General features: G+C 56.8%; 436 protein-coding genes, 9 tRNA genes, 1 other RNA gene and 3 pseudogenes (1 of these 449 cut by a window edge). 219 read left to right on the forward strand and 230 right to left on the reverse strand.

From position 1 onward, the window contains the following. Positions 1-119: pseudogene (locus ACR0J7_RS00005) on the forward strand (IS3 family transposase); the annotation flags it as partial. Here ACR0J7_RS00005 and ACR0J7_RS00010 read toward each other — a convergent pair. Then, positions 69-419 (reverse strand): Arm DNA-binding domain-containing protein, encoded by a 351-nt coding sequence (locus tag ACR0J7_RS00010; RefSeq protein WP_480912931.1) that lies wholly within the window; start codon positions 417-419, stop codon positions 69-71. The pseudogene ACR0J7_RS00005 and the gene ACR0J7_RS00010 overlap by 51 nt on opposite strands. 367 nt (positions 420-786) lie before the next feature. Between ACR0J7_RS00010 and ACR0J7_RS00015 the strand changes: the two genes are divergently transcribed. The 4 genes from ACR0J7_RS00015 (at position 787) to ACR0J7_RS00030 (ending at position 6,442) form a co-directional block, all read left to right on the forward strand. Continuing rightward, entirely contained in the window at positions 787-2,667 is a 1,881-nt protein-coding gene (locus ACR0J7_RS00015) for a glycosyltransferase family 2 protein (protein ID WP_480481388.1), read from the forward strand. 94 nt (positions 2,668-2,761) lie between these two features. Beyond that, a complete protein-coding gene (locus ACR0J7_RS00020; RefSeq protein ID WP_480583676.1) occupies positions 2,762-3,433 on the forward strand; it encodes a class I SAM-dependent methyltransferase in 672 nt (223 codons plus the stop codon). A gap of 55 nt (positions 3,434-3,488) precedes the next feature. After that, a complete protein-coding gene (locus tag ACR0J7_RS00025) occupies positions 3,489-4,508 on the forward strand; it encodes a glycosyltransferase family 2 protein (RefSeq protein ID WP_480505587.1) in 1,020 nt (339 codons plus the stop codon). 26 nt (positions 4,509-4,534) lie between these two features. Continuing rightward, a complete protein-coding gene (locus ACR0J7_RS00030) occupies positions 4,535-6,442 on the forward strand; it encodes an ATP-grasp fold amidoligase family protein (RefSeq protein WP_480831184.1) in 1,908 nt (635 codons plus the stop codon). A 5-nt stretch (positions 6,443-6,447) separates the two neighbouring features. On the opposite strand, the gene ACR0J7_RS00035 is transcribed toward ACR0J7_RS00030, so the two are convergent. Next, complete coding sequence (locus ACR0J7_RS00035) at positions 6,448-6,750, reverse strand: DUF6476 family protein (RefSeq protein ID WP_480565221.1); 303 nt, start codon at positions 6,748-6,750, stop codon at positions 6,448-6,450. On the opposite strand from ACR0J7_RS00035, the gene ACR0J7_RS00040 reads away from it, so the two are divergent. The 4 genes from ACR0J7_RS00040 (at position 6,749) to ACR0J7_RS00055 (ending at position 10,401) form a co-directional block, all read left to right on the forward strand. Further along, positions 6,749-7,783 carry an RluA family pseudouridine synthase gene (locus tag ACR0J7_RS00040; RefSeq protein WP_480565218.1) on the forward strand — a complete coding sequence of 345 codons (1,035 nt, stop codon included), beginning with the start codon at positions 6,749-6,751 and terminating at the stop codon, positions 7,781-7,783. The two genes, ACR0J7_RS00035 and ACR0J7_RS00040, sit on opposite strands and share 2 nt — an antisense overlap. Positions 7,784-7,928: 145 nt before the next feature. Beyond that, positions 7,929-8,825 carry an RNA polymerase sigma factor RpoH gene (gene rpoH, locus ACR0J7_RS00045; protein ID WP_267366971.1) on the forward strand — a complete coding sequence of 299 codons (897 nt, stop codon included), beginning with the start codon at positions 7,929-7,931 and terminating at the stop codon, positions 8,823-8,825. Positions 8,826-9,098: 273 nt separating this feature from the next. Further along, entirely contained in the window at positions 9,099-10,118 is a 1,020-nt protein-coding gene (locus ACR0J7_RS00050) for a Gfo/Idh/MocA family protein (protein ID WP_480912934.1), read from the forward strand. Positions 10,119-10,131: 13 nt separating this feature from the next. Beyond that, entirely contained in the window at positions 10,132-10,401 is a 270-nt protein-coding gene (locus tag ACR0J7_RS00055) for a DksA/TraR family C4-type zinc finger protein (protein WP_480485956.1), read from the forward strand. A 52-nt stretch (positions 10,402-10,453) separates the two neighbouring features. On the opposite strand, the gene ACR0J7_RS00060 is transcribed toward ACR0J7_RS00055, so the two are convergent. From ACR0J7_RS00060 to ACR0J7_RS00075, 4 genes are all read right to left on the reverse strand, one after another. Beyond that, complete coding sequence (locus ACR0J7_RS00060) at positions 10,454-10,975, reverse strand: hypothetical protein (RefSeq protein ID WP_480556324.1); 522 nt, start codon at positions 10,973-10,975, stop codon at positions 10,454-10,456. Positions 10,976-11,186: 211 nt separating this feature from the next. Beyond that, a complete protein-coding gene (locus tag ACR0J7_RS00065) occupies positions 11,187-13,007 on the reverse strand; it encodes a M3 family oligoendopeptidase (RefSeq protein ID WP_480565212.1) in 1,821 nt (606 codons plus the stop codon). Between the two features lie 85 nt (positions 13,008-13,092). Next, positions 13,093-14,067 (reverse strand): alpha/beta hydrolase, encoded by a 975-nt coding sequence (locus ACR0J7_RS00070; protein ID WP_480565210.1) that lies wholly within the window; start codon positions 14,065-14,067, stop codon positions 13,093-13,095. Then, positions 14,067-14,357, reverse strand: coding sequence for an SCP2 sterol-binding domain-containing protein (locus tag ACR0J7_RS00075; protein ID WP_209504212.1), 291 nt, complete (start codon positions 14,355-14,357; stop codon positions 14,067-14,069). The genes ACR0J7_RS00070 and ACR0J7_RS00075 overlap by 1 nt, the downstream gene beginning before the upstream one ends. Before the next feature lie 69 nt (positions 14,358-14,426). On the opposite strand from ACR0J7_RS00075, the gene ACR0J7_RS00080 reads away from it, so the two are divergent. The 6 genes from ACR0J7_RS00080 (at position 14,427) to ACR0J7_RS00105 (ending at position 20,275) form a co-directional block, all read left to right on the forward strand. Beyond that, positions 14,427-14,996: a tetratricopeptide repeat protein gene (locus tag ACR0J7_RS00080; RefSeq protein WP_480505551.1), complete on the forward strand. Its 570-nt coding sequence runs from the start codon at positions 14,427-14,429 to the stop codon at positions 14,994-14,996. Positions 14,997-15,016: 20 nt separating this feature from the next. Continuing rightward, on the forward strand, positions 15,017-17,830 hold the full coding sequence (locus ACR0J7_RS00085) for a helicase-related protein (protein WP_480912937.1): 2,814 nt from the start codon (positions 15,017-15,019) through the stop codon (positions 17,828-17,830). Between the two features lie 6 nt (positions 17,831-17,836). Further along, positions 17,837-18,202: an RNA-binding S4 domain-containing protein gene (locus ACR0J7_RS00090; protein WP_480485946.1), complete on the forward strand. Its 366-nt coding sequence runs from the start codon at positions 17,837-17,839 to the stop codon at positions 18,200-18,202. A gap of 66 nt (positions 18,203-18,268) precedes the next feature. Then, positions 18,269-18,607, forward strand: a complete 339-nt coding sequence (gene fdxA, locus ACR0J7_RS00095; protein WP_170616129.1) for a ferredoxin FdxA — start codon at positions 18,269-18,271, stop codon at positions 18,605-18,607. Between the two features lie 279 nt (positions 18,608-18,886). After that, the gene (locus ACR0J7_RS00100) at positions 18,887-19,396 is read left to right on the forward strand and encodes a CarD family transcriptional regulator (protein WP_209504207.1); all 510 of its coding nucleotides are present in this window, start codon (positions 18,887-18,889) and stop codon (positions 19,394-19,396) included. A gap of 117 nt (positions 19,397-19,513) precedes the next feature. Then, on the forward strand, positions 19,514-20,275 hold the full coding sequence (locus ACR0J7_RS00105; RefSeq protein ID WP_480481368.1) for a potassium channel family protein: 762 nt from the start codon (positions 19,514-19,516) through the stop codon (positions 20,273-20,275). Here ACR0J7_RS00105 and cobS read toward each other — a convergent pair. Next, positions 20,272-21,084: an adenosylcobinamide-GDP ribazoletransferase gene (cobS, locus tag ACR0J7_RS00110; RefSeq protein ID WP_480912939.1), complete on the reverse strand. Its 813-nt coding sequence runs from the start codon at positions 21,082-21,084 to the stop codon at positions 20,272-20,274. The two genes, ACR0J7_RS00105 and cobS, sit on opposite strands and share 4 nt — an antisense overlap. A 30-nt stretch (positions 21,085-21,114) precedes the next feature. On the opposite strand from cobS, the gene cobT reads away from it, so the two are divergent. Beyond that, positions 21,115-22,125: a nicotinate-nucleotide--dimethylbenzimidazole phosphoribosyltransferase gene (gene cobT / locus ACR0J7_RS00115; RefSeq protein ID WP_480505547.1), complete on the forward strand. Its 1,011-nt coding sequence runs from the start codon at positions 21,115-21,117 to the stop codon at positions 22,123-22,125. A 30-nt stretch (positions 22,126-22,155) separates the two neighbouring features. Here cobT and ACR0J7_RS00120 read toward each other — a convergent pair whose 3' ends face one another. Continuing rightward, on the reverse strand, positions 22,156-24,036 hold the full coding sequence (locus ACR0J7_RS00120; RefSeq protein WP_480565201.1) for a monovalent cation:proton antiporter-2 (CPA2) family protein: 1,881 nt from the start codon (positions 24,034-24,036) through the stop codon (positions 22,156-22,158). A 19-nt stretch (positions 24,037-24,055) separates the two neighbouring features. Next, positions 24,056-24,511 carry an Lrp/AsnC family transcriptional regulator gene (locus ACR0J7_RS00125; protein WP_480565199.1) on the reverse strand — a complete coding sequence of 152 codons (456 nt, stop codon included), beginning with the start codon at positions 24,509-24,511 and terminating at the stop codon, positions 24,056-24,058. A gap of 146 nt (positions 24,512-24,657) precedes the next feature. On the opposite strand from ACR0J7_RS00125, the gene hppD reads away from it, so the two are divergent. Further along, complete coding sequence (hppD, locus tag ACR0J7_RS00130) at positions 24,658-25,755, forward strand: 4-hydroxyphenylpyruvate dioxygenase (protein WP_480912941.1); 1,098 nt, start codon at positions 24,658-24,660, stop codon at positions 25,753-25,755. A gap of 87 nt (positions 25,756-25,842) precedes the next feature. Here hppD and ACR0J7_RS00135 read toward each other — a convergent pair whose 3' ends face one another. Next, complete coding sequence (locus tag ACR0J7_RS00135; RefSeq protein WP_480912943.1) at positions 25,843-27,795, reverse strand: hypothetical protein; 1,953 nt, start codon at positions 27,793-27,795, stop codon at positions 25,843-25,845. Positions 27,796-27,950: 155 nt separating this feature from the next. Between ACR0J7_RS00135 and ACR0J7_RS00140 the strand changes: the two genes are divergently transcribed. Continuing rightward, a complete protein-coding gene (locus tag ACR0J7_RS00140; protein WP_480772587.1) occupies positions 27,951-28,655 on the forward strand; it encodes an SIMPL domain-containing protein in 705 nt (234 codons plus the stop codon). A 2-nt stretch (positions 28,656-28,657) separates the two neighbouring features. Here ACR0J7_RS00140 and ACR0J7_RS00145 read toward each other — a convergent pair whose 3' ends face one another. The 3 genes from ACR0J7_RS00145 to ACR0J7_RS00155 form a co-directional block, all read right to left on the reverse strand. Then, a complete protein-coding gene (locus ACR0J7_RS00145) occupies positions 28,658-29,368 on the reverse strand; it encodes a GNAT family N-acetyltransferase (RefSeq protein WP_480505537.1) in 711 nt (236 codons plus the stop codon). Positions 29,369-29,370: 2 nt separating this feature from the next. Beyond that, positions 29,371-30,663, reverse strand: coding sequence for an O-acetylhomoserine aminocarboxypropyltransferase/cysteine synthase family protein (locus ACR0J7_RS00150; RefSeq protein ID WP_480912945.1), 1,293 nt, complete (start codon positions 30,661-30,663; stop codon positions 29,371-29,373). 71 nt (positions 30,664-30,734) lie between these two features. Next, the gene (locus ACR0J7_RS00155) at positions 30,735-31,730 is read right to left on the reverse strand and encodes a hypothetical protein (RefSeq protein ID WP_480912947.1); all 996 of its coding nucleotides are present in this window, start codon (positions 31,728-31,730) and stop codon (positions 30,735-30,737) included. 144 nt (positions 31,731-31,874) lie between these two features. On the opposite strand from ACR0J7_RS00155, the gene ACR0J7_RS00160 reads away from it, so the two are divergent. The 4 genes from ACR0J7_RS00160 (at position 31,875) to preA (ending at position 36,207) form a co-directional block, all read left to right on the forward strand. After that, positions 31,875-32,507, forward strand: a complete 633-nt coding sequence (locus tag ACR0J7_RS00160) for a cupin domain-containing protein (protein ID WP_480912948.1) — start codon at positions 31,875-31,877, stop codon at positions 32,505-32,507. A gap of 159 nt (positions 32,508-32,666) precedes the next feature. Further along, the gene (locus ACR0J7_RS00165; protein ID WP_480912949.1) at positions 32,667-34,001 is read left to right on the forward strand and encodes an NAD(P)-dependent oxidoreductase; all 1,335 of its coding nucleotides are present in this window, start codon (positions 32,667-32,669) and stop codon (positions 33,999-34,001) included. A gap of 46 nt (positions 34,002-34,047) precedes the next feature. Continuing rightward, complete coding sequence (locus ACR0J7_RS00170; RefSeq protein WP_480505530.1) at positions 34,048-34,884, forward strand: class I SAM-dependent methyltransferase; 837 nt, start codon at positions 34,048-34,050, stop codon at positions 34,882-34,884. Positions 34,885-34,902: 18 nt separating this feature from the next. Beyond that, positions 34,903-36,207, forward strand: a complete 1,305-nt coding sequence (gene preA, locus ACR0J7_RS00175; protein WP_480565171.1) for an NAD-dependent dihydropyrimidine dehydrogenase subunit PreA — start codon at positions 34,903-34,905, stop codon at positions 36,205-36,207. 47 nt (positions 36,208-36,254) lie between these two features. Here preA and ACR0J7_RS00180 read toward each other — a convergent pair whose 3' ends face one another. Beyond that, on the reverse strand, positions 36,255-36,863 hold the full coding sequence (locus ACR0J7_RS00180) for a TetR family transcriptional regulator C-terminal domain-containing protein (RefSeq protein ID WP_209504191.1): 609 nt from the start codon (positions 36,861-36,863) through the stop codon (positions 36,255-36,257). 172 nt (positions 36,864-37,035) lie between these two features. On the opposite strand from ACR0J7_RS00180, the gene ACR0J7_RS00185 reads away from it, so the two are divergent. The 10 genes from ACR0J7_RS00185 (at position 37,036) to ACR0J7_RS00230 (ending at position 46,360) form a co-directional block, all read left to right on the forward strand. Then, on the forward strand, positions 37,036-38,286 hold the full coding sequence (locus ACR0J7_RS00185) for a Zn-dependent hydrolase (protein ID WP_480545656.1): 1,251 nt from the start codon (positions 37,036-37,038) through the stop codon (positions 38,284-38,286). A gap of 91 nt (positions 38,287-38,377) precedes the next feature. Further along, the gene (hydA, locus tag ACR0J7_RS00190) at positions 38,378-39,832 is read left to right on the forward strand and encodes a dihydropyrimidinase (RefSeq protein ID WP_480912951.1); all 1,455 of its coding nucleotides are present in this window, start codon (positions 38,378-38,380) and stop codon (positions 39,830-39,832) included. Between the two features lie 54 nt (positions 39,833-39,886). Then, positions 39,887-40,684 (forward strand): ABC transporter ATP-binding protein, encoded by a 798-nt coding sequence (locus ACR0J7_RS00195; RefSeq protein WP_480565163.1) that lies wholly within the window; start codon positions 39,887-39,889, stop codon positions 40,682-40,684. Next, positions 40,674-41,117 (forward strand): N-acetyltransferase family protein, encoded by a 444-nt coding sequence (locus ACR0J7_RS00200; protein ID WP_480912952.1) that lies wholly within the window; start codon positions 40,674-40,676, stop codon positions 41,115-41,117. The genes ACR0J7_RS00195 and ACR0J7_RS00200 overlap by 11 nt, the downstream gene beginning before the upstream one ends. Continuing rightward, positions 41,114-42,031 carry an ABC transporter permease gene (locus tag ACR0J7_RS00205; RefSeq protein WP_480622443.1) on the forward strand — a complete coding sequence of 306 codons (918 nt, stop codon included), beginning with the start codon at positions 41,114-41,116 and terminating at the stop codon, positions 42,029-42,031. The genes ACR0J7_RS00200 and ACR0J7_RS00205 overlap by 4 nt, the downstream gene beginning before the upstream one ends. Continuing rightward, positions 42,028-42,873: an ABC transporter permease gene (locus tag ACR0J7_RS00210; RefSeq protein WP_267364134.1), complete on the forward strand. Its 846-nt coding sequence runs from the start codon at positions 42,028-42,030 to the stop codon at positions 42,871-42,873. The genes ACR0J7_RS00205 and ACR0J7_RS00210 overlap by 4 nt, the downstream gene beginning before the upstream one ends. A 61-nt stretch (positions 42,874-42,934) precedes the next feature. Continuing rightward, positions 42,935-43,924 carry an ABC transporter substrate-binding protein gene (locus ACR0J7_RS00215; protein ID WP_480912954.1) on the forward strand — a complete coding sequence of 330 codons (990 nt, stop codon included), beginning with the start codon at positions 42,935-42,937 and terminating at the stop codon, positions 43,922-43,924. A 159-nt stretch (positions 43,925-44,083) separates the two neighbouring features. After that, entirely contained in the window at positions 44,084-44,797 is a 714-nt protein-coding gene (locus ACR0J7_RS00220) for an ABC transporter permease (protein ID WP_480565154.1), read from the forward strand. Next, positions 44,790-45,524, forward strand: a complete 735-nt coding sequence (locus ACR0J7_RS00225) for an ATP-binding cassette domain-containing protein (protein WP_480583777.1) — start codon at positions 44,790-44,792, stop codon at positions 45,522-45,524. Before ACR0J7_RS00220 ends, ACR0J7_RS00225 begins: the two co-directional genes overlap by 8 nt. Positions 45,525-45,544: 20 nt before the next feature. Next, positions 45,545-46,360: an ABC transporter substrate-binding protein gene (locus tag ACR0J7_RS00230; RefSeq protein WP_480912956.1), complete on the forward strand. Its 816-nt coding sequence runs from the start codon at positions 45,545-45,547 to the stop codon at positions 46,358-46,360. Positions 46,361-46,424: 64 nt separating this feature from the next. On the opposite strand, the gene ACR0J7_RS00235 is transcribed toward ACR0J7_RS00230, so the two are convergent. From ACR0J7_RS00235 to ACR0J7_RS00280, 10 genes are all read right to left on the reverse strand, one after another. Continuing rightward, positions 46,425-47,297, reverse strand: a complete 873-nt coding sequence (locus ACR0J7_RS00235; protein ID WP_267365570.1) for a helix-turn-helix transcriptional regulator — start codon at positions 47,295-47,297, stop codon at positions 46,425-46,427. Further along, a complete protein-coding gene (locus ACR0J7_RS00240) occupies positions 47,298-47,423 on the reverse strand; it encodes a hypothetical protein (protein WP_267365569.1) in 126 nt (41 codons plus the stop codon). Positions 47,424-47,436: 13 nt separating this feature from the next. Beyond that, positions 47,437-48,699 carry a c-type cytochrome gene (locus ACR0J7_RS00245; protein WP_480869163.1) on the reverse strand — a complete coding sequence of 421 codons (1,263 nt, stop codon included), beginning with the start codon at positions 48,697-48,699 and terminating at the stop codon, positions 47,437-47,439. Continuing rightward, entirely contained in the window at positions 48,700-49,902 is a 1,203-nt protein-coding gene (locus ACR0J7_RS00250) for a formate dehydrogenase subunit gamma (protein WP_480912958.1), read from the reverse strand. It abuts the gene before it with no gap. Between the two features lie 75 nt (positions 49,903-49,977). Next, positions 49,978-50,571 (reverse strand): formate dehydrogenase FDH3 subunit beta, encoded by a 594-nt coding sequence (fdh3B, locus tag ACR0J7_RS00255; RefSeq protein ID WP_209504177.1) that lies wholly within the window; start codon positions 50,569-50,571, stop codon positions 49,978-49,980. Between the two features lie 12 nt (positions 50,572-50,583). Then, positions 50,584-53,478: a formate dehydrogenase subunit alpha gene (locus ACR0J7_RS00260; RefSeq protein ID WP_267365565.1), complete on the reverse strand. Its 2,895-nt coding sequence runs from the start codon at positions 53,476-53,478 to the stop codon at positions 50,584-50,586. Positions 53,479-53,583: 105 nt separating this feature from the next. Further along, the gene (locus tag ACR0J7_RS00265) at positions 53,584-53,769 is read right to left on the reverse strand and encodes a ubiquinol-cytochrome c reductase iron-sulfur subunit N-terminal domain-containing protein (RefSeq protein WP_480476672.1); all 186 of its coding nucleotides are present in this window, start codon (positions 53,767-53,769) and stop codon (positions 53,584-53,586) included. Positions 53,770-53,826: 57 nt separating this feature from the next. Next, positions 53,827-54,438, reverse strand: a complete 612-nt coding sequence (locus ACR0J7_RS00270; protein ID WP_480912959.1) for a TorD/DmsD family molecular chaperone — start codon at positions 54,436-54,438, stop codon at positions 53,827-53,829. A 4-nt stretch (positions 54,439-54,442) separates the two neighbouring features. Beyond that, complete coding sequence (locus ACR0J7_RS00275; RefSeq protein WP_480912961.1) at positions 54,443-55,018, reverse strand: DUF3306 domain-containing protein; 576 nt, start codon at positions 55,016-55,018, stop codon at positions 54,443-54,445. Beyond that, entirely contained in the window at positions 55,015-55,569 is a 555-nt protein-coding gene (locus ACR0J7_RS00280) for a DUF3305 domain-containing protein (protein ID WP_267365561.1), read from the reverse strand. The genes ACR0J7_RS00275 and ACR0J7_RS00280 overlap by 4 nt, the downstream gene beginning before the upstream one ends. Positions 55,570-55,858: 289 nt before the next feature. On the opposite strand from ACR0J7_RS00280, the gene ACR0J7_RS00285 reads away from it, so the two are divergent. After that, the gene (locus ACR0J7_RS00285; RefSeq protein ID WP_480912963.1) at positions 55,859-57,811 is read left to right on the forward strand and encodes a 4Fe-4S binding protein; all 1,953 of its coding nucleotides are present in this window, start codon (positions 55,859-55,861) and stop codon (positions 57,809-57,811) included. Here the strand turns inward: ACR0J7_RS00285 and ACR0J7_RS00290 are convergent. After that, the gene (locus tag ACR0J7_RS00290) at positions 57,805-58,533 is read right to left on the reverse strand and encodes a hypothetical protein (protein WP_480485895.1); all 729 of its coding nucleotides are present in this window, start codon (positions 58,531-58,533) and stop codon (positions 57,805-57,807) included. The two genes, ACR0J7_RS00285 and ACR0J7_RS00290, sit on opposite strands and share 7 nt — an antisense overlap. A gap of 132 nt (positions 58,534-58,665) precedes the next feature. Here ACR0J7_RS00290 and ACR0J7_RS00295 point away from each other — a divergent pair, with 132 nt between their 5' ends. Genes ACR0J7_RS00295 through ACR0J7_RS00305 form a run of 3 tightly spaced genes read left to right on the forward strand, consistent with a single transcriptional unit; the run spans position 58,666 to position 60,898 of the window. Continuing rightward, positions 58,666-59,727 (forward strand): Mrp/NBP35 family ATP-binding protein, encoded by a 1,062-nt coding sequence (locus ACR0J7_RS00295; RefSeq protein ID WP_480909152.1) that lies wholly within the window; start codon positions 58,666-58,668, stop codon positions 59,725-59,727. Next, positions 59,724-60,422, forward strand: coding sequence for a biotin/lipoate--protein ligase family protein (locus tag ACR0J7_RS00300; protein WP_480912964.1), 699 nt, complete (start codon positions 59,724-59,726; stop codon positions 60,420-60,422). Before ACR0J7_RS00295 ends, ACR0J7_RS00300 begins: the two co-directional genes overlap by 4 nt. Continuing rightward, a complete protein-coding gene (locus ACR0J7_RS00305; protein WP_480485889.1) occupies positions 60,419-60,898 on the forward strand; it encodes a DUF6505 family protein in 480 nt (159 codons plus the stop codon). The genes ACR0J7_RS00300 and ACR0J7_RS00305 overlap by 4 nt, the downstream gene beginning before the upstream one ends. Here the strand turns inward: ACR0J7_RS00305 and ACR0J7_RS00310 are convergent. From ACR0J7_RS00310 to acs, 8 genes are all read right to left on the reverse strand, one after another. Further along, on the reverse strand, positions 60,895-61,395 hold the full coding sequence (locus tag ACR0J7_RS00310) for a flavin reductase family protein (protein ID WP_480565128.1): 501 nt from the start codon (positions 61,393-61,395) through the stop codon (positions 60,895-60,897). The genes ACR0J7_RS00305 and ACR0J7_RS00310 overlap by 4 nt on opposite strands. 90 nt (positions 61,396-61,485) lie before the next feature. Beyond that, a complete protein-coding gene (locus ACR0J7_RS00315) occupies positions 61,486-62,898 on the reverse strand; it encodes a 3'-5' exonuclease (RefSeq protein WP_480913373.1) in 1,413 nt (470 codons plus the stop codon). Positions 62,899-62,900: 2 nt separating this feature from the next. Continuing rightward, a complete protein-coding gene (locus tag ACR0J7_RS00320; protein WP_480485883.1) occupies positions 62,901-63,419 on the reverse strand; it encodes a hypothetical protein in 519 nt (172 codons plus the stop codon). Positions 63,420-63,446: 27 nt separating this feature from the next. Continuing rightward, positions 63,447-65,270 (reverse strand): DUF294 nucleotidyltransferase-like domain-containing protein, encoded by a 1,824-nt coding sequence (locus ACR0J7_RS00325; protein WP_480909158.1) that lies wholly within the window; start codon positions 65,268-65,270, stop codon positions 63,447-63,449. Between the two features lie 108 nt (positions 65,271-65,378). Continuing rightward, entirely contained in the window at positions 65,379-67,163 is a 1,785-nt protein-coding gene (locus ACR0J7_RS00330) for a sodium:solute symporter family protein (RefSeq protein WP_480481301.1), read from the reverse strand. A 15-nt stretch (positions 67,164-67,178) separates the two neighbouring features. Next, complete coding sequence (locus tag ACR0J7_RS00335; RefSeq protein ID WP_209504901.1) at positions 67,179-67,463, reverse strand: DUF4212 domain-containing protein; 285 nt, start codon at positions 67,461-67,463, stop codon at positions 67,179-67,181. A 180-nt stretch (positions 67,464-67,643) separates the two neighbouring features. Continuing rightward, entirely contained in the window at positions 67,644-68,327 is a 684-nt protein-coding gene (locus ACR0J7_RS00340) for an adenylate kinase (RefSeq protein ID WP_480565122.1), read from the reverse strand. 7 nt (positions 68,328-68,334) lie between these two features. Continuing rightward, entirely contained in the window at positions 68,335-70,299 is a 1,965-nt protein-coding gene (acs, locus tag ACR0J7_RS00345; RefSeq protein ID WP_209504160.1) for an acetate--CoA ligase, read from the reverse strand. 430 nt (positions 70,300-70,729) lie between these two features. Here acs and ACR0J7_RS00350 point away from each other — a divergent pair, with 430 nt between their 5' ends. The 3 genes from ACR0J7_RS00350 to ACR0J7_RS00360 are packed head-to-tail and all read left to right on the forward strand — an operon-like array spanning position 70,730 to position 73,839. Continuing rightward, the gene (locus tag ACR0J7_RS00350) at positions 70,730-71,746 is read left to right on the forward strand and encodes a C4-dicarboxylate TRAP transporter substrate-binding protein (RefSeq protein ID WP_480565280.1); all 1,017 of its coding nucleotides are present in this window, start codon (positions 70,730-70,732) and stop codon (positions 71,744-71,746) included. A 56-nt stretch (positions 71,747-71,802) separates the two neighbouring features. Beyond that, positions 71,803-72,432, forward strand: a complete 630-nt coding sequence (locus ACR0J7_RS00355) for a TRAP transporter small permease (RefSeq protein WP_480565119.1) — start codon at positions 71,803-71,805, stop codon at positions 72,430-72,432. Positions 72,433-72,435: 3 nt separating this feature from the next. After that, positions 72,436-73,839, forward strand: a complete 1,404-nt coding sequence (locus ACR0J7_RS00360; RefSeq protein WP_209504158.1) for a TRAP transporter large permease — start codon at positions 72,436-72,438, stop codon at positions 73,837-73,839. Between the two features lie 141 nt (positions 73,840-73,980). Here ACR0J7_RS00360 and ACR0J7_RS00365 read toward each other — a convergent pair whose 3' ends face one another. Together ACR0J7_RS00365 and rocF are read right to left on the reverse strand one after the other, a co-directional pair. Then, positions 73,981-75,024 (reverse strand): ornithine cyclodeaminase, encoded by a 1,044-nt coding sequence (locus ACR0J7_RS00365; protein WP_480912967.1) that lies wholly within the window; start codon positions 75,022-75,024, stop codon positions 73,981-73,983. Beyond that, entirely contained in the window at positions 75,024-75,944 is a 921-nt protein-coding gene (gene rocF, locus ACR0J7_RS00370) for an arginase (protein ID WP_480565112.1), read from the reverse strand. Before rocF ends, ACR0J7_RS00365 begins: the two co-directional genes overlap by 1 nt. Before the next feature lie 87 nt (positions 75,945-76,031). Here rocF and ACR0J7_RS00375 point away from each other — a divergent pair, with 87 nt between their 5' ends. Both ACR0J7_RS00375 and mprF read left to right on the forward strand, forming a co-directional pair. Next, positions 76,032-76,460 (forward strand): Lrp/AsnC family transcriptional regulator, encoded by a 429-nt coding sequence (locus ACR0J7_RS00375; protein WP_480472343.1) that lies wholly within the window; start codon positions 76,032-76,034, stop codon positions 76,458-76,460. A 113-nt stretch (positions 76,461-76,573) separates the two neighbouring features. Then, the gene (gene mprF, locus ACR0J7_RS00380; protein WP_480912969.1) at positions 76,574-79,183 is read left to right on the forward strand and encodes a bifunctional lysylphosphatidylglycerol flippase/synthetase MprF; all 2,610 of its coding nucleotides are present in this window, start codon (positions 76,574-76,576) and stop codon (positions 79,181-79,183) included. Positions 79,184-79,186: 3 nt separating this feature from the next. On the opposite strand, the gene ACR0J7_RS00385 is transcribed toward mprF, so the two are convergent. From ACR0J7_RS00385 to ACR0J7_RS00410, 6 genes are all read right to left on the reverse strand, one after another. Next, positions 79,187-80,737, reverse strand: coding sequence for an efflux transporter outer membrane subunit (locus tag ACR0J7_RS00385; RefSeq protein WP_480898430.1), 1,551 nt, complete (start codon positions 80,735-80,737; stop codon positions 79,187-79,189). 11 nt (positions 80,738-80,748) lie between these two features. Beyond that, a complete protein-coding gene (locus ACR0J7_RS00390) occupies positions 80,749-81,894 on the reverse strand; it encodes an HlyD family secretion protein (RefSeq protein WP_267366155.1) in 1,146 nt (381 codons plus the stop codon). A gap of 21 nt (positions 81,895-81,915) precedes the next feature. Continuing rightward, positions 81,916-82,278, reverse strand: a complete 363-nt coding sequence (locus ACR0J7_RS00395; protein ID WP_480485873.1) for a DUF3302 domain-containing protein — start codon at positions 82,276-82,278, stop codon at positions 81,916-81,918. Between the two features lie 35 nt (positions 82,279-82,313). After that, positions 82,314-82,883: a disulfide bond formation protein B gene (locus tag ACR0J7_RS00400; RefSeq protein ID WP_480485871.1), complete on the reverse strand. Its 570-nt coding sequence runs from the start codon at positions 82,881-82,883 to the stop codon at positions 82,314-82,316. 10 nt (positions 82,884-82,893) lie between these two features. Further along, positions 82,894-83,049 (reverse strand): DUF5993 family protein, encoded by a 156-nt coding sequence (locus tag ACR0J7_RS00405; RefSeq protein WP_480912970.1) that lies wholly within the window; start codon positions 83,047-83,049, stop codon positions 82,894-82,896. A gap of 107 nt (positions 83,050-83,156) precedes the next feature. Then, positions 83,157-83,918, reverse strand: coding sequence for a DeoR/GlpR family DNA-binding transcription regulator (locus ACR0J7_RS00410; protein WP_480565103.1), 762 nt, complete (start codon positions 83,916-83,918; stop codon positions 83,157-83,159). A 179-nt stretch (positions 83,919-84,097) separates the two neighbouring features. Between ACR0J7_RS00410 and glpD the strand changes: the two genes are divergently transcribed. Further along, a complete protein-coding gene (gene glpD, locus ACR0J7_RS00415; protein WP_480912973.1) occupies positions 84,098-85,684 on the forward strand; it encodes a glycerol-3-phosphate dehydrogenase in 1,587 nt (528 codons plus the stop codon). Positions 85,685-85,879: 195 nt separating this feature from the next. Next, positions 85,880-86,425: a DUF2087 domain-containing protein gene (locus ACR0J7_RS00420; protein WP_480912975.1), complete on the forward strand. Its 546-nt coding sequence runs from the start codon at positions 85,880-85,882 to the stop codon at positions 86,423-86,425. Between the two features lie 42 nt (positions 86,426-86,467). On the opposite strand, the gene ACR0J7_RS00425 is transcribed toward ACR0J7_RS00420, so the two are convergent. The 11 genes from ACR0J7_RS00425 to ACR0J7_RS00475 form a co-directional block, all read right to left on the reverse strand. Further along, positions 86,468-89,605 (reverse strand): efflux RND transporter permease subunit, encoded by a 3,138-nt coding sequence (locus tag ACR0J7_RS00425; RefSeq protein ID WP_480869188.1) that lies wholly within the window; start codon positions 89,603-89,605, stop codon positions 86,468-86,470. Positions 89,606-89,608: 3 nt separating this feature from the next. Next, positions 89,609-90,766 carry an efflux RND transporter periplasmic adaptor subunit gene (locus ACR0J7_RS00430; RefSeq protein WP_480505461.1) on the reverse strand — a complete coding sequence of 386 codons (1,158 nt, stop codon included), beginning with the start codon at positions 90,764-90,766 and terminating at the stop codon, positions 89,609-89,611. A 249-nt stretch (positions 90,767-91,015) separates the two neighbouring features. Continuing rightward, on the reverse strand, positions 91,016-92,734 hold the full coding sequence (metG, locus tag ACR0J7_RS00435; protein WP_480565091.1) for a methionine--tRNA ligase: 1,719 nt from the start codon (positions 92,732-92,734) through the stop codon (positions 91,016-91,018). A gap of 206 nt (positions 92,735-92,940) precedes the next feature. Then, positions 92,941-94,161, reverse strand: coding sequence for an MFS transporter (locus ACR0J7_RS00440; RefSeq protein WP_480485858.1), 1,221 nt, complete (start codon positions 94,159-94,161; stop codon positions 92,941-92,943). Positions 94,162-94,241: 80 nt separating this feature from the next. Beyond that, complete coding sequence (locus ACR0J7_RS00445) at positions 94,242-94,838, reverse strand: YceI family protein (RefSeq protein ID WP_480558583.1); 597 nt, start codon at positions 94,836-94,838, stop codon at positions 94,242-94,244. Beyond that, positions 94,835-96,049 (reverse strand): MFS transporter, encoded by a 1,215-nt coding sequence (locus ACR0J7_RS00450; RefSeq protein ID WP_480565088.1) that lies wholly within the window; start codon positions 96,047-96,049, stop codon positions 94,835-94,837. Before ACR0J7_RS00450 ends, ACR0J7_RS00445 begins: the two co-directional genes overlap by 4 nt. A 62-nt stretch (positions 96,050-96,111) precedes the next feature. Next, complete coding sequence (locus ACR0J7_RS00455) at positions 96,112-96,732, reverse strand: ImuA family protein (RefSeq protein WP_480565084.1); 621 nt, start codon at positions 96,730-96,732, stop codon at positions 96,112-96,114. A gap of 48 nt (positions 96,733-96,780) precedes the next feature. Further along, on the reverse strand, positions 96,781-97,362 hold the full coding sequence (locus ACR0J7_RS00460; protein WP_480912977.1) for a retropepsin-like aspartic protease family protein: 582 nt from the start codon (positions 97,360-97,362) through the stop codon (positions 96,781-96,783). A 41-nt stretch (positions 97,363-97,403) separates the two neighbouring features. Continuing rightward, the gene (locus tag ACR0J7_RS00465; protein WP_209504138.1) at positions 97,404-98,024 is read right to left on the reverse strand and encodes a MarC family protein; all 621 of its coding nucleotides are present in this window, start codon (positions 98,022-98,024) and stop codon (positions 97,404-97,406) included. Then, positions 98,021-98,413 carry an ACT domain-containing protein gene (locus tag ACR0J7_RS00470; protein WP_480565080.1) on the reverse strand — a complete coding sequence of 131 codons (393 nt, stop codon included), beginning with the start codon at positions 98,411-98,413 and terminating at the stop codon, positions 98,021-98,023. The genes ACR0J7_RS00465 and ACR0J7_RS00470 overlap by 4 nt, the downstream gene beginning before the upstream one ends. Next, the gene (locus tag ACR0J7_RS00475) at positions 98,410-100,260 is read right to left on the reverse strand and encodes an ABC-F family ATP-binding cassette domain-containing protein (protein ID WP_480912979.1); all 1,851 of its coding nucleotides are present in this window, start codon (positions 100,258-100,260) and stop codon (positions 98,410-98,412) included. The genes ACR0J7_RS00470 and ACR0J7_RS00475 overlap by 4 nt, the downstream gene beginning before the upstream one ends. A 107-nt stretch (positions 100,261-100,367) precedes the next feature. Between ACR0J7_RS00475 and ACR0J7_RS00480 the strand changes: the two genes are divergently transcribed. After that, positions 100,368-101,570, forward strand: a complete 1,203-nt coding sequence (locus tag ACR0J7_RS00480; protein WP_480898420.1) for a multidrug effflux MFS transporter — start codon at positions 100,368-100,370, stop codon at positions 101,568-101,570. A 115-nt stretch (positions 101,571-101,685) separates the two neighbouring features. Further along, positions 101,686-102,108 carry a nucleoside-diphosphate kinase gene (gene ndk, locus ACR0J7_RS00485; RefSeq protein WP_008757405.1) on the forward strand — a complete coding sequence of 141 codons (423 nt, stop codon included), beginning with the start codon at positions 101,686-101,688 and terminating at the stop codon, positions 102,106-102,108. Positions 102,109-102,167: 59 nt separating this feature from the next. Here ndk and ACR0J7_RS00490 read toward each other — a convergent pair whose 3' ends face one another. Continuing rightward, positions 102,168-102,515 carry a TfoX/Sxy family protein gene (locus ACR0J7_RS00490; RefSeq protein WP_267364152.1) on the reverse strand — a complete coding sequence of 116 codons (348 nt, stop codon included), beginning with the start codon at positions 102,513-102,515 and terminating at the stop codon, positions 102,168-102,170. A 213-nt stretch (positions 102,516-102,728) separates the two neighbouring features. On the opposite strand from ACR0J7_RS00490, the gene ACR0J7_RS00495 reads away from it, so the two are divergent. The 3 genes and pseudogenes from ACR0J7_RS00495 (at position 102,729) to ACR0J7_RS00505 (ending at position 105,096) form a co-directional block, all read left to right on the forward strand. Continuing rightward, positions 102,729-104,249 carry a CHAD domain-containing protein gene (locus tag ACR0J7_RS00495; RefSeq protein ID WP_480912981.1) on the forward strand — a complete coding sequence of 507 codons (1,521 nt, stop codon included), beginning with the start codon at positions 102,729-102,731 and terminating at the stop codon, positions 104,247-104,249. Positions 104,250-104,252: 3 nt separating this feature from the next. After that, positions 104,253-104,387 (forward strand): annotated as a pseudogene (locus ACR0J7_RS00500) (AAA family ATPase); the annotation flags it as partial. A 241-nt stretch (positions 104,388-104,628) separates the two neighbouring features. After that, complete coding sequence (locus tag ACR0J7_RS00505; protein ID WP_480912983.1) at positions 104,629-105,096, forward strand: CYTH domain-containing protein; 468 nt, start codon at positions 104,629-104,631, stop codon at positions 105,094-105,096. On the opposite strand, the gene ACR0J7_RS00510 is transcribed toward ACR0J7_RS00505, so the two are convergent. From ACR0J7_RS00510 to ACR0J7_RS00550, 9 genes are all read right to left on the reverse strand, one after another. Further along, entirely contained in the window at positions 105,093-106,463 is a 1,371-nt protein-coding gene (locus tag ACR0J7_RS00510) for a sensor histidine kinase (RefSeq protein WP_480565059.1), read from the reverse strand. The two genes, ACR0J7_RS00505 and ACR0J7_RS00510, sit on opposite strands and share 4 nt — an antisense overlap. After that, on the reverse strand, positions 106,456-107,136 hold the full coding sequence (locus ACR0J7_RS00515; RefSeq protein ID WP_267366336.1) for a response regulator transcription factor: 681 nt from the start codon (positions 107,134-107,136) through the stop codon (positions 106,456-106,458). Before ACR0J7_RS00515 ends, ACR0J7_RS00510 begins: the two co-directional genes overlap by 8 nt. A gap of 181 nt (positions 107,137-107,317) precedes the next feature. Beyond that, entirely contained in the window at positions 107,318-108,754 is a 1,437-nt protein-coding gene (locus ACR0J7_RS00520; RefSeq protein ID WP_480772614.1) for a DegQ family serine endoprotease, read from the reverse strand. 748 nt (positions 108,755-109,502) lie between these two features. Then, positions 109,503-110,102 carry a nucleotidyltransferase family protein gene (locus ACR0J7_RS00525; protein ID WP_480912985.1) on the reverse strand — a complete coding sequence of 200 codons (600 nt, stop codon included), beginning with the start codon at positions 110,100-110,102 and terminating at the stop codon, positions 109,503-109,505. A gap of 31 nt (positions 110,103-110,133) precedes the next feature. Further along, positions 110,134-112,551, reverse strand: a complete 2,418-nt coding sequence (locus ACR0J7_RS00530) for a GcvT family protein (RefSeq protein WP_480912987.1) — start codon at positions 112,549-112,551, stop codon at positions 110,134-110,136. Between the two features lie 96 nt (positions 112,552-112,647). Further along, the gene (locus ACR0J7_RS00535) at positions 112,648-113,937 is read right to left on the reverse strand and encodes an HlyC/CorC family transporter (RefSeq protein WP_480583903.1); all 1,290 of its coding nucleotides are present in this window, start codon (positions 113,935-113,937) and stop codon (positions 112,648-112,650) included. 81 nt (positions 113,938-114,018) lie between these two features. Then, positions 114,019-114,975 carry a tyrosine recombinase gene (locus ACR0J7_RS00540; RefSeq protein WP_480912989.1) on the reverse strand — a complete coding sequence of 319 codons (957 nt, stop codon included), beginning with the start codon at positions 114,973-114,975 and terminating at the stop codon, positions 114,019-114,021. Positions 114,976-114,977: 2 nt separating this feature from the next. Then, on the reverse strand, positions 114,978-116,498 hold the full coding sequence (locus tag ACR0J7_RS00545; RefSeq protein WP_480912991.1) for a hypothetical protein: 1,521 nt from the start codon (positions 116,496-116,498) through the stop codon (positions 114,978-114,980). Then, on the reverse strand, positions 116,488-116,637 hold the full coding sequence (locus tag ACR0J7_RS00550; RefSeq protein WP_267363898.1) for a hypothetical protein: 150 nt from the start codon (positions 116,635-116,637) through the stop codon (positions 116,488-116,490). Before ACR0J7_RS00550 ends, ACR0J7_RS00545 begins: the two co-directional genes overlap by 11 nt. Positions 116,638-116,716: 79 nt before the next feature. Between ACR0J7_RS00550 and ACR0J7_RS00555 the strand changes: the two genes are divergently transcribed. Together ACR0J7_RS00555 and aroB are read left to right on the forward strand one after the other, a co-directional pair. Then, positions 116,717-117,304 carry a shikimate kinase gene (locus tag ACR0J7_RS00555; protein WP_480565040.1) on the forward strand — a complete coding sequence of 196 codons (588 nt, stop codon included), beginning with the start codon at positions 116,717-116,719 and terminating at the stop codon, positions 117,302-117,304. Then, a complete protein-coding gene (gene aroB / locus ACR0J7_RS00560) occupies positions 117,304-118,416 on the forward strand; it encodes a 3-dehydroquinate synthase (RefSeq protein WP_480912993.1) in 1,113 nt (370 codons plus the stop codon). The genes ACR0J7_RS00555 and aroB overlap by 1 nt, the downstream gene beginning before the upstream one ends. Before the next feature lie 9 nt (positions 118,417-118,425). Here aroB and ACR0J7_RS00565 read toward each other — a convergent pair whose 3' ends face one another. Together ACR0J7_RS00565 and ssb are read right to left on the reverse strand one after the other, a co-directional pair. Next, complete coding sequence (locus tag ACR0J7_RS00565; protein ID WP_480537706.1) at positions 118,426-119,496, reverse strand: site-2 protease family protein; 1,071 nt, start codon at positions 119,494-119,496, stop codon at positions 118,426-118,428. An 18-nt stretch (positions 119,497-119,514) separates the two neighbouring features. Further along, a complete protein-coding gene (gene ssb / locus ACR0J7_RS00570) occupies positions 119,515-120,003 on the reverse strand; it encodes a single-stranded DNA-binding protein (RefSeq protein ID WP_209504119.1) in 489 nt (162 codons plus the stop codon). A 201-nt stretch (positions 120,004-120,204) separates the two neighbouring features. Between ssb and ACR0J7_RS00575 the strand changes: the two genes are divergently transcribed. From ACR0J7_RS00575 to ACR0J7_RS00585, 3 genes are all read left to right on the forward strand, one after another. Beyond that, positions 120,205-120,783, forward strand: coding sequence for a lytic transglycosylase domain-containing protein (locus ACR0J7_RS00575; protein WP_267363904.1), 579 nt, complete (start codon positions 120,205-120,207; stop codon positions 120,781-120,783). A 96-nt stretch (positions 120,784-120,879) separates the two neighbouring features. After that, positions 120,880-121,842 carry a LuxR C-terminal-related transcriptional regulator gene (locus ACR0J7_RS00580; protein WP_267363905.1) on the forward strand — a complete coding sequence of 321 codons (963 nt, stop codon included), beginning with the start codon at positions 120,880-120,882 and terminating at the stop codon, positions 121,840-121,842. A 130-nt stretch (positions 121,843-121,972) separates the two neighbouring features. Next, positions 121,973-122,959 (forward strand): MBL fold metallo-hydrolase, encoded by a 987-nt coding sequence (locus tag ACR0J7_RS00585; protein ID WP_209504116.1) that lies wholly within the window; start codon positions 121,973-121,975, stop codon positions 122,957-122,959. A gap of 111 nt (positions 122,960-123,070) precedes the next feature. Here the strand turns inward: ACR0J7_RS00585 and ACR0J7_RS00590 are convergent, their stop codons facing one another. The 5 genes from ACR0J7_RS00590 to miaA all read right to left on the reverse strand — a co-directional run bounded on the left by ACR0J7_RS00590 (position 123,071) and on the right by miaA (position 130,815). Then, positions 123,071-125,158, reverse strand: a complete 2,088-nt coding sequence (locus ACR0J7_RS00590; protein ID WP_267363907.1) for an ABC transporter ATP-binding protein — start codon at positions 125,156-125,158, stop codon at positions 123,071-123,073. Positions 125,159-125,251: 93 nt separating this feature from the next. After that, complete coding sequence (locus tag ACR0J7_RS00595; protein WP_209504114.1) at positions 125,252-126,715, reverse strand: ABC transporter permease; 1,464 nt, start codon at positions 126,713-126,715, stop codon at positions 125,252-125,254. A gap of 13 nt (positions 126,716-126,728) precedes the next feature. Further along, positions 126,729-127,775 carry an ABC transporter permease gene (locus tag ACR0J7_RS00600; protein WP_209504113.1) on the reverse strand — a complete coding sequence of 349 codons (1,047 nt, stop codon included), beginning with the start codon at positions 127,773-127,775 and terminating at the stop codon, positions 126,729-126,731. 123 nt (positions 127,776-127,898) lie between these two features. Beyond that, the gene (locus ACR0J7_RS00605) at positions 127,899-129,569 is read right to left on the reverse strand and encodes an ABC transporter substrate-binding protein (protein ID WP_480565028.1); all 1,671 of its coding nucleotides are present in this window, start codon (positions 129,567-129,569) and stop codon (positions 127,899-127,901) included. 352 nt (positions 129,570-129,921) lie between these two features. Continuing rightward, a complete protein-coding gene (gene miaA, locus ACR0J7_RS00610; RefSeq protein ID WP_480565026.1) occupies positions 129,922-130,815 on the reverse strand; it encodes a tRNA (adenosine(37)-N6)-dimethylallyltransferase MiaA in 894 nt (297 codons plus the stop codon). Between the two features lie 97 nt (positions 130,816-130,912). Here miaA and pyrH point away from each other — a divergent pair, with 97 nt between their 5' ends. The 11 genes from pyrH to ACR0J7_RS00665 all read left to right on the forward strand — a co-directional run bounded on the left by pyrH (position 130,913) and on the right by ACR0J7_RS00665 (position 142,925). Continuing rightward, on the forward strand, positions 130,913-131,665 hold the full coding sequence (gene pyrH, locus ACR0J7_RS00615) for a UMP kinase (RefSeq protein WP_209504110.1): 753 nt from the start codon (positions 130,913-130,915) through the stop codon (positions 131,663-131,665). A 262-nt stretch (positions 131,666-131,927) separates the two neighbouring features. Continuing rightward, complete coding sequence (locus ACR0J7_RS00620; RefSeq protein WP_480481213.1) at positions 131,928-133,154, forward strand: aminotransferase class V-fold PLP-dependent enzyme; 1,227 nt, start codon at positions 131,928-131,930, stop codon at positions 133,152-133,154. Between the two features lie 48 nt (positions 133,155-133,202). Continuing rightward, positions 133,203-134,627 (forward strand): cryptochrome/photolyase family protein, encoded by a 1,425-nt coding sequence (locus tag ACR0J7_RS00625; RefSeq protein WP_480912996.1) that lies wholly within the window; start codon positions 133,203-133,205, stop codon positions 134,625-134,627. 69 nt (positions 134,628-134,696) lie between these two features. Beyond that, on the forward strand, positions 134,697-135,908 hold the full coding sequence (locus tag ACR0J7_RS00630) for a class I SAM-dependent methyltransferase (protein WP_480912998.1): 1,212 nt from the start codon (positions 134,697-134,699) through the stop codon (positions 135,906-135,908). A gap of 11 nt (positions 135,909-135,919) precedes the next feature. Then, positions 135,920-136,360, forward strand: coding sequence for a TrgA family protein (locus ACR0J7_RS00635; RefSeq protein WP_480485825.1), 441 nt, complete (start codon positions 135,920-135,922; stop codon positions 136,358-136,360). 36 nt (positions 136,361-136,396) lie between these two features. Beyond that, complete coding sequence (locus ACR0J7_RS00640) at positions 136,397-137,503, forward strand: NUDIX domain-containing protein (protein WP_480556355.1); 1,107 nt, start codon at positions 136,397-136,399, stop codon at positions 137,501-137,503. A 68-nt stretch (positions 137,504-137,571) separates the two neighbouring features. Beyond that, entirely contained in the window at positions 137,572-138,606 is a 1,035-nt protein-coding gene (locus tag ACR0J7_RS00645; RefSeq protein WP_267367392.1) for a cysteine synthase A, read from the forward strand. Continuing rightward, positions 138,606-141,032, forward strand: coding sequence for a DUF3772 domain-containing protein (locus ACR0J7_RS00650; RefSeq protein ID WP_480565020.1), 2,427 nt, complete (start codon positions 138,606-138,608; stop codon positions 141,030-141,032). Before ACR0J7_RS00645 ends, ACR0J7_RS00650 begins: the two co-directional genes overlap by 1 nt. A 143-nt stretch (positions 141,033-141,175) precedes the next feature. Next, positions 141,176-141,265 (forward strand) — tRNA-Ser (locus ACR0J7_RS00655). Positions 141,266-141,489: 224 nt separating this feature from the next. Next, positions 141,490-141,870 carry a group I truncated hemoglobin gene (locus ACR0J7_RS00660; protein ID WP_245222458.1) on the forward strand — a complete coding sequence of 127 codons (381 nt, stop codon included), beginning with the start codon at positions 141,490-141,492 and terminating at the stop codon, positions 141,868-141,870. Continuing rightward, positions 141,867-142,925: an adenylate/guanylate cyclase domain-containing protein gene (locus tag ACR0J7_RS00665; RefSeq protein WP_209504102.1), complete on the forward strand. Its 1,059-nt coding sequence runs from the start codon at positions 141,867-141,869 to the stop codon at positions 142,923-142,925. The genes ACR0J7_RS00660 and ACR0J7_RS00665 overlap by 4 nt, the downstream gene beginning before the upstream one ends. A 6-nt stretch (positions 142,926-142,931) precedes the next feature. Here ACR0J7_RS00665 and ACR0J7_RS00670 read toward each other — a convergent pair whose 3' ends face one another. The 9 genes from ACR0J7_RS00670 to guaA form a co-directional block, all read right to left on the reverse strand. Continuing rightward, entirely contained in the window at positions 142,932-143,546 is a 615-nt protein-coding gene (locus ACR0J7_RS00670) for a TetR/AcrR family transcriptional regulator (protein WP_209504101.1), read from the reverse strand. A 113-nt stretch (positions 143,547-143,659) separates the two neighbouring features. Next, positions 143,660-144,529 carry a polyphosphate kinase 2 gene (gene ppk2, locus ACR0J7_RS00675; protein WP_480565018.1) on the reverse strand — a complete coding sequence of 290 codons (870 nt, stop codon included), beginning with the start codon at positions 144,527-144,529 and terminating at the stop codon, positions 143,660-143,662. Between the two features lie 49 nt (positions 144,530-144,578). After that, the gene (locus ACR0J7_RS00680; RefSeq protein WP_480913001.1) at positions 144,579-145,532 is read right to left on the reverse strand and encodes an alpha/beta fold hydrolase; all 954 of its coding nucleotides are present in this window, start codon (positions 145,530-145,532) and stop codon (positions 144,579-144,581) included. Next, entirely contained in the window at positions 145,522-146,439 is a 918-nt protein-coding gene (metA, locus tag ACR0J7_RS00685; protein ID WP_480472447.1) for a homoserine O-acetyltransferase MetA, read from the reverse strand. Before metA ends, ACR0J7_RS00680 begins: the two co-directional genes overlap by 11 nt. Before the next feature lie 36 nt (positions 146,440-146,475). Further along, a complete protein-coding gene (locus ACR0J7_RS00690) occupies positions 146,476-147,348 on the reverse strand; it encodes an ATPase (protein ID WP_480472449.1) in 873 nt (290 codons plus the stop codon). Between the two features lie 46 nt (positions 147,349-147,394). After that, positions 147,395-148,291: a DMT family transporter gene (locus ACR0J7_RS00695; protein WP_480913003.1), complete on the reverse strand. Its 897-nt coding sequence runs from the start codon at positions 148,289-148,291 to the stop codon at positions 147,395-147,397. Between the two features lie 99 nt (positions 148,292-148,390). Continuing rightward, positions 148,391-149,554, reverse strand: coding sequence for an OmpP1/FadL family transporter (locus ACR0J7_RS00700; protein ID WP_480481189.1), 1,164 nt, complete (start codon positions 149,552-149,554; stop codon positions 148,391-148,393). A gap of 123 nt (positions 149,555-149,677) precedes the next feature. After that, a complete protein-coding gene (locus ACR0J7_RS00705) occupies positions 149,678-150,583 on the reverse strand; it encodes a DMT family transporter (RefSeq protein WP_480481187.1) in 906 nt (301 codons plus the stop codon). Positions 150,584-150,794: 211 nt separating this feature from the next. Beyond that, entirely contained in the window at positions 150,795-152,354 is a 1,560-nt protein-coding gene (gene guaA, locus ACR0J7_RS00710; protein ID WP_480831049.1) for a glutamine-hydrolyzing GMP synthase, read from the reverse strand. Between the two features lie 306 nt (positions 152,355-152,660). On the opposite strand from guaA, the gene ACR0J7_RS00715 reads away from it, so the two are divergent. After that, a complete protein-coding gene (locus ACR0J7_RS00715) occupies positions 152,661-154,205 on the forward strand; it encodes a trimethylamine methyltransferase family protein (RefSeq protein ID WP_480913006.1) in 1,545 nt (514 codons plus the stop codon). Here ACR0J7_RS00715 and ACR0J7_RS00720 read toward each other — a convergent pair whose 3' ends face one another. After that, positions 154,206-154,505, reverse strand: coding sequence for a DUF6477 family protein (locus tag ACR0J7_RS00720; protein WP_480481181.1), 300 nt, complete (start codon positions 154,503-154,505; stop codon positions 154,206-154,208). It abuts the gene before it with no gap. A gap of 241 nt (positions 154,506-154,746) precedes the next feature. Here ACR0J7_RS00720 and ACR0J7_RS00725 point away from each other — a divergent pair, with 241 nt between their 5' ends. Further along, a complete protein-coding gene (locus ACR0J7_RS00725) occupies positions 154,747-155,829 on the forward strand; it encodes a DUF6456 domain-containing protein (protein WP_480481179.1) in 1,083 nt (360 codons plus the stop codon). 50 nt (positions 155,830-155,879) lie between these two features. On the opposite strand, the gene ACR0J7_RS00730 is transcribed toward ACR0J7_RS00725, so the two are convergent. Next, the gene (locus tag ACR0J7_RS00730) at positions 155,880-156,428 is read right to left on the reverse strand and encodes a redoxin family protein (protein WP_480481177.1); all 549 of its coding nucleotides are present in this window, start codon (positions 156,426-156,428) and stop codon (positions 155,880-155,882) included. A gap of 261 nt (positions 156,429-156,689) precedes the next feature. Between ACR0J7_RS00730 and lipA the strand changes: the two genes are divergently transcribed. Next, positions 156,690-157,640, forward strand: coding sequence for a lipoyl synthase (gene lipA, locus ACR0J7_RS00735; protein ID WP_480481175.1), 951 nt, complete (start codon positions 156,690-156,692; stop codon positions 157,638-157,640). Then, positions 157,637-158,788 (forward strand): amidohydrolase, encoded by a 1,152-nt coding sequence (locus tag ACR0J7_RS00740; RefSeq protein ID WP_480913008.1) that lies wholly within the window; start codon positions 157,637-157,639, stop codon positions 158,786-158,788. Before lipA ends, ACR0J7_RS00740 begins: the two co-directional genes overlap by 4 nt. An 11-nt stretch (positions 158,789-158,799) precedes the next feature. On the opposite strand, the gene ACR0J7_RS00745 is transcribed toward ACR0J7_RS00740, so the two are convergent. After that, positions 158,800-159,156: a hypothetical protein gene (locus tag ACR0J7_RS00745; protein ID WP_480485807.1), complete on the reverse strand. Its 357-nt coding sequence runs from the start codon at positions 159,154-159,156 to the stop codon at positions 158,800-158,802. 120 nt (positions 159,157-159,276) lie between these two features. Further along, complete coding sequence (gene hpt / locus ACR0J7_RS00750; RefSeq protein ID WP_267365856.1) at positions 159,277-159,819, reverse strand: hypoxanthine phosphoribosyltransferase; 543 nt, start codon at positions 159,817-159,819, stop codon at positions 159,277-159,279. 72 nt (positions 159,820-159,891) lie between these two features. Here hpt and ACR0J7_RS00755 point away from each other — a divergent pair, with 72 nt between their 5' ends. Beyond that, the gene (locus ACR0J7_RS00755; protein WP_480913011.1) at positions 159,892-160,338 is read left to right on the forward strand and encodes a type II toxin-antitoxin system RatA family toxin; all 447 of its coding nucleotides are present in this window, start codon (positions 159,892-159,894) and stop codon (positions 160,336-160,338) included. A 37-nt stretch (positions 160,339-160,375) separates the two neighbouring features. Then, entirely contained in the window at positions 160,376-161,668 is a 1,293-nt protein-coding gene (locus ACR0J7_RS00760) for an MmgE/PrpD family protein (RefSeq protein ID WP_480537736.1), read from the forward strand. On the opposite strand, the gene pyrC is transcribed toward ACR0J7_RS00760, so the two are convergent. Continuing rightward, positions 161,665-162,702 carry a dihydroorotase gene (gene pyrC, locus ACR0J7_RS00765; RefSeq protein WP_480913012.1) on the reverse strand — a complete coding sequence of 346 codons (1,038 nt, stop codon included), beginning with the start codon at positions 162,700-162,702 and terminating at the stop codon, positions 161,665-161,667. The genes ACR0J7_RS00760 and pyrC overlap by 4 nt on opposite strands. A gap of 163 nt (positions 162,703-162,865) precedes the next feature. Between pyrC and ACR0J7_RS00770 the strand changes: the two genes are divergently transcribed. Next, a complete protein-coding gene (locus ACR0J7_RS00770; RefSeq protein ID WP_480564980.1) occupies positions 162,866-163,774 on the forward strand; it encodes an AAA family ATPase in 909 nt (302 codons plus the stop codon). 58 nt (positions 163,775-163,832) lie between these two features. Then, positions 163,833-165,092, forward strand: coding sequence for a vWA domain-containing protein (locus ACR0J7_RS00775; RefSeq protein ID WP_480564977.1), 1,260 nt, complete (start codon positions 163,833-163,835; stop codon positions 165,090-165,092). A 4-nt stretch (positions 165,093-165,096) separates the two neighbouring features. Here the strand turns inward: ACR0J7_RS00775 and ACR0J7_RS00780 are convergent, their stop codons facing one another. After that, complete coding sequence (locus tag ACR0J7_RS00780; protein ID WP_480485800.1) at positions 165,097-165,603, reverse strand: hypothetical protein; 507 nt, start codon at positions 165,601-165,603, stop codon at positions 165,097-165,099. A gap of 224 nt (positions 165,604-165,827) precedes the next feature. Here ACR0J7_RS00780 and ACR0J7_RS00785 point away from each other — a divergent pair, with 224 nt between their 5' ends. Further along, entirely contained in the window at positions 165,828-166,796 is a 969-nt protein-coding gene (locus ACR0J7_RS00785; protein WP_480913013.1) for an XdhC family protein, read from the forward strand. Beyond that, positions 166,793-167,794 carry a molybdopterin-binding protein gene (locus tag ACR0J7_RS00790; protein ID WP_480505369.1) on the forward strand — a complete coding sequence of 334 codons (1,002 nt, stop codon included), beginning with the start codon at positions 166,793-166,795 and terminating at the stop codon, positions 167,792-167,794. The genes ACR0J7_RS00785 and ACR0J7_RS00790 overlap by 4 nt, the downstream gene beginning before the upstream one ends. Before the next feature lie 43 nt (positions 167,795-167,837). Here the strand turns inward: ACR0J7_RS00790 and ACR0J7_RS00795 are convergent, their stop codons facing one another. Beyond that, complete coding sequence (locus ACR0J7_RS00795; RefSeq protein ID WP_480913014.1) at positions 167,838-168,737, reverse strand: MurR/RpiR family transcriptional regulator; 900 nt, start codon at positions 168,735-168,737, stop codon at positions 167,838-167,840. 86 nt (positions 168,738-168,823) lie between these two features. On the opposite strand from ACR0J7_RS00795, the gene ACR0J7_RS00800 reads away from it, so the two are divergent. From ACR0J7_RS00800 to ACR0J7_RS00810, 3 genes are all read left to right on the forward strand, one after another. After that, positions 168,824-169,597, forward strand: a complete 774-nt coding sequence (locus ACR0J7_RS00800; RefSeq protein WP_480537750.1) for a beta-keto acid cleavage family enzyme — start codon at positions 168,824-168,826, stop codon at positions 169,595-169,597. Next, positions 169,594-170,910, forward strand: a complete 1,317-nt coding sequence (locus ACR0J7_RS00805) for an aspartate aminotransferase family protein (RefSeq protein WP_480913015.1) — start codon at positions 169,594-169,596, stop codon at positions 170,908-170,910. The genes ACR0J7_RS00800 and ACR0J7_RS00805 overlap by 4 nt, the downstream gene beginning before the upstream one ends. 76 nt (positions 170,911-170,986) lie before the next feature. After that, positions 170,987-171,376 carry a hypothetical protein gene (locus ACR0J7_RS00810; protein WP_267365589.1) on the forward strand — a complete coding sequence of 130 codons (390 nt, stop codon included), beginning with the start codon at positions 170,987-170,989 and terminating at the stop codon, positions 171,374-171,376. Between the two features lie 57 nt (positions 171,377-171,433). On the opposite strand, the gene infC is transcribed toward ACR0J7_RS00810, so the two are convergent. The 7 genes and pseudogenes from infC to cobA all read right to left on the reverse strand — a co-directional run. Beyond that, positions 171,434-172,024 carry a translation initiation factor IF-3 gene (infC, locus tag ACR0J7_RS00815; RefSeq protein ID WP_480492811.1) on the reverse strand — a complete coding sequence of 197 codons (591 nt, stop codon included), beginning with the start codon at positions 172,022-172,024 and terminating at the stop codon, positions 171,434-171,436. Positions 172,025-172,140: 116 nt separating this feature from the next. Beyond that, positions 172,141-172,974 (reverse strand): ferredoxin--NADP reductase, encoded by an 834-nt coding sequence (locus ACR0J7_RS00820; RefSeq protein ID WP_480537754.1) that lies wholly within the window; start codon positions 172,972-172,974, stop codon positions 172,141-172,143. Positions 172,975-173,081: 107 nt separating this feature from the next. Beyond that, complete coding sequence (locus ACR0J7_RS00825) at positions 173,082-173,489, reverse strand: DUF934 domain-containing protein (RefSeq protein ID WP_480537756.1); 408 nt, start codon at positions 173,487-173,489, stop codon at positions 173,082-173,084. After that, the gene (locus tag ACR0J7_RS00830) at positions 173,486-174,247 is read right to left on the reverse strand and encodes a phosphoadenylyl-sulfate reductase (RefSeq protein ID WP_267365586.1); all 762 of its coding nucleotides are present in this window, start codon (positions 174,245-174,247) and stop codon (positions 173,486-173,488) included. The genes ACR0J7_RS00825 and ACR0J7_RS00830 overlap by 4 nt, the downstream gene beginning before the upstream one ends. Then, positions 174,237-175,901 carry a nitrite/sulfite reductase gene (locus tag ACR0J7_RS00835; protein WP_480481141.1) on the reverse strand — a complete coding sequence of 555 codons (1,665 nt, stop codon included), beginning with the start codon at positions 175,899-175,901 and terminating at the stop codon, positions 174,237-174,239. Before ACR0J7_RS00835 ends, ACR0J7_RS00830 begins: the two co-directional genes overlap by 11 nt. Before the next feature lie 65 nt (positions 175,902-175,966). Then, a complete protein-coding gene (locus ACR0J7_RS00840; protein WP_480481139.1) occupies positions 175,967-176,281 on the reverse strand; it encodes a DUF2849 domain-containing protein in 315 nt (104 codons plus the stop codon). After that, positions 176,281-177,027: pseudogene (gene cobA / locus ACR0J7_RS00845) on the reverse strand (uroporphyrinogen-III C-methyltransferase); the annotation flags it as partial. The pseudogene cobA and the gene ACR0J7_RS00840, both read right to left, overlap by 1 nt. Before the next feature lie 174 nt (positions 177,028-177,201). On the opposite strand from cobA, the gene ACR0J7_RS00850 reads away from it, so the two are divergent. Further along, a complete protein-coding gene (locus ACR0J7_RS00850) occupies positions 177,202-177,684 on the forward strand; it encodes an Lrp/AsnC family transcriptional regulator (RefSeq protein WP_267365581.1) in 483 nt (160 codons plus the stop codon). Positions 177,685-177,729: 45 nt separating this feature from the next. Here ACR0J7_RS00850 and ACR0J7_RS00855 read toward each other — a convergent pair whose 3' ends face one another. Next, positions 177,730-178,911, reverse strand: coding sequence for a cytochrome P450 (locus tag ACR0J7_RS00855; protein ID WP_480913018.1), 1,182 nt, complete (start codon positions 178,909-178,911; stop codon positions 177,730-177,732). 46 nt (positions 178,912-178,957) lie between these two features. On the opposite strand from ACR0J7_RS00855, the gene ACR0J7_RS00860 reads away from it, so the two are divergent. The 7 genes from ACR0J7_RS00860 (at position 178,958) to ACR0J7_RS00890 (ending at position 186,353) form a co-directional block, all read left to right on the forward strand. Further along, positions 178,958-180,691 (forward strand): sensor histidine kinase, encoded by a 1,734-nt coding sequence (locus ACR0J7_RS00860; RefSeq protein ID WP_480481135.1) that lies wholly within the window; start codon positions 178,958-178,960, stop codon positions 180,689-180,691. Then, entirely contained in the window at positions 180,688-181,917 is a 1,230-nt protein-coding gene (locus tag ACR0J7_RS00865) for a sigma-54-dependent transcriptional regulator (protein WP_480481133.1), read from the forward strand. Before ACR0J7_RS00860 ends, ACR0J7_RS00865 begins: the two co-directional genes overlap by 4 nt. A gap of 287 nt (positions 181,918-182,204) precedes the next feature. Further along, positions 182,205-183,206, forward strand: coding sequence for a DctP family TRAP transporter solute-binding subunit (locus ACR0J7_RS00870; protein WP_209504066.1), 1,002 nt, complete (start codon positions 182,205-182,207; stop codon positions 183,204-183,206). A gap of 116 nt (positions 183,207-183,322) precedes the next feature. After that, a complete protein-coding gene (locus tag ACR0J7_RS00875; RefSeq protein ID WP_209504065.1) occupies positions 183,323-184,000 on the forward strand; it encodes a TRAP transporter small permease in 678 nt (225 codons plus the stop codon). Further along, the gene (locus ACR0J7_RS00880; RefSeq protein WP_480485777.1) at positions 184,000-185,376 is read left to right on the forward strand and encodes a TRAP transporter large permease; all 1,377 of its coding nucleotides are present in this window, start codon (positions 184,000-184,002) and stop codon (positions 185,374-185,376) included. Before ACR0J7_RS00875 ends, ACR0J7_RS00880 begins: the two co-directional genes overlap by 1 nt. A 153-nt stretch (positions 185,377-185,529) precedes the next feature. After that, complete coding sequence (locus tag ACR0J7_RS00885) at positions 185,530-185,841, forward strand: DMT family transporter (RefSeq protein WP_480481130.1); 312 nt, start codon at positions 185,530-185,532, stop codon at positions 185,839-185,841. Continuing rightward, entirely contained in the window at positions 185,838-186,353 is a 516-nt protein-coding gene (locus tag ACR0J7_RS00890; protein ID WP_267364504.1) for a nucleoside deaminase, read from the forward strand. Before ACR0J7_RS00885 ends, ACR0J7_RS00890 begins: the two co-directional genes overlap by 4 nt. A 9-nt stretch (positions 186,354-186,362) precedes the next feature. On the opposite strand, the gene tpiA is transcribed toward ACR0J7_RS00890, so the two are convergent. Both tpiA and ACR0J7_RS00900 read right to left on the reverse strand, forming a co-directional pair. Further along, the gene (tpiA, locus tag ACR0J7_RS00895; protein WP_480537770.1) at positions 186,363-187,112 is read right to left on the reverse strand and encodes a triose-phosphate isomerase; all 750 of its coding nucleotides are present in this window, start codon (positions 187,110-187,112) and stop codon (positions 186,363-186,365) included. 149 nt (positions 187,113-187,261) lie between these two features. Continuing rightward, positions 187,262-187,627, reverse strand: a complete 366-nt coding sequence (locus ACR0J7_RS00900; protein ID WP_480481127.1) for a HesB/IscA family protein — start codon at positions 187,625-187,627, stop codon at positions 187,262-187,264. A 217-nt stretch (positions 187,628-187,844) separates the two neighbouring features. Here ACR0J7_RS00900 and ACR0J7_RS00905 point away from each other — a divergent pair, with 217 nt between their 5' ends. Continuing rightward, positions 187,845-188,186 (forward strand): hypothetical protein, encoded by a 342-nt coding sequence (locus ACR0J7_RS00905; protein WP_480485770.1) that lies wholly within the window; start codon positions 187,845-187,847, stop codon positions 188,184-188,186. Between the two features lie 229 nt (positions 188,187-188,415). Here the strand turns inward: ACR0J7_RS00905 and ACR0J7_RS00910 are convergent, their stop codons facing one another. The 3 genes from ACR0J7_RS00910 to ACR0J7_RS00920 all read right to left on the reverse strand — a co-directional run bounded on the left by ACR0J7_RS00910 (position 188,416) and on the right by ACR0J7_RS00920 (position 190,041). After that, a complete protein-coding gene (locus ACR0J7_RS00910) occupies positions 188,416-188,778 on the reverse strand; it encodes an SUF system Fe-S cluster assembly protein (RefSeq protein WP_480481125.1) in 363 nt (120 codons plus the stop codon). A 94-nt stretch (positions 188,779-188,872) separates the two neighbouring features. Continuing rightward, positions 188,873-189,151 (reverse strand): NfeD family protein, encoded by a 279-nt coding sequence (locus ACR0J7_RS00915; RefSeq protein WP_480505339.1) that lies wholly within the window; start codon positions 189,149-189,151, stop codon positions 188,873-188,875. Beyond that, the gene (locus tag ACR0J7_RS00920) at positions 189,151-190,041 is read right to left on the reverse strand and encodes an SPFH domain-containing protein (protein ID WP_480472533.1); all 891 of its coding nucleotides are present in this window, start codon (positions 190,039-190,041) and stop codon (positions 189,151-189,153) included. Before ACR0J7_RS00920 ends, ACR0J7_RS00915 begins: the two co-directional genes overlap by 1 nt. Positions 190,042-190,216: 175 nt before the next feature. Between ACR0J7_RS00920 and ACR0J7_RS00925 the strand changes: the two genes are divergently transcribed. From ACR0J7_RS00925 to lon, 3 genes are all read left to right on the forward strand, one after another. Continuing rightward, on the forward strand, positions 190,217-191,128 hold the full coding sequence (locus ACR0J7_RS00925) for a nucleoside hydrolase (RefSeq protein WP_480564947.1): 912 nt from the start codon (positions 190,217-190,219) through the stop codon (positions 191,126-191,128). 63 nt (positions 191,129-191,191) lie between these two features. Then, positions 191,192-192,322, forward strand: a complete 1,131-nt coding sequence (tgt, locus tag ACR0J7_RS00930; RefSeq protein WP_480913021.1) for a tRNA guanosine(34) transglycosylase Tgt — start codon at positions 191,192-191,194, stop codon at positions 192,320-192,322. 279 nt (positions 192,323-192,601) lie between these two features. Continuing rightward, a complete protein-coding gene (gene lon, locus ACR0J7_RS00935; protein WP_480485761.1) occupies positions 192,602-195,010 on the forward strand; it encodes an endopeptidase La in 2,409 nt (802 codons plus the stop codon). Between the two features lie 138 nt (positions 195,011-195,148). On the opposite strand, the gene ACR0J7_RS00940 is transcribed toward lon, so the two are convergent. Beyond that, positions 195,149-195,223: transfer RNA gene (locus tag ACR0J7_RS00940), tRNA-Val, on the reverse strand. Positions 195,224-195,404: 181 nt separating this feature from the next. Between ACR0J7_RS00940 and ACR0J7_RS00945 the strand changes: the two genes are divergently transcribed. The 3 genes from ACR0J7_RS00945 (at position 195,405) to uvrA (ending at position 198,638) form a co-directional block, all read left to right on the forward strand. Further along, positions 195,405-195,481: transfer RNA gene (locus ACR0J7_RS00945), tRNA-Asp, on the forward strand. Between the two features lie 45 nt (positions 195,482-195,526). Then, positions 195,527-195,603 (forward strand) — tRNA-Asp (locus ACR0J7_RS00950). Between the two features lie 176 nt (positions 195,604-195,779). Then, positions 195,780-198,638 (forward strand): excinuclease ABC subunit UvrA, encoded by a 2,859-nt coding sequence (gene uvrA / locus ACR0J7_RS00955; RefSeq protein ID WP_480564944.1) that lies wholly within the window; start codon positions 195,780-195,782, stop codon positions 198,636-198,638. A 16-nt stretch (positions 198,639-198,654) separates the two neighbouring features. Here the strand turns inward: uvrA and ACR0J7_RS00960 are convergent, their stop codons facing one another. The 5 genes from ACR0J7_RS00960 to ACR0J7_RS00980 form a co-directional block, all read right to left on the reverse strand. Continuing rightward, positions 198,655-198,978: a hypothetical protein gene (locus ACR0J7_RS00960; protein ID WP_209504052.1), complete on the reverse strand. Its 324-nt coding sequence runs from the start codon at positions 198,976-198,978 to the stop codon at positions 198,655-198,657. 107 nt (positions 198,979-199,085) lie between these two features. Beyond that, positions 199,086-199,958 carry a 3-hydroxyisobutyrate dehydrogenase gene (gene mmsB / locus ACR0J7_RS00965; RefSeq protein WP_480564941.1) on the reverse strand — a complete coding sequence of 291 codons (873 nt, stop codon included), beginning with the start codon at positions 199,956-199,958 and terminating at the stop codon, positions 199,086-199,088. 3 nt (positions 199,959-199,961) lie between these two features. Then, complete coding sequence (locus ACR0J7_RS00970; RefSeq protein WP_480913024.1) at positions 199,962-201,002, reverse strand: 3-hydroxyisobutyryl-CoA hydrolase; 1,041 nt, start codon at positions 201,000-201,002, stop codon at positions 199,962-199,964. A gap of 7 nt (positions 201,003-201,009) precedes the next feature. Then, a complete protein-coding gene (locus ACR0J7_RS00975) occupies positions 201,010-202,152 on the reverse strand; it encodes an acyl-CoA dehydrogenase family protein (RefSeq protein ID WP_209596109.1) in 1,143 nt (380 codons plus the stop codon). A 110-nt stretch (positions 202,153-202,262) separates the two neighbouring features. Next, a complete protein-coding gene (locus ACR0J7_RS00980; RefSeq protein WP_480485758.1) occupies positions 202,263-203,378 on the reverse strand; it encodes a carboxylate-amine ligase in 1,116 nt (371 codons plus the stop codon). Between the two features lie 137 nt (positions 203,379-203,515). Here ACR0J7_RS00980 and ACR0J7_RS00985 point away from each other — a divergent pair, with 137 nt between their 5' ends. Continuing rightward, on the forward strand, positions 203,516-204,367 hold the full coding sequence (locus ACR0J7_RS00985; RefSeq protein WP_480913026.1) for a class I SAM-dependent methyltransferase: 852 nt from the start codon (positions 203,516-203,518) through the stop codon (positions 204,365-204,367). A 71-nt stretch (positions 204,368-204,438) separates the two neighbouring features. Beyond that, the gene (locus tag ACR0J7_RS00990; protein ID WP_209504046.1) at positions 204,439-204,915 is read left to right on the forward strand and encodes a fasciclin domain-containing protein; all 477 of its coding nucleotides are present in this window, start codon (positions 204,439-204,441) and stop codon (positions 204,913-204,915) included. Between the two features lie 68 nt (positions 204,916-204,983). On the opposite strand, the gene ACR0J7_RS00995 is transcribed toward ACR0J7_RS00990, so the two are convergent. Continuing rightward, positions 204,984-205,529, reverse strand: a complete 546-nt coding sequence (locus tag ACR0J7_RS00995) for a L,D-transpeptidase (protein WP_480565273.1) — start codon at positions 205,527-205,529, stop codon at positions 204,984-204,986. A 239-nt stretch (positions 205,530-205,768) separates the two neighbouring features. Next, complete coding sequence (locus ACR0J7_RS01000) at positions 205,769-207,268, reverse strand: CoA-acylating methylmalonate-semialdehyde dehydrogenase (protein ID WP_209596112.1); 1,500 nt, start codon at positions 207,266-207,268, stop codon at positions 205,769-205,771. Positions 207,269-207,393: 125 nt separating this feature from the next. Between ACR0J7_RS01000 and ACR0J7_RS01005 the strand changes: the two genes are divergently transcribed. The 3 genes from ACR0J7_RS01005 (at position 207,394) to coaD (ending at position 209,350) form a co-directional block, all read left to right on the forward strand. Continuing rightward, on the forward strand, positions 207,394-208,275 hold the full coding sequence (locus ACR0J7_RS01005) for a LysR family transcriptional regulator (protein ID WP_480913375.1): 882 nt from the start codon (positions 207,394-207,396) through the stop codon (positions 208,273-208,275). Between the two features lie 60 nt (positions 208,276-208,335). Next, positions 208,336-208,773: a CBS domain-containing protein gene (locus ACR0J7_RS01010; protein WP_267363439.1), complete on the forward strand. Its 438-nt coding sequence runs from the start codon at positions 208,336-208,338 to the stop codon at positions 208,771-208,773. Between the two features lie 85 nt (positions 208,774-208,858). Beyond that, the gene (gene coaD, locus ACR0J7_RS01015; protein ID WP_209596116.1) at positions 208,859-209,350 is read left to right on the forward strand and encodes a pantetheine-phosphate adenylyltransferase; all 492 of its coding nucleotides are present in this window, start codon (positions 208,859-208,861) and stop codon (positions 209,348-209,350) included. On the opposite strand, the gene gap (ACR0J7_RS01020) is transcribed toward coaD, so the two are convergent. Together gap (ACR0J7_RS01020) and gap (ACR0J7_RS01025) are read right to left on the reverse strand one after the other, a co-directional pair. Then, positions 209,342-210,346, reverse strand: a complete 1,005-nt coding sequence (gene gap, locus ACR0J7_RS01020) for a type I glyceraldehyde-3-phosphate dehydrogenase (RefSeq protein WP_480913028.1) — start codon at positions 210,344-210,346, stop codon at positions 209,342-209,344. The genes coaD and gap (ACR0J7_RS01020) overlap by 9 nt on opposite strands. A 296-nt stretch (positions 210,347-210,642) precedes the next feature. Continuing rightward, complete coding sequence (gene gap / locus ACR0J7_RS01025; protein WP_480913030.1) at positions 210,643-211,644, reverse strand: type I glyceraldehyde-3-phosphate dehydrogenase; 1,002 nt, start codon at positions 211,642-211,644, stop codon at positions 210,643-210,645. A gap of 181 nt (positions 211,645-211,825) precedes the next feature. Here gap (ACR0J7_RS01025) and ACR0J7_RS01030 point away from each other — a divergent pair, with 181 nt between their 5' ends. Both ACR0J7_RS01030 and ACR0J7_RS01035 read left to right on the forward strand, forming a co-directional pair. Beyond that, complete coding sequence (locus ACR0J7_RS01030; RefSeq protein ID WP_480481112.1) at positions 211,826-212,785, forward strand: DUF808 domain-containing protein; 960 nt, start codon at positions 211,826-211,828, stop codon at positions 212,783-212,785. Beyond that, positions 212,772-213,194, forward strand: a complete 423-nt coding sequence (locus tag ACR0J7_RS01035) for a hypothetical protein (RefSeq protein ID WP_480481111.1) — start codon at positions 212,772-212,774, stop codon at positions 213,192-213,194. Before ACR0J7_RS01030 ends, ACR0J7_RS01035 begins: the two co-directional genes overlap by 14 nt. 45 nt (positions 213,195-213,239) lie before the next feature. On the opposite strand, the gene tkt is transcribed toward ACR0J7_RS01035, so the two are convergent. Continuing rightward, positions 213,240-215,264, reverse strand: a complete 2,025-nt coding sequence (gene tkt, locus ACR0J7_RS01040) for a transketolase (protein ID WP_480913032.1) — start codon at positions 215,262-215,264, stop codon at positions 213,240-213,242. Positions 215,265-215,500: 236 nt separating this feature from the next. On the opposite strand from tkt, the gene ACR0J7_RS01045 reads away from it, so the two are divergent. From ACR0J7_RS01045 to ACR0J7_RS01055, 3 genes are read left to right on the forward strand one after another with little or no spacing between them, the layout of a single operon-like run. After that, complete coding sequence (locus ACR0J7_RS01045) at positions 215,501-216,244, forward strand: hypothetical protein (protein WP_480481109.1); 744 nt, start codon at positions 215,501-215,503, stop codon at positions 216,242-216,244. Continuing rightward, positions 216,244-216,639 carry a cell division protein ZapA gene (locus tag ACR0J7_RS01050; RefSeq protein WP_480913034.1) on the forward strand — a complete coding sequence of 132 codons (396 nt, stop codon included), beginning with the start codon at positions 216,244-216,246 and terminating at the stop codon, positions 216,637-216,639. Before ACR0J7_RS01045 ends, ACR0J7_RS01050 begins: the two co-directional genes overlap by 1 nt. Beyond that, positions 216,636-216,983, forward strand: coding sequence for an MliC family protein (locus ACR0J7_RS01055; protein WP_480913035.1), 348 nt, complete (start codon positions 216,636-216,638; stop codon positions 216,981-216,983). Before ACR0J7_RS01050 ends, ACR0J7_RS01055 begins: the two co-directional genes overlap by 4 nt. A gap of 6 nt (positions 216,984-216,989) precedes the next feature. Here the strand turns inward: ACR0J7_RS01055 and grxD are convergent, their stop codons facing one another. The 6 genes from grxD to ACR0J7_RS01085 all read right to left on the reverse strand — a co-directional run bounded on the left by grxD (position 216,990) and on the right by ACR0J7_RS01085 (position 224,001). Further along, entirely contained in the window at positions 216,990-217,352 is a 363-nt protein-coding gene (gene grxD / locus ACR0J7_RS01060) for a Grx4 family monothiol glutaredoxin (protein ID WP_480913037.1), read from the reverse strand. Then, positions 217,339-217,629: a hypothetical protein gene (locus tag ACR0J7_RS01065; RefSeq protein ID WP_480913039.1), complete on the reverse strand. Its 291-nt coding sequence runs from the start codon at positions 217,627-217,629 to the stop codon at positions 217,339-217,341. Before ACR0J7_RS01065 ends, grxD begins: the two co-directional genes overlap by 14 nt. A 235-nt stretch (positions 217,630-217,864) precedes the next feature. After that, a complete protein-coding gene (locus tag ACR0J7_RS01070; protein ID WP_267363417.1) occupies positions 217,865-218,101 on the reverse strand; it encodes a BolA/IbaG family iron-sulfur metabolism protein in 237 nt (78 codons plus the stop codon). A 135-nt stretch (positions 218,102-218,236) separates the two neighbouring features. Further along, positions 218,237-220,396, reverse strand: a complete 2,160-nt coding sequence (gene purL, locus ACR0J7_RS01075) for a phosphoribosylformylglycinamidine synthase subunit PurL (RefSeq protein ID WP_480913041.1) — start codon at positions 220,394-220,396, stop codon at positions 218,237-218,239. A 180-nt stretch (positions 220,397-220,576) separates the two neighbouring features. Next, entirely contained in the window at positions 220,577-222,823 is a 2,247-nt protein-coding gene (locus tag ACR0J7_RS01080; protein ID WP_480545611.1) for a mechanosensitive ion channel family protein, read from the reverse strand. Between the two features lie 269 nt (positions 222,824-223,092). Continuing rightward, a complete protein-coding gene (locus tag ACR0J7_RS01085; protein ID WP_480481095.1) occupies positions 223,093-224,001 on the reverse strand; it encodes a LysR family transcriptional regulator in 909 nt (302 codons plus the stop codon). 169 nt (positions 224,002-224,170) lie between these two features. On the opposite strand from ACR0J7_RS01085, the gene ACR0J7_RS01090 reads away from it, so the two are divergent. The 10 genes from ACR0J7_RS01090 to ACR0J7_RS01135 all read left to right on the forward strand — a co-directional run bounded on the left by ACR0J7_RS01090 (position 224,171) and on the right by ACR0J7_RS01135 (position 235,584). Continuing rightward, complete coding sequence (locus ACR0J7_RS01090; RefSeq protein WP_480564912.1) at positions 224,171-227,590, forward strand: indolepyruvate ferredoxin oxidoreductase family protein; 3,420 nt, start codon at positions 224,171-224,173, stop codon at positions 227,588-227,590. Between the two features lie 78 nt (positions 227,591-227,668). Beyond that, on the forward strand, positions 227,669-228,547 hold the full coding sequence (locus ACR0J7_RS01095; protein WP_480564909.1) for a lysophospholipid acyltransferase family protein: 879 nt from the start codon (positions 227,669-227,671) through the stop codon (positions 228,545-228,547). Positions 228,548-228,555: 8 nt separating this feature from the next. Beyond that, entirely contained in the window at positions 228,556-229,365 is an 810-nt protein-coding gene (gene murI / locus ACR0J7_RS01100) for a glutamate racemase (RefSeq protein ID WP_480564906.1), read from the forward strand. 94 nt (positions 229,366-229,459) lie between these two features. Then, the gene (gene argC, locus ACR0J7_RS01105) at positions 229,460-230,488 is read left to right on the forward strand and encodes an N-acetyl-gamma-glutamyl-phosphate reductase (protein WP_480564903.1); all 1,029 of its coding nucleotides are present in this window, start codon (positions 229,460-229,462) and stop codon (positions 230,486-230,488) included. 7 nt (positions 230,489-230,495) lie between these two features. After that, on the forward strand, positions 230,496-230,942 hold the full coding sequence (gene ccmE / locus ACR0J7_RS01110; protein WP_209504023.1) for a cytochrome c maturation protein CcmE: 447 nt from the start codon (positions 230,496-230,498) through the stop codon (positions 230,940-230,942). 116 nt (positions 230,943-231,058) lie between these two features. Continuing rightward, positions 231,059-231,670, forward strand: coding sequence for a holin-associated N-acetylmuramidase (locus tag ACR0J7_RS01115; RefSeq protein ID WP_480472597.1), 612 nt, complete (start codon positions 231,059-231,061; stop codon positions 231,668-231,670). Beyond that, entirely contained in the window at positions 231,661-232,239 is a 579-nt protein-coding gene (locus ACR0J7_RS01120; RefSeq protein ID WP_480913044.1) for a holin family protein, read from the forward strand. The genes ACR0J7_RS01115 and ACR0J7_RS01120 overlap by 10 nt, the downstream gene beginning before the upstream one ends. 75 nt (positions 232,240-232,314) lie before the next feature. Next, the gene (locus ACR0J7_RS01125; RefSeq protein ID WP_480913047.1) at positions 232,315-234,279 is read left to right on the forward strand and encodes a heme lyase CcmF/NrfE family subunit; all 1,965 of its coding nucleotides are present in this window, start codon (positions 232,315-232,317) and stop codon (positions 234,277-234,279) included. Then, positions 234,276-234,731, forward strand: a complete 456-nt coding sequence (locus ACR0J7_RS01130) for a cytochrome c-type biogenesis protein (protein ID WP_480505293.1) — start codon at positions 234,276-234,278, stop codon at positions 234,729-234,731. Before ACR0J7_RS01125 ends, ACR0J7_RS01130 begins: the two co-directional genes overlap by 4 nt. A gap of 76 nt (positions 234,732-234,807) precedes the next feature. Beyond that, positions 234,808-235,584: an enoyl-CoA hydratase-related protein gene (locus tag ACR0J7_RS01135; protein ID WP_480485732.1), complete on the forward strand. Its 777-nt coding sequence runs from the start codon at positions 234,808-234,810 to the stop codon at positions 235,582-235,584. A 6-nt stretch (positions 235,585-235,590) separates the two neighbouring features. Here the strand turns inward: ACR0J7_RS01135 and bmt are convergent, their stop codons facing one another. Both bmt and ACR0J7_RS01145 read right to left on the reverse strand, forming a co-directional pair. After that, the gene (gene bmt, locus ACR0J7_RS01140) at positions 235,591-236,604 is read right to left on the reverse strand and encodes a betaine--homocysteine S-methyltransferase (RefSeq protein WP_267364607.1); all 1,014 of its coding nucleotides are present in this window, start codon (positions 236,602-236,604) and stop codon (positions 235,591-235,593) included. Positions 236,605-236,728: 124 nt separating this feature from the next. Next, complete coding sequence (locus ACR0J7_RS01145) at positions 236,729-237,049, reverse strand: DUF1476 domain-containing protein (protein WP_267364605.1); 321 nt, start codon at positions 237,047-237,049, stop codon at positions 236,729-236,731. Between the two features lie 186 nt (positions 237,050-237,235). On the opposite strand from ACR0J7_RS01145, the gene purC reads away from it, so the two are divergent. The 7 genes from purC to ACR0J7_RS01180 all read left to right on the forward strand — a co-directional run bounded on the left by purC (position 237,236) and on the right by ACR0J7_RS01180 (position 246,691). After that, complete coding sequence (gene purC / locus ACR0J7_RS01150) at positions 237,236-237,991, forward strand: phosphoribosylaminoimidazolesuccinocarboxamide synthase (RefSeq protein ID WP_209504015.1); 756 nt, start codon at positions 237,236-237,238, stop codon at positions 237,989-237,991. A gap of 285 nt (positions 237,992-238,276) precedes the next feature. Beyond that, positions 238,277-238,507, forward strand: coding sequence for a phosphoribosylformylglycinamidine synthase subunit PurS (gene purS / locus ACR0J7_RS01155; RefSeq protein WP_117872765.1), 231 nt, complete (start codon positions 238,277-238,279; stop codon positions 238,505-238,507). 3 nt (positions 238,508-238,510) lie between these two features. Continuing rightward, positions 238,511-239,554 carry a zinc-dependent alcohol dehydrogenase family protein gene (locus ACR0J7_RS01160; RefSeq protein WP_480913049.1) on the forward strand — a complete coding sequence of 348 codons (1,044 nt, stop codon included), beginning with the start codon at positions 238,511-238,513 and terminating at the stop codon, positions 239,552-239,554. 11 nt (positions 239,555-239,565) lie between these two features. After that, on the forward strand, positions 239,566-240,234 hold the full coding sequence (purQ, locus tag ACR0J7_RS01165) for a phosphoribosylformylglycinamidine synthase subunit PurQ (RefSeq protein WP_209504013.1): 669 nt from the start codon (positions 239,566-239,568) through the stop codon (positions 240,232-240,234). 69 nt (positions 240,235-240,303) lie between these two features. Further along, on the forward strand, positions 240,304-242,049 hold the full coding sequence (locus tag ACR0J7_RS01170; protein ID WP_480481076.1) for a sensor histidine kinase: 1,746 nt from the start codon (positions 240,304-240,306) through the stop codon (positions 242,047-242,049). Positions 242,050-242,061: 12 nt separating this feature from the next. Further along, positions 242,062-243,396, forward strand: coding sequence for a sigma-54-dependent transcriptional regulator (locus tag ACR0J7_RS01175; RefSeq protein ID WP_480553879.1), 1,335 nt, complete (start codon positions 242,062-242,064; stop codon positions 243,394-243,396). A 502-nt stretch (positions 243,397-243,898) separates the two neighbouring features. Next, complete coding sequence (locus ACR0J7_RS01180) at positions 243,899-246,691, forward strand: Rne/Rng family ribonuclease (protein ID WP_480869256.1); 2,793 nt, start codon at positions 243,899-243,901, stop codon at positions 246,689-246,691. Positions 246,692-246,734: 43 nt separating this feature from the next. Here ACR0J7_RS01180 and ACR0J7_RS01185 read toward each other — a convergent pair whose 3' ends face one another. Then, on the reverse strand, positions 246,735-246,968 hold the full coding sequence (locus ACR0J7_RS01185) for a sulfurtransferase TusA family protein (protein WP_480481072.1): 234 nt from the start codon (positions 246,966-246,968) through the stop codon (positions 246,735-246,737). Between the two features lie 106 nt (positions 246,969-247,074). Between ACR0J7_RS01185 and ACR0J7_RS01190 the strand changes: the two genes are divergently transcribed. From ACR0J7_RS01190 to ACR0J7_RS01205, 4 genes are all read left to right on the forward strand, one after another. Next, positions 247,075-247,827: a cytochrome c biogenesis CcdA family protein gene (locus ACR0J7_RS01190; protein ID WP_267364596.1), complete on the forward strand. Its 753-nt coding sequence runs from the start codon at positions 247,075-247,077 to the stop codon at positions 247,825-247,827. 62 nt (positions 247,828-247,889) lie between these two features. After that, positions 247,890-249,092: a hypothetical protein gene (locus tag ACR0J7_RS01195; protein WP_480913051.1), complete on the forward strand. Its 1,203-nt coding sequence runs from the start codon at positions 247,890-247,892 to the stop codon at positions 249,090-249,092. Continuing rightward, the gene (locus ACR0J7_RS01200) at positions 249,089-250,438 is read left to right on the forward strand and encodes a cytochrome P450 (RefSeq protein WP_480913053.1); all 1,350 of its coding nucleotides are present in this window, start codon (positions 249,089-249,091) and stop codon (positions 250,436-250,438) included. Before ACR0J7_RS01195 ends, ACR0J7_RS01200 begins: the two co-directional genes overlap by 4 nt. 73 nt (positions 250,439-250,511) lie before the next feature. Continuing rightward, positions 250,512-251,393, forward strand: coding sequence for a fructose bisphosphate aldolase (locus ACR0J7_RS01205; protein WP_480564878.1), 882 nt, complete (start codon positions 250,512-250,514; stop codon positions 251,391-251,393). Between the two features lie 3 nt (positions 251,394-251,396). Here ACR0J7_RS01205 and ACR0J7_RS01210 read toward each other — a convergent pair whose 3' ends face one another. From ACR0J7_RS01210 to fumC, 4 genes are read right to left on the reverse strand one after another with little or no spacing between them, the layout of a single operon-like run. Further along, entirely contained in the window at positions 251,397-251,999 is a 603-nt protein-coding gene (locus ACR0J7_RS01210; RefSeq protein WP_480913055.1) for a DNA-3-methyladenine glycosylase I, read from the reverse strand. 59 nt (positions 252,000-252,058) lie between these two features. After that, complete coding sequence (locus ACR0J7_RS01215) at positions 252,059-252,280, reverse strand: ribbon-helix-helix domain-containing protein (RefSeq protein WP_267364385.1); 222 nt, start codon at positions 252,278-252,280, stop codon at positions 252,059-252,061. Next, positions 252,277-252,453 carry a DUF4169 family protein gene (locus ACR0J7_RS01220; RefSeq protein ID WP_480481060.1) on the reverse strand — a complete coding sequence of 59 codons (177 nt, stop codon included), beginning with the start codon at positions 252,451-252,453 and terminating at the stop codon, positions 252,277-252,279. The genes ACR0J7_RS01215 and ACR0J7_RS01220 overlap by 4 nt, the downstream gene beginning before the upstream one ends. After that, a complete protein-coding gene (gene fumC / locus ACR0J7_RS01225) occupies positions 252,453-253,847 on the reverse strand; it encodes a class II fumarate hydratase (protein ID WP_480913058.1) in 1,395 nt (464 codons plus the stop codon). The genes ACR0J7_RS01220 and fumC overlap by 1 nt, the downstream gene beginning before the upstream one ends. Before the next feature lie 206 nt (positions 253,848-254,053). Between fumC and ACR0J7_RS01230 the strand changes: the two genes are divergently transcribed. Further along, positions 254,054-254,617 (forward strand): hypothetical protein, encoded by a 564-nt coding sequence (locus ACR0J7_RS01230; RefSeq protein WP_480481056.1) that lies wholly within the window; start codon positions 254,054-254,056, stop codon positions 254,615-254,617. Between the two features lie 27 nt (positions 254,618-254,644). Here ACR0J7_RS01230 and ACR0J7_RS01235 read toward each other — a convergent pair whose 3' ends face one another. The 9 genes from ACR0J7_RS01235 to ACR0J7_RS01275 all read right to left on the reverse strand — a co-directional run bounded on the left by ACR0J7_RS01235 (position 254,645) and on the right by ACR0J7_RS01275 (position 261,634). Continuing rightward, positions 254,645-255,106, reverse strand: coding sequence for an SspB family protein (locus ACR0J7_RS01235; RefSeq protein WP_480481054.1), 462 nt, complete (start codon positions 255,104-255,106; stop codon positions 254,645-254,647). A 76-nt stretch (positions 255,107-255,182) separates the two neighbouring features. Next, positions 255,183-256,436, reverse strand: a complete 1,254-nt coding sequence (gene chrA, locus ACR0J7_RS01240; protein WP_480913060.1) for a chromate efflux transporter — start codon at positions 256,434-256,436, stop codon at positions 255,183-255,185. Beyond that, on the reverse strand, positions 256,433-257,248 hold the full coding sequence (locus ACR0J7_RS01245; RefSeq protein WP_480564869.1) for a chromate resistance protein ChrB domain-containing protein: 816 nt from the start codon (positions 257,246-257,248) through the stop codon (positions 256,433-256,435). Before ACR0J7_RS01245 ends, chrA begins: the two co-directional genes overlap by 4 nt. Before the next feature lie 131 nt (positions 257,249-257,379). Continuing rightward, positions 257,380-257,811: an ester cyclase gene (locus ACR0J7_RS01250; RefSeq protein ID WP_209503996.1), complete on the reverse strand. Its 432-nt coding sequence runs from the start codon at positions 257,809-257,811 to the stop codon at positions 257,380-257,382. A gap of 100 nt (positions 257,812-257,911) precedes the next feature. Beyond that, positions 257,912-258,258, reverse strand: a transfer-messenger RNA (tmRNA) gene (gene ssrA, locus ACR0J7_RS01255). Positions 258,259-258,294: 36 nt separating this feature from the next. Then, on the reverse strand, positions 258,295-258,657 hold the full coding sequence (locus tag ACR0J7_RS01260; RefSeq protein ID WP_480564866.1) for a DUF4345 family protein: 363 nt from the start codon (positions 258,655-258,657) through the stop codon (positions 258,295-258,297). A gap of 65 nt (positions 258,658-258,722) precedes the next feature. Further along, a complete protein-coding gene (locus tag ACR0J7_RS01265; protein ID WP_267364371.1) occupies positions 258,723-259,373 on the reverse strand; it encodes a hypothetical protein in 651 nt (216 codons plus the stop codon). A gap of 13 nt (positions 259,374-259,386) precedes the next feature. Next, positions 259,387-260,787: a selenium-binding protein SBP56-related protein gene (locus ACR0J7_RS01270; protein ID WP_480897746.1), complete on the reverse strand. Its 1,401-nt coding sequence runs from the start codon at positions 260,785-260,787 to the stop codon at positions 259,387-259,389. A gap of 115 nt (positions 260,788-260,902) precedes the next feature. Continuing rightward, positions 260,903-261,634 (reverse strand): FadR/GntR family transcriptional regulator, encoded by a 732-nt coding sequence (locus tag ACR0J7_RS01275; protein ID WP_480564863.1) that lies wholly within the window; start codon positions 261,632-261,634, stop codon positions 260,903-260,905. Between the two features lie 115 nt (positions 261,635-261,749). Here ACR0J7_RS01275 and ACR0J7_RS01280 point away from each other — a divergent pair, with 115 nt between their 5' ends. From ACR0J7_RS01280 to ACR0J7_RS01370, 19 genes are all read left to right on the forward strand, one after another. Further along, entirely contained in the window at positions 261,750-262,514 is a 765-nt protein-coding gene (locus tag ACR0J7_RS01280; RefSeq protein WP_480565267.1) for a DUF2182 domain-containing protein, read from the forward strand. Between the two features lie 4 nt (positions 262,515-262,518). Further along, positions 262,519-263,223 carry a DUF1326 domain-containing protein gene (locus tag ACR0J7_RS01285; protein ID WP_480505258.1) on the forward strand — a complete coding sequence of 235 codons (705 nt, stop codon included), beginning with the start codon at positions 262,519-262,521 and terminating at the stop codon, positions 263,221-263,223. Positions 263,224-263,377: 154 nt separating this feature from the next. After that, on the forward strand, positions 263,378-263,512 hold the full coding sequence (locus tag ACR0J7_RS01290; RefSeq protein ID WP_480913062.1) for a DinB family protein: 135 nt from the start codon (positions 263,378-263,380) through the stop codon (positions 263,510-263,512). After that, positions 263,513-264,616: a dimethylsulfoniopropionate demethylase gene (locus ACR0J7_RS01295; RefSeq protein WP_480913064.1), complete on the forward strand. Its 1,104-nt coding sequence runs from the start codon at positions 263,513-263,515 to the stop codon at positions 264,614-264,616. A 106-nt stretch (positions 264,617-264,722) separates the two neighbouring features. After that, positions 264,723-265,718, forward strand: coding sequence for an acryloyl-CoA reductase (gene acuI, locus ACR0J7_RS01300; protein WP_480481036.1), 996 nt, complete (start codon positions 264,723-264,725; stop codon positions 265,716-265,718). 180 nt (positions 265,719-265,898) lie between these two features. Then, positions 265,899-266,462, forward strand: a complete 564-nt coding sequence (gene frr, locus ACR0J7_RS01305) for a ribosome recycling factor (RefSeq protein ID WP_480481034.1) — start codon at positions 265,899-265,901, stop codon at positions 266,460-266,462. 9 nt (positions 266,463-266,471) lie between these two features. Beyond that, positions 266,472-267,203: an isoprenyl transferase gene (locus tag ACR0J7_RS01310; protein WP_480564851.1), complete on the forward strand. Its 732-nt coding sequence runs from the start codon at positions 266,472-266,474 to the stop codon at positions 267,201-267,203. Next, positions 267,200-267,982 (forward strand): phosphatidate cytidylyltransferase, encoded by a 783-nt coding sequence (locus ACR0J7_RS01315; RefSeq protein WP_480564848.1) that lies wholly within the window; start codon positions 267,200-267,202, stop codon positions 267,980-267,982. The genes ACR0J7_RS01310 and ACR0J7_RS01315 overlap by 4 nt, the downstream gene beginning before the upstream one ends. Further along, positions 267,982-269,154 carry a 1-deoxy-D-xylulose-5-phosphate reductoisomerase gene (gene dxr, locus ACR0J7_RS01320; protein WP_480830962.1) on the forward strand — a complete coding sequence of 391 codons (1,173 nt, stop codon included), beginning with the start codon at positions 267,982-267,984 and terminating at the stop codon, positions 269,152-269,154. Before ACR0J7_RS01315 ends, dxr begins: the two co-directional genes overlap by 1 nt. Before the next feature lie 4 nt (positions 269,155-269,158). Then, entirely contained in the window at positions 269,159-270,511 is a 1,353-nt protein-coding gene (rseP, locus tag ACR0J7_RS01325) for an RIP metalloprotease RseP (protein ID WP_480558446.1), read from the forward strand. Positions 270,512-270,590: 79 nt separating this feature from the next. Next, positions 270,591-270,719: a hypothetical protein gene (locus ACR0J7_RS01330; RefSeq protein WP_267364732.1), complete on the forward strand. Its 129-nt coding sequence runs from the start codon at positions 270,591-270,593 to the stop codon at positions 270,717-270,719. A 128-nt stretch (positions 270,720-270,847) separates the two neighbouring features. Further along, on the forward strand, positions 270,848-273,208 hold the full coding sequence (bamA, locus tag ACR0J7_RS01335) for an outer membrane protein assembly factor BamA (protein WP_267364733.1): 2,361 nt from the start codon (positions 270,848-270,850) through the stop codon (positions 273,206-273,208). Positions 273,209-273,214: 6 nt separating this feature from the next. Continuing rightward, on the forward strand, positions 273,215-273,793 hold the full coding sequence (locus tag ACR0J7_RS01340) for an OmpH/Skp family outer membrane protein (RefSeq protein ID WP_480616718.1): 579 nt from the start codon (positions 273,215-273,217) through the stop codon (positions 273,791-273,793). Positions 273,794-273,866: 73 nt separating this feature from the next. Continuing rightward, a complete protein-coding gene (gene fabZ, locus ACR0J7_RS01345; protein WP_267364735.1) occupies positions 273,867-274,340 on the forward strand; it encodes a 3-hydroxyacyl-ACP dehydratase FabZ in 474 nt (157 codons plus the stop codon). Beyond that, positions 274,337-275,122 carry an acyl-ACP--UDP-N-acetylglucosamine O-acyltransferase gene (lpxA, locus tag ACR0J7_RS01350; protein ID WP_480564843.1) on the forward strand — a complete coding sequence of 262 codons (786 nt, stop codon included), beginning with the start codon at positions 274,337-274,339 and terminating at the stop codon, positions 275,120-275,122. The genes fabZ and lpxA overlap by 4 nt, the downstream gene beginning before the upstream one ends. Before the next feature lie 4 nt (positions 275,123-275,126). Next, a complete protein-coding gene (locus tag ACR0J7_RS01355) occupies positions 275,127-275,921 on the forward strand; it encodes an LpxI family protein (RefSeq protein ID WP_480558440.1) in 795 nt (264 codons plus the stop codon). After that, positions 275,921-277,087 (forward strand): lipid-A-disaccharide synthase, encoded by a 1,167-nt coding sequence (gene lpxB / locus ACR0J7_RS01360; protein ID WP_480558438.1) that lies wholly within the window; start codon positions 275,921-275,923, stop codon positions 277,085-277,087. Before ACR0J7_RS01355 ends, lpxB begins: the two co-directional genes overlap by 1 nt. Beyond that, complete coding sequence (locus ACR0J7_RS01365; RefSeq protein ID WP_480472675.1) at positions 277,080-277,655, forward strand: hypothetical protein; 576 nt, start codon at positions 277,080-277,082, stop codon at positions 277,653-277,655. The genes lpxB and ACR0J7_RS01365 overlap by 8 nt, the downstream gene beginning before the upstream one ends. Positions 277,656-277,753: 98 nt before the next feature. Further along, positions 277,754-278,299: a carboxymuconolactone decarboxylase family protein gene (locus tag ACR0J7_RS01370; protein WP_480913068.1), complete on the forward strand. Its 546-nt coding sequence runs from the start codon at positions 277,754-277,756 to the stop codon at positions 278,297-278,299. Here ACR0J7_RS01370 and mnmA read toward each other — a convergent pair. Next, a complete protein-coding gene (mnmA, locus tag ACR0J7_RS01375; protein WP_480913071.1) occupies positions 278,296-279,441 on the reverse strand; it encodes a tRNA 2-thiouridine(34) synthase MnmA in 1,146 nt (381 codons plus the stop codon). The genes ACR0J7_RS01370 and mnmA overlap by 4 nt on opposite strands. 128 nt (positions 279,442-279,569) lie before the next feature. Here mnmA and sciP point away from each other — a divergent pair, with 128 nt between their 5' ends. The 5 genes from sciP (at position 279,570) to ACR0J7_RS01400 (ending at position 285,363) form a co-directional block, all read left to right on the forward strand. Then, the gene (sciP, locus tag ACR0J7_RS01380) at positions 279,570-279,863 is read left to right on the forward strand and encodes a CtrA inhibitor SciP (protein WP_480624924.1); all 294 of its coding nucleotides are present in this window, start codon (positions 279,570-279,572) and stop codon (positions 279,861-279,863) included. An 85-nt stretch (positions 279,864-279,948) separates the two neighbouring features. After that, positions 279,949-280,665 (forward strand): response regulator transcription factor CtrA, encoded by a 717-nt coding sequence (ctrA, locus tag ACR0J7_RS01385; RefSeq protein ID WP_267364745.1) that lies wholly within the window; start codon positions 279,949-279,951, stop codon positions 280,663-280,665. Between the two features lie 123 nt (positions 280,666-280,788). Beyond that, on the forward strand, positions 280,789-283,041 hold the full coding sequence (gene ligA / locus ACR0J7_RS01390; protein ID WP_480913073.1) for an NAD-dependent DNA ligase LigA: 2,253 nt from the start codon (positions 280,789-280,791) through the stop codon (positions 283,039-283,041). Continuing rightward, positions 283,038-285,128 carry an ATP-dependent DNA helicase RecG gene (recG, locus tag ACR0J7_RS01395; protein WP_480913075.1) on the forward strand — a complete coding sequence of 697 codons (2,091 nt, stop codon included), beginning with the start codon at positions 283,038-283,040 and terminating at the stop codon, positions 285,126-285,128. The genes ligA and recG overlap by 4 nt, the downstream gene beginning before the upstream one ends. A 112-nt stretch (positions 285,129-285,240) precedes the next feature. Next, positions 285,241-285,363, forward strand: a complete 123-nt coding sequence (locus ACR0J7_RS01400; RefSeq protein ID WP_267366389.1) for a hypothetical protein — start codon at positions 285,241-285,243, stop codon at positions 285,361-285,363. 184 nt (positions 285,364-285,547) lie between these two features. Here ACR0J7_RS01400 and ACR0J7_RS01405 read toward each other — a convergent pair whose 3' ends face one another. Both ACR0J7_RS01405 and ACR0J7_RS01410 read right to left on the reverse strand, forming a co-directional pair. Further along, the gene (locus tag ACR0J7_RS01405) at positions 285,548-286,186 is read right to left on the reverse strand and encodes a MarC family protein (protein ID WP_209596212.1); all 639 of its coding nucleotides are present in this window, start codon (positions 286,184-286,186) and stop codon (positions 285,548-285,550) included. Positions 286,187-286,244: 58 nt separating this feature from the next. After that, on the reverse strand, positions 286,245-286,697 hold the full coding sequence (locus tag ACR0J7_RS01410; RefSeq protein ID WP_480505221.1) for an iron-sulfur cluster assembly scaffold protein: 453 nt from the start codon (positions 286,695-286,697) through the stop codon (positions 286,245-286,247). 48 nt (positions 286,698-286,745) lie between these two features. On the opposite strand from ACR0J7_RS01410, the gene hisI reads away from it, so the two are divergent. Then, a complete protein-coding gene (gene hisI / locus ACR0J7_RS01415) occupies positions 286,746-287,135 on the forward strand; it encodes a phosphoribosyl-AMP cyclohydrolase (protein WP_480505219.1) in 390 nt (129 codons plus the stop codon). Positions 287,136-287,138: 3 nt separating this feature from the next. Here hisI and gluQRS read toward each other — a convergent pair whose 3' ends face one another. The 4 genes from gluQRS to ACR0J7_RS01435 all read right to left on the reverse strand — a co-directional run bounded on the left by gluQRS (position 287,139) and on the right by ACR0J7_RS01435 (position 291,050). Further along, positions 287,139-288,020, reverse strand: a complete 882-nt coding sequence (gene gluQRS, locus ACR0J7_RS01420) for a tRNA glutamyl-Q(34) synthetase GluQRS (protein WP_480913077.1) — start codon at positions 288,018-288,020, stop codon at positions 287,139-287,141. Beyond that, on the reverse strand, positions 288,017-288,631 hold the full coding sequence (locus tag ACR0J7_RS01425) for a class I SAM-dependent DNA methyltransferase (protein WP_480505215.1): 615 nt from the start codon (positions 288,629-288,631) through the stop codon (positions 288,017-288,019). Before ACR0J7_RS01425 ends, gluQRS begins: the two co-directional genes overlap by 4 nt. A 37-nt stretch (positions 288,632-288,668) precedes the next feature. Next, on the reverse strand, positions 288,669-290,009 hold the full coding sequence (gene trmFO, locus ACR0J7_RS01430) for a methylenetetrahydrofolate--tRNA-(uracil(54)-C(5))-methyltransferase (FADH(2)-oxidizing) TrmFO (protein WP_480913079.1): 1,341 nt from the start codon (positions 290,007-290,009) through the stop codon (positions 288,669-288,671). A gap of 255 nt (positions 290,010-290,264) precedes the next feature. Continuing rightward, positions 290,265-291,050 carry an enoyl-CoA hydratase gene (locus ACR0J7_RS01435; protein ID WP_480564816.1) on the reverse strand — a complete coding sequence of 262 codons (786 nt, stop codon included), beginning with the start codon at positions 291,048-291,050 and terminating at the stop codon, positions 290,265-290,267. A 58-nt stretch (positions 291,051-291,108) separates the two neighbouring features. Between ACR0J7_RS01435 and ACR0J7_RS01440 the strand changes: the two genes are divergently transcribed. Continuing rightward, on the forward strand, positions 291,109-291,552 hold the full coding sequence (locus ACR0J7_RS01440; protein ID WP_480558422.1) for a PaaI family thioesterase: 444 nt from the start codon (positions 291,109-291,111) through the stop codon (positions 291,550-291,552). Between the two features lie 61 nt (positions 291,553-291,613). Here ACR0J7_RS01440 and ACR0J7_RS01445 read toward each other — a convergent pair whose 3' ends face one another. Next, entirely contained in the window at positions 291,614-291,841 is a 228-nt protein-coding gene (locus tag ACR0J7_RS01445; RefSeq protein ID WP_480472702.1) for a DUF1127 domain-containing protein, read from the reverse strand. A 99-nt stretch (positions 291,842-291,940) separates the two neighbouring features. On the opposite strand from ACR0J7_RS01445, the gene ACR0J7_RS01450 reads away from it, so the two are divergent. The 3 genes from ACR0J7_RS01450 to rpsI all read left to right on the forward strand — a co-directional run bounded on the left by ACR0J7_RS01450 (position 291,941) and on the right by rpsI (position 294,456). After that, positions 291,941-293,344: an aminotransferase-like domain-containing protein gene (locus tag ACR0J7_RS01450; protein WP_480772683.1), complete on the forward strand. Its 1,404-nt coding sequence runs from the start codon at positions 291,941-291,943 to the stop codon at positions 293,342-293,344. 161 nt (positions 293,345-293,505) lie between these two features. Next, positions 293,506-293,964: a 50S ribosomal protein L13 gene (rplM, locus tag ACR0J7_RS01455; RefSeq protein ID WP_209503960.1), complete on the forward strand. Its 459-nt coding sequence runs from the start codon at positions 293,506-293,508 to the stop codon at positions 293,962-293,964. 6 nt (positions 293,965-293,970) lie between these two features. Next, positions 293,971-294,456, forward strand: a complete 486-nt coding sequence (gene rpsI / locus ACR0J7_RS01460) for a 30S ribosomal protein S9 (RefSeq protein ID WP_209503959.1) — start codon at positions 293,971-293,973, stop codon at positions 294,454-294,456. A gap of 68 nt (positions 294,457-294,524) precedes the next feature. On the opposite strand, the gene ACR0J7_RS01465 is transcribed toward rpsI, so the two are convergent. From ACR0J7_RS01465 to ACR0J7_RS01505, 9 genes are all read right to left on the reverse strand, one after another. Beyond that, positions 294,525-295,685: an ABC transporter substrate-binding protein gene (locus ACR0J7_RS01465; RefSeq protein ID WP_480913082.1), complete on the reverse strand. Its 1,161-nt coding sequence runs from the start codon at positions 295,683-295,685 to the stop codon at positions 294,525-294,527. A gap of 25 nt (positions 295,686-295,710) precedes the next feature. Further along, positions 295,711-297,597, reverse strand: coding sequence for an AMP-dependent synthetase/ligase (locus tag ACR0J7_RS01470; protein WP_480558416.1), 1,887 nt, complete (start codon positions 297,595-297,597; stop codon positions 295,711-295,713). Positions 297,598-297,602: 5 nt separating this feature from the next. Then, complete coding sequence (locus ACR0J7_RS01475; RefSeq protein ID WP_480558414.1) at positions 297,603-298,376, reverse strand: ABC transporter ATP-binding protein; 774 nt, start codon at positions 298,374-298,376, stop codon at positions 297,603-297,605. After that, positions 298,373-299,137: an ABC transporter ATP-binding protein gene (locus ACR0J7_RS01480; protein ID WP_480558412.1), complete on the reverse strand. Its 765-nt coding sequence runs from the start codon at positions 299,135-299,137 to the stop codon at positions 298,373-298,375. Before ACR0J7_RS01480 ends, ACR0J7_RS01475 begins: the two co-directional genes overlap by 4 nt. Then, positions 299,134-300,231 (reverse strand): branched-chain amino acid ABC transporter permease, encoded by a 1,098-nt coding sequence (locus ACR0J7_RS01485; protein ID WP_267364860.1) that lies wholly within the window; start codon positions 300,229-300,231, stop codon positions 299,134-299,136. Before ACR0J7_RS01485 ends, ACR0J7_RS01480 begins: the two co-directional genes overlap by 4 nt. Before the next feature lie 3 nt (positions 300,232-300,234). Next, positions 300,235-301,110: a branched-chain amino acid ABC transporter permease gene (locus tag ACR0J7_RS01490; protein WP_480480979.1), complete on the reverse strand. Its 876-nt coding sequence runs from the start codon at positions 301,108-301,110 to the stop codon at positions 300,235-300,237. Positions 301,111-301,185: 75 nt separating this feature from the next. After that, positions 301,186-302,214 (reverse strand): alcohol dehydrogenase catalytic domain-containing protein, encoded by a 1,029-nt coding sequence (locus ACR0J7_RS01495; protein WP_480913084.1) that lies wholly within the window; start codon positions 302,212-302,214, stop codon positions 301,186-301,188. A gap of 209 nt (positions 302,215-302,423) precedes the next feature. Further along, positions 302,424-302,978, reverse strand: coding sequence for a hypothetical protein (locus ACR0J7_RS01500; protein WP_480545581.1), 555 nt, complete (start codon positions 302,976-302,978; stop codon positions 302,424-302,426). A 249-nt stretch (positions 302,979-303,227) separates the two neighbouring features. Continuing rightward, a tRNA-Ser gene (locus ACR0J7_RS01505) sits at positions 303,228-303,317 on the reverse strand. A gap of 123 nt (positions 303,318-303,440) precedes the next feature. Between ACR0J7_RS01505 and ACR0J7_RS01510 the strand changes: the two genes are divergently transcribed. The 9 genes from ACR0J7_RS01510 to ACR0J7_RS01550 all read left to right on the forward strand — a co-directional run bounded on the left by ACR0J7_RS01510 (position 303,441) and on the right by ACR0J7_RS01550 (position 310,897). Further along, a complete protein-coding gene (locus tag ACR0J7_RS01510) occupies positions 303,441-304,283 on the forward strand; it encodes a DUF2059 domain-containing protein (RefSeq protein ID WP_480897720.1) in 843 nt (280 codons plus the stop codon). After that, complete coding sequence (locus ACR0J7_RS01515) at positions 304,283-305,086, forward strand: DUF2059 domain-containing protein (protein WP_480913086.1); 804 nt, start codon at positions 304,283-304,285, stop codon at positions 305,084-305,086. Before ACR0J7_RS01510 ends, ACR0J7_RS01515 begins: the two co-directional genes overlap by 1 nt. A gap of 219 nt (positions 305,087-305,305) precedes the next feature. Then, positions 305,306-305,917, forward strand: coding sequence for a 50S ribosomal protein L21 (locus ACR0J7_RS01520; RefSeq protein WP_480480969.1), 612 nt, complete (start codon positions 305,306-305,308; stop codon positions 305,915-305,917). A gap of 11 nt (positions 305,918-305,928) precedes the next feature. Beyond that, positions 305,929-306,198 carry a 50S ribosomal protein L27 gene (gene rpmA, locus ACR0J7_RS01525; RefSeq protein ID WP_050602452.1) on the forward strand — a complete coding sequence of 90 codons (270 nt, stop codon included), beginning with the start codon at positions 305,929-305,931 and terminating at the stop codon, positions 306,196-306,198. Positions 306,199-306,294: 96 nt separating this feature from the next. Further along, positions 306,295-306,903, forward strand: coding sequence for a LysE family translocator (locus tag ACR0J7_RS01530; RefSeq protein WP_480485662.1), 609 nt, complete (start codon positions 306,295-306,297; stop codon positions 306,901-306,903). After that, entirely contained in the window at positions 306,900-307,436 is a 537-nt protein-coding gene (locus tag ACR0J7_RS01535) for a GNAT family N-acetyltransferase (protein ID WP_480472732.1), read from the forward strand. The genes ACR0J7_RS01530 and ACR0J7_RS01535 overlap by 4 nt, the downstream gene beginning before the upstream one ends. 37 nt (positions 307,437-307,473) lie before the next feature. Further along, positions 307,474-308,508: a GTPase ObgE gene (obgE, locus tag ACR0J7_RS01540; RefSeq protein WP_209596239.1), complete on the forward strand. Its 1,035-nt coding sequence runs from the start codon at positions 307,474-307,476 to the stop codon at positions 308,506-308,508. After that, positions 308,496-309,602 (forward strand): glutamate 5-kinase, encoded by a 1,107-nt coding sequence (gene proB, locus ACR0J7_RS01545; protein ID WP_480493171.1) that lies wholly within the window; start codon positions 308,496-308,498, stop codon positions 309,600-309,602. Before obgE ends, proB begins: the two co-directional genes overlap by 13 nt. Positions 309,603-309,634: 32 nt before the next feature. Continuing rightward, positions 309,635-310,897, forward strand: a complete 1,263-nt coding sequence (locus tag ACR0J7_RS01550; protein WP_480913088.1) for a glutamate-5-semialdehyde dehydrogenase — start codon at positions 309,635-309,637, stop codon at positions 310,895-310,897. Here ACR0J7_RS01550 and ACR0J7_RS01555 read toward each other — a convergent pair. Continuing rightward, a complete protein-coding gene (locus ACR0J7_RS01555; RefSeq protein WP_480480960.1) occupies positions 310,894-311,490 on the reverse strand; it encodes a histidine phosphotransferase family protein in 597 nt (198 codons plus the stop codon). The two genes, ACR0J7_RS01550 and ACR0J7_RS01555, sit on opposite strands and share 4 nt — an antisense overlap. 42 nt (positions 311,491-311,532) lie before the next feature. Between ACR0J7_RS01555 and ACR0J7_RS01560 the strand changes: the two genes are divergently transcribed. The 5 genes from ACR0J7_RS01560 to tsf all read left to right on the forward strand — a co-directional run bounded on the left by ACR0J7_RS01560 (position 311,533) and on the right by tsf (position 315,316). Continuing rightward, positions 311,533-311,715: a DUF3553 domain-containing protein gene (locus ACR0J7_RS01560; protein WP_267364751.1), complete on the forward strand. Its 183-nt coding sequence runs from the start codon at positions 311,533-311,535 to the stop codon at positions 311,713-311,715. Between the two features lie 102 nt (positions 311,716-311,817). Next, a complete protein-coding gene (olsB, locus tag ACR0J7_RS01565; RefSeq protein ID WP_480480957.1) occupies positions 311,818-312,573 on the forward strand; it encodes an L-ornithine N(alpha)-acyltransferase in 756 nt (251 codons plus the stop codon). Beyond that, positions 312,539-313,414, forward strand: a complete 876-nt coding sequence (gene olsA / locus ACR0J7_RS01570) for a lyso-ornithine lipid O-acyltransferase (RefSeq protein WP_480913091.1) — start codon at positions 312,539-312,541, stop codon at positions 313,412-313,414. The genes olsB and olsA overlap by 35 nt, the downstream gene beginning before the upstream one ends. A 166-nt stretch (positions 313,415-313,580) precedes the next feature. After that, positions 313,581-314,363: a 30S ribosomal protein S2 gene (gene rpsB, locus ACR0J7_RS01575; RefSeq protein WP_209503940.1), complete on the forward strand. Its 783-nt coding sequence runs from the start codon at positions 313,581-313,583 to the stop codon at positions 314,361-314,363. A 77-nt stretch (positions 314,364-314,440) separates the two neighbouring features. Further along, complete coding sequence (gene tsf / locus ACR0J7_RS01580; protein ID WP_480564795.1) at positions 314,441-315,316, forward strand: translation elongation factor Ts; 876 nt, start codon at positions 314,441-314,443, stop codon at positions 315,314-315,316. A 354-nt stretch (positions 315,317-315,670) separates the two neighbouring features. Here the strand turns inward: tsf and ACR0J7_RS01585 are convergent, their stop codons facing one another. The 3 genes from ACR0J7_RS01585 to ACR0J7_RS01595 all read right to left on the reverse strand — a co-directional run bounded on the left by ACR0J7_RS01585 (position 315,671) and on the right by ACR0J7_RS01595 (position 317,997). Continuing rightward, positions 315,671-316,426 (reverse strand): autoinducer binding domain-containing protein, encoded by a 756-nt coding sequence (locus ACR0J7_RS01585; protein WP_480564792.1) that lies wholly within the window; start codon positions 316,424-316,426, stop codon positions 315,671-315,673. Next, entirely contained in the window at positions 316,423-316,872 is a 450-nt protein-coding gene (aroQ, locus tag ACR0J7_RS01590) for a type II 3-dehydroquinate dehydratase (protein WP_480480949.1), read from the reverse strand. Before aroQ ends, ACR0J7_RS01585 begins: the two co-directional genes overlap by 4 nt. A 123-nt stretch (positions 316,873-316,995) precedes the next feature. After that, positions 316,996-317,997, reverse strand: coding sequence for an NADPH:quinone oxidoreductase family protein (locus ACR0J7_RS01595; RefSeq protein WP_480564789.1), 1,002 nt, complete (start codon positions 317,995-317,997; stop codon positions 316,996-316,998). A gap of 151 nt (positions 317,998-318,148) precedes the next feature. On the opposite strand from ACR0J7_RS01595, the gene ACR0J7_RS01600 reads away from it, so the two are divergent. Both ACR0J7_RS01600 and ACR0J7_RS01605 read left to right on the forward strand, forming a co-directional pair. Further along, positions 318,149-318,967 (forward strand): SDR family NAD(P)-dependent oxidoreductase, encoded by an 819-nt coding sequence (locus ACR0J7_RS01600; RefSeq protein ID WP_480913094.1) that lies wholly within the window; start codon positions 318,149-318,151, stop codon positions 318,965-318,967. A gap of 14 nt (positions 318,968-318,981) precedes the next feature. Next, positions 318,982-320,016 (forward strand): phosphotransferase family protein, encoded by a 1,035-nt coding sequence (locus tag ACR0J7_RS01605; RefSeq protein ID WP_480913095.1) that lies wholly within the window; start codon positions 318,982-318,984, stop codon positions 320,014-320,016. A 7-nt stretch (positions 320,017-320,023) separates the two neighbouring features. Here the strand turns inward: ACR0J7_RS01605 and ACR0J7_RS01610 are convergent, their stop codons facing one another. Continuing rightward, entirely contained in the window at positions 320,024-320,758 is a 735-nt protein-coding gene (locus ACR0J7_RS01610; RefSeq protein WP_480913097.1) for a DsbA family protein, read from the reverse strand. Between the two features lie 106 nt (positions 320,759-320,864). Between ACR0J7_RS01610 and ACR0J7_RS01615 the strand changes: the two genes are divergently transcribed. Both ACR0J7_RS01615 and ACR0J7_RS01620 read left to right on the forward strand, forming a co-directional pair. Continuing rightward, positions 320,865-322,079 (forward strand): serine hydrolase domain-containing protein, encoded by a 1,215-nt coding sequence (locus ACR0J7_RS01615; RefSeq protein WP_480913099.1) that lies wholly within the window; start codon positions 320,865-320,867, stop codon positions 322,077-322,079. Positions 322,080-322,130: 51 nt separating this feature from the next. Next, a complete protein-coding gene (locus tag ACR0J7_RS01620) occupies positions 322,131-323,000 on the forward strand; it encodes an acyl-CoA thioesterase (protein WP_480913377.1) in 870 nt (289 codons plus the stop codon). On the opposite strand, the gene ACR0J7_RS01625 is transcribed toward ACR0J7_RS01620, so the two are convergent. The 11 genes from ACR0J7_RS01625 to ACR0J7_RS01675 all read right to left on the reverse strand — a co-directional run bounded on the left by ACR0J7_RS01625 (position 322,997) and on the right by ACR0J7_RS01675 (position 333,432). Beyond that, on the reverse strand, positions 322,997-323,764 hold the full coding sequence (locus ACR0J7_RS01625) for an SDR family oxidoreductase (protein WP_480564771.1): 768 nt from the start codon (positions 323,762-323,764) through the stop codon (positions 322,997-322,999). The genes ACR0J7_RS01620 and ACR0J7_RS01625 overlap by 4 nt on opposite strands. Positions 323,765-323,942: 178 nt before the next feature. Then, the gene (gene phoB, locus ACR0J7_RS01630) at positions 323,943-324,632 is read right to left on the reverse strand and encodes a phosphate regulon transcriptional regulator PhoB (RefSeq protein WP_480480935.1); all 690 of its coding nucleotides are present in this window, start codon (positions 324,630-324,632) and stop codon (positions 323,943-323,945) included. Positions 324,633-324,644: 12 nt separating this feature from the next. Continuing rightward, positions 324,645-325,346, reverse strand: coding sequence for a phosphate signaling complex protein PhoU (gene phoU / locus ACR0J7_RS01635; protein ID WP_267366515.1), 702 nt, complete (start codon positions 325,344-325,346; stop codon positions 324,645-324,647). A gap of 16 nt (positions 325,347-325,362) precedes the next feature. Continuing rightward, entirely contained in the window at positions 325,363-326,160 is a 798-nt protein-coding gene (pstB, locus tag ACR0J7_RS01640) for a phosphate ABC transporter ATP-binding protein PstB (protein ID WP_267366513.1), read from the reverse strand. A 12-nt stretch (positions 326,161-326,172) separates the two neighbouring features. After that, entirely contained in the window at positions 326,173-327,504 is a 1,332-nt protein-coding gene (gene pstA / locus ACR0J7_RS01645; RefSeq protein WP_267366511.1) for a phosphate ABC transporter permease PstA, read from the reverse strand. Further along, on the reverse strand, positions 327,501-328,973 hold the full coding sequence (gene pstC, locus ACR0J7_RS01650; RefSeq protein WP_480913101.1) for a phosphate ABC transporter permease subunit PstC: 1,473 nt from the start codon (positions 328,971-328,973) through the stop codon (positions 327,501-327,503). The genes pstA and pstC overlap by 4 nt, the downstream gene beginning before the upstream one ends. 88 nt (positions 328,974-329,061) lie before the next feature. Then, on the reverse strand, positions 329,062-330,102 hold the full coding sequence (locus ACR0J7_RS01655) for a substrate-binding domain-containing protein (protein ID WP_267365708.1): 1,041 nt from the start codon (positions 330,100-330,102) through the stop codon (positions 329,062-329,064). Positions 330,103-330,286: 184 nt separating this feature from the next. Continuing rightward, entirely contained in the window at positions 330,287-331,333 is a 1,047-nt protein-coding gene (locus ACR0J7_RS01660; RefSeq protein ID WP_480537869.1) for an ATP-binding protein, read from the reverse strand. 28 nt (positions 331,334-331,361) lie between these two features. Further along, a complete protein-coding gene (locus tag ACR0J7_RS01665) occupies positions 331,362-331,886 on the reverse strand; it encodes a gamma carbonic anhydrase family protein (RefSeq protein ID WP_480564765.1) in 525 nt (174 codons plus the stop codon). Next, positions 331,883-332,524, reverse strand: coding sequence for a guanylate kinase (gmk, locus tag ACR0J7_RS01670; RefSeq protein ID WP_480485630.1), 642 nt, complete (start codon positions 332,522-332,524; stop codon positions 331,883-331,885). The genes ACR0J7_RS01665 and gmk overlap by 4 nt, the downstream gene beginning before the upstream one ends. A gap of 17 nt (positions 332,525-332,541) precedes the next feature. Further along, positions 332,542-333,432 (reverse strand): YicC/YloC family endoribonuclease, encoded by an 891-nt coding sequence (locus ACR0J7_RS01675; protein ID WP_480913103.1) that lies wholly within the window; start codon positions 333,430-333,432, stop codon positions 332,542-332,544. A gap of 245 nt (positions 333,433-333,677) precedes the next feature. On the opposite strand from ACR0J7_RS01675, the gene ACR0J7_RS01680 reads away from it, so the two are divergent. Continuing rightward, positions 333,678-334,352 carry a PAS domain-containing protein gene (locus ACR0J7_RS01680; protein WP_480480919.1) on the forward strand — a complete coding sequence of 225 codons (675 nt, stop codon included), beginning with the start codon at positions 333,678-333,680 and terminating at the stop codon, positions 334,350-334,352. Between the two features lie 70 nt (positions 334,353-334,422). Here ACR0J7_RS01680 and ACR0J7_RS01685 read toward each other — a convergent pair whose 3' ends face one another. Next, on the reverse strand, positions 334,423-335,793 hold the full coding sequence (locus tag ACR0J7_RS01685) for a class II 3-deoxy-7-phosphoheptulonate synthase (protein ID WP_480485626.1): 1,371 nt from the start codon (positions 335,791-335,793) through the stop codon (positions 334,423-334,425). 169 nt (positions 335,794-335,962) lie between these two features. Here ACR0J7_RS01685 and ACR0J7_RS01690 point away from each other — a divergent pair, with 169 nt between their 5' ends. Beyond that, positions 335,963-336,967: a GlxA family transcriptional regulator gene (locus ACR0J7_RS01690; RefSeq protein WP_267365697.1), complete on the forward strand. Its 1,005-nt coding sequence runs from the start codon at positions 335,963-335,965 to the stop codon at positions 336,965-336,967. Between the two features lie 2 nt (positions 336,968-336,969). Here the strand turns inward: ACR0J7_RS01690 and ACR0J7_RS01695 are convergent, their stop codons facing one another. Next, positions 336,970-338,052 (reverse strand): PQQ-dependent sugar dehydrogenase, encoded by a 1,083-nt coding sequence (locus tag ACR0J7_RS01695; protein ID WP_480913105.1) that lies wholly within the window; start codon positions 338,050-338,052, stop codon positions 336,970-336,972. A gap of 169 nt (positions 338,053-338,221) precedes the next feature. On the opposite strand from ACR0J7_RS01695, the gene ACR0J7_RS01700 reads away from it, so the two are divergent. The 3 genes from ACR0J7_RS01700 (at position 338,222) to ACR0J7_RS01710 (ending at position 341,137) form a co-directional block, all read left to right on the forward strand. Continuing rightward, a complete protein-coding gene (locus tag ACR0J7_RS01700) occupies positions 338,222-339,403 on the forward strand; it encodes an ABC transporter substrate-binding protein (protein ID WP_209503916.1) in 1,182 nt (393 codons plus the stop codon). A 106-nt stretch (positions 339,404-339,509) separates the two neighbouring features. Next, the gene (locus ACR0J7_RS01705) at positions 339,510-340,298 is read left to right on the forward strand and encodes an ABC transporter ATP-binding protein (RefSeq protein WP_209596275.1); all 789 of its coding nucleotides are present in this window, start codon (positions 339,510-339,512) and stop codon (positions 340,296-340,298) included. 8 nt (positions 340,299-340,306) lie between these two features. Then, a complete protein-coding gene (locus ACR0J7_RS01710; RefSeq protein WP_267366696.1) occupies positions 340,307-341,137 on the forward strand; it encodes an ABC transporter ATP-binding protein in 831 nt (276 codons plus the stop codon). 138 nt (positions 341,138-341,275) lie between these two features. Here the strand turns inward: ACR0J7_RS01710 and ACR0J7_RS01715 are convergent, their stop codons facing one another. Next, on the reverse strand, positions 341,276-341,629 hold the full coding sequence (locus ACR0J7_RS01715; RefSeq protein WP_480480909.1) for a hypothetical protein: 354 nt from the start codon (positions 341,627-341,629) through the stop codon (positions 341,276-341,278). A gap of 507 nt (positions 341,630-342,136) precedes the next feature. On the opposite strand from ACR0J7_RS01715, the gene ACR0J7_RS01720 reads away from it, so the two are divergent. From ACR0J7_RS01720 to ACR0J7_RS01735, 4 genes are all read left to right on the forward strand, one after another. Beyond that, on the forward strand, positions 342,137-342,520 hold the full coding sequence (locus ACR0J7_RS01720; RefSeq protein WP_480898305.1) for a hypothetical protein: 384 nt from the start codon (positions 342,137-342,139) through the stop codon (positions 342,518-342,520). A gap of 215 nt (positions 342,521-342,735) precedes the next feature. After that, a complete protein-coding gene (locus ACR0J7_RS01725) occupies positions 342,736-343,746 on the forward strand; it encodes a branched-chain amino acid ABC transporter permease (RefSeq protein ID WP_267366195.1) in 1,011 nt (336 codons plus the stop codon). Continuing rightward, positions 343,743-345,056, forward strand: coding sequence for a branched-chain amino acid ABC transporter permease (locus tag ACR0J7_RS01730; protein WP_480564747.1), 1,314 nt, complete (start codon positions 343,743-343,745; stop codon positions 345,054-345,056). The genes ACR0J7_RS01725 and ACR0J7_RS01730 overlap by 4 nt, the downstream gene beginning before the upstream one ends. Positions 345,057-345,237: 181 nt before the next feature. Beyond that, positions 345,238-345,492, forward strand: a complete 255-nt coding sequence (locus tag ACR0J7_RS01735; RefSeq protein ID WP_480564744.1) for a hypothetical protein — start codon at positions 345,238-345,240, stop codon at positions 345,490-345,492. A gap of 32 nt (positions 345,493-345,524) precedes the next feature. Here ACR0J7_RS01735 and ACR0J7_RS01740 read toward each other — a convergent pair whose 3' ends face one another. Then, positions 345,525-347,072 carry a helicase HerA-like domain-containing protein gene (locus tag ACR0J7_RS01740; RefSeq protein WP_480564741.1) on the reverse strand — a complete coding sequence of 516 codons (1,548 nt, stop codon included), beginning with the start codon at positions 347,070-347,072 and terminating at the stop codon, positions 345,525-345,527. Positions 347,073-347,504: 432 nt separating this feature from the next. On the opposite strand from ACR0J7_RS01740, the gene ACR0J7_RS01745 reads away from it, so the two are divergent. Then, positions 347,505-348,083 (forward strand): invasion associated locus B family protein, encoded by a 579-nt coding sequence (locus ACR0J7_RS01745; RefSeq protein ID WP_480913109.1) that lies wholly within the window; start codon positions 347,505-347,507, stop codon positions 348,081-348,083. Positions 348,084-348,131: 48 nt separating this feature from the next. Here the strand turns inward: ACR0J7_RS01745 and ACR0J7_RS01750 are convergent, their stop codons facing one another. Genes ACR0J7_RS01750 through ACR0J7_RS01765 form a run of 4 tightly spaced genes read right to left on the reverse strand, consistent with a single transcriptional unit; the run spans position 348,132 to position 352,373 of the window. Further along, positions 348,132-349,340 (reverse strand): beta-ketoacyl-[acyl-carrier-protein] synthase family protein, encoded by a 1,209-nt coding sequence (locus ACR0J7_RS01750; protein WP_267366704.1) that lies wholly within the window; start codon positions 349,338-349,340, stop codon positions 348,132-348,134. A gap of 9 nt (positions 349,341-349,349) precedes the next feature. Next, positions 349,350-349,607 (reverse strand): acyl carrier protein, encoded by a 258-nt coding sequence (locus ACR0J7_RS01755; RefSeq protein WP_171723262.1) that lies wholly within the window; start codon positions 349,605-349,607, stop codon positions 349,350-349,352. A gap of 32 nt (positions 349,608-349,639) precedes the next feature. Then, complete coding sequence (locus ACR0J7_RS01760; RefSeq protein ID WP_480913111.1) at positions 349,640-350,731, reverse strand: UDP-3-O-(3-hydroxymyristoyl)glucosamine N-acyltransferase; 1,092 nt, start codon at positions 350,729-350,731, stop codon at positions 349,640-349,642. 34 nt (positions 350,732-350,765) lie between these two features. After that, the gene (locus ACR0J7_RS01765) at positions 350,766-352,373 is read right to left on the reverse strand and encodes a L,D-transpeptidase family protein (RefSeq protein WP_480913113.1); all 1,608 of its coding nucleotides are present in this window, start codon (positions 352,371-352,373) and stop codon (positions 350,766-350,768) included. Between the two features lie 353 nt (positions 352,374-352,726). On the opposite strand from ACR0J7_RS01765, the gene mepK reads away from it, so the two are divergent. Further along, the gene (mepK, locus tag ACR0J7_RS01770) at positions 352,727-353,296 is read left to right on the forward strand and encodes a peptidoglycan L,D-endopeptidase MepK (protein WP_480480893.1); all 570 of its coding nucleotides are present in this window, start codon (positions 352,727-352,729) and stop codon (positions 353,294-353,296) included. A gap of 276 nt (positions 353,297-353,572) precedes the next feature. Here mepK and ACR0J7_RS01775 read toward each other — a convergent pair. The 10 genes from ACR0J7_RS01775 to iscR form a co-directional block, all read right to left on the reverse strand. After that, a tRNA-Arg gene (locus ACR0J7_RS01775) sits at positions 353,573-353,649 on the reverse strand. Between the two features lie 77 nt (positions 353,650-353,726). Continuing rightward, on the reverse strand, positions 353,727-354,947 hold the full coding sequence (locus ACR0J7_RS01780; protein ID WP_480564735.1) for a cysteine desulfurase: 1,221 nt from the start codon (positions 354,945-354,947) through the stop codon (positions 353,727-353,729). A gap of 13 nt (positions 354,948-354,960) precedes the next feature. Next, complete coding sequence (locus ACR0J7_RS01785) at positions 354,961-355,527, reverse strand: YIP1 family protein (RefSeq protein WP_480564732.1); 567 nt, start codon at positions 355,525-355,527, stop codon at positions 354,961-354,963. Then, a complete protein-coding gene (locus ACR0J7_RS01790) occupies positions 355,524-356,009 on the reverse strand; it encodes a YIP1 family protein (protein WP_209596716.1) in 486 nt (161 codons plus the stop codon). Before ACR0J7_RS01790 ends, ACR0J7_RS01785 begins: the two co-directional genes overlap by 4 nt. Further along, on the reverse strand, positions 356,009-357,289 hold the full coding sequence (sufD, locus tag ACR0J7_RS01795; protein ID WP_209503899.1) for a Fe-S cluster assembly protein SufD: 1,281 nt from the start codon (positions 357,287-357,289) through the stop codon (positions 356,009-356,011). Before sufD ends, ACR0J7_RS01790 begins: the two co-directional genes overlap by 1 nt. Further along, on the reverse strand, positions 357,289-358,044 hold the full coding sequence (gene sufC / locus ACR0J7_RS01800; RefSeq protein ID WP_480485611.1) for a Fe-S cluster assembly ATPase SufC: 756 nt from the start codon (positions 358,042-358,044) through the stop codon (positions 357,289-357,291). Before sufC ends, sufD begins: the two co-directional genes overlap by 1 nt. Before the next feature lie 48 nt (positions 358,045-358,092). Further along, positions 358,093-358,296 carry a hypothetical protein gene (locus ACR0J7_RS01805; protein WP_480480885.1) on the reverse strand — a complete coding sequence of 68 codons (204 nt, stop codon included), beginning with the start codon at positions 358,294-358,296 and terminating at the stop codon, positions 358,093-358,095. After that, a complete protein-coding gene (sufB, locus tag ACR0J7_RS01810) occupies positions 358,296-359,816 on the reverse strand; it encodes a Fe-S cluster assembly protein SufB (RefSeq protein ID WP_480480883.1) in 1,521 nt (506 codons plus the stop codon). Before sufB ends, ACR0J7_RS01805 begins: the two co-directional genes overlap by 1 nt. An 18-nt stretch (positions 359,817-359,834) precedes the next feature. Continuing rightward, positions 359,835-360,914, reverse strand: a complete 1,080-nt coding sequence (locus ACR0J7_RS01815) for a cysteine desulfurase family protein (RefSeq protein WP_480480881.1) — start codon at positions 360,912-360,914, stop codon at positions 359,835-359,837. A gap of 51 nt (positions 360,915-360,965) precedes the next feature. Beyond that, positions 360,966-361,424: a Fe-S cluster assembly transcriptional regulator IscR gene (iscR, locus tag ACR0J7_RS01820; protein ID WP_209596301.1), complete on the reverse strand. Its 459-nt coding sequence runs from the start codon at positions 361,422-361,424 to the stop codon at positions 360,966-360,968. A gap of 179 nt (positions 361,425-361,603) precedes the next feature. Between iscR and ACR0J7_RS01825 the strand changes: the two genes are divergently transcribed. The 6 genes from ACR0J7_RS01825 (at position 361,604) to ACR0J7_RS01850 (ending at position 367,257) form a co-directional block, all read left to right on the forward strand. Continuing rightward, entirely contained in the window at positions 361,604-362,257 is a 654-nt protein-coding gene (locus ACR0J7_RS01825; protein WP_209503893.1) for an alpha/beta hydrolase, read from the forward strand. Then, entirely contained in the window at positions 362,257-362,502 is a 246-nt protein-coding gene (locus ACR0J7_RS01830) for a hypothetical protein (RefSeq protein WP_209503892.1), read from the forward strand. The genes ACR0J7_RS01825 and ACR0J7_RS01830 overlap by 1 nt, the downstream gene beginning before the upstream one ends. Continuing rightward, on the forward strand, positions 362,499-363,668 hold the full coding sequence (locus tag ACR0J7_RS01835) for an HD domain-containing protein (RefSeq protein ID WP_480913116.1): 1,170 nt from the start codon (positions 362,499-362,501) through the stop codon (positions 363,666-363,668). The genes ACR0J7_RS01830 and ACR0J7_RS01835 overlap by 4 nt, the downstream gene beginning before the upstream one ends. Positions 363,669-364,030: 362 nt before the next feature. Continuing rightward, positions 364,031-364,366: an SMR family transporter gene (locus ACR0J7_RS01840; RefSeq protein ID WP_267366185.1), complete on the forward strand. Its 336-nt coding sequence runs from the start codon at positions 364,031-364,033 to the stop codon at positions 364,364-364,366. A gap of 76 nt (positions 364,367-364,442) precedes the next feature. After that, positions 364,443-366,260 carry a translational GTPase TypA gene (gene typA / locus ACR0J7_RS01845; RefSeq protein ID WP_480564718.1) on the forward strand — a complete coding sequence of 606 codons (1,818 nt, stop codon included), beginning with the start codon at positions 364,443-364,445 and terminating at the stop codon, positions 366,258-366,260. A gap of 634 nt (positions 366,261-366,894) precedes the next feature. Next, positions 366,895-367,257, forward strand: a complete 363-nt coding sequence (locus tag ACR0J7_RS01850; protein ID WP_480913379.1) for a histone H1-like repetitive region-containing protein — start codon at positions 366,895-366,897, stop codon at positions 367,255-367,257. A 159-nt stretch (positions 367,258-367,416) separates the two neighbouring features. Here the strand turns inward: ACR0J7_RS01850 and ACR0J7_RS01855 are convergent, their stop codons facing one another. The 4 genes from ACR0J7_RS01855 to recA all read right to left on the reverse strand — a co-directional run bounded on the left by ACR0J7_RS01855 (position 367,417) and on the right by recA (position 372,609). Further along, positions 367,417-368,040: a transglutaminase-like cysteine peptidase gene (locus tag ACR0J7_RS01855; RefSeq protein ID WP_480480872.1), complete on the reverse strand. Its 624-nt coding sequence runs from the start codon at positions 368,038-368,040 to the stop codon at positions 367,417-367,419. Positions 368,041-368,410: 370 nt separating this feature from the next. After that, on the reverse strand, positions 368,411-368,698 hold the full coding sequence (locus ACR0J7_RS01860) for a DUF1330 domain-containing protein (RefSeq protein WP_480485606.1): 288 nt from the start codon (positions 368,696-368,698) through the stop codon (positions 368,411-368,413). Between the two features lies 1 nt (position 368,699). Further along, a complete protein-coding gene (gene alaS / locus ACR0J7_RS01865) occupies positions 368,700-371,372 on the reverse strand; it encodes an alanine--tRNA ligase (RefSeq protein ID WP_480913119.1) in 2,673 nt (890 codons plus the stop codon). Between the two features lie 169 nt (positions 371,373-371,541). Continuing rightward, the gene (recA, locus tag ACR0J7_RS01870) at positions 371,542-372,609 is read right to left on the reverse strand and encodes a recombinase RecA (protein ID WP_267366220.1); all 1,068 of its coding nucleotides are present in this window, start codon (positions 372,607-372,609) and stop codon (positions 371,542-371,544) included. 192 nt (positions 372,610-372,801) lie between these two features. Between recA and ACR0J7_RS01875 the strand changes: the two genes are divergently transcribed. Further along, positions 372,802-373,395: a sulfotransferase family protein gene (locus tag ACR0J7_RS01875; protein WP_480480866.1), complete on the forward strand. Its 594-nt coding sequence runs from the start codon at positions 372,802-372,804 to the stop codon at positions 373,393-373,395. A 4-nt stretch (positions 373,396-373,399) separates the two neighbouring features. Here ACR0J7_RS01875 and ACR0J7_RS01880 read toward each other — a convergent pair whose 3' ends face one another. From ACR0J7_RS01880 to guaB, 3 genes are all read right to left on the reverse strand, one after another. Beyond that, positions 373,400-375,691, reverse strand: coding sequence for an ATP-binding response regulator (locus tag ACR0J7_RS01880; protein ID WP_480869304.1), 2,292 nt, complete (start codon positions 375,689-375,691; stop codon positions 373,400-373,402). A gap of 108 nt (positions 375,692-375,799) precedes the next feature. Beyond that, entirely contained in the window at positions 375,800-376,957 is a 1,158-nt protein-coding gene (locus ACR0J7_RS01885; protein WP_480913121.1) for an RsmB/NOP family class I SAM-dependent RNA methyltransferase, read from the reverse strand. A 93-nt stretch (positions 376,958-377,050) separates the two neighbouring features. Then, positions 377,051-378,499 (reverse strand): IMP dehydrogenase, encoded by a 1,449-nt coding sequence (gene guaB, locus ACR0J7_RS01890; RefSeq protein ID WP_480485596.1) that lies wholly within the window; start codon positions 378,497-378,499, stop codon positions 377,051-377,053. Positions 378,500-378,716: 217 nt separating this feature from the next. On the opposite strand from guaB, the gene ACR0J7_RS01895 reads away from it, so the two are divergent. Then, positions 378,717-380,762, forward strand: coding sequence for an ASKHA domain-containing protein (locus ACR0J7_RS01895; RefSeq protein WP_480913124.1), 2,046 nt, complete (start codon positions 378,717-378,719; stop codon positions 380,760-380,762). A gap of 53 nt (positions 380,763-380,815) precedes the next feature. Here the strand turns inward: ACR0J7_RS01895 and ACR0J7_RS01900 are convergent, their stop codons facing one another. The 11 genes from ACR0J7_RS01900 to ACR0J7_RS01950 all read right to left on the reverse strand — a co-directional run bounded on the left by ACR0J7_RS01900 (position 380,816) and on the right by ACR0J7_RS01950 (position 389,826). After that, positions 380,816-381,922, reverse strand: coding sequence for an alpha-hydroxy acid oxidase (locus ACR0J7_RS01900; RefSeq protein WP_480913126.1), 1,107 nt, complete (start codon positions 381,920-381,922; stop codon positions 380,816-380,818). Next, positions 381,922-382,476 (reverse strand): sulfopyruvate decarboxylase subunit beta, encoded by a 555-nt coding sequence (comE, locus tag ACR0J7_RS01905; RefSeq protein ID WP_209503877.1) that lies wholly within the window; start codon positions 382,474-382,476, stop codon positions 381,922-381,924. The genes ACR0J7_RS01900 and comE overlap by 1 nt, the downstream gene beginning before the upstream one ends. After that, positions 382,473-382,979 carry a sulfopyruvate decarboxylase subunit alpha gene (gene comD, locus ACR0J7_RS01910; RefSeq protein ID WP_480564695.1) on the reverse strand — a complete coding sequence of 169 codons (507 nt, stop codon included), beginning with the start codon at positions 382,977-382,979 and terminating at the stop codon, positions 382,473-382,475. Before comD ends, comE begins: the two co-directional genes overlap by 4 nt. A 46-nt stretch (positions 382,980-383,025) precedes the next feature. Beyond that, positions 383,026-383,436, reverse strand: a complete 411-nt coding sequence (locus ACR0J7_RS01915) for a universal stress protein (protein WP_480564692.1) — start codon at positions 383,434-383,436, stop codon at positions 383,026-383,028. 23 nt (positions 383,437-383,459) lie between these two features. After that, positions 383,460-384,440, reverse strand: coding sequence for an alcohol dehydrogenase catalytic domain-containing protein (locus tag ACR0J7_RS01920; protein WP_480564689.1), 981 nt, complete (start codon positions 384,438-384,440; stop codon positions 383,460-383,462). Further along, a complete protein-coding gene (locus ACR0J7_RS01925; RefSeq protein WP_480564686.1) occupies positions 384,437-385,198 on the reverse strand; it encodes an SDR family NAD(P)-dependent oxidoreductase in 762 nt (253 codons plus the stop codon). Before ACR0J7_RS01925 ends, ACR0J7_RS01920 begins: the two co-directional genes overlap by 4 nt. Continuing rightward, positions 385,191-386,498 (reverse strand): histidinol dehydrogenase, encoded by a 1,308-nt coding sequence (hisD, locus tag ACR0J7_RS01930; RefSeq protein WP_480564683.1) that lies wholly within the window; start codon positions 386,496-386,498, stop codon positions 385,191-385,193. The genes ACR0J7_RS01925 and hisD overlap by 8 nt, the downstream gene beginning before the upstream one ends. A gap of 12 nt (positions 386,499-386,510) precedes the next feature. After that, positions 386,511-387,839: a TRAP transporter large permease gene (locus ACR0J7_RS01935; protein WP_480564680.1), complete on the reverse strand. Its 1,329-nt coding sequence runs from the start codon at positions 387,837-387,839 to the stop codon at positions 386,511-386,513. A gap of 11 nt (positions 387,840-387,850) precedes the next feature. Further along, positions 387,851-388,363, reverse strand: coding sequence for a TRAP transporter small permease (locus ACR0J7_RS01940; protein WP_209503870.1), 513 nt, complete (start codon positions 388,361-388,363; stop codon positions 387,851-387,853). Between the two features lie 108 nt (positions 388,364-388,471). Next, complete coding sequence (locus ACR0J7_RS01945; protein WP_480564676.1) at positions 388,472-389,617, reverse strand: TRAP transporter substrate-binding protein; 1,146 nt, start codon at positions 389,615-389,617, stop codon at positions 388,472-388,474. A 23-nt stretch (positions 389,618-389,640) separates the two neighbouring features. Further along, positions 389,641-389,826 carry a hypothetical protein gene (locus ACR0J7_RS01950; protein WP_267366030.1) on the reverse strand — a complete coding sequence of 62 codons (186 nt, stop codon included), beginning with the start codon at positions 389,824-389,826 and terminating at the stop codon, positions 389,641-389,643. Positions 389,827-389,960: 134 nt separating this feature from the next. Between ACR0J7_RS01950 and ACR0J7_RS01955 the strand changes: the two genes are divergently transcribed. The 3 genes from ACR0J7_RS01955 to ACR0J7_RS01965 all read left to right on the forward strand — a co-directional run bounded on the left by ACR0J7_RS01955 (position 389,961) and on the right by ACR0J7_RS01965 (position 394,239). Next, entirely contained in the window at positions 389,961-390,983 is a 1,023-nt protein-coding gene (locus ACR0J7_RS01955) for a LacI family DNA-binding transcriptional regulator (protein WP_480485585.1), read from the forward strand. A 370-nt stretch (positions 390,984-391,353) separates the two neighbouring features. Continuing rightward, positions 391,354-392,574 carry an APC family permease gene (locus ACR0J7_RS01960; RefSeq protein ID WP_480564673.1) on the forward strand — a complete coding sequence of 407 codons (1,221 nt, stop codon included), beginning with the start codon at positions 391,354-391,356 and terminating at the stop codon, positions 392,572-392,574. A 48-nt stretch (positions 392,575-392,622) separates the two neighbouring features. Next, positions 392,623-394,239 carry an MFS transporter gene (locus tag ACR0J7_RS01965; RefSeq protein WP_480565264.1) on the forward strand — a complete coding sequence of 539 codons (1,617 nt, stop codon included), beginning with the start codon at positions 392,623-392,625 and terminating at the stop codon, positions 394,237-394,239. On the opposite strand, the gene ACR0J7_RS01970 is transcribed toward ACR0J7_RS01965, so the two are convergent. From ACR0J7_RS01970 to ACR0J7_RS02000, 7 genes are all read right to left on the reverse strand, one after another. Next, positions 394,240-395,832, reverse strand: a complete 1,593-nt coding sequence (locus ACR0J7_RS01970; protein WP_480537907.1) for a trypsin-like peptidase domain-containing protein — start codon at positions 395,830-395,832, stop codon at positions 394,240-394,242. A 190-nt stretch (positions 395,833-396,022) separates the two neighbouring features. Further along, positions 396,023-396,096 (reverse strand) — tRNA-Gly (locus ACR0J7_RS01975). 69 nt (positions 396,097-396,165) lie between these two features. Further along, on the reverse strand, positions 396,166-396,993 hold the full coding sequence (locus tag ACR0J7_RS01980; protein ID WP_267365940.1) for a polyphosphate kinase 2 family protein: 828 nt from the start codon (positions 396,991-396,993) through the stop codon (positions 396,166-396,168). Between the two features lie 126 nt (positions 396,994-397,119). Further along, positions 397,120-398,175, reverse strand: a complete 1,056-nt coding sequence (locus ACR0J7_RS01985) for a methyltetrahydrofolate cobalamin methyltransferase (RefSeq protein WP_480545562.1) — start codon at positions 398,173-398,175, stop codon at positions 397,120-397,122. Between the two features lie 9 nt (positions 398,176-398,184). Beyond that, the gene (locus ACR0J7_RS01990; RefSeq protein WP_267365938.1) at positions 398,185-399,111 is read right to left on the reverse strand and encodes a methylenetetrahydrofolate reductase; all 927 of its coding nucleotides are present in this window, start codon (positions 399,109-399,111) and stop codon (positions 398,185-398,187) included. Positions 399,112-399,136: 25 nt separating this feature from the next. After that, complete coding sequence (locus ACR0J7_RS01995; RefSeq protein ID WP_480869315.1) at positions 399,137-399,433, reverse strand: virulence factor; 297 nt, start codon at positions 399,431-399,433, stop codon at positions 399,137-399,139. A 249-nt stretch (positions 399,434-399,682) separates the two neighbouring features. Continuing rightward, positions 399,683-401,569, reverse strand: coding sequence for a PhoX family protein (locus ACR0J7_RS02000; protein WP_480913133.1), 1,887 nt, complete (start codon positions 401,567-401,569; stop codon positions 399,683-399,685). Between the two features lie 178 nt (positions 401,570-401,747). Here ACR0J7_RS02000 and ACR0J7_RS02005 point away from each other — a divergent pair, with 178 nt between their 5' ends. Both ACR0J7_RS02005 and ACR0J7_RS02010 read left to right on the forward strand, forming a co-directional pair. After that, entirely contained in the window at positions 401,748-402,860 is a 1,113-nt protein-coding gene (locus ACR0J7_RS02005; protein ID WP_267365936.1) for a Ppx/GppA phosphatase family protein, read from the forward strand. Then, positions 402,860-403,576: an RlmE family RNA methyltransferase gene (locus tag ACR0J7_RS02010; RefSeq protein WP_267365935.1), complete on the forward strand. Its 717-nt coding sequence runs from the start codon at positions 402,860-402,862 to the stop codon at positions 403,574-403,576. The genes ACR0J7_RS02005 and ACR0J7_RS02010 overlap by 1 nt, the downstream gene beginning before the upstream one ends. A gap of 2 nt (positions 403,577-403,578) precedes the next feature. Here ACR0J7_RS02010 and ACR0J7_RS02015 read toward each other — a convergent pair whose 3' ends face one another. The 3 genes from ACR0J7_RS02015 to ACR0J7_RS02025 form a co-directional block, all read right to left on the reverse strand. After that, on the reverse strand, positions 403,579-403,770 hold the full coding sequence (locus ACR0J7_RS02015; protein ID WP_480480831.1) for a hypothetical protein: 192 nt from the start codon (positions 403,768-403,770) through the stop codon (positions 403,579-403,581). A gap of 87 nt (positions 403,771-403,857) precedes the next feature. After that, the gene (locus ACR0J7_RS02020) at positions 403,858-405,759 is read right to left on the reverse strand and encodes a multiheme c-type cytochrome (protein ID WP_480480829.1); all 1,902 of its coding nucleotides are present in this window, start codon (positions 405,757-405,759) and stop codon (positions 403,858-403,860) included. Continuing rightward, complete coding sequence (locus ACR0J7_RS02025; RefSeq protein WP_480472895.1) at positions 405,756-406,622, reverse strand: YihY/virulence factor BrkB family protein; 867 nt, start codon at positions 406,620-406,622, stop codon at positions 405,756-405,758. The genes ACR0J7_RS02020 and ACR0J7_RS02025 overlap by 4 nt, the downstream gene beginning before the upstream one ends. A 171-nt stretch (positions 406,623-406,793) precedes the next feature. Here ACR0J7_RS02025 and ACR0J7_RS02030 point away from each other — a divergent pair, with 171 nt between their 5' ends. Then, the gene (locus ACR0J7_RS02030; protein ID WP_480869324.1) at positions 406,794-407,882 is read left to right on the forward strand and encodes an AI-2E family transporter; all 1,089 of its coding nucleotides are present in this window, start codon (positions 406,794-406,796) and stop codon (positions 407,880-407,882) included. A gap of 99 nt (positions 407,883-407,981) precedes the next feature. Here the strand turns inward: ACR0J7_RS02030 and ACR0J7_RS02035 are convergent, their stop codons facing one another. After that, positions 407,982-408,650, reverse strand: coding sequence for a Crp/Fnr family transcriptional regulator (locus ACR0J7_RS02035; protein ID WP_480913135.1), 669 nt, complete (start codon positions 408,648-408,650; stop codon positions 407,982-407,984). Between the two features lie 205 nt (positions 408,651-408,855). On the opposite strand from ACR0J7_RS02035, the gene ACR0J7_RS02040 reads away from it, so the two are divergent. From ACR0J7_RS02040 to cls, 3 genes are all read left to right on the forward strand, one after another. Continuing rightward, entirely contained in the window at positions 408,856-410,475 is a 1,620-nt protein-coding gene (locus ACR0J7_RS02040; RefSeq protein ID WP_480772733.1) for an arylsulfatase, read from the forward strand. Positions 410,476-410,569: 94 nt separating this feature from the next. Further along, positions 410,570-411,541: an HAD family hydrolase gene (locus ACR0J7_RS02045; protein WP_480485564.1), complete on the forward strand. Its 972-nt coding sequence runs from the start codon at positions 410,570-410,572 to the stop codon at positions 411,539-411,541. A 24-nt stretch (positions 411,542-411,565) separates the two neighbouring features. After that, positions 411,566-412,978 carry a cardiolipin synthase gene (gene cls, locus ACR0J7_RS02050; RefSeq protein ID WP_267366420.1) on the forward strand — a complete coding sequence of 471 codons (1,413 nt, stop codon included), beginning with the start codon at positions 411,566-411,568 and terminating at the stop codon, positions 412,976-412,978. Here cls and ACR0J7_RS02055 read toward each other — a convergent pair. After that, positions 412,975-413,409 (reverse strand): ion channel, encoded by a 435-nt coding sequence (locus ACR0J7_RS02055; RefSeq protein ID WP_209503849.1) that lies wholly within the window; start codon positions 413,407-413,409, stop codon positions 412,975-412,977. The two genes, cls and ACR0J7_RS02055, sit on opposite strands and share 4 nt — an antisense overlap. Before the next feature lie 171 nt (positions 413,410-413,580). Here ACR0J7_RS02055 and ACR0J7_RS02060 point away from each other — a divergent pair, with 171 nt between their 5' ends. Genes ACR0J7_RS02060 through ACR0J7_RS02070 form a run of 3 tightly spaced genes read left to right on the forward strand, consistent with a single transcriptional unit; the run spans position 413,581 to position 417,669 of the window. After that, a complete protein-coding gene (locus ACR0J7_RS02060; protein WP_480913137.1) occupies positions 413,581-414,228 on the forward strand; it encodes an ABC transporter ATP-binding protein in 648 nt (215 codons plus the stop codon). Then, entirely contained in the window at positions 414,225-416,639 is a 2,415-nt protein-coding gene (locus ACR0J7_RS02065; RefSeq protein WP_480913139.1) for an FtsX-like permease family protein, read from the forward strand. The genes ACR0J7_RS02060 and ACR0J7_RS02065 overlap by 4 nt, the downstream gene beginning before the upstream one ends. Beyond that, positions 416,629-417,669: a lipocalin-like domain-containing protein gene (locus ACR0J7_RS02070; protein WP_480909486.1), complete on the forward strand. Its 1,041-nt coding sequence runs from the start codon at positions 416,629-416,631 to the stop codon at positions 417,667-417,669. Before ACR0J7_RS02065 ends, ACR0J7_RS02070 begins: the two co-directional genes overlap by 11 nt. Before the next feature lie 58 nt (positions 417,670-417,727). Here the strand turns inward: ACR0J7_RS02070 and ACR0J7_RS02075 are convergent, their stop codons facing one another. The 4 genes from ACR0J7_RS02075 to ACR0J7_RS02090 form a co-directional block, all read right to left on the reverse strand. After that, a complete protein-coding gene (locus ACR0J7_RS02075) occupies positions 417,728-418,159 on the reverse strand; it encodes a universal stress protein (protein ID WP_480480811.1) in 432 nt (143 codons plus the stop codon). Continuing rightward, a complete protein-coding gene (locus tag ACR0J7_RS02080; protein ID WP_480913141.1) occupies positions 418,156-420,765 on the reverse strand; it encodes a TRAP transporter permease in 2,610 nt (869 codons plus the stop codon). The genes ACR0J7_RS02075 and ACR0J7_RS02080 overlap by 4 nt, the downstream gene beginning before the upstream one ends. 101 nt (positions 420,766-420,866) lie before the next feature. Further along, on the reverse strand, positions 420,867-421,835 hold the full coding sequence (locus ACR0J7_RS02085) for a TAXI family TRAP transporter solute-binding subunit (protein ID WP_480564643.1): 969 nt from the start codon (positions 421,833-421,835) through the stop codon (positions 420,867-420,869). A 462-nt stretch (positions 421,836-422,297) separates the two neighbouring features. Then, positions 422,298-422,383: transfer RNA gene (locus ACR0J7_RS02090), tRNA-Leu, on the reverse strand. Positions 422,384-422,528: 145 nt separating this feature from the next. On the opposite strand from ACR0J7_RS02090, the gene ACR0J7_RS02095 reads away from it, so the two are divergent. Then, a complete protein-coding gene (locus ACR0J7_RS02095; RefSeq protein WP_480485552.1) occupies positions 422,529-423,107 on the forward strand; it encodes a YqaA family protein in 579 nt (192 codons plus the stop codon). After that, positions 423,104-423,574: a disulfide bond formation protein B gene (locus ACR0J7_RS02100; protein WP_480505075.1), complete on the forward strand. Its 471-nt coding sequence runs from the start codon at positions 423,104-423,106 to the stop codon at positions 423,572-423,574. The genes ACR0J7_RS02095 and ACR0J7_RS02100 overlap by 4 nt, the downstream gene beginning before the upstream one ends. Here ACR0J7_RS02100 and ACR0J7_RS02105 read toward each other — a convergent pair. Continuing rightward, entirely contained in the window at positions 423,571-424,158 is a 588-nt protein-coding gene (locus tag ACR0J7_RS02105; protein ID WP_480485548.1) for an HNH endonuclease, read from the reverse strand. The two genes, ACR0J7_RS02100 and ACR0J7_RS02105, sit on opposite strands and share 4 nt — an antisense overlap. Before the next feature lie 213 nt (positions 424,159-424,371). On the opposite strand from ACR0J7_RS02105, the gene ACR0J7_RS02110 reads away from it, so the two are divergent. After that, on the forward strand, positions 424,372-424,977 hold the full coding sequence (locus ACR0J7_RS02110) for an rRNA large subunit pseudouridine synthase E (protein WP_480557910.1): 606 nt from the start codon (positions 424,372-424,374) through the stop codon (positions 424,975-424,977). Positions 424,978-425,009: 32 nt separating this feature from the next. Beyond that, the gene (locus ACR0J7_RS02115; RefSeq protein ID WP_480564639.1) at positions 425,010-425,435 is read left to right on the forward strand and encodes a VOC family protein; all 426 of its coding nucleotides are present in this window, start codon (positions 425,010-425,012) and stop codon (positions 425,433-425,435) included. Positions 425,436-425,478: 43 nt separating this feature from the next. Here the strand turns inward: ACR0J7_RS02115 and ACR0J7_RS02120 are convergent, their stop codons facing one another. Further along, the gene (locus ACR0J7_RS02120; RefSeq protein ID WP_267364470.1) at positions 425,479-426,144 is read right to left on the reverse strand and encodes an alpha/beta hydrolase; all 666 of its coding nucleotides are present in this window, start codon (positions 426,142-426,144) and stop codon (positions 425,479-425,481) included. After that, the gene (locus ACR0J7_RS02125; protein ID WP_480564636.1) at positions 426,141-426,773 is read right to left on the reverse strand and encodes a DNA-3-methyladenine glycosylase family protein; all 633 of its coding nucleotides are present in this window, start codon (positions 426,771-426,773) and stop codon (positions 426,141-426,143) included. Before ACR0J7_RS02125 ends, ACR0J7_RS02120 begins: the two co-directional genes overlap by 4 nt. Before the next feature lie 97 nt (positions 426,774-426,870). Here ACR0J7_RS02125 and ACR0J7_RS02130 point away from each other — a divergent pair, with 97 nt between their 5' ends. Further along, entirely contained in the window at positions 426,871-428,097 is a 1,227-nt protein-coding gene (locus ACR0J7_RS02130) for an MFS transporter (RefSeq protein ID WP_480913144.1), read from the forward strand. Here ACR0J7_RS02130 and ACR0J7_RS02135 read toward each other — a convergent pair whose 3' ends face one another. Genes ACR0J7_RS02135 through cysS form a run of 3 tightly spaced genes read right to left on the reverse strand, consistent with a single transcriptional unit; the run spans position 428,098 to position 431,908 of the window. Next, a complete protein-coding gene (locus ACR0J7_RS02135; protein WP_480913381.1) occupies positions 428,098-428,874 on the reverse strand; it encodes a squalene/phytoene synthase family protein in 777 nt (258 codons plus the stop codon). Between the two features lie 2 nt (positions 428,875-428,876). Continuing rightward, entirely contained in the window at positions 428,877-430,511 is a 1,635-nt protein-coding gene (gene cimA / locus ACR0J7_RS02140) for a citramalate synthase (protein ID WP_480485540.1), read from the reverse strand. Beyond that, a complete protein-coding gene (gene cysS / locus ACR0J7_RS02145) occupies positions 430,511-431,908 on the reverse strand; it encodes a cysteine--tRNA ligase (RefSeq protein WP_480913147.1) in 1,398 nt (465 codons plus the stop codon). The genes cimA and cysS overlap by 1 nt, the downstream gene beginning before the upstream one ends. Before the next feature lie 222 nt (positions 431,909-432,130). On the opposite strand from cysS, the gene ACR0J7_RS02150 reads away from it, so the two are divergent. Further along, a complete protein-coding gene (locus ACR0J7_RS02150; protein ID WP_480564624.1) occupies positions 432,131-432,475 on the forward strand; it encodes an MmcQ/YjbR family DNA-binding protein in 345 nt (114 codons plus the stop codon). Positions 432,476-432,531: 56 nt separating this feature from the next. Beyond that, a complete protein-coding gene (locus ACR0J7_RS02155) occupies positions 432,532-433,716 on the forward strand; it encodes a pyridoxal phosphate-dependent aminotransferase (RefSeq protein ID WP_480869335.1) in 1,185 nt (394 codons plus the stop codon). Between the two features lie 6 nt (positions 433,717-433,722). Here the strand turns inward: ACR0J7_RS02155 and ACR0J7_RS02160 are convergent, their stop codons facing one another. Continuing rightward, on the reverse strand, positions 433,723-434,241 hold the full coding sequence (locus ACR0J7_RS02160) for an outer membrane protein (protein WP_480480797.1): 519 nt from the start codon (positions 434,239-434,241) through the stop codon (positions 433,723-433,725). 414 nt (positions 434,242-434,655) lie between these two features. Here ACR0J7_RS02160 and ACR0J7_RS02165 point away from each other — a divergent pair, with 414 nt between their 5' ends. Continuing rightward, positions 434,656-436,200: a trimethylamine methyltransferase family protein gene (locus ACR0J7_RS02165; RefSeq protein WP_480913149.1), complete on the forward strand. Its 1,545-nt coding sequence runs from the start codon at positions 434,656-434,658 to the stop codon at positions 436,198-436,200. 52 nt (positions 436,201-436,252) lie between these two features. On the opposite strand, the gene ACR0J7_RS02170 is transcribed toward ACR0J7_RS02165, so the two are convergent. Then, on the reverse strand, positions 436,253-436,498 hold the full coding sequence (locus tag ACR0J7_RS02170; protein ID WP_480472945.1) for an EF-hand domain-containing protein: 246 nt from the start codon (positions 436,496-436,498) through the stop codon (positions 436,253-436,255). A 541-nt stretch (positions 436,499-437,039) separates the two neighbouring features. Then, entirely contained in the window at positions 437,040-440,660 is a 3,621-nt protein-coding gene (locus tag ACR0J7_RS02175; RefSeq protein ID WP_480564615.1) for a vitamin B12-dependent ribonucleotide reductase, read from the reverse strand. 541 nt (positions 440,661-441,201) lie between these two features. On the opposite strand from ACR0J7_RS02175, the gene ACR0J7_RS02180 reads away from it, so the two are divergent. Next, entirely contained in the window at positions 441,202-441,636 is a 435-nt protein-coding gene (locus tag ACR0J7_RS02180; RefSeq protein ID WP_267365347.1) for a hypothetical protein, read from the forward strand. Positions 441,637-441,650: 14 nt separating this feature from the next. Here ACR0J7_RS02180 and ACR0J7_RS02185 read toward each other — a convergent pair. The 4 genes from ACR0J7_RS02185 to pdxH form a co-directional block, all read right to left on the reverse strand. Then, positions 441,651-441,727 (reverse strand) — tRNA-Pro (locus ACR0J7_RS02185). Positions 441,728-441,770: 43 nt separating this feature from the next. After that, positions 441,771-442,238 (reverse strand): DUF192 domain-containing protein, encoded by a 468-nt coding sequence (locus ACR0J7_RS02190; RefSeq protein ID WP_480913152.1) that lies wholly within the window; start codon positions 442,236-442,238, stop codon positions 441,771-441,773. A gap of 7 nt (positions 442,239-442,245) precedes the next feature. Next, positions 442,246-442,752: a cold-shock protein gene (locus tag ACR0J7_RS02195; RefSeq protein WP_245220458.1), complete on the reverse strand. Its 507-nt coding sequence runs from the start codon at positions 442,750-442,752 to the stop codon at positions 442,246-442,248. Between the two features lie 142 nt (positions 442,753-442,894). After that, complete coding sequence (gene pdxH / locus ACR0J7_RS02200) at positions 442,895-443,500, reverse strand: pyridoxamine 5'-phosphate oxidase (RefSeq protein WP_480913154.1); 606 nt, start codon at positions 443,498-443,500, stop codon at positions 442,895-442,897. 135 nt (positions 443,501-443,635) lie between these two features. Between pdxH and fabI the strand changes: the two genes are divergently transcribed. From fabI to trpE, 5 genes are all read left to right on the forward strand, one after another. After that, complete coding sequence (gene fabI, locus ACR0J7_RS02205) at positions 443,636-444,442, forward strand: enoyl-ACP reductase FabI (protein WP_480913156.1); 807 nt, start codon at positions 443,636-443,638, stop codon at positions 444,440-444,442. Positions 444,443-444,446: 4 nt separating this feature from the next. Next, positions 444,447-444,956 carry a xanthine phosphoribosyltransferase gene (gpt, locus tag ACR0J7_RS02210; protein WP_209503823.1) on the forward strand — a complete coding sequence of 170 codons (510 nt, stop codon included), beginning with the start codon at positions 444,447-444,449 and terminating at the stop codon, positions 444,954-444,956. A gap of 21 nt (positions 444,957-444,977) precedes the next feature. Then, entirely contained in the window at positions 444,978-446,153 is a 1,176-nt protein-coding gene (locus ACR0J7_RS02215; RefSeq protein ID WP_480913159.1) for an aminotransferase, read from the forward strand. Between the two features lie 80 nt (positions 446,154-446,233). Then, entirely contained in the window at positions 446,234-448,075 is a 1,842-nt protein-coding gene (locus tag ACR0J7_RS02220) for a SurA N-terminal domain-containing protein (protein WP_480913161.1), read from the forward strand. Positions 448,076-448,086: 11 nt separating this feature from the next. After that, positions 448,087-449,598, forward strand: a complete 1,512-nt coding sequence (gene trpE, locus ACR0J7_RS02225; RefSeq protein WP_480913163.1) for an anthranilate synthase component I — start codon at positions 448,087-448,089, stop codon at positions 449,596-449,598. A gap of 45 nt (positions 449,599-449,643) precedes the next feature. Here trpE and ACR0J7_RS02230 read toward each other — a convergent pair whose 3' ends face one another. Continuing rightward, positions 449,644-451,071 (reverse strand): divergent polysaccharide deacetylase family protein, encoded by a 1,428-nt coding sequence (locus ACR0J7_RS02230; RefSeq protein WP_480564597.1) that lies wholly within the window; start codon positions 451,069-451,071, stop codon positions 449,644-449,646. Between the two features lie 199 nt (positions 451,072-451,270). Here ACR0J7_RS02230 and ACR0J7_RS02235 point away from each other — a divergent pair, with 199 nt between their 5' ends. The 3 genes in view from ACR0J7_RS02235 to trpC are tightly spaced (each overlapping or abutting the next) and all read left to right on the forward strand, a layout consistent with a single transcriptional unit that may run on beyond the window. Then, positions 451,271-451,852, forward strand: coding sequence for an anthranilate synthase component II (locus tag ACR0J7_RS02235; protein WP_209503818.1), 582 nt, complete (start codon positions 451,271-451,273; stop codon positions 451,850-451,852). Further along, on the forward strand, positions 451,849-452,868 hold the full coding sequence (trpD, locus tag ACR0J7_RS02240; RefSeq protein WP_480557934.1) for an anthranilate phosphoribosyltransferase: 1,020 nt from the start codon (positions 451,849-451,851) through the stop codon (positions 452,866-452,868). Before ACR0J7_RS02235 ends, trpD begins: the two co-directional genes overlap by 4 nt. Further along, positions 452,865-453,634, forward strand: partial view of an indole-3-glycerol phosphate synthase TrpC gene (gene trpC / locus ACR0J7_RS02245; protein WP_480564594.1) — the 5' portion only. It continues 43 nt past the right edge of the window; the window shows 770 of its 813 coding nt (coding positions 1-770); its start codon is at positions 452,865-452,867; the stop codon falls past the right edge of the window. The genes trpD and trpC overlap by 4 nt, the downstream gene beginning before the upstream one ends.

The raw sequence follows: 453,634 nt of genomic DNA on the forward strand, positions 1-453,634 counted from the left end.
CGCGACGAGACGCGGAACTGGCAATCTTCCAGTACATCAATGGCTTCTACAATCCGCGGCGAAGGCACTCAGCATTGGGCTGGAAAAGCCCCGTCGCATTCGAAAGGAAAGTGGCTTAAACGAGCACTTGGGGCGGCACAAAAACGGGACAGGTCCAAACGCTGTCGCTCCTTAATTGGGTCTTTGCCACTCCGGGCGACCTTACGCCATCGTTCGGCACTGTTACGGACTTCTTTCAGGCCCACTTCCGTAAATGAACCGAGACCCATTTCGCGTCGTCTGCCGTGGATTTGGACCCGCAGAAACCATTGCCCGCCGCCATCAGCGCGTTTGTGCAGCCAAAGCCCGCCACCGTCGTTGTATTTTCCGGGAGGCGCTGTCTTTACCTTGACTGCCGTGAGTTTGTTTAGTGCAGGCATCGATCCACCTTCATGTCCACCCTGTATTCAGGGACACAGTGAAACACTTGGAGCTAAAGGGAAACAGTAAAGTACCCGCAAAGCACTGTCCTTGCGCAATTTTTTCCACGCCGGTGGATATAGGGGGACAAGCAGAAATACAGGGCAACGGTACTTCAAGGCATCTCGACCGCACCAAATCTTTTCGCATCCTGTGAAGCACGGATCAGCTTATGCGAAGCAGGCTTTGCCGTTCTGGTCTGTTCTCTTGCATTGCAAATCCGAGGCCCGTAACTAAGCCAGGTGTCGGGAAGCGCGCCATACCTCTGCAATGATGCGATTTTTCCCTTCGTCCTGAGTTTGCGAGCCAAGGTTGCGGGTAGGTGCGATGAGACTTGTCATATCAACGATGAAAGACGAGGGGCCGTTCATCCTTGAATGGATCGCCTATTACCTTTCGATCGGGTTCACGCATTTCATAGTCAATTCGAATGACTGTTCTGATGGCACCGATGCGATCCTGAAAAGATGCGAGGAACTGGGTTTTCTGGTGCATATCGATAACCCCGGTCCCTGGAAGCATGGGCCGCAGGCGTCGGCCTATGCGAACGCTATGGAACATCCCTGGTACGCTGAGGCCGAGTGGATTCTGGTTTGTGATGTCGACGAATTTCTCGATATCCGTGTTGGGGACGGCACGCTGGACGATATGTTTCGCACCTTTCCACATGCAGACGGATTTGCCGCGATATGGCAGATGTTCGGACACAATGGGATTGTCGAGTTTGAAGACAAGTTTGTGATCGAACAATTCACATCTGCAGCAGAGTTGGGGGTGGTCACACCGCAGAATGTGCGTGCCTTCAAATCGCTTGTCAGAAACAACGGGTCTTATCGGGCAATCAACACACACCGTCCGCGTGGCCCAATCGCCGGCAAGGCCGAAAGCTTTGCATGGATTGATGGTGACGGAGATCCCTTGCCACCTGCAATGCGGCGAAACGGTTGGTCTCATTCCACGACTGGCGCGGCCTTTGGGCAGCAGTTTTTCAGGATGAACCACTATGCCGTCCGGTCCATTGAGAGTTATCTGATGAAGCGGCTGCGGGGGGATGTAAACACAACCGCGTTTCATCCCAAGATGGAGGCAACGGGACAAGCCTATTGGCACATGCATTGCTTCAACAAGGTTGAAGAATTATCGGTCCTTTCCAAATTGGACCGCCTTGGAAAATCGTATGATGAACTACGTGCGGATCGTGTTCTGGGAGACTTGCACGAAAAAGCTGTTGCTTATCACAAGCGCCGTATCTCGGAGATACGTGAAACAGAGGCCGCGCAGGGATTCATAACTCGGTACAAGAATTTTGCCGGGGGGCGATATATCAAGGCGCTGGATCTGGGCGTGATGGAAGAAGGCGATCTTTCCTTTGATGCCGAGACCTACAAAGACCCCGAAGTTTCTTTCGCGCAAGTTGCGAAATGGACGCGCTTGGGCAAGATGTCCAAACCTGAAAACTCAAAACCCAATAACTACCCTTGGTTTACCCGGCTGGATTCTCTGGGAACGGCCATGGAGTACGAAGAAGCGGCGGCGCAGCATGCATTAATCACTAATGCAAAACAGGTGGACTTGCCGTTCGATCCGAAGGACCCATCTTTCCTGCCGCCAGTGTCTCCGGAGGTTGAAAGAACGAAAGAGCAGCGACAGCGGTTCTTGCGGTCAATCAGCGGCAAGAAGAACTGGGTTTTGATCGGGCATGTCGAAACCGAAATCGTTGAAGAAATACTCGCATTGGATGCAGTCGCGCAATTGACGATCATCGGGCCATGGGGGCTGTCGTGGGATACGTTCGCCTGCAAGGATACAACGCAAGATAGTAATCTACAGGCCCTGGATCGCACGTTCTATGCATTGCTGGAGTATTTCCGCGAACCGATCATTGCGGGTCGTCTGAGGGTCTACCGGGCGCTGCCGCCTTTGATGCTGAAGCTGTTTCAGGATCAAAGCGTTGGCGTCGTGATCATACGCGGGGTTCGGGCCGAGCGTGTCATGTTGCAGCTGTTGAACCGGATCGACAGGGTTCTGGCTCCGGGCGGAAGTATCGCCTTTACATCCTACAGGCGGGGCAAAGGGTCTTATTCCGGCATGTCTTCGGCGATTAACCGTTTTCTTGCGAGCAAAGCGAGTGACTATCGGATTACAAGCCTCGAGCCTCCGTGGCTTGGTATCGACAAGTTGCCACCACTTTCCAAAAACGACACATAGCTTCTGGTTCTTGAAGCAACGACATGTTAGCCATTGCCCAATAAACAAAACGGGTTTCGCGAGAAATCAATACCCGTCTGCAAGTGAGGTCGAGATGTCAAACGAACCCAGAGTGATCGGTGCTGTTCCCGGCAGCCAGAATAAACCGAACGCAGACAAGGCAACCAAGCGCAAGAATACAAAAGACGCGATCCGTCGTACGTTCCTGACGCGCCTTCCCAAGGGCGGGGTGGCTGTTGAGATCGGTGTCTGGCAGGGCGAGTTTTCTCCGACAATCCTGAAATTGCTTGAACCCAGTCAGTTGTTTCTGATCGATCCCTGGAAACATATTGGCGAGGAATCGCACACAACGGCGTTTGTCGGCCGGACCGAAGACGAAAAGATGGAAGCCATCTTCCAGAAGGTCGTCGCGTCCTTCGAAAAAGAGATCGAGGAAGGCAAGGTTGGCATCATTCGCGATTTCTCGGTGCCGGCATTAAAGCTCTTTGACGATGAGAGCATCTCTTTTGCCTATGTCGACGGTGACCATTCTTACGAAGGAGTAACTGCGGACCTGGAGGCTTTGTTTCCCAAGATCAAATCGGGTGGGATCATGGCGTTCGATGATTACCACCGTCGCGGCTGGTGGGGTGATGGCGTGATCCGAGCCGTCAACGAGTTTCTGGGCAAACACCCCCGTGAATTGCGTATCCGGGCAATTGCTGGTGCGCAGATCGCTATAGAAAAAATCACCCCGCAAGACGACAGCAAGAAACAGGGCGACTAAGCGTCTGGGGTGGATGGCAGCGATGAACAAGCCTCAAAAAATCCTCATCTCTGCGATGAAAAATGAGGGCCCATATATTCTGGAATGGGTGGCTCATCATAAAGTTTTGGGTTTCGACAGGATCATTGTTTACACCAACGATTGCACGGACGGTACGAACAGAATTTTGCGCCGCCTTGAGGCCCTGGGGCATGTTGAATTTCACAGGAACCGCGTGGGAACGGGCGGGATTCACAGATCAGCACTGAGGCAGGCCCGCCGTTTGCCCGTCGTGAAAGAAGCCAAGTGGGTCTATGTCTGCGATGCGGATGAGTTTCTGAATATTCATGTCGGAAACCATAAGGTGGACGACCTGATTGAGGCCACACCGGGCGTGGATGTCATTTCGATTCCCTGGAAGATATTCTCGAACAGCGGTCGCCATGTGTTGCGCGACGCGCCAGTGACGCAGCAGTTTTTTGATGGTGAGTTAGAGTATGAGCAGGGCGGGGCGGGGCGCCGGTTCGTCAAATCGCTTTTCCGGCAGGGTGAAGTCTATCTCCGCTATGGTATGCACAACCCGCATCCCAAATCCGAGTTTGAGGCAGGTGTGTTCCGGTCTGTTCCCGGGGGGCACGCGAAAGAACCCGCACCTTTTGGGAATCATGTTGCACCGCCTTTTGGATTTGAGATTGCACAGATCAATCACTATGCGGTCCGCTCCACACAAGCCTATCTGGCCAAGCGCAGCCGTGGGCGAGCTAATCACTCGTCCCAGACGTTGGGAACGGAATACTGGGACCGTTGGAACAGGGGTGGGGCGGCGGATGAGACGATCCTCAGGTACAAGGACGAAGTTGACGCATTGATGGCGGAGTTTCAGTCCGACGAACGGCTTGCGCGGCTGCACCGAAAAGCATTCCTGTGGCATAAGGCGTTGATCGAAGATCTTCTCAAACAGCCAGAGTACAACGCGCTTTACCAGACGCTTGTTAATAAGCCGGCTGTTGAATTTGTTGCAAAAGACCGCGGATTGCACGCACGTCTTTCGGCTGACAAGCAACCGTCTTCCAGCGAAAAACAGCCTGAATCCTGACAAACTCGCCCTCGGAGAAACTGCATATGGCTGCGGAAAATACTCTTCCTACAATCGGAATGCTCTGGTTGGAAGGTCCTCTCAGTTTTCTGGAACAGATGTGCCTTTTGTCGTTTGTCGCGAACGGGCACAGGGTCGTGCTGTTCCACTATGACGAAGTCGAGAATGTACCAGAAGGTATCGAACTGGTTTCCGCGAACGAGATTCACGAACCGCAGCGGTTCATCATGAACAACCAGTTCAAAACACCGGTTCCGCAATCTGATATTTTCAGGCTGCAGTTAATGCAAAAAACCGATTTTCTCTGGTGCGATACGGATGTGATTTCTTTGAAACCGATCCCGAAAGCGGATCATATTTTCGGTTTCTTCAATCGCAATACGATCTGCAATGCGATCATGCGGTTGCCGTCAGACAGCCCCGCATTGAAAGCGTATACGGAATACAGTCTTGATCCATTCCCGATCCGTCCTTGGGTAGAAGGTGAGGAACGCGAGAAGCTGGAACGCCAGAAAAAGGCCGGTGAGTTGCCTCATGCCTCGGATCAGGCACACAGCGTTTACGGACCCGGTGTCATGACGTGGTTTCTGCGACATCATGGCGAGATTGAACACGCTAGCCCACCCCCGGTGTTTTACCCTTTGCCGTTTCGGCAAACGGGGCAGGCGAACGACATTCCAGCGCGGGAGTTTCGAAAAAAGTACCTTACGGACCAGACGCAGGCCGTCCATCTTTGGGGCCGTCGGATGCGTTGGTGGATTGCCAAGGGTGTAAAACGTCATTCATTTCTGGATCGAAGGCTGCGCGGTTTGGGGATCAGTCCTGCCAATGCACCTTTGCCACGCAGAGGGCGGGGCGCGCCGCAGAAAATCGAGTTTCCCGACTCGCTTCCGGACTTGCGGATCAGCAAAGAGGAAATCAGTGAGGCCACCAACGGCGTGATGTCCGTAGCTCAGGTCGCAAACTCTGAGCAGTTCTTCAAATTGGCCCAGGTTGAATTGGATAAAATAAAAGACAGAGGGCTTTATGGGGTGAATGATAAACCCCAATCGGGTCATCAGCGAGGTTGGGATCACTATGCCAATGACGCATTGCGGTTGAATGCCATGTCTATGTCATTGTCAAGATTTGCCAACAATCAGCGCTATTTGCCTGATTTGAGCAACCCAAAGACCGTGACTGAGAAGATGCTGGTCATGAAGCTGTTTGCCGAGATGCCCGAAGTGTCGGCGGCGGATAAGTTGACGGCGGAAAGTTATATCCCAGAACCAGCCAGGAACCTTGTTACACCGGTGAAGCGCTATTGGGTTTCATCGTCGCCTGAGTTGCCGGAAGACCTCGATCTCGAGCCCGGCAGCTATTGGCTCAAATGCAATAACGGGCAGGGGCAAAACCACAGGATCACTTGGCCCATGAACACAGAAGACCGCAACCTGGCCAAGGAAAAGCTTACCAACTGGAGCAATAAACCCATTCCCCACGGCTTCTGGGCGGCAGAATGGTGGTATTCCACGATCGAAACGCGCTATTTCCTCGAGGAAGATTTGGCGGTTGAAGGTCAGGACATCATCGATTGGAAATTCTGGGTTGTCGCCGGAAAGGTCCAGATTGTTCAGGTCGACCGGGACCGCTCTCGGGGGCATGTGCAGATGATCCACGACCGGGATTTCAACTTTATCCCGAAAGAGCTGTACTTCCAGACAAGCGATGACACCGAGCCCAAGCCAGAGGTCTTTGACGATATGGTCGCAATAGCCGAAGCGGTTGGGCAACGTGTCGAGTTTGCGCGGGTGGACCTTTATGTAATTGGCGACAAGATATATCTTGGCGAAATCACTCTCTGCCCGTTTGGCGGAAAACGCAAGATGCGTACTCCCGAACTGGATGTGCAGATGGGTGAGGCCTGGGTTGGCACCCGTCTGTTCCCGAACTGATCAGGTTACTCGACGGCGATTTCCTGACGCAGCTTTCCTGTTGTCTTGTCAAAGATCAGGACGCGGTTGTCGTCGGTCACGACCGCATACCAGTTGGACCCGATGGTCAGGGCCTGTGCCCGGGCACCGTCGGGCAGGTTGATTTGATCTGGCAAGGCGGGTGTGCGGTCCGATAGGCGGATGACAATCAGGGCGAATGTCACTAGAACCCCGCCAATCATCACCGCGGTCAGCAGCATGACCATCCGCCGCAGCAATCGCAGCTGTGGGGTTTCCTGCGGTTCTTGGGGTTCGGAAGGGACAGTCATGGGCACCCGCCAGATTGAGTTTCAGATCGCGGCCGATCCGCCGCCTCGCCTTGATAAGGCGCTTTCGCGGGATGTGCCAGACGGTGAAAACCTGTCGCGCACGCGGTTGGCGCGCCTGATCGAGGATGGCGCGGTTCGGATCGACGGGACCCGGATTCAGGACCCAAAGGCCAAAGTGTCCGAAGGGGCGCAGGTCGCCATAACTGTAGCCGAGGCGGAAGACAGCCATATCGGTGCTGAAGACATCCCGCTTGAGGTTGTTTTCGAAGACGCAGACGTGATCGTCGTCAACAAGCCAGCAGGCATGGTCGTGCACCCCGCGCCGGGCTCGCCCGGGGGTACGATGGTCAACGCCTTGCTACACCATTGCGGTGACGCTTTGTCAGGTGTTGGGGGGGTGAAACGCCCCGGTATCGTTCACCGGATCGATAAGGAAACCAGCGGTCTTCTGGTGGTCGCTAAAACGGACGCCGCGCATCACGGGCTGGCCGAGCAATTCGCAGCACATAGCGTCGAGCGCTATTACCGTGCTGTGTGTTACGGGGTTCCGGATGCAAGTGATCCTCGTTTGCGCGGCGTCAAAGGTGTCAGCTTTGAGCCGGGCAACATCATGCTTGTGACGACCCAGCTTGCGCGGCACAAGACCGACCGTCAAAGGCAGGCGGTGTTGTTTCATGGCGGGCGCCACGCTGTGACACGCGCGCGGGTTGTTGAAACATTTGGTGCGCCTGCTGGTCTGGCTTTGATCGAATGCTGGCTCGAGACCGGGCGAACGCACCAGATCCGCGTTCATATGGCCCATGCCGGGCATGGGCTTGTCGGGGATCCGGTCTATGGTGGAAAGCGGAAACTGGCGACCAAGGCGTTTGTGCCTGCCGCCGCCGAATGCGTGTCCGGCTTTCCCCGGCAGGCGCTTCACGCCGCCGTATTGGGGTTCGAGCACCCGGTGACCGGCGAAAACCTGCGGTTTGAAGCCGAACTGCCGCAAGACATGGAGAACCTGATTGCCGCGCTTCGTGCACCGCTGACATAATAAGCAAAGTCCTGTGAGTAAGAGTTTCTTATCTTTCCTTCATGAAAGATTAATTTCAGACTGTTAGCAGCACCTCTTGAACAGGATGGGTTCTTTACCCATATCCTATGTTAAAGACTTAAACATTTGTCGGAGGGACATCATAATGGCAAATTACGCAAATCTCCCCGCGCCGACGCCCGAGGGCGGCCTGAACCGCTATATGCAGGAGATTCGCAAGTTTCCCCTGCTTGAGCCAGAAGAAGAATACATGCTGGCCAAGCGCTGGGTTGAAGAGCAGGACACAGAAGCCGCGCATAAGATGGTGACATCGCACCTGCGGCTGGCGGCCAAGATTGCCATGGGATATCGCGGCTACGGTCTGCCGCAAGCCGAAGTGATTTCCGAAGCCAATGTGGGCCTGATGCAGGCGGTCAAACGTTTTGACCCTGAAAAGGGTTTCCGTCTGGCCACCTATGCCATGTGGTGGATTCGCGCCTCGATTCAGGAATATATTCTGCGGTCATGGTCGCTGGTGAAACTGGGCACAACTTCGGCGCAGAAAAAACTGTTCTTCAACCTGCGCAAAGCCAAGGCGCGCATCGGTGCACTGGAAGAGGGCGACTTGCGCCCCGAAAACGTCGCGCAAATTGCCAATGATCTAGGCGTGACCGAAGAGGAAGTCATCAGCATGAACCGCCGTATGTCCGGCGGGGACGCTTCTCTGAACGCCACGGTCGGGTCCGAAGGCGAAGGCACGATGCAATGGCAGGACTGGCTTGAGGATGAAGACGCCGACCAGGCCGGAGATTATGAGGCGCGCGATGAGTTGGAAGCGCGTCGCGAGTTGCTTGCTGCGGCGCTGGACGTGTTGAACGACCGTGAAAAGGACATCCTGACCCAGCGCCGGTTGCTGGATCAACCGGTTACGCTGGAGGACCTCAGCGCCCAATACAATGTCAGCCGCGAGCGGATCCGTCAGATCGAAGTTCGCGCGTTCGAGAAGCTGCAAAAGAAAATGCGGGATCTGGCACGTGAAAAAGGGATGCTGGGTGTCAGCTGACCACAATACCAGCCTGCAATAGCTGCGGGCTGGTTTTTACACTTGTGCGAAGAAACCGCCTCTTCGCGCACATGCCCGGCGCGTCCTGACAGATCATTTCCTGCTGAACGCGTATGACCGCTATCCAGACTGTGAAGCCAAAAGAATGGCCGCAGGGCCAAAGCTATGGTACGGCAAAGACGCGTTTCATTTCGATGACGGTGTGACAGGTCGATCCTGCGGACCTCGCAGGGGCACGAACCCTTTGGGGTTCAAACATCTATGGAGAGCGTTATGCAAAAACCGGTTCAGTTTGGCGTGTTAGGTGCCGCGAAATTCGCGCGTGAATACATGGCACCGGCGATACATGCCGCCAACGGGGCGCGACTGGCTGCGCTGGCGACGTCAGACGCGGCAAAGGCTGAACCTTTTTCGTCGTTCTGTCCCGATCTGAAAGTGTTCGAAAGCTATGATGCGCTGTTGGCGGACCCTGGTATTGATGCGGTCTACATACCACTGCCCAACCATCTTCATGTGGAATGGAGCCTGAAAGCGCTGGATGCCGGCAAGCATGTGCTGTGCGAAAAGCCGATGACTATGAAGGCGGATGAGTTTGAGGCATTGATCCAAAAGCGCGACGAAAGCGGCTTGCTTGCTGCCGAGGCGTACATGATCGTGCATCACCCCCAATGGCAACTGGCACGTAAACTGATTGCGGATGGTGCAATCGGAAATCTGGTGCATGTAACCGGGGCGTTCAGTTTCGACAATCGGGCAGATACCCAGAATATTCGAAACCGCGCTGAAACGGGCGGCGGCGGATTGCGTGATATCGGGGTTTACGTGATCGGCGGAGCGCGCTTTGCAACGGGGCAAGAACCGGTGGCGATACAGTCAGCCATCCGTTGGCAGGATGATATCGACATCTTCACCGAAATTCGCGCGCAGTTCCCCGGTTTTACCTACTCAAGCTACGTGTCCATTCGGATGCATCCTCATCAGGAAATGGTGTTTCACGGGGACAATGGCCTGATCCGCCTGACAACTCCGTTTAATGCGCGTGTGTTTGGTGAAGCCCGGGTCGAGTTGCATCGCCCGGGGCTTGAGGTGCTGGTCACCCGGTTCCCTGGAGCAGACCATTACAAGCTTCAGGTCGAGGCCTTCTGCCGCTCGGTCAGGGAAGGAGTAGAGTATCCCTGTCCGCTGGAGTTTTCTCGGGGGACGCAAGAGGTGATTGACCGCGTGTTCGACGCGCAGTTTCGCTGTAACTTGCCCTTTGCGCGCGGGCTCGGCTATCCTTTTGCTTACGTTTAGCAGGAGATGACCCATGGCCGGAGGCTGGGCGCGCGACGGCGCAGTGAGCGAACAGATCGAAGCGTCGATTTCGGATGAACTGGCGCGGATGCAGGCGCAAAAGCGGCCTGTTGGTGAAAGCCTGACCCATTGCGCCGAATGCGAAGAGCCGATCCCTGAGAAACGCCGCGTTGCTTTGCCGGGCGTGAAGCTGTGCCTTGATTGCCAGCAGGAACGGGATGGTGCGTACAAGGCACGTGGCGGCGTCAATCGGCGTGGGTCAAAAGACAGCCAGTTGAAGTGATCTCAGGTACGGCTGCTACAAGCCCAGACTTATTGCTACGCAAACTGTTCGATCACCAGAATATTGTAAGCTTTGCCATATGCTCTCGAAACATTCCCAGGGCATCAATTGGTAAGATTGCGCCATCTTCGAGCAATATCTTGGTTCGGATTAGTTCAGGGCCAAACTCTCGTTCATGGTAAAAGAACACGATTTCGATTTCTCGCTGACTTGCAATGTCTTGTTCAGAGATAAATCCTGACAAAGAACCTCCACGCATACGTGCTGGACGTGTTTTCAGGCATTGGCCGGCGCCGCTTACTACCAATTCCGTGCAATAAACCTTGCGTTCTGAAAGATACCTTTCGCTCAAACTTCCATAGTGTTCAGACGTGTAAGGCGTGATGGCTTCCAAGAGAGCTGTGACCGGAGAAGCGCACTCTAAGCAGGTGTATCTAATAAATGCCTCATTGAACTCGGCTGACCAGATTTCCTCTCTTTCCATGTTGGCGATAAGGTATGACCCATCAAGGCGACCAAACCGAGTGCCTTCTGCATAGCTTGTTTGTGCGAACAGAATTGTGGCGATTGCCATCAAATGAGTAAGAAGTTTCAATGGCCATCCAGCATTCAAGGTTACTTTTCTTCACTGAGAAATCACTTTTACCATAAAGTCCGGTCCAAAGCTGTTCAACGCCAGCTTCGTCCCGCGTAGCGGGCGTTCAGGGGCCCCTTGGGCGCGACAGTGCCGGGCATGGCAGGTTTTTTCAGCAAGGCAGATGTCGCGACCCTCTGTCGAGGGCGTCTCAACCCTCCATCGCCTCCAACTCGTCAATGAAGCCTGAGATCATCGACAGGCCCTTGTCCCAGAACTTGGGGTCGCTGGCGTCCAGGCCGAACGGGGCCAGCAGTTCCTTGTGGTGCATTGAACCACCAGCGCGCAGCATGTCGAAATACTTGTCCTCAAACCCTTCCGCGCCGCTTTCGAATACCGAATAAAGCGCGTTCACGAGGCCGTCGCCGAAGGCATAGGCATAGACATAAAAGGGCGAGTGGACGAAGTGGGGGATGTATGCCCAGAAGGTCTCGTACCCGTCCATGAATTCGAATGCGGGGCCAAGGCTTTCGGCCTGAACGCTCATCCACAGGGCGTTGATGTCATCCGGGGTCAGCTCGCCCTCACGTCGGGCGGCGTGCAACTTGCATTCAAAGTCGTAGAAGGCGATCTGGCGGACCACCGTGTTGATCATATCTTCGACCTTGCCAGCTAGCAGAACCTTGCGCTGTTCCGGGGTTTCGGCCTGTTCCAGCATCTTGCGGAACGTCAGCATCTCACCAAAGACCGAGGCGGTTTCCGCCAGCGTCAGCGGGGTGGATGACAGCATCTCGCCCTGACCGGCGGCCAGCACCTGATGGACGCCGTGTCCCAGTTCATGGGCAAGGGTCATCACATCGCGCGGTTTGCCCAGATAGTTGAGCATCACATAGGGGTGGACATCGGTGACCGTCGGATGGGCGAAGGCCCCCGGCGCTTTGCCAGGTTTCACCGCAGCGTCGATCCATCCTTTTGAGAAGAAAGGCGCCGCGATTTCGCCCATCCGGGGATCAAAGGCATCATACGCGTTCATCACCGTCTTTTGGGCCTCTTCCCAATTCACGATACGCGTGTCTTCCATGGGCAGGGGCGCGTTGCGGTCCCAGACCTGCATGACGTCCAGTCCAAGCCACTTGCGCTTCAGCTCATAATAGCGATGGCTCAGTTTGGGGTAGGCGGCCACGACTGCCTCACGCAGGGCCTCGACCACCTCGGGCTCGACATCGTTCGACAGGTGACGCCCGGTCTGAGCGGTCGGCATCTTGCGCCAGCGATCGACGATTTCTTTCTCTTTGGCCTGCGTGTTGTGGACACGGGCGAAGGTTTTTACGTTGTCCTGAAAGACCGATGCCAGTTCGCGCGCCGCAGCCTCACGTTTCGCGCGGTCCTGTTCCGTCAGCAGGTTCAGGGTGCCTTCGATGTTCAATTCTTCACCGTCGACATGAAAAGCCAGACCGGCAATCGTTTCGTCGAACAGGCGTTCCCATGCGTCGCCGACAACCCCCAGATCATGAAGGAACTTTTCCAGTTCATCAGACAGCTGATAGGGCTTCATTGCGCGGATGCGGCGGAACACAGGTTCGTATCGGGCAAGATCTTTGTTGGCCGCAAAATGCGCCTTCAGAACGTCGTCTTCGATCCGGTTGATCTCGAGCGTGAAGAACACAAGCGGAGTGGTGAAGATCGTGATCTTTTCCTGCATATCCGACAGGAATTTGGCGCGCTCTGCATCAGTGGTCAGTTGGTAATAGCGCAGACCAGCAAAGGACATGATACGCCCGGCGATGGTGTTGATCTTTTCGTTGCGATGCACACAGGCCAGCAGGTCTGCATCATCCAGATCGGCCAGTTTGCCTTCGTAATCAGCAGCAAATGCGGCACATTCGCCTTCCAGCCAATCCAGATCGCGCGCTAATTCGGGTGCGCCTTCCGAGGTATAGAGATCGCTCAGATCCCATTCCGGAAGATTGCCCAGATTGCCGGAGCCACCGGTTGCGTTCGCGTCACGGACAGGGAAGGGGAGGTCGCGCATGGATCACCTTTAGTAGACTGCTTTTGCAAACATCTAGGGCTGGCGCGCCCGGATCACAAGCGGCCAATTCCAAAGGTGAAAGGGTTTACGAGGAAACCAGCTCGGATGCGCCATTGGCCTGATTGGCCAGAAAATGCGCCGCAATCTTGTCCAGAACCGGCCCTCGAACCTCGGGTGCTTCCATCAGCACCTCGTGTTCACCATCCGGGATTTCGATCAGCGTTCCGTTGGGCCAATTGGCCATGCGCGCACGAATTGCCTTGCGGTCAACGATTTGCTCATGGCTGCCCAGAAATGTCAGGCAGGGTGTTTTTGGGGCGGGCTGTTCCATCAACCAAGCACATTCATCCAGCGACTCGCGCAGCCACAGATTTGATGGGGCACCCAGCGCAAGTTCAGGATGCTCATTCAACTGATCCTGCATCATCCGGTACATGTCTGGATCACGGGTCAGCATATTGCCTTCGAAAGGTTGCGACAGGACATAACTTTTGAGCGTCGTGGTGGGGGGCGTCCGCTCGCCCAGGCCAAGTGCTGTGCCCCAATAGGCTGTCACGCGGCTTAGGGGTTTCATGACCGGGGTGAAGAAAATTCCCCACATCGGGCCCGTGAAGGCACACGCGGCAAAGCAGCCATTCTCGATGACGGCACGCAACCCGATTGCACCGCCCATCGAATGCCCGACCACGTACCATGGTTTTGGCAGGTCCAGCGCGCTTGCAAGTTTCAGGGTGACCTGAACGTCCTGCTGGTAATCGGTGAACTGATCGACATGTCCGACCCGAGCATCGTCCAGCAACCGATCCGCAAGACCCTGACCGCGCCAGTCGACAGCCAGCATGGCGAACCCACGCTCTACGAATTCGCTGGCAGTATTGCCGTATTTTTCTATGTATTCCGTGCGTCCCGGAAACATCATGACAGTGCCATGTGCCTTTCCGCCCGGAAGCCAGTGAGCAACGCGGATGCGTTTTTGATCCGACGTCGTCAACCAGTGGGCCTTTCCACCGGCGGGGCCGCCGGCCACGTCTTCAAACAGGGGGGCCGGCGAGAACTCCATCAGGCCAGTACCGATGCAAGTTTCATGGCAACACCCATGTCGCCATCAATGCTCAGCTTGCCGGACATGAACGCACCTGTAGGGTTCAATTCACCGCTGAGGATTTGTTCGAACGTGTCGGCATCCGCGCTGAGGGTGACATCAGCATCGTCGTCGCTGACCCGCGCACCGTTAGAATCCAGGACAATGGCACCCAGATCGGCGATATCAAACTTGGCCGAGGCATCAAACGCGCCGCCTTCCAGTTTTTCATTCAAAGCGGCGGCTGCCTTTTCAAGAGTCTCGCTCATGTTTTTCCTCATATTGTTAGTGCGCCGTGAATGGACATCCCCGGTCGCAACGCTACACTGACTATTGTTATGAGCATTGCAATCTACAATCTCAAAGGTATCGTCGCGGCACTTTTTGTCCTAGTCACGATTTCCTCCACTTGCCTCGCGCAACAGGCGGATTTGCGCGATGAGGGCGAATTGCTGCAAAAACTTGCCCAATCGACGCCCGAGCAGGCCATTGCTCTGGATCGGCAGTTGCAAGCTCTGTGGGCCCAGTCCGGTTCAGCATCGGCCGATCTGCTGCTGGAACGTGGCCGTGAAGCGCTGGATGACGGTGACGTAGGTGCGGCGCTGGAACATCTGACCGCCCTGACGGACCATGCGCCCGATTTTGCTGAAGGCTGGCACCTGCGCGCTTCGGCCTTTTTCGGGATCGAACGGTTTGGCATGGCCGCTGCCGATCTGGAACATGCCCTGACCCTGAACCCCAACAATTACGAGGCAATCTACGGTTTGGGACTGATCTTTGAGGTTATCGGACAACCTGACAAAGCCTACGAGGCCTATTCACGGGCATTGGCTATACATCCCCACCACGAAGAAGTAACCAATGCGGTGAATCGACTGAAGCCGCAGATTGACGGCGCAGCGCTGTAAGGTCCGGGCAGGGGGCAAAGGTGAGCGGGTCATCCCGAATAGTGGCCGTTTTGGGCCCTACGAATACAGGTAAAACCCATTACGCAATCGAACGGATGCTGGGATACCGCACAGGTGTCATCGGTCTGCCGCTGCGTCTGCTTGCGCGTGAGGTCTATGACAAGATCGTCGCCATCCGCGGGCCATCGGTTGTTGCTTTGGTTACCGGCGAAGAGAGGATCGTGCCGCCTCGGACCCAGTATTGGGTCTGCACGGTCGAGGCGATGCCCGAAGGTATGGGCGCGGATTTCGTGGCAATTGATGAAATCCAGCTGTGTGCCGATCCCGAGCGCGGCCATGTCTTTACGGATCGCCTGCTTCGGTCGCGCGGAACAAACGAGACACTTTTCCTTGGCTCTGACACCATGCGCGGCCCGATTGCCGCGCTGGTGCCCGAGGCGCAGTTTGTCCGACGCGAGCGGATGTCGCAGCTGGTCTATTCCGGTTCGAAGAAACTCAGCCGGATGCCGGCCCGCAGCGCTATTGTCGGGTTTTCGGTCGAGAATGTGTATGCCATCGCGGAACTTTTGCGCCGCCTTAAAGGTGGCGCGGCGGTGGTCATGGGGGCCCTGAGCCCACGGACGCGGAATGCTCAGGTGGAACTTTATCAAAATGGCGAGGTCGATTACCTGGTCGCCACAGATGCCATCGGTATGGGCTTGAACCTGGATGTAAACCACGTTGCATTTTCATCCCTGACCAAATTCGACGGGCGGCGGATGCGCCCGCTGGCCCCGAATGAGCTGGCCCAGATCGCAGGCCGGGCCGGGCGCGGGATGTCGGACGGCACCTTTGGCGTGACCGGAGAGGCACCGCCGCTGGACGAAGGTGTCGCGCAAGCAATCATGGACAGCCGGTTTACGCCGATGAAAAAGCTGAACTGGCGGAATGCCGCTCTCCGGTTCGGTTCGATTGATGCGCTGATCAGCTCGCTTGAGGTCAGCCCGAGTGACGAACACCTGATCAAAGCCCGCCCTGCTGATGACCTGAATGTGTTGAAATCGCTGTCACAACAGGCCGAGATTGCCGCCCGCGCAAGTGACGGTCCATCCATCCGATTGCTGTGGGATGTGTGCAGAATCCCTGATTTTCGCGGCATCAGCCATGCAGAGCACGCCAGCCTGCTGGAAGTGATCTATGGCCACCTGCACGAACGCGGCAGTATTCCCGATGATTTCATGGCCCGGCAGATACGGCGGATTGACCAAACCCATGGGGATATCGATGCGTTATCCAAAAGGTTGGCATATATTCGCACCTGGACATATGTTGCGCAACGAAACGGTTGGGTGCGTGACGAATCACATTGGCGTGACGAAACGCGCACTGTAGAAGACAGGCTGTCTGACGCACTACATGAGCAACTGACTCAAAGATTTGTGGACCGGCGTACATCGGTTTTGTTGCGGCGGCTCAAGCAGAAGGAGGCCCTTTTGGCCGAAGTAAATGACAAGGGTGAAGTGACCGTCGAAGGCGAATTCGTCGGTCGTCTGGAAGGGTTCCGGTTCAGCCCGGACAAAAGCGCGCAAGGAACCGAGGCGAAAGCGCTCAAATCGGCATCCCTGCAAGCACTCGCGCCGCAATTCCATCTGCGTGCCGATCGCTTCTACAATGCGCCCGATACCGAAATTGATTTCACCGATCAGGGTGGCCTGATGTGGGGCGAATATGCCGTTGGCAAATTGGTTGCCGGGGCCGAACCTCTCAAGCCCGTGGTCGAGGTTTTTGTGGATGAGGCCGCCGGTCCGGATGTTGAACAGAAGGTGCGGCGCCGGTTGCAGCACTTCATCGACCGCAAGATCGCTGCGCTGTTCGAGCCATTGCTAAATCTGTCGCGCGATGAGGAACTCAACGGGCTGGCCAAAGGATTTGCCTTCCGCATGGTCGAGGCGCTGGGTGTTCTTCCGCGCGCCGGTGTCGCGCAAGAGGTCAAGGATCTGGATCAGGACGCCCGCGGCGCCTTGCGCAAGCACGGTATCCGGTTTGGCCAGTTCACCATCTTCATGCCGCTCTTGCTGAAGCCCGCACCGACGCGTCTGCGCCTGGTGTTGTGGGCGCTGTATGGCGGTTTGCAGGAATTCCCCGAAGCACCGCCTCCGGGGTTGGTAACAGTGCCGGTCGCCAAGGATGCACCGCAGGGTTACGATACCATGTGCGGCTACCGCGATGCGGGCGACCGATCGATCCGTATCGATATGCTGGAACGTCTGGCGGACATGCTTCGTTCGGAAGATAGCCGTGGCGGGTTCGAAGCCAAGCCGGATATGCTGTCGATCACTGGCATGACGCTTGAACAGTTTGCAGACCTGATGCAGGGGCTCGGCTACAAAGCCGAGCGCGGCGAGCGTGACAAGGTCAAACCGGCCCCGGTAGAGCAGCCTGAGACAGAGGCGGCTGAACAAGCCGTTATCGATGAGACGCCAGCACCTGACACGGCCTCAGAAGAGGTCGCCGCGCCAGCCGAGGCCACCGAAAGCACTGAGGCGGCAGCAGAGGTCGTCGCAGAAGGTCAGGTTGTGGAACCTGCGTCGGATGAACCCGAGGTTGAAGTGTTCTACACCTTCACCTGGGGTCGTCAGCGCCAGCCGAACCGTGGCCCGCGCCGCGAGCCGGGGCAGGGCAAGGGGAAACCACGGGGCAAACCGCAGGACGGCCGTGGCAAACCGCACGGCAAGAAGGGCGGCAAGCCGCAGGGTGCCAAGACCTTCTCGTCACGGCCACCGAAAAAGGAAAAGGCCATTGATCCCGACAACCCGTTCGCCGCAGCGCTTATGGGTCTGAAGGACGGCAATTGACGCAAGATGGCCGAGGCCAAACTGCGAATTGACAAATGGTTGTGGCAGGCGCGGTTCTTCAAGACCCGCAGCCTTGCCGCCAAACAGGTCAGTGGTGGCCATGTCCGGCTGAATGGAAACCGGGTGCTGAAACCGGCGCAGACCGTGGCCCCCGGTGACGTTCTGACCTTCTCGCAGGGCCGCATTGTCCGCGTTATACGTGTGGAAAAACTGGGGGAACGCCGCGGTCCGGCGCCCGAGGCGCAAACGCTGTACTTTGATATGACCGAAAAGCAGGAAGCGCCTCCTGTAAATCCGGGTTTCGAGGGAAAAGGTCGACCAACCAAGAAAGATCGACGCGCTATTGATCTTTCTCGCCCGGAAGATCACTGATCCTGTCTTGAAGAGCGGGCCAGACTGAATTAGCTAGTCGCTCAAACCGCAAACAGGAATCCGACCATGACCTATGTAGTCACCGAAAACTGTATCGCCTGCAAATACACCGACTGTGTCGAAGTGTGTCCGGTGGACTGTTTCTACGAAGGTGAAAATACGCTGGTCATCCATCCTGACGAATGCATTGACTGCGGCGTGTGCGAGCCCGAGTGCCCCGCCGACGCGATCCGCCCCGATACCGAGCCAGGTATGGAGGAGTGGGTTGAGTTCAATCGTAAGTATTCCGAACAATGGCCGGTGATTGTCACCAAGAAAGACCCGCTGCCAGATGCGGAGGAGCGTGACGGTGAAGAGGGCAAGATGGAGAAGTATTTCTCGGAAGCGCCCGGCGAAGGCGGCTGAGTGATTCGTTCCAAGCGGCCTGTTTTGGCATAAAGACCGCGGCACAACCTGTTGAATGCAGGTTGAATATAATAAATTCCCGTAAGGTAAACTTTCGGGCGTCGTAAATTTGTGATATACTATATCTACATGATGACCGAGATTGGGATGCGCTCCGTAAGTATGCTCACTTTGGAGTTCTGAATTTGTGACAATATCGCCGCCTGACGGGGCTGAGACAGTCCCCGCATGTGGTGCTTTTGTTGTCCGTGTCCCGTCCGCTAGCAAGGAAAAAACTGAATGACAAAGTCGAAAAAGCTCGAGTTCCGCCCGAACGACTATGTTGTCTACCCCGCCCATGGCGTGGGCCAGATTATCTCGATCGAGGAACAGGATGTCGCGGGATTCTCGCTTGAGCTGTTCGTCATCTCATTTGAGAAAGACAAGATGACGTTGCGCGTTCCGACCAACAAGGTAACCGAGTCCGGTCTGCGGTCGCTCAGCTCGCCCGATGTGATCAGCCAGGCGATGAAAACGCTGAAAGGCAAGGCCAAGGTGAAACGCGCCATGTGGTCCCGTCGCGCACAAGAATATGAACAGAAGATCAACTCGGGTGATCTGATCTCGATCGCCGAAGTGGTCCGTGACCTGCACCGCACCGATGATCAGCGCGAGCAGAGCTATTCCGAGCGCCAGCTGTATGAAGCTGCCTTGGAGCGTCTGACCCGTGAGGTCGCGGCTGTTTCAGGCGCTGGCGAGGTGTCAGCCGCCAAACAGGTTGACGAGGTTCTGACCTCACGCGCTGCCTGATCGAAGGTACATTGACAATACGGGCCGCTCCAAATTTGGGGCGGCCTTTTTCGTGGCTTGGTGAATTGTTCAAGTGGCGCTAATTTCACTGTGTATGCAGCAGATTACCGGACGCACATGAAGCAGACTGTGAAATACCTGTACATCGGACACGACCCTGTTTCGGTCTGGTTTAGGTATGCGCTGATCCTGTTCGATGTTGCGACAATCATTTTCTTTGTCGGGACGGCGCACATCCCGCATGGGCCGGGCTTAACCGTTGCAAGCCAACTGGTCGGTGTGCTGATTTTTCTGGATTTCTCTGCGCGGCTCTGGATCTCAAAAGACCGCTGGAGATTTTTGCGCCAGATTTACACAGTGGCGGATATCGTGGTCATCCTCTCGCTGGTGCTTGATCCGTTTTTGACAGGCAACCTCGCTTTCCTGCGGATTTTACGTGCCCTGCGTCTGATCCATTCATATCACCTGCTCTGGGATCTGCGGCGCGACAGCCGTTTTTTCCGCACGCACGAGGACGCAGTTATTGCGGCGATCAACCTGCTGGTCTTTGTTTTTGCCACCTCGACGGCCGTTTTGGTATTTTTTATCCCCGAAGACGCGCAAACGCCTTACATAGACGCGCTGTATTTTACCATGGCGACGCTCACCACGACCGGGTTTGGCGACATCACTTTGGTCACACCGGGCGGCAAAATGTTTTCCGTCTTCATTATGGTCGTTGGCGTAGCCTTGTTCGTCCGGCTGGCGCAGGCGATTTTCGCGCCACAGAAGGTCCGCCACAAATGCCCCAGCTGCGGGCTGTACCGGCACGACCCCGACGCCGTGCATTGCAAACATTGCGGCGATACGTTGCGAATTGAAACCGGGGGCGCGTCTTAGATCTGGGCGCTGATGGCAAGCAGAAATGTGATTTCCGCCAATTGTTGTGATGCGCCCAGAATGTCTCCGGTTTGACCGCCGATCTTGGTCTTCGCGACGAGCCCCAAAACAGCGACGATCAAAGCCGCGAAGAGTATCGCGGTAAGCGCCAGACTTCCGCACAAGCTGTAAGCGACCAGAATCGCGATGCCCACAGCGATACAGGCTGATCCTGCGCCGGGGGTGCCAACTGAATGGCTCAGGCCCGACTTTCTGGCGTTTGGAAGAAGAACCATTAGAGCTGGCATCAGGGCGCGGGAAAATACGCAAGCTGCAACAACCATCCAGATCGGACCAACAGCCAGCATGGTGGAAATCGCGGATATTCGTAAAATCTGCGAGATCATCAAGGCAAGCACGCCGTACGTTCCAATCTGGCTGTCCTTCATGATCTCCAGCCGACGTTCAGCGGTGAAACCGCCCCAAAGCCCGTCGAACGTGTCGGCCAGACCATCCTCGTGCATAGCGCCCGTCAACAGGATCAGTACCGCGACCAGCAACGAGGCTGCGACAAACGGGGGCAGTTGAAACCCCATCGCCAGCCAACCGGTCAGGCATGCCAGCCCGCCAACGACCAGCCCAACCAGTGGAAATGCCCATACCGATTGTGCCTGCCGGGCAAACACGGCTTTGGGCAAACGGGGCAGGGGCAGGCGGGTCAACAGCACCAGGGCCAGCGGAACATCCCACAGGGAAAACGGTTTGGTGTCGTTTTTTTGCACGCCCGTGCCTTTCGGGGTCTTGTTGGTTTCGATCCTTCGGTTAAACACGCAGGACCACTCTGATGCAATGAGGCTTTCATGCTGCCTGAACTGAATGATTTGAACACGTTCCGTGCTGTCCTGGCGGGGGCTCCGGGCCCGGATGCCGCTGCGGTGCAGGGCGCGGCCGAACGAAATGGACAATTGACCAAACCCCCTGGTGCGCTTGGTCGGCTTGAGGATCTTGCGGTCTGGTATGCAGGATGGCGAGGGGACGCCCGTCCACAAATCAGCGCGCCTCAGGTCATTGTGTTTGCCGGAAATCACGGTGTTAGCGCGCAGGGTGTTTCGGCCTTTCCGCCGGAAGTAACCGTGCAGATGGTGATGAATTTCGAACATGGCGGGGCGGCGATAAATCAGTTGGCAAGGGCGGCAGGCGCGAAGATGGATGTTCACGCGCTGGATCTGGACAAGCCGACCGCGGATTTCACCCAAACCCCCGCCATGACAGAGGATGAGTTGCTGGCCGCGTTGCGCACTGGCTGGCTGGCCGTTGATCCGCAATCCGATCTTTTGGTGGTCGGCGAAATGGGGATTGGCAACACCACCCCGGCTGCGGCTATTGCCTGCGCGCTGTTTGGTGGCGACGCGTCCGATTGGACAGGGCGCGGAACCGGTGTGGATGACGCCGGTCTGGTCAACAAAACCCGTGTCGTGGCCGAGGGCGTCGCGAAACACACGTCGAATGATGGTCTGGACATCCTGCGCTGTCTGGGTGGGCGCGAGATTGCTGCGATGGCGGGTGCAATTGCTGCCGCGCGGGTGTTGCGCATCCCGGTGATCCTGGACGGGTTCATCTGTTCGGCCGCCGCAGCCTGCTTATGGAAGCTGTCCGATGGCGCGCTGGATCATGCCGTGGCAGGCCACCAAAGCGCCGAAGCGGCCCATGGTGCCGTGCTGGCAAAATTGGGTAAAGAGCCGTTGCTGAGCCTTGGCCTGCGGTTGGGCGAAGGGTCCGGCGGGGCCTTGGCGATCAACATTCTGAAAAGTGCCGTCGCCTGTCATTCCGGCATGGCTACCTTTGCCGAAGCTGGGGTTTCGGACGGCTAAACCCGCACCTGACCCGGGCAAAGGCCTGGGTCAGGCCGATTTCTTGGCGTGCTCTTCAGCCAGTTCCAGCAGCGCGGTTTCCAGATCCTTTTCCAGCGCCTGCGAACGCTCGATGTATTTCTTGTTTTCGGCGATTGGCATTCCGGGGACCCAAAGCTCGGCCAGATCGCGCACTGCCTTCCTGTCATGGTGGTAAAACGTCTGTTCAGCCTGGGCTGCTTCGTATTCACTCAGTCCGATATTCTCCAGAACATAGCGACCTGCGCGCAGCGAACTGTCGAACATTTCCCGCACGATGTCATTGGCACCCGCCTGATACAACTCGTATACATGGGTCCGGTCGCGGGCGCGGGCGATGATGTGAAGGTCAGGACGCTGCCGTCTGGCATAGCTGACAAGCCGTGTGACTTGCTTGTGATCATCCATAACGGCGACAAGAACGGATGCTTTGTCCAATCCCGCCGCGCGCAACAGTTCCGGCCGAGTGGGATCGCCCAGAAAGCCTTTGACGCCAAATCGGCGCATCAGCTGAATCGTTTCAATATTGTGGTCCAGAACGACTGTCTTGAAACCGCTGGCCCGCACCAGCCGGTTGACGATCTGACCAAAGCGACCAATGCCGGCGATGATGACCGGGCCCTTTTCGTCAATCACGTCAGGTTCAGGGCTGGCCGCGGAATCGCCAATCTTCCGCGACAACGCATCGTAGACGATGAAAAGAAGAGGCGTGATTAACATCGTCAGAGCAACGATCATTAGCAGTTTCTGCGACAGGTCGGGCGGAATGACATTCTGTTTCGTCGAAAATGCCAGCAGGACAAAACCGAACTCACCAGCCTGCGCCAACCCAAGGGTGAACAACCAGTGATCACGTCCCCGCAGTTTGAAGGCCTTGCCCACCAGAAATAGGATGATCCCCTTGGCAAGTATCACAAGCAGCGCCAGTCCAATCAGGTCCAGCGGGTCGTTGAAAAAATAACCGAAGTCTATTCCGGCACCGACCGTGATGAAAAACAGCCCCAGAAACAATCCTTTGAACGGCTCAAGGTCGCTTTCCATTTCATGTCTGAATTCAGAACTGGCCAGAACAACGCCTGCCAGAAACGCGCCCAAGGCAGGTGACAGGCCGACCAGTGTCATCAGAAACGAAATGCCCACGACGATCATCAGCGCCAGTGCAGTGTACATCTCGCGCAGACGGGTTGCGTGGATGAAACGAAACAACGGTCTTGTCAGGTAGACACCGGCCAGAATGACAAACACCACCGCGCCGATTGTGACAAGGGTAACGGCCCAGCCCGGCAGCCCTTCAACCAGCGACAAACTGTGATCGCCTGCGCCATGTGATCCTCCAGCCCCCCGGTCAATCGATCCATCTGCTTGGAAACGCGGCATGGCGGGTAGCGCCAGCAGTGGCAACAAAGCCAGAATTGGGATCACCGCGATGTCCTGCGTCAACAGAACCGAAAATGTCGCGCGGCCGCCGTTTGTCTGCATCAGGCCTTTTTCTGACAGGGTTTGAAGAACGATCGCGGTCGATGAAAGCGAAAGGGTCAACCCCACCGCCAGAGCAACCGACCATGGATGGTTGGCGTACATGGCCACGGCAGCAATCGCGACTGTTGACAGCAACACCTGCAAACCGCCCAGACCCAATAGCTTGTCGCGCATATCCCATAAGGCGCGTGGCTCCAATTCCAGACCAATGAGAAACAGCATCATCACCACGCCAAATTCGGCCACATGCTGAAGATTTTCGGTTTCCGCTCCGACTAACCCCAGTACGGGTCCGATTATGATCCCGGCTGCAAGATAGCCCAGCACAGATCCCAACCCCAGTCTGGCAGACAGGGGAACGGCAATGACTGCCGCTGCCAGATAGATCGAAGCCTGGTATAGAAAGTCGTCCATGTGTGTCCTCGGAACCTTTTCAGGTGGGAAGGGGGGCGTCGCGTTTAAGTTGATCCATTACAATCTGGCTCTGTACTCGTGCAACGGCAGGATGCGGCAGGATCACCTGATGTAGCAAGCTGTTGAGGGCGGACAGGTCGTCACAGTAGATGTGCAGCAGATAGTCTGCCTCACCCGTCATCGTCCATGCGCTGGTAATCTCGGAGCGGGTGTCGACCATGCGGGCAAAGCTTGCGGATTGCTCGGGGCCATGGGTGCCCAGATGCACCTGAACGAACCCCTGCACCTGCAGGCCCAGTTTCAGCGGGTCCAGCCGGGCAGCGTACCCGGTGATGTACCCTTCGACTTCAAGCCGCTGTCGGCGGCGTCCCGCTTGGCTGGGCGACAGGTTCAGCATTTCACCCAGTTGATGGGCCGTCAGATGCGCGTCTTTTTGCAGCGCGGAAAGCAGTCGCTTGTCGGTTGCATCCAGCATGTGCGGAAAAATCCTGGTTTTATTAACTTTTATGCGCGTTTTGCGCGTCATCTTGCAGTTTATACGAAAACAATGCGCAGAAACAGCGTCAGAAAAGTCGTATTTTTGAATCAGCAAAGAAATTCCTGTTTTCGTAGGAGACGCCCATGGGTCCTTTCCCGCACAATGCCCCGAAATCCGTGATCAGCGAAGAAAACCCTGCCGGTACAGATGGGTTTGAATTCGTCGAATTCGCCCACCCAGAACCGCAGGAGCTGCGTGACCTGTTCGCAAAGATGGGGTTTGATCTGGTGGCCCGCCACAAGGAAAAACCCTCTGTCGAGCTATGGCAGCAAGGGGATGTGACGTATATCCTGAATGCTGACCCGGACAGTTTTGCGGCTAAGTTCGTGGCCGAACATGGGCCCTGTGCGCCGTCGATGGGCTGGCGGGTCGTGGACGCGCAAAAAGCGTACGAACATGCCGTGTCAAAAGGTGCGGAACCTTACGACCACGCTGACAAAACCATGAATGTGCCTGCGATCAAGGGTATTGGCGGGTCGCTGATCTATTTCATTGATCAGTACTACGACACATCGCCCTATAATCAGGAATTCGAATGGATCAAGGAATCCAAACCTCGGGGCGAAGGGTTCTTCTATCTCGATCACCTGACGCACAATGTCTACAAGGGCAACATGGACAAGTGGTTCAAGTTCTATGGCGACCTGTTCAACTTCTGTGAAATTCGTTTCTTTGACATTCAGGGAAAATTCACCGGCCTTTACAGCCGTGCGCTGACATCACCCTGCGGGCGCATCCGTATTCCGATCAACGAGGACCGCGGCGAGACCGGGCAGATCGTGTCTTACCTGAAGAAATACAAAGGTGAAGGCATTCAGCATATCGCGGTTGGTAGCGATGACATCTATGCCTCGACCGATGCCATTGCTGAAAACGGCCTGAAGTTCATGCCGGGTCCGAATGAAGCTTATTACGAGATGTCCAGGACCCGCGTGGTCGGTCATGAAGAGCCGCTGGACCGGATGATGAAACACGGCATCCTGATCGACGGTGAAGGTGTCGTTGACGGGGGCGAGACGCGCATTCTGTTGCAGATCTTCTCGAAAACGGTGATTGGCCCGATCTTCTTCGAGTTTATTCAGCGCAAGGGTGATGATGGTTTCGGCGAAGGGAACTTCCAGGCGCTGTTTGAATCCATCGAGCGCGAACAGATCGAAAGCGGCGAGATTTCCGCGGCTTGATCCAAATGAACCAATAAGTCGGGGGCGGTTCTGCTGCCTCTGACGTGCCTGTCTACAGGTGATCGGTCACAGCTTTGAGCGCCTATGTCAGCTGCGCGGCATCGCCAGGGTCACGTTGCGACCTTTCTTTTGATAACGCAGTTCACTGTCACTGATAGCAATGACCTTGCCGCCGTCAATACTGTCCCCAACTTTCAGTTTTTTGTAGCGCCCGCTGGGAAGCCGAACTAAAGCGCGCCGGTTTGCGGGCGTGCCGTAAACGCCGATCAGATTCAGGCGACGCAGATTGATCGCGTTATCGAGCGTAGCCTGGCGGGCTACAGATGCGGTTGTGGGAATCTTGGGTGCAACCGATTTCGCCTGAAACGATCCGGCGTCGTCTGAACTCTGGTCCAGCGCGGCCGTTGATCCAAGATTGGAGTTACCAGAAGCAGGTGCCTTTGCAGTAACAAGACCCGCCGGGCGCACTCTGGGGCGCGGGACGCGAACAACGGCCAATGCGGTTGGCGTCTCGTCGATTTCTGTGCGCGCTTGCAAACTGTCCGGGCGTGCTTTGGGTCGCTTCGTCGAAAGCTCTGCCAGCGACCGCCCCCCCAATTGCCCGCGCTCGAAGCTCTCGACAAGATCTGCGGGGCGAGGTTTGGGGCGAAGACCGGCCAGTCTTTCGTCGACCTCGTCAAGTACGGGTTCGTCTTCGAAACGCACTGGCGTCGCTGGAGGAACCTTCGGTGGCCGGCCCTGATAAATGACAATCCCATCCGGGTTCAGCGTCCCTTCCGGCGTGGGCGTTACCAGCCCGCGGTCATCCAGATTGAACCGGGCTCCTGCAATGCCATGTTGCACGTCCCGAACGAAGGGTTCGTCGGTATCGAAACTGGAAGCCGGGGGCAGGGCAACCGCATCGCTGGACAGGTCGGATTTGTCAATCGACGTCAGATACAACTCGTCCGGCTCCGGAGCTTCTGGCACGTCCAAAGCGGCCGGAGGCGTTACATTCACACCGGAGGCAGCGCTGATATCCTCATTTGCCTCGGGGTCCTGAGCCACAGATTCAACAGGGGTCGGGGCCACCTTGAGCGCCTCAAGGATTGCCGCGTCGGTAGGCGTGAGTTCCGGTTGTTCTTCGGCTTCGGCGTCAGTAGGTTCTGGTGTTGGGGGCACGTCCCTGTCCAGAGCAGGCTCAGGTGGCAAGTTTTCCGGGGGGGCAATTGCCGCAACTTCGGGCACTATCGGTGGCAGGGCGTCGATATCCGGCGCGGAAACACCTGTCTCGGTTGGAGTTGGGCTCAGTGCGACCTGATCTGTTTCTCTACCGCTGTCCAAGGCCAGCCAAACGCCGAAAGCGCCACCAAGAAGAAGCGCCGCGGCAAATGCCGGGATAGCAAAACGCGGTGCCTGCGCTTTCGTAGTCGCAAACTTATTGTCAGGTGTTTCGGGGGTCAGAAACACGTTTGGTGCCGCTGCGCCTGCAATGGGATGCGCTGGTTTCCCAGCGGATTTTGCCGGTTCGGGCTGCTCTGTGTTTTTTACCGACAGCGGGGGCTCTGTTGGGCGGGTTTTCGATGCGCCCGAACGTTCTGTGAACAATGCCTCTCGGGGGAATGCGTCTGCGTCTTCCTCGGCGCAAAACAAAACCGGTACGAAACCATGGTCCGAGGCAAAGGCCCGCGCCTCGCTCAGCGTTTCCTGCGCAACAGCTGCAACATAGGTGGTGCCGCCTTCGGTCTGATAGTCGTAACTGAGTTCGGACAAAGCGTAAGGCGTTGCGTCGGCAAGTGCGCTCTCGATACGTTCGACCGTGTCTTCGGGGGGTAAGTCATCGGTTGCAACCTGAAGGTATCGAACCTGTTCGGAAGGCAAAACAAGCTTGCAGCTCAGGTCGTTTTCCAGCGCAAAGGCGTTTTCCCGCAAAACCTGCATCTGACCGGACAGGTCCGGCGAATCCAAAGGAATCGAGCCGATAACGAACCATTCGTCATCCGAGTGATGATACAATGATATTCCGGTCGCAGAAAAAGACAGCGCAAAGGCAGGTTTCATAATCCGCAGGAACCATAATTATCAACGTCGATGCAAACACCTTGGCGTTCGCAGACCGACATTAAAGCAGGAACTTGCCGAGGGAAAGAAAAAGGCAAACTCTCCTCTTGTATGGCAATGCATCGCCGACCCATCTTTAATGCAAGCAAATCGGAGTGATAACATTGAAGACATTCGCTTTTCTGGCCGCGATGATGGCCGCAACGACCGCTGGACTTGCCCATGCGGAAGAACGTCGCATCACCGTTGACGCAACCGGAACCATCGAGGTTGCTCCCGATATGGCGACGATCACATTGGGTGTAACAAATGAAAATGCCGAGGCTTCGGCAGCGATGCAGGCCACCTCGGACGCAGTTGAGAAGGTTCTTGCGCGCCTGACCGGGATGGGGATTGAAGACCGCGATATTCAGACCCGCGATCTGTCGCTTTCCCCTGTTTGGTCCGGGCGGCACGGGCAGAATGGGGAAACACCGGAAATTTCGGGGTTCGCAGCCTCGAACCGCGTGTTTGTGCGTGTGCGTGATCTGTCCAAGCTTGGAAGCATCATGGATGCGGTCATTCAGGATGGCGCCAACGATTTTGGTGGATTGAGCTTTGGGGTGCAGGATACCAAACCAATCGAAGCCCAAGCGCGCGCGCAAGCTGTCGGCGAAGCTATGGCCAAGGCCGAGCAGCTGGCACAGGCGGCGGGTGTAACCCTTGGCGCGGTGCAAACGATTTCGGAACAAACGGGGGGCGTGCGCCCGATGCCCGAGATGCGCATGATGAGCATGGCTGACGCAGGGGGTGTTCCTGTCGCAGGTGGTGAGGTTTCGGTGTCTGTCAGCGTCTCGATGGTGTTCGAGATCTCGGAATGAGTTCAACCTGTCGCGCGGGCCGTCAGCGGTTTTCGTTGCTGGCCCGAAGCGTCGAAATTGTCGGGTGACAACCAGGCCTCGAAAGCATCACGGATGCGTGGCCATTCGGTATCTATGATTGAATACCAGGCAGTGTCGCGGTTGCGCCCTTTGTAGTGGGTTGCTTGGCGAAACACGCCTTCGAAGGTAAACCCAAGCCGCTCTGCCGCACTGCGCGACGGACCATTCAGCGCGTCGCATTTCCATTCGTAACGCCGGTAACCCAGTTCATCGAACACGCGCCGCATCATCAGATACATGACTTCGGTTGATTGTGGTTTGCGCTGAAGCAGGGGTGAAAAGTGGATATGCCCGACCTCAATCGCTCCGGCGGCGGGTGCTATCCTGAGGTATGAAGCCATGCCCAATGGTATGTCATCACCGTCCAGAACAGTATGGAACATCGGGTCCGCATCCATGCAGTTGGCGCGCGCCCAGTCTTCGAACTCAGACTCGCCAGCAAACGGGCCGTAAGGCAGGTAGGTCCAGTTGCGGCCATCCGTGTCCTTTGCAAACGCCCGGAACAGTCCGGGCGCATGCCTGTTCACATCAAGGGGCACGACAGAACAATACCGGCCCACCATCGGCGTATTGGGTGGCGTCGGGCGTGGAAAGTCACCCGAAACCGGTAAACCGATAGGCTGGCCAAGGTTGTTTGTGTCGTGCTGGGTCATGGTCAGGCGGTTGCTTTGGCCAGGGCTTGATCAAGGTCGGCAATCAGATCGTTCACGTCCTCGATCCCGATGGACACGCGCACCACGCCCGGACCTGCGCCTGCGGCTTCCTGCTGTTCCGGGGTCAACTGACGGTGCGTGGTCGATGCCGAATGAATGATCAGCGAGCGCGCGTCGCCCAGATTGGCTACGTGGCTGAAGATTTCCAGCGCATTGACCAGCTTGATACAGGCGTCATAGCCGCCCTTCACTGCAAAGGTGAACAATGCGCCTGCACCACGTGGATACTGAGTCTTCACCCGATCCTGATAGGGTGAAGAGGGCAGCCCGGCATAGGTGACGTAGTCCACGCGATCATCCGCTTCCAGCCAGGCCGCGATTTTTTGCGCGTTTTCAACATGACGCTCCATCCGCAGCGATAGGGTTTCGATCCCCATCAGCGTGTAGTGGGCTGCCTGCGGGTTCATGGTCATGCCCAGATCACGCAGACCGATGGCGATGCCATGGAAGGTGAAGGCCAACGGGCCAAAGGTCTCGTGGAACTTCAGTCCATGATAGGCCGGTTCGGGTTGGCTGAGCGAGGGGAACTTGTCATTTGCCGACCAGTCGAACTTGCCCGAATCCACGATGCAACCGCCGGTGACCGTACCGTTGCCGGTCAGGTACTTGGTGGTTGAATGCACGACCAGGGTCGCGCCGTGATCAATCGGGCGGCACAGATAGGGCGTGGCCGAGGTGTTATCGACGATCAGCGGAATGCCCGCCGCATCAGCCGCGTCCGCCAGCGCACGGATATCCGTCACATAGCCGCCGGGATTGGCGATGGACTCGCAGAAAATCGCACGGGTATTCTCATCGATTGCGCCCTTCACCGCGTCCAGATCATCGGTGTCGACAAACTTGGCAGACCAGCCAAAACGTTTGATCGTCTGGCTGAACTGCGTGACCGTGCCGCCATACAGACGGGTCGAGGCGACCACGTTGCAACCCGGACCCATCAGCGGGAACAGCGCCATGATTTGGGCCGCGTGCCCGGACGAACAGCAAACAGCACCAACGCCACCTTCAAGAGTTGCCACGCGTTCCTGAAGAACGGCCACAGTTGGATTGGTCAGGCGGGAATAGATAAAGCCTACCTCTTGCAGGTTGAACAGGGCCGCTGCGTGATCTGCATCGCGAAACACATAGGCTGTGGTTTGATAAATGGGTGTCTGGCGCGCTCCGGTCGCCGGGTCGGGGCGGGCGCCCGCGTGAATTTGCAACGTGTCGAAACCGTAGGTGGGGCCGTCAGACATCTTGAAATCTCCTGTTGGAATTTGTCTTGCGAAATCTGTAGGCCATTGCCCGCCTGCGCACAACGATCCTGTCAGCGCAGCCAGAGGCCCTTGCTTTTGATCGTGTTGCGGATGGCCTGTTCACGTCGTGGCAGATTATCCCGGTCAAACAGGGCGCGGACTTTTGCGCCTTTCCCCTGCAGCACCATCTTTTTCAGTGGCTCGTATTGCTTGAGAACCTTCTTGACCTTGTTTGGAGCGACGACGGTTTCCAAGACGTCTATCACATGGTCGCTTTCACGGGCGTAAAGCAAGGGAAACAGGCGATAGTGGCAACTGACGGACCCGTCCAGCAAACCGGGGGGCAAAACATCACGACCGCCACCGAACGAGTGAATGACAAGGGGCAGGGCGGCCTGGTCCAGCCAGGGGTCAAGGCTTTGGCCAGTCAGCTCCGGAATGTTTTCGTCGCGGATTGTCCTGGCGTAGTCCAGAAAACGCTCACCAAATCTCCGCGGGCATTTATAGAAGAAATAGCCTGCATTGAAATACAGGTACCGCCGCCAGTGGTCATGGGGTTGATCGGTGTCCAGCGAGCTTTCGAAATCCAACCCGAACCGGGCGTAAAGCGCGCGCCAGATACCGTCAAAGCCGGGGCCATACAGCGTTGGTTTGGGCCATGTCCCTTCAACCTTCAGTGATGCGCTGGGGCGGTCGAAGTCAAAAGGTACAGATGTGATCTCGCCAGTGATCAGCGTGTCGGTGTCAAAGAACACAAAGGGCTCATCTTCCGGCAGGGCCATCAGCGCTTCGATCTTGTTGCCGTAGGGATAGCTTTCACCGAATACATGCGAGTCGAAGGGCAGAATTTCGGCATCCAGTTGTTTCAGGGCATTCAGAACTTCTTCGTCCTGAATGCGTGGGTCCTGTTTCCAGCGTGGCCCCGGATTGGGCGTGGCGACAAACAGTTTGCCCTCGAATTGCGGCGAAGAATGGCGCAGTGAAGCCGCAAACAACAGGGATTCATATTGCAGGCGGTTGTTTTGACCGACGACCGCGATGTTGAATTTCTGTGACGTTGCCTGCATCTATGCCCGTTTCCCGACAGGTGTTTGACCGTGCACCTTGAAGTTCGGATTACAGCAAGCGGCCCAAGGCGTCAAAAGCGGAAAATTTGAAATTTCATCACGCGATCCCATTTCTTTCAGGGGTCGCAGCAGAAAGGGTTACACATGCGGATCAATGCGGATTTCACAAAACGGGTCGCAGTTCATTTTGACAATAGCGAATGGGTTGCTTCCCCTGCGGCTGGCGTCGAGCGTAAAATGCTGGACCGGATTGGTGATGAGGTGGCCCGTGCAACGACCATTGTCCGCTTTGCGCCCGGCAGCGCTTTTTCCGCCCATACCCATGACGGCGGCGAGGAATATCTGGTGCTGGACGGCGTATTTCAGGACGAGACCGGAGATTTCCCCGTCGGCAGCTATGTGCGCAATCCGCCGACGTCCTCGCACACTCCGTCTGCAGCGGAAGGCGCGACCATTCTGGTCAAGCTGCACCAGTTTGACCCGCAAGACCGTACCGAGGTGCGTCGCTCGATAAATGGCGATTCTGACGTGCAACTGTTCAAAGATGATCATGAGGACGTTTTTGTGCGGACATGGGCGGCGGGGGACGTGGTCGAGCTGGATGCGCGCGACGGAATGGAAGTGTTTGTCATAAGCGGCAGTTTCTGTGAATCGGGGGAGGAATTTTCGACATGGGACTGGTTGCGCTTGCCGCCCGGAACGCACTCGCGGGCCGTTGCAGGGCCTGACGGCGCCCGGGTTTGGACCAAGTCCCACCATCTTGGCGAAATGGTCTGAAAGCTTTTCGGCCCTGAAATTAACCAAAATGCCAGTGAATCCGGGTTTTAAGGCCCGGATTTTCAATTTTTTGATCATCTGACAAATTTTACCAATTGATAAAAAATTTATTTGTGGCAAGCTGAGATCATAACAAACATATCTACAGGGAGTAGAGTGATGGCACAGGGCCAGATGGCACCCGGCATCGTCGCCGGGCGGCTTTCAAGCGATGAGCTGACCTCGAATTTCACCGATCTGCATCCGCCATTGGCCCCGCATGAGGCCGCAGTTGCAGCAGACCGTTGTTATTTCTGCTATGACGCGCCTTGCGTCACAGCGTGTCCGACAGACATCGATATTCCGCTATTCATCCGTCAGATTCAGGCCGGACAGCCGCAGTCAGCCGGGCGAACGATCTTTCAGCAGAACATCTTGGGCGGGATGTGCGCCCGTGTCTGTCCGACGGAAACACTGTGCGAAGAGGCCTGTGTTCGTGAGGCGGCCGAAGGTAAGCCGGTCGAGATCGGGCGACTACAGCGCTTTGCGACGGATGATCTTATGTCCTTGGGCGCGCATCCGTTTGAGCGTGCGGCATCAACCGGGAAAACGGTTGCTGTCGTGGGGGCAGGGCCTGCTGGTCTGGCCTGCGCGCATCGCCTTGCCATGCTGGGCCATGACGTGGTGATCCACGAAGGCAAACCCAAACCGGGCGGTCTGAATGAATACGGGATTGCCGCCTATAAATCGACCAACAATTTTGCGCAGGCCGAGGTCGACTGGCTGCTGAAAATCGGTGGTATCTCGATTGAAACCGGGTCGGTTCTGGGTGAAAGCATCTCACTGGATGGTCTGGTCAAAAACTACGACGCGGTGTTCCTGTCCATCGGACTTGCCGGGGTGAATGCCCTGCGCGCGGATGGTGTTGACAAGGACGGCGTGCGGGATGCCGTCAATTTCATCTCGGACGTGCGGCAGGCTGGTGATCTTGCAAAGCTTCCTGTCGGGCGGAACGTCGTCGTGATTGGCGGAGGCATGACTGCCGTGGACGCAGCGGTAAAGTCCAAATTGTTAGGTGCCGAGAATGTCACCATTGCCTATCGCCGGGGCCGCGACGCCATGGGTGCCAGCCGGTACGAACAGGATCTGGCAGCCTCGCACGGGGTTCAGATTTTGACCAACGTGCAGCCGGTGGCAGTACACGGCAATGGAGCCGCCACCGAGATTGAGCTGGAATATACCTCGAGCCAGAACGGCCAACTCACCGGAACCGGTGAAACGGTCCGGCTGCGGGCAGACCAGATTCTCAAGGCCATCGGTCAGACTCTGGAAGGTGCGCCGGAAGGGCTGAAGCTGGACGGCAACAAGATCGCTGTCAGCGGTGCGGGACGCACTTCAGTGGCCGGTGTCTGGGCAGGTGGAGATTGCGCGGCGGGTGGCGAGGACCTGACAGTCACGGCTGTTGCCGAAGGCAGGGATGCTGCAATGGACATCCACGCGACGCTGGTTTCGTGATAGGATGGGGTATTCACCCCATTCCTTTCGCTGCTGAGGTATTCCTATGTCCCAGATCGAACAAGCCGTAGCGCAACATTACACCACCGGAGCTCTGACCGACCGCGTTCGCGCGGCGCTTGAGGCCAGCGGTATCGATCCGGATGCGGCCACGGTCGCAGACCTGAAAGCAGGGGACGAGTTCCACACGGGTGGCGTTCTGGCGACCAACAACCTGTTTGCGCAGTTGTCGCCGACCCATGCGACGCGCGTTCTGGATGTCGGATGCGGTATCGGCGGAACCTCTCGCTATGTTGTGGATCGCTATGACTCGACGGTAACGGGCGTCGATCTGACACCGGAATTCGTTGAAACCGCCAGGGTGCTCAGCGATATGGTCGGGCATTCCTCGAAAACCAGCTTTCATGTGGGCAGTGCCTTGGAGATGCCGGTGCCGGATGCTGGGTTCGATCTGGCTGTCATGATGCATGTGGGCATGAACATTATGGACAAGGCCGAGCTGTTCGCCGAAGTGTCGCGGGCGCTAGCCAAGGGCGGTACTTTTGCCCTGTTCGATGTGATGGGCGGAGACGTGGACGAGCCGCTGGCTTTCCCTCTGCCGTGGTCCACTGTGGCCGAAACCTCGTTCGTGGATGCGCCGGATGTTTATAAGTCTGCGGCAAGCGCCGCGGGTCTTGAACTGGTGACAGAAACGGATCGCACCGAATTCGCGATACAGTTCTTCGAGGACGTCTTTGCAAAGATTGCTGAATCCGGCCCGGCACCGCTGGGCATTCATCTGATGATGGGCGAGACGGCACCCGAAAAGTTCCAGAACTACGTCAAAAACCTCAAGGCCGGGCGCATACGCCCGACCGAAATGATATTCAAAAAATCCGGCTGAGCCGGGAAGGGAGAAGCCATGGCCGATCTGACGACTAACTTTCTGGGCATTTCCAGCCCCAACCCTTACTGGTTGGCCTCTGCGCCGCCGACGGACAAGGAATACAATGTTCGTCGCGCGTTTGAGGCCGGTTGGGGCGGTGTTGTGTGGAAGACGCTGGGGTCCGAGGGGCCGCCGGTCGTAAATGTGAACGGCCCGCGGTATGGCGCGATTTATGGTGCCGACCGCCGTTTGCTGGGACTGAACAATATCGAACTGATCACCGACCGCCCGCTTGAGGTGAACCTCGAGGAAATGGCGCGGGTCAAGTCCGACTATCCGGATCGCGCCCTGATCGCTTCGATTATGGTGCCCTGCGAGGAAGAAGCCTGGAAAGCCATTCTACCGCGCGTGGCCGAAACCGGCGCGGACGGAATCGAACTGAACTTCGGTTGCCCGCACGGGATGAGTGAGCGCGGTATGGGGTCCGCCGTAGGGCAGGTTCCGGAATATATCGAAATGGTCACGCGGTGGTGCAAGCAATACTATGACCGTCCGGTCATCGTGAAACTGACACCGAATATCACCGATATCCGGAAACCTGCGGCGGCGGCCAGAAATGGCGGCGCGGATGCGGTGTCGCTTATCAATACGATCAATTCGATCACCAGCGTCAATCTGGATACGTTCAGCCCGGAACCCTCGATCGATGGCAAGGGCAGCCACGGAGGATATTGCGGCCCTGCCGTGAAGCCGATCGCCCTGTCGATGGTGTCCGAAATCGCTCGGGCCGAGGCGACGCATGGCATGCCAATCTCGGGCATCGGGGGTGTCACCACATGGCGTGATGCGGCCGAGTTTATTTCACTGGGTTGTGGCACGGTGCAGGTCTGTACCGCTGCGATGACCTATGGGTTCAAGATCATTGATGAATTGACTGCAGGTCTGTCGGAATGGATGGATGAAAAGGGGTATACCAGCATTGATGAGGTGATCGGGCGCGCGGTGCCCAATGTCACCGATTGGCAATACCTGAACCTGAACTACATCGCCAAAGCCAAGATCGATCAGGACCAGTGCATCAAATGCGGCCGATGCTATGCCGCCTGTGAAGATACCAGCCATCAGGCGATTTCAATGTCGGATGACCGTGTGTTCGAGGTGATGGATGACGAATGCGTCGCCTGTAACCTCTGCGTTGATGTCTGCCCGGTGGAAGGCTGTATTTCGATGGTGCCGATGGCGGCGGGTGAAATCGATCCGCGCACCGGGAAAGAGGTTCAGCCGACCTATGCGAACTGGACCACGCACCCGAACAATCCGATGGCCAAAGCAGCGGAATGATTGAGACAGGGAATATCCCTGAGGGGCCGCTGACGCGGCCCCTGCATTCATGGCGTCAGAAGCTTTCGGTACAGCGTATCGACAAAGGGTTCTGCACCCTCAAACGGGTTTTCGTCACCCAGAATAGCCCGCACTTGAACGTCGAAATCGGCATAATGCTGCGTCAACGCCCAGATCGAAAACATCAGATGATAAGGGTGCAACCGCGCGATTTTGCCCTGATCCATCCAATTGGTGAGAATGGTGACCTTTTCGTCAACCAGTTGTTTGAGATCATTGGACAAAGCGTCGTGAATGCGGGGCGCTCCTTGCACAAGCTCATTGGCAAAAAGGCGGCTTTCCCGTGGTAGCTCCTGACTCATTTGCAGTTTCCGGCGAATATAGGCCAGCATTTCCTCCATTGGATCACCGGTCTCATCCAGATCGTGCAGGGGCGCCAGCCAGGTTTCCAACAGGCCCGAAAGCAATTCGGTGTGGATCGCTTCTTTCGACGCGAAATAGTAGAGGAGATTGGGTTTGCTCAACCCCGCCTCGGCAGCAATCTGATCGACGGTTGCCCCACGAAACCCGTGTGCGGAAAACACATTCAGGGCAGCCTCGAGAATCGCGGCTCGGTTCTTCTTCTGGATACGAGTTGGTGCGCGGTCTTTCGGCATGATTTCAGTGTGTCTCTTTTTTCGTCGGATAGGCACGGATTACACTGAAATTTCAGGCTTTGCCGCGCAATTTCTTGACTGATACCGAACCCGTGATAGCGTGAGTTTGACCAGTTGGTCAAATCAAGACACCAATAGCGAGCAAAATCGCAAGCAAACAGGGAATAAGACAATGGCAGCTCCGGCGCAGAATCTCAGGATCAATGGCGACAGGTTGTGGGACAGCCTGATGGAGATGGCCAAGATCGGTCCCGGTGTTGCGGGGGGGAATAACCGGCAAACTCTGACTGACGAGGATGCCGAAGGCCGCGCCTTGTTCCAGAAATGGTGTGAAGAGGCCGGATGCACCATGGGGCTGGACCAGATGGGCAACATGTTTGCGCATCGTGAGGGCACCGACCCGGACGCTTTGCCGGTCTATGTGGGTTCGCACCTGGACACGCAGCCGACTGGCGGAAAATATGACGGCGTTCTGGGCGTTCTGGGCGGGCTGGAGATTATCCGCACGCTCAATGATCTCGGGATCAAGACAAGACATCCCATCGTGGCGACCAACTGGACCAACGAGGAAGGGACGCGATATGCGCCCGCCATGCTGTCGTCTGGTGTCTTTGCGGGAATGCACACGCAGGACTGGGCGTATGACCGTGAAGATGCCGATGGTAAGAAATTCGGGGATGAACTGAACCGGATCGGTTGGCGCGGTGAAGAAAAAGTTGGCGCGCGCAAGATGCGCGCTTTCTTTGAGTTGCATATCGAACAGGGTCCGATCCTTGAAGCCGAAGGAAAGGATATCGGCGTCGTCACCCACGGTCAGGGTCTGAGCTGGACACAGGTCACGGTGACCGGCAAGGATGCCCATACCGGTTCAACCCCGATGCCGATGCGCAAGAATGCCGGGCTTGCGATGGCGCGCATTCTTGAGAAAGTGGACGAAATCGCCTGGTCTCATGCACCGCATGCGGTCGGTGCCGCGGGGCATATCGACGTATTCCCGAATTCTCGCAACGTAATCCCCGGAAAAGTCGTTTTCACGGTCGATTTCCGCTCGCCCGAGCTGGAGGTGATCACCGACATGGAAAATCGCCTGCGGGTGGCGGCGGAAGATATCGTCGAAGAAATGGGTCTGCAGATCGAATTCGAGAAAGTCGGCGGTTTCGATCCGGTGAAGTTCGACGACGATTGCGTGTCTGCCGTGCGCGATGCGGCTGAAAGGCTGGGCTATTCGCATACCCACATCATCTCGGGCGCGGGGCATGATGCCTGCTGGATCAACCGCGTGGCCCCGACCGCCATGGTCATGTGCCCCTGTGTGGACGGGCTGAGCCATAATGAGGCTGAAGAGATCAGCAAGGATTGGGCGGCAGCCGGGGCAGATGTCCTGCTGCATGCCGTGGTCGAGACTGCCGAAATCGTGGAATAGGGGGCGCTGCCCCCGTCGCCCAAGGGCGACTCCCCCGGGATATTTTTGGCCAGATGAAGCAAGCGGCGCAGACCGCATCAGGGAGTTCAAAATGAGTACTGTTATTAAAAACGGAACCGTTGTCACCGCGGATTTGTCATACAAGGCGGATGTATTGGTCGAAGGCGGCGTCATCACCGGGATCGGGATGGGTCTGAAAGGGGATAACGAGCTGGACGCGTCAGGCTGTTATGTGATGCCCGGTGGGATTGATCCGCATACCCATCTGGAAATGCCGTTCATGGGCACCTATTCCAGCGACGATTTCGAAAGCGGTACGCGGGCCGCCCTGGCGGGGGGCACGACGATGGTTGTTGACTTCGCGCTGCCCAATCCGGGCGAAAGCCTGATGGATGCCCTGAAGCGCTGGGACAACAAATCAACGCGGGCGAATTGCGACTACTCGTTCCACATGGCGGTGACATGGTGGGGGGAACAGGTATTTGACGACCTCAAGACCGTGATCGAGACGCGCGGCATTAACACGTTCAAGCATTTCATGGCTTATAAAGGCGCGTTGATGGTGAATGACGATGAGCTTTATGCTTCGTTCAGGCGTTTGGCCGAACTGGGCGGCATCGCAATGGTGCATGCCGAGAACGGAGACGTCGTTGCCGAACTGAGCGCCAAGCTTCTGGCCGAGGGGAACTCTGGCCCGGAAGCGCACGCTTATTCCCGACCGCCGCAAGTAGAGGGTGAGGCCACAAACCGGGCCATTATGATCGCAGATATGGCGGGCGTGCCGCTGTATGTTGTTCACACATCCTGCGAAGAGTCTCATGAGGCCATTCGCCGAGCCCGAATGCAGGGCAAGAGGGTGTGGGGCGAGCCGCTGATTCAGCATCTGACCCTGGATGAAAGCGAATATTTCAATCAGGATTGGGATCACGCCGCGCGGCGGGTCATGAGCCCCCCGTTCCGCAATAAGCAGCACCAGGACAGCCTGTGGAATGGCCTGCAATCAGGAACGCTGAGTGTTGTGGCAACCGACCATTGTGCCTTCACGACCGAACAGAAACGCTTTGGAGTTGGGGATTTCACCAAGATCCCGAACGGGACCGGCGGTCTGGAAGATCGGATGCCGATGCTGTGGACGCATGGTGTGAATACAGGACGCCTGACGCCCAATGAATTTGTTGCGGTGACTTCAACAAACATCGCCAAGATACTGAATTGCTATCCGAAAAAAGGCGCGATCCTTGTTGGAGCGGATGCGGATATCGTCGTATGGGATCCTGAAAAAACGAAAACCATCAGAGCCAGTACGCAGCAATCTTCAATCGACTATAACGTGTTTGAGGGCAAAGAGGTCAAAGGCCTGCCGCGCTTTACGCTGACCCGTGGACAGGTTGCGGTACATGATGGTGAAATCCGCACGCAGGAAGGCCATGGCGAGTTCGTTGCGCGCGAGGCAAATACGACCGTCAACAAGGCTTTGAGCGCGTGGAAAGAACTAACCGCCCCTCGGCCAGTTGAGCGGACAGGTATCCCGGCGACGGGGGTTTGATCCGTTGGGCCGCTGTCTGGGCGGCCCCGGCACCACTCTTTTCAAGGCAGTAGAATGACCACTGAAAGCACGACCCAGCACGTCATCGAAGCAAGGCAGCTTGACCTCACCTTTCAAACCAATGACGGGCCTGTTCACGCGTTGAAAGACGTGAACCTGACGATCGACAAGGGTGAATTTGTTAGTTTCATTGGCCCCTCGGGCTGTGGGAAAACCACTTTCCTGCGCTGTATTGCGGCCTTGGAGACACCGACCGGCGGGTCGCTGACTGTCAACGGAATGACAGCGGACGAAGCACGGCGGAACAGGGCCTATGGGTATGTCTTTCAGGCAGCGGGCCTTTATCCCTGGCGCACCATAGCAAAGAACATCAAGTTGCCGCTTGAGATCATGGGCTATTCCGCATCCGAGCAGGAGGAAAGGGTGAGAAAAGTCCTGGAACTGGTTGATCTTGAAGGATTTGGAGGAAAGTTTCCCTGGCAGTTATCCGGTGGGATGCAGCAGCGCGCCAGCATCGCCCGGGCTTTGGCCTTTGATGCTGATATCTTGTTGATGGATGAGCCGTTCGGCGCTTTGGATGAGATTGTGCGGGACCACTTGAATGAGCAGCTTCTGGCGCTTTGGGACAGAACAGAAAAGACCATCGGCTTCGTGACGCATTCGATTCCCGAAGCCGTATATCTGAGCACCAAAATTGTCGTGATGAGCCCGCGGCCGGGGCGGATTACGGATGTGATCGACAGCCCGCTGCCAAAGGAACGGCCGTTGGACATTCGTGACACTCCGGAATTCATCGAAGTGGCCCATCGTGTTCGCGACGGGTTGCGGGCGGGGCATTCTTATGACGACTGATCCGGGGACAGAAACCATCAGACGGGCCGTGGTAGGTGACGTGCCGGCTTGTGCCCGCGTGATTTACAACTGGGCCTGGCAGACGGACTGGATGCCTGATGAATTGCCGGTGGAGGAATTGGCGACCCTGATCCACGAAGCGTTCGACAGTCGCGAGATCTGGGTCGCGGGTGATCCGGTTGATTGCTACATGTCCATAGATCCGGCGCAGTGTAAAATCGGTGCGTTGTATTGCAGCCGGACGGGGCAGGGAATTGGCAAGCGTTTCGTTGTCAAGGCGAAGCAGGGTCGGACCCATCTTTGGCTGACAACACACAAACCCAATCAGGCGGCGCAGAGGTTTTACCGCCGTGAAGGGTTCGAGGTAACTGCCGAAGAACCACCCGTACCGCCGGATACAGTGCCCGTCTATCGAATGGAGTGGCACGCATGAAGCAGATCATTGCCGTTTTCACCGTCGTCGCCGTGATCGTTCTGTTCTGGTATGTCGCTTGCGTTCCGATGAACATCAAAGGGGTTTTGACCGAGCTTGAACGTGGCGGTGCCGAGGTTCAGCCACCCACCGCAAGTGCGCGCCGGGATCTGGGAGAGTTCGGTCTGGTTCTGAATAATTCGTTCGCGATTCCAGCAACTTGGGAGCAAGGCAAGCCCCGTTTGCCATCACCTCATCAGGTGGCGATTGAATTGTGGGATACAACTGTTCTGAAGAAAATCAACTCGAAAAGATCGCTGATCTTTCATGGGTGGGTGACACTCAGCGCTACGATGCTGGGCTTTGTTATCGGGACCGGGCTGGGTGTCCTGTTGGCCGTTGGGATCGTGCATAGCCGCGTGATGGATTTGTCGGTCATGCCATGGGCTATCGTTAGCCAGACGATCCCGATTATCGCTCTGGCACCGATGATTATCGTGGTTCTTTACTCGGTCGGGGTTCAGGGGATCATTCCCAAGGCGATCATATCAGCGTATCTGAGCTTTTTCCCGGTTGTCGTCGGCATGGTCAAAGGGTTGCGCAGCCCTGACGCGATGCAACTTGACCTGTTGCGGACCTATAATGCCAGCCAATCGCAGGGGTTTTGGAAACTGCGCCTGCCGGCGTCGATGCCATACCTGTTCACCTCGTTGAAGATCGGTATTGCGGCGTCGTTGGTCGGCGCAATCGTGGGTGAGCTGCCGACAGGCGCTGTCGCAGGATTGGGTGCTCGGTTGCTGGCAGGCAGTTACTATGGTCAAACCGTGCAGATATGGTCAGCGCTGTTTGCTGCGGCCATTCTGGCTGCCTGCCTGGTCGGTTTGCTGGGATTGATTGAACGGTCGGTTCTGAGGCGGATGGGGATGGCGCAATGATGTTGGTTGTCTTTGCTTTGCTGCTGTGGGCTTTCGGCTGGTGGTTGAACAGCCGATTGGCCAGTGGCCCGCAAGCCGACAGCCAGATGGTACGCTTTCTGGCACCGGTGATTTTTGGTCTGACCATTGTTGGAGCCTGGGAGCTGGTGGTCCGTGGGCTTGAAGTGCCGCTGGTCATTCTGCCGGCACCGTCTGCCATAGCAGTGCGATTTGCAGGTAGCCTAGACATTCTTTGGGCCGACTTTGTTCAGACAATCCTGAAAGGGGCGCTCAGCGGATATGTCATCGGCTGTGGATCGGCCTTCCTTATGGCGATTGCCGTCGATCGGTGGGATTTCCTGCGTTTGGGGCTGTTGCCAGTCGGGAATTTCGTCGCGGCTTTGCCCATCGTTGGGACGGCACCCATTCTGGTCATGTGGTTCGGGTTTGATTGGCATTCCAAAGCGGCGGTGGTCGTTGTGATGGTGTTCTTTCCGATGCTGGTCAACACCGTGGCCGGTCTGCGCGAGGCCACCGCAATGCAGCGTGACTTGATGGAAACCTATGCTGCAAGCTATTGGCAGAGCTTTCTGAAGCTGCGGCTGCCCGCGGCGATGCCTTTCATTTTCAACGGGTTGAAGATTTCGACAACTTTGGCTTTGATTGGCGCCATCGTGGCGGAATTCTTCGGATCGCCAACGCTCGGTATGGGATTTCGGATTTCCACCAGCGTCGGTCAATTGTCGTTGGACATGGTCTGGGCCGAAATCGTTGTTGCCGCTATCGCGGGTACGGCCTTTTATGGCCTGGTGGCGGGAATCGAAAAAGTGGTGACGTTCTGGCACCCCTCACAACGCGGATAAGACGAAGAAAATCAACAGACCCTGAAAATCGGGGCGCAACAAGCAACTAGGAGAAATGAAGATGAACAAGCTATTCAGCGGGGCGGTTGCCGCCTTTGGTCTGGCAGCCAGTACGGCGCTGGCGGCGGATGAAGTGACACTGCAACTGAAATGGGTCACGCAAGCACAATTCGCGGGCTACTACGTTGCCAAGGACAAGGGCTTTTACGAGGAAGAAGGCATGGACGTTACCATTCTGCCCGGTGGGCCTGACATCGCTCCGACACAGGTGATTGCGGGCGGCGGTGCTGATGTGACCGTTGAATGGATGCCTGCCGCTCTGGCCGCACGTGAAAAAGGGTTGCCGTTGGTGAACATCGCCCAGCCGTTCAAAAGCTCGGGCATGATGCTGACCTGCTGGAAAGATGCCGGTATTTCGTCGCCTGAGGACCTGAAGAACCGCACGCTGGGTGTCTGGTTCTTTGGCAATGAGTTCCCGTTCATGAGCTGGATGAGCCAGTTGGGCATCAGCACTGATGGGAAAGGCGACAACGGTGTGGAAGTTCTGAAACAGGGCTTCAACGTCGATCCGCTGCTGCAACGTCAGGCGGATTGCATCAGCACCATGACCTACAATGAATACTGGCAGGTCATCGATGCCGGTGTCAGCCCAGATGAACTGGTGACCTTCAAATACGAAGACCAGGGTGTCGCGACGCTGGAAGACGGTCTTTACGTTCTGGAAGAAAATCTCAGCGATGCGGCCTTCACCGACAAGATGCAGCGGTTTGTTCGCGCCTCGATGAAAGGATGGAAATACGCCGAGGAGAACCCCGACGAAGCAGCGGATATCGTGCTGGAGAACGATGCAACGGGTGCGCAGACGGAAGAACATCAGAAACGCATGATGGGTGAGATCGCCAAGTTGACCGCAGGTTCGAACGGCGCGCTGGACCCGGCGGATTTTGATCGCACCGTTGGTACCCTGCTGGCCGGAGGTTCTGACCCGGTGATCACCAAGACACCTGAAGGGGCCTGGACGCACCAGATTACGGATGCTGCTCTGAACTGACGCTAACCGTTAATTTGAAGGTCAAAAACGCGGTCCCAATCGGGGCCGCGTTTCGCATTCGTGGTGTCGGAATTGTGTCTGTACTTGGCACCGATATAAAGTAGTATTTCCCTGTAAACTTACGAGTATCTATACGAAGGGTGGATTGCAGGGAATAAAATGCAGGAATTTTCAACAGAATTCAGTGCTGCGATTGCCTTGATCCTTGGGGGAGATTCTGAGCTGTGGGCAATTGTGCTGTTGTCTCTGAAAGTGTCCGTTTTTGCGGTGCTGGTTTCTGCTCTGATCGGAATGCCCGTGGGGGCTGCGTTGGCCGTCGCCCGTTTCCCCGGCCGCCGGATGCTGATCGTCCTGATGAATGCACTGATGGGGTTTCCACCGGTTGTCGTAGGCCTGCTGGTCTATCTGATGCTGTCCCGTTCGGGTCCCTTGGGAGTGCTTGAGCTTTTGTACACTCCGACCGCCATGATCATCGCGCAGGTGGTGTTGGTCACTCCCATTGTCGCGGCTCTGACGCGCCAGGTTGTTGAAATGTTGGCTGAGGAATATTCAGAACAGCTGCGGTCCTTGGGAGTGTCACGGCTGGCCTCGGTCCCGGTTTTGTTGTGGGATGCTCGACTGGCACTGGTCACGGCCTTGCTTGCCGGTTTCGGACGCGCCATCGCCGAGGTGGGCGCGGTTATCATCGTTGGCGGAAACATCAATCATGTGACCCGCGTGATGACGACAACCATTGCGCTTGAAACGTCGAAGGGAAATCTGTCGCTGGCACTGGCGCTGGGGGCGATCCTGATCGGGATTGCAATTGCGGTAAACGCGATGGTCAGCGCGGTCAGTTTGCGGGCCGAACAGGAGGGGTTGCGCCATGCGTGACGTGATCTGCGAGATGTCGAACTGTCTGACGGTTGAAAAAGTGCAAATTCGCAGCAACGGCAAGGTTTTGCTGGATGTTCCTTCATTGGTTCTGGATGGTCCGGGGCCGACGTTGCTTCTTGGCCCCAACGGTGCGGGAAAAAGTCTGTTGCTACGGTGCTTGCATGGCCTGATCTCGCCGGATCGCGGGCGGGTGGTGCAGGACGGAAACCCTCTGGGCGCCGCGCAGAAAACGCGCCAAGCCATGGTATTTCAGAGACCGGTTCTGTTGCGACGGTCTGTTGCTGCAAACCTGGGCTTTGTCCTCAAGCGTCAGGGCATGGGGCGAGCGGCGAGAAAGGCACGTATCATCGAGTTGCTGGCCGAAGGCGGGCTGGAGGGGAAGGCCTGGCAATCTGCCCGGTCGCTCTCAGGGGGCGAGGCCCAGAGGCTGGCCATTTTGCGTGCCTTGGCGCTGGAGCCCGAAACACTGTTTCTGGACGAACCGACCAGCGCCCTTGATCCCGGCGCAACACAGATGATCGAACGTATGGTTCTGCGCGCCTCGGCGCGGGGTGTACGGATCGTGATGGTCACACATGATATTGGCCAGGCCCGTCGTTTGGCGTCGGATGTGGTCATGATGCAGGGCGGTCATGTGGTTGAACACGGCCCCGCAAAGCAGGTTTTGGATACCCCCGAAAGCGAAGCATCGCGTCGCTACCTCGCGGGTGGATTGGTTACCTAAAAGATAAAACGGAGAAAATGATGTTCCGCGCAATACTTCGGGCAGCGGTGATAGCCTTTGGTCTGTCGGCAAATGCGGCCTTGGCAGAGACACCGTTCATTGTCGTGCAGTCTACGACATCCACCCAGAATTCGGGGCTGTTGGACTATATTCTGCCGTGGTTCGAGGCCGAGTCGGGCATTGACGTGCGCGTTGTGGCCGTAGGAACCGGTCAGGCAATCCGCAATGCCGTCAATGGTGACGGAGACGTCCTGCTGGTTCACGCCAAATCCGCCGAAGAGAAATTCGTCGCTGATGGATATGGCGTGGAGCGGAAAGACCTGATGTATAACGATTTTGTATTGGTGGGCCCCAAGGCAGATCCCGCCGGAATTCGCGGTGGTGCCGACATTCTGAGCGCTCTTACAGCGATTGCAAAGGCTGAAGCCCCGTTTGCGTCGCGCGGTGATGACAGCGGAACGCACAAGGCCGAGCTGCGGCATTGGTCGGCTGCGGGGCTGGACCCAACCGGTGCGTCCGGCAGTTGGTATCGGGAAACCGGTTCAGGTATGGGGGCGACGCTGAACGTTGCCAGCGGCATGGACGCGTACACTCTGACAGATCGGGCGACGTGGCTGTCCTTTGGTAACAGAGGCAATCTTGAGATCCTGGTCGAAGGCGACCCGCGTCTGTTCAACCAATATGGTGTGATCCTCGTGAATCCTGAAAAGCATCCGCATGTACGGGCGGCCGCTGGTCAGCGTTTCATCGACTGGTTGACCGGGCCCGACGGGCAGCAGGCGATCGCCTCTTTCCGGCTGGACGGTCAGCAGGTGTTTTTCCCCAATGCGCATTAAGCTGGCCTGCGGCCAGCCCCTGCGGGGCGAGTATTTTTGAAAAGATGAAGGCGCGGGTGGATTTTCACCCGCTGGCCCCATTGTGGTGGATCGTGCCAAGACCAGACAGGTCATAGCCGCCGAACTCGCGCGCCCGCTGGGCGAACTGACCCGAGCGCAACAGGGTTAGCAGTTTCTGTATCGGCGGATCGAAAAAGGCCCGACGCCAGATGGCAAGATCCAGCCGCTCGGAATGAGTGGGGACAAAACCCAAGTTGTAGAGACCGGCTAGGGCGCCAAGCCCAAAACCGGCCTCGGCCTTCCGGTCATGCAGGGCGATCGCAAGCTCTTCTTCTGTACGTGCGCAGCCGGGTCGAATGTCCAGATCATCCCGGCGCAGGCCGTGGGCGTCCAGTTGGGCGTCAAACAGGCGCTGGCTTGCCGCACTGTCCTGACGCAGTATGACGGTGCGTGACTTGAGGTCGTCAAAAGAATTGATGTCGGATATGCCCGGGGCAAGAAGCAATCCACGCTCACGTCGGGCGACTTCGTATAGGATCACCGGGGCTTCGCCCAAAGTGTCTTGCAGGGATTCCTTGTTGAATCCGCCATTTTCGTGGATGTGTAACACAGCGCCCTGCGCGCTGCGTTCACTGAGCCTGATCAGGCCATCAAAAGAACCGTCGTAATAGGTGGCCAGCCCCGACCCACTTTCACGCAGCGCCCAGTCCAGCAAGGGATCGTGGCTGCCTGCTATGATCGGGGGCAGGGGCGGTTCTGCGACCTGAGGGCCGGATCGCGACGCGTTGAGCCAGGCAATGATCTCGGCCCGCGGAAATAACAGCTTGCCCATGGCGCGCACACACGGCACCTCGCCTGACGAGGCAAGGTCATAAGCCTTCCGCTCGCCAATGCGCAGCAGATCGGCCAGTTCACGGGTGGTCAGATATTGCGCCATTCAGTCGAGGCGCACGGCGATGCCGGACGTAGTGTCAGCGGTGCTGAACCCGATCTGTTCCAGCACAAACGGGGCTGCGCCTGCAATAACGACCATCGTGGCGACGGCGGCAAGAAAGGCTTTCATGGGCTCCTCCGGTTCAGTTCCGGTCAGTTGTTGCGCGACGCAGAAAAGCGATAAGATCCTGGCGATCCTGTGCTTTGGCAATTCGCTGCATCGGCATTTTCGACCCCGGAATGTAGTGGTCTGGCCCCTCGTCGAAAAGGGCATTTATTGTCTCGTCATTCCAAATGATATCAGAGCCTTGCAATGTATCCGAGTACAAATATCCACGAACCGTGCCGGCCTGACGTCCAAATACACCGTGCAGGGTTGGGCCTGCACGTCGCGCGTTATCGGATGACAGGCTGTGACAGATCGAACATTTGCGCGCAAACTGGCGTTCCCCGTTGTCCATCTCATCAGGATTTTTCAGGAAACTCGGTTCTGTCGAGGCCATCTGGTGTTGGTCGGACAGAGCGTCCACAGGCCAGCTGTACATCGCCTCGTCAAGTCCGCCCGCATGGATGTTTTTACCGTCTTTGGAAAATGCCAAAGCCCAGACCGGACCGCGCAACGTGGCGCGAAAATCCTGTGCAATGCGCCAATCGACGGTGTCGATGACCATAATATACCCTTCGCCATCGCCTACGGCCAAAAGTTTCCGATCCGGGCTGAGCGCAAGGGCAAGGATCGGGCGGCGGTCCAGAGTGAAATCGCGCTCTTCACCGTTGGAAAGGTCAAGGATACGTGTGACACCGTCTACCGCACCATAAGCGAGCCAATTGTCCTGTGCATTCAGCGCCAGTTCATTGATGCCGAACCCGTGCTCGACCAGACGCCTTGTTTCTTGCCCGCTGGACACATCCCATAAGCGCAAAGCGCCGTCGACGCCCGCCGAAAAAAGCTGCGTGCCGTCAGGTGAGAATGCGACCGCGTTTACGCCACTGCCGGTCGGTCCAAGCCGCGCGGGTTCTGTGCCATCGACAGGCCACAGGCCGATTGTTCCATCCCAGCTGGCCGTGGCAATAAGGGTTTCTGACGCGGCAAGGCCAACAATCTTCCCCTTGTGTCGGCCAATGATTTCACCGCTTGGCCATTTGCGCAGGGTGAAATCGTCTCCGGCAGAAAAGAAAGCGGAGCCGTTGAACGCGACTGCGTTCACGGCGGCCTCGTGCCCTTCGAACCAATTTGGCGTTTGCCCGGTCCAAAGACCCACAGAGTTATCGAAACTGGCTGTTGCGATGCGACCGTCTGGCGCGGTGGCGATGCCCATGATGGGGCCGCCATGCCCTTTCAGCGTGAAGAATTCTGCCACGGCGGGCAGGGGCACCAGCGCCAGCGCCAGAACCAGCCCACGCATCTATTCAGCGGGTGAGGCGGCTGCTTTGCCAGCCTCTTTTTCCTGCACCTCTTCCAGCCAGAGCGAGTGATGCTCGCGCGCCCATTGTTCTTCGACCTCTCCGGTTCCCATGGCGTCAAACGCGCCCTCCATCCCGACCGAGCCGAGATAGATATGCGCGACGATGATCGCGATGAACACATAGGCAATCATGACATGCCAGACTTGGGCGAATTGCATCTCTTCCTGCGGTGACATCTGCACCGGCAAGGTCAGACCCAGCGTCTGCGGAATACCCGTGGCGTTTGCGACCGAGAAGGTCTTGGCGAACAGGGGCATCTCGAACGGGAACAGCAGTGACAAGCCGGACAGGCTGATCGACACGCCCAGCAGGATGCAGGCCCAGAAGATGATCTTTTGCCCCGCATTAAATTTCCGGGCGGGCGGGTGGTTGCCCTTGGTGAACAGGCCCCCGCCAGCGGCCAGCCATTTCAGGTCAGTGCGGTTGGGGATGTTATGAGCAATCCAGTTCACCGTGACGATGATCAGACCCAGCATGAAAGCCCAGGCCAGATTATTATGCAGCCACTTGCAGCCGTGTGCGATGGTGGCGAAACCTTCCTTGCCGAAGATCGGGATCAGGAAGTCGCGACCATAGAGCGTAAGCAAACCAGTAATGCCGAGGATCAGGAACGATCCAGCAAACAGCCAATGGCCAAAACGTTCAATCCCGTTGAAACGGGTGACCGTTCGGCCTGTTTTCTCTCCATCGATGCGGATTTTCCCACGGATCAGGAAGAACAGCAGAATGATGCCCAGCATCCCGGCGATGATGTAAGTGCCATATTCGCGCAGCGGTCCGCTGCGGAAGTTCAGCCACCACATGCCGCCATCCTGTATCAACACGCTTGCAGCGGGGCCGTTTGACGATACGGTCACATTGGCCGAGCCATAGCGCAACGCACGATATACATCACTGTCCGACGCGACACCACGGGTGCCAAGCTGACCCATCAGACCCTCGACATTGCTCTGGCCGGTATTGCCGGAGCGATATCCGTTATCCACCTGCTCACCACGTTGCCGGGCGAGAATATCTTCAAGGGTCGTCGCTCCGCCGGTTCCCGCCCTTTCAGGCGTGGCGTTGCTGTCATCGGTCGTTTGGGCGGCTGCCGAAAAGGTCAGTCCAAGGGTGAACAGAAAAGCGATGAGAAAGCGGAGCATCTGAACCTCGGTCAAATTCCAAGATCGGACAACCCGCGCCGAGCGGGTTGTCCATTGCTTTGTGCAGACAGCGGCTTAGCCGTCTTTCTGGTCGTAGGCAGTACCCCAACCCCAGGCGCCCGAGCCGAAACCGCGCGCCACGACGCGTTCACGGTAAACAGCCGACACCACGTCGCCGTCACCGGCAAGCAGGGCCTTGGTGGAGCACATTTCGGCGCAGATGGGCAGTTTGCCCTCGGCGATCCGGTTGCGACCATATTTGGCGAACTCTGCGGTCGAGTGGTTTTCTTCGGGACCACCGGCGCAGAAGGTGCATTTGTCCATCTTGCCGCGTGAACCGAAATTGCCTGCCTGCGGGTATTGCGGCGCGCCAAACGGGCATGCGTAAAAGCAATAACCGCAACCGATGCACAGGTCCTTGGAGTGCAGGACAACACCTTCTTCGTTCTGGTAGAAGCAGTCGACCGGGCACACCGCCATGCAGGGCGCATCCGAACAATGCATACAGGCCACCGAGATCGAGCGTTCGCCCGGATTGCCGTCATTGATCGTCACCACCCTGCGGCGGTTGATACCCCAGGGTACCTCATGCTCGTTCTTGCACGCGGTTACGCAGGCGTTGCATTCGATGCAGCGTTCAGCGTCGCAGAGAAACTTTGCTCTAGCCATTAATCGTCCTCCTTACGCTGCCGAGATCTTGCAGAGAGTACACTTGGTCTCCTGCATCTGGGTCACTGAATCATAGCCATAAGTCTGGGCGGTGTTGGAACTTTCGCCCAGAACATAGGGGTCAGCACCGGCGGGGTATTTGTGCCGCAAGTCCTCGCCCTGGAAATGGCCGCCAAAGTGGAAAGGCATGAAGGCGACACCGGCACCGACCCGATTGGTCAGCATCGCCATCACCTTGACCTTACCGCCTTCCGGACCTTCGACCCAGACCTGTTGCCCGTCCCGAATGCCAAGGTTGTTGGCATCGCGCGGGTTGATCTCGACGAACATATCCTGCTGAAGTTCAGCAAGCCATGGATTAGACCGGCTTTCCTCGCCGCCGCCTTCATATTCGACCAGACGACCTGACGTCAGGATTATCGGGTAATCCTTTGAAAAGTCGTTCTTTTGGATCGAAGCATAAAGGGTGGGCAGGCGATATGCGTGCCGGTCCTCGTAGGTTGGATAGTCCACCACCAGATCACGCCGGTTCGTATAAAGCGGCTCGCGATGCAGTGGGATCGGATCCGGGAAGGTCCAGACGACCGCGCGGGCCTTGGCGTTCCCGAAGGGCGCACAGCCATGCTTGATCGCCACCCGCTGGATACCGCCCGAAAGGTCGGTTTTCCAGTTGGTCTCGGGGCCTGCAACGGCATCGATTGCAGCGCGTTCTTCAGCCGTCAGGTCGCCGTCCCAGCCAAGGTCCATCAGCATCTGCATCGTGAATTCAGGGTATCCATCCTGAATTTCTGATCCAACGCTATAGACACCTTCGGCCAGCAGGTTGTCGCCATCGCGTTCCACTCCGAACCTGGCGCGGAAGGTCAGGCCGCCTTCGGCCACCGGTTTGGACATGTCATAGAGGTTCGGAGTCCCCGTATGACCCATCTCAGCGGTTCCCCAGCACGGCCAGGGCAGACCATAATATTCGCCGTCGTTTGGTCCACCAATGGCTTGCAGCGTGGTTCGGTCGAACGTGTGCTGATTGGCCATATGGCTTTTCAAGCGTTCCGGCGACTGCCCGGTATATCCAATGGTCCAGAGGCCTGAGTTGAATTCACGCGTGATGCTTTCAACATTCGGGGTCTCGGGGTCTTCCATCTCGATATTGCGGAACAGGCGATCCGCCCAACCGAACTTATTGGCGAACTTGGCCATGATGACCTCGTCCGGCAGGCTTTCGAACAGCGGATCAACCACCTTGTCACGCCACTGCAACGAGCGGTTTGACGCGGTGACCGAGCCACGGGTTTCGAACTGCGTACAGGCGGGCAAAAGGTAGACGCCATCGGTGCGGTCATGCAGAACGGCCGAGACAGTGGGATACGGGTCGATCACGACCAGCATGTCCAGCTTTTCCATTGCCGTTTTCATTTCCGGACCCCGCGTTTGCGAGTTCGGCGCGTGACCCCACAGAACCATGGCACGGACATTGTTATCCTGATCCATGTTCGCAGGGTCTTCCAGAACACCGTCGATCCAGCGGGATACCGGGATACCGCTTTCATTCATCAGCGGTTTGTCCTTGCCGTCTTTGCCCTTGATCGTGGCGAACTGGCCCTTCAGCCAATCCAGGTCTTCACCCCAGACGCGGCTCCAGTGGCCCCATGCGCCCGCAGACAGGCCGTAATAGCCGGGCAGGGTGTGGGACAAAACACCAAGGTCTGTCGCGCCCTGCACGTTGTCGTGGCCGCGGAAGATATTGGTACCGCCACCCGAGGTACCCATGTTGCCCAGCGCAAGCTGAAGCACGCAATAGGCGCGGGTGTTGTTGTTGCCGTTGGTGTGCTGTGTGCCGCCCATGCACCAGATGACCGTGCCGGGGCGGTTGTTGGCCATGGTTCGGGCAACACGTTTCAGTTGCGAGCCAGGCACGCCGGTGACGCGTTCTGTTTCTTCAGGCGTCCATTTGGCCACCTCATCCTGAATCTGGTCCATGCCCCAGACACGGGTGCGGATGAATTCTTTATCCTCCCAACCGTTGTCGAAGATGTGCCACAGGATGCCCCAGATCAGCGCAACGTCTGTGCCTGGGCGGAAACGGACATATTCATCCGCATGGGCCGCCGTGCGCGTAAATCGCGGGTCGCAGACGATCAGTGGGGCGTTGTTCTGCTCTTTTGCGCGCAGAACGTGCAGCAGAGAGACAGGGTGCGCCTCGGCCGGGTTGCCGCCGATGATGAAGATGGCGCGCGAGTTGTGGATATCGTTATACGAATTGGTCATGGCGCCGTAGCCCCATGTATTCGCAACACCCGCAACAGTGGTCGAGTGACAGATACGGGCCTGATGGTCCACGTTGTTCGTGCCCCAGTAGGCGGCGAATTTGCGGAACAGATAGGCCTGTTCGTTATTGTGTTTTGCTGAGCCCAGCCAATACACGCTGTCGGGCCCGGATTCTTCGCGGATCGACATCATGCCGTCGCCGATCTCGTTGATCGCCTCTTCCCAGCTGATGCGCTTCCACTCGCCGCCTTCCTTTTTCATCGGATATTTCAGGCGGCGCTCGCCGTGGGCGTGCTCGCGAACCGAAGCCCCCTTGGCACAATGTGCACCCAGATTGAACGGGCTGTCCCAACCGGGTTCCTGCCCGACCCAGACACCGTTCTGTACTTCGGCAACGACGGTACAGCCGACCGAACAGTGGGTGCATACGGATTTGATGTTTTCGACGGCCTGATTGGCCGCTGTCTGGGCACTGGCTGGCGTCACGGTTCCACCCGTGGCACTGATCGCGGCAAGGCCGCCGATCGTCAGGCCCGAGCCACGCAGGAATGCGCGGCGATCGACGGTTTTCTCGCCGACCTGGGACAGGATACTTGTCCGCTGGGGGCGTCTCGCAACCCCGTTGGTCTTTTTCCTAAGCATGTCTTTCCTCCCTTGCGCGCCGTGTCAGCCACGGCTGGCTTGGTACTGCTGAAACCGACGTCAGGGCCAATCGCAACCGTCTGCCGGGTGTGAAAGCGTCCGGTCCTAGAACCGGGTGCTCTCGATGTAGGCGCGTGTATGCGCAGTATCCTGAATGCGGGTTTCGTCGGTCGGCAGCGCGGCGGCTTCGGCCTTCCCGGTCAGGCTGGCGGCAACGGCAGCTGGTGCTGCGGTTCCGGCCAGTTTGAGGAAGTCACGGCGGGTGGCGCCTTCTTCCTTGGTCTTGCTCATGGGAACCTCCTTTCCCAATTGCGGTTTGGCGCCCATGGGACACCGGCGATGTGCGGGTTACCCCGCCGTCATCCGGAACGCTTCGCGCTCGATCTCCATGAACACCCGACCGGCAGTGCCGACGGATGCATAAAGAACCGAGTTCTCGGCTGCTTCCAAATCCGAATAGAAATGCGTGGCCCAGGGGCCGATATGCTTGCTCCAGAATGCCTTTTGGTCATCCAGGGATGCCGGGCTGCCAAAACGCCCGACGATCATTCCGGCCATCATCTCCATCAATGAGGCGATGTTATCTTCGGGCTCGAACACGTTTTGGGCACGTGTGATCCCGCGAACCGCCATGTCATTGCGCAGCTGAGCCAAGGGTTTCTCGTTCAAAAAGCCCGTCAGGTAGAAACTGGCGTAAGGCAGCAACTCACCCCGGCCCAATCCGATGAATAACGCATTGAATTCCCGTTCGGCAGCGGCTGGCTTGGTGACCTTGGCAACCCGCGCCATGGATTGAATGGCCTTGCCGAGATCCGTGTCATCTCCGACCAGACCAGCCATTTGGTTCAGCAACATCTGGTCCGGAGGACCTGCCAGTAACAGACCCAGTAAGTTATAGAAATCCGCGCGCAGGCGATCCTCGGCTGAAACATCCAGAGTGTGCGCGTCACTTGCGGTCATTCGGTCATCCTTCAAATTCAAATGTCATTCGACGTGGCGACGGGGGACGTTCGAGTTCTTCCGGCTCTTCTATCTGAGCAACTGAAACCGGCTGTGGCACGGGATCGGGGTCAACCGGCACGACCTCAGGTTCAGAGAGCGTATCAGCCTCGATTTCGTTTTCTTCCGTTTCTTGCGCGTCGGCGGCCAGTGCCTCGACATGCGCCAGCATGCCTTTTCCAACCTGATAGGCGGTTTGGATGTTTTCGATCACGCAGGCGGCATCGGTGTAGTCCTCGCCGTAATCAACCAGCCCGTCGACATTTGCCAGAACAGGGTTCAGCCGCCACAACCGCCGCAGGGCGCGGCGCCGAAGGCGATCAGGCACTGCCTTGGACATAAAGCCCGAAACATCATCGCAGGGTCCGAGGGTATCGGGATCGGGAAGGTTGAATTCGGCCAAAATCTCAACGTCACTCTTTTCTTCAAGTTCAGCGTGATGGGCTGCGATCACTTGTTCTTCAAGGGCCAGCGCCTCGGCTTCAGCTTCGGCCTGAACGGCAGCCTTTCGGCGCGACCAGAAATCACGCCGCTCTGTCATTGCAGCACCCGTCTCGGGGCGCGGAAAACATCCGATGCCTGCCGGATACGCGCGTCGCCCTTACCATCCTCCACCAAATCGGTTCGCTTTCTGTCGCGACGGCGCTTGACGAACACTTCGTGCTGGTGATGTTTCAGGGTGAAATCCCGTACCCAGGCGATCAACCCTTCGGTCATTGGGATTTTCTCGACAATCTCTTCGCCGGTGTCCGCGTAATCCTGCCCCTGGAACGGAGAAGCGGTGATCAGAACTGCATTCAGGGGCGTGTCGCCCTTCAGCTCATTCCGCAGTACAAGATAGATCGAGGGTTGCCCGTCCGACAGGTTGACCAGGTAGGCTTCAGTCTCGTCCGCCCAGAGGGTCAGGGGAAGGGTGGCAGCGTGGTATTCGACCGCCTCGCCTTCGCGGCGCAGTTCCTGCCAATCGGCTGGCCCTGCACCGGGCAACACGGCGACCGCGCGCCAGTTCCAGCGGGCCCAACGTGTGACCCCGGGTGTTTTGCGCACAATGACGCCAACCGGCATGTCGATCTGGCTTGCGGCCTTGGCCACTGGATCCTCCCCGAAAGGCTCTCCCCTGCCTTTCCATGTCCACTATGGTACACAAAATAGCCACGTGCCAAGCCTGCGCTTTAATACTTTGGTCGTATTCCCGGTAGCGTCTTCGTGATCAAAGCCTGAGAAGGCTTTTGTTTTATGGGATTTTGCCGCGAAACTCTGCCGGGCGCGCTGTGCACTTCGCAGGGTTGAAGTTGCTTCATCGGGAATGCAGCCTAAAGTGCAAAGGCGGGAATGCAGCCTAAAGTGCAAAGGATCGGGACTGCTTCCCGAGGGAGGGGACATGGGCACGAAACTTTTGCTCTGCGATTGCGCGGGAACTCAGGCGCTGGATCCGGACAGGATCGAAAGCGCCTGCGGGATTACCTGTTCAAAGGTGCATACCGCGCTTTGCACAAAAGAACTGCAATCTGCTGCATCCTTGATGCAAGAGGGCGATACCGTCATCGCCTGTCTGCAGGAACAAGAGGTGTTCCGGTCGCTTGCCGAAGATATGAATGTCGAAATTCCCGGCTTTGTCGACCTGCGGGATCGCGCCGGTTGGTCCGATCAGGGCGCGGATGCGACGGCCAAAATGGCTGCCTTAGCTGCCGAAGCGTTCCTGCCGCAACCGGTGACGCCCAGCGTTGATGTTATCAGCGAAGGCACGTGTTTTATCATTGGTCCTGGTACCGTTGCCTTTGGACTGGCGGAAAGGTTGGCCCGAACACTGGCGGTAACCGTTCTGGTCACGGATCAGGCTGAGCCAGACTCTCGGGCCTTCGATGTCATTCGGGGACAATTGCGGTCTGTTTCGGGTGCTCTGGGTGGGTTTTCCTTGCGTCTGAACAATGTGCAGCAAGTGGTTCCCGCAGGCAGGGGTGCTTTCAATTGGACGGAACCAAGAGATGGGGCGCAATCGGCCTGTGATATCATCGTTGACCTGACGGCGGGCACGCCCTTTGTGCAGGCTCCGGCCAAGCGCGAGGGGTATTTGCGGGCTGATCCCAAGGATGCGGTGTCTGTAGAACGTCTGGCTTTTGACGCCGCCCAACTGGTCGGAACATTCGAAAAACCCCTGTACGTGCGACTGGAGGAAACACTTTGCGCCCATTCGCGGGCGGAACAGGTCGGATGCTCAAACTGTCTGGATATTTGCCCAACCGGTGCAATCACACCCTCGGGCGAGCATGTGGCGATTGATCCGATGGTCTGCGCCGGGTGTGGCGAATGCGCGGCGGTCTGCCCGTCAACGGCGATAACCTATGAAGATCCACCTGTTTCGGCCCTGTTGTCACGGATGCATATTCTGGCACGCACGTACCGAAGGGCAGGCGGTATCGCACCCCGGTTGCTTGTGCACGACGCCTACGGGGCCGAAATGATAAGGCTTACAGCAAGGTTCGGCCGGGGATTGCCTGCGGATGTTATCCCGCTGGAATTGAAAGTGATATCCGGGTTCGGCCATTCGGAAATGCTGGCCGCGCTGGCACATGGATTTGCGCGTGTGGATGTGTTGCTGGCCCCGAAGACCGAACGGGATGCGCTGGATCGCGAAATTGAACTGGCACGTGCCATAACCAGTTCGGATGCGATCGGGCTGATCGAGGAGGTGGACCCTGATGCGATGGCAGACTTGCTGTATGCGCAAAATGTCCCCGAACCGTTGGCAAATCCGGTCTTGCCACTTGGCAACCGCCGACAAATCGCGCGGCTGGCAGCACAGGCCCTGAACCCGCAGGCCAAAGCCCCGCTGCCATTGCCTGAAGGTGCGCCTTACGGTGCCGTTGCTGTGAATACAGACAGTTGCACGCTCTGTCTTAGTTGCGTGTCGCTGTGCCCGTCCGGAGCTTTGATGGATAACCCTGACAAGCCCCAGTTGAACTTTCAGCAGGATGCGTGCCTGCAATGCGGAATGTGCAAGACGATCTGCCCCGAAGACGCGATCACCTTGGTGCCGCAACTGGATCTGAGCGACGCTGCCCTGTCTCAGCAGGTCCTGAACGAGGAGGAACCGTTTGCCTGCATCGAATGCGGGGCTCTGTTCGGGGTGAAATCAACCGTTGAACGGATCATGGAAAAGCTTTCGGGCACGCACCCGATGTTTGCCACATCGGATCAGGCACGGATGATCCAGATGTGCGACAATTGCCGGGTGAATGCTCATTTCCAGCAGCAGGACAATCCGTTCCAGTCAAAACCCAAGCCTCGGGTCGTTACCACCGAGGATTACTATTCGGATAGAAAGGATCACTGAAGCTTTAGCGGCGCGCCCAGATCAGCGGCGTCTATGCGCGAAACAAACGCCAGGATGGCTTCAAGATCGTCCAACGTCATCTTGACCGGGTGAATTGGGGATGGGCGCTCGGGATCAAAGGGCGGTGTCAACCCGTCGATCTGCGTGAATGCGGGGTGGGGATTGAGGGCAAAGAACGCTTCGAACCGTTCCGACCAATCCGGCATCGCGCGCAGGACGGCGAAAGAGGGGGTCGAGCCAAGCCCGTTCATCCGATTGCGGGGGCCAATCACATGACATCGACCACAATGGGTCATCGACAGTTCTTCGCCCAACACGGTGTTGCCGTCCAAGGTATCGTCCGACTGGGTGACCTTGGGATCAAAGCTGGCGCTGAACGGTTCACCAACCACAGGAGGAAAGCTTTCGACAGTGCGCTTGCCGATCTCTGATTGCAGCCAGTCGCGAAACCGGATTTGACGATCATCGCCTTCGATCCGCAGGTGATAAACCACGCCACCACGGGCAAAGACAGGATCGCCGGGTGGTTCGGTTACCAGCACCATGGCACCGGCATCATCTGCGACAACGCGTATCCCGGTCTTGAGAGAGAAGCGAGGAAGGATATGTTGCAACAGACCGGAGTCGTTAACCTCTGCCGGAGCCGCAAGGCCAATCGCCTCCTGCGACAAGGAGGGGGTGGCGGTGAGCGTCAGGCTCAGGCACAACAAGACAAGGCGCATGGTTTAGCCTAACTATGAAGGCTGTTACGCGTCAAATGAACAGAAAGAGACGGAGACACATGCAATGAGCGGCGACCAATACATGTCGACACGCACGCCCCTGTCGGCGGGGCATACCAAGGAGAGAACAGCATGAGTGTTCGTGACGCGGTTCTGGCGAACCTGAAAAAGATCACCGATCCGGTTTCAGGTCAGGACATTGTCAGTGCGGGCATCGTGCGTGCGCTGAATGTCGAGGGCGATACGGTTCGCTTTGTCCTTGAGATCGACCCGAAGCATGCCGAAAAGATGGAACCTGTGCGCGCAACAGCTGAAAAGGCCGCACAGATGGTTGAGGGCGTCGTAAATGTATCGGCCCTGATGACTGCTCATTCCGACAAGGCGCCGCCGGATCTGAAGCCGAAACCCAAGCCCTCGCAAACTGGACCGCAGGCCGTTCCCGGTGTCTACCGGATCATCGCGGTTGCGTCTGGCAAAGGGGGTGTGGGCAAATCCACCGTGTCGGCCAATCTGGCCTGTGCGCTGGCCGCAGAAGGGCGGCGCGTGGGATTGCTGGACGCGGATGTTTATGGGCCGTCGCAGCCTCGGATGTTGGGTGTCTCGGGCCGTCCGGCCAGCCCCGATGGCAAGACTATCCTGCCGCTGCGCAACCACGGCGTCACCATGATGTCGATGGGGTTGATGACCAATGAAGGGCAGGCCGTTGTCTGGCGCGGGCCGATGCTGATGGGGGCGCTGCAACAGATGATGAGCCAGGTGCAATGGGGTGCCCTGGACGTGCTGATCGTCGACCTGCCGCCCGGTACCGGCGACGTGCAACTGACGCTGAGCCAGAAATTCAAGGTGGACGGCGCTATTGTCGTCTCGACGCCGCAGGACGTGGCGCTGATTGATGCCCGCAAGGGAATCGATATGTTCAATCAGCTCAAGACGCCTATCGTTGGGATGATCGAAAACATGTCCACGCATATCTGTTCGAACTGTGGGCATGAAGAACACGTCTTTGGTCATGGTGGTGTCAAGTCCGAGGCCGAGGCGATGGGCGTGCCGCTGCTGGGTGAAATCCCGTTGCATCTGGACATTCGTATCGCCGCAGACGGGGGTGCGCCTATTGTGGTCAGCAAACCAGACAGCCCTCAGGCTGAGGCTTTCCGCAAGATCGCCCGCGACATGATCGCCAAAGGCACCGCATGAGCCAACCGGTCTTTCCCCCTTTGTTGACGGGTCACCCGGTTCAGGGTGGGGAAGACCCGTTTGAACGCGCCCAGGCTATGGCGGCTTTGGGCTGCGATGCGGGGGCGGTTGTTTATAACATTCAGGCCGATTACCTGCGTGTCGCGATCGTTTTCGCGCCCGAGGTGCCGCTTCGGGACGCGATGGCGATGCTGCCGCTTTGTGCCGTTGGGTTTCAGAATGCGCTGGGCGCTCTGGCCCCACCCGAAGTGGCGGTGCATCTGGGGTGGGACGGTCTGATTTGCGTGAATGGTGCGAAATGCGGTGTGTTCCGCGTTTCGGCCTCCGGGGGAAACGCGGAAGAAGAACCGGATTGGCTGATTGTCGGCTGGGAGCTCGCATTGATGCAAACCAGCAGCGCGCCCGGCGAAACGCCGGATGTCACAGCCCTTTACGATGAAGGTTGTGCCGTGGTTTCGGCCACGCAACTGGTCGAAAGCTGGTCACGCCATATGCTGACCTGGCTCAACCGCTGGCAGGAGGATGGCAACGCGCCCCTGCATGCCGAATGGATGGGCCTGCTGCGTGGCGTAGGTGAGCCACTGGTTGATGGCGGTGTATTCCTTGGCACGGATGAGAGGTTTGGAATGCTGATCCGCGACGGGGTCAACACCCGCCTGCGCCCGCTGACGGAACTATTGGAGAACGGACGATGAAACTGGCCCGCGCGATCCATTTCGATGAAAGCGACATGAACGTGTTCCATTCTCCGGCACGTACGGGCGAATGGTGCGTTTCGGGCGGGTTCGAGTTTTCGAACTGGAGCGGCGCGGATCTGGAAGGTAAGGCGCGTCAGGCTTTTGCGAATGGCTGGCTGGGGTTGGAAACCTTTGGCCGGGTGACATTTGTGGCGGTAACCCAGATCGAAGCGGCTGAAAGGGATCAGATCACCCGCAATCTGGCAGAACATTTCGTGCAGTATTACGGAGCGCCCTCGGTCGAAGCGGCATTGAGCGTGGCACAGAACGAAATCGATCACATGTCAGAGCTGTGTGAAGACCATGCGGCCAACACGCTGCTGACCGTCGCCAGAGAATTGTCTGAGACAGGAGTGCACGAAGCCTTTCGTGTGATCACTCCGCAAGACGCACAGCTAGAGGTTCTGGCGGTGCATGGGTCGCTGGACGACTAGAAAGGGTCGACAAACCCGCCGAACTGACCGCGCTTGAAGATCAGACCCTTGCCGGTGCGGTACATGACCTGATCCACATGACCCACAATGATCAGATGATCTCCAGCCTCGTGCCGGGCATGCAACCGGCAGTCAAACCGTGCCAGACAATTGGCCAGCTGCGGGCGATCAGCCTCGTCCGTCGTCCACTCGGCATGGGTGAAATCCACACCGTCGCGGGCAAATCTAAGCGCCTGGTCCTGTTGATCCTGAGCCATCACATGGATCGAGTAATGCGTGCAGGTGCTGAAAGTGTCGAAGCGGTTTGACTCTTTGGCCAGGCACCACAACACCAGCGGCGGATTCAGGGACACTGACGCGAACGAGTTTACAGTGATTGCACGCGGGCCGTCTTCGGTTTGCGCAGTTATCACGGTGACGCCCGTTCCGAAACATCCCAGCGCCTCACGAAAGGCGTGGCTTTGATCCGGGGTCGGTGTGAAAATCTTTTCCGTCATATCGCGCGCGTGTTCCTTGGCCGCGCATCAGGTGCCATGCGTGGCCCGGATTGTCCACGAAAAGCTGAACGGCGTTTGCAAATTTCAGCGTTAATTCAGGTCTTCCAGAAGACGCCCGTGTTTGCGGGTCTGGACGATGACTTCGCCAAAGGTGTTCAACCCGCGGGCCTGCAGGATGGGCAGCATCTTGACCAGTGCCTCGGCTGTTGCCACTGCGTCACCCAATGCCGTATGGCGCAGCGCCTCGGGGATCGTGATGTCCAGCCGTTCACAAAGTGCGTCCAGTGTATGTGTATCGCTCGCACCGAACAAAACAGCCGACAACAGAACAGTGTCGAGTATCGGGTGATCCCATTCGACTTCCATACGCATGGCATGGCGGCGCAGGAACGCCATGTCGAACGGGGCGTTATGGGCCACGATCACCGCATCGCGTGAGAATTGGTGAAACACACGTCCGGCTTTGACGATATCCGGTGCGCCCTGAACCATGCGATCACTGATCTTGTGCACGCGGGTCGAGGCGGCAGGGATCGGAATGCCCGGATCAACAAGCATGTCCAGATGCTCGCCCGCGACGATCTTGCCTTTCACAACGCGGACCGCGCCGATTTGAACAATCTCATCCTTGTGTGGCAGCAAGCCGGTTGTTTCCGTGTCGAAGACCACAAAACACAGATCCAGCAAAGAGCGGTTTTCGAACGCGCCGTCACCCGGCGTGTCCAGCAACTCGAAATCATAGACCAGCGGGCGGGCCTCATCTGGCGACATACGGGCAACGCTGTCTTCGAACACCAGCATGTAACCGGGTGCGTCCCCCAGTGGCTTCATGCGGGCCGAATAGGTTTGTCGGCCGTCCACGCTGGTCAGGGTGCAGAAGACATCCTTACCAGATTTGCACAACTTCCCATACGCGTCCGTCAAACCCGTCGATTCGATGTATTCGAAGAGAGAAGCGTTTAGGCGAGGATGCGCGATCTGGGCCAGCACCTCGGCCGCCTGTCCGTCATACAAAACGATTTGGTGTTTCGGACTGGCCAGCAACATGGCGACCGGGATTTCGGTCAGAAGGGCGGTGAGGCGCTGTTTTTCCGCCGCCAGATGAGCGGTTTCGGCTGCCACCGCCTCGGCCGTGTGCATGGCATTTGTGGCAAGTTGTTCGGCAAGGCCGGCCGCTGCAGGGGCCAGATCGCCCAGGTATCGCGCGGCCTGCATGTCCAGATTGGTGCTGACACCGGCATGAGCGCGGGCCCGCAATTGCGCTGAAAGCCGTTCGATCGGCTTGGCGACATTGTCGTCAAACAACAGCCAGACACCTGCGATCAAAGCCAGCAATCCAAACCCGATCAGAACCTCGGCAAAGATGAAGTCATCAAACAGGTCAGGTTGTGCGGCCCGGGCATAGGTGATCCACAGGGCGGCGGAACTGATTGATATCCCGCCGAGCGCGAGCAGGCAGAAAAACAGAAATATCCTGAGCCTGAGGCTTAACCCTGTGAGCATGGTCAAACCCCGCAGGTGGCGTCGATGATGGGGTCGGCAGGCCCGGCAGATATCCAGTCTGCATTCAGAAGACGTCCGTCATCGGAAAACTCAGCACCGTCCGCAAGGTTGGCGCGACGATTCTCGGCACAGTTTACGGCCACGGGCAGTTTTGAAACCGGGGCCCAGCGTCCGAAGAAGTAAAGATCGACAAGCCGTTGATCTGGCACGTTTTCGTTTGTTCGCACCGACACGGTATCGATGGCGGCAAAGCGGTCGACGAAGGGCATGGCGTAGGTCCACGGGCGGTAGAGGGCGCGGCTTTCAACCTCTTGCACGATTGCCATCTCCTTGGGAAGCTGTTCGCGCGTACGCTCATACCAGGAATACTCGCTGGAGATGGTCACAGCGATCATCCCCAAACCCGCCGCGACCGGAGTAACCCATTTCGGCAACCGCCCTCCGGTCAGCTTGTTCAGCACAAGAACGATACCCGCAAAAGCGAAGCCCGCAAAAACAGTGCCGATCAATTCCAGAAACATCGTGTCACTCCGTTCTTCAGATGCATGTCAGCCCAGCATTCCCTTGCCGTGGCCGACCGCCGATTGCATCGTTTTTACCACAACGAAGGCGTCACGAAGATGACTTCGCTCAAAGTCCGAAAGATCGGAAGGTGGCAGATAATTGTCTGGTTTCTTGCCTGATTTGACCAGTTGGACCTGATGTTCCAGCCGGGTTTCGGCGATCAGATCATAGGCGTCCAGTAAATCGCGTGCACCCGACGCGCTGAGAACGCTATTGGCCTCAGCCGCTTTAAGGCGGGCGCGGGTATTGGCCTCGGGCAGTTCGCCTTGCAAGGCGTAGATCCGCGCCAGATCCACGACCGGAACAACACCATTGTGTTTCAGATCCAGCGTATTGCGGTGTTCGCCCGACCGGATGGTTGCAAACCCACGCAGCAACCCCAGCGGCGGGGTGTGTTTCAACGAGTTCGAGATCATATGTGCGACGAAGATCGAATTGGACCTGGCCGCCGCCAATGTGTCGGCCTGCAGGTCGGCGAACAGGTCGAACGCGCCGCCAATCGGACGCAAGTCAAACATGACCGAGGCCAGCATCTGCGCTTCGGGGTTCGGTTTGGCGATCCATCCCTTGAAATAGTCGCGCCAGACACGCACCGGCTGACACCAGCGCGGATTGGTCGCCATCATGTCGCCGGGGCAATAGAAATAGCCACAGGTATCCAGCCCATCCGACACAAACTTGGCCAGCTTTGCAAAGTACTCCATATCCGCATCGGTCACGCCGTCATCCAACATCAGGCAGTTGTCCTGATCCGACACGCCTGTCTGCTCCTGCCGCCCTTGCGAGCCGCAGGCCAGCCACAGATACGGCACAGGGGGCGGGCCCAGTTTCTGTTCGGCAAGGGCCAGAAGGCGCCGGGTAACCGTGTCAGCAATATCGGTGATCAGGCGCGTGACGATTTCGTGCCGGTTCCCGCCTGCAACCAGTTGCACCAGCAGCTGTGGGATTTCCGCCGTTACCCGCGCCATATCTTCGGCGGTATTTGCCTGCGCGATGCGTCGCACCAGTTCGGCCGAGTTCACAGCCTGGTAATGTGTCAGGTCGGTTTGTGTGACAATACCGACCAGCCGACCGCCCTCGGAAATCGGGACGTGGCCGATGCCGCGTTCCATCATGATGTGCAACACGTCTGAACCAATGTCGCCGGGTGACAGGGTGACGGGGTTTGCGGTCATGATTTCGGAAACCGGCGTGGACGGAGGCAGGCCGTCCGCAACGTACTTGCCCGAGATGTCCCGCAGCGTCGCGATGCCCTGCAACGTGTCGCCGTCCGTGATGCACAGCGACGAGATGTGTTTATCGCGCATGATCTGCGCCGCTTTCTGAACTGGCGTATCCGCGGGGCAGGTGGCCGGGTTATGTGCCATCAGAATATCAATGGAACTGGTCGCAAGGCTTTGCGGGCCACTTCTGTCGCCGCGTGTCCGGTCGAAGAACTTGGCGACCACATCGTGACCGTCGATCAACTCGCGCACCAGATCCGGTGGCAAAACAATCAGGACCGACGGAGTGTGCGCACGCGCCTTGGTGGCTGCCTTACCGTCTTTCAGCAGTCCGCGCTCTCCAAAAGAATTGCGCAAACCCAGTTGAGAGACAACGGCACCATTCTCATCGGTGATTTCAACCTGTCCTTCATAGATCACGAACACACCGGGAAGCGCATGACCCAGTTCATAGACCGAGGTGTCTTCCTCGACTTCCCAGACCTCGATCTGTTTTACGATCTGATCCAGTGCATCAGCCGGTAACGCGTCATAGGGATGAACGGATTTCAGAAACCGGGCGATTTCATCGTGGGACAGGGGCATCTGATGTCTCCGATGTTTTGGTGAAAAAATCCCGCCCAGTGGTATGCCGGGCGGGAGTAGTGGATCGAAAGACGCGGTCGAAGGCAAGTGCCAACGACCGCATCAAGCTCACTTGTTCTGAGCTGCACCCGCACCACGGGGAATGCGAACGCTTTCGACCAGTTCCTTGATCTCCTGCGGAGTTTCCTTGGTCATGCCAGCCACAACATAGGCGACAGCGAAGTTGACCATGGCACCGACAGCGCCGAACGAGGTCGACTGGATCGGACCCAGCAACGGATCGGCATCGGTGAACGAGTTGGTGTCCGGAATGAACAGCCATCCCTTGTGCAGGAAGATGTAGACCAGTGTAACGACCAGACCTGCCAGCATACCTGCAACAGCACCGGTGTTGTTGATGCGGGTCGAGAAGATCCCCATCATCAGTGCCGGGAAGATCGAGGCTGCCGCCAGACCAAAGGCCAGAGCAACAGTCTGTGCCGCAAAGCCCGGAGGATTCAGACCCAGCCAGGTCGCTACAGCAATCGCCACAGCCATCGCAATCCGTGCCGACAGAAGCTCGCCTTTTTCCGAGATCTGCGGGTTGATTGCGCCCTTGATCAGGTCGTGAGACACGGCCGACGAAATCGCCAGCAGCAGACCCGCAGCAGTCGACAGAGCAGCCGCAAGACCACCGGCAGCGACCAGACCAATCACCCAACCGGGCAGGTTGGCAATCTCGGGGTTGGCCAGGACCAGGATGTCGCGGTTGAACTTGGTCAGTTCGTTACCGACCCAGCCTTTTTGTTCCGCAATCGCCTGCATCGATTCAGACTTGTCATTGTAGTACTGAATCTTGCCGTCGCCGTTCTTGTCTTCCCAATCCAGCAGACCGGTTTTCTGCCATGTGGCCATCCAGTCGTACCGAGCATCATTGTCGATCTGTTCGACTGTAACGGCACCACCTTCGATGCCACCATTGGGCCACATCATGTCGGTGATATTCAGGCGGGCCATTGCGCCAACAGCCGGAGCGGTCAGATACAGCAGCGCGATGAAAACCAACGCCCAGCCAGCCGACCAGCGTGCATCAGCAACTTTGGGAACGGTGAAGAAGCGCATGATAACGTGCGGCAGACCGGCAGTACCGATCATCAGCGACAGGGTGAACAGCACCATGTTCAGCGTGTTCGAGTGATGGGCCGTGTATTCGTTGAAGCCCAGCTCTGTCACGATGCCGTCCAGCTTGGTCAGCAGCGGTACACCGCTTGCAGTGTCGCCAAACAGACCCAGTGCCGGAATCGGAGTGCCGGTCAGCTGTAGCGAGATAAAGATGGCAGGGATGGTGTAGGCGGTGATCAGCACGCAGTACTGAGCGACCTGTGTATAGGTCACGCCCTTCATCCCTCCGAACACCGCGTAGGCAAACACAACGCCTGCACCGATCAACAGCCCGGTGGTGTTCGACACTTCCAAGAAGCGGCCAAAGGCAACCCCAACACCGGTCATCTGACCGATAACGTAGGTCACCGATGCAACAATCAGACAGATCACCGCAACGATGCGTGCTGTCTGGCTGTAGAAGCGGTCGCCGATGAACTCCGACACGGTGAACTTGCCGAACTTCCGCAGGTAAGGCGCAAGCAGCAGGGCCAACAGCACGTAGCCACCCGTCCACCCCATCAGGAAGGTCGAGTTGTCATAGCCGGTAAAGGCAATCAGGCCCGCCATCGAGATGAACGAGGCCGCAGACATCCAGTCTGCCGCTGTCGCCATACCGTTGGTGACCGGGTGTACGCCGCGACCGGCGGCGTAGAACTCTGATGTGGAACCCGCGCGGGCCCAGATCGCGATGCCGATGTACAGCGCAAAGGATGCGCCGACAAACAGCAGGTTGATGGTAAACTGATCCATTATCCCCGCTCTCCCTTACTCTTCATCCACGCCGTGTTCGGCGTCCAGCTTGTTCATGCGCCAGGCGTAGTTGAAGATCAGCACCAGAAAGACCAGGATCGATCCTTGCTGAGCGAACCAAAAGCCCAGATCAGTACCACCGACGGCGATGCCCGACAGCAGCGGACGCAGCAGGATGCCGAATCCAAATGACACCAGCGCCCAGATCACGAGGCTGATGTAGATGAGGCGCAGGTTGGCCTGCCAATAGCCCTTGTCGGCTTCGGCTGCCTGCGCGGAGTTTGTAGATTGATCCGCCATTGCGGGTTCCTCCTTCGCTTCCTCGTTTGGCGGCCCGGTGCCCAACTCCTCCAGTGCGTCGGTCCGCTTCTCGACAATGCCCAACACCGTGTGGTGACAGGCAAAACTCCACCAGTCCGCCAAGGCGGTCTTTTGAAGTATTCTTTTTAGGATCAAAGCCTTGTGGCTTTTCTCCTCCCCTTAACTCATTACGTCGCCGACGATCCCTTCGAGATCGCCTGCGATATCTTCGATCCTGCCCATAGCATTGATGCGTTTCAGAACACCGTGACTGTCGTAGTAGGTGATCAACGGCGCGGTCTGTGCGTGATAAGCCGCCAGGCGCGAAGCCACGGTTTCAGCGTTGTCATCCGCGCGGCGCTTGAATTCGGTGCTGCCGCACTTGTCGCACTTACCGTCTTCGGCAGGCTTCTTAAACTGGTCGTGGTACCCTTCACCGCAGCCCGCGCAGGTATAGCGGCCCGAGATGCGGATCACCATTTCTGCATCTTCCACTTCCAGGCTGATTGCTGCGTTGATCTTTTGGTCATTGGACGCCAGCAGACCATCCAGCGCCTCGGCCTGAACCGTTGTGCGGGGGAACCCATCCAGAATGACACCCTTGGCGCAATCTGGTTGCGCCATACGATCGCGCAGGATCGCAATGACGATCTCGTCACTGACCAGATCACCGGCTTCCATCACGGCTTTGGCGGCTTTGCCTGCTTCGGTACCTGCGGCAACGGCTTCGCGCAACAGGTCACCCGTGCTGAGTTGAACAAGTCCGAATTTTTCTTCCAGCATCCGGGCCTGCGTGCCCTTCCCGGCGCCCGGAGGGCCGAGAAGGATAAGAACAGCGGGTGTGGTGATTGTGGCAGCGTCCATCACATCCTCACTTGTTCGCGCGGTTTTCGATCAGGTCTTCGACCACCGACGGGTCGGCCAGCGTCGAAGTGTCACCCAGCGAACCGAAGTCGTTTTCGGCGATCTTGCGCAGGATGCGACGCATGATCTTGCCCGAACGTGTTTTGGGCAGGCCCGGGGCCCACTGGATCACATCGGGGCTGGCGATCGGTCCGATCTCGGTCCGGACCCAGGTGCGCAACTCCTTGCGGAGCTCTTCGCTTGGTTCACGGTCGTTCATCAAAGTGACATAGCAATAGATGCCTTGCCCCTTGATTTCATGAGGATATCCGACAACAGCAGCTTCTGCCACGGCGGCGTGCGCAACCAGTGCGCTTTCCACCTCGGCCGTTCCCATGCGGTGGCCCGACACGTTGATCACATCGTCCACGCGGCCGGTGATCCAGTAGTCGCCATCTTCATCGCGACGGCAGCCATCACCAGTGAAGTAGTAGCCTTTGTAATCCGAGAAATAGGTCTTTTCGAACCGCTCATGATCGCCCCAGACGGTGCGCATCTGGCCGGGCCAGCTGTCTTTGATGCAGAGCACACCCTCGACACCATTGCCTTCGATCTCGACGCCGGACTGCGGGTCCAACACCACCGGTTCGATGCCAAAGAACGGCTTCATTGCCGATCCGGGCTTCATTGCATGGGCACCGGGCAGGGGGGTCATCAGGTGACCGCCGGTTTCCGTTTGCCACCATGTATCCACGATGGGACATTTGCCCTTGCCGACGACATCGTTGTACCAGTTCCAGGCCTCTGGGTTGATCGGCTCACCCACGGTTCCCAGGGTGCGCAGATCGCTGAGGTCGCATTTCTCGACAAACTCTTTGCCCTGACCCATCAGGGCGCGGATCGCTGTAGGCGCGGTGTAGAATTGGTTCACCTTGTGCTTTTCGCAGACCTGCCAGAAACGCGATGCGTCCGGGAAGGTTGGTACACCTTCAAACATCAGCGTGGTCGCACCGTTGGCCAGCGGGCCATAGACGATATAGCTGTGGCCGGTGACCCAGCCCACATCCGCAGTACACCAATACACGTCGCCTTCATGATAATCGAAGGTGATCTCATGCGTCATTGCGGCGTAAACCAGATAGCCGCCGGTTGTGTGAACAACGCCTTTTGGCTGACCGGTCGAGCCAGAGGTGTATAGGATGAACAGCGGATCTTCAGCGCTCATTTCGGCTGGTGCGCAGTAGTCGTCCGCCTCAAGGGCCATTTCGTTGTAATCAAAGTCACGACCGTCGATCCAGGTGGTCTGACCACCGGTGCGTTTCACGACAAGGCACTTGACGGTATCCTTGCAGTGCAGCAGCGCCGCGTCGGCATTGGATTTCAGGGGCGTTTTACGACCACCGCGCGGAGCCTCGTCCGCAGTTATGACGACCTTGGCGTCACAGCCATTGATCCGGGCCGCCAACGCGTCCGGCGAGAAGCCTGCAAAAACGATAGAGTGAATTGCGCCGATCCGCGCACAGGCCAGCATGGCATATGCAGCCTCGGGGATCATCGGCAGATAAATGACAACGCGGTCGCCTTTGCGCACACCCAAAGATTCAAGGACATTTGCCATGCGGCAAGTGCGGCGGTGCAACTCCGCGTAAGAGATATGCTGAGCCGGATCATTTGGATCGTCCGGCTCCCAGATGATTGCCGTTTGATCACCGCGGGTTTTCAGGTGGCGATCCAGACAGTTGGCCGAAACATTCAAGGTGCCATCGGCATACCAGTTTATCTTAACCGAACCGAAATCGTAGTTAACGTCTTTGACCTGGGTGAAGGGTTTGATCCAGTCAACGCGCTTGCCTTGCTCGCCCCAGAATGCGTCGGGGTCACTGATCGAAGCGGCGTACATGTCGGAATATTTTTCGGCATCAACATGCGCACGTGCGACGGTTTCTGCGGATGGCGGATAGGTCTTGGCATCTGCCTGGGCAGCGGTGGTCATTTTTGAGGCTCCTCCCTCTGGACTGGATTGCGTTGGGACATTTTTTGCCACTTGGTCCGGCAATGTCGATCCCGTTCCTCCCCGAGTTCGAATATTACCGAGTTCTGAAAATAAATAAATAAATTGCCGGAATCCCTGAATTTATTTGTAAAGAAATTTCTAACTACGACCATATCTAGTAAAGAAAACGCACTAATTCCGTAAAAATCCATTTAAAATATATGGATAGGTGTAACACATGTCCTACTTGCAGTTCCTAACACAAGTAGGTGTCAGTCCACGAATGTCGGGTTTTTCTACATGCGCAATCCAAGCGGGAACTGCTTCTGATACCAGCGGAAAACCAAGGCAGGGTTGGCACAGTAGAATGTTGGCGCTAGCTTGATCCTCAAGCGCCTCGGGAGGAGGCGCATCAATGGGAGATCAAATGATGAAAAAGATGTTGAGCGGCGCCGCTGTCGCCGCCCTGAGCTTTGCCTTTGTCGGTGAAGCTTTTGCTACTGAGTGGAACGCATCGGTCTGGGGCAAGCGTCGAGCCTTCACCGAACATGTTGAAAAACTGGCCGAACTTGTTAGCGAAAAAACCGGTGGTGAATTCACCATCAATGTCAGCTATGGCGGGTTGTCCAAGCCGCGCGAAAATCTGGACGGCATTGAAATCGGCGCCTTCGAGATGGCTCAGTTCTGTGCAGGTTACCACCGCGACAAAAACCGCGCGATTACCGTTCTGGAGCTGCCTTTTCTCGGCGTGAACAACCTGCAGGAGGAGGTGGCGGTCAGTCATGCGGTTTATGACCACCCCGCAGTCAAGGATGAGATGGCGCAATGGAACGCCCGCATCATCATGACCTCACCGATGCCGCAGTATAATCTGGTCGGCACTGGCGAGCCGCGCGATGAACTGGCTGATTTTGACGGAATGCGGGTCCGTGCAACTGGCGGTTTGGGGCAAGCCTTCGAGGCGGTCGGAGGTGTTCCGACTTCGGTCCCGGCAACCGAGGCATTCAATGCCATGGAATCCGGTGTCGTCGACACCGTGGCCTTTGCCCAGCACGCACATCTGTCTTTCGGGACGATCAACGAAGCCGACTGGTGGACGGCTAACCTGAACCCGGGAACGGTAAACTGCCCGGTCGTGGTCAACATTGACGCTTACGAGGCTCTGCCGGCTGCGCATCGCGAGGCGCTGGATAGCTCGATTGATGAGGCGATTGACCACTACCTGACAAATTACGACGGATTGCTCGAGCAATGGGACAGTGTTCTGCAAGAAAAGGGTGTCCAGAAAGTCATGATTGATGATGCCGTGATTGCAGAATTCCGCACCAAAGCAGCCGACCCGATCCGTGAAAAGTGGATCGCGGAAATGACGGAACAGGGGCTGCCAGCGCAGGATCTTTTTGATCTCGTGCAGATGACGCTGACGCAACAGCGCGGCGGCAACTGATCCTGAACCCGGGTGCCTGCCAGGCACCCGGTACACCAATATTGGGGAAAACTGGAATGGCAGGACAGGCCACAGTGCTGGTGGACGGAAGTCGTCTGAGCCAGCTGGATCAGCAGTTGTTGAAACTGGAGCGTTTTCTCGCGCTCATCAGCGGTTTGGCAGTATTTGGCCTGATGGTCCTGGCCGTTATCTCGGTCAGTGGGCGCAATGCCCTGAATGCCCCATTGCCAGGATATGTTGACTGGATCGAACAGGCGATGCCATTGATCGCATTTCTTGGCATTTCTTATGTTCAACGCGACGGTGGCCACATCCGCATGGACATCGTTCTGTCGCGCCTTCACGGCAGAGGGTTGTGGTTGTTCGAACTGATCTCGGTGGTTTTGATCCTGCTTCTGATGCTTGCACTGGTTTGGGGCAGCTGGTCTCACTTCGACCGCTCCTTTGATTTCGGTGCACCATTGTGGAGCCGCGACAGTTCCATTGATATCGGGATTCCATTGTGGCCCGCCAAACTACTGGCCCCTATCGCGTTTTCTGTTCTGTGCCTGCGGCTTGCCTTGCAGATCTGGGGATATGGCCGGGCTTTTTTGCTGGGACTGGAAGCTCCGGTGGCCGTTCCGTTGATTCAGGACGCGGCAGCACAAGCAGCGGCTGAGGCCGAACAGTTCGAAGGGCAGGACTGATTTATGGACACGATAGAAATTGGCCTCTGGGTCACAGGCGGGCTTCTGGTCTTTGTCGTGGTCGGCATGCGCGTGGCTTTTGCTGCGGGTTTGGCCGGGTTAATTGGGCTGATTTGGATTTTTTGGGCCAAGTTTGGGTATGATCCGGCGCGGTTTGGAAAAGCGCTGACTGTTGCGGTCAAAACCGCCGGGCAAGTGCCGCATTCCAAAGTTGCCTCTCATACTCTTAGCTTGATCCCGACCTTTATCCTGATCGGGTATCTGGCTTACTACGCAGGTCTCACGCGGGCATTGTTCGAGGCTGCAAAACGCTGGGTCGCATGGGTTCCCGGAGGGTTGGCGGTTTCAACCGTATTCGCCACTGCTGGTTTCGCCGCGGTGTCGGGTGCCTCGGTTGCCACCTCTGCCGTTTTCGCCCGCATCGCGATCCCGGAAATGCTGAAGGTAGGCTACAACAAACGCTTTGCTGCTGGTGTGGTGGCCGCCGGAGGAACGCTGGCATCACTGATTCCACCATCGGCTATTCTGGTGATCTACGCGATCATCGTCGAGCAGGATGTTGGGAAGCTGCTGTTGGCGGGGTTCATTCCGGGCGCGTTTTCAGCGATCATCTATGCCGTGCTGATTGTCGGGATCGCTGTGATCTTTAAATCTGTCGGTCCTCCAGTCACAGGCTTTACATGGAAACAGCGCTTTTCGGCCCTTCCCGGAGCCATTCCTATTGTCGCCGTCATCCTGATTATCATCTGCTTTGTCTATAACCCGTTTGGTGAAAAAGCGTGGGGCACACCGACGGAAGGCGGCGCAATCGGCGCCTTCATTGTCTTCTGCTTCGCCTTGTTCCACGGGATGCGATGGAGTGAGTTCAAATCAGCGTTGCTAGAGACGGCCAAGCTTACTGCGATGATCTTTTCGATCATCTGGGGCGTTCTGATCTATGTGCGGTTTCTAGGGTTCGCAGACCTTCCCGGCGCCTTTTCTGACTGGATAACTGGGCTCGAGATGTCGCCCATGTTGATCCTGATCTGTATTCTTCTTGCCTACGCCGTGTTGGGCATGTTCATGGATGCGATTGGAATGCTGCTCTTGACCTTACCTGTTGTTTATCCGGCGGTTATGGCGCTGAACGGTGGTGAATCTGTCAGTGCCGCAGACAGTGCGTTTGGCATGTCCGGCCCGATGTGCGCGATCTGGTTCGGAATTCTGGTAGTCAAGATGGCCGAATTCTGTCTGATCACACCGCCCATCGGACTCAACTGCTTTGTCGTCGCCGGGGTGCGACCGGATTTGAGTGTTCAGGATGTTTTCAGGGGTGTGACACCCTTTTTCGTGGCCGACGCGCTGACCATAGCAATGCTCGTGGCTTTCCCTGGTATTGTACTCTACCTGCCATCGCTTGCGGGGTAGGTAGGATGCGAGGCTCTGCCTCGCGCTCCGGGATATTTAGAGCCAGATGAAGAACGGATCCCCTGCTTCATCTGGCCAATAAATATCCCGGGGGAGGCGCGCCCGGCACGGGTGGCGGGGGCAGAGCCCCCTTAGGCGCGCCTAACCGGCCCGCATCAGCATTCCGAACAGGTCGCGCGGATCGTCCGGGTCGGCCAACATGTCCAGAGGCTCAAAGAATGCAGTGCCTTTGATCGCCTGTTTGACATAGCGTAGGGCTGAGAAATCTTCGATCGCGAAGCCAACACTGTCGAACAGGGTGATTTGGCGGTCGTCTGTGCGCCCTTTGGCAGCTCCGGTCATAACCTGCCACATCTCGATCACGGGATGATCAGCATCCAGCGCTTGAATTTCGCCCTCGATCCGGGTTTGCTCGGGGTATTCGACGAAGATGTCCGAGCGCAGCAGGATATCGCGATGCAATTCTGTCTTGCCGGGACAATCACCACCGATGGCGTTGATGTGGACGCCGGGACCGACCATGTTGTCGGTGAGGATGGTGGCGTATTTCTTGTCGGCCGTGCAAGTAGTGATGATCTGAGCACCTTCAATAGCGTCTTCCGGCGTCTTGCATGGGATGACCGTCAGGCCTTTGCCTTGCAGGTTTGCGGTGCATTTCGCTGTTGCACCGGGATCGGTATCGTAAAGCCGGACAGTGTCGATCCCGCACATTGCCTTGAAAGCGAGGCATTGGAATTCGGACTGCGCCCCATTGCCGATCATGGCCATGGTCGTGGCATTCTTTGGGGCAAGATAGCGCCCGACCAGAGCCGACGTCGCCGCCGTGCGCAATGCAGTCAGCATCGTCATTTCGGTCAGCAGAGTGGGATACCCGGTGTAAACATCCGCCAGCAATCCGAATGCGGTCACTGTTTGCAGACCCTCGGAGGTGTTTTTGGGATGGCCGTTCACGTATTTGAACCCATATGCCTCCCCATCCGAGGTGGGCATCAGTTCAATCACACCGTGGGGGGAATGCGCCGGGATACGGGGTGTCTTGTCAAAGCTTTCCCACCGTTTGAAATCGGATTCGATCTGATCGGCGATCTGTACGATCATCTGTTCGACACCTATGTGGTGGATCAGCCGCATCATGTTGTCGACGGACACAAAAGGCACGAGTGCCTTTTCAGAAGGTTGGGTCATCAGAAACTCCGGGTGGGGCGGTCAAAGATGCGACGGCCCATAAGTGAGGCGGCCAGATCGACCATCAGTTTTGCGGTGCGGCCACGTTCATCCAGGAACGGGTTCAGTTCGACAAGATCCAGCGAACTGACCAGTCCGCTTTCATGCAGCAGTTCCATGACCAGATGAGCCTCGCGCTCGGTCGCACCGCCGGGAACAGTGGTGCCGACGGCAGGGGCAATGGCCGGATCCAGGAAATCAACATCCAACGAGACGTGAAGAATAGCGTTTTCGGCTTTCACGCGATCCAGAAACGCCAGCAACGGCGCCTTGATCCCATGTTCGTCAATGCTGCGCATGTCGGCCAGCATGGCGCGGTCCTGTTCCAGCGCCAAACGTTCCGCCGGGTCGACAGAGCGCAGGCCAATCATGCCGACTCGATCGGTTGGCACGACAGCGGGTAAGGGCGGAAGCGCCTCGAATCCCGACCTTCCTGTGAAATAGGCGACAGGTGTGCCATGCAGGTTGCCGCTGTCTGTACTGTCGGGGGTGTGAAAATCACTATGCGCATCCAGCCACAGAACGAATAGCGGGCGGTCGACCTTAGCAGCATAGGCGGCCATCCCGGTCACGGTTCCCATGGACAATGCGTGATCGCCGCCCATGAAGATTGGAATGCCCTGTTTAGCTGCTGTCAGTGCGGTCTTGCTCAGCGCTTGCGTCCATCCGACGCATTCGGGCAGCGCGAACAGGTGCGGATGTTCGGGCAGGTCCGTTTTTTCAGGTTGCACGTCGCCCCAATCGCAAACGGAGTGACCAAGATCGGCCAAGGCCTGATCCAGCCCGGCCACGCGATATGCGTCAGGACCCATTCGGCAACCCTGACGCCGTTTTCCGGCATCCATCGGCGCGCCGACTAAAATGATGTTTTTACGTTCCATGTGGTCCATTTAGGCCGTCACTGTGTCTTGCGTGAAGAGCACAAAATGCTCAAAATGGATCAGGAAACTCCTTAATGAGAAGGTAATATGGACGAATTGGATAGTCGTCTGCTGGGCGCATTGCAGCGTGACGCGCGCGCCAGCCTGTCAGAGCTGTCGGAAACGCTTGGTGTGACCCGCACTACGGTGCGCAGCCGTTTGCAACGGCTCAAGCAATCCGGAGAGATCGTTGGTTTTACCGTGTTGACGCGTCGGGATCTGGCGCAAAGCCCGGTACGTGGGCTGATGATGCTGGAAATCGAGGGGCGCGGCACCGAGCGCGTGATGTCCCGGATCGGAGCCATGCGGCAGGTCACGGCGGTCCATTCGACCAACGGCAGTTGGGATTTGATTGCCGAAATCAGTACTGAAACTCTGGCCGAACTGGACGAGGTTCTGTTTCATATTCGCAGGATCGACGGCGTTACACGTTCGGAAACGAACCTGCTGCTGTCAACACGCAAGGGGCGGCTCTAGTGCTTTGAGATGAATGCGACTTGTGCCAGAGTTTGTGAGTAGACAGGGTGCGACTTACCCTTAGGTAGGCCGCTTGCTGACTAAGGGTTCAGTATTTCCGGAAGGCTTGCGGCATGACCACATCTGAAAATGGTGACGAACCTTTGGCCGGTCAGTGGGCCGAACGACTTGCTGATCTGCTGGAAAAACCCTGGCTGCGCATCGCGATACCGGTCGTTATTACCGGGATTGCCCTTTCGGTTTTGCACGATCTGTCGGCCCATGTGAAATGGTCGGATGTCCAGACCGATATTTCGGCGACATCATGGAAATTGATGGTTTTTGCGATGTGCTGGACAGCGTTCAGCTTTTTGTCGCTGTCGCTCTATGATGTGTTCGCGGTACAGAGCGTGGCAGATGGCAAGGTGCCGTTACCTGTGGCGGGGATGGCCGGAGCCAGCGGATACGCGGTGTCGAACTGCCTTGGGTTTTCCTACATCACGGGAACCGCGATCCGGTATCGGATATACGCGTCGCTTGGCTTGGACCTTGGCCGGGTGGCTGGTGTAATCGCGACCTCGTGGGTGGCGTTCTGGATGGGTCTGATCCTGATTTTGGGCTTATTGCTGACCCTGCACCCGGATGGAATATCCAAGGTGATGCCCGTCAGCGAAACGGTCGAAACCACCATAGGGTTGTGCTTGCTGGCTGCATTTGTTGCGATGTTCATTTGGCTGTCCAGCGGTGGCCGGCGGTTGGCCGTTGCAGGCGTCGGTTTCGATCTGCCCGGAGGGAAACTGGCGGGCCTGCTGACGTTGGCTGCTATTGGCGACCTGTTTGGCGCATCCATGGCGCTTTACGTACTGATGCCGGATGATCTGGGTGTCGGGTACCCGTATTTCTTCACGATCTATATCGCTGCCATTGCCGTTGGAATCCTGAGCCATGCGCCGGGTGGGATCGGCGTGTTTGAGGCGACATTGATTGCCGGTCTGGGGGCGTCAGGCCGTTCGGATGTGATTGCTGCGTTGCTGCTTTACCGGGTGGTTTACACTTTTCTGCCATTTGCAGTCGCCAGCCTTTCCATTGCCGTTGCATCTGCCTTGACCCAAAGACACATGATCGGCGGTGCCGCCATCTGGGTCTATCGCGTGATCCGTCCCATGGTTCCGATGGTCGCGGCCGGGGTTGCCGCGGTGGCCGGGGTAATCTTGCTGGTGTCGGGCGCGCTGCCAGCGGGGGCGCAAAAGCTCAGCACGCTGAAAGATATGTTGCCGCTTTCGTTTGTCGAGGCTTCGCATCTTGCAGGCAGTGTCGTTGGGGTGTTGCTATTGCTGGTGTCGCGCGGGTTGTTCCGCAAGCTCTACCGGGCATGGGTCGTTGCGATGGTGTTGATGGGTGTGGGGTTCTTTGCGTCGCTTGCAAAGGGGCTCGACATCCACGAGGCGTTTTCGATGCTTGGAACGATTGGGCTGCTGGCTATGTTTCGTGGCGCGTTCTACCGGGTCAGTGGTGCGTCGATATTTCGGCTGAACATCCCATGGCTGATCAGTGTCGTGGTTCTGTTGGCGGTGATATTCTGGATCGGGCTGTTTGCATATTCGCATGTCGAATACCAAAACGATCTGTGGTGGCAGTTTGCCTGGAACGGTGACGCCTCGCGCTTTCTGCGGTCCAGCCTTGTTGTAGCCGTGATCGTGGGCATTGTTGCCGTGAACTCTCTGTTCGGGCGTGAGATTCCGACACCACAGCGGGTTGAAATCCCAGAGGTTGTCGAGCGGCTGGTGATGGAGAGTGAGGATACGGAGTCGCAAATCTCGCTCACCGGTGACAAGCAATTCCTGATCTCACCGGATGAGACCGCATTCTTAGCGTATGCAGACACGGGCAATGCGCTGATTTCAAAAGGAGAACCGGTTGGTGACGAGAGGGCCGGGCAGCAACTGATCTGGCAACTTCGGGAAATGGCGGATCGCGAAGGTAAACTCTGCGCGTTCTACAGTGTCTCGACCAAATATCTGCCGACTTTTCTGGATCTTGGACTGTCGATCCTGAAGATTGGTGAGGTTGCGCGGGTGTCATTGCACGACTTCTCGCTGGACGGAAAGTCGCGCAAGCGGTTCCGGCAGGCCAAGAACCGTGCTCAACGCGAAGGATATGTGTTCGAGATCATTCCGAAAGAAGAACTGGCGCCTCTGTTGCCAGACTTGCGTGGGATTTCAGACCGCTGGCTTGCGCAAAAGGCCGGTGCAGAAAAGGGCTTTGCGCTGGGTGGATTTGATGATCAATACCTGTCCTATTTCGATCATGCGATCCTGCGTGATGGCAACACCGGCAAGATCATGGCCTTTGCCAACCTGTTCCAAGGGGGAAATAAATCCGAGTTATCACTGGACCTTATGCGCTATGAACCCGATAGCCCAAGTTTCGTCATGGACGCTCTTTTCGCCGACATGATGGATTGGGGTGCGCAGCAGGGTTTTCACTGGTTTTCACTGGGTGCCGCACCGTTCTCAGGGATTGAGAACCGTCAGCTTGCCTCGCTTTGGAACCGGATTGGAGGGTTCGTTTACGAACATGGCGAACAGTTCTACCATTTTGAGGGTCTTCGTGCGTTCAAGCAGAAGTTCGATCCGGAATGGAGCCCGAATTATCTGGCCAGCCCCGGCGGGCTGGCCGCGCCCCGCATCCTCTATGAGGTCAATATCCTGATCTCGGGCGGGTTGCGCGGGTTAACCAAATAGCACCTAATTCAGGCTCGCGCGGGTTGGGGTTTTCTGCAGCAGATCGCCCCAATCCGTGCGATAGGCCATCTCGGCCAGAACGGTTTCAGGCAGGAATTCCTGATTTTGACGGATTTGCCATCCGCCGCCCAGGCCCTTGTAAACCGCCACCAGGTTGCTGGATACTTGCTGCCGCGCCTCGATCAGGTTGGCCTGTGATCGCAATAGCGCGGTCTGGGTGTTCAGAACACGCGAATAATCGGCAATGCCGTCTGTATACTGGTTGACGGCGATTTCGGCAGCTTTGCGTGAGGCCTCGACACTTTGCTGATAGAACCCGACCTGCTTACGTGCCTGCGCATAAGCGACCATGGCACTTTCAACTTCGGAATAAGCGGTCAGCACAGTGTTCTGATAATTCGCAATCAGCGCCTGGTAAGCGGCGTCTTGCGCGCGAACATTGTTCTTGATGCGGCCATAGTTCAGCACATTCCAGACCACACCAGCACTGGCCAATCCGGTTGTGCTGCCACCGCCGAACAGATCGCGCCCGCCGGATGCCTGCAGACCGATCGCGCCCGACAGGATAAATTGGGGATACAGATCCGCCATCGCGATGCCCACCTGTGCTGATTGCGTGGCTGCCGCCAGTTCAGCCGCGCGCACATCCGGGCGGCGGCGCAGCAATTCAGCGGGAACGCCCACAGCCACATTTGCTCGGGCCGATGGAATGCGTCCGGTATTGCCCAACAGACCGGTCATGCGAGAAGGTGTCGTGCCCAATAACACCGCAAGCGCGTTCTTGGTCTGTTGCAGGTCGCTTTCCAGTTCGGGTACCAGCGCCTTAGTGTTGTTCAACAGGGCGGTGGATTCCTGCACGTCCAGTTCCGTGGTGACGCCATTGTTGAACCGCAGCTGAGTCAGGTCTGCCGAGTCCTGCTGCAATTTGATGTTCTCGCGCGCAATTGCCAGCGTCTCTTGCAGCGCCCGGATATTGACGTAAAGCGCGGCGACGTCCCCGGTCAGCGTAACCAACGCGTCGTCGTAGTTTGCCACTTGCAGGGCCAGGTTGGATCGCGCCGCCTGAACACCGCGCCGCTGGGCGCCCCAGACGTCCAACTCCCACTGGGCATCGAAGCCGACTTGCGAGGTCGAGAACTCGGTATCCAGCGGGATGACGCGATTGACATCCGAAATTGGCCCCAGATTGTCGCTGATCTGGCGCCGTTCAAGCGAGCCGCCAATGGCCTGCGACTGCGGGTAAAGCTCGCCAAAGGCGATACCCAGTTGCGCGCGCGCCTGCAAAACCCGCGCACCAGCGACCTGAAGTGTCAGGTTCTGGGCGTAGGCCTCGGCAATCAGTTTGTTAAGGGTCGGATCATTGAATGTCTGCCACCATTTCACGACAGGCGCACTGCGCGAGGTCAGCCCGCTTTGACCGGCGCTGGGGTTGTTGACCTCAATCCATTGTTTTACGACAGGTGAATTGGGGCGCACAAAATCCGGTCCAACGGGTGTGCAAGCCGCGAGAGTGGCGGCGCAAATGGCGGTTCCCAACAACCTGCGGAGTGTCATGGCGCGCATCCTCAGATATCCAGGGGTCGGATGAAGTTGGCGAAGGAATAAAGGCGGATGTTGATGCGCCTCAGAAACTCAAAACTTTTGCCCTGGCCTGTATAGATTGCCACAGCGGCATGGCCGCCCGCTGGGAAGATGTGGTCTTCCGGCACATCGACGGTGATCTGAACCGCAATCCGACCGGGCAGTTTGGGCAGCTCGAAACCGGGCAGGCGGCCCGACGGGATGAGTTGCCCTTGACGGGTGGCCCACCAGATCGCTTCGACCTTGCCCGTCAGGATTTCACCGGGATAAAGATCAAGCGCGACTTCGACCTCTTGTCCCGGTTCGACAAATTTCAGGTTCTGCTGGCGGAATGTGGCAAGGATATAAGGGCTTTCATCAGTCACGAAGCTGGCAATCGCACCCAACCGGACGTCACCGACTACCAATCCGGGGCGGGCCTGCTGTGAGACGATCATGCCATTTTCAGGCGCATAGATTGTTGTGTTTTCCAGAAAATACTCGGCTTCGGCCAATTGCGCCTGCGCCTGAAGGATGCCCGTGTTCACGCCGTCAATCTGCGATTCCAGCGCCAGTTGAGCCTTGGTCAGGTTGGCCCCAGCCTGTTTGACGGCGGCCTGATCTTCCGTCACCTGTTCGTTCCATCGATCCAGATCGTCCTGACGGGCGCCTCCGGCCGGAACAAGATTCTCATACCGCGCCTGTTGGGTTTGCGCATAGGCCAATTGCGCATTGGCCCGTTCGACAGCTTCGGTCGACGCAATGACATCCTGTTCAAGGATTTTGGCATTCTGCTGTGCCGCCACCAACTGGGCCTGCGCATTATCGACCGCCAGCGAAAACACCGTATCATCGAACCGATACAGCGGATCGCCCTTTGCGACCGGTGTATTCGGTTCAACAAGAACCTCGGACAGAATCGTCGGCTGTGTCAGCTTGGGGATGATCTGTATGGTCGAACGTACCACGTGGCTGTCTGCTGAAAACGGCTGAAAGAAGCGCAATGCCACAAGGAAGATCAACAGCAGGTGTGCACCCACCCAGAACGAAACAATGCCCCAGGCAATGTTGAACTTCAGCCATTCCAGCTTGAAAAAAATGAGCCAGACGAAAATGATGTAGAACAGCGTGATGCCGAGGGCGACGAACATAGGAATTAGGGTCCTTCGGTCTTAACTGGGTTGTGTGTCATCTGTGTCCAGACGATCCTGGTATTCGGGTTTGACCTTGCCGCCAAGGCGTTTGATTTCATCGCGAATGGCATCTTTTTCCTCGTCCGGGCCCCGGCGAATATCGACCGTGACGCCATCGTGGAAAGCCCACATGAAGGCGTGAACCCAAGGCACGACAGCCAAAAACCCCATCCATCCCATGATCTTTACGGCTTCGGCATGGGGATGATTACGTTTGATCGCGATCCGCCCCGGAAGGCCCATAATGAACAGGAACAGCGCCATAACTGCTGCAAGCAGCAGGATCAGCGCGACCAATGTCAGATAGTCATAATAGCCCAGCGGCTGGCCCAATAGTCCCATGTGTGTGCCTCCATCAGGGGAAGGTTAGGGTATCCTCAGTCATTCGTTTTCAGTTCGTCAATCAACTTGTAGTCCGTTGGCGGGTCATCACAAATGCCCGGTCCGCATTCCAGCAGAGTTGAACCGGCGTTCAGTACGGCAAGTGCCAGCATGACAAAGAAGGCGGTTTTGGCCAGCTTGTTTCCCCCAAAATGTACCTCGCTGGCCGCGCCCGAGTCATATTGGCGATCAAACAGCAGCATGAACGACGTACCCAGCAGGACAAGGAAAAAGGCGATGCCCGCCCAAGTGTAATAATGCAGCCCCAGAACGGGCGATCCGTAATGGCCGGTTCCAGGCACAATGTGCAACAGGATTTGCCGGATCGAAACACTGCCGCCATACAAAGCGGCAATGAGCATGATGGCATAGTGCTGCGGTCGCGCGCCATAAAGCAGGTTCAGGCCCAGCCCGACGCCGACGGCTACAAAGCCGACACGCTGCAACAGGCAAAGCGGACAGGGCAGTTCGTAAAGGACAAGTTGATAGAAGAACGCCAGCGCCAGAACGAGACTGACGGCCAGCATTCCGATCGCGTTTAGTGTACGTGACAGTTCGGGTGTCATGATGAGGCCCTCAAAGCTGAATTGTCAGCTGACTGGTGGCGTGGAATTTCAACCAGTAGATACTCAGGGCAATCGTAAGTAAGAACAGCGCATTGCCTGCCTTTGTCATGTTGAAATAGTTGAGCCCCATCGTGGCAGTAAGTAATGCAAATAAAAGCGCAATCATGGCCCGGTGCTCCCCTCCCGTGCACATATCTTTATGCAAACGATAGTGTCAGGCCGGGTGGCATCTGGCAAGCGGCGCGGTAAATTGGAGACTATTCTTAATGTCCGCTAGTTACACAGGACGATGTCCGTTTGCCATTCCTGACTGCGCAGGTGCAGATCGCCTGGTAACGGCGCATCCGTGTAAATTGCGTCGATTTCTGCCAAAGAAGTGATGCGCGCCGGAGCCGAGCGGTGAAACTTGGAATGGTCGGCAACCAGAAATGTGCGGCGTGCCTGCGCAATGATGGTCTGGCTGACTTGTACCTCCTGAAAGTCGAAGTCCAGAAGATCTCCGTCAGTGTCCAAAGCTGAACAGCCGATTACGGCAAGGTCAAATTTGAATTGCCGAATGGTCGAAACAGTCAGGTTCCCGATCAACCCGCCGTCGGTGCGCCGCAGGACGCCACCGGCCATGACGACCTCACAATCCGGGTTCTCAATCAGAATGTTTGCGACATTGATGTTGTTGGTCACAACCATCAGATTCTTGTGGTTCAGCAATTGCCGCGCCACGGCCTCGGTCGAGGTTCCGATGTTCATGAAGATCGATGCGCCGTCGGGGATATCGGTGGCGCAAGCCTGTGCAATACGGGTCTTGGCGTCGGCGTTCAGGGCACGGCGGTCTTCATATCCGATGTTTGACACGCCCGAGCGCAGCACCGCGCCGCCATGCACCCGATCCAGTTTACCTGCCTCGGCCAACTCGGTCAGGTCGCGCCGGATCGTCTGGACCGTGACACCAAATCTTTCGGCCAACCCGTCAACGGTGACGCGGCCTTCGGCCCCGGCAATGTCCAGAATGTCAGATTGGCGAAAAGACAGGGACATGGTGTTTCCAAACTTGAAGTGTTTCTTTCGTTTTTGTTCTTTTTGGCCGATTTTGCAAGAACGGTATTAGGAGATTTCAGGTTAGTGTTGCAAAGCGAAAAAAGTCGAACATAAACATTGACCATACGAAGGATGTTCTGGCAAATGCCTGTCATCCATCCTGACAAGGAATCATTGGCATGCAGTCAGCGGACGTTCAGACAACGGACCTTTTTATCATCGGGGGCGGGATCAATGGTTGCGGCATCGCTCGGGATGCTGCTGGTCGCGGGCTGTCAGTTACATTGGCAGAGATGAATGATCTGGCCTCGGCCACATCATCAGCCTCGACGAAATTGTTTCATGGCGGGTTACGCTACCTGGAGTATTTCGAAATCCGTCTGGTCCGTGAGGCTCTGATCGAGCGTGAAACCCTGTTGCGCGCGATGCCGCATATCAGCTGGCCGATGCGCTTTGTGCTGCCCTACCACAAGGACATGCGGTTTGACTCGGAAACGCCGACCTCCCGGCTGCTCAGTACGGTCATGCCGTGGATGCGCGGGCGGCGTCCGGCCTGGCTGATCCGGTTGGGTTTGTTCATGTATGACAATCTGGGTGGTCGCAAAATTCTGCCGGGCACCACGTCGCTGAACCTGCGATCGGGTCCGGAAGGCGTCCCGTTACAGGACAAGTTCGAAACGGCTTATGAATATTCTGATTGCTGGATCGAAGATTCACGGTTGGTGGTCCTGAATGCCCGCGACGCCGAGGCGCGCGGTGCGCAGATCATGGTGCGAACCGAGGTGATTTCGGCCGAGCGGGTGGACGACCTTTGGCAGGTATCACTTCGTGATCGCAGCAGCGGCGAAACCCGTCTTGTCCGGGCCAGAATGCTGATCAATGCGGGTGGCCCTTGGGTCGGGGACATCATCCAGACCAAGATCCGAGTGAACTCACGCGAGGGTGTTCGACTTGTTCGGGGCAGCCATATTGTGACACCCCGGCTCTATGACCACGACAAGTGTTATTTCTTTCAGGGCGAAGACGGCCGCATCATTTTCGCCATTCCGTATGAACAGGACTTTACCCTGATCGGCACAACGGATCAGGATCACCCGGACCCTGACACGAAACCCGTCTGTACCGAGGTCGAACAGGAGTATCTGTGCGCCTTCGCATCGAAGTATTTCAAGCGCGCTGTGACCCGCGAAGATGTTGTGTGGACCTATTCCGGTGTGCGGCCGCTTTATGATGACGGCGCCAGCAGTGCCACCGCCGCAACGCGGGATTACACGCTGAAGGTCGATGCGCAGGGTGGGGCGCCTGTATTGAACGTGTTTGGCGGCAAGATCACCACCTATCGACGGCTTGCGGAAAGTGCTCTGGAGAAGGTTGGTGAATTTTTTCCGAATATGCCGGGCCCCTGGACCGCCGGTGTGACGCTTCCGGGCGGTGACTTTCCGGTTGATGCTGTTGAAGCCCTGACTGATCGGCTTTTGGCCAGGTATCCGTTTCTGGGTGCCGCCTGGGCTGCACGCTTGATCAGGGCCTATGGAACCGAAGCAACAGAGGTCCTTGGCGATGCGCAGCAGCCGTCTGATCTGGGCGAGGATTTTGGCGCAACCCTGACCGCGCGGGAAGTCGCGTGGCTGATCGACAAGGAATATGCACGGACCGCCGAAGATGTCGTCTGGCGGCGCAACAAGCTGGGCTTGCGACTGAATGCCGAGCAGATCGCGCGGATCGACGGCTGGATGGCTGAACGGCTGGCCCCCGGCTCGACCTGATCCATCTTTCTATCCTCTTGGCGGGTGATGAGTGTTGTGCTAGCCGTTGGATACGGTCGGCAGACACCGAGGCGTCGCTGCTCTTACCCAGAGTGCTAAACCTGCCAGTGTATGTGAAACTATCGCAACCATCAGGGCGTTGTTTCGTCAAGTCAGCGACCAACGATCGCGCAAAACGCCCGATATGGATTTGTGATGAGCAAAACTCCTGTACACTTGCACGCCGATGATCTGACCGGATTCGTGCGTATCCTGTCCCAACAACTTGGCGACTCCAGCCCGTCGCACCTGACCCTGATGAATATGGTCGCTCGTGCCGCCGGGTTTCAGAACGTGCAACATATGCGCGCCACCAGTGCCGCTGCCAGGCGGATCGAGGCTCGCCCGAAACAACCGGCTGCTGACATGCGCACGGTTGAGCGCACATTGCACCTGTTCGACGCACAAGGCAGACTTCGGCAATGGCCGTCAAAACGATCGGTGCAGACTTTGTCTTTGTGGGGGCTCTGGTCTGCGGTACCGGCAGCCGCGGTGCTGCAAGAGGGTGAGGTCAACGCGTGCCTCAATGCCGAACATTGTTTTGATGACCCTGCAACCCTGCGCCGGACCATGATTTCCTGTGGGCTGCTGACACGGAACCGGGATGGATCGGATTATCGCCGGGTCGAGCAGGCACCGACACCAGAAGCAAAGGTGGTGATCCGCGAACTCTCTGAACGTCGGCGGGGAAGACCAGACTGACGCCAGAAAAAAGCCCCGCCGAAGGGCGGGGCTTTGATTGGATCAGGCCGCTTCTTCTGAAGGGCCGGGATCGTTTTTGCTGCCTTTCAGCCACTCACGCATGCTTTGCATCAGGGCGTAGAGGACAGGCACCACGATCACGCCAACCAGCGTCGCGGCCAACATGCCACCGAACACGGCGACACCGATGGCTTTCTGGCTGGCCGCACCTGCACCATTGGCGGCCAGCAGCGGTACGACGCCCAGCAGGAAAGACAGGGCAGTCATCATAACAGCGCGGAACCGCTGATGAGCGGCCTCGACGGCAGCTTCCTTGATCGAAAGACCCTTGGCGCGCTGTTCCATTGCAAACTCGACGATCAGAATGCCGTTCTTCGAAGCCAGACCCACCAGCATGATCATACCGATCTGTGTATAAAGGTTAATATCACTGCCAACGATGGCAACCGCGGCCACCGCCCCGAACAGGGCCACGACCACTGACAGCAGGATCGAGACCGGCATAGTCCAGCTTTCATACTGTCCCACAAGGAACAGGTAACCGAATAGGATGGCCAGCCCCAGAATAATGATCACCAGGCTGCCTGACGCCAACTGTTGTTGTGCCGTCCCCGTCCATTCGAACGAGTATCCCGGCGGCAGGGCTGAAGCAGAGACCTCTGTCATCGCGGTGATCGCATCGCCGCTGGAAAGGCCCGGTGCAGGCACCGCCGTAACCGTTGCCGACCGGAACAGGTTATGCCGTTTCAGCAGAACCGGCCCCAACACGTTTTCTACGTCGATCAGGGTGCCCAGTGGCACCATGTCGCCCTTCTGAGAGCGCACATAGAGGCTGGCAATGTCATCGACATTGTCGCGATAGCTGCCTTCCGCCTGGATCATTACGCGATAGACGCGACCAAACAGGTTGAAGTCGTTGACATAATACGACCCCAGCTGGGCCTGCATGGTCTGGAAAATCTCAGCCACCGAGACGTCCAGTGTTTTGGCTTTCTCGCGGTCCAGATCCACGAACAGCTGCGGAACGTTGGCGCGGAATGTCGTATAGGCCTGCCCGATCTCGGGGCGCTGGTTGGCCGAATAGACAAACGACCCCACAGCCGAAGCCAGATCCTGCGGCGAGCCGCCTCCGGTTTGCTGCACCTCCATCTCAACCCCGGCAGACATGCCAAGACCCTGAATTGGTGGCGGGTTGAAGGCAACGGTCGAGGCTGCGGTTTCGTTATTCGCGATGGCCAGCACCTTGGCCAGAATGGCCTTGGCGCTCAGGTCCTCCTCCTGCCGTTCGGCCCAGTTGTCGAGGTTCACGAAGATCGCAGCGCCGTTGGTGATTGTGCCGTTCAGCAATGAAAAGCCATTGATCAGAACGGTGCTGGACACACCCGGGATCTCGCGTATCTGGTCATCGAGGCGCTTTGTCACGGCCTCGGTCCGTTCCAGCGTCGCGGCGTCAGGCAGTTGCACGTCAACAAAGAGATAACCATTGTCTTCCAGCGGGATAAACCCGGCTGAGGTGTTCGACATGATTGCCCCTGTTCCCATGCCGAGACCAACCACGATGGCCAGCGCGATAGCTGGAAAGACAAGCAGTTTGCGCACAATAGCGACATAGCCGTTGCGAACGCCACCAATGAAGTTTTCGAACAGCGCAAGTAGCCCTTTGGGCGGCCCTGAGCGGGCCTTAAGGACCAGCCCGCACAGGGCAGGTGACAGTGTCAGCGCGTTGATGGACGAGATCACAACAGCGGTCGAGATCGTGACAGCGAACTGAGAGTACAACCGCCCGGAGATACCCGGCATGAAGGTCACCGGTACGAACACCGCCAACAGAACCAGTGTGGTCGCGATGACGGGGCCGGTGATCTGCCCCATAGCCTTACGGGTGGCTTCGGCTGGGGGCAGCCCCTCATCAGCGATGATGCGCTCGACGTTTTCGACCACGACAATGGCGTCATCAACCACGATGCCGATGGCCAAAACCAGTGCGAACAGCGAGATCGTGTTCAAAGACATGCCGAAGGCCAGCAAGAAAGCAAACGTGCCAATCAGTGAGACCGGGATGGCAACCGCCGGAATGATCGTGGCACGCCAACTGCCGAGGAACACAAAAACGACCGAGATCACAAGTGTGAAGGTCAGGATCAGTGTGGAAACAACGTCATTCAACGAGGCTTCGACAAAGTCGGTCGTGTTGAAGGGGACATCATATTCGACATCCGACGGGAATGCGCGGGACAGCCGCTCCAGTTCCGCCTGCACGCGCTCTGAAACGGCGAGGGCGTTTGCGCCGGGGGCTTGATAGATGCCGATCACGGTGGCGGGTACAGACTGAAAATAACCGGACGCCGAGTAGAACTGTGCACCAAGCTCAACCCGGGCGATGTCTCTTACGCGGACAATTGCGCCGGCATCTCCGGTACGGATCACGATGTCGCCAAATTCTTCGGCTGACGTCAGTCGACCTTTGGATTTGATCGTGTATTGAAAGGTCTGCCCTTCGGGCACAGGCGGTGCACCGATCGAGCCTGCAGACACTTCGATATTCTGTTCGCGGATCGCGTTGATCACATCACCTGGTGTGATGGACAGGGCTGCCATCTTGTCAGGGTCCATCCAGACCCGCATGGCGTATTCAAGGTTGGTCAGAACATCAGCCTTACCCACGCCTTGCACACGCGCCAGCGCATCGCGCAGGTTGATCGAGGCATAGTTGGAAAGAAACACGCTGTCATAGGTGCCATTGGGCGAGGTCAGCGTGACCAGCATCAGCATATTGGTCGACGATTTTTGTGTGACAACGCCCGAAGATGTCACTTCGGCGGGCAACGAAGACATTGCCTGCGCCACCCGGTTCTGCACGTTGACCGAGGCGATATCGGGGTCGGTGCCAACTTCGAAGGTTACGTCCAACGAATACGAGCCGTTGTCAGACGATCTGGATGTCATGTAGATCATGTCGTCCACACCGTTGACCTGCGCCTCGATCGGTGCGGCCACAGTGTTCTCCACTGTTTCCGCATTTGCGCCGGTGTATTTGGTGGAGACGTTGACCACGGGCGGGGTAATGTCCGGGAACTGCGCGACCGGCAGCACCAGATAGCCGATGCCACCCATGATGGTCAGCACCAGCGAGATGACAAACGCCAGCTTTGGCCGGCTGATGAACAGGGCTGAGAACATCGATTATTCTCCCGGCTGTTCAGAGGCGACGACCGCGTCAACAGCCACACCGGGACGGACCCGTTGCAGGCCCTCGACAATCACGCTTTCACCCTCACGCAAGCCTTCGGTAACGATGATGGCGGTACCTTCCGTGTTGCCTGTGGTGATATATCGCTGCTCCACCATCTGCTTGTCGTTTACAACCAGAACAAAATCACCACGCTGATCGCGTTGCAGCGCAGCTTGCGGCACCAGAACTTGCAAGGTCGGTTGCAACGCTTCGATCTGCACATTCACGAATGCACCGTCCAGGATCAAACGGTCGGCATTTTCGAACTGGGCGCGCATTGTGATCGCGCCGGTCAACGGGTCGATACGATTGTCGACAAATACGATCCTGCCCGTTTCATCCAGCTTGGTTCCATTTGGCAGCGTGATATGCACGTTGGGGCTTTGCGGGCTGTCCGCAAGAGAAGCGGAATTTGCGCCAACGGTCTGAAGAACCGAAGTAAAGAGTTTTTCGTTGAGCGAGAAATTCACATAGATTGGCGTCTCGCTAACAATGTTCACCAGCGGCGGGTTAGTCGGGCCGACCACATCACCGACACTGGTGGTGATGCTGCCTATACGTCCATCAAAAGGCGCGTGGATCTGTGTATAGCTGAGGTCCAGTTCGGCCTGCTGGATCGCTGCATTTGCGGCCTTGACCTGAGCCTCGGCGACCAGTTCGTTTGCCCGAGCGATGTCGCGTTCGGATTCAGGTGTCGCGTCGCGCTTGTAAAGCTCTTCCTTACGCGCCAGGTCCACCTTGGCCAACTCAAGATTTGCCTCGGCTCGGTTCAGATCAGCTTTTCGGGCCTCCAATGTCGCCTCGTAAAGGTCCGGTTCGATGGTGAACAACAGGTCTCCTTCCTTGACCGTAGCCCCATCCTCGACATTTCGGCTGTTGAGAAAACCGTTCACGCGGGCGACGATGTCGACCTTATTGATCGCCTGAGCGCGCCCTATGAAGGAAGCCTCGTCGGTGATTTCTTCGGTGTAGGCGGCCGCAATCGTAACTTTCGGTGCCGCTCCTTCGTCCTGTGCAGTTGCAGGTTGGGCCAGTCCCAGGGATATCAGCAATAATGCGGTGGCAATTGGATTGCGGGCCTGAGTTGGAAAAGGGAAAACTTGGGACATGGCGAAAGCCTCGTGCATTTCAGAAACAATTGGTGTCCATCCCGGCGGTCACAATCGCGCGAGTCGACAAAACTTGTTTGCAGGATGGCTTGTTTACCACGATTTCTCAAGCGCGATGAATCCCGAGGTGGTTCGCGATGACGCCAAAAATTTGAGCAAGTAAGCTGGTTTAGGTGTCGGCCCGTTCCGAGGTGCCGAACGAAAACAGGGGCCAACGGCCCCCGTTTGAGTATCCGAATATCAGGGTGGTCAGCCGCGTTTACCAGCGAATTTTGCCTGCCATTCTTCGCGCTGTTCGTCTGTGATCTTGGCGAACAGAACGTCTGGCACGGTAAGGTCGTGACCCGCGGGTAGCGCGTTCAACGCTGCGGCTACGTCTTCCGGCCAGCTGGTATCAAGCGTGTTCATGGCGCTTAGCATCTTGGCCGAGGTATCAGGGATGAACGGCGCGCTGAGCACCGCATAGAACCGGATCAGGTTCAGGCCCAGACGCACCTGCGCAGCGGCCCCTTCGGGGTCTTCTTTGAAGGTTGACCACGGCGCCGCAGCTTGCAGGTATTCATTGCCAGCCACCCAGATGGCCCGCAGTTCCTGAGCCGACTTGCGGACGTCCATTGCTTCCATATGCGCCTCGTAAGCGCGGACGCGTTTGGTGAGTTCATCGATCAGAGCGTTCTCACGCTCGCCAAAGTCACCGCCTTCGGGCACCACCTCACCGAATTTCGAGCGGCAGAACTTGGTGATGCGGCTGACGAAGTTGCCTAGAACATCGGCCAGATCCTTGTTCACGGATTGTTGGAAGTTCTCCCACGTGAACTCGCTGTCGCTGCTTTCTGGCGCATGGCTCAGCAGCCACCACCGCCAGTAGTCAGCTGGCAGAATCTCGAGAGCCTGATCCATAAAAACGCCACGCCCCTGCGAGGTCGAGAACTGGCCGCCGTCGTAATTCAGGTAGTTGAAGGATTTCAGGTGGTCGACCATTTTCCACGGCTCGCCCGATCCCAGAATAGTGGCGGGGAAAGAAAGTGTGTGAAACGGCACGTTGTCCTTACCCATGAACTGGACATAGCGCACATCGTCCGCGCCCTTATCGGTGCGCCACCAGCGTTCCCACTCAGAATCGGGTTTCCCCGTGGAATCCGCCCATTCCTTGGCACAGGCGATGTATTCAATCGGCGCGTCGAACCAGACATAGAAGACCTTGCCTTCCATACCGGGCCAGTCCTGATCGCCTTTCTTGACCGGAACGCCCCAGTCCAGATCGCGGGTGATCCCCCGGTCTTGCAACCCGTCGCCATCATGCAGCCATTTCTTGGCAATGGATGTGGTCAGGATCGGCCAGTCGGTTTTGCTGTCAATCCAGGCATCCAGCTGATCCTTCATTGCCGATTGGCGCAGATAGAGGTGCTTGGTCTCGCGTACTTCCAGATCCGTCGAGCCCGAAATGGCCGAGCGCGGTTCAATCAGGTCGGTTGGATCCAACTGCTTGGTGCAGTTTTCACACTGGTCGCCACGTGCGTTCTCGTATCCGCAATTGGGGCAGGTGCCCTCGATATAGCGGTCCGGAAGAAAGCGACCATCTGCGTTGGAATAGATTTGCTTTTCCGTGACCTCGCGGATCAACCCGGCCTCATCCAGCTTTCCGGCAAAATGTTGGGTCAGCTTTTTATTCTGCTCGCTGGATGAGCGGCCAAAGTGATCAAAGCTCATCCCAAAACGCTTGGCGATGTCAGCCTGAATTTCGTACATGTCCGCGCAATACTCGGCCACCGGCTTTCCAGCTTTGGCAGCGGCCAATTCGGCTGGCGTGCCGTGTTCGTCGGTGGCGCACAGGAACATGACCTCGTTCCCCCGGCCACGCTGGTAGCGTGCATACAAGTCGGCAGGCAGTTGCGAGCCGATCAGATTGCCGAGATGCTTGATCCCATTGATGTAAGGGATCGCCGAGGTGATGAGAATCCGAGCCATATTCCGTTTCCGCATATCTAACTGCGCGTTCGTCTAACCTAAGTCACCGCTCAGCAAAAGCCCGGTTTCGTAGGTGACTGGAATAACTCTGATTTGTAACGCGCGCCTGATAGGGCGACCAAGCCGCCGATGGCCGTTGTAATACGGTCAGATTGTGGTCAGCCAATACGCAGACTCTGCGCAATGCAGGGCTGCGGGTCCGCTATTCATTCCTCGCGGGCGCGTTTCAGCAACCTTCCGACCGTAAAGGATGTACGCGGTGCGTAGACGTAATTGGTTCTCTCCGCGGGTGTTGGACGCGACCGCATCCGGGCCAGGCCGAAACCGATCAGGAATACGTGGCCGACCGCAACAAATGCAAACAGCGCGCTGGGGCCGAAATCCTGGATCAGTGTTGACGTGATATAGGGTGACGCAATAGCCCCCAGCGCGTACCAGAACATCAAGGCGGCAGACAACTCGACCCTTTGTTCGGTTGTCGCAAAATCGTTGGCATGTGCGGATGACACCGAAAAGATTGGGAATGTCGTGAACCCAAAAAGCGCCGCTGCAAGCATGACACCGACGGTTCCCGTGTCGCTTGCCGCCATTGTGACCCCGCAGCTTAGTACCGCCGCGACCGAAAGCCAGATCAAGACCCAGCGCCGGTCGTATTTGTCCGCGAGCCATCCCATCGGATACTGCGCCAGCGCCCCGCCCAGAACGAAAGAGGCGAGGAAGAAGGCGATTTGATCCACTCCCAACCCGACTTCCTGACCGTAGACGGGCCCGACCATTCGGAAAGATGCTGAACTGAGTGCCGAAACAATGACGCCCGCGACGGCCAACGGCGAACTGTGCCATGCCAGTTTCGGGCGCAGGCGGGGGGCGTCGGGCGTCTTCGGCTGACTTGCGCGTGTCAGTGTCAGCGGCAGCAATGAGGCGCAGCAAAGGATCGCCAAGAGGTTATAGGAAACATACGAGGCGGGTGGCAGGACGGCGATGATCAACTGAGCACTCAGCGAGGCACCCATATCGACGATGCGATAGGTGCCCATGGCTCGTCCACGTGTCTCATTGGTCACTTTTGCATTCAGCCACGCTTCGATGACAGTGTAACTACCTGCCACACATGTGCCCGAGGCGATGCGCAACGCCGCCCATACATAAGGATTGTCTGTCAGGGTGTGCCCGATCAACCCCATCGCGCCCAGCGCTGTGCATACGGCAAATGCGCGGGAATGCCCGACACTGCCCATCAGTCGCGGCGCCCACCAGCAACCTATGAAAAAGCCAAGGAAATGCGCTGAACCCAGCATACCGATCTGTTCGGTCGAAAAGCTTAAGGTGATCCCGGAAATGGCATCAAGTGGCCCGACGCCGCCCGTTGAAAGCTGAAGCAGAATGACCGAAAGAAACAGGGCGGCAAATGAAATGATCGTGCGCATGGTTTTCTCAGATAGGCGGCGTCACCGGACAATGCGCGCAACTATTCGACTTTATCCAGTCGTTTTTTGCTTTTTGTCGATTAGGTTGCACGAATGATCTCGGCACGTATGTCCAGTCCGACGTTTTGTCCTACCAGATCGGGATAACCCGAGGCACCGAAATCGTGCCGGTTCAATGTCCCGGTCAAACCTATGGACAGGCGGTTGAGGTCGTTCGCGGCTGTTCCGGGCTGGCGGTATAGGTTGGCATCCAAAGTTATGGGGTGCGTCACATCTCGGATACTCAGTTCCCCCGTGACACGAGCACCATTCGATATGCGCCCATCGGCCCCCAATTGAATGTCAGTCGATACGAATTGAATTGTCGGGTAGGTTTCGGCGCCCAAAACACCGGGGCCGAGCATCGGCATGCGGGCAAAGGGCAAGCGTGTTCTGGCCTTGTTGACATCCAGCACCACCGTGACCCGGCTGTTTTGCAGGCGGTGCATGTCAATCTGTACGTCCGCCTGCCGGATCGGCATTGATCCGGTCTGAGGGATACCTGACAGATCAAAGGTAAAACCAACCACGGTGGCTTTCGTTGACAAAATGTATGGCTGCAACGCGGCTTGCACCGTACGGGCCAAAGGCAGAGCCACCATCCCTGCAAGCACCAAGCGGCGGGTCAGGTGTGTCACGCCATGACCGTGTCCCGTCTGGGGCGGGATCTTTTGATCAACATCAGAACGATGGCAATGTTCAAACCGTTCCAAAGAATTCCGTTGACGAAGGCCAGGTGGTAACTTCCGGTGACATCGTAAATCCAGCCTGACATCCAGCCGCCAAGCGCCATGCCAAGGATGGTCATCATCAAGACGAATCCGACCCGCGCCCCGGCGTCCTGCGGCGGCATGTATTCACGGACAACCAAAGCGTAGCTGGGCACGATGCCACCCTGCGCCAGACCGAACAGCAAGCTGATCACATAAAGTGAGACCATCCCGTCATATGGCAGGAACAGGAACAGGGCGATGCACTGCAAGACTGAGCCGATCAAGAGCGTCATGACGCCGCCCAGACGGTCGGCCAACAGGCCCGAGAGAATACGGCTGGCGACGCCACCTAGCAGCATCAGCGATAGCATTTCGGCCCCCACTGCGGGGCCGTATCCCAGCCCGACGCAATACGACACGATATGGACCTGTGGCATGGACATCGCTACGCAGCATCCAATACCAGCCAGGCCAAGGATGTACTGTAACACGCGTGGTGAAACGCCGACAGTGCGCGCGTTGATCTGGGCTGTGGCCGCGGCTGTGCTGTGTGCTTCGACCGGGACCTGACGACGCAACAGCAAGGACAGGGGGATGACAATCAGCAGCGTCAATAGCGCCAATGTCAGGTAGACCTGTTGCCAGCCATCCCGTAACAGAATGCCGGACAGCAGGGTGGGCCAGATTGCGCCAGAGATATAGTTTCCGCTGGCCACCAATGCGACGGCGAACCCACGCCGCTTCATGAACCAGTGCGAGATATCGGCGATCAAGGGGCCAAACCCGATCGATGTTCCCAGCCCGACCAGCAGATGCGCCGCAGATAGTAGTGTTATATTCGGGGCCAGCGTTGCCAATAGATAGCTGAAGGCGCTTAATACAGCGGCGCCGATCAGGGCGCGTGTCACGCCCAGCCGGTCCACCAGTTGTCCTAGCCACATATTGCCCAGCGCAAATCCGATCATCGTAAGCGTATATGGCATCGAGGCTTCGGCGCGACTGGCGCCGAATTCTGCTTCGACAGTAGGCATGACCACGATGACCGCCCACATCCCTACATTCGCCACAGTTGCGATGGCGAGCGTGATCAGAAGGCGAATCCAGGAATAGCGGCTGTCATGGATCGGATGGCTCATGCGGCGACGCTAGGGTGCGATCCGGAGTTTGGCGAGTCACATCTTGCGTGATCCTTGCGGCTTCACGTCAGAATGTCCTCTGTTTCAATGCGTTTCAGGTGCAGACCGGTGCGGGCAGCAGTCTGAGTGGCCTGCCAGCTGACCGGGGGCAGGGCGCGGGCGCGGCGGCGGGTCAGGGTCCAGTGTCTGGTATCTCCCTGATGGGCGGCGGCCATGTGCCAGCGTGTCTCAACCCCTTGTGCGCCGCCATCACCGGGCGTCAGCAGCAAGCCAAGCGGGGCTTGGCCCATCGTACCGCCTTGTTCTGCGGCCAGATGCATCCGCCGCACCGGCGTCAGCCCCGGCGCGCCGGGCAGGTCGCCTATGATCAGCGGGATGGCCCCGCTGCGCAGCGCCTCTTCAATACACCATAGCAGATCTTCGGCGCGGGTGGGGTGGACGAACAGAAAACGCGCCGGATCAGCAAAAGCCATAATTCCGTCGGGGTTCAGTTGGGCGGGCTCCCACGCGGGGGAAATCCACAGCACGGGACCCTGTGTCTGACCAGCCAGCCAGATGGCAAAGCTGCGCCGGGCGGGGCCGCAAGATTCATGCACGCGACCCGGTTGCAGGGTGATCTGCGAATGGAGATTTATCCCCGGGATCTGACGTGCAGGTTTGGGACCAAGAAGCTGAGCAGACATGCCCGCAAGCTATCATGTTCCACTTTTGTTCTCAAGAGGTGAGGAGCATCAACGGGACAGGATCAGCTTGCCATCCGCAAACTGAATGCTTGAAAAACGGTGCAGATATTCCATCCCCAAAAGCGATTTATCCAGCTCACCCTCGTTGACCCAGGCCGAAACGTTCTGATCCGTAATGGGTCCTATCGTCAGGGTCTCAAGCCGCACCGGCGCGGTACGCACCTCACCGTTTGCAGTCAAGGCGCGGCCGAAATAGTTCAGCTGATCGGGATCAATGCCTGCCCGTTTGGCATCCCGCGCGTTCAACACGATCTGGCTGGCACCGGTGTCGACAAGAAAGGTGATCAGCTCACCATTCACCAGAACCGGAAGGTAATAATGGCCATCATAAGCGCGGGGAACCTCAACCGAGTTACCGGTGACACTCATCTGCGGCGCGGGAGCGACCGAGGAACGAATATCCCCCCACAGACCGACCAGTGCAATGACCCCGACAAAAATGAACACCCATGCCATGACCTGCTGCAACGTCTTGCCAAGCGACTGCCGATTATGCGTGACAAACCACATCAGCAGCGCCGCCCCCAGCAGGGCCAGATAGATCAGGCGTCCAATATCGAAACTGTCCATGCGGTTCCCGGAAATCCCCTTAACCTTGTTAATATGGGGGCTTAAGATGCGAATCCAAAGGCCTTGAGGCCATCAAGAATAAACTGAACAGACAATGCAGCCAGCAGCATCCCAAGAAGCCGGGTCAACACGTTCAGCCCGGTTTTCCCCAAAAGCCGTGCCACGGCCCCTGATGAAAGATACATCACAAAAACCATTGCCAGAACGACCAGCATAACGCCGATGACAACCGCCAGACCCTGAATGCCGGGATGTTGACCGGCCAGCAGGATCATGGTGGCAATCGCACCGGGTCCTGCAATCAGTGGGATGCCCAGCGGAAACACCGACGGGTCCGGATGTTCTTCTTCTTCGGCACTGTTTTCACGACGTTTGGTCCGGCGTTCAAACAGCATGTCGAGCGCGGTCAGAAACAGAAGAACACCTCCCGCAACGCGAAACGCCTCCATCGAGATGCCGACAAAACCCAGCAACGCTTCGCCAAAGGCCGCGAACATGGCCAGAATGCCGCCTGCCGTCAGGCATGCGCGTATCGCGACAGAGCGGCGCGTGTGCCAATCCATGTTCTGGGTCAGGGCCACAAAAATCGGCGTTTGCGCCGGTGGATCAAGAACCACGAAAAGCGTTGTGAACGCAGTGATCAGAAATGCGGTGTCAATCACTCTTTGCTACTCTGTTGCAGATGTTTCAAAATTTTTAGGGCGTCTTCGGCCCGTCCGGAGGGAACATAAACATGATCGTGGTGATAGCCCGCAACCATGTTCGCCGGAATTCCGGCCTGTGCCAACACCCCTGAGACCGCAGCGGTCAGACCCACGCCTTCGAGCGAGGAGTGCACTTGAAGCGTGATACAACGCATAGCAACCGCCTCTTTTGGTGCGCAATGGAACGGAACGATTAAAGACAGACCTTCGGCCTCGACATAACTGGCGCGTGTCCCGTCGGGCCAGTCCATATCTTCGGGCCAGACCACAAATGCGAATTCGTCGGGTTGAATTTCGGGGTGCATTCCCGCGATCATCGCTTTGGTTTCAACAACGGGATCGCTCATACCGTTTCTGCCTGTTCCAGTCGCTCGGCAGCGGCGATCCAAAGCGCTTCTGCTTTTTGCATGGCCTCGACCACCTCGGCGAATTTGCGGTTCCAGGTTTCCAGATCGTTGATCTTGTCGTCCTCGTATAAAGCCGGGTCGGCCAGTTTTGCCGCGAGCTTGTCGTGCATCTCTGTCAGTTTCTGGACCCGGTCCTCGCATTTGCGCAGGTCCGCCCGCAGTGCCAGCATGGTATCGCGCGAGGTACGTTTGGGCTTCTCTGTTTGCGGCTTTTCTTTCACCGGCTTGTCACGCGCCAGCAAAAGGGCCCGGTAGGATTCAAGGTCACCGTCATAAGATTTGACCGTACCGTCCGAGACCAGCCACAACCGATCGGCAACAAGCGACAGAAGGTGCATGTCGTGGCTGACCAGCACGACAGCGCCGGAATAGGCGGTCAGTGCTTCGACCAGCGCCTCACGGCTTTCGATATCCAGATGGTTCGTCGGTTCATCGAGGATCAGCATATGCGGTGCGTCGATGGTGGCCAGCAGCAGCGACAGGCGTGCTTTTTGCCCACCCGACAGGCGGCCAACCTCGGTTTCCGCCTGTGCTGCGTTCAGGCCGAACCCCGCCAAACGCGAGCGCCACTTGCCCGGCGCCTCGTCCGGGCGCAGGCGGCGCAGGTGGTCCAGTGGCGTTTCGTTCACATAAAGCTCGTCCACCTGATGCTGAGCGAAATACCCGATGCGCAGCTTGTTGCTGCGGGTCATCTTGCCTGCCATCAGGGGCAGGCGGTCTGACAGCAGTTTGGACAGGGTCGATTTACCCTGACCGTTCTTGCCCAGCAGCGCGATGCGGTCATCCTGATCGATGCGCAGGTTCAGGCGGCGCAGTACTTCGGTTTCGCCATAACCCGTCACACCGCCTTCAATCTGGATGATCGGTGGCGACAGTTCCTCGGGCTCGGGGAAGGAAAACGCACGCAGCGCGGCCTCTTGCGGGGTTGAGACCAACTGGATGCGTTCAATCATCTTCAGGCGCGATTGGGCCTGTACGGCTTTTGACGCCTTGTAGCGGAAGCGATCCACAAAGCTTTGCAGGTGTGCGATGCGGGCCTTGGCCTTTGCATTCTCGGATTCCGCCTGCGCTAGACGTTCCGCCCGCCGTTCGGCGAATTTGTCATAAGGCACGGCGTAATAGGTGAGTTTGCGATCCTCCAGATGCAGGATCGACCCTACGGCGCGGTTCAGCAAGCCCCGGTCATGGCTGATGATTATGACCGTGTGCGGATATTTCGCCAGATAGCTTTCCAGCCACAGCGCGCCTTCGAGGTCCAGATAGTTGGTCGGTTCGTCCAACAGCAACAAATCCGGCTGCGAGAACAAAACCGCCGCCAAGGCCACTCGCATCCGCCAACCGCCCGAGAAATCCGAGCAGGGGCGCAACTGGTCTGCGTCGTCAAACCCCAACCCCTTGAGGATCGAGGCCGCGCGGGCCTCGGCCGACCAGGCGTCGATATCGGCCAGCCGCGTCTGGATTTCGGCAATTCGCGTGGGATCTGTTGCGTTGCCAGCCTCGGCCATCAGGGCGCTGCGTTCGGTATCAGCGGCCAGAACAGTGTCGATCAGCGAAACGTTGGACGAGGGGACCTCTTGCGCGACCCCGCCAATGCGGGCGCGCTTGGGGACCGAAATATTGCCCGATTCCAGCGCCAGTTCCCCGCGGATCAGGCGAAAAAGCGTGGTCTTTCCCGTGCCATTCCGGCCCACAAGGCCAACCTTGTGACCGTCTGGTATGGTTGCGCTGGCGCCATCAAACAATGGGCGGCCTTCAACGGCATAGGTGATGTCTTCGATCCGTAACATGGAGCGCTCTTAGCAGAGGTGTGATGCCGCCGCCAGCGGCTTGGCATTTTCAAGTGTCAAGCAATGTGTTAGCGCTGTCTCGTTTGCTTTTTGAAACGGGTTTCCACATGCGCGCGGCCCGGACGCCTCCATCCCTGATCACGTTGATCTTTGCTACGGCGCTGTCTGTACTGACGCTCAACATGTTCCTGCCGTCGCTGGCACATATGAGTGAAGATTTCGCTGTGGATTACGGTCTGATGAACCTGTCGGTCGCGGGGTATCTGGCGGTTTCGGCAGTATTGCAACTGATTATGGGCCCTTTATCGGATCGCTTTGGTCGCAGACCTATCCTTTTGATTTGTATATCAATATTTGTCCTTGCGTCGATCGGATGCACATTGGCTGAATCGATCTGGGTTTTTCTTGGCTTCCGTCTGCTTCAGGCTGCTGTTGTCGCGGGCTCGGTCCTGTCCAGCGCGTCGATCAGAGACCGTTACGCACCGAATGAGGCGGCAAGCAAACTCGGTTACGTCGCGATGGCCATGGCTTTGGCCCCGATGCTTGGGCCGATGTTGGGTGGGGCGCTGGATATGCTTTTCGGTTGGCGCTCGGGGTTTGTCCTGTACTCGTTGCTTGGGGCAGGGTTGCTGGTGCTGCTTTGGTTCGACATGGGCGAGACCAACACCAACCGCTCGTCCACATTTGGTGCCCAACTGCGCGAGTATCCCCATCTGTTCCGTGCCCGCAGGTTCTGGGGCTATGCCTTATGCGCAGCGTTTTCGATTGGAGGGTTCTACAGCTTTATCACCGGTGCGCCGCTGGTTGCTGCAGCGTGGTTCGACCTGAGCCCTGCAATGCTGGGGCTGGGGATTGGCATCATCACCGGCGGGTTCATGGTTGGCAATTTTGTCACCGGTCAGATTGCGGCCCGGACGCGCCTGACGACAATGATCTTGTCAGGGCGGATCGTGGCCTCGACCGGGCCGTTTTGTGGATTGATGCTGTTTCTCGCTGATCTGGGATCGGTCTGGGTCTTCTTCGGCTCGGCAATCTGTGTCGGCTTTGGCAACGGTTTGACCAATGCCAATGCCGCGGCTGGCGTCATGTCAGTACGCCCCGGACTGGCAGGAAGCGCGGCAGGGCTGTCGGGGGCAATGATCGTGGCTTTGGGCGCTGTTCTGACCTCAATGACCGGCGCGTTCGTTAGCCCCGAAAATGGGCCGTATCTGGTACTGGGCATGATGTGGGCGTGTAGCTTTGCTGGCTTACTGGCGGTGCTTTACGTCCGTCGACTGGACCGCGTCGACCCTTTGCCAGACACAATCTGAACTGCAAAGCCACGGGCAAGGCATCATTACACTTTTCATAGGCCAAAGACCATGATACCCGGCGCGCGATGGATTTCGGCGCGGGTCCCGCGTCACATTATAAGGAGAGGCCGACATGGCACTGGAACGCACATTCTCGATCATCAAACCCGATGCAACCCGCCGCAACCTGACCGGCAAAATCAACGCCAAGTTCGAAGAAGCTGGCCTGCGCATTGTGGCGCAAAAGCGCATTCACATGACCAAAGCTCAGGCTGGCAAGTTCTATGACGTTCATGCCGAACGTCCGTTCTATGACGAACTGTGCGAATTCATGTCGTCGGCTCCGGTTGTTGTTCAGGTTCTGGAAGGCGAAGGCGCCATTGCAAAGAACCGTGAAGTCATGGGCGCAACCAACCCTGCAGACGCAGCACCCGGCACCATCCGCGCCGAGTTCGCGGAATCGGTCGGTGAAAACTCGGTCCACGGTTCGGACGCTCCGGAAACCGCAGCGGTTGAAATCGCATATTTCTTCTCGGGCATTGAGCTGGTCGGCTAAGCCACAGCCATTGCTGACAGATTGGGGCCGCATCCTTGGTTGGGTGCGGCCTTGTTCGTTCAGACCTGCTTTAGGTCCTTTTGTGCAACACGAACTCCGATAGCGTCCAGATCTGCAATCATCTGGTTTTCGGGGGCAGCCGCGTTACCGGCTTTGATTGCGTCGAACCTTTCGCGCAGGGCTTTTTTCTCGTCGCCCTTGCAGTCGTTCCACGGCCGGCCCTGCAATCCCATCACCAGAACGTAATATCCGATGAAATGCGCCCTGGTGCCGGCGCGCAACAGGCGAGCATAGGCTTCGTCCGGCCCCAGTTCACGCAGCGCCTCGGCCGAATGAATACCAGCACGGGCGCAGGCCTGTTCAAAGGCGGGGCCAAGGTTTCGGATTGAAGATACTGGTTCGCTCATAGCGGTGTCTTACTTCGGCGCCCGGGGCCTGTCACCCCGTGAATACACTCGGTCGCAGTCATAATGCCTTGATGTCCTTTCGGGTTCCGCCGAGACTGAACAAGAAAACCCAGAATGGCGTTGGGGCAGCCCACCAAACAAAGGGGCGGGCGCGCAAATGACCGTTGAGAAACCTGTAAAGGGGTTTCTGAGTTTGAACTGGAAAGGCCTATCATGACCAGATCGTCAGGCGATCAGTTCATTTTCCCAGCGAAGTTTGACGAAACGGCACTGGCACATGCCATTGCCGGGTTTTCCCCAAAAGCTTCACCCGATAGTTCCGTCGCAGCTTTCGCATTGCTCGATTGTCACGATCAGTCATTGCGCGCCTCCGGTCGTGCTTTGATCCATACTGGCGGGATGTTGCACCTGCTGCGGAAGGATCATGGCCCTTTGTCTCAGCAATACTCGGGGTATCTGCGGTTTGCGCGGGACTTGCCAGAAGGGCCGGTTCAGAAGGCGCTGAACGACTTTCCTGAACTGCGGGCGCTGACGCAGATCGGTGTTGGGGAGATCAAGGTTCAGACCTTTGCCGTACTAGATGATCTGCAAAAGACAAAAGTCAGGGGAACTTTAACGTACATGTCGACGCCATCAGGGCAGGCGACTATTGTACGAATTCAGAAGTTGCGCGGGTACAAGAAGGCTTATCAGTCGGTCTGTTCCTCTATCGCCAGCATTACGGGCGGTGTTCATGATATTGAAACGCTCTATTCCAGCCTGGTTCCAGACATGGTTCCCTATCAGGCCAAGCCTGAATTGAAGATTGGTCAAGCAGAACCTTCCTGCGAAGTCGCTGCAAAAATCATTCAAACATATCTGCGGGTTGCGCGGCAAAACGAAGAGGGCGTGATCGCTGATATCGACACTGAGTTTTTGCACGATTACCGGGTATCGTTGCGCAAGATCAGGTCAGTGATCAGCCTGTTCAAGAGTGTGTTGTCCGTAGCCCAGACGGCCGAGCTGAAGCGGGTCTTTTCCGACCTCATGACCCGTACTGGACCTCTGCGTGATTTGGATGTCTACCTTCTGGAAAAAGACAAGTATTTCAATCTTATCCCGCCGAACCTTCACTCAGGACTGTCCGAGATGTTTGATCAGTTTCAAACGGATCGTACACAAGAGCAACTGCGCCTGTCACGCTGGTTGCGCAGCGCCGACTACACGACGTCCATGACCGACCTGACCGCAATGTTCGCAGGTTCAGATCACTTGGACCTTGGGCCAAACGCGCATCTCGGTGCGTATGACTATGCCTGCGCGCTGATCTGGAAGCGCTATCGCAAGGTGTGCAAACTGGCGCGCGGCATAAGCGACGATAAACCAGACAGGACGGTGCATGACCTTCGTATCGAATGCAAAAAACTAAGATATCTGATGGAATTGTTTGCCCCATTATTCGATTGGAATGGTTTGAAAATGATCCTTAAGCCATTGAAAAAACTTCAGGATAGTCTTGGTTTGTTCAACGACTATTCTGTTCAGCAAGATGCGTTGATGACCTTTGTTGCGTCTCGCGCCGATACGCAAGGCCGCGTGGACGCGCAGATCGGTTTGTCCGTGGGCGGCCTAATCGCTGTGCTTGATCAACACCAAAAGACGGAAAGAAAGCGCGTTGTCGCAAGTTTCCATCAGTTTGACGGGCAAGAAATCCGGCACATGTTCCGCAGTCTGTTTCACCACAAAAAGGAGTAAGGAATGAAAATCATTGCCTTTTACTGCAATAAGGGCGGTGTTGGACAAACCGAGACTTCCGTGAACCTTGCCTATGTCTGTGTGCAAACCGGTCGGCAGGTTTTGCTGTGCAATCGCGATTCTGGGGGTGCGTCTGGGGTCTGTTTTCGAGCCGCCGATGAGATCGTTGTTCCCGTCAGTCGCACAACCTTGACCGAGCGGTTATTTGGTCAACCGGTTAGCATTTTCGACAAACACAATATGCATCAGATAAGCTGCGGGCGTTCTTTTCAATGGCGCAGCATCGGGCCTTTGCCAGTACTTACGCAGATCGCGGCGCGGCTGGTACGGCATATCGGGTGCTGTTTGATAAGCTGGAAGAAAGAGTGGGGGCGCTCCGATGAGCACAGAAATAGAGCGCAAGTTTCTGGTGGCAAATTTACCGGACTTGAGCCGTGCAGAAAAAGCAGTGGTGCGTCAGGGGTACCTCACCGCGCCGGAGGACTCGACCGAATTGCGTCTGCGGCAAAAGAACGATGTGTTTTTCCTGACCTTAAAAGGAGGCGGTGATCTTGTACGTGTTGAGCGTGAGACAGAGATAACCCGGGACCAGTTTGAAACCTTCTGGCCGGAAACTCGAGGACGCCGGGTCGAGAAGGTACGTTACACGGATCAAATGCCGGACGGCCACCAGTTCGAGCTGGATGTTTTCTCAGGCGGCCTGGAACCCCTGTGTTTGGTTGAAGTTGAATTCCATACCAGTGAAGCCGCAAATGCCTATGTCCCACCGGATTGGTTCGGTGCGGAAGTCACAGGCGATAAACGGTATAAAAACACGATATTGGCGGTAAACGGACTGCCGGATTAACTCTGAATTGCCAGATTGATCGTGGTTTCCAGACCCGGGTCGCAGTTTCGGGCTGCGAATGTTCCGCCATGCATATGGGAAATCGCGGCAACCAGTGCGAGCCCCAATCCCGCGTTGCGTTCCGTCCGCGCCGGATCAAGCGTGACGAAGGGAAGCTGAAGGCGATCCAACTCTCCGGGCGGAACACCCGGACCACGGTCCCGAACCCGCAATTGGGCAAATCCGCCTTGGGTACCGATTGAGATCGTGATTGCGGTATCTGCCGGTGCATAGCGCATAGCGTTTTCCAGCAGATTGGAAAGAGCCTGCGAGAGGAGGGGCCGGTGCCCCTGAATGGCTGGGGCAGAGCCCGTAACCTCAAGACGGATGTCCTGATCCGCGGCCACCGGATCGTAAAGCTCTACGACATCGCCAACCAGTTGCTGCAAGTCAATGTCTTCGAATTGCTCGCGACCCAGACCAGCCTCGGCCCGCGAAATTTCGGTAAGCTGCCCCAAGACCCGCAAAACATGGTCGATTTCTCCCGTTGCCCGCGCAATGTCGATTTCGCGGTCCAGATCGCTTTTGCCGGGCTCGGAAAGGGATTCGACCCGTTGACGAAGGCGGGACAAAGGAGAGCGCAAATCATGTGCGATAGAGTTTGAGGTGGTGCGCAGATTACTGACCAGCTCTTCGATCCTGTCGAGCATGTTGTTCAGCGTTCCAGAGACCTGATCGAACTCGTCCCCGGTTCCGCGCAGGGGCATCCTTTTGGAAAGATCGCCGGAAACGATGTTTTCGGCTGTGCTTGCAATGTCCGACAGGCGTGAAAACACCAGGCGTGTGAACAGCCAGCCGGTGATCACGCTCAGAACAAATGCTATCCCTAGCGCCAGTGCCAGAGATCGGAACAATACACGGTCGAATTGTTGACGGGCCGCCGCATCCCGTCCCACCAGAAGGCGTTCGCCACCGGGCAGGCGGATCGATGCCGCCGAGATAGGCACCAGTTGGTCATTGTCAGCCCTGCGCAGCTCAAGGTCGACCCAACCGCTTCCGGCGGTCACATTGACCGGCCATGTTTTCAGGTTACCCACAAGCTTGACGCCTTGCCGATCCGCCAGAAGATACAGCGCGTCTCGGTCGGGCGCGCTTGGAAGACGGCGTTCGATCGCTGTGATCAGCCCGATCAGCCCGCGCCGTTCATATTCATCTGCAAGCCCGGTCAGTTCGGCGGACACGACTGATCGGGTCTCGGATTCGATGCTTCTGTTGGCCGTCACATAGACCAGTGCCAGCACGGACGCGGTCAGGAACGTGCTTAGCACCATGCTGGTGGCGACAAGTCTTGTTCGTGAATTATTAAGGGAAAGCCGAAGGTTATCCATCGGACATCATGTAACCTGCTCCGCGAACAGTTTCAATCAAAGGTGTGTCTCCGCCTTCATCCAACTGGCGGCGCAGCTTTGAGATGTGAACATCCACAACGTTGGTGTTCGGGTCGAAATGATAATCCCAGACGCCCTCAAGCAGCATGGTACGCGACACGACACGGTTCTTGCGGCGCAGAAAGAATTCAAGGATCTGGAATTCACGGGGCGTCAGCGTGATCTCATGGCCGTCCCGCGTAACCTTGCGGGTCAGAAGATCCATTTCAAGATCCTTGCAGGTCAGAGTCGGCGTTTCCTCGGATTCCTGCGGACGTCGCAACAGGGCTTCGATCCGTGCATGAAGTTCCTGAAACGAGAAGGGCTTGACCAGATAATCGTCGGCGCCTGATCGCAATCCTTTGACGCGCTCGTCCACTGCACTCATGGCCGTCAACATCAAGACCGGTGTTTTCAGCCCTGCTGCACGCAGGGATTTGATCAGGGACAGCCCGTCCAGACCGGGAAGCATCCTGTCCAGCACAATGGCGTCAAACCCGCCATCCGTTGCGTGGTACAATCCCTCGCGGCCATCAGCAGCCGTTTCGACAACATAGCCTTCTTCGCCAAACCCTTTGGCAATGAAATCCCTGGTGTCAGCGTCATCTTCGACGATCAACAGACGGCGGCTCATGATCTGGCTCCTTTTCCCTTGGGATTTAAACACATTATCCAAACAAAGCCCATGGAATGCAGAATATCTTGCCGGGTGCTGGGCACGCACCCGGCAAGCCCGACGGACAGCGGACAACTCAGGTCCGCCGGGTGAGGCGCGCGCCGGATCTCCCCATCAAGCGACGCGCGCATAGTGTTGGTCAGACCAATTCGACGGCAACGAAGATCTGGCTGCCGGCCCGATTGATCAATACCAGTGCCGGGTCCGTCTTTTCGCTGTCCAGTGCCGCCTTCAGCGCTTCGGGTGTGAACGTGTCTTGGTTGCCCAGTTTGACGATCACGTCACCACGTTGCAGACCCGCCCGAGCCGCAGGGCTGTCCGGTTGCAGGTCTGTGACGACCACACCTTCGACGGCTTTAGCGATACCTGCCTCGGCCCGCACCGTTTCGGTCAGGGGGGCCACGGTGACACCAAGCGACGTGCCTGCCGCCTCGGATTCGACAGGGGTGTCGGACTGGGCCGCCGCTACCTGATGCTGGCCAACGGTCAAAGTGACCGTTTCCTGTTTGCCATCGCGCAGAATGGTCAAATTACTGGCGGTGCCGACCTTGGTTGTGCCCACCAGAATGGGCAGGTCACCACTGGAGTCTACGGCTTCGCCGTTGAAGGACAGGATAACATCGCCTTGTTCCAGAACTCCGTCTGCGGGGCTGTCGGCGACAACATCTGCCACCAGTGCACCCGAGGAGGCATCAATTCCCAGCGCCGCAGCAAGCTGCGGGCTGATATTCTGGATCGAAACACCCAGCCAACCACGGCTGACCTGCCCATCATCCTGCAGATCGGCTGCAATATGTTCAACGATGTTCGAGGTTACGGCAAATCCCAGCCCGACAGATCCGCCACTGGGGGAATATATGGCCGAGTTTACACCAATCACTTCGCCGGCCATGTTGAAAAGCGGGCCACCAGAGTTGCCCTTGTTGATGGCGGCGTCCGTTTGAATGAACTCGGCATAAGGCCCGTCCGAGATATTGCGACCTTTCGCCGATACAATGCCGGTAGTGACCGTCGAGCTCAAACCAAACGGGTTGCCGATCGCTACGACATCTTCGCCTACGCGGATTGCATCGCTGTCACCCAGTTCGACAGCTTGCAGGCCCGGGCCTGCATCAATCTTCAACACTGCGATGTCTGTCAGCGGGTCGGTGCCAACCACCTCGGCCTCAAATGTCCGGTCATCACTTAGGCGAACGGTTACAGTCGCGGCATTGTCCACCACATGGTGATTGGTGACGATATAACCGGCTTCATCCAGTACAAACCCTGACCCGAGCCCTTGTGCCGGCCCGCGTTGAGGCATGTTGAACCCTTCAGGCCCACCAAAGCGCTTGAAGAATTCCCCAAACGGATGACCGTCGAAATCAAAATTCTGCCCCTGTGCGGGGCTTGAGGCGGCCTTTTGTTCGGCAATGATGGTTACAACCGAAGGGGAAACGGATTCGACAAGATCGGCAAGCGCCTCATCCGCCATCGAAGGTAAAGCGGTTGTGGCCAGCATGGCTGCGCCCAATGCGCTGACCCCCATCCAGTTGGATGTGCGGGGAAGTAAAAGCGAAGATTTTCGGATGCTCATTTCTGTCTCCTGGTTTGATCACGCAATTTCCGTTGCGCGTTGAGACATGAGATGCACTGGCAGGATTGGGGTTTCCTGACTGATCAATTAATAAATCTTAATTTTGCCACAAAGCGGGTGTTTTGTGGCGAAGGACGTTGATCAGGATTCGCTGATTTAACCGGGTAGGTCGAAGGCGAATCGGAGGATTGTTGCCAAAACAGACGTCAAACTTTCAAAAAAGTTGAATTTTCATTGTTTTGTTGACAATGCTTTCACTGAACAGTGGGGAAAAATGCTGCTCTTCCAATGGTTGTGGGCGAGTCCGGGAGTCATCGGACTTGACGCTGTAACTTTGCTGACAGGCAGCTGAATGGGTGCATAAGTTTGCGCTTAATCCCGAATCGTTGATATGCGCACCGGACTTGGATCGCCTATAGGTTGAGCAAGCCCTGGGCTATGTTGCCTAAAAGCCAAATCGAGGTGCGCGAAATTAACCTATTCTTCCAATTTTACGTTGTTTCTAAGGATCGGATAAGTGAGGATGAAATTGCCCAAGTGAGGGGAAGCCAAAAGCGCTAGGGGGCGCTGGCGGCTAACTCAGTTACCGGAAGTTTTAGCGGCGTGTTAACGAGGGGGTCTTGTTTAGGTTTAGCTGCTAGGGAACCAGAGTGTCTTTAAGACCTATTGGTCAAACTTTTGGAATTGTGGAAAGTGGTAGTCTTGTATTGGGCACCGGCCCGGTCGATATCGACCGGGCCGTGTTTATTCAAGAAGTGCGCTTCTTACACCAAGCATCCCAATCTTCCGGCGTATCCAAATCCAAAACCGCGTTTTGACCGGGAAGTGGTTGCAGGAATACGCCACCCTGTTGTGACCGAACCACCGTCTGCGCGCCGTGATCGCCGTGCAATACCAAGAGCTGACTGAAAAGCGTCCGATCGAAGATCACCGGGTGCCCGGGCTTTCCATCTGCGGTTGTTCCGCGCCAGATTACATTGTCGGGATGTAATTGACGTGCATTCAAGATCGTTCTCAGATCAGCCTGGGTCAGGTCAGGTAAGTCGGCCAGCAAAACCATGACTGCGGGTGCGTCTACAGGAAGGTATTCTATGGCGGTGCGCAAACTGGCGTTCATTCCCTCTGCCGCGTCCGGAACCGGAACGGTCTGAACATCCAGTCCCGCAAGTGCGTCAAATCTTGGGTGTGGACGCGGTGGCAGGGCGACAAGGACAGGCGCCACACCACGCGCAAGGGTCGCCGTACGGGTCAGCAGTGGAATGCCGTCGATTTGCTGCAAAAGCTTGTCCAACCCGCCCATACGACTGGATTGACCGGCGGCAAGCAGGATGATTGGGATTTCGGTCATTGTGCCTCACTGCCGTCAGTCATGTGTGCTGTCATCCCCTCATGCGTGTGCCATCTGAGTCAAACAAAGGTGTCGAGATAACCTTCGCTTTGCGCATCTGCCCCAGAATCTCGATTTCAACCTCCAGACCATCTTCTATGCGCCCGGACGGAAGAAAGCCCATGGCGACGGATTTTTGCGCAAAATGAGAGTAGCCGCCCGAGGTACAGAACCCGACAACCGAACCATCCAGCCAGATCGGTTCATAGGCGTTGACGTCTGCATCGTATGTTTCAACTTCGAAGGCTGCCAGCTGGCGGGTGGTTCCGTTGGCCCGTTCTGCTTCCGCTGTATCGCGGCCGATGAAACGGGTGCTTTTGTTGAAAGCAATGAACCGGTCCAACCCCGTTTCTGCGGCGGTGTAATCTGGCGAATATTCCCGCATCCATGAGCCAAAGAACTTGTCTAGCCGCAGGCTCATCATTGCGCGCATTCCGAACGGAACAATGCCGTGGGGTTGTCCGGCCTCCCACAGCGTCCACCAAAGCTGACGCTGCGCTAAGGGGTCGCAATAGATTTCGTAACCAAGATCACCCGTATAGCTGACACGCTGAACGATACAGTCGGTCATGCCGACAGTCATCCGGCGCACGTTCAGGAAGTTGAAATCGGCCAAGTCGTCTCGGGTGCAGGCTGCCAGAACCTGCGTTGCCCTCGGGCCGGCAATCTGGAAGCCGTTCAACCGGTCGCTGACGTTTTCAATCCTCACGCCGTCCTGAGCGTTTTGCTGGAACCACCGCATGTGGAAGGCCTGACTGCCATAAGGCGCCGTAAGCTGGAAGTCGGTGTCAGTCAGGCAGGAAACGGTGAAATCACCGATTAGCTTGCCCTTGTGCGACAGCATCGGGGTCAAAGACAGCCGACCGGGTTTCGGAATGCGGCCAGCCATGATCCGGTCCAGCCAGTTCCGAGCATCGGGTCCGGTGATGCGGTATTTGCCGAAATTGTGGACTTCGTTGATACCCACAGCTTCACGCACCGCCCGCACTTCGCGCCTTGTCGCCGTGAACGCGTTCGAGCGGCGGAAGGATGGCGTTTCAAACCCCGGCTCATCTTCCTGAGCAAAATAGTTTGGGACCTCAAGGCCGTATTGCTGCCCCCAGACCGCGCCCAGCTCGCTGAAGATGTCATACATTGGTGTTGTGCGGTTGGCGCGCGCGGCAGGCAGTTCTTCGTTCGGATAGGCGACGCTGAAGCGTTTCTGATAATTCTCGATGACTTTGGGGCGGGTGTAACCTGGGCTGATCCAGTCTCCGAAGCGGGCAACATCCATGGCAAACACATCGCGCTCGGGCTCGCCTTCGATCATCCACTGCGCCAGCGTCAGGCCAACGCCGCCACCCTGACTGAACCCGGCCATGACACCGCAGGCCGACCAGTAGTTGCGCATTCCGGGTACAGGGCCGACCAGCGGGTTGCCATCAGGGGCAAAGGTAAACGGCCCATGGATCACCGATTTTATCCCAGCCTCAGCCAGCACAGGAAAGCGGCGATACGCGAATTCGATACTGTCGGTGATCTTTTCATAGTCATCGGGCAGCAACTCGTGCCCGAAATCCCAAGGGGTGCCGTCTACTGCCCAGGGCTTGCAGGGCTGTTCGTAGAACCCGATGCACAGGCCACGCCCTTCCTGCCTTAAATAGCTTTCACCTGCCGGATCCATGACGTGCGGATGCTCGCCACCCGCATCGATAATTGCTTCGATCTGTGGGATCGCGTCGGTGACAAGATATTGATGCTCCATCGGGTGCAGGGGAAAATAGACACCGGCCATGGCGCCAACTTCACGTGCCCAAAGCCCGCCTGCATTAACAATGTGTTCGGCATGGATTGTGCCCTTGTCGGTGACGACATCCCAGCTTCCATCGGGGCGCTGGTTGGTTTCACGCACCATACAATGGGTTTCAATTGTGGCACCGCCCATTCGCGCGGCCTTGGCATAGGCATGGGTGGTGCCTGAGGGGTCCAAATGTCCATCCAGCGGATCGTAAAGAGCACCGATAATTCCGTCGATATTTGTAATGGGCGCGATCTTTTTGATTTCTTCCGGGCCGACGATTTCTGTCTCAAGCCCCATGAACCGATGCTTGGCGCGTTCCGCCAGCAGCATATCAAACCGGTCCTGATTGTCGGCAAGTGTCACACCGCCCACATGGTGCAGGCCGCAGGACATGCCGGTGATCTGTTCCAGTTCTTTATACAGCCTGATCGTGTATCCCTGTAGCGCCGCCATGTTGGTGTCGCCGTTGAGGGTGTGAAACCCGCCTGCCGCATGCCAGGTCGATCCGCTGGTCAGTTCGGACCGTTCCAGCAACATGACGTCCGACCACCCGAGCTTGGTCAGGTGATAAAGAACCGAACATCCGACAACGCCGCCACCGATGACGGCCACCTGGCATGTGTTTTTCATCTGCTCCTCCATCTCTGGTAGGACGGTGCAGATCAACGATAAAGCATTCTGTCATACGAGCGACAGAGCGCGTCGTTTTTGTCTGGCGTCCAAACCCTATAAGGGCCGCACTTTCAGGGCTGTGATACGATTGCCTTCGCGTGCTGTAACCTCGAACCGGAAGCCATGGAACGAAAACACTTGCCCAACAACCGGGATCATCTGGGCTTCGTGGATGACCAGACCAGCAAGAGTGTTGGCTTCTTCATCCGGTAGCGACCAGTCCAGCGCACGATTGACATCGCGAATGGTCATAGCGCCTTCGACAAGGAATTGGCCATCATCCGTCCGCACGACCGGCACCTCTTCGGCGATATCGAACTCATCGGCGATTTCGCCCACGATTTCTTCCAGAATATCCTCAAGCGTGATCAGTCCACGCAATGAGCCGTATTCGTCCACCACTAGCGCAAAATGACCGTGCATTCGCAGAAACTCGCGCATCTGGTCATCCAGAGTTGTGGTCTCCGGAACGAAATAGGGGGCATTTGCGACCTTGCCGATATCGAAGCTGGCCAGCCGGTCGGTGCCGCCGTCGCTGCTGCCAGCCTGTGCATACATCGCGCGGAACAAGTCCTTGGCGTGAACAACGCCAACAATGTTCTCCTGCTCGTCCCTGAAAACAGGCAGACGAGTGTGAGGGCTTTCAAGGCATTGCCTCAGGATAGCTTCGGGTGGGGCGTTCGCATCGATCATTTCGATGTTGGAACGGTGGAGCATGATCTCTTCCACCGTGCGGTCGCCCAGATCCAGTGCGCCGAGGATGCGGTCGCGATCTTCTTTTTCGACAACCCCTTCCGAATGGCCCAGTTGCAGGGCGCCTGCGATTTCTTCGCGCACGGCCAGAATGTTGCTGTCAGGATCGATCTGAACTCCGAACAGGCGCAATACGCCACGCACTAACAAACGTACGGCCGCGACAACAGGCGAAAACACGGTCACGACCACGCTGATGATCGGCGCAACGGCCGCAGCGGCCTTTTCGGAATTGGTGATGGCGTATGTCTTGGGCAGCACTTCGGCAAAGATCAACACCAGAAAGGTCATGACCAGGGTCGCCAATGCCACACCGCTTTCGCCAAAAAGACGTGTGAACAACGCCGTCGCCAGTGACGCGGCCAGAATGTTGACGAGGTTGTTGCCCAGCAGAACCGACCCGATCAGACGTTCGTTGTCGTCGGTGATTTCTAGAGCCTTTTTGGCCCCGCGCGATCCCTTGTCGGCCTGAGCGCGCAGTTTCCCCCTAGATGAGGCGGTCAGCGCCGTTTCCGAGCCCGAGAAAAATCCGGACAGGATAAGCAGGAACAGGATAGCGCCGGTCGTAAACCAGAATGCGCCGTCGATCATAGAAGGTAAGGGTTCCATTGGTCCTTGATAGGTTTGTGTACTGCATCCGTTATGGGGACGTCGCCCCGCTGGATCAAGGTCTTAGCCCTTGTCCCCATTGCGGTCTTTGCTCAGCGGGTGATGTTGCAACACCAGTTCCGCCAGACGTTCATTCAGAACATGCGTATAGATTTCTGTCGTCGCTACGTCTGCATGGCCCAATAACGTCTGGATCGATCTCAGATCAGCGCCGTTGGCCAGCAGATGCGTAGCGAATGCATGGCGCAGCGTGTGTGGTGTGACTTTTTCAGAAGAAACACCGCCGCGTACAGCCAGCTCTTTCACCAGCAAAAAGAACCTGTGCCGTGTCAGATGACCGGACTTGCCGCGTGATGGGAACAGAAAGCGCGAGCGCTGAGCGCCTTTTTCCGCGGCCAGATCCTCGGCCTCGTCCCGCGCGGTCAGCCAAGCGGCCAAAGCATCCCGGGCCGGCGGCGACAAGGGGACCATTCGCTCCTTCCCCCCTTTTCCCAGCACCAGCAGCATCCGGGGGTCGCCACGGGCCGAGGAGACGGGCAGGGAGACAAGTTCAGTCACCCGCATTCCGGTGGCGTACAAAACCTCCATCAGGCAGGTGTTCCTCAGCCTGTCAGATTCGGTTCGCCCGGTTTTTCGGGCAGCCTCCAGCAAACGATCAACTTCGGGCACATCCAGCGTCTTGGGCAGCCGTTTCTGCCGGCCGGGACCTTTGATCTGAATGGCCGGGTTGGTCGCGCGCCAGCCTTCCTCGAACGCAAACCGGTACATCTGCTTGATAGCAGACAAACGCCGCGCGCGGGTCGAACGTGACAAGCCCTGTGCATCGCAGTCGATCAGGTAGGCTTCGATCAGGTCGCGATCTGCCTGATCAAATCCGGATTTCTTGCGGTCCAGCCATTCGGCAAAATCTTTCAGGTCGCGCCCATAAGCCAGCAGCGTATTGGTAGCCGCGCCAAGCTCTGCCGCCTGCGCCTGCAAGAACGTTGAAATCCACAGGGCGTCTGATGCCGGAGAGCCCATGATCAACGCTTTTGCAGGATCAAAAGGGACAGGGCCGCACGTCGCGCGGTGTCTTCCAACCCAACGCGCCGGAATGTTGCAATCGCCGCTGTCAGGTCCACCAGATTGCCCCGTGCGCCATGTGCAAACAGTTGCATGGCTTCAATAATGGCTTCGCCCAATTGACCGTTGGCCAGCAGCGCATCAATGTCGCCCGGCACAGGCGCTGCCCATTCAAACCCCTGAGCGACAGCATCAGCCAAAGGGGACGGGGACACCGCGCGCCCGGGGTCACCTTGTGCCAAAGCGGCAAGAAATCGGGTTGCGTTGGATGTGTCGGGCGCTGCCAAGGCGGCCTGTTCGTAAAGCCCCGACAGCATCAGAATACGCCAGCGCAGGATTTCGGTGGTGGCAACCGGCAATGTGACAGACGACAAGCGCTCGGCGAACAGTTCGGCAAACGGAACCTCAAGCCCGACACCGCGCATCTGTTGCCAGACCGGTTGCAAAGTCTTTCCGATCGCTTCCGCGTTCCCGGTGTCTAACGCGCTTTCAAAACGCTGAACGGCGGCCACCCGATCCCAGACAGCACCTGAGGCTGCCGGATCACGCTCGGTATAAAGGCCCAGCAGCTGATTGGGGGTTAATGCGCCAATACGGGTAAGCCGTTCCGCTGCTTCGATCTGTGCCTTCCAACCTACGACATCGCGCAGATCCGCATTGGCAAACGCCCGTGGCAGCGGAGCGGAGGGGAGTCGTTCGCCAATTGCCTCAAACAAACGGAACGTCAAGGGATCAGGGTTTTCCGGCTGCGGCAGGTAAGCTGCGCCTTCATACAGTTCCGGGCTGAGGAAACGGTCCAGAACCGCCAGATCCTCGGGTGGAAGGATTTCAAGCGCATGTGCCGCCTCAAGCGTCAGCGCAGCCGAAGCCCAATCCCCGCGGCGGGCCTTGCAAAAGATCTGAGCCGCATAGTCCTGCGAAAGATACGGTTCGGCAATAAGGGCGGTACAACTGCGATCCTCATCCCCGGTCAAGAGCGTCGCATCGAACCAGCGCTTGAACCGGTCCTGCGTGTCAGTGGGTCCGGCCAACTGAACAAGCGACTGCGCCGGATCAGCGGCACCCAGTTGCATCAACCGATCCAGCCGGGCCAGCAAAAGGGTTTCTTCGGCCAGAGGCCCCGACGGCGCGCGGGTTTCAGACAAGAGCAACGTGAACAACAAACGCTGCATGGCCGGGTTGTCACGCACGTGGACGTCGGCGATCAGTTCGGCCAGGCGATCCGCATCGCTGCCCTGCCAAAGGTCGACGGGCAGACCGGTGACAGAGGACGAAACAAGGCCCAGCGGCTGCGACAGTGCCTCAAGCGAAGTCACCTCAATTTCCGGCAATGCGCCATCTTGCGTAACCGGTGGTTCCAGCAGAACGGTTCCCGGCAGGTTTTCCGGCGGGTCTGTCAGCCATTCGATGGCGGATAAGGGTTCCTGCGCATGTGCCGACCCGGCCAGTGTGATTGCCAAAAGCAGTTGCTTAGTTGACATCCAGTACAACCGGCTCGCGAATTTCACTTTGAGGCGCAGAGAAATCCACACCAAAGAATGGGCCGACATAGGCATAGGCAACCAGCCCGATGAATGTCAGGCACAGAACATATATCAGGAATTTGATCAGACGGCTCATGGCGTCACGCTGCCTCAATTTTTGATTTTGACCAAGTTATAACTGGCATTTTTCCCAAGATCACGTCATTCACGGTGAAATGAGCGAAATTAAGCATAACACGCATTCAGCGGACGCGCAGACCCGATTTGATCTGCACAAAACCGTGGTTCTGGTGGGCATGATGGGGGCCGGCAAGACGGCCGTGGGCCGCGCTTTGGCCGCGCGTCTGGGTGTTCCCTTTCTGGATAGTGATGCCGAAATCGAATCAGCCGCCAACATGACCATCCCCGAAATCTTTGAGCGGGACGGGGAGCCGTTTTTTCGCACCAAGGAAACACAGGTCATCAGCCGCCTGCTGGACGAAAAAAAAGGCATCCTTTCAACGGGTGGCGGGGCGTTTCTTCAGCCCGACAACCGGCGTTTGATCACCTTGCGTGGGGCGTCTGTCTGGTTGCGGGCAGACCTGAAAGTTTTGTGGAGCCGAGTTCGCCACAAGGACACGCGCCCACTGCTGCGCACCGTTGATCCGTATGCGACATTGAAAGCCCTCTACGAGGCGCGTGTTCCGGTTTACGCCGAGGCGGATCTGATCGTGGATTCGGATGGCGAAACGTCGATCGAGAATATGGTGGACCGGGTTGTCGACGCCTTGTTGGCGCGCCCTGATGTTTTGGAAATCAGATAATGCATCAAACAGTACATGTGGAACTGGGTGACCGTTCGTATGACGTTGAGATCGGTCCGGATCTTCTGGCGCGAGCTGGCGAATGGATTGCACCGCTATTGGCGCGTCCCAAGGTGGCCGTCCTGACAGATGAAAATGTCGCTGATCTACATCTGGACTCGCTGCGTGCGGGTCTGAAAGTCGCCGGGATCGAAATGTCCGCGCTGGCCTTGCCCGCCGGCGAAGCGACCAAAAGCTGGCCTCATTTCGAACGCGCGGTTGAGTGGCTGTTGGCAGAAAAGGTTGAACGTAGGGACGTTGTTGTGGCCCTTGGTGGTGGGGTAATTGGTGATCTTGCAGGCTTTGCAGCGGCCGTCCTGCGCCGTGGTGTTCGGTTCGTGCAAATCCCCACGTCTTTGCTGGCGCAGGTCGACAGCTCCGTTGGGGGGAAAACAGGGATCAACGCCCTTCAGGGGAAGAACCTGATCGGCGCTTTTCATCAGCCATCGCTGGTTCTGGCAGATACATCTGTGTTGCAGACCATGACCCAGAGGGACTTTCTTTCAGGGTATGGCGAGGTGGTGAAATACGGCTTGCTTGGGGATGCGGAATTCTTTGAATGGCTTGAGGTGAACGGGCAAAGCGTCTCCTCGGGCGACATGGCCGCGCGTGTGCGTGCGGTAACCCGCTCGGTTCAGATGAAAGCCGATATCGTGGCCCGGGATGAAACCGAACAAGGTGACCGCGCCCTGCTGAATCTGGGGCACACCTTCTGCCATGCCTTGGAGGCCGCCACAGGTTATTCCGACCGTCTTTTGCATGGCGAGGGCGTGGCCATCGGCTGTGCACTTGCGTTCGAGCTTTCGTCCCGCCTTGGCCTGTGTTCGCAAGAAGACCCAAGCCGGGTTCGCGCGCATCTGCGGGCGATGGGCATGAAAACGGACCTGGCTGATATTCCCGGTGACTTGCCAAGTGCCGAGGTGCTGGTGGATCTGATGGGGCAGGACAAAAAGGTCGTGGACGGCCAGCTGCGGTTTATCCTGGCCCGCGGAATTGGTCAGGCTTTTGTGACCTCGGATGTGCCGAAGGATACGGTATTGTCGGTTCTGTCGGACGCGCTGGCCCCGGTGTGACGCAGGGGATTAACGGCCCTGAATAACCATCAGCTCGCCAATGTTTTCGCGGGTTATGTAACCAATCATGTGACCGCCATGGGTCAGAACTGCAATGGCTGGCGCCCCATTGTGCAGGTGTTCCAGCACGTCCTCAAGGCCGGTTGTCAGCAAGACTGCGGGAACGTTGGCATCCATGATCGAGGTCGCGGGCGCAGTTCTGGGCTGGTCGCTTGCCAGGGCAGTGAACAGGCGATCGCGTGTCACAAAACCCAGCAAAGTATGATTTGAGTCCAGTACCGGAAACTCGTGCTGAGTGGTGTGAATGACGGCTTGTGCCGCTGTGCTCAGCGTATCACTGGGAGAAAGTGCGTGAAACTCAGTGATCATCGCGTCACGGGCCAGAACACGACGAACCGCAGATCGCAAAGCGACTTCCTGGCTTTCTGCATTGGCTGCAAAGAACACAAATACGGCGATCAATACCAGAATTGGATTGCCGGAGCTCAGCCCTAGAAATCCAAACCCGATGGCGACAACCTGGCCACCAACGGCTGCAATTCGGGTGGCTTTGACACGATTCATGCGTAAACACAGAAGGGCGCGAAAGACGCGGCCTCCGTCCATTGGGAATGCCGGGATCAAGTTGAAGATGGCCAAAAGCAGATTGATATAGGCCAGCTTGTCCACAATCCTCACATTTGGTGACTCCAATTGCGCGAGGGTCTCAAGCGGCATCCCTGCGCCAAGCACGGCAAGGCCAATAAAGATTGCGATATTCACTGCCGGGCCCGCAAGCGCCACCAGAACCTCTTGCATGGGTTTTTCCGGCATTCTCTCAAGTCGGGCCAGGCCGCCGATGGGCAGAAGGGTGATGTCGGGGGTTTTGATACCATAGCGCCGCGCCATAAGGGCGTGACCGAACTCATGCGCGACAACGCAGGCAAACAGCGCCAGAACAAAGAGAAGGTTCTCTATCGCGGCTGGCATGCCACCGGCTGAGAACGCGGCAAAACCGACCCATGCAAGCAGCAGAAAAAAGGTGACATGGACCCTCAATTCGGACCCGAGCAATCGGCCGAGAGAGAAGGACCATGTCATGTTGTTTCTCCGTTTTACTTAGAACGGAATCTCGTCGTCGTCGATTCCGCCCGATGCAGGCGCCGGAGAGCTGGATGGACCGCCATAGGGGTCACCGTAACCGCCACCGGCCTGGCCGCCACCATAACCGCCGCCGCTGCCGCCACCGCCTTCACTACGACCGTCCAACAGGGTCAGTTCCCCGCGATAGGGGCGCAAGACAACCTCGGTCGTATAACGATCCTGACCGGACTGATCCTGCCATTTGCGGGTTTCCAGCTGGCCTTCGATATAAACCTTGCTGCCCTTGCGCAGATATTGCTCGGCGATGCGGGCCAGCGGTTCCGAGAAGATGGCAACCGAATGCCACTCTGTCCGTTCACGACGTTCACCCGTGTTGCGGTCTTTCCAGTTTTCCGAGGTGGCAATGCGCAGGTTGCACACTTTGCCACCGTTCTGGAACGACCGGACTTCGGGGTCGCGGCCAAGATTTCCCACCAGAATGACCTTGTTGACTGAACCCGCCATGTAAATCCTCGTTCTGTTCTGCGTAAATGCGCCGAATCTGGCGCAATGAGTTTCGTGAGACCCTATACGGCCTGCATCATGGTTGAAAACAGTTGATACAACACTGTCGAACAAGAGTCTTACTGTACTATTTACCAAGCTTTCATTTTTTGCGGGAATACCTATACTCCCACTGGTTTTGATCGAGCAGGATAAGCAAAGATGCGTTCTTGGGTTGCTGGGTTTTCCGTTGCCTGCCTTGTATTGGCCGTTGCGCCGGTGCAGGCACAAACATTGTCCAGCAAAAGCCGCAAGGATATTTTCCTGAAACAGGCGAAGGTTCTGGATTCTCGTGCGGCAACCCAGTACCGCGACTCGGCCCGGCTGAAACCCAAAACAACGCGCGATCAGGTCAGCAAACGATATTCAGGAAAATATCGCGGAGAATATCTGGAAATCGCGCGGCGTGTTGCCCGCCTTCACAACATTCCTGAAGATCTGTTTTTGCGTCTCGTGCAGCAGGAAAGTGGATGGAACCCTCAGGCGAAGTCACATAAAGGTGCGTTAGGATTGGCGCAGCTTATGCCACAAACGGCTGAGCTTTTGGGCGTAAACCCGCATGATCCCAAGCAGAACCTCGAAGGCGGTGCCAGATATCTGTCCTGGCAGTACCGCAAGTTCAAATCGTGGCCTTTGGCGCTGGCGGCCTATAACGCGGGACCTGATGCGGTTGAAAAGCATGGTGGTATCCCGCCGTACAAGGAAACCCAGAACTACGTGAAGGTTATCTGGGGCGGCTGAAACCGATGCTGCGCCGCAGAGTGTCGTATTCTTGATTCAGTGTAACGCCTGCAACTAACCTGACAGGGTATCGCCCAGTAACTGGTGAGGCCCCTTATGCCTGCTGATCATCCGCAGATTCCCAAAGAAACGCTGGCAAACTGGCAGCAGCTTGTTGATCTGGTCGCAGAACTGGCCGACGTGCCCGCAAGCCTGATCATGAAAACCGACGCGCCGGATCATGCGGTTTTGATCACATCCGATCACCCCGAGAATCCATATCCGGTCGGTCTGAGTTTCCAGTTGAACCCCAAGCTATATTGCCAGGGTGTTCTGGAGCGTGACGGAGAATTGGTGGTCGAGGACGCCAAATGTGATCCGGTTTGGGCGGACAACGACGACCTGGAACACGGAATGACCTTTTACATCGGCTTACCGCTGAAATGGCCCGATGGCTCGGTGTTTGGCACAATCTGTGTTCTGGACCGTAAACAGAACCGGCGGGCCTTGTTGTTCCGAGAGGGGCTGGCGCAGTTCGCGCGCATGGTCGAGTCGGATTTGGCTTTGTTGCAAGAGGTTTATCTGAGACGCGCGTTGGAGGAGAAACTGAACGAAACACTTGCCCAGCTTGAAACGCGTGTTTCGGATCGAACCCGAGAGTTGCAGGAGACGAACACAGCGTTGCGCGTATTGCTCTCAAGTCTCGACGATGACCGCAAGAACCGGGATCACGAAATCGTCGAGCAGGTTCGAAGCAGAGTTTTGCCGTATCTTGAAAAGGTTCGGGCGCAGCTTTCCGGCGACGAGGCGCAATTTGTCTATCTTGAGCTGGCCGAAAAGAACCTGAACGAGATCACATCTTCGCTGTCTGACAAGTTGACGGATGCCTTCGCGGCAATGACCCCGACCGAAATGGAAATTGCACAGATGGTCATGTTTGGGAAAACCACAAAGGACATTGCCAAGGCCCTGTCCCGAGAGACGTCGACAATCGATTTTCACCGCAACAACATTCGTCGAAAACTAGGACTTGAGGGACGGGATCAAAACCTGCGCAGTCATTTGCTCTCGATTTCGTGAATGCCGAATATGGGGATTGCCCCCATATTTCACCCCCATTTTTTCGGTCTGAGCCGATGTGCTTTGGCTTGTTACCCTCTGGGTTGAGGTGCGGAAAAACGGCGCACGTCCAACAGAGAGGTACAAAGATATGGATCGCAAGGATCTGAAACCGACCATCCTGAAAGGGGACAGGGATCATCTGGCACCGGGGCTGTCTCGGCGGTCATTTTTCATGGCGGCAGGTGCCGCCGGTGTTGGCGCGACAGCTTCAGTGCTGGGCGCGAAACCGGTCGAGGCGCAATCGCAGGCGTGGTTGCAACCAGGGAACAATAACCATGTGATCGACCTGCAGGGATCGACGGGGCAGGCAAGTGCCGGAGTTGTCGGTATCGATTATTATGGCCATTGCGCCATCAAGATCACCTCGCCCAACGGCGCAACGGTCCTGTTCGACCCCTGGCGTGATGACCCGTCGGGCGCGTGGGGGCTTTGGTTCCGCAATGAGTTCCCCCAGATCCCGGTAGACATTACCCTGTCGACCCACGCGCATTTCGATCACGACGCGATCGAACGCCCAAGTTCGACCATGGTGCTGGACAGGATGGTGGGCAATTTCGAGTTCGCCGATATCAAGATCACTGGTTTTGCAGATAAACATGCCTGCGTAGCGCCGGGCTGGTACAACTGGACAAATGCACTGGCCGAATTTGGGGTCGAAGCCTGTCCGCCGAACAATGTGGGTCATATGGATATGGTGGTCTATCTGGTGGAAACAGGTGGCATTCGTACGCTGATCTGGGGTGACAATCGCCATAACCCGCCGCAGGAGTTTTGGGACGCCGTCGGACAGGTCGATGTTCTGACCCTACCGGTAGACGGGTCGCAACATATCCTGAGCTTCGATCAGGGTAATGACATCGTGGCCAAGCTAAAGCCCAAGATCATTATCCCAACTCATTACCTGAACGAAGTTACGTCTTACACGCTGACCACGCTGCAATCAGCAGACGAGTGGGTAAAGGGACAGCAAAGCTATCAGATGCTTGACAGTGCCAGCCTGAAACTGGAGGCCGGAGAGATTGCTGGTATGAACCAGGAGTTCATGCATTTCGGCAACAATGTCATGACCGGCTGAGAGTCTTACAGGGAACCACCACTCACAGGCGCCGCCAGTTTCCTCGTGAAACGCGGCGCTCACAGAAAGGGCCGGTCAACGACCGGCCCTTTCCAATGAAGATCCGCAAACCTATTCGGCCGCGACTTTGATTACTGGCTGCATCCGTGCCAGCACCTCTTCGGACAAGTGGCACTTCACCTGATGCCCCTCGGCCAATGTCTGCACAGGCGGCACATGCGACTCACAGCGCCCATCTGGCACTTCGGATTTCCAGCGACACCGTGTCTGGAACGGGCATCCCGGTGGTGGGTTCATGGCCGAAGGAATATCACCTTCCAGTACGATGTGCTGCTTTTCGACCGATGTATCGGCGATGGGAACAGCACTCAGCAGCGCTTCGGTATAAGGGTGGTAGGGGGGTGCAAAAACCTGATCAGTTGTGCCCAGCTCGACCACGTGGCCCAGATACATCACCATTACCCGGTCGCTGAGGTATCGCACGATGGAAAGGTCATGGCTGATGAACAGCAACGTGGTTTTGTGCTCGCGCTGAATTTCCATCAGCAGGTCGGTCACCGCAGCTTGCACCGAAACGTCCAGCGCCGATACGGGCTCGTCGGCTACCACGATGCGCGCATCGCCAGCAAAGGCGCGCGCGATACCTACGCGCTGCTTCTGGCCACCCGACAGCTGACGCGGCATCCTGTCGGCAAAGGCGCGCGGCAGCTTCACCAGATCCAGCAGCTCCAGCATCCGCTTCTTGCGCTCAGCCTCAGAATTGCCAACACCGAAGATTTCCAATGCCCGGATGATCTGGCGCCCAACGGTCATCGACGGGTTCAGCGTGTCGAACGGGTTCTGAAACACCATCTGAACTTCACCAACGGTCTTTGCGTCGCGCTCTTCTATGGGCACCTGTTCGATATTGCGGTTGTCCAGAAGAATCTGCCCGTCCGTGGCCGTCTCAAGACCCATGAGAACTTTGGCAAAGGTGGACTTGCCGCAACCGGATTCGCCCACAATGGCCAACGTCTCGGATTCATGCGCCTCGAAACTGAGCGTTTCGTTTGCCTTCACAACCTTCTTTTCGCCACCGCCGAACAGGGCATTTGCTGCAACCTCATAGTATTTCTTGAGGTTGTCCATCTTCAGAACGACCCTGCCGATCTCACCTTTCTCTTTCTGTTCACCCACCGTGATTGGTGCGTTCCAGTCAATCTCTTTGAATTTAAGGCAACGGGTATGGTGCCGGTCATTTCCGGGCACCGCCTCCATCAGGATGTCCTTGGCGTCACAGCGACCTTCTTCGAAATAGTCGCAGCGCGGACCGAAGTTACAACCAGGGGGCCGCTCATGGGGTAGGGGAAAGTTCCCCGGTATAGCCACCAGCGGACGCGAATTCTTGTCGGCCCCCGGCAGCGGGATCGACCGGAACAGGGCCTGCGTGTAAGGATGCTGCATCTCGTCAAACACATCCTTGATCGAGCCGCGCTCGACCGCCTCACCCGAATACATCACGCAAAGCCGGTCACAGGTTTCCAGAACCAGCCCGAGGTTGTGCGAAATGAACAGCATCGAGGTGCCGTATTTCTTGCCCAGATCCTTCACCAGCTCGACCACGGCAGCCTCAACCGTCACGTCAAGTGCCGTTGTTGGTTCGTCAAGGATCAGCAGCGCCGGTTTCGACATCAAGGCCATCGCGATCACGATGCGCTGCTGTTGACCGCCTGACAGCTGGTGCGGGAACGAGTTGAGCATTCGCTCGGGGTCCGGCAAGCGCACATCGGTGACAACTTCCAGCGCGCGCGAATACGCTTCTTCCGCGCTGACGCCCTCGTGAATCATGGGCACTTCCATCAGCTGCTTACCGATCTTCATTGCCGGGTTCAGTGAGGCCATCGGCTCCTGATAGATCATCGCGATCTCATTGCCGCGTATGTCGCGCAATTCGTCTGAACTCATTTCCGCCAGATCACGACCCTTGAACTTGATCGTACCACCAACGATGCGACCGTTTTTGCCAAGGTCCTGCATGACACCTAGCGCCACCGTGGATTTGCCGCAACCGGATTCACCGACCAGACCAACAGCTTCACCGGGTTGCACACTGACAGAGAAATCCATCACGGCCGGAATTTCCCGCAGGCGGGTAAAGAAGGAAATCGACAGCTTGTCGATCTCAAGGATCGGGCCGTCATAATCCGCCATCTTGCTCATCTTGTATCTCCTCGCCAGATAGACGGGATCCTCTTTATCTGGCTAAAAATGTCTCGGGGGGTCCGGGGGGCTGGCCCCCCGGTCGCTTTCACATCAGTCTTTCAGACTTTCTTCGCGCAACCCGTCGGCCAGCAGGTTCAGACCCAGAACCAGCGTCAACAAGGCCAGCGCGGGTGGCAGAGCAGGGTGCAGGTAGATCGACAAAAGCTTGCGCCCCTCGTTGATCGTCGACCCCCAGTCAGGGCTTTCAGGTGGCAGGCCCAGACCAAAGAAACCTAAGGTTCCCAGTAGGATGGTGGTATAGCCAATACGCAGACAGAAATCGACGATCAGCGGGCCGCGCGCGTTGGGTAGGATTTCCCACAACATGATGTACCACGGACCTTCGCCACGGGTTTGTGCTGCCGCCACGTAGTCCCGTGTTTTGATGTCCAGCGCCAGTCCGCGCACGATGCGGAACACGGTCGGCGAATTCACAAAGACCACCGAGACAAAGACCACCAGAATACCGCCTGGAATATCGAACAGATCCAGATAGGTCGGCAGCCCCCAGATACGATAGGCGTCGGTATTGATGATGTAGCCACCGGTCGAAATCAGAGACAGGTAGAACCAACCCGCTACCCCCAAAACTCCGATCAGCAGCGGTGTTCGGAAGTTCGGTCTGGTATAGTAGCGTGAGTTCAGCAGCACACCTAGGAAGATGATCGGGAATACGAACAAGACGGCCGCCATATAGTTCGGTACACCGGTCGCAACGATCTCGGGCGTGACCAGCAGATAGAACAGCAGGATCACCGGGAAGGCCAGGATCAGGTTCGCAAGGAACGACAGCAAAGTATCCAGCCGACCACCATAATAGCCTGCCGGAAGACCCAGCGTGATGCCAACCATGAAGGCAAACATCGTGGCAAGCGGGGCGATCTGAACAACAATCCATGCCCCTTTGACCATGCGGCTGAACACATCGCGCGCCAGATTGTCGCCACCCAGCAGATACCAGGCGTATTGACCGTCCTCTAGATTGGAAAGTGGCGTACCTGGCACTTTGTTCTTCATGCCCGAAACCTGCGACAGCGGGTCATGCGTGACGATCAAATCCATCGCGCCGAATACTCCGGTGAAAACCCAGAACATTACAAGGCCAAAGCCGATCATGCCGATGGGACTGTCAAACAGTTTGCCGTAGAGGCCAAGCTTGCGTTTGAAAGCGATCGACATGGCATAAAGGATGATCAACGACACCCATACGGGCAAAAACTGCTGGGACATGGCGCCAATAATCCCGGCGCTTGTGCCCATTAGTACGCCCAGTACGATATAGGCGAGCGCGATTCCGACACTGGCCAAGAAACTGTAGCGCAGTGCAAGTTGTATCAGTGTCCGCAGGCCCGAGCTTGAGCTCAACGTACCGTCCGGGTTCACCGTCATCTGGTCTTCGGGCAGCACGATGCTGGCCAGCATCCAGACGGCAATTGACAAGACCATTAGCGCAAGGCCAAGGGCAAAAAGCGGGTTCAGGAAGGCGATAGAGCCGGTCCAGGTAAGTGGTTCCATGATCTAACCCTCCTTAAGAAATGCGGATGCGCGGGTTGAGGTAGACATAGCCGATATCCGAAATCAGCTGGGTCACCAGCACCACAAAGACCGACACGACCGAAATCGCCAGCAACAGCTGAATGTCGTTATTGCCTGCGGCCTGAACCAGCGCCCAGCCGAAGCCCTTGTAGTTGAACAGGGTCTCGACGATCACTACACCATTCAGCAGCCAGGGGAACTGCAGCATGATGACGGTGAACGGTGCGATCAGCGCGTTACGCAACGCGTGCTTCATGACGATATTCGGGAACGAGACACCCTTAAGGCGCGCGGTGCGGATATATTGCGCCGTCATCACTTCGGTCATCGAGGCGCGGGTCATCCGTGCAATATAGCCCATCCCATAAAGCGCAATGGTCAGGACCGGCAGGAAGAAGTTCTCAAAGGTCGGGTTCTCCATCGCTTGCGTGGCCGTGCCTTTGAACCACTTCAAACCAACTGCGGATGAGGTGAAGATCGCGATAAAGATCACGCCCGAGACATATTCCGGCGTCGCCGTCGTTGTGATGGCGAAGGTCGACAACGTCCTGTCAGTGGCAGATCCTTCTTTCATTCCTGCCAAAACACCAAGGATCAACGCAGACGGAACCATCAGCAACATGACCCAGAGCATCAGACGACCAGTCAGAGCCAACCGGTTCCCAACAACGGTGGAAACCTCTTCCTTGAAGACAGTCGAATAGCCCCAATACCCTTGCAGGATTCCGCAGAAATTCGGAGATTCTTCGGCGGTTTTGCCCGGCAGAATGCATCTTCCCTGAACGGTTCCGTCTTCATTCGTGTAACGATAAGAGGGCAGGACACCCAGCCATTCGCCGTATTTTATCGGAGTGGATTGGAGGTAACCATTTTTGCTCAGGTAGCTCTCAACCTGTTCATCCGACATCCGAAAGTTGCCCTGCGTTTTCGCCAGCTTCTCGAGGTTAGGATAGAGGTTGGTTAAGAAGAAAACCAGGAATGTCAGACACAATGCCGTCAACAGCATGATGCCAACGCGCCTTAGAATGAAAAGTCCCATATTTGCCCCTGTGGGTCGGCTAGCGCGGGTTTCATGGAACGCCACGCTTAGCTGTTATTATTTGTTCGTCGCATTCAGGACGAAGAGGCCGCGCCGGGGTGGCGCGGCCTTTTGCTTTTTCGCTCAGGACGTGAAGCCGAACTTATAAAGCTGCGGCAGGTCAGCGATATGCTTTTCAACACCTACCAAATTGTCGCGGTGATGGCGCATCGCTGTCCGCCAGTAAGGCTGGATCGTAACACCTTCGTCGATCATGATCGCCTGCAGTTTGGCCATTACTTCGCGGCGCTTATCTACGTCGGCGATCGAGTTCGCTTCGGACAGCAGGGCGTCGAACTCTGCATTGGCGAAACCTGATTCATTCCAGGCAACGCCTGACTTGTAGGCCAGCGCCAGAACCTGCGTACCCAATGGGCGGTGGTTCCAGTTCGTCGACGAGAAGGCGTATTTCGTCCAGTCGTTCCAGAAGGTCGATCCCGGCAGAACTGTATGCTTGGCCTTGATACCCGCGTCGTTCAGTTGCGCTACAACCGCTGCCGTAGTGTTACGGCGCCAGTCATCGTCGATCGATTGAACTTCGTGCTCAAAGTCACCCATACCCGCTTCATCCATCAGGGCTTTCGCCCCGGCAGGATCGTACGGGATGCGAGTCACGGCCGAGTCATGTTCGGGGTGCATCGGCCCGACATGGCAGTTGTCAGCCGGAATGCCGTAGCCTGACATGCCCAGCTCCAGGCACACTTCGTTGTCCACCGCCATGGCCAAAGCCTGACGAACGCGCTTGTCGCCGTAGATCTTGTTGCCGTTTTCGTCTTCGGCCAACTGGTTCGGGCGGATAACGATGGTGAAGCCCGACGGGATTTCCGAGCGCACAAGCCCAATTCCGTCGAAGATGTCGACGAATTCGCCAACAGATTCCCAGTTCATGTCGATCTCTTCGGCCTCATAAGCCGCAAGGAATGCAGCCGGGTCAGTGCCGTAGTCGATGAACTCGATGCGGTCGATATAGCCGCCTTTTCCGGCCTCATATCCCCACCAGTCGAAGCCTTCGTTGCGCACCAGCACGCCTTTAACGCCAACTTCGTGGCTGTCAGGCAGCATGAAACCTGTGCCGACCGGGTTTGAAAGCATGTCGTTCGCATCGAAGCTGCTATGAACGATAGGAGCGGGATAGTCCGCCATGCCCGGGATGATCGTGATGTCAGGCGCGTTGCACTTCAGTTTGACAGTATGGGAGTCGACAACGGTGATTGCGCCGTCCGCAGCTTTCTGAGTGCTTTCGTCGATAAGCGACGCCATACGCGATGCCATCGAGTTGCCTTCCAGACCAGCGTCACACCATCCTTCGATGTTGCGGGCCACGTCTTCGGCTGTGAAGTCATCGCCATTGTTCCACTTTACGCCCTTGCGAACGTTCAATGTGTATTCGGTGGCGTCGGCGTTGGCTTCCCAGCTTTCCAGCAGCATTGGCTTGAACGAGCCGTCGTTGTTGTATTCGACGAGGTACTCAAGCCAGCCTGCTGTGAAAGTGGCAATTTGCGTCCAGTCATAAGTTCGCGGATCTTTAAGCGCGCGCACTTCCATCTGATAGCGGATGGTTCCACCGCGTTGCGGCTCTTGCGCCGCCGCAGGTGATTGCAGACCGATCAAACCATAGGCCGTCGGTACCGCGACACCCAGCGCCGTTGCGCGGACCAGAAATTCCCGGCGGCTAAGCTTGCCGTCACGGTATTCCTGCGCGTGCATCTCGGCCGCCCAGTGCACCTTGTCTGTGGTGATTGCCGTATTGGTCATAAATGTCTCCCTGTGACATTGATTTTGTTGATTTGTTCTTGTTCTAAGCGACACGGGCTTGTCCGGTCGAAAGAAAGAAGGATTCCGGTTTTTGGACTCTGTGCATCCCCATGCCGCCATTCGGCACCAGAAATCACTCAACGTCAACGTTCGGAATCGACATAAAATGCACAAAAGCGACGTTCCCGCAGTGTTGATATTTCAGTACGGATTTTGTCATGTGGCGCCCCGCAAGAAGAAACCCTTGCGGAGATTCTGCGTCAAATCACTGATAACAGACGAAAAACCAGTTAGTTTCCGTTGATCTGTTTGCTTTCGGTGTCATATCCTGTGGAATGAACAACTCCAGATATCACTTTGAGAAATCAACGTGATTCCATGTTTTCATTCTTGCCCGAAACCACGTGCGTTGACGTTTGGCAAATTGCCGGGTCGAGATTGTGGCCCGTTCACGGGCCTGATCCAAAGTCAGTGTTCCATCCAGATAGGCCATAAGCTCTGGCACACCAATGGCTTTGCAGGCGGGAAGAGCGGGGTCGAAACGATCCCGCATGGCGCGTACTTCGTCGATTGCTCCCAATTCAAGCATCTGATTAAAACGGCGCTCGATCCGATCCAGAAGCCACGCTTTGTCGACGTCAAAAACGATAGGAACCGCATCATTGAGCCGTAAAATTGGCGGTGGCGTATCGGCCTGCCAAGATAACAGGCTGCGCCCCGTGGCACGCTGCACTTCCCAAGCGCGCTGCACGCGCGCGCGGTTCTGTGTATCCAGGCCAGCCAAAGTCTGTTCGTCAACCCCGGCGACAAGCTCGGCAACGGTCAGCAAGTCTGCTTCGGCCCGCACCTGCACCGGAGTTGCGGGGATCTCGGCCATGCCTTGGGTCAGGGCCGAGAAATACAATCCTGTCCCGCCGACAATGATTGGCCGCTGGCCCCCGGTCAGCAGTGGCACCACTTCTCGCAGCCAGTGACCGGCCGAATACTCCTGATCATAGGCGATGTGACCATAGAGCAGATGCGGTACGCGTGCTTCTTCTTCGGCAGATGGTCGGGCCGAAATCACGCGCCAACAATCATAAACCTGACTTGCATCGGCATTGACGATGACCCCGCCATGCCGTTCGGCGATCTCCAGCGCCAGCGCTGATTTCCCGGATGCAGTCGGCCCTGCAATCAGGACAGGTTTGTCATCGGGAATAGGGGGCAATTGCCGAAATATCGCGTCTGTTGATCGCCGGGTCATATGCGGTTGCCTCAATCCTCACCAACCGCATTGAACCTGCGGAGCTTTTGCTTCATTTTGCGCCGGAAATTAACCCCGTGCCAGCCCGGAGCGCAACATGAGCCTTTCCCCGTCTTCTGAAACTGCCGAAACCCCGAAAACCACATACAAACGTGTCATGTTGAAAATTTCAGGAGAGGCATTGATGGGGGATCAGGGCTTTGGCCTGCACCCGCCGACAGTTCAACGCATCGCGCAAGAGGTGAAATCGGTTCACGATCTGGGCGTTGAGATCTGCATGGTTATCGGTGGCGGAAACATTTTCCGGGGCCTGAGTGGATCTGCTCAGGGTATGGAGCGGACGACAGCAGACTATATGGGGATGTTGGCCACGGTGATGAACGCACTGGGTATGCAATCTGCCCTGGAAGAGATTGGGGTGTTCACCAGGGTCATTTCGGCCATTCGCATGGATGAAGTGTGCGAGCCGTATATCCGCCGCCGCGCCGTACGACACCTTGAAAAGAAAAGGGTTTGCATCTTTGCGGCCGGCACCGGCAACCCGTATTTCACCACCGACACCGCGGCGACCTTGCGCGCCAATGAAATGGCGTGTGAGGCGATTTTCATGGGCAAGAACGGTGTCGACGGCGTCTACGACAAGGATCCCAAACAACATGCCGACGCGGTGCGTTATGACACGGTCACCTATGACGACGTTCTAGCCAAGCGGTTGCGGGTCATGGATGCGTCAGCCATCGCGCTGGCGCGTGACAACAACCTGCCTCTGATCGTCTTTGGTCTGGATGAGCCCGGAGGTTTCCGTGGTATTCTTGCAGGCGAGGGGACATATACCAAAGTTCAGGGTTGAGGCCCGAACGAGACCTGCCCCAGAGTGTTAGAAATTCAGCCCCGGCAACCCCGCCGGGCTTTTTCTTTTGCTTCAGCTTGACGGTCGCGGATGGTGCTGTCTAAGTAGCGTTGTCCTTCCGAAGTGAAGGGCTGCCCGGTGTTTCGTCAGCTCATGGCGCAAGCACAGGCTGGGCTGGAAGACCTGCCATGATTTCTGAGATGTCCGGAAACATGAGCGGGCATCTTGTTGATATGACAGCACAACTAAGGAGCAATGAGGCATGAGCTCTCTGGATATCAATTTCGTTCGGGCACAGTTTCCGGCTTTTTCCGAACCCAGCCTGAAAGGACAGGCGTTTTTTGAGAATGCGGGCGGGTCATATACCTGCAAGCCGGTGATCGACCGGTTGACGCGGTTCTATACGCAGCGAAAGGTTCAGCCCTACGCCCCTTATGAGGCCAGCCGTCTTGCAGGTGCCGAGATGGATGAGGCACGCGTGCGCATGGCCGCCATCCTGGGTGTTGAAACCGATGAGCTGAGCTTTGGCCCTTCGACGACACAGAATACCTATGTTTTGGCACAGGCGTTCAGGCAATGGATGAAACCTGGCGAGGCGATTGTCGTGACCAATCAGGATCACGAGGCAAATTCGGGCCCATGGCGTCGTCTGGCCGAGGCAGGGATTGAAGTGCGGGAGTGGCAGATCGATCCTGAAACCGGATCACTGAACCCGCAGGATCTGGAAAATATGCTGGACGAAAAAGTGCGTCTGGTCTGTTTCCCGCATTGTTCCAATGTCGTTGGAGAGATTAACCCGGTCACCGAGATCACTGCGATTGCCCACGCGGCTGGTGCATTTGTCTGCGTGGACGGCGTATCTTACGCCCCGCATGGGTTTCCGAATGTTGGCGATTTGGGGCCGGATATCTATCTGTTTTCAGCCTATAAAACTTTTGGCCCGCATCAAGGCTGCATGGTCATTCGCCGAACACTGGGAGAGTTGCTGCCCAACCAAGCGCACTACTTCAACGCCGACGTTCTTTACAAGCGCTTTACCCCGGCAGGCCCGGATCATGCTCAGATTGCGGCAAGTGCAGGTATGGCCGATTACGTCGAGCTCCTGTGCACGCATCACGGTGGGCCTGACGCCGGTGCAGCAGAGCAGGGTGCCTTTGCCCATGACCTGATGCGCGCGCATGAGGTGTCCTTACTTCAACCGGTTCTGGATGCGGTAAAGGACCGCAACGCGGTACGTCTGATCGGCACTTCAGATGCCACCCGGCGTGCGCCGACGGTAGCGCTGTCGCTGAACCGTCCCGCTGAGTCAGTTGCAGCAGAACTGGCGCAATACGGTGTTATGGCGGGGGGAGGCGACTTTTATGCTGTGCGCCCATTGCAAGCGATGGGCGTGGATCTGGCACAGGGCGTTTTGCGGGTCAGCTTTACACATTATACCTCGCAGCAGGAGATTGATCAGCTTTTGGAGGCGCTTGAACACGTTTTGTGATCCACTCAGCTTGGGGCTTCGTAGAACGAAGAAAACCTCAGGGTGGATATGGAAAACGAGCGGTCTCCGATCATCTTATGGTACCGACGGGATCTGCGCCTGTCGGACCATCCGGCATTGACTCCTGCTGTTGCAAGCGGCCGTCCGATCATACCAGTCTTTGTTCATGACCTTCTTGTGCAACACCTTGGCGCGGCCCCAAAATGGCGGTTGGGGTTGGGTCTGGAGGTCTTTTGCGACGCTCTGACGAGGCTTGGTAGCCGTCTGATCCTGCGGCGTGGCGATGCGCTTGAGCAATTGCGGACACTTGTCAAAGAGACGGGCGCAAAGGCTGTCTATTGGTCGCGGGCCTATGATCCAGCGTCGATCAGACGCGATACACAGATCAAAACGGCGCTGACCGAACTGGGTGTAAGCGCAAAGTCCTTTCCTGGTCATTTGCTTTTTGAGCCCTGGACGGTCGCAACAAAGCAGGGCCAGCCGTTTCGTGTCTACACTCCTATGTGGCGCGCGGTTCAGCGGCGGGACGTGCCAGCGCCGGATGCGTTGGTGTCACGCTTGGCGGGGCCTGCAACCTGGCCTTCCAGTGATAAACTGAGTACCTGGCATATGGGTGCGGACATGTACCGAGGCGCTGCAATCGTGCGCCCCTATGTCCAACCCGGAGAGAAGGCCGCCCGCGATCGACTTGAGCACTTTCTCGACCAGGTCCCCCGTTATTCCAATGACCGTGACCGGTTGGATCTGGACGGAACATCAAACCTGTCAGAATACCTTTCATTGGGCGAGATCGGGCCACGTACTGTCTGGCACAGGGTTCAACAGGCTGCGATGACGGGAACCCCCGGCGCCGAGGCATTTCTGCGGCAGTTGGTCTGGCGTGAGTTTGCCTATCACCTGATGTATCACTCACCGCATCTGCTGACTGATAACTGGAAAGCGGAATGGGATGATTTCCCGTGGAATATCGATCCGCACCACCCTGAAGTTGCCGCCTGGAGGCAGGCCCGAACCGGAATTCCTGTCGTCGATGCTGGCCTGCGGCAGATGTATGTGACAGGCCGTATGCATAACCGGGCCCGGATGATTGTTGCCAGTTACCTGACCAAACATCTGATGACACACTGGAAAATCGGGATGAGTTGGTTCGAGGATTGCCTGATTGACTGGGACCCAGCCTGTAACGCCATGGGCTGGCAGTGGGTTGCGGGTTCAGGCCCCGACGCGTCGCCCTTCTTTCGTATATTCAATCCTGAAACGCAGGCCGAAAAGTTTGATCCGCAGGGGTCTTACCTGCGGCGCTGGATCGCCGAAGGCCAGACGAAACCCAGTGACGTTGCACTTTCCTATTTCGCTGCGGTTCCCCAGTCATGGAACCTGTGTCCGCAGGCGGATTATCCCGAACCTGTCGTGAAACTGACGGATGGACGAAACCGCGCCTTACGTGCGTATGAAAGCCGAAAATCTCACTAAGGAACTGAAAACTTGCCAGAAACAGAATCGCGGCCTAGCCTGAGACCTGTGCCGCAGAGGGGAGAGCGGATGGTGCTGACGACGACAGAGGGGCAGTCGGATCTGCCCAGGTATTTCGCCCAGGTCTTCAAGATGCTGACCAGAATGGAGTCGGGGCGACTAGACATAACATTGCCAGATGGTCGCATCTTTCGCGCAGAGGGACCCAAGGCAGGGCCTGTTGCTCAGATCGATATCCACGACGGAGATGTTTTTGCCCGTCTGATCCGCGAAGGCGAGCTGGGGTTTTCTGATGCCTACCTTGAAGGACATTGGAGCACGCCTGATCTGCGCTCATTCATGGATCTTGTCCATCTGGGGTCCGAAACCGTCTATGACGGGTTTACTGGAAAGTTCCTTGTCCAGGCCTATGAACGGCTGCGGTTCTGGCTTCATCGCAATAGCCGGACGCAGGCGAAAAAGAATATCTCGTACCACTATGATCTGGGTAACGACTTCTACGGTTTGTGGCTGGATGACACGATGACTTATTCCAGCGCCATTTTTGAGACCGGGCAAGAAAGTCTTGAGAAGGCGCAAACTGCCAAATATGCCAGCCTTGTCGATGAAATGGGGGCCAAACCCGGTGACCACATTCTGGAAATCGGATGCGGTTGGGGCGGTTTTGCCGAATATGCCGCGAAAGAGCGGGGTTTGCATGTAACCGGCCTTACGATTAGTGAGGAACAGTTCAAGTTTGCTAATGAACGTATTGAAAAAGCAGGGCTTTCAGATCAAGTGACATTCAAGTTGCAGGACTATCGCGACGAGCGTGGACAATATGATGGCATAGCCTCAATCGAGATGTTCGAGGCGGTGGGTCAAAAATACTGGCCGGTTTATTTTGAAACCGTTCGTGAGAGGCTGAAGCCAGGGGCGCAAGCGACCTTGCAAATCATAACCGTAGGTGACCACCGCTGGGATTATTACAAGAACGGTGTTGATTTCATTCAGAAATACATATTTCCGGGTGGAATGCTTCCGTCGCCCACGATCCTACGGCAGCAGATCAATCAGGCGGGTTTGAATGTGGTGAAGTCGAAAGAATTCGGCAAAAGTTACGACCTGACGCTGCGGCGGTGGTATGAGACGTTCAATGCAAAATGGGAACAGATCGCAGACCTCGGCTTTGATGAGCGTTTTCGCCGCATGTGGAATTATTATTTGACTGCCTGTGGCGCAGCCTTTGACACGCGCAATTGCGATGTGACACAGATCACCGTATCAAAGCAAGTTAACTGACGGACCGTAACATGCCCACTGCCTCGCGTCTTGTAGCCGCCGTTTGTCTCATCGTGCTGGCATTCATTGTCTCTGGCATGATTATCGAAAACGGTGAAGAAGGTAAGGATTACGGGTACTTTACCCTGGTTAACATGGGCCTTGGCGCGGTATGCGGGTGGGGAATCATGGGCAAGCGTGCAGGGCGCGGCTGGACTGCTGGGATCAATAACGGTCTGACTGGTGTCGCCTCGCTGATTTTCTGGGCGTTGTTCGTGCAGGGCTGTTACGAAATGTTCCGGCTTGCCATGCGCAATCGTTACGGTGGCCCATTTGAGGCCATTCTGGCCATTTTCAAGATCGGGATTGAGTACGGTAAGCTGTTGATTTACCCGGAAATCCTGATTGCATTCCTAATTGGGGCTGTTGTATCGGGACTGGCCACAGAACAGGCCGCCCGATCATGGCGCTGATCCGTTTCCCGACAAGAGAGATCGACTTTGTCTGATTTGTTTTTTTATGGAACGCTGCGACACTTGCCGTTGTTGGAACGCGTTCTTGGTCATCCTCTGAGCAAAACCAAAGCGCGGCCCGCCCAACTTCGAGGCCATGCTGTCCATTCTGTTCAGGGGCAGGATTTCCCAATGATCCTGGAAATGGAAGGTGCCAGTGCCGAAGGTGTACTGGTGCAGGAATTGTCGTCTGTGGATCTGGCCAGGCTTGATTATTACGAAGGGTCATTCGACTATGATCTGAAGCCGTTGAAGGTCGAATTGGAAGACGGGACCGAGGCCGAAGCGCAGGTCTTTTTTCCTGCCCCCGATGCCTGGAGACCGGGTGATTTGTGGTCGCTTCAGGACTGGGCGGACAGATTGGGCGAACTTACAACGCTCGCCGCTGAGGAAGAGATGGCCTATTTCGGGAAGGTTGATCCCCGGATCTTGGCCCGCAGTATTCGCGCCACTCAAACGCGTGCCTGGTCAAAGATTATGGCCGGGCAGCGGAGAACCGGTGATCCGCGGGACATTGCAAAAGACGTGATCGTGCATCGCCATGACCGGGTGTATCTTGATTATTTCGGGATGGAGGAAATCGATCTGCAACATCGGCGGCATGACGGCAGCATGGGGCCGGTACTGCGCCGTGGAAGCTTGTTGCAGGGTAGTGCGGTCGGCGTTCTGCCCTATGATCCGGTCCGCGATACCGTTTTGATCGTGGAACAGTTCAGACCACCGGTTTTCCTGAACAACGATCCGGAACCCTGGCTTTGGGAAGCGGTGGCCGGGATGATTGATCCGGGTGAGACACCCGAACAGGCCGCGCATCGAGAGGCGATGGAGGAGGCGGGTATTCGTTTTGACAGGCTGGAATATGCTGGCGGTGCCTACACCTCGAGCGGATCTTCCACCGGGTTCATGTATCTTTATGTTGGTCTGGGTGAGTTGACGCACACCACAATCACCGGTGGCCTGGACACAGAAGGTGAAGACATCCGCAGTCAAATCCTGCCGTTCGACGAATTCATAGACATGACGGATCGCCATGTTTTCAAGGATCTACAATTGGTGTCTCTGGCTTATTGGCTGGCCCGCCACCGGGACAGATTGCGCGGGTGACTATCCCGCTTGTGGTCGCGGCGGTGCGGCTGTAAATCTTCGATGGTACAAAACGACAAGGGGCCATCATGCGCATTGCACGAGATCTTGCTGACGCAGTAGGAAAAACACCGCTGATCCGGCTGCGCCGCATCAGTGAAGAAACTGGTTGCGAAATTCTCGGCAAAGCCGAATTCATGAACCCCGGTCAATCCGTCAAGGACCGTGCTGCACTCTATATTATCCGTGATGCCATTGCGCGGGGCGATTTGAAGCCCGGTGGCACCATTGTGGAAGGCACCGCCGGCAATACCGGTATTGGTCTGGCGCTGGTGGGGGCGTCAATGGGGTTCAAGACCGTGATTGTGATCCCGGAAACCCAGTCGGAAGAAAAGAAAGACATGCTGCGGCTGGCCGGTGCACAACTGGTTCAAGTTCCGGCTGCACCTTATCGCAATCCCAACAATTTCGTGCATTATTCCCGGCGTTTGGCCGAGGAATTGGCGCAGACGGAACCCAATGGGGCAATCTGGGCCAACCAGTTTGACAACGTGGCGAACCGTCAGGCCCATGTTGAAACCACTGGACCCGAAATCTGGGAACAAACAGACGGTAAGGTCGACGGGTTTATCTGTGCTGTCGGGTCGGGCGGTACGTTGGCCGGGGTTGCCGAAGCGTTGCAGCCCAAGGGTGTGAAAATCGGTCTGGCCGATCCTATGGGTGCGGGTCTCTACTCCTACTACACCACCGGTGAAATCGCGATGGAGGGCGGATCGATTGCCGAAGGTATCGGACAGGTGCGGATAACAAAGAACCTGGAAGGGTTCACGCCGGATCATTCCTATCAGATCACTGACACCGAGGCGTTGCCGTATATCTTTGACCTGCTCCGTGAGGAGGGGTTGGTCATGGGCGGGTCGACCGCGATCAACATGGCGGGCGCCGTGCGTCTGGCCAAGGAAATGGGGCCGGGCCACACGATTGTGACTGTCCTTTGCGACTATGGCACACGGTATCAGTCCAAGCTGTTCAACCCGGATTTCCTGCGCGAAAAAGACCTGCCGGTACCGAATTGGATGACCGAAGCACCGCGCAGCATTCCTGGCGTTTTTGAGGACGTGTGATGCCCAAGCAGGTTCGCCTGTTTCTGACACTGGTTTTCCTGTGTCTTGTCGGGGTCGCAGGCGGCGCTGTTGCGCAGCTGACCGACAGGCAAAGTGAGTATTACCGGGGCTGGATAAAAACTGCGGACCGTGCCGAGTCGGTGATCGAAGCGAACCGTGCGTCAAACGCTGCGTTCGAGAATTTGCGTTCTGAAATAAACGGTTACCGAGAGGACTTTAACAAGGCGCGCAGCGCCAACACGGATCGTATCGCAACGCTGGAAAGCCAGATCAAGGCGCTTGGTCCGAAACCCGAAGGGGACGCGACCGAACCTGAAGACATCGCCAAACTGCGAACTCATCTTAATGATCAGCTCAACAGTTTGCGCGTGCCCCGCATCATTTCCGAAGAAGCGTATAGCCGCGCAAACGGATTGATCAGTGAAATCGACCAGATTATCCGGACACGGCAGACAAAGGAGTTCTTCCAGCGCGGCCCGTCGCCAATCAACCCCGTATATTGGGGACCCGCATGGCAGGATGTAAAAGAAGCGTTTCTGAGCCTGGCGAACGAAACACTTGCCAACCTGCGTTCGGACGTCGTCAAAGAGAATATCCGTGATCGCGGTTTGGCTATTCTGTTTCTCGTGAGCCTGGCGGCGGTTTTACTGGTCTTCGGCAAGCGTTGGTCCGAGCGGGGCGGCGATTATCTCAGGACGCTGGGCGGAGCGGGGACCGGGGCCTGGTCCTTCATCATTTCGCTGTTGCGAATACTGTTGCCCTGGATTGGTGTCGTTGCCGCCATCGCTGCGATCAGCTTGTCGGGTGTTCCCGGCCTGCGCGGCAGCTTGTTGCTGGAGAATATCTCGTATTGGGCGGCAATCGCCTTGTTCTACGACTGGATCGGCCGACAGATTTACCTGATTGGCGCCTCACAGGGCTTCAAGCGCCTGTCTGCCGCGCGGATCACCGAATTGCGCATCTACATCGATCTGTTGGCTTTGATGCTGATCCTGCACGAATTGGCGCTCCTGTTTCAGCAGATCGAAAATGTCTCGGATGCGACCCGTGCGGTTATCAGCTTTCCAGTGATTGTCGGAACGGCATTGCTTTTGCTCCGCGTGCGGCAAATCCGAACGAACGACCGCCTGCTGGACCAGACGGCGTCTACCCGGGCCGCTGGATTCAGCCAGTTGGTAGAATTCCTGCGCAAGGCCATGTTCCTGCTGGGGATCGCAACACCCGTACTGGCACTGGTTGGCTATACTAATGCGGCCGAAGCGATTGTGTTTCCGGCGGTAAAAACACTGGTTCTGATTGCCGCACTGGCAATTTTTCAACGGTTTGTCAGTCAGATATACGGATGGATCACAGGGCAGGGCGACGCTGCGCGCGACTCTCTTTTTTCAGTCTTGGTGGGCTTTGCACTGGCCATCGTCGCGCTGCCTGTTCTGGCGATATACTGGGGCGCGCGCGAAACGGACCTGCTTGAAGTATGGTCACGTCTGTTGCTTGGCTTTGACATCGGTGGTGTCACGATCTCACCCAGCAATTTCCTGACATTTATCGCCGTTTTCGCAATCGGTTATACGCTGACGCGGTTGTTGCAAAGCGGGCTGCGCAACTCGCTGTTACCCAAAACCAGTATCGATCCGGGCGGGCAGAACGCAATTGTCGCTGGCTCGGGGTATATCGGGATATTTCTGGCTGCGTTGGCCGCGATCATGGTCGCGGGGTTTGATCTGTCGTCTCTGGCAATTGTCGCAGGTGCACTGTCTGTCGGTATTGGCTTTGGCCTGCAAACGATTGTGTCTAATTTCGTGTCCGGTATCATCCTTCTGGTCGAACGGCCGATCTCCAAGGGTGACTGGATCGATGTGAACGGGATGATGGGCTACGTGCGTGACATCTCCGTCCGATCGACCCGGATCGAGACGTTCGACAGAACGGATGTGATCATTCCAAACTCGGACCTGATCAGCGGCGTCGTCACCAACTACACACGTGGCAATACCATCGGTAGGGTGATTGTACCGGTCGGTGTCGCCTACGGAACAGATACACGGCTGGTCGAGACCATTCTGGGCGAGGTCGCAAACAACCACCCGATGGTTCTGGCCAACCCGGCGCCCAGTGTGGTGTTTCAGGGATTTGGAGCGGATGCGTTGGATTTCGAGATCAGAGCGATCCTACGGGATGTGAACTGGGTTTTATCCGTCAAATCCGACATGAACCACGAGATCAATCGACGCTTTCTGGAAGCGGGTATCGAGGTGCCGTTTGCACAGCGTGATATCTGGTTGCGCAATCCCGAAGCTTTGCAGACCTCGAACAAGGTTAAAGAGGCAGGCCTTGCGCCCAAACAGAACACAACCGATTCAACGGCAGGAAAGCCAGTTGAGCTGACAGAATCTGATCTGGACCCTGACGCGGGCGATGAAATCTGACGACCAGCCCGACAGCTGAAAGGTCGCGTTTCTGGTCGCTTGACGCTCTGGGTAGACTGCCGGATTTAATTGATCCTTTCCGATGATTTCACCGAATTGGGGACTTGCAAATCTCATGACATTGGTCCAAACATCGCCGGCACGGAGAGGTGGCCGAGTGGTCGAAGGCGCACGCCTGGAAAGTGTGTAGGCGGGGAACCGTCTCCAGGGTTCGAATCCCTGTCTCTCCGCCATTACCCCCTTAGTCAGAAACCCAAACCCGCCCCAGCGTCTCGGCTGTGTACAATGTGGTTTCGTGTACCACGCCGGGTCTTCGAAAGCGCAGGATTTTAAATCCAGGACACTTTTGCTTTTCCTAAAATGAACGCGCGTTAAGCCGGAAAACGAAAAAAATACCATAAACATTAACAAAAATGTCCATTTGATATAGAATTACAGTGTTTTTGTTCGGTAACTCTTGGGTTTTCGTGTGGCGCAAACGCTTTATGATAAATACGGTGGCTTCAAAACGATTAGCCGTGTCGTGATGACCTTCTATGAAATGGCGTTGGATTCGGATGACATCGGCCATTATTTTGAAGATATTGATATGCCGCGGTTGATTGATCATCAGACGAAGTTTGTATCGTCCCTGATTGGCGGACCGGCGTCATTCAGTGATGACAGGATCGAAGCCGTACACAGGCATCTGAGTATTTCACACGACGAATTTGATGTGATGGCTGAGCTGTTTGGCGAAGCGCTGAGCGTGCATGGTATGTCCGATCAGGATATCAAAACCGCGCTGGCTGCAATTGAAGGGAAGCGTTCAATTATCGTCGCCCGAAACGCGGCATGAGCATTCATGCAATAAACGAACAGCTGTTACGCGCCATCGGTGTCGGCATTGCCGTGGTGCGCGCCTCGGATCTTCAGTTCGTTTTTCATAACGGGCCGTTTTCGGAGTGGTTTGGAACCCCCGAGAACGGCAGTACTCTTACGGACATTCTTCCCGCCCTTGATCCCAAAGAATTGGAAGACGTCAAGCAATCGGGCTTGAGATATTCGGTTGAATTGCAAATCAAGCCGAAGCGGCGGACCTTGATCTTTGCAGTCGCAGTTTCGTTGGCCAAAGGGCTGTCCGAGCAGGTTCTGATTGTCGAATGCCAGAACATCACGCGCATTCGCGAGCTGGAAAGCATGATCGACAGCTATTCCACCATGGTCGAACGCAACACGCGAGAGCTGGAGCGCGAGAAAGAGCGGGTTGAACGGCTGCTTTTGAACCTGATGCCACGGGCCGTTTATGAAGAGTTCAAAACCTTCGGTGTTGTCACTCCGCAGCTCTACAAGCAGGTGTCTGTAGTCATGCTGGACTTTGTGGGTTTCACCGATTTCGCGGCCAAGACCGACCCGACAGTGACCCTGAGCGAGTTGAACGACATTTTCACAGCGTTTGACAGGATCGTTGAGCAATTCGGGTGTGAAAGGATCAAAACAATTGGTGACGCATATCTTGCGGTCTCAGGCATGCCTGACCCGACACCCGATCACGCGACGGCAGTGGCCCATTGCGCGGTACGTTTCCTGCGTTATCTCGAACGCCGGAACGAAAGCCACCCGCACAAATGGCAGGCCCGGATCGGTTTGGGCATGGGGGCCGCGGTCGGGTCTGTCGTGGGTATTCAGAAATACGTCTACGACGTTTTCGGTCCGGCGGTAAATATCGCGTCCCGACTGCAAATTTTCGCCAATCCTATGAAAATCGTTGCGCCGGAAGAGATGAAATACGCCCTGATTGACGAATTTCAGGTCTCGGACCTGGGACGTGTTGATATAAAGGGAATGGGCGAGATGAATCTGATCAACGTAACGTCCGGGCTGAGCTTACCGCAAAGCAGCCGAACTTTTTGACAGGTGTCAGTCGTCCTGCGGGATCAGGCCCAGCCCTCGCAGGTAGATTCCAATGCCGCTTTCCAGCAGGTCTTCCGGGGGGAAGGGTGACGTCGCTCCGGTATTGCGCGCGTATAATTCAACCACGCCATGGCTCATCGCCCAGATATGTGCGCTGAACATCGACGCGGGCGGGCGCTTTTCAGGTGGAATATGTTGTGACAGGTCGTCGGCGGCTTTTTCAAGAACCGATTTGGCCCGATTGGCGGCCATTGATAGTTCGGGGGTGCGATTCAACGAAATTCCACTTTCGAACATGGCGATGTAATGGCCGGGGTTCTTCCGCGCAAAAGCCAGATAGGCCCGCCCGGTTGCCTCGAAGGCGGCAAGGGCAGAGGGTTGGCCCTTGTCATAAGCGTATTGCATCAGGTCCGCGAACATCTCGAACCCTTGCCGTGCAGCTTCGGCGATAAGGTCTTCGCGCCCTTCAAAATGGCGATAGACAGCGGCGGGTGTTACGCCAGCGGTTTTGGCGGCTTCAGATAACGTAAAACCTGTCGGCCCCTTTTCTTCGATCAGGGACAAGGCTGCCTCGATCAGGGCTTGCTTTAGGTTTCCGTGATGATAACCGCGTTTCGACATCCCGGCCTCAGGTTCTTTGATTAGGTATTGGAAGACAAGGGGATAGACCAAATACACACGGTCGTCCAACGCTTGCCCTTGAAATCCTTGGCCGGGCAGGGTGAAAACGCAACCTAGGCGTCCCAGACATCCGGACCACCGCAGATCAGGGGATCAATGTCGCCAATGCTTTTTGCGTCCTTCTCATCATAGTCCAGCGTGTGCAGAACCGTTTGAATTGCTGCAAGACGGGCGCGTTTCTTGTCGTCCGACCGGACAATTGTCCAAGGAGATATGTCTGAATGTGACCGGGTCAGAGTTTCTGAAATCGATTGTGTGTATTCGTCCCACTTGTCCAACCCAGCCACGTCAATAGGGCTGAGTTTCCATTGCTTTAATGGGTCGGTTTCACGGGCCAGAAAGCGGTTCAGCTGCTCAGCCCGCCCGACATTGAGCCAGAACTTGAAGAGTTTGATGCCATCATTGACCAGACCCGTTTCAAGCGGCAGAACCTGACGAAAGAACCGCTCGCGCTCTTCCTGGGTGCAGAAACCAAAGACGTTCTCGACCACGCCGCGATTGTACCAGCTGCGGTCAAAGAACACGATCTCGCCAGCGGCAGGCAGGTGAGGGATGTAGCGCTGAAAGTACCATTGACTGCGTTCAGTCTCTGAGGGTTTGCTGAGCGCCACATTGCGCGCGCCGCGTGGGTTCAGGTTTTCGCGAAACCGTTTGATCGTTCCGCCCTTACCGGCGGCATCGCGGCCTTCGAAGATGATGGCGATCCGTTGCGCCGTGTCCTTGACCCAAGATTGCATTTTGACCAGCTCGATCTGGAGCAGTTCCATCTGCTCTTCATAGTCTTTGGTCTTCATCTTCTCGCTATACGGGTAGGTCGGGTTCAGGATTTCGCCTTTCTTCGAATTCTTGATCTCGTCCCGCACAGCTTTGGGCGCGCTTTCCTGAAAATACTTCTCGATAGAACCTTTTTCGGTCCGGGCCATATGTCACCTCGCGATAAAACCCATATCCGACTATGGATTAGAGCTTGGATTAACGCAAACCTGCACGCCGCGCTGCACGATCAATTGCGGCGGCAACCTCGGGCGCTGCGACAACCTGCGGCATGTGACCGATCCCCGGTAACGCGACCAGTTCGGCCTGCGGGATTTGCTGGATCAGTCGTTGGGAATGCCACTCGAGGCCGACAGTGTCGTCGGCGGTGCCGTGAACGATTTCGGTTGGCACTGAAATCTCACCGTATTTTGGCTGCAATTGGGTTATCTCATCCAATAGATTGGCCCGTTGCTTGGCATTTGCATGCATGGAACTGCGCCGGATGGTCAGGCCGGGTCCGAAATGCTGGGCATATCCAGCGGGGGCCGATTGGGGCGCAAATACAGTGTCCAATGCCCGTGTCACGTACCAATCGGGCACGAAGGAAGAGATCAGGGGCAGGGCGAGCGCGTTGCCGACCGTGGTAGATGCCAATTGGTTAAACCCATCCAGCGGCGTTTCCCACGGAATGGCAGCAGGTGCGATCAGAACAAGCGCCGAGAGATCCTCGGGCCTTGTGACCGCCCATGCAAGTGCCACTGAACCGCCATAGCTTTGGCCCGCAACGATTGGCTTTTCCGCCCCAAGTTGGGCAGCAGCTTTTTGCAGGATATCCGCTTGCTCCGTGATCGTTTCACCGTCTGGGTTGAAACTTTCTGAAAACCCCAGGCCGGGCCGGTCAAAAACGATGACGCGGTAGTTTTCCGCCAGAATGGGTGCCAGCGCAAAGGTCATGTCGCGGGTGTTGCCGCTTGAGCCGTGAAGAAGGACCACATCTGGCCCTTTCCCCATGACAACCGCATGAACGGCGATCCCGTCGACATCAAGAATCTGACCTTCGGGTGGGAAAGCCACTTCTGCCTGTGCTTCGTTCCGGGCGCTGCGCCACGCAGTCACAACGGCAAGGCCCAGAATGATGAGGCCAAAGGATATCAAGTTCTTAGCGGCCAATTTTGCTCATATCAAAAGGCGTAGTCTGATAGATTTCGTTTATCCAGTTTCCGTAAAGAAGATGCGCGTGGCTGCGCCAACGGTTTTGAGGTGTCTTGGATGGGTCATCATCCGGATAGTAGTTGATCGGCACGTTGATGGGCGTGTCATTGGCGACGTCGCGATCATACTCCTGTTTCAGCGTGTCGCTGTCATATTCAAAATGGTTGAAGATATACAGCGCGCGGTGGCTGGGATCCTCGACCAGACAAGGGCCTACATCGTCGCTGCCCAGCAGGGTCGTCAAACCCTGCGCGGCGTCGATCTCATCTTGTTTCATTTCCGTCCAGCGGCTGACTGGGATAACGCAATCGTCTGAGAACCCACGCAAAAAAGGTGATGCAGGGTTCAGGTTGCGGTGACGGAAACAGCCAAAGGCCTTGGCATCCAGCATGTGTTTTCGGACACCATGAAAATGGTTGATCATCGCCATCCCGCCCCAACAAACTCCAAAGGTTGAATGTACGTTTGTCTGAGTCCAGTCAAAGATTTCGCTGATTTCATCCCAATAGGTGACGTCACCAAATTCCAGATGCTCGATTGGCGCGCCAGTAATGATCAGGCCATCAAATTTATGGTCCTTGACCTCCTGAAAAGGCTGATAGAACTCGGACATATGCTCGGCGGCGGTGGTTTTTGTCTGGTGTTCCGTCATACGGATCAAAGACAGTTCGATCTGCAACGGGGTTGCGCCGATCAGGCGCGCAAACTGGTTTTCCGTCTGAATCTTCTTCGGCATCAGATTCAGCAACCCGATGCGCAGGGGGCGAATATCCTGACGCATTGCCTGATCCTCGGACATGACCATAACGCCCTCTTTGTTCAGGACGTCGAAAGCGGGCAGATCTGAGGGGATTTTGATGGGCATGTGTCTGACTTCGAAGAGATTAGGGAAAACTGGTAGTTAGGCGTTATTGCGTCTGGCCTCAAGGGTACGTTCGATCAACTCATCGAAATCGGCCGCATCGCGGATCTTGCCGATGTCATTGGCATCAATCGTCACGCCCCAGTTCTTTGCCATCGCCTCGTACCGGGGCTGACGATGGGCCAGGGCTTGTGCATAGGTCCAGCGGACAAAATCATCGGGGTTGACCTCGGTCTCTGCACAGCCGTGTTGATCCAGATACTCTGTCCAGGAACGGGTCAGGAAATCGGCCTGATAGGACATGGGTTTTGGGGCCTTGTCGAAACGGCGCACAAGATCGGCCGTATGACCCTCGTCACCCTTCAGCCAGATCATGAGGGTGTGCCGCGCGAGTTCGGACAAAACCTGATCCCTTGGGTCTTTGGGATCCACCCACTCGCAGATGGATCCGCCCGTATCGCAGATAAAGTGAGGATATTTGTACAGACGCTCGGCGCGGTCGATGAAGTATTCGGTGTCCAGCAGCGCATGAATTTCGGCCAAGCGAAACTGTTCCTGCCTGCGGCGGTATTCCGGCATGTCCAAGCCGCCCAGATCGGGGTTTCCCGGCTTGCCCAGATAAGCAGCAACAGGTGTCAGATTGGCGAATGAAATATTCGAACCGATATAGATCGAATCCGACAACAGCAGTTCACGCAAGAACGGAACTTTCATGGCCTCGGCCTTGGCATTGTCGGTGATGTACTCGCCCATATAGCGCGTTCCGATCCGGTAATCGATCGAGTAGTGGAACCAGTTCCCGGAATCTCTGAGGATGTTGGATACGTAGGTCTTGCCTAATCCTGACATGCCAAAGAACAGCACTTTCTTGCGGCTTGCGGTGCGCCAGTCATTGGCTGAGGTGTAGATCATTTTGCGCTGTCCTTTTTGCCCTAGCTAAATCGGGCAGCGCACGGCGTCAATTGGGCCGGGACGAACGATTCAGAACCAAAAGGCCAATCGCCAGAACGGCAAAGCCCAGAAAGGCGTTTGGGGACAGGGACTCTTCGCGCAGCAATGCGCCCAGAACAATAGCGACCGGGGGTATGACAAGCGTCACCAGCATCAGATTGCCACTGCCGGCCATTGCCAAAACCCGATAGTAAAGCAGATATGCGCCGGCCGTTGCGACTATCGCATAATACCCGATGGCCGCCCAGGTTATCGCGGGTAACGCCAAGCTGGGTATTCCATCAACTGCTAGTGTTATTGGTAATACCAGCACTGTCGAAGCCGTCAGCATACCGGCGGCGGCAATCACTGGGGAAAGGTGCGATAACGTTTGCCTCGCCCAAGCCGCGGCACATGCGTAGGAAACTGTTCCGGTCAACACTGCAATCTGAGCGGTGCTTTGCAGGCTGAAATTCAAGAAATTCTGCACTCCGATCGCGATTGAGACACCAAGAAAGCCCAAGCAGACACCCAGTAGCCGGGTCTTTGTCAATCGTTCGTCGCGAAAAAACAGTGCTGCAATCAGAACGCCGAAGATCGCAGTCGCCGCGTTCAGGATCGCCGTCAGACCCGTGTCAATGTACAGCTGCCCCCAAGCCATCAGGCAAAAGGGGATGACGTTGTTCAATAGCCCCATGACCAAAAAAGCGCCCCAGATACCGGGCGAGCGCGGCACCTTGATCCCCTTGATCCAAGTCACCAGCCACAAGACAAGCATGGCCCAGAATGTGCGATGCAAAACCGACGTCATCACGGGAAGCGTGTCCAGAGCGACCCGGATGGAAACAAAGGAGGCGCCCCAGATCAGTCCAAGCAACAAAAGCTCGGCCCAGGCGCGAAGAGAGAGGTGTTTTTGTGCATCCATACGGGCACTGTTTCATTGAAGTTAACCAACGGCGACCCGGTTCATGCGAAAAAGCCCCGCAGAAACTGCGAGGCTTTGTAGGAACATATGATACTCAGATCAGTTCAGAGCGTATGTGATCTGGAAACCAACGCTCCAGGCGCTGTTGCCTGTGAATGTACCACGTGCCGCCGGACCGGCGCCATTCGCGGTGGCATCTCCGATATCCGTGTAACGTACACCACCGGAAATTTTGGCATTCTCAAGAGAATAGGTGCCACCCAGACCGATGCTCCAGAACCCATCTGTCGGGCCGAGGTTCGACACCGGCGTACCTTGGGAAGATTCGTAGCCCAGTGTCACAGCACCAGAAAACTCTTCCGAGAACTGATAGCCCAAACCCAGAGAGTAGGTGAAGGTGGCTTCGTCATAGTCAACCAGGTTCGTGGTCGGTGGATAGTTTGGCGGGTTATACACAAGCTGTGGCCAGTCGACCCAACGGATCGAGCCAAACAACAATGTCTTGGGCGCCACACCGGTCTGGAAATCCAAGTTGATTGACTGCGGTGTTTCAATCTCACTTGTGGTGTTGAACGTTGCCACAGTCCCCGGCGGAATTGGTGGGATAGGAGGCGGATTGAGCGATTCTGTCTGCGAAAGGTCGTGGCTGATCTTGGAGTTATAAGTCAGCGATACACGTGCTGCGATTTCGGGTTTTTCCCAGGCGACACCAACAACATACCCAAATGCGGTATCAGCGCTGGTATCCACCTGATAGCCTGCGGTAATGGGAACAGTTATCGAGGCCTTGACGCGCTGCGCGCGAATACCACCGATCGCACTGAACCCGCCATCGAATTTGTAGCGCAGCAGCGCTGTGATGGCATCTGTATCCGCTGTCGCCCTCAGGCTGTCGGTTCGACCGCCGGGAATTGGGTTGATAGACAAGGGATACGTGCTCGCGTACTGAATATCGGCACCGAAGGGCTGATCATACATGATGGCGAAATCAAGCTTTTCTGTAAGCGCCGTTTTGTACCCCAAGTGCGGTGTAAAAAAGTCGTTCGCAACTTCACCTGAATCAACGGGTTGGCCACCATTTGTGCCAAAAACGTCTGGCATCGTACCGGTCACGCTTGGGTCGGTATACCCCAACCGAAACTGAACTGCAGAGCCTTCTTCAAAGATCAGGTTGATACCCTGACCGCTGCGGTCCAGGCCGCCTGCAAAACCAGCCGTTGCTCCAACGCACAAAGCGCACGTTGCGAGTAGTGTTGTTTTCATTCTGTCCTCCCGAACTTTTTCGAGTATTTGCCTGGCGAAGAATTGAGTGAGTCCAGCGCCTACTCGTGTGTAATGCGCGATACTTTCTTTTCAGTTAGTTTAAGGTCAACTGGTGACGGTGCGTTACTTGTTGCCACTACAGTTCTGAACTGTTGCTAAACTGTTACGATTTTCGGACCAGATGTTCAGGAAAATGCCTGCAAAGATGATAGCGGCGCCGATCAGCACCCAATGGTCGATGGGCTCGTGATAGAGGATCATTCCGATCACCGCGATTGTCGGAAGGCGTGCAAAATCAAAGGGAATGACGACGGTTGCCGGGGCGATAGACAGGGCATTGGTAATGCAAAAATGCGCCAGCAAACCCGCCAACCCAACCAGAATCAAGTAGGGCGCGGTTTGCATTGTCGGAAGCACAATCTGACCGTCGATGCCAGCGGCTGTGGCCCCAAGGACCGTTTGCATTGCAGTCAGCCAGAAAACGATACACCCAATGCTGGCAAAACGCGTGAGCTTCTTAGTGGTAATCGTTGTAAAAGCAAAGAATACCGCGGATGCCGCCGCTGTTATTAAGCCGGGGCTCAACGGGGCAGCGCCTGGGCGCGTGACGATCAGAACCCCTGAAAACCCAATTAGCGCCGCTATCAACCGGAGCGGGGTCAACCGTTCGTTCAGAAACAGCGGCGAGAGCAGGATCACCCAAAGCGGCTGAGTGAACTCCAGCGCGAAAACCTGTGCCAAAGGAGCCACTGCTACGGCGTAGAACCAGAGATTTTGCCCTGTAAAATGTAAAGTGTTTCGTAGGGCGTGCAACCCCAGCCGTTCGGCTGAAACCTGATGCCAGTTGCGAGTTAAAGTCAGGACTGTTGCAACAACGACGAACCCCACGATGCTGCGATACATCATGATTTCAAAGGTATCATGCGCAGAACTCAGCTCACGCCCTGCAACCGCCATGGATGAAAATGAGGCGATCGCACCCGTCATCCAAAGACCGGCCTTCAACACGTCTTTCTGCGCATGGCTCATTTCGGGCGTCCCTCAGGTTCGTCGCGTAGCCGCGCGGCCAAAAGACCGCAAGGCCAAGAGCTTATGATAAGCAGGCTAGGTTTGCCCGGCCATTCAAACGTCGAAGGTGCACCAGATTCAAGGTCGTATAGATGACTGCCCCGAACAAAGGCTTGAACGAGAAGGACGTTTTGCAGCTCAATCAGTTAAGTTTTACGCAGACACCCACCGGTTATTCCCACTCGATGGTGCCGGGTGGTTTCGATGTGATGTCATAGGTGCACCGGTTGATGCCCTTAACCTCATTGATGATCCGCGTTGCCGTTTCGCCCAGGAACTCATGGCTGAACGGGTAGTAGTCTGCGGTCATGCCATCGACAGATGTGACGGCCCGCAGCGCACAGGCGTAGTCATAGGTGCGTCCATCACCCATGACGCCTACCGTGCGCACTGGCAAGATGGCGACAAAAGCCTGCCAGATGTCGTCATAGAGGCCGTGTTTACGGATCTGGTCGATATAGATCGCATCGGCTTCCCGCAAAATACCCAGTTTTTCACGTGTGATTTCACCGGGGCAGCGGATTGCCAGACCGGGGCCGGGGAAGGGGTGGCGTCCGATGAAGCTCTGCGGAAGGCCAAGTTCGTGGCCAAGTGCGCGCACCTCATCCTTGAACAGCTCTCGCAGGGGTTCGACCAGTTTCAGGCCCATCTTTTCCGGCAAGCCACCGACATTGTGGTGCGATTTGATGGTTACAGAAGGCCCGCCCGAGAATGACACCGATTCGATTACATCCGGATAAAGCGTTCCCTGGGCCAGGAACTCGGCCCCTTCAATGGTATCGGCGTGTTTCTGGAACACGTCGATGAACAGTTTGCCGATGATCTTGCGTTTGGTCTCCGGGTCGCTTTGCCCTTCAAGCTCGCCAAGGAACAGTTCGGATTCGTCCGCGTGGATCAGTTGGATATTGTAGTTGTCGCGGAACATGCCGACGACTTCTGTCGCCTCGTTCTTGCGCAACAGCCCGTGGTCAACGAAGACGCAGGTCAACTGGTCTCCAATCGCCTCGTGGATCAGGATCGCCGCGACCGAGCTGTCAACGCCGCCCGACAAACCGCAGATGACCTTCTTGTCACCAACCTGCTCGCGGATCTTGCGGATCATCTCCTCGCGATAGGCCCCCATGGTCCAGTCGCCCTTGAAACCGGCCAGCTTGACGAAGTTCTCGTACAGCTTCGCGCCCTTGGGCGTGTGGTGCACCTCGGGGTGGAACTGCACGGCATAGAAATGGCGCGCTGGATCGGCTGTGATCGCAAAGGGCGCGTTAGGCGATGTGCCAAAAACCTGAAATCCCGGCGCGATTTCACTGACGTGGTCACCGTGGCTCATCCAGACCTGTTCGTCCCCGTCGTCAAACCAGCCCTTCAGAATTTCCAGTTCGTCTTTTGGCGTGACAAAAGCCCGACCGAACTCGGCGGTGCCATGGCCACTTTCGACCTTGCCGCCAAGCTGGTGCATCATCACTTGCTGGCCATAACAGATGCCCAGAATCGGCACGCCGTAGTCAAAAATCTCTTGCGGAGCACGGGGCGACCCTTCGCGCGTCACACTGTCCGGCCCGCCCGAGAAGATCACGGCGCGCGGGGCCATTTCCCGCACGAAATCCATCGTGACATTCTGGTAAGGGTGAATTTCGCAATAGACATTCAGTTCGCGCAGGCGGCGGGCAATAAGCTGCGTAACCTGGCTGCCGAAGTCGATGATCAGAAGGCGGTCGTGGGATGTCTGGGTCATGTCAGCGCCTTAGGGCAAGCCTGCACATTTCGCAAGAGCGAGGTCCGATTCCGGCGCGGGATTCGATGAAGATCGCCACACAGGCCTTGGGCACTCGTGTTTCCCGCCGTTCGTGATCCGAAGTAGACAGGTGCGGTAACAATTGGGCCGCACTTTCCAAAATCCGATTATCCCCAATGGCAGCCCGTTGGCGGGATTGCAGAACGGCAATGTCGCTTTTTCCCCCAACGTGCCGCAATCCCTATGCTTGCGTTCCGGCAAACCTGTATCAAACGCTCAATCTAACCAACAACACGGGATCTTCTCATGACCGAGGCAAACACCCGGCGCAGGGCGAGAGGTGGCGGTGGCGCTGCCCGCCGTGCCGAGCGGACTGCAGTTCGTATCGAGACCGCGAAATACATCGAACGCAACATTCCGAACTTCGAAATCCTCAATGAAGAGGCACTGGAGATCATCGAAAACAATGCGGAAACCGTGTTGGAAGAGGTCGGTGTTAACTTTGTTGATAACCCTGCCGCTCTGGAACGCTGGCGCGACGCTGGCGCGGATATCGACGGTGAACGCGTGCGCATTCCGCGTGGCCTGGCTCGTGAGCTGATCAAAACTGCGCCCAGCGAGTTTACCCAACATGCCCGCAACCCCGAGAAATCGGTCGTAATCGGTGGTCGAAACATGGTTCTGGCCCCGGTTTACGGCCCTCCTTTCGTGCGCGATGCACAGGGCGGCCGTCGTTACGCGACGATGGACGACTTCAACAAGTTCGTGAAACTCGCCTATATGTCCAAGTGGTTGCACCATTCGGGCGGTACTGTGTGTGAGCCGACCGACATTCCGGTGAACAAACGCCATCTGGACATGTTGAAGGCGCACATGACCCTGTCGGACAAGCCTTTCATGGGTTCTGTGACCGATCCCAGCCGGGCTCAGGATTCGGTCGAAATGTGCGAAATCCTGTTCGGCAAGGAGTTCGTTCAGCAAAACACGGTGATGACGTCGCTGACCAACATCAACTCGCCGATGACATTCGACGATGTGATGATGGGCTCGCTGGAAGTCTATGCACGTAACAATCAGGCCTGCATCATCTCGCCCTTTATTGTGGGCGGCGCGATGGCGCCGGTCTCGGTGGCCGGTACTTTGACACAGGTTTTGGCCGAGGTTCTTGCCGGTGTGGCGTACAGCCAGATCGTCCGTCCCGGTGCACCCGCGATCTTTGGTGCATTCGTGACTTCGATCGACATGAATTCAGGTGCACCGACCTTCGGAACACCAGAAGCTGCGCATATCACCTATGGCGCGGGTCAACTGGCGCGGCGTCTGAACTTGCCCTATCGGTCCGCAGGATCGTTCTGTGGCTCGAAACTTCCGGATGCGCAGGCGGCTTATGAAACAGCGAACTCGCTGAATATGGGACTGTTGGCTGGCGTGAACTTCATGTTGCATGCCTGCGGCTGGCTGGAAGGCGGCCTGGTGGCCGACTTCGAGAAATTCGTTATGGATGCCGACCAGTTGGGTGTTTTGCATTCGCTGGCCAAAGGCGTGGCCTATGACGAAAACGCGCAGGCCATGGATGCGATCCGGGAAGTTGGCCCGGGCGGGCATTACCTAGGATGTGCCCACACGCAGGCGAACTTCAAGGAATCGTTCTGGAAGTCCGATCTGCTGGACTACAAGCCATATGAAACCTGGCAGGAAGAAGGCGCACGTGATACGCGGGCTCTGGCCTCTGCGCGGGTTGAACACCTGCTTGCTAATTACCAGCAACCGCATATGGAACCGGATACAGCCGCAGCGCTGGAAGCCTATATCGCCGAGAAAAAGGCCTCCATGCCGGATGCGTTCTCCTGATTACTGAAGGACCGGGGCGCGGCTGGCCTGATACAGCCGCGCCTCACCCAACAGCGCGATAAGAATGTCGAGATGCCGGACCAGAGAGTATGCGGCATCATCTTCTTTGCGCAGTTCATTTACCTCTTTTTCCATCTCCATCAGTCGCAGCAGGGCCTGACCTGAACCCGGCAATGATCCGTATCCCAGAATACGTTGCAGATGCCTGTCCCGGTTGTACTCTCTCGCTCCGAAATTTGCGGCTCTTGCCAACATGCGTGGGCGGTGAAGCGTTGAGATCATTGTCATCAGGTCCTGCATCTTATGTGTCCTGTGTCTGAAGGTTTACGGGACCATTAAATGCACAACCTAAGCGGGTGTTGCCTGCGTGACAGCCTCTCCGAACGATGGTTTCACGACTGTTTATCTTTTTGAATCAAATCTGGTTCGTGCCTTGTGAGGTTAACGAACGAGTAACGAATGGACCTCTAGTTAGATTTGGTTAACCCGCAATCCGAGGGCGAAAAGTGACATTTTGTTTTGTCGACGAGGGCAAATAATCATGGAAAACAACATGGCTTTCACCATTCCGGCATGGGTTCCAGAGGGGGCGCAAAGATACCTTGCTCATACCGAAACCGGACGCTCGATCCGCGATATCGCGAGATCGGCAGGCTGCCATGCGTCAACCATCCTCCGGCAAATCCGGCGTATCGAGATGCGCCGTGACGATCCATTGGTGGATGCTGCTTTGCAATCGCTGGCAGAAACACATTTTTCCATGTCCGATGACGCAGGCGACGCGGTCGTGATCGCGGATGAAGCTGCCCAGGAAGAAGCGTTCGAAAGAGAAGCATTGCGCATTTTGCGCCGCCTGAGTGAAACCGGTTCGGTTCTTGCCGTGGCTGAAGAAATGGACAAAGCGGTAGTCGTTCGCGACACCGGCAACGCCGGAGCGACCAGAACCGCGGTCGTCGATTGCGAGATCGCTCAGGCTCTGGCCTTAAAGGACTGGATTTCCTGCGATAACCCCGGTCGTATTTCACGGTATCGGATTTCTGCAGCTGGCCGAACGGCCCTGAGCCACCTGATTGCGAAAGCGGAAAACAAGGCGCGGGTGGGGACTGAATTTGGATTTGCCGAAGCCCAGTCGTTGTTTCAGTCTAAGACGTCGGCCGGGGCGGCTGACCGGATCAAGCGCATTCGCTATAGCGCCACGGAAAGCCCGTTGGTTGCCCTTGCACGCAGGCGTGACCGCGATGGCAAGCCTTTTCTGGATGAATCGCTTGTCAGCGCCGGAGAGCGTTTGCGCGAAGATTTCGAATTGGCGCAGATTGGCCCACAGGTTTCACAGAACTGGGACCGGTTTCTTACGGCTGGTGGCCGTGGCTGTTATGACAGTGAAAGCCACGGAGGAAAGGGGTCATCCGATGCGCGGGATCGCGTGGCGCGGGCCTTGTCTGATCTTGGCCCCGGACTAAGTGACGTTGCCCTGCGGTGTTGTTGCTATCTCGAAGGTTTGGAACTGGCGGAAAAGCGTATGGGCTGGTCTGCACGATCCGGCAAGATTGTTCTGCGGATCGCATTGCAGCGGCTGAAACGCCACTATCAGGATCAGGCTGAACGCGACCGCATGATTGGCTGAAGGCACAAAAAAGGCCCGTCATAACGGGCCTTTATTCGTCTTGTTAATACTCAGGCCAGTTCGGGCTCTGCCGTCGCCTGAAGATGTTTCATCAGGTTTTCGGGCGAAGACACGCCATAGGGATCTTCGGGGCAGTTATCCATCAGGCCAGGTTCTTCGAACCAAGCTTCGACAACGCCGTCGTTTACGATGGCCGCATAGCGCCATGACCGCATGCCAAAGCCCAGATTATCCTTGTCAACCAGCATACCCATTTTGCGGGTGAACTCGCCCGATCCATCCGGAATGACCTTTACGTTGGTCAGGCCCTGATCTTGCGCCCATTTGTTCATCACAAAGCTGTCGTTGACAGACATGCAGTAGATTTCATCGACGCCCCGGGCAATGAAATCGCTATACCCGTTTTCAAAGCCGGGCAGTTGATATGTCGAGCAGGTGGGCGTGAACGCACCGGGCAACGAGAACAGGATCACGCGTTTTCCTGCAAAATAGTCAGCGGTGGACTTGTCTTCCCAACGGAATGGGTTTGGTCCTTCGATTGAGTCATCACGGACACGGGTGTGAAAGGTCACGTTGGGCAGAATTGCGCCGGATTTCATGGTCAAGCTCCTGTGATTCACTTGTGATTTTGTTGTGACTTAAAACAGTTCCAAACTACCTTCAATCGACGAAACGCCGCATTTTGAACTAATAATCTCTTCTCATTAGGCATTGAAAACATGCGGTAAAACGGGAATTTGCAATCGTGCTCTTGCTTATGCACGGCGGCGTTGCATAGCGGCTATGCGCCGCTGGTGTAACACTGCGCATCTGTCTATGTTATGAGCGACAGGATTGACCCAAAGTCAGGAAAATTGCCCGTGCGAGATCTGAAGATCCCCGAACAGCGCCATCCGGAAAAAGCGCACCGCCCGGATAATGCGCAGCCCAAGAAACCGAACTGGATCAGGGTCAAGGCACCCGGCGGCAAAGGTTATGCAGATACGCGCCGGATCATGCGCGACAACAATCTGGTCACCGTCTGCGAAGAGGCAGGATGCCCCAATGTCGGCGAATGCTGGAGCCAGGGTCACGCCACCATGATGATCATGGGCGAGATTTGTACCCGTGGCTGCACATTCTGCAATATCGCTACCGGTCGCCCAGACGACCTTGACGCCTTTGAACCCGGCCGGGTGGCACATGCAGTCGAAAAACTTGGCCTGAACCATGTGGTTATCACCTCTGTCGACCGGGATGATCTGAGCGATGGAGGAGCCGAGCATTTTGCGCAGACCATCCGCGCGGTGCGGCACCGCTCTCCCAAAACCACGATCGAGATTCTGACACCCGATTTTCTGAAATGCGATGCGGATGTTCTGGAAATTGTGGTTCAGGCGAAGCCGGATGTCTTCAATCACAATCTGGAAACCGTACCGGGTTTGTACCCCGAGGTTCGCCCCGGTGCGCGGTACTTCCATTCCCTGCGTCTTTTGCAGCGGGTGAAAGAACTTGATCCGTCGATCTTTACCAAGTCTGGCATCATGGTTGGGCTTGGCGAAAACGAACAGCAGGTGCGCCAGGTCATGGATGATATGCGCGCGGCGGATATCGATTTTTTGACGATTGGCCAGTATCTGCAACCAACGCCGAAACACCACGGCGTTGATCGTTTCGTTACACCCGACGAGTTCGCGTCATACGAAAAGGCGGCATACGGCAAAGGCTTTCTGATGGTATCTGCGACACCTTTGACCCGGTCTTCTTATCACGCTGGTGACGATTTCACCCGACTGCGCGCGGCGCGTCTAGAAAAGCTACAAAAAGCGTGACACCGGATAAGATCGCGCGACTGACTCGTCTGCGCCACGAGCTGCATCAACACCCCGAACTTTCGGGACAAGAAAAGAAAACCGCGGCGCGGGTGGCTGAATTTCTGCGCGACGCTGGTGCTGACCATGTTATGACCGGAATAGGTCGGCACGGGATCGCTGCTGTTTTCGAAAGTGGCCAACCCGGTCCCACGCTGGGCATTCGCTGCGAACTGGATGGGCTGCCGATCCAGGAGTTGGCGAACCATTCCCATGTATCTCAGGTCGCGGGCAAAGGGCATTTGTGCGGCCACGACGGTCATATGACAATGGTTCTGGGCGTGGCAGACGTGTTGAATCATCAACGCCCCAAGAAGGGCCGCGTCGTATTGATTTTCCAGCCAGCCGAAGAGACCGGCCATGGTGCAATCGCTTTCCGAGCTGATCCCCAATACGCCGAGGTTGCGCCCGACCTGGTGTTGTCTTTGCACAACTTACCGGGATTGGAGTTGGGGGCGGTCGAAATTTGCAGCGGTTCTGCCAATTGCGCCTCACGCGGGATGCAGATCGTTCTGACCGGAAAGACGTCACATGCTGCCGCTCCGCAAGATGGGGTGTCACCTGCCGGTGCGCTGGCACGCCTGATGCCGGCTTTGACCGCGTTAGGCGGCGGCGGGGATCTGAATGACGATTACGCGTTGACGACCGTCACACATGCCACGTTGGGTGAGCGCACGGTCGGAGTAGCACCGGGGCGGGCCGAGCTGTGGGTGACGCTTCGCACCGTCACGGACGCGAGAATGGCGCAACTGATCACCGACGCTGAGTCGCTGGTCCGCGAAACGGCCAAAGCCGACGGGCTGGCGGTCGAAATCAGTTATGACGAAGTGTTTGAGGCTTGTGCCAATCACCCGGAAGCAGTTTCGATCCTGTCCAAAGCCTGCACGGAGCAGGGCGTTTCTTGCAGGTTGACCGATCAGCCACAGCGTTTTTCAGAAGATTTCGGCCAGTTTGGAAAAAGCGCGAAAACCGCCATGTTCTGGTTGGGGTCGGGGAGCGACCATCCCCAGTTGCACAACCCGGACTATGATTTCCCGGATGCGCTTATTCCGATTGGGACCGGGATATTTTTGAAGGCCATCGACGCTGTGTTAGGCCGCGACTGCTAGGACCGAGGCTTTCAGTTCATCAGATCGCCAACGATTCCAACAGCTTCTATTACAGTCTTCGTATCATCCGATATCGAGATTATTTCGTCGTCGACCCGAATATACCGTTGCCCTGGCTTCAGCGGTTTGAGCTTCCAGTTGTCGAGCTCGTCAATATAATCAAAACGCAGGTCGTTCGGCAATTTCTGACCTCGGGTGTATCGTTTGATTTGACCGGGCGGAACAGCTTTGCCGTTTGACTTAATGGATTTCTCTACTTTGGTTTTGTTGGCACCTTGCCCTTTGCCCTTGTTGTCTTTTGCATAAGACGCACCTGCAAGGGACACGATCGCCAAAAAGACGCCCGCTATCGCGAAAAACCGCTTCATTATCAATACTCCTGCTATTTCCTGAAAGGTAAAGCGACGAGGCGATGGTTGTCCATTGATATTCTAAATAATGAATTTTTAATCGGGTCTGAGGACGAGGCCGGAAAAGGCCCGCTCGGGCTATTCGTCCGTAAAGCGGACTTTGCCAATATAGGGCAGGTTGCGATTGCGTTGAGCATAGTCAATTCCATAACCCACGACAAATTCGTCTGGTATCTCAAAACCGATCCAGTCTGATCGAAAATCCACTTCGCGGCGGCTCGGCTTGTCCAGCAGGGCAATGGATTTCAGGCGCGCGGGGTTACGGCTTTGCAGCAACTTGGTGACATGGTTTAACGTATGACCGGTGTCAACGATATCCTCGACAACCAGCACGTCGCGCCCTTCAATTGCGCCACGCAAGTCTTTGAGAATACGAACTTCCCGGCTGCTCTCCATCGCGTCTCCGTAAGAAGAAGCTTCAAGGAAATCCACTTCGATCGGAAGGTCAAGTTCGCGCACAAGGTCGGCGATGAATACAAAGCTGCCGCGCAGCAGACCCACGACCACCAGCTTGTCGGTGTCTTTGAACTCTGCCGAAATGTCGCGACACAGCTCCTCGATTCGAGCAGCGATGGCCTTTGCCGAGATCATCTCATCTATCACATATGCGCGGTCAGTCATCGCAGCCCCCTTGATCTTTGGCGCGCAACATACGACATGACGCGCCATTGTCACCTGCAAATACCGGACGTCATGCCTATCCATTCGGAAACCCGCCACCTGCCTTATACTGCCCAGCAGATGTACGACCTGGTTGCCGACGTGGCCAAGTACCCGCAATTTCTGCCGTGGTGCGCTGCTGCCCGCATTCGCAATACCTATGCGCTGGAAGAGGCTGAGGTGATGGAGGCCGATCTGGTCATCTCGTTCAAGGTTTTCCGGGAACGTTTTGGCAGCAAAGTAACCCTGTTTGCGGATCAAAAGAAAATCGACACCGAATACCTGGACGGCCCCTTCAAATACATGAAATCCGACTGGCAGTTCGAGGACGCGCCTGATGGGGGCTGCAACGTCTCGTTCCATGTGGATTTCGAATTCAAGAACGCCATCCTGCAAGGGATTATCGGTGTGGTTTTCAACGAAGCCATGCATCGGATCGTGCGCGCGTTCGAGGCGCGCGCGCAAGAACTCTACAGCTAGGTCTTTACCCTTGTCAGGCGCACGCTAGACTACGCGCATGACGGAATTTACAGTATCATTGGCCGCTTTTGCGGCAGGGCCGATTTCTACGTCGTCTCAGGCGCGAATCGTCACATCGCTATCTGTTCTTGACTGGGTCGCTGTGGGCCGGGCAGGCGCGCGCGAACCCGTCTCAACCACGGTTCGCGACATGATACTTTCCGAGGGCGGGAACCCTCAGGCGCATCTCTTTGGCGGCGGCCCGGCGCCGCTACGTGGTGCGGCGTTGGTGAATGGCACGGTGTCTCACGCGCTGGATTACGATGACACGCATTTCGCCCATATCGGGCATCCTTCCGTCGCCATTTTGCCCGCAGCCCTTGCGGTGGCCGAATGGGATGACCGTATTCTTGTCGACTTTCTCGAAGCCGCTTTGGTGGGTATGGAAACCTCAATCCGAATTGGCTTGTGGCTGGGGCGCGGTCACTATCAGGCAGGGTTTCACCAGACGGCGACATCCGGTGCCTTTGGGGCGGCAGTCGCTGTTGGCCGTTTGCTGGGTTTTGACGCAAACCAGATGCGAATGGTTCTGGGTCTGACGGCGACGCGTGCGGCGGGGCTGAAGGCGCAGTTCGGAACCATGGGCAAGCCGTATAACGCCGGACTTGCCGCTTCAGCAGGGGTCGAGACGGCCTTGCTGGTACAGCGCGGTTTTCAGGCCAACGCCGACGCGCTGGAGGGTCCTTATGGATTTGGGGCAACGCATCAAGGTGCAGCGGATCAAACTGCTCTGGATGGGTTGGGCGATGAATGGCTGTTTGAAACGGTCAGCCACAAGTTTCACGCCTGTTGCCACGGTCTTCACGCCGCGCTGGAAGCCGCGCGGGAGTTGGACATAGCGGAGCCAGAGGTCGCCGAGATCCAGATAAAGACTCATCCGCGCTGGATGAGTGTGTGCAATCAACTGTCACCGACAACCGGACTGGGGGCCAAGTTTTCCTATCGGACAGTGATCGCGATGCAGGCGCTGGGATATGATACGGCTTTGCCAGATAGTTTCACCGACAAGGTCTGCGTCGACCCGCGTATAACGTCTTTGCGCGACCGCATCACGGTCGAGGCAGATGACAGCCTGTCAGAAACGCAGGCGCATCTGTCTCTGCTGCGTCGCGATGGCATTCGCCGCGAAGCGACGCATGATCTGCTGAACCCAATGTCGTTGTCGGACCGTGAGGATCGCGTGCGCGACAAAGCGACCAAGCTGATCGGTGCGGATGAGGCGGACACGATCTGGTCGATGCTGCGCACCGGGGGACGTGCCCGCGATCTGGCCGAACGTATGGCGGGTTAAGCCACGCACCAGTGCAACGGAAAGCCCGGGTCAAATACAGTGACTGGTCCATCGCCTGTTTCAATCTTTGAGGGATACGAAACGGGCTCACCCTTGGTCAGGGTAATCATATCCTGGTTCACCGGTAAGCGATAGAAACCCGGCCCGTTGAGCGACACAAAGCCTTCCAGCTTGTCCAATGCATCTTCCCGGTCAAACATTTCGGCGACCAAAGACATGGTGTTGGTCGCTGTGAAACAACCGGCACAGCCGCAAGCCATTTCCTTGTTGGCATCCGTGTGCGGGGCGCTGTCCGTGCCCAGAAAAAACCGCGCATCGCCCGATGTCGCGGCGGATAGCAGGGCCAGACGGTGTTCTTCGCGCTTGGCAACAGGAAGGCAATAGTAATGCGGTTTGATGCCACCAACCAGGATATGGTTGCGGTTGATAATCAGGTGATGCGCCGTGATCGTTGCACCCAGATCAACCGCGTTGGCTTTGACATAATCCACACCATTTGACGTGGTGATATGTTCCATCACCACACGCAGGCCTGGTGTCGATCTGCGGATTGGATCAAGAACACGGTCGATGAACACGGCTTCGCGGTCAAATATGTCGATCTCGGGATCCGTCACCTCGCCATGTACGCACATGGGCAAGCCGATTTCGGCCATCTTCTCAAGCACCGGGCGCACTTTGTCGAAATCGCGCACACCCGAGGCAGAGTTGGTCGTTGCCCCGGCAGGGTACAGCTTGACGGCTTTGATCAGACCGCTGGCATGGGCTGCAGCGACATCTTCGGCATCTGTATCCTCGGTCAGATACAGGGTCATCAGCGGCTCGAACGTCATACCGTCGGGCAGGGCCGCCAGAATGCGGTCTCGATAGGCAGCGGCCTGGTCGCCGCGCACAACCGGCGGCACCAGGTTCGGCATAATGATCGCACGGGCGAAATGGCGCGCGGTTTCGGGCAGGACGGCCTGTAGCATCGCGCCATCGCGCAGATGCAGATGCCAGTCGTCGGGGCGGCGGAGCGTAAGGGTGTCGGTCATGGCCTTCCGCTAGCATAGCTGTTGCGAAAGACCAACTGCGTCCGCGCAAGGCACAAAAAAAATCTTGTCAACCGACCTGAACGTCGTAGCTCTGTCCAAGGTTGAGGCCTTGACGCCCAGACACTTGCATGACCTGTTTATCCCTAAAGCAGAGAGGGGTTCCATGACACAGCCAGATTCCATCGATGCCGTGCAGCAGATGCTGGGTCGTCAGGGCTATGTCTGCGGTCGCGCCCTTGCGACGGTTGTGTTCCTGTCGCTGAAGCTTGGACGCCCGTTATTTCTGGAAGGCGAAGCAGGGGTTGGAAAGACCGAGATCGCCAAGGCTCTGGCATCCGGGTTGAACCGGCGCCTGATCCGGTTGCAGTGCTACGAAGGGCTGGATGCGTCGTCAGCTGTTTACGAATGGAATTTTTCGGCGCAGATGGTCGCGATCCGAACGGCTGAGGCCGCGGGTGGGGCCGACCGGGGCGCGTTGCAGACTGAACTGTTCTCGGACGAATACCTGATCGAACGCCCCTTGTTGCAGGCAATGCGCCCGGACGAAAATGGAGCGCCGGTTCTTCTGATCGACGAACTGGACCGGACCGATGAACCGTTCGAAGCCTTTCTACTGGAAGCTCTGAGTGATTTTCAGGTCACGATTCCTGAACTGGGCACTGTTGTAGCACCCGAACCACCGATTGTAATTGTCACGTCGAACCGGACCCGCGAAGTGCACGATGCCCTCAAGCGTCGCTGCCTGTATCACTGGGTTGATTATCCTGATTTCGAACGTGAGATCGAAATTCTGCATGCGCGCGCGCCTGAAGCTGCGGAAGGGCTTAGTCGCGAGGTTGTAGCCTTCGTTCAACGTTTGCGCACCGAGGATTTGTTCAAGAAACCCGGTGTGGCCGAGACCATCGACTGGGCGAAATGCCTGTTGGCGCTGGATGTGTTGAACCTCAGCCCCGAGGTGATCGGCGACACGCTGGGTGCGATCCTGAAATATCAGGACGACATTCAAAAACTTCAGGGGTCCGAGGCCAAACGCATCCTCGACGAGGCCAAGGCCACGCTCGAACCGGTCTGATGTTTCATCTTTTTCCAAATACTCCGGGGGTATGGGGGCAGAGCCCCCATAACGTCTGATGGCCGAACAACTTTCGCTGGATATCCCGGACAACCCAAAGCTGGCGCACAACATCACCCATTTTGCCCGCGCACTCAGAAAGGCTGGGCTGCCAATCGGACCCGGTCGTGTGATCGACGCAATTCGTGCCGTGCAGGCGGCAGGTTTTTCCGAGAAACAGGATTTCTATTGGACCTTACACGCCTGTTTCGTGAACCGCCCGGAACACCGCGTGGTTTTCGCGCAAGTCTTCCGAATGTACTGGCGAGATCCGCGTTACATGGAACACATGATGGCTATGATGCTTCCTGCAATTCGCGGCGTTCAGGAAGAACGCAATGCCGATGCCGCTGAAAAGCGCGCAGCTGAGGCGCTGCTGGACGGGGTTGAGCGTGATTTGCCGGACGCTGCAGGACAGGAGGAAGACGAAACCGAGATCGAAATCGACGCAACCCAGACCGCATCGTCCGAGGAGCGGCTGCGCAATCTGGACTTCGAGCAGATGAGCACGGTCGAAATAGCGCAGGCCAAGCGCGTATTGGCGCGGATGACACTGCCAGTAAAGCCAATTGAATCACGCCGCGGGCAGACCAGCCATCTGGGGCACCGCATCGACCGTGCCCGCACCTTGCGCGCGGCCATGCGGCAAGGAGGTGAGTTGCGCGATATTGCCAGGCTACAGCCCAAACCGCGCTGGCCAAATCTTGTCGCACTTTGCGATATTTCCGGCTCGATGAGCCAGTACAGTCGGATCATCCTGCATTTCCTGCACACGGTATCGAACACCAAGGGAGCGGGTTGGGCGAAGGTCCATGCCTTCACATTCGGCACACGCCTGACCAACATAACGCGCCACCTGCACCAACGGGATGTAGACGCGGCACTTGCCGCCGCAGGGGCCGAGGCGCAGGATTGGGAAGGCGGCACTCGCATCGGAGAGTGTCTGCATCAATTCAATCGGGACTGGTCACGCCGGGTGATGGGGCAAGGGGCGGTCGTTCTGCTGATCACCGACGGGCTCGAGCGGGGTGATCCCGAGCTCCTCAGGAAAGAGATCGAGCGTCTGCACCTTTCCTCAAAACGCCTGATCTGGCTGAATCCCTTGTTGCGTTGGGACGGGTTCGCACCCAGGGCGCAAGGCGTTGCCGCGATGCTGCCGCATGTTGACAGTTTTCGCGCAGGGCATTCGATTGCCTCACTCGAAGACTTGGCCGCAGCGATTTCAGAACCCGACGACCAGGGGCAGAAAGCGCGGCTGATGGCCGCGCTTTCTGATTAGCAGATTACGACAGCTGCTCTTCGTTGCACTTGCGGGCCATCTCCATGGCTTTGTAAGTGCCTGTCAGATCGACCGTGAAGGCATAGGATGTCTCGGGGAACACGATCATGACCTTTTTCTTTGCCAGATCATCCGCGAACTGAGGGCTGTCCGACAGGACATAACCACCGGAATAGCCTTTGGTGATGTTACCTTTCATGCCGGTCGCTTCACCCAGATAGATGTTGTCGCCCAGCAGGATGGCGACTTCTTGCGTCTCGCCACGTTTGATATCGGTTTCAGCCTTGGTGAACACGCCGACATATCCCACACCGCGATCTTCGGTCAGACCCATCTGAACGACGTTTTCCGCATCATCAACGGCCTCGATCAGGCAGGATTTCTTTTCATTGTCGATGAAGATTTTCCAGCCTTCAACCTCTCCATAGCGTTGGAATGTGTCAGCCCACGCTGCGGTTGAAGTCAAAAGACCAACTGCCGCGCCCAGTGCAAGAATACGTTTCAACTGCATGTCTCCGATCTATGAATTGTTTGGTATGCAAGCCAGACCCGATGCCGGTTGCCTGTACAGGCTAGAACTCGGGTCACAAACAATCAATGCTATGATTTGTTGAATATCTTTCAGGCCGTGGCGTTGCCTTATGGGGTTCAATATAGACCTTTTGGTAAGCTTGGTGCGCTTTTCATCCCGCAAATCCCGCTTATGTTGGTGTCATAGGTCATCCGGAGGTTCCGATGGAGCGATTCGACAACAGTCCTGAAACGGCGCTTGACTGGCACCGCAGCGGGCGCGGCGCGGCGCTCGCTACAGTTGTCGAAACCTGGGGCAGTGCGCCGCGGCGGGTGGGATCCCAATTGGTGATTGGCGGTGATGGTCGGATAGAAGGCTCTGTTTCTGGTGGATGTGTCGAAGGTGCTGTTATCGTCGAGGCGCTTGAAGCCATTGATGAAGGCGAAGCGCGTTTGCTTGAATTCGGGGTCAGTGACGACGATGCCTTCGCGGTTGGTTTGGCCTGTGGGGGGACCATACGCATTCTTGTCGAACCCATAGGAAAAGTCCTGCCAGAATCTATGTTGGCGGAACTGGTAGCCGCTCGGGCCGCTCGAACGCCCGTTGCCTACGAAGTCAACATCGAGACCGGGCGCAGGGCGCTGCGCCGCAACGCTTATGCCGACAGGCTGCGTATGGATCGGTCAGGGTTCGAAGAGGATGGCCAGACCTTTGTCGCAGTACATAACCCACCGCTGAGGTTGCTGGTTGTTGGGGCGGTTCACATCGCGCAGGCTCTGGTACCGATGGCGCGGATTGCGGGCTATGATCCAACCATTATCGACCCGCGTGACGCCTTCGCGTCCAGTGCGCGTTTTCCCGGCGAAACGATCCTGACGGATTGGCCGGATGAAGCTGTTGCGAAGCTGGGACTGGACGCGCGGACCGCGATTGTCCTGCTGACACATGACCCAAAACTCGATGATCCGGCGCTACATGCCGCATTGGACGCCGATGTGTTCTATATCGGTGCATTGGGGTCAACACGCACCCATGCCAAGCGCATTGAGCGTATGAAAGCGGCTGGTTTCACCGATGCGCAAATCTCTGGCATTCATGGGCCCATTGGCCTGGATATTGGGGCCGCCGGTCCCTCGGAAATCGCGGTTGCGATACTGGCGCAGATCACTGCAGTTCTTCGAGGGAAGGCATGAAATTTGGGCCTGTACCGGTCTCCCGGGCAGAAGGAGCTATTCTGGCGCATTCGGTTACAGCGGATGGGCGAAAGCTCCGCAAAGGGCTTGAATTGCGCGCGGAACATGTAGCGCAACTGGAAAAGGCTGGTTTAAGCGAGGTCATTGTTGCCCGGCTGGATACCGGTGATTGCCATGAAGATCAGGCGGCACGCAAACTGGCGTCTGCGCTGGCACCTGATCCAGCTTCAGCCAACTTGCGGGTAACCGAGGCTTTTACCGGGCGGGTAAATCTTTTGGCCGATGGGCCCGGGGTTGCCGTGCTTGATGTTCACGCACTTGAAATGTTCAATCAGGTCAATCCGATGATTACCGTTGCGACCGTTCCCCAGTACCAGCAAATGGGGGCGAACGGCATGGTGGCGACCATCAAGGTCATCTCATATGCCGTGCCAGAGGCTGATGTTCAGCGCGCCGCCGGGCTGGCAAAAGGAGCTGTGCGTTTGGCGCGGCCAGTTCATCGGACAGCCGGTCTTGTTGTCACGGAAATTCCCGGTGGGCCGCCGAACGAAAAGGGGATTGCCGCAATTCGGGGACGGGTCGAGGCATTGGGAATGGAGCTTTCGGAGGTGCAGATTGTTCCGCATCGAACGGATACTTTGACCAGCGCGATTTCTAAGGGGAAAGGTGATCTTCTGATGATATTGACGGGTTCGGCCACCTCGGACCCGAACGACGTCGCACCGTCGGCCGTTCGGCTGGCTGGCGGGACGATTGATCGCTTTGGTATGCCGGTTGATCCGGGAAACCTGCTGTTTCTGGGGGACCTGCAAGGCCGACCTGTGATCGGTTTGCCGGGATGCGCCCGCTCTCCGGCGTTGAATGGGGCGGATTGGGTGCTGTCGCGTGTCGCATGCGGGATTGAAACAACAGGCGCAGATATTGCCGGAATGGGGGTTGGCGGGTTGTTGAAGGAAATCCCGACCAGACCCCAGCCGCGAGCGAAACGAAACGACTGACCGCCGCCAAGGTCCGCTATATTGCGTATGTACTATTGATATTCTAGGGTTTTCTCATCCTTGGCAAAACGCCGGGCCGCCAATACGCGCCGGTGTCCTCCCGCGCTTTTTGAAACTGTTCGACCCTATCCCGTGCAGCTTCGCCCCCTGCATCAAAGAGATGACCGAGCAGGCATTCCAGAACCGCCATCGCGCCGGAAAAGCTTGAAAACGGATGTAATGTGCGGGTGCTGACGGGCAGAACCACATCCGGGTTGACGCCGGGGGCAATCACCTCGCTATCCGACAGCAGTACAATCTTTATGGCCCTGTCGCGGGCAAAGCGCATCGACTGGATCGTATCTGCGGAGTAGGGATGGACCGTGATGGCAAACAAACAATCCTCGGACGTGGCCTCGACCAGGTCATCGATGGCCGAGCCCATGTGCCGAGGTATCAGCTGTAATCCGGGATGGGCCATGCGCCCCGCGTAGTGAAAATAATAGGCCAGCGCATGACTGGACCTTGTGGCGGTCACATAACAGTGACGTGCAGACACCATGTACTCAACGGCACGCTTGGCCAAATTCGGCTCCATCAGACGCAGAGAGCGGGACACAACATTCATCTCATTGCGCGCGAATCTGGCCTGTGCGCCGTGGAAAAGGTCTTGGCCGGGTGATGTGGTTAGCCACTCTTGACCTATCCTGTCTTCGCTGTCTGTTGTGAGGGCAAGGCGAAATGGGTGGCGGAAGGCGTCAAAACTGTCGAAACCCATACGCTGTGCCAGTCGAACAAGAACACTGGTGCTGATGCCGATCCGGTCAGCGGTCACCCGGACCGGGTTCAGGCCGAAATCACCGGGATGGTCGATGATATATTTCGCCGCGACTTGCATCTGCGCAGGCATCTCGTCGATCTCGCGCCGAATTTGGCTGGTCAAGGCTGCAAGGGTGGGTGCCATACCAAAAAGAAACATATGTTTTCTTTAGTGTAAATTGAAAACGTCATCCAGCGAATCTAACTGAAGGCAAAGACTTGGGTGGTGCTATGACATCAAAAACAACTGACAGCTTGGACAGGCCCTACATTCTGGTTGCGCCAAACGGCGCCCGGCGGAGCGCGTTGGATCATCCCGCCTTACCGCTCAGGATTGATCAGATCGTCACGTCAGCACGGGATTGTCTTGCTGCGGGTGCGGACGGGTTGCATCTGCATATTCGAGATGCAGACGGACGGCATTCACTGGACGCCGGATTGTACCGGGAAACGCTCGCGGAATTGCAGCGCGAGGTTCCAGAAATGAAGCTACAGATCACGACTGAAGCCGCCGGGCAGTTCGACGTAGCATCGCAACTGGACTGTCTGCGAAAGGTGCGACCTGAATGGGCCTCAATCTCGGTGCGTGAAATCGCCCGCGACCTTAACCTTGCACCCAGGGTCTATGCACAATGCGCGGATCAGGGCACACGGGTTCAGCACATTTTGTATGATGCAGAGGACGCACGATTACTGGACCATTGGCGCGCTCAGGGCATCGTACAGGCGAACCAGACAGACCGTTTGCTTGTTCTGGGGCGATACAGCGATGGACAGCAATCTATGCCAGCCGATCTCGAGGCTTTTCCAAAAAGCCCGGCTCGTTGGATGGTGTGCGCCTTTGGTGCGCAAGAACATGCCTGTCTGGCCGAGGCTGCACGACGCGGTGGTGACGTGCGGGTTGGGTTTGAAAACAGTCTGACGGGGCCGGATGGCAGACCTTGGGCAGATAACGCGGCTTCGGTCGCAGCATTAGTTGAATTGCTTGGAAGGGCAAAGAAATGAGTCATGTTTTCCCACGTCACACGAAATCGGACCTCCCCGTCGCGGTTGGCGGCGATGGCTGTTATCTGATTGATGCAGAGGGCAAGCGATACCTGGATTGCGGTGATGCCGCGGTATCATGTCTGGGTCATTCGAATCAGGCCGTGATCCAAGCGGTACAGCAACAGGTGGAACAGATCGCTTTTGCACATACCGGGTTCATGACATCGGAACCGGCCGAGGCTTTGGCCGAATTGTTGATCCGGCATGCACCGGGGGATCTGGACCGTGTGTATTTTGTTTCGGGCGGGTCCGAAGCGACCGAAGCGGCAATCAAACTGGCGCGCCAATATTTCCTTGAAATCGGACAACCTGAACGCCGTCACGTTATCGCGCGAAAGCAAAGCTATCACGGCAACACTTTGGGGGCTTTGTCCGCCGGGGGCAACGCATGGAGACGGGCACAATTCGCCCCGATGCTGATCGAGATGACCCATATCTCTGCATGCTACGAATATGCCGAAAAACCGGAAGACGAGAGCAGTTTTGACTACGGCCAGCGTGTGGCGAATGAATTGGAAACTGAAATTCTGCGGCTGGGTCTCGATACGGTCATGGCATTTATGGCCGAACCAGTGGTCGGGGCCACCCTTGGCGCAGTTCCTGCGGTTGAAGGATACTTCAAGCGTATTCGCGAGATTTGCGACCACTATGGTGTGATGTTGATTTTGGATGAGGTGATGTGTGGTATGGGCCGAACCGGTCACCTGTTTGCCTGTGATCATGACGGTATCGAACCGGATATTCTTTGTATTGCCAAGGGGTTGGGGGCTGGATATCAACCAATCGGGGCCATGCTGTGCACCGGTAAGATCTATGACGCGATTCGCGATGGATCAGGGTTTTTCCAGCATGGGCACACCTATGTCGGTCATCCGGTCGCCACAGCCGCCGCATTGGCGGTGGTCCGTGAGTTGACCGAACGGGATTTACCTGCGCGTGCCGGGGTCATGGGCAACAAGCTGCAATCCGCCCTTGAGGCAGCATTCGGACAGCACCCGAACGTGGGAGATATCCGTGGTCGTGGGTTGTTCCGAGGTGTTGAACTGGTCGCTGACCGTGACACCAAGGAACCTTTTGATCCATCACGCGGCATCGCAGGTAAGGTGAAAAAGGCAGCACTGGCCGAAGGGTTGATCTGCTATCCCATGGCTGGCACGCGGGATGGCCGGAATGGTGATCATGTCCTGCTGGCACCACCTTTTATCATCGAAGAGGAACAGATAGGCGAACTCGTCAGCAAACTGGAACGCGCCATTTCCGCCGTGCTTTGACATTACCGTGAGTGCACTGTTCGCCCGCAGCTTATTTGTTAGTGTCGCGGGAGAAGTATCTGAAAAGGCGAAATCAATGGTGCTGGATATTTGGCGCAGCTTCCGCGCGCTTCCCCTTTGGGTTCAGATCTGGGTGGCCGTAATATTGGTGCCGGTTAATTTGGTTCCGCTTGCTTTCCTGGATCAGCCGCAGGGGATGCTCATCGCTGTTCTGGCGATTACCGGTATGGCGCTGAACATACCCATCATGGCGGTTGCGCGCGGGATGAGCGGTGCGATGGCTTTGCCGCACATTCTGTGCTGGGTTCCACTGGTTGTCATCGTAACGCTTTTGTTGTTTTCCGATGCGACCCTGAGCATTGCCTTTATCAAGTTTCTTTGGGTGCTTCTGATCGTTGACATAATTTCCTTGCTTTTCGACTTCAGAGATGCGGTCAACTGGTTACGAAGCAGACGCGCGACCTGAACGTAAAAGCCCCTTCGGCAGCGAAGGGGCTTTGATCGTTTCTGTCTTTTAAGCGGATTACTTATGCGGAAGCGGGCCGATCATCATGACCATCTGACGGCCTTCCATCTTTGGCATGTTTTCGATCTTGCCGACCTCTTTGATGTCCTCGGCCACACGTTCCAGCAATTCGCGACCCAGGTTCTGGTGCGCCATTTCACGGCCGCGAAAGCGCAGGGTGACTTTGACCTTGTCGCCCTTTTCCAGAAACTTAAAGACGTTCTTCATTTTGACGTCATAGTCATGCGTATCTGTGTTCGGTCGGAACTTGACCTCTTTCACTTCGATGACTTTTTGTTTTTTGCGCGCTTCGTTTTCGCGTTTTTGCGTTTCGTACTTGTACTTGCCGAAATCCATGATCTTGCAGACCGGTGGGTTCGCATTGGGCGAGATTTCGACCAGATCAAGACCTGCATCTGCGGCCATCTGCATGGCTTTGGCGGGATGAACCACCCCGACGTTTTCACCTTCGGCGCCAATCAGGCGAATTTCGGGGGCACGGATCTTATCATTGACGCGCGGGCCTGTGTCTCTCTGTGGCGGCGCGTTGTGAGGTCTGCGAGCTATGGGTTCATTCCTTTGATGATTGCAGAATTTCGAGCCCGGAATTTAAACCGGGCAGAGCCGCACTTCAAGCGGCATAAATACAGGGTAATGCGAAAAAACTTGTTTTCTGCCGGTGTTTTTCGCGTTCAGGGTGGCAAAGCCCTGAACGCAGGGTTGCTTTAGCCGACAAAGGCTTTTTCGATCACGAACTCCTTGGGTTCCGAGTTGGCACCTTCACGCAATCCAAACCCTTCGAGGATTTCCTTGATATCTAGGTTGAAAGCCAACGAACCGCATACCATTGCACGGTCGGTTTCGGGCTTGATGCCACCGTCAATACCCAAGTCGGAAAACACGGTGCCGTCCTGAAGCAAAGTGGTGATGCGACCCATCTTTGGGCTCTCTTCCCGTGTGGTGGTCGGGTAATAGCGGATCTTGTCGGCAAATCCTTCACCGATCAGTTCGGCCAACAGTTCGTCCTGACGGATGCTGTCGATCAGTTGACGGCCATATTCCAGCTCTGCCACTTCGCGACAGGTGTGGGTAATGATGACCTCGTCATAATCCTCATAAGTCTGCGGTTCACGCAGCAGCGAGGCAAAAGGCGCAAAGCCGGTGCCGGTCGCAAAAAACCACAGGCGCTTGCCGGGCAGCAGGGCGTCATGCACCAATGTGCCAACCGGTTTGGGACGCAGGATAATCTGGTCACCCGGTTTGATATGTTGCAATTTCGAGGTCAGCGGGCCGTTCTGAACCTTGATCGAATAAAACTCCAGCTCTTCATCCCACGAGGGCGAGGCGATGGAATAGGCGCGCAGCAACGGCTTGCCGTTGTCGCCCAGAAGACCAATCATCACAAACTCGCCCGAGCGGAAACGCAGCGAGGCCGGGCGCGACACCTTGAATGAAAACAGGCTGTCGGTCCAGTGTTTGACTTCGGTTACAGTTTGCGCATCCGGAAGGACGGGGACTTTTACGGCGGTTGCTTCGCTCACGGGCTTCATCTCTGTCATCGTTTACCTGCCGGTCTGCTAAACCGACATCTCCGTTTAATCTTTGATCCAAGTCAGGAAAAGGGGACAGATTGCCCCCTTTGCGTCACAGGCTGGCAATCGCGGGATCAGCCGCGCAGGCGGGCCTGATAGTTATTCTCTTTCCAGTTCGCGCGGGCCAGCCACTGATCCTCGGGTTGGCGGTCTGCCAGTTCTCCGTCGATCTCGACCTCGTCAAAGCCGCTGCGGCGCGCCATGGCGTATTGATCGGCAAGCACATGCCCTTTGGCGCGCAGCCGACCTTTGTAGCCCTTCAGGCGCAATGTGCGAGCGATGGTAAATCCGCGACCATCTGCGAAAGACGGGAAGTCTACCCGAACCAGCCTCGTGCCGCCCAACCGGTCAAACAGTTCGTCCGGGTCTGTCTCCGAGCTCACGTCTAGCGCGATTACGTCATTGGCGGCATCATCCAGAGTGACAAAGCCGTCGGTCCAGTCATCAGGCGAAAAGCCCTCATCCGTTACGATTACGTTCATGTTTTCTCTCCGATGCGCATCATCTTGCCATCGACAAAATGGATGCCGCATTCTTCCTTGTTCTGGTCGCGCCACCGTCCGGCGCGGGGGTCTTCGCCCTCTTTGACAGGCGAGGTGCAGGGCGCACAGCCGATCGAAGGGTATCCTTTGGCCACCAGCGGATGCCGGGGCAGGTTGTTTTCTTCCATATAGGCCCGCACATCCTCGGGCGCCCAATGGGCGAGCGGGTTGACCTTGATCCGGCCTGTTCCGTCCTCGACCTCGAAGAATTCCAGCGCAGCGCGCGTGCCTGCCTGAAACCGCTTGCGTCCGGTTATCCAGCCATCGAACCCCACCAGTGCCCTTTGCAGCGGGAAAGTCTTGCGCAGGTTGCAGCACGCGTCCGTGTCGCGCAGGCGCAATGCGCCGTATGGGTCTTCGCGTTCAACCTCTGCATCCTCGGCCCGGATGATGCGAATGTTGGTAAGCCCCAGACGCTCGCTCACCTCCTGCTGGTATTCCAGCGTTTCGGTGAACAGCATTTGCGTGTCCACGAAAAGAACGGGCGTTGCCTTGTTCACCACCGCCGCCATGTGCAACAGAACGACGGATTCCGCACCAAAGCTCGAGACCAGAGCAAGCTCATCGATCTCATCAATTGCTCCATGCATGACATCATGGGCGCTGTGGTGCCGGAACCGGGCATTCAGGTCTTCGACACGTTCAGTCAGTTCGCGTCTGTCCCGGCCCAGTTCCGTCTGGATCAGGTCAAGCGGCATTTGCGCGGGCCTCGGGGTAGAGGGCGTCTTTGAACGGCGCCATGCCCACCCGGCGATATGTTTCCAGGAATGTCTCCTCTGCGCTTGCACGCTGGTTCAGATATGTGTCGACAATGCGCTCTACGGCAGGAACGATTTCGTCATAGGCAAAGCCCGGACCGGTGCGATCACCAATTGCCGCAGTTTCGGTCGCATCGCCACCCAGAGTGATCTGGTAATTTTCCACGCCTGCGCGGTCCAGACCCAGAATGCCGATATGGCCGACATGGTGATGACCACAGGCGTTGATGCAGCCTGAGATCTTGATCTTCAGGTGGCCGATGTCATGCTCGAGCTTCAGGTCCTCGAACCGCGTTGCAATTTCCTGAGCAACCGGGATCGAACGCGCCGTCGCCAGCGCACAATAATCCATGCCGGGGCAGGCGATGATATCGCTGATCAGACCGATATTGGCGGTTGCCAGCTCGTATTCCTTCAGCTTGGCGTGAATTGCAGGCAAGTCCGATTTGTGGACATGCGGCAGGATCACGTTCTGCTCATGGCTAATCCGCAGCTCGTCATAGGCGAACTCTTCGGCCAGATCGGCCATAACGCGCATCTGCTCGGCAGTTGCATCGCCCGGTGTTGCCCCATGCTTCTTGATCGAGATCGTTACAATCGCGTGGTCCGCATTCTTGTGCGGCGCGATGTTGGTGTCGACCCACGAGCGGAAGACCGGATCGTTGGTATAGGCGCTTTCAAACGACGCAACCGAAGCATGGCGGAAGGCAGGCGGTGCAAAGTGGCCCTTGATCTCTTCCAGCAGGTTCATATCCGCGCCTTTGAACTGCGGGCGGACCTTCAGGAAGCGTTCGTTGACCTTGGCGCGGATAGCGTCGATGCCATGCTCGTGCACGGTGATCTTGATACGTGCCTTGTACTTGTTGTCACGGCGACCAATCTGGTTCCAAACTGAAACGGTGGCTTCCAGATAAGCCAGCAGGTCGTCAAAGGCGACAAACTCGGACAATTCCTTGCCGATCATGGGCGTACGGCCAAGGCCACCGCCAACAATGACGCGCGCGCCAAGAACGCCGTCACGCTCAACCAGTTGCAGGCCGATGTCATGCGCCTTGATCACGGCGCGGTCGTTTTCACTGCCAGTGATGGCGATCTTGAATTTGCGCGGCATGAACTGGAATTCCGGGTGGTCGGTCGACCACTGGCGCAGCAATTCGGCGTAAGGGCGGGGATCAGCGACCTCATCTGCAGCGGCACCGGCAAAGTGGTCGGCGGTCACGTTGCGAATGGTGTTGCCCGAAGTCTGGATGGCGTGCATGCCAACCTCGGCCAGCGCGTCCAGCATATCCGGCACGTCGCTCAGCTTTGGCCAGTTGTACTGGATGTTCTGACGGGTGGTGAAATGGCCATAGCCTTTGTCCCACTTCTCGGCCAGCAGCGCCAGTTGACGCATCTGTGCACTGTTCAGCGTGCCATAGGGAATGGCGACGCGCAGCATGTAGGCGTGCAGCTGCAGATACAGCCCATTCATCAGGCGCAGCGGCTTGAATTCGTCTTCGGTCAACGAGCCGTCGATGCGGCGTTCCACCTGGGCGCGGAACTGCGCGTTACGTTCTGCCAAAAATGCTGTGTCGAACTCGGAGTAGCGATACATGTCTAGCTGTCCTTGTTTGCAGCCCCGAACCTTGGGGCCTTGAAGGGGAGAGAGATGGCCAGAGGTCAGGCCCGGGGCTGCGGGGAAGTTTCCTGTTTGCCGTGGGCATAGTTGGACGGACCAGTCCGGCGGAAATCTTCCCGAAAATGGGTGGGCTCGGGGCCGTTCTTGCCCGCAACGGCATCGGCCAGATAAGTGCCCACGACTTTATTTGCCTGACGCGCCGCATCCAGCAGACGCACCTGTGCATGTGCTTCGTCAGTGATCAGTTCCGCTTGCGACAGATCACGCGTCCAACTGTCATCTTCGGTCTGGTAAATGACGTCACCTATCAGCAAATCATTTGCGGTGACGACTTTGGGGGTAAAAGCGCGGGCCATCAGGCAAGCTCCTTGTTGAATTCGGTTACGGCCTGCGTTGCTTCGCGCGGGGCAAGGCCATAGAATGTCAGGGCTGGTCCGTCCATTTCGGCGGCGGCCAGATCGGCGGGCAGTTGATCCAGTGTGGTGGCCAGAATCCGCTGGTTCGGACGCGAGGCGTTTTCGACCAGTGTGACTGGAGTGGCGCGATCGGCACCGTGCATGATCAGGCGACCCTGGATAAAGCGGGCAGATTTCTTGCCCATATAGATCGCAGCAACCGAACCGGCCCGTGCCAGGGCATTCCAGTCATGATCGGCAAAACCTTTCATGTCATGCCCGGTCAGGAACCGCACCGAGGAATTCCGGCCGCGTTGAGTCAGGCTTTGGCCGATACCAGCCACCGCGGCAGAGGCCGCCGTGATACCGGGAATGATCTGCCACGTGATTCCAGCCGCCTCGACGGCCTCAATCTCTTCATCCAGACGACCAAAGACAGTGGGATCGCCGGACTTCAGGCGGACCACGCGGTTACCTTTCAGGGCATATTCGACCAAAAGAGCGTCGATATCACTTTGCTTCCAGGATGGGCCGAACCCGACTTTGCCGACATCAACCAAAGCGGCGCTTTGACCGGCTATGTCCAGAACGGGTTCACTGATAAGGCGGTCATGCAGCACAACATCAGCCTGCTCAAACGCAGTCAGCGCCTTGAGTGTCAGCAACTCGGGGTCGCCCGGACCTGCGCCGACAAAGTCGACATGCCCTTTGGTGCCTGTTGTGCGAACGTCCTGCATCGGATCATCTCGGGTGTGGTTTGACTTGACCCTCAATATAGGAAATATTCCCACCAAAGCGCCATATGGGCGCTCAAATAAGGACAAACGTTCCATCGAAACAAAATTTTGGAACGAAAGCTTCGATGTGGAAGGAATATTGGAATGTCGGTGCGGATAGATGATACGGATCGGAAAATTCTGGCCGAGCTGCAACGTGATGCAGGGCAGTCACTGGACGAAATAGCGGCTCGGGTCGGCAGTTCAAAGACGCCTGTCTGGAATCGTATTCGTAAGCTCAAGAGTGCGGGAATCATTGGTCAGCAAACGGTTTTGCTGGATGCCGAAGCGCTTGGGTTTGAGGCGACTTTCTTTGTTTTGATCCGCACGTCGGAACACGAGGCTGAGTGGCAGCGCAAGTTCCTTAAGGCATTGCGCGAACATCCCGAAGTGCAGGAGGCGCATCGGCTGGCAGGCGACATCGATTATATTCTCAAGGTTCGGGTCAAGAACGCGCGCGCCTATGATCAATTCTACCAGTCGCTGATTTCGGAAGTGCGGGTGCACAACGTGACCGCGCTTTTGTCGATGGAAGAAATCAAGTCCACAACGATGCTTCCCCTCAACGCATTGGTTGAAGGGGCATAGAAGGCAGGTGCTGCCAGCGCCGGATCGATCCGCGCCTTATATAGGTCAGACCTGAACCATTAACCGTTCCAGACCATGGAAGTGATAGCTGTCTGAGTAGGTCGGCGGATCGGCAAGCCGCAGGTTCGGGCAGCTGTTGAACAGAATGGGCAGGGCTATGCGCATTTCCAACCTTGCCAAAGGGGCGCCGACGCAGAAGTGGATGCCTCCACCAAAACTTGTGTTGACCTCAATCGAGCGCGTGGGAACAAACATTTCGGGTTCATCCCAGACGGTAGGGTCGCGGTTTGCAGCGCCAAGCAAAAGCGCGACCTGATCACCGCGCCTGAACGAATGCCCAAATATGTCAACGTCTTCATACGCATACCGTGTGAACATATGCAAAGGCGGGTCATAGCGCAGGATTTCTTCGATCGTTGCGTCGATCTGGTCCGGTGCCAGAACGTCGGGGCTGGTATGGGTTTGCAACAGGGTTTTCACACCGATTGCCAGCGAATGCACGGTTGCTTCGTGACCTGCATTCAGCAGCAAGATGCATGTTGCGACCAGCTCGTCGATGGACAGCTTTTCGCCTTCCTCCTCGGCGCTGATAAGCCGGGTGATCAAATCGTCACGCGGATCGTTGCGTCGCTGGTTAATGTATCCCAACAGGAAATCCGTGAACTCCTGAGAGGACTTGGCGGCCTTATCCTCGGTCGCCTGCGTCCGGTTGGCCTGATACATCGCGACCATGTCATGCGACCACTGCAACAGGTTGGGCGCCATGTCTTCGGGAACGCCCAGAAGTCGGCAGATGGTTATCACCGGGACCTGAGTGCAATAAGCACTCAGCAGATCAAAAGGTGTATTCGGAAACGCCTCGACAAGACTGTGGCATAGCGATTCAATGGAAGGCTGCAACGCAGAAATTTCCCGCGACGTGAAAGCGCGCATAACAAGCGCCCTCAGGCGGGTATGTCGCGGGGGTTCAGCTTCAAGCAGCGAATGGGCTTCGATAGCCAGCCAGGGGGCCAAATGGGCGGGGCCCTGTGTCGCGCATTCAGGCGGAACTTCCCGCCCAAACCGGCGGTCGCGAAGAAGTGCCCGCACGGCACGGCAAGACGTCGCAGCAACCATATCGTAGTCGCGCCAATAGAACAGATCACCAGCAGCGCGGGCCTGATCATAGAAAGGGTAGGGGTTCTGAACGAAACCCGGGTCTGTCGGGGATTGCGAGAATGACTTCATGCGACGCACACTTGCCACGAGCCGCGTTGAATGCAAGACCCTGTCTATGCAGAGAGTTTGGATCATTGTCGGTTTTTTGTCCGCTGTCGGGCTGCTGTCAGGTTTTGTTTGGTCTTATGGCTATCGTCAGGCGCTGTCTCAGCTAAGTGACAAGGCCGAAGCCGACCTTGAACTGGCGGCGGATCGGCTCAGCACTCAGATGCAGGTCTACCAGGAACTGGCGGTTCTGATGGCGACACATCCCGCCTTGCACGCGTTGGATACACCGACACAAATACATGACGCGCAAGCGATGTTGCTGGACGTTGCCGACAAGACAGCGGCCGTCAACATGATGTACCTGGATCGCAGCGGTCGGGTTCTGGTCGCCGCACAGCCAGTGGCACAGCGAGACATGTCCGCACATCCAGCGTTCAGGCGCGCCATGCAGGGTGCGGCTGGCACAGCGCATGAGGTGGCTCCGGACAGTGGCGACCGGATATATTCCTATGCCGCTCCGACTTTTGCCGCCTCCGGGCAAGTCGAAGGTGCAGTGATGGTGGTTGCCGATGTCCAGGATATTGAACAAACTTGGCGGGGCAGTACCGAAGCCGTTTTCTTTGTTGATTCTGACGGCGTCGTCTTCATCTCAAACCGGTCGGACTTGCTGTTCTGGAGCCGCGAGGTTGGTCAGTCCGGGCTGACACCGCCAGAGGGTGCCTCGGTGGATTTTGCCGCGACGCGGGTCGGCCAGCATGAATTGTGGCGGCTGAACTGGGGGCGGTATTTGCCACGCGATGCGTTGCACCTAACGCTTGAATTGCCTGTGATCGATATGACCGCCGAGGTTTTGGTGGACGTGGCCCCGGCCCGGCGACTTGCCGGGTTGCAGGCGGCGGCGGTCGCCGCGATCTGTCTGGCGTTTGGCGCGATGCTGTATCTTGCGATGGAACGGCGACGGACGCTGGCGAATGCCAACACGGTTCTGGAAAGCCGGGTGGCGCAGCGTACCCGTGCTTTGACCCAAGCAAACACCGCATTGCGCCGCGAAGTTGCAGAGCGTCAGGAGGCCGAAGCAGCACTGAAAAAAGCGCAGGCAGAGCTGGTGCAGGCAGGTAAGCTCAGCGCGTTGGGGCAGATGTCGGCGGGGATCAGCCACGAACTCAACCAACCGTTGATGGCAATCCAGCAGTTCGCCGACAATGGTACGGCCTTTCTTGAACGCGGCAAAGGCGACAGGGCCAGCGAAAACCTTGGGCGTATTTCGGAAATGGCCGCCCGCATGGCCCGGATCATCAAGAACCTGCGCGCGTTTGCCCGCAACGAAAGCGAACCGATGGGCCGGGTCGATCTGGTGCAGGTTCTGAAAACTGCCGTCGAATTGACCGAAACCCGATTGCGTGACGATGATGTGACGCTGGAATGGGAACCGGGACAGGCTGCGGTTTATGTTTGGGGGGGTGAAGTCCGCTTGGTGCAGGTCTTTGTTAATCTGATCAATAACGCGGCGGATGCGATGCTGGGGAGACCCAAGCGGTACATTTCGATTGTGATGCACGAAGAAGACCGGTTGCGCGTTTCTGTGCAGGATACCGGACCGGGGATCGAAGACCCCGACCGGGTGTTCGAGCCGTTTTACTCGACCAAAAGCGTAGGATCATCTGAAGGTCTGGGGCTTGGTCTTTCTATATCATATGGTCTTGTTCAAAGCTTTGGGGGTGAAATCCGCGGGGCAAACACGGCTGATGGCGCAGTGTTTACCGTCGAGCTGGAGCCCTACGGAAAAGAAGAGGCTGCATGATGCGCAGGGTTCTGTTGGTCGATGATGACGCAGCTGTTCGCGAGGCATTGGCGCAAACCATTGAACTTGCAGATTACGCACCGACAACAGCCGGTTCTTTTGTGGCGGCCAAGGATCATATTCGGCGGGATTTCCCCGGTGTGATTATTTCGGACATTCGAATGCCCGGGCGGGATGGCTTCCACTTGTTGGCGTATGCTCGGGACATCGACCCCGAGCTTCCGGTGATCCTTTTGACCGGAGAAGGTGATATCCCAATGGCCGTAGAAGCCATCGGAAAAGGAGCGTTTGATTTTCTCGAAAAACCCTGCGCTGCGTCTGACCTGATGGACGTTCTTGAACGCGCATTCGCAGCCCGCACCCAAGTGTTGGAACAGCGCGCCTTAAAATCCGAACTTGAAAGGGGGGACCCGGCAGCACGTTTGCTTTTTGGTCTGTCTCCGCAAGCCGAAGCGCTGCGGGACCGCGTGCGGACCGTCGCACCGACAGGGGCCGAAGTTCTTGTTACAGGCCCACCGGGCAGCGGCATATCCAAAGTGGCCGAAGTGGTTCACCTGATGTCACCCGCTGGTCAGGGGCCTTTTGTCAAACGTCCGGCTTCAAGCCTAAGCCCCGATGATCTTGCCCGAAGCTGCGGCGATGCCGTGGGTGGTTCCCTGTTTCTGGACGAAGTGTCCGCCATGCCCCAAGCCACGCAGTTTGCGGCGTTGGAGATCATCGAGCGCGGTCCGGGGGGGCGTATTATTGCAGGAACAACCGCCGACCTATCCGCGTTAAGTTCGGAAGGGCGGTTCAACGCTGATCTGTTTTATCGTTTGGATGTAATGCGGGTGCGTGTTCCTTCACTGGCGGAACGCCCCGACGACATTCCGGTCATCTTTCGCCACTATGTGGCGCAAGCGGCCGAGCAGGCAGGCATCGCAATTCCCGAGATTTCGTCTGAACATCTGGCGGCCTTGATGGCCAGCGATTGGCCGGGCAACGCCCGTTCTCTGATGTCAGCAGCAATGCGGTTTGTTCTTGGAATGCCCGAGGAGGTTACGCAGGCAACGGATCTGGGGTTGAGCGAACAGATGGCGCGGGTTGAACGATCCTTGTTGATTGCAGCTTTGGGCCGCCACAATGGAAAAGCGTCAGATGCGGCCAAGGCGCTGAAGCTGCCGCGCAAGACCTTTTACGACAAGCTGGCGCGCTATCAGATTCGTCCCGAGGATTACCGCAGATAAGCAGGAACCGGAATGGCGCATCTGATTCGGATGAACTGATTCGAAATTTGTGCGGAAATCCGCACAAGCCTCTCTGAGAATGTGCGAGTTTTCGCACGGCTCAGAACTGTGAAGTGCAGAACCCGAACCAGCAAAGATGTAACGCCTTGGTATCAAACAGGTAATCAGACATTTCCTGTAATCGCAGTCAAAAGTTGTGTGCTTTACCCTGAGTCGCTTCACTGCACACCATACGGCGCTTACCCAGCGTCGACTGCAAGTTTCAAAGAACTCTGGGAGGATATCAGATGAAGCTTCTGACAACGGCAGCAACTGCGCTTGCTCTGACGGTAACCGCAACGGCTGGTATGGCTGCATGCGATGAAGGCGAAATCGTCGTTAAGTTCGCGCATGTGACGAACACCGACAAACACCCCAAAGGCATCGCGGCCTCGCTGCTGGAACAGCGGGTCAACGATGAAATGAACGGCACGATGTGTGTTGAGGTCTACCCGAACTCGACTCTCTACAACGATGACAAAGTTCTCGAAGCGATGTTGCAGGGCGACGTGCAGCTGGCCGCGCCCTCGCTGTCGAAATTCGAGAAGTTCACCAAACAGTTCCGCCTGTTTGACCTGCCGTTCATGTTCAAGAATGTCGACGCTGTAGACGCGTTCCAGGCCTCGGCCGAGGGGCAGGCGATGAAAGACAGCATGCAGCGTCGTGGCCTGCAAGGTCTGGCGTTCTGGCACAATGGCATGAAGCAGATGTCGGCCAACAAGGCTTTGGTTGATCCGTCGGATGCAAACGGTCTGAAGTTCCGCGTGCAGTCGTCAGATGTGCTGGTGGCACAGATGGAAGCCATCGGTGGTAGCCCGCAGAAAATGGCATTCTCGGAAGTGTATGGCGCGCTGCAACAGGGCGTTGTGGACGGGCAGGAGAACACTTGGTCGAACATCTACGGCAAGAAGTTCTTTGAGGTGCAGGACGGTATCACCGAAACCAACCACGGCATCATCGACTATCTGGTCGTGACATCGGTGGATTGGCTGGACAGTCTTGATCCGGCGGTGCGGGATCAGTTCCTGACTATTCTGGCCGAAGTTACAGAGACCCGGAACAAAGAAGCCTTTGCTGTGAACGAAGCGGCCAAAGCGTCGATCATCGATGCAGGCGGCGTCATCCGTGAACTGACCCCTGAACAGCGTCAGGCCTGGGTCGACGCGATGAAACCGGTTTGGGACAAATTCGCCGGTGACGTGGGTCAGGACAAGATCGACGCGGCACAGGCCATCAACGCCGGGTTCTGATCCGGTCAAAGACCGCGCGTCCGGGGACTGGGGAGTATTCGACGCGCAGGCCGGGCGGGCTGAAATGGCCCGCCCCATTCTCAACTCTCTCTTCAATAAAATGCGGGGACTGAAAGATGTCTGGTGCGAACTCCGGCCAGGGCGGGCTGATCGACCATATCGAAGAAACCCTGATCGCGTTGCTTTTGGGCCTTATGACGGTCGTTACATTTGCCAACGTGATTGCGCGGTTTGTCTTTAATTCCAATATCCTATGGGCACTTGAGTTGACAGTGTTCACGTTTGGCTGGCTGGTGCTGCTGGGCGCGTCTTACGCAGTCAAGAAACATGCTCATCTGGGCGTGGATGCAATCCTGAACATGCTGGCGCCAGCACCGAGGCGCCTAATGGCGCTGGTCTCGGTTGGATGCTGTCTGGTGTTTTCTCTGCTGATGCTCAAAGGGGCATATGATTATTGGGCCGTCTTTGCAGATCTGCCGCCAACATCGGGCCGCTGGTTCCCTACCGGGTTTGATTTCGGCGCACGCAGCCAGAGTTTCTACGAGGTAGACGACATCCCCATGGTCGCGCCGCTGCGCTTTCTGGAAGACCTGATCAACTATGGCGAGGGGTATGAAAAACTGCCCAAGGTCGTACCTTACCTGGTTCTGCCGGTATCCATGCTGCTGCTCGTGATCCGGTTTACGCAGGTCGCCGTTCAAATTTGGCGTGGTGAGACCGATCGCCTTGTCGCCAGCCACGAAGTCGAGGACGAGATTGAGGAAGTCCGCGCACAACAAGGGGTGCATGACTGATGGACGTTATCCTTCTTTTCTCGATGGTCATCGGCCTGCTGCTGATCGGCGTTCCGATTGCGGTTGCACTTGGCCTCAGCTCGACCCTGTTCCTGCTGATCTATTCCGACAGTTCGCTGGCTTCAGTCGCAGGCACGCTGTTTGAGGCGTTCGAGGGGCATTTCACCCTGTTGGCGATCCCGTTCTTCATTCTCGCCTCGTCCTTCATGACGACGGGCGGTGTGGCGCGCCGGATCATCCGTTTCTCGATTGCTTGCGTAGGGCATCTGCCCGGCGGTCTGGCGATTGCGGGTGTGTTTGCTTGTATGCTGTTTGCCGCGTTGTCAGGATCGTCCCCGGCCACGGTTGTAGCTATCGGGTCGATCGTCATCGCAGGTATGCGCCAGGTTGGGTATTCCAAAGAGTTTGCCGCCGGTGTGATCTGTAACGCGGGTACGCTGGGCATCCTGATCCCACCGTCCATCGTGATGGTTGTGTATGCCGCCGCCGTCGAAGTTTCAGTTGGGCGCATGTTTCTGGCTGGCGTTATTCCCGGTCTGATGGCTGGTTTCATGCTGATGATCACCATTTATGTCATTGCAAAGGTCAAGAACCTGCCCAAGGGTGAATGGAAGGGGTGGGGTGAGGTCTTTACCTCGGCCCGCGAGGCCGGTTGGGGCCTGTTCCTGATCGTTATCATTCTGGGTGGCATTTATGGGGGTATCTTTACCCCGACCGAGGCTGCCGCGGTTGCTGCCGTCTATGCCTTTTTCATCGCCAGTTTCGTCTACAAGGACATGGGGCCGCTGAGTACGGAAGGGGACGCACAGAACCTGCCGCTGCTGAAAAAGCCTTACGCGTTGGTCACGGCGTTCTTTCACCCCGATACCAAGCATACACTGTTCGAGGCGGGCAAGCTGACGGTGACGCTGTTGTTCGTGATCGCCAACGCGCTGATCCTTAAGCATGTTCTGACGGACGAACAGGTGCCGCAGCATATCGCCGAGGCGATGCTGACCGCAGGGCTAGGGCCGGTGGCGTTCCTGATCGTTGTGAACGTGATCCTGCTGATCGGTGGTCAGTTTATGGAGCCGTCGGGCCTGTTGGTGATCGTCGCACCGCTGGTGTTCCCGATTGCCATCGAGTTGGGCATTGATCCGATCCATCTGGGCATCATTATGGTGGTGAACATGGAAATCGGAATGATTACGCCTCCGGTTGGTCTAAACCTGTTCGTAACCTCGGGCGTTGCAGGTATGCCGATGATGAGCGTTGTTAGGGCAGCGCTGCCGTTCCTCGCTGTTCTCTTCGTCTTCCTGATTATGGTGACGTATATTCCGTGGATCTCGACATTCCTGCCCAACACCTTCATGGGCCCGGAAATCATAACCAATTAGGTGGTTTGACGATGCACGTAGCCGGGCGGTTTCGACTGCCCGGCTTTTTCGTATCTTGAACCCCGGCATCAAGTGCTTAACTAGGGTTCAGAGGACGACCTCCCCATAATGGGACATCTTTCGGGACGACCCGAACGAATACGAGGTTGTCATATGCCCTGGATCTTTCTTCTTTTTGCTGGCCTGTTGGAAATCGTCTGGGCTGTAGCGATGAAGCAATCGGCTGGTTTCACCCGATTGTGGCCTACGGCCTTGATGGCTCTTTCGATGATCGGCTCTTTCGGCCTGTTGGCGCTGGCGATGCGCGACCTGCCATTAGGCACGGCTTACACCATCTGGACGGGTATTGGGGCAGTGGGGGCGTTCTGTGTCGGTATCCTGTTTCTGGGCGAAGCCCTAAGCCCTGCGCGGATTCTCGCGGCCCTTCTGATCGTGTCGGGTCTTATCCTGATGAAGCTGGCATGAGCCCTTTATTGACCAAGCTATTGCGCTTGGGCAGGGTTCAGGAAACACGGGAAATGGAGACCGGAATGCTGACCGAGACCGACAAGCGCCTGCTGCGCGTTGCTTATGACGAGGCCAAAGCCGGGTTTGACGAAGGTGGATGCCCGATCGGGTCAGTTCTGGCGCGGGGTGGCGATATTGTTTCACAAGGGCGTAATCAACGTGTGCAGGGCGGGGATCCGATCGCACATGGCGAAATGGATGCCTTGCGCAAAGCGGGACGTCAGAAAACCTATCGGGATACGGTTCTTTACACGTCGTTGTCACCTTGCATGATGTGCTCGGGCACTATCGTTCAGTTTGGTATCCCGCGTGTGGTGATCGGCGATACCCAGAACTTTGGTGGCAACGAAGACTTCCTGCGCGAACGCGGTGTCGAGGTGGTGATAGCCAACGATCCTGACTGCATCGCACTGATGCAGCGGTTCATCGAAGAAAAGCCAGAGCTTTGGGCCGAAGATATTGCCGAGTAAAGGCGAATCCTAGACGCTCTCCAGCGCCTGAATAATGCCCGTGAAATCCCCGGCCTTCAGGCTGGCGCCACCCACAAGCGCACCATCGACATTTGAAACCGCAAAGATCTCCGCCGCGTTGGAGGGTTTGACCGACCCACCATACAGAAGACGGACAGAGCGGCCCACACCTTCGCCAAAGCGGCGCTCTAGCCGGGCGCGGATGAAGTCGTGAACTTCCCCAATCTCATCAAGCGTCGGAACCTTGCCGGTGCCGATGGCCCAGATCGGCTCATAAGCAATGATCAGGTTCTCGCCGGTTGCCTGATCCGGGATCGACCCCGACATCTGACCGCCGATTATGTCGAGCGTGTTGGCCGCCTCGCGTTGCTCCAGACTTTCGCCTACGCAAATGATCGCTTTTAACCCCGCGTCCATCGCTGCACGGGCCTTGGCGCGTATATCCTCGTCATGCTCTTCATGGTCTACGCGACGTTCGGAATGACCCAGGATGACTGACGTCGCGCCCGCGTCCAGCAGCATCTCGGCGCTGATATCGCCTGTATGCGCGCCCGCGCTTGCCGCGTGACAATCCTGCCCACCAACGGTGACTGCTGACCCGCGTACGGTGTCTGCGGCACGGCTGAGCAATGTTGCCGGAGGGCAGATGAGTATATCGACCGAAGCGTCTGGGTGAGACTTGCACAGTGCTTCAAGCTCGCTCAGCGCAGCACCGGTTCCGTTCATTTTCCAGTTTCCTGCCGCAAGCCTGCGCCGCATACCCGTATCTCCCTGATCATTCGATGATTTAGGATGCGGATAGCATTGTCGACGCGATCTTACAATTCCACGGATCGGGTGGGTTCACGCGCTTTGATCGACAACACGGCGTTCGGGCGGGCCCGTGTCACGGGATTATCCGGCGCAAACTAGGATTGCTGCGTGATGCTTTCATCGAATTTAATGGATTCACCGCAACCGCAGGCGTCGACAACATTCGGGTTCCTGAACTTGAAACCTGATTCCAGCAACGACACCTCGTAATCGATTTCAGTCCCGAACAGGAACATCTGCGCCATTGGCGCGATCATGACGCGTGCTCCATCCTGTTCGACAACTTCATCATGCGGATCAGCCTGATCGACATATTCCATGGTGTATTCCATGCCTGCACAGCCGCCTTTCTTGACGCCAATGCGCAAGCCAGCGTGGCCACCCGAGTTCATCAGGCGGGTGATTTGTTCTGCGGCTTTAGGTGTCATGGTCACAGCCTGTTTGCCGGGAATGCCGAACATGTAAGTCTCCGTTGTCGCGCGTTGCGTTTAATTTAGGGCTCAGGAGGTCAAGGCTCAAGACGGTGTGTTATAAAGAGTTTTATCCGGATGAAACAACCCGGCATTCAGAATGGGTTCGCTGAAGATATCCAACTGTGAGACCGTGGAACTGAATGGGTTCAAGTTGGTCAGCCGTTAATTCGGTTTGCTTTGATATACTATCGGAAAGGATATTATTGTGAATGATTTACAGGCGATTGTTAATTCGATCTTGATGCGCGCGGTGCTTACCATTGCAGTTCTTCTGTTTGTTCCGGATGATGCGGCGGCCACCAATGATGGAGAGAGGCATCCAGTAAACTGCGCGACCGCCGAGGGCGATTTGCGCGCCATCGCGGCCGAGAAAAAGCACGCGCAGGACCAACAGTTGGAAAGTGTTGCCGCCATTACTCCTGCCGGGGCACTTTTGGGGCTGGTCACAGGAACGGAACACAAACGGCTGCAAATGCTGTCGGGCGACTACATCAATCAACTTGACGCCAGATCTGCGGAGATCAAAAAGACCTGCAATTTTAACTGATTACCCGACGTTCGGTGGTTTGGATAAGAAAAAGGACCGTTCTCGGGCAAGAACGGTCCGTGTTTCGGGGCCGGAACTCGGGGGGCGGTCAAATCATGTCTGGCCCGAGGCGACACTGATTGGTGCCGTCCACAGGTCTTTTCCTGCATCATTGTGACAGGGACAGCACGAGCAGGTAACAAAAACGCCAATGTTTTGTGACAAATACCCGGGAAACTGTGGCAGGTGCCTACATAAATCCCAGTTCCAGACGTGCTTCGTCTGACATCATCTCCATACCCCAGGGCGGCTCCCAGGTCAGTTCCACGTCAACCTCTTTGATGCCTGCAACAGGCTCGATCGCTTCCATGATCCATCCGGGCATGTCGCCGGCAACAGGGCAACCGGGTGCTGTCAGTGTCATGATCACCTTCACGGCGTTGTCCGAGGAAATGTCGATCGTGTAGATCAGGCCGAGGTCATAGATGTTCACCGGGATTTCCGGATCGTAGACCGTGCGACACGCCTCGACCACGGGCTCGTACAGGGGGTGCTCAATGGTTGACGGCGCAATCAGCGGTGTGCCTTCAAACTGTTCGCTCGGGTGAGTCATCTTTGCCTCGGGTCAGTTGCCTGAGCGATTATATAGGGAATAGGAGCAACAGGGTCCAGTAGGGCGGCGGCGCCGATTGGGGCGCCGCGGCAATTTAGTCGTTGATGTCGTGGTTGAAAGTTTTGACCTGACCGTTCGGCAACGCAAACAGTTTCCGCAAAACAAGCCACGCAATCAGTGACATCACTGCAAAGATCAGCGCCAACACGTTCAAAGACAGAGCCATTCCGGATACGGCAAGGATAAGGCCCGTGACTGCGGCTCCGATTGCAAAGCCCAGAAAAATGAACCCTGGCAGGACAATCTCAAGGATACCCAGCGCCAATGCGGCGGCGAGCCAGATCCACCAGGTCAACCAGAATGGGTCTGCCATCATTTTCCTCCTTTTAGCATTTTGAATGCATCACCAAAGGCTTCCAGTGCGTTGGCAGGCACAACAATAGTTTGCTTGCCAGTACCGTTTCCAAGCGCATTCAGGGCTTCAACCTGCTTCAAGGCAACCTGATACTGGGCCGCTTCTATGCCGTTATCCTGAATGGCCTTGGCGACCACACCTGTGGCATAAGCTTCGGCTTCGGCCTGAATGCGCCGCGCCTTGGCGGTTTGTTCCGCCGCATAAAGCTCGGCGTCGGCATGCAGCTCGACTGCGCGCTTCTTGCCCTCGGCTTCTGTCACCTGCGCACGACGGGCGCGTTCGGCGTTCAGCTGTTGAAGCATGGCGTCACGGGTGGCCTGATCCAGATTTACGTCCAGAATCTCGGCGCGGGTGACTTCGATGCCCCAGTCATCGACAGCTGTTTCAACGCTTTCCTGAATACGCGTGATCAGTTGGGACCGGTTCGACTGAACCTCATCCAGATCCATCTTACCAATCTCGGCGCGAACGATCCCGGCGACAGTGGTGGCAATCGCGCCATCTACATCGCGAATCCGGTAAACCGTCTTTTCAGGTTCGAGAATACGGTAGAAGACCGATGTATCGATCTGCACCAGAACGTTGTCCTTGGTGATTGCGTCCTGCGTCGCGTTTGGCAGCTGGCGTTCCAGGATCGATATCTTGTGACGCGCAATGTCCAGTAGCGGAACAATAAAGTTGATGCCGGGGCCAAGCACGGAATGCAGGCGCCCAAACCGTTCAACCACATATTTTTCGGACTGTGGTACAATCTTGATGCCTTTGAAAATGATAACAATTACCAGCACTGCTGCCAGCAGGTAAATGATGTTCGACGAAAGCAATCCGATGATTTGGTCTTCGGTCATTCTGTCCTCTTATTGTTGTGTACTATAGTATACATGTGGCGATTGAGTCGCCCGATTTCAACTCTGGTATGAGGGGAAAGCAGCGTCATGCAAATGCCCAGATAGTGAAACGCGGCATTGAAAATTAGTGCTGTGACCGCTTTGCATCCCTGATTGTTTGCGATATCGGGCTTGGATGAAAATGATAATCGATACAGATCCTGGCATCGATGATGCCATGGCAATCGCCTATGCCGCCGCAGCGCCCGAGATCGAGCTGATCGGCCTGACCACCGTGTTCGGAAACACGCATGTTCACCAATCCAGCCGCAATGCCCGGTTCCTGCTTGATAAGCTGGGTCTGGATCTGCCTGTCGCGGAAGGGGCTGCGGTTGCCCTGGGTGCCGATACGCATTCGCCCTCCGAACATGTGCATGGTCCCGAAGGATTCGGTGACCTGACTGAAATTCCCGAAATTGGAAGCAACCACGCCCTGCCAGCTGCTGAATTTCTGGTTGATATGGCGCGAACCCACAAGAAAGAGCTGGTGGTGTGCGCCGTGGGCCCCCTGACCAACATCGCCAACGCCATTCGTCTGGATCCGGAATTCGCCGACAATCTGGGGCGTTTGGTGATCATGGGCGGGGCGGTGTACTGCCCTGGTAATATTACAGTACATGCCGAGGCCAACATCTATCATGATGCGATTGCCGCTGAAGAGGTCTTTGCCACACCGCCGGAAACCGTACTGGTCGGCTTGGATGTCACGCTGAAAACGCTCTACGAGACTGCAGATTTCGAAAGCCTGGCAATGCGATCACCTGACATGGGGTCCTTTCTGCGAGATATCTCTCGCTTTTACCTGAAGTTCTACAAGGACGTCGGTGGTCTGGAGGGCTGCGGCCTGCACGATTCGACGGCTGTGATTGCTTGTTCTCATGGTGCTATGTTTGACATGGTCGAAACGGGTCTGCGGGTTGTCACCGAAGGCGACCAGAAGGGTGCGACGCGACCTGATCCGGAACGTCCCGCAGTTCGGGTCTGCCGCGACGTGGATGGGGCAGGGGTTGTTCAACTGTTTACAGACCGTGTTGCCTCGCTACCCTGACGGGTTGCAAAGACCGAACGGATCGGGCAAAGCCTGCCCGGTTCGGCGACCCGAGGCGATGACATGACCCAACAGTTTTCTTTTGATCTGAAAGCCACAGACGGCAAAGCCCGGACCGGTGTGATCAGCACACCGCGCGGCGACGTGCGAACGCCTGCCTTTATGCCGGTTGGCACTGCGGCAACGGTCAAGGCGATGATGCCGGAAAGCGTTCGCGCGACGGGGGCAGACATCCTGCTGGGGAACACCTATCACCTGATGCTGCGTCCGACCGCTGAGCGTATTGATCGACTGGGTGGACTGCACAAGTTCATGAACTGGGATCGGCCCATTCTGACAGATTCCGGCGGATTTCAGGTCATGTCGCTGTCCGGTTTGCGCAAGCTGACTGAAAAGGGCGTAACCTTCAAATCCCATATTGACGGGTCAAAGCACGAATTGACGCCGGAACGGTCGATGGAGATCCAGCGCCTGTTGGGCTCGGATATTGTCATGTGTTTCGATGAATGCCCTGCGCTGCCAGCGGATCGTGACCGCATTGCCGAGTCGATGCGCCTGTCGATGCGTTGGGCCGGACGGTCGCGCGATGCGTTTGGCGATCGTCCGGGGCATGCGCTGTTTGGCATCATGCAGGGTGGGCTGGAAAAAGACCTGCGCGAAGAAAGCGCCGAGGCGTTGAAATCTATCGGTTTCGAAGGCTACGCAGTTGGTGGCCTGGCCGTCGGCGAAGGGCAGGAGGCCATGTTCTCTTGCCTCGATTATGCCCCCGATTTCCTGCCATCGGACAAGCCGCGCTATCTGATGGGCGTTGGCAAACCCGACGATATCGTCGGTGCTGTTGCCCGCGGGATCGACATGATGGACTGTGTGTTGCCCTCGCGGTCCGGGCGTACAGGGCAGGTTTTCACCCGTTACGGTGTGGTGAACATCAAGAATGCCCGTCACGCAGACGATCCGCGGCCGCTGGACGAACGCTGCACTTGCCCGGCTTGTTCGAATTATTCCCGCGCTTACCTGCACCACGTGTTCCGTGCGAATGAGATGATTTCCGGCATGTTGCTGACATGGCATAACCTGCATTATTTTCAGGAGATCATGGCCGGCATGCGCGACGCGATTGCCGCGGGCGCGTTCGAAGTCTGGCAAGCCGATTTCCACGCGCAGCGCGCGCAGGGGGATATCGAACCGCTGTGATGTTTTGCCCCCTCTAAGGCGAAAACGGGCAATTCTGCACAGCAGGGCTGTTTTCTGGCGACTGATCGCGCAAGACCGGGGCGTATTCTACTATTTTGGTGGATATGTTCCCGGCACGCCTTGCAGTCCGCCAAACCTCGGTTCATTCTGATTGGTGATACATGGCGGTAAGGTTGAAAATGGGCGATGAGGCCCCACCTTTATCGTCCAAGACAGGAGACGGTCAAATGTTGCCTCGATGAGGGACAAGTACCGTCTTGCCAACGATAAGGATAGAGCATGCAAGAGCCTCTGAATTCCTCCTACCCCGTCCTGCCGCTGCGCGATATTGTGGTGTTCCCACATATGATCGTTCCGCTTTTCGTAGGCCGTGACAAATCGGTCCGCGCGCTGGAAGAGGTGATGCAGGACGACAAGCAAATTTTGTTGTCCAGCCAGGTCGATCCCGGCGTTGACGACCCTGATGAAGAAGGCATCTACCGCACCGGCGTTCTGGCAAATGTGCTGCAACTGCTGAAGCTGCCCGATGGCACGGTAAAAGTGCTGGTCGAAGGGCAGGCGCGCGTTCAGATCACCGAGTTTCTGGAGAACGAAGAGTTCTTCGAAGCCCGCGCGGAATACCTGACCGAAATTCCCGGCGACGTCACCACGACCGAAGCACTGTTGCGCACTGTCGCGGACGAGTTCGAGCGTTACGCCAAAGTGCGCAAGAACATCCCCGAAGAGGCACTGACCGCAGTGGGCGATACAACCGAGCCTGCGAAGCTGGCCGACCTTGTGTCGGGGCATCTGGGCATCGAAGTCGAACAAAAGCAGGAGCTTCTGGAAACTCTCAGCGTCAGCGAGCGGCTTGAGAAGGTCTATGGCCTGATGCAGGGCGAGATGTCTGTTCTGCAGGTCGAGAAGAAGATCAAGACCCGCGTCAAATCCCAGATGGAGAAGACGCAGCGTGAATATTATCTGAATGAGCAGATGAAGGCCATTCAGAAGGAACTTGGCGATGGTGAGGACGGCAGCAACGAAGTTGCTGAACTGGAAGCCAAAATTGCCGAGACCAAGCTGTCGAAAGAAGCGCGGGAAAAGGCCGAGGGTGAGCTTAAGAAGCTCAAGAACATGTCGCCCATGTCGGCCGAAGCCACAGTCGTGCGCAACTATCTGGATTGGATTCTTGCTCTGCCTTGGGGCACCAAGTCCCGTGTCAAAAAGGATCTGGGCCGCGCGCAGGAGATTCTGGACGCCGACCATTATGGGCTTGAGAAGGTCAAGGAACGGATCGTTGAATACCTTGCGGTTCAGCAGCGCTCGAAAAAGTTGAAAGGGCCGATTTTGTGCCTTGTCGGCCCTCCGGGCGTGGGCAAGACCTCGCTGGGTAAGTCGGTTGCGAAGGCAACCGGGCGCGAGTTCATTCGCATCTCATTGGGTGGTGTACGTGACGAATCCGAAATCCGGGGCCATCGTCGGACTTACATTGGCTCGATGCCCGGCAAGATCATCCAGGCGCTGAAGAAGGCGAAAACCACGAATCCGCTGATTTTGTTGGATGAAATCGACAAGATGGGGCAGGATTTTCGGGGTGATCCGGCATCGGCAATGCTTGAGGTGCTGGACCCGGAGCAGAACAACACGTTCATGGACCATTATCTTGAGGTTGAATATGACCTGTCCAACGTGATGTTCCTGACCACGTCGAACAGCTACAACATGCCTGGGCCTTTGCTTGACCGGATGGAGATCATCCCGTTGGCCGGTTACACCGAGGACGAAAAGCGCGAGATCGCCAAGCAGCACCTGATCAGCAAACAGGTCAAGAACCATGGTTTGAAAGCCAAGGAGTTCGAGCTGACCGACGAAGCACTGCAGAAGATCATCCGCACCTATACCCGCGAGGCGGGCGTACGGAACCTTGAACGTGAAATCGCCAAGGTTGCGCGCAAGTCGCTGACCAAGATCATCAAGAAGGACGCGGAAACCGTTAAGGTCACACCCGAAAACCTGCAAGATTTCCTGGGTGTGCCGAAATTCCGTTATGGCCTGGCCGAGCAGGACGATCAGGTTGGTGTTGTCACCGGTCTTGCCTGGACGTCAGTGGGTGGCGACCTGTTGCATATCGAAGCGTTGAAACTGCCCGGCAAAGGGCGGATGAAGACGACCGGTAAGCTGGGCGATGTGATGAAGGAATCCATCGACGCCGCTTCGTCCTATGTGCGTTCGATTTCACCTCAGATCGGGGTAAAGCCGCCGCAGTTTGACAAGATCGACATTCACGTTCACGTGCCGGATGGCGCGACACCCAAGGATGGCCCATCGGCTGGTCTGGCCATGGTCACGTCGATTGTCTCGGTTCTGACCGGTATTCCGGTTCGGAAAGACATTGCTATGACCGGCGAAGTCTCACTGCGCGGGAATGCGATGCCGATTGGTGGTTTGAAAGAAAAACTGCTGGCCGCGTTGCGTGGTGGGATAAAGACCGTTTTGATCCCGGAAGAGAATGAAAAGGATCTGGCGGATATCCCGGACAACGTCAAAGAAGGGCTGAAGATCATCCCGGTCAAACATGTCTCGGAAGTTCTGGAACATGCTTTGGTGCGTAAACCGGAACCGATCGAATGGGACGAAGCCGCGGAAGAGGCCGCAGCAGCGGCTGCCGCGTCGCCCGGTAATACCGGACCTTCCGCGACCGCGCATTAAGTCTTTGGTGGGTCAACAAAAGGCGAAGCAATAGCTTCGCCTTTTTTGTTGAGGGATGTAGTGAAGACCGCACCATGCAGCGCCAAGACGCTGCATGAAACCAGCGTTTCATTTTGGGCATCGGTGTGCTCTGGAAAATGGTGGGTGATAACGGATTTGAACCGCTGACATCTTCGATGTGAACGAAGCGCTCTACCACTGAGCTAATCACCCATGGGACGGGGTGATATCTTTCCCGAAGGTTGGCTGCAAGGGAAATAGAACCTGCGGCATCCGCAAAAAATCGCGCCGTATACAAAATTCTGGAATCTGACAAAAAACTTGAAAACGCCGCTTGACGCTGCCCGAGCGTAGCCATAATACACCCAAACGTTCAGCAATGAACATGCAGCGGGCGGTTGTAGCTCAGTTGGTTAGAGTACCGGCCTGTCACGCCGGGGGTCGCGGGTTCGAGCCCCGTCAACCGCGCCACCGCTGCCAACCTTGGTCCAGGCAAAAGGCCACGAAAATAGATGCGCGGTTGTAGCTCAGTTGGTTAGAGTACCGGCCTGTCACGCCGGGGGTCGCGGGTTCGAGCCCCGTCAACCGCGCCATTTTCATCCTCAAGCAGATCAACGGTTGCGCCTTTACGGGCACCTTTTCCAATCCATTGATCATTGCAGGTTCTAATCGGCGAAATTTCGACTGTTCACTAAATGTTCTAACTTTTCTGTTGGAGTCTTGGTCTGGCTCGCCTATCTCTTAACCACTTGTTTGTTGGGGGCCGCATATGGCTGAGCTGAAGAATATCGAGGTGCGCGGCGCGCGCGAACATAACCTCAAAGGTATAGACGTTGATATCCCTCGGGATCAGTTGGTGGTCATCACCGGACTGTCGGGTTCGGGGAAGTCCTCATTGGCGTTTGACACCATCTATGCAGAAGGCCAGCGCCGGTATGTCGAAAGCCTTTCGGCCTATGCCCGGCAATTCCTGGATATGATGGAAAAGCCGGATGTCGACCATATCAGCGGCCTGTCTCCGGCAATTTCGATTGAACAAAAGACGACGTCCAAGAACCCGCGTTCAACTGTGGGCACGGTAACCGAAATCTATGACTATCTGCGTCTGTTGTTTGCGCGCGCCGGAACGCCCTACAGCCCGGCCACCGGGCAGCCGATTGAGGCGCAGCAAGTGCAGGACATGGTCGACCGGATCATGGCAATGGAAGACGGCACACGCGGCTATCTTCTGGCCCCCATCGTGCGCGACCGGAAGGGTGAGTACAAAAAAGAATTCCTGGAGCTGCGCAAACAGGGTTTCCAGCGCGTCAAGGTGGACGGAGAGTTTTACGAACTTGATCAACCGCCTGTATTGGATAAGAAATTCCGTCACGATATCGATGTGGTTGTTGATAGACTGGTTGTACGGGAAGGAATGGAAACGCGCCTGGCCGACAGCTTGCGCACCGCTCTGGACTTGGCGGACGGGATTGCCATATTGGAAACTGCCCCGCGCGAGGGTGATCCGGAACGCATCACATTCAGTGAGAATTTTGCCTGCCCGGTCAGCGGTTTCACCATTCCCGAAATCGAACCACGCCTGTTTTCGTTCAACGCGCCATTCGGTGCCTGCCCGGATTGTGACGGTCTTGGGGTCGAGTTGTTTTTCGATGAACGCTTGGTGGTGCCGGACCAGACTCTGAAACTCTACGATGGTGCTTTGGCCCCATGGCGAAAGGGCAAATCACCATATTTCCTGCAAACCATCGAGGCCATCGCGCGCCATTACGAGTTTGACAAGAACACGCCCTGGAAAGACCTGCCGAAAAATGTGCAGGAGGTCTTTCTGCGTGGGTCCGGGGATGATGAAATTCTGTTCCGGTACGACGAAGGCGGGCGCGTCTATCAAGTGACCCGCAGTTTTGAAGGCGTGATCCCGAATATGGAACGGCGGTACCGCGAAACTGACAGCGCGTGGATTCGTGAGGAATTTGAACGATATCAAAACAATCGCCCCTGCGGCGCCTGCGAAGGCTACAGGCTGCGGGCCGAAGCGCTGGCGGTTAAGATCGCCGGGCTGCATGTGGGGCAGGTGGTGCAGATGTCGATCCGTGAGGCTTTGGCGTGGATCGAAGATGCGCCCAACCACCTGAGCGCCCAGAAAAACGAAATTGCCCGCGCCATCCTCAAGGAAATTCGCGAGCGACTTGGTTTCCTGAATAACGTTGGTTTGGAATACCTTACGCTGTCCCGTTCAAGCGGAACGCTGTCAGGAGGCGAAAGCCAGCGTATTCGTCTGGCCAGTCAGATCGGCTCGGGGCTGACCGGGGTCCTCTATGTGCTGGATGAGCCTTCGATCGGACTGCATCAGCGTGACAATGACCGGCTTCTGGATACGCTCAAGAACCTGAGGGATCAGGGCAATACGGTGATCGTTGTAGAACATGACGAGGAAGCCATCCGCGAGGCTGACTATGTTTTCGACATCGGTCCGGGGGCAGGTGTGCATGGCGGTCAGGTGGTCAGTCACGGAACGCCTGCGGAAATCGCGGCAGATGCGGCCTCCATTACCGGGCAGTACCTGGCAGGAACGCGTGAAATCGCGGTTCCGGTGCAGCGTCGGAAGGGGAAGAAGCAGAAAGTCACGGTGGTCAAGGCCACGGGCAACAACCTGAAGAATGTCACAGCCGAATTCCCCTTGGGCAAATTTGTTTGTGTCACCGGTGTGTCGGGCGGGGGTAAATCCACCCTCACGATTGAGACATTGTTCAAAACCGCGTCAATGCGGCTGAACGGGGCACGTCAGACACCAGCACCCTGTGAAACCATCAAGGGGCTGGAGCACCTCGATAAGGTCATCGACATCGACCAGCGCCCCATTGGGCGAACGCCGCGTTCAAACCCGGCGACTTACACCGGGGCCTTTACCCCGATCCGAGATTGGTTTGCCGGTCTGCCCGAGGCTAAGGCACGCGGGTACAAACCCGGTCGCTTCAGCTTTAACGTCAAAGGCGGGCGGTGTGAGGCGTGTCAAGGTGACGGTGTCATCAAGATCGAGATGCACTTTCTGCCGGACGTCTATGTGACTTGCGAAACCTGCAAAGGCGCGCGGTATAACCGCGAAACGCTTGAGATCAAGTTCAAGGGTAAATCCATCGCGGATGTGCTTGATATGACAGTGGAAGATGCGCAGGAGTTCTTCAAGGCCGTGCCCTCAATCCGGGACAAGATGGACGCCCTTGCGCGTGTGGGTCTTGGCTATATCAAGGTGGGTCAACAAGCCACGACGTTGTCAGGTGGCGAGGCGCAGCGGGTGAAGCTGTCAAAGGAACTGTCGAAACGTTCAACCGGACGTACGCTCTATATTCTCGACGAACCGACAACAGGTCTGCATTTCGAAGATGTTCGCAAGCTGTTGGAAGTGCTGCACGAACTTGTCGATCAAGGCAATACGGTCGTAGTGATTGAACATAATCTGGACGTGGTTAAAACCGCGGATCATATCATCGACATTGGACCTGAAGGTGGTGATGGCGGTGGCGAAATTGTCGCCACCGGAACACCGGAAGACATAGCCGATGTTGAACGCAGCCACACCGGGCGATACCTGAAGCCGATGCTGAAAGGGGCGCGTGTCGCGGCGGAATAAGTGCCCAGACGCGGACTCAGTTCAGGATATCTGCGATCGCGCCGATCAGGTTCAATACTTTGCGTGTCTCGGGGTCGACCCGGTACACGTAGTCACCTGCACGGACATATGAGTAGTTTCGGTTCAACCCATAGCGATAAGGGTCATTGATCCAGCGGTAATCGTTGGTAATGAAGTCACCATCGCGATAGATTTTCTTTGCCTGACCCGGCGGCACACAGGGAACGGATTTCTTGGCCAGACCCGGAGGGCAATGCCCGGCCTTGTTTTTTGCAACCGCGGCAACCGGGGAAAGGGCCAAAGCCGCCAGAGTTGCCGTCGTTACCAAAAATCTCGTCATGTCGCCTTCCTTTGCGATTTGGCCAGCCGGGCCTTTTGTTCATGACTGCCTAGATGGTCGCTTGCCCAAGATCTGTCAAATCGTTGGGCAAGATGCCGCCAGTTGTCTTAGTCACGCCTGCGCTTTTCAAACCGTGGCAGCATGGCACTGAAATCGCGTCCCTTGCCATCTTCGTTCTCGACAAATTGCTCATAAAGCGCGGTGGCAACCTGACCCATTGGCGTATCTGCATCTGCACTCTCAGCCGCCTGCTGGCTGAGGCGCAGGTCCTTCAGCATCAGCTCAGCCGCGAATCCGGGGGCATACCCATTGTCCGCAGGGCTTTGCGGGCCGACACCGGGGGCAGGGCAATAGGCGTTCATTGTCCAGCTGTATCCGGACGACGTACTTACCACGTCAAACATCTTTTGCCGGTCCAAACCCAGTTTGTCGGCCAATGCGAAGGCTTCACAGGTTGCAATCATAGTGACACCAAGGATCATGTTATTGCAGATCTTGGCAGCTTGACCGGCACCGGCCTCACCACAGTGAACAGCTTTCTGCCCCATGATATCGAACAGGGGGGATGCCTTGGCAAACGCGGCCTCTGATCCGCCAGCCATGAAGGTCAGCGTGCCAGCCGCCGCACCTCCGATGCCGCCAGAAACTGGCGCGTCTACGGACAACAGTCCGGCACTGATGGCCTGATCCGCAACTGCCCGCGCGCTTTCCACATCAACTGTCGAGCAATCGATTAGCACGGCACCTTGTGCCATTGCAGGAATGATCTGATCCGCAACGGCCCTCAGAATCGCACCGTTTGGCAGCATCGTGATGACAGCATCGGCCGCTGCAACAGCTTCCGAAGCGGTTGCGGCTTGAGTAACCCCGTCAACCGTCACGCCTGCTGTATCAAAGCCAAGTACTTTATGACCGGCTTTTGCAAGATTGGCTGCCATTGGCGCGCCCATGTTTCCCAGTCCGATGAAACCGATTTGCATCTCTTAATCCTCTTCGAAAGTCAGGGCGTCCGCACCCAGGGGCTGAAGCATTTTCGACACGGTAACCAGAGGGACGTTCATGTCAGGAAACTGCCAGTTCGGGTTGCGATCCTTGTCGATGATCTGCGCGCGGATGCCTTCCAGAAAATCGCCATGCTCCATCGCGCGGTGGGTGAAACGATACTCCATCTCCAGAGCTCGGCGTATGGTCAGAGAAGGGGAGCGCAGGCGATGAAGAACCTCGATTGTGCAAGCCACGGAAAGCGGTGCGTTTTTCCTCAGCATGCCCAGAGTTTTCGCCGAAAACTCACTGTCGTCGCTGCGCAGACTGTTCAGAACGTCGCCAAGGGTTTCACCGGAAAAATGCTGATCGATTTGGGCCTGCAAGTTCGCCAATTCACCATCAGTCGGTGTATCGGCGTGGTCAGCCAACAGTTCAGCGTTTCCAGAGGCTTCGAGCAACTCGATCAGATCGGACCATTGTGATTGCGGGATGAAAAGGTCGGCAAACCCTGCATAGATCGCATCCGCAGGCCCCATCCGATAGCCCGTTGTTCCCAGAAACTCACCCGCGCGTCCAGGTGCAAGGGCCAGCATCAACGAGCCGCCGACATCCGGCACCAGTCCGATGGAGCATTCTGGCATGGCAATCTTTGCGCTTTCTCCCACAACTCGATGGCTGCCATGGCATCCGATGCCAACACCGCCGCCCATCGCGAATCCCTGAAGAAAGCTGATGACCGGTTTTGGATATTCGAAGATCAGGGCATTCAGACGGTATTCGTCACGCCAGAATATCTGACCGTAAGAAAAATCGCCCTTGGTTCCAGTTTCATAAAGTTCAGCAATATCACCGCCCGCGCAGAAGGCCTTTTCCCCTTCGGCGTCCAGGATGATCAGGTCAATCTCATCGTCCTCGCGCCAGTTGCGCAGCGCTGTGTCGATAGCCATGCACATGTCATATGTCATCGCGTTCAGCGCATGAGGACGGGTCAGGGTGATACGCCCGGCACGGCCTGTGGTGCGGATATCGATATCTGACATGGGTGCCTCAGCGATTGGCAAGCAATTGGCGTGATACAATCACACGCATGATCTCGTTCGTGCCTTCCAATATCTGGTGCACACGAAGATCACGCACAAGCTTTTCGATGCCGTAATCCGCAAGATAGCCATAACCGCCATGCAATTGCAGGCACTGGTCCACAACTTTCGATCCAGTCTCGGTAACGAACTTCTTGGCCATGGCGCAGAACTTCGTGGCATCCGGCGCGCCCTGATCCAGCTTCCAGGCTGCCTGCCGAAGGAACGTACGCGCGGCCTGCAATTCGATCTCCATATCCGCTAGACGGAATTGAAGGGCCTGAAACTGGTCGATGGACTGGCCAAAAGCCTTGCGTTCGGACATGTATTGCAGCGTCATATCCAGCCCGGCCTGAGCGGCCCCAAGCGAGCAGGCAGAAATGTTAAGCCGTCCGCCATCCAACCCCATCATCGCATATTTGAATCCGTCACCTTCCGTGCCCACAAGGTTTCCGGCCGGTATCTTGCAATCGTCGAACTGAACTTGCGCGGTGGGTTGGCTTTTCCAGCCCATCTTCTGCTCGAGCGCGCCAAAGCTGAGGCCGGGCGTGCCGTCTTCAACGTAAACGGTCGAAATTCCTTTGGGCCCGTCCTGGCCGGTACGCACCATACAGACGTAAGCGTCGGAATATCCGCCGCCTGAAATGAAGGCCTTTGTTCCGTTCAGCGTATAGCCTTCGTTGGTCCGTTCGGCGCGTGTTTTCAGCGCTGCCGCATCCGATCCAGAACCGGGCTCGGTCAGGCAATAACTCAACACAGTTTTCAAGCTCAGAACATCGGGCATGATGCGCGCCTTGAGGTCATCGTCTGCAAAGTTGTCGAGCATCTTGGCGCACATATTATGGATCGACAGGAACGCCGCGACCGACGGGCAGGCCATCGATAGGGCCTCAAAAACCAGAGTTGCATCCAGACGGGTCAGGTTTGACCCACCGCTGGCCTCGGACACGTAAAGGGCGCCGAAGCCAAGCTCTCCGATTTGGGGCCATAAGGTTTTGGGGATCGTTCCATCAGCCTCCCATTGCCGGGCAAAAGGGGCGATATGTTCCTGACCAAAGGCATGTGCCATGTCGAAAATGGCTGTTTGTTCCTCGCTGAGTGCGAAATCCATGGCGCTCCCTCCCATCGGCAATGAATTGAACAGTTGTTTATTTCTGAATTCTTACAGAAATTTTGCAGGCTCAACAATGGCTCTGGTCAGGGGACTGTTGTCGCCAGTGTCTAAAGATCCGCGTGGAACTCTTCGATCAGGTGGCGCACGACGGCCTTGCCAGGATCTTCCCCGCGCGCGGAAGCCTCGGCATGAACGCGGCGCTGGCGTGTGGCCGAGGTGCCGTTTTCGGCGATCTGCCGCAGGCGGGCCAGTTCCGACATTGTGCCCAGTGCCTCGGCGTCTTCGGCCAGCAATCCCATCAGATCACCGATCAGGTCGGACATGGGTTTGATCGAGCGATCGCCGAAATCGATCAATCCTTCGCCCACACCATATCGCTGCGCGCGCCAGCGGTTTTCACCTATCAGAAAGCGATCATATTGCCGCCAGCGCAAGTTGCGATCTTTCAAGCGGCACAACATTCTGGTCAACGCCTGAACAAGGGCGGCCAGTGAAAGCGTGTGTTCCAACCTTGGCTGGACATCCATAATCCGCGTTTCAAGCGTTGGAAAGCGATGCGAGGGGCGCAGGTCCCACCAGATCTTAGTGGTATCTTCGATGACCCCAAGTTCAATCAAAATACCCGTGGTGCGCTCATATTCGCCCCAGCTTGCAAAGACCGGTGGCAGACCGGTACGTGGCAGATTGTCAAAGACGGTCAGACGGTACGACGACAGGCCCGTATCCTCGCCGTTCCAGAAAGGCGAGGACGTTGACAACGCCAGAAGATGCGGCAGGAAGTAAGACAATTGCGGCATCAGATCAGAACGCAAGGCTCGGTCTTCGACCCCGACATGAACATGCATGCCGCAGATCAACATCCGGCGGGCCACGCCCCCAAGCGCGTGTTGCAGCGCATCATAGCGTTCCTTTCGGGTGTGATGCTGATCCTTCCAGTTCGCAAAAGGGTGGCACGACACGGCTATTGGTGACAGGTTATATTCCGCAGCCCGTTCCGATACACAGGAGCGCAGGCGTTTCAGGTCCTCGCGCGCCGAAGCAACGGTTGCATGCGGGCGGGTGCCGACTTCTATCTGACATTGCAGGAATTCGGGGCTGACCTGTCCTTCGAAATCATTCTGACAGGCTTCCATCAGCGCTTCGGGAGCTTCGGACAATTGGAGGCTGTCGCGGTCTACAAGAAGGTATTCTTCTTCGATCCCGATCGTGAATTCCTGCTGCATGGCGGCCCTCGCGGTAGTTATTTTGATCAGTGAATACGGAAATTTTCTTTTTGCCAAGGGTTTGCCCGGCTTGTCCTTGCAGAGGAACGACCACCAAAGGTATGGAATAACGCAGCAAAGACCACGGAGCCAGCGACTTGAAACCCAGAAAATTCCCGCAGATCAACGCCGCCCTGGATGAGCTGGGTGTGAAACTGGTCGACAAGGTCACCGAACAGGATGAGCGCGCGCGGCTGGAAGCTTTTGAGGCTGCCGGAGGTCTGACGCGCCCCGTCTATGCTTTGTCGCCGGGAATGGATGGGTTTGATATTTCGCAACTGGTCAGTGAATACGCCGCGCATAAGCATGCGCTGGACGCGCTGAAGGATCCTGAGCGCAATCAGACCGGCTATCGTGCTGGAAACGGCTATTACGACAGCCCCGACGCGGATGCCTTGTATCTGATGATCCGACGCTTTCAACCCCGGCGGGTGATTGAGGTTGGATGCGGAAACTCGACCAGAGTAACCCGGCAGGCGGTCATCGATGGCGGGTTTGACACCAACATTACGGCAATTGATCCGTATCCCCGCGCTGACATCGCCCAAGTTGTTGATCGGTTCGAGCAAAAACGGCTGGAAGAGGCCGACCCGGTACTGTTTTCAGAGCTGGAAGCCGGCGACGTCCTGTTTATCGACTCCAGCCATGTTGTGCGGATGAGCAACGACGTCGCACACTTGTTCTGCCGCATCATTCCGACACTGAAGCCCGGAGTGGTGATCCATGTGCACGATGTTTTTCTACCCTACGAATACCCCAAGCGGTTCTTCTATGACTGCCCGGGTTGGGGTGAGCAGTATATGCTGCACGCTTTGCTGCAATCTGGAGCGTATTCAATGCTTTGGCCGGGATATTACCTGCAACAAGATCGACCCGATGCTGTCGCCAATTTGCCCTTTTTGGCTGAAGGGCGCGCGCAAAGCATCTGGGTGCAGCTAAAAGAAAAGTGATCTCAGACTGATCCGGCGTGACGAAAGCCCCGTACCTCTTTCCATAACAAGCTGGAGAGGAGAAGACAGCCATGTTACGTCGTACTTTTATGGGCGCAGCCGCCGCATTTGCATTTGCCATGCCGCTCAAGGCGCAGGCAGCAGATATCGTTGATACCGCTGTAGCGGCCGGATCATTCAACACGTTGGTTGCCGCAGTTCAAGCTGCAGGTTTGGTAGATACCCTGAAAGGAAAAGGTCCATTCACCGTCTTTGCCCCAACAGACGAGGCGTTTGCTGCATTGCCCGAAGGCACGGTGGAAACGTTGTTGTTGCCGGAGAACAAAGATCAGCTCGTGTCGATCCTGACGTACCATGTTGTACCAGCCAAGGTGATGTCTGGCGACATCGCTGGCAAGCGCGCGAAGGTTCTGACTGTTCAGGGTGATCGGCTGAGCGTGAATGCCAAAAACGGCGTCAAAGTGAATGACGCCAAGGTCATACAGGCAGATATTGAAGCAAGCAATGGTGTGATCCACGTGGTCGACACTGTTATCCTGCCGGAATGATGCTCTGTTCCTGAAGAGTCAAAAGCCCCGGCGTATGACCGGGGCTTTTGCTTTTCTGAGCTGGTAGATCAGACCAAACGAACCTGTGTGCCAATCTGGACCAGCGGATACAGTTCCTCGACATGTTGGTTGTACAGGCCGATACAGCCAGACGAGCTCTGCCGGCCGATCTTGCGGGTATCATGCGTGCCATGAACCAGGTAAGCGGGCCAATCCAAATACATCGCGCGGGTGCCCAGTGGGTTTCCGGGATCACCGCCATCGATCCGAATGGGCAGGCTGGGGTCACGCTCGCGCATCGAGGCGGTTGGTGTCCAGCTTGGGAACTCGGTCTTGCGCACAACTTTTGTGTAGCCGCGTTTTGTAAGCTCTTCGCTCATGGGCACAGAGCTGGGGTACAGCTTATAAGTGCCATCCGGCGCCCAATAGTGAACCGCGCGGCTGGTAATGTCGGCCAACAGGCAACCTACGCCCAGCTCATCAAAATGGTCCTGCCAGTTTTGCTGCGAGAAGGACGACACATTGCGTCGGACCGGAAGCTGAGTGCTGATCGCGTCTTCTGTTTCCGGAAACGCGTCCGTGCTTTGTGCCCGAACAAGGGCAGGGGTTGCCATCAGGGATGCAGCGCCCAGCAGGGCGGAACGACGGGTTATTCGGGATTGGGCCAAGGTTGCCTCCGGTAAGTTCACTGCTCGCTGTGTATTTGGCGGCAAGATATTTCCATTGGTCGCAATTTTCCAGAGAGACGCACCTGAATTTCTTGTGAGCGTGGGGAATTTGAATGCTGTTCGGCGGAAAGATGCGAAAACCCGGCCCTGAATGGGGCCGGGTTCCATAATCTTGCAGGCTGAAATCAGTCCATGGCTTTGAAGTTGAACTCGCCACCTTCCTTGATGCCCGACGGCCAGCGTGCGGTCACTGTTTTGGTGCGGGTGTAGAACTTGAAGCTGTCCGGGCCATGCTGGTTCAGATCACCAAACATGGATTTTTTCCAGCCTCCGAAGGTGTGATAAGCCAGCGGAACGGGGATCGGAACGTTGATGCCCACCATGCCGATATTGATCCGGCTGGCAAAGTCGCGCGCTGTGTCACCGTCGCGGGTAAAGATCGCTGTGCCGTTTCCGTATTCGTGGTCCATCGCCAGGCCGATCGCCTCTTCGTAGGAACCTGCACGGACAGTCGACAGAACCGGGCCAAAGATCTCCTGTTTGTAGATGTCCATGTCCGGAGTGACGTGGTCAAACAGATGCGGGCCGACAAAGAAACCGTCCTCATAACCTTGCAGGCTGAAATCACGGTTATCGACGACCAGCTTAGCGCCTTGCTCGACACCCGAATTGATCAGGCCAAGGATACGCTCTTTTGCGGCGGCGGTTACTACAGGGCCCATGTCGACATCGTCACCAGCGGTGTAGGGGCCTACTTTCAGCTTTTCGACGCGCGGGATCAGCTTTTCGATCAGCTTGTCCGCGGTTTCTTCACCAACGGGAACCGCGACAGAGATTGCCATGCAGCGTTCGCCAGCTGCACCGAATCCGGCACCAACCAGCGCGTCGGCGGCCTGATCCAGATCGGCGTCGGGCATGACGATCATGTGGTTCTTGGCACCACCAAAACACTGGGCGCGTTTGCCGTTTGCTGTGGCACGGCTGTAGATATACTGAGCGATCGGGGTAGACCCCACAAAGCTGACGCCCTGAATGATCTCGCTGTCGAGAATGGTGTCTACCGCTTCCTTGTCGCCGTTCACGACCTGGAACACACCCTTGGGCAGACCGGCTTCGACGAACAGCTCGGCCAGCATCAGCGGAACCGAGGGGTCACGCTCGGACGGTTTCAGAACAACGGCGTTTCCGCAGGCCAGTGCAGGACCGACATGCCACAGGGGCATCATCGCAGGGAAGTTGAAGGGCATGATCGAACCCACGACACCCAGCGGTTGGCGCATGGAATACATGTCGATGCCGGGGCCTGCGCTGTCGGTGAACTCACCCTTCAGCATCTGTGGTGCACCGATGCAGTATTCGATCACCTCCAGACCTCGCTGCAAGTCGCCTTTGGCATCAGGGATGGTCTTGCCGTGCTCGCGGCTAAGTGCTTCGGCCAGCTTGTCCATGTCGCGGTTCATCAGGCCGACCATCGCCATCATGACACGTGCACGTTTCTGAGGGTTGGTTGCGCCCCATTCGGGCTGGGCAGCGGCTGCGGCCTCAATCGCCGCCGTGGTTTCCGCAGCACTTGCCATCGGGCACTTGTATTGAACTTCGCCCGTTGCCGGGTTGTAGACGTTGTCGAAACGACCGGATGTACCGGCGACCATTTCGCCGTTCAGGAAATGGGTCAGATCTTGCATCAATAACTCCTCCGATAGATTTGTGCGCACAATAGGCTTGCAGAAATCCCGCGAACAGAGGCAATATCTCAAAAGAGTTTTGCAAAAATGCAAAGGTTAACGGTGTGACCCCAAACTGGGATGATATGCGGATCTTTCTGGCCGTGGCGCGCGAGGAAAGTCTTTCTTCCGCAGGTCGTATCCTGAAAATCGATCCCGCTACGGTAGGGCGGCGTGTTGCGCGATTGGAGACGACGCTGGATTCCACGTTGTTCACCAAGTCGCAGCAGGGCTATGTCCTGACACCGGCAGGGCAGCGCCTGTTGGAACATGGGTTGCATGCGGAAGAGGCGATGCGCGCAGCGGCCGGAGCTGTGGCCGGATCCACGAAATCACTCAGCGGGCAAATCCGGATCGGCGCGCCAGATGGCAGCGCAAATTACCTGTTGCCCCAAGTCTGTGCCAGGATCAGCGATTCAAACCCGGAACTGGATATTCAGATTCTGGCTCTGCCGAGGGTGATCAACCTTTCAAGGCGCGAGGCCGATATGGCCGTGACCGTCAGCGCGCCAACCGCAGGGCAGCTTTTGGTCAAGAAAGTCAGTGATTACAAACTGCACATGGTCGCGACCGATGAATATCTGAAACGTCACGATCCAATCCACTCGGTCGCCGACCTCAAGGGGCACCGGTTGATCGGTTACATTCCCGACATGATCTTTGACCGCGAACTGGATTACCTGAACGATATTGGGGTTGACCGTGTCGCGCTTGCATCGAACTCGGTCTCGGTGCAATTGCGGCAGGTCAGTTTGGGAACAGGCGTTTGCGTGGCGCATGACTTTACGTTGCCGTTCCATCCGGGGCTTCGGAAAATCCTGACGGATCAAGTGAGTCTGACGCGCAGTTTCTATCTGGTTCGGCATGAAGGAGATCAGCGCAACGAACGGTTGAACCGCTTTGCCGATGCCCTGACACGCGGCATTCGCGAGGAAGTGCTTCGATTGGAAGCAGATGCCGGTGCTTGACAGGTCGCCACAATCGCGCAACGCTTTGGAATAAGTGTTATTATTCCGGAGGAATTCTTCATGTTGGTACAGGCTATCCTGACGTCCAAAGCGACAGACGGCGTTGTAACGGTGGCGCCAATGGCGACAGTTTCAGAAGCCTCGAAGATTCTTGCGGAAAAGCGGATCGGGACGGTTGTTGTGTCCGACGATGGCGGAGAAACCGCGATTGGAATTCTGTCTGAACGCGACATCGTCCGCGAGCTTGCCGCCAGCGGTAGTGGCTGTCTCGACCAGCCTGTAAAATCCTACATGACGCAGGACCTGATCACGACGACGCGTCAGGCCTCTGTTCAGGATATCATGGCCCGCATGACAGAAGGCCGCTTTCGCCATATGCCTGTTGTCGAAGACGGTAAACTGATCGGCATCGTCACTCTTGGTGACGTGGTAAAGGCCCAACTGGCCGAACTGGCGATGGAAAAAGACGCCCTGGAAGGCATGATAATGGGGCACTGACAGCGAGGGGAGCCAAAGCAACCACTTGCACCTGCAGCAAAGTTGTGTTTGCTTGCGCAGAAATTTTATTGCGCAGGAGGGCGTGATGCGGGTTGGTTTGTATCCGGGAACCTTTGACCCTATCACCATAGGGCACATCGATATCATTCGCCGGGCGGCTGCATTGGTGGATAAACTGGTCATTGGCGTCGCTATCAACCGGGACAAAGGCCCGTTGTTCTCGCTGGAAGAGCGCGTCGCGATGATCGAGGCCGAATGCGCCGAACTGACCGAACAAACCGGCACAGAAATCATCGCTCATCCCTTCGAAAATCTACTGATCGATTGCGCAAGGGATGTCGGTGCACAGATCATCGTGCGCGGTTTGCGCGCTGTCGCGGATTTCGAGTATGAATTCCAGATGGTTGGTATGAACCGCGCACTGGACGACTCGATCGAGACTGTCTTTTTGATGGCCGAGGCACGCCATCAGGCGATTGCTTCAAAACTGGTGAAAGAAATTGCCCGCTTGAACGGGGACGTGTCAAAGTTTGTCACGCCCCGTGTCAATGCCGCACTGCGTGAGCGGTTAGGCTAGGGCGCCCATCGCGGCGGCCGTATCCAGCATCCGGTTTGAAAAGCCCCATTCGTTGTCATACCAGGCCAGCACGCGAACCAGCGTACCGTCGGTGACTTTGGTTTCTGCCAGTGACACCGTCGAGCTGTGCGAGTCGTGGTTGAAATCGACCGAGACCAGAGGACGGCTTTCCGCGGCCAGAACACCGGGGATCTTTGCCGCGGCATCAATGAACAGTTGATTGACCTCATCTTCGGTCGTTGGGCGCGAAACCTCGGCAACCAGATCAACGACTGAAACATTCGGGGTTGGTACCCGGATGGCCTGACCCGTCAATTTGCCCTTGAGTTGCGGTAGTACCAGCCCCACAGCGGCGGCTGCACCGGTTGTGGTAGGGATCATCGACAGGGCTGCGGCGCGCGACAGGTAGGGGTCTTTTCCAACCGTGTCATGCACAGGCTGGCTGGCGGTATAGGCGTGAACGGTGGTCATGTTGCCATGTTTGATGCCAAGACCAGCGTCCAGCGCTGCGGCAACCGGAGAAAGGCAATTCGTGGTGCAGGATGCGTTCGAAACGATCAGATCGTCGGCGGTTAGTTCGCTATCGTTGACACCAAAGACGATGGTTTTCACACCGCCGTCACCCCGTGCAGGGGCTGAGATCAGGACTTTCCGTGATCCGTTCTTGAAGTGACGTTCAGCCGCTTCTCGTGTGCGGAAAACCCCGGTGCATTCCAGAACAACGTCGATATCAGACCAGGGCAGGTCTTCGGGATTACGCTCACTGCTCAGGCGGATCGGGCCGCGCCCCACATCCAGACCGGCGTCTGTAAGCGTGACAGGGGTGGGATAACGGCCATGAACGCTGTCAAATTCGAACAGATGCGCGTTCATGTCGGGCTTGCCCAAGTCGTTGATCGCAACGATCTCAACGTCTGTACGCCCGCTTTCCATCACCGCGCGCAGAACCCCGCGCCCGATCCGTCCAAATCCGTTGATCGCTAGTTTCAGGGTCATGGTTCGCTCCGTACAATATCTCAGCTTTATGAGTTAGCGCTAACAATTACAGATCAAGCGAAATGTCAAGAAAAACCTCTCTCATCGCCAAAAAGCGAGCCAGTCCAGAAAGTCGTACAGCTTCTTACCGAGGAACAACATGTGCTCGGTTCCATACAAGGCTACGTCCAGCATTATGCCCCCAAGCAACAGGACGCCAAGCCAGATAGCGATTTGATTGTTCATGTCGGTTCCGAACGAAAATGCCCGCCCAGATAACCTGAGCGGGCACCAACGTACAAGCGAAGTCCGAAAGGTCAGTTAAGGCGACCCATGGCGACGGCTACGTCTGCCATGCGAACCGAGAAACCCCACTCGTTGTCATACCAGGCCAGCACGCGCACCATGCGATCATCGACGACGCGGGTCTGATCGGGTGCGAAGATCGAGCTTTCTTCGGTGTGGTTGAAATCGGTTGATACCAGCGGTGCGGGCTCATATCCCAGAACACGCTGCATCGGCCCTTTGGCTGCTTCTTCGACGATTGCGTTGATCTCGGCCACCGAAGTGTCACGCGACGCGCGGAAGGTCAGGTCAACCGCAGAAACGTTCGGGGTAGGGACCCGGATGGCGGACCCGTCCAGACGGCCTTTCAGGTTTGGCAGAACTTCACCCAAAGCTTTGGCAGCACCGGTTGAGGTCGGGATCATCGACATCGCGGCAGCGCGGGCGCGATAGAGGTCAGTGTGACGACGGTCCAGCGTGGGCTGGTCTCCGGTATAGGCGTGAATGGTGGTCATGATACCGTGTTCAATGCCGACACCTTCGTCCAGCACCTTGGCAAGCGGGGCCAGGCAGTTTGTGGTGCAGGAGCCGTTCGACACCATGTTGTCGTTCGCGGTCAGGGTGTTGTGGTTCACACCAAAAACGATGGTCTTGTTCACGTTCTTACCGGGGGCGGACAGCAGCACCTTACCTGCACCACGATCCAGATGTGTTTTGGCCTTGTTGCCGTCATTGAATTTACCGGTGCACTCCAGAACGACGTCACAGCCCTCCCAGTCTAGTTCATTCATATCGTAGGTCGAAAACATCTGCATCGGGCCACGGCCCAGATCCATTGTGTTGCCTTCGATCGAAACTTCGCGCGGGAAACGCCCGTGAACGCTGTCATATTTCAGCAGATGCGCAGAGGTTTCCAATGGGCCGGTTGCATTGACTTTGATCACTTCGATGTCGTTACGCCCCGACGCGGCGATGTGCGACAGGGTGCAGCGGCCAATACGGCCAAAACCATTGATACCGACCTTGATGGTCATGTGACGTCTCCTGATGCGCTTGCGTTGAGGGCCATATAGCGGCGAAATGGGAATCTCAAAAGGGCAAAAACGGCATATTTTTAAGGTGTTAGCGCAAACCTGCGACGGTTGCGCTAACGCTTGCGCTAGCCGTTGGATCAGGTAGGGTCCAGATGCGGCAGCGAAAGGGAAAGGAAACGCAATGAGTGGTCTTTTGGCCTTGTTGGACGATGTGGCCGGGATCGCCAAGGTTGCGGCGACATCGGTGGATGATGTCGTGGCTGCGGCGGGCAAGGCTGGGGCCAAGACTGCGGGAGTGATCATCGACGACGCCGCAGTGACACCGAAATACGTTCAGGGCTTTGCCCCGGCGCGCGAATTGCCGATCATCTGGCGTATCGCGCGCGGTTCGGTTTTCAACAAAATCATACTCCTGTTGCCGGTGGCCTTGTTGCTGGCCAATTTCGCCCCGTGGCTGATTACCCCCCTGTTGATGCTGGGTGGATCATATTTGTGTTTTGAAGGCGCCGAGAAGATTTTTCACGTCCTGTTTCCTCATGGTAGCCATGTCATTGAAGAGGATATGAAAAACCGGGACCCTGGCCATCTGGAAGAGCAGAAGGTCAAGGGCGCGATCAAGACCGATTTTATTCTGTCTGCCGAGATTATGACCATTGCACTGGCGGCGATTGAAGCCCCGAACCTATGGATGCAGGCCGCGACGCTGGCCGTTGTAGGGATCGGCGTGACGGTGGCCGTCTATGGGTCGGTGGCTCTGATCGTGAAGATGGATGATGTTGGGCTTTATCTGGCGCAGAACGCGCCAACACCTATCGGTCGCGGTCTGGGCCGAGGGTTGGTCAAGGCAATGCCCGGGGTGATGAAAACATTGTCCGTTGTCGGAACTGCGGCGATGCTGTGGGTCGGCGGGTCAATTGTGATCCACGGGATGGAGGTGTTGGGCTTTGGATGGTTGGGCCATCATATCCATGATTGGGCCTATGCAATTGGGCATTCTGTGTCTGATCAATGGGTTGGTGCGGTTGAGTGGGTATCCAAGGCCACGATGGATGGCGTATTTGGTTTGGCTTGGGGATTGGTTTTGATCCCTGTTGCGACCCGGATCATAGCACCACTGTTAAGTAAGAATGCGAAACACTGAATTGACCCGTTACCGTCTGGGCACGACCATCGATGGCCCGCTTATTCGAAAAGTGGGCACGCGCGGATCAAAAGGCAGATCCACAATTATTTCTGCTTTGAATGTTGCGGCCGACGAAGTCCCATTCGATGAATCCGAGCTTCTCAGTTTCTTGCATTTTCGTGTTGATTCCGCTTTCAGGGCGCAGGAGCGTAGCCGTTGGTTCGGGGGACGCTTTTACAACGCTTTAGTGGGTCAATCGGCTAATTATGTCCCGCTGTCTGGAACACATCTTCGCCAAGCGTTGTCTTGCCTCGGCCTGCAAGCACCTGAGAAAGTGGTGGTGCAAGGACGGTATGAGTTGCGGTTGGATTACGCTCTGAAAGCCTATGAAGAACTTGCACTTCGGGTTAAGGCTGAACCCAAATGAAAAGGGCGGCCAAGGCCGCCCTTTGCTCGATCAGATGGGACTGATTTACAGCCCCAACAATTCCTTGACCTTGGCCACGGTTGCTTCGACGGTGATGCCGAAATGCTTGTACAGCTCACCGGCAGGGGCCGAGGCACCAAAGCTGGACATGCCGATGAACCCGGCTTTGGCTTCGCGGCCACGTTCACCCAGCAACCAACGATCCCAACCACCAGCACGAACCGCAGCCTCGATGCCAACGCGGACCGGACCTGCCGGAAGGACGCGCTTGCGGTAGGCTTCGTCCTGTTGGGCGAACAGCTCCATGCAGGGCATCGAGACGACGCGGGTGCCGATGCCTTCGGCTTCGAGCATCGCTTTGGCTTCCATGGCCAGCGACACTTCGGAACCTGTGGCAATCAGGATCGCCTGACGCTTGCCTTCTGCTTCGGCCAGAACGTAAGCACCCTGCGCGGTCAGGTTCTTGGTCTTGTGCTCGGTACGTACCGTTGGAACACCCTGACGGGTCAGCGAAAGGACCGACGGGCTGTCCTTGAAGGTCAGCGCGAGTTCCCATGCCTCGGCCGTTTCAATGGTGTCAGCGGGGCGGAACACAAAAGTGTTGGGTGTTGCGCGCGAAATCGCCAGGTGTTCGACCGGCTGGTGGGTCGGGCCATCTTCGCCCAGACCGATCGAGTCATGGGTCATCACAAAGACGCTGGGGATCTTCATCAGCGCGGCCAGACGCATGGACGGGCGGGCATAATCTGTGAAGGCCATGAACGTGCCGCCATAGGGACGGATACCACCATGCAGCGCCATACCGTTCATCGCGGCCGCCATGCCGTGTTCACGGATACCGTAATGGATGTAGCGACCCTTGCGGTTTTCCGGTAGGAATACCCCCATATCGGCCGATTTGGTGTTGTTCGATCCGGTCAGGTCCGCCGAACCACCAACGGTTTCGGTCATGATCGGGTTCACAACGTTCAGGACCTTCTCCGACGACGAACGGGTGGCCAGTTTTGGCTGGTCTTCGGACATCTGCTTTTTGAAGGCACGAATGGCGCCAGCCAGTCGCTTGGGGGTCTCGAACGCATAGGCGCGGGTGAACTCAGCCTGCTTACGCTCGGACAGTTGTGCGAAACGCGCTTCCCATTCCGCACGCTCGGCAGCGCCACGCGCACCGATAGCTTCCCATGCGGATTTGACATTGGCAGGCACGTCAAATGCGTCATGCGCCCAGCCATAGGCCTTCTTGGCAGCCTTCAGCTGATCCGGATCGGTCAGCGCACCGTGCCCCTTTGACGTGTCCTGAGCCGCGTGGCCCAAAGCGATGTGGGTTTTACACGCGATCATGGTCGGCTTGTTCGACTTCTTTGCCTGAACGATGGCCGCGTCGATGGCCTTGGGGTCATGACCGTCGATTTCGATCACATGCCAGCCCGACGCCGCAAAGCGACGAACCTGATCGGTGCGGTCCGCGATGTCGACGGTGCCGTCGATGGTGATGTTGTTGTTGTCCCAGAAAACGATCAGCTTGCTCAGCTCGTGACGGCCGGCCAGGGTGATTGCCTCCTGGCTTACGCCTTCCATAAGGCAACCGTCGCCCGCGATGACATAGGTATAGTGGTCAACAACCTTCTTGCTATAATGTGCACGCTGGATTTCTTCGGCCATCGCAAAGCCCACGGCGTTCGAGATACCCTGACCCAGCGGGCCGGTCGTGGTCTCAACACCAGCGACCAGAAAGTTTTCGGGGTGGCCTGCGGTTTTTGCGCCCAACTGGCGGAAATTCTTGATCTCCTCCAGCGTCACATCTGCATATCCCGTAAGGTACAGCAACGAATAGACCAGCATCGAACCATGGCCTGCGGACAGGATGAAGCGGTCGCGATCCGGCCAGTTCGGGGCCGAGGCGTCAAACTTCAGATGCTTTTCGAACAGGACGGTGGCGACATCAGCCATGCCCATGGGCATACCGGAATGTCCGGAGTTTGCAGCGGCGACGGCATCAAGGGTCAATGTGCGGATGGCCGCAGCTTTGTCCCAGTGTTCGGGGTTGGCATTGCGCAGCGCAGTCAGGTCCACGGGCGTTGTTCCTTTGGATAAAAAGCAGATTGCGGGCTCAATACCACTCAGCACTCAAAGTGCAAGCAGAACCGGGGTTTATCCGCCTGGATTGCTTGAAGTGCGCGGCCCAAGTGGTTGAAAGCAAACAGTGGGTATTTTCTGTCGCATTCCGTTAGACTGGCGGCAGGCGGGATTCGATTTTGATTCGGATCGCTTCGCAACAGAATGAACCTTGATAAAGAGGTGACAGGGGCATGAGCCAACTTGAGGAATTACAGCACCGCATTATTGCGGCGATGGACCGTATCGGAGCAGGCGTCGACGCATTGGGCGGTGCGACCGTAGATGCCCGGCCAGATGACGGCCTCCAGGCAGCGCTTGAAGATGAAAAAGTTGCGAACGCGCAGCTTCAGGAACGTCTGAGAACCCTGAAGGAACAGCACGAACAGGAAGTGGACGGGTTGCGTGCCGATCTTGAGGAGTTGCGAACCGCTCCGGCCGATACAGCCGAAACAGACGCTCTGCGATCCGAGCTGGAAGAAGCCCGTGCGAAAATCGCATCGGTCGAAGCCGCACGCGCTGAATTGGCCGAAGCCAAGGCCGCATTGGACAATAGCACCGAGCTGGAGGCGCTGAAGGCGGAAAACAGCCGGCTAAAGGAAGAACTGTCAGACACTGTCCGCGTCGACGACCTGAGCGCCGAACTTGAGATGCTGCGCGCTGAACGGACCAGCCACGGCGCTGCAATGTCGCGGCTGGACGACGATCTGCAACGGATGCGCAAGGCAAACGAGCAGTTGCGCACTGCGATAGACGAATTGCGCGCCGCCGCTGCCGAAGGTGTCGCAGATGCCGAGCTGCTGAACCGGGCCACCGTCGCGGAACTGGAAGCAACGCGCGCGGCGCAGGCGTCAGACGCCGCCGAAGCGCAGGCCGTTCTTGCAAGGTTGGAACCTCTGCTGTCGCAGGCGAAACTTGTTGAAGGTGAGGTAGAGTAATGCCCGAAGTGACCATTCATATCGGCGGGCGCGGTTTTGACGTATCCTGCCGGGACGGGGAAGAGCCCTTTCTGCACGCTGCCGCCAAAGTGTTGGACGACGAGGCGCAGGTGCTGTCCGATCAGATCGGTCGTATGCCGGAATCCCGCATGTTGCTGATGGCCGGTTTGATGCTGGCCGACAAGACTGCGGCGACAGAGGACAAGGTCAAATCGCTCGAAGGGAAACTGGCCGAAGCCGAAGCCGAGCTTCAGGCGCTGCGAAGCGCCCCCGCGCCCGAACCTGAGCGCATTGAAGTGGCTGTGGTTCCACCATCTGTTACAGATACGCTGGCCGAACTGGCCGCACGGGCCGAAGCGCTGGCCGCAGTAGTTGAGGAGAAAAAGACACGATGAGGTTCCTGCGCAAATTCATCTGTGCGGCGGCGCTGGTTACGCCCGCGACAACGGCACTGGCCGAAATCGATATTCTGTCTGTCACTTTCACCTGTGAAAACGGAACACCGCTGCCTGTTACCTATTTCAACGCGCCGGATAGTACAGGGGCAGCGGCAACCTTGGTAGACAATTCTCTGGTTGTGATGCGTCAAGTCCAAAGCGGGTCTGGTATCCGCTACGAATCCATTGGTGATGGTGGAACCTACATCCTGCGCTCGAAAGGGTGGGACGCGTCCGTAAGCTATTTGGCGGCAGGCGCCGCCGTTGAGCAGGAGATCTACCGGGGTTGTTCCAGCCGTTAGGCTGGATTACGCGTTTGCTTCGCGAATTTTGTCGGCTGCTTCCTTGTTGTAGCCGACGTTGTTTTCATCGAACAACGAATCCAGTTCACCCGACAGAGTCATCTCGGTGATGATATCGCAGCCGCCAACAAACTCACCTTTGACGTAAAGCTGGGGCACAGTGGGCCAGTCGGAATAATCCTTGATCCCCTGACGCACCTCTTCATCGGTCAGAACGTTCACATCCGTGTATTCAACGCCCATGTAGTTCAACACACCAGCCACGCGCGAGGAGAACCCGCATTGCGGCATTTCCTTGGTGCCTTTCATATACAGCACCACATCGTTGGCTTTGACGGTTTGGTCGATCTGGGTCTTAACGTCGGTCATCTTGTTTTTCCTTTTCATCCGCATCTGCGGGGATTGTTCCATCACTGGGCAAACTGGGTGCCCATCCTTCGGTTTCAAGCCGCCGGTGTTCGGCCTGCGCCATTTTCACCGGATCAAGCCCGTATCTCTCAAGGCCGCCCACTTTGCTGAGTTCACCCGGATCTGGACGCATGTCGGCGAGGTTGCGTTTTCTGTTCCGCTTCACATAGGCTTCGATCAGCGCGGCGGCAACTATCAAAGCTGCGATTGCTGATATCCAAACCTGCCATGAACTCATTTTTTGGGAACCATCGCTTTGGCGTAGGCCTGTGGGTCTCTGGTGACCCGAGACACGGTTACATGACCACCGCCGCCTCCCAACACGGTTCCGTGGTCTATCAATTGGTCTCCGTGACCAGGTTTCACGCCCCGAATTTTGTCGGAGCGCGTATTTTTTATTGCCGATCTGACAATAAAGGCGCTGCCGGCAAAGGCAATCAGTCCACAAATGCCGTATATCCAGACGGTTGCACTCACTCAGGTACTTTCGTCGTCAGCGCCAGCGCGTGCAGCTCACCATCTGGGCCATCCATCTTGCCTTTCAGCGCGGCATAAACCGCGCGTTGTTGCTGCACCCGGTTTTTGCCGCGAAAGCTTTCGTCCACCACCATGGCGGACATATGAACACCGTCGTTGCCGCCGACCTGAATATCCGCATCAGGAAAAGCTTCTCGCAGCAGGTGTTCGATTTGATGGGCGCTCATCGGCATGTAGGTAACTCCTGAAGGTCTTTCCAAAGATGTAGAGCGCCTGAACCGGGCGCGCAAGGGCACATGAATGCGCCAAAACGACGAAACCTGCGCTTATTCAGGGCGCAGGTTTCGAGCAAGTTTTATTCAGCCTGATCAGGCGACGGCGTCGGCAAAACTGTTGCGGAAAATGGCCGTCAAGTCTTCCAACGAGGCCTCCGAGCTTCCGATCCTGATCGTTTCGCCGGTGAAACGGCCAACCGAGACCAGCGGCACACCTGCCTGACCCGCCGCGATCATCAACGCCTCGGCCTGATCAAAGTTGCACGCGACCAGATACCGTGCCTGATCTTCCCCGAACAGAAATTCCGTCGGTGCATCATCCAGGCACACGCCAACCCCGGCGGCCTCGGAAAGTTCGAAGGCCGCCAGCGCAAGGCCGCCATCACTCAGGTCTGTGCAGGCCTTGATCATTCCACGATTGGCGCGAATGAAATCACCGTTGCGTTTTTCAGCGTCCAGATTCACATGCGGCGCGTCGCCATCTTCTCGGTTGAAGACTTCGGCCAGAAGGGCTGACTGACCCAGATGGCCTTTGGTTTCACCGATCACCAAAGCCACGTGACCCTCACGCACCTCGTTGCCGATGATTTCATCGCTGTGGTTCAGCAGCCCGACAGCGCCGATTGTTGGGGTGGGCAGGATCGCCTGACCGTCGGTTTCATTATACAGCGACACGTTGCCGGACACGATCGGCATATCCAGCGCGCCGACTGCGGCGCCGATGCCCTGAATAGCGCCAACAAACTGGCCCATGATTTCGGGCTTTTCCGGGTTGCCGAAGTTCAGGTTGTCGGTGGTAGCCAACGGTTTCGCCCCAACAGCCGTCAGGTTACGGTAGGCTTCGGCCACCGCCTGTTTGCCGCCTTCAACCGGGTTGGCGCGGACGTAGCGCGGGGTCACGTCAGAGGTAAACGCCAGCACCTTGTCGGTGCCGTGCACGCGCACCATACCCGCACCCAGGCCCGGTGTCCGGTTTGTATCCGCCATCACCATCGTGTCGTATTGCTCATAAACCCACTGCTTGCCCGCGTAGTTGGGCGACGATAGCAGGGCGCGCAGGCCGTCAATCGGGTCGATCTGAGGCACTTCAGCCAGTTCTTCGGCTTCGGGCGTCGGCACCCAAGGGCGATCATATTCGGGCGCGGTCGAAGACAGTTTGGACAGGACGAGATCGGCCTTGACCTCACCGTTGTGCATGATCAGGAAGCGGTCTTCGGCAATGGTTTCGCCAACGATTGCGAAATCGAGATCCCATTTTTCGAACACGGCGCGGGCCTCGGCCTCAAGTTCGGGTTTGAGAACCATCAGCATGCGTTCCTGAGATTCGGACAGCATCATTTCATAAGCTGTCATGTTCTCTTCGCGCTGGGGGACGTTTTCCAGATCCAGACGTACGCCCAGACCGCCCTTGTCGCCCATCTCAACCGCGGAACAGGTCAGGCCCGCAGCACCCATGTCTTGAATCGAGATCACGGCACCGGTCTGCATCAGCTCAAGCGTTGCTTCCATCAGGCGTTTCTCGGTGAAGGGATCACCCACCTGAACAGTAGGGCGTTTTTCCTCGATGGTGTCGTCAAACTCGGCCGAGGCCATCGTCGCGCCGCCAACACCGTCGCGTCCGGTCTTGGCACCCAGATAAACCACAGGCATTCCCACGCCCGACGCGGCAGAGTAGAAAATCTTGTCGCTGTCGGCCAAACCGGCGGCAAAGGCGTTCACAAGGCAGTTGCCGTTGTAAGCCGGGTGAAAGCGGACCTCGCCCCCAACGCAAGGCACACCGAAACAGTTGCCATAGCCGCCAATGCCTTCGACCACGCCGTTGACCAGCTGGCGGGTTTTGTGGTGGCCGGGTTCACCGAAGGACAGCGCGTTCATCGAAGCGATCGGGCGGGCACCCATGGTGAACACGTCCCGAAGGATGCCGCCGACACCCGTTGCCGCGCCTTGATAGGGCTCGATGTAAGACGGGTGATTGTGACTTTCCATCTTGAAAACAACGGCCTGACCGTCGCCGATATCCACAACACCGGCATTCTCGCCCGGTCCGCAAATGACCTGAGGCCCTGAGGTCGGAAGAGTGCGCAACCACTTCTTCGACGACTTGTAAGAACAATGTTCGTTCCACATAGCCGAGAAAATGCCAAGCTCGGTAAAGGTCGGTTCACGCCCGATGATCTCGAGGATCATGTCATATTCCTCGGGCTTGAGCCCATGTGCGGCAATCAGATCGGGTGTGATGGCGGGCTCTTGCATCTTCTGTCCTGTGTCCAAGTGGGCCGAGATTGCGCGCCTTGTAGGGCAAGCACGCGCGTGTGGAAAGGGTCAAGTCGGCGCAGGTCGCGTCTTTCAAAGAAAAACGGAACCGGCATCACAGCCGGTTCCGAATAACCGTACAGCAGTCCTGCTGCAAATCGCCGACGTAAACCCCGAAGGTTACGCCGATCCCTGGTCTTTGTTGACCTCGGCAGCAGCTGCGGCGCCAACAGCAGTCTTCTGTTCGGGCGTCAGATGCTCGACCTCTTCCAGCCCGGGAATTGCAACGCGCACCTCGCGGCGGGCAAAGTCGATGCCGTTGGCCTTGAACTCGGCCTTGACCTTGTTGAAGATTTCCTTGCGCAAGGTGAACTGCTTGCCCGGTTTGGCCATGAATTTACCGCGAATGATCATGCCCACATCGTCGAAGTCGAACACGCCCTGCGATTTGAACGGTTGCAGAAAGCCTTCTTTGTGGGTTTCGTCCTCCATCATCTCGGCCCCGATCTTTTTGAAGATTTTCTTGACCTTGTTGGGATCGGTATCAAAGGGCACGGTGAATTTCAGCTTCATGATCACCCAGTCACGGCTGTAATTCGTCAGCTTCTGGATTTCACCATAAGGGATTGTGTGCACAGGCCCCCTGTGATGGCGCAGTTGCATCGAGCGGATCGAGATTTTTTCGACCGTCCCGGTGGTTCCGCCCACATCAACATATTCGCCGACGCGGAAGGCATCATCGACCAGAAAGAAAACACCACCGACGATATCCGCCACCAGTTTCTGAGCACCAAAGCCGATGGCCAGACCCAGAACACCGGCACCGGCCAGAAGCGGTGTGATGTTGATACCCAGCGCACCCAAGGCCAGCAGGCCAAAGATTACCGAAATTGTGACTTGGGCCGTAATCCGCATCAGCGGCAGAACCGTCGCCAGACGAGAGCCCCCGGCACCGCCGCCTTCACCGCTTGCTTCCTCGTCGACTGCTTCAGCTGCGGTCTGTTCCTTGGCCAGCCTGCGGTTGATCCATAGTGAAACAACCTCGTTCAGGATGTAGCCGACCGCAATGATCAGAAGGAATTCAATGACAGCGCCGCCAACTTCGGCACTGACACCGGCCGAGGCGACATTGCGCAGGTCAAGATGCCACGTGCGGGCGATCATGAAAACCACGACCAAACCCGCAATAACCCGCCCAATCCGGATATAGCTGCGCTTGGCCGCGCGATGAGCGCGTTCGGCCAGCGGGCCTTCTCCTGACATTGGCGGCTGCAAGTGGCGCACCAGCCCGCGGATCAAAGTGTCGAGGGCAGGGGCAATCAGCAACCAGAACATGGTTGTGAAATGCGCACCACCTCCAAGCAATCTGAGCGTCGACGGATCGCGTTGCGCGACCAGGAATTCGACCAGCAGCCAGATTGTCACCGAAACGCCAATGGCGAAGTAGGGATAATAATGCGCAACTTCTTCATCGAATTTCGTGTGATCCGGATCTGTTCCCAGCATCATCTGAGACAACCCTTCGCGCGCGGTCCATGCGATGATAGCGATATAAACATGGGTTGCCGCGTTCAGCCAGAAGCCGATGCGTGTATCGTCACCTGTCACGCCATTAAGAGCATTAAAGCGCACAACAAACAGTGTGAACCCAATCAGGATCAACAGCCCGATCAGATTGCGATGCAGATATTTTGCCCAATGGTCGTCAATACTCACCAACCGATATTTGGGCTTCTCCGGTGCCAGAACAAAACGTGAGGCCGCAGCCCCCAGGCGTGGAATCCAAATCAGATAGAACACAAACGGAGCGGCATAAGTGATCTGTTCGGGTGTCAGAAGCCCGCGACCAATCGCGCGAATGACAACATAGAACACGATCAGCCCGGCAATTTCGCGGCAGAACCTTCGGAACAGGTAACTGATGGCGCCCCTGAGATCGGCCTCATCCCCAACTTCGGTCGCTTCATGCCAGCGACGGGTCAGGAAAATGAACAGTTTCTCGGCTATGAAACCCGCAATCAACACAGAAAGAATAAGCCCAAACAGGGTAAGGACGCCGGACGTTCCAAACGTGTCGCTGAAATTGCCAAACGCAGTTATCTGTGCCGTGACAATATTGGGAAGCGTGGTCAGAACATGTGTCCAGGACGAGACCATCTCGGCCCATATCTCACTGATTTCGGTCAGCGGGTCTTCCACGTTCGCCTTCTCGGCAGCCTGCTTTTCGGCGACCGCATCAAGGCGCTCTAACAGAATGGCGCGCACCTGGTCATCTGACATGCGGGCAACCAGACCATCGACCTGCTCAGGTGTTAGATCGTCCGGAATGGTCACTGAAGAAGTTGAGCCGGTATCTTGCGCATAAAGCGGAACCGCCAAAAATAGAGTGCAGACAATCGCCAACATAAGGCGGAATGGGTGGAACATGATTCTCCCTCGAACACGAAATTATCTCGTTTTTTTGGGATCATATGCCTATGCGTGTATTTTTCCCAGAGCTTTCGCTGACTTGATGCAACGCCTAGAGCAAAAAAAAGGCCGAGCAATAAGCTCGGCCGTAGTCCAACAGGGAGGTATGAAGATGATGAGCGTTTCAGCATCACCGCCTTCGAGTGCTCATTTAGGGGTCAGATTGTAAACGTTCAAGGAATTTAACCCTGAAATGTCCTCATGCCCGCTATGCCATTTATGCATAGCTAAAGTTTTCCCATCTTTTTCAGTTGTTTGCGCTGTGCGATGATCTCGTCCTGCACAAAGTCGCGGAACGCCCCGACACGTTTGGAGTGTCGGAGTTCTTCGGGATAAGCCAGATAGACCGGCACGTCAGCGGTTTCGACATCCGACAGAACTGGCACAAGATGCGGGAAATCCTGTGTGACGTAATCTGGCAGAACCCCAATGCCGAGATTGTGCAACACTCCCTGAAGGACGCCGAAGTAGTTGTTTACCGTCAACAGGGATGCGGGATTGTAGGTCATAAGGTGGCGAACCATGGCCGCGCTGGCGCCCACCTGGGGTGCCGCGGGTGTTTGACAGATCAGCCGGTGATTTTGGATATCCTCCAGAGATTTCAGCATTCCACCATGGGCTTCGATGTAGTTGTGCGTCGCGTAAAGCGCCATCTGAACCGTCATCAGGCGTTTTCGCACAAGATCTGCCTGGCTGGGTTCCTTCATGCGAATGGCGACATCCGCTTCTCGCATGGGAAGGTCCAGAACTCGTTCTTCCAGCATCAGGTCGATGTTCAGATCAGGATATTGTTCATAAAGCTTGGGCAGGCGAGGGGCGAGCCACAGTGTGCCGAACCCAAAGGTCGTCGTGACCCGAAGAACGCCAAAGACCTCTTCTTCACTGTCGCGAATGCGTGCGGCAGCTGCGTCCAGCCGTTTTGACATGGCGGATGTGGCGTCGAACAACAATTCACCCTGTTCGGTGAGAATCAGCCCCCGGGCGTGACGGTGAAAAAGGGTGGCATCCAACGACTCTTCCAGCGCACGGATCTGTCTGCTCACGGCGGATTGAGACAAATTGAGCTTGTCCCCGGCATGTGTGAGGCTGCCCGCATCGGCCACCGCGTGAAATATTCTAAGCTTGTCCCAATCCATCGCCGCAACTTTCGTTATCTTTTCGAACGCCTATATGAAACAGGTAACAAGTTCTACAATCAAAGGCCGAAATCGTTACAGTTCAGTGCATAAAACCTATACAGGTCAGAAATTATGACCTAAAATGCGCTGAGTACATGCACACTGATCTGGCGAGGGGAGACGTCTGATGAGTCAGCCACAGATTACGTTAAACGACCGGTTCGATCTTGAGAAAAGCCCCGTTCTTCTGAACGGAACACAGGCGCTTGTCCGGTTGATGCTGATGCAAAAGGCCAGAGACCGGCAGGCGGGACTGAACACGGCGGGGCTGGTGACTGGATATCGTGGCTCGCCACTTGGCGCTGTTGATCAGCAGATGATGCGGGCGCAAAGGCAGTTGTCCGAAAGCGATGTTACGTTTCAGTTCGGATTGAACGAAGATCTGGCGGCAACGGCGCTGTGGGGCAGCCAACAGGCCGGCTTGCGCGGCGACGGCAAGTTCGATGGGGTTTTCGGGCTTTGGTACGGCAAGGGACCGGGTGTAGACCGATCCGGTGACGTCATGCGCCACGCGAATATGGCCGGAACCGCCAAGCATGGCGGTGTGCTTATGGCGATGGGTGATGACCATACCGGCGAAAGCTCGACCGTGTTGCATCAGTCCGAATGGTCACTGGTAGATATGTATATGCCGGTCGTCAGCCCGGCGGGCGTGCAGGAAATCCTCGACTACGGAATATACGGCTTTGCGCTTAGCCGTTTTGCCGGGGTTTGGGTTGGGCTAAAAACCATGAAGGACACAATCGAGGTTACTTCGGTTGTGGATGGTCGCCCCGACCGAATGCAGGTTACCGTACCTGATTTCGATATGCCGGAGGGCGGTTTGAATATTCGCCTTGGGGACACGCCGCACCTGCAAGAAACGCGCGTCATCGATTACAAAAGGTTTGCAGCCGAGACGTTTTCGCATGCCAACAAGCTGGACAAGCGGATTTGGGGCAAACCGGGTGCAAAGATCGGGTTTGTTGCCGCGGGCAAGAACTGGCTGGACCTGACCCATGCGCTGTCGCTGTTGAACATCGATGAATCCGAAGCCGAACGGCTGGGGATCACGACCTACAAGGTGGGGCAGACTTTCCCGCTGGACATGGTCGGGTTCCACGACTGGGCCGAAGGGCTGGACCTGATCGTGATCGTCGAGGAAAAGCGCAAGCTGATCGAGGTTCAGGTCAAAGAAGCTATCTTTGACGACCGCCGCGGTCGCCGGGTTTATGGGTGGTACAAGGGCGGCGCCGGTACGTTGCACCGCGATGAACTGTTCCCGACCCGTGGCGCGCTGGACCCGATCATGATTGCTGAAAAGCTGGGTGAGATCCTGATCGAAGAAGGGCGTGAAACCGATGGTATTCGGGCCGGGCTGGCCTCTTTGTCCGAGGCGCGCCGGGCCGACAATGCGCAGGAAATTGCAACGCGGCTTCCGTACTTCTGCTCGGGCTGCCCGCATAACAGTTCGACCAAAGTCCCGGATGGCAGCCGTGCCTATGCAGGGATCGGTTGTCATTACATGGTGCAGTGGATGGACCGGAACACCACGGGCTTTACCCAGATGGGTGGTGAAGGCGCGAACTGGGTCGGTGAGGCCCCGTTTTCGACCACCAAACACGTGTTCCAGAACCTTGGCGATGGCACCTATAACCACTCGGGCGTTCAGGCGATCCGCGCGGCGTTGTCTGCAGGCACGAACATCACCTTTAAGATCCTGTTCAACGATGCCGTCGCCATGACGGGCGGGCAGGAGAATGAAGGCGATCTGACCGCAGAACGGATCGTTGCCGAAGTCAAAGCCATGGGTGTCCGTGAGGTTGCTCTGGTCTATGACGAAAAGGAAGACGTGAACTTCAAGGCTCTGCCGTCGAGTGTTCAGACATTCGAGCGTGCGGAACTGATGCAGGTGCAGGAGAAGTTCCGCGAGATCGAGGGTGTTTCGGTCATTGTCTACGTTCAGACCTGTGCGGCCGAGAAGCGCCGCCGCCGCAAACGCGGCACGTTCCCGGACCCGGACAAGCGTGTGTTTATCAATACCGATGTTTGCGAGGGCTGCGGCGATTGCGGGGTGCAATCGAACTGCGTGTCGATCGTTCCCAAGGAAACAGAACTCGGGCGCAAGCGGGCCATCGATCAGTCAAGCTGCAACAAGGATTATTCCTGCCTGAACGGCTTTTGCCCGTCCTTCGTTACGCTTGAGGGGGCGAAGATCCGCAAAGAGGCAACAACCGAAATCGACTTGCCCGATCTACCGATGCCGGTGCTGCCCAAAATCAGCGGTACGCATAACGTGGTGATCACGGGTGTCGGGGGAACCGGTGTTGTCACGCTGGGTGCGATCCTTGCGCAAGCTGCCCAGATTGACGGCAAAGGCGCGGGCATGATGGAAATGGCGGGCTTGGCGCAGAAGGGCGGCGCGGTCCACATCCATTGCCGTCTGGCCAACGCACCCGAAGACATCAGCGCCATCCGTGTCGCAACCGGCGAAGCCCATGCGCTGATCGGCGGTGATCTGGTGGTATCCGCCGGAGCCAAAACATTGGGCCTGACCCGCACTGGCCGTACAGGCGCCGTTGTGAACAGCCATGAGACGGTTACAGGCGACTTTACGCGCAATACCGAGTTCCGCATTCCCGCCGATCAATTGGAACTGGCTCTTCAAGCACGACTGAAAGAAGATGTCTCGCTGTTTGACGCGACCGAGTTGGCACGCGCCGTGATGGGCGACTCGATCTATTCCAACATGATGATTTTTGGCGCAGCGTGGCAGCGCGGGTTGTTGCCCGTCAGCCATCAGGCGATCTTTGATGCCATCGAATTGAACGGAACTACGATTGAACGGAACAAACGTGCGTTTGATATCGGGCGTTGGGCGGTTCTGCATCCGGCAGAGGTACAGTCCATTCTGTCCCCGACCGTAACCGAGATGCCCAAATCGCTGGATCAGAAGATCGAATCCCGCGCAAGCCACCTGACCGACTACCAAAGTGCGCGGCTGGCCAAGCGGTATCGCAAGCTGGTCGACAGTGTTGAGGATGCGGATATCCGCGAAGCGGTGGCAAAGGGCTATCACAAGCTGTTGTCCTACAAGGATGAATACGAAGTCGCGCGCCTTCTTCTGTCAAGCCGTGACAAAGCGGCTGCCGAGTTCGATGGCGATTTCAAGATGACGTTCCATCTGGCTCCACCCTTTTTGGGGGGATCGGGCAGCAACGACAGACCCCGCAAACGTGCGTTTGGCGAAGCCATCCTTGGCCCACTGAAGCTTTTGACCCGGTTGAAGGTGCTGCGCGGTACGCCATTGGACATCTTTGGCTATTCGTCGGAACGCAGGATGGAGCGTGCGTTGATCCGTCAATATGAAAAGGACATGCGCGAGGTTCTGCCGCGTGTGTCGCAGACCACACGCGATGCGATTGCCGCCCTGGCCCGTTTGCCGCTGGATATCCGTGGGTTTGGCCCCGTATTGCGCGCGAACGAGGCCAAAGCAGCCAAGCGGCGCGAGGAATTGCTGGCCGTCATTCGCGGCGGAGGGGCAGGGTTGCAGGCCGCGGCGGAATAAAACGTCACAAGCGTGTCACGATAGCTAGGCAAAATTGTTACTTGCACTTATTTTGCAGGCAGCAAGCCGGAGACCCATATGCCTTCTCGTCGTCATGCCGTTCGCGACATTTCCTACGCGCATTCCGCCGAAACCAAAGGCGGGCGGATGGTTATCAAGCTGATGGAGAACACGACGGGCCGTATGCGCCTGATCAAACGCGCGGACGGGTACGAGAAAGAAGTTGCCAATGGGCGCGACTTTTGGGCCGTGATGGTCGAACGCTATGGGCTGACTCTGGACGTGGCGGGGGGATCGCTTTCGAATATTCCGAAAGACGGTCCTCTGATCCTGATTGCCAATCATCCCTACGGAATTCTGGATGGCCTGATGATGGGACATATCCTGTCCGAGACGCGGGGAGATTTCCGCATTCTGGCTCATCGGGTGTTTCGCAAGGCCGAAGACCTGAATCGCATCATTTTGCCAATTTCGTTTGATGAAACGAAAGAGGCGATGCAACTGAACCTTGAGACCCGAAAAACCGCGCTCAACTATCTGGGCGAAGGCGGGGCGATCGGCATTTTCCCCGGCGGGACGGTCAGCACCGGGGTTAAGCTGTTCTCCCACCCCATGGATCCGGGTTGGCGCGGGTTTACCGCGCGGATGGTGGCCAAATCGAATGCCACGGTTGTTCCGGTTTTCTTTGATGGCCACACCTCTCGTCTGTTTCAGATCGCCAGCCATCTGCACAGTACTTTGCGGATGGGCCTGCTGATCAAAGAATTCAAGAAACGCGTTGATACACCGGTGAAAGTCGTGATCGGAGAGCCGATAGGCCGTGACATTCTGGACCCGCTCAGCAAGGATACACGCAAGATGATGGATTTCCTGCGCAAAGCCACGTATGAGCTGTCTCCAACGCCGTTGAAGTCTTATGATTACGGCTATGAGTTTGAGGAACGGCATCGCGCCTGAAGGATCTAATGGCAGTAGGTATCTTCGATTCCGGTTTGGGCGGTCTGACCGTCCTGAGTGCCGCGCAGCAACGTCTGCCGGACGTTGATTTCCTGTATTTTGCAGATAGTGCACACGCGCCTTACGGTGTGCGTGATGCCGAGGATATCTATCAGCTGACCCGCAAGGCGGTTCAGGATCTGTGGTCGCGTGGCTGCAACCTGGTGATTCTGGCCTGCAACACGGCCAGCGCCGCAGCGTTGCGGCGCATGCAGGAAGAGGGCGTGCCCAGCGGCAAACGCGTTCTTGGTGTTTTTGTCCCGTTGATCGAAGCGCTGACCGAACGGCAATGGGGTGACAATTCTCCGCCGCGCGAAGTGGCCGTCAAACATGTGGCGTTGTTTGCAACGCCTGCCACCGTGTCCAGCCGGGCCTTTCAGCGTGAATTGGCGTTTCGGGCTATCGGTGTAGATGTCGAGGCACAGGCCTGTGGCGGCGTTGTGGATGCCATAGAAGACGGCGACATGATCCTGGCCGAAGCCCTGGTGCGCAGCCATGTGGATGCGCTGAAACGCAAGATGCCGGAACCTCAGGCCGCTATTCTGGGCTGCACGCATTATCCGTTGATGGCCGAAGCATTTCAGGCGGCGTTGGGTGAAGATGTGCAGGTTTACAGCCAGGGGACGCTTGTTGCTGACAGTCTGGCAGATTACCTTCAACGTCACCCCAGCATGTTGGGTGAGGGCCCGAGTGGTTTCCTGACAACAGGCAAACCCAATGTGGTAAGCGACCGGGCGACGCAGTTCCTCCGACGACAAATCACCTTCCAGGCTGCCTGACTTAGGTCAAGGACGCAGCCGCTTTGCTTCCCTTATTTCAAGGCCGTCGCATCGGCGGTCGAAACATGTGACACTCAAGTGAAAGAGGTCTGACATGACCCATAAAATCGCAATTTTGGGCGCTTCGGGCTATACCGGCGCTGAATTGGTGCGGCTGATTGCCGAGCACCCGAACATGGATATCGTCGCGCTGGCCGCCGAACGTAAGGCTGGCATGACAATGGCGCAGGTTTTCCCGCATCTGCGCCACATGGATTTGCCTGATCTGTGCAAAATCTCCGAGATCGACTTTTCTCAGGTCGACCTGTGTTTCTGCGCCTTGCCGCACAAAACCAGTCAGGAAGTGATCCGGGACTTGCCGAAAGACCTGAAAATCATTGACCTGTCCGCAGACTTCCGGCTGGCAGACCCCGACGAGTACAAAAAATGGTACGGCAATCCGCATATCGCGCTAAGACAGCAGGAAGAGGCGATTTATGGTCTTACCGAGTTCTACCGCGAAGACATCAAGGAGGCACGGCTTGTTGCGGGTACCGGGTGCAATGCGGCGACCGGGCAATATGTTCTGCGGCCACTGATATCTGCCGGGGTCATTGATCTGGACGATATCGTTCTTGATCTGAAATGCGCCGTATCAGGGGCAGGGCGGTCACTGAAGGAAAACCTGCTGCACGCTGAACTGAGCGAAGGCAGCAATGCCTATTCCGTCGGCGGGACACACAGGCATCTTGGAGAGTTCGATCAGGAGTTTTCGAAACTTGCCGGTCGGGCTGTGCATGTGCAGTTCACGCCCCACCTTATCCCTGCAAACAGGGGTATTCTGGCCACAACCTATGTGAAGGGTGACCCGCACAGCATCTACGAAACGCTTGCCAAAGCCTACGCGGACGAGCCGTTCATCCAGATGCTGCCGATGGGTGAGACCCCTTCGACCCACCATGTGCGGGGGTCGAATTTCTGTCACATCGGTGTTGTGGCGGATCGGATTGAGCGGCGCGCAATTGCAATTGCAGCGCTGGATAACCTGACAAAAGGTAGCAGTGGGCAAGCCTTGCAGAACGCGAACCTGATGTTAGGTGAAGATGAAACTCTGGGCCTGATGATGGCCCCGCTTTTCCCGTGAGGATGGTATGAAAACGCTCAAGAAACGTCGGCGCGTACAAGTCATTCTGGTGGCAGTTGTTGCCTTGGTGGCGGCAACAGCGTTGATTGGCTGGGCATTGCAGGACGGGATCAACTTTTTCCGCTCACCCAGTGAGGTGATTGCCGAGCCGCCGAAACCAACCGAGGTGTTCCGGATAGGCGGCTTGGTCGAAGAAGGCTCGATCATTCGCGGACAGGGCGAAACCATTCGTTTTGTTGTAACGGATGGTGGTGAAAGCGTTCCGGTCTCGTTCACAGGTGTTCTGCCTGACCTTTTCTCGGAAAATCAGGGGATGATCGGCACAGGCAGTTACGTGAACGGAGTCTTTGAAGCGACTGAAATTCTTGCCAAACACGATGAAACCTACATGCCGAAAGAGGTCATGGACGCTCTGAAAGAGCAAGGTGTCTACAAAGGCGCGGAAGAAAGCTGAAGCCGTTTGACTCTGTTACGGAGCGTTGCGTGCATGGTGCATGCAGCGCTCCGTTTCGTTTTAAATCATTAATTTCTGTCGGAAACGGTGTGGCCACCTAACGTTACGAGGGTGGTATGCAAACGGTTCGGCAAATTGCCAAAGAGATTGTGGCCCGTGAAGGGGGCTTTGTTGATGACCCCGACGATCCGGGCGGGGCAACCAAGTTCGGGGTCACGATTCACACCCTGCGCAGGCTGGGTTTGGATCTGACTGGCGACGGTCGGGTTGACGAGGCGGATGTGCGCGCAGTGTCCGCTCGACAAGCGGTCGACATCTTTGTGCAGCACTATTTCGACAAGCCGCACATTGCGGAGCTTCCCGAAACCCTGCATGCTTCGGTTTTCGACATGTATGTGAATGCCGGTGCGCAGGCGGTGAAGATCCTTCAGCGGCTGCTACAGGAAATGGGGTTTAACGTCACCGCCGACGGCGTGATAGGCCCGCAAACCGTGGCGGCCTGCCAAAGCGCGGCGCAGCCAGAGCCCGATGTCCTGCGCGACGCCTACGGGATTGCGCGGCGAAACTACTATTTTCGCCTTGCTGATCAGCGGCCTGCATCCAGAAAATACGCGCGTAGCCGATCAGGCGGCAAAGGTGGCTGGATAAAACGGGCCGAAGAATTTCTTTCGCCGCGTTATCATCTTTCGGACAGCGAATTTACCAGAAGGATCGCGGCATGGGGCTGATTTCAGGTGTGCTGGCGCTTTTGTTTGGTAACGGGCGCAACGTCTTACAGGAAACCGCAGAACTCTATCGTGAAAACACCGAAGCAGGCGCAGTACGCGCCAATGAGATTCAAACTCAGGCCATGGTGCAGTTCGGTAGCGAATTTCAGGCACCTCAGAAGGGTCTTTTTGACCGTGTCATGGACGGCGTGAACAGGTTACCGCGCCCGGCGCTGGCATTGGGAACGCTTGGCTTGTTTGTTGCCGCCATGGTCGACCCAATATGGTTTGCCGCACGGATGCAGGGCATAGCCTTGGTCCCAGAGCCGCTGTGGTGGTTGCTGGGCGTGATCGTATCGTTTTACTTTGGCGCGCGTCACCAAAGTAAAATGCAGGATTTTCAGCGGGATATCCGCTCAACCATGACGCAACTGCCAACGGTCATGAGCAATATCGAGGCCTTGCGCACGATGCAGAGCGACAGCCCGGGAGTTGCTGATCCCGGTCCGGATGCTGTGCTGAACAGCGATGTCATAAGTCCCGAGGAAAACCAGGCGCTGAACGATTGGCGAAAGCTACGCGGTATCTGACCCGCGACACTTTGTGCGTGCAGAACAAGCTAAAGGTCATGGCCCCCGGTTCCGCACCGGCGTATATTCCGGGGCATGATTACAGAGCTTGGCCACTTCACCCTGATCCTCGCGTTCTTTGTCGCAATTGTGCAAAGCGTTGTTCCCCTGATCGGCGCCTCAAAACGCTGGACCGGCTGGATGGGCTTTGCAGAGCCCGCCGCGATCGTCCAGTTCCTGCTGACGGCGTTTGCATTTGGTGCATTGATCTGGGCGTTTGTAACGTCTGACTTCTCCCTCAGGATTGTGGTCGAGAATAGCCACACGGCAAAGCCGATGCTGTACAAGATCAGTGGAACATGGGGCAACCACGAAGGATCTATGCTGCTGTGGGTGCTGATTGTCACCCTGTTTGGTGCGATGGCGGCCTTCTTTGGTGGCGGCTTGCCACCGACACTCAAAGCCCGTGTTCTGGCCGTTCAATCGGCTATTGCCGTGGCGTTTTTCGGTTTTATCCTGTTCACGTCGAACCCGTTTGACCGACTTGCCATCGCTCCGTTTGACGGGCGCGACCTGAACCCGCTGCTGCAAGATCCCGGGCTGGCCTTCCACCCACCGTTTCTGTACCTTGGCTATGTCGGCTTGAGCATGGCATTCAGCTTTGCGATTGCTGCCCTGATCGAAGGGCGTATTGATGCGGCCTGGGGCCGGTGGGTACGCCCCTGGACGCTGGCGGCCTGGGTTTTCCTGACTATCGGTATCGCGCTGGGGTCCTGGTGGGCCTATTACGAATTGGGCTGGGGCGGCTTCTGGTTCTGGGACCCGGTCGAAAACGCGTCCTTCATGCCCTGGCTGCTGGCGGCGGCGCTGTTGCACTCGGCAATTGTTGTGGAAAAACGCGAAGCATTGAAAAGCTGGACCATTCTGCTGGCAATCATCGCGTTTGGATTTTCCCTCATCGGTACGTTTATCGTGCGATCAGGGCTGCTGACCTCGGTTCACGCCTTTGCCAATGATCCGGAGCGCGGTGTGTTCATCCTGATCATTCTGGTCTTCTTCATCGGCGGCGCGCTTACCTTGTTTGCCGCGCGCGCGCAGGCGATGGAGGCCAAGGGCGTTTTTGGCATGGTCAGCCGCGAAAGCGCGCTGATCGTGAACAATGTCCTTCTGGCGGTCAGTTGCTTCGTCGTTTTTGTTGGGACGATGTGGCCGATGGTGGCCGAGATGATGTTTGACCGCAAACTTTCGGTTGGGGCACCGTTTTTCAACGCGGCGTTTTCTCCATTCATGGTTTTGCTGGGGCTGATCCTGCCAATCGGGGCGATGCTGCCGTGGAAACGCGGTCGGCTGGGCAAAACGGCCTGGTCCCTGCGCTATGCCCTTGGTCTGGCGCTGGCGATTGCGCTGTTGGTTTGGGCGATGCAGACCGGTCGCAGCGCGTTAGGACCCGTAGGCTTGTTCCTGGGGGCTTGGATTACATTCGGCGCCGCCATTGATTTGTGGAGCCGGACAGGCCGCAATGGCAGCTTCAAACGTCTGATCCGACTTCCGGGAGCCGATTGGGGTAAGGCAGTTGCCCATACCGGTCTTGGGGTCACGATCTTTGCGATTGCCGGTCTGACCGCGTGGGAGGCGGAAGATATCCGTGTGGCGCAACTGAACCAGCCGTTCGAAGTGGGTCAGTTTACACTGACATTGCAGGACGTGCGACGGGTTCAGGGGCCGAACTATTTTTCAACCACGGCTGATGTTCTGGTCGAAAAGGGCGGTCGCGTCATCGGAACGCTGCATCCCGAGAAACGGGATTATCCCGTTGCACGCATGCCGACGACCGAGGCCGCGATTGACTATCGTTTTCTTGGTGATCTTTACGTCGTCATCGGGGATCAGCAGGCAGATGGCGGCTGGGTCATGCGCACCTATATCAAGCCTTTGGCGAACTGGATCTGGGGTGGATGTATCCTGATGGCGCTCGGCGGTGTCCTTAGCCTGAGCGACAGGCGGTTCCGTGTCGCCGCAGGTGCGCGCAAATCCCCCGCTGGCGGAGTACCCGCAGAATGAAACGCCTTGTATTGATCCTGCTGCTGCTGGCAGCGCCGGTGTTTGCGGTACAACCTGACGAAGTTCTGGACGACCCTGTTCTGGAGCAGCGCGCGCGCGACCTGAGTGTTGGGTTGCGATGCCTGGTGTGTCGCAATGAAAGCATTGACGAAAGCAACGCTGAACTGGCACGCGATCTGCGCTTGCTTTTGCGTGAACGCCTGGTTGCGGGTGACAGCGACGAAGAGGCTGTCGCGTTTATCGTTGACCGCTACGGCGAATATGTCTTGCTCAAGCCCACCACCAGCGGTTCGAATCTGCTGTTGTGGCTTGCCGGGCCAATCATGTTGCTGATAGCTGCCGCAGTCGGGTTGAACTTTCTTCGCACACGCGCTAGGGCGCAGGTTTCAGATGAAACCGAAGCTCTAAGCGCAGAAGAACAGGAACGCCTTCGCCAAATTCTTGAAGACTGACGTTTGGTTCTGCTTTTCCCAACCTGCCCGGACAAGTAAATGTGCTGAAACACGTGGCGCGAGGGAAAAAGTCTTCATGAATTACGAAACGGTTCTATTGGACATATCGGACGGTCTGGCGGTTCTGACCCTGAACAGACCGGACAAGATGAACGCGCTGACCACTCGGATGCGGGCAGAGATTACCCACGCGATGAAAGACGCCGCGGTTAAAGCGCGCTGTATCGTTATCACCGGGGCAGGTCCGGCGTTTTGTTCCGGGCAGGATCTGGGCGATGCATCATCGACCGGTAAGATCGATCTGGAACGATCATTGCGCGACGAATACGAGCCGATGCTGGAAACCATCCACAGCTGTCCGGTTCCGACGATCGCTGCTGTAAACGGACCTGCTGCGGGGGCAGGGGCCAACCTTGCGCTGTGTGCGGATGTGGTTATTGCAACGGAGAGTGCGTACTTCCTGCAGGCGTTTGCACGTATCGGCTTGCTGCCCGATGCCGGGGGCACCTGGTTCATGCCGCGCCAGATGGGCTTGGCCAAAGCGATGGGGGCGGCCTTGTTTGCTGACAAGATCAGCGCCCGGCAGGCCGAAGAATGGGGCATGATCTGGGAAGCTGTGCCCGATGATACGTTTGCCGCACATTGGCACAAAAGGGCAGAATATCTGGCCAAAGGTCCAACGGCGGCCTATGGCGCGATCAAACGTGCCATTCGCGGGACGTACGAAAACACATTGCAGCAGCAGCTTGCGACCGAGGCGCATCTTCAAGGTGAATGTGGCCGGTCGCGGGATTTTGCTGAAGGTGTAGTGGCGTTCATGGAAAAACGCCCTCCGAAATTCGAAGGGCGTTGATAAGCGTCAGGCGCGGCGGCGACGACGCGTACGGCGTTCGGGGCCCGCGTCGTCCTCGGTTCCGTCGGAAGCCGACGAAAACGGCCCCAATGCCTCGGTGATCTGATCCAGTGTCGGGCGCTCGCCGCGCGAAGTGGTATCCAGCGCTTCGCGCATTTTGCGCAGATGATCGGGCATGGTGCCGCAGCACCCGCCAATGATTGTGGCGCCCGAATCCCGCGCCATGGCAGCATACCGACCCATCAGTTCGGGTGTCCCGTCATAGTGGATATGGCCATCCACGTATTTCGGAATGCCCGCATTGCCCTTTGAGATCAGCGGGCGCTCGGTGCCTTGCGCAGCAAAACCCAGAACCGTGCGCAGGATATCCGACGCGCCGGTACCACAATTGGCCCCAAAAGCGATCGGTGGGTTTGGCAAGGTTTCAACCAAAAGCGCAAGATCGGCCGAGGTGACACCCATCATTGTGCGCCCGGCCGTGTCAAAGCTCATCGTGCCGCACCAGGGCATGTCGGCCAGTGCAAAGGCCTCGGCTGCCGCGCGGAACTCCTCGGGCGCGCTGATGGTTTCTACCCAAAGAACGTCAACCCCGCCCGCTTTCAAAGCCTCGGCCTGTTCATGAAACATTTCAACCGCTTCGGAATGCGACAGGCTGCCGACCGGCTCCATAATCTCGCCGGTGGGTCCAACCGATCCGGCCACGACAACAGGGCGCCCGGCTTTGTCTGCGACTTCACGTCCAAGTTCTGCGCCGATACGGTTCAGCTCGCCCACGCGGTTCTGCGCATCATGCAGTTTCAGACGCGCCGCAGTGCCTCCAAACGTATTGGTCAGAAACAGGTCGCTGCCCGCATCGACTGACCCCTGATACAGCGCCCTGATCTTGTCCGGAGCATCCACGTTCCACAGCTCAGGTGCATCACCTGATTGCAGACCCATGTTAAATAAGTTGGTCCCCGTTGCACCGTCCGCAAGGATGGCGTCTTTAGTGTCCAGAAGTTTGCTCAGCGCGTTTGTCATAGGGTTATTCCAGAAAAAGCGTATAAACGCTGCAAAAAAACAGAGACGCCCCATGTCTCATGACCAGGGCGTCAAATCAAATTCATAAAACTCATGAAGATCATGAGTTTTGCATTTCAGGCAATCAATGCTCGCCTTCCGCCATCACCTGTTCTTTGGCCTCAACCAGAAGCTCGGCCATTTTCGAACGGATCGTGGCTTCATCTGCAAGATCACCCAAGTAGGCTTTGACTGCCTCGACAACATCGTCCTCGCCGACATGCTGCAGGTCGGTATGAACCAGTTCCTGTCCGTATTTCCGTGCCTGTTCAACAGTTTCGCCCTTCAGCGCAGACGCCCAGACAGCCATAAAGCGGTTGCGGCGCATCCGTGCGATGAATTGCATCTTTTCGTCATGGGCGAATTTGCTTTCAAACGCGGCTTCACGTTCGTCGAATGTGGTCATTGGTTGGGGACCCCTTGGATTACCGTTTCTCACTGATGATATGACAATAGGACACTCTGGGTGCAAGGTATTTGCGCTGCGTCAAAGGCCCTCGGGGCAGCGAACTTGCGGGAACGCAGGGCTTGCACTATGAGGACGCCAACGTGAAGGGACTCATTCCCTTTCGCCAGTCTGGAAAGGTCGCTTATGGCGCGTCGCAAGAAAATCTACGAAGGCAAGGCCAAAATTCTGTATGAAGGCCCCGAGCCGGGCACCATCGTACAGTATTTCAAGGATGATGCCACCGCGTTCAACGCCGAGAAGAAGGACGTGATTGATGGCAAAGGCGTGCTGAACAACCGTTTGTCCGAGTTCTTCATGACCGGGCTGACCCAGATTGGCATTCCGAACCACTTCATCCGGCGCCTGAATATGCGCGAACAACTGGTGCGCAATTGCGAGATCATTCCGCTGGAAGTGATCGTGCGCAATTACGCGGCGGGTTCGATGTCGAAACGTCTTGGCATTGCTGAAGGGACGCAATTGCCACGTCCGATCGTTGAATATTGCTTCAAGGATGACGCCTTGGGCGATCCTCTTGTCACCGAGGAACACATCGCCGCGTTTGGCTGGGCCAGCCAGCAGGACATGGACGACATCCTCAGCCTTGCGCTGCGCGTGAACGATTTCCTGAGCGGCGTGATGCTGGCGGTGGGCATCCGTCTGGTTGACTTCAAGATCGAAATCGGGCGCGTGTTTGAAGGCGACTATCAGCGGCTGGTTGTTGCGGACGAAATCAGCCCGGACAGCTGCCGCCTGTGGGATATCAAGACCGGTCAGAAACTGGACAAGGATGTATTCCGCCGCGATCTGGGCAGTCTGACAGATGCCTATTCCGAGGTCGCCCGAAGGCTGGGTGTGCTGCCTGCCAGTAATGTCACCAAGCCGACGCTGATCAACTAAACACTCCTTCTCAGCAGCGCCGCCCCCTCAGGGCGGCGTTTTGCCTTTGCCAAGTTGTTGGCCGAGCAGGGTGTTTGAGTGTGGCCGGGCCGTTTGATCAGATGACTATTCCGAAGTTTCCAGCTGCTGCGCCAACAAAACTACTCAGGTCCAACTGACGGCGCAGGATCGTCACTCGCCTGCGGCAAACTGCGTTTGAAACAGGGTTGTCGAAACCCATCAGGCGCGCTATCCCCCGCGCAACGAAATGGGCCTTGTATGCGGCCCACAGTTGGAGTTGCCAAAATGAAAGCACGGGTTCATGTGATGCTCAAGAACGGGGTGCTGGACCCGCAGGGCGAAGCAGTACGGCACGCATTGGGTGCAATGGGCTTTGATCAGGTCGAAGGCGTACGTCAGGGCAAAGTCATCGATCTTGAGCTTGCCGATGGCGCGACCGAGGCAGACGTGACCGAGATGTGCGAAAAGCTTTTGGCCAACACCGTCATCGAACGCTACGAGATCGAACTGGTCTGATTAATGCGGGCCGCGCGTCTGATCACCTATCGTCAACCGCTTGAGGTGTCGACGATCCCCGACCCGGTTCCCACCGAAGACGGTGTTGTGGTGCGGGTGCTGGCTTGCGGCGTGTGCCGGTCCGACTGGCACGCCTGGTCGGGCTCAGACCCCGACGTTGTCCTGCCCATGACACCCGGCCACGAGTTTTGCGGCGAGGTGGTCTCGGTCGGTGTGCGCGTCACACGGTGGCGTGTCGGGGACCGGGTGATTGCGCCCTTTATCCTTGCCTGTGGGCATTGCCCGGACTGCGCGCAGGGTCATCAGACAATCTGTCCGAACCAGGTCGTACCCGGCTTTACCTGTGACGGGGCTTTTGCTGAATATATTGCCGTGGCTCATGCCGATGCCAACCTGACATCCTTGCCCGACAGCATCGCGCCTGAAATCGCTGCCGCATTGGGGTGCCGCGTAACCACGGCGTGGCAGGCGCTTGTTAGCCGGGCGCAAGTGCAGGGTGGTGAGTGGATCGCTGTCTTTGGCGGCGGCGGCGTCGGAATATCAACGCTTCTTCTGGGCAAGGCGCTCGGCGCGCGTGTAATCGTTGTCGATATCGCCGAGGACAAGCTGGCCTATGCCGAAACTCTGGGCGCCGATGCGGTGGTCAACGCTGCGACATGTGATGCCCCTCAGGCGGTGAAGGACATCACCGGTGGCGGCGCCGATGTTGCGATCGAGGCGCTTGGCGTCGAAGCCACGACCGTTTCCGCCATGCGATCCCTGCGCAAAATGGGGCGCATGGTGCAAATCGGAATGCCCTCAGGGGACCATGCGCAGATGTTGCTGCCGATGGATGTGCTCTATTCTGGTCAGCTCTCCGTATTTGGCACCCGCGGGATGCCAAGCTGGCGCTATCCGTCGCTGTTGTCGCTGATCGCGGGTCAAGGGGTCGACCTGAGCCCGCTGGTGACCCGGAAAATAACCCTGAACCAGGTAAGCGCCGAGCTTGCCGCTTTTGACCATCCAACGCCTCCGGGTGTTGCGGTTGTCACAGATTTTGTCTCGTAGGAGGGCCCACCATGCGTGCAGCCGTAATCGTATTCCCCGGATCCAACTGTGACCGAGATCTTGCCGTCGCCTTTGAGCAGGCCGGTTTTCAGGTCGATATGGTCTGGCACAAAGACGCGGCTTTGCCTGAAGGTATTGATATCGTGGGTGTTCCCGGCGGGTTCTCTTACGGAGATTACCTGCGTTGCGGCGCAATCGCGGCGCAATCGCCGATTTGCAAGGCCGTGGTCGAACACACGCAACGTGGCGGTTATGCCGTTGGAATATGCAACGGTTTTCAGGTTCTGACCGAAACCGGCATTTTGCCGGGCGCGTTGCTGCGCAATGCCGGGCTGAAATATATCTGCAAGACCGTCGGCCTGAAGGTCGAAACCAGCGACAGCGCGTTTACCAGCGGTTACAACGCAGGCGATGTGATCGGTATTCCGATTGCGCACCACGATGGCAACTATTTTGCGGATGACGCGACACTGGCCGCTTTGAAAGATCAGGACCGGATCGCGTTCACCTATGCCGAAAACCCGAACGGCTCGGTCGGGGATATCGCCGGGATCCTGTCGGAAAACCGCCGCGTGCTTGGAATGATGCCGCACCCCGAACGCGCAGCAGATCAGGGCCATGGCGGCACAGATGGGGTGGCGTTGTTCCGCGCATTGTCAGGTGTGTTTGAAGCGGCGTGACTTGAGGTCTCGCCCGCCGGGGCGTAACCTTTCGCCATGAACCCCGAAGTTCGATCTGGCTGGTCAAATATGTTGAAACCGTTTCGTGGTGCACCGCTGGGCTGGCGGTTGCGGCTGGCGGTTCTTGTTCTGCTGGTCGCGACAATTGCAACGGTGTGGGTCACGAACCGGCTGTTGACCGACAGGTTCACCGAATCCACGCGCAACCGGGCGGAACTGCGGCTGACGCTGTATTCGGGCAACTTGCTGAGTGAACTGCGCCGCAACTCGATTGTTCCGCAATTGCTTGCCCGCGACCCGACGTTGATTTCGGCATTGCAGTCAGGCGATTACACCCTGTCGACACAGCGCCTTATTTCATTCGTGGAAGAGATCGGCGCGGCCTCACTGGTATTGCTGGACAGCGACGGGCGCACAGTTGCCGCGACCGACCGGAACAGGTTGGGCGAGGGGCACCGGAACACACCCTATTTTGTGGATGCGATCCGCTCGAACGCGACGATATTTTCCGTTATTCCCAAGGATGCAGGCGGATACAGCTTTGTGTATTCGCGCCGGTTGGAGAACGGGGCGGAGTTTCTGGGGGTGATCGTCGTCGAGGTTGACCTGCAGAAGTTCGAACGCGCCTGGGCCGGTATCTCGGATGCAGTGATGGTTACCGACAGCACCGGCAACATCATTCTGTCTACTGAACCCCGGTGGCGCGGGCTGGATGAGAACACGGCGATGCTGCGCCAACCGCCACAAGGTGCGATCCAGCGCGCCATCCGGGCAACAACCGATTGGACCGCGCTGCCGCCTGATGCCTATCTTCAGGGCGAAGCGGTGATGCGGATCGAGACGCGTATTCCTTTCCGCGGCTGGCAGATGACCTCGTTCACGACCTATGCCTCGATACGGGAAAAGGTGAACAGTGTTCTGGCGCTGGAAATCATGGGGTTTGCGATTCTTCTGGCGCTTGCGTTCTATGCGTTGAGCCGCCGTGCCACGTTGCGCATGACCCTGTTCCAGCGCGAGTCGGCAGAGCTTCGCGCATTGAATGCACGGCTACAGCGGGAAATCGCTGAACGTGAACGGGTTGAAAAGACGCTGGATTTGGCCGAACAGACGCTTGCGCAAAGCTCGAAACTGGCCGCCCTGGGCGAGATGTCGGCGGCGGTCAGTCACGAGCTGAACCAGCCACTGGCGGCGATGAAAACCTATCTGGCCGGGGCCCGCCTGTTGCTGCGCCGCAACCGCCCGGAAGAGGCCCTTGCCAGCTTTGGCCGCATCGATGGTCTGATCGAACGGATGGGGGCAATTACCCGGCAGCTCAAGTCTTATGCGCGCAAGGGTGCGGATGCGTTTTCACCAGTAAATCTTGGTGAAGCGCTGGCCTCGTCCCTGTCGATGATGGAGCCGCAATTGCGTCAGCGACACGTGAAGATCACACAGATCGTACCAGAGGAACCCGTGATCGTGATGGGGGACCGAATGCGCATCGAACAGGTCATGGTCAACCTCTTGCGAAACGCACTGGACGCCACCAAATCAGTGGCGGAGCCGGATGTAGAAATCATCCTGGCAGCGGGTGACACGGCCGTGCTGACCGTACGCGACAACGGGCACGGAATCGAGGATATCGAAAACTTGTTCGAGCCGTTCTACACGACCAAACAGCCCGGCGACGGTGTTGGTCTGGGGCTTGCCATCTCGTCAGGGATCGTGAACGACCATGGGGGACGGCTGACTGCACGCAACGGCCAATATGGCGGTGCGGTGTTTGAAATGCAGTTGCCTGCACTGGGAAGCGACGGCCTTGAAGCCGCGGAATAACGAGGAATGACTATGGCACAAGCCATGAAAATTGCCATTGTTGACGATGAACAGGACATGCGCCAATCGATCAGCCAGTGGCTCGCTTTGTCCGGCTATGACACGGAAACCTTCGCCAGCGCGGAAGATGCGCTCAAGGTGTTGGGTCCGGATTATCCGGGGATAGTGATTTCGGACATCAAGATGCCCGGAATGGACGGCATTCAGCTTCTCAAAAAGCTGATGGGCGCTGACAGCACCTTGCCCGTGATCATGATCACCGGTCACGGCGATGTTCCGATGGCTGTCGAGGCGATGCGTGTCGGTGCATTCGATTTCCTTGAAAAACCCTTCAACCCCGACCGCATGTCTGAACTGGCCAAACGGGCCAGCAATGCGCGGCGTCTGACGCTGGACAACCGCGCGCTGCGCCGGGAATTGTCCGGCGGCACCCAGATCATGAACAAACTGATCGGTGCCAGCCCGGTTATGGAACGCCTGCGCGAGGATATCCTCGATCTAGGTCAGGCGGATGGCCATGTGCTGATCGACGGAGAGACAGGGACCGGAAAGACGCTTGTCGCACACGCCCTGCATGCGGTTGGAAGCCGTGCCGGCAAGAAATTCGTGCTGGTGTCCTGCGCGGCGCACGAGGAAGACGCGTTGGCCAAACGTCTGTTTGGGCCGATGATGCCTGAAGACGCCCAATTGCCCGCCATCGAAGAGGCGCGGGGCGGAACGCTGGTTCTGGAAGATGTTGAGGCGCTCAGCGACTCCCTGCAAGCCAAGCTGCTCAGCGTGATGAACGAGCAGGGCACGCCGGCCGAGACACGCATCGTTGCGATCTCGAACCTGCAAGAGGCGGGAAAAACCTCCGAAGATGTCTTACGGCCGGACCTGTTCTACCGACTGGCCGCCTTGCGCATCACCATGCCGCCCCTGCGCCAGAGGGGCGAGGATATTCTGACCCTGTTTACCCGTCTGAGCGAGCAGTTCGCCGAAGAATACGGCTGCGATGCGCCTCAGGTAAGCGCTCAGGAAGCCGCGCAGCTGTTGCAGGCACCCTGGCCGGGGAACGTGCGCCAGTTGATCAACATTGCCGAACGCGCGGTGCTGCAATCGCGCCGTGGGTCCGGAACGATCGCCTCGCTGTTGATGTCGGATCACGAGGAAATGCAGCCGGTCATGACCACTGAAGGCAAGCCGCTGAAGGAATATGTCGAAGCCTTTGAACGGATGCTGATCGATAACACTATGCGGCGGCACAAAGGCTCAATCGCGTCTGTGATGGATGAGCTGTGCCTGCCGCGCCGGACGCTGAATGAAAAGATGGCCAAATACGGCCTCCAGCGGTCGGACTATCTGTAAACTTTGTGGCGGGGGCTCTGCCCCCGTCGCCTTTGGCGACTCCCCCGGGATATTTTTGGCCAGATGAAGGCGATCCCGCACGCCGTCGCAGGGGCGGTGCAGTTTGCCCATTGTCTTTTCCACAGGACTGCTTTTATTGTGTCCGGACGGGCCGGGCCAGTTTTGTGTCCATAAGCCCCGAATCATTGAGTTTCGCTGCTTTGCTGATGGTGATGACGGATTGTTCGCCGCAAAGCAGACCGATTGTGCCTCATTTGGGGCAATGTAGTACCTGAGTCCGACATGTCGGGCGAAAGGAATAATGGGCAGGCTGCGGCTAACGCGCCTGTCGGAGAAGAACCGCGATGACGCGCGCGCAACGATTGAGTGACCGGGCAGGGGGCCACAGCGCCAGACCCTGCCGCGCGCCGTCCAATATCGCCCTGACAAGACACCTCCCCAAATGTGCCTGTCCACCTGGACGGGTCAGGATAACGCGTTTGGCGCGGTGCACCAAGGACACATGGCTAAGAAAATGCTTATCGATGCCACCCACGCGGAGGAAACCCGCGTCGTGGTGGTCGACGGAAACAAGGTCGAGGAGTTCGATTTTGAATCCGAAAACAAGCGCCAGCTTGCTGGCAACATCTATCTTGCAAAAGTAACACGGGTTGAGCCGTCGCTTCAGGCGGCCTTTGTGGATTATGGCGGGAACCGGCACGGCTTCCTGGCGTTTTCGGAAATTCACCCGGACTATTACCAGATCCCCATCGCCGACCGCGAGGCGTTGATGGAGGAAGAGCGCGCTTATGCCGAGGCCATGAAGGCGCGGGATGAGGCCGACGAGGGCAAGCCGAAAAAGCGGCGTTCTCGGTCCCGATCAAAGGCCGCGGATCTGAAGTCGGACGATTTGGTCGAAACGATGGAAGTTTCGACCGAGCCGACCGGTATGGAAACCATCGATTTTGACGACAGTGACGAAGCGGACATGGAGGTGCCCGAGGGGACATCGCCAATGGAAGTCGTCGCTGAGACCCCTGTTGAGGAGCCTGAGGACAACGAAGCGCCGGAAGCTGTGTCAGATGAAACTGTAGAGGGAACGGCTTCGGAAGACGAGGCAGAGGCTGAAACAGTTGAGTCTTCACAAGACGACGCAGCAGGGGATTCTGATGACGCGGCGGATGTTTCAAGCGCTGACGATGGCGATGAAGCGTCTGAATTGTCTGAAGATGACCAGGACGAAGATGATGGCGACGCGGATGAAGAACACGCAGACGCTGCCGCGAAAGATGACACGATTGAATCCGTGGCCGAGGAAGACGACAGCGAAGACATCCGCCCTCCGCGCAAGCCACGCCCGCGCCGGTACAAGATTCAGGAAGTGATCAAAGTGCGCCAGGTGTTGCTGGTGCAGGTCGTCAAGGAAGAGCGCGGCAACAAGGGGGCAGCCCTGACGACATATCTGTCGCTGGCCGGTCGCTATTGTGTTCTGATGCCAAACACCGCGCGTGGCGGTGGGATCAGCCGCAAGATCACCAACGCGGTTGACCGCAAGAAACTGAAAGAAATCGCCGCGGATATTGATGTGCCCACGGGGGCGGGTTTGATTATCCGGACTGCGGGCGCCAAGCGCACCAAATCGGAAATCAAGCGCGACTATGAATACCTGCAACGCCTGTGGGAGCAGATCCGGGCACTGACCCTGGAATCCATCGCACCTGCGAAGATCTATGAAGAAGGCGATCTGATCAAACGGTCGATCCGGGACCTTTATAACCGCGATATCGATGAGGTTTTGGTCGAGGGCGAGGGCGGATACCGCATCGCCAAAGACTTCATGAAGATGATCATGCCGTCGCACGCCAAGAATGTGAAACGGTACGAGGACGCGCTGCCGCTGTTTGCACGCTATCAGGTGGAAAGCTACCTGGCGGGGATGTTCAACCCGACTGTTCAGCTGAAATCTGGCGGGTATATCGTGATCGGCGTGACCGAAGCGCTGGTGGCAATCGACGTGAACTCGGGCCGGGCCACGAAAGAAGGCTCGATCGAGGAAACGGCGCTGAAAACCAACCTTGAGGCTGCGGAAGAAGTGGCCCGCCAGTTGCGTCTGCGTGACCTTGCCGGTCTGATTGTCATCGATTTCATCGATATGGACGAGCGCAAGAACAATGCGTCCGTTGAAAAGCGTCTGAAGGACAAGCTGAAAACCGACCGTGCCCGCATTCAGGTCGGCCGGATTTCAGGTTTTGGCCTGCTCGAGATGAGCCGTCAGAGGCTGCGCCCCGGTATGATCGAGGCGACCACGCAGCCATGCCCGGCATGCCACGGCACCGGCCTGATCCGTTCGGACGACAACATGGCACTGTCGATCCTGCGTCAGATCGAAGAGGAAGGCACCCGCCGCCGCTCGCGCGAGGTTCTGGTGCGCTGCCCGGTCAGTATCGCGAACTTCCTGATGAACCAGAAGCGCGAGCATATTGCACAGATCGAATCGCGCTATGGCCTGTCTGTACGGATCGAAGGCGATGTGCATCTGGTCAGCCCGGATTTCTCGATGGAGAAATTCAAGACCGCCAGCCGCATTGTTCCCGAAGCGACAGCACCTGTCGTGTCGGTCGATGCCTCGCTGATGGATCTGGTCGATTCTTCGGACGAGGAAGAAACCGAAGAGGATATCGCGCCGACCGAAGATGACACCAAACCCAAGCGCAAGCGCCGCCGTCGTCGTCGCAAGAAGGGCGGGGGCAATGGTGACGCGCCGGAACAGGGCGCGGATGACGGTGAAGGGACAGAGCAGGAGGATGCCGCAGGCGAATCCGCTGAAACCGAGACCGCTGTCGAGGCAACCGAAGCCGAAGCTACGGAAGAGGAAAAACCCGCCAAGCCCAAACGCAAGCGCGCTCCGCGCCGTCGTAAGAAAGATGCGGTGGCAGAAGAGGCTTCGGAACAGACAGAAGCAACTGATGCCGATACCGCGGCTGATGCACCGGTAGTTGAAGAGGCGGCCTCAGACGCTGAATCCGAACCTGCCGAGGCGGTTGTCGCCGAGCAAAGCGAAGCGGCTGAGGCTGCTGAAGCTAAGCCGGAAGCAACAGAGGTGGCCGAGCAGACTGAGGAAGTCGCGCAAGCTGAAGCGATCGTTGCGATGGAAGAACCTGAAGTTCAATCTGCCGATGAGCCGGTCGAAGACGCGCCCGTGGAAGAAACACCCGTGGCAGCAGAACCTGAACCGGTGCTTGAAACTGTGGCAGATGAACCTGAGCCAGAATCCGACAGGCCCAAACGGCGCGGATGGTGGTCGTTGGGCAACTGATGAAAGGGCGGGCAGATTTGCCCGCCTTTTTTATATCATTAAGTCAGTCGGATTTTTGGATCAGATAGACCTGATGTTCGCCATCCAAATCCTGAGACAGCAATGTGTGGCCAGCTTCGGCGCAAAAATGCGGGACATCGATGATGGCTGCCGGGTCATCAGCCAGTACACGCAACACAGAACCTTGCGGCATGGATTTCAGCCGTTTGCGGGCCTTGAGGACGGGCAGGGGGCAAAGAAGGCCCAGCGCATCCAGCGTATCTGTAATCTCTGACATGATTTTCGGGATAGGGCGTAGTTGTAATATTGTCCAGATTCCAAGCACGAGGATGTGACTCATTGGCCCCGTGACGGACCGCCAATCATCACTTATGTGCTTAGACATGTTCGGAATAGAAATCATAGACGCGGGGCTGCTGCCCGCCATGTTTGTTGCCCTGCTGGGTGGCCTGATCAGCTTTCTGTCGCCTTGTGTGCTGCCCATCGTGCCGCCCTATCTGGCATATATGAGCGGCGTCACGATCAACGAAATGCAGGATGAGACCCGCGCCCGGCGCAAGGCAACCATGTCAGCGCTGTTCTTTGTGCTGGGCCTGTCGACGGTTTTTCTGCTGTTGGGCTTTACCGCATCTGCTTTTGGAGTGTTCGTGCTGCAAAATCAGGTACTTTTTGCCAAGCTGTCGGGGGCCGTTGTCATTGTCTTTGGCCTGCATTTCCTGAATGTCTTCCGCATCCCCTTTCTGGACCGCGAAGCGCGGATCGAAACCGGTGATTCCGGTGGCTCGGTCTTTGGTGCTTATATTCTTGGATTGGCCTTCGCATTCGGCTGGACGCCCTGTATCGGGCCCCAACTGGGCGCGATCCTGTCCCTTGCGGCGACCGAAGCCTCGGTGGCGCGGGGCACGCTGTTGCTGGGTGTCTATGCAGCCGGATTGGGTATTCCGTTCCTGCTCGCAGCCATGTTCCTAAACCGCTCTATGACGGTGATGAACCGGATCAAGCCCTATATGGGTGTGATCGAAAAGGTCATGGGGGGGCTGCTTCTGTTCGTGGGCATCATGCTGGTCACAGGCCTGTTCACCCGCTTCAGCTGGTGGTTGCTGGAAACCTTCCCGGCACTTGCGAATTTCGGCTGAGCGTCTGCCCCCCTTACCTTGACCTAAAGCCTGCGTTAACCTGCGCGGCAGAAGGTAAAGGCATGAGCAGTCAGAGAAATCAGTCACAGGTGCGCAAACGCCGGGTGTTCTACATCCCCGGTTATGACCCGATGCCGCCGCGACGATATCGCGAGCTTTACCGAACCGAGTCGCAAGCGCAGGCCCGGATTTCGGGATATGAGATCGCCATGGCTCCCAAGTCCGCGGAGGGTCTGTTCGGCTGGTCCGTGACGTCCATTCAGGACGGTGCGTCCGTCGAGACGGAGATCGAAGTTCTGGTCTGGTCAGACATCGTGCGCGACAGCATGTCCGCGTCGATCCCTGCAACCTATGCGCAATTGGCCCACACGGCGTGGATATACATTTCGACCGGCGCTTTATGGCGCCTGATGCGGTTGCGCAAAGGCCCGGTGATTGCGGCGCTCTATCCGGTGGCGATGTTGGTGTCTCAGCTGCTGCTTGCGTTTGCAGTCGTGTGGGCATGTGTGGCGATGGCTGGCAGGTGGGGTCTGTTTCCGGGTATCGCCGTTGGGGTTGCGCTGATGCTGTGGTTCCGCAAGATCGACAACCGGTTGTTTGCCTACTACCTGATGCATGATTACGCCTATTCCGCACAGTTAAAGGGGGAAACTCCGCTAAAACTGAAGGACAGGCTGGCCGCATTCCGCAAAGCGATTGAAGCCGCGCTGATATCCGGTGTGGATGAGGTTCTGGTGGTGGGCCACAGTTCGGGTGCGCATCTGGGGGTGTCTGTACTGGCCGACCTGATCCGCGACAGGGCCGTGCCGCAACAGGGGGCAGAGTTGTCGTTCCTCAGCCTGGGGCAGGTGGTGCCTATGGTGTCCTTTCTGCCAAATGCGCAGGGCCTTCGGTCCGACCTTCAATTCCTTTCCTCCAGTTCAGCCATCACATGGGTCGATGTCTCGGCCCCCGGGGATGGCTGCGCATTTGCGCTGTGTGATCCGGTGGCCGTTACAGGGGTGGCCGGGCCGGACAAACGCTGGCCCCTTGTCCTGTCGGCGGCCTTTACGCAAACTCTGGCGCCTGAACGTTGGAAAGCCCTGCGCTGGCGGTTCTTCCGGCTGCATTTTCAGTACCTTTGCGTATTCGATACGCCGGGTGTTTACGACTATTTCCGAATTACGGCAGGCCCTTTGACGCTGAAACAGCGGTTCCTTGGGCGCACACCTTCGCGCAGCCGGATTGAGACGCCTGTGTCCAAATACACGTCGGTTCGCCCATGAACCCGCCCAAGCCCCAGCCGCGCGCAGACAAGGTTTCCCTATTGCGTTACCTGAAACTGTTTCGTCAGGATCTGCTGTCTGCACAGCCAGCGCGCCTTTATCGCGCGTGGATGGCCGAATTCAGGACACCCTTCTTCCGGTCCTTCCTGGTCAATGAACCGGACCTGATTGACATCGTCCTCAGGAAAAGCCCCGAAGATTTTCCTAAATCGGGCCGGATCAGCGAAGGCCTGCGCCCCTTGCTTGGAAATTCGGTGTTCCTAACCAATGGAGAGACGTGGAAACGACAGCGGCGCATCATTGACCCGGCATTTGAGGGCGGGCGGCTGAAAGACACGTTTCCCGCCATGCTGGCCGCGGCAGACGCTTGTGTTGAGCGGTTGCGCCCCCATGTCGGCAAACAGATCGAAGTCGAAGAACAGACAAGCCACGCCGCAGCAGATGTGATTTTTCGCACCTTGTTTTCGGTGCCGATCGACCACGCCATAGCCAGCAAGGTGTTTGAAAAGTTCCGCAACTACCAGCGCGAACAACCTCTGCTGAACCTTGCAGCTTTCGTTCCGCTGCCCAAATGGATGCCTCGGTTTCACTCCCGGACGACACGGAAAAACGCCGGAGACATTCGTAACCTGATCACTGACCTGACCCATGAGCGGGCCGAGGCGATCAAGGCCGGAACCGCCCCCGATGATCTGGCAACCAAGATCATGACAACCGCTGACCCTGAAACCGGTCAGTATTTCGGGCCCAAAGAAATGGTCGATCAGGTCGCGATCTTCTTTCTGGCAGGCCATGAAACCAGCGCATCGGCCCTGGCGTGGACATTGTACCTGCTGGCGCTTTATCCCGAATGGCAGGAAAGGATTGCTGACGAAGCTGCCGCTCTGGACAACCCGACCTTTGCCTCGGTTTCCAAACTCAAGATCAGTCGCGACGTGTTTCGCGAGGCGCTGCGCCTGTACCCACCGGTTCCCATGATGGTGCGAGAGGCCAAGTGCCCACACCAGTTCCGAAACAGGGACGTTCCCAACGGGTCACAAATCGTCATCAGCCCCTGGCATGTGCACCGTCACGAACGGTTATGGGACAATCCTGATGGCTTTGACCCGACCCGCTGGAACAGTGAAAACGGCAAAACATGCCAGCGTAAGGCATATATCCCATTTTCCGCAGGTCCCCGCGTCTGTACCGGGGCCGGGTTTGCAATGGTCGAAGGGCCGCTGATCCTGTCGATGCTGGTGCGGAATTTCAGATTCGAAACAATCAGCGGCAAAACGCCGGTTCCGGTGGCCCATCTGACAGTTCGATCCAGGGATGGCATATGGTTGCGGCTGGTTGAGCGCTAACAAACTACCATCGGTCCTGACTGTGATGTATGCGGGGGAAGACATCGGAATCATCATTGAACGGGAAAACATTATGGCCAAAGCAGAACAGCGCGCGCAGATGATCAACGGCGCAGGCTTTATCGCGGCATTGGATCAAAGCGGCGGTTCGACCCCGAAAGCTCTGGCGTTGTACGGCGTTGACGCGTCGACCTACAGCTCGGACGCTGAGATGTTCGGCGAAATTCAAAAGATGCGCGCGCGGATCATTCTGGCAAATGACTTCACCAAAGACAAAGTCATCGGTGCGATCCTGTTCGAACGCACCCTTGGTGAAGAGATCGAGGGCCGCAAGGTCGCTGATTACCTCTGGTCGGTCAAAGGCATCGTGCCATTCCTGAAAATCGACAAGGGCCTCGAGGATCAGGCCGACGGCGTTCAGTTGATGAAGCCGATCCCCGGTCTGGCCGATACGCTGGCTAAGGCAGAAGGCGTGTTCGGGACCAAAGAACGTTCGGTCATCCATGAGGCCAATGCCGAAGGCATCGCGGCCGTGGTCGCCCAGCAATTCGACGTTGCCCGTGAAGTGACTGACGCCGGAATGGTTCCGATCGTCGAGCCGGAGGTCAACATTCATTCAGAAACCAAGGCCGAGGCCGAGGACATTCTGAAAGCTGAAATCCTAAAGAACCTCGACCAGCTGGACGAGGGTCAGGAGGTCATGCTGAAGCTGACGATCCCGACACAGGCAAACCTGTATGACGAACTGGCCGACCATCCGCGCGTTCTGCGCGTTGTTGCGCTGTCAGGTGGGTATTCGACCGAAGAGGCCTGCGACCTGTTGGGACAGAACGGCAAAATGATTGCGTCTTTCTCGCGCGCACTGACCGAAGGTCTCTCGAAACAGCAGTCGGATGCCGAATTCAACACCGCTTTGGGCGGCAATATCGACAAGATCTTCAAAGCCTCGGTCTGATCCTCAGACAGGTTTCGTGAAAGAGCGGCGCAACTGTGCCGCTTTTTTTCTGCTGATACAGCCTTCGGCATGGTCATTGACCAGCCCCATGGCCTGCATGAACGCAAACACCGTCGTGGGGCCAACAAATTTCCAGCCCCGTTTCTTGAGGTCCTTCGACATTGCCACCGACTCGGGCGATGTGGATGTCGATTGTGGCGGCGGCGGGGTTTCCGCCTCATACCGCCAGACATAGGCTGCCAGCGATCCTTCTGACGCCACCAGTTCCTGCGCGCGGCGGGCGTTGTTGATCACCGCCTCGATCTTGCCCCGGTGGCGAATGATCCCATCATTTTGCAGCAGACGTTCAACATCGGCTTCAGAGAACTCAGCCATCTTGTTGAAATCAAATCCGTAAAACGCTTCTCGGAAATTCTCGCGCTTGTTCAGGATCGTGCGCCAGCTAAGACCCGATTGAAAACTTTCCAGGCACAGTTTTTCGAACAATCGCTGATCATCCGAGACCGGAAACCCCCATTCGTTGTCATGATAGTCAAAGAATTCCGGCGCTGCCTGGCACCAGGAACACCGAGGTTGACCGTCAGGTCCCAATACCGTGTTACCCATGAATGTACCCCTTTTGTTCCTTGAGGACGTTATACCCAACAGCCAAGATCTGACAAGCGTTAAACCTTGTCTCGGTACCAGTTCAGAATAAACACGCGAATAGCCGAGGCCAATCCGGTTTCCGGGTCGCGGTCAACATCAATTTGCGCGGCCAGTGCATTGATTGGCTGATCTTTTTCTTTCGCAATGTCGCGAAATGCCCGCCAGAACTCATCTTCAAGCGAGACTGATGTCCGGTGTCCTTTGAGGGTCAATGAACGTTTTATCGGTCGACCGCTCATTCATCCAGCTCGTGATTGTCAAGGTCACGCCTCTGCTTGTCCTGCTGAAGCCTGACGATTGTTTTCTCGGACTTGGTGCGCCCAAAGGCGACGGCATTCTGGTCTGCGCGGGCCTTCTTTTCGGCCCGCGCCTTTTCTTTTCGATACCGGTTCAGGTTGACCGGCTTGCCCATCAGTCTTTCGGGCCGATCATCTGTTCGGGGCGCACAACGGCATCAAAGGTTGCCTCGTCCACAAACCCCAGCGCAATGGCTTCTTCCTTGAGGGTTGTGCCGTTCTTATGCGCGGTCTTGGCGACCGTGGTGGCGTTGTCATAGCCGATGGTCGGGGCCAGCGCCGTCACCAGCATCAGCGATTCCTTCATCAGCTTGTCGATGCGCGGCTCATTGGCCTTGATGCCCAGCAACATCCGCTCGGTAAAGCTGTCGGCAGCGTCGCCCAACAACTGGATGGATTGCAACAGGTTGTAGGACATCATCGGATTATAGACGTTCAGCTCGAAATGGCCCTGACTGCCTGCAAAATTCATCGCGGCGTTGTTGCCCATCACATGCGCCGCAACCTGTGTCAGCGCCTCGGCCTGGGTCGGGTTCACCTTGCCGGGCATGATGGACGAGCCGGGCTCGTTCTCGGGCAGGATCAGTTCGCCAAGCCCCGAACGTGGGCCAGAGCCAAGGAAACGGATGTCGTTGGCGATTTTATAGCAGCTGCCCGCGATGGTCGCCAAAGCCCCGGACATAAAGACCATGGCGTCATGGGCGGCCAGCGCTTCGAACTTGTTCGGCGCAGTCACGAAGGGCAAGCCGGTGATCTGCGCCATATGGCCTGCAACCGCTTCGCCCCAACCGTTTTGGGTGTTCAGGCCGGTGCCGACGGCGGTGCCGCCCTGCGCCAGTTCGTAGATGCCGGGCAGCGCTGCGTGAACGCGTGCAATCCCCTGACGGATCTGGTGGGCATAACCGCTGAATTCCTGCCCCAGTGTCAGAGGCGTTGCATCCTGCGTATGAGTCCGGCCGATCTTGATGATGTCCTTGAACTCATCAGCTTTCTGCTCAAGACCAGAGGCCAGCTTTTCAAGCCCGGGCAGAAGGACGTCACGAACACTCATCGCTGTGGCGATGTGCATCGCGGTGGGAAAGGTGTCATTCGACGACTGACCCATGTTGCAGTGATCGTTCGGATGCACGGGGTCTTTTGAACCGATGACACCGCCCAGAATTTCGATGGCGCGGTTCGCGATGACCTCGTTCGAGTTCATGTTCGACTGGGTGCCGGAACCCGTCTGCCAAACAACCAGCGGAAAGTTGTCGTCAAACTTGCCTTCGATCACCTCACCCGCGGCCTGAATGATGGCATCGGCAATCCTGGCATCCAGTTTTCCGGTCGCCTTGTTCTCCATTGCGCAGGCTTGCTTGATCACGCCCAGCGCACGCACAATGGCGATGGGTTGTTTCTCCCAACCGATCGGGAAGTTCATGATCGAACGCTGCGTTTGCGCGCCCCAATACTTGTCGGCAGGAACCTCGAGCGGGCCAAAGCTGTCGGATTCGGTGCGGGTCTGAGACATCTGTCACTCCGTCTGGTATGCTGTTGTATGCCGTTTAGCCGCAGCCAAGCTGTGACGCAATCGGCCAGTTGCGCGCACCTTAAACCCAAGGGCGTCAAAGGTATAGGCGCGGGGTTCGTCACTTTTATTGTTATCGTCGGGGAATGTGCCATTGTGCGCGGCCCCCTCTCAGCTACAATAGGTTTGTAGCCGCCTTGGAGGACAAGATGTCAAATTTCCATCGCATTACGCTTGAAAAAGCGATCGTGTTATTTGCTGTCTGTGCTTTGTGGCTGTCTGTTCTTGGCGCATCTGCGCGCGCCGCGGACATTACCCCGTTCCTGGGGGATTATGTGGGCTCGGCAAATGTCGTGGATGCGGACGGAACCTCAACCCCGCGGGATATGAGCGTTTCCATTTTCGAGACCAAGAACGGGTTCAACGTCAGCTGGCAAACCACGACCTACAAGCTGGACGGGCGGGTAAAAGAACAGCAGTTTTCCATCGACTTCGTGCCCTCGGACCGCCCGGATGTGTTTTCGGCCGCAATGAAACGCAACGTGTTCGGTCATGAGGTTCCGCTGGATCCGATGAAAGGTGAACCCTTCGTCTGGGGGCGTATCGAAGGCGAAACGCTGACGGTGTTTTCGTTGTTCATTGACGTTGACGGCGGATATGAATTGCAGCAGTTCGACCGAACCCTGGCCGAAGACGGGCTGAACCTGTCATTCTCGCGCTTCATAGACGGTCAGAAATCCCGATCTGTCGAAACATTTCTGATGAAACGCTGAACCCCGCGCAGGGCGGGGCTCAAAGGCTTATTTGCGGAAGCTGTCCAGCGACACGACATCGGCGTCGTGATGCGCCTGTTCTTCCTCTTCGACTTCGATCAAGTCCTCTGCAACATAATCGTCCTCATCTTCGTCGTCCGGGCTTTCGAACCGCAGTCCAAATTCCACCGATGGATCGACAAAGGTCTTGATCGCGCCATAGGGGATGTAAAGCGGTTCCGGCGCGTCTCCGAAATTAAGGGTAATGGCGAATCCGTTCTCTCCGACCTCGAGGTTTTCAAACCAGTGTTGCATGACGATTGTCATTTCTTCCGGATACCGGTCGCGCAGCCAATCGGCGATATCCACGCCATCTTCGCGTGTGTCGAAGGTAATGAAAAAGTGATGCGCTCCGGGCAGACCGGATTTCGATACATCCGTCAGCACAGTCTTGATAAGCCCGCGCATGGCGGTGTGCATCAGGTTGCCATAGTCGATGCCTTGCGACATGTGTCATCCTCAAAAGTGGTTAAGCTCAGCATAGGGGTTTTGTTCGGAAACGAAAGGGCAGGTATGATCGGATTGATCAGATATTATGCGCAACCAGCCCTGCCAGTGACATCAGAACCAACACTGTTCCGATCCCCAATTTTAGTCGAGATATCAATATTCCAGCAATAAAGGTTAACACAAGCGCCGGGATGTTGAGCGAAGACACTTGGGGCACGGGTATTGCCGCCGGACCCAAATTCATGTCTGGCACCGATTCGAAAAGAACGTTCAGGGCAAACCACACGGAAAGGTTGAGAATCACTCCGACAACAGCGGCGGTAATGCCGTGAAGGGCGGCAGACAGGCGGGGGCGTGTGGCCAGACGGTCAAGGTAAGGGGCCGTCAGGAAAATCCACAGAAAGCAGGGCACAAACGTTGCCCATAGCGCAACAGCGCCCGCAGCAAGCGCCAGTGAGAATCCACCGTTGATCTGTCCCGCCAGCATGGCGACAAACTGTGTAACCAGTATCAATGGCCCAGGGGTGGTTTCTGCCAGCCCCAATCCGTCGATCATCTGGTCTGCACTGATCCAGTGGTACTGATCCACAACCGTTTGCGACATATAGGCCAGAACGGCATAGGCGCCGCCAAAGGTCACAACAGCCAGCCGGGCAAAGAACCATCCCAGATCGCTGAGCAATTGGTGGCCGCTGAGTGTTAACGCGACAAGCGGCCCCAGCCAAAGCGGCAACCAGATCGCTATCGTCCGGGCCGAGCGGGCAAGGTGCGGCGTGTCCTGAGCCGAGGTTTTCCCGATGGGTCCATTATAACGCAAATACCCCCACAGGGCCGCGATCAGAATGATCAGCGGGAAGGGCAGGTTGAACAGAAAGATTGACAGAAACGACAGGCCTGCGATGACACGATGTTCCATATCCGTCAGCGCCTTACCTGACAGCTTGCGCAGGGCTTGCAGGACGATCACGATGACGGTCGCCTTGATGCCGGTAAATGCGGATTGCACCAGTGGAATGTCGCCGTATGCTGAATAAAGCGCGACCAGAACAGTAATGACAAACGCCCCTGGCAAAACGAACAGGCTGCCCGCAATCAACCCGCCCGCGACACCGCGCAAGCGCCAGCCTGCGTAGGTAGCCAATTGCATTGCCTCGGGACCGGGCAGCAACATGCACAAGGAAAGCGCGCGCAGATAGGTCTGTTCATCCAGCCAGGGCCTGCGCTCGACCAGCTCCTGATGCATCAACGAGATCTGGGCAGCCGGGCCCCCAAATGACAACAGGCCGATCCGTCCGAATACCTTGAAAAGGTCCAGTGCCGTAGGTCTCATGCGCCATGACCCGATGGCCAGTCATGCTTTTCATCAAACCCGTCGCGTGCCCAGCGGAACAGGGCATCATAAAGGTGCAACCCGGCTTCAAGCTGAGCATGATCATCGCGATACTGGCGGGACAAACCGACCGAGAACGCCAGCAACCCAGCGGCTTCCGGGGCCAGATCATTCTGGTCGGTATCCGCAGCGCGAATGATCCGGGCCATACGCTCAAGCGCCTCGGTTCGCAGGTGAAATGCCCGGATCATCGTGTCAAATGTGCAGCCGCTGTCCCGATGCGTCCAAAATGTATTCGGAACGTCAAAGGGGGTGGCACCAAAGTGATCAACGACTCCCTGAACTTCTTCCGACGCGACGAAAAGGAACCGTGCATTGCGATCAACAAACCGGCGGATCAGCCAGGGGCAGGCGATACGGTCAATTTTGGGCCTTTGACGCGTAACCCACAATGTGCTGCCGTCAATGCGCGCCGGCAGAATCGACAAGGGGATCAACGGCGCCTCGCGCTGTTCGCGCCACCCTTCAAACCCGCCTTCCAGATGTTCGGCGTTTTTGCCCATCCCGCGCAGCCAGGACGCCACCCCTTGGCTGAGCTTTTTGCCCTTGTGGCAGATTACTACGCAAGGGTCGTCGCCAATCAGACGACTCATCGCGTCGATTTCCGTGTGCGGGCAGCGAATTGACCCCGGAATCAACCGCGGATCGTCGCTGAAATCCGCATCGGTGCGTATATCGATCAGAACCGGCGCCCGAGGCGTTCCGATTAACCGGCTCAATTGGGTTGGTGTGATGGCGTTAAGAGCAGCCATAGCATGTCTCCTTTAGTCATTCGGATCCATGCGAAGCTTGGGCTGACGCCTCACGGGGTGTTCGCAAGCTGACCCCCTGCATCAGTGCTACCGCGCAAGAACGTAGGGGGTCAAGTTTGCGGTTTGAACCGTCAGGCCCAGTCGAGCCTCTGACCGGTCATGCACACCGGAAGGGTGTCGGCAGGAAACTGACCCATCTCTTCAAAAAACGAGATGAAATCGAAATGATTATACGCTTCGACCATCTTATTGTTTTTGAACCGGGCCATGACCTGACCGGTGACCTCCAAAGGGGCACCATTATCGGCCCGGCACGTCTGCACATGCAGGATGGCGGATACCCAATCGCCATTCTCGATGATCTTGGGCAAATCCACCTTGATATCCCCCAGGACATGGCGAAATGCCGTGACGAGATCCCGAAAATCGTCTGCACCCACCTGCATTTCGGGGATCAGCCCCTCGGCCATGGTTTCGGGCGCAAAGAACTGATCGATTGCCTCGGTGTTTCCGTTTTCCCAAACCTCAGAATACCAGGATCTGAGTATCTCTGAATTCGTCATCTCAACGCTCCTGTCCAACTGCGAACACGATGGCAAAAAGGAATGAACAAACTCTGAATCTGCGCAAAGGCGGCATAAATATCAGACATATTGGGGGGGAAGTGCAGGTTTCTGTTGCCAGGTACCTGCGAACCCCGCCTTACGCGGCTAGGCGCAAGGACTTAAGTTTCGGTCTTGTTACTGCTTACGCAGCAACTGCAACCGGAGCACGATTGTCGTTTGCAATTGTACTGTTTTCGCCGGTAACGGTGGCAGACAGCCGAGACAAAGCTTACCCCTTTAGACGTTCGTCGATCCTGTTTCGGCCCCGTGATCCTCAAACGAAGGATTTTGGTGGAGCCGCCGGGTACCGCCCCCGGGTCCGATCCGCTTATTACGAGCGCGTTTATGTCCATAGTCCCGAAGGACACCTCATATATAGGTGAGGAGAGCTGCGGATGCAAACCCGGAATGCACATCTTTGTTAGCTTTAATTACAAAGCGTTATGCGGATCTATTGAAGTTGGCGGCGATCAACCATATCGCCAGCACCAGTTCGATTCCACCAAAGGTTGCTGCCTTCACAAAAGGCGGGTTATCCAGCGCCAGTGACAGGAAGCGGCCCAATGCGGCACCCGCATAGACTATGCCCAGCATTGTGTAGGCCATCGGAGCATTCAGCCAGATGACAGCAATGCCCGAGACCACAAACAGCCCTCCGACCGAAGCGCGCAGCTCGCTCAGACCCATGGTGCTGTTGGTAGGTGCAAGATCCAGCGCGTTGGCGGTATGAACTGGCGCCAGAAAGCCGAACAGGCCAAAACCGATTGTCAGCAACGCGGCAATGACATTCAGGGTCGTGATCATCCGGGCCTCATTGAATTGTAATATCAGCACCTGAGGATAGTGTGTTGCGGCCCAAAGGAAAGCGATTAAACCGCCGACCACAGCCCCAAAAGACCAACTAAAACAAGGCTGAGCGCCCAGATGAGTTCAAGGTTGAACCAGCTGCGGGACAGGAAACGCAGCCCCAGCCAACGATAAACAGCGAAGGCCAGAAACCCTCCGCCCAGAACCATGGCGGCGGTATGCAAGGCCGCGACCCCCAGAACCAGCAGACCGTTTGTTGTCATGATTTTGGAGATCGCCTGATGACCGGCATCCAGTTCATCCAGCTGGCACAGACCAAGATAGATCGGAACCAGCATAAGGGCGGCCCCGTGGGCAAGCGCCACGAGAAACGACCACAGCGCCAGTTTGCTGGGCGGTATGCGCGACAGAAAACGGGGATGACGGCGGGTGATCGCAATGTATAGCCCCATCGCGATGACAATCAACGCAGCCCCGATGCGGATTTCCCGTTGATAGTCGACCAGAACGGCCATCAACGCAAAAGGCAGAAGGACACCCAGCATGGCAATGAAATGTCCACCTGCCAAAGCTGCCAGCGCGCGCCAGAGGGCGGATTGGCGCTGCTCCATCAGGGCCGAGGAAACCGCCAGCGGCCATCCCATCCCGGGGTTCAGCCCGTGATACGCGCCGCTCAGAACAACGGCCAGCCAAAGGCCAGCCGTTGATGTCATCAGAATCTCCAATTCAGACCGAGGGGTAACAGAAACTGTCGGTTGAACAATCTCCACCCTCCAGCCGGATTTGGTGGCTGCGATATCCTTTGGGGAAATCAACCCAGAATTTCGGGTCCAAAACCAGCCCGCCATTCTCACCGACATCCGCCTTGACCATGGCCGCGCCGCCTTCTTCGGGATAGAACTGATCGTCCCACGTGGAATAAAGTGAATTGGTCCAATAAACGCGTTTACCATCGCGGCTGATCTCGACCATTTGTGGCCCATAGCCAAAGGTCTGTCCGTTCGGATGTTTGGTCTTTTTGACAATACCTCCGATTTCAACTTTCCCGGCAAGGGTCGGGTTCATCGGATCGGATACATCATATTGATGCATGTCGCCGGTGCCCCAGCAAGCGACATAAAGGTATTTGTCATCCAGGCTCAGGTCGATATCGGTGACCAGTGGCGGTACAGCGGCAAACCCCTTCAGAAGTTCAGGAAGATCATCTGGATCAGCGGGTTGTGGGTCGATGGTGATCGTTTTCTTGGCTTCGAACGTGCCATCTTCATTGCGCCACCACGTAAAGATTGCGCCTTGCAGGTTGGTGGTATCGACGACAACACCACAGAACCCGTATTGTTTGACCGGGTCATGCGCGGGCCGGATTTCCAGCGCCATCTGGTGGTTTTCGCCCAGATCGATGGTTTGGATATTGGTCCGGTTGCGCAGGTTCCAGAAATGGATGCGGTGACCGTATTTGTTCGAAAGCAGATCCTCGGCCACCAGCCCGTTTTCAAATTGCGGGGGAAGGCCCCATTCGGAACTGACCATGTAATCGCGCGGCAGATTCCACCAGAAATCATAGTGCTTGTCCTGCACGCCGCGCTCGATCTCATAGCGCCCGATGATCTCGAAGGTTTCACAATCCATGATGAAAATACCCGGAGGGCCATCCGTGCCGTCCTCACCGCCGCCGCCCAGCGTGCTCACATAGATGCCTTCCGGCCCGCAATGGATCGTGTGTGGTCGTGAATACCCTGTTTTGTCAAAGACTTCCTCGGGTTCGATGATCTTGTGAATCTTCGCCTCAAGCGGGTTCTTTACATCGATGATGTATATCCGGCTGGAACGGATACCGGGGATGATCAGATAGCGACGTTCCAGAAACGCATGACCGCTGAGCGGTGACAGTGACGACGAACAGGCATTCCAACCAAAATGGTGAAACTCGTCGCCTTTTTCGGGCATGATCACCTGATGCACGATTTTCCCGAAATCGGCCGAGGTTGGATCGACATTCACTACTGCCAGCCCGTCGGGTTGCGAAAAATCGGGGCTGAGCATCAGCGTAAAAGCAAGCGTTTCTGCGGGGCCCTCCATCGCCAGCTTGGCCGAAGGATAAAAGGTTGGGTCCGGTCTTTTGTTCATAACGTCCTCCCGTAAATCATTGTCATTCAATTCTTATTGAGAGTTCCGGTCTTGATGCCGGATGACATTCTGCCTGCTCGACCTCTGCCTTTAAAGTATGTTTCCGTTTAAGCCTTCAGGCCGGTTTACGTTTGCGTTCAGCCACATCGTGGGCCAGCTGCTGTGTGTAATGTTCCAGATCGACCAGCGTGGCGTCGACGGTATCTGCGTCTCTGGCCTCAAGCGCGTCTGCAATTCTGGTGTGCAATGCGATGATTTCTTCGCGCGAACGTGCCGTGAAGGTAATCATGTTCATCAAAGGCTGCATCGCCTCGACCGCGCCAGCCAGTTGATAGGACAGGACCGGGTTGTCGGCCCCGTCCACCAAGGCCCTGTGGAAGGTGACGTCTGATGCACAAAACGCCTCATCCGTCAGACCGGGCTGGGACTGGCGAAAGATTTCCGCCCGCATCGTGGCAAGCTGATCCGCTGTTCGTCTCTGGGCAGACAGGGGGGCACAGGCCCGCTCCAGCGCATAGCGGGCCTCGCAGGCCGTATCAAAGCTGACAGCGTTCATCGACAGCAGCAGGGTCGAGGTCGTGATCTGCTGCGAATAGGCATCTTCGAAACTCAGACGGTTTACGAACGCACCTCCGGTTGCGCCACGCTGTGTGCGGATCAGGGATTGCGCCGCCAGTCGTTTCAAAGCCTCACGCACCGTTGGGCGCGAAACTTGAAATTGCTCGGAAAGTTCCGCTTCCGAGGGCAGGCGTGCATCCACGATCAACTCGCCTGAGACAATCGCGTCCCGGATGGCATGTGCAATCTGGGCAGACAGGTCGGCGGTTTTCCGAGGCGCGGTTTTCATGTTCAGAAGACCCTGAGCAAATTTTTATTTGTCTGACATTTAAAAGTCTGACATTTGAAAAGCAAGAGAGTTGAGTCGGGAGGCCGAAGTGAGTCGTACTTGGCTGCGCAGCGGAATGTGGCTGGGCTTTTATGTCCTGATCCTGTGGGCATGGTGGGTCATGTTCGCGATGGGCCGCGACATGGATCTTGACCTGATCGGTCGTCCGGGGCCCATGGGGCAGGCGATGGCCGCGATGGACCCGCGCATGGACATGTACATGCCCATGGCCGAGTTTGGCACGCTGTTCTGGATGTGGGCGATCATGATGGCCGCCATGATGCTGCCGACGCTTGTGCCAACCCTGCGCAGTTATGACGACCTGATCCGCAGCGCCAATGGCACCCGTGCCGGGTGGCTGGGTGTGCTTGCAGGGTATTCCTTGGTTTGGGTCGGGTTTGCGGCTGTGATCGCGGGAACGCAACTGGCTTTGCTGTTTGGTGGCGTGATCGACATGCTGGGCATTGCCAGATCCGGCTGGGTTGCGGGCGGGTTGATGATAGCGGTTGGCGCGTTTCAGTTCTCGCGCGTCAAAGAGGTCTGCCATGGCGTGTGCCACGCCCCGATGACCTATTTCCTGGGCCATTGGAAAACCGGATTTGCGGGCGGTGTGCGCATGGGGCTGGGCCTTGGTGCTTTCTGCGTCGGCTGCTGCTGGGGTTTCATGGCGCTGGGATTTGTGGGCGGCGTCATGAGCCTGTTGTGGATGGGTCTTGCGACCCTGTTCATGGTATTGGAGAAACTTCCCCAGATCGGGCATGCTGTGACCCGGCCAATGGGGTTTGCGCTGATTGCGGGCGGTCTTGTTCTGCTCGTTTATCCAATTAGCTACGGAGGATAAGCCAATGGCTAAGAACAGAAAACCAGACGCCGACCGGTTGCCCGTCAGCCAACGCATCGACAGCCGGATGCCCAATCCCAAACGGCGCGAGATGAGTCCGACGGACTGGGCCATCAAGGGTGAGTTGATCCTGAACTGCTCGTGTGATGTGTTCTGTCCCTGCGTCGTTTCACTGGGCGCGCACCCTCCGACCGAAGGGCATTGCCATGCCTGGATGGGTATTATCGTTGATGAGGGCCATTATGAGGGCGAGGACCTGTCAGGTCTGAATGTCGGCCTGCTTGTAGATATTCCCGGCCGGATGGGTGAAGGCCAGTGGAAAGTGGCGGCTTACGTCGATGATCGCGCCAGCGGCAAAGCCTATAACGGGCTGCTGCAAATCTTCAGCGGGCAGGCGGGCGGTACCACCGGTCTGTTCACCATGCTCGTCAGCGAAATCATCGGGGCCGAACGGGCGCCGGTTCAGATCGAGCGCGACGGCACCAAACGCCGCATCATGATCGGTCGCAAGATTCAGGGTGAGATCGAGATGTTGGCGGGCAAAGACCCCGAGCATCCCGTGATGGTTTCAAACTCAAAATACTGGATGGGACCGGACATCATCGTGGCGCGCGGCACCAAATCGAAAGTGCGCGACTACGGTCGCGTTTGGGATTTTGGCGGCAAGTCCGCTGAGATTTGCCCGATTGATTGGCACGGGCCCAAATGATGATCACAGGCGCGTTTGCGCAAGATGTGGCGCGCCAAAAACACTGGCAAAACTCGCAGTTGGCCGAGTTTCTGCATTAGCTGTCGCATCAGGAACTGACCTGTTTATCGGACCACTCTCCTGTTGCTTAGTCGTAAAAGAGGTCGATGTCACAATGCCTTACAAAAACTATGTGATCCATTTCTTCAACCATCAGACCCACCACCGGGGTCAAATGCGCAAGATTCTGATCGAAGTTGGGTCGCAAGCGCCCGTCAGCGGTATCGTCTTTATGCCCAAGGAGGTTTGAATGCCGCAGATTTCCGCCTCTCGCCGCTTGCGGCGCACACCGTTTTCAGAAGGGGTCGAGGCCGCAGGGGTCAAAGGATACACGGTTTATAACCGTATGCTGTTGCCCACGGTCTTCGAAAGCGTCCAAGCCGATTACCGGCACCTGAAATCCCACGTGCAGGTCTGGGATGTCGCATGCGAGCGGCAGATCGAGCTACGCGGACCGGACGCCGCGCGCCTGATGCAGATGCTGACCCCGCGCGATTTGCGGGGGATGTTGCCGGGGCAATGTTTCTATGTCCCCATCGTCGATGAAACCGGCGGTATGCTGAATGACCCGGTTGCGGTAAAACTGTCCGAAGACCGCTGGTGGATTTCAATCGCTGACAGCGATCTGTTGTTGTGGGTCAAGGGAATCGCCGTTGGATATCGTCTGGATGTGCTGGTAGACGAACCGGATGTGTCACCTCTTGCTGTTCAGGGTCCCAAAGCCGACGCTCTGATGGCGCGTGTCTTTGGCGACCGGGTGCGCGACATCCGGTTCTTCAAATTCGATATGTTCCAGTTTGAAGGTCGCGATCTGGCTGTGGCGCGATCGGGCTATTCCAAACAAGGCGGGTTCGAGATTTATGTGGAAGGCAGCGATATCGGCATGCCCCTGTGGAACGCCCTGTTTGCAGCAGGGGAAGATTTGCAGGTGCGCGCCGGATGCCCGAACCTGATCGAACGGATTGAAGGTGGTCTGCTGTCTTATGGCAATGACATGACCGACGACAACACCCCGCATGAGTGCGGTTTGGGCAAGTTCTGCAATACACATACCGCGATTGGCTGTATCGGCAGGGACGCGTTGCTGCGTGTGGCCAAGGAGGGGCCTGTTCAGCAAATCCGCCCCGTCGCCATTGGGGGCGATCCGGTGCCGGGCTGTGACCGACCTTGGGGCCTTTACGCGGACGGCAAGCGTGTGGGGCAGGTGACCTCGGCCGCGTGGTCACCCGATTTCAACACCAACGTCGCCATTGGCATGGTACGCCTGAGCCATTGGGATTCGGGAACGGAGCTGGACGTGGAAACGCCAGATGGGATGCGCCGCGCGACCGTGCAGTCGCATTTCTGGATTTAAAGGGGGGTTTTGGGGGCGCTGCCCCCGTCGCTGCGCGACTCCCCCGGGATATTTGGGGCCAGGTGAAGCAGCGGGCCGGTTACAGAAACACGAAAGGAATTGAGAGATGTTCAATGCACTTGTGATGGACAAGGACGAAGAAAGCGGTTTGGCGAGCGCGTCGGTCAGGCAGCTTACGCTGGATGATTTGCCGCATGGCGACGTCACGGTCGCGGTTGAATATTCCACAGTGAACTACAAGGATGGTTTGTGTCTGTCCCCCAAAGGGGGCGGTTTGGTGCGGGCGTATCCGCATGTTCCCGGAATTGATTATGCCGGTACCGTCGAGGCATCGACCGATGCGCGTTACAAGCCGGGTGACAAGGTTGTTCTGACCGGGTGGCGGGTAGGCGAGGCGCATTGGGGTGGATATTCGCAGAAAGCCAGTGCCAAGGCGGACTGGCTTGTGCCTCTGCCGGATGGGCTCGATGCCCGGCAGGCGATGGCCGTAGGCACCGCCGGGTTTACCGCGATGCTGGCCGTGATGGCGCTGGAGGATCACGGGCTGACCCCCGATCGCGGCCCGGTTCTGGTAACCGGGGCGGCCGGTGGTGTTGGGTCGGTGGCGACTGCCATTCTGGGCCATCTCGGGTATGAAGTGGCGGCCGTGACCGGGCGACCTGAAACCGGGGATTATCTGGAATCGCTGGGCGCAACGACAATAGTGCCCCGCGATGAGCTGAATGAGACAACCAAGCGCCCGCTGGAAAGTGAAACCTGGGCGGGCTGCGTGGATGCCGTGGGCGGTGCGATGCTGGCGCGTGTGCTTGGGCAAATGAAATACGGCTGTTCGGTTGCGGCCGTGGGTCTTGCGGGCGGCGCGGCGCTTCCTGCAACGGTGATTCCCTTCCTGCTGCGCGGCGTGAACCTTCTTGGCATCGACAGTGTGATGCAGCCCTATGAAAACCGGGTTCGTGCCTGGAAAAGGATTGCAACCGACCTGCCGATGGACAAGCTTGAGTCGATGGTACAACCAGCGGCCTTGTCCGACCTTCCGCAACTGGGTGCCGATATCCTGAAAGGGCAGGTCAAAGGGCGCGTTGTTGTCGATGTGAATGCCTGAGCGCAGTTGACAGCCTAAACCCGATACGATGCCGTGTCGGGTTTTGCGCAGGCGGTTTGGTACAAAATGATCGCAACACCTCTGGCCATTGGTACAAAACCGCCTCATGATTGCTATACATCCCAAATGTGATGGCGTAAGACCCATCCAAAGAGTACCTGAATACGGGGAGTGAGCAGCATGTCTGACGACTTCGAACTGGACACCGATGACCTGAAACGCCGTATGGATGGCGCAATGGCCAATCTGAGAACCGAATTTGCCTCGCTGAGAACCGGGCGCGCCTCGGCTTCGATGCTGGAACCTGTCATGGTCGACGCGTATGGCTCGATGACACCGATCAACCAGGTGGGCACCGTCAACGTGCCTGAGCCCCGCATGGTCACTATAAATGTGTGGGATAAGTCATTGGTCGGGAAGGTTGAAAAGGCCATTCGTGAAAGCGGCCTTGGCATCAACCCGCAGCTGAACGGCACCATCATCATGCTGCCGATTCCTGAGTTGAACGAAGAGCGTCGCCGTGAACTGGGCAAGGTCGCTGGCCAATATGCGGAAAGTGCCCGGATCGCGATCCGCAATGTGCGCCGGGATGGCATGGATCAGATCAAGAAGGCAAAAGCGGATGGTATGTCTGAAGACGACCAGAAGCTTTGGGAAAGCGAAGTGCAGGATCTCACGGATGCGATGATCAAGGCGGTCGATGCGGCGCTTGAAACCAAGCAAACTGAAATCATGCAGGTCTGATCTGGTCTGATGCCGAAAGATCCCCAAACCGATCCGGTCTGCGGCCCGCGCCACGTCGCTATCATCATGGATGGCAATGGCCGTTGGGCGCAGGCGCGTGGTCGCCCCAGGTTGTTTGGGCACCATGCCGGTGCGCGGCGTGTTCGCGAGGTTGTCGAGGCCTGCCCGCATCTGGGGATCAAGTATCTGACAGTGTTTGCATTCTCGACCGAGAACTGGAAGCGAACGCAGGTTGAGGTGGCCGGGTTGATGAGCCTGTTTCGGCGCTACATCATCAAGGAGACACGGACCCTGGCGGACAATGGCATCCGAGTTCGGTTCATAGGTGATCGGGTAAGGTTGGATTCGAAACTGACCGAATTGATGGATTCACTGGAAGAGGAAACCAAGGACAACGACCTTGTTCATCTGACGGTCGCCCTGAACTATGGCGGTCGGGACGAGGTGGCGCGCGCCACCAAACGTCTCGCGCGGGATGTGGCCGACGGGCGGCTTAGACCCGAGGATGTGGATGAAGAAACGTTACCTAAGTATCTGGATACACGCGTTCTTCCGGATCCTGACCTTGTCATTCGCACCAGTGGAGAAGCACGGATTTCGAACTTTCTGCTGTGGCAGTCCGCCTATTCCGAGTACGAATTCATAGATACGCTGTGGCCGGATTTCACCGCCGCAGAACTCGAGAGGCTTTGTCGCAACTATGGGGCCAGAGAGCGTCGGTACGGGGCGGTTCTGGCATGAGTGATGGCCGGTGGTCTGATCTGACGAGCCGGGTCCTTTCTGCCGCCGTTCTGGTTGCGATAGGGGCCATCGAAGTCTGGCTTGGCGGTCTCTGGTTCGAGGTCTTCATTGCGGCTGCTTGTGGCCTGATGACCTGGGAACTGGTTCGGATGATCGACCCTGAAAGCCAGGGTGTGGCCGTCCAGTTGGGCGTTCTGACTGCGATTGCGGTTATCCTCAGCTACCACCTGCCGGCGCTATACACGCTCCCGGTCGTGCTTGCGCCGGCTTTGGTGGGCATGGGACAGATCAGCCGTTCGAAACCCCTGTACGGCTTGTTCGCGGTCTGGATTGTTGCGGCTGGTCTGGGTTTCATATCCATTCGCGAAAACTCGGGTTTTGGCTGGATGGTCTGGCTGATCGCGGTGGTGGTTGCCACCGATGTGGCGGGCTATTTTGTGGGTAAAATGGTCGGTGGACCCAAGTTCTGGCCAAAGGTCAGCCCTAAGAAAACATGGTCGGGAACGGCAGGCGGATGGGCTGCTGCGGCCTGTGTCGGTATCGCCTTTGCAAGCCACGCGGGTTTCGGCTTTGCCTTTGTTGTTGTTTCCGTTCTCGCATCAATGGCCAGTCAGGCGGGTGACATAATCGAAAGCGCGATCAAACGTAAATTCGGGGTCAAGGACAGTTCAAATCTGATCCCCGGCCATGGCGGCTTTCTGGATCGGTTCGACGGCATGATGGGGGCTGCGGTGTTTGTTCTGATCGCAGGGCTTCTGTACACGCCGGGTGAGATGTAATGCGACGGATTTCCGTTCTTGGGGCCACGGGGTCGATCGGGCAAAACACGCTTGATCTGATTTCGCGTAAACCCGAAGACTATGATGTGGTGGCCCTTACCGGCGGCGCAAATATTCGACAACTTGCTGATGACGCTCGTCGGTTGCGTGCCGATTTGGCTGTCACGGCACATGAAGACAGGTTGGAGGACCTGCGCGCCGCACTGGCCGGAAGTGGGGTCGAAGCGGCGGCCGGGCCGCGTGCGATCGCCGAGGCCGCAGCGCGCCCGGCGGATTGGGTCATGTCAGCCATCGTCGGAGCAGCGGGCCTTGCGCCTGGGATCGAAGCCCTGAAACAAGGAACAACACTGGCCTTGGCCAACAAGGAAACATTGGTCTGCGCAGGATCGTTGGTTCTGGACACTGCAAAAAACCATGACGCGCGTTTGCTTCCTGTCGACAGTGAACATTCGGCGGTGTTTCAGGCATTGGTTGGTGAAGATATCGACGCTGTCGAGAGGGTGATTATCACCGCAAGTGGCGGAGCGTTCCGCGATTGGCCGCTGAAAGATCTGGCAAACGCCACCGTCGAACAAGCGTCCAGCCATCCGAATTGGGATATGGGCCAGCGGATCACGATCGACAGTGCCTCGATGTTCAACAAGGCGCTGGAAGTCATAGAAACAAAAGAATATTTCGGAGTTTCCCCGGATCAGATCGAAGTTTTGGTTCATCCCGAATCCATTGTCCATGCAATGGTCGGGTTTCGGGATGGCGCGATGATGGCACATATGGGCGCCCCCGATATGCGCCACGCCATTGGGTATGCGTTGCACTGGCCCGACAGGCAGGAGCTGCCGGTTCAGCGGCTGGACCTCGCAAAGCTGGGACAGCTGCGCTTTAACGAACCGGATCTGACACGCTATCCAGCCCTGAAACTCGCCTGGGACGTGATGCAGCGTGGTGGGCTGGCTGGCGCAGTATTCAATGCCGCCAAGGAACGCGCGCTGGATCACTTCATTGCGGGCCGGATCGGCTTTCTTGATATGGCGGATACCGTTTCTGCCGTATTGGACAGGTTTGACGCAACGGGTGGCCTTATTGATGCCCCGATGACACTTGATAACGTGCAGCAAACCGACCATCTGGCACGTCAGTGGGTCGATAACACTGTGATGGAACGAGCAGGATAGAAATTTGGACGTACTTTCGCTGATCCCGCAATTCGGCAATCTGCTGTGGACGATTGTTGCCTTTGTTATTGCGCTGTCGGTCATTGTGGCCGTGCATGAATATGGCCATTACATTGTGGGCCGGTGGTCTGGTATCCATGCCGAAGTCTTTTCGCTCGGGTTTGGACCGGTGCTCTGGAGCCGCAAGGATAAGCGCGGAACCAAGTGGCAGATCGCAGCGTTGCCTTTTGGTGGATACGTGAAATTTCTGGGCGATGCCAATGCGGCCTCGGGCAAGGATGAAGAGGCGATGGAAGACATCGCGACCCAAAATCCTGAGGAGTTGCGCCGCACCATGCACGGCGCCCCGCTATGGGCACGGGCAGCAACTGTCGCGGCTGGCCCGGTCTTTAATTTCGCCATGTCCATTCTGGTTTTTGGCCTGATCTTCTGGTCACAGGGCGTGTCGCGTGAACCCCTGACCGTTGGCGCGTTGCAGCCTTTGCCAGGCACCGTGCAGGAATTGCGCGAGGGAGATGTGATTACGGCTATCGCCGGTCGTCCGACACCGGACTATGACGAAGAAGTCGCATGGAAGGAGTTCATCGATCAGCTGCCTGTTCAACCGGTTCTGGATTATTCCGTGATCCGCGATGGCCAACCCCTTGAGGTTCAGGCCCCCTGGATGCTTCCGCCGCTGATCCGTCAGGTTGCTCCGCGTAGCGCGGCTATGGATATCCAACTGAAGCAAGGGGATGTCATCACCTCGGTCAATGGTGAACCGATCTTTGCCTTCGAACAGCTAAAGGATCATGTCGAAGGATCGGACGGCCGCGTCTTGCTGCTTGAAGTCTGGCGGGATGGGTCCGAGTTGGAATTTGCCCTGGCGCCCCGGCGCACGGATGAACCGCAGCCTGATGGTGGTTTTGTCACCCATTGGCGCATCGGAATCGTCGGCGGCATGATGCTTGAGCCTGCAACCGTACCGGCTGGTCTTTTCGATTCCCTAAAGGGCGGTGTCATCCAGACTGGACGCATCATCGAAGGGTCCTTATCCGGCATGTGGCACATGGTGACGGGTGCAATCAGCACCTGCAACATCTCGGGGCCAATCGGAATTGCCGAAACCTCGGGGGCGATGGCCAGCCAGGGGGCACAGAATTTTATCTTCTTCATTGCTGTCCTGTCGACGGCGGTCGGGTTGTTGAACCTGTTTCCCATTCCGGCGCTGGATGGCGGACATCTCGTCTTCTACGCCTACGAGGCCATTGCCGGGAAACCGCCCAGCGACCGGGCGATGCGCATACTCATGGGCATTGGAATTTCGATCATTCTGACCCTGATGCTGTTTTCGGTCAGCAACGACCTGTTCTGCTGAATGTGGCGGCTGGAGCAGATTCCAGCCGCATTACCGCCATATTTCAGCGCTACAATATTCCCGTCTAAAGGGAACAGTCATGTCCAAAACGCTGAAAAAATCGTATCAAAGCTTTAGCTTCCTCTTCATGTTGAATTGGGATGTTATGTTGAGTTTTGCCGTTACAGCGTTGGCGATGGCTGGGGCCGCCTATCTGGCGGGAATGTGATTCTCGGGAAAATCGTAGGTCTGTTGTCGCGAAGCCGTCTGCCTAACTGCTTCGATATCGCCTTTTGACAAGCTCATTCAATCCCGTTACTCAGCATTAAAGTCTCAAAATTCTGGGTAGAGCATAAAATGACTGACAGGCGAGACGCAGGCACATCCTGCGGGGGGCATATGCCGACAAACAATATTTTGTGGCAGGCGCTAACGGTTTTTTTCCTTTTTGTTGCGGTAAGTTTACTGGCGTTTCCGCATGCGGCATCGGCGCAAAACTACACAATCAACTCGTTCGATGTTGAGGGGAACCGCCGGATCGAAACCGGAACAATTATCGCTCGGACCGGAATCGAACCGGGCCAGACTGTAACTGCCGGGCAGCTTAATGATGCCTATCAGCGTTTGCTTGACAGTGGTGTATTTGAGACAGTTGAACTGACGCCGCGCGGCACGACTCTGGTCATTCAGGTCCAGGAATATCCAACGATCAACCAGATTAGCATCGAAGGGAACGCTCGCGTCAAAGACGACGTTCTTCTGGACGTGATCTCGTCGCAACCCCGCCGGGTCTTTACGCCACAGGCGGCCGAAGCAGACGCCGACACCATTGCCGAAGTGTATTCGGCCCAGGGTCGCGTCGCGGCAACCGTTATTCCTCGCATTATCCGTCGCAGCGACAACCGGGTTGATCTGGTCTTTGAAGTGGCAGAAGGCACGACCATTGAGGTCGAGCGCGTCAGCTTTGTCGGCAACCGCGCCTATTCGGACCGGAGGCTACGCCGGGTTCTGGAAACCAAACAGGCAACCTTCCTGCGGACGTTCTTCCGCAACGACACATTTATCGGCGACCGCATTGAATTCGACAAACAGGTCATTCGCGATTTCTACCTGTCGCGGGGCTATATCGATTTCCGTGTGAACAGCGCCAACGTCGAATTCACCCGCGAACGGGATGCGTTCTTTCTGGTGATGAACGTCACCGAAGGCCAAAAGTTCTCGTTTGGAAAGATCACGACGGTTAGTGAAATCGCCGGCGTTGATGCAGCGCCTTATCAGGATGTGCTGAAAATCAAACCGGGCGTGACGTATACGCCGACGCTGGTGGAAAACTCGATCGCGCGGCAAGAACGCCTTGGGTTGAAACAGGGTGTCGATTTCCTGCGGGTTGAACCGCGTGTGACGCGCAATGACCGTGATCTTACCCTGGACATTGAATTTGTTCTGACGAAAGGTCCGCGGATTTTTGTTGAACGGATCGATATCGAAGGCAACACCACCACGCTGGACCGTGTGATCCGCCGCCAGTTTGACACTGTAGAAGGTGACCCCTTCAACCCGCGTGAAATCCGTCAGGCCGCGGAACGCATCAATGCGCTTGGGTTCTTTGCAGTTGCGGAGGTCGAGCCTCGGGAAGGGTCGTCACCAAGCCAGGTCATTCTGGATGTGGATGTCGAGGAACAGCCTACAGGTTCGCTGAGCCTTGGCGGCAGCTACTCGGTCACAGACGGCTTCGGGATTGCAATCGGCCTGAACGAGGCAAATTTCCTGGGACGCGGTCAGAATCTTGGTGTTTCGATCTCGACAGCACAGGATTCAGAACAGTACACGATTAACTTCACCGAACCCTATTTGCTGGGCCGAAAGCTGCGTTTCGATCTTGGACTGGGACTGTCGGCGACCAATTCCGGCTTTGCCAGCTACGACACGAGCTCGTTGTTCTTCACACCTCAGCTGACCTATGCAATCGGTGAACTGTCCGCTCTTCGTCTGCGCTATGGCTGGGACCGCAGCGAGATGACGCAACAAAGCAATCAGACCAATGGCGCAGTGATCGCATCCGAGATCGCGCAAGGCAAACGGACGTCCAGTTCACTGGGACTGTCCTACATTTATGACAGCCGGATTGGTGGTCTGGACCCGAATTCTGGTGTTCTGTTCGAGGTGGGCGTCGACGCGGCAGGCCTTGGTGGTGATAACAAGTATTTCAAAACCACTGCGCGCGGTATCGCCCAAACGCGGGTCTGGAATGAAGAAGTGGTACTACGGGCCACATTGGAGCTGGGTGCGTTGAATTGGAGTGGAAATGACTTCAGCCGCACCGTCGACCGTTTTGTGTTGGGGCCTCGTACTTTCCGCGGTTTTGAGCCTGCGGGTCTTGGCCCGCGTGATTTGTCCAATGGTCAGGACGATGCCATCGGCGGCAACTATTACTGGGTCGCGCGTTTTGAAACCGATTTCCCCTTGGGTCTGCCCGAGGAACTGGGCCTGCGGGGCGGTCTGTTCTATGACGTTGGAAACCTTTACAACATCAACGATGTGAACACCGCAGGGGCAAATATCGTTGGCGCAGACGGGTCCATTCGTCACGTTATCGGTATCTCGGTCTTGTGGGAAACGCCGTTTGGACCTTTGCAGTTCAACTTCTCGAAGGCTCTGAAAAAGGAAACGTTCGACAAGGAACAGAACTTTGACCTGACCATTCAGGCCCGGTTCTGATCTGCGATGACGAACAGGTTCTTTACCTTGATACAGGGCCCGCTTTGGGCCCTGTGTGCATTTATGATGCTGTTTCAGGCCCCTTCGGCTGATGCGCAGCAGCTAGGTGTTCCGCAAGCCAGCGTGGTTACGTTGTCCGGTGAGCAGCTGTTCAAGAATTCCGCATTTGGGCAACGTGTGTTGCGCGAGATCGAAAAAGAAAGCGCAATGCTTGCGGAAGAAAATGAACGGATTGTCGCGGAACTCAGCCGAGAAGAAAAAGACCTGACCGAAAAGCGTGCGACCATGCCAGCGGAGGAGTTTCGCCCGCTGGCCGAAGCGTTCGATGTCAAGGTTCAGTCCCATCGAGACGGACAAAGGGCAAAGCTGGACGCGCTGGCACGTCGTAGCGAGGAAGCGCAGCAAACGTTTTTTGAAATTGTTCGCCCGATCCTTGTTGATTTGCTACGCGAATTCGGGGCCAGCGTGATCATCGAACGCTCCAATGTCGTTGTAAGCACGTCAGATATCACCGAGGCCGCGATAATCCGCGTGAACACGGCAATTGGCGATGGCAGCGGGTTGCAAAAGGACACAAGCGAATAGGTTCGCTTGCCCTTGCGAGGCTGTATTGCTAACCACGCTGAAAAAGAAACATTCAGAACGGGATACCTGAATCATGACAACGGAACCCAAAAGCGCCGATATTCAGTTGATCCAAAGGATCCTGCCGCATCGTTATCCGTTTTTGCTGGTCGACAAGGTGGTGGACATCTCTGGCTATCAATCAGCCCGAGGTATCAAGAACGTCACCATGAACGAGCCGCATTTCCAGGGCCACTTCCCGGGAACACCGATCATGCCGGGTGTTACCATCGTCGAGGCGATGGCGCAGACAGCAGGCGTAATGCTGGGCGTGGGTATGGATGTCATCGACACCGAGTTGCTGATCTATTTCATGAGCATCGACAAATGCAAATTCCGCAGGAAAGTTGTTCCTGGCGACGTCCTGGAAATGCATGTCGAAACGGTTCGCGGCAAGAAAGGTGGCAAGCTTTTCAAATTCAACGGCCGCGCAACTGTTGATGGTGAAGTGGCCGCCGAGGCAGAATTCTCGGCCTATGTCGATTGGGATATGGAAAAAACAACATGAGCCGTATCCACCCCAGCGCGATTATCGAAGACGGGGCGCAGATCGGGCAGGATTGCGTCATCGGTCCTTTTAGCTATGTGGGCGCCAATGTAAAACTGGCTGATCGGGTCGAACTGAAGTCTCATGTCGTTGTGACCGGTGACACATCGATTGGCGAAGACACCGTGATCTTTAATTTTTCGGTGATCGGTGAGATTCCGCAGGACCTGAAATTTGGCGGTGAAAACACGCGCCTTGAAATCGGTCAGCGCAACCGCATTCGCGAGCACGTGACGATCAATACCGGGACCGAAGGTGGCGGCGGTGTAACCCGGATCGGGGATGATTGCCTGCTGATGGCAGGTGTTCATGTGGCCCATGACGTGCAGATCGGCAACCGGGTTATCATGGTGAACCACGCAGGGGCAGCTGGTCACTGCATCGTCGAGGATGATGTGATCGTCGGTGGCATTTCGGGCCTGCACCAGTGGGTGCGTGTTGGTCGCGGGGCGATCATCGGTGCGCTCACCATGGTGCCAAAGGACGTCATTCCCTACGGTTTGGTACAAGCCTCCCGGGGTGAGCTTGAAGGTCTGAACCTCGTGGGTCTCAAGCGTAAAGGTGTTTCGCGCGAAGACATCTCGGCGTTGCGTGCCGCGTTCAAGGAGCTGTCTGAAGGCGATGGAACATTCATGGATCGCGCCTACCGTCTTGGTCAGGGTAACGACAGCGACTATGTGCAGCGGATCGTTGATTTTGTCACCGGACACAGCGATCGGTCGTTCCTGACACCGAGGAAATAGGAACATGCTTGCGTTGATTGCGGGAACCGGGGCACTGCCGACCGAATTGGTTGCCCAACTGGCGGAACGTCCGCTGATCTGCGCGATGGAAGGGTTCCTGCCGGATGATCTGGTCGCAGATATCGTGTTTCCGCTTGAACAGCTTGGCAGTTTTATTGCCGGGCTTCAGGCGAAGGGCGTGACCGAGATTTGTATGGCCGGCGCAGTTCGGCGCCCGAAGGTTGATCCTAAACGTATTGACGCGGCGACGATGCCATTGGTTCCGGTGATCCAGCAGGCCATGCTGTCGGGTGATGACGGAGCATTGCGGGCTGTCATTGGCCTGTTGGAAGGCGCAGGATTGCGGGTGTGCGCCGCGCATGAAATCGCCCCTGGCCTGTTGCCGCCTTTGGGCTGTCTGACTGATGTGCACCCATCCGAGAGTGATATGGCAGATGCAGACCGCGCTGCCGGAATTCTGCGGGCCATGGGGGCTGTGGATATTGGTCAGGCCTGTGCAGTCTCAAAAGGGCAGGTGTTGGCAATCGAAGGCATCTTTGGAACCGCCTGGATGCTTCAATCCCTGACGCAACGCCCGGACGCGGGGGGCGGCATACTGTTCAAAGGCCCAAAGCCCGATCAAGATCGGCGTGCTGATCTGCCGGCCATCGGGCCAGATACCGTCACGGATGCGGTCGCGGCAGGCTTGTCTGGCATCGTTCTGGAAAAGGGCGGTGTGTTGGTTTTGGACAAAGAACAGGTCATCGCCGAATGTAACCGCCTTGGGCTGTTCCTGTATATTCGCGAGCGGGCGGTCTGATGCGCGTCTTTCTGGTCGCCGGTGAACCTTCGGGCGACCGGCTGGGCGGCGCGTTGATGGAGGGGCTGAAAACACTGATCCCCGATATTGAATTCGACGGCGTGGGCGGACCATTGATGGCGGCTCAGGGGCTGACCAGCCGGTTTCCGATGTCGGAACTTTCGGTGATGGGTTTGATCGAGGTTCTGCCGAAGTTTTTCCACCTCAAGCGTCGAATCTCGGAGACCGCGCAAGCAGTGTTGGACACGCGGCCGGACGTTCTGATCACCATCGACAGCCCCGATTTCAGCCTGCGTGTCGCCAAAATCGTCAAAGTCGCCAGTGATATCCGCACCGTGCATTACGTCGCGCCCAGTGTCTGGGCCTGGCGTCCGGGGCGAGCGGACAAAATGGCAAAGGTCATCGACCATGTGCTGGCACTGCTTCCGTTTGAGCCGCCATACATGGAGCGGGCAGGGATGGAGTGCGACTTTGTCGGCCACCCTGTTGCCAGCGAACCGACGGCAACACAGGCCGAGATTGCGGCCTTCCGGAGCAGGTACGACCTAGGGGATGCACCTGTCCTGCTGGCTCTGCCCGGATCGCGCCGGGGTGAGATCGAACGTCTGGCAGACACGTTCGGTGAGGCATTGCGGCTGTTTTTGACGGACCATCCCAGTTATCGTGTCGTGGTTCCAACCGTGGGTGCGACAACTGACCTGGTCAACGCTCTGACGCAAAGCTGGCCGGGCGCACCAATAGTGCTCGACCCGCGACAAATGGGGGCCGGGCAAGCCACGGTCGAAAAACGCGCGGCTTTTGGCACGGCATGTATCGCGCTGGCCGCTTCGGGTACGGTTTCTTTGGAACTGGCGGCGCAGAATACACCTATGGTGATCGCCTACAAACTCAATTGGCTGACCCAGAAAATGGCCGAACGCATGGTCAAGCTGGACACTGTTACATTGGTCAATCTGGTATCTGAAACACGCGCCGTGCCTGAATGCCTGCTGAACGATTGCCAGCCAGACAAGATCGCCAAAGCCCTGCATGATGTGACCAATGCCCCTGACGCTCAGCAACTCGCGATGAACCTGACAATGGAACGGTTGGGGCGCGGAGGAGAAGCTCCGGGGTTGCGGGCGGCACGAGCTGTGCTGGACAGAATGCAGATTAAGCATGCTTGATCACACGCTGTTCGCCGCTTCAGCCGGGGTTGCCATGATATCCACCAATCTGGACAATCTGGCCGTCCTACTGGGTTTGATATTGGTGATCGAGCAACGCCGCGCCATCATTGGCTTTGCCGTCGCGCAGACAATTGTTCTGACATTGGCCATGACCGTCGCATTGGGTGTTGACCAGAGCGGCGCACCGTTTTGGATCGGGTTTCTGGGTCTTGTACCACTGGCCTTTGGTTTGCGCGGAATCTGGCGGCAGTTTTTCGGGGCCAATTCTGAAGGAACCGAGGTAAAAGGGGCCGTAACATCGGTGGTTTCCCTGTTCCTGAGCCTGTCGATTGACAGTTTCGCGGTCATGACACCGCTATTGGCGGAGTCTGCCCCTTCATACCGTGTTGCCGCCTTGATCGGCGCAGCACTGGCCGCTTCAGTTCTGGTCGTAGTTGCCGCCTGGGGCGCACCTCGGGCCAAAAGCCTTGGGCCACGCGTCGCCCGTATGGATCGGATCGCCCCATATATCATGGTCTGCGTCGGGCTTTACATCCTCTTCAATTCGCCCACGGATGCCCTGTAACAGGCCTGTTTCGGCATTCCGTCTCGGGTTTGTTATCCGAGACCGTCTGTTGCAGCGGTGCGGACTTAAGATATCCTCGCTGAAAAGGAGATTTCATCATGACCCGCATCCCCCCTTTGTCAGACCCTGAGATGGCAGACGAGACACGCGCGTCACATGCGGCTTTGGGTGCTTATGGCCCGTTCGACAATTGGGCCCGGGTTGCCGCACATTGTCCACCGGTTCTGGAACATGTCGCGGGCATGTTGACGGCGTTGCGGGAACAGCAAACCTTGCCGCGTCGTGCGCTGGAACTGGCCATGGTGACGGTTTCCAAATTGAACGCCTGTGACTACTGCGTCTCGCATCATACTCCGCTGTTGACGGTTGCAGGTCTCAGCCCCGAAGGCGCGGCGCGTTTGCCAGATGTCGACAACCACCCCGAACTGGACGCGTGCGACAAGGCTGTCGTGCGATACGCCGAGGCGGTAACGACACGATCGGGCCGCATGCGCGACGCCGAGGTTTCCGACCTGCGGGGCTGGTTCAGCGATGCCCAGATTGTCGAGTTAACCTGGCGCATCGCATTGTGCGGTGCATTCAACCGGTTCAACGATGCGCTTCAGATCCAGATCGAACCCGAGGTTGAACCCGTTTCAGCCTAGTACCCGCGCCATATCCAGCCGCCGCCAAAGATGCGGCTGCCTTCCGAGGCATAGAAGACGCAGGCCTGACCGGGCGAGATGCCTTCTTCGGGTGTCAGCAATTCCACCTCAGCAGCGGTGTCGGACAGCGGTCGAATAATGGCCTCGCGCGGGGGGCGGGTCGAACGGACCTTGACTGACAGGTGCCATTCTTCGCGCGATGTGAAGGGTTCATCGCCCAGCCAGTTGATCTCACGCACGGGAACGACACTGGTTGCCAGCATCTCTTTGGGGCCGACAACGACCTGTTTTTTGTCCACGTCCAGCTTGACCACATAAAGCGGTTCGCTCAGGCCGCCGATGCCCAAGCCGCGCCTTTGGCCGATCGTGTAATGGATCACCCCGTTATGCTGTGCCAGAACGCGGCCATCGGCATGAACAATCTCGCCCGGTTCCGCAGCACCGGGGCGCAGCTTTTCAATGACGCTGGCATAATTGCCGTCGGGCACAAAGCAGATGTCCTGACTGTCGGGTTTGTCCGCCACAGACAACCCATATTGAGCCGCCATTTCGCGGGTCGCGTCTTTTGAGGGCAGGTGACCAAGCGGGAAGCGCAGGAAATCAAGCTGTTCGGGCGTTGTCGAGAACAGGAAATAGGATTGATCCCGGTTAGCGTCTTCGGCGCTGTGCAGTTCCGGCCCGTTTGGCCCCATCTTGCGCTGGATATAGTGCCCGGTGGCCATACAGTCGGCCTCAAGATCCTTGGCGGTTTCCAGAAGGTCCTTGAATTTTACGCGCTCGTTGCAGCGAATGCAGGGGACGGGTGTTGCGCCTGCCAGATAGCTTTCCGCAAATTCATCGATCACCGCGTCCTTGAAGATGTTTTCATAGTCCAGAACATAGTGGGGAAACCCACGCTCTTCTGCTACGCGGCGCGCATCGTGGATATCGATCCCGGCACAGCACGCCCCTTTCTTGGCCAAAGCCGCGCCATGGTCATAGAGTTGCAGTGTCACCCCCACCACATCATAGCCCTGATCAGCCAAGTAAGCCGCGACGACGGAGCTATCGACGCCCCCTGACATGGCAACAACCACCCGCGTTTCCGAGGGCGGTTTGGCAAAGCCAAGCGAGTTCAGCGGGGTCTCGGTGTCGAGGGCCATTGGCGGTTCCTGTCCGGGTTAAGAAAGACCGGCAGAATATAGGAAAATTCTACACACTCTCAAGGGGCGGTTTCATACGACCTTAAGTAGGCTGGTGCCAGCTTTGATGCAGCAAAAAGGGTAAAGCGATGTATTTGCACAAAGTGGAAGGGCCAAGGTCTGTTTCTCTGCCGGATGGATCCATACTGACGCGCGCCGATCTGCCGCCGACAAGCACAAGGCGGTGGGTAGCCTCCCGCAAGATTCTGGTCGTGCGTGGGGTACTTTACGGGCTGATCAGCCTGTCTGAGGCAAAACAGAAATACGGCATCAGCGACGAAGAATTCAACGGCTGGGTTTCTCTGGTCGCGGAACACGGTGTCGAGGCTTTAAAAGCCACGGCCTTAAAAAAGTATCGACAACCTATAGGTGAGCGGGAATAAATGATTCAACGGTAACGTCAGATTAACCATTCTTGGTCAGGTTTAATTTTAATTGGAATTATTGACCCGAATTGGAGCAGTGAAAATGCGTATACTTCTTGTCGAGGATGATCCGACCACGTCCAAAAGCATCGAACTGATGCTGACGCATGCGAACCTTAACGTCTATGCAACGGATCTTGGCGAAGAAGGTATCGATCTGGCAAAGCTCTACGATTACGACCTGATCTTGCTGGACCTGAACCTGCCAGACATGAACGGGCATGAAGTGTTGCGCCAGTTGCGGATTGCCAGGGTGGAAACACCGATCCTGATCCTATCGGGTGCAGATGATACGGACAGCAAGATCAAAGGCTTCGGGTTTGGCGCGGATGACTACCTGACCAAGCCCTTCCACCGTGAAGAACTGGTGGCTCGTATCCATGCCATCATCCGCCGGTCGAAAGGGCATTCGCAGTCCATCATCCACACAGGTCGCGTGGCCGTTAACCTGGACGCCAAAACCGTCGAGGTGGACGGAAAAACCGTGCACCTGACAGGAAAAGAGTACCAGATGCTGGAATTGCTCAGCTTGCGCAAGGGTACGACTCTGACCAAGGAAATGTTTCTGAACCACCTATATGGCGGCATGGACGAACCCGAGCTGAAGATCATCGACGTCTTCATCTGCAAACTGCGCAAAAAGCTCAGCAACGCAACTGGTGGTGAGAATTATATCGAAACCGTTTGGGGGCGGGGCTACGTGTTGCGCGACCCGCAAAGCAACACTCTGGACGAGACGCGAATGGCGGTCGGCCTCTGATTTGAACCGTTTGTGTCGCTGGTAGTCCAGGGCGGCACATTGCACTCACGGCTCAGCACATCTGGACCTGGCCATGGCCTCGCCCTATCACTGAGGTCCAAGAACGCGTGACAGGGCGAGGCCATGAGCAATTCCATTCCCATATCAGACCTGACGGATGATGAGGCGCGTGCCGAACTGGCGCGGTTGGCGGACATCCTGTCGCGAGCCAACACTCTGTATCACGCAGAAGATGCGCCCGAGTTGTCGGATGCGGATTATGATGCCCTCAAACGCAGAAACGCCGAGATCGAGGCGCGTTTCCCCCACCTGAAACGTGCTGACAGCCCAACAGAGCAAGTCGGGGCCAAACCGGCGGACGGGTTTTCAAAAGTTACTCATGCCGTCCGAATGATGTCACTGGGAAATGCGTTCGACGAAGGGGACATTGCCGATTTCGACACCTCGATTCGCAAATATCTGGGCCTTGATGCAGGCGCGCCATTGGCTTTCACAGCTGAACCCAAGATTGACGGCCTGTCTTTGTCCTTGCGATATGAGAGCGGACAGCTGGTTCAGGCCGCAACGCGGGGCGACGGTGAAGCTGGCGAGAACGTGACGGCCAACGCCTGCACAGTCTCTGATATTCCACAGCTGATCGAGAACGCGCCCCAAATTCTTGAGGTCCGGGGCGAGATTTACATGTCTCATTCCGATTTTGAAGCGTTGAATGAGCGGCAGGCTGAACGGGGGGGCAAACCCTTTGCCAACCCGCGCAATGCAGCGGCAGGGTCACTGCGCCAGCTGGATTCGGAAATTACCCGTTCCCGCCCATTGCGCTTCTTCGCCTATGCATGGGGTGAACTGTCAGAACCTTTGGCAGATACTCAGATTGGAGCAATTGAGCGTCTTGCGACCCTTGGCTTTCCCACGAATTCCTTGACGCGCCTATGTGCCACGACTGAGGACATGATCGCTCATTACCGGGATATCGAAGCGCAGCGTGGGACTTTGGGGTATGACATCGATGGGGTCGTCTACAAGGTAAACGATCTGTCTTTGCAGGCACGTCTGGGTTTCCGCTCAACGACGCCAAGATGGGCAATTGCGCATAAGTTCCCAGCCGAACTGGCCTGGACCAGATTGGAGGCGATCGACATTCAGGTTGGTCGTACAGGGGCGCTCAGCCCCGTGGCACGGTTGCATCCTGTAACGGTTGGCGGGGTGGTCGTCTCCAATGCCACTTTGCACAACGAGGATTACATCGCCGGGCGCGACGCCAAAGGCGGCACGATCCGTGATGGAAAAGATATCCGAGTGGGCGATTGGGTTCAGGTCTATCGCGCGGGCGACGTGATCCCCAAACTGTCGGATGTCGACTTGTCCAAACGCCCCGCCGATGCACGCCCCTTTGCCTTTCCGACACATTGCCCCGAATGCGAGAGCGATGCGATCCGCGAAGAAGGCGACGCGGTTCGACGGTGCACCGGCGGCCTGATCTGTCCTGCGCAGGCCGTTGAAAAGCTGAAACATTTCGTGTCGCGCAAAGCCTTTGATATAGAAGGGCTGGGTGCAAAACAGATTGAAATGTTCTATGGTGATCCAACCCTTCCGATCAATGCGCCAGCTGATATCTTCACGCTGGAACAGCGGGACTCAGCTAGTCTGACGCGGTTGAAAAACCGGGACGGGTGGGGCGAAACATCCGCCAGGAACCTGTTCGAAGCCATTGATGAAAAACGGAAGATTCCCTTTGCGCGCTTGTTGTTCGCACTGGGCATTCGACATGTTGGTGAAGTGGGCGCGCGTGATCTGGCACTTTTTTACCGCGACTGGGATGCAATGGCGCTGGCGTTGGACACTGCACGCCCGGCTGCGCTGGCCCAAAGGCGGGCGGATGAGGCGGAAGATGCCGAGCGTGCGGCGGCCCAGCTTGAAGGGCGTCGCGCGCGCGTGAAAGAAGTGCGGGACGCAGCCATCGCGGATGCCAATGTCGGTGCCGATGCCAATGCCGCCTGGACAGAGCTGATCGGCATCGACGGTATTGGCGCAACGCTTGGACTTTCGCTGTCGGACGCATTTGCCAATGAAGAGGAACGACGGGCTTTCGACACGCTGCGCAGCGAATTGACGGTTATCGCCCCCGACGCGCCAGCCTCGGACAGTCCGGTCGCGGGTAAAACCGTAGTGTTCACCGGAACGCTGGAAAAGATGACCCGCGCCGAAGCCAAAGCGCGGGCCGAGGCGTTGGGCGCTAAGGTTTCCGGCTCTGTCAGCAAGAAAACCGATATTCTGGTCGCAGGTCCCGGGGCCGGGTCAAAGGCGAAAAAGGCAGCGGAACTTGGGATCGAAACTTTGGACGAGGATGGCTGGCTTCAGCTGATAGAAGGCGCATGAGCGGACGGCCCGAACAGCTTTTCCCGCTATTTGCGGGGCTGGAAACGTTGGATGGTGTCGGCCCCAAGACCGCACAGGCAATGGCGCAGACCGGGGTGGAATCCCCGCGCGATGTTCTGTTCAGCCTGCCTTATGCCGTGGTGGATCGGCGCAGGCGGGATACAATTCAAGGGGTGGACCTGCCGGCCACTCTGACTGTCGAAGTGACAGTTGGCCCGCACAGGCCGCCCCGCAACAAGGGGGGGGCCTACCGCGTTCATGTCGAAGACAGTCAGGCCGATTTCCAGCTGGTCTTTTTCCACGCACGTGGTGAGTATCTGAAGAAAGCGTTGCCACAAGGATCACGCCGCGTGGTTTCCGGCAAGTTGGAACTGTTCGACGGCATGGCACAGATGGTGCATCCGGACCACATGCTGCCCGTTGAACAAGCCGGAGATATCCCGGAATTCGAACCGGTTTACCACCTGACGCAAGGGCTGACCCAGAAAACAGCATTCAAGGCCAGTCGCAGTGCATTGGCACGCGCTCCCAAGCTAGAGGAATGGATCGATCCGGCGCAGGTGTCACAGCAAAACTGGCCGAACTGGTCCGCGGCCATTCACGCCGGTCACAATCCACGCGGCGCGGATGATGTAGCGCCGTTTGCCCCTGCGCGTCAGAGGTTGGCGTATGACGAGTTGTTTGCGCATCAGCTGACGCTCGCTCTGGCCCGGCAGCGAGAGCGCAAGTCGCGGGGAATCGTCAGCGTGGGAACCGGGGTACTGCAATCGAAAGTGCTGGCAAGCCTTCCATATCGCCCGACTGGCGCACAAACGCGCGCCATTGATGAGATTTCGGCTGATATGGCGTCTGACGCCCGAATGAACCGGCTGTTACAGGGCGACGTCGGCGCCGGTAAGACACTGGTGGCCTTCATGGCCCTTCTGATCGCGGTTGAGGCGGGCGGGCAGGGCGTGATGATGGCCCCGACCGAAATTCTGGCGCGCCAGCATCTGGAAGGATTACGCCCCCTGGCCGAGCAGGCCGGAGTGGTTCTGGAACTGCTCACCGGGCGTGATAAGGGCGCGGAGCGGCGTGCCAAGCTTGAGGCGCTTAAGCAAGGCGATATTCACATACTGGTTGGCACACATGCAGTGTTTCAAAGCGATGTTGAATTCAAGGCGCTGAGATTGGCCATCGTCGACGAACAGCACCGGTTTGGCGTGCGGCAGAGGATGGAGTTGTCGGAAAAAGGAAATGGGGCAGATGTTCTGGTAATGACCGCCACCCCCATCCCGCGCAGTCTGGCGCTGGCGCAATACGGCGACATGGATGTTTCGGTGCTGGATGAAAAGCCTCCGGGGCGAAAACCGATCAAAACGGCGATTGTCAACACACAGCGCATGGACGAAGTCATAGCCCACCTGCGGCGTGCGATTGATGAGGGGCGACAGTGTTACTGGGTGTGCCCTCTGGTCGACGAATCCGAAGTTTCAGACCTAACAGCGGCCGAGGAACGCTTCAAACGCCTGCGGGCCATTTTGGGTGAGGGCGTTGTGGGGCTGGTTCATGGTCAGATGCCACCTGCCGACAAAGACGCCGCGATGAGCGCATTTCAGAACGGGAAAACAAAGGTCCTTGTTGCCACGACGGTGATCGAGGTTGGCGTGAACGTACCCAACGCAACGATCATGGTCATTGAACGGGCCGAGATCTTTGGGCTCGCGCAATTGCACCAGTTGCGGGGGCGCGTTGGGCGCGGGGATGCGGAATCCACCTGTTTGCTGATGTATCAACCACCGCTCAGCGACGGAGGGCGCAAGCGGCTGGAGGTTCTGCGCGAGACAGAGGATGGCTTCCGAATCTCGGAAACTGACCTTAAGATGCGAGGCGCGGGCGATCTGATTGGTACTGCGCAATCCGGGTTGCCAAAATTCCATATCGCGGACCTGGAACGTCAGGCAGGATTGATGGCAGTCGCCCAATCCGATGCGCGGGCGTTGCTGACGACCGATCCCAAGCTGACCTCGGACAGGGGACAGGCCGCGCGTGTTCTGCTTTGGCTGATGAAACAGGATCAGGCGATCCGTTTGATTTCAGTGGGTTAGCTTTAACGTCCCCTAAAGTTCACAAATGTTCTCAAAAAGTTCTTTACCTGCGCTTGGAAATATGAGAACAAAAGGTCAACAAAGGATTAAAACTCTGACCGGAGGTGACCCTATGCTGACCCAGATCAAGACCGCTTTCAGCCGCGCGCAATCGACTATCCTGCAGGATGCCGTTGGCGTGTTGTCTTTGGTCGTGATGCTGATGGTGGCCCTTCACCTGCCGGTTGGTTTCTAAGCCTTTCTGCCTGCGATCTCGTGCCGAAAAATCCGCGCTGTCATCCCCATTTCAGTCAAGGGTGACCTGCCTGTCCCAAACCCCTTGAGGGGCCATGCCTCGGCCCCGCGCGGTACACCGGACCCCACACGAGACACGCAATACCTGCCGCCGCCCTTTCGCCCGGAAAGCGCGGCGGCTTTTTTTACAATTGGCCGGTTTTGAAGATCTCCAACAGCGCGGACAGGACTGAGTTGGCAGCAACCGAGGCCAAGATCATCCCCATGACACGGCTGATGATTGCCGCGCCTGAATGACCGATCAGCCGAATGATGGGCTCGGCCAAAAGCATCAGTACAAACGCAACCAGCAATACGGAAAGCATGACAAGCGCTGTGATACCCTGATCCGCGATGCTGTAACGGTGGTTGTCAGTTAGGATAACAATTGCCAGCATTGCGCCGGGGGATGCCAGTGAAGGCACGGCAAGCGGGAAAATCGCCGGGTTCTGCTGGTGGTACGCGTCTTCACGATCTTCTTCGGCTTGCCGTTGTTCGACCTCTTGTTTGCTTTCACCAAAGATCATCGTCAGGGCAAACAGAAACAGGATAATGCCGCCAGCGACCTGAAAAGAATTCAACCCGATATCCAGCGCTTCGATCAGCACCTGACCAAATACAAGGAAGAACAGCAATACGGCAGCACTTATCACGGCTGCTAACAGCGCTGTCCGCCGCCGGCCTGCCGCGTCCAATCCGGCCGTAACGGCGATGAAAACGGGAATTGTTCCAATCGGGTCGATAACGACCCAAAGCGTAACGAAATGCTCGAGCAAATTATTCAAACCCATCCCTCCTGAAATCTGGGCAGAGGGTAAACGGGTTTACACCAAATAGCTATAATCAGGCGCAGTTTGCCCGTTCAGCCTGCGCCATGGCCTCAGCCGTGGCATCCAGAACCAGCAGGATCGACGCGTGGCGGTTTTTATAATCCCGTGCGGGCATAAGCACCTCAAGGCCGTCAAACGGCGCATCGGGTGCAGGGCCACCAGTCTTGAGCATGGCCGCCAACTGATCGCGCGCAGCTTCGACCTGCGCCCGCGACGCGCCAATTATTGCATCTCCGACGACCGAGGCGGACGCTTGCCCCAAAGCACAGGCCTTGACGTCCTGACCAAAGGCACTGATCTGACCATCGCGAACCTTGATGTCCACAGTTACTGTCGATCCGCATAAAGGTGAGCGTTTCTTGACGGTTGCATCGGGATCTTCCAGTCGCTCAAGATGCGGAATATCCGCAGCCAGCGCCAGAATGCGCCCGGAGTACAGCTTAATCAGGTCGTTCTCGCCGCTCATGGCTTTCCCTCGTCGTGTGTTACCCATACATAGTGGCGAGCCCACCGGATGCAAAAGGTTTTTGAGATGTCTGACCCAGTCGTGTTTGATCCCTCTACTTTGAGATTTAATGAGGCGGGTCTGATCCCGGCGATTGCGCAGGATGAAACATCAGGCGAGGTTCTGATGATGGCCTGGATGAATGTGCAGGCGGTTGAAAAGACCCTTGAAACCGGGCGGGTAACATATTGGTCGCGCTCGCGGCAGGCCTTCTGGATCAAGGGCGAAACCTCGGGCCATGTACAGGAACTGGTGGATTTCCGGATCGATTGTGACAGGGACTGCCTATTGGTTCTGGTCCGTCAAACCGGTGCAGCCTGCCATACCAACCGACGAACCTGTTTTTTTACCGCCGTTCGGGATGGGATCGAAACTGAACTGATGGCGCCAATGGAATAGGGGTCAAAGCCCAACCATTCGGCGAATGTCGTCTGGCCTGGCTCCTTCGGCCCGGTATTTTGAAATCGCGCGGGCATCGTCGCGTTTGGCCAGCCGTTTGCCTGCATCATCGCGGATCAGATCATGGTGGAGATACTCGGGTGTCGGTAGGTTCAGTAAAGCCTGCAACAGAACGTGGATGCGGGTCGCTTCGAACAAGTCCCGCCCTCGAACCACCTGTGTTACACCCTGAGCGGCATCGTCAAGCACAACGGACAAGTGATACGACGTCCCCATGTCGCGGCGGGACAGAACTACATCACCTATGGTGGCAACCAACTCATCAGGCGTGAAAGTGATAATGCCGGTTTCGCCGCCCGGACGCGATCCCAGCTCAAGAAATTGGTACCTGTCCGGGTTGCGGACCGCCTGACACGCCTTGACCACGTCCAATCGCAAGGGGTCCTGAGTTGGACGAGGAAGGATCGATAAATCTTTGCCAACAAACCTTTTTCGACAGGTCCCGGGATAAACAAGCCCGTCGGGTCCAAGCATCGGCGCGCCTTCCTGCGGCGCACTGGCTGCTGCTGCTATATCTTTGCGATTACACGTGCACGGATACAAAAGCCCCTGCGCCCATAGCTGGTCCAGCGCCTTATGGTAAACGTCCATACGATCCGATTGGCGCATTACGGGTTCTGGCCATGTCAGCCCCAGCCATCTGAGGTCGCTGTATATCTGATCCTCCCATAGCTGTCGTGAGCGGGATCGATCGATATCCTCAATTCGCAGCAAGAACCGGCCGCTTTCAGATGTGGCCCTATCGCTGGCAACCAACGCAGAATACGCGTGCCCGAGATGAAGGGGGCCTGTTGGGGATGGCGCAAAGCGCGTTACAAGAGTCACGCTTTTTCTAATACATACACGTCAGAGTTAAGGTTGATCCCAGGCAGGTGGGGACCGTGTTCACGAAATAACAAACGTGCTGCCCCCATGTCGACCCAATCCGTCAGACGGCAGGTGAATTTATGGTCCGCCAACGCATGATCGTTCAGCGAAAAGCCAAGCAAACCACCCTTGGGCAGTGCGTGCATCAACAAATCCAGTGTCTCGGGCGGGGCAGCACCTTTTCCGATCACTCCTATGGCTGTGATCATCGTGTATTCCCCACGTTTCAACGGCGCGGGCTTGGCGATATCGAATCCGGTCAATGTTCGGTAAACGCCTTTGCTGGCGGCTTCCTGAAGCATGTTCTCTGTTGGGTCCATCCCATCGATGACCTCAAAGCCAACAGCGCGCAGGGCAAGCCCTGACAACCCGGTGCCGCAGCCGTAGTCCAGAATAGGTGTCTGGGGCTTCGGTGCGAAAGACCACAAAGCCGCTGCTACACGGCCCGGCGTGGCGTAACCGTGTTCACCAACTTCCTTTTCATAGGTCGCAGCCCAGTTCTGATAGTGCGCTTCAGTCGCTTCAGGCGTGCCGAGATTGTATGTGCTGTTCAAAAACGTGTCGTTCATTCCAGCATGCTAGGCCGAGACCGCATTAAGCGTCTAGTCAGCAATGTTCCAACCAGTTACTCCATTCAGCTTTGGCCCGATCGGTATAGGCCTTGTACCGGTCTTTACGACCCCGACGCCCGCCTTTCAGGCCATCCACGGGGCGAAACAGACCGAAATTCACGTTCATCGGCTGAAAGGTCTTGGCCTCGGCACCGCCCGTAATGTGATGGATCAAAGCACCCATTGCGCTGTCTTGCGGAACGGTTGGCAGGTCACGCCCCAAAATCTGAGCGGCGGCAAGCCGACCAGCCAGCAACCCCATCGCGGCGCTTTCTACATAGCCTTCGACGCCGGTGATCTGTCCGGCAAACCGGATGTTGGGTTTGGATTTCAACCGCATTTGCGAATCCAAAAGCGTGGGAGAGTTGATGAATGTGTTTCGGTGGATGCCGCCCAACCGGGCGAAGCTGGCATTTTCCAAACCCGGGATCATACGGAACACGTCGGTCTGGGCGCCATACTTCATCTTGGTCTGGAAACCCACGATGTTGAACAAGGTGCCCAGTGCATTATCACGGCGCAGCTGCACCACTGCATGCGGTTTCACATCGGGCTCATGCGGGTTGGTCAGCCCGACCGGTTTCATCGGACCATGGCGCAGCGTTTCGCGACCGCGTTCGGCCATAACCTCGATGGGTAGACAGCCGTCAAAGTAACCTGCTGTCTCTCCTTCGTGAAATTCGGTTTTATCTGCTGCCAGAAGCGCATCTATGAAGGCTTCGTACTGATCCCGGTCCATCGGACAGTTCAGATAGGCTGTCCGCTCTTCTTCAGTCTCGCCCTTGTCGTAGCGTGATTGCATCCACGCTTTGCTCATGTCGATGCTCTCGGCATAGACGATCGGTGCGATGGCGTCGAAAAAGGCAAGTGCGTCAGACCCTGTCTCGGCCTGGATGGCCTGACCCAGCGCGGGCGACGTCAGGGGACCGGTCGCAAAGATCCACTGACCTTCGTCGGGCAGGGTCGTCACTTCTTCGTCGGTTACCGTCACGCGTGGATGGGCGCGAAGTTTTGCAGTCACACTTTCTGCAAACGGGTCACGATCCACAGCCAGAGCGCCACCGGCTGGCAAGCGGTGTTCATCGGCTGTAGTCATGATCAACCCATTGGCAGCACGCATTTCCCAATGCAGCAGGCCCACGGCATTCTGCTCATCATCATCCGAACGGAACGAGTTCGAGCACACCATTTCCGCCAGGTTGCCGGTCTGGTGTGCAAAGGTGCCGATGGTCGGACGCATTTCGTGAATCACAACATCCACGCCCATTTCAGCAGATTGCCAGGCCGCTTCTGACCCGGCCATGCCGCCGCCTACAATATGCAAAGCTTGTGTCATGCGATGCCACATAGGGCAGACCACAATCGGGCGCAACTGAGGCAAAGCAGTTTGGCGAATTTTATGAAAGGGGTCTTGGGGTCGCCGCTGCGGGATTGTCAGCGCTGGTGAGAGAGACCAGCTGGAGGGACCTTCCGCCCACGGCGACCCAAAAGTGTCCTGAGGCCTTGGCCTCGACCCAGCTTTGCCACAGTGTCGCCCTTTTGAAAAGTGCAAAATTCAAAACAGTGGCGAAAAATGTGCAAAACAATTGCATTATTGGGACCAATTTGGGGGGCGTTTTTCGATAAAGGCTGAAATGCCTTCTTCTGTATCCCGGTACAGCATGTTTTGCGCCATTACGTCGCCGGTATAGGCATAGGCCTGATCCAGCGGCATCAGAAGCTGTTGATAAAACGCCTCTTTACCGATTTTGACAGCGGCTCCTAGCTTGGAGGCAACCTGTTCTGCAAGCGCATTGGCTTCGTGTTTAAGATGCGTCATGGGGACAACGCGGTTGACCAAACCCAAATCGGCAGCACGTTCAGCTGATATGAACTCTCCTGTTGTCAGCATTTCAAATGCCTGCTTTTTGGGGATATTGCGGCTGAGGGCCACCATTGGGGTGGAGCAGAATAAGCCGATATTAACGCCGTTCACTCCAAACCGCGTGTCTTCGGCGGCGACGGCCATGTCACAGGTGGCCACCAACTGACACCCGGCGGCGGTTGCAATGCCGTGGACCTGTGCGATGACGGGCTGGGGCAGGGACTGGATTGACATCATCACCTTCGCGCAGCGAGAAAACAGGTCATTGAAATAAGCTTTGCCGCCATCTTCGGACTGGCGTCCGGCCGTCATCTGTTTCAGATCGTGGCCAGCGCAAAATGCCTTGCCCTGACCCGCCAGGATCACTGCCCGGATCGACGTGTCTTTACGCAACGTGTCCAGTTCAGCCTGAAGCGCCGACAGCATCTCGTCACTCAGCGCGTTCAGCCGCTCTGGGGCGTTCATTGTAAGCCGCGCAACAGCGCCGGTGTCGTTACGTTCCAGAATTGCCATCTTGCCCTCCGATCCCATGTTGGGCCAACTCTAGGTCGGTATGAGCAGGAGGGAAAGCATGGCGTTGGCAATGAACCGGGACGAACTGTCACAATACCTTAAGCAGGTTTTCCCGCAGGTGCACAAAGACTTTGTCGTCGAGGACCTGACCGAAGATACAATCACTATGCGCCTTGTTGTGCAGGATCAGCATTTGCGGCCGGGGGGCACGGTTTCGGGGCCATCCATGTTTGGGTTGGCCGATGTTTGTGTATACGCAATGGTTCTGGCGCGAAAAGGGCGTCAATCCCTGGCGGTCACAACGAACAGTTCCCTGGATTTTTTGCGCAAACCAGAAGGCAACACGGACATGATCGCCAAATGTCGCCTGCTGAAACTGGGCCGGACTTTGGCCGTCGGTGACGTGCTTATGTATTCCGATGGCGCAGAAGACCCAGTTGCCAGAGCGACGATGACCTATTCCCTGCCACCAGCAGGGTCTGCAGCCGCGAAATTCGGATAAAAAAAGACCGGGGACAAGCCCCGGCCCAGGAAGAGGTCCCAATAATGGGACTGGGGATCAGTTAAATCTGCCAAAAATGGCGCTTTACTTCGCGGCGCGCATCATGACGGGTCAGACCGACGTCTTTCAGCAAGCGGTCATCCAGATAACTAAGATTGACGCGGCTGCGGCGACGACGCTCCCATTGAGTGACCGCTGCCGCAAACCGCACGGCCAGTGCAGCGGCCAGAGGCAGCCGGGGGCTGTCGGTCAGCAGCAGAAGGGCGGGGGTGTGCATTGTGCGTGTCATCTCGGAATTCCTTTCAAATTGTATTGACACAAATTAGCTGTACTTGGTACACATGACTGATACATTCGAAATTGTGTCAAAAGCAAAGGAAGAATTGTAATGGATACAATTTGGCCAGAGGCGCTGTCAAAATCTAAAGGACCGAAATACACTCTGGTTGCTGACACAATTCGAAAAGCCATAGATAACAAATCTTTGGAAGTCGGTGTCAAACTCCCTCCGGTGCGCGAACTGGCGTATCGTCTGCAAATAACACCTGGTACAGTCGCGCGCGCCTATACAATCCTGACAGATGAGGGGTTGTTACAAGCCGAAGTCGGACGTGGTACATTTGTTGCGCCGCCGAAATCGCCCATTCTTGACGACGTTTGGGCGCGGCAACTGCATCTTCGCGACGACAAGTACAATGCCAATGTAAGCCTGTTCAGCCCAAGGTTGGCGGATATGGGGCAGGTGTCCCTGATCCGTGAATGTCTGAAAAAAGTGTCGCAAGCCGATCCGGGTTTGTTTCTGAATTACCCGACGCGCGATGCGTACCAGCCCGTGCGACAGGCGGTTGTGGACTGGTTGTCAGATCTTCCGCTGGGTGCACTGACCCATGATGATATTGTGTTGACACATGGTGGCCAGAACGGGCTTTGCGTTGTGTTTCAGACGATCCTGCGTGGGCCCAAACCTGTCGTACTGGTCGAGGACCTGTCTTATGCCGGGTTCCGTCGCGCAGGCGAACTGATGCGCGCGGAAGTGGTCGGTGTGAAGATGGACAAATGGGGTGTCGATCCCGCAGCGTTGGAGCATGTTCTGCGCCAGACCACAGCGCAGGCCGTCTGTGTGTCGCCAGAAGTTCAGAACCCAACGGGCGCGCACACACCGTTGGAGCGGAGGAAAGAGATCGTTGAGATTGCCCGTCGCTTTGATTTGCAGATCATTGAAGATGACTGCTATCGCATGGGCGATGCCCGAGAGCCCAGCTTTCGGGCGCTGGCGCCTGAACGGGGATGGCACGTGTCATCAATCTCGAAGATTCTGACACCGGCATTGCGTGTGGGTTTTGCTATCGCCCCCAGAGAAAGAAGTGTCGATTTGCGCCGGTCCGCTGAATACGGATATTTCGGATTGGCCCAACCCTTGGCGGAATTAACCCGTCATTTGTTGTCCGATCCGCGCACGCGCCAGATCGCCAAGGATGTGCGCACACGGATGGGGGATTATCTACGCGTCGCCGTCAATACCCTGGGTGGGTTTGATTTGAACTGGGGCCCGGACGTTCCCTTTGTCTGGCTGAGCCTTCCGTCTGGCTGGCGGTCGGCTGCATTCAGTCGCGCAGCCGAGAGGGAAGGGATACAGCTCCGATCCGCCGACGAATTCGCGCTGCGCGATGGGCGCGCGCCGAACGCGGTACGTATTGCCATGAATGGCCATGTGTCGCTGGAACGGTTCGAGGACGCGATGCAGCGCCTGCGGGTTCTATTGGACAATCCGCCTGAACAAATCAGCGTTTGAAGATGGGGTAAAATAATACCTATTTTTTAAGTTCTTGTTTTTACATACATAAATAAGACAAGTGTTGCTTGACCTGCGTGCAGGCACCTCATAAAACCCGTCCATCGAATTCGGGCCGCTCCGCTGGGGCGGTCTTTCACATCAAACAGGACTATCCTGCCATGAAAACCTTTTCTGCAACACCTGCAGACATCGACAAGAAGTGGATCCTGATCGACGCCGAAGGCGTTGTTCTGGGCCGTCTTGCTTCGATCGTCGCCATGCGCCTGCGTGGCAAGCACAAAGCGTCGTTCACCCCGAACATGGACATGGGCGACAACGTCATCGTGATCAACGCTGACAAAATCCAGATGACCGGCAAGAAGCGCGAAGAAAACTTCTACTGGCACACTGGCCACCCGGGCGGCATCAAGTCGCGCACCAAACAGCAGATTTTGGAAGGTGCGCACCCCGAGCGCGTGGTCTTCCAGGCCGTCAAGCGCATGCTGCCAGGCAACCGCCTGTCGCGCCAGCAGATGACCAACCTGCGTATCTATGCCGGTGCCGAGCACCCGCACGAGGCCCAGGCCCCCGAAGTTCTGGACGTCAAGTCCATGAACAAGAAAAACACCCGGAGCTAATGACCGATGGTTGATCAGATCAATACTCTCGAAGAGCTGAGCGCCGTCGCAGGCGTTGAAACCGTGGCCGAAGAAGTCATCGTGCGTGAACCCGTACGTGACGAGCTGGGCCGCTCCTATGCCACTGGCAAGCGTAAAGACGCTGTTGCCCGCGTTTGGATCAAGCCGGGTTCCGGCAAGGTCACCGTGAACGGCAAAGATCAGGACGTCTATTTTGCACGCCCCGTTCTGCAGCTGATTCTGCGCCAGCCGTTCCAGGTTGCCGGCGTAGAAGGTGAATTCGACGTTGTTGCAACCGTCAAAGGCGGTGGCCTGACCGGTCAGGCCGGTGCGGTCAAGCACGGCATCTCGAAAGCGCTGCAACTCTATGATCCGAACCTGCGTGGTGCCCTGAAAGCCGCTGGCTTCCTGACCCGCGACAGCCGCGTTGTGGAACGTAAGAAATTCGGTAAGCGCAAAGCCCGCCGTTCGTTCCAGTTCTCGAAGCGTTAATTCGCCGGGAATACCCAAAAGAAAGGGCTCGCACTTGCGAGCCCTTTTGCTTTGCGCGGGTCAGGGATTCATTCTTCGTAAACGAGTTTCCACGCACCGTTTTCAACAACGTTGACGAACACAGTATCCGCGCCCTGATGGTCTTCAGGACCATAGGTGATGTGGTTGCCGACCAGATCGTCCTGATAATCCAGAGTTTCCATCGCTGCGATGAAACTGTCCTGCGTCAGATCAGGGCCTGCGGCCTCCAACGCCTTAACCATCATTTCAGCCGCCGAATAACCCAGCATGGCAAATCCGACCGGATCTTCGCCTGTGGCTGCCTTGTATTCCTCGATAAATGCGGCCGGGGCAGGTTGATCCGCACGCGCCCAAAGATCCTTCCACGAAGCTGCCGCGTAGAATCCATCAGTCACGCCACCGGGCACCTGCGCCACGACCGTTAGGAAACTGGCCGAGGTGCCGAGAAATTTCATATCAGTCAGGCCCATTTTCTTTGCGGTGCCCACGACGGTGATTGCCTGCCGCACCCCAAGCGCCATGGTGACGATATCGCAACCCTCTTCCTTGAGCTTGCTCAGCGATCCGACAAAGTCCGTCTCATCCGGTTTATGGGTGGTTTCTGATCCAAAAGTGATCCCGGCCTCTTCGGCTCCGGCCTTGCTGCCTTCTAGAATTTCCTCACCAAAATCTGTCGGCAGGTACATGGTGCAGACCGTCTTTGAGCCAAACTCGCCTGCCAGATAGTTCACGCCAACGCGCGCCTGATCGAAATAGGTCGAGAAGGAGGTGAACTTGTTCCGCATGGGTTCCTGCAACATCTGACGCGCAGCTGTAAGAGGCGCTACGTTGGGAATGCCTTTGGGATCCAACAGCTTGAACCCTGCCATGTTCATCGGCGTGCCAAGCGATTGCAGCATGGCGAATACTTTGTCGCGATTCAGCAGTTTGTTATAGCCCTGCATGGCTCGCGGCATCTGATAGCCGTTGTCTTCGACCACGTAACGAATTTTGCGCCCGTGCACGCCGCCAGCCGCATTCACCCGATCAAAGACAACATTTGCACCTTTGGTTGCCGGAACACCCACTGCGGCGAAAATCCCGCTCAGGTCGTTAACCGAACCAATGACAATCTCATCATCGGTCACGCCCTGTGTTTGCGCCCAACCAAGTGTTGCCGATGCTGTCAGCAGTGATGCAGCCGCCAGCCTGTTGAGTAATTTCTTCATCTCTTTCCTCCCGTTAATCTTTTGGTCAAGTGTACATATCTTCGATCAGATGCCCGTGTTTCTTTTCAACCAATCCGCGTTTCAGCTTCATCGTGGCTGTAAGCTCGTCGTCTTCAGCGGTCAGCAGGACGTCAATCAGACGGAAATCCTTGATCTGCTCGACCCGCGCAAATTCTGCATTAACAGCGGCAATTTCCGAACTGATCAACTGCCTGATTTCCGGTGCTGCGCATAGCGAGGCAAAATTCGAGAAGGGGATTTTATGGCCCTGCGCGTATTTTTCGACATTTTCCTGATCAATCATGATCAGTGCCGTCAGAAATTTACGCCTGTCCCCGATGATGATTGCGTCCGCGACATAATGACTGAACTTAAGGCGGCTTTCGATCTCGGCTGGGGTGATGTTCTTACCACCTGCGGTGATGATAATGTCCTTCAGGCGGCCCGTGATGGTGACATAGCCATCCTTATCTAATGTCCCCATATCTCCGGTACGCAGCCAGCCGTCGGCGGTAAAGGTTTCTGCCGTTTTCGCGTTGTTGCGCCAGTATCCCTGAAAAATGTTCAGGCCCTTCAGTTGGATTTCGCCATCGCCCGAGATACGGATGTCGCACCCTTCGACGGCTTTGCCTATGGTTCCGATCTTATTACTGTCTGTGGTGTTGAGTGTGGCAAGGCCCGAAGTTTCGGTCATCCCGAACCCTTCCACCAACGGCACGCCGATGGACCAGTACCATTTCAGCAGATCAGTCGAGATTGGGGCGGCACCTGTTCCGCCTCGTCGCAGTTTGTCCAGACCCAGCATCCGGCGCAGGTTTTTCAAAACCAGCTGATCCCAGAACCAGAATCTGGTGGCGACGCCGGATGGAACTGGTTGGCCTGCGCTCAGATATCCGGCACGGCGCGCACCAGCTTTCAATGCCAAACCGAATGCCAGCCGCCCCAAAGGCGTGGCTTCCTGTGTTAGGATCTGGACATGTGAGTAGATCTTTTCCCAAACCCTTGGCACCGCTGTGAAGGTTGTCGGCGAAACCTCCTGAAGGTTTGCAAAAACAGTTTCAGGGCTTTCGGCAAAATTGACAGTGCAGCGGGCCGCCAATGGAAAATAGACCGAGACATTACGTTCCAGAATGTGACACAGAGGCAGGAAACACAGCTGTTCATCGCTGGGCAGCGCTGGCAGCGCCCGTGCCGCGGATTCGATGGCCGCCAGAATATTTTCATGGCTAAGCATTGCGCCTTTCGGCTGACCCGTTGTTCCCGACGTATAGACCAGCAAGGCAGTGTCCTGCGGTTTGGCCAATGCAATTTCCGCTTCGAAGCGCCCGGGCTCGGCCAACTCGGCCTTGTGGCCCAAGGCGAACAGCTCGTCGATCATCATGCAGCGCGGATGGTTCAGGTCATGCAATCCTTCGTCCTCAAGGATGATTACCTTGATCAGATCGGGAACCTCGGTCTCAATTCCCAGAAACTTGTCCAGATGTTCTTCATCCTCGACAATCAGAAACCGGCTGCCGCTGTCGTTGATCAGATACTGCAACTGACTGGCGGAATCCGTGGTGTAGACGCCGGAAGCGATACCGCCAACGCCCTGAATACCCATGTCGAGCCAGGCCCATTCCTTGCGATCTTCGGACAGGATTGAAACCACATCGCCGCGTTCCAGTCCCAGCTTGCGCAAGGCCAGCCCGATCCATTTGGCATGCTGCCAGTAATCGGCCCAGGAATAGGATTTCCAGATACCCAGGTCCTTTTCGCGATGCGCCGTTCGGCTGCCCAGTTCGGCACATCGGCTTTGGAACAACTCGGCAATGGTGATGCAGCCATCAACTCGTACCGGGCGCTGTCCTGCTGTTGCGTTGAACTGAACGCCGTTTATCACGACCTGAGGGGGGAGGGGCGTGGCGTCCATCCGTTTTACCTCCACGTCTTTTTCCGCTTCCAGCGGCGGCTTTCGCGCGCGCCTTCTTCTTGTTTTCCAAGATAGAAGCTTTGAATATCCTCGGATCGCAAAAGCGCATCCGCGGCCCCGTCCATGACGATGCGACCCACCTCCATGACATAGCCGTGATGCGCCAGTTCCAGCGCCGCATTGGCATTCTGTTCAACCAGCAACATCGTCATATTCTGTTCTTCGTTCAGACGTTTGAGAATGCCAAAGATCTCTTGCACCAGCAGAGGGGACAGGCCCAATGACGGCTCATCCAGCAACATGATACGAGGTCTGGCCATCAATCCGCGCCCTATGGCCAGCATCTGTTGCTGCCCACCCGAAAGGGTTCCGGCCTCTTGCGACCGACGGCTTTTCAGAACCGGAAAATAACGAAAGACCAGCTCACGATCCTGTTCGATCTGGTCTTTGTCTTTGCGGGTGTAGGCGCCGAGGCTCAGGTTATCATCAACCGTCAGAAGTGGAAAAACTTCGCGCCCTTCCGGGATGTGAACCACCCCGCGCTGGACAACCTTGTGCGGTTCCCAGCCCTGAATGTCACCGCCGTCAAAGGTGATCGTTCCCTTTTCCGGGTCCATCACGCCAGAGATGGTTTTCATCAAGGTGGTCTTGCCCGCGCCGTTTGCGCCAAGGATCGACACGATTTTTCCTTCGTGAACATCCAGCGAAACGCCCCGAATGGCCATGATTGGGCCATAGAAACTTTCGATATTGCGGACTTGCAAGATCGGAGCGTTCATGAGGCTTTCCCCAGATAGGCCTCGATCACGGCCGGGTGCGATTGCACGTCTGCCGGTGGCCCGAGGGCCAGCTTTGCCCCATCTGCCATGGCCAGGACCCGGTCGGACACGCCCGATACCAATCCCATGTCGTGTTCGACCATCAGCACGGTAATGCCCATTTGCCGCCGGATATCGTCGATCCACCAACGCATATCGGTCGTCTCTTCCACTGACAGTCCCGAGGCCGGTTCATCCAGCAGCAGCAACTTGGGATCGGTCGCCAGGGCACGTGCAACTTCGACCACTTTGCGCACGCCGTAAGGCAGCCCGGAAATCAACTTGTCGCGATAGGCCTGCAGGTCGAGGAAATCGATGATCTGTTCAACTTTTTCCCGGTTCTCCAGCTCTTGCCGTCGGACTGAAGGGGTGAACAAAAGTTCCGAAATCAGGTTCGTCTTGCGGTGCCGATGCCGTCCAACCAAAAGGTTTTGCAGGACAGTTGCGTGTTCGAAGAGCTCAATGTTCTGGAAGGTCCGCGCCACACCAAAGGCCGCCACGCCTGACGGTTTGACCCGAAGCAGATCGTGACCATCAAACCGGATCGACCCTGAAAACGGTTCGTAAAAGCGCGAGATCAGATTGAAGACCGTCGATTTGCCCGCGCCATTCGGCCCGACTATGGCAAAGACTTCGCCCTGCTGAACTTCGAAGGACAAATTGTCCACGGCCGTCAGGCCACCAAATTTCAGGGTAACGTTTTCAAATTCAAGCAAGCTCATCTCAGACGCTCCGTCTTGAGATAGGATTTCTGCCGTTTGAACATGTCCTTGCGATAGAAGGGAAACAGTTCGAACCAGGTGCGGATTTTCAGCCAGCGGCCATAGATGCCCATGGGTTCGAAAAGGATGAAGCCGATCAGGATCATGCCAAAGATGCCGAACTCCAGCCCTGGAATGGCAACGGTGTTTCCACCGATAATCGCGCCGACATATTCCTTTGAAATCGATAGAAACTGCGGTAAGAACCCGATGACGATTGCACCCAGAAACGCGCCATGGATCGAGCCCAGCCCGCCAATAACAATCATCATCAGCAATTGGATCGAGATCAGGACGCTGAAGGTTTCATTGTTAAACGCACCAGCAAACAGACCCATCAACGCGCCGGCCCAACCTGTAACCGCACAGGACAGGGCGAATGAAATCATCTTTGTTCGCGCGATATCTATACCCATCGCCTGCGCCGAAACCTCGGAGTCGCGCACGGCGATGAAGCTGCGACCCAATGGGGCCCGCAGCAGGTTTATATATCCCAACGTGACCAGAACGGTGACGAACAGAACCAGCCAGTAAAAAAGATCAGGCGTCCCCCAGCGGTCAACCGTAAGGCCAAAGATCTCGACCCCGCCGATATATTTACCCGCGACACCACCAGTGATCGGCTCGGACAATACGATGATGTCATCCATCAGGATGGAAAGCGCCATGGTAAAGATCGCCAGGTAGATACCGTGAAGCCGCAGCGCAGGGACTGCGACGGTCACACCCGCGATCCCGGTCAGAATTCCGGCCAGCGGAAACGCGACTAGAAAAGGAACGCCTGCCTCAATCAGGGCCACGTTGGCGTAACAGCCAAAGGCCAGAAAGGCCGCATGGCCCAGGCTGACTTGCCCTGTATGTCCGGTCAGGATCATCAGACCCAGACCGGCGATGGCCCAGATCAGAACGTTTGTCAGTTCACCCAGATAGAAATCGTCCAGTGCGAAAGGCGCGGCCGCGACGACAAACAGTAGAAGCAGATAAAGGCGCAGCTGGAACCCGTCTTTCCAGGGGCGGATATCCTGCATGTAGTCGGTTTTGAAAACGATCCGCATGGCTCAGACCTTCTTGACCCGGACCTGACTGAACAGCCCGTTTGGTCGGAAGATCAGGACGGCAAGCAGCAAAGCGTATGGCGCGACCTGGCTGTAACCTGCCGCAATGTACCGGCTGGCGAAGGGTTCGATAATGCCGACAATCAGCCCTCCGGCCAATGCACCCGGCAAACTGCCGAATCCGCCGATAACGGCGGCGGCAAACGCCTTGATGCCCAGCAGTCCGGTTGTCGGATCCACAGCGCCTTTTGCAGCAAAGAGAATTCCGGCAATTCCTGCAACGCCTCCGGCCAAAGCCCAGACCCATCCCTGAACACGCCTGACGGGAATGCCCATGTAATAAGCTGCCAGCTGGTTTTGCGAGGCGCCCTGCATCGCCAGACCCAGCTTGGTGCGGCTGAAGAAAACATAGAGTGCCCATGTCAGCAGCACCGTAACAACGATTATCGCGACATCCTCCATCCCCAGTACAAGACCGCCCATGCGCACTTCTTTGCCCGCAAGCGGGTTTTGCAGCGTTTGCGGCTCGTGCCCCCAGATCAGACCGGCAATGAAACGGATCACAAAGCCCAAAGCAATGGTCAGTATGACAACGGCGGTCTGGCTTTCACCGAACAAGCGGCGAATGATCAGGCGATCCAGAAGAAAACCAAGCGCGCCCATGATTCCCAATGATACCGGCAGAGCGAGCCAGAACGGCAACCCCATGTGTTCGGTATTTGTCAGGCCGATGGTCACAAATGCGCCCAGCATCATGATATCGCCCTGCGCAAAGTTCACCGCTTCGGTAGCCTTGTAGATCAGTACAAAGCCAAGCGCGATCAGGCCGTAGACACACCCGTTCGCCAGCCCGCTAATCAGCAGCTGCGCGTTATCCACACTGTCCTCCCTCCACCGGTTTTCCAGCGTCTTCGTCCGCCCGCGTGTATCCTCCGGTAACGCAGGTGAGTTCTACTATGGGGTGATAATCACCTTTCCGTCACTCTTTTTCAGCGCATCGGCAAGATTCGACACAAGATTTTCGAGTGTAAGATGTTCGGAAACATCCGTTTTCCAGCGACCATCGGCAAAGCGGGCCTGAACTTCGGCCACAACCCGCATCTGGTCAGCGGGCGGTGTCGACATCATCCATTGCGTCAGCCAGAAACCTTCGATCCGTTTGCCCATGAAAATCAGCTGGCCGGTCTGGGAAAGCGTTGGCGCTTCGGTCGAAAGTTTGCCGTAGCTGACCCAGCGCGCCCGGTTGGGCATGGCGCAGAACAGTTTCTCGGACAGTTGATCCGTCACCGCATCAAGGAAGACCCGAGGCTTCAGCGTGGCGCTTATCGCGGCAAACTTCTCGACGATTTCAGGATCGGACGTCACAAGCACTTCGGCTGCTCCAAGACTTTTCAGCGTATCGACTGTCTCGGCCCGGCGCACCAGCGCGATGGGTTTCAACCCCAGATCACGCCCGAGGCTGCACATCAGTTTTCCCAATTGGCTGGACGCAGCGGATATCACAAATGCATCGCCGTCTTCCCTTGCCATGTCCACCATCGCCATCGCGGTGAGAGGGTTGACGATTTGCGCGGCGCCGTCATCATCTGAAATATCCGGACGCAAGGGAATACACATTTGCATCTGCGTCACGATGTATTCCGCCCAGGCGCCGGAACCTGCGGCCACGAAAGCGACGCGCTGTCCCTTCAGCGCCTCGGCACCTTTTCCGGTTGCAACGACGTCGCCACAGCCTTCGAAGCCGGCCGCGGCACCTTTGACGCGCGGCTGGCCGTATTCACCCTTAATGAAGTGGAGGTCGGACGGATTGACCGACGACGCGCGCAGGCGGATCAAAACCTGACCGGGGCCGGGATTGGGAACGGGCAGTTCCGCGGGTTCAAGCCAATCAGCCGCATTCTCGATGACTGGTCCGGTCGAAGTGGCCGAGTACCCGCCGTGTTTCAGGATGGCAGCTTTCATTGTTTGGGGCAGGTCAGTCATGGGATCGTCCTCAAGATGGCTTGTTCAATGTGCACACCCCCTTAAACAGGAGATTGCCAACGGGCGACCTCGGGGTGAGGATGTGTTGTCGGGGCAGCCAATCAAAAGCCGAACACTGGGTCAATTCAGAGAAACGATAACGTAAGGGCACGACTGGAAAATTGGCGTGCGGGGTAGGGGCCGGAAACTGGCAACCGGCCCCTTCTTTGTTACTGCTGCGTCAACAGCGCGGTCAGTTCCTGAATCTTCAAGGCGATGGTTTCAGGCGACTCTTTAATGTCATTTACAATCTTGATCGCCTGTTCTTTCAGATCCGTGGCCAATGTGCTGTCCTGAATCGAGCTCATGATACCTTCATAGTCGAAATTGGTGGGGTCCAGCTTGCCTTCCTGAATCCAGGAGCTCAGCAATTCCTGTCCCTGACCCGCCAGCGCCGCCACCTGATCACCGGCTTGCTGTGCTGCCTCGGATGCTTGTTCCGCAACAGACGAAGCTGCCTCACTGGCTTGGTCGGCAACCGACGATGCGGCTTCCTGCGCCTGTTCGGTCAAGGATGAAGCTGCCTCGCTGGCCTGTTCTGTTGCACCTTCCAGCGCATCAGACGCAGCTTCCTGAGCGGTTGACGCGGCATCAGCCACTGCATCGCCCGCCTCCTGCGCTGCGGATTGCACTTGTTCAGCCGGAGTTTGTTCGGACTGGTTGAGATAGTAGTAACCACCAACACCGACAGCGGCGATGATGATCAGGATAAGAATACGCGACATGTGTGTCTCCTTTGGAAAATGTGTCGCCGGGATGCGTTAAATGTAGCGGAGATACAAAGGGGAATTCCTGTGAATTCTCAGCAGAATACAGGTTTGGGCCGTGCTACGCTGATTGCACCAGATTTCACGGCAAGAACACGCCGGGTGACCCAGGCCACTATAGTTTCTGACAGCGGACCACTTGCAATTTTGTCGAGAACCCAAATCAGACCGGAAGACGTTTTCTGACAGCCTTCGATATTGGGAATGTGGCGGAGAGACAGGGATTCGAACCCTGGGTGGGCTTGCACCCACAACGGTTTTCGAGACCGCCCCGTTCGACCACTCCGGCACCTCTCCGCGGGGGTCTGTGAGGGGGGGATTTAGTCAGGAACGAACGGGGGCGCAAGCAGAAAATTCCGGAAATCGTGATTGCCGGGATTTTCCGTTGCCTGCCGGCGCAAAACACCTACTCTGAAAGGTATGACACAGTTTGCACACCGCATCGCCTTTTGGTTTCTCGCCCCGTTTCTGGCGCTTGTTCTGGTTCCTCTGGAGCTTTCTGCGGCGAACCGGGATCGGATTGAGGCTTTTTTGACGACGACCGGTTTTGACGTAGCTCTTGAAAGCATCGCCCTGAGCTCACGGTCCGCGCCGCAGATGTTGGGTGTTGACCCAGAGGGTTTCGGCTCGGACTGGACCCGTTTGACGGACGAGGTTTTTGAAGTCGGTGCAATGCACGACACCGCAGTTTCCATTCTGGAACAGACCCTAAGTGACGAGGCCCTGGCACACGCTGTCGAGTTTTACGCGTCTGACCTTGGTCAACGTCTGGTCGTGGCCGAAAATGCCTCACACATGCAAGAAGACGATGACGTCAAGCAATTGGCAGGCCAAAGGATCATTTCTGATCTGATCAAGAACGGGTCGAAACGGGTCGAAAGTTTTAAACGCATGAACACGGCGATCGATTCCACAGGTACGGCGTTGCGTGCCTTGCAGGAAATTCAGGTGCGCTTCCTGCTGGCGGCCAGCGCATCGGGAGTCATCGAGTTACAGCTGGACGGGGATGAACTGCGTGAATTGATGAAGCAAAATGAACCGGCAATGCGTCAGTCACTGCAACTGTCCAATCTGGCGGGCGCTGCTTACACCTATCAGGATTTTTCCGACGCCGATGTGGATACGTATGTTGACGCGCTGGAACAGCCGCTGATGCAGGAAGTCTACGAGCTATTGAACGCCATCCAATATGAGATCATGGCCATGAGGTTCGAGGTTCTGGCCGCGCGGATGGCCGAATTGCACCCGGCACAGGACATTTGATGCAGCGCGCTATTCTGGCATTTGTTGTCACCGTGAGTTGGGCACTGCCGCTGTATGCTGATGGAAAAGTCGATCGACTGGCACAAGCCATGCGTCTGACACAGGTGATGGAAATCCTTGTTCACGAGGGGCAGGGCCATCGCGAGACTCTTGACGATACTTTTTTGGATAACAAGGGTGGCGCTTTTTTCGAGTCACAGGTCAATCGTATCTACGATCCCCTTTGGATGCGGGAAAATCTGACGGACGCCTTCAAAGAAGGTATGTCCGATGTTCAGCTTGATCAGGCCATCTTGTTTTTTGAAAGCGATCTTGGCCAGACCATAGTAACACTGGAAAACTCGGCCCGGCGCGCCATTTCAGAACAGGCAATCGAAGACATGGCCCGAGAAGCCTACAAATCCGCAGAACGCAGCACCGCTCAGTTTGCTTTGGTCAAGGAATATATCGAGGCAAATGACCTGATCGAAAAGAATGTTCAGGGGGCATTGACGTCTGACTACAGCTTCTTTCAGGGACTTGATGTTGATGCCCGGACCGATGATCAGGAACTTCTGGCCGAGCTTTTGTTGCAGAAAGATAGCCGGGCCGAGGACACTGAGGAGTGGCTTTTCTCGTTTCTTCTTATGGCCTACCGCCCGTTGGACGAGGCGCAGATGCGCGAAAATATCGCGTTTTCCAGAACCGAGACGGGACAGGCCCTGAATGACGCCGTGTTTGACGGCTTTGATCGCATGTTCAATGATATTTCCTATCGCCTGGGGCAGGCGGTTGCACAGGCGCTGAGGGCGTCCGATCTTTGACGCCGCTTTGGTGTTGACTTTTACCTGTAATCTATGGATAAGCGCGCATCCCGGCCGGTTTTCCGCGCCGGGTATCGTTATTATTTGGCCCTCATGACGTTGTCAGGGGCCATTCACACAGCCCGAAAAGGGCGCGCTGTTCGAGGTGGCTTTCAAGTTTATTGGGGCCAAAACACCCAACCGGGGACCACAGAACGCGGGTTAGAAAAGGAAAGACGCATGTTTGCGGTCCTCAAGACTGGCGGCAAGCAGTACAAGGTTCAGGCGGGCGATATCCTCCGCGTTGAAAAACTGGCTGCCGACGCAGGTGAAAAAGTTCAATTCAACGATGTTCTGATGCTGGGCGGTGACGCTCCGGTTGTTGGCGCACCTTTCGTTGCAGGCGCAGGCGTTCAGGCCGAAGTGATCGAACAGATCAAAGGTGACAAGGTCATCAAGTTCGTCAAACGCCGTCGTAAGCACAGCTCGAAGCGTACCGTTGGCCACCGTCAGAAACTGACACTGGTCAAAATCACCGACATTCTGGCGTCGGGCGCCGACAAATCGGGCATCAAAGCTGCAACCGGTTCCGCTCCGGCTGGCGAAGCGGCACCCGCTGCAAAGCCTGCCAAGAAAGCCGAAGCCAAGGCTGAAGCACCCGCTGCTGCCGCTGCTGACGATCTGACCCAACTGAACGGTGTCGGCCCTGCCGCCGCCAAGAAGCTGGTTGAGGCCGGTATCGAGAGCTTTGCCGCTCTGGCCGCCTTGTCGGATGAGCAGATTGCTGCTATCGAAACGGTCAAAGTGAAACCCGAATGGGTTGAGCAAGCCAAAGAATTGGCTAAAGGCTAAGGAGAGAGAGAATGGCACATAAAAAAGCTGGCGGTTCCTCCCGTAACGGTCGCGACTCAGCTGGTCGTCGCCTTGGCGTAAAACTGTATGGTGGCCAGGCCGCTATCGCAGGCAACATCATCGTGCGTCAGCGCGGCACCAAGTTCTGGCCGGGTGAAGGCGTAGGCATTGGCAAAGATCACACCATCTTTGCAACTGTCGATGGCGCCGTGAAGTTCCACAAGGGACTTAAAAACCGCACCTTTATTTCGGTCCTGCCAGTGGCGGAGGCCGCAGAGTAAGCCGAGACCCAGAAGGTTTAAGAAAAATTCATGGGGGACCGGCACAAAGTGCCGGTCCCCTTTCTCGTTTTAACGCAGTCGTGACCGAAAGAACCGATGACAGTCGCAACCACCAGTTTCCTGATCTTTGCCGCCTCTCAGGTCGGTACGCCGGGGCCGGCCAACATGGTCCTGCTGGGAACGGGTGCGCGCTATGGGTTTCGTGCCGCATTACCTTTTGTGGCCGGTGTCGTGCTTGGTAAGCAGCTGATTATCTGGCCCGTGGGCTTTGGTTTGCTGCAACTGGCGGAACAGGTTCCGACGGCCTTTGCGGCGCTGAAATATGCTTCGGCTGCATATATTTGCTGGCTGGCGTGGAAGATCGCGAATTTGCGACTGTCGCGCGAAACTGCGGTTGGTGATGTTCCGGGATTCTGGGCGGGGTTGATCGTGCATCCGCTGAATCCAAAAGCCTGGGCCATGATTGTTGCAGGTTTTACGGGCTTTGTCGCGGCGGGGACGTCCAGCTTTGACGCAACGCTCACGATCGCTCTTAGTTTGTTGATCTGCCAGATTTTTTTGCACCCGATCTGGACTTTTGCGGGGGATAGAATCGCGCATGCGGTTGAAGGTCGCCCGGCGGAAAAATATCTGATGTGGACGTTGGCGGGTCTTACGGTCGCGTCCGTACTATTCGTGTTGTTCGGAGGAGGAACACACCAATGAAGCTTGAGACAATAATAAATCAGCCGGTCATTGAAACCGAGCGGTTCGACCTGCGCCCCCTGCGCCGGTCGGATATGGGCCTTATCGAGCATTACGCAGGTGATGAGCGCGTGGCGCGGATGACCACCAGTATTGCACATCCACTGGCCCCCGGTTCGATCGAAGCCTTTGTAACCCGTTCGATGGCTGACAACCGGGACGAGGACGTCTGGGTCATGGATGCCACCAAGGACGGTGGCCCGGAACTGATCGGTGTGATTTCGCTGAAACGGCTTGATCGGAATCAGTCTGAAGTCGGCTATTGGGTCGCGCCGATCTATTGGAACACGGGCATTGCCTCGATGGCTGTGGAAGCGCTTGTTAACGCCAACCCGCTGGAAAACGCGACGATGTTTGCCAGTGTGTTTCAGGATAATCCGGCCTCGGCCCGGGTCCTGACCCATTGCGGGTTCCAGTATCTGGGCGATGCGGAAAGCTATTCGGTGGCGCGCGATGCGAATGTGCCCACCTGGACATACAGTAAAAAACTCTGACTTGTGGCCGATGGGGCCTTTGCAGTAGGGGACACACATGAAATTTCTCGATCTCGCAAAGGTCTACATCCGGTCCGGGGCCGGCGGTAGCGGCTGCGTCAGCTTCAGACGCGAAAAGTTTATCGAATACGGCGGCCCCGATGGCGGGGACGGCGGCAAAGGCGGGTCTGTCTGGGCCGAAGTTGTGGATGGGCTGAACACCCTGATCGACTTCCGCTATCAGCAACACTTCTTCGCCAAAAACGGGCAACCGGGCCGGGGGCAGCAACGCACCGGCAAGGATGGGGACGATATCGTTCTGCGTGTTCCGGTTGGCACTGAAATCCTGGACGAAGACGAAGAAACCGTCATCTGCGACCTGACCGAAGTCGGGCAACGCGTTCTGCTGGCCAAGGGCGGCAATGGCGGCTTTGGCAACCTGCATTTCAAGTCCGCCACCAATCAGGCCCCGCGCCGCGCCAATTCGGGGCAGGCGGGGATTGACCGCACAATCTGGCTGCGGCTCAAGCTGATCGCCGATGTGGGTCTTTTGGGTATGCCGAATGCAGGCAAGTCGACCTTTCTGGCGGCCACGTCGAATGCGCGGCCCAAGATTGCCGACTATCCGTTTACCACGCTGCACCCCAATCTTGGCGTTGTCGGCGTGGACAACGTCGAATTTGTTGTGGCCGATATCCCGGGCCTGATCGAAGGCGCTCATGAAGGCCGTGGCATTGGTGACCGTTTTCTGGGTCACGTGGAACGCTGTGCCGTGTTGTTGCATCTGGTCGACGGCACCTCTGCGACGGTCGCCGATGATTACCGCACGATCATTCACGAGCTGGAAGCCTATGGCGGTGAACTGGCTGAGAAGCCCCGGATCACTGTTCTGAACAAGATCGACGCGCTGGATGACGAAGAACGTGCCCTTGCCGTCGCTGAGCTTGAGGAGGCCGTGGGCGGCCCCGTCATGACCATGTCCGGTGTGGCACATCTGGGTGTAACCGAAGTTCTGCGGGCGCTGCGCAGCCAGATTGACGACAACCGTGTGCGTCAGAAACCCGCTGAGGAGGCACAGCCTTGGCAACCCTGACCTCGGCACGCCGTCTGGTGGTAAAAATCGGGTCGGCTTTGCTGGTTGATCGCGACACTGGCCTGCTGCGGTCTGACTGGCTGCTGTCGTTGGCGCAGGATGTTTCCTGGCTCAAGGGGCAAGGGAAAGATGTAATCCTTGTTTCGTCCGGTTCGATTGCACTGGGCCGCGGCGTTCTGGGACTGCCGATGGCGGCACTGCCCTTGGAACAGTCACAGGCTGCTGCTGCGGTTGGGCAAATCCGGCTTGCACGCGCTTATGAAGAAGCGTTGGCACCCCATGGGATCACCACGGCGCAGGTTCTGGTAACGCTTGAAGACAGCGAAGATCGCCGCAGGTATCTGAACTCACGCGCAACCTTGGAAACTCTGCTTGGGTTGGGCGTCGTTCCGATCGTCAATGAAAACGACACGGTTGCAACGGATGAAATCCGGTATGGCGACAATGACCGTCTGGCCGCGCAAATCGCCGTGACAGTAGGGGCCGACCAACTGATTCTGCTGTCGGATGTGGATGGTTTCTATTCCGGTAATCCAAAAGAAGATTCCTCGGCGACGCGCTTCGAGACAATCGACAGGATCACACCTGAGATTGAAGCTATGGCTGGTGATGCGGGATCGGGCCTGTCCAAAGGCGGGATGAAGACAAAGCTGTTGGCGGCCAAGATGGCAACCGCTGGTGGTTGCGCCATGGCAATTACTGAAGGGTCGGTTCTGAACCCTCTGAAAACGCTCGAAAACGGTGCCAATTCCACATGGTTTACTGCGACATTGGATCCACATGCAGCCCGCAAACGCTGGATTTCGGCAATGAAACCTCGGGGTGAGATCACAGTGGACGAGGGGGCGGCCAAGGCACTGGCCAATGGCAAAAGCCTGCTACCTGCCGGGATTGTGGAAGTGACCGGAGATTTCGGTCGTGGCGATCCTGTCGCCATCCTTGATCTGGAGTCCCGTCGTCTGGCTCAGGGGATCAGCCGGTATACGGCGCAGGAAGCCGATGCGATCAAGGGGCGTAAGTCTTCTGAGATTGAATCGACGCTGGGCTATCCAGGCCGCGCAGCCCTCATCCACCGGGACGACCTGGCCCTTTAACTTTCAATAAGATGATCTGAAAGGCACGCGATATGAAAGACTTCGACAGCATTCCTGCTCTGATGGAAGATCTTGGGAAACGTGCCAAAGCCGCTTCGCGTGAACTGGCTTTCGCAACAGCTGAACGAAAGCACGCAGCGCTGATTGCAGCCGCAGATGCGGTTTGGGCCAATCGGGCACGGATCATCGAAGCCAATCAAAAAGATCTGGAATTCGGCCGCGACAAGGGACTGAGCCCCGCAATGATGGATCGCCTGATGCTGGATGAGGCGCGTGTTCAGGACATGGTGGACGGGCTGAGAACCGTCGCGGAGCAGGCCGACCCGGTAGGTGAGGTTCTGTCTGAATGGAATATGCCCACGGGCCTTAACATCCAGCGCGTCCGGACACCGTTGGGGGTTATTGGCGTGATCTACGAAAGCCGACCCAACGTGACTGCGGATGCCGGGGCGCTGTGCCTGAAATCGGGCAATGCGGTAATCCTGCGTGGCGGATCCGAAAGCTTTCATTCCTCAACCGCGATCCATGCCTGTCTGGTCGAAGGGCTGAAGGCCGCGAACCTGCCCGAAGACGCCATTCAACTTGTGCCCACACGCGACCGCGCCGCGGTGCAGGAGCTGCTGACGCTGACCGACTATGTCGACGTCATCGTTCCACGCGGAGGCAAGGGACTGGTAGGCCTTGTACAACGAGAGGCCCGTGTGCCGGTCTTTGCCCATCTCGAAGGCATCGTGCACATTTACATCGATAAGGCTGCTGATCCGCAGAAAACGCTGGAAGTTGTGCTGAATGCCAAGACCCGCCGCACTGGTATTTGCGGAGCCGCTGAATGCTTGCTGGTTCATCAGGATATCGCCGACACACTGGGGCGTGACGTGGTTGCGGCACTGGTCCAGTCAGGCGTCGAGGTTCACGCCGACGGTGTCCTCGCTGGGGAGGGTACAGTTGCTGCTACGGCGGAAGACTGGGGAAAAGAGTTCCTCGACAGCGTGATCGCGGCGAAGCCCGTTGCCGATATTGATGCCGCGATTGCTCATATTCAGCAATACGGCTCGAACCACACCGATTGCATCATGACCGAGAATGACACGGCTGCGGCCCGTTTCTTTGAGCGTCTGGACAGCGCAATCCTGATGCACAATGCCTCGACTCAGTTTGCGGATGGTGGCGAGTTTGGCATGGGGGCAGAAATCGGAATCGCGACGGGCAAGATGCACGCGCGCGGACCGGTTGGGGCGGCGCAATTGACCAGTTTCAAATATCTCGTGCGCGGGAACGGAACGATCCGGGCTTAAAACCGAAGTGACACGCGGGTTGCCGAGGTTTCAACGGCAATCCGCCGGCCCATCGCAGCTGCCGTTTCAGGCAACAACGCGAACTGAACGTGCGCGGGCGTGATCTTGGTGGGAAACCGACCTGTCACGACGTTCTTCCAAAGATCACTATCGACATTCAACCGGTCTGCAACCCCGGTCACTATCCAATTGTTGCCCTGATTGACGATCTCGACTGCGCCGCCCAGCGGCATGGCACTTTCGCAGCACATAAGCGCCAGAAAGGCCAGTTTGACCTGATTACGCGGCACAGGCCCGGTCAGGTTCCAGTTGACCCGTATCCGCCCGGCACGCTCGATATCTTTCAGCAGTTCGGTTACTTCGGTCCGACCAAGCGGCTGATCACTGGCCGAGCCAAAGGCAACGCGGAAAAAGCGTATACGTGCCCCGGCACTTCCGACACTGCCCGAGATCAGTTCCATCTCGGGGCCCTGTACGGCGCCCACCATATCCAACAGCTCAAGCCCGTTGGTGATCGCGCCGATCGGGCTGATCAGATCATGGCAAATCCGCGAACCGATCAATTCGGCCAGGTTGACGTTGCTCTCGCCCATGCGTACCTCCGACTGTATCTGCCGCACGTCCCGGAGGCCCCTATGACAGACATGAATGCTATACTTGCACCGGGCATGTTTGTCCGCCACCCGGATTTTCCCGAATGGGGCGTCGGACAGGTTCAGTCCAACATTGCAGGCAAGATCACCGTGAACTTTCGCGAGCAGGGAAAAGTGGTGATCGACGGAACGCGCATCGCCCTGATGCCGGTCTTTGATCTGTGAAAGTGGTTTAGGAAAGGTTAACAACGCTGACCGAAGCGGGGCTTGTTGCCTTTGGCTGAAAAACTGCGGTATCAGCAGCCAAAAGAACACGGATCACCCCATATGCCGGATACTGGCCCTTCTTTCACCGTAAAACTGGCCGAGACCGAAGCCGACCTGCAAGCAGCTCAACGCCTGCGCTATGACGTCTTCGTGCGTGAGTTGGGGGGCGGCGGAGAGATGGTTGATCACGATGCTGGCCTCGAGAAAGACCGTTTCGACCCGTATTTCGATCATATGTTGGCCTATGATGATCACACCGGCGAAATTATTGGCGTCTACAGGATGTTACCGGGCGAACGTGCTGCGGAACTGGGACAATTCTATTCCGAAGATGAATATGACCTGACCGTTCTCAAGAACAGTGGGCGCAAACTGCTGGAGTTGGGACGGTCGTGCCTACACCCCGACTACCGTGGGGGTACGGCAATGTACCACCTGTGGAACGGTTTGGCCGCTTATGTAGCGGAACGTGACATTGAGGTGCTGTTCGGCGTTGCGAGTTTTCACGGAACAGACGTGGCCACATTGGCGCAGCCCTTGTCGATGCTTCACCACAACCATCTGGCTCCGCCAGAGTTGCGCGTACGGGCGCAGCCCGATGTTTTTCAGTCGATGGACCTTGTGAAACCAGAGGCTTTGGACCGCCGCGCCGCCATGGTTCAGGTGCCAGCATTGATCAAAGCCTACCTTCGCTTGGGTGGTTTCGTGGGCGAGGGCGCCTTTATCGACCACACCTTCAACACAACGGATGTGTGCCTGATCCTCGACACGACGCGCATGAATGAACGACAGCGTCGAATTTATGGCGGGGCGTGACGCTGTGAACGACCCGCTCTGGAATAGTGAAGACGCGCCCGATCCGATCGAGCTGGGCGTTACCGGATGGGTTCTGGTCATTCTGCGCGGAGTCCCGCTGGCGGCCCTTGTCTTTGGTGGCCTGATCATCCTTCTGGCCGTTCGCCTGATCGAGTATCCGATTTTCGGCGTCCGGCGACCTGTGACGCCGTTCATCACACAGTTTGTCTGCCGCAACGCGTTTCGAATTCTTGGCATCGGGTTCCGCACATCAGGCGCGCTGATGAAAGAGAGGGGGGCGGTGGTGGCAAACCACACGTCCTGGCTGGATATCTTTGCTCTGAACGCGCGCAAGCGGGTCTATTTTGTCTCCAAGGCAGAAGTTGCCAAATGGCCCGGTATCGGCTGGCTGGCCCGTGCGACCGGGACGCTGTTCATCGAACGGGATCGCAAGAAAGCCAAGGAACAAACCAAGCTGTTTGAAACCCGCCTGAAAGTGGGTCACAAACTGTTGTTTTTCCCCGAAGGCACCTCAACCGACGGGCTTCGCATTTTACCTTTCAAAACAACGCTTTTCGCCGCGTTCTTTGCAGATGAGTTGCGTGATTTCATGTATATCCAACCCGTTTCTGTGGTGTTTCACGCGCCCAAAGGCCAGCCAAAACGCTTTTATGGCTGGTGGGGGGATATGGAGTTCGGGCCGCATTTGCTGAAGACCCTTGGCGCACGTCGGCAAGGAACTGTTGAACTAATATATCATGCGCCAGCGCGGGTCAGCGACTTTGAAAACCGCAAGGCTCTGGCCGCCCATTGTGAAGACGCCGTCAGGCATGCGCACGCATTGGCGCAGCTTGAAAAATAGGGGCGATTGGCCCTTGCGTAGCGCGAAAACCTGCCTTATACGCGCGCCATTCAAACCCGCAGGCGGGGTTTGGCCTTTTTGAGGGAGACATCCTCATCAAGACCGCCGGTTGGAGCGTCCGCTTCTTTCACCCCCGCCCAGGCGTAAACCGGAAAAGGAAAATAGCATGGCTCTTCCCGAGTTCACCATGCGTCAGCTGCTGGAAGCTGGCGTTCACTTTGGTCACCAGACACAGCGTTGGAACCCCCGCATGGGCCCGTTCATCTACGGCTCGCGCAATGGTATCCACATCATGGACCTGACCCAGACCGTTCCAATGCTGGATCAGGCTCTGCAGGCTGTTCGTGACACCGTCGCAAAAGGTGGCCGCATTCTGTTCGTTGGTACCAAGCGCCAGGCCGCTGGCCCGATCGCTGAAGCGGCTGAAAAGTCGGCTCAGTACTACATGAACCACCGCTGGCTGGGCGGCACCCTGACCAACTGGAAAACCGTTTCCCAGTCGATCAACCGTCTGAACCAGATCGACGAAGCCATGGAATCGGGTGCAGAAGGCCTGACCAAGAAAGAGCGTCTGGGCATGGAACGTGACCAGGGCAAACTTCAGGCATCGCTGGGTGGTATCCGCGAAATGGGCGGCGTTCCGGACCTGCTGTTCGTCATCGACGTCAAAAAAGAAGCATTGGCCATCGCAGAAGCCAACAAACTGGGTATCCCGGTTGTGGCTGTTGTTGACACCAACTGCTCGCCCGATGGCGTTGACTACATCATCCCCGGCAACGACGACGCAGCTCGCGCAATCGCTCTGTACTGCGATCTGGCCGCACGCGCCGCTCTGGACGGTATGACCGCGCAGATGGGCGCAGCAGGCGTAGATCTGGGCGCATTCGAAGAAGCTCCGGTTGAAGAAGCTCTTGCGGAAGAAGCCGCAGAAGCCCCTGCCGAAGCGTAAGCTGCCCGTCACGTAAATGACATATGGGGCAGGGTATGACCTGCCCCAATTCCGTTTGAATTGAGGAGAGCCAAAAGATGGCAATCACAGCAGCAATGGTTAAAGAACTGCGCGACTCGACCGGCGCAGGCATGATGGACGCAAAAAAAGCGCTGACCGAAACCGGCGGCAACATGGACGACGCCGTTGACTGGCTGCGTACCAAAGGCCTAGCCAAAGCGGCCAAGAAATCAGGCCGTACCGCAGCAGAAGGTCTGGTTGCTGTTCACGTCAACGGTGGCAACGGTGTTGCTGTCGAAGTGAACTCGGAAACCGATTTCGTTGCGAAAAACGCTGAATTCCAGGAAATGGTCAGCAAAATTGCAAACGCGGCTGAAGGTGTGGACAACATCGAAGCGCTACTGACCGCTGATCTGGGCGGCAAAAGCGTTGCCGACACCCTGACCGACAAGATCGCCACTATTGGCGAAAATATGTCAGTGCGCCGCATGGCCAAACTGTCGGGCGACACTGTTGTGTCTTATGTGCACAACGCTGCGACCAACGGCATGGGCAAAATCGGTGTGCTGGTTGCACTGTCGGGTGGTGATGAAGCTATCGGCAAGCAGGTTGCGATGCACATCGCCGCTGTGAACCCGGCCGCCCTGTCTGAGGCCGACATGGACCCGGCAATTGTCGAGAAAGAAAAGCAGGTTCAGATGGACATCGCCCGCGAATCCGGCAAGCCGGAGCAGGTGATCGAAAAGATGATCGAAGGTCGCATGAAGAAATTCGTCGCCGAATCGACATTGCTGAGCCAGCAATTCGTTGTGAACCCTGATCTGACCGTTGAAGCCGCTGCAAAAGAAGCCGGCGCAACCATCACCGGCTTTGTTCGCCTGGAAGTCGGCGAAGGCATCGTTGTGGAAAAAGAAGACTTCGCTGCCGAAGTCGCAAAAGCCGCTCAGGGCTAAAGAAAGGCTCCGACAGGGGCCTTGCTGAACAAAGTGAAAGGGTTACGCGTCGCGTAGCCCTTTTTTGTTGGTGGCACATCAGAGAATTGGCAAAGAAGTGAAGGATTGGAGGGCCCCGCATGATGGGGATGGTCGAGGCCCCCCAAAATTCCGACACAGGTACGCGGACGAATAGGCGCCCCCTTGTCAGAGTGATTGGAGAGCTTTGAAATCGCAAAGATCCAACCGAATGTTCCCTGGCTAAAGCCACCACTCACGGAACACTCTCACTTTGCAACTTTTAGGTTAGATTTGAAAAGTAGTGATTTCCTTACCTAGGGTAAACTGACGCGGGATGGCGTCATAAAAACACTCCTAAACTTCCATAATGAACATCTGATTATGCAAAGATGCCTTCAAAACAGCCTGAGCCGTCGTTTCAACCGACAACGCCTCACGGGCGAGTCGAAGATGCTTTTCGACAGTTGCCGCTGTCAGGCCCATCAGCAAGGCTATGTCCTGCGTGGTTTTTCCGTCACCAACCCATTGCAACGCCTCGCGCTGACGCTTTGTCAGGGCCCGGTTCGGTGGGTTGAAAGGCAATGTCAGGATCTTCAGATGCGCAACGTTGTTCATCAAAAGAATGTCTTCACCATGCTCTTGCCAGATCGCGTCAATGTCTTCCTGGCTCATCCCTTCCTTGGCGGATAGGGAAATCGCCCCTTTCGAGCGCACAGAGACCGAGTTGAAACTGATGGTGTAACCAGAAACGACGCCCATGGACTTGTTGAACTCGAAAACCTCACGCTCTTTATCGGTCATCGACCCGCGAGAATGCATGTCCAGCAACATTTTCCAGCTGGCGGCACCTTCATTGTCCAGCGCCCATTTCAACATGGGGGCGTGAAAATACAAACCGTCCTTGATGAAGCCATCCACATAGGCACGGTTATGGTTAGTCAGAATGACAAAGTCCTCTGGATCACCCAATGAGGTTGCCGTCCTGTATTGCGTGTGGCCGTAGATAAGGCGATCGAACCCGAATTCCGCCATCTGTCGGCAATGCGCATCCCACAGGTCTTCCAGGGTCTTGGCATAGCTGACAAACCGCAGATAATCCCTGAGGGTCATGCCGTGCCACCTGCTTTCAAATGCGCGGCCAGCGCGTCCAGAGCAAGAACATAGCTTTGGGCACCAAAGCCACAGATCTGACCCAGAGCAACAGGCGCGATATAGGACTTGTGACGGAATGCTTCCCTTGCATGGATGTTTGACAGGTGAACTTCGACAACCGGCAGTTCAACTGACGCGATGGCATCCATCAACGCAACCGACGTGTGTGTGAACGCCCCCGCATTGATCACAAGGCCATCCTGCACACCGCGTGCGCCGTGGATCGCATCAATTAACACACCCTCATGGTTGGATTGCAGATGCGAGACTTCAAGGCCAATGGACGCGCCATGGCGCTGGCACTCCTCCTCGATCATCTTCAGAGTGGTGCTGCCGTAAACCTCGGGCTGCCGTGTGCCAAGCAGGTTGAGGTTTGGGCCATTCAATACCAAAACGTTGTGCATGTCTTCACGATCCCCATTAATGGTACATAGACGCCTAAAGGTTGGGTTGTCTACCTGCCTTTGCCGGATCGAGTACAGTCGAAAAACCGGTGTGCGAAGCGGGTCGCTATTTTGTTCAGGGCTTCAACTTTCCGCCATGGTGACAACGATTTTTCCCAGAACGGAACGTTGTGACAATTGTTCAAGCGCCTCGTGCGCGCGGGCAAGCGGGAACCGCGCGCTAATTCGCGGTTTGATTTTGCCGGCTGTGTAAAGATCGAACAGGTTCTTGACGTTGTCAGCATGGCCGATTGGGTCGCGGAAAACTGACGCGCCCCAAAACACACCAACGATCTGACATCCTTTCAAAAGGGCCAAATTCAAGGGAATCCGCGGAATGCCCGCTGGAAAACCGACGACAAGGTAACGACCTTTCCAGGCCATGCTGCGCAGGGACGGTTCGGCCAGCGTACCGCCAACAGCGTCGTAGACGATGTCTACGCCGTCAAGACCGGCAAGTTTCTTAACTTCGGCTGAGAAGGCTTTTTGCGCATCCTTGTCCATGTCGCGCGGGTAAATCACCACGTCATCGGCACCAATCTGGCTACAGAATTCGGCCTTTTCAGGTGATGAAACGGCTGCGATCACCCTGGCACCCATGGCTTTGCCCAGTTCAATGGCGGCTGACCCCACACCTCCGGCGGCACCCAGTACCAACAGGGTTTCACCGGGTTGAATCTCCGCCCGATCCTTCAACGCGTGGTAGGACGTGCCGTAGGTGAAAATGAAACAGGCGGCATCTTCATAGGGCATCGCATCAGGAATTCGGATTGCAGTGTCCGCCATGAGCGTGACATGGGTCGAAAACCCACCATGCCCGGTTAGGGCCAAAACACGGTCGCCTGGCTTCAATCCATTGACGCCTTCGCCCACAGCCAGAACTTCACCCGCAATTTCACCGCCCGGAGCAAAGGGCCGTGGCGGCTTCATCTGGTACAGATCGCGGATAATCAACGTGTCCGGAAAATTCACGCCCGCTGCTTTCACACTGATCAAAAGCTGACCTTTGCCCGGCTGCGGATCTGGTAGGGTCGTAAGCTCCAGGGTTTCGGGACCGCCCGGTGCGACGCTGAGTAATGCTTGCATACCGCCTCTGATCTGCCTGTACTTTGTGTCGAGGAAGTTTTGGTGCAGCATGGTTTTTTGTCAACGCTACGGTCCAACGCCTGCCGCGACGGCAAGAGGAACGCAATTTGTATCAGGATGAACTGGCGACAAAGAAACTGAGGAGCACAAAATGACCCCCGACACCCTCTTTTCGCTTCACGGCAAAACCGCTTTGGTAACAGGTGGGGCGACAGGTATTGGCCGCATGGCAGCCGAGGCGCTGGTTCAGGCAGGCGCGCGCGTGCTCATTGCCTCAAGAAAAGGAGACGCCTGTGCCACGGTCGCTGCAGAACTGAACGCGCTGGACGCGCCGGGCAGCGCCGAAGGCTTTGCCGGTGACATTGGCAGCGCAGTCGGTATAGGCAAGCTGGTCTCTGACATTCAGGCGCGTACTGACAAACTGGACATCCTGATGAACAACTCGGGGGTGTCCTGGGGTGCACCGATGGGGCAGTTTCCCTACGATGCATGGGAAAAGGTCATGTCTGTCAACGTGACAGGGATATTCGAACTGACCCAGCGGCTTTTGCCAATGCTAATGAAATCAGGCAGCGCCGAAGACCCGGCGCGCATTGTCAATGTGGGGTCAGTCATGGGTGAAGTCCCAATGGGCGATGGGGCCTACAGCTATTCGGCCTCAAAGGCTGCAGTTCTGCATCTGACCAGGGTCTTGGCCAAGGAACTTTCACCGCACCACATCACGGTTAACGCGCTCGCTCCGGGGCCGTTTGTGTCGCGCATGACTGCCTTTGCGACAGCCGATGAGGATACCAGAGAACGGGTTGGCAAGTCTGTACCTCTGGGTCGCGTCGGACGGGACGAGGATATTGCAGGCTGTATGTTGTTCCTGTGCGGTCGCGGCGGCAGCTATGTGACAGGCGCAGTGATCCCGGTTTCGGGTGGGATCAACGTGGTGACCGCCGGAAACATCTTTGCCGAGGCCCTGTGACGGGAAGACAGCCAATGAAAACCGAAATCAATCTGGATCTGGCGGCGGTAGATGCGTATCTGAGCGCGCATCTTTCCGGCTACAACGGGCCATTGGAGGCGAGGAAATTTGATGTCGGGCAATCCAACCCGACGTTTGAGTTACGCACACCAGAGAAAGCCTATGTGCTGCGCCGAAAACCCGCCGGCGTACTGTTGAAATCGGCACATGCCGTTGATCGCGAATTTCGGGTTCAAAGCGCCCTTGCCGAGAGCGAGGTTCCGGTGCCCAAGATGTATCTGTTGTGTGAAGACGACAGCGTCATCGGCTCGGCCTTCTATGTGATGGAACGCTTGCAGGGCAGGGTGTTTCCGGACCCAACCCTGCCCAAAGAAAGCAACGAAACCCGCGCCGCCATCATTGACGAAATGAACAGGGTTCTTGCCCAATTGCACATGGTGGATATCGATGCCGTTGGCCTGTCTGACTATGGGCCGGTTGGCAACTATTACGAGCGTCAGATCGCGCGCTGGACCAAGCAATACCGCGCGTCCGAGACCTCGGCCATTGCGGATATGGATGCGCTGGCTTCAGCGCTAGAGACCTCGGTACCGGCCGATGACGGGCAGCGCACGCTGGTGCATGGGGATTACCGCATCGATAACCTGATGTTTGCGCCGAACCGGGCGGAATGTATCGGGGTGCTGGATTGGGAACTGTCGACGATCGGTCACCCTTATGCGGATCTGGCCGCAGTAATCATGCAATGGCAGTTGCCGCCGGGAAAACAGGGCCGGGGGCTGGCGGGTGTGGATCGATACAGCCTGGGCCTGCCCAGCGATGAGGCATTCATTGCCCAATACTGCAAACGTCGAGGCCTGGATGGCATAGACAATTTCGGCTTTTATCTCGGCTTCAATTTCTTTCGCATGGCAGGCATCCTACAGGGTGTCTACAAACGCGCGCTGGATGGCAACGCGTCAGACCCCGACCGCGCAAAGGCTTTTGGCGCATATGTTCCTATATTCGCCCAGCACGGCCTGAAAGCACTTGAGTCCACATTAGAGTGACGACCTATCAAGCTGTTTTTATGTCACTATCTTGCCTTGAAAGTTCAACCTCAAGATTTGGCAGACTGTTCTTTCCAAAAAACAGCTCAGCCCCGGTGAACATGCTGGGAACCCCAAACACACCACGCCGAACCGACGACTTGGTTATCTCTTTCAGTTTCAGTTTAACGTCGGGGCTCGCCATGGCTTCGCGAATTTTGCGAACGGGCAAGTCGTTTTCATGCAGGATATCCGTTAGGACACCGATCTCGTCCGCCTTCTGACCATGTACCCATATTGCATCAAAAACCGCGTTTATATATCTGACTTCCCAAGGTTTTCCATTGGCAAAACACGCGCCGCGCATGGCAAGTTTTGTGTTGATCGGAAAATGCGGGCTCATATGAAAGCTCAACCCACGACGGCGGGCAAACCGGTGCAGATCATGCGTCAAATAGGCTGTCTTCTGGCGGTTTTCGGAATACGCCTGAAACGGGCTTTGGTTATGCGTCGCCTTGAACACCGCAGGCAGCAGGACAGGAACATAAGTAATGCTTGCGTCATAGCGCTCGGCAAGATCGGGGAGCATCTTATGGGCGAGAAACGCGTTCGGGCTGCAAAAATCGTAAATGAAGTCTATGGTCTGCGTCATGGGGTTCCTCCCTTTCGGTTCCTTGAAATCTTGTTCATTGAACTTCAGGCGAATCTGCGTCGAAATCAGTCTAACATTCCATTGTGAGGCACGCTGATGAAGCCCGTTCACGAATTTCTCTGCAACACGCAACTTTTTGCTGCTATTTCAGGTCACAAGCTCAAACAGTCGCAGTTTAGTACCTCACGGAAGTTCCCAAATGTCCCACAGGCAATCCATGTTTGATCAAACCCGGCTGGATCGGCTTAGCCATTGGATGGAAAACTATGTTGAGCAGCGCAAATATGCCGGATCATCCTTTTTGCTGCGCCACAAAGGGAGTGAGGCCTTTTTTCATGCCTGTGGTGTCAGCAGCCTCGAGACTGGCCGGCAATTCCAACGCGACACGCTGGTGCGCATTTATTCCATGACCAAACCGATCACATCGGTCGCGTTGATGACATTGGTCGAACGCGGGCTTGTTCACCTGAACGCGCCTGTGTCTGAGTTTCTACCTGAATTCAAAGATATGCAGGCGCTGGTCCCGGGGGCGGAGAAACTGGATCAGACCGAGGCTGCACCGCCTCCAACGCTACATCAGTTACTGACGCATACCAGTGGGCTAAGCTACCCGTTCAACCCGGGGCTTTTGCCCCAAGCGATGGATGAACGGGACCTTATTTTCAAACCCAATCAGGGGCCTCTGGAACATCTTGTGCGCGATCTGGCTGGGCTGCCACTGGCGTTCCAACCCGGTGCACGCTGGGAATACTCGGTCGGGATTGACGTGCTGGGTCGAGTGATCGAGGTGGTCTCGGGCCAGTCATTGGAGCAGTTCTTTCGAAGCGAGATCCTTGAGCCGCTGGACATGCGCGAAACAGGTTTTTCCGTACCCGCTGGGGCAGGGGATCGTTTCGCATCGCTCTACACCCCATTGGCTGGCGACGCGATGGCCCTGAATTCCGCGGATCACGGTAGCGAAAGCCTGAGACTGTTCGATTCCCACATAGAATCCCCGTTCGAAAACACGACGACCTTTTCCGGCGGTGGCGGTCTGATCTCGACAATCGATGATTATGCCAAATTCGCGGACATGCTTCGAAATCGGGGGGCCGGGAACGGGTGCCGAATACTTGGTCCGAAAACAGTCGATTTCATGATGCGCAATCACCTTCCCGGCGACATTGCGTCAATGGGTCCGCAGAGTTTCGCAGAACAACCGATGGACGGAATGGGCTTTGGGCTGGCCGGAGCCGTCGTCCTGAACCCCGGTCTGGTAAAAGTTCCCGGCTCAATCGGAGATTTCAGCTGGGGTGGCATGGCCTCGACTTATTTCTGGATTGACTGGCAGAATGACCTGACGGCGATTTTCTTTACCCAATTGTCCCCGTCAAGTTCGTACCCATCCCGTGCCGAACTCAAGGCGCTGGTCCATGCGGCCATGATTGAATGATTTCCCCTGTACTGATACCCGGTGCCGGACGACACAACTTGCGAGCAGACGATGACCGAAGCGGAACGTATCTTACTGGATCTTCTGGATATTGAACGTCTTGAGGTCGATCTGTTTCGCGGGACAGGGTCGGGCGGTGAAACGCCCACACGCATCTTTGGCGGACAGGTCATCGCGCAGGCGCTGGCTGCGGCGTATCGGACTGTTGAAGAACGGTTATGCCATTCGCTACACGCCTATTTCATTCGCCCGGGCGATCCGGAGAAACCCGTTATTTATCAAGTTGATCGAGCCCGAGACGGAGGTTCTTTCACAACCCGCCGCGTGGTTGCGATTCAGCACGGAAAGCAAATCCTGAACATGTCTGCATCCTTTCATGTCCGGGACGAAGGTTGGGACCATCAGCATCCGATGCCCGTCGTGAACGCACCGGAAGCGTACCCGTCCCGATCTGAATTGCGTAAAACATACGTTGAACGTGTTCCCGAAAGGTTGAGGGGCGAATTGCTGCGCGAGCGCCCGATAGAGGTTCGGGAAGTCGATCACCTGGATCCATTCACACCGAAAGTCTCTGACGATCGAAACCAGACTTGGTTCCGTATGCCTGCAGCCGCTTCCGTTGACGCCAGAACGCAGCACTTACTGCTGGCTTATGCGTCTGACATGAACCTGATGTCCTCTGGATTGCGGCCACACGGTCTGAGCTGGTTTAGCGGAGAGTTCAACGGCGCAAGTCTGGACCACGCGCTATGGTTTCACGCACCGGTAAATTTTCAGAACTGGCATCTGTACGTAATGGACTCGCCGTGGACGGGGCAGGGACGCAGTTTTAACCGTGGATCGATCTATTCCGAGGACGGTACCCTTGTTGCATCTGTCGCACAGGAAGGATTGATGCGCAGAATTCGCGTACGACCTTAAGTATTGCCAATAAACCTTTGATTTAACTTCTGCATTCCGCTAAGCCACCGATCGTAATCAGCCGCTTTGAATTGCAAATAATCAGCGACTTGTGGATGAGGCAGAATCAAAAACCGTTCATTTCGAATAGCTTGCACACAGGATTCAGCCACATCTCTGGGCTCAAGCATCCCATCAATCGAAGCTACTGAGATTTCATGGCCTTCGGTCATTTTCGAACGTACCGCCTGCGGACACAGGACCGAGACTTTCAATCCTTCAGCGCCATATGTCAGCGAAAGCCATTCGGCAAATCCTACAGCCGCGTGTTTGGTGACCCCATATGGGGCTGCACCAGGTTGGTTCAGCAAACCTGCCGCAGACGCAGTTATCATTATATATCCGCCGCCGCGACGAACCATGCGTGGAACCAGATGGCGAGCAGTCCAGACATGGGACATGACATTGATCTTCCAGATCCGATCCCAATCTTCGTCCGCAACATCGAGACCGCCAAGCGTCAGAATTCCGGCATTTGCGCAAAACAGGTCAATTGGACCGACAGTTTCTTCAACAAAATCAATCAGAGCCTTGATCTGCGCTTCGCTGGAAACGTCGCAGGGATACGCCTGACCACCAATTTGCTCTGCGACCAAATTTGCGCCAGCGATGTCGACATCCGAGCAGATTACACGTGCACCTTCTTGGGAAAACCGTTCTGCAAGACCACGACCAATACCTTGGGCAGCGCCGGTGACAACGACAGTTTTGTTCTTAAGCTCCATGCGTATTCCGGACAGGTTCGTTACAGTGTTTTCAATGTGTTGGCTTGCCTTCCGTATTACAAGTATTACGTTTTTACCATAATACCGATTACACGCTAATTGAAAGTAGCGGAGATATACTCAGATTCCACTGCAATCAGTCATCAGACCAATGCGATCAACACAGGTCTGATGCGATTTATCCCAACGCGTAACCTGCACCGCGGACTGTTCGAACCGGATCATCCCCGCCGTGTTGCGTTAAGGCTTTGCGCAGTCGTCCAATGTGAACATCAACGGTACGCGTATCGACATAGATGTCGCGTCCCCAGACCCGATCCAGCAATTGTTCACGGCTCCAGACCCTGCCCGGCTTTTCCATGAACGTGCTAAGAAGCCGGAATTCGGTTGGACCAAGTTTCAAGGGCTTGCTGTCACGGCTGACCTTGTGGGTTTCCGAATCCAGAATGATGTCATCGTACTCCAGTCGCAAGCCAACAGTTGCAGGTCGGACGCGGCGCAGTTGTGTTCGGACACGCGCCATCAGTTCGACGATCGAATATGGTTTGACCACATAATCGTCGGCACCAGTTTCCAGCCCGCGAACCTTGTCTACCTCTTCTGATCTGGCCGACAGCATTATTATCGGGATCGAACGTGTGTCCGGACGGCTTTTGAGCCGGCGGCAAACCTCAATCCCGCTTAGGTTGGGCATCATCCAGTCCAGAACAATGATATCCGGGCAGTCTTCGTCGACCAGCAGCATAGCTTCGTCACCGTTGGCCGCCTTTGAGACGCGAAAACCTTCGGCTTCAAGGTTGTAGGCCAGCACCTCGCGTTGGGCCAACTCATCCTCGACCACCAGAACCGTCGGTTGATCTGCGGACATCTCAAGCCTCTCCTACGCTGTTTGCGACGTTATATCGGCCTTGGGCCGAGCCTCGGTCGGGCGGTCGCCTGTAACCAGATACACCACCTGCTCGGCAATCGAGGTTACATGGTCGCCCATACGCTCGATGTTCTTGGCGATGAAATGCAGGTGCATACAGGCCGAAATATTGCGCGGATCCTCGGCCATAAAGGTCAGGAATTCGCGGAACAGGCCGTTATACATCTGGTCGACCTCTTCATCGCGGTTGATGACGTCGGTGGCCAGTTCCGCGTCGCGCTGAATATAGGCGTCCAACGCGTCGCGCAGCATACGTTCAACTTCGCGCGCCATGCGGCGTAAGGCAGCTGCGCTGCCGCTGATCTCGCCCGCATTGGCCAGAACGGTCGTACGCTTGGCGATGTTCTTCGCGTAATCGCCAATCCGCTCAAGATTGCCGGATACTTTCAGGACCGAAAGAACCAGTCGCAGGTCACTGGCCGTGGGCGCGCGCAACGCAATCAGACGCGCGGTTTCCTCGTCGATCAGGTCTTCCAACGCGTCGATGGCCTTGTCACCTTGTCGTACTTCCTGGGCCAGCTCAACGTCACGGCTTTCAAGCGAGCGCGCCGCGCCCATGATAGCGGCCTCAACCAGACCGCCCATCTTCATGATATGCGCCTGGATTGTTTCGAGGTCGCGGTCAAAAGCAGATGCAATATGTTGTTCGCTCATTGTTTGATACCTGTGCTTAGCCGATACGGCCTGTAATGTAGCTTTCCGTGCGCGGATCGACCGGATTGGTAAAAATCTGACCGGTTTCACCGAATTCCACCAGATTACCCAGGTGGAAAAAGGCCGTTTTCTGACTGACGCGCGCGGCCTGCTGCATCGAGTGGGTGACGATCACAACCGAATATCGGGAACGCAATTCGTCGATCAACTCTTCGACCTGTGCGGTTGCAATCGGGTCCAGCGCCGAGCACGGCTCGTCCATCAACAGGACTTCCGGTTCAGTTGCCACGGCGCGCGCGATACACAAACGTTGCTGTTGCCCCCCTGACAAACCCGTGCCAGGCGAATCCAGACGGTCCTTGACCTCATCCCAGATTGCGCCTCGACGCAGTGATTTCTCAACGATCTCATCCAGTTCCGCCTTATTCTTGGCCAAGCCGTGGATACGCGGACCATAGGCCACGTTGTCGTAGATCGACTTGGGGAACGGGTTCGGTTTTTGGAACACCATGCCGACTTTGGCGCGCAACTGAACGGGGTCGACCCGCTTGTCATAAATGTCTTCGCCGTCCAACAGGATATCACCTTCGACACGGCAGATATCGATGGTGTCGTTCATCCGGTTCAGACACCGCAGGAAGGTCGATTTTCCACAACCCGAAGGACCGATAAAGGCCGTGACGGTCTTGTCTTCGATCTCAACACTCACGTCCTTGATGGCGTGGGTATCACCGTAGTATACCTGAACCTTCTTCGCGTTGATCTTGATGTCTTTGGAGTCCACGGTTCTCTCCACTCGTGTCATGTCGTTCATTATTGCCCCCAATTACCAGCGGCGTTCAAAGCGGCGGCGCAGGATGATAGCGATGATATTCATGGTCAGCAGGAACATCAAAAGGATGATGATTCCGCCCCAGGCCTTTTCGTAGAACCCGACATCAGCGCGTGCGGCCCAAGTGTAAATCTGGGCGGGCATTGCCGAGTTCGGCTCGGTAAAGCCGGCAAGGAACCCGTCGGGATATCCCCGCGCCACAAAGCCTACCATGCCGATCAGCAACAACGGCGCGGTTTCACCCAAGGCTTGTGCCAGACCGATGATGGTGCCGGTCAGAATGCCCGGCGCGGCCAAAGGCAGCACGTGGTGGAACACAGCCTGCATTTTCGAGGCCCCTACCCCCAACGCTGCATCACGGATCGACGGCGGAACCGCTTTCAGCGAGGCGCGGGTCGAGATGATGATCGTCGGCAATGTCATGAGGGTCAGAACCAGACCACCAACCAGCGGCGCCGATTGTGGCAGGTGCATGAACTGGATGAACACGGCCAGACCCAGAATACCGAACACAATCGACGGCACGGCTGCAAGGTTCGAGATGTTCACTTCAATCAGGTCGGTGAACCTGTTCTGTGGAGCGAACTCTTCAAGATAAATCGACGCTGCCACACCAATAGGCAGTGACAGGCCCAAAACCACCAGCATCATGAAAAACGACCCAATGACCGAGGCGCCGATGCCGGCACCGCCCGGGTTGTCAACGCCAGAATCCGCACCGGTGATGAACGGCCAGTTGAAAGCCTGCTTGATGATGCCCGCCTGTTCCAGCGCATCAACCAGATCCAGATCGCTAAGCTGCAGAAACCGGCTGTCCTGCAAGGTGTCACGGGACACGCGGCCTTTGAAATACCCGTCGACCCGGCTGGAGGCGGCCAGATCAAACTTGACCGGATCACCCAGCTTGCCGGGGTTATCGGCATAGTAAGTTCGGATTGTACCGCCGATTTTACCAAGAAGACGTTCGATCGCCGCTTCGTCGAAATCAACGCTGATCCCTTGGTCTTCCAGTTCCTTGCTCAACTGAGCGATGAACAGGTTGGAATAGGCCTTAGTCTTGAACAACGTACTTTCCGCCTCGTCTCGCTGCGCAGCGGACAAGGTGAAATCCACGCTGACAACAGTGCGCTGAAAGGCCGGAATACCCTGCGACAGGATCGAGGCGAACAGAACGATCAGGAAGAACAGGCCCGTTGCAATCGCGACAATCCCGTAGGCCCGAAATCGTTTCTCTGCATTTGCGCGTTTTTTGGTATGTGCATCCGCTACAGTCAGCGAGACAGAGCGATGACCTGTTTCAGGACTTTGCATACTGGCGTCGGTCATTCGTATTGCTCCCGATACTTACGCACGATGTAGAGGGCAAAGATGTTCAGCCCAAGCGTGAGGGTGAAAAGGGTCATGCCCAGTGCAAAGGCCACAAGCGCCTCGGGCGATGCGAAATCCGCGTCTCCGGTTAGCTGGCTCACGATTTTTGCGGTTACCGTCGTCATGGCTTCAAACGGGTTCAGGCTCAGCCGTGCTGCCGCCCCTGCCCCAAGGACCACGATCATAGTCTCACCGATGGCGCGCGATGCGGCCAGCAGGATCGCCCCCACGATACCCGGAAGCGCAGCTGGCAGAACGACCTGACGGATGGTTTCCGATTGCGTTGCGCCCAATCCGTAAGAACCGTCACGCATGGCCTGCGGCACCGCATTGATGATGTCATCGGACAAAGAGGACACAAACGGGATCAGCATGATGCCCATGACCAACCCAGCGGTCATGACTGCCGTGCCAGCTTTCATCCAGCCAAGCCCCTCATCCCCGAACAGGCCAAGCAAAAGCGGACCAACGGTCAGCAGCGCAAAAAGGCCGTAAACGATGGTCGGGATACCGGCCAGAATCTCGAGCAGCGGTTTTGCGACGGCGCGGACACGGGGGGAGGCGTATTCGCTGAGGTAAATCGCGGCGAACAACCCGATCGGGACGGCCACCAGCAGGGCAACGAGCGAGATATAGAATGTCCCCCACAACAAGGGAATAATACCAAGCTCAGACGACCCGCCGCGCCCCGAAAAGCTGGGGGCCCATGTCGTGCCGAAAAAGAAATCGGTAGCAGGGTAGAGCTTGAAGAATTCCCAAGTGTTGAAAACCAGGGACAGGACAATCCCGACAGTGGTCAGAATTGCGATGGATGCGGCCACCAGCAACAGGATACGCACCCCCTGCTCGACCACATTACGCGCGCGGTATTCCGCGCGAGTTTGAAACCAGCTGACCGCAGCACCGGCGAGTGCGGTCAGTATGACGGCGACTGCCATGATCGAATAGCCGGTCGCATTCATGATCCGATAGGTTTGCGCCGCGCGCAGCACAGGTTGCGTGATATCCGACGTCACCACCTGCCCGGCATCCTTCAGACGCTGGGTCATGTCGATTACATCCGCGCGCGCGTTGCGCGCCAGTTCCTCGGGTATCTGCCCGGCGGCAACCGCGTTGTCCAGACCGTACGCGGTGCGACGGACCTCGGCCATGACCAGATTTAGGGACGAGCCGTCTTGGATGGCAGAACCCGAGATCGTTTCAGAAACCTGAGAGTTCACGTAAAGCGGTTGTACCAGCAACCAGAGGATCATAAGGCCGAATGCGGGTACGATCGTCTTGAGAGCGACATTTGCGCCATAATACGACGGCAGCGAGTGCAAAGCCCGGATATCTCCTGTGGCGCTTTGCAGGGCGCGTGAGCGCCCCAACACGTAACCGACTGAAGCAATCGCTAGCACGATCAGAACGAGCCATACTATCGGCATGAAACCCCCATTTGGTCTTGGCCGGGAAAGCTGAAAAATGTGGGGGCGACAGAAATGCCGCCCCCGGTATTTCGAACCAAAGGCGGGATTAGCTGCCCGAACCCATGGTGACTTCGTTGGCGATTGCATCCTGAGTTTTTGCCAGCTCAGGGTCCGCAACCAGACCATAGTTTGCCAGAGGACCCGAAGCGCCTGCGATTTCGTCGTGGGTAAAGAACTGGGCATATTCTTTCAGGCCGGGGATCACGCCGATATGGGCTTTCTTCACGTAGAAGAACAGCGGGCGCGAAACCGGATATTCACCGGTCGAGATGGTTTCGGTCGAAGGAGCGATACCCGACATGGTGGCCACTTTCAGCTTGTCGGTGTTGTTCTCGTAGAACGCCAGGCCGAAGATGCCGATGCCATTGGGGTTGGTGTCGATACGCGCCAGCGTTTCGGTGTAGTCACCATCGATGTCGACCGCCTTGCCGTCGGTACGTACAGCCAGACATGCATCTTCTGCGTCGTCTTCGCTCATACCGCCAGCAATCATGGCTTCCATCGCGCCGGTTGCTTCACACCCGATCAGCAGAACTTTTTCTTCGAACACTTCACGGGTGCCGTGCTTTGTACCCGGAATAAAGCCCGCGATTTCTACATCAGGCAGTTCGGGGTTGAATTCAGCCCAGGTGGTGTAAGGGTTATCAACCACTTCGCCGTCTTTCAAAACTTTTGCGCCCAAAGCGTTAAAGATGTCAGCAGGTTCAAAAGCGGTGAAGGCAGGACCGGTCTGCTGGCTTGCAAAAACGATGCCATCATAACCGATGCGGACTTCCATGATGTCAGTCACACCGTTTTCGGCGCAGGCTTTGATTTCTTTTTCACGGATCGCGCGTGATGCGTTTGCAATGTCGATGGTGTTTTCACCAACACCCTCACAGAAACGCTTTAAACCGGCTGACGAACCGCCCGATTCAACAACCGGGGTCGGGAAGTCGGTGTTCTCACCAAACAGTTCCGCAACGATCGAGGCATATGGAAGAACGGTCGACGAACCGGCAACCTGAACGTTGTCACGGGCAGCAGCGGTGGTTGCCGAGACGGTGGCGATTGCCAGCGCAGAAGCCGACAGTTTTACAAAGGACATTTCAGTCTCCTTGAAAAGGTATGATTGATCACCCCCATGATGATCCTGCGTGCACCCCTAGGGGCCGTGCGTAAGCCTTTTGTGACAAGTGTGTAACGCTTTTATGACAACCTTCGATTATCCGGAGATTTCGGGTCAAAAATTGTAACGAGGCAGATTTTGAAGGGCGGCAATGCGGGAAGGGCTACCGTGGTAAGATGACCGTAAAGACGGACCCTTTTCCCAACTCACTTTCCACGCGCAACCGTCCACGGTGGCGATTGACGATGTGCTTGACGATAGCCAGCCCCAGCCCCGTTCCACCCAACTGCCGGGATCTGTGATTGTCGGCGCGATAGAATCGCTCGGTCAGACGTGGCAGATGCACGGAATCAATTCCTGGCCCCTTGTCGATGACCTTCACCCGCACCCCAGGCCCACGCATGGCCGAGTCACGCTCTGATGACAGAACGCTGACTGTGACGCTACCACCGCTGGCACCGTATTTTATTCCGTTTTCGATCAGGTTGGTGAATACCTGCCGTAACTGATCGCTGTCTCCGGTCACGGAAAGCGGGCCGTCCTGTGCGTCAAGCGTCAGCGTCACGCCCGCCTCTTCCGCCAGGGGGCGCAACGAGTTCAGGGTGGATTGCAGCAGCCCTGTCAGCTCCAGCTGTTGATTTGGTCGAACTCTTTCTTCGCTTTCCACGCGGTTCAGGGACAAAAGATCGCCAACCAGCCGGTTCATCCTGTTGGCTTCATCGGCCATGATTTGCAAGAACCGGTCACGTGCAGCCGGATCGTTGCGCGCAGGGCCACGCAAGGTTTCAATGAAGCCCATCAGTGCCGTCAAAGGCGTCCGCAATTCGTGACTGACATTGGCAACAAAGTCGCGGCGCATCTGACTTGCCTGTTCCAGATGCGTGACATCTTGAAAAGTGGCCAGAACGGCCCCGCCCGACACGGCTCCGACCCCGTTCATATACCGGCATTGCACATCAAATGTCGTGTCCTGTGCACCATCATTGGAAAGATGACGTGCCGTCTTGGTTCCCTTCGATTGAAGGCTTTGTTCAATTGCTTCAAGAACCTGTGGCTGCCGCAGGATGGTCGCAAAATGCCGCCCCACGATATTCTGCCCCAAAAGGGTTTTCGCATCCGTATTGGCGGCAACGATCCGTTCGGTCTGATCCACCATCAGCGCGGGCATAGGGATGGCCTGGACAAATCCATCAAGAAGGTCATCTGACATGCTTCAAACCCCGATCAATCCACGCGCCTTATTGAGCAGCTCTCAGGGTGTCACGAAACCTGCGCATGTTTTCCTGATAGTGCAGCGCGCTTAGGGTAATCCGTTTTGCTGCGACCTCGTCCAGCTGGCGCACCACTTTGCCCGGAGCCCCCATCACAAGGGAATTATCCGGAATCTCCTTGCCTTCCGTGATCAGGGCCCCTGCCCCGATCAGGCAATTCCGGCCGATCCGGGCACCATTCAGAACAATCGCGCCCATTCCGATCAGAGTATTTTCTCCGATCGTACACCCGTGCAGCATCACTTTGTGTCCGATGGTGCAATTCGGACCAATCGACAAAGGATACCCGGCATCGATATGCATGACGCAGTTTTCCTGAACGTTGCTGCCTGCACCAACGCGGATTTCCTCGTGATCTGCGCGTATCGTGCAGCCGAACCAAACCGAGGCGCCCTGTTCCAGCACGACCTTGCCGATTAGGTTGGCATCGGGCGCAACCCACGTGTCCTCGTGAAAATCCGGCATGTGCTCACCTAAAGCGTAGATCGTCATGACAGCCCCTCGAATTCGTTTTGAAGTTTGCGCACGTGCTGTTGCAGATTTGGCTGTTGAATACGGCGCATCCGTTCGGCGCTGACGATGGTCTTCAGCTTCTTTTCGGTCGCCTCAAGATCGTCATTGATCAGGACATAATCGTAATAGCCCCAGTGGCTGATCTCGTCCCAGCTTTTGAGCATCCGCCTTGCGATAACTTCATCGCTATCCTGTCCACGCGATTCCAGACGGCGGCGCAGTTCAGGGATCGACGGCGGCAGGATGAAGATCGACAGCGCGTGTTTACCCAAGTCCGAATTGCGGATCTGAACCTCACCTTGCCAGTCCACGTCGAACAGAACGTCCTTGCCCGCGTGAATCGAGCTACGCACCGGATCAGCGGGTGAGCCGTAGAAATTGCCGAAAACATGCGCATGTTCCAGCATCTGGCCATTGGAGACCTTCTGCTTGAACTCGTCCTCTGAAAGAAAATAGTAATCCCGCCCATGTTCTTCTCCCGGACGCGGGGCGCGGGTTGTGGCCGAGACCGAAAACTCAAGGTCCTTGTCCCAGTCCATCAGCCGCTTTGCCAGGGTGGATTTGCCTGCCCCGGACGGGGAAGACAGGATGATTAAAAGGCCTCGGCGATCCGCCATATCAGTCGTTCCCATCATTATTCTACGTTTTGCACTTGTTCGCGCATCTGATCGATCACCGCCTTCAGTTCCAGTCCGACAGCCGTCAGTTCCGTACTCTGAGCCTTGGAACACAGCGTGTTGGTTTCGCGGTTGAATTCCTGCATCAGGAAATCAAGTTTGCGTCCGACAGCCCCTTCCTGCCCAAGCAGCTCTCTTGCTGCGACGACATGTGCAGACAGGCGGTCAATCTCTTCGGTAATGTCGGCTTTAACCGCGATCAATGCCAGTTCCTGCGCGACGCGATCCGGGTCCGCGCCCTGCGCGTTGTCCAGTACGTGCGCCAGATTGTCCCGCAATGTCGCGGCCATCTTGTCCTTACGATGCACGGCCAGATCAGCTGCCCGAGCTGTCAGCGCCGCAACTTGGTCCAGCTGTGTGTTCAGCACAGTAGCCAACGCCTCGCCCTCGGCCCGGCGCATATCGACAAAAGCGGCCAACAGGACGTTGAAATCTTCGGTCAGGCGCGCAACCAGCGGCGCGGGATCATCCGCATCTGCGGTTGCATCCAACATGCCTTTGAGTGCCAAAAGGTCCGAGGCGCGCGCCGGTTCCAGAGCAATACCGCGCGCAGCTGCCATCTTGTGTGTTTGTTCCAAAGCGCTCAGGGCAGCGGCCATAGCGACCTCGTTCAATGCCAGTTCCGAGGCAGAGTCCTCGCGGGTCAGACGCATTGACAGGGTCACATTCCCACGGCTCAGGGATTTTGACAGCGCGGCCCGAAGGGCCACCTCAAGCCCGGTCAGCCAATCAGGGACGCGCAGGCGCATATCAAGGCCTTTGCCGTTAACACTGCGCAACTCCCACGTCCAGCTGTGCGGTCCGTATTCCCCCTTCCCCGAGGCAAACCCGGTCATGGATCTGATCATGACTGTCCTTTCCTGTGACCTTACCCATTTGGATGTGTGCTGCACCTAATGCGATTGGCCGGTGCAGAGCAAGAGTTTGCTGAGGCCGCATTTGTTTGGCGTAAGTTAACCATTCGTTAAAGAATTGCTCCAAAATTGAATAAACCCGAGTCAAACTACCCCTGGTAATGGCTTGCAGGCCACAAATGCTCCGGTTGTGTTGCATTTTATGAAAATGGCGGCCAATTGACGTAAGGGTGAAGAAAATGAAAACCTTTTTCGGGACTGGTTCCGGGTCAGAATTTGGAAAGATCGTCGCAATGGATCGCTTTGACAGTGGGCGCAGCCTTACGCCGATCCGCCAGGCCGAGGCGTATTGGACTGCATTGCTGAGCGGTGACGGTGTTCCGATGCGGTCTCAGGTCGACCCGCGTGGACTGGAAAACATACTTGAATATACTTTCATTCTTGAACGGATCGCGCCCGGCCTGGCCCGGTTTCGCCTTGCCGGAAGCCACTTGAACGCGCTTGCGGGGATGGAGGTTCGCGGCATGCCTGTGACGGCCTTTTTTCAACCTGATGACCGCGCCAGTCTTAAGGACGTTCTGGAGCAGGTTTTCGCAGCACCCGCCGTTGCCGAACTGGGGTTGGATTCGAGCGGGATACTGGGACGTACCCGGATGCAGGCCTGCATGATCCTTTTGCCGCTCAAAAGCGATCTGGGCGACGTCAGCCGGGTTCTGGGCGTCATGGTTGCGGATGGTGCGATTGGTAAAACCCCACGCAGATTTTCGATTACTGATACGCGGATCAAATCGTTTTCGGAAGTTCAGGCACCAGTTCCTGCTGTGCCTCAAACCGTTGACGGTTTTGCCGAAGACCAAACGGATTTCAAACGCGCGGCCAAACACCTTCGTCTGGTCGTGTCGCGCGATGACTGAACCAGTTTGAACACCCGGAACTAAAAAACAGCGGACCGTTGGCCCGCTGTTTTTCCCTCTTTTCGCACGCTTAACTTGCGGCGCGTTTTGATCCGTTACGGCGCAGGTTGGTCAGTTCTTCCGCCACAAGGAACGCCAGTTCCAGTGACTGAGACGCGTTCAGGCGTGGGTCGCAGGCGGTGTGGTAACGATCCGACAGATCCTCTTCGGTCACGGCCCGCACACCACCGGTGCATTCGGTAACGTCGAGACCGGTCATCTCGAAATGGACACCGCCAGGGATCGTGCCCTCGGATTGATGCACACCAAAGAAATCGCGCACCTCACGCAGGACAGAATCGAACGGGCGGGTTTTGTAGCCCGTGGCCGATTTGATCGTATTGCCGTGCATCGGGTCGCACACCCAAGTAACCTTGGCGCCTTCTTCCTTCACGGCCTTGACCAGACGCGGAAGGTGTTCACCCGCCTTGCCTGCACCAAAGCGCGCGATCAGGGTCAGACGGCCCTCTTCATTTTCAGGGTTCAGCTTCGACATGAGAACCTTGAGATCTTCTGCCGTCGTCGTCGGACCACATTTCAATCCGATCGGGTTCAGAACGCCACGACAGAACTCGACATGTGCGCCGTCAGGTTGGCGTGTACGGTCGCCGATCCAGATCATGTGGCCAGACCCGGCCAGCCAGTTGCCCGAGGTCGAATCCAGACGGGTCAGCGCCTCTTCATATTCCAGTAACAGACCTTCGTGACTGGTGTAGAATTCAACGGTCGAGAATTCGTGCGTCGTGTCTGCCGTGATACCAGCCGCTTCCATGAAGTCGATGGTGTCCTGAATGCGGTCCGCAACTTCGGAATACTTCTGAACGTCCTGTTCGTCGGTAAAGCCCAGCGTCCACGAATGAACACGGCTCATGTCGGCGAAGCCACCGGTTGAGAAGGCACGCAGCAGGTTCAACGTGGCCGCCGCCTGCGTGTAGGCCTGCAACATCTTTCCGGGATTCGGAATCCGCGCTTCGGGCGTGAACGCCAGTTCGTTGATGATGTCACCCCGGTAGCTGGGCAGTTCTACACCATCCACAACCTCGGTCGGGGCGCTGCGCGGCTTTGCAAATTGACCGGCCATGCGACCGACCTTTACCACGGGCACCTTGGCACCGTAGGTCAGAACCATCGCCATTTGCAGCATCACCTTGAAGGTGTCACGGATCGCATCGGCGCTGAATTGTTCAAAGCTTTCAGCACAATCCCCGCCCTGAAGCAGGAAGGCCTCGCCGCGACCGGCGGCACCAAGATGTTGCTTGAGGCGCCGCGCTTCACCGGCAAAGACCAGCGGGGGATACTGCGAAAGCTGGGCCTCGACCTTGGCCAATGCGGCCGCATCGGTATAGTCTGGCATCTGAACCCGGGGCTTGTTGCGCCAGTTCGACTTTTGCCATTCGGTCATAGCTTTGATCTCCGCTGAAGTGTTCAGGTCGCCTCTATACAAAAAGCAATGAAGAGTGACCATATCCCATTTGCGCCTCTTGACGCCGCAAACAAGCTTTGATCATGGTGACTGCCAAATACGTCGCCGGATACCAGGTTTTCCCGCGCAGAATTAAGGACATTTTGTCATGCAAGTGCAACGCCAAGCAGTCACGGTGGAAAATGCTGGGGCCACACCCCGCCATTTCGTTTTTGTCCTGCTGGACAAGTTTTCGCTGCTGTCTTTTGCGTCGGCGCTCGACAGCCTGCGCATCGCAAACCGCATGGCCGACAAACAACTTTATACATGGACGCTTTCAGGTGAAGGCGGAGATTCGATTTCATGTTCAGCCGGAACCGAATTCAAACTGGATCGTGACCTGGACGAACTGCAACGCGACGATGTCGTTCTGATTTGCGGGGGCGTTGACGTACAAGCCGCGACCACCAAACGCATTCTGAACTGGTTGCGGCGCGAGGCACGGCGCGGATTGCGGATCGGCGGTCTGTGCACGGCTGCTTATACCTTGGCCAAGGCGGGTCTGCTAGATAACAAACGCGCCACGATACATTGGGAAAACTCAGACAGTTTCATCGAAGAATTCGATGAGGTCGAGTTGACGAAAGCTGTCTTTCAGATTGACGGCGGTCGTATGACGACGGCTGGAGGGACCTCGTCTATCGATCTGATGCTCAAGTTGATTGCAGACGATTTCGGCGAAGACCTGGCAAATGCGGTGGCGGATCAGATGATCTATTCGTCTATCCGGACAGATCAGGACACGCAGCGCCTATCTACACCGACACGGATTGGCGTACGTCACCCCAAGTTGAGTCAGGTCATCCTGATGATGGAAAAGAACATAGAAGAGCCGATCTCACCTTCGATTCTGGCCAAGGAAGTCGGCATGTCGACCCGACAGCTTGAGCGTCTGTTCAGGCGCTATCTCAGCCGCTCGCCCAAGCGGTACTATATGGAACTTCGCTTGCACAAGGCGCGGAACCTGCTGATGCAAACGGATATGAGCGTCATCAACGTAGCGCTGGCCTGTGGATTCGCTTCGCCCAGCCATTTCTCAAAATGCTACCGCGCGCATTACAACACAACACCTTATCGCGAACGCGGAGCGCAAAGCGGGCGGCTATCGGTTTAAGGTCACTCCGCCGGAGATATTCTGTAAATTGCCCCCTTCCCAACCGAAATAAACCAGATCGACCCGTCTGGCGCTTCGACGATATCGCGGACGCGCTCGGTTTCAGGGCTTCTGATCTGTTCGGCTTCATGCATTGGATGGCCCTGAAGTCGGGCGATATAGTCAAATTTCAAAGATCCTACGAAAACATCACCTGCCCATTGCGGCCAGAGCTTGCCGGAATAAACCAGCAGGCCAGACGGCGCGATGGAAGGATCCCAGTAGTGAGCTGGCTGTTCCAGCCCCTCTTTGGCTGTACCTTCTCCGATTTTTTCACCCGAATAATGCGTACCATAGGAGATGAGAGGCCAACCATAATTCCGGCCTGCGCGGGGTTGGTTGATTTCATCTCCACCCCGCGCCCCGTGTTCCGAGGTCCAAAGTCGGCCACGCGCGTCCAAATCCGCGCCCTGTGGATTTCGATGACCGTATGACCATATTTCGGGTTCGATATTCGATTGCCCGACAAAGGGGTTATCTGCCGGAACCGTCCCATCGCGGTTGATACGGATGACCGAGCCCATGGGATTGGACCGATCCTGTGCATTCTCCGCCTGCCCACGGTCACCGAGGGTCACGAACAATGTCCCGTCCAGCGCTTCGACCACACGACTGCCAAAATGCCGACCACCCGTACCACCGGGCGATGCCTCGAAAATTACTCGGAAGTTCTGAAGGTTTTTGCCAGTCTCGGATAGGTGCGCAACCGCAACCGCAGTCCCTGCACCGTCGCCCTGAGGTTTTGCGAAGGTCAGAAAGATCTCTCGGCTTTGATTGAAATTGCGCGAAATCGTGACGTCCAGCAATCCGCCCTGCCCCAGAGCGGCAACCTTTGGAACGCCTGAAACATCCCCAACTTGTCCATTTCGCACATACAGCAACCTTCCATCCCGTTCCGTGACGAGGAAGCTTTCATCGGGCAAAATGCCAACCGCCCATGGGGTCTCTAGCCCGCCGATCATTTCTTCCAGTTCGATCATCCCGGTGGAAACCGACAACGTCTGGGCTGCGGCATTCAAGGCGCAGAGTGAGAAAGACAGAATCATCGCCGTTCTGAGCATTCTGGTCCCTTTCGGTGACAATCAGGGGTGAGTCCCAACAAAACAGATAGATTTTCAACCGAAAAAGACACGTTTGCGTTAGGACTTTTCTTTTCCGAACAGCTTGCCTAGGGTCGTCGCCAGAACGAATACGTTCACAACTGGGAGTAACCATATGAAAAAGCTGCTTACTGCAACTGCAGCAACTGCATTGCTGGCCGGCGCAGCCATGGCCGAAGATGTCAAACTGGGGATTTTGATCGGCTTTACCGGCCCCATTGAATCGCTGGCCCCTGCCATGGGGTCGGGTGCTGAGCTGGCAATCGCCGAAGTCAACGAATCCGGCAAGTTCATGAACGGTGCCAGCGTGGCTGGTGTACGTGCCGATACCGGCTGTATCGACAATGGTCTGTCCACCTCGAACGGCGAGCGTATGATCGCCGACGGCGTTGCAGGCATCATTGGCGGCGACTGTTCGGGTGTAACCGGCGCGATCCTGCAGAACGTTGCCATTCCAAACGGCATGGTCATGATCTCGCCTTCGGCGACCTCGCCCGGCCTGTCGACCATGGAGGACAACGGCCTGTTCTTCCGCACCGCGCCGTCGGATGCGCGCGAAGGTCAGGTTATGGCTGATATCCTCAAGGATCGCGGCATCAACTCGATCGCGCTGACCTATACCAACAATGACTATGGCAAAGGTCTGGCCGATGCGATCCAGACGTCCTTCGAAGCGGTTGGCGGAGAAGTGACCATCGTTACGGCGCATGAAGATGGCAAGGCCGACTATTCGGCTGAAGTTGGCGCGCTGGCTTCGGCCGGTGGAGACATTCTGGTTGTCGCGGGTTATCTGGACCAGGGTGGTCTGGGCATCATCCAGTCGTCGCTGGACAGCGGTGCGTTTGACACCTTTGGTCTGCCCGGTGGCATGATCGGTGACTCGCTGCCCGCAAATGTCGGCCCCGACCTGAACGGCTCGTTCGGTCAGATTGCCGGGTCGGGTGGTGAAGGTGCAGAAAAGTACTTTGCACTGGCCGAAGCAGCCGGATTTGACGGTTCGTCGCCCTATTCGCCCGAATCCTATGACGCGGCAGCGCTGTTCATGTTCGCCATGCAAGCCGCCGGTTCGACCAACCCGGCAGATTACGCGGGCAAAGTTATGGACGTCGCTAATGCACCGGGTGAAAAGATCTATCCGGGTGAACTGGCCAAAGGTCTGGAACTGCTGGCCGCCGGTCAGGACATCGACTATGTCGGCGCGTCCGGTGTCGAGTTGATCGGCCCCGGCGAAAGCGCAGGGTCGTACCGCGAGATCGAAGTGACCGACGGCGAAAACAAGACCGTCAACTTCCGTTGATCCCGCATATCAAGCTATAAAATCAGACAGCCCGGGCCTTGTGTCCGGGCTGTTTCAATGACAAAAGGCTGCACCTCGTTTCACGGGGACAAGGCAAGGGGATACCATGATCGTCGTCGAGGACGTGCATAAGCATTTCGGCGGGTTTCACGCGGTGGACGGGGCGTCGCTGGAAATCCAAAAAGGGTCGATCACCGGCCTGATCGGGCCCAACGGGGCCGGAAAAACCACTCTGTTCAACGTGATCGCCGGTGTTTTGCCTCCGACCAGCGGAAAGGTGGTTATGGATGGTGAAGATATCACTGGCCTGCCTCCGCATGAGCTGTTTCACAAAGGTTTGCTGCGCACGTTCCAGATCGCGCATGAATTCTCGTCGATGACCTGCCGCGAAAACCTGATGATGGTGCCCGGTGCGCAATCGGGTGAGGCGCTGTGGAATACCTGGTTCGGACGCAAGCGCATCGCTGATGAAGAGCGCGCGTTGAAAGCCAAGGCAGACGAGGTGCTGGAGTTTTTGACCATCGAACATCTGGCCGATCACAAGGCCGGTCAGGTTTCGGGCGGTCAAAAGAAACTGCTGGAACTTGGTCGTACCATGATGGTGGACGCCAAGATCGTATTTCTGGACGAGGTCGGAGCAGGCGTGAACCGCACCCTGCTGATGACCATCGCTGATACGATCCTGCGCCTGAACAAAGAGCGTGGTTATACGTTTGTTGTCATCGAGCACGACATGGATTTCATCGGCAAGATCTGCGACCCGGTCATCTGCATGGCCGAGGGTAAGGTTTTGGCCGAGGGTACTCTGGATGAGATCAAGGCAAACGAGCACGTGATCGAAGCCTATCTTGGCACCGGCCTCAAAAACAAAGACAAGCTGGAGGCCCAGACATGACCGCTGGCATGAGCGACAACCCCTATCAGGACGACAAGGGCAACAAGGACGCATCGATTACCAACACGCAAGGTATCGGAACAATGACGCCTGCCCATCGTAAAAGCGGGACGACTCATCGCGTTGAAGGCGGCCCGTTTCTGATCGGCGACACCATGACCGGCGGTTATGGCAAAGGCCCGGATATCCTGCATGACTGCACCATTGCCGTGGACAAGGGTGAGATCGCCGTTATCGTCGGCCCCAACGGTGCGGGCAAGTCAACGGCGATGAAGGCCGTGTTTGGGATGCTGGATGTGCGCGCCGGCTCTGTACGTCTAGACGGCGAGGATATCACCAGCCTCACCCCACAAGATCGCGTGATCCGCGGTATGGGCTTTGTTCCTCAGACATCGAACATTTTCACCTCGATGACTGTCGAGGAAAATCTGGAAATGGGTGCCTTTATCCGTCACGACGATTTCTCGGACACGATGGAGCAGGTCTATGATCTGTTCCCAATTCTGCGTGACAAACGCAACCAACCTGCCGGCGAACTGTCTGGCGGTCAGCGCCAACAGGTTGCCGTGGGTCGCGCGCTGATGACGCAACCCAAGGTCCTGATGCTGGACGAGCCCACCGCAGGTGTCTCACCCATCGTGATGGATGAGCTTTTTGACCGCATCATCGAGGTCGCACGCACCGGCCTGCCGATCCTGATGGTTGAACAAAACGCCCGCCAGGCACTGGAGATTGCCGATAAGGGATATGTGCTGGTTCAGGGGCGAAACGCCTATACCGGTACGGGCAAGGAATTGCTGGCTGATCCGGAAGTGAGAAAGAGTTTCTTGGGCGGTTGAGGATGAGACGGCGCACAAACTCCCATTTGGTGCGCACCGTCCTCCTCATTCTAGCAGTGGGTTCGCAGAAACACGTTGCTTCAAGGAAAACAGTGTAGAAAATCACTGCATAACTAAGTGCAACCGCCTTCCTAATTCTCACCCCGCCGGATTGCTACAATATCCGGAGTCATTCGCGGCATGTGGACCTTTGACCGACATGTCATAGTGCAGGTTATCGAAATCCACCACAAAGGTCACCACGTCCTGATCCATGATATGCAGGAAGGTGAGCGAGTTCAGACCGGGAATAATCTGCGCCTCGCCCTTGATGTTTTCGGCCACGATGAACCCCTTGTCCGTCTCACCCGACCGCGCCAGAGTCACCGATCCCCCGTTTTTGTCGGAGAGGCAATTGACGACAAAATCCGCGCCATTCAGCGGGTCGTCGATTGCAGCTTGTACGAATGTGGGCATCAACAGGCCAGCCGTGATCAGCGCGGTAAATCTCATGAGTTTCTTCCTTCGGTTACTTATGCCTGCCCTCGCGCGCTATTACGCTCGCGAGATCAGCCTTATATTTCGGTACTGGCTGCGCTCGACAATCACATCTTCCGCAGCTCAACGAAGTGAACTTAGGAAAAACCCTTTCGTATCATAGACCTGAACCAGCTATTTCACCGGAACTTGAGGCCAGGTGAGGTGGTGTGCGCTCAGCTTGAGACAAAAACAATCTGGGGCCCTAGATTGGCAGACAAAACGGCCCGGCGCGGGTCACTTTGAACCTGAATCGCTCACCCCATGCCTGATTGTGTTTTCAATATGTCAGGATAATGGTGCGTTGAATTTGAGGACGTTAAACATGACTGTTATTTACTTGTTTTAATGGCTCTTTCACGAGACCAAATCGGTTATTTTCACGCGTTACTCAAAGGGCAAAAAACACGCTTAAGTTCAATTTGTGACATAATGGAGCTTTAGGCGGGCCATCCACGCCGGTCGGGCCATATTACTGAACCAATGGCTCGACAGTTCGAAGGCGAATGCAAAATCGAAGACAAGGACCCGCAGACTATGAAACTCTGGATCGCTTTGCCGCTTGCCCTATTTTCGGCCACTCAGGCAGTAGCCGAAGAACGCCACCTATTGTGCACCTCCGACCGCGACGGCAGCGAAATCCGCCTTAGCCGTGCCGCGGACGGTGACAAAGGTAGCATTGAAACCCCAATAGCCGCAGGCGATGCTGTGATCCTCAAAGGCGTGGGCAGCATGACGTTCATGTATATCGAAGGTCAGAACGTGATGACGCTGGTGGTTCAACTTGACGACATGTCCTATGATCTGTCTGTCAAAGGTCCCCATGCCGACGAGGATTTCGGCAAATGCCAAGACGTTCAGGCGTGACTTTGCATCCAAGCAATACTGCCGGGTGGCCACGCTGACCTCAAAAGTCGCGCGGCTTCACCTGCGGGTTTGGTTCTCGGAATCTCACAAGCCTTTCTGGTTCCGCGTTATCCAGGCAAAAAACGTTCGTCCAATTCGTTGAAAACCATAGCCGTGTGTTGAATTACCAATGGTACACATGCCATAAAGCCGCACCCGGACAGTGAGAAGAATTCATGGATTTACTGAACGCGTTGGTCACACTGGCCAACTTTGTCATCGTGCCTGCGATTGCCTATGGCAGCCAGCTGGCATTGGGAGCGCTAGGCGTGACCCTGATCTACGGCATCCTGCGGTTTTCGAACTTTGCCCATGGTGACACCATGGCATTTGGGGCGATGATCGCTGTGCTTGTCACTTGGGGCTTACAGGCCGCTGGTGTCAGCTTTGGGCCGTTGCCGACTGCCCTGCTCGCCCTGCCCTTTGCCATCCTTGGCTGCATCCTGCTGGTGTTGGTCACGGACAGGCTGGTCTACCGCTTTTACCGCGAACAAAAGGCCAAGCCGGTTATCCTTGTGATCGTATCAATGGGTGTAATGTTCATCATGAACGGTTTGGTGCGCTTTATCATCGGGCCGGATGACCAAAAGTTTTCGGACGGTGCAAGATTCCTGATATCCGCGCGGGATTTCAAATCCATGACGGGCCTTCAGGAGGGGCTGGCTATCAAGACCTCGCAAGGGATTACACTGATAGTGGCCGTTATTGCCGTGGCCTTGTTGTTCTGGTTCCTCAATAAAACACGAACCGGGAAATCGATGCGCGCCTATTCCGACAACGAGGATCTGGCGCTTTTGTCCGGCATCAACCCTGAACGTGTTGTGATGATCACCTGGATCATCGTAGCCGCCTTGGCGACCACAGCGGGTGTTCTATACGGGTTGGACAAAAGCTTTAAACCCTTCGTCTATTTCCAGCTTCTGCTGCCGATTTTCGCTTCGGCCATCGTGGGTGGCCTTGGTAACCCACTGGGCGCAATTGCAGGCGGGTTCATCATCGCGTTTTCCGAGGTGACGATCACCTATGCCTGGAAAAAAGTTCTGACCTATGTGGCCCCCGAAAACCTGGAGCCGTCCGGATTGGTCCAGCTCCTGTCCACCGATTACAAATTCGCTGTCAGCTTTGTCATCCTGCTGATCGTGCTTCTGTTTAAGCCCACGGGCCTGTTCAAGGGAAAAGCAGTATGACCGAATCTGTCAAAAACACTCTGCTTTTCATTGCTGTTGGCAGTCTCATTTTGCTGACCGGTTTCACGCAAAGCTGGAACACTGCCGTTCTGATCCTGAACATGGGGCTGATCTCTGCCATCATGGCGATCGGTGTGAACCTGCAATGGGGCTTTGCGGGCCTGTTTAACGTAGGGGTCATGGGCTTCGTCGCGCTGGGCGGTCTGGCCGTGGTTCTGGTTTCGACAGAGCCTACTCCGGGTGCTTGGGGCGCCGGCGGTTTTGGTATCGTTCTGTCCTTGCTACTGGGGGCTGCCACCGTTGTTGCAGCCGTACTGGTGGCAACAAGACTGCCCAAAGGCCGGGTGCAGACGCTCACAATAATCACTGTCCTTATCGTCGGCTTCTTCCTCTACCGGGCCGTGTTCGACCCCAATGTTGCCGCGGTCGAGGCCATTGACCCGGCGATTGCCGGAAACATCGGTGGACTGAACCTGCCCGTTCTGCTGGCCTGGCCTGCCGGAGGTCTGCTGGCTGCCGGGGCGGCGTGGCTGATTGGCAAAACCGCGCTAGGGCTTCGGTCAGATTATTTGGCGATTGCCACGCTGGGTATCGCCGAGATTATCATCGCCGTCATGAAGAACGAGGACTGGCTGGCCCGCGGCGTGAAGAACGTCTATGGCATCCCGCGTCCCTCCCCGGTTGTCGGGTATGAAGTTGACTTGCAGCAAGATCCGGCTTTTCTTGCCCGCGCCGAATGGCTGGGGCTGGATCCGGTCACTGCATCCACCCTCTCGGTGAAGCTTGGGTATTCTCTGCTGTTCATGCTGGTTCTTCTGGTGCTGCTCTGGATGGCGCAAATGGCGCTGAAAAGCCCGTGGGGCCGTATGATGCGCGCAATCCGCGACAATGAAGTTGCAGCCGAAGCGATGGGCAAGGACGTCACCCGTCGCCACTTGCAGATTTTCGTATTAGGGTCGGCCATTTGCGGCATCGCAGGCGCGATGATGACCACTCTGGACGGACAGCTGACGCCGGGCACCTACAATCCGCTGCGCTTTACCTTCTTGGTTTGGGTCATGGTGATCGTTGGCGGTTCGGGCAACAACTTCGGAGCCGTTTTGGGTGCGTTCCTGATATGGTTCTTGTGGGTTCAGGTCGAACCGATTGGCTTGTGGTTGATGAGTGTTATCACTGCAGGCTTGCCGGATGGCAGCGCGCTGAAGGCACATCTTATTGATAGTGCCGCACATATGCGCCTTTTCACGATGGGCCTGATCCTTTTGATTGTTCTCAGATTCAGCCCAAGGGGTCTGATCCCCGAGAAATAGGTCCGCGCCACGTTCCAATGTGCAAAACCGCGCCACTTATCTGGCGCGGTTTCTTGATTCTTAAGGTTTTTCTGAATAAACGAACCCACCACAGTGTTTTCGATTTGCGGCAGGTTGCTGGCACTCACCCTCGCCAATGCCGTTTCAATCGATCAACAAGACGAGTAGATAAGAGTAGAAAATGAAAGCACCACATCTGAAATCACTCATTCTGTTTACGGCTATTGCGGTCGCGGTATCCGCTTGTGTCCCCAGCCCCGAAGATCTTGAGACGACGCCCATCAAGGTTCAGACACCTAAAGGTGTCGTGACCTGTCAGCTCTATCGTCAGGATCGTGTGACCTGGGACCGTGCAATCGACTTCCCAGCCACGAAGATGTCTGTTCCCGAGGCTGACGCCTATTGTCGCCAGGAAGGCCAACGCCGACTGAAGTAAACGCTGTAGCGCCCACCAAGGACGCTACGTTTTTACCTGTTGCGAAACAATCCGCCGAGGATACCGCGCACGATCCGGCGCCCGGTTGTGCCCTTAAGCTCTTTGATCACCGCTTCGGTCATTGCCGTGGCAAACGTGTCCTGCTTGCGCTCAACACGGGAGGAGGACCGGCCGACCCGGCTGCCCGAATATCTGCGGGCCGAAGAATATTCGCGTTCGATCGGCGATTGCGCTTCAAGAACTTCGTCGGATTCGGCCAGTTCTGCGGCATTGGCCGCAGCTTGGGCCCGAGCCTGAAGAATCTCGAAGGCAGATTTTCGATCTACGCTCTTGTCGTATTTTCCTGCCATCGCCGAGGCGGCAAGGATATCCCGACGTTCGGCATCTGAAATTGGCCCCAGCTGAGATCCCGGCGGACGAATAAGCGTACGCTCGACCACGCCCGGAACACCTTTCTTTTGCAGCATTGAGGTGACAGCTTCGCCAACGCCGACTTCGCGAATTGCCGTTTCCGTGTCAAAAGTCGGGTTCTCGCGATAGGTTTCAGCGGCCAGCCGCAGGTTCTTTCGGTCCCGCGCCGTGAATGCCCTTAATGCGTGCTGAATACGGTTGCCCAGCTGTCCAAGAATATCTTCCGGGATATCGGCGGGGCTCTGAGTAATGAAGTATACACCCACACCCTTTGAACGGATCAGGCGGGCGACCTGTTCGACCTTGTCCACCAGAACCTTTGGCGCATCGTCGAACAACAGATGGGCTTCGTCAAAAAAGAACACCAGCTTTGGTTTTTCGGGGTCTCCGACCTCTGGCAGCTCTTCGAACAGTTCACTCAACAGCCACAACAGGAACGTTGCATATAGCCGTGGGGCTGCCATCAGCTGGTCTGATGCCAGAATGTTCACTATTCCGTGCCCGTTTTCGTCAGTTCGCATCAAATCGGCCAAATCCAGCGCCGGTTCGCCAAACAGTTTTGTTCCGCCCTGATTCTCGAGAACCAGCAGACGTCGCTGAATCGCCCCGATTGATGACGTGGATACATTGCCGTATCGCAATGACAGTTGCGCCCGATTCTCTCCGATCCAGACCAGCAGCGCCTGTAGGTCCTTAAGGTCCAGCAACGGCATCCCTTCTTCGTCGGCCACGCGGAATGCGATATTCAGGATACCTTCCTGCGCCTCGCTCAACTCCAGTAACCGCGACAGCAACAGCGGACCCATTTCCGTCACCGTCGTGCGCACTGGATGGCCCTGTTCACCGAATAAATCCCAGAATGTCACCGGGCAGGCAGAATAGGCAAATTCCTCGAACCCGATCCGACTGGCCCGGTCCTGAAAGGCCTGATGCAGTTTGTGGGCCTCGCTTCCGGGAAGGGCCAGACCAGACAGATCCCCTTTCACATCCGTGAGGAATACCGGGACACCCGCCTGAGAAAAACCTTCTGCAAGAATCTGCAACGTCACGGTTTTGCCGGTACCGGTTGCCCCGGCAATCAACCCGTGGCGGTTGGCATATTTCAACGCCAGTTCCTGCGGCTGGCCATAGTTTTCACCGCCACCGCCCAAAAAGATATTCGTGCCCATTAACATTGCCTTATTGTTCACCGATCTGCCGCCAGCATACAAAGTTAACCTTTGACTGCGATAGTCAATTTGCCTTGCATTGCGGGGCAGACTTCCTCCCTGTCGACTGGCCGTGCCTGCTGGCACGGCCTTTTTGGTTTGGCCATCGGATTATTATTCTGGCGCATAGATTAAAAAATGAGGATAGCTGTTGACCCGTGTGCGCCCCTTCCGTAGGGTTTGCGCATAAATAAGTCGGCCAGTCCGACGGGGAGAAACTTATGGGGAAGGGAGCTGGTCGAACAGCTCCCTTTTTCTAATCTCCGAAGGTGCGGTTCCAGGCCTCAGGCAAGAATCCGTTCACGTTCGCAAAGGCCGTTCTGTTAGTGCCTGACACTGGTTCAGAAGAGTGTTAAACGAAGCAAAAAGATCAATCATCAACCCGAGGCATTCATGTTCAAGAAAATCCTCTCGTTCAACACTATCGCCGCTGTTCTGCTATCCGGCGCAGCGTATGCACAAGACACAACCACAACCGCGCCAGACGCCGGTCTGGACCTTGGTCAGGAAGGCCCCCGGGTCGGAGAACAGTTCGTAAAGGAAGAATTCGGCGATTGGGACGTATCCTGTATCAAGGCACCGGAAGGCGAGGATCCTTGCGCCATCGTTCAGGTTCTGGAGGGTAAAAATGGGGATCCGATCGCAGAAGTATCCATCGGGAAACTGCCGGAAGGTGGGGCAGCCGTTGCTTGGGCAAATGTGATCGTACCCCTCGAAACTCTGCTGCAAGCTCAGCTGGCCCTGTCAATCGATGGCGCGCCGCGTAAATTGTACAACTATCACCAATGCGTTCCCGTGGGCTGCATCGCGCAACTGGGTCTTAGCCAAGGGGATATCGATGCGATGAAAGCTGGAACCAAAGCGACGTTTTCACTGGTTCCCGCCCGTTTCCCGGATCAGGTTCTTGAAATGGACATGTCGCTCTCCGGCTTCACATCGGGCTTTGACGCTCTGAACGTCAACACAAACTAAGAAAAAACATCCGTGGAAGCCGCCGTATTATTAACGGCGGCTTTTTCACTAAACCCGCTTCAGGGCCAGTACGGCATTCAACCCACCAAAGGCGAATGCGTTGCTAAGCGCGACGTCGACCTTTGCTTCGCGTGCTTCGTTCGGTACCACGTCCAACGCGCATTCCGGGTCCGGTTCCTCATATCCAATCGTCGGTGCAATGACACCGTCCCGCAGTGCCATGATGCAGGCCAGCAATTCCACCGCGCCGGTCCCTCCAATCAAGTGGCCGTGCATGGATTTCGTGGACGAGATCATCAGATCGTCGGCGTGTGGGCCAAATACGTCGGCCACGGCTGCGCATTCGGTCTTGTCATTTGCAGCTGTTCCGGTGCCATGCGCGTTGATATAACCTACATCTTTTGCGTTCAGCTTCGCATCGGCCAAGGCACCGGCCATGGCACGCGCGGCCCCTTGTTTGCTGGGCATCACAATGTCAGAGGCATCCGATGACATGGCAAAGCCGACAACTTCGCACAGTATTTCGGCCCCTCGGGCGCGGGCGTGTTCGTATTCCTCAAAGACAAAGACGCCAGCCCCTTCACCCTGCACCATTCCGTTGCGGTTGGCACTGAACGGGCGGCACGCGTCTTTCGACATCACGCGCAGACCTTCCCAGGCTTTTACACCGCCGAAACACAACATCGATTCGGACCCGCCCGTAACCATGACCGGAGCCGCGCCACTACGCACCATCTGAAAGGCCTGAGCCATCGCATGGTTTGATGACGCACATGCCGTCGACACGGTGAAACTGGGGCCTTTTAGGTTATGTTCCATTGAAACATGACTGGCGGCGGCATTGTTCATGAGCTTTGGAACGACAAAGGGGTGTACCCTGTTCTTCCCGTCCTCATAAACGGAACGGTAATTGTCATCCCAGGTTGAAACACCACCGCCTGCGGTCCCCAGAACGACGCCTGATCTGGCCGCCAGTTCGCCGTGAAATTCGATACCCGACTGTTCAATCGCCTCTTTGGCTGCCGTCAGGGTGAATTGGGTGAAGCGGTCGTACAGCGACATCTGCTGTCGGTTGAACCGCCCTTCCGCCTCGAACCCCCGAACCTGTCCGCCGATCTTGATGGCCAACCGATCAACATCCCGGAATTCAAGTTCCGAAATACCACAACGACCTTCGCGCATTGCTTCCAGCGTGTCAGGGACCGAATGGCCCAGCGAGTTGATCGTACCTGCTCCGGTAATGACAACGCGTTTCATGAGCGTGTGTCAGACCTTTTCCGACACAAGCTTTTCGATCCCAGAGATGATCGCAGCCACATTGGAGATATCAAAATCGTTGGCCTCGGGCTCGTTGGCATTGAAAGGAATCGAAATGTCGAACTCTTCCTCGATGGCAAATATGCTTTCGACCAGCCCTAGGCTGTCGATACCCAGATCTTCCAGCGTGCTTTCGGGTGTTACATCCGATGGCTCCAGAACGGCCTGCTCTGCAATGATCGCGATGACGCGGTCGCTGATGCTCATGTCGATCCCCTGATTATCAGTTTGAGGTTGATTTAATCGCTCGGGGTCTGTTTGAAAACAGCCTTTTTCAATGCCTCGACGTCGCGTGCCATACGGGGCAAACGCCGTTGTGCCTTGTAGATGTCCGTATGCGTTTCCATTTTGACGCCGGGATACCCCATGATCACGCGACCAGCAGGCACGTTGGAAAGTATCTTGGTGCCGCCACCGGCAATAACCCCATCCCCGATGAATATGTTGTCGACAACGCCGGTCTGACCGCCCAGAACCACGTTGTTTCCGATCTCAACCGAACCCGACACACCAGTCTGACCGCACAACAGGCAGTCCTGACCGACTCGGGTGTTGTGCCCGACATGGACCAGGTTATCCAACTTGGAACCGTGGCCAATATACGTATTTCGGATCGTGCCATTGTCGATTGTGCAATTCGCACCAATTTCAACGTCATCACCGATTTCCACAGCGCCCAGCGAATGAATGCGCAGCCAGCTCTGAGCTTTGGCCTCACCCTGATCGCCCATTGTCTTGCGTACATTTTCGACGCCCGAGACTTCGGGGGTAACAAAACTGAACCCGTCCCCGCCGATCCGGGCACCAGGTTGCGCAATAAAACGATCTCCGATCTGCGCCCGTGCGCCAATGCTGACCATTTCGCGCAACACTGCCTGGTCGCCCAATATGGCATCCATTCCCACCGCGCAATGTGCCCCTATGACAGAGCCTGCGCCGATCCGGGCGCGCGCGCCTACAACAACCAACGGTCCAATCGCGACGTCAGGACTGATTTCAGCTGTTGGATCGATCACGGCCGAAGGGTGTATCCCCGGCTCGACCCCCTGCCCCCGGTCCAGCATGGAAGTAATGCCAGCCATCGCCATACGTGGACGTTTGACAAAGATCGCAGCACGCAATCCCATCGCCTGCCAATCGGCCCCTTCCCAAAGGACGGCCGCACGAGCGGCTCCGTTGGTAAGCGCCTCGGCGTATTTCGGAGACATAGCCATCGCCAGATCTGTCGGGCCTGCATCGCCTGGTTCGGCGGCGCGCACAATCGTCAGGCCGCCATCGCCCTGACATTCGGCACCCAGAGACTCGGCGATCTGTTGTACGGTAAACTGCATGGCGGGCTTCCTTTTGGCAGGATTTGCCCTGTGCTTACCCCTGAACGTCCGGCAGGGCCACCCCTGCCTTTTGCAGGGCATCCCAAATCTTGCCGTCCCGCCCATAGACATCGCGACGATACTGCACTTCGCCTTTGGGCCCGATATAGGCCGTGCGGTAAATCAGATGCACCGGAACTTTCTGTTCCAAATTAACTTTGGTCTCTTTTCCGGTGTTCAGAACGCGATGGAAGAATGCCTTTGGATCTTCCTCTTGTTTGGCCAGCAGGGCGTATGCAAATTCAAAGGGCTGGGCCAAGCGGATACACCCATGTGAAAAGGCCCGAACTTCGCGCGAGAACAGGTTTTTCTGTGGAGTATCATGCAGATAGATGTTGTGCTTATTGGGGAACATGAACTTCACCAGACCCAGCGCATTGCTTTGGCTGGGCGGTTGACGCATTGCGAAGGGAAAATTGCTGGTCGTGAACTGGGTAAAGTCCACCGCACCCCGATCGACCTGCCTGCCGCTTCTGTCAGTTATCAGAATATGGCCCACGGAATTCGGGTTTGATTGCAGTTTCGGAAGGTATTCCTTGGTCACGATCGAGCGGGGAACATGCCAGCTTGGGTTGATCACCATATGCTCCATCTCATCCGAAAATTCCGGACTTCTTCGATCATGCACATTTTTACCGATGACTGCGCGGGTTTCAAAAGTGACTTGCCCTTCGTCCACGATCTTGGCCGTGAAGTCGGCTTGGTTCACAAGGATATGACGCGTGCCGCGTTCCCGAGGCAGCCAGCGTTCGCGTTCCAACGCAACGTAAACGGCTTTCAACCGGTCTGTGGCTGGACGGTTAATTTCAGCAATCGTCCCCTTGCCCGCCACACCATCGGTTTCAAGCCCATGCGCGGATTGAAAGGCACGAACGCCTTCAAGCAACGCGCTGTCGAAAGACGGGCTGGCGGACGGTTTCATGTAACCCATCACCACCAGACGGTCGCGCAGCTTGACAACATTCGGTCCCGTGTCGCCGTATTCCAGTTTGCTTTCGGGAACTGTTGGCCCCCATCCCCCTTGAAACACCAGCTTTTCCAAGGACAACTTCTGCTTCATCAATGCGCGGTATTGATGTGATTGCGGCGCCAAGACTGTAAAGTAGGCCGCGCCTTGAGTGCTTATTCCCTGCAAATGCTCAACAGTGCTGCGTCGTTCTACGGACCGAACCAGCCCATCATCCACACTGCCGGGCCGGATTGCGCCCGCATAAAGCGCGTCGGCATATTCGACAAAGATACGGCTCAGTTCGGCTTCAACTGTTCCGAGATCACGCACCGAACGGGCCTTTTCCATCTTCTCCATCACGGCGGCGACAATCGGCTCCGCCTGTGGCAGGCCGTGCAGATGCCCATCCTTAAGCGCCTTGATCAACGTCGCCCGGCGTTGAGCGTGTTCAGGCGTATCGCCGACCCAAAGCGGTGAGAACCCGTTTGCCCGGTAGAACTCAACCAGTTGCGGTGCCTGCAGAGTATGTTCAGCGATGGCCATCTGAAACGCAGTTCCTGGCGCTGCTTCGGACGTCGTATTGGCGACAGACGCGGTGGCCACGAAATACGCGGCAAACAGGATACTGGTACTGGTTCGGAGAACAGAAAGCATAGGATAGCCTTGGAATTCAATAGTTTGAACTGGTGATTTATACGCCGAATAACTATGCAGTCTTGCCAGAACGCTTGTCCACTCACGATATCCTTACCAAATCGCATCTTCGTCGGCCTGATGCGCGTTTGCATCGGCTACGCGGCCCAAAGCCCACAACTGCGAAATATTTGTAATGCTCTGTGACAAATGCGCAAAAAACTGCCGAAAATTCCCCCTTGAAAAGGTGAAAATGAAACACTTCTTGGCCCTCGATTCCGATTGTGCCATAAATTCCGCATCTGGGATGGGAATAATTAAGACAGTGCACGTAACATCGTGTGCAGGCAGGAACAGTACGGGACGAAACCAAAATGACAGAGAGCAGTTCCTCGGGCTTGACCCGGCGTGCCCTATTGGGAGCGTTTGCAGCAACGGCAGTCGTAGCAGCACCCACCTACTCCAACGCAGCAGGCTTTTTACGCGGTGGCGGCGATATTCGTCGCATTCGTATGTATTCCGGTCGCACTGGCGAACGGTTGGATATGATCTATTGGGTCGATGGTAAGTATATCAAGGACGCTGTCAAAGAAGTGAACAACTTCATGCGTGATTGGCGCACAGATCAGGTAAAATCCATCGATTTACGCACGATTGATATCATGGCGGCATCACACAGCCTGCTGGATGTCAACGAACCCTATATGCTGTTGTCCGGCTACCGCTCTCCTCAGACCAACGCAATGCTGCGTTCCCGGTCCCGCCGTGTGGCGCGCAACTCGCTTCACATGGAAGGGCAAGCAGCTGATTTGCGCCTTGCCTCCCGCTCGGTATCGCAGATGGCCAAGGCGGCGATGTCGTGCCGCGCAGGCGGTGTTGGTCAGTATTATGGATCGAACTTCGTACACATGGATTGCGGCGTAGTTCGCACCTGGCGCGGGTAACACCTTGACGCTCCTCCCGGTTTGTTCAGAACTTTAGCTGACTGTTTATTCCGGTCGGTTTTATAGTTTTCGTGGCGATTGGCGGCAGAGCCGCCAAGTCTGCTAATTTGAATTTCTCGGTACCTGGCAGGGTATCCCTCTCTCAAGCACTACAACTCGGCTATGGTTATTAGCTTGCGGGCCGTTGTGATGACTGCACGATCAACGCGCAAAGCGAGCTAATTCACAAGCCTACAGTTCTGGGCTCCCGACTTCGATCCAATTTTGAATATTGGGTGGCGCACCTGAGAGGATTCGAACCTCTGGCCTCTGCCTTCGGAGGGCAGCGCTCTATCCAGCTGAGCTACAGGTGCCTTGGCCGTTAGCTAACCTTGTTCCAATCCGGGTGCAACTGCAAATCGCGATTGCCGCACCCCAATCAAGACCAAAATCAGGCAAACAGATCATGCGCCAATTCAAGCGCTTCGATCAGCGTGTCAACTTCATCGGTAGTGTTATAGAGACCAAAGCTGGCGCGGCACGTTGCCGTCACCCCCAGGTGGTCCATCAGTGGCCCGGCACAGTGGTGACCGGCACGAACCGCAACACCCTTCTTGTCGAGAATGGTTGAGACGTCGTGTGCATGGCCAGCACCGTCCAGCGTAAAGCTGAAAATCGCGGCCTTGTCCGGGCGAGTGCCCTGAACCTGCAACCAGTTCAGCCCTGTCAGACGTTGCATCGCGTAATCGCGCAAGCTGGATTCATGGGCAGCGATGTTTTCCATCCCCAAGTCCATCATATACTCCAGCGCTACGCCAAGACCGATGGTCTGAACGATCCCCGGCGTGCCGGCCTCGAACTTCATAGGCGGGTCATTATAGATGACTTGATCCTTACTGACCTCTTTGATCATGTCGCCGCCACCGATAAAGGGGCGCATTTCGGCCATGCGGTCGGATTTGATGAAAATCGCACCCGACCCTGACGGACCATAAAGCTTGTGGCCAGTGATCGCGTAGAAATCGCACCCGATCTCTTCGACATTTACCGGCATGTGAACGGCACCCTGACTGCCATCAACCAGAACCGGGACGCCCTTGGCGTGGGCACCGTCAGTTATGGCTTTCACATCCACGACCGTACCCAGCACGTTCGAGCAGTGTGTCACAGCAACCAGCTTGGTTTTCGGCCCGATTGCATCGATTACCGCCTGAGGGTCAAGCCCGCCCTCTGCGTCGACATCGACCCATTTCAGCACGATGCCCTGTCGTTCGCGTAGGAAATGCCAGGGTACGATGTTTGCATGATGCTCCATCACACTCAGAACGATCTCATCCCCCGCTTTAAGTCGCGGCATAGCCCAGCCATAGGCGATCAGGTTGATCCCTTCGGTGGTACCAGAGTTCAGGACGATCTCATTCTCGTTCGATGCCCCCAGAAACCGCGCGGTCGTGCCACGAACGGCCTCGTATTTCTCTGTCGCAAGATTGGACAGAAAATGCAGGCCACGATGGACGTTCGAATACTCCTCGGCATAGGCCCGCGTCACCGCGTCAATGACCACCTGAGGTTTCTGAGCCGAAGCACCATTGTCGAGATACGTCAAAGGCTTGCCATTCACCTGACGCGACAGGATCGGAAAGTCAGAGCGGATTTTCTGCACATCATACATAAGAGAGGTATTCCTAGACGGGCCCGGTTGGGCTTAGAAACAGAACGAAAGGGATGGCGACAAAAGCTGACAACACAATTACCGCAAAGGATTTCCAGAGAGACCCGAACTGATGCGCTTCATTCAGAAAATGAAGCGTGACGTAAAGGCTCAGGATTGCTGTCGCCAACAATGTCATCATCATCAGAAACGGTAAGGTCAGGCTCAAGATCAGCGTCACCACCAAGGCGGCAATTTGCAGGAACTGCAGCCAGATCGTCAAAACCATCAGATCATCGAACCTCGCCAGACCTCCCAGCATTCGCCCGACCAGCAGGAATGCGACGATGCTCAGCATCATGGCCCCGGCCGAGCGCACCAAAACGATGGGAAAACTCTCGAGCGCAGGAGAGGGTTGACCCGCCGCCATTGTTATCGACAAATCTATTCCCAATTGGACAGCGCAGTTCAAAACGACCGCCAGCGCAAATGCCAGCCAAAGCACTTCTCGCCCCAGTTTGAGCGCCATCAGCCGTCGCGCCGCTTCGGCCGGGTTCTTGATCGTCAAGACCGCCAGATTTCCCAGGAAACTCGAATTCATGCGACGGACCTTTGCACTTGTCTGAGACCGGATACCCAGAACCAAACAAAAACAGCAACCCAGACGAAACCCACAAACGTCAAGGTAGGCCCTGGCCCGATGAATCCGGCGACAAGGCCGTTCAGCAGAACCAGCGGTGCAGAGGACAACAGCGCCCAGAACAGCGCCAGACGCGCACCATAAGCGCTTCCCTGCCCGCCAAACAGGCGCGCCGCCCAATGAGACACCAGTGCCAGCGTGTAAAAGACCAAGGGCAGAATGAACACTGATCCAAGCAGAGCACCACCCAATAGCATGTTCAGTTCAACGCCTTCCAGATGCGCTTTGCGCGCAAGGCCAGGCATCTGGGCGATGAATGCCACCACACAAAACGCCATGACAAAGATCAGCGCCCGGTCTTCTCGTTGCCCCATATCCAGAAGCCTGCGCACCACGCGCCCCGGCCCCCGGTATGTTGCCAGGATATCCGACGAAAGGGCCATCAGCTTCGGCGCGCCAGCCACCCTTCCAGACGGCTTACGATTTCATCTGCCAAAGCGTTGTCTTCGATCTCGTCCACTGCTTCTGCCAGGAATGCCAGCGTCAACATGTTGGTCGCGTCCTTGACCGGAACACCCCGTGACCGAAGATAGAACAGCGCCGTTTCGTCAATCGCGCCCGAGGTTGAGCCGTGGGAACACGCCACATCATCGGCGTAGATCTCAAGTTCGGGTTTGGCGAGGAACTGGCTGTCATCATCCAAAAGCAGAGATTGGCTGATTTGGTACCCATCGGTTTTCTGGGCCCCTTCCTTTACAAGGATCTTGCCCTGAAACACTCCGGTCGCACCGTTGCGCAGCACTTTCTTAAAGACCTGACGGCTTTCGCAATTCACCGCGTCATGGGTGATGAACACCGTGTCATCATGGTGGAAATCACCATCCCCAACACAGGCCCCGGCCACATGCGCCACAGCATTGTCGCCGGTCAGTTCAACAACCTGTTCGTTACGGGTCAGCACCCCATTCGCTGTCAAGGTGAAGGACTTGTAGACCGACTCTGCCCCCAAACGCGTGAACATATGGGTCGCGGCGCGACGTTCATGGTCCCTGCCTTGTGCCCGCACATGATGCAGCGTCCCCTTGTCGGCGATTTCAATCTCCATGCATTTGTTGAAACGCGACGCCGCCGGACCGGATTCAAGAATTGTCACCTCGGCCCCGCTTTCCACACGAATAACGTGATGCAGGATCGCGTCGGATGTCGGTGAGGCATGACGATAGATCAGGTTGATCGGTTTAGAGGGTTTGCCCGTAACGTGAATGGCGACACCGTCCGACGCAAAGGCCGTGTTCAATGCAGCCAACGGACGTTGAACCGGGGACTGGCCACGCGCTTCCAGAACGCCATACAGGTCTTTTGCCCAATGAATGTCTTTGCAGCAGATGTCTTCAATCCGGTCGATCTTGACACCGTCCAGCGACAGCTCATCGGATTCCTCGGCGCTGAACACCCCGTCGACAAAGACTATTTTCAAACGGTCGAGGTCGTTGAAAAGTACCGGTTCATCATTGACAAACACCGCCGCAGGCAAAGCCTCGGCAGAAATCAGACTGTCGGGCTGGGTGTATTTCCAATACTCATCCCGGCGCCCCGGCAACCCGGATTCCAGAACACGCGCCAAAGCGTCTTCGCGTGCACCACGGGTGCAGCCCGCGTCAGGCATGGTCAGCGCAGCCAGACGCGCCTCGGTTGCGGTTTGTTTCGCTTGCGGCAAAGCCATCAGTTCACCTCGGCCAGAATGTCGGCATAACCGTTGTTTTCAACCTCAAGCGCCAGATCCGGGCCTCCGGTTTTGACAATGCGGCCATCGGCCATGATGTGCACGACGTCAGGTTTGATGTGATCCAGCAGGCGCTGGTAATGGGTGATGACCAGGAACCCACGGCCTTCGTCCCGCAGGGCATTCACACCTTCGGCGACCAGCTTCATCGCATCCACATCAAGGCCCGAGTCGGTTTCGTCCATGATGCACATCTTCGGTTCAAGCATAGCCATCTGCAGGATTTCGTTACGCTTTTTCTCACCGCCCGAAAAACCAACATTGACCGGGCGCTTAAGCATATCCGCGTCGATCTTTAGCGTCTTGGCCTTGGCACGCACTTCTTTCAGGAAGTCTGCGGCAGACAGTTCCTCTTCTCCACGGGCCTTGCGCTGCGCGTTTACTGCGGTGCGCAGGAAGGTCATGTTGCCAACTCCGGGGATTTCAACCGGGTATTGGAAGGCAAGGAAAACACCTGCTGCTGCGCGTTCCTCCGGTTCCATCTCCAGCAGGTCCTGACCGTCCAGAGTGGCCGAACCTTCGGTTACTTCGTACCCGTCGCGGCCCGACAGCACGTAGCTGAGTGTTGACTTGCCTGACCCGTTCGGCCCCATGATCGCGTGTACCTTGCCGGCTTCAACCGTCAGGTCCACACCCTTTAGGATCTGCTTGTCTTCTTCTTCAAGTTTCACGTGCAGATTCTTGATTTCCAGCATTTTTTGTCCTTTTGCGTATCGCAAGGGGCACTGTGACCCCGCATTGTTCTAGCCCAGCAATCTGCGGATCAGTCTGGCGAGAATCCAACCCAGGATTGCCCCGCCACCTACCGCCCAAACCGGGTTGATGAATTCCATGTAATGGGTGTTGACGTAGGCCACGCCAAGCAGACCGCCCAGAACCGGCAATGCGTACCCAAGCCAGGTCAGCACATTATCCTTACGGATGCGGGTTCCGGGTGACCGCGTCATCACCCAACCGAACCTTCAAGTGAGATGGCCACCAACTGCTGTGCTTCCATCGCAAACTCCATCGGAAGCGCCTGAAGCACGTCTTTGCAGAACCCGTTGACCACCAGAGCCACGGCTTCTTCCTCGTCCATGCCGCGCTGACGGCAGTAGAACAGCTGATCGTCATCCACTTTTGACGTCGTCGCCTCGTGCTCAACGCGGCTCGAGTTGTTCTTGACCTCGATATAGGGAACCGTATGTGCGCCGCATTTGTCGCCGATCAGCAGACTGTCACACTGCGTGTAGTTCCGGCTGTCCCTGGCTTTCGGGTGCATCGACACTAGCCCACGATAGGTGTTCTGGGCCTTGCCCGCGCTGATGCCCTTGGACACGATGCGCGACTTGGTGTTCCTGCCCAGATGAATCATCTTGGTGCCGGTGTCGGCCTGTTGATAATTGTTGGCAATCGCGATCGAATAGAATTCACCCTGGCTTTCATTGCCGCGCAGGATGCAGGACGGGTATTTCCATGTCACGGCCGATCCGGTTTCCACCTGCGTCCACATCACCTTGGACCGGTCACCCCGGCAGTCGGCGCGTTTGGTCACGAAGTTATAGATACCGCCCTTGCCGTTTTCGTCCCCCGGAAACCAGTTCTGAACGGTCGAGTATTTCACCTCGGCATCTTCTTCGACGATGATCTCGACCACGGCAGCATGCAGTTGTGCCGTGTCACGCTGGGGTGCAGTGCAGCCTTCCAGATATGAGACGTACGAGCCCTTGTCAGCAATGATCAGGGTGCGTTCGAACTGGCCCGTGTTCTCGGCGTTGATGCGGAAATACGTGCTTAGTTCCATCGGGCAGCGAACGCCCGGCGGGATGTAGACGAATGAGCCATCCGAGAATACAGCTGAATTCAATGTTGCATAGAAATTGTCCGATACGGGAACCACGGTTCCCAGGTACTTCTTGACCAGCTCAGGATGCTCTTTGATCGCCTCAGAGATCGAGCAGAAGATCACGCCTGCCTTTTTCAGTTCGGCCTGAAAAGTCGTGCCCACGGAAACCGAGTCAAACACTGCATCGACTGCCACCTTGCGGCCTTCGGCAGGTGCATCCTCAGCCCCTTCAACACCAGCCAGAATCATCTGTTCTTTCAGAGGGATACCAAGCTTCTCGTAAGTGGCGAGCAGCTTTGGATCAACCTCATCCAAAGATTTGGGTTTCTCTTCCATCGATTTGGGGCGGGCATAGTAATACTGGTTTTGAAAATCGATTGGCGGATAGTGAACCATCGCCCATTTGGGTTCTTCCATTTTGGTCCAACGCTCGAACGCGGCCAGACGCCATTCGGTCATCCACTCGGGCTCATCGTTTTTCCCCGAGATCAGACGGACGATATCCGGGTTCACGCCTTTGGGCGCGTATTCCATCTCGATATCGGTATCCCAGCCATATTTGTATGTGCCGACCTCGCGAACCGCGTCCACGGTTTCCTGATCGACACCTTCTTTTACCTGGGTCTGGTCCAAAGCGGCCATGACTTACCCTCCGTCAGATCACGCAGCCCGCGCGCGATGCTTTTTCTCTTTTTCAAGCCACGTTTCGGCGAAACGCAGCACATCTTCTTCAGTCGTCTCTGGCCCCAGCGATACGCGGATTGCGCATGACGCCACCGTCTCATCAAATCCCATTGCCGTCAGAACCCGACTGGTTTTGACCTTGCCGCTGGAACAGGCGGATCCCGCACTGATGGCAAAGCCAGACAAATCCATCTGCATCACCTGCGTTTCGCCTTTCCAGCCGGGCGTCGCGAAACACAGGGTATTCGGGAGTCGCTCCTGATCTTTCCCGACAAAAATAGTAGATATTGCACCAGCCTCAAGGGCGTTTTCTAGAATATTTCTAAGTTCTCTGACTTTTTCCCATACTCCATCCGCCAGATCGCGCTGAGCAGCCTCGGCAGCCGCGCCAAATCCGGCAATGCCCACCACATTTTCAGTACCAGATCTTCGGCCCATTTCCTGTCCGCCACCGCTGGCCAAAGGTTCGATATCGATACCTTGCCGCAGGATCAAAGCGCCAACACCTTTTGGCCCGCCAATCTTATGCGCCGACAGGATCGCCATATCAGCGCCGCTCCAGGCGAAGGAAAATGGAATGCGTCCGACAACCTGCGTAATATCCAGCAACAGCCAGTCCGCGCGCCGCGCGCCATAGGGCCACTGGTTCTCAACTTTCTGTGGCGGCTGCGTGATGACTCCGGTTTCGGAGTTCGCAAGCCCCATCGCCAATATGTGCCCAGGGCCAAAGGGATGCTCGCTACAATGGGTCAGATCGAAATGCGACCACAGCGCATCGTGGGCAGTGCTGTCGACAAAGACGTCGCAGCCTTCGGGGCGATTTTGCAGAACCCGCGCCGCTTCAGTCGCGCCAGAGGTAAATATGACCTCTTGCGGACGGCAACCGACGGCCTCGGCGACCTGCGCCCGCGCGCGTTCGACCAGCGCTTTTGCGGCACGTCCTTCCGCATGAACAGATGACGGGTTCCCGACCACATCCATCGCCGCGATCATTGCCTCGCGCGCTTCGCGTCGCAGCGGCGTAGTCGCGTTATGATCCAGATAAACACGTTTCATGGATACATCTTTTCCTGCACAGAACTCATATGCATGTTCGACTTACCCAGCTCATTCATCGACGACGGAAAACAGGCTTGGAACTGCCGGGCAAGGCGCAAGGTCGTTTCTGATCACATCCGACAGGCGCGTCTGGTGCAGGAAGACATAAACATGCGCGCTCAGGCTTTCCCACAAGCGGTTCGTCAGGGATTGCGCCCTGCTACCCGATGACGCACCGGATGCTCCGGCCCCTTTTTGCAGCGCATCAACTGTCTCATCCACAGCGGCCAGAACCTCGACCACGCGAATCTCGGACGCGGGGCGTGCAAGACGATACCCCCCTCCGGGCCCACGGACAGAAGCAACCAGTTCCGCGCGACGCAGCTTGACGAAAAGCTGCTCAAGATACGGCAGAGAAATGTCCTGCCGTTCCGAGATTTCGCCCAGGGTTACCAGCCGGTCTGTTGGCTGAAGCGCAATATCCGCCAAAGCGACCATCGCGTAACGCCCTTTGGTCGAAAGCTTCATGCCCTGCCCCCTTTTAGCCGGATCTGCGCGAAATCATTGACGCCGACGCTGCCAGTGCGTATCTCCGACTGACAGCGCGATTGCGCCAAGCAATGTAATTAGAACCGTTCTAAGGTGTCCGACGATTATAGTCAAGTATATCCGGATACCCGCACGAAAATGACAGGACCAAAGCACACATGCCCGAGGTGATTTTTCCCGGACCCGAAGGCCGCCTGGAAGGCCGTTACCACCCGCAAAAGGAAAAAGACGCACCGATCGCTATCGTGCTTCACCCGCATCCTCAGTTCGGCGGGACCATGAACAACAAGGTGGTCTATAACCTGCACTATGCCTTTTACAACATGGGCTTCACAGTGCTGCGCTTTAACTTCCGCGGCGTCGGTCGCAGCCAGGGTGAATATGATCAAGGTGTTGGCGAGCTGAGCGATGCGGCATCTGCGCTGGATTACCTTCAATCCATGAACAACAACTCGAAACACTGTTGGGTTGCGGGCTTTTCGTTTGGGGCGTGGATTGGAATGCAGTTGCTGATGCGCCGCCCCGAAATCACGGGTTTCATCAGCGTGTCGCCGCCTGCAAACATGTATGACTTTTCCTTCCTTGCGCCCTGCCCGTCTTCGGGCCTGATCATCAACGGATCGGCTGACCGTGTGGCACCACCAGCGGATACCACCGCGCTGGTCAACAAGCTGCACGAGCAAAAAGGGATCACGATCACCCATAACGAGGTTGAGGGCGCGGATCATTTCTTCCAGGAACGCCACATGGACACGCTGATCACAGATGTCAGCGACTATGTGAAACGTCGGCTGACCGAGAACACCCGCTAATGTCCGACACCATCACATCGCTCGCGGCCAAACTGGCCGAAGATACGATGAAGGTCATGGACGAAACTGGCGAAGACCGGTTCTTCGTGGAGGTAGGTGAAGTGCTTGGTGCGGCGTCTCAATCTCTGGAAGAGGCTTTCCTGACAGAAATCCGCGTGCGTCTGGCTGAACGCAAGGCCAGACAATTCGTGATCAAGCGCCTCGCCACGCATCGCGCGAAACTCAAGGCGATTGAAAAGCAATGACCGATCGCCTGGTTGCGCAGGTCGCATTTCTGAAGCGAGCCGACAATCTGAAATTGGTCGAGCGGGCAAATGTCCTGCTTGACCAGTCAAGGCCCGAAAACTCCGCCGAACACAGCTGGCACTTGGCTTTGTGGGCAATGGTCATGGCACCACTGGCCGGGCCGGACATCTCGGTCGACCGGGTCATCCGCATGTTGCTGCTGCATGATCTGGTTGAGATCGTGACAGGTGATCATCCGATTCACCTCAACACGGATTGGGACACCGTGGCCGAGGCTGAACAGGCCGCCGCACAGGAATTGTTTGGCCTGTTGCCCGACGAACAGGCGCAGGAATTTCTTTCGCTCTGGCACGAATTCGAGGCGGACCAAACCCCGGATGCCCGGTTCGCCAAAATTTTGGATCGCTGCCAGCCGCTGTTTCAGGTTCTGTGCGCCGCCGACCCACGAGAGGATCATGTGGAGATTGCGCGGTCGAATCTGGCAGACGGTCGCGCAGCGTATCTGGCCCATGCGTTTCCATTGGCCCACCAGCATGCCACAAACCTCTTGACCAACTCGGACCCTCAGGATGACGCCTTCACGAAAAGATTGGCGTTTCTTACAGAAGCGGACCAGTTGAAATCCGTTCTGCGCGCGTCACGCCTGATGGCCAGTGACAGGTTCGAGAATTCGGCGGAACATTCGTGGCATGTCATGCTCTACGCATGGGTATTGTCAGAATACGCGCATTCGGACGTTCAAGTGGACCGAACCCTCCAGATGTTGCTTTTGCACGATGTTGTCGAAATCGACGCGGGCGACCACCCGATCCACGGACATGTCGACCACGCGGAACAGGAAGCCAAGGAACAGGCCGCCGCCAAGCGATTGTTTGGCCTTTTGCCTGACTGTCAACACAGGCCATTTACTGAACTTTGGCACGAGTTTGAGGCGGCTGAGACCGCAGAAGCCAGGTTTGCAAAGGCTGTTGACCGCTTTCAGACACCCATAGCAAATCTGGAAACAGGTGGCGGGTCATGGGTCGAATACAAAGTGAAATTCGACCAGATTGTAACGCGTGTCCGACCAGCTATTGCAGCGGGAGCGCCTCAGCTATGGGACTGGCTGCAACCGCAACTGGTTGCGCATTTCGAAGATGGTAAAACAGCCGATCCTCAAGCATAAAAAAAGGAGCCTGAAGGCTCCTTTTTTCTTGCTTGGTTTCTAGCGGCGTTCAAAAAACACTACTACCATCAAACTGTTGAACCACGTTGGCTGCATTCACTTCGACGGACCCCCCGTCAGCAAGCCACCCAATCGCCACTATCAGACCCGAAGCAAATATGATTGATTTCGCAAATAACGTCATCGCTCAAAACTCATTAACAAAAATAAAAAATATAGGGCGAATATTACATTCATTCGATTGAAAAAACAGTCAGGTATACCTGACCCAAGGTAATCTTGTAGACTGCATGGCGGTCGACGTATTTCACTCACGAAAATCGCCACCAAGCCGCCCGACCCACCCTTTTCGAGGTACTCAAATGCCCCAAGCCTATCTGTATCTGTTACTGGCAGTGCTGGCGGAAACCATTGGCACGACGGCCTTGCAAGCCAGCCAGCAGTTTTCGCGGTTCTGGCCATCCGTGATCGTTGTCGTTGGGTACGCGTTTGCGTTTTACCTCATGGCGCTAACGCTGAAATTCATGCCTGTCGGTATTGTTTATGCAATCTGGTCCGGTCTCGGTATATTCCTGATCGCCGTGATCGGATTCATCGTGTTCGGCCAAAGGCTGGACTGGCCTGCGATCCTGGGGTTGACGTTGATATTGTCCGGAATCCTGATCATTCACCTCTTTTCAAAGACTGCCGGGCACTGAAGGCCGGTTAGGGCTGGTATATTTTGCCGCGCCGCGTTATGCGCGCGGCAACTTCCCGTTCAAAGGCTGACCTCTCATGGACCTGCGCAACATCGCAATCATCGCTCACGTGGACCACGGCAAAACGACCCTGGTGGACGAGCTGCTCAAACAATCCGGTGCATTCCGGGAAAATCAGGCCGTCGCGGAACGCGCCATGGACAGTAACGACCTGGAGCGTGAACGCGGCATCACCATCCTTGCCAAGGCCACCTCGGTTGAGTGGAAAGACACGCGCATCAATATTGTCGACACCCCTGGCCACGCCGATTTCGGCGGCGAGGTCGAGCGCATCCTCAGCATGGTCGACGGTGTTGTTCTTTTGGTGGACGCCGCAGAAGGCCCGATGCCCCAGACCAAGTTTGTAACGTCCAAGGCACTGGCGCTGGGCCTACGCCCGATCGTGGTTCTGAACAAGGTCGACAAGCCGGATGCCGAACCGGATCGCGCGCTGGACGAATGCTTTGACCTGTTCGCCAACCTCGGCGCGGATGACGACCAGTTGGATTTCCCTTCAATGTACGCCTCGGGCCGTTCGGGCTGGGCGGATATGGAGCTGGACGGCCCCCGCAAGGACTTGAGCGCGCTTTTCGACCTGATCGTCGATCATGTTCCTGCTCCGAAGCAGGTCGATCACAAAAATGAACCCTTCCGGATGCTGGCTACGACACTGGGCAGCGATCCCTTCATCGGCCGTATCCTGACCGGCCGTGTGGAAAGCGGTACGCTGAAGGCTGGCGACAGCCTCAAGGCGCTCAGCCGCGATGGTTCGGTCATCGAAAACTTCCGCGCCACGAAAATCCTGGCGTTTCGGGGACTGGCCCAGCAGCCCATTGATGTGGCCGAAGCAGGCGACATCGTGACCATCGCTGGCATGAGCAAAGCCACCGTAGCGGATTCACTGGTTGCCCCTCAGGTCACTGAGGCCCTGCCCGCGCAGCCCATCGATCCACCGACCATTACCGTGACCTTCGGTATCAATGATTCTCCGCTAGCAGGCCGTGACGGCAAAAAAGTTCAATCACGCGTCATTCGAGACCGCCTGATGAAGGAAGCCGAGTCGAACGTCGCCATCCGTGTCACCGACACCCCCGGCGGCGAGGCGTTCGAAGTTGCGGGCCGCGGAGAGCTGCAAATGGGCGTTCTGATCGAGAACATGCGCCGAGAAGGCTTTGAGCTTAGCATCTCGCGCCCGCAGGTTCTGTTCCGTGAGGAAGGTGGGCAGCGGCTTGAGCCCATCGAAGAAGTCACTATCGACGTGGATGACGAATATTCTGGTTCCGTTATCGAAAAGATCACCGGCGCCCGCAAAGGTGAACTGGTCGAGATGCGCCCGGCTGGTACCGGCAAGACGCGGATCATCGCCCATGTCCCGTCCCGTGGTCTGATTGGTTACCACGGCGAATTTCTGACCGACACGCGCGGTACCGGTGTACTGAACCGTGTGTTCCACGATTGGGCGCCACATAAGGGGCAAATTCCGGGCCGTCGCGCAGGCGTTCTGATCTCGATGGAGAAAGGTCAGGCTGTGGCTTATGCGCTGTGGAACCTGGAAGAACGTGGCCGTATGTTTGTTGGTCCGCAAACAGACGTATATCAGGGTATGGTGATCGGCGAACACTCGCGAGACAACGATCTGGAAGTGAACCCGCTCAAAGGCAAGAAGTTGACAAACGTGCGCGCCAGTGGATCCGACGACGCGGTCCGCCTGACGCCGCATATTCAGTTCTCACTGGAAGAGGCAATTGCCTATATCGACGATGATGAACTGGTGGAAGTTACACCAAACGCGGTGCGCCTGCGGAAGCGTTTTCTTGACCCGCACGAGCGTAAGCGGATGGCCAAATCTGCCTAGAACACCCTCAGGTTGCAAACTGACCAAACGGAAACAATGGCAATAGTGTGGCATATTTGCTTCCAATACGACAAAAGACGAAATCAGAAAAACCGGGCTCACTGCCCGGTTTTTATTTGAAAACTAACACCTTTCTCCGCATGGTTGAAAATTTCCGCCCCGGGCCTCACCAACAAGATATTGTAGGCGCCCTCGAATTATGGTCAAAACACGTCAGAAGTGTGACGTCCTTCACAAACACCGATATGGGAATGGTGCATGAAGGACGTAGTTTAGTTATCGAGTTCCAAGGAGTTCAAAATGGGTAATAGAGCTCGCAAGTTTCCACTGTTTTTTATTGCGACAACTTTTCTGCTTTCACCTGCCGGTGAAACCTTTGCCGCTGGGACATGTACGGTTGCAACAGCACGGCAATCCGCTGCGTCCGCGCAGGTTTTGTGCGAATGCGATGCTGTGACATCCGGCATGATCCGCTACATTCAACGCCGTCATGACTTCGATCAGATTCTGGCGCGCGTCGGTGCAGAATGCGCCCCGCTGGCAGGTCTGCTAAGTGACTTCCCGACCGCATCGATCGGTGTCTCAGACCAGAGATCCGGCGACGGACCTTCCCAGGAAAATGGCACGCCCCCCAATGGTGGCGGCGGTAACCCAACCGGTGGCGAAGAACCTGGTGGTGAAGAACCCGGTGGTGAAGAGCCCGGTGGTGAAGAACCCGGTGGCGAAGAGCCCGGTGGAGAAGAACCCGGTGGCGAAGAGCCCGGTGGTGAAGAACCCGGTGGTGAAGAACCCGGTGGCGAAGAACCCGGTGGCGAAGAACCCGGTGGCGAAGAACCCGGTGGCGAAGAACCCGGTGGCGAAGAACCCGGTGGAGAAGAACCCGGTGGGGAAGAACCCGGTGGTGAAGAGCCCGGTGGTGAAGAGCACGAAGAAGACTGATAAAGACGAAACCGAATACCAGCGAACCGGCCCTAGGAACGCGGAGCATATTCGATAGAAAAAACTCTGCTGGTCGAGGCTTCGGGGCTGGAATACGTCGATACGCAAAACGTTCGGATTAATCCGTCCAAGCGTAAGGTCAAAGACTACACTCTTGGGCGCAGACCAAATCTGCGTCCAAGGGTAAGATTTTGGGTAGGTAAATATACCGCTGAGGTCAGCTGCGCCCGTAAACGCCGACCCATTGACTGGGCCGCTTCGGATCTTGCATGCGCAGGAACAAATAGCGCGTAGCTGTCCAGGGTTTGATCCGGTTTGTGAGATTGTCCAAGATCAGGTCGCCCTGCGCCGAGCGGTAGACCAGAACCGCATGAGGCGTCCGGCGTGTGTCCAGAACGGTCGCAATCAAAAGCTTACTTGGATCAACCCCGGCATGGATCAGATCCCTTTTCTTCAACAATGCAAAGTCTTCACAATCACCGCCTCTGGGTGTTGGCAAGGCCCATCGCTCGCGCGTTTTGTACTGGGACTGATCCGTAACTTCCCGGGTCGACGCGTTTACGCGGCGATTCACTTGATTTACCACCGTCAGCTCTTGGTGGCTGGACAACGTGACCGAGCGTTTTGCAGTGCAAGCCCAGTTATATTGGTTGCATAGGTTGATTGCGCCTGAGGGCGGAGGTGAAGACGCAACGATTGGGATAAAGACGCCGTCGGATGCCTGCGCGACAGGTGCGGAGGCGATTACGCCGATACACACGGTGCAGATACCCAATGCGCGCGCCGCAGCCGATGCAAGAGCGGCAACACACCTCTTGGCTAAATTCGCGAATGAAATCATGCGAGTTCCCCGATCCGATGTTCTTCGAACGATTGCATGTCCAACTGCACCACATTCTGTTTCTTGAAACTATCTGTGATCAGGCGTTTCGCGCAATCTTTTGAGACCCTGCAAAGGAAACGGGGCGAAAATTCGTCCGAGAATCTGACAATTTCACGTAAGAATTTTGTTGGCGCGGCCACAATTCAGCCAAGAACCATTCGGCAGAGCGGGAGCGTTGAAGGGTAAGCGATTGAAATAAAACTATTAAACAAAAAAAGCCCGCTGTCGCGGGCTAATCAGTATCAACCAAACATGACATAAGCCGAATCTTGCTTATTCACGTCAGTTTTCTCGGAATTATCAGTATCTTGGATACTAAACCCGAAGTTCACTCCGTGATTTCGACCACTACCAGTTCACGCTCGCTTGCGCCGCGCGCGTGATTCAGGGCCTGCTGGTAGTCATCCGAGTTATAGCAATCAACCGCTGCCTCCAGCGTCGGGAAGCGGGCCACCACGTTTCGTGGACGTTCCTTGCCTTCCAGTTGAACGTACCGCGCAGCACGGGCGATAAACTCGCCCCCGTGCTTGGCGATGGCCGGTCCGGCCAGTTCAGCGTATTTGCCGTACGCCTCGGTGTCCGTCACCGTGACATGCGCAATCCAAAGAGCAGCCATATTATCCTCCCAAAACCTGTTGTGCGGCCTTGATTGCCGCCTCTGCATTTGACGCATCCTTGCCGCCGCCCTGGGCCATGTCAGGGCGGCCGCCGCCTCCTTTTCCGCCCAACTCGATCACGGCCGCTTTTACAAGATCCACCGCCGAAATTCGCCCGGTCAGATCTTCCGTCACACCAGCGGCAACGGCCGCCTTGCCGCCCGTATCCGCAATCAGCAGCACCGCACCCGATCCAAGGCGGCTTTTGTGTTCGTCGATCAACGCAGGGAGGTCCTTACCTGAAACACCGCTAAGGGCTTGCGCCAGGAATTTCACACCATTTACATCCCGCGCCTCGGCACCACCGCCGTGACCGGCCCCACCAGCCATAGCCAGATCCCGGCGCAACTGAGCCACTTCGTTCTGCAAAGCCTTGCGTTCGTCCAGAAGGCTTTTCACGCGCGCCACAACGTCGTCCGGTTGCGCCTTCAGTTCTGATGCGACCTGAGCCAGACGTTGATCCTGTGCCGAAAGATAGCGGAAGGCTTCATCCCCGGTCAGCGCTTCGATCCGGCGCACACCTGCACTGCTGGCGCTGTCACCCAACACAACAAAGGTGCCGATATCACCTGTCTGGCGCACATGTGTACCGCCACAGAGTTCTATCGACCACGTATCGCCGTCATGGCCTTTGCCTGTTGGTGCCTTGCCCATGAAGACGACACGAACCTCGTCACCATATTTCTCGCCGAACAGGGCCTGCGCGCCCAATGCGCGCGCGTCGTCGGGTGTCATGACCCGGGTTTCAACAGTCGAATTCTGGCGGATGAAATCGTTCACCTCACGTTCGACTTTCTGGATTTCCTCCAGGCTCAGCGCTTTGGAATGACTGAAGTCGAACCGCAGACGATCCGCTGCGTTCAGCGAACCGCGTTGTGCTACGTGGTCACCTAGCGTTTCGCGCAGGGCTTCATGCAGCAGGTGCGTGGCCGAGTGATTGGCGCGAATGGCGGAACGGCGGGCGTGATCAACCTCAAGCTCTACCGCGTCGCCCTTGCAAACAACGCCGCTTTGAACCGCCACCTTATGAGCATAGACCTTGCCGTCGGCAAACTTCCTCGTGTCCTCCACGCGGCTCAGGTGATCGCGATCCTCCAGCCTACGCAACGCGCCAGTATCGCCGACCTGACCGCCGGCCTCCCCGTAGAACGGGGTCTGGTTCACGACGACCCAACCGCTGCTGCCCGCGTCGATCTTGTCGACCATTGCGCCATCAACAACCAAAGCGGCAACCTGCGCTTCGGCTTTCTCGGTATCGTAGCCCAGAAAATCCGTCGCACCGGCGGTATCCAGCACATCAAACCATACAACCTGATCCGCTGCTTCACCTGACCCGGCCCATGCAGCACGTGCCTTGGCCTTCTGTTCAGCCATCGCGGTGTCAAAACCGTCCGTGTCGACGCTCAGGCCCTTTTCACGCAGCGCATCCTGCGTAAGATCCAGTGGGAAGCCATACGTGTCGTAAAGCTTAAAGGCCGCTTCACCTGACAGGGGTGCCCCCTCAGAAAGCCCTGAAACCTCATCATCCAGCAACTTCAGACCACGGTCCAGTGTCTGCTTGAACCGGGTTTCTTCCAGCAGCAGCGTCTCTTCGATAAGCGGTTGCGCCTGTTTCAGTTCAGAATAATGCCCGCCCATCTGCTGCACCAGCGTAGGTACCAGGCGATGCATGACAGGATTCTTGGCGCCCAGCAGGTGCGCATGGCGCATGGCGCGGCGCATGATCCGGCGCAGAACATATCCCCGGCCGTCATTGCTGGGCATCACACCGTCTGCAATCAGGAACGAGGTCGACCGCAGGTGATCCGCGATCACCCTGTGATGCACGTTCTGGTCGCCATACGGGTCGACACCGGTCGCATCTGCCGAAGCCTCGATCAAGGTTTTGAACAAGTCGGTGTCGTAATTGTCATGGCTGCCCTGCAACAGCGCCCCAATCCGTTCAAGCCCCATACCTGTGTCGATGGACTGCATGTCAAGCTCGACCATCGAGCCATCTTCGAACTGCTCGTTTTGCATGAAAACGACGTTCCAGATTTCGATGAACCGGTCGCCATCTTCCTCGGGTGATCCCGGAGGGCCGCCCCAGATGTGATCGCCGTGATCATAGAAGATCTCGGTACACGGGCCGCAAGGTCCGGTCGGACCCATCTGCCAGAAATTGTCATTGGTGGCGATGCGAATGATCCGGTCCTCGGGCACACCGACCTTTTTCCAGATTTCAAAGGCTTCATCATCGGTATGATAGACAGTGGTCAACAGGCGGGTTTTGTCGATACCGAATTCTCTGGTGATCAGTTCCCAGGCAAAAGGGATCGCTTCATGTTTGAAGTAATCCCCGAATGAAAAGTTTCCCAGCATCTCAAAAAACGTATGGTGACGCGCCGTATAGCCAACATTGTCAAGATCGTTGTGCTTGCCACCCGCACGCACACATTTCTGCGCCGTGGTGGCGCGTTTGTAATCGCGGGTTTCCAGACCGGTAAACAGGTTCTTGAACTGCACCATGCCTGAGTTCACGAACATCAGTGTCGGGTCATTGCGCGGCACCAGCGGGCTGGACGCGACGATCTCATGCCCTTGTTTTTCAAAGTAGTTCAGAAAAGTCGATCGGATGTCGTTCAGGGTTGGCATAGGGCTCTCTCGGCGCACATATATCTTGGTCTCCGTTGGTTTAGCCCCGTGTCAGGTGAGTGTCCACAGCAGAGGCACACAGGAACGAAACAAGGCGACCCGATCAAGCCGCCTTGTTTCAAGTGTTACAGTCTTTGCGCAGATGTCAGGGGTTACCCACCTCAGGACATCAGGCCTCCAGAATATCGTCATCCTCGGCAACGCCTGGCGACATATCGAATTCCAGCCCATGCGCCGCGCGGATCTTGTCTTCGATGTCCAGCGCCACCCGGCTGTTTTCCCGCAGGTATTGTTTGGCGTTCTCACGCCCCTGCCCGATCCGCTCATCACCATAGCTGAACCAGGACCCGGACTTTTCGACAACACCAGCTTTAACACCCAAATCCAGCAATTCGCCCATCTTCGAGATGCCTTCGCCATACATGATATCGAACTCGACCTGCTTGAACGGCGGTGCGACCTTGTTCTTCACAACTTTGACGCGGGTCTGGTTCCCGACCACTTCATCCCGGTCCTTGATCGCGCCAATCCGGCGGATATCCAGCCGAACCGAGCTGTAGAATTTCAGCGCATTGCCACCGGTTGTGGTTTCCGGGCTGCCGAACATCACGCCGATCTTCATCCGGATCTGGTTGATGAAGATGACCATGCAGTTCGAACGGCTGATCGAGCCTGTCAGTTTGCGCATTGCCTGGCTCATCAGCCGGGCCTGAACACCCACGCTGCTGTCTCCCATGTCCCCTTCGAGTTCCGATTTCGGCGTCAGGGCAGCGACCGAGTCGACAACAACCATATTGACTGCGCCCGAGCGTACCAGAGTATCTGTGATTTCAAGCGCCTGCTCACCGGTGTCAGGCTGGGAGATCAAAAGCTCATCCAGATCAACGCCCAGCTTGCGGGCATATTGCGGGTCCAGAGCGTGTTCCGCATCTACGAACGCGCAAACTCCGCCGCGCTTTTGCTGCTCAGCAATGCAATGAAGGGTCAAAGTGGTTTTACCCGAGCTCTCAGGCCCGTAAATCTCAACGATACGCCCCATCGGCAGCCCGCCGATACCCAGCGCGATATCCAGACCCAGCGACCCGGTCGAGCTCGCCTCGATATCCTGCCGGGCATCTTCTCCCAGCTTCATGATCGACCCCTTGCCGAACTGCCGTTCGATCTGGGCCAGCGCACTGTCGAGCGCCTTTTGCTTGTCTGCGTTTTTCTTGTCGCTCATTGTCAGAAGATCCGCCATTGTCCTGTCGCCTTCCCTTTTGTCACACCCTTAATCGGGCGGCAATCGCTGCTTTGTTCGCCTCTTGTTCCTTATGAGATCAAAAGGAGAACATTTCAACTAAAACTTACAGAAATCAGTCTTCTGCAATTGTGTTAAAGAGTCGTTTACGACAATCTGCATAAGAAGCATGGCAACCTTGGGAACCGATAAATGCTTGTTTTTTATAAAGAACGACTTGCTTTTCTTTCAGTCCCCAAGACCGGAAGCACGGCTTATCACACGGCGTTGCGTGACCGGGCCGATCTCATCGTGACACATCCACCTGAGCTGAAACACGCCCCGGTGCGTCGGTATGACCGGTTTTTCCAGACCATGTTTCGAAAACTGTTTGATACCGAGATGGAAATTATGGCCGTTGTGCGCGAGCCGTTGGATTGGCTGGGCAGCTGGTACCGGTTTCGCAGTCGTGAAGACTTGATAGGTCAACCGCGCTCGACACGTGACATGAGTTTTGACGCATTCGTTCAAGCCTATTTGCTGGACACACGTCCCGAGTTCGCAAATGTCGGCAGCCAGGCGCAATTCTTCCGTACCCGCAACGACAGTGCTGGCGCTCGTCATATCTTCAAATACGAACATCAGGACAAGGTGTTGGACTTTCTGCAAACACGTCTGGACATGCAGATCGACCTGAAGCGCGAAAACGTATCGCCTCCGGGAGATTTGCATCTGTCACCTGCTACCGAACAGAAGTTTCGAAATGCCTGCCCGGAAGAATTTGCGCTGCACAAAGCCGCATTGTGATCCATCAGTTGAGTTGTTGAAACACGGCCTCTGTCAGTTGGGTGAGGGAAAACGGTTTGGGCAGAAAGGTTGAGTTGGCAATATCCGGACCGGTATCGCCGAAAACGCCTTCGGTATACCCGGACACGAAAATCACACGCGCATCCGGGCGCGTCTCCATGGCCTTGCGCACCCAAGTGGGCCCGTCCATTCTTGGCATGACAACATCTGTGACGAATACATCAACACTTAACGCGGAATCTTCAAGCAGTCGAAGCGCCTCTTCCGCCGAGTCCGCCTCGAGCACGGTGTAACCTTTCAGCCGCAGGGCGCGGGTCGCAAAGGCGCGAACAGGCGCCTCATCCTCGACCAGCAGCACCACGCCTTCGCCCTGCCTGGCGCTCTGGGCTTCGGGCTGGACTGGCGATTCAGTTTCGACCTCGGACGTCGTCGCGCAAACCGGAAGAAAGACAGTGAACTCGGTGCCCCGTCCAATTGCGCTGTCGACAAAGATAAACCCACCGGTTTGCTTTACGATCCCGTAGGCCGTTGACAACCCCAACCCGGTGCCCTCACCAGTTCGTTTCGTGGTGTAGAAGGGTTCGAAAATCTTCTGCAGCTTATCTGCTGGGATACCAACACCGCCATCCACAACCTTGACTGTCACATAGTCGCCCGGTTGTACGGTTGCCCTGTCCCGCATGAGAGGCTGCAAAAGGGTCAACACACTGGTTTCAATGCGAATTTCACCACCGTCCGGCATGGCATCTCGTGCGTTAACGACAAGGTTCATCAGCACCTGCTCAAGTTGACGCTTGTCCGCCCGCACGGGTTTGAGCACCGGATCGTGGCTCAGCGTCAATTGCACCTTCTCGCCAACCAAACGGTTCAGCAAGTGAATAAGATCCGATATCGTGTCACGCAGATCCAACACTTCGGGCCTGAGGGTCTGTTTTCGCGAAAACGCCAAAAGCTGACTGACCAGCGCGGCGGCCCGGTTGGCATTCTGATTGATCTGCACCAAATCCCCGTAGTCCGGGTCATTCTGGTCATGGCGCAACAGCAGCAGATCGCAGTGACCGGAAATGGCCGTCAGCAGGTTGTTGAAATCATGTGCAACACCTCCGGCCAATTGCCCCACGGCCTGCATCTTCTGGCCCTGAACGAATTGAGCTTCGAGCGTCTTCAGTTCAGTCGCATCGTTCAGAACCGCGATCAGGCATATCTTTCCATCGACAAACACACGGCTCAGGGTGACTTGAACAAAGATTTCCTTGTCGTCCCTAATGAACTGCAAAAACTCTGATCGCTGCGTTTCTTCATGCGCCTCGGTTCGTTTCAACCAATCCAGCACAGGCCCCCCCACGCCCCGCATGATGTCGCTGATGTTACCGCCTTCAAGCTGCTTCTTTCCCAACAGTTTCGCCGCCAGCCGATTACTGTCCAGAATGATGCCGTCCTCGGAAAGTCTGAGGATTGGAACCGGAAGGTCAGAGAAGGACATGACCGCATCCTGTGCGGGCACCTGCGTAATCGGTAACAAACAAAGGCTTCGTTCCGACACGGATTGAGAAAATTCGGACACGGCTGCCAGAATATGACCATCGCGGGTCCTGACTGCGTTGACAGCCCCGGTCCGCGGTTCGGCTTCGCTGAAAATATCCTGCGCCCTGGCAGGGTGCGCACCAAACAAACGCTCGGCCGTGGCATTGACGCGCAATACGTCACCTGCGCGTCCAAGGGTTACGACCGGCAAGCCAAGGGTTTGCCAGCTATCCTGTTGAACACAGCTAAAGTTCCAGTAGAACAGTCCCGGCCGCAATCGGTGCACGGAAACCGAAATAGTCCGATCGCCACCGGGAAACTCGCTCTGGGCGCTTCCTGTGGATTGCGCCCGCGATTGTAGGCTCAACAAGATCGCCGAAGGGTTAGCAAACCTGGAGCGCAAACAGCGGGCTAGGTTTTCGCCTCGTATGGCCCCCAGCTTTTTGTCCGCCAGGACGTTCGCGGCCAATATGTCACCATACCCGTTTGAGATCACGACCGGAGCATCCTCGCGCTCTGCGAAAGCGGCCAAAAGGGCTGATATCTGTTGCAAATGCCTGTTCGTAATCGCCCCCTTGATCCCAAACAAGAGCGCCACAACCAAAAGGGAAATGCCTGTTGCCAGCAAACCTTTTGTCCAATCCGACGGCAGAAACCCAACCGCAGGTGCCAGGCTGATCAACAGCGCCACAAACACTAACGACCCGATCCGAAACACCGATGGAGTATTAGCGGCTGAAGGGGCTGGAACAAATTCAGTGATGTCAGGCATAAACGGCTCGGGCACAGGTTTTGCGGTAATAACAGGTAGAATTGGTTAACACTCGCCTAACGGCGTTAAAAAACAAGTTAGCTACCCAAGGTTGTATTTACCGAAAGATCAGCGCGTCAAGTGTGACGTAAAGAACCCGTCGGACCCGCGAGTTACCTGCCATGCCTGCCGGAAGGTTTCACGCCAGCCCGCATGTTGCGCCAGAAACCTGTCGACAACCGCATCGTTCTCGTCGGCAAGAACCGAACATGTTGCATATGCCAGCACTCCACCTGCTTGGACCAACGGCGTGATTTGTGCAAGAATGTCAGCTTGGATGACCGTGAGATCTTGCAAACGGTCTTCAGTCAATGCCCATTTACCTGCCGGTGCGCGCCGCCACGAACCGCTGCCGGAACACGGGGCGTCGGCCAAAATGACGTCAAAAGGCCCGTGATTGGCAAGATCTGCGCTGTTCAGGATGGTTATTCTGGCCCCGGCCCGTTCTGCCCGCGCTGGAATATCCTTCATTCGGCGGGCGTTCACATCATGAGCGTAAACCTCGACACCCTTGTTCGAAGCAATCGCAAGCGACTTGCCACCGCCCCCAGCGCAATAGTCCAAAACGCGCATTCCAGGGCGCAGATCCAAGGAAGCAACAACCGCCTGACTTGCCGCATCCTGAAGCTCGACCAAACCCTGAGCGTATGCCTGGCTTTGCGCAATCCGACGCGCGCCCTCTGTCACCTCCAGAGCGGTTTCACATATCGGCGTTGGACGGGCTGAAATACCGTCGGTCGCCAAAGCATCAATCGCCCGGGTTGCATCCGTTTTCAACAAGTTGACCCGCAGAAAAACCGGAGCGCGTTCCTGCAATGCCAGTGCGCAAGGAACGGCGGCATCATTCAAGGATGAGACGAGCTTTGGCCACAGCCATTCGGGAAAATCATATCTCTCGGCTTCGGATGCAAAATCCCTTGATACTTCGTCATTTTGAAGGGCTTCGGGCGCGTGGCGGTCGCCGGTAAACAACTCAACCGGATCTTCACCCGATGCGCGAATGGCGCCGATCATCAGGCCGCGACCAGCTCCGGAACCACCCAACGCAGCAAACGAGCGTTTGCACCGCAAAGCGTCAAACACATGATCGCGAATAGCTGCCCGATCCTTGGAGCCCGCAAACCTGCTGCGCCGCGCCCAGCCGGTCAGCGCCTTTTCAACCGGGGCCCCGGCGAGAATTTCATCCAGAATTTCAATCGAGGCCTGAACGCGGGCAGCAGGTGTCATCACGGATTACCTTGGCTGAAAAAGGCCGTGACAGGCCAATCCAAAATCACTACGGCACCCCGTGCTAGGGTGCCGTATGTCATGCGCAACGGCTTACATCACCCGGTAGTTCGGGCTTTCACGTGTGATCTGAACATCGTGTACGTGGCTCTCTTTCAGACCTGCGCCCGTGATCTTCACGAATTGGCAGTTTCTGCGCATCTCTTCGACAGTCGCGCAGCCGGTGTATCCCATCGCAGCGCGCAAACCACCAACAAGCTGGTGGATCACTGCACTGGCTGATCCTTTGTAAGGAACCTGCCCTTCGATCCCTTCGGGTACCAGCTTGTCATTTGCCGCGTCCTTCTGGAAATACCGATCCGCCGATCCGCGCGCCATCGCGCCAAGACTGCCCATACCGCGATAGGATTTGAACGACCGGCCCTGATACAGAATGACCTCACCCGGGCTTTCGTCTGTGCCCGCGATCATCGAACCCACCATGGCGCACGACGCACCGGCGGCAATTGCCTTGGCAAAATCGCCCGAAAACTTGATGCCACCATCCGCAATGACCGGAACATCCCCCGCCGCGGCGGCACAATCACTGATCGCGGTCAACTGAGGGACACCAACGCCCGCCACCATGCGTGTTGTACAGATCGAGCCGGGGCCAATACCCACCTTGATGGCGTCAGCACCTGCGTCGATCAGCGCCTTGGTCGCCTCGCCTGTAGCAACGTTTCCGGCAATGATCTGAACCTCGTTCGACAGGGTTTTGACCCGTCTCACCGCATCCAGCACGCCCTGAGAGTGACCATGCGCCGTATCGACCACAATGATATCAACGCCCGAAGCTACCAGCTGCTCGGACCGCTCAAAACCCGCGTCTCCAACCGAAGTCGCGGCAGCCACTCGCAGGCGGCCAAGCCGGTCTTTGCACGCTGTTGGGTTCAGAACCGCCTGTTCGGTGTCTTTCAACGTTAGCAGACCTGTAAGTTTACCCGTGCCATCAACCACAAGCAATTTTTCGATACGACGGGCCCGCATCAGGCTTTTAGCCTCTTCCAGATCGGCGGGTTCTTTCAGCATTGCCAGGTTTTCCGAGGTCATCATCGCCTTGATCGGTGTGTTGTCGGAATTGGCAAAGCGCATATCCCTGTTGGTCACGATACCAACAACGCGGCCATCCGCGTCAACTACCGGGAAACCGGTAAAATTATAGCGCTCGACCAGAGCCTTCGCATCGGCCAGGGTTTGATCCGCGCGCAAGGTAACAGGGTTGTAGACGATACCCGACTCGAACCGTTTGACGCGGCGAACTTCGCGAGACTGCTCTTCTACGGAAAGGTTCTTGTGGATGACCCCGATACCGCCTGCCTGTGCCATGGCAATGGCCATGCGCGCCTCGGTCACCGTGTCCATGGCCGAGCTCAGCAGCGGGATGTTCATGGTAATCTCACGCGTGACACGCGTGGTGGTGTCCGCTGTTGCCGGCAGCACTGAAGATGCGGCCGGAACCAGAAGAACGTCGTCAAAGGTGAGTGCCTCACGAATCTGCATCTGAATACCCCATGCAAAAGCCCGTTTGGCGGTGACCCTATTGCATGGATTGAACCAAAGGAAAAGCCCTTGAGGGCAACTCTGTGGCTCTAGTTGACTATACAGCCGATGAAAACGACGCATGCCGTGCAAATCGTGCCGCTGATAGCCCTTTCCCTTTGCGCTCAAACCCATATCTTGCCGGGAAAACGCGCGAACACAAAAAGGCATGTCACTCATGACCAACGACCCACTTGTCGTCTTTACCCCGTCCGGCAAACGCGGGCATTTTCCTGTCGGCACGCCCATTCTGACCGCAGCCCGCCAATTGGGAGTGGATCTGGATTCGGTCTGCGGGGGCCGTGGTATCTGTTCAAAGTGTCAGATCACCCCAAGCTATGGCGAATTTCCCAAGCACGGCGTCACGGTGGCCCAGGATGCGCTGAGCGAATGGAACGCGGTCGAGCAACGTTATGACGACAAGCGCGGCCTGAAACCCGGTCGTCGTCTGGGCTGTCAGGCCTCGGTTCAGGGCGATGTCGTGATCGACGTGCCGCCGGAAAGCCAGGTGCATCGTCAGGTCGTTCGCAAGGCCGCCACGGCACGCGCCATCATCATGGATCCGGCAACGCGTCTGTATTTCGTGGTGGTGGAAGAGCCCGACATGCATTCGCCAACCGGCGATCTGGAGCGCCTTGAACGCGCGCTGCGCGAGCAATGGAAAATTGACGCGGTCACAGCGGACCTATCGCTTCTGTCCAAGCTGCAACCGGTTCTGCGCAAAGGCAAATGGGAAGTCACTGTGGCAGTTCACAAAAGCCACAAGGACAGCGTCGCACGCATTGTCGAAATCTGGCCCGGCCTGCACGAAGGCGGGCTGTATGGGCTGGCCATCGACCTCGGCTCAACTACGATTGCGGCTCATCTGACCGACTTGGAAACCGGCGAAGTTAAAGCGTCATCAGGTCTGATGAACCCGCAAATCCGCTTTGGCGAAGACCTGATGAGCCGTGTTTCATATTCCATGATGAACCCCGGCGGGGATCGGGAAATGACAAAAGCCGTGCGCGAGGCGATCAATGATCTGACCACCTCAATCGCCGAAGAAGCCGGCATTGACACCACGCTGATCGTTGAAACGGTGTTTGTCTGCAACCCGGTCATGCACCATCTGCTACTGGGTCTGGACCCGGGCGAACTGGGTCAGGCGCCCTTTGCCTTGGCCACGTCCGAGTCGATGTCCCTGCCCGCACGTGAGATGGAACTGACCACCATGAACCCCCGCGCGCAGGTCTATATCCTGCCTTGCATCGCGGGCCATGTAGGCGCGGATTGTGCGGCGGTTGCCCTGTCCGAAGAACCCGGCAAATCCGAGGATTTGGTTCTGATCGTCGATGTGGGCACCAATGCCGAAATCCTGCTGGGCAACACCAGCCGCGTTCTGGCCTGTTCCTCACCTACCGGGCCTGCGTTTGAAGGCGCTCAGATCAGTTCTGGCCAGCGCGCAGCACCCGGCGCGATCGAGCGGATCGAAATCGATCCCCTTACCAAGGAACCCCGCTTTCGCATCATCGGGTCCGAGAAATGGTCGGACGAAGACGGCTTTGACCTTGATGTCGCCACCACTGGTATCACCGGCATCTGCGGCTCGGGCATTATCGAAGCTGTGGCCGAGATGCGTATGGCTGGCCTTCTGGATGAAAGCGGCCTAATCGGATCGGCCGAACAGACTGGAACGGCCCGCTGCATTCCTGAAGGCCGCACACACGCTTACCTGATTCACGACGCCAGCGCCGAAGGCGGCCCCCGCATCACCGTCACGCAGGGCGACATCCGCGCCATCCAGCTGGCAAAATCCGCGCTATATGCCGGTGCGCGTCTGCTGATGGACGAGATGGAAGTCGACAAGGTGGATCGTGTGGTTCTGGCCGGTGCCTTTGGCGCTCATATCTCGACCAAGCACGCCATGGTTCTGGGCATGATCCCTGATGCACCGCTGGACAAGGTCACCAGCGCGGGTAACGCCGCTGGTACAGGTGCGCGGATTGCGCTGTGCAATATCGGATCACGCGCTGAAATCGAACGCGTCGTGCGCGAGATCACCAAGATCGAAACCGCAATTGAGCCGAAGTTCCAGGATCATTTCGTGGCCGCCAACGCGATCCCGCACAAAACCGATCCGTTTCCGGAACTGGCGCAGGTTGTCACGCTGCCCAATCCAAGCTTCAACACAGGTGGAGAGAGCGAAACAGGCGGTGGGCGCCGTCGCAGACGCCGCGGTTAAACCAGCATAGGAACGACTCGCAGGTACGCCTCGGGTCGTTCCCCAAACTGGTTTCAGGTTTCGAGACGCACCTCGTCCAGCGACGAAACGCCCATCTGCGCCATGGCAATACTCATTTCATCACTCAGCACAGACCACAGCTGCTCAAGCCCTTCTTCCCCTTCTGCCGCGATTGCAAATTGCAGGATGCGGCCGAAGAAGGCAAAATCTGCCCCGTTTGCCAACGCTTTCAAAACATCCTCGCCCGAGCGCAAACCGCTGTCGTAAAACAGCGGGTAATCCAGGCCGACGGCGTTCCGAATTTCTGGCAATACGGCAATCGGCGCTGGCGCACTGTCCAACTGGCGCCCACCGTGGCTTGAGACCTGAATGGCATCGACACCTGCCGACCTGAGGCTCAGCGCGTCCTCTGCATCCAGAACGCCCTTGACCACCAGTTTCCCGGCCCACTGGTCGCGCAGACGGGCCAAAGTCTCCCAGGTCGCCCTGGCCCGGCTTTCCCGGCGATCAAAATCATATCCGTCCATCAGGAAATTCGCCATTTCGGGCTTGCCCCGCAGCAGCGTCGACAGCGACCACCGCGGATGAAGCGCAAAATCAAGCACCTGTTTCGGACCCATTTTGAACGGCATCCTGAACCCATGGCGCAATTCGCGCGGGCGACGTCCCACTTCGGGCACGTCAACCGTCAGTACCAGCGTTTCGTACCCCGCAGCCTTTGCGCGCTCGACCAGCTTGAACGTGCCACTGCCATCGCCGCTGAAATACAGCTGAAACCAGGCATGTCCTTCTGCTTCGACAATCAGGTCTTCCAACGGGGTCGATGCGACGGTTGAGACCCCAAGCGGCACCTCGTACCGCGCCGCAAGACGTGCCAGCATCAGATCTGCACCGGGGGCCGACAGATTGCACATACCCATCGGTGCGATGCCAAACGGGCGTTGGGTCGACCCGCCAAAGACGGAACAAGCCAGCGACCTTTCACTGACATCTTTCAGAATCCGAGGGCGAAGGATCAGCGCATCCAGTGCAGCCCTGTTTCGGGCTGCGCCAACCTCGGCCCCGGCAGACCCATCGATATAGTCAAACACCATCCACGGCAGACGCCGCCGCGCCAGGCGGCGGGCGTCTTCGGAACTGTGGATAGCGCTGGATAACATCAGGCCTGTACGGCCTTCATGAACCGGTCGCGGATCACCACCGGATCCATTGTGATAACAGGCATCTTGGCATTTCCGCTTTCGCACTTAGCCACGATGATGGTCATCTGTTTCGAATCCAGCGCTTCTTGCAGCACGCGGCCGGTGTCTTCGGCCTGACATTCGATTACGCGCTCGCATCCTGCGGCTTCCGCCATTTTCGCCAGAGAGGTCTTCTGCCCGGCATACGTCGGCTGATCCCCAGTGGACCCGTACGACCCATTATCGACGATCAACAGGATATAGTTGTCCGCCACGTTGTTGGCGATGGTCGGCAAGGTACCCAGATTGGTCAGAACCGACCCGTCCCCATCGATCACGATAACCGGCTTGGGCTGCGACAAGGCCAGACCCAGACCGATGGATGAGGCCAGCCCCATCGTGCCCAGCATATAGAAATTGGTAGGCTGGTCGTCGATGGCATGCAGTTCCTGACTTGGAATGCCGATGTTACAAACAACAAGCTGATCGCGCAGGATCGGAGCGATTTCTTTCAGAATCTCAGAACGGATCATTGGTCGCCATAGCCTCCCCAGAAACTGGCATCGGTCAGAATGGCGACCGGTTTATTGCACATAAAGGTGTATTTGAGGATCGTGTCGAGCTCCTCAACATCTGACTGATGGTGGAAATGATAAGTCGGGATATTCAGCTGAGCCAGCAGCGCTTTGGTATGCACGGCCATTTCAACCTGGCAGGCAACCGGTTCGCGCAGCTCTCCGCGATAGGAAATCAGCATGGGCAAAGGCATTCGGTAAAACTGGATCAGTGTCGCCAGCGTGTTGATCGTCACACCGATTGCGGTGTTTTGCATGATGATCGCGGAACGCTTGCCGCCCATCCATGCCCCGGCGCACAGGCCCATCCCCTCGTCTTCCTTGTTGGACGGGATGTGATAGATGTCCTCTCGCTGGTCGATTTCAGCGATGACGCCTGCCAGTTGCTTGCAGGGGACGGTGGTGACGAACGAGATATCGTTGGCCACCAGATCGTCGGTTATCTTCTTGTCTATGTTCATGGTCGGGCTGTTGGTCCTGTTGGGGCGCTTGGCGCGATTAAGGAAATCAGGTTCTGCGATGCACATGTACAGCGCAGGGGGCATGACGAACAACGCGTGACGCTGTCGATCCCAGAAAGTAGTCGCTTAGATCCGGTTTATGCGAACCTATGACAATGCAGTCCACATTGTTGCTGGTCGCGTAGTCAATGATGGTGCGGGCGGTGTGCCCTTTGATGATTTCGGCTTTCACACCATCCAGCCCGTCAACTTTTTGCAACAAGGCCTGCCTCGCGCGCTCGAACCCTTCGGCTACTGCGGATTTGTCCAGATAGGCGCTGACCGATCCCTGTGGCATTTCGTAGACATGCAAGCCGATGACCTCGGCCCCGTTTTCGGACAAGGCACGCGCAATCTCCAGCGTATGCTGTGAAATGCCGTGATCCAAAGCCATCGGGACCAGAATTTTCTTGTACATGGTGGCCTCCAGTTCTGTCAGGTTTATCCCCAGGGTCTCAGGATAATCTTTGGTGCGGCTACAGAGCCAGAGCGGATATCGCGAAACGCCTGCGCGCCATCAGCCAGTGCTCGCTCATCAACCCAATTCAGTGCGCCAAGACGGCCGTCAAAGATCGCCTGGGCCGTGTCGCGGAAATCCTGCGCGGTGTAGGTGTAGGTTCCGATAAAGGTGATCTCCTGCAAGGTCATGCGACGCACGTCCAGACCTCCGGCATCTTCACCCAATCCGACATGCGCGATCACGCCACCCGGCGCGGCCAGGGTCGAAGCGACCGACCGTGTCGCGGCATATCCAACAGCATCAATGACCAACGGGAAAGACCCATTGGGCGCATCCACGAGCGCAAAACTTTCGATTTCCGCCAGATAAGCCCGGCGCAACGCGTTTGGTTCCGCGATTGTAACGTCTTCAATGCCCTGTGCCCGCAGGGCCAAGGCTGCCGCAAGGCCAATGGCCCCCCCGCCGATCACCAAGGCGCGGCGGTCCATCGCAGAATGCAGAGCCTCGATTCCCAATCTGACTGCGTGCCAGCTTACCGCCAGAGGTTCAGCCAGCGCAGCCTTGGCGAAAGAGACATCCTCGGGCACGTCGACAAGATTGCTGCCGGGCATCGAGACGTATTGCGCGAAAGCGCCTTCGCGCGGTGGCATCGAGATGATCTGACGATCCGGGCACAGATTCTCGCGACCCGTCCGACATGCCGCGCATTGGCCACAGGTTACCAGCGGGTTGATCGTCACCCGGTCACCGGCGCGGATACCATCAGCTATGACACCGGCTGCCTCGTGCCCGAGGATCAGGGGCGCTGGGCGACGTGCATCATGGCCCAGATAGGCGTGCATGTCCGATCCGCAGATGCCAACCGCCTCGACCCGGATCAGGTGTTCCGATGCGCCCGGTTCGGCATTCGGCACATCGTCAAACACCATGTGTTCAACACCTTTGTAAACCAGAGCCTTCATTTGGCAGTAAACCCTCCGTCAACCATCAGAACCTGTCCCGTGACATAGTCAGACGCCCGAGAGCATAAGAACAGGATCGGCCCGTCGATATCCTGCATCCGCCCATTGCGTCCGATACAGGTTTGCGCGGCGTTCCGTTCTGCGCGCTTGGGGTCCTCGAACACGGCCTGAGTCAGTTCGGTGGGAAAGAACCCCGGGCCGATGGCGTTGGCGTTTATGCCAAAGGGCGACCACGCCTCGGCCATGGCGCGTGTCAACTGCCCGATCCCCGCCTTGGACGCGCCATAGGCGATACCACCTGGAAAAGCGCGCGTTGTTTGTAGCGAGGCGAAATTGACAATACGCCCCCACCCCTTTTCCTTCATCGCCGGAACCATCGCCTGGCTGAGGAAGAACGGCGCGCTCAGGTTCAGGGCAAGCGTGGCATCCCACCCCTCAGGAGTAACATCAGCAGCAGCCTCACGCGTATTCACCCCAGCCGCATGGACCAGAATGTCGGGGGGGCCAAACTTGGAAGTGACGGCCTGTGTCAACGCATCTACCCCAGCGCGATCTGCAACGTCTGCAACAACCGCTGCAGCGCGCGTGCCAATCTCGGCCCGCATCTCCGCCAACGCATCACTGCGCCGGGCAACGCCGATAACACGGGCACCTGCTGCGGCAAGAGTCCGTGCCACTTGCCGCCCAAGTCCCGAGCTGGCACCGGTGATACACGCCACCCGGCCAGTCAGGTCAAACAATGAGCGCGGGTCATCCATCGGCAGTCAAGTCGAACTGCTCGTCCGGGAAGTACTTCGCAAGACGCACATCTGCTGCACGGGCGTGACCCTCCATTCCTTCTAACCGCGATATCCGCGCGGTCGCTTCGGCAATGGGCTTCGACCCTTCGCGCGTAGCCCGCTGCCACGTCACTATCTTCATGTATTTGTGGACACTCAGCCCGCCAGTATAGCTGGCCGCGCCCGAGGTTGGCAGAACATGGTTCGTACCGGTCGCCTTATCTCCGTATGACACGGTTGTTTCCTCGCCCAGAAACAGCGATCCATAACAGGTCAGTCGTTCCAGCCACCAATCTAGATCCTCAGCCTGAACCGTCAGATGCTCAGGTGCATATTCGTCGGAACAGGCGGCCATCTCTTCGCGGTTGGAACAGACGATAACCTCAGCATAATCGCGCCATGCGGCCGAGGCGTTCTCGCGGTTCAGTTCCGGCAGATCGGCGATGAGCGCAGGTACCAGTTCCATCACCTTTTGCGCAAGGTCGCGATCATCGGTGACCAGCCAGACCGGCGAGTTGTATCCGTGCTCGGCCTGACTGACCAAATCGGTGGCGACGACATGCGCATCGGCAGACTGATCGGCAAGGATCAAACTGTCGGTCGGACCTGCGATCATGTCGATACCAACCTTGCCGTACAGGATGCGCTTGGCTTCGGCCACGAACTGATTGCCGGGGCCCACAAGGATGTTGGCGCGCGGCAAACCGAACAGACCGTAAGTCATGGCGGCAACACCCTGCACGCCCCCCATGGCCAGAATGCTGTCGGACCCGCAGATATGCGCCGCATAAACGATGGCAGGCGCAACCCCTTCGCCAGGGCGCGGAGGCGAGCACGCTGTGATGTGGCGACATCCCGCAACTTTCGCGGTGGTCACTGTCATAATCGCACTGGCGATGTGGCTGTATCGCCCCCCTGGCACGTAACACCCTGCAGCATCCACTGGAATTGCCTTCTGCCCGGCGACGAAACCCGGAACGATCTCGGTCTGAACGTCAGATACGGTCGCTTTCTGCGTTTCGGCAAAGCGCCGCACATTGTCATGGGCGAAACGGATGTCGGCCTTCAGCTTTTCGGACACTTTTGCACAGGCGGCCTCAATCTCAGCCGGGGTCAGCAAGACATTCCCTTCGTACTTGTCGAACTTGGCGGCGTATTCTCTTGCCTTTGCATCACCGCCCGCCTCGATATCGGTCAGAATTGTCTTCACCGTATCATGCACCTCTGAGGCGTGTGATTGAGCCGTTAAAGTTGCCTTTTTCAGATATTCACGAGGCATGTTCAGCAGGTCCTATTGGTAGATTTCAGGTAGCAATGTTGTCGACACGGCTGGCACGTAGGCGATCAGGATCACTACGATCAGCATGGTCAATACGAAAGGCACGGCTCGGGCGGCAATCTTCAGAATGGATTCACCGGTAATGCCAGATACGACAAACAGGTTCAGCCCCAGCGGCGGGGTGATAAAACCCACTCCCAGCGCGGTGATCATCATGATGCAGAACTGGATCTCATTCATGCCGATATTGTCCGCCAGTGGTTTCAGGATAGGTGCCAGGATGACGATATTCGGCGTCGTCTCCATGACGCAGCCCGCTGCGATCAGGATGCCGATCATCAACAGGATCAGCAGAGATGGGTCGTCTGTCAGCGAGGTCACCGAAGTGACAAACCCCTGAGGAACACCCATGATCGCCAGCGCCTCGGCCAGCGGAGCCGAAAAGGCGATGATCGGCAGGATCACCCCGTTCACCTTTGCAGAGCTGACCAGCATCGACGGAAAATCCGCCAATGTCAGCGTACGCAGGATGAAGCCCATGATGATGGTGACGACAACAGCCGTGGCACCAGCCTCAGTCGGCGTAAGTCGGCCCGAAAAGATGCCATAAAAGATAATCCCCGGCACGATAAAGGCATACCAGCCAGACCTGAGCGCCTTGCCCAGATTGGCCAACCACTCCCCCATGGTCATCATGCCGCCGCCTTCGTATGCATAAAGGCGGTTCATGATGATGTTGGTGATCAGGATCGACACCAGGATAGCCAGACCCGGGATCAGGGCGGCCAGAAAAAGCGTCGATGCGGAAATACCCAGCACAAGGCCGATGATGATATAGGCGATCGAGGGCGGTATCAGAATGCCGGTGCAGGCACCGGCCGCGACCAGAGCACAGGCGTAGGGGCGCGGATACCCGCTTTCCACCAACCGGTTGATGGTCATCCTGCCAACCGCAGCAGCCCCGGCGGCGTCTGATCCCGAAATCGCGGCAAACATTCCGCAGACCAGCACCGTGGCCGATCCGAAGCCGCCCTTGGCGAAGCATGTCAAAGCCTCGGCAACATCCAGAAACTTGCGTGACAACCCCGTCCGAACCAGAACATCCCCGGTCAGGATAAACAGGGGCACGGCAGTCAGGGCAAAAGCATCGATGCCGGTAAACAGGCTCTCTCCGACAAGGCTGAGAGGAAGGTCACCGGACATGATCAGCATTACGATCGCAGCCGTTCCAATGGCCGCCCAAACCGGTACGGCCAAAGCGATCAGGGCAACAAACAGGATCACCGGCAGATAAAAATCCCAGCCCAGTTCAACAGTTTGATTGAGGGAGTTCCAAAGCATCCGGTCTCTCCTCAGTCAAACAGTTTGTCGCCTTCGAAGACGGGCGTGCCGTCGCGAAGGCATTTCAGATCGCGCAACAGGGATTGGATCAGCCGCCAGATCATCAGGGCAAACCCGGTCGGCACGGCCATCAGGAACCAAACCTTGGAAATCCGCAATCCGTCCGTAACGGAACCAAACTTGGCCGAAACGTGCACGGCTTCATACGACCAGTAGAGTGCGATGATCGCCACCAGGAACATCACCAGATCGCCGAAGATATAAAGCAGTGCCTTGGGGCGCGGCCCGACATAGTGCATGATCACATCGATCCGGATATGAGCGCGCTCTTTCACCGCGGCAGCAGCACCGATCCAAGCCAGATAGATAAAGGAATACCGCACGATTTCCTCGCCCCAGATCGAGGAATAGGCGAATATCTCGCGCCGCAGCACCTCGATGGCCATGGTGATCACCAGCATCACGTAGAACACCAGCAGCAACCAGCGTTCTGCGTTTCGGTCAATGTTCTGAAGAACGGTCATCTGATCCTCCGGCGATGGGACAGCCCAGTCCGTACCTGCCTTGACGGGCCACTGTCGGCCGCGCGGTACAAGAATCGTGGACGCCGACAGGCGCCCACGGGTTTCACCTTAGGCGTCGTGGACGTAGTATTTGCCCTGCGTACCGGCCGCTTCGACCAGCTTCTCAAAGTTGTCCATCGAACCGGCCAGTTCCGTCTTGAAAGGATCCCATTCCGAACGCTGATACCCACCGGCATCCTGCCATTCCGCCAACTGATCATCGCTGAGTGAATGGAATTCAACACCTGCCTTGTTCAGCTCGGACATGGCGTAAGCACGCGCCGATGGAACCTTGGACAAGTTCTGATGGCCAGTCATCTCGGCACCCCACATAATGCCTTCCTGCACGTCAGCAGGCATCGAGTTGAACCACTCCAGATTACAGGAATAAACCTGACTGTCCGGAACGGCCTGCGTGAAGGTCACATGGCTGAGGATGTCCTTGAAACCAAAGACATACAGTGCGCCAACTGACGGGTCGAGCGCGTCGGCAACACCCTGCTTGATCGCCGAAGGTGTTTCACCCCATGCCACAGGCGTCGGGTTGGCACCAACCATGCGATAGTATTGTTGCAGCATCTTCGAACCGGGAACGCGGAACTTGATCCCGCCCATGTCCCCCGGTGTTATGACCGCATTGCCACCCTGCCTGACTGCGACAACACGCGGATCGATGTTCACGTAGAACAGGGCCTTGAAGCCTGCCGCCTCGACCTTGGGGTGGACTTCGCTTTTCCACGTGTCCGAATGGACAAGGTTGGTGAAGCGCTGGTTCGACCCGCACAGATACGGCATGTTGATCAGGTCGACCGTGGACGCAAAAGGCGCAAAATTCGACAGCGAGTGCTGCGCGGCCTGAATGGTTCCACCCTGTACTTTCTGCACCAGCGCACCGCCCGCGCCAAGCTGACCACCGGGGGCCAATTTGACATAGACCTTGCCGTTGGTAGCATTCTGGATGTTTTCCTTCAGATCCAGCTGCATGATCGGATAGCTGCGCGACGCACCCAGCACATAGGCTGTGGCCACCGTCATAACGTGGTCTGCGGCCTTTTCGCGCTCACTTTCTTCTTTTGCGGTTTGCGCGGCAGCCTCGGAAGACCACAAAACACCCCCTGCCCCGGCAACCAATGCGGCCGTGAACGCGCCACTTGCGCTCAGCTTCAGAAAGTTGCGACGTTCTGTTGACGTCAGTTCAATCTCGTCGTTGTTCATGAATTGCCCTCCCAAGCAAAAGTTCAGCTGCCGTCTGTTGCGTTTCGGTCAGCTTCCTTTTTCAGAATCGCGACAACGAACAAAATCGACGCCGCGAACAGAACCAACATCTCTCCTACGTCACCAAGAAACGCGCGGCCTGCGAAAGCACCCAAAGCAACGTTGGCGAAATAGATCGCGAAAACGACGACAGATGCAGCAAGGACCATTTCCGGGACTCCCGTTCAGAATCGGCTCAACACCTTTGTAAGCGCTTACATCAATATTGCAAGCGCTTACATTGGTGCTTTCATCATTTGAAAAATGCGATTAACTTAAGCCAACTGGAATTGAGAGTTCGAGAATGTCAAAACATCGGTCTGCTCCGACACTGGATGACGTTGCCAAGGCCGCGGGTGTTTCGACCGCGACAGTGTCCCGGTGTCTGAACAACCCGCAACAAGTTGTTGAAGCAACGCGCAAGCGTGTCCTGTCGACGGTCGAGGAATTGGGGTACACGCCAAATTTCGCGGCCCGCGTGATGGCGGCCAAGCGGTCATTTACCATTGGCGCCATCATCCCCACCATGGAAAACGCGATATTCGCAAGGGGGTTGCAGGCGTTTCAGGAAGAGATACATCAGCGTGGTTACACGCTGCTGGTCTCCAGTTCAGCCTATGAGCCCGAAGCGGAAAAGGATCAGATCCGAACCCTGGTCGCACGGGGTGCGGATGGGCTGTTATTGATCGGTCATGACAGGGACGCAGATATTTACGATTATCTGGACAGACGGAAAGTGCCCGCGCTGGTTGCCTGGTCCTTTCTGCCGGATAAACCTGTGCCGTCAGTTGGGTTCGACAACCGCAAGGCCATGAAAGCGCTGGCAGACCAGATCATCAGACAGGGACATACGCGTCTTGCGACGATATCGGGTATCAGTTCGGGTAATGACCGGGCGCGGCTCAGGATCGCTGGGATAAAAAGCGCCATGGCTGAACACGGCCTGCAGCCGGATGACCTAATGGTGATCGAAACCACATATGAGTTCGAGAATGGCGCGACGGCATTCAGGGATCTCATGGCGACTGACATGCCGCCGACCGCAGTTTTGTGCGGAAACGATGTTCTGGCAGTCGGCGCATTGAGGCAGGCGCAGAAAATGGGGCTCCGAGTGCCCGAAGACGTGTCGATTACAGGCTTTGACGACATCGAAATCGCGCGCATTGTCAGCCCTGCCCTGACAACGGTTCACGTGCCCCACCGTGAAATGGGTCAAAAGGCTGCGCAGGAGTTGATACGAATGATCGAAACGAACTCTGCGGGCCAGTCTTTGGAGCTTTCGACCCATTTGGTCACCCGAGACTCCTTGCTTGACCGCATTCCTTAAGGCTCAGAAAGTTCGGCGATTCATTGCATGTAAAAGGCGCACCGGTCTACGATTCAGTGTGACGTTCCGCTTTCATTGACCTGAATCAAAGCACGCAATGCGACCACATAGTGAAGTACGAATATATCATCGGGCCCGACGCTCACTTGCCTGACCCCAAGCAAATTTTCCGGTGATCAGTGATTCAGTGGTGTGAAAGTTCGCTCCGTGGGCGCGGCGAACGTGCGGCGCGCTCTCCTGCCGACTACCCTCTGGCTACTCGGCACTTACCGCATGCCAGTAAATGCAAATGATCAAGGCGACGGGACCAAGCACGGAAACGTCGATGCCAACTTAAGACACGCGATGTAATCCAATTGGCGGATAGATGATGTCCATCGTTGAACAAAAGACACCAAAGCTGCGGCGGGCGCTGACGACCCCGCTGCTCACGCTCTATGGGCTTGGAGTTACTGTTGGAGCCGGAATTTACGTGCTTGTTGGTGCGACGGCCGGGATTGCGGGCCCGTATGCCGCTGTTTCGTTCCTGATTGCTGCACTTGTTGTTGCGCTGACTGCCCTGTCTTACGCAGAATTGGCAACCCGATATCCAGTGAGTGCAGGTGAAGCCGCTTATGTCGAAGCAGGGTTTCAGAAAAGCTGGATGGCCGTTCTGGTTGGTCTCGCGGTGGCCGCCTCGGGCATCATCTCGGCCTCGGCCGTGGCTATCGGGGCCGCGTCGTACCTTCAAACGCTTACAGGTTTAGGCATTTCAAGTCAGACAATCGGTGTAGTTCTGATCATGGGGCTGATCGCCCTATGGGGGATCACGCAGTCGGTAATGGTGGCGGCAGTCATTACCATCATAGAGATCAGCGGGCTACTTGTCGTTATTGGTTGGGGCCTGTCCCTTCCTGAGCCTCAGGGCTATGCGCTCACCCAGATGGTTCCCGGGCTGGACCCAAACGCCTGGAGAGGGATTTTGGCCGCTTCGCTTCTGGCGTTTTTCGCCTTCGTGGGTTTCGAGGACATGGCAAATGTCGCTGAAGAAGTTAAAGACCCCGCCGGAACAATCCCGAAAGCGATCCTGTTGACGCTTGTTCTGGCCACGGTCTTGTATCTTGGTACGTCCATGACTGTTCTGTATGTGGTGCCGATCGATGTCCTTTCGACGTCCGCCGCACCGCTGGCCCTGATTTTTACGGACGCGCCCGAGGTTATCCAGCAGGGGTTTTCGACCATTGCCATCGTAGCCACGATCAATGGTGTTCTGATCCAGATGATCATGGCATCCCGCGTGATTTACGGGCTCGCGGATCGGGATCATTTGCCTAAGTTTCTGGCTACGGTATCTCAGGTCACTCAGACGCCAACGGTAGCGACAATCATGGTCACGGCGATAATCCTGTTGCTGACCCAAACGCTTCCAATCGCCATTCTGGCCGAGCGCACGTCGCAAATTGTTCTGGGGGTCTTTGTGCTGGTCAATCTTTCACTGATCCTTTTGAAGACCCGGGCTGAAACCGATGAACCGCAGTTCCGCGTGCCACTTGTTGTTCCCCTCTTTGGGGTGGTGACCAGTTTGTTGCTTTTTGCGTCCGCGTTTCTGTAAGCCTGTATCATTGGGTCAAGGAAATCCTGCGATGCGATTTACGTGAACATGACCACTGACCAGCCTTCTACAGGAGCGCCGCTTTCTGCATGGTGGCAAAGAACCTTTGTTGATCTGGCGCGACAGATGCGATGGTCCTACCTGCCACCGCTCATGGTCTACTTTGCCGCCGGGGTTTCTGGCCTGACATCGGTCGTCGGCGCTTTTTTTCTTAAGGACTATCTTAACCTATCCGCTTCCTTTGTAGCCGGGTTGGCGTTTTGGGCCGGGCTTCCCTGGATCTTGAAAATGCCACTGGGTCATATCGTTGATCTGTTTTGGCGGTGGAAGTCATTGCTGATCCTATTGGGGGCAACCCTGATCACCTTGTCCCTGCTCACCATGTACGGGCTTGTGGCCTTTCCCGGACATATGGTTGATGTCATACCGCTGGAACACTGGTATATCATTGCCCTGCTCTTGGCGCCTTCCGGCTATGCCATTCAGGATGTCGTCGCCGACGCGATGACGGTCGAGGCCGTTCCAAAGATCAATCCCCACGGGCAGCCGTTTTCGCCCGAGGAAACCCGTGCGCAGCATACAACAATGCAAACACTGGGCAGGATCGCCATTTTCTCGGGATTCGCAGCCGTAGCCGCGGTCAATATCTGGGTGTTCTCGGGAACCGAGGGCATGCAGAAATCAGACCGTCTTGCATTGTATGGCAACGTCTATCTGATCGCGCTTGTCATTCCCCTGTTGTCCGTCAGCGGTGTGGTTTTGCACGGTTTGATACAGCGTCAACATCTTCGCCTAGGTCATCCCCCGCATACTCCTGACGAAACCACCGAGGTCAAATGGCCAATCCTGCTGGGCGGTCTCGCCTTTGTTGTACTGAGTATCGTGTTGGGAACATCGAATTTCCAACTCGCCCAGGAAACTATTTTTGTAGTCTCACTGAGTGTGATCTTGTACCTGATGTCGCGCTTGGTGAAGGAACTGAACCCAAATCAGGCAAAGGCTCTGATTGGTACGGCGATAATCATTTTCGTGTTTCGTGCGGTTCCTTTGCCCGGGCCGGGGCTGACCTGGTTCGAAATCGACGAGTTGGGGTTTGACGAGCAGTTCCTGGCAATCCTGGCGCTTCTGACGTCCCTGCTTGCACTGGTCGGGCTCATCGTTCTGAGACCGTTTATGGCCAACCGCTCGATTGCGCAGGTCGTTATCATTCTGACCATCGCGTCGGGGGTCCTCGCCCTGCCCAACCTTGCGCTGTATTACGGCGTGCATGAATGGACATCTGCGCATACCGGCGGGATCGTAGACGCGAGGTTCATTGCAATCCTCGACACCGCAGTTGAATCCCCGCTGGGTCAAATCGCGATGGTTCCGATGCTGGCCTGGATCGCACGTAATGCTCCTGTGCATCTGAAGGCAACTTTCTTTGCCGTCATGGCGTCATTCACCAACATGGCCTTGTCGGCCAGCAGTTTGGCAACGAAATACATGAACCAGATTTTCGTGGTGTCGCGCGCGGTAACCGACCCGGAAACCGGTGTCGTCACATCGATTGCCGATTACGGCCAACTTGGACACCTGTTGATCGCCGTGGCCCTGATTTCTGTGATCATTCCGTTGACGGTCGTATTCTTTGTTCAAAAATCGCCTTTCCAGACCAGTGATTGATCACTGGCTGACAGTTTCATTCAGCAAGGTTTTCAGGTGCAAAACCGGAACCCCGATGTTTGAACCCCCGAACTCTGGCAGGATCGCGGCGTTAATCGCGACCACCTCTCCCTTGCGGTTCAGGGCCGGCCCTCCGCTTCCTCCTGACGTTGTTTCTGCGTCGTAAACGACTGCACCCGGGCTTGTCTGCGCCACGATTCCTCGGCTGGCGAGAGGTTGAACCTGGTTTTGCGCAGATAACCGTGCGGCGATCGTCCAGAAATTGACGGACCCGTCTTTCTCGAGCGTTTTCAGAAATTCCGGCCCCGCCTGCGCAATTAACGCTTTCAGGCCAGTAGGATACCCCAGAAGAAAGACTTCGTCACCGCTGCGAGGAAGGTCATCGGCCAGTCGTAATCCCAGCCCCTCGATACGGTTTGGATCAACCGACAAAAGCGCCAGATCAGCGGTCTCACTGAACCGGTCCAAAGTGGCCTCGATCGGGTCGGCCTGACCTGGCAGATAGGCCAGCAACCGCAGCATCTCGGCCTCAAGACCTGCGTTTTTCAGTGCCTGAGCCTTGTCGCCGGATGTCCAGGGCAAGGCAACGTGGCGGTTGGTGGCCAACCGCGGCGTACCCTCCAGCAGAAATCCGGTGCCTGTGAACTGGAACTCTGCGGGCTCACCTGTTGCCTCCGGTTCGATCCAGGGTTGACCGAAGGGTGTTTGCAACTTCTCTCCGTTTGGCCCCAACACATGGCGCAGCAGTTTACCGCTTTCGATATGACGTAATCCGTAGGCGCCCTGAATGAAAGCCACGGATTGAGTAGAGGCGGTGATAACCCGGGTGGACGCCCCCGCGCGCTGTTCAAGGGTACCCAACCGCTGCTCGGTTGATATCAGCTGGTTCTGAAAGGCATCCCTCAACGCCACAAGGTCTTCTGGAGTCAGCACATCTTCCCGCGTCTGGCTAAGCATGGCCGACACCGCTTCGATCTTGCGGGCTTCCTGTTGCAGGCTGTCGGCCAGTCTACGGTCGTTTTGATAAAGCAGGAACAGCAGACCTGCGATCAGCGCAATCGCTGCAACCACCGTAATCCTGAAGAACATAGTGGTTTGAGAAACAAGCCTTCGCCCACTCTCACGCAGCGCACCCGACATTCTTTGGGCAAAGGGCCGGCGACTTGACCGCGCATAAGCATAGGCGTCACTCAGGATATCCTCGACCGTGTGACGAATGGGAAACCTCTGAGTACAAATGCGGTATCGGGAGATCGGGCCCAATTCGCCAAATTCGATCACGTCGCCGTGTTTCAGCGTTGCCGACACAATCTTGTGGCCATTGACCCAGATGTCTTGCCCTGCCAGCGCGTTGAGCACATAGCCCCCCTCGAACCACTGAAGCGTTGCGATGTCTTCGTCATGGGGTGGTGTGTTGTCTTTCAGGCGCAGACCTAGCGCACGGCCTTCGCCAACAGAAACAGTCAATGCGCTGTCAACAAGCCAGGAAACCGTTCCACGGGACGGGCCGGTCAGGCTCTCCAGAAAGGCATGAACATCACCTGCGCAAGGCTCTTGGGGTGTACTCGTGCCGGTCTGATCAATTTCCCGCATAGTTGGGCTCTGCTCAACAGTGATGGGGTCACTCTATCATAAGACGCCCGGAATCCTACCAATCGCGAGAGGGATGCCCAAAACCGGAAATATCCACTGGCACAAGTCAATTTGGTGGAACGTCCCGATACGACCCCCATGCCTGCCGGAGCAGGCCTTCACCGGAAATCGCCGTCTGACCTGAAAGTTCTGGAGCGGGTAGCGGGAATCGAACCCGCGCGTTCAGCTTGGGAAGCTGACAGGCTACCATTACATCATACCCGCCGCACCCCTGAGATATAACCAGAGTTCCCTGACACGCAAGCCGGATCGTTTCAGGTTGCCCGGAAAAAGTCACTCGGTCCGCGCACGAAGACTGTCGATCAGCGAGTCATCTACATCCAAAGCCTGGATGGCCGCCTCAAGCGTGCGGCTGTCCAGATGTTGCGGGTTCAGATCGACCCCGGCTGAAAAGGCTTTGACAATGGCCTTCATGGCGCTGATGCGCGCGTATCTTTTGTTATTGGCCGGTATCACGTGCCACGGTGCCAGATCGGTCGACGTCCGGGCCAGCATTTCATCCACGGCGATCTCGGTATCATCCCATTTCTCGCGATTCCTGAAATCCTCGTATGTCAATTTCCAGCGCTTCAACGGGTTTCTTAGTCGTTCAGTAAACCGCTGCATCTGTTCATCTTCAGAGATGTGGAAGAACAGCTTGACGATCCGGGCACCATCGTCGACCAGCATGCGTTCGAAATCGTTGATTTCCTGATAAGCAGCGCGCCAGCGTGTTTCCGGGGTCAGGTTCTCGATCCTCTCGACCAACACGCGCCCGTACCAGCTGCGGTCGAAAGCGGATATCGCTCCGGACGGTGGCAAACGTTCCCAAAACCGCAGCAGGTAATGCCGGTTGAGGTAGTAGTTCCGGGGCGCCCCAATTGGCCAGACCTTAAAGCTGCGCGGGTCCAGAGCCTGGCTGATCCTGCGAATGGTTCCCCCCTTGCCTGCCGCATCCCAACCCTCGAACACCAGCACACCCTTGAGCCCGTGAAACAGATACGCTTGTTGAATCCTAGCCAGCTTGGCCTGAAGATCAATCAGTTGCTCGAAATACTCCTTTTTGCCCAACCGCTTGGTCAGATCCGCTTCTGAGAGTTTCGGGGGGTGATGTTTACGCATGGTGCCACCTGATCGTTGCGTCCCGGATCAGGATATCCTGAACCCTTGCGCAAAATCGACATTGATCAGAGTCAAACGAAAAAGGCCGGGCACAGTGCCCGGCCTTAGCTGTCTTTGTTGATGTAATCAGGCGCGGCGACGACGGCCACCGCCGCGACGACCACCGGCTGCGCCACCGGCCTCGTCAGGTGATTTGTTGAACCTGATCCACTCCCCACCATGCGGGTCGTTGTTGGTCAGCAGGTTGGCGGCGCGGATGGCCTCCATCTCCTTACCGGCGCGCGGCTTTGTGGAGCCCAAGCCGAACATCTGAACGAACGCCTCGTCATCCATGCCTTCGGGCAGGATGATGCCAGCTGCGGCAACGGCTTCTTTTTTCTCGGCAATTTTTGCCTGCGTCACTGGCAGAGCCACCGGGTTCATGATCGCCGAGGTCATGCCGGCACCCATTGCCATCGGCAGGAAGGCATTGTTGATGCCGTGGCGGTTCGGCAGACCGAACGAGATGTTGGACGCGCCACAGGTGGTGTTAACGCCCAGCTCCTCGCGCAGGCGACGGACCAGAGCAAACACCTGCTGACCGGCAGTTGCCATCGCACCGATCGGCATGACCAGCGGATCAACAACGATGTCGTGCGCAGGGATGCCGAAATCAGCGGCACGTTCAACGATCTTTTTGGCCACTTCGAAACGGACATCGGGGTCTTCCGAGATGCCTGTGTCGTCGTTCGAGATTGCCACAACAGGAACATTGTATTTTTTGACCAGCGGCAGAACCAGTTCCAGACGCTCTTCCTCACCTGTGACCGAGTTCAGCAGCGGGCGACCTTCCGCCGCCTCAAGACCCGCTTCCAGAGCACCGGGAACCGACGAGTCGATACACAGCGGAACTTCAACAAGACCCTGCACCAGCTCAACGATCTTGCGCATAAGCGGCGGTTCGGTCTCGTTCGGGTTTGGGTTCGAGTTGTAGACGACGCCCGCATTGATATCCAGAACGGTTGCGCCCGCCATCACCTGTGCCAGCGCATCTTTCTCAACCGTCGAGAAATCGCCTGCTTCCAGTTCGGCCGCCAGCTTTTTCCGACCGGTCGGGTTGATCCGCTCGCCGATCACGCAGAACGGTTCGTCAAAGCCCAGAACGGCGGTTTTTGTTTTTGATTCTACGACTGTACGGGTCATGTCCGTTCCTTAGGAGTTTGCAGGCTGCGCCGAGGCGCCGCCATTATTGATCGCCCAGTTGGCGTTGGTTTTGATCCCGCCCAGCGGGAAGAAGTGCACGTTGGTGATGTTGAAATCCGGGTTGGCCGCCTTGTGGTTGGCCAATTCAGTCACAACATCATTCGGCTCATAGGGCAGCAGAAGCTTCGACACATCCATGGCGCGCTTTTGCAGAACTTTCAGCGACGGGCCGACACCGCAGGCAATTGCGAACTTGATAAGGGTCTGCAGTTTGGCCGGACCGGCGATACCGATGTGGATGGGCAGGTCGATACCCGCCTCTTTCAGACTATCTGCCCAGGCGATGATCGGTTTGGCATCGAAGGCAAACTGGGTTGCCAGCGCCATCTCGGCATCCGTGGTCTCGTTGAATTTCTGTTTCCAGCGCAGGGCGTCATCGACATTCTTGGTGGACCCATCGGGATCGATATCCTTGTTCCCCTCGGGGTGACCGGCAACATGAAGACGTTTGAACCCTGCCTTGTCGAACAGACCGGTTTCCATCAGCTGCATGGAACTGTCGAAATCGCCATGCGGCTTTGTCACGCCACCGGCCAGCAACAGCGCCTGTTCGACGCCCGCCTCGCCCTGGTACATCGAGATCCAGTTTTCCAACGTCGCCGCATCCTTGATGATCCGCGCCGGGAAGTGGGGCATGACAGGATAGCCTTCGGCTGCAATCCGCTTGGCTGTCTTGACCATATCTTCAATCGGGGTGCCTTCGATATGGGCAATGTAGACGCGTGTGCCTTCGGGCAGCAGCGCGCGGAAATCCTCGACCTTTTCGGCGGTCCGCGGCATGACCTCGATCGAATAGCCTTGCAGGAAGGCTTCGACGGTCGGGTTCACAGGGCTGTTTTCGACCACATCACGTTTCTTGAAGTTCAGCAAAGCCATTGAGGCCTCCCATTAAGATCCGGGCTTATGCCCAACCGTCATTTGCGATCAGCGCTTTGATGCGGTTCTGATCGTATTCCTTTTCCAGACGCAGGGCCTCGGCCTCGGCTACTTCTGCCGGGTCGCCATCAACCGCAAAAGGCTCGGCCTTGCGCCATTCGGCCAGATAGGCATCACTGTCCTTGGCGTTTACCTTCATGGCGGCGCGGTCGATGGCTTGCTCGAACCGTTCTTCCAATTGCCGCTTCGCGCCGCGACGGCCTTTGCCGACGATGACCTGAGCGGGAATGTCGCGCCAGTACACGATGGTGACGTCAGGCATTACTGTGATTCCTCCTAACCCGATGGGCCGGTTCTAAACTTCAATGTGGGGATGGGTCGGTCGGTTTTCGACACCCGGCGCTTTTCAAGCGACGTTTTCGCCCACGGTGGCGTGGCGGGGTTTTAACCCGTCTCGCGGCGAAAACGCATACCAAAATTCTCATTGTCACTATGAGAGCGCTGCATAATGAACAAAAAGCCCCGGACGGCATGACCCGCCCGAGGCTTGATTCAGCGCGTCTTGCCAGGGTTAACCGACCAGCCCGCCGTCTTGACGAGTAACCGCAATAATGGCTGAACGTGGAACCGAGTTACCACCGTCGGGCCAGTGGCTGTTGCCGTCTTCACCGGGGTGCTGAATACCAACAAACATGGTGCGGCGATCCGGCGACCAGCTGAGCCCAGTGATCTCACACTCGTTCGGGCCAACCAGAAAACGACGGATTTCACCGGTAACCGGGTCGCCTGCCAGCATCTGGTTATTCCCCTGCCCTTCGAAGTCGCCCTCGTTGCTGTATTTGCCGTCGGTCTGGATCCACAGCAGGCCGTTGCTGTCAAACTTCAGCCCATCGGGCGAGTTGAACATGTTGTCGGCGTTGACATTGTCCGAACCGCCATACGCATCCTGATGCACGGTCGGGTTTCCGGCCAGTACATACAGGTCCCATCCGAAACCCGATGCGCCATGGTCTCCGCCTTCAGGACGCCAGCGCACGATCTGACCGTATTTGTTCGACTCGCGCGGATTCGGCCCGTTGACCGAAGTGTCGTCGCCACCGGCATTCGGTTTCACACCGCGGTTCTTGTTGTTGGTCAGGCAGCAATAGACCTCGGGCGCGTTCGGATTGGCTGCAACCCATTCCGGGCGATCCATAGTGGTCGCGCCCACGGCCGACGCTGCCTGTCGCGTATGGATGCAGATTTCGGCCTGCGACGTCATACCAGTTGTTTCGGGGGTCAGGTCCAGCCACTCACCAGTCCCGTCGTCGTTGAACTTTGCAACCGACAACGTACCGTTCTCAAGCAGCGCTTTCGTATCCACACCAGCGGCATAAACACCTTCCGAGACGAAGCGATACAGGAACTCACCCCGTTCATCATCACCCATGTAGACGACGACGCGACCGTCATTGTTCACAATGGCCTCGGCGTTTTCATGCTTGATCCGACCAAGCGCAGTCAGCTTGCGAGGCGTCGAGGCCGGATCGGTTGGGTCGATTTCGACAACATAGCCTGCGCGGTTCGGCTCGTTGGGGTTTTTCGAGACATCGAAACGCTCGTCAATTCCGGCCCATCCGTATCCCCAGTCTTTGGACGAAACGCCATAGCGCTGAAGTTCGGCGCTGACTTCATGGTTTTCGTCTTCAGCCGAGAAGTAGCCGTTGAAATTCTCTTCACAGGCCAAATACGTCCCCCATGGGGTCATGCCGTTGCCACAGTTGTTCCAGGTGCCCTTAGAGGTGGTGCCTGTCGGATCAGCGACAGTTTTCAACAGATCATGGCCCGCGGCAGGGCCCGTCAGTGACATGTCTGTCTGCGGCGTGATGCGGCGGTTATACGGGCTATCCTTAACAATGCCCCACTTGCCATCGGTAGCTGCAATCTCGACCACCGTCACACCATGCGCCATCATGCCTTTGGCAACATCGTCATCCGAGGCGGCCTTGGCGTCCGGGTTGTTTCCCCAAAGGATATCGCGATTGGTGTATTCGTTGTTTACGACCAGCAGAACGTGACCCTCGTGCAGAAACACATCCTGACCGTCGGTGTTATCACCGAATGCACGTTCCTGACTGGCGGCAGTTCCACGGGTGGCCGGATCGAATTCGGGCGCATCAGACCAAAGCGGATCACCCCAGCGCACCATCACCTCGGCCTGGTAGCCCGGCGGCACGATGACGTCATCGGCAGTTGACGCCGGAACCGCCTCGAACGCAAAGCGATCTGCGGCTGCACGTACACCAGTCGGAAGCAGCGCCCCACCCAACGCCGTGAAACTTCCCATCGCCAATACGCCGCCCAGAAACCCACGACGTGATAAGGCACGCTCAACGACGCGGTCAAACTCACATACCTCTGGGCGCGGATTCACCACTTCATCGAATTCGTCAAAGGTCAGGACACGTTCATCTTTCATGGCAGGCTCCGTCTGCGGCTAATTGCGATCAAGAATCCCTCAACCGGGATCAAAGTTCAAATCGCACCTCAGTATGAACGGCGTGTGACATCCAGACTAAATTCGAAATGGAAATCGCTTGCACGTCGGCGATGCGCCGCCTAGGGTCAAATCAACTCGAAAATCGGAGGGCGTTACGATGGCGCCCAAGCGTCCCAAAGGTGCGGGCGCGTTCCCGCAAGCGGTCGAAAGCCCCGCGCCGGCAAGACCCGATCCGGATGCCCTGTATGCGGCTCTGGATTTGGGAACAAATAGTTGCCGCATGTTGATAGCCCAGCCCAAGGGCAGCGGGTTTCATGTGGTTGACAGCTTCTCCAAGTCCGTGCAGCTGGGCGCGGGTCTGGAACGCACCGGACGTCTGTCGCGGGCGTCGATGGCACGCACCGTTCAAGCGCTGCGAATCTGTCAGCAAAAGCTGAAACGGAACAAAGTGAAACGGATGCGTCTGATCGCAACCGAGGCCTGCCGCCGCGCCAAGAATTCCCGCGAATTCATCCGACAGGTCAAACGCGAAACCGGGCTGACGCTTGAAATCATCCAACCCGAAGAAGAAGCCCGTTTGGCGGTGATTTCCTGCGCCCCGCTGGTGTCCACCAAGACCGAACAGCTGTTGGTTGTCGATATTGGCGGCGGTTCGACCGAGCTGGTCTGGATCGACATTTCGTCTGTCCCTCGCCGTGACCGCCCGGCTGCGATCATGCGTTTGCATAACGGATTTCACACGGTCGACAGCCCTTTTCCGGCTGCAAAAGTCGTGGACTGGATCAGCGTGCCGCTGGGTGTTGCCACGTTGCGGGATCAGTTCAATGACGTCGAAAACGACGCCGCGCGGTTTGCGTTAATGAGCTGGTTTTTCGAAGAAAACCTGGCCGATTTCGCACCTTACAAAGATGAACAAACCCGTGAAGGTTTTCAGATCGTCGGCACCAGCGGAACTGTCACTACGGTTGCGGCATCGCATCTGGGGCTCAAGCGGTATGACCGGACCAAAGTTGACGGGCTGCGTATGACCAGTGACCAGATTGACAAAGTGATACGCGGGTATTTAGAACTCGGCCCTCATGGGCGCCGCCGGGATCCTCGGATTGGGGAAGACCGGCAGGCCCTGATCATGTCCGGCTCGGCCATTTTGCAGGCATTGTTGCGCTGTTGGCCCACTGATCGCCTTTCCGTGGCAGATCGGGGGCTGCGCGAGGGCCTGCTTTATGCACAGATGAGCGCGGACGGGGTACTGGAAGACGGACCGTTCTGATGGCGAAGACACCAACTGGCAAAAACAACTCGGGGCGCGGGCAACGTGACCTGAAGGTAAAGGTAAAAACCGCTCGTGGTCGCAAGCTGAGTTCGACCCGCTGGCTCGAACGGCAATTGAACGACCCGTATGTCAAGCGCGCCCAGACCGAAGGATACCGTGGGCGGGCCGCGTATAAGATCATGGAACTTGACGACAAGTTCCGCTTTCTCGTACCCGGAGCACGGGTTGTTGATCTGGGATGCGCACCCGGTGGCTGGTGCCAGGTTGCAGTCAAACGGGTAAACGCGCTTGGTGAAAAATCGGGGAAACGGATCGGAACGGTGCTGGGCATCGACTTACAGGAAGTCGAACCGGTTGCGGGTGCCGATACCCATGTGCTGGACTTCATGGAGGATGACGCCGACCAGAAGGTCAAGGACTGGCTGGGTGGCAAGGCGGATGTTGTAATGTCGGACATGGCCGCAGCGTCCTCGGGTCACAAGCAGACCGACCATCTGCGGATCATCGCGCTGTGTGAAACTGCGGCCCATTTCGCCTTTGACGTGCTGGAAGAAGGTGGCACATTTGTAGCCAAGGTTCTTGCTGGCGGCGCCGAGGGCGATTTGCAAAAACTTCTGAAGCAGAAATTTCAGAAAGTGGCGCATGTGAAACCGCCCGCATCCCGTTCGGACAGCTCCGAGAAATTCGTTATAGCAACCGGGTTTCGCGGCTGAACTTAATCTTCCAAACGGATACGGTTTCCGGTCAGACGTTGTTCACGCAACGACGTGGCCGCCATACCCTGCAACATCAGAGTATCCCCGTGCGAAACATATACAGGCTCGCGATTGCGCAGCTCTTCAATGCGCTGCGCCAGCGTAGCAGGGTTCGGCCCGGTTGCTTTCTGTCTTGTTGACTCAGTGGACATGCATCACCTCAAAACAACAGTTCTGAAATGCTGTTAGCGTAAAATCTTGCCGTGAAGATGGAACAAATCGGGCAAGCCTGTGCCGGATCAGGGGCCCAGTTGTTGCAGCAATTGCAGCAAGGCCGGGTCATCGGGCAACCTGATCAAGGCTTCGCGTAAGGCGATACGTGCAGCTTCCGGGCCGCTGTTGATCTGAGCCAGCTGTACCACCATGGGCCACGCTTCGGCGCGCTGAGGGTCCAGCGCGACAACCTCGCGAAAGGCCCGTTCGGCGGCCGGGGCGTTGCGCAGCGTCAACGCCATGCCCCCCAGAACCAGATGCGTTTCAGGGGCATCCAGCCTGTTCGAGATCGCCGCCTGCCACTCGGCCATACCCTGCCCGGCCAGACCCTGTTGCTGAGGCGTCAGAGCTTGAGGAGGGATACTCAGATACTCCTTGGCGGCGGCAATGCGAACGTTGCGAAAAGGATCAGACAAAAGTGGCTCTAACCTTTGCGCACGATCCGTAGGGCTCGCCTGACGCTGCAAGGCTGCTGCATTTGCGCGTATCAGCGGATCGTCTTCCTGCAACAGTGGCGCTGTGCGCGCGGCAACTTCGGGCGAGCCAAAAGGTTGCAGCAAATACGCCGCTGTTGCGCGCACGATAGCGGGTTGCGAGGGATCCGTTGCGACAGAAATCAAACCCTCTGGCGTATTCAACTGACCATCGGCAGCAGCTTTGAATACCGTACCAAAATGTGCGCCCCGATTGGCTGTGTCAGGAAACCACCCTTTGATCCGGCTGGCAGCCCAGACCTGATCCTTATTCTGGTGGCAATCAGTGCAGGCATCAGCCCCTAATCCCAAATCCGGTCGCGGCACGCGAAAGCTGTGATCCCGGCGACCGTCCACTCCCATATAAGTGCGTTCGATCATGTGGCAGCTTTTGCACTGGGCACCCGCGCTATCCATAACGTGATGATGGTGACTGGGGGTATCGTATTCCTGTTTCGCTAGCGTCGGGAATTCAGGGTTTGCGGCCGTGGAATGACATTGCGTGCAAATACCGTTGCCTTCGGCCTTCAACTGCGCGCTGTGTGGCTCGTGGCAGTTCATACACCCGACCCCTCGGGCATACATTTTGGATTGCAGGAATGAGCCGTAAACGTAGACCTCATCAAGTATTTGCCCGTCCGGATGATACGAACCGGGCCGCAACACAGCCAGGTTATAGGCATCATGATACGGGGTTCCCGGCAAAGGATTTCCGTTGCCGTGCGCCTCGCGCCGCGAATGACATCCGGCGCATTGCTGGATCTCGGCCTCGGTCTGGCCCTTGCCCCAGCTCATCGAAAAGCCTCTATCACTCAGACCCCCGGCAACGCCCTGCCCTTTGGTCCAATCGATATGTGCCGACCCCGGTCCATGGCAAGCTTCGCAGCCAACTCCAATCTCAGCCTGTCGGGAAGAGTATGTTCTGGATTGCGCGTCGTAGTTCTTTTCAAACCCTGTGGCGTGACATTCGGCGCAGCGCGCGTTCCAGTTCTTGTAAGGGCCCGTCCAGTGCAGCCCGTCTTCTGGCGGCAGATCCTGATCGGGGTATAAGTGATACCAGCGCTTCTGCTCGGTATCCCAGACCACATCAAAACTTTGCAACCGCCCCGGTTCGGTTTCAAACAGAAATTGTTGCAGAGGCGTAATCCCAACGACGGAATGCACATCATATGCCGTCGTCGCACCGTCTTTTTCAGTTACACGAGCTGTGAACCTGTCTGCCTGTTTAGTAAATTCAACCGTCATCCCGTTCTGCACGAACCGGGTTCCATCGAAATCGGCGACCAGATGGCCGTCGCCAACTTCCGTCCAGGCCAAGGCATGATGAGACGAAGCCCATGCCTCGGCCTCGCGTTGATGGCAGTCCGAACATTGATCCGACCCGACATATTCCAGTGACTGCGCCTGCCCTTCACTTGCGAGGGTTAAGCAAGCCGCCAGAATGGCAAATCTCATGCCATATCTCCTTCAGCGGCGTTCCGAAGGTCGATTAATGCGCCGTTGTATTCAGCGCCAAGGATCAGCATCGCAGAACACAGATACAGGAAGATCAGCGCAGCCATTGCCCCGGCCAAACCCGCATATGTGGCACTGTAGGTGGCGAACTGGCTGATATAGACTGAAAATGCCCATCCGCCAGCTGCCCACAAAACCAATGTCAGTATGACGCCGGGCAGGATCTGGGTCAGGCTGTGCCTGCGGGTTGGCAGGATTAGATGAGCCAGCAGGACGGTGCCTGCCGGAACGGCCACGGTAAACGTCCACCGCAGGCGATCTACGGACAGCCAGTCCGCTACCGGAGCTTCGGTATGCTCTGCCACCAGTTTCGTGTAGACCGGCAAGACCACCTCGACCGTTGCAATAACAAGGATTGCCGAACCGCCAAGGATAACCAGAACCAGACACAAAAGCCGGGTCTTCCAAAAAGGCCAACTGTCCTGATCGTGATAGGCCTGATTCATCGCAGCGCGAACTGCGGCAACCCCGTTGGAGGCAAAGTAGATCGCAAGTAAGCCACCCAGCGTAATCACACCCGACCCTGCCCCGGCCAGAACGGCACGCAATTCGGCCACGATAGGGTCCGCAACATCCTTGGGCCATGCCCCGAACAGCAGATCAATCAACTCGTCAGTGACATAGTCCTGCGACAATGCCCCGGCCAGCGCCACGGTGAACAACACAAAGGGAAACAGGGCCATCATCAGCGACATGGCGACGTGGCTGCTCATGACAGGTCCGTTTTTCCTGACGAACCGGCGAAGTGCCAGCCACAGTGCCTGAAGCGGGCGGCCAAACGGGGGAATCGTGGGCTTTGTCATCCTGCAACCCTAACCTGCCGAAATAAAACACAGAACCCGTCATCGGTATCAAAGTGACAATTGCCGATCTGCAAACGGCTGACTGCATTGCTAAAAACGGATTGCAGGTGCAGGATTAGGTAAAGCGGGGCGATCACCAGCCTGCGTAAGAACAGATAAACAGGATACTGAATGATCCCGGATCAGGAAGATTTCACGGCTCGCCCCAGGCTAAAACTGTCTGTTGTCCGCGACACCTGCATTATCGCGACGCTGATAGTGTTGGGGCTTTATGCCGGGGCGAACTTCCTGATCCCACTTGCCATGGCGCTGCTGGTCAATGTTCTGATCATTGCGCTGAGCGACCGCGTTACCGCGCTGTCCCGTGCTCCGGTCTGGTTGGCCAATATCGCCGGAGTGACCGTGGTTCTGGTGGGATTGTTCATGATCATGTACGTGCTGGGCAGTCAGGCAACGCAGTTTGCTCGGTCCGTCAGCACGTACGAAAACCAGTTCGACGGGGCGGTTGAGCGCATAACCGGTCTTGTCGGCAACGATGTCACCACTTTCATCCGCGACAATCTGGTCAGCATCGACATGACCTATGTCGCACGCCTGTTGCTGGGCAGCGCTACGTCCCTGCTAAACCAGTTCTTTCTGATCAGCCTCTATGTCGCGTTTCTGATGGCCGAGCGTCTGGCCTTTCGCAAGAAAATTCAACTTGCGGCTGGCGACCCCCAAACCGGCGCAGATTTTGCGACCATGCTTGATGCCATATCGATCAGCCTGCAACGATATGTTGGGGTAAAGACGCTGATCAGCCTGATCACAGCGGGCATCAGTTACTTTGTATTCAGGGTCCTTGGTTTGGAATATGCGGAAACCTGGGCCGTTTTGACCTTTGCTCTGAACTTCATACCCTCGATCGGGTCGATCATAGCGGTGTTTTTCCCAGCCATGATCGCGCTTGTTCAGTTTGATACGATCGTTCCGTTTTTGATTATCTTATTTGGGTGCGGCACCCTTCAATTCCTGATCGGTAACTTCCTTGATCCGGCCATGCTGGGACGTTCGCTGAACATGTCGACATTCCTAGTTATTCTGGCATTGACCTTTTGGACAACTGTCTGGGGCCTGATCGGCGCTTTCCTGAGCGTGCCACTGACGGTCTGCATCCTGATCGTGTTCAGCCACATCCCTGCTTTACGCCCGGTCGCAATCATGATGTCTCTGGACGGCCAATTGGGCGAAGAGGACGGTCAGGCGCGTGCGAAAAACTGAACCAAGACGCAGCGTTGATTTAAGCTCGTCGGGCACCGTACACCGCGGCCAGCCTGTCCGCGAATATTGGACCGCATAGCGGTGTCGCGACCCGAAACCTCAGGTCTGACAACTGGCTATCAATGCGCCCCGATCCAGCAGTCGAACCCGGCCATACCCCAGTTCGATTAACCCCAAATCCACAAGCCGGTGAAGGTTCCTGTGCAAAGTCGGCTGCGATACAGCAATCATCGCCGCCAGATCGTCTTGCGAAACATCAATCCAGCCTTCGGTTTTTGAGGTCCCTTCGTCCAAGTGAAGCAACCTCAGGACCAGCCGCTTTTCCGTTCCCGTCACGGCCAGATTTGCCATGATGCGCAATGCGGTCCGCATATTCTCATGCGTTAACGCATAGAAATCCCGGATGTAGTCAGGATTGTTCTGAATCAACCGCGAGATGCTCAGGTTAGGGAAAAACAAGGCTTGAGTGGCTTGCGTCGTGACAACACTGACCAGACGCAGTGCACCTGCAAACAACGCAAGATCGCCGATCCAGAACCCAGCGCCATCGCGGTGCAAAACGAACTCCTGACCGTCATCCGCAGGGGCCGTTATCTGCACACCACCGCTGAGGATCGCGTAGACTCCATTTGCCGTATCACCGTAGTGGTACAGTGTCTCACCCGCCTCAACCAATTTCAGTATGCCAAGAGCTGCCAAATCGGCTTGAAACTCTGACGAGCGGTCACTGAACCATCCGGTGTTTCGTAATAGCTTCAGATTATTCATTTTGTCTCACATTTGTACTTTGAGATATAATCATATGATGAGTTTCCAACGCAAGAACTGACCTATGCTGAAAACGTTCGATTCCCAGGATCTGATATTTTCGACATGGGAATCAACACATTGCTGCCGTGTTGTTCATGCGTTTGAACGCCGGAGATTTAATTTTCCAAGGGTCACTAAGATCCTCTCAAATCAGGAGCAAACCATGTTACCTCCATGTTCGCTATCCGGCACCTGGCGCAGTAACTTGCGCCGACTTGCCGTGGTAACCGCCACATTGACACTGGCCATACCCGCCTGGGCGCAGGACCAGAAACCGAATATCCTTGTGATCTGGGGCGACGATGTCGGCCAGTCCAACATCTCGGCCTACACGCGGGGTCTGATGGGGTATCAGACACCCAATATCGACCGTATTGCCGAAGAAGGCATGATGTTCACGGATTACTACGGTGAACAGTCGTGCACGGCCGGGCGATCATCTTTCATCATGGGGCAATCCGTTTTCCGTACGGGCCTGTCCAAAGTTGGCCTGCCCGGCGCTGAGGAAGGCATGCAGATCGAAGACCCGACCATTGCAGGCCTTCTGAAAGCAGAAGGCTATGCCACAGGTCAGTTCGGAAAAAACCACCTGGGTGACCGGGATGAACATCTTCCAACAAACCACGGTTTTGACGAGTTTTTTGGCAATCTCTACCATCTCAACGCTGAGGAGGAGCCGGAAAACATTGACTATCCCAATGATGCTAATCTGCCCGATGGCAGAACCTTCCGACAAGCTTTCGGACCGCGTGGCGTGATCAAGTCGACAGCAGGTGGTGAGATCGAGGATACCGGCCCGCTGACCAAGAAGCGTATGGAAACAGTCGACGATGAAACCGCAGCGGCAGCGATTGAATTCATCCGCAAACAAGAGGAAAGCGGCACACCGTGGTTCGTCTGGTGGTCAGGCACCCGGATGCATTTCCGCACGCATGTTTCCGAAGAGAAATGGGCAAAAGCCAATGAAATCGTGGGCAAGCAGGTGGATGAGTATACGGCTGGCATGATCGAACACGACATGCATATCGGTGACTTCCTTACTGCGCTGGACGAGCTGGGCATCGCCGATAAAACCATCGTGTTTTATTCGACCGACAATGGTCCGCACATGAATACGTGGCCAGATGCCGCGATGACACCGTTCTGGGGTGAGAAAAACACCCAATGGGAAGGCGCATGGCGCGTACCCGCCATGGTTCGGTGGCCCGGCAAGATTGCCGAAGGCGCTGTGTCGAACGAGATCGTGCACCATATGGATTGGTTGCCAACATTCCTGGCGGCGGCTGGCAACGAAACCGTGAAAGAAGATCTTCTGGAAGGCGTCACCGTGGCCGAAGTTGGCGGCGGGCGTGACTACCGCGTGCATCTGGATGGCTACAACATCCTGCCGTTGCTGACCGGCGAAACAAATGAGAGCCCGCGCAGGGAAATCTTCTATTTCACCGACGATGGTGACCTTGCGGCACTGCGCTTCGGTGATTGGAAGATCACCTTCCTTGAACAAAAGGCATGGGCAACCTTGCGCGCCTGGATGGAGCCTCTGACCCCTCTGCGTGTGCCATTGATCGCCAACTTGCGACGCGACCCATACGAGCGTGGCTATCGCACATCGAACACCTACTATGACTGGATGCTCGACCGTGCCTACATGCTGGTACCTGCGCAAGCCTATGTCGCGCAGTTCCTTGAAACCTTCAAGGAGTACCCTCCCCGGCAAGAAGCCGCGAGCTTCAGCCTCGACAAGGTGATGGAGAAGTTGACGTCACCCCCGGGCGCACCGTGATGCTGGCCGTTTGATCCAAGACACGACAAAGCCGGAGTCCCGATACCGGGGCCCCGGCGCTTCTCATTGGCAGTTGAAAATTGAGGAATAATCCGTGCGTCTGTTTTTGATATTGTGCAGTGTGCTAGGAGCGACGGTCGCCATCGCCGACCCCTTGCCCTCTTGGAACAATCTAGAATCCAAAGCGAAAATCGTTTCGTTTGTTGACGAGGTGACCGACCCTGCCTCAGCTCACTACGTGACGCCCGATGACCGGATCGCCGTATTCGACAATGACGGAACGCTTTGGGCCGAACAGCCCGTGTATTTCCAGTTTGTTTTTGCCATGGACCGACTGGCCGATCTGGCCGAGCGGGACCCGTCGATCCTGGCAACTCCTGCTTTGGAAGCTGCAGCAAAGGGTGATCTAGCGGCCGTTCTTGAAGGCGGGCATGAGGCGCTGATCGAAGTTGTCAACGCATCGCATTCTGGCACCAGCGTCGATGACTTTCAGGCAGGTGTTGCGCAGTGGCTGGAAACCGAACGCCACCCTGGCACCGGCCTGCCCTATGACCAGATGACCTATCAGCCGATGGTCGAGTTGCTGCGTTATTTGCGTGATGAGGGTTTCAAAACCTACATCGTATCCGGCGGCGGCATTCATTTCATGCGCGCCTTTGCCGAGGATGCATATGGTATCCCGCCGGAACAGATATTGGGGAGCTATGCAGACAGCACCTATAAGGTGATCGACGGCAACCCGACGATCATCAAGGCACCGGGGTTAGCCTTCATCGACGACAAGGAAGGCAAGCCGATCAACATCGAACGTACGATTGGCAGACGCCCGATTCTGGCCGCAGGCAACTCGGACGGAGATTTCGCTATGCTGGATTGGACAACGTCGGGTGATGGCCCGCGTTTGGGAATTCTGATCCACCACACGGACGCCGAACGCGAATGGGCCTATGACCGCGAAAGCCCAATAGGAAAGCTGGCAGACGGGCTGGATCAGGGTTCTGACAAGGGATGGATCATTGTCGATATGGCGCAAGACTGGTCACGCATCTACACTGGGGCAAACTGAACGGCCCGAAAGATGTAAGACCCCATGTGGACAGCGCTGGTATCTATCTTTGTATTCACGTTGTACGTGGCTGCATTTGTGTTTTCGATCCGAGCAGCACAAACCGCGCGAACACCGCAAGGTGCAGTTGGGTGGGTGGTCTTTCTGGTATCAGCACCTTTCCTGGCGGTGCCGTTGTATCTTTTTCTGGGACACCATCGCTTTCACGGATATCGCATCGCGCGCCAGAAAAGTGAGCGGGTTGTTGAAGGGATCAAAACCTTTGCCGATTACTCAAGGCCCGATCCCTCGTCTATGTCGATCAATCCGCGCCCATTCGAGTTTCTGGCGCATCTTCCTGTGTCCAGCGGAAACGGTGCCCGGCTGCTGGTTGACGGGCACGCCACATTCGACGCCATTTTCGACGCCATCGACAAGGCCAAGAACTATATCCTCATTCAGTTCTACATCATCAGAGACGACGCACTGGGCCGCAAACTGCAATCCAAGCTGATCGAGGCGACGAAACGTGGGGTTCACGTCCGTTTCATGACCGATGCAGTCGGCAGTTATGGTTTGCCGCGCGCGTATCTGGATACCATGCGTGAAGCCGGGATTGATGTCGCCGACCCTCGTCAACAACGCGGCCCGAATTTTCGGTTTCAGCTGAATTACCGAAACCACCGCAAAACCGTCATTATCGATGGCGAGACAGGCTTTATCGGTGGGCACAATGTAGGCGAGGAATATCTGGGCAAACACCCGCATTTCGGCCACTGGCGCGACACTCACATCATGATGTCCGGTCATGTCGTCCGGCAATTGCAGCTTATCTTCACCGAAGACTGGCATTGGGCACATAACGAAGACCTGATCGATGAACTTGACTGGGCGGGCAGTGAATCCGAACAGAACATGAATGCCCTGCTGGTTGCGACCGGGCCCGGAGACGAAACCGAAACTGGCGCCATGATGTTCTTTGCGGCAATCGCCGAGGCAAAAGAACGGTTGTGGATTGCGTCGCCTTACTTCGTACCCGACATCGATGTCATGACAGCCCTGCAACATGCCGCGATGCGCGGTGTGGATGTACGCATCCTTGTTCCTGACATGATCGACCATCGCCTGCCCTGGCTGGCCGCGTTTGCCTATTTCGATGAAATCCGCGACTGCGGCGTACGCGTGTTCCGCTATACCGGTGGGTTCATGCATCAAAAGGCGTTCGTTGTTGACGAGACGCTGGCCGCTGTTGGAACAACAAACCTCGACAACCGATCCTTCCGCCTCAACTTCGAAGCAATGGCGCTGTTCTTTGATGCCCGGGCTGCGCAGGCCGTCGACCAGATGCTACAAGAAGATTTCGAATCTAGCTACGAACTGACCCGCAGGTTGCGTCAACAACCGGCCCACATCCGCTTTGGTGCGCCGCTGGCGCGGTTGTTTGCTCCGATCCTTTAGGAAAAGAACCTCTCCTGAAAGACGCGTGTCATCAGTGCGACCAGATACGCGGTCGACAATCCAAACGCCAACAGCCCGGTGACCGAGGCAAACGAGCCGAAAATGCGCAGCCCTTCACCCAAAACGATGTCGCCGTATCCGAGCGTCGTAAACGTCACCAACGAGAAATAGATGGCCGAGTTCCAGTCCGGCAGAACATTCAGCAATACCCAGACGATAGCCCAGATCCAGACCTGAATGGTGTGCGTTGCGATAATGAAGCCCAAGGCAACGGCAATTGGCCCCGCGGTTGCCACAAACACCCCGCGTGTGACCCATCTTTTATCCATCTTGATTATGGACATCGTGCACCAGGTCAGAAAGAGAATCTCGATCAGGATACAGATACCCAGAAAGGTACTGCCCCAAACGATCTGATGCAGCAACGTCATGTATTTACACCCTGATTTTCGGCCACGAACTGTCAAGGCACAATGACCTTTCAAAACGCAAGGCACAACCCCGCCACCGGATAAGGTAGCCTGCGGCGAAAGGAACCGGAGTAAGGTCTGCACTGGACAGTTGGGAAGTCCAACGCACATCCTGTGCAAAAAGGGCGCTTCATGCTGTTGATCATCGACCGAGTTCAGAAAACCTACCCCGGCGGGCGACCCGTTCTGCGCGACGTGTCTCTGACACTGGATCAGGGACAAACGCTTGCACTGACCGGTGAAAGCGGCAGTGGAAAAAGCACTTTGCTGAACCTGGCCGCCGCCCTGGACAGTTTCGACGGTGGAGAAATCACGCTGGATGGCACGCCGCTATCCCCTTTAGATGATGCGGGCCGAGCCGAGTTGCGGCGCAGTAAGGTTTCGCTGGTGTTCCAGCAGTTCAACCTGATCCCATCGCTGACCGTGGGGCAAAACCTGTCCTTTCATGCCCGCCTTGCAGGTACCGAGGATGTCAATTGGTCTGGGCAACTGGCCGAACGGCTTGGGCTTTTGGATCTGCTGGACCGCTACCCCGAAAGCTTGTCAGGTGGCCAGCAACAGCGGTTGGCCATCGGACGCGCCATGGCAGCGCGCCCGAAACTGTTGCTGGCGGACGAGCCGACGGGCAATCTTGACGAAACCGCCAGCGCCAAGGTGCTGGACCTGATGCTGTCACTTGTGTCTGATACTGGCGCAGCTTTACTGCTGGTGACGCATTCCCCGCAGATCGCGGCCCGACTGGACACGCACCTACGCCTGAGCGGCGGGTGCATCCAATGACATCTGCCGTCGTCCAGGCCCTGCTGTCCCATTGGCGGGTGCATTGGTTGCAACTGGCAACGCTGCTGATCGGTATCGCCCTGGCAACTGGTCTGTGGTCCGCTGTACAGGCCATCAATGCCGAGGCCCGCGCCAGCTATTCCCGTGCCAACGCCCAGCTGGCACTTGGGCAGTTTGACGAATTGCGTGATCCAGCCGGTTTCATCCCCATGTCCCGTTATGTCGACCTGCGTCGCGCAGGATGGCAGGTGGCCGCCGTACTGGAAGGCCCTTATCGGGTCGCTGGACGTACGTTGCGTTTGATGGGCGTGGATATGGTGGCCTATCGCGCCTTGCCCGCAATTACCGAGGCCCAGCAAAGCGGTGCGCCGCCCGGCCCGGCGGACATATTGACTGCTCCGGGCCGCCTGCTGGTTTCGACGGAGTTGGAGCCCTTGTTGCGCGATCAGGGCACTCTGCCCCCGGTTCTCAGTACCTCAGCGCTGCCGCCGGATGTGATCCTGACGGATATCGGCGTTGCCGAACGTCTTCTGAATCAGCCCGGTTCAGTCTCGCGGCTCATTATTCTGCCCGATCAACCCCGCAGGCTTCAGACCCTGACCACGATCGCGCCAGAGCTGGAACGCATCAGCCCGTCACAAAAGATCGACACTGCTCGACTGACCGACAGTTTCCACCTGAACCTGTCAGCCTTTGGATTGCTGTCCTTCGCGGTCGGCCTTTTTATCGTGAACGGCACAGTCGGGCTGGCATTTGCGCAACGCAGGGGCATTATCCGCACGCTGCGGGCACTGGGCGCCTCGATGCGATTACTGGTCTGGCTGATCCTTGCCGAGCTGACATTTCTGGCCTTGATCGGTGGGCTCGTCGGGTTGCTTTTGGGCTTCTTTCTGGCCGGAGCACTTCTGCCCGATGTCGCGGCCACGTTGCGTGGCCTTTACGGCGCACCGGTAACAGGGCAACTGACGCTGCAACCGGAATGGGTTCTGGCTGGGATTGCCATGGCAGTCTTTGGCACATTGCTGGCCAGCGGCCACGCATTGTGGCGCCTGTCGCGTATGCCCCTGCTGACAAGTCCGGGCGTTCAAGCGTGGCGGGGCGACCCCCGCGCGCGCAATCTTGCAGCGGCATTCGGATTGGTGATGATCCTGGGTGGCGGTTTGGCCTATGTCAGTTTCGGGGGGCTGATCGCCGGGTTTGCCCTGTTGGCTGGCTTGCTGACCGGTGCAGCGCTGGTGCTGCCTGCGCTTTTGTCAGTAATGCTTTCATTCTGCGCCAGCACAGCGCGGGGGCCTGTTGCCCAATGGATCTGGGCGGATATGCGGGCACAACTGCCCGGATTGTCACTTGCCCTGATGGCCCTGTTGCTGGCTTTGGCAGCGAATGTCGGCGTAGGCACGATGGTGTCCAGCTTCCGGCTGACATTCGTCGGGTGGCTTGACCAGCGCCTGACGTCAGAACTCTACCTGACAGCCAGCGACGACGATCAGGGGCAGGAGATTACCGACTGGCTGCGCCCTCAGGTCGAAGCCATTCTGCCAATCCGAAATGTGGAATTGTCGCACGAAACGGGGCCTCTGTTTCTTTACGGTGTCGTGGATGATCCGGTCTATCGGCAGAACTGGCCAGTGATCACCTCAACGCCGAATGCATGGGATGACGTCATGGCCGGGCGTGCGGTTCTGATCAACGAGCAACTGGCCCGGCGTGCCGATCTCTGGCCCGGCGGTGCTTTGGCCTTATCGCCGGACCACATCCTGACCATCGCCGGGGTCTATTCGGATTATGGGAATCCTACCGGGCAAGCCATCGTCTCGATGGACCAACTGAACCGGATCGCTCCGGGTACGGAGGCCCGCCGCTTTGGCATTCGTCTAAACCCCGAAAACGCAACCGAAATGGCGCAAACCTTAAGGGAACGGTTCAACCTTCCACGTCAGTCTGTCGTACAGCAAGCTGCAATGAAGGCGCAGTCGTTGTCGATATTTGAGAAGACTTTTGTCGTGACCTCGGCCTTGAATGTGCTGACCCTCGGCGTGGCGGGATTTGCCATTCTCACCAGTCTGCTGACCCTGTGGACCCAGCGCCTGCCACAGATCGCACCGGTCTGGGCGCTGGGGCTGAACAGGGCGCAACTTGCAGGGCTGGAACTGTTGCGCAGCCTATTGCTGGCGGCATTGACCGCCTGTCTGGCGTTGCCACTTGGGCTTGTTCTGGCATGGGTTCTGCTGACGGTGATCAACGTTCAGGCTTTTGGTTGGCGCCTGCCGATGTTCGTCTTCCCCTGGGATTGGCTGTGGCTGTTTCTACTGACCCTTCTTGCTGCCCTGCTTGCCGCCGCCCTGCCCGCGCTACGGATGCTGCGCCTGCCACCCGCCGATCTGCTGAGAGTGTTCGCCAATGAACGTTAGGATCCTCCTGTTCCTTCTTATGTGGCTCTACCCGATACCGCTTTGGGCGCAGGGCTACGCAGGTCTCGGCGGGTCGGCCGAAGGCTTTGACGTGCCAGTAGCCGGGTATGAGTTTGATTTCCCAAGGGACCACGGCCCCCACCCGGCCTACCGCATCGAATGGTGGTATCTGACGGCCAATCTCCAAGGGGACGACGGCCTGGACTATGGCATTCAATGGACTCTGTTCCGATCTGCCCTGAAGCCCTATGACAGCGACGGGTGGCAAAGCCCGCAACTTTGGATGGGTCATGCTGCCGTGACGACCCCCAAGGCTCATCTTTTTACCGAGCGATTGTCACGCGGGGGGATTGGGCAGGCCGGTGTGACAGTACAACCGTTTGAGGCCTGGATTGATGAATGGCGCATGGCCGGATCGGATTTGGACAGCCTGTCACTGACGGCAAATGGTGAAGACTTCGGCTATGACCTTTCGCTGACTGCGCAAGGGCCATTGGTTCTTCACGGCGACGCGGGCTATTCGGTCAAATCTTCTGATGGGCAGGCAAGTTACTATTACTCGCAGCCCTTCTATACAGTCGAAGGCGTGCTGCATTTGCCGGATAGCGAAGTCCGTGTAACCGGTCAGGGCTGGCTGGATCGGGAATGGTCCTCACAACCCTTGGCGGCAGATCAGAGGGGTTGGGATTGGTTCTCGCTCAGCTTTGAGGGCGGCGATAAGCTGATGGCTTTTCGCCTGCGCGGGGACCGAGGCGACTTCACTTCGGCCACCTGGATCAATTCAGACGGCAGTACTGAGGCCATCCCCAACGGCTCAATCAGCCTTTTGCCGCTGAGTACCAACGAGGTTGCCGGGCGTGACATCCCGACACACTGGCAAGTCGATCTTGTGGACCGGGGCATAGAAATTCAGGTCTCCGCCCTGACACCTGATGCGTGGATGGGTACCAGTTTCGAATACTGGGAAGGCCCTGTCACCGTAACCGGCAGCCATGAAGGCGTTGGCTATCTTGAGATGACAGGCTACTGAACCAACCCGATATTTGTTCACGACCAGCGACGCGATCTTTTGCGCGCTGGAAAATCAGTCAGCGAACGACATACACCGAGACGTTGGAATGCCGCACCACTCGCGCGGCATTCGGGCCAAGCAGGTAGTCCTTAAAATCCGGCTTATGCGCGCCGATCACAATCAGATCGGAACCGGCGCTTTCGGCGGTTTTCAGAATCTCCTGATAGGCTGTGCCTGTCGCAACGACATGGCGGATGCTTTCATTGCGCTCGGCCCCCAATGCCGAAATACACAGCGCCGTCAGTTTGGCCTGCGCCTCAGCCAACGCCTTGTCGTGAAAATCGGATTCAAAGAACCCGGACACCCAGCTTTCCCCGAAATCGGGCAACACAGTCACAACATCCAACTGTGCCCCTTCCAGATCCGCCAAAGCTGCGGCTTTCTTCAGGACCGGAGCATCAATCTCGCCATTGCTGATATCAATGGCACACAGAACAGAACGTGTCATGCGGGCACCCCTTGTCTGGCGGCACGGCCGCGTTGCAGGAACGCGATAAGTCCCAAGAGGATCATCGCTGGGATATAAACCAACTGCTTGGGCAGCTGGTCGGACGGTAAGCTGACCGAGGCCAGGCGTACGGGTTCATCGCCATAGTAGTCGAAGATGCCCAGATCGTCGGCCACCGGCGTGCCGAACAGCGGCTCGTCAAGCTTGATCAGTCCGTCCTCGGGGACCAGCAGCAAGCCCATCGCCTCGACTCGCGCGGCCCCTCCTTCTTCGTCGCCCACAGTGACAACAACGGTTGTATCCACCATCTCGAGCGTATCGAAATCGGGGCCCGCGACGACCAGGCGTACATCTGTTCCCGGCGGTGTCTGACCAATGGTTTCTTCGAATGCAGCGGGTTCAACCGATTTGAACGGAGGCGAGATACGATCCATGAAAAAGTCTGGTCGAAACAAAGCAAATGCCACCAGAACGAGCGCGACACTTTCATAGATACGGCTGCGGGTCAGGAAATACCCCATCGTACCCGCCGTGAAGACCAGAATCGCTATGGTCGCGAAAACGGCCACCGTGATCCCTTCAAGCCATGTAACGTCGATCAAAAGAAGATCAGTGTTGAAGATGAACACAAAAGGCAGTGCCACGGTGCGCAGGCTGTAGAAAAACGCCGTGAAACCGGTTTTGATCGCATCACCGCCCGACACAGCAGCCGCCGCGAAGCTTGCAAGCCCAACAGGCGGTGTAACATCGGCCATAATCCCGAAGTAAAACACAAACAGGTGCACAGCGATCAACGGTACAATCAGCCCGCTTTGCGCGCCCAGTTCAACGACGACCCCGGCCATCAACGAGCTGACAACGATATAATTCGCCGTGGTCGGCAGACCCATGCCCAGAATCAGGCTGAGCAGCCCAACCATAACCAGCATAAGGATAAGATTGCCGCCTGAAAGGAACTCGACCAGGTCAGCCATTACTTGCCCAACACCCGTCAAAGTCACTGTGCCGACGATCACGCCCGCAGTGGCAGTTGCCAGCGCGATACCGATCATGTTCCGTGCACCATCAATCAACCCCTGCCACAGGTCAGCGACGCCATCGACAAAGGTGTTCTTGAGATTGCTCTGCCCCCGGAAAAGAGCCTTGAGCGGTTTCTGCGTCAGCAGGATTACGAACAGCAAAGCGGTCGCCCAGAACGCCGACAGTCCCGGCGATTTCTGTTCGATCATCAGGAAGTAAACCAGAACGATGATCGGCAGCAGGTAATGCAAACCTGCCTTATAAATATCAGCGATAACAGGAAGCGTGACCTCTTTTGCATTCGGGTCGTCCGGCTCAAGGTCCGGCACCTGAGCGGCCAGATAGAGCAATCCGACATAAACCGCGCAGACGATCAAGCTCAGCACCAGGCCTGCCGCAGACGGTACCCAGCTTGTTACAGCATCGACCGGGAATTGCGAGCCGTAACAAAGCCCTGCAAACACCAGAAAGAAAGCCAACATACCCACAACGGTTCGCGCCAGATGCACGTCACGGTCGCCCAAAGTCGGCATGTTTCGCTTCACAGCTTCTAAATGCACGATATAGACCAGCGCGATGTAAGAAATCGCCGCAGGGAGGAAGGCGTGGGTGATCACCTCGACATATGAGATGCCCACATATTCCACCATCAGGAAGGCAGCCGCGCCCATCACAGGTGGCATGATCTGACCGTTGACCGATGAGGCCACTTCGACCGATCCGGCCTGTTCACTGCTAAAGCCCACACGCTTCATCAGCGGAATGGTAAATGTTCCGGTCGTCACAACGTTGGCAATCGACGAGCCCGAGATCAGGCCGGTTGCAGCAGAACCAACAACGGCCGCCTTTGCCGGACCACCGCGCAGATGCCCGAGCGCACCAAAGGCCATCTTGATGAAATAGTTCCCTGCCCCGGCTTTATCGAGTAACGCGCCAAACAGCACGAACAGGAACACAAACTTCGTGGAAACGCCCAATGCGATGCCAAACACGCCTTCTGACGTGATCCACATGTGGCTCATCGCCTTTTTCAGGCTTGCACCCTTCCAGCGGATCACTTCCGGCACCCATTCAGATGCGCCAAAGAAGACATAGGCCAAAAAGATCGTCGCAATAATTGCCATGGCCGGGCCAAGCGCGCGTCGCGCGGCCTCGAACAGTAGCACCAAGCCAAGCAACGCGACCCATTTGTCCGTATCGTCGGCCAAACCGCCCGCATTTACGATCTTGTCATAAAAAAAATAGCCATACAGCGCGACGAACGCACCGACCAAGCCCATGATCCAATCCTGAACCGGAATATAGCCGCGCGGGCTGGACTTTAGTGCCGGATAAGCTGCAAAGGCCAGAAACAGAGCGAAGGCAAGATGGAATTGCCGCGCATTGTTTACCACGCTACCTGGCAACACGTAGTTTGCGAGCGGCGACGCCAGGATAACCTGAAAAATCGACCAGATCGCGGCTACAATCGCCAGGAAGACACCTACATTCCCGACCGGATTACGCCCGCCCGCGTCGGATGATGCGACCAGATCCTGAAGCTCTTCTTCGGAAAGCGGACGATTGGATTGAGTGTCGGAATTCATCAAATGTCTCCCCGTCGCGGCCATTTTTGACCTTCTAACTCACCTGCTTGGTACAGGCGTTGTGCAGGGCGCCCTAAAAAGCGCCCTGCTTCAGGTCTGGTTTACTGAATCCAGCCTTTTTCTTTGTAATACTTCTCGGCCCCCGGATGCAGCGGCGCCGACAGGCCGTCCGCGATCATTTCTTCGGGCTTGAGGTTGGCAAACGCCGGGTGCAGTTTTTTGAAGTCTTCAAAGTTTTCAAAGACCGAGCTGACCACCGCATATACCGCGTCGTCCGACACATCTGCCGAAGTCACAAAAGTCGCACCTACGCCAAACGTCTGGGTGTCGCCGTCAGAACCACGGTACATGCCACCGGGGATGGTTGCAGTACGGTAGAACGAATTGTCGTTGACCAGCTTGTCCACGGCTTCACCGCTGACATTCACCAGAACCGAGTCACAGGCTGTGGTGGCTTCCTGGATCGAACCAGACGGGTGACCAACGGTATAAACCATAGCATCGATCTGGTTGTCGCACAGGGCAGCCGATTGTTCAGCCGCTTTCAGCTCTGTCGCCAGTTCGAAATCATCGGTTGACCAGCCCATTTCGCTCAGAAGAACTTCCATGGTGCCCCGCTGACCGGAACCGGGGTTCCCGATGTTCACGCGCTTGCCTTTCAGGTCTTCAAAGTTTGTGATGCCTGCATCGGCGCGGGCCACAACAGTAAAGGGCTCAGGGTGGACCGAGAAGACGGCGCGCAGGTTTTCGAAAGGACCGGCCTCTTCAAATTTCGAGGTGCCGTTATACGCGTGATACTGCCAGTCGGACTGGGCAACACCGAATTCCAGCTCGCCTTCGCGAATTGTGTTGATGTTGTAGACCGAGCCACCGGTCGATTCGACCGAGCAGCGGACACCGTGTTCCTTCCGGCCCTTGTTTACCAGACGGCAGATCGCGCCACCTGTCGGATAGTAAACACCGGTCACGCCGCCGGTACCGATTGTAATGAACTCTTCGGCATACGCCGCCGGAGCCAACATGGCTGCGGTTACAAACGCGCCGAGGCTCAATTTGCTGCTGTTTCTCATTTCAATACTCCCACATTTTTTGTCTGGCAGTTGGAATTCAAATCGATCATCTGCCCATAAAACTGTGCCGATAACGATAATCGGCCCGCCTTACAGCAGGTGCAACCTGTTGAATTTTCCAGTTTCTCCCAACCCCTTTGAGGGTTCATTCAGATACTATCAATGTCAAGGCCAGCGCCAGCCTGACTCGCATCAATCCGCATATATGAGCGCAGATTTCGAATTTTCCCCTCTGGCACACAGCAATACCCGCCAGATCGGTCTTCCTGGTCTTTGCTCCCAAATATGTTCAGGTCGGTTCAACAGCGGGTCGTATATGGTGCCCTTTCGCAGGGAGAAGTTGATACCAGAGGACTGAAAGGAACCAGACCAGATCGAAAAGTAAGAATTAAGTGTGCGAACACGCAAGTGGCCCGAAAAGAAAAACAGGAAGCAGGTTCCCCTAACTCCCTGTTTTTACTTTGGTACCCAAGGCCGGACTCGAACCGGCACGGTATCACTACCGGGGGATTTTGAATCCCCTGCGTCTACCATTCCGCCACTTGGGCCACGAACACTGGATTAGCGCCCATCAAAGGGAAGGTCCAGAGGCAAAAATCATCCAATAATCCATTTGTTTCCACTGCGATGGTTGACGGGCCGTCAGGTGCGTGGTTTGGCTTTCCCGGGTCGAGAACGGGATTTGAGTGCTTAATGTTGCGATCGCTTTATGACTGGACAATTCGTCTGGCGGAACACCCTCATGCGCTGTGGGCGCTGGCCGTAGTGGCTTTTGTCGAAAGCTCGTTCTTTCCAATCCCCCCCGACGTTCTGATGATTCCGATGATCCTGGCGCGCCCGTCGCGCGCCTGGCTGATTGCATCTGTTGCCCTGGTGGCTTCGGTTCTGGGCGGGATGCTGGGCTACGCGATTGGTGCGTTTTTCTATGAAAGTCTGGGACAGCCCATTCTTGAATCAATGGGCAAGGCTCATGCGATGGAAGAATTCAACACTCGCTTCAACGATTTCGGGTTCTGGGCGGTTCTGGCCGCCGGTGTGACGCCTTTCCCGTACAAGGTCATCACCATTATGTCCGGCTGGACAGGAATGCCGCTTGGAACATTCATCGCAACGTCGATACTGGCACGCGCGCTCAGATTCTTCCTTGTTGCGGCCCTGCTTTGGGGCTTTGGCGAGCCGATCCGTGAGTTTATCGAAAAACGCCTGGGGCTGATGTTCACCTTGTTCATCATCCTGTTGTTTGGTGGCTTCCTGGTGGTGAAATACCTATGACGAGACGTTCACAACTTATCGCACTGGCAAGTCTTGGGTCCCTGGCCCTTCTGCTGGCAGCTTTTGGCTTTCAGCATCTGGGCGGCCTTGCCCCATGTAAAATGTGTATCTGGCAGCGCTACCCGCATGGGTTCGCAATCGCAATTGGCGTTTTGGCGCTGGCCTTACCAAGGCTAAGTTTCCTGCCCCTCTGTGGCGCAATGGCCGCCGCCACCACTTCGGGCATTGGGTTCTATCACGCCGGCGTTGAGCAGGGGTGGTGGGAAGGTCCGACCAGTTGCACATCCGGCAGCATCAGTGGGATGTCGAATGACGATCTGTTCGATCAGATTATGTCCGCGCCTTTGGTTCGCTGCGACGATATCCCGTGGGAAATGTTCAACATCTCGATGGCTGGGTGGAATGCCATTGCCTCGGCTGTTCTGGTGCTGATCTGGCTCGCGGCGTGGAAGTCAGGCCGGGCCTAGAATTCGTCCAGCTCTGCATCCCAATACAGAAAATCGATCCAGCTTTCGTGCAAGTGATTGGGGGGGAATTTCCGACCAACATTGCGCAGTGCTTCGGCGTCAGGCTGGCGCGGCGGCTTACGCAGGTTCATTCCTGCCTGACGCAGTGATTTCGACCCTTTGCGCAGGTTGCACGGGCTGCAGGCCGCCACAACGTTCTGCCAACTAGTCACCCCACCGGCGGCGCGTGGCACCACATGATCAAAGGTCAGATCACCGCGACTGCCACAATACTGGCATCGGAACTCGTCCCTCAGAAATAAATTAAAGCGCGTGAAGGCCACGCGCTTTCTGGGTTTTACATAGTCTTTCAAAACAACGACCGAAGGTATTCGGATCTGCGTACTCGGGCTGCGAACCACTTCGTCGTATTCGGCCACGATGTCGACCCGATCCAGCCAGGCGGCCTTGATCGCCTCTTGCCAGGGCCACAGGGACAACGGGTAATAAGACAGGGGGCGATAATCGGCGTTCAAAACCAATGCCGGATGATGCTTCAATGCACCTGGCTCCCTGACAAATTCGGTCCTGAAGTCTCCGTCCATATCAGAATCGCTCCTCGCTCTGCTCTGCCCGTTTTTGACATCAGAGCGGGGAACACCCGCCCCGGCCTTAATATAACTATATATCGTGTTAATACTCTGACAAGCCCTGATTTTCCACAATATGTCGCAAACTGGGTAATGCGAATCCGTAACAGGCACATGACAGTTATCCACAGCTTGCGCGGGGTGCACTCTTCGGGGTATGCGCACGTCATGTCCTGGTTCATTCGCTTCAACAAACCTTACGATGTACTGCCGCAGTTCACCGACCGCGACAATGCGGATACTCCGCGCAGTACACTGTCCGATTTCATCGATCTGCCCGGGGTTTATCCCGCCGGTCGACTGGACCGTGACAGCGAAGGTTTGATGCTATTGACCGACCACGGCAAGTTGCAGGCGCAGATCTCGGACCCCAAGCACAAGATGGCAAAAACCTATTGGGTTCAGGTCGAAGGTATTCCGGACGAAACCGCCCTGAAAGCGCTGCGAAACGGCGTCGAGTTGAAAGACGGCCTGACCCGTCCGGCGAAGGTGCGGCAGATCGACGAGCCAGACAACCTGTGGCCCCGCACCCCGCCAATCCGCGAACGCGAGACTGTACCAGACAGTTGGATAGAACTGTCCATACGCGAGGGCAAAAACCGTCAGGTGCGTCGAATGACGGCCGCCGTGGGCCTGCCGACCCTGCGCCTGATCCGCTGCCGCATCGGTGACTGGACATTGGACGACCTGGAACCGGGCCAGTGGGACAGCCTGCCCATGCCGTCCCTGAACTCCACACCGCAACGAAAACGCGACCGTCGACCGCGCCGGTGACATACCCTGCCCTGATCTGCTAAACTCGGGTCATGAAACTAACCCCCGGAATACCGGCCCCTTCGGCGATTCTGGAAGCGTCGCTTTATGTCGATGATCTGGACGCAGCGGAACAGTTTTACGGCGAAGTACTGGGCCTGGAACGCATTCAGCGTGTCGCCGACCGCCACGTGTTTTACCGAATTGGCGGATCGGTCCTGTTGATCTTTAACCCGGAACAGACGGAACAGCCGCCCCTGAACCCGGACATGCCTGTTCCGTCCCACGGCGCCCGTGGTGCAGGACACGTGTGTCTTGTACTGACCCGAGATGAAATCGCGGTAATGCGCAAGCACCTTTTGGACTGGAATGTCCCCGTAGATGCAGAATTCGACTGGCCCGGAGGCGCACGTTCCTTGTACGTGCGCGACCCGGCCGGAAACTCAATCGAATTTGCGGAAGCCCATCTTTGGTCTTGAACCCATACAGAACGACCGTGTTCCGCTGAACTGACCTTACTGGCTAAAGGCTCAGCTTGTCGCGCATGAAGGCCAGAGCCACACTCAGCCCGTCCGGGGCGATTCCGTGCCCGGTGCCCTTCATGACATGGGCATAGACCTCTTTGAAACCGGCGGATTGCAGGGCCTCTGCCGCTTCGGGCAAGGATTGCGGCGGGACGACGTCGTCGGCATCGCCATGCACCAGCAGTACAGGCATCCGGCTGACGGTTTCGTCTGCCAGAAGGTCCGCCTCTAGCAAACGGCCTGAGAAAGCGACAATTCCGGCCACGGGGTCTTCGCGGCGGGGCGCGACATACAGGCTCATCATCGTGCCCTGGCTGAAACCAAACAGGACAACCTGTTCTGGCAACAGGTCTTCATCCACCATCAGAGCATCCAGAAAGGCGTTGAAATCCTCGACCGCCATTTCCATGCCCCTGCGCGCCTCTTCTTCGGACGACCCGTCAATCCAGGGAATCGGAAACCACTGAAAACCATTGGGCATTCCGGGGATCTGCTCGGGCGCGTCCGGGGCCACGAACAATGTGTCGGGCAGATGTTCACCCAGCGGGTCGGCCAAACCCAGCAGATCGGCACCGTTTGCGCCATAGCCGTGCACGAACACCACAACCGAGCGCGTGTCGCCCGAAACAGGCTCTTTCCGGAGCGCATTCAAAACCCGTGTCATCTGATCCCTTCTCTTTGCTTTGCAACCCGGTAATAGGCCCACAGCACCCGCGCCGCAACCGAGCGCCAGGGCGACCAGGCCTCGGCCATCTTGCGCAGTTCTTTATCCGTTGGGCGGTTGGGCAGGTCATAAAGGATGCGCGCGGCCTCTTGCAGCGCCAGATCACCAGGTGCGATCACATCAGCGCGACCAAGCGAGAACATGGCGTATATCTCCGCAGTCCAGACGCCAATGCCTGACACTTGCGTCAGCGTGGCCACAATTTCTGCATCAGAGGCATCACGTAACGCTTTGTAATCTATACGCGCTTCTGCCAGAGCCTTTGCATAGCGGATCTTCTGACGGCTTAACCCTACGGCCCGCAGATCGTCATCCGTTGCCCACATGATCTTTCGCGGACCCGTCAATTTGGCATCTTGCAGGCGTTTCCATATTGCATTGGCCGAAGCCACGCTGACTTGTTGGCTGACAATGGCACTCAGCAGTTGCGCGAACCCGTCGGGACGGCGACGTAACGGCAATGGGCCAGTCTGTTCCATTGCATAGGCCATGCGCGGACAGCTCTGGGCCAGCCAGTCGGCCCCTTCCGCCACACAATCCGGCGTTTCGATGATGCGGCCAACGGGCATCTGTTCTCCTTGCTCGGTTGTCACTGGCACGTTAGGCGCATGTGCCGCAGATGCAACCGGCTTGTGCCGCATACACTTAGCCGATAACCATTCCGCCATGACCATGATCTCGACCCTTCCCGATGACCGTCAGGCCAAACGCAACGTTGCTGTCTTGGTGGCAGCGCAGGCCATTCTGGGCGCACAGATGCCAATGATGTTCATCGTCGGAGGGCTGGCGGGTCAGTCGCTGGCGACCAATCCCTGCCTGGCGACATTGCCCATTTCGCTGATTGTTCTGGGATCGATGCTGGCAGCCACGCCGATCTCGGCCATCATGCAAAAATGGGGGCGTCGGGTCGGGTTCCTTGTTGGCGCGACATCCGGTGCGTTGGGCGGGCTGATCGGAGCCTATGGCCTGTTTCTTGGCTCTTTCCCCGTCTTCTTGGTCGGCAGCCTGTTAACAGGCATCTACATGAGCGCCCACGGATTCTACCGGTTCGCCGCAGCGGACACCGCATCGGACGAGTTCCGCCCCAAAGCGATTTCCTATGTCATGGCTGGTGGATTGGCAGCTGCCATCATTGGCCCGCAGATCGTAAAGCTCACGTCCGAAGCCTACGTCATCCCGTTTCTGGGCACCTATCTGGCTGTCATTGGGATCAATGTACTGGGGTCCGCCCTGTTCTTCTTTCTTGATATCCCAACGCCCGCAAGACCCACCGGCACCGAGCCCAAGGGACGATCGCGACTGGAATTGCTGAAAACACCCCGCATCGCCGTGGCCATCATATGTGCCATGGTATCTTACGCGCTGATGAATCTTGTGATGACTTCGACGCCGTTGGCCGTGGTAGGTTGTGGTTACTCGGCCAATGACGCCGCTGACATCGTCACCAGCCACGTGCTTGCCATGTATGTGCCCAGTTTCTTTACGGGTCACCTGATCGCCCGGTTTGGCATCGAAAGGATTGTGGCGCTGGGTCTGGCGATTCTTGCAGCCGCTGGCCTGGTCGCTTTGCAGGGCGTAGAATTAGGGAACTTTTTCGTCGCTCTCATTCTTCTTGGTGTTGGATGGAACTTTGGCTTTATCGGCGCGACCACGATGCTGGCCGCATCGCATGAGCCGCAGGAGCGCGGCCGGATGCAGGGCCTCAACGACCTGCTGGTGTTTGGCGGAGTGACTATGGCTTCGCTGGCTTCGGGTGGATTGATGAACTGCTCGGGCGGTTCCCCGGTCGAAGGGTGGACAGCAGTCAATCTTGCTATGATCCCATTGCTGACACTGGCAGGCGGCGCCCTGTTGTGGCTGGTTCTGCGACCGGCCGACCCGGAACGGGCCTGATCACCAGCGCCCGCTGCCCGCAGCCCACATCAAGGACAGCCGTTGCTGTATTTCTCCCGGAACAAGATCACCGGAGGCAACACGTTCTGGGCTAGCTATTGCTTGCTTCAAAATCCGTTCGGCCAACCACCCGGAAAATAATGCTGGCCGTGCCTCGGCCGAAATCTCAGCCCGATGCGATCTGGCTTTTTGCAGGCGATTTAATGCGGTTCCGGCCAAGGCACGCACCCCTTCAGGGGTACCGTCCAAAAGCGGTATCCGCCCGCGTTGTTCCAGTTCAGGAATAGCCCTGAGCCAGTTCGCCACCCCAACCGCATATCCAAAGTCACGCAACACAGTTTCATCGGCCACCCCCAGCGCCTGGGCTGATGCAACAACCAATGAGCCCGTGCTGTGATCGATGTAGGCGTCAAAGTGCTCCTGATCCTCGAACGGATCACGATATATATCCCAACGCCTTACAGCCACATATTCATCCAAAACACCTGCCAGATGGGGCGAAAGTACCCGTGACAAGGGTGTCACCACCTCGTGCCGCCGTACGGTAGCCCCTTCTGCAATTTCCTGTAGCGCGTCACGCCACCATTGCAGCCGCATCTCGGCGATCATTGGCTCTTGCGTCACCCAGGGCGCGCGGGCAACTTCGACGTTCAGCGCGTAAATCGGGAACAGAACTGCACGATCTGCAACCGGTGCAGCCATCGCTGCGCGGAAACGATCTGGATCAGCCCGCTGCACAAGTGCCGCGCAGGCTTTGACGTCTTGGTCAAAGACCACGCTCACTCGGCTGCTGCCTTTTTCGGATCACAATCGCGCACCAGTTTCCATTGAATCGCATCCAGAAGCGCCTCGAAAGACGCATCGACTATATTCGCGCTGACGCCCACGGTGGACCAGCGCCGCCCCTGCCCGTCTTCGCTGTCGATGATGACACGCGTGACCGCTTCGGTGCCGCCTTGCGTAATCCGCACCTTGAAGTCGACCAGACGCATATCTGACAACACCTGTGAATACTGGCCCAGATCCTTGGCCAAGGCTTTGGCTAGGGCATTCACCGGCCCCCTGTCGCTGCCTGACTCGTCCATGGATTCGCTGACAGACAGCTTCTTTTCACCATCCACTCTTACGACAACAACGGCCTCGGACAGGCTGACCATCTTGTTGTATTTGTTCTTACGCCGTTCAACGGTGACTTTGTAACGCTTGACCTCGAAGAACTCAGGCAATTGACCCAGCTCTTCCCGCGCCAGCAGTTCAAAACTGGCCTGAGCGGTGTCATAGGAATATCCATCCGCCTCGCGGGCCTTTATCTGGTCAAGGATGCGGCCAAGTGCGGGGTCACCTGCCTCAACACGCAAACCAGCCTCGGTCAAACGCTTGCGCAGGTTTGACTGACCAGCTTGGTTCGACATCGGAATGATGCGGGCGTTCCCGACGCTTGCGGGGTCCACATGCTCATATGTCGATGGATCCTTGAGGATCGCGCTGGCGTGCAGTCCGGCCTTATGCGCAAAAGCCGACGCCCCGACATAAGCCGCCTGCTTGCTGGGCACCCGATTCAGGACATCATCCAGCATCCGGCTGATCCGGGTCAAACCAGCCAAAGCCTCACGGCTGACACCAATATCAAACTGCGACGCATAGGGTTCCTTCAACAACAGCGTCGGGATCAAAGCGGTCAGGTTCGCATTGCCGCAACGTTCGCCCAAACCATTCAATGTACCCTGAATTTGCCGTGCACCGGCCTCAACAGCAGCCAGAGAACAGGCAACGGCATTTTCGGTATCGTTATGGGTGTGAATGCCCAGCCGATCACCGGGCAGCCCGGCTGCGATCACCTCGGATACAATCCGCCCGACCTCGGACGGCAAAGCGCCACCATTTGTGTCGCACAGGACAACCCACCGCGCGCCAGCCTCAAGCGCTGCGCGACAAACATCCACGGCATATTCCGGATTGTCCTTGTAGCCGTCAAAGAAATGTTCCGCATCAAACAGCGCTTCTCGCCCCTGCGCGACGATATGCGCGACCGAGGCGCGCACGTTCTCCGTGTTTTCTTCCAGTGAAATGCCAAGCGCGTGGGAGACGTGATAATCATGCGACTTGCCGACCAGACAAACAGCCTGCGTTCCCGCATTCATCACCGCAGCCAGCACATCGTCATTCTCGGCTGATCGTCCTGCGCGTTTGGTCATGCCGAATGCCGTCAACCGGGCCGCGGTTTTCGGAGCCACCTCGAAAAACGCGCTATCGGTCGGGTTGGCACCGGGCCAACCGCCTTCGATGTAGTCCACGCCCAAAGTGTCCAGCGCCTGCGCGATCTGCACTTTTTCTGCGGTCGAAAACTGCACGCCCTGCGTTTGCTGCCCATCGCGCAGGGTTGTGTCGTAGAGGTAGAGGCGTTCCTTAGCCATCAGACCTCCTCCAGCTTGGCAGCATCAAAACCGGCGCCGGGCACCAGTTCGACACTGTCCTTGCTCATTCGAACCTCAAGCCCCGCCGCTACATATGCTGCCTTCAAGCGATCAACTTCTGAGAAGTCCTTGCTTTGCATCGCGATTTCGCGTGCCTTCGCTAAACGGTCCGCATGAGAGGTCAAATCGACAGATGCGGTATCTGCCCAGTCGCTCATCTCAGGTAAAAGCAAACCCAGCAGTTGCGCACTGGCCAGCAGACCTGCGGCGTCACCGTCTGAAGCCAGACGATAAAGCTCGCTCATGGCACCTGCCGTATTCAGATCGTCACTTAGTGCTGCGATGACTTCAGGTGCCGCGCTGGCTGCGGGCTCGATGCCCGCTGTCAGCGCCCGCCACTTGCGCAGCGTCGCCTCGGCCTCACGCGCCTTCTTCTCGGTCCAATCCATTGGCTTGCGATAATGCGTCTGCAGAAAGACGAAGCGGATTACCTCGCCCGGCACACCCTGCTCCAACAGATCATGCACGGTAAAGAAATTGCCCAGCGATTTGGACATCTTCTTGCCCTCAACCTGCAACATCTCGTTGTGCATCCAGACCCGTGCAAACTCCCCATGCGGGTGAGCGCATTTGCTCTGGGCGATCTCGTTTTCATGATGCGGGAACATCAGGTCATTGCCACCACCATGGATATCAAAGCTCTCGCCCAGCAATTCATAGCTCATGGCCGAGCATTCGATGTGCCAGCCCGGACGTCCCCGGCCCCACGGGCTGTCCCAGCCCGGCAGATCATCAGTCGAAGGCTTCCACAACACGAAATCCATCGGGTTTTTCTTGTATGGCGCGACCTCGACCCGCGCGCCCGCAATCATGTCATCGACCGACCGGCCAGACAGCTTGCCATAGCTTTCTTTCCAGCTGTCGACCGCGAACAGAACATGGCCTTCGGCGGCATATGCGTGGCCCTTGGCGATCAGGTCTTCGATCATCTCGATCATCTGGGCGATATACTGGGTCGCGCGCGGCATCTGGTTGGGTTCCAACGCTCCCAACGCGCCCATGTCGTGCAAGTACCAATCGATGGTCTCGTCCGACCGCTCCTGCACCAATTGCTCAAGCGTGCCTTCTGCGCCCGCCTGTTTGCGCGCCAATGCCGTTGCGTTGATCTTGTCGTCCACGTCGGTGAAGTTGCGCACATAGGTCACATGATCTGTGCCGTAGACGTGACGCAGCAGGCGGTAGAGCACATCGAACACAACCACCGGGCGGGCGTTGCCAAGATGCGCGCGGTCGTAGACGGTCGGACCGCAGACATACATCCGCACATTTTCAGGGTCAAGCGGAACGAAATCTTCCTTCGTCCGCGTCCGTGTGTTGTGCAGCTTGATCGTCGTCATCGGTCGGGCTCCTAAGAAACAGCAAAGACTTGCGCGTTGGCGCGGGCTTAGCAACTTGTCTCAGGGATGAAAACGAAAGAAACCGGCCCGCTTGATAAATCAGCAGGTAATGCAGCAGATAATAATGGTGCAGGTCACCGGGTTCATGGGACATCGGTTAGCATGGGATCATTCCCAAGCCAAGTGTTGAGTTTGCCATCCCCGTTCGGCACAGTGCCGAACATGGACCGAGATTTCGTCAATTCCATCTGCAAAACGCTGCCCGGCGCTGAACTGTCCGATCCCTGGGGCGGTGGCCATGACGCCTGGAAAATTGGTGGCAAAATGTTCGCCTGTATCGGGATCGCAAATGACGGTGTTTCCGTAAAAACGCCCGATATCGAAACGGCGCAGATGCTGATAGACACTGGGATCGGCATAAAAGCCCCCTATTTCCACCGCAGCTGGGTGCGTCTTCCGTTTGACACCGGTGCAGACGAAATGCGCCATCGTTTGACTGTGTCCTATGACCTTGTCCGCGCATCATTGACCAAAAAACTTCAGGCCTCGATAGCGCCGCGAAGCTGATTGACAAACGCCTGCCGCTCTGTCCCATTCAGCGCAGAGTAACCGGGGCCCTTGTCATGGAATTGTCCAAGCGCATCACGCAGATCACCGGCGGCAGCGACGGGTGGGAGGTGTTCAATCGGGCGCGACGGATGCTGAATGAAGGGCATGCTGTGACAGAATTGACAATCGGCGAGCATGACGTTCGTACCGACTCGTCGATCCTGCACGCTATGGACCTGTCGGCCCGCAACGGTCACACCGGTTATGCCACGGTGCCCGGAACAGATTTGCTGCGCGATACGGTTGCTGCCCGGGTTCAGTCCCGCACAGGTATCCCAACGACGCGTAACAATGTACTGATCACGCCCGGTGGGCAGTCCGCCCTTTTCGCCGCGCATATGGCGGTGTGCGATCCCGGCGACACCGGGCTGTATCTGGACCCGTATTATGCCACCTACCCCGGAACGATTCGCGGTGCCGGGGCCATTGCCCGCGCTGTTCGAACCACCGCAGAAGATGCATTTCAACCGCGCGCAGATTTGATTGATGCAGCGGCGGAAGGCGCGGTTTCGCTGTTGATCAACACGCCGAACAACCCGACCGGAGTGGTGTATTCCCGTCAGTCACTTGAATCCATTGCCGATGTTTGCCAACGCCGTGACCTGTGGCTGATATCAGACGAAGTCTATGACACCCAGATCTGGGAGGGCGAGCACCTGTCTGCCCGCGCGCTGCCCGGAATGGCCGACCGTACCTTAGTGGTTGGATCAATGTCCAAATCACATGCCATGACCGGGTCCCGATGCGGGTGGATCGTTGGTCCGGAATACGTGATCCGCCACCTGATAGATCTGGCTACTCATACAACTTATGGCGTTCCGGGGTTCATTCAGGACGCGGCCAGCTTTGCACTGACCGCAGGACACGAACTTGAAAACAAGATCGCCGCGCCATTCCGTCGCCGCCGTTCATTGGCGATGGACATATTGGCGGCGCAGAACACAGTGGGGCTCGTCCCGGCGCAGGGTTCTATGTATCTGATGCTGGATATACGGGCGACCGGGCTGACGGGCGAAGGGTTTGCGAACGCCCTGCTGGACACTCATGCGATTGCCGTCATGCCGGGCGAAAGCTTTGGCAAAGCCGCAGCGGGTCACATTCGGGTTGCAATGACCGTGGATGATGAGAAATTTGTCAGTGCCTTGAGAACCCTGTGCGCGTTTTCAGCGCAGCTCGCCAAGCGACACGCGGCTGAATAGCCGCATCTAAAACCGAAATGTCGTACGCAGGTTGAAAACATTGGTGTCCAGACTGCCGCTGGATCGGGTGACATCGTCGAAATTCTGCCGCAGCGCTTCACCGCTGATAACGAAATTCTCGCCAATCGGATAGGCCAATCCGATTCCGTAAACCGCTGCCGTGTCACTGTCGATCGACGTATCAGCCCGCGCCGCGCCTACGACCACGTATCCCAGAGCGTTACCGAATTCATATCCGCCACGCAGTTTCAAGCTGGTCATGCTGTCGAGACTGCCCTGAGACTGGCCAAGGTTCAGGGACAGCCGGTTATATTCCAACTCACCGCCCAGAACGAAATTCCCAAAGTCCTGATCATAGCCCAGATGCGCACCAAAGGCCGTATCATCGCCATTCGCACCGCCCGGACCGTCGGCATCTGCAAATCCAAAACTGAAGCCTGCATACCCGCCAGTCCAATCCTCAGCCGCAACAGGGCTAGCTCCGGCGATCAATATCGCAACAACAAGGACGGAAAAAGGGTTCATAGTCGGGCTCAATGCAACACCGCTCTGGTTTCGATCAGAGGCATGACTTCAATTCAATCTGTGACCTGCTGGTCATAATTCAACTCCGCTCAGCAGACCTTGGAAGTAAGTGAATGCAGTATAACAGATTTCTTCCAAAACGTGTGAAAATCTCGGCGTTTGGTTCTCTGACCCCAAAAGCCGTGAGAATTGTCCATGTGAATAATTATCAAAGGTCGCAAATAGAACAGATTGTGTCGCCGCGTTTTGGAATGGTCGCGCAAGACGTTGAGGGGCAAAATGGCAGACGACGACTGGAAAATCAGCCTGATCAGCCGCACCATTGGGGCAGATCGCGGTCGTGCCGCACGAGGACGGCCGTAAAGGTGTGCTTGCTGACACCTTAAGACATCACTCAACGACCGGATTCTTGAAATGAACGACCAACCCCGCAATTCATCGCGCAGTGGCGGCCGCGCCGCGCGCCGTGCTGCCCGTGCAACCGCGCTGCCCGAACACCTGCGACCAGTCCGCCCCGGAATGGAAGGCGGCGTCCTGAATGTACTGACGCAGGCGCAGATCGAACGCATCCACGAAGCAGCACTGACCGCGCTTGAAACCATTGGCCTGGCGGACGCCCCGCAAAGTGGCATTGACTATCTGGTCGGTGCGGGCTGCACCTTGGGCGACGATGGCCGTATCCGTTTCCCGCGCGCCCTTGTCGAGGACACGATTGCAAAGGCGAACCGCTCGGTCACTTTGTACAGCCGGGATGGAAACACCGATCTGGAATTGTCCGGCACCAAAGTGCACTACGGTACGGCCGGAGCCGCCGTGTCCATGGTTGACGTGCACGGTCGGGAATATCGCCATTCCACCGTGCAAGATCTGCACGATGCCGCACGTATCTGCCAACAGCTTGATAACATTCACTTTGTGCAACGGCCAATGGTCTGTCGTGACATCGCCGACAACCTCGAAATGGACCTCAACACGATTTACGCCTGCTGTTCGGGGTCCTTCAAACATGTCGGGACATCCTTCACCGAGCCAAGCCACGTCGCTCCGGCGATGGAGATGATCTATATGATTGCGGGCGGTGAAGACAAATTTCGCGAGCGACCCTTCATTTCGAACTCGAACTGCTTTGTTGTTCCTCCAATGAAATTCGCAACCGAAAGCTGCGAAGTGATGGAAGCATGCATCAAGGCCGGTATGCCTGTCTTGTTGCTATCTGCCGGTATGGCCGGTGCCACAGCGCCGTCGACCATCGCCGGTGCGATCACGCAAGCAACTGCGGAATGCCTGGCGGGATTGGTTTATGTTAATGCCGTAAGTCCCGGTGCCCCGGCGATTTTTGGCACCTGGCCATTTGGTCTGGACCTGCGGACCGGTGCCATGTCGATCGGGTCAGGGGAACAGGCCCTTCTGACTGCCGGATGTGCCCAGATGCACCGGTTCTATGACCTTCCGGGCGGTGCTGCGGCTGGCGCATCGGATTCGAAACTGCCCGATATGCAGGCCGGCTGGGAACAGATGTGTTCGAATGTCATGGCAGGTCTGTCCGGTCTGAACATGGTATATGAGGCGGCCGGGATGCATGCCTCGTTGCTGGGGTTCTGCCTGGAAAGCCTGATCCTCAGCGACGATCTGATCGGACAGGCGCTACGCTGTGTACGCGGGATCGAGGTGACGGATGACACGCTGGCACTGGATCAAATGGCGGCGGTATGCATGGGCGGCCCAGGCCACTATCTGGGAACTGACGCAACGCTGAGCCGGATGCAGTCAGATTACGTCTATCCAACATTCGGAGATCGCTCCTCGCCGAAAGAGTGGGTGGAGCTTGGCAAGCCCGATCTGGTGGAAAAAGCCGTAGCCCGGAAAGAGGAAATCCTTTCCACCCCTTCCTCTGCAAGGTTCGACCCGGTTCTGGACGCCGAGATTCGGAAAAAATTCAAAATCCATCTTCCCGCCTAAGGTGATGGAAAAGGCGGCCCGAAATGGATCGGGCCGCCTGTTCACTCGATGCCTACCCGTCGCTGGGCGGCAGCAATCCTGCCTCCTGCGCGATCGCGACCTCGTCTGCATCCAACGCTCCGTCACCATTGGCATCCATGGCCGAGAAAGTGTCAGCGTTGATTTCCGGTACGACTGCCTGAATTTCCTCGATGGTCAAAAGACCATCACCGTTGGTATCGGCTGAGGATTGGGCCGAAGCAACGCCGGGCAAGCCCAGAACGGCCACGGAAAGCCCGATCAAATAATGCGATTTCATTTCAGTGCCTCCTGAAAGGTGTGTTTGTGTTTACGTCCGGACAGCGCCCAGAAGCACATGGACACCCCGGCGCGTCACGCGCTTTGGTAGAGTTTCGTGATTTCACGCCAATCTTCGCGTGTTTGCCCGAGTCGGGTTTGCGGCCCTCCGCCTGAAGAAGGCGGCAAAACCTGTATCGGCGGCTCTTGCCCGACAGGACCACCTCAATCCGGCAATGTGGCGCTTATTCGGGACGACTCGGCGGGTAAAAAGAAAGGGGGCCGAAGCCCCCTGTCAGTTTCGCCTTCCAGGCTCATTTCGTTGACCGCCCGGTGTTTTTTTGCCTGCGGCCTGGACTGCGCATGGGGCGAGCGCACCCGCCCCTTGAAAGAGTGGGAGGGAGCAAATATTCCGCCCCACCCTGTTCCCGGCCAACACGGGCATGTCGGCCGAGTGGAGAAAGGTCAGTCGGTAAGTCTCAGACCTGTTCTCCGTATTCGTCGGGGTCGGTTACTTAGGGCAGCGTCCGACCCCTACGCCCCGGGGTGCCGGGGCGTTAAAGTCAGCTACACCCGCTTGTCGCGCCGCAGGTGTTGCACTTCATGCAAGTGCCGTTACGCACCAGCGTGTAGTTTCCGCATTCGCCACAGGGGTCGCCCTCATAGCCCTGCATCTTGGCTTTGGTGCGGGCGTCCATTCCGGTTGCCACTGCCGTTTCGGTGGCAGGCGCTTCGAACACAGTTGCTGTTTCCGACATTCCGGCCACGTCGCCATAACTGCCGTTTAACACCATCAAATCCTGCGGCAGACGCTTGCGCAGATACCCGGTCGAGCTGATTTGTTTCAACACTTCCAAAGACTTGGACGCCGCAGTTTCACTGATTTCCGAGACATTGGAAACGCCTTCCTCTTCTCCGCGGCCAAGATCATCAAAGGTAGCACCCTCGGGTTTCACATGGGCGAGATCGGTACGGTCCAGATAAGACACGGCCAGTTCGCGGAAGATGTAATCCAGGATCGAAGTCGCGTTCTTGATCGAGTCGTTGCCTTGCACCATCCCTGCCGGTTCGAACTTGGTAAAGGTGAAGGCGTCGACAAACTCCTCCAGCGGCACGCCATATTGCAGGCCGACCGACACGGCGATGGCAAAGTTGTTCATCATCGCCCGGAAGCCAGCGCCTTCCTTGTGCATGTCGATGAAAATCTCGCCCAATTGACCGTCTTCAAACTCACCCGTGCGCAAGTACACCTTGTGGCCGCCAACGATTGCCTTCTGAGTATACCCCTTGCGGCGATGCGGCAGTTTCTCGCGATGGCTGCGGATGATTTCCTTGACCACAACTTTCTCGATCACCTTCTCGGCGAGAACGACGGCTTTTTCCTGTGCAGAGCCGCTTTCCAGCACCTCGGCCGCCTCGTCATCATCCTCGACCAGCGCAGCCGCAAGGGGCTGAGACAGTTTCGAGCCGTCGCGGTACAGCGCGTTGGCCTTTACACCCAGCGACCAGCTAAGCTCATAGGCCTTCTGGCAATCCTCGATTGTCGCATCATTCGGCATGTTGATCGTTTTGCTGATCGCGCCCGAAATAAAACTTTGTGCCGCCGCCATCATGGTGATGTGGCTGTCAACCCCAAGGAAACGCTTGCCTTTCTTGCCGCACGGGTTGGCGCAGTCGAAGATCGCGTAGTGTTCTTCCTTCAGATGCGGTGCACCTTCCAGAGTCATGGTTCCGCAGACATGATCGTTCGCCGCGTCGATATCCGCCTTGGTAAAGCCCAGATGGCGCAGCAGATCAAACGTTGGGTCATTCAGCTTGGTCGCTGGAATGCCCAGAACACCGGTGCAGAAATCTTCGCCCAGTGTCCACTGGTTGAAGACGAACCGGATGTCGAAGGCGCTTTCCAGCGCGGCATCCACCTTGGCCAACTCGTTCGGGCCAAAGCCATGACCCGTCAGTGAAGTGTGGTTGATCCCCGGCGCGTTGCCGATGGTGCCGTGGCCGACCGCATAGGATACAATCTCTTCGATCTGCGACGAGGAATAGCCAAGCTTTTCCAGCGCAGAAGGTACCGAGCGGTTGATGATCTTGAAGTAACCGCCGCCTGCCAGCTTCTTGAACTTCACCAGCGCAAAATCGGGCTCGATTCCCGTGGTGTCGCAGTCCATCACCAGACCGATGGTGCCGGTGGGGGCAATCACAGTGGCCTGTGCGTTGCGGTAACCGTTCTGCTCGCCAAGGCTCAGCGCCTCATCCCACGCCGACATGGCCAGATCGACCAAACGCTTGTCGGGGCAGTTACCATGGTCCAGAGGCACCGGCTTGACGGCCAGCTTCTCATACCCCTCGGTCACACCCTGCGCCGCGCGGCGATGGTTGCGGATAACGCGCAGCATATGGTCGGCATTGCGCTTGTATCCCTTGAACGGGCCAAGCTCACCGGCAATTTCAGCTGAAGTGGCATATGCCACACCGGTCATGATCGCGGTCAGGGCACCGCAGATCGCCCGCCCCTCGTCCGAGTCATAGCTGTAGCCCATGTTCATCAGCAGGCCGCCAATGTTTGCGTAACCCAGGCCCAGAGTGCGGAAGTCGTACGACAGCTGCGCGATTTCCTTTGACGGGAATTGCGCCATGGTTACCGAGATTTCCAGCGTCAGGGTCCAAAGGCGCGAGGCATGCATGTAGTCGGCTGCCTGGAACTCACCATCCTTGAGGAAGGTCAGCAGGTTCATCGAGGCCAGGTTACAGGCCGTGTCATCCAGGAACATGTATTCCGAACACGGATTCGATCCGCGAATTTCACCATCTTCGGGGCATGTGTGCCATTCGTTGACCGTGTCGTGGAACTGGATACCTGGATCGGCACAGGCCCATGCAGCGTGGCCGACTTTCTCCCACAGGTCCCTCGCCTTGACCGTCTTGGCAACCTTGCCATCGGTGCGGTTGATCAGCTCCCAATCGGCGTCTTTCTCAACAGCGGTCAGAAACGCATTGGTCACGCGGATGGAGTTGTTCGAGTTCTGGCCCGAAACCGAGCTATAGGCTTCCGAGTCCCAGTCCGTGTCATATGTCGGGAATTCGATGCTGTCGTGACCCTGCTTGGCATAATCCAACACACGTTTGATGTAAGTCTCGGGGATTGCTACCTTTTTCGCCTCGCGGATCGCCTTTTTCAGCGCTTCGTTCTTGTTGGGATCATAGGCATCCTCGGCAGCACCGTCCCATGAGCGAATGGCCTCGAAAATACCGTTCAGCATCTTCTCGTGCATCTTCGATCCGGCAACGATCGAGGCCACTTTCTGCTCTTCGATTACCTTCCATTCGATGAATTGTTCGATATCGGGGTGATCCGCATCGACAATAACCATCTTTGCTGCCCGACGGGTTGTCCCGCCTGATTTGATCGCGCCAGCGGCGCGGTCGCCGATCTTGAGAAAGCCCATCAGGCCCGAGGATTTGCCGCCACCCGACAGTGCCTCACCTTCCGCACGCAGATGGCTGAAGTTGGTCCCGGTGCCCGAGCCGTATTTGAACAACCGTGCTTCGCGCACCCACAGATCCATGATGCCGCCTTCGTTCACCAGATCATCATCGACGGACTGGATGAAGCAGGCATGTGGCTGCGGATGTTCGTAGGCGGATTTGGATTTGGTCAGTTTGCCGGTCTTGTAGTCGACATAGTGGTGCCCTTGCGCCGGACCGTCGATTCCATAGGCCCAGTGCAGGCCAGTATTGAACCATTGCGGGCTGTTTGGGGCGGCGCGCTGAGTCGCCAGCATGTACCGCATTTCGTCGAAATAGGCGCGCGCATCCTCTTCGGTCGAAAAGTAGCCACCTTTCCACCCCCAGTATGCCCACGCACCGGCCAGCCGGTCAAAGACCTGCTTGGAGGAAATTTCGCCGTCGAATTCAGCATCTTCAGCGGGAACCGACCGCCACAGGAATTCAGGAACGTCTTTTTCCTTAACTTTGGTCAGTTTGGACGGGACACCAGCCTTGCGAAAGTACTTCTGGGCAATCACGTCGCTTGCCACCTGCGACCAGGTTGACGGAACTTCGATCCCTTCCAGGCGGAACACAATGGTTCCATCGGGGTTTCGGATTTCAGATGTCGCAGACACAAAATCCAGTTCCGAATAGGCATCCTGATCTGGTTTGGTGAATTTTCTTTCAATCTTCATGTCCGCAGCCCTAGTTAAATTCCGCCTAATTTTCGGTTCACGGCACTACATTTTGAGTTGCGGAGCACCACCCGCAACGCCGACAGAAGCGCGCAAAGGTACTGGTCGCTGTTTTGGACAGCGAAAAAACCGTTACAACGGCTGCACGTTAATAGACTGTGCTTATCCGACCCTCGCCTGTTGCCGTCTCGGCTTGAACACCAGATATTGTGGCAATCTCTTCGGCTCATACAATTTGACGTATATTGCCATAGAAGGTCAACGCCCTTTTTCAGCCAAATTTGAAATCTTTTTTGTTGACCAGACCCAGACACGAGGGGTGTGAAACTCAAGGTCCGATTCCTCCACAGGCTCGCCTTCGGCAAATTCTCGGTCACATCTCGAAGTCTCAAATCGAATTACCGTTTTTACCAGCATAGTTATCTGTATTTGATCAACCAACGCCGCGCTGGTTAGGCTGTAAAGGAATCATCTTCGTCGGGTCTGTCGAACCCACGCTGAACGACCAAAGGTTCACTTCGGAATGAGAAAGGCCAAATGAATGAAGTTGCTTCGCTTTATCCCCGCGTTGGCCTGTATCGTGGCCTGCACGCCACAAGAAACGCCCACCCCGTCACGTAGCGCGCTGTTCGAAACGCAGCCTCAAAGGTTGTTTGAGGCATTTGAATCCAGTTGTTCTGGACCCGGCAAGGTATTTGAGAAAATCGGCAAACAGGCTTTTGAGTGCAGCGAATACCTGCCCCCAAAAGCGGCAGCCTATTTGATTCTGAACTATGACGGATTTCCGCAGGACCTGCCCCAAAGTGTCATGCGCCTGACATCGTCAAAAACAGGTTCCGGCTATCGCGTCGACGCACGATCGTACTTTAAAGTGCCGCAGAAAACCGGAGCAATCGTTGAGGTTCCACTGGAAAGTGACGCGCTGGATCAGGCGATCAGCTCGTTGTATCTGGCGATGGGCGGAACGCCCACATGAGAATGTGAAGGAAGTGGTCGGGGCGGCAGGATTCGAACCTACGACCCCCTGTACCCAAAACAGGTGCGCTACCAGACTGCGCCACGCCCCGGACCGTGCGCCTTCCTAACGATGACAATCTGATTTGAAAAGCCCTAACAGGGCCAAATCGCAGGACCTTGCGAAAAAATTTCGTGCTGCATCTGAGTGCCGACGCCGACAGAGTAACGTGCAGACAATCCGGCATTGATTTCCAGCACCGCAAAAACGGCATCCCCACCTTCAATCGGTGTCAGATCGCCGGGAATCGCCCTCTCATGCACATGTGTCACTGTGCCCGTACGGTCCAGAAATATCATGTCGAGCGGAATCAGAGTGTTCTTCATCCAGAACGCGACGGGTTGCGGTGGGTCGAAGACAAACAGCATACCGGATCGATTCGGCAACGACTCGCGAAACATCAACCCCTTTGACCGTTCCTGAGGCGTAACCGCAATTTCCACGTCAAATCGGATTGTCGCGCTGTCATTTCGGAGAGTGATATGATCAACGCTGCACGCAGCAAACGCCCCCCCTGTCCACAGTGTGATCAGAAGTGTCCAGAATACCAGAAAACGAGTCATCGAAGTGTCAGCCGTCCAGCGCGGCTTCCCAGGCGAGAACCTGCGCCGCCATTCGGCCGCGCTTGCCATCAATTACGCGCATCGCAAGCGCCTCTCCGGGCTGGAGGTCAGCAAGCCCCGAGCGCCGCAACACTTCGATATGCAAGAACACGTCTTCACCGCGCCCAAAAACATTTGCGAACCCGAAGCCCTTGCCTTTGTCGAACCACTTCACCCGCGCGGCCTCCAGAGGGGCTTCTGCAATAGCGTCCGGATCCAACTCGGCGAAATCGGCCAACATCATCGACTCGGCGCGCGCTGGCGGGTCAATTGCAACAACCTCAACCGCCTGAACACCTCTGTCCGTGCGGTGTGTCATGATCTCGATACCCGCTCCGTCCGCGACGGAACTTTGGCCGAAATTGCGCAATACGTTCACATGCAACAGAATATCCGGGCCGCCTTCGTCAGACACAACAAAGCCGTATCCCTTGGCGGGATCGAACCATTTCACGTGTCCACGGACGCGATACATGTTGTTCAGGTCTTCTGGCACGGTTTTCCCATCGCGAATTTTAGCAGTTCGTTAAGGGTCTGTTGTTTATGGGATTGGCGGGCAAATTCAAGCTGAAAAAATCGTTTACTTTCTGCCTGTTGCATTTCACGACACGTGAACGTCATGGATTCAACCTTTCAACATGCCATGCCGATCCCGGCTCAATTCGTTTCCATCTGAACCGGTCATGCAAGCGAAATGCTCCATCAGCCCAGAACTCAATCTCTGTCGGCGTTAATCGGTACCCGCCCCAGAATGGAGGACGAGGTGGATTCGGCCCAAGTTTAGCGGTCACTTTCGCGACCTCTGCCATCAAAGCTGTCCGACTTGAAAGCGGTTGTGACTGCTTTGAAGCCCAGGCACCCAACCGGCTTTTCAATGACCTTGATGCATAATACGCATCAGCCTGGGGCCCGTTTTCACGACATACTGTACCACGAACACGAAGTTGACGCCGCAAAGATTTCCAATGCATTACAAATGCAGCTTTTTCCGACGTATCCAGCTCACTCGCTTTGACGCTTTCGTAGTTTGTATAGAATACAAATGAATCCGCTTCGATTTCTTTCAGCAAAACCATGCGTGCATTTGGCAAACCATCCGGGTCAACGGTTGCAAGCGCAATCGCATTCGGATCATTCAATTCAGTTTCTTCAGCCTCAGCTAACCACCGGGCCGCAATTTTAAACGGATCGGAGCCAGCAAAGATGCCATCACGCTCGGTCATTTCCATCCCCTGGAAAGTATTAATGACGAGCCTAAGGCGAGAACCCGCTGCGAGCAAGAGCGCACGGCCTTGATGCAGCGCTACCAATGGCATAAACCATGCCAATCTAACGCGAAGACAGGCGGAGAACCAAACATGTCAAATCAGTTGATGGCCGGCAAACGTGGCCTCATCATGGGACTGGCCAATGACAAATCAATCGCATGGGGAATCGCCCGCGCCTTGTCCGAAGCCGGAGCTGAACTTGCCTTTTCTTATCAGGGTGACGCTTTAAAAAAACGTGTGGACCCGCTGGCTGCGCAATTGGGCAGCGAAATTGTTCTGCCCTGCGACGTGAGCGATGAGGCTTCAATTGATGGGCTTTTCTCGGCGCTGGAAGAGAAATGGGGCAAGCTGGACTTTATCGTTCACGCCATCGGGTTTTCTGACAAGAACGAATTGCGTGGACGTTATGTGGATACCAGCCGGGCCAACTTCACGCTGACAATGGATGTCTCCGTCTATTCGTTCACCGCGGTTATGCAGCGCGCGGAAAAGTTGATGTCCGAAGGCGGCAGCGCGATAACGCTGACCTATTACGGAGCCGAGCAGGTCATGCCGCATTATAATGTGATGGGTGTTGCAAAGGCCGCTCTGGAAGCGTCGGTCAAGTATCTGGCCGAGGACTTGGGCAAGGACGGCATTCGCGTGAACGCGATTTCCGCCGGTCCGATCAAAACGCTGGCCGCCAGCGGCATTGGCGATTTCCGCTACATCATGAAATGGAACGAGTACAACTCTCCGCTACGCCGCAACGTGACCATTGACGATGTCGGCAAGTCGGCCCTGTACCTGCTATCAGACCTAAGCAGCGGCGTCACCGGTGAGAACCTGCACGTGGATTCGGGCTACCATATCGTCGGAATGAAGGCCGTTGACGCCCCAGACGTGGAAAAAGGTTAAGAACATGAGCGCTAAGGATCGCCTGCCGCACGAAAAAGGATTTCACATCAGCTGGGACCAGATCCACCGCGACTCGCGCGCATTGGCGTGGCGTCTGGACGGACAAGGCCCCGATGACGGCAGCTGGCGTGCTGTGGTGGCGATCACCCGCGGCGGCATGGCCCCTGCGATGATCGTAAGCCGGGAACTGGATATTCGTACTGTCGATACGGTCAGCGTCAAATCCTACCATCATCAGGCTCAGGGTGAGGCCGAAGTTCTGAAAGCACCCGATGCCAAATTAATGGGCGACGGAACCGGAATTTTGATCATCGACGATCTTGTGGACAGCGGAAAAACCCTAGAACTGGTTCGAGAGATGTATCCGAAAGCGCATTTTGCGACGGTTTATGCAAAACCCAAGGGACGCCCAATGGTGGATACGTTCATCACCGAAGTCAGTCAGGACACATGGATCTTTTTCCCGTGGGACATGGCCCTTCAATATGTCGAGCCCTATCGGGGCACCGATTGAATTCAGATCAGTAGGCAGCACATGACGCTCAGCCGGACCGCCGCAACATTCGCGCCGCCAGTGATGGAAGCGCGCCGATGGCTCGAGGGTGTTACGTTCCCGCCCGAACGTCCGTTGATCAACGTCAGCCAGGCGGCGCCGGTTGACCCGCCGCCGCTGGCGTTGCGCGAGGCTATGGCCGAATTTACCGTGCGCGAAGACCATGCGCATCTTTATGGCCCTGTGCTGGGAAATAATGATCTTCGCGCGGAACTGGCTGCGCAGATCAGCGCGCATTACGCAGCAAGTGTTGAGGCATCTGAGGTTGCAATTACCTCAGGCTGCAATCAGGCGTTTTCAGCAGTGATTTCGGCCATCACCGGCGAAGGGGATGAGGTTATTCTACCAACCCCTTGGTATTTCAATCACAAAATGTGGTTGGATATGTCCGGTGTCCATGCAGTTGGCCTGAAGACCGGCGACGACTTACTGCCCGACCCTGAGAGCGCACGCGCGCTGATCACGGACAAAACACGTGCCATCGCTCTGGTCACGCCCAATAATCCCGGCGGCGTTGAATACCCGGCAGACCTTGTCCGCGCCTTCTTTGAGCTGGCGCGCGAAACCGGAATTTACCTGATCGTCGACGAAACCTACCGTGACTTCGACAGTCGCAGCGGGCCGCCACATGACCTGTTCCAGCAACCTGACTGGGATCAGACGCTGATCCACCTTTATTCCTTCTCTAAGGCCTACAGGCTGACGGGTCACAGGGTCGGTGCCATTGCAACGGGCCCTGCGCTTTTGGCTGAGGTCGAAAAGTTTCTCGACACCGTTGCCATTTGCCCTGGTCAGATCGGACAGTTCGCCGCGCTTTGGGGTATGCAAAACTTGTCGCAATGGCTGGCAGGGGAACGCGACGAAATACTCGACCTTCGTGCTGCTATCCTTGAGGGTATGCCCGCGCTGGAATCCGAAGGTTGGCGCCTTTTGGGACTTGGGGCGTATTTCGCCTATCTGGAGCATCCGTTTGACATTCCGTCGGACGAACTTGCCCGGCGTTTGGTGCGTGAAGCCGGTGTTCTGTTATTGCCCGGTACCATGTTCATGCCCGCTCACCACCCGGACGGGAAACGGCAAGTGCGCATTGCATTCGCCAACCTCGACCGCACAGGTTTGGGCCAATTGTTCAAACGATTGCAGGGCCTGTCCTTCTAAGCTTGCCCCCCGGCGGTGTGCGTCGTATTCAAGGCGGCAACCGACAGGGCAGAACGCTGCCGAAATAACAAGAGGGCACCATGGCCGCAGGCGCTAAAAGTCTTTCGAAAACCTTTGTCTGGATTCTGATGGGCATGCTGATGCTGGGGCTTGCGGGGTTCGGCGCGGTCAACCTGAGCGGCACAGTCCGTACTGTGGCGCAAGTTGGTGATGAAAGCATCTCGATCGATGATTTTGTCCGCGAGTTACAGCGCGAGATCCGCGCGGTTGAGGCGCAATCGGGTCAGCCCCTGCAAATGTCGCAGGCACGCGATCTGGGGCTGGATCGCAATGCGCTTGCCCGCCTGACGGCCTTGGCGGCGTTGGACAACGAGGTGAGCCAGCTTGGGATTTCCATAGGGGATGAAAACCTGCAAAAAGAGATCGTGTCTGTCCCGGCCTTTCAGGGCGTAGACGGCAACTTCGACCGCGAGGCATACCGCTTTCAGCTTGAACAGGTCGGCATGACGGATTCCGAGTTCGAGTCGGACCTGCGCAAAGAATCTGCCCGTACGATCGTTCAAGGTGCGATCATGGGAGGTGTGGAAATGCCCGCAACCGTGACAGACACAATGGCCAACTACATCGGTGCCCGTCGCAGCTTTACTGTTGCAACCGCAGGGGCCGAGGCATTGGAAGCCCCCGTAGCCGAGCCGACTGACGCACAGATTCAAACCTACTATGACGAAAACGCTGAACAGTTCACCCTGCCCCGCACGAAACAACTGACGTATGCGATTCTGTCTCCGGCTATGTTGGTGGACACGGTTGAGGTTGACGAAGCAGCCCTTCGCAAGCTTTTTGAAGAGCGGTCGGACGAATATAATCAACCGGAACGCCGTCTGGTCGAGCGCCTGAATTTCCCGGATGAGCAAGCAGCCAACGACGCCAAGGCGCAACTTGAGGTCGGCGGAACGACTTTTGAACAACTGGTTCGCGACCGTGATCTGGAACTTTCCGATATCGATCTCGGCGACCTGACACGTGAGGATCTGGGCCAGGCCGCCGACGCCGTGTTCGCGGCAGAGCTTGACGCCGTTATTGGCCCTCTGCCTTCGGTATTTGGCCCCGCCCTGTTCCGTGTCAACGGATCCCTGGCTGCAAACAGCGTTCCCTTTGAGGAGGCCGAACCGGCCCTGCGCGAAGAACTGGCGACAGAACGCGCCCGCCGCCTGATCGAGGCACAGTCCGAAGACATAAACGACATGTTGGCTGGCGGCGCGACTCTCGAAGAACTTGCAAATGAAACCGAAATGGAACTGGGTCAGATCGACTGGACCCGAGACAGCGCCGAGGACATAGCGGCCTATGACGGGTTCCGCACGGCCGCCGAAGCCGTGCAAGAAGGAGATTTCCCTGAAATCGCATTTCTCGAAGACGGATCGATCTTTGCCTTGCGCCTGAACGACGTTCTGCCGCGTCGCCCCGAACCGCTGGAAAGCGCACGCGACAGTGTCGCTGCGGCTTGGGTACAGGCAGAGACCAATAAAGCCCTGTTGGACAAAGCAAACGCCGCATTGAGCCTACTGGCCACTGATGGTGACTTCGCAGCGACTGGCCTGCCCTTCCGCGTTGAAAACGCACTGACGCGTACCGCGTTTCTTGATGACGTCCCCGCCAGTTTCATGAATGAAGTGTTTCAGATGGAACTCGGTGAGTTGCGTGTCATTGGTGGAAATGGTGCAGCCTTGCTGGTGCGTCTGGACGAGGTTCTGCCCCCCGGGGATTCCGACGAACTGCGCCGGTTGCGCGACGCGCTGGCAACGCAGATGGATCAGGCGCTGTCACAGAATATTTTTGACGCATACGTACGGGACGCTCAGACCCGCGCCCGCCCGGTCGTGGATCAGCAGGCGCTGAACGCCGTGCAGGCGAGCTTTTAAGCGAGACCAAGATGGCCCTGACACCCGATTTCGATACCTTCGCACGCGCTTATGAAGCGGGCGAAAACCAGGTGGTTTACACACGTCTCGCCGCCGATCTGGACACACCCGTATCGTTGATGCTCAAACTGACGGGAGCGCAGAAAGATGCGTTCATGCTGGAGTCGGTTACGGGCGGTGAGGTGCGTGGCCGCTATTCGATCATCGGCATGAAACCGGACCTGATCTGGCGCTGTCACGGTGAAACGTGCGAGTTGAACCGCTCGGCGCGGTTCGACGCCGACGCCTTTGCTGCGCAGGACGGCAATCCGATGGACAATCTGCGCGCCTTGCTGGCCGAAAGCCGTATTGAACTGCCAGACGACCTGCCTCAGGCTGCCGCCGGATTGTTTGGATATCTGGGCTATGACATGGTCCGGCTGGTCGAATACCTGCCGAACGTGAACCCCGATCCGCTGGGACTGCCAGATGCGATCATGTTGCGCCCGTCTGTTGTCGCAGTATTGGATGGCGTCAAAGGCGAGGTGACGGTGGTTTCACCCGCCTGGGCCAGCGACGGTCAATCTGCCAAAGCTGCCTATGCGCAGGCGGCCGAGCGTGTGATGGATGCGGTCCGCGATCTGGAACGTGCGATGCCCGCCGAAACCCGTGATCTGGGCGACGCGTGCGAAATTGCGGCGCCGGTGTCGAACTTCACCAAATCCGGCTATATGGAAGCAGTTGAAAAGGCCAAGGAATACATCCGTGCTGGCGATATCTTCCAGGTAGTTCCAGCGCAGCGTTGGACGCAGGATTTTCCGCTGCCACCTTTTGCGCTTTATCGTTCGCTGCGGCGCACCAACCCCTCGCCGTTTATGTTCTACTTCAACTTCGGCGGTTTTCAGGTCGTTGGGGCCAGCCCCGAGATTCTGGTGCGGGTGTTCGGCAGCGAAGTCACCATTCGCCCGATTGCAGGCACACGTCCCCGTGGCGCGACCCCCGAGGAAGACAAGGCGAACGAGCTTGACCTGCTGGCCGATAAGAAAGAGCTGGCCGAACATCTCATGCTTCTGGACCTCGGGCGCAATGATACCGGCCGCGTGTCCAAAATCGGCACAGTTCGCCCGACCGAAGAGTTCATCATCGAACGCTACAGCCATGTGATGCACATCGTGTCGAACGTGGTGGGTGAGCTGGCGGAAGACAAAGATGCGCTGGACGCCTTCTTTGCCGGGATGCCTGCGGGCACCGTCTCGGGTGCGCCGAAAGTGCGGGCGATGGAGATCATTGACGAGCTTGAGCCGGAAAAACGCGGCGTCTACGGCGGTGGTGTTGGTTATTTCAGCGCAGGCGGTGACATGGACATGTGCATTGCCCTGCGCACGGCCATCGTGAAGGATCAGAAACTCTATATTCAGGCTGGTGGCGGTGTTGTCTATGACAGCGACCCCGAGGCCGAGTTCATGGAGACTGTTCATAAGTCAAACGCCATACGGCGTGCGGCGGAAGATGCCGCTCGGTTCACCGGAAACGGCAACAGTTAAAAAAAAGGGCGGCTGATCAATTGATCACCGCCCTGTTTCAAGCTGTCACTGTACCTGTTTCATCAAGACGGCCGAGATCGGCGCCATCGCTACCCGGCTGCCGCGATCCTCAAGACCCCACAGCAACAGGGCCGAGATTGTCTCGGGCCGTACGCGCCCCAGCATGACAACGGTTCCTTCCTGACCAGCCCGGAACGCGGCCTGATCCAGGAACCGGCGCATGATTCTGGGATCCTGTCGCGCCCCATCGATATCGCGGAACACAACGCTGGACGGAATGCCATTGCGAACCGCCAACTTCTGGACAGTGTTCAGCCCATTGTCCTGTGTGATCAACCCGCGTCCGGTTCCGGCAGCAATTGCCGCGACCTGATCGGCCAGCTTGCGGTTTCCCTGAATGCCACTGTTCACGCCTTCCAGAATACCCACTGTTTCAGGCAATGTATCCAGCCACACGGACAGGGAAACTTCGGCATCCTGCGCACTCGCGGCTTCGGGCAGGTCCGCAAGGGCCAGAACTTCGAACCCCGCCGCGCGGTGCCGTGCCATCTTTTCCGCCGCATCCGGATCAGACGGGTTCACGGCAAAGCTGATCGGGTAAGGGAAATCCTGCAACGCTTCGGCCCCGAACGCGCCTTCGTCATCAATCAGAATGATCGACATCAGCGGCTTAGATTCCGGGTTCTCGAACTTGGCGGCAAAACGTTCAATCGGTTTTTCCGCAGATGGCTGTTCGGAAATCGCCTGTTCTGCAACAGGCTCATCATCGCGTTCCGTCAAAGGCAGGATACGTTTTCCGACAATCGAACTGGCACTTTCTTCCTGTTCTCCCCCGATCTGAGGCAGCGCAGCAATACGCGGAAGCTCTCGGGGCAAGGTATCTTCATCCCCTTCCACCGCAATCGGACTGCTTTCAAATGAATTATCAGTCGTAGTGTCTTTTGTTTGTGGTTCAGCCTCGACCTGTGGCAACGGATTTGGTTCGGGCTCAAGAACTGCGACCTCGGTTGTGTCAGACTCGGTCGGCGGCGTGGGGGTTTCATCAATTACAACCGGCACGGACTGTTCCTGCTGAACTGCGGGTACCTGGCTAGGCTCGGGCGGCGCAGCGGGGGCTTCGGTCATGACAGACACTTCGGTCGCGACCGATGCAGCGGGCTCGTTCGGGGCCTCAGCCGCTTTGCCAACCTCGGGCTGCGGCTCGGATGACGCTTCCAACCCGGACAAATCAGCCAGATCTTCGCTGGCATTATCGGCGGCTTCTGGCGCACGCGGGGCCAGTTCCACCAGATCGGCATCAGAAACATCCTCGGCAAGTTCAGTAGGCGCCTCTGGTGTTTCTGAAATCGTCGGCGCTGGTGCTTCGGTCGCAACAACCGGTGTGTTGACCATCGGCGTGTTGAGCGACACGACCGCACCCAAGATCAAAACAACGATCGCCCCTGCGACCATTCCTCCGAAAAATCCGCCCATATTTCCTGCCTTTCGCCTCTTTTCCCTGCCTCGCCCTGCTCTGCGCCATCTGGTGTGGCGCTCGGTCAATTGGAGGCGTCAGAAACCGTATGTCCTCTTGACGCTGCCGTCCAAGCCTGAGCATGTATGTGCGGACATTATACCGTGGCCCGGGGTTGCATCGCCAGCCCGAAATGCCCAAGCGAAGATAAGTGCCCATATGCTGCTGCTGATCGACAACTACGACTCGTTTACCTACAATTTGGTACATTATTTGGGCGAACTTGGTGCCGAAATGGTCATTCGCCGCAATGATGCGCTGGATGTGCAAGAAGCAATGGCCATGAACCCGGCTGGGATCCTGCTAAGCCCCGGCCCCTGCGACCCGGATCAGGCGGGCATCTGTCTGGCTCTGACCGAAGCCGCCGCCGAGACCAAAACGCCCCTTTTGGGGGTTTGTCTTGGGCATCAGACCATCGGACAGGCATTCGGTGGCAAGGTGGTACGATGCCACGAAATTGTGCATGGCAAGATGGGCATCATGCACCACACCGGAAAAGGCGTCTTTGCTGGCCTTCCATCGCCCTTTGAAGCCACACGTTACCATTCGCTGGTGGTCGAGCGTGAGACGCTGCCCGACTGTCTTGAGATCACAGCCGAGCTGGAAGACGGCACGATCATGGGGCTGCAACACAGGGAACTGCCTATTCACGGTGTTCAGTTCCACCCTGAATCGATTGCGTCCGAGCATGGTCACGCCCTTCTCAAGAATTTCCTGCAAGAACTGAAAGTCCCCGCATGAGCGACGCGCTGAAACCGCTGATTGGAGCAGCCGCCGATCGTCCGCTGACCCGTAAAGAGGCCGAGACTGCCTTTGGCATCCTGTTCAACGGCGAAGCCACGCCAAGCCAGATTGGCGGGCTGTTGATGGCCATGCGTACAAGGGGGGAAACGGTTGATGAATATGCCGCGGCCGCGGCTGTGATGCGCGCCAAGTGCAATGCCGTGCGGGCGCCCGAAGGGGCGATCGACATCGTTGGCACGGGCGGAGACGGGAAAGGCACCCTGAACATCTCGACCGCGACTGCATTTGTCGTCGCAGGCGCTGGCGTGACAGTCGCCAAACACGGCAACCGCAACCTAAGCTCCAAATCCGGCGCAGCGGATGCACTGGGGCAAATGGGTATCAACGTTATGGTTGGACCACAAGTTGTTGAAAGTGCTCTGAAAGATGTCGGTATCGGTTTCATGATGGCACCGATGCATCACCCGGCCATTGCGCATGTTATGCCCTCGCGGCAGGAACTGGGAACGCGCACGATTTTCAATATCCTGGGCCCGCTGACCAACCCTGCCGGTGTCAAACGGCAACTGACGGGTGCCTTTAGCCGCGAGCTGATCCGCCCCATGGCTGAAACACTAGGCTTGCTTGGGTCAGACCGCGCGTGGCTGGTACACGGATCGGACGGGACAGACGAGTTGACGATCACCGGTATCAGCTGGGTCGCCGCTTTGGAAGATGACGTGATCAAAGAGGTCGAGCTGCACCCCGAGGATGCTGGCCTGCCTGTGCACCCTTTCGAAGACATCCTCGGCGGAACCCCTGAAGAGAACGCCATCGCATTTCGTGCGCTGCTGGACGGCGCCCCGTCCGCGTATCGTGACGCAGTGTTGCTGAACTCTGCCGCGGCATTGGTTGTCGCTGATGCGGCAGGTGATCTGCGCGAAGGTGTGGCCATGGCCGCCGAGAGCATCGACAGCGGTGAAGCCAAAAACAAAATTACGGCCTTGGCCGCCAAGACTCAGGAGGCCGCATGACCGAAACCGTTCTGGACAAGATCAAAGCCTACAAACTGGAAGAAATCGCAGCAGACAAGGCTCAGAAGTCCTTGGAAACGCTAGAAAGTGAAGCACGTGCCGCTTCGGAAACCCGCGGGTTTGCCGCAGCGCTTCAAGCTGCGTCCCGGCAAGGTTACGGCCTGATCGCTGAGGTCAAGAAAGCCAGCCCCTCCAAGGGTTTGATCCGGCCTGATTTTGATCCGCCTGCCTTGGCCAAGGCATATGAAGAAGGCGGTGCTGCGTGTTTATCCGTGCTCACCGACACGCCCAGCTTTCAAGGTGCCAAGGAATATCTGACACAAGCGCGTAACGCGACATCTCTGCCCGCTTTGCGCAAAGATTTCATGTATGACCCTTATCAGGTGGTCGAGGCACGTGCTTTGGAAGCCGACTGTATTCTGATCATCATGGCATCCGTCAGCGATGATCAGGCAGCCGAGTTGGAACAAACCGCTTTCGATTGGGAGATGGATGTTCTGATTGAGGTGCACGACGAAGCCGAGCTTGAACGCGCAGCCCAACTGAAAAGCCCATTGATTGGCATAAATAACCGCAATCTCAAAACCTTCGAGACCACTCTTGATACAACACGACGCCTGTCCAAACTGGTACCGGCAGACCGTACTATCGTGTGTGAAAGCGGGTTGGGCAACCCGGAAGATTTGCGGGATATTGCGCGCTATGGCGCCCGGTGCTTTTTGATCGGCGAAAGCCTGATGCGCCAGGACGATGTCGAAGCGGCCAC

This window comes from Ruegeria sp. O4 (genome assembly GCF_056535125.1).

Bases quoted from the DNA above. Each gene is read 5' to 3' on its own strand.
- ACR0J7_RS00010 (WP_480912931.1), bottom strand. From the start codon at position 419: ATGCCTGCACTAAACAAACTCACGGCAGTCAAGGTAAAGACAGCGCCT.
- ACR0J7_RS00015 (WP_480481388.1), top strand. From the start codon at position 787: ATGAGACTTGTCATATCAACGATGAAAGACGAGGGGCCGTTCATCCTT.
- ACR0J7_RS00020 (WP_480583676.1), top strand. From the start codon at position 2,762: ATGTCAAACGAACCCAGAGTGATCGGTGCTGTTCCCGGCAGCCAGAAT.
- ACR0J7_RS00025 (WP_480505587.1), top strand. From the start codon at position 3,489: ATGAAAAATGAGGGCCCATATATTCTGGAATGGGTGGCTCATCATAAA.
- ACR0J7_RS00030 (WP_480831184.1), top strand. From the start codon at position 4,535: ATGGCTGCGGAAAATACTCTTCCTACAATCGGAATGCTCTGGTTGGAA.
- ACR0J7_RS00040 (WP_480565218.1), top strand. From the start codon at position 6,749: ATGGGCACCCGCCAGATTGAGTTTCAGATCGCGGCCGATCCGCCGCCT.
- ACR0J7_RS00035 (WP_480565221.1), bottom strand. From the start codon at position 6,750: ATGACTGTCCCTTCCGAACCCCAAGAACCGCAGGAAACCCCACAGCTG.
- rpoH (WP_267366971.1), top strand. From the start codon at position 7,929: ATGGCAAATTACGCAAATCTCCCCGCGCCGACGCCCGAGGGCGGCCTG.
- ACR0J7_RS00050 (WP_480912934.1), top strand. From the start codon at position 9,099: ATGCAAAAACCGGTTCAGTTTGGCGTGTTAGGTGCCGCGAAATTCGCG.
- ACR0J7_RS00055 (WP_480485956.1), top strand. From the start codon at position 10,132: ATGGCCGGAGGCTGGGCGCGCGACGGCGCAGTGAGCGAACAGATCGAA.
- ACR0J7_RS00060 (WP_480556324.1), bottom strand. From the start codon at position 10,975: ATGGCAATCGCCACAATTCTGTTCGCACAAACAAGCTATGCAGAAGGC.
- ACR0J7_RS00065 (WP_480565212.1), bottom strand. From the start codon at position 13,007: ATGCGCGACCTCCCCTTCCCTGTCCGTGACGCGAACGCAACCGGTGGC.
- ACR0J7_RS00070 (WP_480565210.1), bottom strand. From the start codon at position 14,067: ATGGAGTTCTCGCCGGCCCCCCTGTTTGAAGACGTGGCCGGCGGCCCC.
- ACR0J7_RS00075 (WP_209504212.1), bottom strand. From the start codon at position 14,357: ATGAGCGAGACTCTTGAAAAGGCAGCCGCCGCTTTGAATGAAAAACTG.
- ACR0J7_RS00080 (WP_480505551.1), top strand. From the start codon at position 14,427: ATGAGCATTGCAATCTACAATCTCAAAGGTATCGTCGCGGCACTTTTT.
- ACR0J7_RS00090 (WP_480485946.1), top strand. From the start codon at position 17,837: ATGGCCGAGGCCAAACTGCGAATTGACAAATGGTTGTGGCAGGCGCGG.
- fdxA (WP_170616129.1), top strand. From the start codon at position 18,269: ATGACCTATGTAGTCACCGAAAACTGTATCGCCTGCAAATACACCGAC.
- ACR0J7_RS00100 (WP_209504207.1), top strand. From the start codon at position 18,887: ATGACAAAGTCGAAAAAGCTCGAGTTCCGCCCGAACGACTATGTTGTC.
- ACR0J7_RS00105 (WP_480481368.1), top strand. From the start codon at position 19,514: ATGAAGCAGACTGTGAAATACCTGTACATCGGACACGACCCTGTTTCG.
- cobT (WP_480505547.1), top strand. From the start codon at position 21,115: ATGCTGCCTGAACTGAATGATTTGAACACGTTCCGTGCTGTCCTGGCG.
- ACR0J7_RS00120 (WP_480565201.1), bottom strand. From the start codon at position 24,036: ATGGACGACTTTCTATACCAGGCTTCGATCTATCTGGCAGCGGCAGTC.
- ACR0J7_RS00125 (WP_480565199.1), bottom strand. From the start codon at position 24,511: ATGCTGGATGCAACCGACAAGCGACTGCTTTCCGCGCTGCAAAAAGAC.
- hppD (WP_480912941.1), top strand. From the start codon at position 24,658: ATGGGTCCTTTCCCGCACAATGCCCCGAAATCCGTGATCAGCGAAGAA.
- ACR0J7_RS00135 (WP_480912943.1), bottom strand. From the start codon at position 27,795: ATGAAACCTGCCTTTGCGCTGTCTTTTTCTGCGACCGGAATATCATTG.
- ACR0J7_RS00145 (WP_480505537.1), bottom strand. From the start codon at position 29,368: ATGACCCAGCACGACACAAACAACCTTGGCCAGCCTATCGGTTTACCG.
- ACR0J7_RS00150 (WP_480912945.1), bottom strand. From the start codon at position 30,663: ATGTCTGACGGCCCCACCTACGGTTTCGACACGTTGCAAATTCACGCG.
- ACR0J7_RS00155 (WP_480912947.1), bottom strand. From the start codon at position 31,730: ATGCAGGCAACGTCACAGAAATTCAACATCGCGGTCGTCGGTCAAAAC.
- ACR0J7_RS00160 (WP_480912948.1), top strand. From the start codon at position 31,875: ATGCGGATCAATGCGGATTTCACAAAACGGGTCGCAGTTCATTTTGAC.
- ACR0J7_RS00165 (WP_480912949.1), top strand. From the start codon at position 32,667: ATGGCACAGGGCCAGATGGCACCCGGCATCGTCGCCGGGCGGCTTTCA.
- ACR0J7_RS00170 (WP_480505530.1), top strand. From the start codon at position 34,048: ATGTCCCAGATCGAACAAGCCGTAGCGCAACATTACACCACCGGAGCT.
- preA (WP_480565171.1), top strand. From the start codon at position 34,903: ATGGCCGATCTGACGACTAACTTTCTGGGCATTTCCAGCCCCAACCCT.
- ACR0J7_RS00180 (WP_209504191.1), bottom strand. From the start codon at position 36,863: ATGCCGAAAGACCGCGCACCAACTCGTATCCAGAAGAAGAACCGAGCC.
- ACR0J7_RS00185 (WP_480545656.1), top strand. From the start codon at position 37,036: ATGGCAGCTCCGGCGCAGAATCTCAGGATCAATGGCGACAGGTTGTGG.
- hydA (WP_480912951.1), top strand. From the start codon at position 38,378: ATGAGTACTGTTATTAAAAACGGAACCGTTGTCACCGCGGATTTGTCA.
- ACR0J7_RS00195 (WP_480565163.1), top strand. From the start codon at position 39,887: ATGACCACTGAAAGCACGACCCAGCACGTCATCGAAGCAAGGCAGCTT.
- ACR0J7_RS00200 (WP_480912952.1), top strand. From the start codon at position 40,674: ATGACGACTGATCCGGGGACAGAAACCATCAGACGGGCCGTGGTAGGT.
- ACR0J7_RS00205 (WP_480622443.1), top strand. From the start codon at position 41,114: ATGAAGCAGATCATTGCCGTTTTCACCGTCGTCGCCGTGATCGTTCTG.
- ACR0J7_RS00210 (WP_267364134.1), top strand. From the start codon at position 42,028: ATGATGTTGGTTGTCTTTGCTTTGCTGCTGTGGGCTTTCGGCTGGTGG.
- ACR0J7_RS00215 (WP_480912954.1), top strand. From the start codon at position 42,935: ATGAACAAGCTATTCAGCGGGGCGGTTGCCGCCTTTGGTCTGGCAGCC.
- ACR0J7_RS00220 (WP_480565154.1), top strand. From the start codon at position 44,084: ATGCAGGAATTTTCAACAGAATTCAGTGCTGCGATTGCCTTGATCCTT.
- ACR0J7_RS00225 (WP_480583777.1), top strand. From the start codon at position 44,790: ATGCGTGACGTGATCTGCGAGATGTCGAACTGTCTGACGGTTGAAAAA.
- ACR0J7_RS00230 (WP_480912956.1), top strand. From the start codon at position 45,545: ATGTTCCGCGCAATACTTCGGGCAGCGGTGATAGCCTTTGGTCTGTCG.
- ACR0J7_RS00235 (WP_267365570.1), bottom strand. From the start codon at position 47,297: ATGGCGCAATATCTGACCACCCGTGAACTGGCCGATCTGCTGCGCATT.
- ACR0J7_RS00240 (WP_267365569.1), bottom strand. From the start codon at position 47,423: ATGAAAGCCTTTCTTGCCGCCGTCGCCACGATGGTCGTTATTGCAGGC.
- ACR0J7_RS00245 (WP_480869163.1), bottom strand. From the start codon at position 48,699: ATGCGTGGGCTGGTTCTGGCGCTGGCGCTGGTGCCCCTGCCCGCCGTG.
- ACR0J7_RS00250 (WP_480912958.1), bottom strand. From the start codon at position 49,902: ATGCTCCGCTTTCTCATCGCTTTTCTGTTCACCCTTGGACTGACCTTT.
- fdh3B (WP_209504177.1), bottom strand. From the start codon at position 50,571: ATGGCTAGAGCAAAGTTTCTCTGCGACGCTGAACGCTGCATCGAATGC.
- ACR0J7_RS00260 (WP_267365565.1), bottom strand. From the start codon at position 53,478: ATGCTTAGGAAAAAGACCAACGGGGTTGCGAGACGCCCCCAGCGGACA.
- ACR0J7_RS00265 (WP_480476672.1), bottom strand. From the start codon at position 53,769: ATGAGCAAGACCAAGGAAGAAGGCGCCACCCGCCGTGACTTCCTCAAA.
- ACR0J7_RS00270 (WP_480912959.1), bottom strand. From the start codon at position 54,438: ATGACCGCAAGTGACGCGCACACTCTGGATGTTTCAGCCGAGGATCGC.
- ACR0J7_RS00275 (WP_480912961.1), bottom strand. From the start codon at position 55,018: ATGACAGAGCGGCGTGATTTCTGGTCGCGCCGAAAGGCTGCCGTTCAG.
- ACR0J7_RS00285 (WP_480912963.1), top strand. From the start codon at position 55,859: ATGGGCACGAAACTTTTGCTCTGCGATTGCGCGGGAACTCAGGCGCTG.
- ACR0J7_RS00290 (WP_480485895.1), bottom strand. From the start codon at position 58,533: ATGCGCCTTGTCTTGTTGTGCCTGAGCCTGACGCTCACCGCCACCCCC.
- ACR0J7_RS00295 (WP_480909152.1), top strand. From the start codon at position 58,666: ATGAGTGTTCGTGACGCGGTTCTGGCGAACCTGAAAAAGATCACCGAT.
- ACR0J7_RS00300 (WP_480912964.1), top strand. From the start codon at position 59,724: ATGAGCCAACCGGTCTTTCCCCCTTTGTTGACGGGTCACCCGGTTCAG.
- ACR0J7_RS00305 (WP_480485889.1), top strand. From the start codon at position 60,419: ATGAAACTGGCCCGCGCGATCCATTTCGATGAAAGCGACATGAACGTG.
- ACR0J7_RS00310 (WP_480565128.1), bottom strand. From the start codon at position 61,395: ATGACGGAAAAGATTTTCACACCGACCCCGGATCAAAGCCACGCCTTT.
- ACR0J7_RS00315 (WP_480913373.1), bottom strand. From the start codon at position 62,898: ATGCTCACAGGGTTAAGCCTCAGGCTCAGGATATTTCTGTTTTTCTGC.
- ACR0J7_RS00320 (WP_480485883.1), bottom strand. From the start codon at position 63,419: ATGTTTCTGGAATTGATCGGCACTGTTTTTGCGGGCTTCGCTTTTGCG.
- ACR0J7_RS00325 (WP_480909158.1), bottom strand. From the start codon at position 65,270: ATGCCCCTGTCCCACGATGAAATCGCCCGGTTTCTGAAATCCGTTCAT.
- ACR0J7_RS00330 (WP_480481301.1), bottom strand. From the start codon at position 67,163: ATGGATCAGTTTACCATCAACCTGCTGTTTGTCGGCGCATCCTTTGCG.
- ACR0J7_RS00335 (WP_209504901.1), bottom strand. From the start codon at position 67,463: ATGGCGGATCAATCTACAAACTCCGCGCAGGCAGCCGAAGCCGACAAG.
- ACR0J7_RS00340 (WP_480565122.1), bottom strand. From the start codon at position 68,327: ATGGACGCTGCCACAATCACCACACCCGCTGTTCTTATCCTTCTCGGC.
- acs (WP_209504160.1), bottom strand. From the start codon at position 70,299: ATGACCACCGCTGCCCAGGCAGATGCCAAGACCTATCCGCCATCCGCA.
- ACR0J7_RS00350 (WP_480565280.1), top strand. From the start codon at position 70,730: ATGAAAAAGATGTTGAGCGGCGCCGCTGTCGCCGCCCTGAGCTTTGCC.
- ACR0J7_RS00355 (WP_480565119.1), top strand. From the start codon at position 71,803: ATGGCAGGACAGGCCACAGTGCTGGTGGACGGAAGTCGTCTGAGCCAG.
- ACR0J7_RS00360 (WP_209504158.1), top strand. From the start codon at position 72,436: ATGGACACGATAGAAATTGGCCTCTGGGTCACAGGCGGGCTTCTGGTC.
- ACR0J7_RS00365 (WP_480912967.1), bottom strand. From the start codon at position 75,024: ATGACCCAACCTTCTGAAAAGGCACTCGTGCCTTTTGTGTCCGTCGAC.
- rocF (WP_480565112.1), bottom strand. From the start codon at position 75,944: ATGGAACGTAAAAACATCATTTTAGTCGGCGCGCCGATGGATGCCGGA.
- ACR0J7_RS00375 (WP_480472343.1), top strand. From the start codon at position 76,032: ATGGACGAATTGGATAGTCGTCTGCTGGGCGCATTGCAGCGTGACGCG.
- mprF (WP_480912969.1), top strand. From the start codon at position 76,574: ATGACCACATCTGAAAATGGTGACGAACCTTTGGCCGGTCAGTGGGCC.
- ACR0J7_RS00385 (WP_480898430.1), bottom strand. From the start codon at position 80,737: ATGACACTCCGCAGGTTGTTGGGAACCGCCATTTGCGCCGCCACTCTC.
- ACR0J7_RS00390 (WP_267366155.1), bottom strand. From the start codon at position 81,894: ATGTTCGTCGCCCTCGGCATCACGCTGTTCTACATCATTTTCGTCTGG.
- ACR0J7_RS00395 (WP_480485873.1), bottom strand. From the start codon at position 82,278: ATGGGACTATTGGGCCAGCCGCTGGGCTATTATGACTATCTGACATTG.
- ACR0J7_RS00400 (WP_480485871.1), bottom strand. From the start codon at position 82,883: ATGACACCCGAACTGTCACGTACACTAAACGCGATCGGAATGCTGGCC.
- ACR0J7_RS00405 (WP_480912970.1), bottom strand. From the start codon at position 83,049: ATGATTGCGCTTTTATTTGCATTACTTACTGCCACGATGGGGCTCAAC.
- ACR0J7_RS00410 (WP_480565103.1), bottom strand. From the start codon at position 83,918: ATGTCCCTGTCTTTTCGCCAATCTGACATTCTGGACATTGCCGGGGCC.
- glpD (WP_480912973.1), top strand. From the start codon at position 84,098: ATGCAGTCAGCGGACGTTCAGACAACGGACCTTTTTATCATCGGGGGC.
- ACR0J7_RS00420 (WP_480912975.1), top strand. From the start codon at position 85,880: ATGAGCAAAACTCCTGTACACTTGCACGCCGATGATCTGACCGGATTC.
- ACR0J7_RS00425 (WP_480869188.1), bottom strand. From the start codon at position 89,605: ATGTTCTCAGCCCTGTTCATCAGCCGGCCAAAGCTGGCGTTTGTCATC.
- ACR0J7_RS00430 (WP_480505461.1), bottom strand. From the start codon at position 90,766: ATGTCCCAAGTTTTCCCTTTTCCAACTCAGGCCCGCAATCCAATTGCC.
- metG (WP_480565091.1), bottom strand. From the start codon at position 92,734: ATGGCTCGGATTCTCATCACCTCGGCGATCCCTTACATCAATGGGATC.
- ACR0J7_RS00440 (WP_480485858.1), bottom strand. From the start codon at position 94,161: ATGCGCACGATCATTTCATTTGCCGCCCTGTTTCTTTCGGTCATTCTG.
- ACR0J7_RS00450 (WP_480565088.1), bottom strand. From the start codon at position 96,049: ATGAGCCATCCGATCCATGACAGCCGCTATTCCTGGATTCGCCTTCTG.
- ACR0J7_RS00455 (WP_480565084.1), bottom strand. From the start codon at position 96,732: ATGTCTGCTCAGCTTCTTGGTCCCAAACCTGCACGTCAGATCCCGGGG.
- ACR0J7_RS00460 (WP_480912977.1), bottom strand. From the start codon at position 97,362: ATGGACAGTTTCGATATTGGACGCCTGATCTATCTGGCCCTGCTGGGG.
- ACR0J7_RS00470 (WP_480565080.1), bottom strand. From the start codon at position 98,413: ATGAGCGATCCCGTTGTTGAAACCAAAGCGATGATCGCGGGAATGCAC.
- ACR0J7_RS00475 (WP_480912979.1), bottom strand. From the start codon at position 100,260: ATGTTACGGATCGAAGACATCACCTATGCCGTTGAAGGCCGCCCATTG.
- ACR0J7_RS00480 (WP_480898420.1), top strand. From the start codon at position 100,368: ATGCGCGCGGCCCGGACGCCTCCATCCCTGATCACGTTGATCTTTGCT.
- ndk (WP_008757405.1), top strand. From the start codon at position 101,686: ATGGCACTGGAACGCACATTCTCGATCATCAAACCCGATGCAACCCGC.
- ACR0J7_RS00490 (WP_267364152.1), bottom strand. From the start codon at position 102,515: ATGAGCGAACCAGTATCTTCAATCCGAAACCTTGGCCCCGCCTTTGAA.
- ACR0J7_RS00495 (WP_480912981.1), top strand. From the start codon at position 102,729: ATGACCAGATCGTCAGGCGATCAGTTCATTTTCCCAGCGAAGTTTGAC.
- ACR0J7_RS00505 (WP_480912983.1), top strand. From the start codon at position 104,629: ATGAGCACAGAAATAGAGCGCAAGTTTCTGGTGGCAAATTTACCGGAC.
- ACR0J7_RS00510 (WP_480565059.1), bottom strand. From the start codon at position 106,463: ATGGATAACCTTCGGCTTTCCCTTAATAATTCACGAACAAGACTTGTC.
- ACR0J7_RS00515 (WP_267366336.1), bottom strand. From the start codon at position 107,136: ATGAGCCGCCGTCTGTTGATCGTCGAAGATGACGCTGACACCAGGGAT.
- ACR0J7_RS00520 (WP_480772614.1), bottom strand. From the start codon at position 108,754: ATGAGCATCCGAAAATCTTCGCTTTTACTTCCCCGCACATCCAACTGG.
- ACR0J7_RS00525 (WP_480912985.1), bottom strand. From the start codon at position 110,102: ATGACCGAAATCCCAATCATCCTGCTTGCCGCCGGTCAATCCAGTCGT.
- ACR0J7_RS00530 (WP_480912987.1), bottom strand. From the start codon at position 112,551: ATGAAAAACACATGCCAGGTGGCCGTCATCGGTGGCGGCGTTGTCGGA.
- ACR0J7_RS00535 (WP_480583903.1), bottom strand. From the start codon at position 113,937: ATGATCGACGGCGCATTCTGGTTTACGACCGGCGCTATCCTGTTCCTG.
- ACR0J7_RS00540 (WP_480912989.1), bottom strand. From the start codon at position 114,975: ATGGGCTCTCCGGCATCAGACGCCCTGTGGATTTCAACGTTCTTGCAG.
- ACR0J7_RS00545 (WP_480912991.1), bottom strand. From the start codon at position 116,498: ATGTCAACTAAGCAACTGCTTTTGGCAATCACACTGGCCGGGTCGGCA.
- ACR0J7_RS00550 (WP_267363898.1), bottom strand. From the start codon at position 116,637: ATGAGCCGTCTGATCAAATTCCTGATATATGTTCTGTGCCTGACATTC.
- ACR0J7_RS00555 (WP_480565040.1), top strand. From the start codon at position 116,717: ATGAGCGAAATTAAGCATAACACGCATTCAGCGGACGCGCAGACCCGA.
- aroB (WP_480912993.1), top strand. From the start codon at position 117,304: ATGCATCAAACAGTACATGTGGAACTGGGTGACCGTTCGTATGACGTT.
- ACR0J7_RS00565 (WP_480537706.1), bottom strand. From the start codon at position 119,496: ATGACATGGTCCTTCTCTCTCGGCCGATTGCTCGGGTCCGAATTGAGG.
- ssb (WP_209504119.1), bottom strand. From the start codon at position 120,003: ATGGCGGGTTCAGTCAACAAGGTCATTCTGGTGGGAAATCTTGGCCGC.
- ACR0J7_RS00575 (WP_267363904.1), top strand. From the start codon at position 120,205: ATGCGTTCTTGGGTTGCTGGGTTTTCCGTTGCCTGCCTTGTATTGGCC.
- ACR0J7_RS00580 (WP_267363905.1), top strand. From the start codon at position 120,880: ATGCCTGCTGATCATCCGCAGATTCCCAAAGAAACGCTGGCAAACTGG.
- ACR0J7_RS00585 (WP_209504116.1), top strand. From the start codon at position 121,973: ATGGATCGCAAGGATCTGAAACCGACCATCCTGAAAGGGGACAGGGAT.
- ACR0J7_RS00590 (WP_267363907.1), bottom strand. From the start codon at position 125,158: ATGAGCAAGATGGCGGATTATGACGGCCCGATCCTTGAGATCGACAAG.
- ACR0J7_RS00595 (WP_209504114.1), bottom strand. From the start codon at position 126,715: ATGGAACCACTTACCTGGACCGGCTCTATCGCCTTCCTGAACCCGCTT.
- ACR0J7_RS00600 (WP_209504113.1), bottom strand. From the start codon at position 127,775: ATGGGACTTTTCATTCTAAGGCGCGTTGGCATCATGCTGTTGACGGCA.
- ACR0J7_RS00605 (WP_480565028.1), bottom strand. From the start codon at position 129,569: ATGACCAATACGGCAATCACCACAGACAAGGTGCACTGGGCGGCCGAG.
- miaA (WP_480565026.1), bottom strand. From the start codon at position 130,815: ATGACCCGGCGATCAACAGACGCGATATTTCGGCAATTGCCCCCTATT.
- pyrH (WP_209504110.1), top strand. From the start codon at position 130,913: ATGAGCCTTTCCCCGTCTTCTGAAACTGCCGAAACCCCGAAAACCACA.
- ACR0J7_RS00620 (WP_480481213.1), top strand. From the start codon at position 131,928: ATGAGCTCTCTGGATATCAATTTCGTTCGGGCACAGTTTCCGGCTTTT.
- ACR0J7_RS00625 (WP_480912996.1), top strand. From the start codon at position 133,203: ATGGAAAACGAGCGGTCTCCGATCATCTTATGGTACCGACGGGATCTG.
- ACR0J7_RS00630 (WP_480912998.1), top strand. From the start codon at position 134,697: ATGGTGCTGACGACGACAGAGGGGCAGTCGGATCTGCCCAGGTATTTC.
- ACR0J7_RS00635 (WP_480485825.1), top strand. From the start codon at position 135,920: ATGCCCACTGCCTCGCGTCTTGTAGCCGCCGTTTGTCTCATCGTGCTG.
- ACR0J7_RS00645 (WP_267367392.1), top strand. From the start codon at position 137,572: ATGCGCATTGCACGAGATCTTGCTGACGCAGTAGGAAAAACACCGCTG.
- ACR0J7_RS00650 (WP_480565020.1), top strand. From the start codon at position 138,606: ATGCCCAAGCAGGTTCGCCTGTTTCTGACACTGGTTTTCCTGTGTCTT.
- ACR0J7_RS00665 (WP_209504102.1), top strand. From the start codon at position 141,867: ATGAGCATTCATGCAATAAACGAACAGCTGTTACGCGCCATCGGTGTC.
- ACR0J7_RS00670 (WP_209504101.1), bottom strand. From the start codon at position 143,546: ATGTCGAAACGCGGTTATCATCACGGAAACCTAAAGCAAGCCCTGATC.
- ppk2 (WP_480565018.1), bottom strand. From the start codon at position 144,529: ATGGCCCGGACCGAAAAAGGTTCTATCGAGAAGTATTTTCAGGAAAGC.
- metA (WP_480472447.1), bottom strand. From the start codon at position 146,439: ATGCCCATCAAAATCCCCTCAGATCTGCCCGCTTTCGACGTCCTGAAC.
- ACR0J7_RS00690 (WP_480472449.1), bottom strand. From the start codon at position 147,348: ATGATCTACACCTCAGCCAATGACTGGCGCACCGCAAGCCGCAAGAAA.
- ACR0J7_RS00695 (WP_480913003.1), bottom strand. From the start codon at position 148,291: ATGGATGCACAAAAACACCTCTCTCTTCGCGCCTGGGCCGAGCTTTTG.
- ACR0J7_RS00700 (WP_480481189.1), bottom strand. From the start codon at position 149,554: ATGAAAACAACACTACTCGCAACGTGCGCTTTGTGCGTTGGAGCAACG.
- ACR0J7_RS00705 (WP_480481187.1), bottom strand. From the start codon at position 150,583: ATGAGCCATGCGCAGAAAGACGTGTTGAAGGCCGGTCTTTGGATGACG.
- guaA (WP_480831049.1), bottom strand. From the start codon at position 152,354: ATGACCCAGACATCCCACGACCGCCTTCTGATCATCGACTTCGGCAGC.
- ACR0J7_RS00715 (WP_480913006.1), top strand. From the start codon at position 152,661: ATGACCGAGGCAAACACCCGGCGCAGGGCGAGAGGTGGCGGTGGCGCT.
- ACR0J7_RS00720 (WP_480481181.1), bottom strand. From the start codon at position 154,505: ATGCAGGACCTGATGACAATGATCTCAACGCTTCACCGCCCACGCATG.
- ACR0J7_RS00725 (WP_480481179.1), top strand. From the start codon at position 154,747: ATGGAAAACAACATGGCTTTCACCATTCCGGCATGGGTTCCAGAGGGG.
- ACR0J7_RS00730 (WP_480481177.1), bottom strand. From the start codon at position 156,428: ATGAAATCCGGCGCAATTCTGCCCAACGTGACCTTTCACACCCGTGTC.
- ACR0J7_RS00745 (WP_480485807.1), bottom strand. From the start codon at position 159,156: ATGAAGCGGTTTTTCGCGATAGCGGGCGTCTTTTTGGCGATCGTGTCC.
- hpt (WP_267365856.1), bottom strand. From the start codon at position 159,819: ATGACTGACCGCGCATATGTGATAGATGAGATGATCTCGGCAAAGGCC.
- ACR0J7_RS00755 (WP_480913011.1), top strand. From the start codon at position 159,892: ATGCCTATCCATTCGGAAACCCGCCACCTGCCTTATACTGCCCAGCAG.
- ACR0J7_RS00760 (WP_480537736.1), top strand. From the start codon at position 160,376: ATGACGGAATTTACAGTATCATTGGCCGCTTTTGCGGCAGGGCCGATT.
- pyrC (WP_480913012.1), bottom strand. From the start codon at position 162,702: ATGACCGACACCCTTACGCTCCGCCGCCCCGACGACTGGCATCTGCAT.
- ACR0J7_RS00770 (WP_480564980.1), top strand. From the start codon at position 162,866: ATGACACAGCCAGATTCCATCGATGCCGTGCAGCAGATGCTGGGTCGT.
- ACR0J7_RS00775 (WP_480564977.1), top strand. From the start codon at position 163,833: ATGGCCGAACAACTTTCGCTGGATATCCCGGACAACCCAAAGCTGGCG.
- ACR0J7_RS00780 (WP_480485800.1), bottom strand. From the start codon at position 165,603: ATGCAGTTGAAACGTATTCTTGCACTGGGCGCGGCAGTTGGTCTTTTG.
- ACR0J7_RS00785 (WP_480913013.1), top strand. From the start codon at position 165,828: ATGGAGCGATTCGACAACAGTCCTGAAACGGCGCTTGACTGGCACCGC.
- ACR0J7_RS00790 (WP_480505369.1), top strand. From the start codon at position 166,793: ATGAAATTTGGGCCTGTACCGGTCTCCCGGGCAGAAGGAGCTATTCTG.
- ACR0J7_RS00795 (WP_480913014.1), bottom strand. From the start codon at position 168,737: ATGGCACCCACCCTTGCAGCCTTGACCAGCCAAATTCGGCGCGAGATC.
- ACR0J7_RS00800 (WP_480537750.1), top strand. From the start codon at position 168,824: ATGACATCAAAAACAACTGACAGCTTGGACAGGCCCTACATTCTGGTT.
- ACR0J7_RS00805 (WP_480913015.1), top strand. From the start codon at position 169,594: ATGAGTCATGTTTTCCCACGTCACACGAAATCGGACCTCCCCGTCGCG.
- ACR0J7_RS00810 (WP_267365589.1), top strand. From the start codon at position 170,987: ATGGTGCTGGATATTTGGCGCAGCTTCCGCGCGCTTCCCCTTTGGGTT.
- ACR0J7_RS00820 (WP_480537754.1), bottom strand. From the start codon at position 172,974: ATGACAGAGATGAAGCCCGTGAGCGAAGCAACCGCCGTAAAAGTCCCC.
- ACR0J7_RS00825 (WP_480537756.1), bottom strand. From the start codon at position 173,489: ATGAACGTAATCGTAACGGATGAGGGCTTTTCGCCTGATGACTGGACC.
- ACR0J7_RS00830 (WP_267365586.1), bottom strand. From the start codon at position 174,247: ATGCCGCTTGACCTGATCCAGACGGAACTGGGCCGGGACAGACGCGAA.
- ACR0J7_RS00835 (WP_480481141.1), bottom strand. From the start codon at position 175,901: ATGTATCGCTACTCCGAGTTCGACACAGCATTTTTGGCAGAACGTAAC.
- ACR0J7_RS00840 (WP_480481139.1), bottom strand. From the start codon at position 176,281: ATGGCCCGCGCTTTTACCCCCAAAGTCGTCACCGCAAATGATTTGCTG.
- ACR0J7_RS00850 (WP_267365581.1), top strand. From the start codon at position 177,202: ATGTCGGTGCGGATAGATGATACGGATCGGAAAATTCTGGCCGAGCTG.
- ACR0J7_RS00855 (WP_480913018.1), bottom strand. From the start codon at position 178,911: ATGAAGTCATTCTCGCAATCCCCGACAGACCCGGGTTTCGTTCAGAAC.
- ACR0J7_RS00860 (WP_480481135.1), top strand. From the start codon at position 178,958: ATGCAGAGAGTTTGGATCATTGTCGGTTTTTTGTCCGCTGTCGGGCTG.
- ACR0J7_RS00865 (WP_480481133.1), top strand. From the start codon at position 180,688: ATGATGCGCAGGGTTCTGTTGGTCGATGATGACGCAGCTGTTCGCGAG.
- ACR0J7_RS00870 (WP_209504066.1), top strand. From the start codon at position 182,205: ATGAAGCTTCTGACAACGGCAGCAACTGCGCTTGCTCTGACGGTAACC.
- ACR0J7_RS00875 (WP_209504065.1), top strand. From the start codon at position 183,323: ATGTCTGGTGCGAACTCCGGCCAGGGCGGGCTGATCGACCATATCGAA.
- ACR0J7_RS00880 (WP_480485777.1), top strand. From the start codon at position 184,000: ATGGACGTTATCCTTCTTTTCTCGATGGTCATCGGCCTGCTGCTGATC.
- ACR0J7_RS00885 (WP_480481130.1), top strand. From the start codon at position 185,530: ATGCCCTGGATCTTTCTTCTTTTTGCTGGCCTGTTGGAAATCGTCTGG.
- ACR0J7_RS00890 (WP_267364504.1), top strand. From the start codon at position 185,838: ATGAGCCCTTTATTGACCAAGCTATTGCGCTTGGGCAGGGTTCAGGAA.
- tpiA (WP_480537770.1), bottom strand. From the start codon at position 187,112: ATGCGGCGCAGGCTTGCGGCAGGAAACTGGAAAATGAACGGAACCGGT.
- ACR0J7_RS00900 (WP_480481127.1), bottom strand. From the start codon at position 187,627: ATGTTCGGCATTCCCGGCAAACAGGCTGTGACCATGACACCTAAAGCC.
- ACR0J7_RS00910 (WP_480481125.1), bottom strand. From the start codon at position 188,778: ATGACTCACCCGAGCGAACAGTTTGAAGGCACACCGCTGATTGCGCCG.
- ACR0J7_RS00915 (WP_480505339.1), bottom strand. From the start codon at position 189,151: ATGGCAGACCCATTCTGGTTGACCTGGTGGATCTGGCTCGCCGCCGCA.
- ACR0J7_RS00920 (WP_480472533.1), bottom strand. From the start codon at position 190,041: ATGACCGAAGACCAAATCATCGGATTGCTTTCGTCGAACATCATTTAC.
- ACR0J7_RS00925 (WP_480564947.1), top strand. From the start codon at position 190,217: ATGAAAATGATAATCGATACAGATCCTGGCATCGATGATGCCATGGCA.
- tgt (WP_480913021.1), top strand. From the start codon at position 191,192: ATGACCCAACAGTTTTCTTTTGATCTGAAAGCCACAGACGGCAAAGCC.
- lon (WP_480485761.1), top strand. From the start codon at position 192,602: ATGCAAGAGCCTCTGAATTCCTCCTACCCCGTCCTGCCGCTGCGCGAT.
- uvrA (WP_480564944.1), top strand. From the start codon at position 195,780: ATGGCTGAGCTGAAGAATATCGAGGTGCGCGGCGCGCGCGAACATAAC.
- ACR0J7_RS00960 (WP_209504052.1), bottom strand. From the start codon at position 198,978: ATGACGAGATTTTTGGTAACGACGGCAACTCTGGCGGCTTTGGCCCTT.
- mmsB (WP_480564941.1), bottom strand. From the start codon at position 199,958: ATGCAAATCGGTTTCATCGGACTGGGAAACATGGGCGCGCCAATGGCA.
- ACR0J7_RS00970 (WP_480913024.1), bottom strand. From the start codon at position 201,002: ATGTCAGATATCGATATCCGCACCACAGGCCGTGCCGGGCGTATCACC.
- ACR0J7_RS00975 (WP_209596109.1), bottom strand. From the start codon at position 202,152: ATGGATTTCGCACTCAGCGAGGAACAAACAGCCATTTTCGACATGGCA.
- ACR0J7_RS00980 (WP_480485758.1), bottom strand. From the start codon at position 203,378: ATGCAGCAGGAATTCACGATCGGGATCGAAGAAGAATACCTTCTTGTA.
- ACR0J7_RS00990 (WP_209504046.1), top strand. From the start codon at position 204,439: ATGTTACGTCGTACTTTTATGGGCGCAGCCGCCGCATTTGCATTTGCC.
- ACR0J7_RS00995 (WP_480565273.1), bottom strand. From the start codon at position 205,529: ATGGCAACCCCTGCCCTTGTTCGGGCACAAAGCACGGACGCGTTTCCG.
- ACR0J7_RS01000 (WP_209596112.1), bottom strand. From the start codon at position 207,268: ATGCAAGATCTGACCCATTTCCTGAACGGCGAAATGGTCGCCGGTACA.
- ACR0J7_RS01005 (WP_480913375.1), top strand. From the start codon at position 207,394: ATGCGGATCTTTCTGGCCGTGGCGCGCGAGGAAAGTCTTTCTTCCGCA.
- ACR0J7_RS01010 (WP_267363439.1), top strand. From the start codon at position 208,336: ATGTTGGTACAGGCTATCCTGACGTCCAAAGCGACAGACGGCGTTGTA.
- coaD (WP_209596116.1), top strand. From the start codon at position 208,859: ATGCGGGTTGGTTTGTATCCGGGAACCTTTGACCCTATCACCATAGGG.
- gap (WP_480913028.1), bottom strand. From the start codon at position 210,346: ATGACCCTGAAACTAGCGATCAACGGATTTGGACGGATCGGGCGCGGG.
- gap (WP_480913030.1), bottom strand. From the start codon at position 211,644: ATGACCATCAAGGTCGGTATCAATGGTTTTGGCCGTATTGGCCGCTGC.
- ACR0J7_RS01030 (WP_480481112.1), top strand. From the start codon at position 211,826: ATGAGTGGTCTTTTGGCCTTGTTGGACGATGTGGCCGGGATCGCCAAG.
- ACR0J7_RS01035 (WP_480481111.1), top strand. From the start codon at position 212,772: ATGCGAAACACTGAATTGACCCGTTACCGTCTGGGCACGACCATCGAT.
- ACR0J7_RS01045 (WP_480481109.1), top strand. From the start codon at position 215,501: ATGAGCCAACTTGAGGAATTACAGCACCGCATTATTGCGGCGATGGAC.
- ACR0J7_RS01050 (WP_480913034.1), top strand. From the start codon at position 216,244: ATGCCCGAAGTGACCATTCATATCGGCGGGCGCGGTTTTGACGTATCC.
- ACR0J7_RS01055 (WP_480913035.1), top strand. From the start codon at position 216,636: ATGAGGTTCCTGCGCAAATTCATCTGTGCGGCGGCGCTGGTTACGCCC.
- grxD (WP_480913037.1), bottom strand. From the start codon at position 217,352: ATGACCGACGTTAAGACCCAGATCGACCAAACCGTCAAAGCCAACGAT.
- ACR0J7_RS01065 (WP_480913039.1), bottom strand. From the start codon at position 217,629: ATGAGTTCATGGCAGGTTTGGATATCAGCAATCGCAGCTTTGATAGTT.
- ACR0J7_RS01070 (WP_267363417.1), bottom strand. From the start codon at position 218,101: ATGCCGATGAGCGCCCATCAAATCGAACACCTGCTGCGAGAAGCTTTT.
- purL (WP_480913041.1), bottom strand. From the start codon at position 220,396: ATGCAAGAGCCCGCCATCACACCCGATCTGATTGCCGCACATGGGCTC.
- ACR0J7_RS01080 (WP_480545611.1), bottom strand. From the start codon at position 222,823: ATGTTCCACCCATTCCGCCTTATGTTGGCGATTGTCTGCACTCTATTT.
- ACR0J7_RS01085 (WP_480481095.1), bottom strand. From the start codon at position 224,001: ATGGATTGGGACAAGCTTAGAATATTTCACGCGGTGGCCGATGCGGGC.
- ACR0J7_RS01090 (WP_480564912.1), top strand. From the start codon at position 224,171: ATGAGTCAGCCACAGATTACGTTAAACGACCGGTTCGATCTTGAGAAA.
- ACR0J7_RS01095 (WP_480564909.1), top strand. From the start codon at position 227,669: ATGCCTTCTCGTCGTCATGCCGTTCGCGACATTTCCTACGCGCATTCC.
- murI (WP_480564906.1), top strand. From the start codon at position 228,556: ATGGCAGTAGGTATCTTCGATTCCGGTTTGGGCGGTCTGACCGTCCTG.
- argC (WP_480564903.1), top strand. From the start codon at position 229,460: ATGACCCATAAAATCGCAATTTTGGGCGCTTCGGGCTATACCGGCGCT.
- ccmE (WP_209504023.1), top strand. From the start codon at position 230,496: ATGAAAACGCTCAAGAAACGTCGGCGCGTACAAGTCATTCTGGTGGCA.
- ACR0J7_RS01115 (WP_480472597.1), top strand. From the start codon at position 231,059: ATGCAAACGGTTCGGCAAATTGCCAAAGAGATTGTGGCCCGTGAAGGG.
- ACR0J7_RS01120 (WP_480913044.1), top strand. From the start codon at position 231,661: ATGGGGCTGATTTCAGGTGTGCTGGCGCTTTTGTTTGGTAACGGGCGC.
- ACR0J7_RS01125 (WP_480913047.1), top strand. From the start codon at position 232,315: ATGATTACAGAGCTTGGCCACTTCACCCTGATCCTCGCGTTCTTTGTC.
- ACR0J7_RS01130 (WP_480505293.1), top strand. From the start codon at position 234,276: ATGAAACGCCTTGTATTGATCCTGCTGCTGCTGGCAGCGCCGGTGTTT.
- ACR0J7_RS01135 (WP_480485732.1), top strand. From the start codon at position 234,808: ATGAATTACGAAACGGTTCTATTGGACATATCGGACGGTCTGGCGGTT.
- bmt (WP_267364607.1), bottom strand. From the start codon at position 236,604: ATGACAAACGCGCTGAGCAAACTTCTGGACACTAAAGACGCCATCCTT.
- ACR0J7_RS01145 (WP_267364605.1), bottom strand. From the start codon at position 237,049: ATGACCACATTCGACGAACGTGAAGCCGCGTTTGAAAGCAAATTCGCC.
- purC (WP_209504015.1), top strand. From the start codon at position 237,236: ATGGCGCGTCGCAAGAAAATCTACGAAGGCAAGGCCAAAATTCTGTAT.
- purS (WP_117872765.1), top strand. From the start codon at position 238,277: ATGAAAGCACGGGTTCATGTGATGCTCAAGAACGGGGTGCTGGACCCG.
- ACR0J7_RS01160 (WP_480913049.1), top strand. From the start codon at position 238,511: ATGCGGGCCGCGCGTCTGATCACCTATCGTCAACCGCTTGAGGTGTCG.
- purQ (WP_209504013.1), top strand. From the start codon at position 239,566: ATGCGTGCAGCCGTAATCGTATTCCCCGGATCCAACTGTGACCGAGAT.
- ACR0J7_RS01170 (WP_480481076.1), top strand. From the start codon at position 240,304: ATGTTGAAACCGTTTCGTGGTGCACCGCTGGGCTGGCGGTTGCGGCTG.
- ACR0J7_RS01175 (WP_480553879.1), top strand. From the start codon at position 242,062: ATGGCACAAGCCATGAAAATTGCCATTGTTGACGATGAACAGGACATG.
- ACR0J7_RS01180 (WP_480869256.1), top strand. From the start codon at position 243,899: ATGGCTAAGAAAATGCTTATCGATGCCACCCACGCGGAGGAAACCCGC.
- ACR0J7_RS01185 (WP_480481072.1), bottom strand. From the start codon at position 246,968: ATGTCAGAGATTACAGATACGCTGGATGCGCTGGGCCTTCTTTGCCCC.
- ACR0J7_RS01190 (WP_267364596.1), top strand. From the start codon at position 247,075: ATGTTCGGAATAGAAATCATAGACGCGGGGCTGCTGCCCGCCATGTTT.
- ACR0J7_RS01195 (WP_480913051.1), top strand. From the start codon at position 247,890: ATGAGCAGTCAGAGAAATCAGTCACAGGTGCGCAAACGCCGGGTGTTC.
- ACR0J7_RS01200 (WP_480913053.1), top strand. From the start codon at position 249,089: ATGAACCCGCCCAAGCCCCAGCCGCGCGCAGACAAGGTTTCCCTATTG.
- ACR0J7_RS01205 (WP_480564878.1), top strand. From the start codon at position 250,512: ATGGCCAAAGCAGAACAGCGCGCGCAGATGATCAACGGCGCAGGCTTT.
- ACR0J7_RS01210 (WP_480913055.1), bottom strand. From the start codon at position 251,999: ATGGGTAACACGGTATTGGGACCTGACGGTCAACCTCGGTGTTCCTGG.
- ACR0J7_RS01215 (WP_267364385.1), bottom strand. From the start codon at position 252,280: ATGAGCGGTCGACCGATAAAACGTTCATTGACCCTCAAAGGACACCGG.
- ACR0J7_RS01220 (WP_480481060.1), bottom strand. From the start codon at position 252,453: ATGGGCAAGCCGGTCAACCTGAACCGGTATCGAAAAGAAAAGGCGCGG.
- fumC (WP_480913058.1), bottom strand. From the start codon at position 253,847: ATGTCTCAGACCCGCACCGAATCCGACAGCTTTGGCCCGCTCGAGGTT.
- ACR0J7_RS01230 (WP_480481056.1), top strand. From the start codon at position 254,054: ATGTCAAATTTCCATCGCATTACGCTTGAAAAAGCGATCGTGTTATTT.
- ACR0J7_RS01235 (WP_480481054.1), bottom strand. From the start codon at position 255,106: ATGTCGCAAGGCATCGACTATGGCAACCTGATGCACACCGCCATGCGC.
- chrA (WP_480913060.1), bottom strand. From the start codon at position 256,436: ATGAGACCTACGGCACTGGACCTTTTCAAGGTATTCGGACGGATCGGC.
- ACR0J7_RS01245 (WP_480564869.1), bottom strand. From the start codon at position 257,248: ATGGCTGCTCTTAACGCCATCACACCAACCCAATTGAGCCGGTTAATC.
- ACR0J7_RS01250 (WP_209503996.1), bottom strand. From the start codon at position 257,811: ATGACGAATTCAGAGATACTCAGATCCTGGTATTCTGAGGTTTGGGAA.
- ACR0J7_RS01260 (WP_480564866.1), bottom strand. From the start codon at position 258,657: ATGATCACGACCCTGAATGTCATTGCCGCGTTGCTGACAATCGGTTTT.
- ACR0J7_RS01265 (WP_267364371.1), bottom strand. From the start codon at position 259,373: ATGACATCAACGGCTGGCCTTTGGCTGGCCGTTGTTCTGAGCGGCGCG.
- ACR0J7_RS01270 (WP_480897746.1), bottom strand. From the start codon at position 260,787: ATGAACAAAAGACCGGACCCAACCTTTTATCCTTCGGCCAAGCTGGCG.
- ACR0J7_RS01275 (WP_480564863.1), bottom strand. From the start codon at position 261,634: ATGAAAACCGCGCCTCGGAAAACCGCCGACCTGTCTGCCCAGATTGCA.
- ACR0J7_RS01280 (WP_480565267.1), top strand. From the start codon at position 261,750: ATGTGGCTGGGCTTTTATGTCCTGATCCTGTGGGCATGGTGGGTCATG.
- ACR0J7_RS01285 (WP_480505258.1), top strand. From the start codon at position 262,519: ATGGCTAAGAACAGAAAACCAGACGCCGACCGGTTGCCCGTCAGCCAA.
- ACR0J7_RS01290 (WP_480913062.1), top strand. From the start codon at position 263,378: ATGCCTTACAAAAACTATGTGATCCATTTCTTCAACCATCAGACCCAC.
- ACR0J7_RS01295 (WP_480913064.1), top strand. From the start codon at position 263,513: ATGCCGCAGATTTCCGCCTCTCGCCGCTTGCGGCGCACACCGTTTTCA.
- acuI (WP_480481036.1), top strand. From the start codon at position 264,723: ATGTTCAATGCACTTGTGATGGACAAGGACGAAGAAAGCGGTTTGGCG.
- frr (WP_480481034.1), top strand. From the start codon at position 265,899: ATGTCTGACGACTTCGAACTGGACACCGATGACCTGAAACGCCGTATG.
- ACR0J7_RS01310 (WP_480564851.1), top strand. From the start codon at position 266,472: ATGCCGAAAGATCCCCAAACCGATCCGGTCTGCGGCCCGCGCCACGTC.
- ACR0J7_RS01315 (WP_480564848.1), top strand. From the start codon at position 267,200: ATGAGTGATGGCCGGTGGTCTGATCTGACGAGCCGGGTCCTTTCTGCC.
- dxr (WP_480830962.1), top strand. From the start codon at position 267,982: ATGCGACGGATTTCCGTTCTTGGGGCCACGGGGTCGATCGGGCAAAAC.
- ACR0J7_RS01330 (WP_267364732.1), top strand. From the start codon at position 270,591: ATGTCCAAAACGCTGAAAAAATCGTATCAAAGCTTTAGCTTCCTCTTC.
- bamA (WP_267364733.1), top strand. From the start codon at position 270,848: ATGACTGACAGGCGAGACGCAGGCACATCCTGCGGGGGGCATATGCCG.
- ACR0J7_RS01340 (WP_480616718.1), top strand. From the start codon at position 273,215: ATGACGAACAGGTTCTTTACCTTGATACAGGGCCCGCTTTGGGCCCTG.
- fabZ (WP_267364735.1), top strand. From the start codon at position 273,867: ATGACAACGGAACCCAAAAGCGCCGATATTCAGTTGATCCAAAGGATC.
- lpxA (WP_480564843.1), top strand. From the start codon at position 274,337: ATGAGCCGTATCCACCCCAGCGCGATTATCGAAGACGGGGCGCAGATC.
- ACR0J7_RS01355 (WP_480558440.1), top strand. From the start codon at position 275,127: ATGCTTGCGTTGATTGCGGGAACCGGGGCACTGCCGACCGAATTGGTT.
- lpxB (WP_480558438.1), top strand. From the start codon at position 275,921: ATGCGCGTCTTTCTGGTCGCCGGTGAACCTTCGGGCGACCGGCTGGGC.
- ACR0J7_RS01365 (WP_480472675.1), top strand. From the start codon at position 277,080: ATGCTTGATCACACGCTGTTCGCCGCTTCAGCCGGGGTTGCCATGATA.
- ACR0J7_RS01370 (WP_480913068.1), top strand. From the start codon at position 277,754: ATGACCCGCATCCCCCCTTTGTCAGACCCTGAGATGGCAGACGAGACA.
- mnmA (WP_480913071.1), bottom strand. From the start codon at position 279,441: ATGGCCCTCGACACCGAGACCCCGCTGAACTCGCTTGGCTTTGCCAAA.
- sciP (WP_480624924.1), top strand. From the start codon at position 279,570: ATGTATTTGCACAAAGTGGAAGGGCCAAGGTCTGTTTCTCTGCCGGAT.
- ctrA (WP_267364745.1), top strand. From the start codon at position 279,949: ATGCGTATACTTCTTGTCGAGGATGATCCGACCACGTCCAAAAGCATC.
- ligA (WP_480913073.1), top strand. From the start codon at position 280,789: ATGAGCAATTCCATTCCCATATCAGACCTGACGGATGATGAGGCGCGT.
- recG (WP_480913075.1), top strand. From the start codon at position 283,038: ATGAGCGGACGGCCCGAACAGCTTTTCCCGCTATTTGCGGGGCTGGAA.
- ACR0J7_RS01400 (WP_267366389.1), top strand. From the start codon at position 285,241: ATGCTGACCCAGATCAAGACCGCTTTCAGCCGCGCGCAATCGACTATC.
- ACR0J7_RS01410 (WP_480505221.1), bottom strand. From the start codon at position 286,697: ATGAGCGGCGAGAACGACCTGATTAAGCTGTACTCCGGGCGCATTCTG.
- hisI (WP_480505219.1), top strand. From the start codon at position 286,746: ATGCAAAAGGTTTTTGAGATGTCTGACCCAGTCGTGTTTGATCCCTCT.
- ACR0J7_RS01425 (WP_480505215.1), bottom strand. From the start codon at position 288,631: ATGAACGACACGTTTTTGAACAGCACATACAATCTCGGCACGCCTGAA.
- trmFO (WP_480913079.1), bottom strand. From the start codon at position 290,009: ATGACACAAGCTTTGCATATTGTAGGCGGCGGCATGGCCGGGTCAGAA.
- ACR0J7_RS01435 (WP_480564816.1), bottom strand. From the start codon at position 291,050: ATGGCAATTCTGGAACGTAACGACACCGGCGCTGTTGCGCGGCTTACA.
- ACR0J7_RS01440 (WP_480558422.1), top strand. From the start codon at position 291,109: ATGGCGTTGGCAATGAACCGGGACGAACTGTCACAATACCTTAAGCAG.
- ACR0J7_RS01445 (WP_480472702.1), bottom strand. From the start codon at position 291,841: ATGACACGCACAATGCACACCCCCGCCCTTCTGCTGCTGACCGACAGC.
- ACR0J7_RS01450 (WP_480772683.1), top strand. From the start codon at position 291,941: ATGGATACAATTTGGCCAGAGGCGCTGTCAAAATCTAAAGGACCGAAA.
- rplM (WP_209503960.1), top strand. From the start codon at position 293,506: ATGAAAACCTTTTCTGCAACACCTGCAGACATCGACAAGAAGTGGATC.
- rpsI (WP_209503959.1), top strand. From the start codon at position 293,971: ATGGTTGATCAGATCAATACTCTCGAAGAGCTGAGCGCCGTCGCAGGC.
- ACR0J7_RS01465 (WP_480913082.1), bottom strand. From the start codon at position 295,685: ATGAAGAAATTACTCAACAGGCTGGCGGCTGCATCACTGCTGACAGCA.
- ACR0J7_RS01470 (WP_480558416.1), bottom strand. From the start codon at position 297,597: ATGGACGCCACGCCCCTCCCCCCTCAGGTCGTGATAAACGGCGTTCAG.
- ACR0J7_RS01475 (WP_480558414.1), bottom strand. From the start codon at position 298,376: ATGAACGCTCCGATCTTGCAAGTCCGCAATATCGAAAGTTTCTATGGC.
- ACR0J7_RS01480 (WP_480558412.1), bottom strand. From the start codon at position 299,137: ATGAGCTTGCTTGAATTTGAAAACGTTACCCTGAAATTTGGTGGCCTG.
- ACR0J7_RS01485 (WP_267364860.1), bottom strand. From the start codon at position 300,231: ATGCGGATCGTTTTCAAAACCGACTACATGCAGGATATCCGCCCCTGG.
- ACR0J7_RS01495 (WP_480913084.1), bottom strand. From the start codon at position 302,214: ATGACTGACCTGCCCCAAACAATGAAAGCTGCCATCCTGAAACACGGC.
- ACR0J7_RS01500 (WP_480545581.1), bottom strand. From the start codon at position 302,978: ATGTCGCGTATTCTTATCCTGATCATCATCGCCGCTGTCGGTGTTGGT.
- ACR0J7_RS01510 (WP_480897720.1), top strand. From the start codon at position 303,441: ATGACACAGTTTGCACACCGCATCGCCTTTTGGTTTCTCGCCCCGTTT.
- ACR0J7_RS01515 (WP_480913086.1), top strand. From the start codon at position 304,283: ATGCAGCGCGCTATTCTGGCATTTGTTGTCACCGTGAGTTGGGCACTG.
- ACR0J7_RS01520 (WP_480480969.1), top strand. From the start codon at position 305,306: ATGTTTGCGGTCCTCAAGACTGGCGGCAAGCAGTACAAGGTTCAGGCG.
- rpmA (WP_050602452.1), top strand. From the start codon at position 305,929: ATGGCACATAAAAAAGCTGGCGGTTCCTCCCGTAACGGTCGCGACTCA.
- ACR0J7_RS01530 (WP_480485662.1), top strand. From the start codon at position 306,295: ATGACAGTCGCAACCACCAGTTTCCTGATCTTTGCCGCCTCTCAGGTC.
- ACR0J7_RS01535 (WP_480472732.1), top strand. From the start codon at position 306,900: ATGAAGCTTGAGACAATAATAAATCAGCCGGTCATTGAAACCGAGCGG.
- obgE (WP_209596239.1), top strand. From the start codon at position 307,474: ATGAAATTTCTCGATCTCGCAAAGGTCTACATCCGGTCCGGGGCCGGC.
- ACR0J7_RS01550 (WP_480913088.1), top strand. From the start codon at position 309,635: ATGAAAGACTTCGACAGCATTCCTGCTCTGATGGAAGATCTTGGGAAA.
- ACR0J7_RS01555 (WP_480480960.1), bottom strand. From the start codon at position 311,490: ATGGGCGAGAGCAACGTCAACCTGGCCGAATTGATCGGTTCGCGGATT.
- ACR0J7_RS01560 (WP_267364751.1), top strand. From the start codon at position 311,533: ATGACAGACATGAATGCTATACTTGCACCGGGCATGTTTGTCCGCCAC.
- olsB (WP_480480957.1), top strand. From the start codon at position 311,818: ATGCCGGATACTGGCCCTTCTTTCACCGTAAAACTGGCCGAGACCGAA.
- olsA (WP_480913091.1), top strand. From the start codon at position 312,539: ATGAACGACAGCGTCGAATTTATGGCGGGGCGTGACGCTGTGAACGAC.
- rpsB (WP_209503940.1), top strand. From the start codon at position 313,581: ATGGCTCTTCCCGAGTTCACCATGCGTCAGCTGCTGGAAGCTGGCGTT.
- tsf (WP_480564795.1), top strand. From the start codon at position 314,441: ATGGCAATCACAGCAGCAATGGTTAAAGAACTGCGCGACTCGACCGGC.
- ACR0J7_RS01585 (WP_480564792.1), bottom strand. From the start codon at position 316,426: ATGACCCTCAGGGATTATCTGCGGTTTGTCAGCTATGCCAAGACCCTG.
- aroQ (WP_480480949.1), bottom strand. From the start codon at position 316,872: ATGCACAACGTTTTGGTATTGAATGGCCCAAACCTCAACCTGCTTGGC.
- ACR0J7_RS01595 (WP_480564789.1), bottom strand. From the start codon at position 317,997: ATGCAAGCATTACTCAGCGTCGCACCGGGCGGTCCCGAAACCCTGGAG.
- ACR0J7_RS01600 (WP_480913094.1), top strand. From the start codon at position 318,149: ATGACCCCCGACACCCTCTTTTCGCTTCACGGCAAAACCGCTTTGGTA.
- ACR0J7_RS01605 (WP_480913095.1), top strand. From the start codon at position 318,982: ATGAAAACCGAAATCAATCTGGATCTGGCGGCGGTAGATGCGTATCTG.
- ACR0J7_RS01615 (WP_480913099.1), top strand. From the start codon at position 320,865: ATGTTTGATCAAACCCGGCTGGATCGGCTTAGCCATTGGATGGAAAAC.
- ACR0J7_RS01620 (WP_480913377.1), top strand. From the start codon at position 322,131: ATGACCGAAGCGGAACGTATCTTACTGGATCTTCTGGATATTGAACGT.
- ACR0J7_RS01625 (WP_480564771.1), bottom strand. From the start codon at position 323,764: ATGGAGCTTAAGAACAAAACTGTCGTTGTCACCGGCGCTGCCCAAGGT.
- phoB (WP_480480935.1), bottom strand. From the start codon at position 324,632: ATGTCCGCAGATCAACCGACGGTTCTGGTGGTCGAGGATGAGTTGGCC.
- phoU (WP_267366515.1), bottom strand. From the start codon at position 325,346: ATGAGCGAACAACATATTGCATCTGCTTTTGACCGCGACCTCGAAACA.
- pstB (WP_267366513.1), bottom strand. From the start codon at position 326,160: ATGAACGACATGACACGAGTGGAGAGAACCGTGGACTCCAAAGACATC.
- pstA (WP_267366511.1), bottom strand. From the start codon at position 327,504: ATGACCGACGCCAGTATGCAAAGTCCTGAAACAGGTCATCGCTCTGTC.
- pstC (WP_480913101.1), bottom strand. From the start codon at position 328,973: ATGCCGATAGTATGGCTCGTTCTGATCGTGCTAGCGATTGCTTCAGTC.
- ACR0J7_RS01655 (WP_267365708.1), bottom strand. From the start codon at position 330,102: ATGTCCTTTGTAAAACTGTCGGCTTCTGCGCTGGCAATCGCCACCGTC.
- ACR0J7_RS01660 (WP_480537869.1), bottom strand. From the start codon at position 331,333: ATGTCAGATGACCTTCTTGATGGATTTGTCCAGGCCATCCCTATGCCC.
- ACR0J7_RS01665 (WP_480564765.1), bottom strand. From the start codon at position 331,886: ATGACGATCTACGCTTTAGGTGAGCACATGCCGGATTTTCACGAGGAC.
- gmk (WP_480485630.1), bottom strand. From the start codon at position 332,524: ATGGCGGATCGCCGAGGCCTTTTAATCATCCTGTCTTCCCCGTCCGGG.
- ACR0J7_RS01675 (WP_480913103.1), bottom strand. From the start codon at position 333,432: ATGATCAGATCCATGACCGGGTTTGCCTCGGGGAAGGGGGAATACGGA.
- ACR0J7_RS01680 (WP_480480919.1), top strand. From the start codon at position 333,678: ATGAAAACCTTTTTCGGGACTGGTTCCGGGTCAGAATTTGGAAAGATC.
- ACR0J7_RS01685 (WP_480485626.1), bottom strand. From the start codon at position 335,793: ATGACCGAATGGCAAAAGTCGAACTGGCGCAACAAGCCCCGGGTTCAG.
- ACR0J7_RS01690 (WP_267365697.1), top strand. From the start codon at position 335,963: ATGCAAGTGCAACGCCAAGCAGTCACGGTGGAAAATGCTGGGGCCACA.
- ACR0J7_RS01695 (WP_480913105.1), bottom strand. From the start codon at position 338,052: ATGATTCTGTCTTTCTCACTCTGCGCCTTGAATGCCGCAGCCCAGACG.
- ACR0J7_RS01700 (WP_209503916.1), top strand. From the start codon at position 338,222: ATGAAAAAGCTGCTTACTGCAACTGCAGCAACTGCATTGCTGGCCGGC.
- ACR0J7_RS01705 (WP_209596275.1), top strand. From the start codon at position 339,510: ATGATCGTCGTCGAGGACGTGCATAAGCATTTCGGCGGGTTTCACGCG.
- ACR0J7_RS01710 (WP_267366696.1), top strand. From the start codon at position 340,307: ATGAGCGACAACCCCTATCAGGACGACAAGGGCAACAAGGACGCATCG.
- ACR0J7_RS01715 (WP_480480909.1), bottom strand. From the start codon at position 341,629: ATGAGATTTACCGCGCTGATCACGGCTGGCCTGTTGATGCCCACATTC.
- ACR0J7_RS01720 (WP_480898305.1), top strand. From the start codon at position 342,137: ATGGCTCGACAGTTCGAAGGCGAATGCAAAATCGAAGACAAGGACCCG.
- ACR0J7_RS01725 (WP_267366195.1), top strand. From the start codon at position 342,736: ATGGATTTACTGAACGCGTTGGTCACACTGGCCAACTTTGTCATCGTG.
- ACR0J7_RS01730 (WP_480564747.1), top strand. From the start codon at position 343,743: ATGACCGAATCTGTCAAAAACACTCTGCTTTTCATTGCTGTTGGCAGT.
- ACR0J7_RS01735 (WP_480564744.1), top strand. From the start codon at position 345,238: ATGAAAGCACCACATCTGAAATCACTCATTCTGTTTACGGCTATTGCG.
- ACR0J7_RS01740 (WP_480564741.1), bottom strand. From the start codon at position 347,072: ATGGGCACGAATATCTTTTTGGGCGGTGGCGGTGAAAACTATGGCCAG.
- ACR0J7_RS01745 (WP_480913109.1), top strand. From the start codon at position 347,505: ATGTTCAAGAAAATCCTCTCGTTCAACACTATCGCCGCTGTTCTGCTA.
- ACR0J7_RS01750 (WP_267366704.1), bottom strand. From the start codon at position 349,340: ATGAAACGCGTTGTCATTACCGGAGCAGGTACGATCAACTCGCTGGGC.
- ACR0J7_RS01755 (WP_171723262.1), bottom strand. From the start codon at position 349,607: ATGAGCATCAGCGACCGCGTCATCGCGATCATTGCAGAGCAGGCCGTT.
- ACR0J7_RS01760 (WP_480913111.1), bottom strand. From the start codon at position 350,731: ATGCAGTTTACCGTACAACAGATCGCCGAGTCTCTGGGTGCCGAATGT.
- ACR0J7_RS01765 (WP_480913113.1), bottom strand. From the start codon at position 352,373: ATGCTTTCTGTTCTCCGAACCAGTACCAGTATCCTGTTTGCCGCGTAT.
- mepK (WP_480480893.1), top strand. From the start codon at position 352,727: ATGACAGAGAGCAGTTCCTCGGGCTTGACCCGGCGTGCCCTATTGGGA.
- ACR0J7_RS01780 (WP_480564735.1), bottom strand. From the start codon at position 354,947: ATGTATGATGTGCAGAAAATCCGCTCTGACTTTCCGATCCTGTCGCGT.
- ACR0J7_RS01785 (WP_480564732.1), bottom strand. From the start codon at position 355,527: ATGAATTCGAGTTTCCTGGGAAATCTGGCGGTCTTGACGATCAAGAAC.
- ACR0J7_RS01790 (WP_209596716.1), bottom strand. From the start codon at position 356,009: ATGGCCCTTTCGTCGGATATCCTGGCAACATACCGGGGGCCGGGGCGC.
- sufD (WP_209503899.1), bottom strand. From the start codon at position 357,289: ATGGCTTTGCCGCAAGCGAAACAAACCGCAACCGAGGCGCGTCTGGCT.
- sufC (WP_480485611.1), bottom strand. From the start codon at position 358,044: ATGCTGGAAATCAAGAATCTGCACGTGAAACTTGAAGAAGAAGACAAG.
- ACR0J7_RS01805 (WP_480480885.1), bottom strand. From the start codon at position 358,296: ATGACGCGGTCACCCGGAACCCGCATCCGTAAGGATAATGTGCTGACC.
- sufB (WP_480480883.1), bottom strand. From the start codon at position 359,816: ATGGCCGCTTTGGACCAGACCCAGGTAAAAGAAGGTGTCGATCAGGAA.
- ACR0J7_RS01815 (WP_480480881.1), bottom strand. From the start codon at position 360,914: ATGAAACGTGTTTATCTGGATCATAACGCGACTACGCCGCTGCGACGC.
- iscR (WP_209596301.1), bottom strand. From the start codon at position 361,424: ATGAAGCTTTCGACCAAAGGGCGTTACGCGATGGTCGCTTTGGCGGAT.
- ACR0J7_RS01825 (WP_209503893.1), top strand. From the start codon at position 361,604: ATGCCCGAGGTGATTTTTCCCGGACCCGAAGGCCGCCTGGAAGGCCGT.
- ACR0J7_RS01830 (WP_209503892.1), top strand. From the start codon at position 362,257: ATGTCCGACACCATCACATCGCTCGCGGCCAAACTGGCCGAAGATACG.
- ACR0J7_RS01835 (WP_480913116.1), top strand. From the start codon at position 362,499: ATGACCGATCGCCTGGTTGCGCAGGTCGCATTTCTGAAGCGAGCCGAC.
- ACR0J7_RS01840 (WP_267366185.1), top strand. From the start codon at position 364,031: ATGCCCCAAGCCTATCTGTATCTGTTACTGGCAGTGCTGGCGGAAACC.
- typA (WP_480564718.1), top strand. From the start codon at position 364,443: ATGGACCTGCGCAACATCGCAATCATCGCTCACGTGGACCACGGCAAA.
- ACR0J7_RS01850 (WP_480913379.1), top strand. From the start codon at position 366,895: ATGGTGGCGGCGGTAACCCAACCGGTGGCGAAGAACCTGGTGGTGAAG.
- ACR0J7_RS01855 (WP_480480872.1), bottom strand. From the start codon at position 368,040: ATGATTTCATTCGCGAATTTAGCCAAGAGGTGTGTTGCCGCTCTTGCA.
- ACR0J7_RS01860 (WP_480485606.1), bottom strand. From the start codon at position 368,698: ATGGCTGCTCTTTGGATTGCGCATGTCACGGTGACGGACACCGAGGCG.
- alaS (WP_480913119.1), bottom strand. From the start codon at position 371,372: ATGCCAACCCTGAACGACATCCGATCGACTTTTCTGAACTACTTTGAA.
- recA (WP_267366220.1), bottom strand. From the start codon at position 372,609: ATGGCGGATCTTCTGACAATGAGCGACAAGAAAAACGCAGACAAGCAA.
- ACR0J7_RS01875 (WP_480480866.1), top strand. From the start codon at position 372,802: ATGCTTGTTTTTTATAAAGAACGACTTGCTTTTCTTTCAGTCCCCAAG.
- ACR0J7_RS01880 (WP_480869304.1), bottom strand. From the start codon at position 375,691: ATGCCTGACATCACTGAATTTGTTCCAGCCCCTTCAGCCGCTAATACT.
- ACR0J7_RS01885 (WP_480913121.1), bottom strand. From the start codon at position 376,957: ATGACACCTGCTGCCCGCGTTCAGGCCTCGATTGAAATTCTGGATGAA.
- guaB (WP_480485596.1), bottom strand. From the start codon at position 378,499: ATGCAGATTCGTGAGGCACTCACCTTTGACGACGTTCTTCTGGTTCCG.
- ACR0J7_RS01895 (WP_480913124.1), top strand. From the start codon at position 378,717: ATGACCAACGACCCACTTGTCGTCTTTACCCCGTCCGGCAAACGCGGG.
- ACR0J7_RS01900 (WP_480913126.1), bottom strand. From the start codon at position 381,922: ATGTTATCCAGCGCTATCCACAGTTCCGAAGACGCCCGCCGCCTGGCG.
- comE (WP_209503877.1), bottom strand. From the start codon at position 382,476: ATGATCCGTTCTGAGATTCTGAAAGAAATCGCTCCGATCCTGCGCGAT.
- comD (WP_480564695.1), bottom strand. From the start codon at position 382,979: ATGAACATAGACAAGAAGATAACCGACGATCTGGTGGCCAACGATATC.
- ACR0J7_RS01915 (WP_480564692.1), bottom strand. From the start codon at position 383,436: ATGTACAAGAAAATTCTGGTCCCGATGGCTTTGGATCACGGCATTTCA.
- ACR0J7_RS01920 (WP_480564689.1), bottom strand. From the start codon at position 384,440: ATGAAGGCTCTGGTTTACAAAGGTGTTGAACACATGGTGTTTGACGAT.
- ACR0J7_RS01925 (WP_480564686.1), bottom strand. From the start codon at position 385,198: ATGGATGACCCGCGCTCATTGTTTGACCTGACTGGCCGGGTGGCGTGT.
- hisD (WP_480564683.1), bottom strand. From the start codon at position 386,498: ATGCCTCGTGAATATCTGAAAAAGGCAACTTTAACGGCTCAATCACAC.
- ACR0J7_RS01935 (WP_480564680.1), bottom strand. From the start codon at position 387,839: ATGCTTTGGAACTCCCTCAATCAAACTGTTGAACTGGGCTGGGATTTT.
- ACR0J7_RS01940 (WP_209503870.1), bottom strand. From the start codon at position 388,363: ATGACCGTTCTTCAGAACATTGACCGAAACGCAGAACGCTGGTTGCTG.
- ACR0J7_RS01945 (WP_480564676.1), bottom strand. From the start codon at position 389,617: ATGAACAACGACGAGATTGAACTGACGTCAACAGAACGTCGCAACTTT.
- ACR0J7_RS01950 (WP_267366030.1), bottom strand. From the start codon at position 389,826: ATGGTCCTTGCTGCATCTGTCGTCGTTTTCGCGATCTATTTCGCCAAC.
- ACR0J7_RS01955 (WP_480485585.1), top strand. From the start codon at position 389,961: ATGTCAAAACATCGGTCTGCTCCGACACTGGATGACGTTGCCAAGGCC.
- ACR0J7_RS01960 (WP_480564673.1), top strand. From the start codon at position 391,354: ATGTCCATCGTTGAACAAAAGACACCAAAGCTGCGGCGGGCGCTGACG.
- ACR0J7_RS01965 (WP_480565264.1), top strand. From the start codon at position 392,623: ATGACCACTGACCAGCCTTCTACAGGAGCGCCGCTTTCTGCATGGTGG.
- ACR0J7_RS01970 (WP_480537907.1), bottom strand. From the start codon at position 395,832: ATGCGGGAAATTGATCAGACCGGCACGAGTACACCCCAAGAGCCTTGC.
- ACR0J7_RS01980 (WP_267365940.1), bottom strand. From the start codon at position 396,993: ATGCGTAAACATCACCCCCCGAAACTCTCAGAAGCGGATCTGACCAAG.
- ACR0J7_RS01985 (WP_480545562.1), bottom strand. From the start codon at position 398,175: ATGACCCGTACAGTCGTAGAATCAAAAACAAAAACCGCCGTTCTGGGC.
- ACR0J7_RS01990 (WP_267365938.1), bottom strand. From the start codon at position 399,111: ATGGCTTTGCTGAACTTCAAGAAACGTGATGTGGTCGAAAACAGCCCT.
- ACR0J7_RS01995 (WP_480869315.1), bottom strand. From the start codon at position 399,433: ATGCCTGACGTCACCATCGTGTACTGGCGCGACATTCCCGCTCAGGTC.
- ACR0J7_RS02000 (WP_480913133.1), bottom strand. From the start codon at position 401,569: ATGAAAGATGAACGTGTCCTGACCTTTGACGAATTCGATGAAGTGGTG.
- ACR0J7_RS02005 (WP_267365936.1), top strand. From the start codon at position 401,748: ATGGCGCCCAAGCGTCCCAAAGGTGCGGGCGCGTTCCCGCAAGCGGTC.
- ACR0J7_RS02010 (WP_267365935.1), top strand. From the start codon at position 402,860: ATGGCGAAGACACCAACTGGCAAAAACAACTCGGGGCGCGGGCAACGT.
- ACR0J7_RS02015 (WP_480480831.1), bottom strand. From the start codon at position 403,770: ATGTCCACTGAGTCAACAAGACAGAAAGCAACCGGGCCGAACCCTGCT.
- ACR0J7_RS02020 (WP_480480829.1), bottom strand. From the start codon at position 405,759: ATGAGATTTGCCATTCTGGCGGCTTGCTTAACCCTCGCAAGTGAAGGG.
- ACR0J7_RS02025 (WP_480472895.1), bottom strand. From the start codon at position 406,622: ATGACAAAGCCCACGATTCCCCCGTTTGGCCGCCCGCTTCAGGCACTG.
- ACR0J7_RS02030 (WP_480869324.1), top strand. From the start codon at position 406,794: ATGATCCCGGATCAGGAAGATTTCACGGCTCGCCCCAGGCTAAAACTG.
- ACR0J7_RS02035 (WP_480913135.1), bottom strand. From the start codon at position 408,650: ATGAATAATCTGAAGCTATTACGAAACACCGGATGGTTCAGTGACCGC.
- ACR0J7_RS02040 (WP_480772733.1), top strand. From the start codon at position 408,856: ATGTTACCTCCATGTTCGCTATCCGGCACCTGGCGCAGTAACTTGCGC.
- cls (WP_267366420.1), top strand. From the start codon at position 411,566: ATGTGGACAGCGCTGGTATCTATCTTTGTATTCACGTTGTACGTGGCT.
- ACR0J7_RS02055 (WP_209503849.1), bottom strand. From the start codon at position 413,409: ATGACGTTGCTGCATCAGATCGTTTGGGGCAGTACCTTTCTGGGTATC.
- ACR0J7_RS02060 (WP_480913137.1), top strand. From the start codon at position 413,581: ATGCTGTTGATCATCGACCGAGTTCAGAAAACCTACCCCGGCGGGCGA.
- ACR0J7_RS02065 (WP_480913139.1), top strand. From the start codon at position 414,225: ATGACATCTGCCGTCGTCCAGGCCCTGCTGTCCCATTGGCGGGTGCAT.
- ACR0J7_RS02070 (WP_480909486.1), top strand. From the start codon at position 416,629: ATGAACGTTAGGATCCTCCTGTTCCTTCTTATGTGGCTCTACCCGATA.
- ACR0J7_RS02075 (WP_480480811.1), bottom strand. From the start codon at position 418,159: ATGACACGTTCTGTTCTGTGTGCCATTGATATCAGCAATGGCGAGATT.
- ACR0J7_RS02080 (WP_480913141.1), bottom strand. From the start codon at position 420,765: ATGAATTCCGACACTCAATCCAATCGTCCGCTTTCCGAAGAAGAGCTT.
- ACR0J7_RS02085 (WP_480564643.1), bottom strand. From the start codon at position 421,835: ATGAGAAACAGCAGCAAATTGAGCCTCGGCGCGTTTGTAACCGCAGCC.
- ACR0J7_RS02095 (WP_480485552.1), top strand. From the start codon at position 422,529: ATGTTGCGATCGCTTTATGACTGGACAATTCGTCTGGCGGAACACCCT.
- ACR0J7_RS02100 (WP_480505075.1), top strand. From the start codon at position 423,104: ATGACGAGACGTTCACAACTTATCGCACTGGCAAGTCTTGGGTCCCTG.
- ACR0J7_RS02105 (WP_480485548.1), bottom strand. From the start codon at position 424,158: ATGGACGGAGACTTCAGGACCGAATTTGTCAGGGAGCCAGGTGCATTG.
- ACR0J7_RS02110 (WP_480557910.1), top strand. From the start codon at position 424,372: ATGTCCTGGTTCATTCGCTTCAACAAACCTTACGATGTACTGCCGCAG.
- ACR0J7_RS02115 (WP_480564639.1), top strand. From the start codon at position 425,010: ATGAAACTAACCCCCGGAATACCGGCCCCTTCGGCGATTCTGGAAGCG.
- ACR0J7_RS02120 (WP_267364470.1), bottom strand. From the start codon at position 426,144: ATGACACGGGTTTTGAATGCGCTCCGGAAAGAGCCTGTTTCGGGCGAC.
- ACR0J7_RS02125 (WP_480564636.1), bottom strand. From the start codon at position 426,773: ATGCCCGTTGGCCGCATCATCGAAACGCCGGATTGTGTGGCGGAAGGG.
- ACR0J7_RS02130 (WP_480913144.1), top strand. From the start codon at position 426,871: ATGACCATGATCTCGACCCTTCCCGATGACCGTCAGGCCAAACGCAAC.
- cimA (WP_480485540.1), bottom strand. From the start codon at position 430,511: ATGGCTAAGGAACGCCTCTACCTCTACGACACAACCCTGCGCGATGGG.
- cysS (WP_480913147.1), bottom strand. From the start codon at position 431,908: ATGACGACGATCAAGCTGCACAACACACGGACGCGGACGAAGGAAGAT.
- ACR0J7_RS02150 (WP_480564624.1), top strand. From the start codon at position 432,131: ATGGACCGAGATTTCGTCAATTCCATCTGCAAAACGCTGCCCGGCGCT.
- ACR0J7_RS02155 (WP_480869335.1), top strand. From the start codon at position 432,532: ATGGAATTGTCCAAGCGCATCACGCAGATCACCGGCGGCAGCGACGGG.
- ACR0J7_RS02160 (WP_480480797.1), bottom strand. From the start codon at position 434,241: ATGAACCCTTTTTCCGTCCTTGTTGTTGCGATATTGATCGCCGGAGCT.
- ACR0J7_RS02165 (WP_480913149.1), top strand. From the start codon at position 434,656: ATGAACGACCAACCCCGCAATTCATCGCGCAGTGGCGGCCGCGCCGCG.
- ACR0J7_RS02170 (WP_480472945.1), bottom strand. From the start codon at position 436,498: ATGAAATCGCATTATTTGATCGGGCTTTCCGTGGCCGTTCTGGGCTTG.
- ACR0J7_RS02175 (WP_480564615.1), bottom strand. From the start codon at position 440,660: ATGAAGATTGAAAGAAAATTCACCAAACCAGATCAGGATGCCTATTCG.
- ACR0J7_RS02180 (WP_267365347.1), top strand. From the start codon at position 441,202: ATGAAGTTGCTTCGCTTTATCCCCGCGTTGGCCTGTATCGTGGCCTGC.
- ACR0J7_RS02190 (WP_480913152.1), bottom strand. From the start codon at position 442,238: ATGACTCGTTTTCTGGTATTCTGGACACTTCTGATCACACTGTGGACA.
- ACR0J7_RS02195 (WP_245220458.1), bottom strand. From the start codon at position 442,752: ATGTATCGCGTCCGTGGACACGTGAAATGGTTCGATCCCGCCAAGGGA.
- pdxH (WP_480913154.1), bottom strand. From the start codon at position 443,500: ATGACCGAGCGTGATGGCATCTTTGCTGGCTCCGATCCGTTTAAAATT.
- fabI (WP_480913156.1), top strand. From the start codon at position 443,636: ATGTCAAATCAGTTGATGGCCGGCAAACGTGGCCTCATCATGGGACTG.
- gpt (WP_209503823.1), top strand. From the start codon at position 444,447: ATGAGCGCTAAGGATCGCCTGCCGCACGAAAAAGGATTTCACATCAGC.
- ACR0J7_RS02215 (WP_480913159.1), top strand. From the start codon at position 444,978: ATGACGCTCAGCCGGACCGCCGCAACATTCGCGCCGCCAGTGATGGAA.
- ACR0J7_RS02220 (WP_480913161.1), top strand. From the start codon at position 446,234: ATGGCCGCAGGCGCTAAAAGTCTTTCGAAAACCTTTGTCTGGATTCTG.
- trpE (WP_480913163.1), top strand. From the start codon at position 448,087: ATGGCCCTGACACCCGATTTCGATACCTTCGCACGCGCTTATGAAGCG.
- ACR0J7_RS02230 (WP_480564597.1), bottom strand. From the start codon at position 451,071: ATGGGCGGATTTTTCGGAGGAATGGTCGCAGGGGCGATCGTTGTTTTG.
- ACR0J7_RS02235 (WP_209503818.1), top strand. From the start codon at position 451,271: ATGCTGCTGCTGATCGACAACTACGACTCGTTTACCTACAATTTGGTA.
- trpD (WP_480557934.1), top strand. From the start codon at position 451,849: ATGAGCGACGCGCTGAAACCGCTGATTGGAGCAGCCGCCGATCGTCCG.